The sequence below is a fragment of the Pseudarthrobacter siccitolerans genome, from assembly GCF_030823375.1.
Classification (GTDB): Bacteria; Actinomycetota; Actinomycetes; order Actinomycetales; family Micrococcaceae; genus Arthrobacter; species Arthrobacter siccitolerans_A.
Genome location: NZ_JAUSXB010000001.1, coordinates 115,343 through 565,021 on the forward strand (window position 1 = coordinate 115,343; position 449,679 = coordinate 565,021).

Here is a 449,679-nt window from a genome sequence, read left to right on the forward strand (position 1 = left end):
CCAGGATCCCGGCGCCCGTTTCCGGAAGGCCGGGCAGGCGGACGATCTGGTCGGCCGCGCCGGTGACGCCCAGGGACTTGAGGGAGCCGGCCAGGGCCTCCGCGCTCTTCGCCGTCAGCGGGTTGTCCAGGAGGACAGGACCGTCCGTGCCCTTCCCCACACCGATGACCACTGCGTCACTGGGGCTCTTCTTCAGGTCCCTGGCGAGGGTACTAAGGTTGATTTCAGTATTCTTGACCACAGGGATCAGTCCTCAATTCTCGAGAGATGTTCGTAGCAGGGATGCATGTTCGGCGCTCTGCCATGGAGCCCGGATTGCTGTCGTTCGGGACGCAGCCCGGGTGTCTGCAAGCCCGTCTGGCAGGCCAGTTCCGATCGTAGCCCGTCCGTGCCTGAGCCGGTGAATTTCCTGAGACGTGCGCCACACCAGCGGCAGGAATGCCCGGCTGTGCTGCGGCGTTGTAGAGGATGTCCACCCGCACCTATGAAAGGAACATGCCGTGCTTGAACGGTTCTCCGGCTCCCTGCTGGACCCCGACGCGCTTTATGCAAGCAACATCGAGCTGTTCCACAGCCCGGAGCTTAAGGGGCTGAACCTGGTGATGGGTTTCACCGGATTCGCCGACGCCGGGCAGGTGGTGAAGCAGATCAATGCCGAGCTGCTGGACTCGCTCGATGCCCAGCCCGTAGCAGTCTTCGACGCCGATCAGCTGATCGATTACCGCTCCCGCAGGCCGCACCTGACGTTCGTCGAGGACCACCTGCAGGACTACCAGGAACCCCGCCTCGCCCTCTACCGGCTGGTGGACGGCCTGGGCAGTCCTTTCCTGCTGCTGGCAGGCTTCGAGCCGGATCTGCAGTGGGAACGGTTTGCCCGCGCAGTGGTGGGCATCGTGGAGAAACTCGACGTCAACCTGGTCACCTGGATCCACTCGATCCCCATGCCCGTTCCGCACACGCGTCCGGTGGGTGTCACGGTCCATGGCAACCGGCCGGACCTGATCGAGGGCATCTCGGTGTGGAAGCCCACCGTGGAAGTACCCGCGGCAGTCGGTCATATCCTTGAGCTGCGCCTCGTTGAGGCGGGCCGCAACGTGGCCGGCTACGTTATCCACGTGCCGCACTACCTGGCCGAGGCCGAATACCCCACGGCCGCCGTCGCAGGCCTGGAATACCTGGGCGCCGCCACCTCGCTGATGCTTCCCTCGGACAGGCTCCGGGAGGCCGGCCGTGAGGTCAGCCGCCAGATCGCCGAGCAGATCGACGCCTCCGAGGAAGTCCAGCAGGTGGTGTCGCGGCTTGAATCCCGTTATGACGAAAAGGCCGAAGGAACTGTCCGGCGCTCCCTGCTTGCGGACGAAAATGACGAGCTGCCCAATGCGGATGTCCTCGGTGCCGCTGTGGAGGCCTACCTCGCCCGCGAAAACCCCGGCCAATAGGCAAAAATCAGGGCCATCGGGACAGGGGCCGGGAGAAGCCCCGGTGGCAGAACTGTTACAGCCCGGCCGGCAGTTGAACGGGCTTCTGAAGGGGCTGGCGCGGGTGTCCGGGCATAATAATGGAGTGACTGCACCCCGAGCCTGGCTGATCTGGACCATTGGAATCTTCGGGTACCTGGTGGCCGTTTGCCAGCGCACCTCCTTCGGGGTGGTGGGGCTGGAGGCTACGGACCGTTTCCACGCCAGCGCCTCGGCAATCTCGTTCTTCACCGTCCTCCAGCTGCTCGTTTACGCCGGACTCCAGATCCCGGTGGGGCTGCTGGTGGACCGTTTCGGGTCCCGCGCCATGATCGCCGGCGGCGCCGTGCTGATGGGCCTTGGCCAGCTCCAGCTGGCGTTCGCGGACAGCATCCCCGGCGGCGTGGCCGGCCGGGTCCTCGTGGGCGCCGGGGACGCCATGACCTTCATCTCGGTGATCAGGCTGATCCCGCTCTGGTTTGCGCCCGCCCGGGTGCCGCTGGTGACACAGCTGACAGGCATGTCCGGGCAGCTGGGGCAGCTGTTCAGTGTCCTTCCGTTCGCGTTTATGCTCCACTCTGCGGGCTGGACCCCGGCGTTCCTGATGCTGGCCGGGATGTCCGGGCTCGCCGTCGTCCTGGTGGTGCTGCTCCTGCAGGACGTTCCGCCGGGCACCGCCCGGCCGCAGGCGCATCAGGGCCTGAAGGCCACCGGTACCTCGCTGGCCCGCGCCTGGCGCCAGCCCGGCACGAGGCTGGGCATGTGGAGCCACTTCACCATCCAGTTCAGCGGCACCGTCTTTGCGATGACGTGGGGCTACCCGTTCCTGATTTCCGGCCAGGGCCTGGACGCCGGAACCGTTGCCGGCCTGATGGCGCTGTACGTCGCGGCCGCCATGGCCGTGGGCCCCTTCATCGGCCGCTTTGTCTCCCGCCATCCGCTGCGGCGCTCCACCATGGTCCTCCTGATCGCGGCCGCCACCGCCGGAGCCTGGGCCGCTGTCCTGCTGACGCCGGGACGTTCACCGCTGTGGCTCCTGGCCTGCCTCGTGATGGTGCTCGCCATCGGCGGCCCCGGTTCCATGATCGGGTTCGACTTTGCGCGGACCTTCAACCCCGCACACCGGATCGGCACGGCCACGGGAATCGTTAATGTGGGCGGGTTCATCGCTGCGCTTGTTGCCATCTTCCTCATCGGCCTGGTGCTGGACGTGCTGTACGCCGGCGGGTTCTCCAACGGAGTGCTGTACGGGCTGGATCCGTTCCGGATTGCCCTGAGCGTCCAGTTCGTGCTGCTTGGTTTCGGCGCCGTCGCCATGCTGGTCTGCCGGCGGAAGGTGCGGCGGCAGATGGCTGCCCAAGGAGTTGTGGTGCCCCCCCTGCGCAGCGCACTGGCCCGCCAGCGCCGGGAGAAACTGGCCCGGCGCAGCAAGGCAGCGGCTTCGGAGGACCAGTAACGGCGCGGGGACGACTAGTCCTGCACAGGCCTGGTTTCCCGGCAATTTCCACATAGCCATGGCCCCTGCTGCGGAGGAGTCTGCGGCAGGCGAATGCTGGAGCCATGACATCTCCAGAACGCCTTACAGTCCGCGGCCCGGAAGACATCCTCGGCTTTATTCCCCACTCGTTGGGATACTGGCCGGCGAACAGCCTGGTGGCCATGACGATGCAGGGCAAAAGGTTGGGGGCAACCCTCCGGCTGGATCTTCCCGGGCCGGCCGTGCTGGCTGATCCGTCCGCCTTCGCTGAAACGGTCTCCGGGTACCTGGCGGCAGACGAGCATGCCGACGGCACCCTGCTGGCCCTCTTCACCAACAACGGCTGGTTGTCCGGTCCGGGCTGTTATGACGGACTGCTGTTCGGCCTTGAATCGGCGCTGGCAGAGGCAGGTATGCCCGTGAAGGAGGCCTGGTACGTCGGGGACCGCTATTGGCGGGACGCATGGTGCACGGACTCCGCCTGCTGCCCGCTGCCCGGACGCCCCCTGGAACAGATCCGGGACAGCCTGCTCAACACGGAAATGGTGTTCCGGGGGAGCAGCGTGGGGCCGCCTCCGGAGGAGCGGCAACCCCGGCCCCTCCCGAGTCTCTATCGCGCGGCGGTGCTGGAGGCCGAAACTGCATGGTCTGCCCGGCTGGACTGCCGGCGGCAGAGCAGGGCGCAGTTTGATGCAGTGCTGAGCCTGTGGACCGGGTTGCTGGCGGGCCCGCCTGGGGAACTGGGCCAGCCACTGGTTGACCGTGACGCCTTCCTGCGGGCCACTCTGCTGGTGCCGGCATGGCGCGACGCTGTCCTGGTGATGGCAGCGGCAGGAAAAGCGGCTGCTGCAGCCGGCGCCGAGGAGTTCGGGATCTTTGATGAGGGGCCGGAGTTGGAGCCTGTTGTCCTGCCGGAGGCCGGGGCGCCGGACGGCGGAGGTTCGCTGCGCGACGTTCTGCCGCCCGGCGCTGATGAACCCTGGGCTGAAGCGCTGGGCGCTCCGTCATCGCCATTCGCTCACGTGTCCGCTGACGTTCCGCCGGCGCCAGGAGAACAACCTGGGACGCCGGGTTACGGGGACGTCCTCATGGGGCACCAGCCGGCGGTCCCGCAGTGGCAAACCATGGACTCGCTCGAGCTGGTGCTGGCGCAACTGGCCCTCCTGGGTGGTGCGCCGGCCGCGGCTGCTTTAACAGGAAGAGGCTGGATTGCCTGGTGCCGCGGGCGCGGCTCGTACTCTGCAGCGTATTTCGAGGAGGCCCTGGAGATCGATCCGGGCTACCGGCTCGCGGAACTGCTGCTTGAGCTGGTCCGTCGGGGTACTTTGTGCGGGTGGGCGGCGCGGAAGGAGGCCGCCTGGCAGAAATTCGGGCCGGACGCTGCCTGAAGGTTATGGATCCCGGACCTGAAGGGCCAGGGTGGCGGGACCATGGGGAGGTCCTATTCGGGGAAACGTGAGACAATAGTTGCCGAGACCCGGTTGGGTCCGTGTACTGAGTGCTTGTAACTGGTCCTTTCGGGGAACATATCAGCCGCTCCGGCAGTTGTATTTATTGACTCTGCCGGCCGTGGTGGCGCTTGGTTTCCACCACGGACTTGACAGGGTCATAGTGGTGTTGCCCGTATGGTGATTCCACAGACCACCGCTAGAAAGGTTTTCTGTGACCCCGTCTTCCACGAAGAAGGACCCCGCCGCCCAGGACGAACTGTCCGCTGAGCAGAAGCAGGCTGCAACAAGCGCCAAGCGGGCCGCCACTCGGGCAGCCAACAAGGCTTCTGCCGGTGAAGCTGGTGCGGACGGCAAGCGTGAGCCCAAAAAGCGCGGCCCCAAGCCCGGTGCGAAGGCCGCCGCCGAGGCTGCCGGAAAGTCGGCTGCAGGCGATACTGACGCTGATGACGTAGAAGATGTCGAGGAAGACCTCGACGTCCTCGAAGGCCCTGACGTCGTTGAAGAGGACGCCGAGGCTGATACTCCGAAGGGTGCTGCCGGATCGGGCAAGGGCTTCGTCTACTCCGACGCCGATGACGACGACGCCCCTGTCCAGCAGGTGATGTCCGCCGGCGCCACCGCCGACCCCGTCAAGGACTACCTGAAGCAGATCGGTAAGGTCGCACTGCTCAACGCCGAGCAGGAAGTGGACCTTGCGCTCCGGATCGAAGCCGGACTGTTTGCCGAAGAGAAGATCAACGCCGACGACGGCTCCATGGACCCGAAGTACAAGCGCGAGCTTGAGTTCATCATCCACGACGGCAAGCGCGCCAAGAACCACCTGCTCGAAGCCAACCTGCGCCTGGTTGTTTCGCTGGCCAAGCGCTACACCGGACGCGGCATGCTCTTCCTGGACCTGATCCAGGAAGGCAACCTGGGCCTCATCCGCGCTGTGGAGAAGTTCGACTACACCAAGGGCTTCAAGTTCTCCACGTACGCCACCTGGTGGATCCGCCAGGCGATCACCCGCGCCATGGCGGACCAGGCACGCACCATCCGTATCCCGGTGCACATGGTTGAAGTCATCAACAAGCTGGCCCGCGTCCAGCGGCAGATGCTGCAGGACCTTGGCCGCGAACCCACGCCGGAAGAGCTGGCCCTCGAACTGGACATGACGCCCGAAAAGGTTGTCGAGGTCCAGAAGTACGGCCGCGAGCCCATTTCGCTGCACACGCCCCTGGGCGAGGACGGCGACTCGGAGTTCGGCGACCTGATCGAGGATTCCGAGGCTGTAGTCCCGGCCGATGCTGTGAGCTTCACGCTCCTGCAGGAACAGCTGCACTCCGTGCTGGACACCCTTTCCGAGCGCGAGGCAGGCGTTGTTGCCATGCGCTTCGGACTGACCGACGGACAGCCGAAGACTTTAGACGAAATCGGCAAGGTCTACGGAGTCACGCGTGAGCGTATCCGCCAGATCGAATCCAAGACCATGTCCAAGCTGCGCCACCCCTCGCGGTCGCAGGTCCTCCGGGACTACCTGGACTAAACCCCGCTGGACTGGAACCCACTTTACTGGAACCAGTAAGCAATCAAAGGCGGCCCGCTGGCCGCTGCTCCCTGACGGGGTGCAGCAACCGGCGGGCCGTTTTGTTTATCCTCCGCTGACGCCCCATCACTTCCTGCCGCGTTTTCGGTGACGCCCCATCACTTCCTGCAGCTTCTTCGGGAAAACCGCGTCACCTTAAGCCCGGCGAAAGTCCGCCTTAAACGAAGTGGGACCCCACCTTCCGGTGAGGTCCCACTTGCTTCGGATGCTGCTAGTCGATTTCTACGGCAGCCTTCTCGTGAAGCTTCCCCGTCTCATCGTGCCAGTCCGAGCTCAAGGGCTTGAGCGTCGATTCAACTGCACGGGCGTGGTGGCCGCAGAAAAGCAGCTCACCGCCGGAGGACTCCAGTACAACCCGGACATATGCCTGGGCTCCGCAACGATCGCACCGGTCCAGTGCGTTGAGTGTGCGGTCTGCCACTGCTGTTGTCATGTCGGCCTCCTTAGTAGATCTGTACGTCTATATAACCAGTATTCGTAACAAAACCATCGCAAGGATGGGGCAAGTTCGCTGTCCGCGTATCCGCAAGAGTGCGTCAAGATCAGCGAAGGCCCCGGCAGGAAGTGCCAAGTGGCGTGGGGCACAGGCTCTGCCAAGTGTGGCAGTCGGCGGTCCGGGGCCCGGCCGACTACCCTAGAAAGAGCGATTCCCAGCCCGCTGCACCATCTTGAAGGAGTTCACCCCCGGTGGCACCAAGTTCTGATTACACTGCCCGGCACCTGTCTGTACTGGAGGGCCTCGAGGCCGTCCGCAAGCGGCCCGGCATGTACATCGGTTCCACCGACTCCCGCGGGTTGATGCACTGCCTCTGGGAAATCATCGACAACTCCGTTGACGAGGCGTTGGCCGGGTTCGGCCACGACATCAAGATCATCCTCCACGCGGACAACTCCGTGGAGATCCACGACGACGGCCGCGGCATCCCCATCGACAAGGAACCAAAAACCGGGCTGAGCGGCGTCGAAGTGGTCTTTACCAAGCTCCATGCCGGCGGTAAGTTCGGCGGCGGCTCCTACACTGCCTCAGGCGGCCTGCACGGTGTGGGCGCATCCGTTGTCAATGCCCTGTCCTCCCGCCTCGACGTGGAAGTGGACCGCGGCGGCAAGACCTACAAAATGTCCTTCCGCCGGGGCGAACCCGGGCGCTTCCAGGACACCGGCTCCAGGATCGACCCGGCCGCACCCTTCACCCCCTTTGTGGACGACTCCGTCCTGGACGTGGTGGGCAAAGCCAAGCGCGGCGTCACGGGCACCAGGATCCGGTACTGGGCAGACCGGCAGATCTTCACCCCGGACGCAAAGTTCTCCTACGACGAACTAGCGGCCCGGGCCCGGCAGACGTCCTTCCTGGTGCCCGGCCTCAAGCTCACGGTGCGCGACGAGAGGAAGGCCCCGGGAACGCCGGGGGAATCCGGCCCGCACGAGGAGGTCTTCCACCACGACGGCGGCATCTCCGAATTTGTCGAGTTCCTTGCCGCCGATCCCGGTGTCACCGACGTCTGGCGCCTGCACGGTTCGGGAAAGTTCAAAGAGACCGTTCCCGTGCTGGACGAACGCGGACACAGCCAGCTCGCCGAGGTGGAGCGCGACTGTGAGGTCGACGTGGCCCTGCGCTGGGGGATCGGCTACGACAGCACCGTCCGGAGCTTCGTAAACATCATCTCAACGCCCAAGGGCGGTACCCACCAGTCCGGCTTCGAGCAGGCACTGGTCAAGACCTTCCGGAAAGCCGTGGAAAACAACGCCCGGAAACTGAAGGCCGGCAACGACAAGATCGACAAGGATGACATCTTCGCCGGGCTCACGGCCGTCCTGACGGTTCGCCTGGCGGAGCCGCAGTTCGAAGGCCAGACCAAGGAAATCCTGGGTACCTCAGCTGTGCGGGCCATCGTGTCCAGGGTGGTGGAGCGCGAAGTCACCGCGAAGCTCGCGTCCGCCAACAAAAACGACAAGGCGCAGTCCGCTCTGCTCCTGGAAAAAATCGTCAACGAGATGAAATCCCGCATCTCGGCCCGCGTGCACAAGGAAACCCAGCGGCGCAAGAATGCGCTGGAAACTTCCTCGATGCCCACCAAGCTGGCTGACTGCCGCACGGACGACGTCGGACGTTCCGAACTGTTCATCGTGGAAGGCGACTCGGCGCTGGGAACGGCCAAGCTGGCCCGGTCCTCCGACTTCCAGGCCCTGCTGCCCATCCGCGGCAAAATCCTCAACGTCCAGAAGGCATCAGTGGGGGACATGCTCTCCAACGCCGAATGCGCAGCGCTCATCCAGGTGGTGGGCGCAGGATCCGGCCGCAGTTTCGACATCAGTGCCGCCCGCTACGGCAAGGTCATCCTGATGACTGACGCGGACGTGGACGGCGCGCACATCCGCACGCTGCTCCTGACGCTCTTCTTCCGCTACATGCGCCCCATGATCGACGAGGGCCGCGTCTTCGCCGCTGTCCCGCCGCTGCACCGCGTGGAGGTCATCAACGCCGGCCAGAAGGCCAACGAAATGATCTACACCTACTCGGAGGCGGAGCTTCATGTGCTCCTTGCCCGGCTGGCGCAGGAAGGCAAGCGGTACAAGGAGCCCATCCAGCGCTACAAGGGCCTGGGCGAGATGGACGCCGAGCAGCTGGCCGAGACCACCATGGACCCGCGGCATCGGACACTCCGCAAGGTGGGAATCGAGAACGCCAAGCAGGCGGAGGAGATTTTTGACCTCCTGATGGGCTCGGACGTGTCGCCGCGCAAGGACTTCATTATCGCCGGCGCCTCCAGCCTGGACAGGGAACGCATCGACGCCTGACCGCATGCGCGCGCAGCGCCGGGCTGCCTGACGGCGCCAGGCGGCACAAGGCGGACGACGGCGGGACTCAGCCGAACAGGCCCGGCGCCATCAGCAAGGCTGTGGGCAACGCCAGCAGGAGCACGCAGCCGGCGAGCACGAGGCTGCGGACCGGCGCAGGCAGCTGCGGCCGGGGCGAGAGCAGTCGGCTGACCCGGGAGGCTGTGGTGCGGGCCGAGTCCGAGCCTGCAGCAGCCGCCGCCGAGTCAAGCCCGGCTAATGACAGTCCGGACGATGACAGCCCGGACGGGGTGCGTTGAAGTTCGGCCTCGCCCGGCGTCCTGGCGGCTCCGCTGGCCACGATGGCAATGGCCTTGATGAGCGTAGCCTTGCTCTCGGTCCTAAGCGCCACGTCGTCCGCCAGCATCTCGATCAGGGAGTTGACGGACTCCTGGGCAAGGCGCGTGGTGGGAAGCCAGGGGAGCGCCTGCCGCCAGGCGGCGAAGGCCCAGAGCAGCAGGTGGTGCCGCTGGCTCAGGTGCGCATTTTCGTGGATCAGCACCGCGCGGAGTTCGGCCGGCTCAAGGGCGGCCATCAGGCCGTCGGACAGCACCGTCACGGAGCGCGCGCCGCCGGGAAGGCAGTAGGCCACCGGCGAATCGTGGCTGATGACCAGCGTTCCGGCTCCTTCAGCGGACGGGGAGGCCAGGAGCGCGAGAAGCTCCCGGTGCCGCCGGCGCTGGCGCTCGATCTTGTAATAGGTCAGCAGCAGGGTGAACACCAGGTGGGCGGTCAGCAGCGCCGCGGCGGACAACGCAAAGATGTGCCAGAAACCGAGGTCCGTGGTGGGAGCGTTGAAGAGCACCATGCCCGCAAGCGCCCGCAGGCCGGCGAGCAGGTTATCGCCGATGGGCTCCAGGCCGTACACCAGCATGGCGCCGATCATCGACAAGCCACCGGCAAGTGCGATGGCCTGCCAGAGCAGCATGGCGGTAAAGGGGGATCGCGCGGGCCACTGCGCACGCGAGAGAAGGATAGGCACCGGCCACGCCAGGACTATCGCAAGGACCGCCAGCAGGTACGAGGCCCAGAACATGGTCCGCTAGATGTGACCAAGCAGTTTGCGCAGGGTCTCGGCTTCACCTTCGGAAACGGAGCCAATGAAGCGTGCCAGCACGGCTTCACGGTCCGGGGCTGAACCCAGTACTTCGTGCATCAGCTCAGCGGTGTGGTCCTCGCGGCTGGACACCGCCTGGTAGCGGTGCGGACGCATGCCGCGTTCGCGTTCCACCAGGCCCTTCTTCTCAAGCCGGGACAGGACTGTGAGCACAGTGGTGACGGCCAGTTCCTTGCCTTCGTGGCCTGCGCTGCCATCCTGGCCGGCGGAGGTCTGCGCCAGCCGGTCCCGCAAAGTGTTCGCGGTGGCTGCTTCATGGCCCGCCCAGAGCAGGTCCATCACTGCCCGTTCCAGTTCACCAAGACTAGCCATTGCACTTTTCCTTTTGTTTCCCCGCACCGCTGCCCTGGACAGACGGTGACATGTTGCGTTTCGCTACTTCTACAGAAACCAATTTACCCCGATTCCGCTTCACTTTCTACATTGGGTAGAACACGGGCGGGTCACGATCCGCGGCAAGCCGCGGGGGCCGCGGAGCGTTTTTACACCACCGCCGCGATTGTTCTACACTTTGTAGAAGTTAGAGTTTCTACAGAACGTAGAAAACCTTCGCCCGGACAGTAGGGACCCGCCATGGACGCTATGGACGCTCTGGAAATCGCACGCTGGCAATTCGGCATCACCACCGTCTATCACTTCATGATGGTCCCGCTCACCATCGGCCTGGGCCTGGTGGTGGCCGTGATCCAGACCATCTGGCACCGCACCGGAAAGGCCGAATACCTCCGGATGACCAAATTCTGGGGAAAGCTTTTCCTGATCAACTTCATCATGGGCGTGGCCACCGGCATCGTCCAGGAGTTCCAGTTCGGAATGGCCTGGAGCGAGTACAGCCGCTTCGTCGGCGATGTCTTCGGGGCACCGCTGGCACTCGAGGCGCTGCTGGCCTTCTTTGTGGAATCCACCTTCCTGGGGCTGTGGATCTTCGGGTGGAAGCAGCTCAAGCCGGCCATCCACCTCGCCTGCCTCTGGACAGCCGTCATAGGCTCCGTGTTCTCCGCGTACTTCATCATCGTGGCCAACAGCTGGATGCAGCACCCCGTCGGTGTCGAGATGATCGACGGCCGGCCCGTTATGACCGACGCCTGGGCTGTCTTTACCAACAACACCGCCCTCGTCGCAGTGCCCCACACACTCTTCGGCGCCCTCGCCGTCGCAGGCGGTTTCCTGCTCGGCATCGCCTGGTACCACCTCTGGCGGCGGCGTCGCGACGGCGTCGATACCGTGGGCGCCGACGGCAAGGTGATCGCCGGTGAAGCTGCAAACATTCCCGGCCGTGACCGGAACGATCACAAAGTCTGGCTTCATTCCCTGCGCATCGGCGCCGTCGTGGCCATGATCTCCTTCGCCGGAACCGCGCTCACCGGCGACCTCCAGGGCAAGCTGATGTTCGAGCAGCAGCCCATGAAGATGGCCGCGGCTGAAGCTGCCTGCCATGACGGCACCGGCTTCTCCGTGCTGAGCATCGGCAACATCGGCTCACAGAACTGCGACGACATCGTGGCCCTGATCGAGGTTCCGGGCATCCTCTCCTACCTGGCCAAGGGAGATTTCACCACCGAAGTCCAGGGCGTCAACAGCCTGCTGCCCGAATACAAGGAGAAGTACGGCACCCACCTGCCGGACAACCCGATCTACGGGGAGCGCGCCGGCCAGGAAATCGACTACCTTCCCGTTATGGAGGTCACCTACTGGGGCTTCCGCATGATGATCGGTTTCGGCGGCCTCGCGGCCCTGGCAGCCCTGGTGGCCCTGTGGCTCACCCGCAAGGGCACGGTGCCCGAGTCCCGGTGGCTGATGCGGCTGGCCGTCTTCGGCATCCTCGCCCCGTTCGGTGCCAACGCCGCCGGCTGGATCTTCACCGAGATGGGACGCCAGCCCTTTGTGGTGGCACCCAACCCCGACCCCAGCGGGGTTGACCAGGTGTTTATGTTCACCGCCGCCGCGGTGTCACCCGGCGTCTCCGCCGGCGAACTGCTGGCGTCGCTGATCACCCTGACCACCATTTACGCCGTCCTGCTGGTAGTTGAAGTCAAGCTGCTGGTGAAGTACATCCGGGGCGGTGTGGTGTCCGCAATGCCCGAACTCGTCCACGCCCCGGCAGACGAAAACGAAGACGCCACCCCCGGCCCGGGCGGGCAGGGCGGCGGCAAACCGGCCGACGACGTCCTGGCCTTCGCCTACTAGTCCGCGCCAAGAGCAGAGGAAACGAAGAATGGAACTGCTGCCAACCATCTGGTTCATAGCCATCGCAGTGCTCTGGACCGGGTACCTCTTCCTTGAGGGCTTTGACCTGGGCGTGGGCATGCTGATGAAGCTGTTTGCCCGGAACAACACCGAGCGCCGCGTCCTGCTCAACACCGTGGGCCCCGTCTGGGACGGCAATGAGGTTTGGCTCCTGACCGCCGGCGGCGCGACTTTTGCCGCCTTCCCGCTCTGGTACGCCTCGCTGTTCTCTGCCCTCTACCTGCCACTGCTCCTGGTCCTGGTTGCACTGATTTTCCGTGCCGTGGCCTTCGAGTACCGGGGCAAGGTGGACACGGATCAGTGGCGGGCCAGGTGGGACTGGGCCATTGCCCTGGGATCCTTCTTCGCGGCCTTCGGCGTGGGCGCAGCGCTTGCCCTGACCACCACCGGCCTGCCCCTGAACGCCAACGGTGACCGGGTGGGCGGCCCCTTCGCCTGGTTCAACGGCTATGCGGTCCTCGGCGGGCTCGCCGTCGTTGGATTCGCGCTGGTGCACGCCCTGGCTTTCCTTGCCCTGAAGACCGACGGCGAGGTGCGCCACCGGGCCCGCCGCTGGTTTGTCCGGTTGCTGCCCGTCCTGCTCCTTCCCATTGCGGCGTGGGCGCTCACGGTCCAGTTCCTCGAAGGGAAGCTTTGGACCTGGGCGCTGGTCCTGCTGGCGGTGGCCGCGGCAGCCGCAGCCTGGGCGATGGCCCGGAAGGGTGCGGAAGGAAAGGCGTTCGTGGCATTGGGAGCCTTCCTGGCCCTGGGCTCGGCGTCAATCTTCGGCGCCGCGTTCCCGGTGGTGCTGCCCTCCACCCTCAGCGAGGCCTTTGACCTCACCATTTCCAACGCCTCGTCCTCGGACTACACTCTGGGGCTGATGACTGTTGTGGCCGCCTTCGGACTGCCCCTGGTCATCGCCTACCAGGCCTGGACGTACTGGGTCTTCCGGAAGCGGGTCAGCGCAGCGCACATCCCGGAAGCCCACAGCTTCCTTCCGGCCGTCGCCGCCAAGGCTTTCACCAACAAAGGCTGACATGCGTCCCTCTTTCCCGCCCGGTCCGGCCACCCGCTCCGCCATCTACTGGCTGGGGCTCCTCGCCGCCCTCAAGGCGCTGTCCCTGGTCCTGATCGGGCAGGCGGTGGCGTCGGTGCTCGCCGGACTCGTCTCGGGGAACGCCGGGTGGGCGGAGCAGATCGCTGCCGGTATGGCCGGGGTGGTCCTGCGGTCGCTGACGGTGTGGGGGCAGGCTGTTGCAGCGCGGCGGGCAGCCCTGGGCATCAAGGAGGAGTTGCGCGCCGGGCTGCTGGAAAGGGCGCTGCGCAACGGCGTCCGCAGTACAGGACCGGCCGACGGCGGACTCGCCGTGCTGGCCACCCGCGGACTGGACGCACTGGACAGCTACTACACGCAGTTCCTGCCCGCCCTGGTCAACTGCGCGGCCATCCCGCTGCTGGTGGGGGCGCGTATCCTCTTCGCGGACTGGGTCTCCGCCGTGGTCATCGTCATGACCGTTCCGCTCGTTCCGCTGTTTATGGTGCTGATCGGACGGTACACCGAGGACAACGTCCGCGAGGCCCAGGCGTCCCTGGCCCGGCTCTCCACCCACATGCTGGAGCTTGCCAAGGGGCTTCCCGTGCTGGTGGGCCTGGGCCGCGCCACCGCCCAGCGGAAAGCGCTGGAGGAGATTTCCGAGGAATACCGGTCCCGCACCATGGGCACTTTGCGCACCGCGTTCCTCTCGGCCCTGGCGCTGGAGCTGATCGCCACCATCTCCGTGGCGGTGGTGGCCGTGTTCATCGGCGTGCGCCTGGTGCACGGGGACATGCCTCTGGAAGCCGGCCTGCTGGCCCTGATCCTGGCGCCGGACTGCTACCTTCCCCTGCGCGAACTCGGGACCGCGCACCACGCCAGCGACGACGGAAGGGTGGCGCTCGCCGAAACCACTGCCGTCACCGACGCGCCCGAGCCGCACCCGCTTCCCGCTGCCCGCGCAGGCAGGCCAGGTGCCCCCATCAGCGTCACCGGACTCATGGTGAGCTATGACGGAAGGCCGCAGCCCGCCGTCGGCCCGCTTACCTTCACCGCGCCGCAGAGCCGGATCACTGCCCTGGACGGGCCCAGCGGAGCCGGTAAAAGCACCGTCCTGGGCGTCCTCGCAGGGACCATTGGAGATGGGGCGGGCACCACGGTCACCGGCACCATCTCCGGCCTGGACCGGAAGGACATCGCCTGGGTTCCGCAGCACCCGGTCATGGTGGCAGAAACAGTCCTCGACGAGATTGTGCTCTACCTTTCCGGCGGGGCGGCCACCGGCGCCAACCGGAGCGGGCGGCACGCCGCTGAGGAAACTGCCCGGACCTGCCTGGCGCGGGCAGCAGCCGCCCACCTTGCCGGCAAGCACCCCGCCGAGCTGAGCCCCGGGGAACTGCGGCGCGTGGCACTGGCCCGCGGGCTCGCCCGGATCGAGGCCGGCGCCACCGTCCTCCTGCTGGATGAGCCAACTGCGCACCTGGACGACGCTTCCGCCGCGCTCGTGGAGGAAACCATCCGAAAGCTCCGGGGGAGGGTGACGGTCATCCTGGTCGCGCATGAGGAACGCACTCGCGCCCTTGCCGAACACCTGGTGCCCGTGGGCGGAAACGGCCTGATGGCCCCGGCTCCTGGCACCGTTGAACCTTCCCACCCCGAAGCCGGGGTGGGCGGCGCCGCGGCGGCCTTTTCCGCAACCACGGAAGGTCAAGCGGGCGCCAAGGAAGCTCCGGGGCAAGGGAGCACACCGGGCAGGGTCCAGCCCGGCGCAGCGGGGCTGCTGGCGGCTCTCCTGGCACCTGTCAGGGGCAAGTTCGCTGCTGCCGCTGTGGTGGGCACCCTGGCGGCGGTCTTCGCCGTCGCGCTGTCCGGCCTCTCCGGCTGGCTCATCATCCGCGCCGCCGGGCAGCCGCCCATCCTGTACCTGCTGACCGCGATTGTTGGCGTCCGGTTCTTCGGGATCGGCCGGGCCGTGCTGCGGTACGGCGAACGGCTCCTCCTGCACGACGCCGTATTCTCGGGGCTGACCCGGCTGCGCGGGCGGCTGTGGGAGTCCCTGAGCCGGCGGGCGCTGCCGCTGCGCCGCCTGTTGCAGGGCGGAAACGTCCTGGGAACGGTGATTGACGACGTCGATACCGTCCGCGACCTCCTGCCGCGGGTGGTCCTGCCGCCGGTCACTGCCCTGGCGGTTTCTGTCATGGCTCTGGTGACCACGGCGGCGCTGGTTCCGGTAGCGCTTCCGGCCGTTCTGGCCGCCAGCGCCATGAGCCTCCTGCTTGCCCCGGCAATTGCCCTCTGGGGCGACCGCAGGTCGGCTACCGCCGAGCAGCTCCTTCGCTCCGGAGTCCTGCGCCGCGTTGCGGCGGCCCTTGACGCGCGGGCTGAACTGCACGCGAACAGCGTGGCTTCCTGCGTCCTCGATGAGCTGCATGCACAGGACCGTAACGCCACGGCGGCTTCGCAGCGCTCTGCCTGGGCCGACGGCCTGGGCCAGGCAATCACCACTGCTGCTTGCGCTTCGGCTGCCCTGGGCGCTGCCTGGCTCGCGGCTCCGGCGGTGCTCGCCGGCCGGCTTGCCCCGGAAACCGCAGCGGTGGTGGTCCTCCTGCTCCTTGCGCTGGTGGAGCCCTTCGCAGCGATGACGACGGCGGTGCGCCAGTTCCCGGCGCTGCGCACAGTCCTGCAACGCGTCGCCGAATCCGGGGCACTCGAGGAGGGCCGGCAGGAGGACGGGCTGCAGGCCGTGCCCGCCCGCCGGGGCGGCCTTGCCGGCGTCGAACTGGATGGGCTGTCAGCCGCCTGGCCGGGCGGTGCGCCCGTGTTTTCCGGCGTGGACGCCGTGGCGGAACCGGGGCGGTGGCTGGCGGTGACCGGCCCGTCGGGGTCCGGGAAGTCCACGTTGCTGTCAGTCCTGCTGGGTTTCCTGCCCGTTGCTGCCGGACACGTTGGAGTGACCGGCCGGGCCGCCTGGTGCCCGCAGGAAGCCCACCTGTTCGATTCGACGATCCGCGGAAACCTCCTGCTCGGTAAGACCGGCTCCGCTGACGAGGCACAACAGGCCGATCCTGAGCTTCTTGACGTGCTCGCGTCGGTGGGCCTCACCGGCCTTCTGGAGCGGTTGCCGGCAGGCCTGGACACCCGCATCGGACCTGGCGGGGCATTCCTGAGCGGCGGAGAGCGCCAGCGCCTGGCGGTGGCGCGCACCCTGATGACCGGTGCCGAGGTGATCCTGCTGGATGAGCCCACCGCGCACCTGGATGCCGCGTCGGCCCGGGCCATGCTGGCGGACCTGCGGCACGGACTGCGTCACCGCACGGTGGTGCTGGTGACGCACAACCCGGCCGACATCCGGCCCGGGGATGCACGCCTGGTGCTGGCTCCCGGCTCGGAGCACGCGGGTTCAGAGCCTGCCGTCGCAAACCTGGTGGCATCCTCTGCGGGGGATCAGCCGTCCACGTCGTGAAGGTGGTGGACCACGTCGTGCAGGAAATACTGGGACAGCGTCAGGACCGTGAATTCCGAGCCGTTGCTGCGCAGCCCCGTGCGGCTCCACTCGGACTCCCGGACGGCGGCAAAGGACTCCGCGGCCTGCTTGCCTTCGGCCGTGAGCTCGGCGCTGACAACTGCCGGGTCGGCATTGGCGTAGTCCTTGTCGACGGCCGTCTGGTCCTGGTCCCAGTTGTCGAACCGGGCGTCGTCTGAAGCCAGCATGAGGTTCAGCCGCTGGTCGAAAAGGCTGAAAACGTCCCGGACATGGCAGGCGTACTCCAGCGCGGACCACGTATGGTCGTCCGGCCGATCGGCCACGTCAGGCCTGCGGAGAACGGCGCGCCAGCGGGGCAGCACGCTCACGATGCTGCCCGGAACTGTGGAGGGCGTCACGGTGGAGGCGTCGAACGAGCATTCCGGGCAGGGACGGGCCAGGACCCAGGTCCAGTCCTTTTCATCAGGAACGATAGGCATAGGAGCAGTCTAAGCGGGATCAGGCCAGGCCATGGCCGGCCCCACCACGTCCACGGGCTGGGACAGCGGCACGCCCGAACCGTCTCGCCGGCCGTGCTCCTGGGGAAGGGACCGTGCCACCCCGGCTGCGGAAGACGCCTTGGCCGGGCCGTGGCCGGCCCAGGCCAGCAGGAGGGTGTCCTCGCCCTTCAGGAACCGGTGCGCCCGGACTCCCGCCGTCGCGCGTCCCTTCGCCGGGTATTCGGAGAACGCCGTCACCTTGGCCGTGCCCGGTGCAGTGCCTGGCAGCGCGCCGGTGGTGCCGGCAATGGTAACGACCACGGCCGTTTCGTCCTTGGGCTGGATGGCGCCGAAGAACAGCACCCGGTCACCTGCGGCGAGCTTGACCCCGGCCATGCCCCCGGCTGTGCGCCCCTGCGGACGCACGCCGCCGGCCCCGAACTTCAGCAGCTGGGCCTGGCTGGTCAGGAACACCAGTTCGGCGTCGTCCTCGCCTGCAGGCGCCACGCCCACCACGAAGTCCTTGTCCTTCAGGGAAATCACTTCCCAGTCCTCACGGTTCAGCGGGTAGTCCGGCTGGACCCGCTTCACCACACCCTGGGCGGTGCCGATGGCCAGGACTTCGTCGAGCCGGACGAAGGCCACCAGCGATTCCCCCTTCTGCAGGGTGATGAAGTCCTGGGCCGGGACACCGCCGGCAAGGTTGGGCAGGCCCGAGACCGGCGGAAGGACCGGCATGTCCATCACCTGCAGGCGGAGCATGCGCCCCAACGACGTGACGGCAGCGATCTCACCGCGGGCCGAGGTCTTCACCACCGAAGTGAAGACGTCATGCTTGTTCCTGGGACCGGCTTCGGCCAGGGGCTCCTGGTTGCTGGTGCGCGCGATCTGGCCGGAGGCGGTGAGGATGGCCCAGCAGGGGTCATCGGCGATTTCCAGGGCCAGCGGCACGGCTTTGCCCTTCTTGCCCGGAGCGGCCAGTTCGGCGGCCACCGTGGGGGAGACGGCTTCGGATTCGAGCAGCAGGGTGCGGCGCGGGGTGCCATGCTCTTCGGCGATGGCGGCGAGTTCGTCGGAGACCAGCGTGCGTAGCCGTTCATCCGAGGCCAGGATGGCTTCCAGCTCCGCAATCTCGCGGCGCAGCTCATCCTGTTCCTTTTCCAGTTCGATGCGGGAGTACTTGGTCAACTGGCGGAGCCGCAGCTCCAGGATGTAGTTCGCCTGGATTTCGGTGAGGTCGTAGATGGACATCAGCCGGGCGCGCGCGGCGGCGGCCTCGTCCGAGGACCGGATGATCTGGATGACCTCGTCGATGTCCACGATGGCGATGAGGAGGCCCTCCACCAGGTGCAGGCGGTCCTTCTTCTTCCCCAGCCGGAACACGGTGCGGCGGCGCACCACGTCGATCCGATGGTTTACGTAAACGGTCAGCAGCTGCACCAGGCCCAGGGTCTGCGGCTGGCCTTCCACCAACGTCACGTTGTTGATGCCGAAAGAGTCCTCCATCGGCGAGTAGCGGTAGAGCTGCTGGAGCACCGCGTTGGGGTTGAAGCCGTTTTTGAGTTCGATGACCAGCCGCAGCCCGTGCTTGCGGTCCGTCAGGTCAACGATGTCGCTGATGCCGGTCAGCTTCTTGGCGTTGACGGCGTCCTTGATCTTCTCAATGACCTTTTCGGGCCCCACCATGTAGGGCAGTTCGGTGACCACCAGACCGGTCCGGCGTGCCGACAGCTGCTCGATCTCCACCTTGGCCCGCGTCTTGAAGGACCCGCGTCCGGTGGCGTAGGCGTCGCGGATGCCGTCCAGCCCCACGATCCGGCCGCCGCTGGGCAGGTCGGGGCCGGGGACGAACCGCATGAGGTCATCCAGGGTGGCCTCCGGGTTGGCAATCAGGTGCCGGGCGGCGGAGATGACTTCCACGAGGTTGTGCGGGGCCATGTTGGTGGCCATGCCGACGGCGATGCCCGTGGCGCCGTTGACCAGCAGGTTGGGGAACGCGGCCGGCAGGACTTCCGGCTGGGTCAGCTGGTTGTCGTAGTTGGGGACAAAGTCCACCACATCCTCATCGAGGTGCTCGGTGAGGGTGAGGGCGGACGCAGCCATCCGGGCCTCGGTGTACCGCGGAGCCGCCGGGCCGTCGTCGAGCGAGCCGAAGTTGCCGTGCCCGTCAATCAGCGGCAGCCGCAGTGAAAAGTCCTGGGCCATGCGCACCATGGCGTCGTAGATGGCAGTGTCGCCGTGGGGGTGCAGCTTGCCCATGACCTCGCCCACCACGCGGGCGCTCTTGACGTGGCCGCGGTCCGGGCGCAGGCCCATGTCGCTCATCATGTAGAGGATGCGGCGCTGTACGGGCTTCAGGCCGTCGCGTGCGTCCGGAAGCGCGCGGGAGTAGATCACCGAATACGCGTACTCCAGGAAGGAGCCTTCCATTTCGGAGGTGACATCGATGTCCACGATGTTCTCCGTGTAGGCGGTGCTGTCATCCACAGCGGGGGCAGAACTTTGGCGGCGGGCCATGGGGGTTGGTAAATCCTTCTGGGTACTGAGCAGCGGACGGGGGTGTGCTGCGATAGTTTTTGGCTAGGCTAAGCCTATGGTGGATCAGCCCGGGGACGGCGAATATCCGGAATATTGGGAAGCCGATGTCGTACTGCGTGACGGCGGAACAGCCCACTTGAGGCCAATCCACCCTTCCGACGCTGACGCTGTCCAGGCCTTCCATATCGGGCAGTCCCAGGATTCAATCTACATGCGCTTCTTCGCGTTCAAGGCCAGGTTGTCCAGTAAAGAGCTTAAGCGCTTCACGGAGGTTGACTACAAAGACCGGGTGGCGTTCGTCATCACCATCCGCGGCGAAATCGTTGGCATCGGACGGTACGACCGGCTCGACGATCCCACCGACGCCGAGGTGGCATTCAACATCGCCGACTCCCATCAGGGGCGGGGGATTGGGTCCATCCTGCTGGAGCACCTTGCGGCCGCGGCCCACGAAAACGGGATCCGGCGGTTCAGCGCGGAGGTGCTGCCGGAGAACCGGAAGATGCTGATGGTGTTTTCCGATGCCGGCTACGACGTCCGGCGGCATTTTGACGACGGCGTCGTCAGCCTGGAGTTCAACATCGACCCCACGGAGAAATCGCGGGCCGTGATGGAATCCCGCGAGCACCGCGCTGAGGCGAGGAGCGTGCGGGACCTGCTGACGCCGTCCTCCATTGCTGTGATCGGTGCCAGCCGCAAATGGGGCACCGTGGGTTACCAGCTCCTGGAACACATTATTGAAGGCGGGTTCAGGGGCCCGGTCTACGCGATCAACCCCGAAGCGCTGGAACTTGCCGGCATGCTCTCCTTCGGCAAATTGTCCGAGGTCCCGGAAACGGTCCAACTGGCCGTCGTGGCCGTCCCCTACGAGGAAGTCCCCTCGGTGGTGGCGGAGTGCGCTGCCGCCGGTGTCAGAGGGCTGGTGGTTGCCTCCGCAGGCTTCGCGGACGACGGCGAGCGCGGCCTGCTGCGCCAGCGGGACCTTGTGCGGCGGGCGAGGGCCAGCGGCATGCGCGTTATCGGGCCGGCCTCGCTGGGCATCGTCAACACCAACCCGGAAGTGTCCCTGAACGCCTCCATGGCGCCTTCCCTGCCGCGGCGCGGGGGACTGGGCCTGTTCAGCCAGTCAGCGGCGATCGGTGTTTCCCTTTATGCAGCGTCCAGCCGCCGCCGGCTGGGGCTGTCGACGTTCCTGTCCGCGGGGAACCGGGCGGACGTCTCGGGCAACGACATGATGCAGTACTGGGAAGACGATCCGGACACGGCCGCCGTCGGCCTTTACCTTGAGTCAATCGGCAACCCGCGAAAGTTCTCCCGGCTGGCCCGGAGGCTGGCGCGGACGCGGCCGGTCATCGTCGCGAAGTCCGACGCGATGGGGCTGCGGCTGCCGCCGGGGCATGCCGTCCGGACGACCCAGGCACCTTCCGGGGCGCTGGACGCCATGCTGCGCCAGTCCGGCGTGATCCGGGTGGAAACCACCGAGCAGCTGATGGACGTGGCGCAGGTGGTGTCCGGCCAGCCGCTTCCGGCGGGGCCGGGGCTGGCCATTTTCAGCAATTCCCAGGCGCTGGGCAAGGTGGTGGCGGACAGTGCGTCGTCCCAGGGGCTCTCTGTCGAAGAGTTGGTGACGGGCGTGGACCTGGACGCCGGGCAATCACTTGCCCTGCCGGCGTTAAAAGCCAACCTGCTCAAGGTGCTGGAGCAGGACATCGTCCACTCCGCGGTTGCTGCCCTGCTTCCCGCACGGGGGCTGACGGTGGAGAGCATCGCTGAAGTGCTGGCCGAATGTTCGGCAACGGCAGGCAAGCCCGTGGTGGCGGCGTTCACCGGCATCCTGGACGCCTCCATCTATGTGGAGGGAATGGTGGGTTCCCCCGAACGGGCCATCCCTTGCTTCTCCAATCCCGGTGCTGCCGTGGCCGCGCTCGCGGCCGTTGCCCGGTACTCCGAGTGGGTGTCCCGGGACCAAGGGCATTTTGTGGAACCCGGGGGATGCAACCCGGAACTCGCGCGGGCCGAACTCGAAAACCTGCTCCGGGACGTCAAAGGCGAGCAACTCAAACGGCTGGACCCCGGTGCGACGGCGTCCCTGCTGGGCCACTACGGCATCAGGGTGCTGCCCTCCGTGGGCTTCGATACTCCCGATGAAGCGGTTGAGGCGGCCGAAACCCTCGGCTGGCCCGTGGTGCTGAAGACCACCGACCCTGCCCTGCGGCACCGGCTGGACCTCGGCGGGGTGCGCCTGGACATCCAGGATGCGGAGTCGCTGCGGCAGAACGTGCTGCAGATGCGGCGGGTCCTGTCCAACTATGGCGACCCCGCGCTGGAAGTGCAGGCCATGGCGCCGGTTGGCCAGGCCTGCACGTTCCGGGCCATCGAGGACCCGCTGCTGGGCCCTGTCATCTCGTTCGGACTTGCGGGGGACGCCGTGAACCTGCTGGATGACTGGTCGCACCGGGTGCCGCCGTTGTCGGCTGCCGACGTGGACGACTTCATCCGCGGCCCGCGGGCTTCCCGCAAGCTGTTCGGCTACCAGGGCCTGCCGGCGGTGGATGTGGATGCCCTTGAGGACCTCGCGGGCCGGCTTGCCTGGTTGAAGGACAACCACCCGGAGATCGCACTGGTGGAATTCAACCCGGTTCTGTGCGGCACCTCGGGTTTGACGATACTTGCCGCAGACGTGCGGATCGGCAACGCCGCCCAGCGGACGGACAGTGCACGCCGGGCCATGCTGGGCTGACGCGGTTAGCAAGAGTCCGGCCGATCTGTGAAAATGGGACAATGAGCTCACAGCCTCCCGCTTCGGCGCCCGAAACACCCGGCAATGAAACCCAGGCAGTCCGCCTCCACAGCTCACACAGCCACACGGCGCAAGGCCAGAGCCTGGAAGGCGCACTCGAGAAGGCCGGCTTCTACCCCCGCCTGGTGGCCGATGTGGTGGACGACGCCCTGGACGGCCGCGACTGTGTTGCGCACCTGGTGCACCTTGAAACCCACTTTGACCGCGCCGAGGTGCGCCGGCACATCACGGTGCTGGTGCTGACCTCGGACATGCTGGTCATCACCCACGTGGATGACCAGCAGCTGGACGAAGCCGGCGAACAGATCGTGGCCCAGATCTCCACCGAATCCGTCCCCGTGGCCCAGATCCGGTCCGTGGTGCTCAGTTACATGTACGCCCAGCCGCAAGACTACAAGCCCTCTGATCCGGTCCGTGAAGTGACGCTGTCCATCGCCTGGTCCGGCGGCCAGCGGCTGGACATGGGGCCGGCGAGCTGCGGCGACCCCCAGTGCGAAGCGGACCACGGCTACAGCGGAACCATCGCCCAGGAAGATATCGTGCTGCGCATCAGCGCCGAAGCCGACGGCCTGCAGGCGGTCCAGGACGCCAAGCTCTTTGCCCGGGCCCTCCGGGCCGTGAACACCGGTTCACCCGCGCCGCAGCCACACGTCCAGTCCATGCCGCCGCGGCCCCGCGCCGGAGTGTTCGGCAACCGCCTCAGCCGCGGGCACCAGCAGCGCTGATGCCCGAAGACCGCCAGCCAGCAGAGATCATTCCGCCCGCCCGGCCAGGCCTCGAGTACCTCCTTCCGCCGGCTCCCGCCTACGGGCAGCGCTCCATTGCCGAGGTCCTCACCAGCGCCGCCGCAAGCCTGGGCGTCGAGGGCTTTTCCAACACCCTTGGCCTCCCCCCCGCTTCACGGGTCTGCGTGGTCCTCGCGGACGGGCTGGGCCGGAACCTCCTGAAGCAGAAATCGGCCCACACGCCGTTCCTGCGTTCCGTGATCCAGGCCGGGCAGGGCGAGGTCCCCGTCTGGGTTGATTCGGCATTCCCCTCCACCACAGCAGCTGCCTTATCAAGCTTCGGCACCGGCGTGGCCCCGGGCCAGCACGGCATGGTGGGCTACGACGTCCTCGATCCGCAGCAGGACAAGGTGGTTAACCTGTTGGGGAACTGGGATCCCGGCGTTGATCCCGCCATCTGGCAGCCCTTTCCCACGGTGCTGGAGCGCGCTGCCGAACATGTGGATGTCACCACCGTCAGCCTGCCCCAGTTCGCCGGTTCGCCCATGACCCGGGCGGCACTGCGGGGAGGCAGGCACATCTCCGGAACTACTGCCCACGCCCGGACTGCGTCCGCAGCCGAAGCCATGGCCTCCGCCGGTTCGTCGCTGATGTACTTTTACGTCAACGAACTGGACAAGGCCGGGCACCGCTACGGCTGTCAGTCGGAGCAATGGGAACACCAGCTCGAAGAGCTTGACGCTACCGTGAAGCGGTTGAGCAACACGCTCCCCGCCGGCACCACCATCCTGCTCACGGCGGACCACGGCATGCTGGACGTGCCCGAACAGCAACGGATCGACTACTCCGCGGAGCCTGCGCTGGTGGAAGGGGTGCGGCACACGGCCGGAGAGCCCCGGATGGTCCACCTCTACCTGGAAAACGGAACCGGGCCGGACGTCCGGGACCGGTTGCTGGCGGCCTGGCGGGCACGATTCGGTGACCGGATCTGGGCTTTCACGAGGGAGGACGCACTTGCGGCGGGCCTCTTCGGTAAGGTTCGTCCCGCCGTCGAAGGCAGGATCGGTGATGTGATGATCGCCGCCCGCGACGCACTGGCGCTATACGACGTACGCCGTGTCCGTCCCGCCGCGATGGAAGTGGTGGGGCAGCACGGGTCCTTGACCAAGGCCGAGCGGGAGGTCCCCCTGCTCTGCTTCACGGCTGGCGGCAGGAGCTCCCGGCGTGGCTGAACTCGTCTTTTTCTCCGGCACGATGGACTGCGGAAAGTCCACCCTTGCCCTGCAGATGGATTACAACCACCGTGCCAGGGGACGCGGCGGCGTACGTTTCAGCCGGAACGACCGCGCCGGGGAATCCCGTATCTCCAGCCGCCTTGGCCTGCAGACCGATGCCGTGGAGGTGGTGGACAGTACGGACTTCTGGGAGGAAGTCATGATGCGCCGCACCAAGGGCCAGCGCATCGACTACCTGATCTGCGATGAAGCCCAGTTCTACACGCCCGAGCAGGTGGAACAGCTGGCCAAAGTGGTGGACGAGATTGATGTCGACGTGTTCGCTTTTGGCATCACCGCCGATTTCCGCACTCGTCTCTTTCCAGGTTCCCAGCGGCTCGTGGAGCTCGCGGACCGGGTGCAGGTTCTCCAGGTGGAGGCCCTGTGCTGGTGCGGCCGGCGCGCCACCCACAATGCCAGGACGGTCGACGGCGTGATGGTCACCGAGGGTGCCCAGGTGGTGGTTGGCGACGTGGACATGGCCATGGACGGTGCCGCCGGAACGCCGGCAGTGGACCACGTCCCAGTGGTCGGGTACGAGACGCTTTGCCGCCGGCATTACATGCGGCGGGTCACCGCCCACGGCGCCACCTTGATGGGTCACCAGGACCCACTGCTGCCGTTCGAGGTTGACGCCTGCCTGTGGCGTGGATCAGGCGGAACCCGGGCGTAACCGGCGCTTAGTCCGGCACGAGCCTCAGTTTCTCAACGACTGAGGCAGATCCGGCAGCACTCCATGCTCCGGTGGGAGTTGCTGCGCTCCGCCGCCGGGGCCATTTGCCGCTTGCTGCTCCTTCGTCGCTCTGACGCAAGCACGCACCTCGTGGTCCGGTGGGAGTTGCTGCGCTCCGCCGCCGGGCCATTTGCCGCTTGCTGCTCCTTCGTCGCTCTGACGCAAGCACGCAAATGACCCCGGTGCCTTCGCTAGGTCCCCGGCAGGTAGGCGGAAAGTTTTTCGAGTTCTTATTTCATCAGGCGCTCAAAACGCCCTGTTTTGTCAGACCCCTCACGATGATGGAGGTATGGAAAAGAACCCGGCGGTGGTGCAGGCGGAGGAGGCGGTTGAAGCTGCTGTCGCTGCGTTCATGGCTGCGCTGGCTGGCGGAAGTACTGCCGGTGCTGCTGGTGGACCGGATGCTGCAGTTGGCCCAGGCGCCGCTGCGGGAAATGATGATGATCCGGTGCAGCGGGTTGCTGATAGGGCGTTGGATGTTCTTGCCATGGTGGCCCGGTCGGAAGCGAAAATGGCGGCGGTGAAGGCGGAGGCGGTGGCGGTGTTTGCTGCGGCCACTGCGGTTTTGAATGGTCCGGCTTCGTCACCGCAGGAGGCTACTGCGCAGGACCGGTCCCTGGTGGCCGAGGTGGGGTGTGTGCTGGCGATTGGTGACCGGGCGGCGGGGGCGTTGCTGGCGGAATCGCATGCTTTGACCACTTCCTTGCCGCGGTGCCTGGCGGCGCTGCAGTCCGCGACGATTTCCTGGGCGCATGCCCGGACCATGGTGGAGCAGACCGCGAGCCTTGACCCGGCCGCGGCGGGCGCGCTGGAGGCGCATTTCCTGGACCCGGACGCGCCCGACGCGGCCCGTGGGTGCCCGATCGGGGAGATGCCGGCATACCGGTTCAAGGCCAAGGCCCGGGGATGGCGGGAACGCCACCACCCGGAGAGCCTGGAGAAACGGCATGCCAAGGGTGTGGCGGACCGGCGGGTCGAGTTCTGGCCGGACAGTGACGGGATGGCCTGGGTCGCCGGGTACCTGCCCGCGGCCCAGGCCTCCGCGATCCGCAACCGGCTCAGCGCGATCGCCCGAGGGATGCAGGGCCCGAACGAGCCCCGCACCATGCCGGAGTTGTGCGCTGACATCTTCTCCGACGGACTCCTGAACAGCGGGGCCGGGATCAACCCTGGAAACAGTTCCGAAAGCGGCGAGGCATACAGTCCCGACGGCGGGGAGGGACCAACGTCCGGTCCGTCTTCGTCGGGGATTCGGGCGCAGGTTCTGGTGACCGTGCCCGTTTTTTCACTGATGGGCCTGACGGAGGAGCCGGCGGTGCTGGACGGGTTCGGGCCGATCCCGGCGTCGATGGCACGCAAACTCCTCGCTGAAGGTGCTGATTCGTTTTACCGCGTGCTGGTTGACCCCAGGGACGGGGCGCCGCTGGAAATCGGACGCACCAGCTACCGGGTTGGCAAGGCGATGCGGAACTGGCTCAGGTTGAGGGACGGCAAATGCCCGTTCCCGGGCTGCAACAACAGCTCCCTGGACAACGACGCAGACCACATCCTCGCTTGGCATCAGGGCGGCACCACCGGGGTATCGAACCTGGGACAGCCCTGCCCGAAACACCACAAACTCCGCCACAGCAGCGGCTGGAAACCCACCCCCGCCACCAAAACCGAACCACCAGGCTGGACTTCACCCAGCGGCAGGCACTACAAAAGCGAACACCAGGACTGGGAACCACCACACTGGCCCGAACAGCTGAAACCGGAATGGTTGGTAGACGGATCCACGGTCGGCGGTTCGGTGGCAGGCGGTGCGGTGGCAGGCGGTTCGATAGAGGGCGCGCAGACGGGTGTTTTTCTGAAACAGGCAATGCCAAGCTCAGCTGTGCCGGTCAGGGACCAATCAGATCTGGACGCTGCAGTCCTTTACCCGGAGGGGCAAGGTATTCCTCAGGCGGCCCTATCCCAACACATCATTAGCTTGCTCGATGAAGCTGACGACGCCGTGCGTTTCTTGGATCCGCCCGAGGTTGACCTCCCCGAAGACCCCGGCGTTCCGGAAAACGAACTGCCACAAGACCCATTCGGAGAGTTCTATTTAATGCTGGAACTGGAGCACCTCCGACGGCAAACGCCCTTCTAATCCGAAGGGATGCTTCGCTGGCCTTCCCGCCGTGACGGGAATTTCGTGGCGGAGGTACGAATCAACGGGCTTTGGACGTAGTCCAAATTCCCTGCGGCGGTAGCCCAAGCTTTTCTTACTGGGGAGATTCGCCTACTTACTGGGGAGACCTGCCTACTCGCTGCGGGTGCCGAACACAATCTCGTCCCAGGACGGAACGCTGGAACGCTTCGGCCGGCCTGGCTGCCGCTCGGGCGCGCCTGTTTCCGGAAGCTGGCCGGTAGCGGGAGAGCTGTCGTCGGGTCGGGGTGCCGGACGCCGCGGGTTGTTGCCCAGCAACTCGTTCAGTCCCGCGCCACTGGAAAGATTGACGCTGCCCCCGGCGCTGCCGCCAGAGTCACTGCCGCCTGCCTCACGGCTGCCGGCGTCCCCATGACCGTTTCCTGGGGTGCCTCCTTGAGCACCGCCGGAGGGCCGCAGGGGCGACGCCACGATAGTGATCTCGCGGGTTTCGGTGCTTACGCCGTCGTGCAGCTTCAAGGCATCCTCCATCGCCTCCCGGTGTGGAGGTATGAGGCTGAGCCGCGACAACATGGAAGGCCTGGCGTCCCGTCGCCGGGTGAAGGAGCTGGCCTGGGCGGCTGGAGTCTCCGGGATGTCTTCCTGCGACTCGTCTGCGTCCTCCTCCGCCTCGGCCGCGACCTCGGACGGCCTAGGGTGGGCGGCGGGGACGCCATGGGTCAGCAGCAGTGCCAGGGCGTCGTCAGAGTCCTCGTCCACACCCAGGCGCTGGCCCCGGCGGGAGCGCAGCATGTCAAGGAGTCCGTCCGGGTCCTTGGCATCGGGCTGGCCCTCGGCGCCGGGTGACGGGCGGACGGAGTCAGCGTCGGTTTCAAAATCGAAGGGACGGTCGGAGACAGCAGAAAGCCTTCGTGCCGGAACCGGTCCATCCAGCGGCTCAAGTTCGCTGAGCTGCTGCGCCCAACGGTTGGCATTCTGCAGCGACTTCCGGGTTGGGCTGAAGGTCCAGAGTGCCGGTGGTTCTTCACCAATACCTGCTTTTCCGCCGGTGTTTGCCTCGAAGCTGGCCGATACCGTCCAGGTGCCGTCCTGGCGCCGCCAGGAATCCCATTCAACGGAGGAAGGATCAATGCCGTGGGCGGAAAGCCTGTGGGCCACCATGTCAGCCAAGGTGGCGGGACTATCGCCGAACGCTGACCGGTAGATGTCGTGGCCCGGTGAAGGCGAAGCCACTTCCACTTTGCGGGCCTGCTGGGCCACGTACTCGCGTTCCGCCAGGACGGGTCCCTCGTAGCGTTCCACCTTGGCCAGCGGCAGGCCGGACAGCTCTGCCACATCCGCCGCCGTGGCACCGGCACGGATCCGCGCCTGGATGTCCCGCGGGGACAAGGGAATGGCGGGCCGTTCGGAAGCAGGCCTGGGCGCAGGCCTGCTCGCGGTCCTCAGCGCTTCGTCGATCGGCAGCTGGAACATCTCGCCGCCGGCCCCGCTCAACAGGAGATGCATCCCGTCGTCGTGTACGCCTACAAGCCGTAGATCCTGCATACAAATCCTCCACCCTGGCATTACTATCAATCGAAACTCTGCCACCCGGTGAACCCGTTTTGTGTCAAGGGGCAGGGCGCGCCGCGATATTCCGGCTGCCGGCCTGGGCATGGGCGCTCACGGCGAGCGGAAAGCGGGGTAAAGCTGCGGGCACAAACACCGTATCTGCAGCGTTATGAAGGGTGGCATTGGCAGGCTGGCAAAAAGGAAGAAGGATACGGCGAACATGGCCACCGATTACGATGCGCCGCGCAAGTCTGAAGAAGACCTCGGCGAGGACTCCCTTGAGGAGCTGAAGACCCGCCGCACGGACAAGCCGGTCGCAGTGGTGGACGAAGACGAAAGCGATCTGGCCGCCGGCTACGAACTGCCCGGCGCGGATCTCTCCGGTGAAGAGCTGACCGTGCAGGTGGTGCCTGCCCAGGCGGACGAATTCACCTGTTCATCGTGCTTCCTGGTCCGGCACCGTTCCCAAATTGCCCGCGAGAAGGACGGCCGCCTATATTGCAAGGAATGTGAGGGGTAGCAAGGGCAGGCATGCCGACGGCGGTTCGCAGCCCGGCAGGGCGGTTCACCCGTGTGCCGGCACCGGCGTGGCGGCTCATTGGGATGAGAGGGCCTGCAGGGCACCTCAGCCGCGAGCCGACAGACGGCAGAGCCTCCTACCTGTGGGCCAGAGCCGCGGTCAGTTCGTCGGGGTGCCGGGTGGAGGTCAGCCAATACGGCGTCTGGTCCGAGGGGTCCGTGATCTCGATCTTGACCACGGGATCTATCCAGCCACGGATGCAGAGGAACGCCAGGCCATTGAGCCGGGTCCCGCGTTCCGCCGTCGCGTCCTCGCCCCGGAACCCGTCCACTGAGCCGACAAACCGACGCTCAATAGTGGCGCGGCCCACGGTCAGTGAATCGCCGGTCACCACAATGGCCGGCGTGGACAGGATCAGGAGAACAGCAATGATCGCGAAGAGCACCGCCGCGGCCGTATAACCCGCTGTCATGCTGATGGGCGCGAACACCAATATGCCGGCCCCGGCTATACCGGCTGAGATAATCCAGATCCAAACATTGGGCCACAGCTTCTCCCGATAAATCACCGGCGCCCCGGTGGACGGAATCTCGGGCACGGGCGCAGGGGAGCTTGATTCGGGCATGAGCCAAGCTTTCCATTTTTACCCGCCTATTTCACCTTGGCTAAAACCGTTCCAGCAGCCGCACCTCGCGGAGGATGCACGGGCTGCCCCGGTGCCGCGGCCCTAGGACTGATTTGGGGGCGCGGGTTAGAGTGAGTGACTGTGACTGAACATCCCGCCACAGTAGATACGTTCCCTGACGAAGCCGCGGCCCTGGTGCCGCCCGCCGCCCTGGGTGCTCCCACCCTGCAGGTCCAGCTGAAGATGCTGGACCCGGAGATGGAGGCGCCGTCCTACGCCCACCCCGGCGACGCGGGCGCGGACCTTCGGGCACGCGAGGATGTTGTCCTGAAGCCGGGGGAGCGAAAGCTGGTCCCCACCGGTGTGGCCATCGCACTCCCCGACGGGTTCGTTGCCCTGATTCATCCCCGCTCGGGCCTGGCCACCAAACACGGCCTCACCATCGTGAACGCCCCCGGAACCGTCGATGCTGGATACCGCGGCGAAATCGCCGTTACCCTGCTGAATACTGATGCGACGCAAAGCATCGAGCTGCGCCGCGGCGATAGAATTGCGCAGATGGTCATTCAGCGTGTTGAGTACGCGCAGTTCATCCCCGTCAACGAATTGAGCGGATCCGTCCGTGGCACAGGTGGATTCGGTTCTACCGGCGGCTTCAACGTGCCCCGGGCCTGAACGGATCCTTCCCTCACCCGCGCCTCAGTTCCGGCACCCGCCGGCAGGACGGTAATAAAGCACGACGGCGGGACCCCCACGGGCCTGCCCGGCAACCAACTAAGGAGACACCCAAATGGTCTTTGGGCTCGGCAGGAAAGCCAAGAAGGAACAAGCAGCCGAACCGGACGAACTGTTGCCTGCCGCGGAGACCGCGGAGGGGGCGAAGGACAGTTCCGGGCACCGCTCCAACGGCCCTTTCGATGAATCCGAAATCAGCAGCCGTGATGGCTACGTTGACCTGGGTGCACTCCTGATTACCCCCAGCGAGGGGCTCCAGCTCCGGCTGGAAGTGGAAGAAGCCACGCAGCGCGTCGTCGCGGTGACCATGGACCTTAACGGCTCCAGCCTCCAGCTGCAGGCCTTTGCGGCCCCCAAGAGCGAGGGACTCTGGGACGAGATCCGGGAGCAGATCGGCCAGTCCGTCGGTGTCCAGGGCGGCCAGGTGGAGGAGATCGAAGGGCCTTTCGGAACCGAGCTCGTGGCGAAACTGCCGGCGGGCCTGCCGGATGGCAGCCAGGGCTACCGGGTGGCCCGGTTTATTGGAGTGGACGGTCCCCGCTGGTTCCTGCGCGGCGTCCTCGGCGGCGCGGCAGCGCTCGAACGTCCTGCTGCCGAACCCCTCGAAGCGCTGTTCCGGCAGGTGGTGGTGATCCGGGGAGACAACCCCATGCCGCCGCGTGACCTGCTGCAGCTGCGCCTGCCCAAGGACGCCACCGCCACGCCGCCGCCGGGCGCACCATCACTCCAGGAACCTGAACGTGGTCCTGAAATCACCCAGATTGGCTGATCCCGCGTCAGGGGGAGCTCCCTTTGGTGATAACGGCGACGTCCCCCTTAGCCAGTTGCCGGTCAAAGGGCGGGTTGCCTGCCACGGGTGGATCGAATCCGTGACGTATGTTCCCACGGATCAGACGGCCGAGTTCAGCGCCATAGTTTCCGACGCCGATGCGCGCCACCGCGTGACGGGGCCCGCTGCCGGACGCCCCGCCAGGCTTCGTGTGGTGTGGCTGGGACGGCGGCGGGTACCGGGAATCGACGCCGGCACCGAAGTGCGGCTCGAAGGAATGCTTTCTACGGTCCAGGGCCTGCCCACCATGTTCAACCCCCGCTACGAAATACTGTCCCGCCAGGAGAACGAATGACCGTGCCCAATCCCAGCCCTTCCAGCGGCCCTGGCCAGGACGGGCAGCCGGCCGTCCCGGAGAACAAGGCGCCAGAGGGGCAGGAAGCGGTTGACGGACAGGCACCGTCGCCGATGGCAGGCCTTGCTGCCGATTACGCGGCCAAGGCAGGGCTGCACCGGACCCATGACGGGCGCGTGGACGTGCTGCGCAGCGCCGGTGGAGTCCAGGGCATTGCCGAAAGCATCCTGCCGGGCCTGGTGTTCCTCGTGGCGTACACCGTCAGCCGGGACCTCACTGTTTCCCTCGTGGCCGCGTTGGCGGCCGCCGCGGTGTTCACCGTGGTCCGGCTGGTACAGCGGCGTCCCCTGACGCAGGCATTGGCTGGTGTCGTGGGCGTGGGCATTTCCGCCTGGCTCGCCAACACCACGGGCAAGGCTGAGGACTTCTACCTGCCGGGCTTTTTCACCAATGCGGCCTACATCGTGGCGATGGTGATCTCGATCCTGGTCAAATGGCCGGTGGCCGGCCTGCTCTTCGGCTTCATCCGCAACGAGGGCCTGGACTGGCGCAAGGACCCCGCCCGGCTGAAGGCGTACCGGCTTGGCACATGGATCATCGTTGCCGTCCTGGTGCTCCGGCTTGTGGTGCAGGTCCCGCTCTATCTCCTGGGGCCGGAAGGGCTCGCCGCCCTCGCCACCACCAGGCTCATCATGGGCACTCCGCTGTACATCCTGGGCATCTGGGCCGCCTGGCTCATCACGAGACCGGCCCCGCCGGGCATCGACGGGGAGGACGGCGCAGCCCCAACGGATGCAACAAGCCGCGACTAGCCGTCTAAGAGACTAACCGTCGAACCCGTCGTCCTCCGGGGCCTGCTGGTCCGCGTGGCCCGTGCCGGCGTCAACCCGTGGCCTCGGCGGTTCCGAGGATTCGGGGGAGAGCAGCGCGCGCAGCTCGTCTTCCGCGGCAATGGTCGTGACGAAGAACAGTTCGTCGCCGCCGTCGATGACGTCGTCACGGCTTGGCGTAATCGGTGCATGGTCCCGCAGGATGGCCACCAGGGTGGAGTCCTCCGGCCACTGGATGTCTCCCACGGTGCTGCCGATGACGTGCGAATCGTGCGGGACGGTGAACTCCACCAGCGAGGACACACCGGTCTGGAGCGTGAGCAGCCGGACCAGGTCGCCAATCTCCACGGCTTCCTCCACCAGCGCGGTCATGAGCTGGGGAGTGTTGACGGCAACGTCCACGCCCCATGAATCGTTGAACATCCAGTCGTTTTTAGGATTGTTCACCCGGCCCACGGTGCGGCCGACCCCGAATTCTGTCTTCGCCAGCAGGGATACCACCAGGTTGACTTTGTCGTCGCCGGTGGCTGACACCACCACGTCCGCGTCCTCCACCTTGGCGCCCTGGAGCGTGCTCAGCTCGCAGGCATCACCGACCAGCCAGTGCGCACCGCGAAGTCCGCTGCGCCCAATCACCTCAGGCTTGAGGTCGATCAGCAGGATTTCGTGCTTGTGCGCCAGGAGTTCCCGGGCGATGGACGATCCGACGCTGCCGGCACCCACAATCACAACTTTCACTGGTACTCCTTGGCGGGTGCTTTGGCGAGGATCTGGGAGACCTGGGCGCTCCGGTCAACCTGCAGCATGGCATGTACGGTGTCGCCGTCCTGGTAGGCGGTACCGGCGTCGGGAAGCAATCCTTCGCCGAACCGGGTGAGGTAGGCGACGCGGACGCCGGCCGCTTTTTCGATGCTGCTGACCCGGTGGCCGATCCAGCCGGCGTCGAGATCCAGTTCGGCCAGCACCAGGCGCCCGGAAGGCTCCCGGAAGTCACCGGCCAAGTGCTGTTCCGGGAGGATCCGCCGCAGCACCTGGTCCGCGCTCCAGCGGACCGCCGCCACGGTGGGGATTCCCAGGCGCTGGTAGATTTCGGCCCGGCCGGGATCATAGATCCTGGCCACAACATGGGGCACGTGGAAGGTTTCCCGGGCCACGCGGGTGGCGAGGATGTTGGAATTGTCACCGCTGGATACTGCAGCGAAGGCGTATGCATCGGCAACGCCGGCCTGCTTGAGGGTGTCCCGGTCGAAGCCCACCCCGGTGACCTTGCGGCCCGTGAAGCCTTGGCGGAGCCTGCGGAAAGCCCGGTCGTCCTGGTCGATGATGGCCACGGAATGCCCGGCGTCCTCAAGGGTGTGCGCCAGCGTGGCCCCTACCCGGCCACATCCCATGATCACGAAATGCGCCACCAGTATCTCCTTATGTTTCTTTCCCGTTCGTCCTGCCGCTAGAACTCTACCGTCAGCGTCCCGGATGCCGCTGTTGACCGGCCGTCATGACACAGACCGGGAATCAGACTAGCTTTGTGGAGTGCTGACAATATTCAATGCGGTCAAGCGCGTGCTGGTGGGCAGGCCATTCCGGAATGACCGGATGGCCCATACCCTGCTCCCGAAAAAGATCGCACTTCCGATTTTCGCGTCGGACGCGCTGTCCTCGGTAGCGTACGCGCCGGATGAAATCCTGCTGACCCTGGCCCTGGCCGGGGTCAGTGCCGTGGCCTTCTCGCCGTGGGTGGGCCTGGCCGTGATGGTAGTGCTGCTGACCGTGGTGGCCTCCTACCGGCAGAATGTCCACGCGTACCCTTCCGGCGGCGGTGACTATGAGATCGCCAATGAGAACCTGGGCAAGTTCGCGGGCCTCACCGTGGCGTCGGCCCTGCTGGTGGACTACGTCCTGACGGTTGCCGTGTCCATGTCCTCGGCAGCGGCCTACCTGACGACGGCGGTCCCGTCACTGCACGGCCAGCAGGCCATGATAGCCACCATCGGCGTTGTCGTCCTCGCCCTGGTCAACCTGCGCGGCATCAAGGAAGCCGGCAGCGTGTTCGCGGTGCCCACCTATATCTTCATGGCGTCCATTATTGGTATGACGGCCGTGGGCATCTTCCAGGCCGCCACCGGGCAGCTGGGGCAGGCGCCGTCCGCTGCCTTCACGATCGTCCCGGCGGCGGGCTTCGATGAAGGCCTGGTGGGCCTGGCGGGAGCCTTCCTCCTGCTGCGGGCCTTCTCCTCCGGAGCCGCGGCACTCACGGGCGTGGAGGCCATCAGCAACGGCGTCCCGAATTTCAAGGTCCCCAAGAGCAAAAACGCTGCCACCACGCTGCTGCTCCTGGGCGTGATCGGCGCGGCGATGCTGGCGGGCATCATCTACCTGGCCAACGCCACCAAGGTCCACATTGTGCTGGACCCGGCCAAAGAGTTCCTGCTCAACGGCAATCCGCTGCCCGAGGACTACATCCAGAATCCGGCCATCAGCCAGATCGCCCAGACCATCTTCGGGCCCGGCTCCATCCCGTTCTACATCGTGGTGGCCGCCACCGGCGTCATCCTGGTCTTTGCCTCCAATACTGCCTTCAACGGCTTCCCGGTCCTGGGCTCCATCCTTGCCCAGGACGGCTACCTTCCCCGCCAGCTCCGCACCAGGGGCGATCGGCTCGCCTTCAGCAATGGCGTCCTTGCCCTCGCCGCCGGTGCACTGGTGCTGATCATCGCGTTCGACGCCGATGTCACTAAACTGATCCAGCTCTACATCGTGGGCGTCTTCATCTCCTTCACTGCCAGCCAGCTGGGCATGATCCGCCACTGGGGCAGGGAACTGAAACTGGCCAAGGACAAGGCCGTGCGGCGCCGCATGGCGAAGTCCCGCGCCATCAACACCGTGGGCTTCGGCATGACCGCACTGGTGCTGGTCATCGTCCTGATCACCAAATTCGAGCAGGGCGCCTGGATTGCGCTGCTGGCCATGTTCGTTCTCTTCCTGATCATGTGGAGCATCCGGGCGCACTACGACAATGTGGCCAGGGAACTTGCAGTGGACGCGGATTCCTCACCGCGTGCCCTGCCCACGCGCGTCCATGCCGTCCTGCTGGTGTCCCACGTCCGCAAGCCCGTCCTCCGTGCCCTGGCCTACGCCCGGGCTTCCCGCCCCTCGCGCCTGGACGCGATCACGGTTGACATCGATCCCGAAGAAACGGCACACACGGTGGGCGACTGGGAAAAGCTGGACATTCCCGTGCCGCTGACAGTGCTGGCCAGCCCCTACCGTGAGACGGTCACGCCCATCATGGAGTACGTCAAACAGATGCGGCGGGATTCGCCGCGCGACCTGGTGGTGGTGTACATCCCCGAGTACGTGGTGGGCAAGTGGTGGGAGCAGCTGGTCCACAACCAGACCGCACTGCGCATCAAGACCCGGCTGCACTTCGAACCCGGCGTCATGGTGGCCAGCGTTCCCTGGCAGCTCAAATCATCCGAAGAAGCGAAAAACCTGCAGGACGTCCAATGATTTCAAAGACACAACTCCAGCCGGCACCTGCCGGAGAAGCCGGCACTGAAGTAGTGCTCGACGTCGGACCCGTGGCCCACGGCGGGCACTGCGTGGCCAGGCATGAAGGCCGCGTCATTTTTGTCCGCCACGCCATCCCCGGCGAGAAGGTGCGGGCCCGGCTCACGGACGCTGACGAGAAGGCCAAGTTCTGGCGTGCTGACGTAGTGGAAGTCCTCGAAGCCTCGCCGGACCGCGTGGACCATTTCTGGCACGCGGCGGATTCACGCAGAGCCTGGAGCCACGGCCACCCGCCGGTGGGCGGAGCGGAGTTCGGCCATATCGCCTTGGCCCGCCAGCGCAGTCTCAAGGCAGACGTACTCGCCGAACAGCTCAAGCGGCTCGCCGGCGTCGAGCAACTGCCGGAAAGTCCGGCAGGAACGTCCGTGGAAGCCGTGGGCGGAACGTCCGACGGCGGCAGCGGCCTCGGGTGGCGGACGCGCGCAAGTTTCTCCGTCACCTCCGCCGGCAGGCTGGGGATGCACGCCCACCGTTCCGGACACATCATCCCGGTCAGGGAGATGCCCCTGGCCACCGACGCTGTCAACAACCTGCGCCTGTGGGACATCGACCTGCAGGGGGTGGACCGCGTGGAGGTGGCTGCGCCAGCGAACGGCTCGCGTCCGCTGGTGCTCCTGGCCCCGGCGGAGGGCACCAAACCCAAGCGGCTCGCGGCCATCGCAGCCCAACTGCCCGCCGACGTATCCGTCGCGGCCTTTGATCCGTTAACGGAAGCCGTCGAGCAGTTGCGCGGACGGCTGTGGGTGCAGGAATCAGCAGCCGGACATGAGTACCGCGTGACCGGCGCCGGGTTCTGGCAGATCCACCGCGACGCGCCCGGGACACTTGTGGGGGCTGTCACAGAATTCCTGCAGGGCGGCGGCTTCCTCCATCCCGGCGCTGTAGTGGCGGACCTGTACGCCGGAGCGGGCCTTTTCACGGCGGTCCTTGCCGACGCGGTCGGCGACACGGGCTCGGTCCTTTCGGTGGAAGGCGCCCCGGGAACGAGCCGCGACGCACGAAAGAACCTGCACGCGGCGCCGCACGTGGAGATCGTCCAGGGCCGTGTTGAGCGCGTCCTCCGCCAGAAACCACGGGATTTCGACGCCCTGATCCTGGACCCGCCCCGGGCGGGGGCCGGGAAAGCGGTGGTGGGGCAGCTTGTTGCCTCGAACCCGCGCGCCATTGCATACGTGTCCTGCGACCCGGCGTCGTTCGCCCGTGACGTGGGGTACTTCCGCCAGGCCGGCTGGGAGCTCTCCGCCCTCCGGGCCTTCGACCTGTACCCGCACACCCACCACCTGGAGACGGTGGCCCTGCTGACTCCGCGTCCCTGATGCCCTAACGTATTTCGACTACTATGGCGGTAGTAGTCCCACGTCGCGCTCCGTAATCACGGCCGGCCGTGTGCAATTTTCGGGCCCGGACATATTAGGGCCTCCTAACTAGCAGGCGGTCAACCGCGCGACAAAGATGAAACTGTTGCGAGAGGAGTCTGCGATGAGCACTGTGGACAGCTTCGGTTCAAAAGGCAAACTTAATGTAGCCGGAACCGAATACGAAATTTTCCGGTTGAACTCCGTTGAAGGTGCAGAAAACCTTCCGTTCAGCCTCAAGGTATTGCTTGAAAACCTGTTGAGGACCGAGGACGGCGCGAACATCACTGCCGATCACGTCCGCGCCTTGGCAGGCTGGGATCCCAACGCCCAGCCCGATACAGAAATCCAGTTCACGCCGGCACGCGTGATCATGCAGGACTTCACCGGCGTTCCCTGCGTGGTTGACCTGGCGACGATGCGTGAAGCGGTCAAGGAACTGGGTGGGGACCCCAAGCGGGTGAACCCGCTGGCACCTGCCGAAATGGTCATTGACCACTCGGTCCAGATCGATGCCTTCGGCAACTCCGGCGCGCTGGAGCGCAACATGGAGATCGAATACCAGCGCAACGGGGAGCGTTACCAGTTCCTGCGCTGGGGCCAGACGGCCTTTGACGACTTCAAGGTAGTTCCCCCGGGAACGGGCATCGTGCACCAGGTCAACATCGAATACCTGGCCCGCACCGTCATGACCCGCGAAGTTGACGGCGTTGTGCGCGCCTACCCCGACACCTGCGTGGGCACTGACTCGCACACCACCATGGTCAACGGCCTGGGTGTGCTCGGCTGGGGCGTCGGCGGCATCGAAGCCGAGGCCGCCATGCTGGGCCAGCCCGTTTCCATGTTGATCCCGCGCGTTGTGGGCTTCAAGCTGACCGGGTCCATCCCGGCCGGCGCCACCGCCACCGACGTGGTGCTCACCATCACCGAACAGCTGCGCAAGCACGGTGTTGTGGGCAAGTTCGTGGAGTTCTACGGCGAAGGCGTGGCCGCTGTGCCGCTCGCCAACCGCGCCACCATCGGCAACATGAGCCCGGAATTCGGTTCCACCGCCGCCATGTTCCCGATCGACGACGTCACCCTGGACTACCTGCGCCTCACCGGCCGCTCGGAGCAGAACGTGGCCCTCGTGGAGTCCTACGCCAAGGAGCAGGGCCTCTGGCACGATCCTTCCCGCGAGATCAAGTTCTCCGAGTACCTGGAACTGGACCTGTCCACGGTTGTTCCGTCTATCGCCGGCCCCAAGCGCCCGCAGGACCGCATCGAACTGACCGAGGCCAAGGACGAGTTCCGCCACGACCTCAAGAACTACGTCTCCCACGATGCCAACGCCGGAACCCTGGACGAATCGCTGGAAGAAACCTTCCCGGCGTCGGACTCGCCCTCCTTCACGGCCGGTGCCACGCACATCTCCGACACCGACCGTGAACCGCCGAAGTACTCGGCAGCGCACGGGGGAGCGGGACGCATCTCCAGCCCCGTCCCCGTGAAGATGGCTGACGGCCGCGAGTTCGAACTGGACCACGGTGCAGTCACCATCGCCTCCATCACCTCCTGCACCAACACGTCCAACCCCTCCGTCATGCTGGCCGCTGCGGTCCTGGCGCGCAACGCCGTCGAAAAGGGCCTCACCGCCAAGCCCTGGGTGAAGACCTCCGTTGCCCCCGGCTCCAAGGTGGTCACGGACTACTACGAGAAGTCCGGCCTGACCCCCTACCTGGAGAAGCTCGGCTTCTACATCGTGGGCTACGGCTGCGCCACCTGCATCGGCAACTCCGGCCCGCTGGAAGCCGAAATCTCCGAGGCCGTCCAGGCCAACGACCTCGCCGTCGCGGCCGTCCTCTCGGGCAACCGCAACTTCGAAGGCCGCATCAACCCGGACGTGAAGATGAACTACCTGGCCTCCCCGCCGCTGGTCATCGCCTACGCCCTGGCCGGCTCCATGGACTTCGACTTCGAAACCGACGCCCTGGGCAAGGACGAGGCCGGCAACGACGTCTTCCTGAAGGACATTTGGCCGAACCCGGTGGAGGTCCAGCAGGTCATCGATTCCTCCATCGACAAGGAAATGTTCGCCAAGGGCTACGAAGGCGTCTTTGAGGGCGACGCGCGCTGGAAGGCCCTGGACACCCCCGCCGGTGACACCTTCGCCTGGGATCCGAACTCCACCTACGTCCGGAAGCCCCCGTACTTCGAGGGCATGCAGGCACAGCCGGAGCCGGTCACGGACATCGCGGGCGCCCGCGTGCTCCTGAAGCTCGGCGATTCGGTCACCACCGACCACATCTCCCCGGCCGGTTCCTTCAAGTCCGACACCCCTGCCGGGCAGTACCTGCTGGCAAACGGCGTGGAGCGCAAGGACTTCAACTCCTACGGTTCCCGCCGCGGCAACCACGAGGTGATGATCCGCGGAACGTTCGCGAACATCCGCATCAAGAACCAGATCCTGGACGGCGTCGAAGGTGGCTACACCCGCGACTTCAGCCAGGAAGGCGGCCCGCAGGCGTTCGTTTACGACGCCGCGCAGAACTACCAGGCAGCCGGCACTCCGCTGGTGGTCCTGGCCGGCAAGGAATACGGTTCCGGCTCATCCCGTGACTGGGCTGCCAAGGGCACCGCCCTGCTGGGCGTGAAGGCTGTCATCGCCGAGAGCTACGAGCGCATCCACCGCTCCAACCTCATCGGCATGGGCGTCCTGCCGCTGCAGTTCCCCGCCGGCGAATCGGCCGCGACCCTGGGCCTTACCGGCACGGAAACGTTCTCCGTTGAGGGTGTCACCGCCCTGAACGAGGGCACCACGCCCAAGACGCTCAAGGTCACCGCCACGGCTGAAGACGGATCCGCAAAGTCCTTCGACGCAGTCCTGCGCATCGATACCCCGGGTGAAGCGGACTACTACCGCAACGGCGGCATCCTGCAGTACGTGCTGCGCCAGATCTCCGCAAACTAGCGGTTTCTGCCCAGCAGTCAGCACCTCCCGAAGCCCCGGCCGGTCACCGACCAGCCGGGGCTTCGGCTTTGCATTCGAGTTTTTCTGCTGAGTCTGGTCCTGCGGACCAAGGCGTTAGAGTTAAACGGCACGTCTACCACCCGAAGGAGGGGTCATTTGGGAATCTTGGACACCATCCGGAATCCGCAGGACCTGAACGAGTTGTCTGAAGAACAGCTGAACCAGCTGGCTTCAGAGATCAGGGATTTCCTGATCACTAACGTCTCCCAGACGGGCGGCCACCTCGGGCCAAACCTCGGCGTGGTGGAGCTCACGCTCGCCGTGCACCGCATTTTCGACTCGCCCCGCGACAGTATCGTCTTTGACACCGGGCACCAGTCCTACGTCCACAAGCTCCTCACCGGGCGCCAGGACTTTAGTACCCTCCGCCAGCAGGGCGGCATGTCGGGCTACCCGTCCCGGGCAGAATCCGATCACGACATCGTCGAAAGCTCCCATGCTTCCTCGTCGCTGTCCTGGGCTGACGGGATCTCCCGGGCCCGCCAGCTCACCGGTGAAGGCGACCGGCACGTCGTCGCGGTGGTGGGCGACGGCGCACTGACCGGCGGCATGGCCTGGGAAGCGATCAACAACATCGCCGCGGACAAGCGGCGCCGCGTGGTCATCGTGGTTAACGACAACGGCAGGTCCTACGCCCCCACTGTGGGCGGCTTTGCCGATTACCTCGCCTCCCTGCGTCCCACCATCGATTCCTTCCGCGCCACCCCCGCCTATGAACGGGCCCTGGACTGGTGGAAGAAGAAGCTGCAAAACGGCGGACCCATGGGCCAGTTCACCTACAAGAGCCTGCATGCCATGAAGAAGGGCATCAAGGACTGGTGGGCCCCGCAGGGCATGTTCGAAGACCTCGGCATGAAATACATCGGTCCGGTGGACGGCCACAACCTCCAGGCCATGGAACACGCACTGTCCACTGCCAGGCACTATGCCGGGCCCGTCATAGTCCATGCCATGACCGAAAAGGGACACGGCTACGCCCCGGCCCGCGCCCACGAGGCTGACCAGTTCCACGCGGTGGGCATCATCGACCCCGAAACCGGCGAACCCACCGGCAGCGCCGGGGCCCAGTCCTGGACTTCCGTATTCGCTGACGAGATCGCCGCCATTGCTGATGAACGCAAGGACGTTGTGGGCATCACCGGCGCCATGCTCATCCCCGTGGGCCTGCACAAGTTCGCCGCCCGGCACCCGGACCGCGTGATCGACGTCGGCATCGCCGAGCAGCACGCCCTGACCTCGGCAGCAGGCATGGCCTTCGGCGGCCTCCACCCCGTGGTGGCTGTTTACGCAACGTTCCTGAACCGCGCCTTCGACCAGCTTCTGATGGACGTTGCCCTGCACAAGGCCGGCGTGACCATCGTCCTGGACCGCGCCGGCGTCACCGGCCCGGACGGCGCCAGCCACCACGGCATGTGGGACATGTCCATGGTGCAGATCGTCCCCGGCCTGCACCTGGCCGCGCCCCGCGATGCCAGCAGGCTGCGGGAGGAACTCCGCGAAGCCGTGGCCATCAGCGATGCTCCCACGGTCGTCCGCTACTCCAAGGGTTCAGTCGGAGCCGAAGTGGAGGCGCTGGAACGCCTCAGCGACGGCGTGGACGTCCTCTCCCGCCGGCCGTCGGGTTCCACTGAGAACGATGTGCTGATCATCTCCGTTGGCGCCATGTCCGAGCTCGCGCTGGATGTTTCCAACCGGCTCGGCGCCCAAGGCATCAGCACCACGGTGGTGGATCCGCGCTGGGTGCTTCCGGTCCCACGGTCCATCGTTGCGCTGGCATCGCACCACCGCCTGGTGGTCTGCATCGAGGACGGTGTCCGTGCCGGCGGCGTGGGCTCCCGTATCCGTCAGGAGATGCGCGCGGCCGGAGTGGACACCGCCCTGAACGAGGTGGGCCTGCCGGTCGAATTCCTGGACCACGGCACCCGCAACCAGGTCCTGGAGCGCGTGGGCATGACGGCCCAGCAGATTACGCACGACGTCGTAGCCCAGGTTCTGGGGACAAAGGTCCCCTTTGCGCGTCCCCTGCCCGGCCAGCAGCATCCCACCACCGGCAGCCTTCCGATCCTGTGAGGGGAGAGGACCTACTGAAGTATCCGGGCGTTGTGGGGGACCCTGCAGGAGGAAAGCATCCGGGGCCCAGCCGCGAACCGCAGGGCCTTGTTCCCGGCCACCTCGTGGTGGCGCGCAATCGCAAATGGAACGGCAAAGCGCATTGGGTGGTCCCCGGACGCTACCTGGGTGAGGACCGGCACGGCTGGTGGATCTTCCAGGGAACCAACGAATTCTGCTCCCGGCCAGGCGCCGCGTTCTATACAAAGTCTGACGCCGTCCTGCTCATTCCCCGTGAGGGCGACTGGGTGGCCACGTTCTACGACGACGCCCACCCCGGCGGCGTCCGGATCTACATCGACCTGGCCGTGGCGCACGAATGGAACCCGATCCGCCGGGCAGTCACCGAGTTCCACGTCATCGACATGGACCTGGACGTGGTGCGGACAGCGGACCGCGGCGTGTTCATCGACGACGAGGACGAGTTCGCCGAACACCGCGTGGCCATGGACTACCCGCCACACCTGGTGGAAGCACTCGAGGCCTCCACCGGACAGCTTTACCAGGCCGTGAAGGCGGAGCAGGCACCCTTCGACGGCACCGATATTGAATGGTTTACCAAGGGACGGTTATGAGCGGCATTGTCAGGGTCTACAAGCGCGACGACGAGGGCACGCTCCACTTCCGGGAAGCCTGGTTCGACGAGGACTACAGCCAGTTCGTGATGAACTACGGCGCGGTGGGCCACCAGAGCAAGACCGAGGAAACCGACATTCCGGACGCGGCGGCGGCCGAGGGGCTCCTGGACGCTTTTGCGGTACAGTGCGCCGAGGACGGCTACGCCGAGATCCCCGATGAGGAGCAGTTCTGGGTGGTGGCCCAGTTCGCACTCAAGACCAGGGAGGGGACGGAGAGGGACCACTACCTTGAGGAAAAAGCCAAGGACGCCTTGATCAGCCACCTCGCCTGGCGTGGGCTCGGCACTGTGGAACGCTCCGAATTCACGGACTTCAAGCTCAACATCTTCTGCCTCTGCCCGGAAGTCAACAAGGCCGTCAACGCCATCAAGGTCTGTGCCCGGAACGAGGACCTGGACTTCACCAAGCTGAGCATCGGCGCAGCCCCGCACAGTGATCCCCGGAACTTCAAGCTCAAGCACTCCGCCAAGCCCGCCACCACCTTCAGCCTTTAGGAGTCTCCGTGACCACCTACCGCCGTGTCGGAAAGTCCGGCCTCACTGTTTCCACCGTTGGCCTGGGCTGCAACAACCTTGGCCGCGCCAACACCCTCACCGAGTCGCAGGAAGCAACCGACGCTGTGGTCCATGCTGCGGTGGATGCCGGAATCACCCTGTTCGACGTGGCGGACACCTACGGCAGGGAACCCGGACTCAGCGAAACAATGCTCGGCAAGGCCCTCGGCAGCAGGCGGGCCGGCGTCGTCGTTGCCACCAAGTTCGGCATGGACATGAAGGGCGCCAGCGGCCCCGACTTCGGCGCCAGGGGCTCCCGCCGCTACATCATCCAGGCCGTGGAAGCCTCGCTCCGCCGCCTGGGCACCGACTGGATCGACCTCTACCAGTTCCACACGCCGGACCCGCTCACCCCGATAGATGAAACCCTGTCCGCCCTGGACACGCTCGTCACCAGCGGCAAGGTGCGCTACATCGGGCACTCCAACAGGGCCGGATGGCAGATCGCACAAGCGGAGTACGTCGCCCGGGAACTCGGGGGTGCACGCTTTATCTCAACCCAGAACCACTACAACCTCCTGGACCGGCGGGCCGAGCTTGAAGTCACCCCGGCAGCGGAGGAATTCGGCCTGGGCGTCCTTCCCTACTTCCCTTTGGCCAACGGACTGCTGACCGGCAAGTACGCGCCGGGCTATGCCCCGGACGGCTCGCGGCTCAGCCACACCCGCCAACACATGGTCCACGACGCCGACTGGGACCAGCTGGGCCGGTTCAGCAGCTTTGCCAGGGAACGCGGGCTGAGCGAGATCCAGGTCGCCTTCTCCTGGCTGTCAGCCCAGCCGTCCGTCGCCAGCGTCATCGCCGGCGCCACCCGGCCGGAACAGGTGCGGCAGAACGCCGAAGCAGCGGAGTGGATTCCCTCCGAAAAGGACCTCGCGGAGCTGGACAGCATTTTCCCCGCAGTGCCCAAGGTGGCGCTCTTCTAGGACCGCCATGACTGCCTTCCTCCTGGACGTGGACACGGGCATCGACGACGCCCTGGCCCTCGCCTACCTCGCCGCCCTGCCGGACACGGAGTTCGTGTGCGTCACCGCCACGCCCGGAAACGTGGACGCGGACCAGGTGGCGCGCAACACCCTGGCGCTGCTGGAGCTGTGTGGCCGCCCGGCAGTGGAAGTGGCCATCGGCGCCCGCGCACCGCTGTCCATACCGCTGCTGACCACGCCCGAAACCCACGGCCCGCAAGGCATCGGATACGCCGTCCTGCCGGAGCCCGCCGGCGCGGTTTCGGAGCGGAACGCCGTGGACCTGTGGGTTGAGCACGCCCGGGCCCGGCCCGGGGAGCTCACCGCCCTGATCACCGCACCCCTGACCAACTTTGCGCTGGCACTCCGGCAGGAACCACGGCTGCCCGAGCTGCTCGCGAAGGTGGTCATCATGGGCGGCAGCTTCTACCATCAGGGCAACACAACACCCACTGCAGAGTGGAACACGCACGTGGACCCGCACGCGGCCAAGGAAGTCTACGCCGCCTTTCAGGGCCGGCCGCTGGAAAAGCTCCCGATTGTCTGCTCGCTGGACACCACCGAGCGGATGGAACTGCACCCCGACCATGTCCGGCAGCTGGCGGAGGCCGCCGGCGCCAGGGTTCCCGAACTGGTGCTCCCCGACCAGCCGGAGGGCCTGCGCAGCACCTCCGGCAACACACTGGTACGGCACTTGTCCGACGCCCTGCGGTTCTACTTCGAATTCCACCGCCATTATGACCAGGGCTACCTGGCCCACGTCCACGACTACTTTGCCGCCGGCGTCGCCGCGGGCACCCTGGACTTCGAAGCCCGGCCCGCCACCGTGGACGTGGAAACCGGTTCACAGATGCTGATGGGTACCACCGTTGCCGACTTCCGTGGCCTCTGGGGAATCCCGCCGAATGCCCGAGTGGTGTCCGCAAACCATCCCGAAGCTGCCTTCCGGGAGCTGGTGTCCGCCGTCGGCAGCCTGGCCCGCCGGCTGGGTTGAGCTTGTCGTTCCGGTGGTTGAGCCTGTCGTCCGGGTGGTTCAGCTTGTCGTCCCGATGGTTGAGCCTGTCGAAACCGGCCCGGGGTTTCGACCAGCTCAACCACCGAAACTCTTCGCGACGATGCAGGGGCGCCGCGGTAGAATTATCCACGGACCGGACAGGCGCAGATTGCCTGCCGGCTGCTGCTGAGGTGACATAGGCGGCGCTCCATGCGGCACGGGCTTCCCGGGCCGTCCGTGCGCACCCTGAAGGAACTCCATGTCATCGCACTCCCTGACGTTGCCGTCCACGTCACCTGCAGCAGTCCGCAAACGCCGGCTGCTGGAAATCCTTGGCGCCGTGGCCATTGCCGGCACCTACCTTTATCTGGTCCTCAACCAGCCTGCTGACATTACCGGCGGACCGGGAAGTGCCTCGGCCCTGATCGCTTTGTCCGGCTTCCTGGCCGGTGCCGTCCTGCTCATTGTTGCCGTCCTGCCTGCCTTGCCGACGTCCACCCTGGTGTTGATTCCGGTGGCCCTGGTGCTCAACATCGTCCTCGGCCAGTTCGTTGGCAGCACCCTGGTGCCGTTCTACCTCGACGCGATCGGTACCGTGCTGGTCGCGGTCCTCGCTGGCCCGGCCGCCGGTGCGGCAACCGGTGCCCTGAGCAGCATCGTCTGGTCCTTCTTCAACCCCACCGTGCTGCCGTTCGCCGCCGGGGCCGCGTTGATCGGGTGCCTCGCCGGCCTCGCCGCCCGCTACGGCCTTTTCCGCCGCTTCTACCTGGCACCCGTGGCCGGATTTGTCACCGGCATCGTCGGCGGAGTGGTATCTGCCCCCGTGGCCGCTTTCGTCTTCGGCGGCACGTCCGGCCTTGCCACGGGCGCGATTGTCAGCGCCTTCCGCTCCATGGGGGACAGCCTCCTGGCAGCCATCACCAAGCAGGCCCTCATCTCCGACCCCATGGACAAGGCCATCGTGTTCACCGTTGTGGCCGTGCTCATCTACGCCCTGCCCCGGCGTGCGAGCCTGCAGTTCCCGTTTGTCCGGCGGCACCGCGTGCTGGCCGGCAAGGCTTCGGAACAGGGCGCCTGACAGACTCCCGATGCGACTGCATCCGCTGACCTCCCTGGCGGCCGCCGGCAGTACCGCAATCATCACGACGGCGGCAGCGTACCTGCCGTTGTCGCTCACCGTGATAGCGGCGGCACTGGGCCTCGCCGGCTGGAGCGGCACGTTGCGCCGGCTGGTGCCGGCGGCAGCTGCCATCCTGGTACCGCTGTGTGTATCGCTGCTGGTGCTGCATGGCCTGTTTTTCCCGGAAGGCCATACCGTGTTGGCTCAGTGGGGCCCGGCGCGCGCCACGTCCGAGGGGCTCTCCTTCGCACTGCAGCGGGCGGCCCAGCTTTCCGCCGCGGTCCTGGCCCTCCTGGTGTTCTCCTTCAGCGTGAGTGTGCCAGACCTGGTGGCGGCCTTGTCGGCCAAAGGCGTTCACGGACGGCTTGCCTTCGTGCTGGCGTCCACCCTGACCTTGCTGCCTGCCATCACGGCCCGGCTGGAGCGCATCCGCCAGGCCCAGGAAGCACGCGGGCTGGTGATCCGGCATGGCCTCCCGGCCCGGGCCGCGGCCTTCCGCCTGCAGGTGGTTCCGCTGGTGACCGCCCTCGTTGAGGACGCGGCAACCCGCGCCGCGGCCCTGGAAGCCCGCGGCTTCACAAGCACCGGCCCCCGGACCAGCTACCGTGACGTACCGGACCGGCCGGGGGAGCGATGGCTTCGGATTGTCCTGCTGCTGGCCGCAGCTGCTTCGGTTGCCGCCCGGTTGTTCCAGGCGGGAGCCTAGGTGAAATCCACCACCGGATTGTCCTGCTGCTGGCCGCCACCGCTGCCGTTGCCGCCCCGTTATTCCAGACGGGAGCCCAGGTGAAATCCACCATCGCCCTTGCCGCTGGCATCGGGAGCTTCGCTTTCCATGACAACGACGCGCCGGTCCTGCGTGACGTGCACATCTCCTTCCAGCCCGGAACTTTTACGGCAATCCTCGGGCCGTCCGGCAGCGGCAAATCAACGCTGGGCCGGCTCCTGGCAGGCTGGCTTCCCCCAGGACCTGGCGGACGGCTGCAAGGGCGGCTGACCCTTGCGGAAACGACGCTTGAGTTCCAGGGAGCAGCGGACGATCCGCGAATCAACCCCGCCCAGTGGGCCCGGCGGGTGGGTTTCGTTCCGCAGGACGCATCAGCCATCCTGTCCACAGTCCGGGCCACCGTCGCCGAAGAACTGGCGTTCGGCCTGGAAAATGGCGGCACGGAACGGTCTGCCATGGAGGCCGCCGTGGCAAGGACTGCGGGACTGCTTGGCCTCAGCCAGCTGCTGGACCGCCACCCGGACACGCTCTCCGGCGGACAGCTGCGGCGCCTCGCCATCGGGTGCGCCGTCATCGCGGAGCCCGAAGTGTTGATCATGGACGAGCCCTTTGCCTCCCTGGACGCAGCCGGAGCGGACGAACTCGCCATCCTGCTGAACTCGCTCGTAACGCGGGGGACCGCCGTCGTGATCCTCAGCCAGGCCATTGACGAGGCAATCCTCCGGGCAGAACGCTGGATTGTCCTCGACGCCGGCACTGTGACGGCAACCGGAACTCCGGCTGAGGTTACTGCCGCGGCGGGACGGCTGCCGGCCGGCATTCGCTGGGCCGGCACCAGGCCGGGTTCAGTGTTCGATCCCCGGCCGGTTCCTCAGCAGGATCCCGGGGCAAGGCCCCGGAACGCTACTGTCCCGGATGATCAACGGGATCATCATCCTGCCGGCGCTCTTCCCGTCCTGGAGCTCCGGGGTGTGGGCTTCGGGTACGCGGACAAGTCACGGCGAAGCAGGAAGGCCAGGGCAGCCGCAGACGGGGCTCCGGCGGAAGGGCCTCAACAAGTGCTCCGGGACATCGACCTTGAGCTCCTTGCAGGGGAGATCGTTGCCGTGACCGGACCCAACGGGGCGGGGAAATCCACCTTCCTGCGGCACCTCAACGGGTTGCTGCGGCCCACCTCGGGCTCCGTCCTGGTGCACGGTGAGGACATTGCAGCCAGGCCGGTGGGTGAGGTGGCGGCGTCCGTGGGCCTGCTGTTCCAGAACCCGCGCCACCAGTTGTTCGAACAGACTGCCGCCCGGGAGGTGCGGTTCGGCCTGGACCGGCGCTTCGGCGCCAGTGAAGCGGCAGCCAGAACCGGGGCCGCGTTGGCTGCTGTCGGATTGTCCGCAGCTGCAGGTGAGCACCCCGCTGAGCTGCCGGCTTCGCGGCAACGGCTGCTGGCCCTGGCGACCGTCCTAGCCCGCAAGCCGGCGGTGCTGGCTTTGGACGAGCCCACCGTGGCCCTGGACGGGGACGGGCTTCGGCTGCTGGACGCTGCGGTGAGGAGCGCAGCAGCGGCGGGCGCCGCCGTCGTCCTGGTCACCCATGACGTGCCCTACGCGCGTTCGGTGGCGGACCGATGGTTGACGCTCGACGGCGGGCGGCTTGCAGCGCGCTGAGCCCGGGACGACGCGAAGGGAGAGGCACTGCACACGGCACGTACATCAAGGGCTCCGTCCGGAAGAACCGGACGGAGCCCTTGCTGTGTGCGGCTGATCCTGCCGGGCGCTGGAGTTAGGCGCTGGTTCCCAGGAGTTGATTCCTAGCCTTGGCAGGTTGGCTTGCGCCCGGACGGGAAGCCGCGCCGGGCGGCAGGAACCGCTTGCCGTTGACCCGTTCTGAGGCTCCCACCCGGTCCAGGTAGGGGGTGATGCCGCCCAGGAAGAGTGGCCAGCCGGCGCCGAGGATCATGCAGAGGTCGATGTCTTCCGGCCCCGCAACCACACCTTCGGCCAGCATCAGGCCGATCTCCTCGGCGAGGGCGTCCTGGGTGCGGCGCAACACCTCGTCCGCGGTCGAGGGGCTGGTTCCGAAGGACATCAGGGACAGCGTGGATTCGGGGATCACCTGTGAGCCGTCCGGACCTGGAGCCCACAGGCTCTTGACGCCGTTGTCGATCAGCTTCTGCAGGTTGGCGGACACCGTGAAGCGCTCACCAAACGCGGCATGCAGTGATTCCTGCACGTGCTGTGCCACCGGAAGACCGACCATCTCGCCGAGGCTGAAAGGTGTCATGGGCAGGCCCATGGGGCGGAGCGCGTTGTCGGCCACTTCGGCGGGAGTGCCTTCATCGAAGGCAGCCGTCACCTCGCCCATCAGCCGCAGCAGGATGCGGTTGACCACAAAGGCTGCGGCGTCCTTGACCAGCACCCCCGTTTTCTTCAAGGCCTTTGCGAGTTCAAATGCGGTCGCGAGCACGGCGTCATCGGTGCGCGGGGCACGGACGATCTCCAGCAGCGGCATCACGGCCACCGGGTTGAAGAAGTGGAAGCCCACCAGCCGTTCCGGGTGCTGCAGGTCCTCAGCCATGGCCGTGACGGACAGCGACGAGGTGTTGGTGGCGAGGATGCATTCCGGGGTAACAATCTGCTCCAGTTCGGCGAACACCTGCTTCTTGACGTTCAGTTCTTCAAAGACTGCTTCGATCACAAAGTCCGCGTCCGCGAAAACATCCTTCGAAACGGACCCGGTCACCAGGGCCTTGGTGCGGTTGGCGGCGTCCTGGCTGATGCGCTTCTTGGCCAGGAGCTTGTCCACTTCGGCGTGGACGTAGCCCACGCCTTTGTCCACCCGGGCCTGGTCGATGTCCGTCAGCACCACGGGCACCTTCAATTGGCGGGCGAAGACCATCGCGAGCTGGCTTGCCATCAGGCCTGCGCCAACCACGCCCACTTTTGTGACCGGGCGGGCCAGTGCGCGGTCCGGGGCGCCGGCCGGACGCTTGGACCGCTTCTGGACCAGGTCCAGGAAGGCGTACACGGTGGCACGGAATTCGTCGGTCTGCATCAGTTCGGCGAGCGTTTCGCACTCCAGCGCCGCGGACTCGGCCCGGGTCATGGTGCGGTTGGCTTCCAGGATGTCCAGGACCTTGCCGGGAGCGGGGGCTGCGTTGGACATTTTCGCTTCCACCAGTGCCCGTCCGGCTGCCACCGCTGCCGACCAGCGCGCGGCCGTTTCCGGATCAGCGGGGTCGACGGCGTTGGGACGCTCAGGCGCCACCTCGCCGGAGATGACTTTCGCGGCCCAGGCAAGGGATTGTTCGAGGAAGTCCGCCGGTTCGAACATGGCGTCGGCAATGCCGAGCGCGAAGGCCTGCTGGCCGGTGAGCGTGCGGTTGTTGCTGAGGGCGTTCTCGATCATGACCTTCACCGCGTTCTCCGGGCCGATGAGCCGGGGCAGGAGGTACACCCCGCCCCAGCCGGGAACCAGGCCGAGGAAGGCTTCCGGCAGGGCCAACGCCCCCGCGCCGGTGGACACAGTGCGATAGGTGGACTGCAATGCGATCTCCAGGCCCCCGCCCAGCGCCAGGCCATTGATGAACGCGAAGCTTGGCACGCCGAGGTTGGCGAGGGTGGCGTACACATCGTGGCCCAGCTGGGCCATCCACAGTCCATGCTCGCGCTCTTCCAGGTTCTTGACGGCGGAGAGGTCAGCACCGGCCACCAGGAAGTACGGCTTGCCGGTCACGCCCACGCCCGCGATCTCGCCTCGCCCGGTCCGCTCCCGGAGTTCCTCAAGCACCGTTCCCAGCTCCACCAGCGTGTTCGGCCCAAGGGTGGTGGGCTTGGTGTGGTCCAGGCCGTTGTCCAAAGTGATGAGGGCGAAGGTGCCGGGGCTGGGCTTGCCGGCCGGTGCGGGGAGTTCGATGTCCTGGACGTAGGAATGCGTCACGGTCTCATGGGGGAACAGGTCGGCAAGCCTGGTGAAATCTGCGGCGCTCATGCGGCTCCTTCAGTAGCGGTTTCGGCGGCGGTAACTGAATCAGCGGCGGTATCTGATTCGGCGGCGGATCCCGGCAGGGCGCCGCTGTAGCCGACGTGGTGGGGGTTCTCCCAGATCACTGTGGCACCCATACCCAACCCGACGCACATGGTGGTGATGCCGTACCGCACGGAGTGATCCTCCTCGAACTGCCGGGCCAGCTGGTTCATTAGACGCACGCCCGAGGATGCGAGCGGATGGCCCACCGCGATGGCGCCGCCGTAGCGGTTGACGCGGGGATCGTCGTCGGCAATGCCGAAGTGCTCCAGGAAAGTCAGTACCTGGACGGCAAAGGCTTCGTTGATTTCGAACAGGCCGATGTCGTCGATGGAGAGGCCGGCGTTTTTCAGCGCCTTCTCCGTGGCGGGAACAGGGCCGATGCCCATCACCTCGGGTTCAACCCCGGCATAGGCGTAACTGACCAGCCGCATCCGGACCGGCAGCCCCAGTTCGGCGGCGGCATCGGCGGATGCCATGATGGCGGCGGTGGCACCGTCATTGAGTCCCGCGGCATTTCCTGCGGTAACGCGCCCGTGCGGACGGAACGGAGTGCGGAGCGCCGCCAGGTCTGCGGCCGTGGTGCCCGGCCGTGGTGGCTCGTCAACCGTGTTGAGGGTCCAGCCCTGGCCTGGCTTCAGGGTTGCCACGGGAACGAGGTCCGGCTGGATCCGGCCGTTGCGGCGGGCGGCGTCAAACTTGGCCTGGGACGCGACCGCATACGCATCGGTCCGGTCCCTGGTGATGGACGGAAACCGGTCGTGCAGGTTCTCCGCCGTGTTGCCCATGTTCAGCGCTGCCGGGTCCACCAGGCGTTCGGACATAAAACGGGGATCGGGGTCGGCGCCCGAGCCCATGGGGTGGTTGCCCATGTGTTCCACACCGCCGGCGATCACCACGTCGTAAGCGCCAAAACCGATACCGCCGGCGTTGGTTGTTACGGCGGTCATGGCGCCGGCGCACATCCGGTCGATCGCAAAGCCGGGAACGGTCCGGGGAAGACCAGCCAGGAGGGCCGCGGTCCGGCCCAGGGTGAGGCCCTGGTCGCCGGTCTGGGTAGTGGCGGCGATGGCAACCTCGTCAACGCGTTCGGGCGGCAGCGACGGGTTCCGGCGCAGGAGTTCGCGGAGGCATTTCACTATCAGGTCGTCGGCCCGGGTTCCGGCATAGATGCCTTTTTCTCCCGCCCGGCCAAAGGGGGTACGGAGGCCGTCGACAAAAACGACGTCCCGGACACTGCGCGTGGATGCGCTGCTGTTTTCTCCACTGGAGCGGGCTTGGCTCACGTGTAACTCCTCATCGAGACGTAGGCGCCGGCGCATGCCGCAATACGGCAAGCAGCCAAACGGCAATACCTGCGATGTTACTCGTGAGTAACTTACGCGGCAAGGCCCCCATGGAAGGACGCTCTCTCACTTAAGGCGCCTTTTTGGCCAACGCTCGCTCGCTTTCTTCAAGAAAGTGGGAGAGCGTTTCCCAAATCCACGCATTAAGTGAGAGAGCGTTTCAAAGTTCACGCATCAAGTGGGAGGGCGTGAGGATTCGGTTTGGGAGCCCGGGGCCCCATCAGCGCCTGTTACCCCGCTGCTGCTACGTCCGGCTTGGGTTCCTTGGCCGGCAAGGGCTGCGGATGGAGGAATGCGTCCGCGATGAGGGGTGCTGCTAGGCCCACCTGCCATTCGCGGGCGCCCAGAGCGCGGAGTTCGGCAGCGAGGGATGCCTCAGTGATCTCTGCCGGAGGCCGCCAGGCGACGCGGCGCAGGTAATCGGGGGTCAGGAGGTTCTCCAGCGGCAGGTTCAGCTGGTCGGCTTTCTCCTGCAGCATGGGACGGGCGGTGGCCAGCCGTGCGGCGGCTTCCGGGTCCCGGTCGGCCCAAACACGCGGCGGTGGGGGAGCGTTGGTGGCCAGGTGCAGCGGCGGAAGTTCAGCCAAGTCGCGGGCCGTGGCGATGCACCGCAGCCAGCGGGGAGCTTCGCGTTGGGCTGCGCGCCCGTGGAAGCCTTTGGTGCCCAGCAGTTGGGGCACGGTGGACGGCATGGCCTTGGCAGCGGCAACCAGGGCCGAGTCGGGGATCAGCCGGCCCGGGGCCACGTCCCGCTTCCGGGCCAGGGAGTCGCGTTCCAGCCACAGCTCCCGGACGGCTGCCAGCTGGCGGCGGTCACGGATCTGGTGCAGGCCGGATGTTTTCCGCCACGGGTCAACACGGGCCGGGGGCAGCCCTGCGGCCAGGATGGCGGCAAACTCCTGCTCCGCATATTCCAGCTTGCCGTCTGCCTCGAGGAGTTCGATCAGTTCCTCCCGCAACTCGGTGAGGACCTCGACGTCCAGGGCGGCGTACCGCAGCCACGGCTCGGGCAGGGGCCGGGTGGACCAGTCCGCCGCGGAGTGCTCCTTGGCGAGCCCGAAACCCAGCAGCTGTTCAATGACGGCGGCAAGGCCCACCCGCGGCAGGCCGGCCAGGCGGGCCGCCAGTTCGGTATCAAAGAGCTTGTCCGGCCACATCCCCAGCTCGGACAGGCAGGGGAGGTCCTGGCTGGCCGCGTGCAGGATCCATTCAACGCCGTGCAGGGCGTCGTTGATGATGTCCAGGTTGTCAAAGGGTTCGGGGTCGATCAGCCAGGTCCCGGCGCCTTCGCGGCGGATCTGGACCAGGAAGGCGCGCTGTCCGTAACGGAAACCGGAGGCGCGTTCCGCGTCCACTCCGGCCGGTCCGGTACCGGTGGCGATGGCGGCTGCGCACCGCTCCAGTCCGGCTTGCGTTTCGATGACCAGCGGAACGCCGTCGCGGGGCGAATCGAGCTCAATGATTTCGGGGATGGGGGCGTCAAAGCCCTCCACCGTGATGTGGGGTGCGGTATCAGCAGCCGGGACGCCGGCCGTGGTGTTTTCCGGAATGTTAGGGGTCATGATGCCCTTAGTTTACCGGCCGGCCGGATCCGGACTGCCGCCGAAAGCCCGCAGGGGCTTTGCCTGCCCTTCGCCACGCGCCGCGCCGTTAGTTCCGGCGCCGCTGCGGGAGCGGGGTGACGCCGTCCGGAAGGGGCGGCAGGCCGGCGAACGTGCACACCATGTCGGACCAGGCTTCGAGGTGGGCGGTGACATCGGAGGTGGCGGGGGTCCAGGAAGCGCGGAGTTCGATGTCAATGGACCCGGGCCTGTCCGCCAGGGTTCCGAAGCTTTCGGAAAGAACCCGGGTTGCCGTGCCGCCGGCGGCGCGGTACGGCGCTTTGTGGTTCTCAAGCGCCTCTACAAGCCAGGTCCACGCCACTGTTCCCAGCATCTCGTCGTTGCCCATCTCCGGTTCGAGCTGTGCCCGGATATAGGTGACGATGCGGAACTCGCCGTCCCACACGGCCGAGCCCTCGGGGTCATGGAGCAGGATGAAACGTCCCGTTGCCAACTCTGTCCCGTCGTCGTCCACGGTTCCTGAGGCAGCTGCCAAGGCCATCGCGGCAGGGCCGTGCACGGGAGTGGAGGCGGTTCCCGGCCCCGGTGCCAGGACCTCCGCGCCCAGCGCTACGGCGAAAGGCGCCAGGCGTGCGGGCGCCGGGATCTCCGCAAGGTGGAGTTCCCCGCGGCACCGGGCTTTCCTGAGGGTTCCCAAGGCGTGGAGAAATTCCGGGGGAACCTGGTCAAGTGCGTTCACCTTCGCAGGTTACGCAACCGGGCCGGTGACGGCGGGAAGGCTCGCCGTCGTCCTGCCGTCACTGGCCGGCCTGCCCGCTCCCGTCAGCGCCAAGTTCGTGCCGGATTGCTGCAGCAAAGGCATCAATATCCTCCTCGGTGGTATCAAACGAACACATCCAGCGCACTTCCCTGGCTGCCTCGTTCCAGTCGTAGAAACGGAAGGACGTCCGCAGCCGGTCCGCTACACCTTCAGGAAGGATGGCAAAGACGCCGTTGGACTCGGTTTTCTGCGTCGGCTCCACACCGTCGATGGTGTCGACGGCGGCGCGCAGCCTGGCTGCCATCGCGTTGGCGTGCGAGGCGGACCGCAGCCAGAGGTCACCTTCCAGGAGGGCGATGAACTGCGCTGACATAAAGCGCATCTTGGAGGCCAGTTGCATGTTCATCTTGCGCAGGTACACCAGCCCGTGCGCCGCCTCGGGGTTCAGTGCCACCACCACCTCACCGAACAGGAGCCCGTTTTTGGTGCCGCCGAAGGAAAGGATGTCCACGCCGGCGTCCCGGGTGAATGCGCGCAGCGGGACCTGAAGGTGCGCTGCCGCGTTCGCCAGCCGGGCACCGTCCATGTGGAGCTTCATCCCCTTGGAATGGGCGTGGTCGGCGATGGCCCGGACCTCTTCCGGGGTGTAGCAGGTGCCCAGTTCGGTGGTCTGGGTGATGGAGACGGCGAGCGGCTGGGCCCGGTGTTCGTCGCCCCAGCCCCAGGCCTCGCGGTCGATCAGGTCCGGCGTCAGCTTGCCATCCGGTGCGGGGACGTGCAGGAGCTTGATTCCCCCGACACGTTCCGGCGCGCCGTTTTCGTCCATATTGATATGGGCGGTGGACGCGCACACCACGGCGCCCCAGCGGGGGAGCAGCGACTGCAGGGACAGGACATTGGCGCCCGTGCCGTTGAAGACCGGGAAGCTCTCGATGCCGGGGCCGAAATGGTCCTCCAGCACGTCCTGCAGCCTGGCGGTGTACTCGTCCTCGCCGTAGGACACCTGGTGGCCCTCGTTGGCGGCGGCCAGTGCCGCCAGGACTTCGGGATGGACGCCGGAGTAGTTGTCCGAGGCGAACCCGCGAATGGTGGGATCGTGCAGCCGGATTCCGGCGGCAGTTTCAGCTGTTGTTGTCATCGCTTTGGTCACGCTTTCAGTCTAAGTACAGTCATGAGGCCACCTGGTTCGCCAGCACGAGCCGGCTGCCGTTCAGGTTGCCCGCCGGGGTTTCAAAGAGACCGACGACGGCGCGGGCAAGGTCCGCCACGTCGGTGGCGCCGGGGAAACTGCGTTCCGGATGGTTGCGGCGCATCGCGTCGTCCACCAGGGCCTTGACCACCAGGACGACGGCGGCCGGGCCGCCTGGGTTGTTGCCTGAGCCAGGGTCTTTGTTGTCGGTGGCGCCGTTGGCGGCTGCCCGGCGGAAGCCGTCCGCCATGGCCATCGTCCAGGCTTCGGCCGCGGCTTTGGCAGCGACGTAGCTGGCGGTTGCTGCCGCCGGCTTGTCCACGGCTGTGGAGGACACCATCGCAAAGCGGCCATGCTGCGAGGCGGCAATATCCCCATAGAACACGCGGGAGACGTTCCGGAGCGTGGTGATGGCGCCCCGTTCCAGGAAGTCCCAGTCCTCGTCCGTCTGGTCGGCGATGCCTTTGGCTCCGCGCCAGCCGCCCACCAGGTGGATCAGGCCGTCTACGTGCCCACCGGCCGCGAGCACCGACGTCCGCAGCTGCCGCACATCCGCCAAAGCGGCGAGGTCGCACACGAGGCCCGTGACGCCGTCGCCCGCCTGCTGCGCTGCGGCGTCGATCCTTGCCTGGTCCGAACCGACGGTGAACACCCGGTGGCCGGCGTTGTGGAGCGCCCGAGCGACGGCGATGCCGGACGGTCCACTGCCGCCGGTTACCAGGATGTTCAGCCGCGGGACCCCGGCCTGCGGTGCCGCTGACCCTGATTCTGTTGGTGCCGGTTCCTCCGTCACAGTGCGGAGGCTCCGGTGATTCCGGCGGTGGATTCGATGACGTGGCGCATCTTCTTCTCCAATGCTTCATAGAACATGGACAGCGGAAACTCGTCGTCCAGCACCTGGTCCGTCAGGCCGCGCGGCGGACCAGCCAGTGCCAGCGCTTCGGGACCCTTGGCCCAGAGGGATGCCGGGTTAGGAGTAACGGTAGCGGAGATGAGCTGGTACGCGGCGAGCCAGTGCGCGGTCTTCGGCCGGTCGATGGAACGCCAGTACAGTTCATCGATGGTGGCTCCCAGTGCGATGACCGCATCCGCCACTTCGTCCCAGTCGATGGTGAGCCGGGTGTCAGTCCAGTGCAGGACGTGCTGCTGGTGCAGCCAGGCGAACAGCAGCTGGCCGCCGAGTCCGTCGTAGTTGCGGACGCGGCTGCCGGTGATCGCAAAGCGGAAAATCCGGTCGAAGATGATGGCGTACTGCACCAGCTTGGCGTGGCGGCGCGCCTCCGGATCGGCGTCGTCATCCTTTTCGATCCGGACCGATTCGCGGAAGGCGGTCAGGTCGCAGCGCAGCTCTTCCAGTGAGTACAGGAAGTACGGCATCCGCTGCTTGATCATGAACGGATCGAACGGAAGGTCGCCGCGCATGTGGGTCCGGTCGTGGATGAGGTCCCACATCACGAAGGTGGCCTCCGTCAGGTCCTGGTCAGCGAGGAGTTCCGCCGCTCCTGCGGGGAGTTCCAGGCGGGTGGTCTCGGCGGCGGCCTTGAGCACCCGGCGGAACCGGGCGGCTTCCCGGTCAGCGAAAATGGCGCCCCAGGTGAACGTCGGGGTTTCGCTGACCGCAACGGTCTCCGGGAACAGTACTGCGGAGTTGGTGTCGTAGCCGGCAGTGAAGTCCAGGAAACGGATGGGGACGAACAGCTTGTTCGAGTACTCAGCGGCCTCCAGTCCGGCAATGAACTCTGGCCAGATCACTTCAATCAGGACGGCCTCAACCAGCCTGTTGCTGCTGCCGTTCTGCGTGTACATGGGGAAGACCACCAGGTGCTGGAGACCGTCCTGGCGCTGTTCCTGGGGCTGGAAGGCGAGCAGCGAAGACAGGAAGTCGGGGACGGCGAAACCTGTGGCCTCCCAGGCGGAAAAGTCTTCGACGACGGTGTCCAGGTAGGCGGCATCGTGGGGGAACGCGGGGGCAAGGCCGCGCACCGCATCAACGATATCTCTGACGTACCGGGATGCCTCACCATGGTTTGCCGGGTCGGGAATGGAGCCGTCCTTCACCTGGAGCGCCTGGATGGCGGTGGCTGCCGCCTTGAGCCTGGTCCAGTCCTGGTTTTCTGCGGAAATCCGGGTGGAAGCGGTGATCAGTGTTTCGGTCATCGTCGGCGCCTTTCTGGTTGCTTGCTATCTACGGCGAGCGTAACAAGCAACCAGCAGAACTAATCTGAAAAGCGGCTTAGCCTAAGAAAAGCTTTTCCTTCCGGCGCTGTGGCAGGGAGAAGGTCCAGCCTTTCGGTGATCTCAGGCCTGCGCTTCCTGCCCGCTGACCTCGGGTTCTTCGCGCGGAACGAGTTTCAGCGAGACGGAATTGATGCAGTAGCGCTGGTCCGTGGGTGTGGGGTACCCCTCGCCGTCGAACACGTGCCCCAGGTGCGAGTCGCACGTGGCGCAGCGCACCTCCACCCGTTCCATGCCAAGGGTCCGGTCGTGGATGTAGCGGACGGTACCTTCTGCCAGTGGGGCGAAGAAGGAGGGCCAGCCGCAATGGGAATCGAACTTCTCGTTGCTGGTGAACAGTTCTGCGCCGCAGGCCCGGCACTGGTAGACGCCGGCAGTATGCGTATCCCAGTATTCGCCGGTGAAGGGACGCTCGGTTCCGGATTGGCGGAGTACGTGGTATTCCTCCGGGGTGAGCTCCTGCCGCCACTCGGCGTCGGTTTTCTGAACGCCGGGACCGGCGGCCGGGGACTCGGGAGCTGCGTCCTTGTTTCCGAGGATGTTCTTGCCCAGGATGTTGTTTCCGAAAATGCTCATAGCCTTCTCAACGCTCAGGAGTCGCCGATAAATCCCGAACCTGCGTACAGGTGCAGGACGGGCAGGCCCAGTTGGTCCTGGGCTTTGTTGGCCCAGTCGGTGTGGAACGTATCCGCCACTGCGTGCGGGCGGGTGACCACCACGGCCTGCGCAGCACCGGATTCCTTGACCTTGGCTACCAGGGCCTGCACCGCACCGCCGTCGACTATTTCTCCCGTGACGCCTGCACCCAGGCCCGCCAGCGCCGCCAGCGACACCGCAAGGGTCTCCGCCGCCTGGACGCGCTCGGTGGCAGGATCCGGCGCGTGGGATGTCAGTTCACGGAACGCCTTGGCTATGTCCAGCATGGAAAGGTTCTCGAGGAAGTCCACCAGCAGATGCCGTTCGGTGTTCGCCGGAACCAGGACCAGGAGTGGGGTATCTGCTCCGTCCACGAGGCGCTCGATGTTCAGGCGGTCGTCCGCCCCCAGGGGTTCTTCGGTCAGGATGACGATGGGATCACTCATGGCCTTAGCCTAGCCCGTGCATGATGCGGCGGCACCGGTTCAGGGATGCGCCGGTTTTGGCGCCCTCCCGTGGAAATGCGGACTGCCGGCGCCGGGGCGGTAAGAATAGTTCCATGGCACTTTTCCAGCGCAGCAGTCCGGCACCCGTCCTGAGTATCAAGGATTCCGGCGGAGGCCTGTCGCTGCGGACGAAATGGGCCATTGGCGGGGCAATCGGCGGAGGCGCACTGGCGGGACTGCTGGCCACGGGATCGTCAGCCCTGGCTGTGTACTTTGCCCGCCGCGTCATCACCCCCGCGCGCCAGCGGGCGGCAAACCAGGAAGTGCTGGCAGTGGTCAGGGCCGGGCAGCAGCAGCACGTGATCATGGCTGCCAACGAGGACACCACCGTGGACGGGGTGTATGGGTTCTTTTTCGACGGCGGCAAGGGGCACGCCCGCATTGGCCGCATCGTCTCGTACTCTCCGGCTGAGCGGACGGTGTCCCGCGAGGTGGAGGCGGTTTACGCCGGGGATCTCAGCACGGCCCGCTGGGGATGGTGGAGCGGTGCTGTCTACCCGGACCCGGCCGCCGTCGGAATCCCTGCCGAAGATGTGATGATCGAGGTAGACCGCGGGGAGGCCCCCGCCTGGCTGGTCCGTGCGGGCGGGACGGCGCGGACCTGGGCGGTGATGGTGCACGGGCGCGGTGCAAGCCGGCAGGAAGCCCTGCGCGCCGTCGGGCCCGCCCTCGAGCTGGGACTGACAAGCCTGGTGGTGTCCTACCGCAATGACGGTCTGGCGCCATCTGCCGACGACGGGCGCTACGGCCTGGGTTCCACCGAGTGGCGCGATATAGAAGCCGCCATCGAGTACGCCCTCGCAAACGGGGCCGAGGAGATTGTGCTGTTCGGCTGGTCCATGGGCGGCGCCATCTGCCTGCAGACTGCCGATTTGTCCCGCTACAGGCACCTGATCCGGGCCATGGTGCTGGACGCCCCGGTCATTGACTGGGTGACAGTATTGGCCCATCACGCGCAGCTGAACAGGATTCCCTCCCTGGTGGGCCGTTACGGCCAACTGATGCTGGGGCATCCGCTGGGGCGGCGGCTCACGGGACTGTCCGCACCGGTGGACCTCAAGGCGATGGACTGGGTGTCGCGGGCAGTCGAACTCCGGACTCCCACCCTGGTCATCCACAGCGTGGACGACGAGTATGTTCCGTACGGCCCGTCCGTGCAATTGGCTGAACGCAACCGGGAAATGGTCACCTTCGAAGCCTTTCACCATGCACGCCACACGAAAGAGTGGAACGTTGATCCCGAGCGGTGGGAGCGTGTGGTCAAGGCATGGCTGCGGAAACAGCTGGCGCCACGCCTGAACCCAGGTGGAGCCCGGCAGGGCCAGGGTCCTGCCCTTGGCGGGGACCGCGCTCAGTAGTCGCTGGTCGGTATGTCCGGCCGGGCATCATGCGGGGGGAACGGGCCGATTGATAGTCGATGAGTGTCAGCCGATCGGGTGACCCTGGCTGCAGGTGTTTTCTCCCGGCAGGATCTCGTGCCCTTGAAGGCACGTCGCTGACGGGGGAGGCGGGTTGTCGTGGGCGATGAAGAAGAGGCTGCTCCTGCCGTGGCTGATGCCGGCATCCTCGCGTTGGAGCCAGGAAGAATGGTGAACACTGTTTTTCGTGCCTTCGCCGGCTTCATGCGGGTGTTTGAATGGATTTTTGACCACGGTGACCGTGACCTTTCCTACCGTCGCTGCTCCTGCAGCAATTGAGCGGTGCAGTGATTATAGGCCTGCGGCACGAAGATCGGCCTCCCCTTTTTCTAGTTCTTCGTGGCCTGCACCGAGCTGATGGGTGCTGTCACGGCGTCCGTGAGGCGGATCAGGTCGGCAGGAGCCAGTTCGATATCCAGGCCGCGTTTGCCGCCCGACACCAGCAGCGTCTCCAAGGCCAGGGCGCTGTGGTCCAAAACCGTGGGGGAGGGGAGCCGCTGGCCCAGCGGGGAGATGCCGCCGAGCACATAGCCGGTGCGCCGCTGGGCTGCGGCGGGGTCCGCCATCGCCGCCTTCTTGGCTCCCAGGGCGGCTGCGAACGCTTTGAGGTCCAGTGTGCCGCTGACCGGCACGATGCCCACCGCCAGCTTGCCTTCGACCTCCACCATCAGCGTTTTGAACACCTTCGACGGTGCGAATCCCAGGACCTGGGCAGCTTCCGCGCCGTAACTTGCGGTGGCGGGATCGTGATCGTACGGGTGCAGTACAAAGGGAACCCCGGCTGCCGCCAGTACGGCGGTGGCCGGAGTTCCCTGTGATGTGTTCTTGCGTCCCATCGATGCCGGGCTGCCGGTTAGGAGCGCACGGCGCTGGATGCTGAAACCTTGCGCTTGATCCTTCCGAGCATGGCCGTCATTCCCCGCATCCGCAGGGGCGTGATGGCGCGGGTGAGGCCCAGCAGTTCCGGCATGTCATCGGGTACCGAAAGGATTTCTTCGGCGGACAGTCCGTCCAGGCCTTCGTGCAGGACTCCGGCGAAACCGCGGGTGGTGGGAGCCTCGGCCGGGGCCTTGAAGTAGAGCCGCACGGCGCCGGCCGCGCCGCCGCCTTTTTCCGTCTCGATGGTCAGGAACAGCGGGGACTGGCACTCCACCACCTGTTCGAGCAGTTCGGGATGGTCCTTGAGCCGGTCCGGCAGCTCGGGGAGTCCCTGCGAGAACTCGAGCAGCAGTTGCAGCCGTTCGGGCTCGGTCAGGGCCTGGAAGTCGTCCACAATGGCCGCAAGGGCGGAGGGCAGTGCTTGAGTAGTCATCATTCCAAGTTTACGCGCCGAACTTCGGGTGAGGCCGCGTCAGGCTCCGACGGCGACGGGAAAGGACCCGCGCTCGGCGCCTTTGACGATCGGCACGCGGACGGCGTTGCCCCACTCGGTCCAGGAACCGTCGTAGTTGCGGACGGACTCGAAGCCCAGGAGGTACTTAAGCGCGAACCAGGTGTGGCTGGAGCGCTCACCGATGCGGCAGTAGGCCACAACGTCGTCACCCTCAGTCAGGCCGGCCTCGCCCAGGTACAGCGCGTCGAGTTCCTCGCGGCTGCGGAAAGTTCCGTCGGGCGCGGCAGCCCGGGCCCACGGAATGGAGGCGGCGGTGGGAATATGGCCGCCGCGGAGCGCACCTTCCTCGGGGTAGGCCGGCATGTGGGTGCGCTGGCCGGTGTACTCCTCGGGGGAGCGGACATCGATAAGGGGCTTGCCCAGGTGGGCCAGGACGTCGTCCTTGAATGCCCGGATGGGAGCATCCTCGCGCTCAACCACCGGGTACTCGCCCCTGGCCGGTGCCGGCTTTTCCGTGGTCAGTTCCCTGCCCTCGGCAATCCACTTGTCACGGCCGCCGTCGAGCAGCCGCACGTCCTGGTGCCCGAAGAGGGTGAAGACCCACAGCGCGTAAGCAGCCCACCAGTTGGACTTGTCACCGTAGATCACTACGGTGCTGTCGCGGGAAATACCCTTCGACGCCGCCAGTTCCGCGAACGCGGCCCCGTCCACGTAGTCGCGGGTCACTTCGTCGTTCAGGTCGGTGTGCCAGTCGATCTTGACGGCGCCGGGGATGTGCCCCGTTTCGTAGAGGAGCACGTCTTCGTCGGACTCCACCACTACCAGCTGGCCGCTGGCGACGGCACCGTTTTCCACGGCGGCTGCAAGCCATTCAGTGGAGACGAGGCGCTCCGGGTGGGCGTAAGCTGCAAACTTTTCGTTCTGTTCAACGGGGTAGGACATAGCTTTGCCTTTCATCGAGAACACGGGTGATCCGCGGGACCGGATGGGGACCTGCTCCCACACTAGCCACCGCCACCGGTGATGTGCGGTTTCCGTTAACAGGAGGAAATGTTGCCTTCATCACGCCTGCGGCCAGTGTGGCCGGGGTCATCGGGAGCGGCAGTGCATTGCCGGTATCCTTTCTGGGGACCAACAACCAGCAGAACGGACCACCTTGGTACAGATTGAACAGCTTGCCGCCCGCACTCCGGCAGTATCGGTGGACGAACTCCTCAAAGGCTTCTTTCCCTCGTCCCGGTTCGGCCAGGTCTCCTTTGCAAGCTACCGCCCCGATCCCAAGCAGCCCAGCCAGGCGCACGCTGTCCGTGCCCTGCAGGGATTTGCCGAGGGCGTGGGGTCCGGTGACGGCGGGGGCCTGTTCAAGAAGCTGTTCGGAAAAAAGGAGACTTCCCGGGCCGGCATCTATCTGGACGGCGGCTTCGGCGTGGGCAAGACCCACCTCCTCGCCTCGCTCTGGCACGCAGCGCCAGGGCCGAAGGCCTTTGGCACCTTCGTGGAGTACACCAACCTGGTGGGAGCCCTCTCCTTCCGCAAAACGGTGGATGCGCTGAGCGGGTACAAACTTGTCTGCATTGACGAATTTGAGCTCGACGATCCGGGCGACACCGTGCTGATGTCGCGGCTGATGCGCGAACTCGCGGACGCAGGAGTGAAGCTGGCCGCCACGTCCAACACGCTGCCGGGCTCACTTGGTGACGGCAGGTTCGCTGCGGTGGACTTCCAGCGTGAAATCCAGGTCCTCGCGGACCAGTTCGACGTGGTCCGGATCGACGGTGAGGACTTCCGGCACCGCGGACTCCCGGCGGCCCCCGCGCCCCTCAAGAACAGCGAACTGTCCGCGCACATGAAAGCGGAGTTTGACGGCAAGACTGTTGCCCAGGACGAGTTCAGCACCCTGATCTCCCACCTGGCCGGCGTGCACCCCAGCCGCTACCGGCAGCTGATCGACGGCATCGACGGGGTGGTGTGGCGTAATGTTGGCACCATCACCGAGCAGGCCGTGGCACTGCGGTTCGTGGTGCTTGCTGACCGGCTCTACGACAAGGATGTGCCGATCCTCGCCAGCGGTGTTCCGTTCGATCAGCTGTTCACCGAAGAAATGATGACCGGCGGCTACATGAAGAAGTACTTCCGTGCAGTCTCGCGCCTTACTGCCCTGGCCCGCGAAGGCCAGAACCACGAACCTTCGTAGCCCGCACAGCCAGTAGGCCGCCCCAGCCGGCCACCCGCCGTCGGACGTTCAACAACAGCGGCAGGGCGATTCCCGTAGCGGCGCCCTTAAACGCCAAAGGTGCGGGTGCCGCCTCCCGGCGGGACCCGCACCCCCTTGACGTACTAGGGCAAAGCCCTGGCCAAATCCTTTTTACGGAGCCTTGTCAAACCGGCGGAACCGGGTTGACCGGCGGAACCTGCTCAGCGGCAGGTGCCGCGCCCGGGGTTCCGTTCTTGTCAATGAGCTTGGAAGCGCCATCCTGGATCTTGTTGACGTGGCCGGAGTACTTGCCTCCGGTCTTGGTGTCGACGAGATCGCCGGCCTTGGTGATGCCGTTCTTGATGGCCTGCTCGTTGCCATGGATGAGACCTTGAGCTTTGCCCTTTAGATCGTCAATCAGTCCCACGAGCACCTCCCTTCAATCGCGGAGCCAGGTCGCTCCTCCGCATTCGATCCTAGCCCTGCAGGGGGAGGCCTAACAAGGAAATCGGGGGCTTGAGGCGTTCGCCCGCAGCGGATGGAGCGTCTGTCTCCACTGGTTGCCCTATCAGGTTTAGTCGTCAAAACACCGTGTTGGGGACCATAACTGACAGGGCGACGGTGGCAGGGCAAGAAAAAAGCAGCTCCGCAGGAGCTGCTTGATGTGGGCGATACTGGGATCGAACCAGTGACCTCTTCCGTGTCAGGGAAGCGCGCTACCGCTGCGCCAATCGCCCGGAACCGGAAGACCGGCTTATGGGATTGTAAGAAACAAAGAGAGCGGACGACGAGATTCGAACTCGCGACATCCACCTTGGCAAGGTGGTGCTCTACCAGCTGAGCTACGTCCGCATATGAAGTACGTTCCGGCCGGGCCGGTCGAACTGCATGAAGCAAGTTTCCTTGCTTGGTGGGCGATACTGGGATCGAACCAGTGACCTCTTCCGTGTCAGGGAAGCGCGCTACCGCTGCGCCAATCGCCCATGTCCATCCGGATATTCTCCGGAAACCATGGTTTTCACCGAGGTGGGTACGGGATTCGAACCCGTGTATACGGCTTTGCAGGCCGCTGCCTCGCCTCTCGGCCAACCCACCGTGTAAGCCTCGATTCCAAAGAACCTTAGCCGTGACAGTGTCCTGCGAGCGGACGACGAGATTCGAACTCGCGACATCCACCTTGGCAAGGTGGTGCTCTACCAGCTGAGCTACGTCCGCATTTTGGAGGTCCGATTCGCTGCCGTTCCCGGCATTTCCTCGCGTTCCAACGAGTAAAAACAATATAGGAGGTTCGGGGATTCTCCAAATCGGCCCCGGGCGCGGCAGACATAATGGGGCTGCTTCCCAGTAATAGCGCGGATTTTCCGAAGTTACAGGCATGTAATTTGCGACGGCGGCAGGAGGCTTTGTGGGTGCCCCGGCTATCAGGGAGGAGCAGCGCAAGCGGACCATCCCTGCGGTTCGCCGCTCCAACATGGACCGCCGCGTGCCCCTGGTTGGCTGGCGTTTGTGCCGCGACTCCGGGCCGATTTCCGAAATGGCCCGAAGGTCCGCTAACATTCAAATGCATCAGGGCGATTGGCGCAGTGGTAGCGCGCTTCGTTCACACCGAAGAGGTCACTGGTTCGAACCCAGTATCGCCCACCGCATATTGGTCCGTTTCCGCTCACCTGCAGCGGAAACGGACCTTTTTTGTGCGCGCGGACATTCTGTCAGCCCCTTGTGAAAGAGTTTTTCTTATGACAGCTCCACTTCTTGCCCACGCCACGGACTATGGGCGGATGTACGCCCGGTCCACCTCCGAGCATTTCTCCGTGCCGTCCATCACCACTGTGATCGGCCAGCAGCCGCACGGGCTTGATGGCTGGTTTGGATACATGGGCGCCAGCAGCCTGGCCAAAGATCCGTTGCTGGCCGACTGCCTGGGAAGCCCGGCCAAAATCAAGCAGGCCGTCAACCGTGCGGCCAAGGCGGCTGAAACTTACCGTGATGATGCCGCCAAGCGCGGGGACCGCGTCCATTTCTACTGCGAGCAGGTTGCGCTGCGGGCCCTGGGCCGTCCCCACGGCATGAAGGAAGCGCGCGAAGCCCTGGCAGTCAACGGGGAAGAAGCCTTCGCGGTCCGGTTTGACGAATGGTGGGAGCTGTTCAAGGTTGAGCCCATCGCCCCCGAGATCACCGTCTGGAACAACTCGGTGGGCTACGCCGGAACCCTGGACCTGGTGGCGCGGATCAACGGCCGGATCTGCCTGATCGACTACAAAACCAAGGGCACCACCAGGGACGGCCAGGTCAAGCCGCTCGACGACAAGGTGGTTATGCAGCTCGTGGCCGGCATGAAGGCGGAGGAGAGCCTGGTTGACCCGGAAGAAGGGACCTGGGAGCCCTGGAAGTACGGCGAAAACCCCGTCCTGCTGGCGGTGGCCATTGGCGAGACCGAGGTCCGTCCCGTCCGCGCCAACCCCGACGTCCTCAAGCACCACTGGTGGAAGTTCTGCGCCCTGCGGCGAGTTTGGGAACTGTCTGCGGACACCACCTCAGCGGGTACGGCGCTCCTGCCCATTGCCCCTCCGCCGCTCGCACAGGTACAGCCCGCCTAGGAATGCCGGGCGCGGACAGCCCGGGAGTTGTCTGCGCCTAAACTGGATGGGTCCCCTTTGCCGCCTACCGTAAGGAAAAACAGCGTATGGGCTATTCTGAATATCCGCATCATCGGTGACCCTGTGCTCCGCACAGTTGCCGATCCTGTGACGGATTTCGGGCCTGAGCTGGCCAGGCTGGTGGCGGACATGACCGAAACCATGGAGGACGTGGACGGGGCCGGCCTTGCCGCACCCCAGATCGGCGTCAGCAAGCGCGTTTTCACCTACCGCATCGACGGGGTGGAAGGGCACATCATCAACCCGGTGCTGGAAAACAGCGAGGACTTCCAGCCGGACCACGTGGAAGGCTGCCTGTCCATCCCGGGCCTGGGCTTCCCGGTGAAGCGATACCGTGCCACGCGGGTCACCGGCGTGGACATGCACGGCAACCCCGTCACCCTCGAAGGCGAGGGGATGCTGGCACGCTGCTTCCAGCACGAGAACGACCACCTGGACGGGATTCTCTACACGGACCGGCTTGAGGGGGAGGACCGCAAGGCGGCCCTGCGTTCCATCCGCAAGGCCAACTACGACTCCATCACGGAACAGACGACGGCGAAGCGCGCCAGGACCGTCGGCTCCAGTTTCGGGGGTTCCAGCTTCGGCGGTGCAGCTTCCGGGTCAAGTTTCGGTGGCGGAGCCGCCGGTACCAACGGGTGAGGGTCCTCTTCGCGGGAACCCCCGCCGTCGCCGTCCCGTCCCTCAACGCGCTCGTTGAAGCAGGATTCGACGTTGTCGCGGTCCTTACCAGGCCGGACGCGCCAATCGGACGGAAGCGCGTGCTCACTCCGTCGCCGGTGGCCGCCCGGGCCGCCGAGCTCGGGATCGAGATTATTCACGCTGCCCGGATCAACGAAGACACCATGGCCAGGATTTCCGCTGCCGGCCCGGATGTCGCGGCGATCGTGGCTTACGGCGGGCTGGTTCCTCCGGCTGCACTCAGCATCCCGCGGCACGGGTGGATCAACCTGCACTTCTCCCTCCTTCCGGCCTGGCGCGGCGCCGCACCTGTCCAGCGTGCCGTGATGGCCGGCGACGACGTCACCGGCGCTGTGACCTTCCAGCTGGAGGAAGGCCTGGACACCGGGCCCGTGTTCGGAACCTTGACAGAAACGGTGGGCCCCGAAGACACCGCCGGGGAACTGCTGGAACGGCTGTCCCGCAGCGGCGCCGTGCTGCTATCCCAGACCCTGTCCGCCATCGAGGCCGGCAAGGCCGCCGCTGTGCCGCAGACCGGTGAAGTCTCGCTGGCACCCAAGCTGACCCTCGAGGACGGCCGCCTGGACTGGAAACACCCGGCCCTGGCCATCGGACGGCAGGCGCGGGGAGTCACTCCGGAACCGGGAGCCTGGACAGTGCTGGAGGGCCAGCGCATCAAGCTGGAACCCGTCCGGCTGCGGCCGGATGTTCCACAGTTGGTGCCCGGTGCCGTGTCCGTCCAAGGCAAGAGCGTTCTGGTGGGAACCGGTTCGCACGCCGTGGAGCTGACCCGGGTCCAGCCCGCCGGCAAAAAAATGATGGCCGCTGCCGATTGGGCACGTGGCATGGCTTCCCTTGAAAGCGTGGTGTTCGAATGAGCGGTTCCGGCGACAACCAAGGCGGTCGGGGAAGAGCCGGCGGCGGAGGCTCGGGCGGCGGCCAGCGCGGAGGAAGCGGCGGCCGCGGCAACGGCGGACCGCGCGATTCCAGCAACCGAAATGCCAAGGGGCGGGAACGGAACCGTGCGTCCCAGCGCAGCTTTACTGACAGCGCACCTTCCCAGCGGACGCGCCGGGCCGACCCCGCCCGGCTGGTGGCGTTCGAAGTCCTGCGGGCCGTGGCGGCCGAGGACGCGTACGCCAACCTGGTACTGCCGGCGCGGATCCGGCACCACGGACTGGATAAACGCGACGCCGGGTTCGCAACAGAACTCAGCTACGGGGCGCTGCGCAGCCAAGGAACATACGACGCTATCCTGGCCCGGTGCGTGGACCGTCCCCTGGACCAGCTGGATCCGGCCATCCTGGACGCCCTCCGGCTCGGAGTCCATCAGCTGCTGGCCATGCGCGTTCCAGCGCACGCAGCACTGGACCAGACCGTCGGACTGGCCCGCGCGGTCATCGGCGCGGGACCCTCAGCCCTCATCAATGCCGTCCTGCGCAAGGTCGCTGCGCATCCCATTGAAGAGTGGCTCGAGCTGCTGACCGGCGGAGAGACAGACGAGACCAAGACGGCGTCCCTCCGCTACGCGCATCCTGAGTGGATCGTCCGCGCCATGCGCCAGTCGCTGGTGGCCCATGGGCGTCCAGCCACGGAAATCAACGACCTCCTGGAGGCCGACAACGCTGCCCCGGTGGTCAACCTGGTGGCCCTGCCCGGCATCGGAAGCCTCGATGAGGCCCTTGAGAACGGAGCCACTCCCGGTGAACTGGTGGAAGGTTCCGCTCTCTCCAGTGGCGGGGATCTGGGCCGGCTTGCCTCCGTGAGGGAGGGCAGCACCAGGGTGCAGGACGTCGGCTCGCAGCTGGTGGCACGCGCCATGGCCGCCGTTGACATCGGCGGCCATGGCGGGGACAACGCGGCCGGCACTGTCGGAGCTGAAGGGGCTGACACTGCTGAGGCGGCTGGCAGGACAAACGACGGCGAGGCCTGGCTGGACCTGTGCGCTGGACCGGGCGGCAAGGCCGCCTTGCTCGGTGCCCTGGCGAGCCAAAGGGGTGCCACGCTGCTGGCCAATGAACCTGCCCCACACCGGGCCAAGCTGGTCAGCCAGGCGCTCTCGGCCGTACCCCGCGAAACATGGCAGGTCCGGACCGGCGACGGCCGCGACGTGGGCACCGAGAAGCCCGAAACTTTCGACCGGGTACTCGTCGACGTTCCCTGCAGCGGGCTGGGAGCGCTTCGGCGCCGGCCCGAGTCGCGCTGGCGCCGCACGCCAAAGGACCTGGCCGATCTGGGCCCGCTTCAGCGCGAGCTGCTCGCGTCGGCACTCGCTGCTGTCCGCCCGGGTGGAGTGGTCGCCTACGTGACCTGTTCGCCCCACCCTGCCGAAACCACCGCCGTGGTCACCGATGCACTCCGCAAACGCGATGACCTCGAACTGCTGGAGGCCGGGCAGGTCCTGGACAGCGTGAGTTTGACCGGGAACCTTGGCGCCGGGCACGAGTCCACGGCCCAGCTGTGGCCCCACGTCCACGGTACCGACGCCATGTTCCTTGCCCTGATCCGCAAGAAGCCCTGATCCGCCAACGTCACTGATTCTCTTAGAGCCCTGATCCGTAAAAGTTCCTGTGCCGTCAAAAGCACTGACTCCAGCAGTCCTGCCCCGTGAAAGGTGTCCCTGTGACGCAATGCTGCATCAACCCGAGCATCCTCTCTGCCGACTTCGTCAACCTTGAGGCGGAGCTCAAGCGCATCAGCAATGCCGATGCCGTGCATGTGGACGTGATGGATAACCACTTTGTGCCCAACCTCACCATCGGGCTGCCGGTAGTGCAGCGGATCCAGGCAGTCAGCCCAGTGCCCCTCGATGCGCATCTGATGATTGCCGACGCCGACCGCTGGGCGCCCGGCTTCGCCGATGCCGGCCTGGCCTCCGTCACGTTCCACGCTGAAGCCGCCATCGCCCCCATCAAGCTGGCACGCGAACTGCGGGCAAGGGGTTCGAAGGCAGGCATGGCACTCCGCCCGGGAACACCGGTGGAGCCGTATCTGGACATGCTGTCAGAGCTGGACATGCTGCTGATCATGACGGTGGAACCGGGCTTCGGCGGCCAGTCGTTCCTGGACGTGACCCTGCCCAAGATCCGGCGCGCCAGGAAAGCCATCGACGGTTCGGGCATCAGTGTGGCCATCCAGGTGGACGGCGGCATTACCGAGGACACCATTACCCGCGCGGCAGAGGCGGGTGCAAACGTCTTCGTCGCCGGCTCCGCCGTGTATGGTGCCGAGGACCCCGCTGCCGCCATTGACCGGTTACGCCAGGCGGGAAGCGAAACGTTACGTTCCGCGGCGGAATAGCGGGGAGCCCTCGCTCGTTATGGCACAATAGCAACACACATACGTGCTCCGGGGTCGGTGTAAGTCCGAACCGGCGGTGACAGTCCGCGACCCGCGAGCCGGTGCTTTCCTTCGGGAGGACACCGGCAGACGGTTGAACCGGTGAAATTCCGGTACCGACAGTTAAAGTCTGGATGAGAGAAGCACGTACAGCTGTATCTGCGGCGTCCTGCGACGCCGCGGCCTTCTGCTGTCGTATACCCCCGGAGCCATCGCGGTTCGAGAGGGAAGGAACGACACAAGCATTATGAACCGTTTGCGATGGCTCTTTGAGGCCACTATTCCTGCTGCCGGCGTGCCTGCCGGCCCACCCATCGAGGCTGCCGCGTGACGGCCGGAGTGGTCACAGCGTTTACCGCTGCCGAGACCACCGCCATGGCGACCGCCCTGAAGGCGGCCCTCAACGGCCCCCGCGGTGCGAACCCTTTGGTGGGTGCCGTCGTCGTCAATCCTGAGGGCCGCGAACTCGTCACGGGCTTCCATCGCGGCGCCGGTACCGCCCACGCCGAGGTGGATGCCATTGCGCAGGCAGTTGCTGCCGGGATCGATCTTTCCGGCTGCACCATGCTGGTCACCCTTGAACCCTGCAACCACATCGGCCGCACCGGACCCTGCGCCCAGGCGATCATTGACGCCGGCATCACGGACGTGATCTATGCGGTGGACGATCCGCATGATCCCGCGGCGGGAGGCGCAACCACCCTTCGCCAAGCCGGCGTGAGTGTCCGCAGCGGACTCGGTGCCGGCGAAGCGCTGGACCTGAACCGCCAGTGGTTTGAGGCGGTGGCCGCAAAGCGCCCGTTCGTCACCCTCCACATCGCCCAGACGCTGGACAGTCGCATCGCTGGGGAGGACGGCACCAGCCAGTGGATTTCGAGCCCGGAATCCCTCGCGGACAACCATGCCATCCGGGGGCGCATTGACGCCATCCTCGTCGGCACCCAGACCGTGCTGGTGGACAACCCGCGCCTCACCGCGAGGGATGCTGAAGGCACCCAGGTTGCCAAGCAACCCGTGCGGGCCGTTATGGGGCTGCGCAGCATTCCAGCCGACGCCGCCATCCACGGAAGCGACGGCCTGGTGGTGCATCTGCCCACCCGCGACCCCCGGGAGGCCCTGTCCAGCTTGTACGGGAGCGGAATCCGCCACCTGATGGTGGAGGGTGGATCACGTATCCTCAGCGCATTCCTCGCCGCCGGGCTGGTTGACGAACTTATTGTTTATCTGGCGCCCACACTGCTCGGCTCCGGAACTCCCGCCCTCACGGGCCTGGGGATCACCACCCTTGCTGATGCACAGCACTGGGAGTGGGACCCGTCCGACGGCGGCGCCGTCCGGACCCTTGGCCGTGACCTCAGACTCCACCTCCGACCGCAACGCACTGTTGCCCTAGACCCACAACCGTCCCGCGCCACCGCGGAAGAAGCCCAGGGAGGCTACTGATGTTTACCGGAATTATTGCCGAGCAGGGGCAGGTCCTGTCCGTGGAAAAGGACGGCGACGCCAGCGCCACGCTGCGGCTGCAAGCACCGGCCACCACCGAGGGGCTCGCCCTGGGCGGCTCCATCGCCGTCAACGGCGTTTGCCTGACTGCCACCGAAATCGACGGCAAGGAATTCAGCATGGACGTGATGGGGGAGACCCTGGTGCGCAGCACCATCGGCGAGCTCGCAGCGGGCGACTCGGTCAACCTCGAACGCTGCGTTCCCGCAGGTGGACGGCTGGACGGGCACGTAGTGCAGGGCCACGTGGACGGTGTTGGCGCGCTGCTGGAGCGCGAGCCCCTGGGCAACTGGGAACGGCTCCGTTTCGGCGTACCCGCGAACCTGGCCCGCTACATTGCCGAAAAGGGTTCCATTGCCATCGACGGCGTATCACTCACCGTGACGGCCGTCAGCCCCGCCGCAGAGCAGGAGCCGTGGTTTGAGGTGGGGCTGATCCCCACGACCTTGGCCGAAACCGGCCTCGGTACCAAAGTCACCGGCAGCCGCGTGAACCTTGAAGTTGACGTCCTGGCCAAATACACCGAACGCCTGCTGGCGTTCAACACGGCAGCGCCCGCCGCTGAAGGAGAAACACGATGAACGCCGCCGTCCGAGTCGAACCCAAGGTGGCCGCCCCTGCCGGCCCCCATCCCCAGGAAGGCGCTCCCGTGCGGCTGAACACCATCGAGGAAGCGGTGCAGGCCATGGCCGCCGGCAAGCCCGTGCTGGCGGTAGACAACGAGGACCGGGAAAACGAGGGCGACATCATTTTCGCCGCCCAGTTCGCCACCCCGGCGTTGATGGGATGGACCATCCGCTACAGTTCCGGCGTCATTTGCGTTCCGCTCTCCGGCGAACGGGCCGATGCCCTGGCGCTGCCCCCGATGGTGGAAGTCAACCAGGACGCGAAGGGCACCGCGTACACCGTTTCCTGCGACGCTGCCACGGGCGTCAGTACCGGAATTTCCGCCACGGACCGGGCCCTGACGGCCAGCGTACTAGCGGATCCGAAGTCCGTCCCGTCGTCCATAACGCGCCCCGGGCATATTTTCCCGCTGCGCGCGGTTGACGGTGGTGTGCGGGAACGTCCCGGCCACACTGAAGCCGCCGTAGACTTGTGCCGCCTGGCCGGCCTGGAAGCTGTGGCTGTCATCGCCGAAGTTGTTTACGACGACGGCGAAATGATGCGGCTGGACGGGCTCCGTGCCTTCGCTGCTGAACACGGATGCCCACTGATCTCCATTCAGGACCTGGTGGCCTACCTCGAAGCAGCGGGCACATCGGCTGACGGTAATACCCGGGCAGGACGCGCGGGCGAAGAAGAGGAGATACGATGACGGCTTCCGGAGCTTCGGGGAACGGCCACCACCTGTCCGATTCAGGCAATGGCCACCACCTGTCCGAATCGGGCAATGGCCACCACCTGTCCGAATCGGGCAACGGCCACCACCGGCCCGAATCGGGGAACGGCCGCGTACCCCATCCCGTCAGCGGCGGACCCATCGTGCAGCTGCCCACGGCTTTCGGTGACTTCGTCGCCCAGGCGTGGATTGACCTGGTCACCGGCCATGAGCACCTCGCGGTCAGCTCCCCGAACCCGCCCAAGGACGGAAAGGCACCCCTGGTCCGGCTCCACTCCGAGTGCCTCACCGGGGATGTCTTCGGTTCATACCGCTGCGACTGTGGCGAGCAGCTGGCCTATGCGCTGGAAATGATCCACGAGCACGGCGGCACCTTGCTGTACCTGCGCGGGCAGGAGGGCAGGGGCATCGGCCTCGCGAACAAGATCAAGGCCTACGCGCTGCAGGAAGCGGGCTTCGACACGGTCGAGGCCAACGAACAGCTCGGCCTCCCTGTCGACGCCCGGTGCTACAAGGCAGCCGCCCAGGTGCTGGCTGAAATGGGTCTGCACGAGGTGCGGCTCCTGAGCAACAACCCGGACAAGCAGAACAGGCTGGCGAAGGCCGGCGTCAAGGTGGTGGAAATGGTCCCCACCGAGGTGCCCTCACGCGACCAGAACATCCGGTACCTGCAGACCAAAAAAGACCGCATGGAGCACCGCCTGGTGCTTGACTCCCACTTGGGCGGTGCAGTCCCTGTCACCACGCCGGGCCCTGCCTTTGACCACGAACAAGACTGACGAACCAACAAGACCGACGAACGAACAAAGCTGAACGGAACAGTACTGACCTATGAGCGGACACGGCGCCCCCGAGATTGACCTCACCACCCTCAACCCGGCCGAAACGTCCCAGCTGAAGCTGGCGATCATCGCAGCCAGCTGGCACACCCAGATCATGGACGGCCTCCTGGACGGTGCCCTGCGCGCCGCCAAGGACGCCGGCATCGCCGAGCCCACCGTCCTGCGGGTGCCGGGCAGCTTTGAGCTGCCGGTGGCAGCCGCGCGCCTCGCACCGCACTTCGACGCCGTGGTGGCCCTCGGCGTCGTAATCCGAGGCGGCACGCCGCACTTTGAGTACGTCTGCCAGGCCGCGACGTCGGGACTCACCGACGTCAGCGTCCGCACCGGCGTTCCGGTGGGCTTTGGCGTCCTGACCTGCGACACCGAGCAGCAGGGCCTGGACCGTGCCGGACTCCCCGGCTCGAAGGAAGACAAGGGCCACGAGGCCGTGACCGCAGCGCTGGCCACCGCCGTGCTGCTGAAGCAGTACACCAGCTAGCAGGTTGAAGGTGGCGGGCGCGTGTGTGTTCAGTCACATCGCGCCCGTCATGCAACCGCCCGACAGGCGCCCTGTGGGCCGCAGCAAGTAGGCTGGAGGGCGTGAAGAATTTCGAGACGCTGTTCGCTGAGCTTAGCGAGAAGGCAGCCACCCGCCCGGAAGGCTCCCGCACCGTCGCTGAATTGGAGTCCGGTGTCCACGGCATCGGCAAAAAAGTCGTTGAAGAAGCAGCCGAAGTGTGGATGGCTGCCGAATATGAATCCGATGATGCGGCGGCCGAGGAAATCTCCCAGCTGCTGTACCACCTGCAGGTTCTGATGCTCGCCAAAGGCCTGACCCTGGAAGACGTCTACAAGCATCTGTAGCCACCGGTCCGGCGCGCCTCGTGCCGCCGGTGCCTGCCGTGGCCTGCATTGCTTGAACAACTAGACATTTCCACATCCAGAAAGATTTCCCCATGCTGCGAGTAGCCGTCCCCAACAAGGGTTCCCTGTCCGAAGCCGCCTCCGCGATGCTGTCCGAAGCCGGATACCGCCAGCGCCGCGATACGCGCGAGCTGGTGATGGTGGACCCCGACAACGACATCGAGTTCTTCTTCCTCCGCCCCCGCGACATCGCCGTCTACGTGGGCCAGGGAACGCTCGACGTCGGCATCACCGGACGCGACCTGCTGCTGGATGCCGAGGTGGAGGCGGAGGAGTTGCTTCCCTTGGGATTCGCGGCCTCCACGTTCCGTTTCGCCGGTCCGGTAGGGGATTTCGCCAAGGTTGAGGAGCTGGAGGGGAAGCGCCTGGCCACCAGCTATGACGGCCTGCTCCGCGGCTACCTTGCCGAGCGCGGCATCAACGCCAAGGTGGTCCGCCTGGACGGCGCCGTGGAGTCCTCGGTCCGGCTGGGCGTTGCCGATGCCATCGCCGACGTCGTGGAAACCGGAAACACCCTCAAGGCCGCCGGGATGGAAATCTTCGGCGATCCGATCCTCAAGTCCGAGGCCGTCCTGATCCGGCGCAGCGGCAATGGCGGTGCTGCGAACGGCACGGCCAAGGAGATCGAGGTGCTGATCCGCCGCCTGCAGGGTGTGCTGGTGGCGCGCCAGTACGTCCTGATGGATTACGACATCCGCAAGGAACTCGTGGAACAGGCTGCCTCGCTGACGCCGGGCCTGGAATCACCCACGGTCTCGCCGCTGCGTGACTCGGACTGGGTGGCCGTCCGCTCCATGGTGCCCAAGCGGGAAACCAACCGGATCATGGATGAGCTCTACGACCTCGGGGCCCGCGCCATCCTGGTCAGCAGCATCCACGCCTGCCGCATCTGATTCCGCCCAGCGGATCCAGCGCGGCCGAAATCCACCACAGAATTCCCAGGAGTTTCCCATGGCAGTAGCCGTACGCGTCATTCCCTGCCTTGACGTGGACGCCGGGCGCGTCGTCAAAGGTGTCAACTTCGAGGGCCTCCGCGACGCCGGGGACCCCGTGGAGCTTGCCCACCGATACGACAACGCCGGGGCCGACGAACTGACGTTCCTCGACGTCACCGCATCTTCGGGCAATCGCGAAACCACCTTCGACGTGGTCCGCCGGACTGCCGAGGAAGTGTTCATCCCGCTTACGGTCGGCGGCGGCGTGCGCGGCGTGGCCGAGGTGGATAAGCTCCTCCGGTTCGGCGCGGACAAGGCCTCCATTAACACCGCGGCAGTGGCCCGGCCCGACGTCATCGACGAGATCACGCGGCACTTCGGTTCCCAGGTCCTCGTCCTGTCCGTGGACGCCCGCCGCACCCGCCCGGGGTCCCAGCCCACGCCGTCGGGATTCGAAGTGACCACTCACGGCGGGCGCACTGGCACGGGGATCGACGCGGTCGCCTGGGCCAAGGAAGCCGCGGACCGCGGAGTGGGGGAGATCCTGCTCAATTCCATCGACGCCGACGGTACCAAGGACGGCTTCGACCTCGAACTCATCAAGCTGGTCAGGGCCGCCGTCAAGGTGCCCATCATCGCGTCCGGCGGTGCCGGGGAGCCCGCGCACTTCCCGCCCGCCGTCGCGGCCGGTGCAGACGCCGTGCTGGCGGCATCCATCTTCCACTGGGGCCCCGACGACATGATGTCCCAGGTCAAAAAGGCAATCCGCGAAGCAGGCTTCGAAGTCCGCTGATTACAGCTGGGTTTCGACAGGCTCAACCACCGCCGGCTGTTGAGCCTGTGGAAGCGCTAAAGCCCGACTTCAGCTGACTGCAGGAGTGCGACGGCGTCCGGCTGGCCTTCGAACGTGACCAGGGCGTGGCGGGTCCGGCCGTGGGCGTGCATGAGCAGCTCGCCGGGCTCGCCGACGATGGCCACCGAAACAGGGGCGCGCTTGGCCACGTGCCGCGGGCCGGAGGGCCGCACCAGCACGATCCCGAGGTCCACGCCCCGGTACAGGATGGCGGCGCGCTTCACCAGCTCATCCCACAATGCTTCCGAATAGGCCTCATCCAGCGCCCTGGGCGCCCAGCGGTCCACTGCGCGGCGGACGTCCTCGGTGTGCACAAAGTATTCGATCAGGTTGGAGCTTTCGTCCAGGGCCTTGATCTTCATGGGGGAGAGCGCCGGCGGCCCGGCACGGAACGTGTTCACGAGTCCTGTGTACGACTCGGGCGTGGTCAGCGTTGCTGCCATCCTGGCCGTGGCCTGGTCCGATGCCTTGGCCAGGCGTTTGATGATCAGCCCGAGTCCAACGGCGGCTTTACGCTCACGAAGGTAAAGGTGTGCGGCAAGGTCCCTGGTGCGCCAGCCCTTGCAGAGTGTGGGCGCGTCAGGACCGGCCGCAAGGAGGGTTTCGGCCAGGACTTCTCGGGACGGATCGACGAAATGCATCACTTGTGAAACTAGCACGACACCTGCGCAGTTGGGCAGCGCAGCTACCGGGGCTGGCGTGCCGTTGTTCACACACGAATCCGGGCATGGCAAAGGCACTAGACTTGACCTGATGTCTGAGCAGCCTGCCCCCGTCCCCACCCCTGCTTCCGCCCTGCCCGCAACACCCTTGCCCGGCCCGGCGGGAACTCCCGCGGCTGCATCCGCGGGCAGTCCGTTGCCGTCCGACCTGGCCGCCGCGCTGAAGCGTGACAGTGCCGGGCTGGTGGCCGCCGTCGTGCAGCAGTTCGACACCAACGAGGTGCTGATGCTGGGCTGGATGGATGATGAAGCGCTGCACCGCACCATGACCACCGGGCGGGTCACTTTCTATTCCCGCTCCCGCCAGGAGTACTGGCGTAAGGGAGACACCTCCGGGCACGTGCAGTGGGTCAAATCCGTGGCCATGGACTGCGACGGCGACGCACTGCTGGTGCGCGTGGACCAGGTGGGCGCCGCATGCCACACCGGCACCCGCACCTGCTTCGACGGCCGGGACCTCGCTGTCACCACAGGCCACGCACTCTGAATTTCCCTTACCGCAGGCATTCTGCGGTAAGCAGGGGGAGGGGTGGCCGCCCCTTCAGGCACACACCAAGGAGCCGGAGCAGGCTTTACCAGCACCGGCACCACCAGAACCAGAACCGGCACCGACGAGAACAGGCGGAACAGCATAGCCATGCAGGACCTTGGAACCATCAGCCCAAGCCTCGAGGAGTTCCGGGAACTGGCCGGCCACAGCCGAGTCATCCCCGTCCGGCTCAAAGTACTCGCCGACGCTGAAACGCCCATCGGTCTCTACCGGAAGCTCGCGCAGGGGCAGCCCGGGACGTTCCTCATGGAGTCGGCTGCCGTGGGCGGGGCATGGTCCCGCTACTCCTTCATCGGCGCCCGCTCCCGGGCAACCTTGACCACCAAGGACGGAAACGCGCACTGGCTGGGGGAGCCACCGGTTGGGGTCCCCGTGGGCGGAAGCCCGGTGGACGCCATCCGGGACACCATCGAAGCCCTGCGTACCGACAGGTTCGAGGGCCTGCCGCCATTCACCTCCGGCCTGGTGGGATTCCTCGGCTGGGAAACGGTGCGGCACTGGGAACGCCTGGTGAGCCCGCCCGAGGACGACCTCCAGCTGCCGGAGATGGCGCTGAACCTCGTCACGGACATGGCTGTCCACGACAACGTGGACGGCACGGTGCTGCTGATCGCCAACGCCATCAATTTCGACGACAGTTCCGAACGGGTGGACGAGGCCTGGCACGACGCCGTCGCCCGGGTCAAGGCGCTCCTCGCCACCGTCAGCACCCCCGTAGCCCAGCCCGTTTCGGTGCTCGCGCCCGCCGCGCTGGATTTCGCGTCCAGCGTCCAGGAACGGTGGGACGAAGCCGAGTACCTGGCAGCCCTGGACCGCGGCAAGGAAGCCATCGTTGACGGCGAAGTGTTCCAGGTGGTCATTTCCCGCCGCTTCGAGATGGAATGCAAGGCCTCCGCCCTGGACGTCTACCGGGTCCTGCGCAACACCAACCCCAGCCCGTACATGTACATTTTTAGCCTCGAGGACGCCGAGGGCCGGGAGTATTCCATCGTGGGATCCTCGCCGGAGGCTCTGGTCACCGTGACCAGTGAAGAGGTCATCACCCACCCCATCGCCGGATCCCGCCCGCGCGGCAAAACGGTGGAGGCGGACAAGGCCCTGGCCGAGGAGCTGCTCGCGGATCAGAAGGAACGCGCCGAACACCTGATGCTGGTGGACCTGTCCCGCAACGACCTCTCCAAGGTATGCGTCGCCGGGACGGTGGATGTCACCCAGTTCATGGAAGTGGAGCGCTTCAGTCATATCATGCACCTGGTATCCACCGTGGTGGGTCAGCTCTCCCCGCAGGCCAAAGCCTACGACGTGCTGAAGGCCACCTTCCCGGCAGGCACCCTGTCCGGCGCCCCCAAGCCGCGCGCCCTGCGACTGCTCGACGAGCTCGAACCGCACCGCCGCGGCATCTACGGCGGTGTGGTGGGGTACCTCGACTTCGCGGGCGACATGGACATGGCCATCGCCATCCGCTCCGCGCTGCTGCGCGAAGGCCGGGCATATGTCCAGGCCGGCGGCGGCATCGTGGCTGATTCAGTTAACCCCACCGAAGCCCTCGAAACCGTCAACAAGGCCGCCGCCCCCCTCCGCGCCGTGCACACCGCAGGCTCGCTGCAGAACATCTCTGCGGAATCACTGCCCGGCGGGACCGACTCCTGATGTCCGGTCCCGTTGTCCCCGGGAGTGCGGGAGCGGAAGCAGGGCAGGCCGGGACGTCAAAAAAGCGTCCTGCCACGCCGGCCTGGGCCCGCAAATCCACCCTGGTGCTGCTGGTCGCCGTCCTGGCGCTGGCTGTATTCGGCACCACCACCCAGACATGGATGACTGTCACCCTGGACCCGAACCAGGTGGGCCAGGCCGGTGCCGCCCAATCGGCGCTGGAGGTCCAGGGCAGCAAAGCCGCCACCGCGGTAACGGCGCTGGCGCTCGTGGCCCTCGCCGGCGGGCTGGCAGCCGCCATCGCCGGCAGGATCGCCCGGTGGATTATCACCGGCATCATCGTCCTGGCCTCGGCCGGCATTGTTGCCGCAGCGGCAACGGTCCTGGCCGATCCACTGGCGGCAGCCCAGGGGGCCATTGCTGCCGCGACCGGCGTCACCGGCAGCCAGGCGCAGGTGGCGGTCACGGCTTTTCCTGTCCTCGCGGTCGTCGCCGGTTGCCTGCTCGCCCTCGCCGCCTTGCTCATCATCCCGGCGGGCCGGTACTGGAAGACCCGGACCAAATATGACGCGCCGGCCGCCGGCAGCAACGCCGCCACGTCAGGTCCGGTTGACGAGATCGACAGCTGGGACAGGCTCTCCCGCGGCGACGATCCCACCTAAACAGTCCATGGCGCTGCGCCCGCCGGCCGGCCAGGCCGTTCGATACGCGGCGGGCAGCCAAAAAATGGCAGAATGTAAGCAGTATCCACCCTGAGGAGATTTTCCATGAGCAAAGCACCTGCGTCCGTTTCCAAGTCAGGCACCCGCACGGTTGCCCCCGGCGCCATTGACCACAGCCAGGAACTCGGCCACGGCAACAGCCCCGCCGCCTGGACCTGCGTCATCGTGATGCTGGTGGGCGCCCTCATCGCGTCAATCGCCTTCGTTATCGCCAGCACCCCCATCTTCATCGCCGGAGCCGCCGTGATGGTCGTCGGCCTCATCCTCGGCTACGTTATGCGCAAGGCAGGCTACGGCGTCGAAGGCAGCAAGCTGAAGAACTCCGGCCACTGATGGCAACTGTTCTCGATGACATCAACGCCGGTGTCAGGGAGGATATGGCCGCCCGGAAACGCCTCGTTTCGCTGGCCGAACTGAAGGACCTGGCCCAGGGCGCGGCACCCGCCCGCGACGCCTGGGCCGCCCTTGGCGGTACCTCCCCGTCGCGTGGGCAGCTGAAAGTCATCGCGGAAATCAAGCGCCGCAGCCCTTCCAAAGGTGACCTCGCCGCAATTGGCGATCCCGCGTCCCTGGCGCAGCAGTATGCCGACGGCGGAGCCGCCGTCATCAGCGTCCTCACCGAACAGCGCCGCTTCAACGGGTCCCTCGCGGACCTGGACGCCGTGCGTGCCGCGGTGGACGTGCCGTTGCTGCGCAAGGACTTCACGCTCGACGAGTACCAGATCTGGGAAGCCCGGGCACATGGCGCGGACCTGATCCTGCTGATCGTGGCGGCGCTCTCCGATGCACAGTTGAACGAGTTCTCGGCGCTGAGCCGGGAACTGGGCATGAACGTGCTCGTTGAAACGCACACGGAAGAGGAAATCGAGCGGGCGGTCGCCGCCCAGGCGCGCATCATCGGCGTCAACGTGCGCAACCTGAAGACGCTCGACGTCGACCGTTCCGTTTTCGCGTCCCTGGCGGGCCTGATTCCGGTTGAGGCCCTCGTGGTGGCCGAGTCCGGTGTCCGTGGCGTGGAGGACGTGACGCACTACGCCGCCAGCGGCGCCAACGCAATCTTGGTAGGGGAGGCCCTGGTGAGCCACTCCACGCCGCGGGAGCGGATTGCTGAGTTCACGGCGGCAGGCGCCGCCGCCATCGCCGCCCGGGGATGATGCAACGCCCGTGGACACGGGACCGTGGCCAGGGGCTGCAGCCGCATGACGGTTTTTTGTTCCGGCCCCGCCGGAACGCAACACTTACTGAACGATCTACTGGAACAGGACGGGACTGATGGCTGACGCACCCTCGGTTAACGCTGACAACAACGCCGCGGAAGCATTCCTGCAGGGCGGCTCCCTGAAGCACGCCCCGGGGCCGTACTTCGGCAGCTACGGGGGGCGCTGGATGCCCGAGTCCCTCATTGCAGCCCTGGACGAGCTTGAAGAGACGTTCGACAAGGCCAAGGATGACCCTGACTTCCGCGCCCAGGTCGCGGACCTGAACAAGAACTACTCCGGCCGGCCCTCGCTGCTGACCGAAGCCAAGCGCTTCTCCGAGCATGCCGGGGGAGTCCGGATCTTCCTCAAGCGCGAGGACCTGAACCACACCGGTTCCCACAAGATCAACAACGTCCTGGGCCAGGCGCTGCTCGCCAAGCGCATGGGCAAGACCCGCGTCATCGCCGAGACCGGCGCCGGCCAGCACGGCGTGGCCAGCGCCACCGCCGCCGCCCTGATGGGCTTGGAGTGCGTGGTGTACATGGGGGCCGAGGACTGCCGCCGCCAGGCGTTGAACGTTGCCCGGATGGAGCTCCTGGGCGCCACGGTCATCCCCGTCACCAGCGGCTCGCAGACGCTCAAGGACGCCATCAATGACGCCCTGCGGGACTGGGTGGCCAACGTTGACAACACCCACTACCTCCTCGGTACCGCCGCCGGCGCCCACCCGTTCCCGGCGATGGTCCGCTACTTCCATGAGGTGATCGGCGAGGAAGCCCGCGCCCAGATCCTGGACCAGGAAGGCCGGCTGCCGGACGCCGTCTGCGCCTGCATCGGCGGCGGCTCGAACGCCATCGGCATCTTCCACGGCTTCCTGGACGACCCGTCCGTGAAGATCTACGGCTTCGAAGCAGGCGGCGACGGCGTGGAAACGGGCCGGCACGCTGCCACCATCACACTTGGCAAGCCCGGCGTCCTCCACGGCGCCCGCTCCTACCTCATGCAGGACGACGACGGCCAGACGATCGAGTCCCACTCGATCTCTGCCGGCCTCGACTACCCCGGCGTGGGACCTGAGCACTCGTACCTCTCCGACATCGGGCGGGTCAGCTACGAGCCCATCACGGACAGCGAGGCCATGGAAGCCTTCCGGCTCCTGTGCCGCACCGAAGGCATCATCCCGGCGATCGAATCCGCGCACGCGCTGGCCGGGGCCATCAAGGTGGGGCAGCGGCTCGCTGCCGAAGCCGCAGCAACCGGCGGTAGCGCTGACGACAAGATCGTCATCGTGAACCTGTCGGGCCGCGGGGACAAGGACGTGGCCACCGCAGCCGAATGGTTCGATCTGCTGGACAAGAATTCCGCCGAGTCTGAAATCGGCAAAGAGGGGGAGCAGCTGTGAGTACGGCACAGACCACCAGCAAGTCGGCCGCGGCCATTGACAAGGCCCGCGCCGAAGGCCGCGCCGCCCTCATCGGCTACCTTCCCGCCGGGTACCCCAGCGTGGAGGAAACCATCGCCGCGGGCATCGCCCTTGCCGAGAATGGCGCCGACCTCATCGAAATCGGTATCCCGTACTCGGACCCGGTGATGGACGGCCAGGTCATCCAGGCCGCCACCACCGAGGCGCTGGCCAAGGGCTTCCACGTGCGCCAGGTCTTTGATGTGGTGGCAGGCATCACCAGCAAAACCGACGCCGCAGTCCTGGTAATGACCTACTGGAATCCGGTTATCCGCATGGGTGTGGATGAGTTCTCACGGCGCCTGTCCGAAGCAGGGGGAGCCGGGCTCATTACCCCTGACCTCATCCCGGACGAGGCCGCCGAGTGGATGGAAGCCTCAGACAAGTATGGCCTGGACCGGGTGTTCCTCGTGGCGCCGTCCTCCACCACTGAGCGCATGCAGCGCACAGTGGATGCCAGCCGCGGCTTTGTCTACGCCGTGTCCATCATGGGTGTCACCGGCGCCCGCACCTCCGTCAGCACTGCTGCCAAGGACGTCGTAGCCGCGGCTCATGCTGCCGGTGCGGAGCGTGTGTGCGTAGGACTCGGCGTCTCCACTGCCGAACAGGTCCGCGAGATCGCCGCCTACGCGGAAGGCGTGATCGTGGGGACCGCGCTGGTGGCCGCAATCCGCGACGGCGGCGTGGACGCCGTCGCCGCCCTCACCAAGGACCTCAGCACTGGCCTGACGCGGGAAACCGGCCTGACCAGGGAAGAAGCCTAATCCAATGCAGACGCTCCTTCAGGCCGCGGCCCTGGTGCCGGCCAGCATTCCCAGCCCGGACTGGTCCGGGTTCGACATTCCCCTGCCCTGGGGAACGCTGCGCATCCACGCCTACGCCCTGTGCATCCTCGCCGGCATCGTGGTGGGCCTGTGGCTGACCTCCGTGCGCTGGGCCAAGCGCGGCGCCCCTGAAGGCAGCGTCTGGGACATCGTGGTCTGGGCTATTCCCTTCGGCATCATCGGCGGCCGCCTGTACCACGTGGTCTCGTCCCCGGATGCCTACTTTGGCCCCGGGTTTGACGGCACCGGCGACCTCTCCCTGATCCCGCAGATCCAGCGCGGAGGCCTGGGCATCTGGGGCGCAGTGGTGCTTGGCGTTGTGGGTGCGTGGATCGGCTGCCGCCGCAGCGGGGTCAAGCTGAGCGCCTTCCTGGACGCCGCCGCACCCGGGCTGCTGCTGGCCCAGGCCGTGGGCCGCTGGGGCAACTACTTCAACCAGGAACTCTTCGGCGGCCCCACCACGCTGCCCTGGGGGCTGCAGATCGACGCGGACAACCCCAACTTCCCCGCCGGAGCGGCCGCGGACACCCTGTTCCACCCCACGTTCCTGTACGAATCGCTGTGGAACCTGGCCGGCGTCGTCATCCTGCTCGCGCTGGACCGGAAGTTCAACTTCCGCCGCAGCAGGCTGTTCTGGCTCTACGCCATGTACTACACGCTGGGCCGGGTCTGGATCGAAGCCATGCGCATCGACGACGCTGAGCAGATCTCCCTGTTTGGCATCACTACCCGGCTGAATGTCTGGACCAGCATCTTCGTATTCCTGGCCGCGCTGACGGCGTTCATCCTGCTGGGTCGAAAGAAGCCGGCGGACGCTGACAGCCCCTATCTTCCGGGCCGTGAATCCGCGGAAAAGCAGGGCGCAGGGGACGTAGCAGGTGCCGGCGATTCGGTCCGTGATACGGACCCTGTTGTCTCAGATAGTGAATCGCGTGATAATCTCCCTGATAACCAAAGCGGTTCCCGGCGTGCTTCCGTCCCCACGGAAGAGGCCGAGGCTGCGCCGGCCGGCCCCAAGCCGGAACCGGACGCAACCGCTGCCGGACGTTCCGGCAGCACAGCCACAGGAACCGCGCCGGAAGCCGGCGCTACGCAGTAACGCGCGGCCAGGCAGGGCAGCAGAGCCACCGCTCGAAGCTCCCAAACACCACAGTGTCGTGGCATCGGGGCCACCCCGGCCAGCACAGAGTTGCTGGCTGGTGTTGCCCGGGGGCAGGGGCCTGCGTAACTGTTAGTTCAGCAGGCCACGCTGACCTACAATTTCCAGTAAGTAACACTTTGTTGTGCCCATGTGAGCGGCGCCCGACGAGTGGGGCCAACGGTGTCCCTTCCATACGCACGATCAGGAGGAAGGACGTCTCCCATGACCCAAACTCTTCACACTCCCAGCTGGTCTGAACCGGATCAGCCTGAGACTGCCATGTCTCCGTTCAAGCGCTTCGCGCGCTTGCCGGAGGCACGCGGGTTGTACAACCCCGAGCAGGAGAAGGACGCCTGCGGTCTTGCGATCATCGCCACCCTGCGCGGCGAACCCGGCTACGACATCGTGGACGCCGCCCTCACGGCCCTGCGCAACCTCGAGCACCGCGGTGCCGTGGGTGCGGACGAGGGAACCGGTGACGGCGCAGGCCTCCTCATGCAGATTCCGGATGAGTTCTTCCGCGCCGTCACGGAGTTCGAACTTCCCGCCCCCGGCCAGTACGTTGCCGGTACTGCGTTCCTTCCCGCCGAGCAGCGCGAAGCCGACGCCGCCAAGGCAGGCATCGAGGGTCTTGCAGCTGACGAGGGCCTGAAGGTCCTCGGCTGGCGTGAAGTGCCCATCGTCGCCGACCTCGTCGGTGCCATGGCGCGCGCCTGCATGCCCTACTTCTCCCAGCCGTTCCTGGCATCCGCCAGCGGCGAGGAACTGGACCGCAACGAACTGGACTCCCGCGCCTGGCGTATCCGCAAGCGTGCCCAGAACAAGTTCGGCGTGTACTTCCCGTCGCTGTCCTCGCGGACCATCGTCTACAAGGGCATGCTCACCACCGCCCAGCTGGAGCCGTTCTACCCGGACCTCTCGGACAAGCGGTTCAAGACCAAACTGGCGATCGTCCACTCGCGCTTCTCCACCAACACGTTCCCGTCCTGGCCGCTGGCCCAGCCGTTCCGCACCATCGCCCACAACGGTGAAATCAACACCGTCAAGGGCAACCGGAACTGGATGCGGGCACGCCAGTCGCAGCTGGCCAACCCGCTGCTGGGTGACTCGCCGGAAGAGCTGTACCCCATCTGCACCCCGGGTGCTTCGGACTCCGCGTCCTTCGACGAGGTCGCCGAGCTGCTCTGGCTCTCCGGCCGCCCCATCACGCACTCGATCATGATGATGATCCCTGAGGCCTGGGAAAACCACGCCACCATGGATCCGGCACGGCGTGCGTTCTACGAGTACCACTCGCTGCTGATGGAGCCGTGGGACGGTCCCGCAGCTGTTTCGTTCACGGACGGCAACCTCGTGGGCGCCACGCTGGACCGCAACGGCCTGCGCCCGGGCCGCTTCTGGATCACCGAGGACGGCCTGATCGTCTTCGCCTCCGAGGTGGGCGTCATCGACGTCGAAGCCTCCAAGGTGGTCAAGAAGGGCCGCGTGTCCCCGGGCAAGATGTTCCTGGTGGACACGGAGTCCGGCCGCATCATTGACGACGAAGAGGTCAAGGCCGAGGTGGCCGCCGCCAACCCGTGGGCGGAGTGGGTCAAGGACAACCTGATCGACCTCAACGACCTTCCCGAGCGCGAGCACGTGGTCCACACGGCCGCGTCCGTCAACATCCGCCAGCGGACCTTCGGCTACACCACGGAGGAACTGAAGATCCTGCTCGGCCCGATGGCCCGCACCGGTGCCGAACCGCTTGGCGCCATGGGCTCGGACACTCCCGTGGCCGTGCTGTCCAAGCGCCCCCGGCTGCTGTTTGACTACTTCGTGCAGTCCTTCGCCCAGGTGACCAACCCGCCGCTGGACGCCATCCGCGAAGAGCTCGTTACGTCGCTGACCTGTGCCATCGGCCCCAACGGCAACCTCCTGGACACCAAGCAGGTCCGCCAGCCCCAGGTCCAGCTGCCGTTCCCGGTGATCAACAACGACCAGCTCGCCAAGATCGCCAACATCGAGGACGCCGAGGGCAACCGCGTTGCCATGAAGGTCCGCGGCCTGTACCGCCCCGAAGGCGGCGAAAACGCGCTCCGCGCCCGCCTGACCGAAATCTGCGAGCAGGTTTCCGGCGCCATCAACCGCGGAGTGCAGTACGTTGTGCTGTCCGACCGCGACTCGAACGCACAATGGGCGCCCATCCCGTCCCTGCTGCTGGTCAGCGCCGTGCACCACCACCTGCTGCGCAGCGCCAACCGCACCAAGACCGCCCTGGTGGTCGAAGCCGGTGACGTCCGCGAGACGCACCACGTCGCGGTGCTGATCGGCTACGGCGCCTCTGCCGTGAACCCTTACCTGGCCATGGAATCCGTGGAGCAGCTGATTGCTGCCGGCGACGTCACCGGCGTCACCCCGCAGGACGGCGTCTACAACCTCATCAAGGGCCTCGGCAAGGGCGTCCTGAAGATCATGTCCAAGATGGGCATCTCCACCGTGGCGTCCTACACCGGCGCGCAGACGTTCGAGGCACTGGGCCTGGGACAGGAACTGGTGGACGAATTCTTCGCCGGAACCCACTCCCAGCTCGGCGGCGTGGGCCTGGACGTCATCGCGGCCGAAGTGTCCGCGCGCCACCAGATGGCCTACCCCGAGGGTGGCATCGAGCAGCCCCACCGCCCGCTTCTGGGCGGCGGCGAATACCAGTGGCGCCGCGACGGTGAGCCGCACCTGTTCAACCCGGAGACCGTCTTCCGGCTGCAGCACGCCACGCGTGAACGCCGTTACGACATCTTCAAGGCCTACACCAAGGGCGTGGACGACCAGTCCCAGAACCTGATGACCCTGCGCGGGCTGCTCAAGTTCAAGAACGAGCGTCCCGCTGTTCCGCTGGAAGAAGTGGAGCCCGTCTCCAGCATCGTCAAGCGGTTCTCCACGGGTGCCATGAGCTACGGCTCCATCTCACAGGAAGCCCACGAGACGCTGGCCATCGCCATGAACCAGCTCGGCGGCAAGTCCAACACCGGTGAAGGCGGCGAGGACGTGGAGCGACTGCTCGACCCCAAGCGCCGCTCCGCTGTGAAGCAGATTGCTTCCGGGCGTTTCGGTGTCACCAGCCTCTACCTGACCAATGCCGACGACATCCAGATCAAGATGGCGCAGGGCGCGAAGCCCGGCGAAGGCGGCCAGCTGATGGCGCAGAAGGTCTACCCCTGGGTGGCCCGTACGCGGCACTCGACCCCCGGCGTCGGACTCATCTCCCCGCCCCCGCACCACGACATCTACTCCATCGAGGACCTGGCGCAGCTGATCTACGATGCCAAGCGCGCCAACCCCTCGGCCCGCGTACACGTCAAGCTCGTCTCCGAAGTGGGGATCGGCACCGTGGCGTCGGGTGTGACCAAGGCGAAGGCCGACGTCGTGTTGGTTTCCGGCCACGACGGCGGAACCGGCGCCTCGCCGCTGAACTCGCTCAAACACGCCGGTGTTCCCTGGGAACTCGGCCTGGCCGAGACCCAGCAGACGCTGATGCTCAACGGCCTGCGCGACCGTGTGGTGGTGCAGGTGGACGGCCAGCTCAAGACCGGCCGCGACGTGGTGATCGCCGCGCTGCTCGGCGGCGAGGAGTTCGGCTTCGCCACTGCACCGCTGGTGGTGGAAGGCTGCATCATGATGCGCGTCTGCCACCTGGACACCTGCCCGGTGGGCGTTGCGACCCAGAACCCGGAACTCCGGGCACGCTTCAGTGGTAAGCCCGAGTTCGTGGTCAACTTCTTCGAGTTCCTCGCTGAGGAAGTCCGCGAGATCCTGGCCGAGCTGGGTTTCCGCAGCCTGGAAGAGGCCATCGGCCATGCTGAGGTCCTTGACGCCCGGGAGGCTGTCAACCACTGGAAGGCCGACGGGCTGGACCTGGATCCGATCCTGCACGGGCTGGAGTTCGACGACGACGCCCCGCTGCGGAACATGACGGGCCAGAACCACGAGCTGGACAAGCACTTCGACCAGCGGCTCATCACCATGGCAACCGAGGCCCTGACGGACCGCAGCCCGGTGAAGATCTCCGTCGACGTGATCAACACGGACCGTTCCGTGGGCACCATGCTGGGCCATGTGGTCACCAAGACGTTCAGCACGGACGTCCTGGCCACGGACACGATCGATATCACCCTGAACGGCACCGCCGGCCAGTCCCTGGGCGCCTTCCTGCCCGCAGGCATCACCCTGCGGCTGTTCGGCGACTCGAACGACTACGTGGGCAAGGGCCTCTCGGGCGGACGCATCATCGTCCGGCCGGACCGCACCAACGTGTTCAAGGCAGAGACGAACGTCATCGCCGGCAACGTCATCGGCTACGGCGCCACGAGCGGTGAAATGTTCCTGCGCGGCCAGGTGGGCGAACGCTTCCTGGTCCGCAACTCGGGTGCCACCGCCGTCGCCGAAGGTATCGGTGACCATGGCTGCGAGTACATGACCGGTGGCCAGACGCTGATCATCGGCCGTACCGGGCGCAACTTCGGCGCCGGCATGTCCGGCGGCACCGCCTATGTCCTGGACCTGGACACTGCGAAGGTCAACAAGGACGCACTGCAGTCCGGTGAACTCCAGCTCCGCGAGCTGGACGCCGAAGACCGCGACATCGTGCATGGCCTCCTGGTCAAGCATGTTGAAGAAACTGACTCCCAGCTGGCCGCGCGCCTCCTCGAGAACTTCGATGACACCGCTGCCCGCATTACCAAGGTGCTGCCGCGCGATTACGCGGCCGTGCTGCAAACCCGTCTCGACGCCATCGAAGAGGGCCTGGACCCCGACGGCGAAGAAGTGTGGTCTCGAATCCTGGAGGTAACCGGTGGCTGATCCACGCGGATTTTTGAAAGTACGTCAGCGTGAAACCCAGCCGCGCCGTCCCGTTCCCGTCCGCATCATGGACTGGAAGGAAGTGTACGAGGCGCAGGAAAAGGGCACGCTGAAGGCCCAGGCGGGCCGCTGCATGGACTGCGGCGTGCCGTTCTGCCACCAGGGCTGCCCGCTGGGCAACCTCATTCCCGAGTGGAACGACCTCATGTGGCGGGACAAGGGCGAGGAAGCCATCGAGCGCCTTCACGCCACGAACAACTTCCCGGAGTTCACCGGCCGCCTGTGCCCCGCCCCGTGCGAGGCCTCCTGCGTGCTGGGAATCAACCAGCCTGCCGTGACCATCAAGCAGGTGGAAGTCTCCATCATTGACGAAGCCTGGGACAACGGCTGGGTCAGCCCGCTGCCGCCCGCACGCCTGACCGGTAAGACCGTTGCCGTCGTCGGCTCCGGCCCGGCCGGCCTGGCCGTCGCGCAGCAGCTGACCCGCGTGGGCCACACCGTGGCCGTGTACGAGCGTGACGACAAGATCGGCGGCCTGCTGCGGTACGGCATCCCCGACTTCAAGATGGAAAAAGAGCAGGTCGACCGCCGCGTCGAGCAGATGAAGTCGGAAGGCACCCGCTTCCGCACCGGTGTAGCGGTTGGCACGGACGTGACCTGGGAGCAGCTGCGCAGGCGCTACGACGCCGTCGTGGTCTGCACGGGTGCCACCGTTCCGCGTGACCTGCCCATCCCGGGGCGCGACCTCCACGGCGTCCACTTCGCCATGGACTACCTCGTTCCGGCCAACCGCGTAGTTGCGGGGGAGACGGTGGAGAACCAGATCAACGCCCAGGGCAAGCACGTGGTGATCCTTGGCGGCGGCGATACCGGAGCCGATTGCCTGGGCACCGCCCACCGCCACGGTGCTGCCTCGGTGACCACCCTGGCCATCGGCAAGCAGCCGCCGGCAGAGCGTGCCAGCCATCAACCCTGGCCGACGTTCCCCACACTGTTCGAAATGGCCAGCGCACACGAGGAAGGCGGCGAGCGGACCTACCTTGCCTCCACCGTTGAATTCGTTGGCGAAAACGGACAGCTCACCGGCGTAAAGGTTGCCGAGACGGAATTCGTTGACGGCAAGCGCCTGCCCAAGGCCGGCACCGAGCGGATCATCCCCGCTGACCTGGTGTTCCTGTCCCTGGGCTTCACCGGCGCGGAACCTGCAGGCATTACCGAGCAGGTCCACGCCGAGTTCGACGGCCGCGGCAACGTGTCCCGTGACGGCTACTACATGACCAACACCGAGGGCGTTTTTGTGGCCGGCGACGCCGGCCGCGGACAGTCCCTCATTGTGTGGGCCATCGCCGAAGGACGCGCCGCTGCGGCAGCGGTGGACAAGTACCTGATGGGCAGCACCATCCTGCCCGCACCCGTGGCGCCTACCGACCGGGCCATCGCCGTCCTCTAGAGCTGCACCGAGGGTTCACCTCTTCGACAACTTAACCAATGCAAGAGACCAATAGGGTAGGTATATGAGACGCGCAAAAATTGTGGCTACGTTCGGCCCGGCAATTGCCAGCTATGAAAACACCCTCGCGGTGCTGGAAGCCGGTGTTGACGTCGCCCGCATGAACATGAGCCACGGCGACTACACCGTGCATGACAACACCTATGAGAACGTCCGCAAGGCAGCCGCTGATCTTGGCAAGGCCGTGGCGATCATGGCCGACCTGCAGGGACCCAAGATCCGCCTGGGCCGGTTCGTTGACGGCCCGCACGCCCTCGCCGTCGGCGACATCTTCACCATCACCACCGAGGATGTTCCCGGCACCAAGGACATCTGCTCCACCACGCTGAAGAGCCTCACTGAGGACGTCAACGTGGGAGATGCACTGCTGATCGACGACGGCAAAGTGGCCCTGCGTGCCGTCGAGGTCGACGACGTGAAGGTTGTTGCCGAGGTGACCGTGGGCGGCATGGTGTCCAACAACAAGGGCATCAACCTTCCCGGTGTTGCGGTCAACGTCCCTGCGCTGAGCGAAAAGGATGAGGACGACCTCCGCTGGGCCATGCGCCGCGGTGTTGACCTGGTGGCACTGTCCTTCGTTCGCGACGCCTCGGACATCAGGCGCGTCCACGAGATCATGGACGAAGAAGGCCGCCGCGTGCCGGTGATCGCCAAGATCGAAAAGCCGCAGGCCGTGGAGCAGCTGCCCGAGATCATCGATGCGTTCGATGCCATCATGGTGGCCCGTGGCGACCTTGGTGTGGAGCTTCCGCTGGAGGAAGTGCCGATCGTGCAGAAGCGCGCCATCGAACTGGCCCGCCGCTGGGCCAAGCCGGTCATCGTGGCAACCCAGGTCCTGGAATCCATGATCGACAACCCGCGCCCCACCCGCGCCGAGGCGTCGGACTGCGCCAACGCAGTGCTTGATGGTGCCGACGCAGTGATGCTCTCCGGTGAGACCAGCGTGGGCAAGTACCCGATCGAGACGGTCAAGGTCATGGCCCGGATCATCGAGTCCACCGAGGTCCACGGCCTGGAGCGCGTTCCTCCGCTGGGCACCAAGCCCAAGACCCGTGGCGGCGCCATCACGCGTGCCGCCGTCGAAATCGCTGACCAGCTCGACGCCAAGTACATTTGTGCTTTCACCCAGTCCGGCGACTCCGCACGCCGCCTGTCCCGCCTGCGCCCCATCAAGCCGGTCTTCGCCTTCACCCCGGTGGAGCAGGTCTGGAACCAGCTGGCGCTGACCTGGGGTATCCAGCCGGTGCTGGTCCAGATGGTGGATCACACGGATGCGATGACCGCGCAGGTGGACCGCAGCCTCATGGAGATGGGACTCGTCCAGGACGGTGACCTGGTGGTTATCGCGGCCGGGTCCCCTCCCGGAAAGGCTGGCTCCACGAACTCCCTGAAGGTGCACAAGGTGGGCGACCTCGCCGACTCCACTTATGCGGGTGAAGTGACCAGCAACAAGGAAAAGCTCGGCCCGTGGCCGGAACGGAAGAAGAAGGCCTAGGCTTTCCGAGCAACAAAAAGGGAGGATCCCCGCCGTGTGGCGGGGATCCTCCCTTTTGTTTACAGCGCTCTTAGTTGACCTGGTTGATGATGGTCTCGGCGACTTCGCGCATGCTCAGCCGGCGGTCCATCGAGGTCTTCTGGATCCAGCGGAAGGCCTCGGGCTCGGTGAGGCCCATCTTGGTGGTGAGCAGGCTCTTGGCGCGCTCCACGAGCTTGCGGGTGGCGAACTGCTCCTGGAGGTCGGAGACTTCGCTTTCGAGTGCCTTGATCTCCTCGTGGCGGGAGAGGGCGATTTCCAGCGCCGGGATGAGGTCCGCGGGGGTGAAGGGCTTCACCACGTAGGCCATGGCGCCGGCGTCGCGGGCCCGCTCCACGAGTTCTTTCTGGCTGAATGCGGTCAGCAGGACCACCGGGGCGATGCGGGCCTTGACGATCTTTTCGGCGGCAGAAATGCCGTCCATGACGGGCATCTTGACGTCCATGAGGACGAGGTCCGGCTTCAGTTCTTCGGCCAGTTGGACGGCCTTTTCACCGTTGTCCGCTTCGCCGATGACGTCATAGCCTTCGCCGCGCAGGATTTCGATGATGTCGAGGCGGATGAGGGTTTCATCCTCGGCCACAACGACGCGGCGCGCCGGCTGGGACGATGGTTTTGACTCCGTCTGTTCAGTCACGGGATCTCCTTGGAAAGGTACGGCGGGGACATCACTATCTTAGGTGCGCCCGGTCCTGTACTTGATCTGCATGGTCGGTTGCGGCGTCAGCGGCGCGATTCTGGAATTCAGCCTATCTGCATGTAGAGTAATTCCGCGTACGTGAAGCGATCGCGTTGCTCACAATCAGCTGTGGGCGTAGCCTTTTGCTTCGTGTAATCCGCGCCCGAGTGGCGGAATTGGCAGACGCGCCGCACTCAAAATGCGGTATCGAAAGGTGTGTGGGTTCGAGTCCCACCTCGGGCACAGTGTTTCCGCAGGCCAGAGCTTTTTGGTCCTCTTATTGTTGACAAAGCTTGAGGCGAATCTCAATTGCAGGTGAATGAGTGGGTCTTAATGTGTTCAGAGGGGGCAGTGACTTCCAATCCTGACCATGCTGCGGTCCTTGAGCCTGCTCCGCACACCGCCTGTTGAGCGTCTGTGGACCGCTGGACGTGGACTGGCAAACCGATGCACTCCGCGTCGCGCTGGATTTTGTAGCGTCCAGGACTACAACCAGACAATTTATTAGCCGGACAGGGTGCGCAGCGCTGCCCAGGCTTGGAAACCGCCGATAAGGTCGGTCGCGCGCGTCAGTCCCAGCCGTTGCAGGGTGTGTGCAGCGAGGCTGGAACTGTAACCCTCATTGCAGACGACCACGATCCGCCGAGCGGGGTCGTCAGCGATCGAGAGCCGGTGGGGGCTGGAAGGGTCGAGCCGCCATTCGAGAACGTTTCGGTCGATGACGACCGCTCCGGGAAGATCACCGTCGCGGTCTCGCTGATCGACCGGCCGAGTGTCAACAACAAGGGCGCCCGCTGCCATCTCCCGCTCAAGATCGGAGGGGTGAACACGCTCGAGCCCGATGCGGCTCTCAAGTAGTAACCGGTTGATTGCAACACCGTCATCGGGAGTTTCGCACTGCTTCACCGTTTCCCTCGCTTTGCCTGCTGATCGGTCGGTCGTCCCACCATGGAACGTTGAGCCATTTTAGTCGCCAATGACAAGGCAACGGGGGGAATGTCTCCTGCGCGCGGGTGACCCCGAGCAGCCGTGACGGCCTCAGCCGATTGCCCGTATTCCGTCCACGGCTCCAGCGGCGGAGCCTCTTCGGAAACCCCCGGGCGGGACATCCGGCAGGTTGAGTCAGCTCAGGTGGCTGGTCAACGGGGCCGAATCGCGGCAATGACGCGCCCAACTTTTTTCTGTCACACCCGCCGTGCTTTGGGATATGCTCCTGAAATGGCACCGCGAAGTTTTCTTCAATGGCCGGTCATCCGGCAGCTAAGCACGGGTGACCTGCTGGGCCGCGGGCCCTCGGTCACCTCGCCGCGGACAAAGGCGATCGCACCGCGGACGTCCACGGCGGACCGCGTTGTCCAAAGTGTGTGCCCTTACTGTGCCGTTGGATGTGGACAGCGTGTCTACGTCAAGGACGAGAAGGTTATCCAGATCGAGGGCGATCCGGATTCACCCATTTCCCGCGGCCGGCTTTGCCCCAAGGGCTCTGCCAGCGAACAGTTGGTCAACTCGCCGGGCCGGCAGACCAAGGTGCTCTACCGGGCCCCGCGTTCCACCGAGTGGGAACACCTGGATCTGGCTACAGCGGTCGAGATGGTGGCGGACCGGTTCATCGAAACGCGCCGCAGGACGTGGCAGCAGGAGGATGACCAGGGCCGGCTGCTCCGGCGCACCATGGGCATTGCCTCGCTGGGCGGCGCAACCCTGGACAACGAAGAAAATTACCTGATCAAGAAGCTCTTCACCGCTGCAGGGGCGGTGCAGACCGAGAACCAGGCGCGCATATGACACTCCGCCACGGTTCCCAGTTTGGGAGCCTCGTTTGGACGCGGTGGTGCAACGCAGTCACTGCAGGACATGGCCAACGCCGACTGCATTATCATCCAGGGTTCCAACATGGCCGAGTGCCATCCCGTTGGATACCAGTGGGTGGCGGAGGCTAAAGCGCGCGGAGCGAAGGTCATCCACGTGGACCCTAGGTTCACGCGGACCTCGGCGGTCTCGGATAAGCACATTCCCATTCGTGCCGGCTCTGACGTTGTGCTCCTCGGCGCGCTCATCAACTATGTCCTCACTAATGACCTGTGGTTCAAGGAGTACGTCACTGCGTACACCAACGCTGCCACGCTGGTGCACGAGGATTACCGCGACGCCGAGGACCTGGGCGGACTGTTCTCCGGCTTCGATCCGGAGAAGCGCGCTTACGACACGTCATCGTGGGCCTATGCGGAAAAAGCTGACGGTGCGATTGATGAGCCTGGGCCCGGTTCGGAGCACGGGGCCGATGCAACGGCGCGCGCCGCCGGCCACGCTTATGGAAGTGGCGGCCCGCCCTTGGAGCATGCGGAAGTCCAGCGGGACGATACTCTCCAGGACCCGCAGACTGTCTTCCAGATCGTGAAGCGGCACTACGCCCGTTACACCGCGGAGATGGTCCAGGACATGTGCGGTATCGATGCCGCGGACTTCGAGTATCTGGCCCGCGCCATCACGGAGAACTCCGGTCGCGACCGGACCACTTGTTTCGCCTACGCCGTCGGTTGGACCCAGCACTCCCTTGGAGCGCAGTTCATCCGGGCAGCCGCTATCCTGCAGCTTCTGCTCGGAAACATGGGACGCCCCGGCGGCGGAGTCATGGCTTTGCGGGGCCATGCAAGCATCCAAGGTTCCACAGACATACCGACCCTGTTCAACCTGCTGCCCGGCTATCTGCCAATGCCCAGCGCCGGCCGCCATGACACCCTCCATGAATATCTGGCGACCATTGGGTCTAAGAAGCAGAAGGGCTATTGGGCCGACGCCGACGCCTACACCATCAGCCTGCTCAAGGCCTGGTGGGGTGACGCGGCGCGACCGGAAAACGACTGGGCCTACGACTACCTTCCGAGGTTGACCGGCGCGCACGGTACTTACGAGACAGTGATGGGGATGCTCGAGGACGAAGTTGAGGGCTACTTCCTTCTCGGACAGAATCCTGCAGTGGGTTCCGCTCACGGACGGATGCAACGTCTGGCAATGTCGCATCTGAAGTGGCTGGTAGTGCGTGATTTGAACCTCATCGAATCGGCCACCTGGTGGAAGGACGGTCCGGAGATCGAATCCGGTGAGCTGCGCACCGAGGACATCGAGACCGAGGTGTTTTTCCTGCCGGCAGCAACCCACGTGGAAAAAGCGGGCTCCTTCACGCAGACGCAACGCCTGCTGCAGTGGCGCCACCAGGCGGTCGCACCGCCAGGGGACTGCCAGAGTGAATTGCAGTTCTTCTTTGAGCTGGGCCAGCGGATCCGGGAGAAGCTGGCCGATTCCGACGATCAGCGCGACCGTCCGCTGCTTGACCTGACCTGGGACTATCCCACGGACGAACACGGCGAGCCCGACGGAGAGGCAGTGCTTGCCGAGATCAACGGTCGCCACCTGGATGGCCCGGACGCAGGCAAACCGCTCTCGGCGTACACCGAGCTGCGCGCTGACGGCTCCACGGCGGCAGGCTGTTGGATCTATACCGGTGTGTATGCCGACGGCATCAACCATGCCGCGAACCGAAAGCCCGGCCACGAGCAGGGACCGGCGGCTCCGGAATGGGGCTGGGCGTGGCCGGCGAACCGCCGGATCCTGTACAACCGTGCGTCGGCCGATCCGGCCGGTAAACCATGGAGCGAGCGGAAGAAATACATATGGTGGGACCAGGAGCAGGGTAAATGGGTCGGCGACGACGTGCCGGACTTCCCGGTCGACCTGGCGCCGGGCAGCAAACCGGACCCCTCTGTTGGCGGCTCAGGGGCACTCAGCGGAGATGATCCCTTCATCATGCAGGCCGACGGCAAGGGCTGGTTGTTCGCGCCGAAGGGCCTGATGGACGGACCACTGCCCACCCACTACGAGGCCCAGGAATCGCCGGTGGCCAACGCGCTTTACCCGCAGCAGCAGAGCCCGGCGCGGCTGGTGTTCCCTCGCGCTGACAACCTCAGCGCGCCAAGCGCCGGTACCAGTGGCGCGGACGTCTATCCGTATGTCTTCACCACATACCGGCTCACCGAGCACCATACGGCGGGCGGAATGAGCCGCTGGTTGCCGTACCTGTCAGAGCTGCAACCGGAAATGTTCTGCGAAGTCTCGCCCGAACTGGCCGCTGAGTGCGGACTTGAACCCTACGGGTGGGCCACCATTATTTCGCCCCGCTCCGCGATCGAGGCGAAAGTGCTCGTCACTGACCGGATGCGGCCCCTGGCCATCGGCGGCCACACCGTGCATCAGATCGGGCTGCCCTACCACTGGGGCGTCGGCAGCAATGCCGTCGTCAGCGGTGACGCGGCTAACGATCTGCTGGGTGTGACGCTGGATCCCAACGTCCAGATCCAGGAATCCAAGGTGGCCTCCTGCGACATCCGTCCGGGCCGCCGGCCGCGAGGGCAGGAACTGCTTGACTTGGTTGCCGAGTACCAGGCGCGGGCCGGACTAACCATCGAAACCGGTAACCGCGCGGTCACAGACCCGGCAGCGGAAGGCGTCGATCCCGACGCCGGTAAGCGCGGCCGCGGCGACGGTAGGCCACGCTGATGAACCTGGCCGCTACCGCCACCACCGAAGCACATATTGCCCCGCCCGGACAGCCACTGCCTACCGGCAGTCTTCCGGGCACCGACCTGACGTTGGAGGACTAGATGGGCCAGTTGTCCGGACCGACCGACCCCACCGCCGATGCACACTGGGAGCACAACCATCCGCGCAAGGGGTTCTTCACCGACACCTCGATCTGCATTGGTTGCAAGGCCTGCGAAGTTGCCTGCAAGGAGTGGAACCACAACCCCCAGGATGGAAACCTGGAGTTGCTGGGGTCCTCCTACGACAACACCGGAGCGCTGGGCGCCAGCACGTGGCGGCACGTGGCATTCATTGAGCAGGGCCAGGAACGCATAGTCGAGGCGCGGGAATCAGGCCGTGCTCTGGTCAACCTGGGCATGCCGCGCATTGGTCCTCCGGCCCCGGCAGCGCCGACTGTGACGGACCTCGCGGATGCCGATACCACTCCGCCGGACACGGCAGACTTCCGGTGGCTGATGTCTTCCGACGTCTGCAAGCATTGCACGCACGCCGGATGCCTGGACGTCTGCCCCACCGGAGCCCTCTTCCGCACCGAATTCGGCACCGTCGTCGTCCAGGACGATGTCTGCAACGGCTGCGGAACGTGCGTGGCCGGGTGTCCCTTCGGGGTGATCGAGCGCCGCAGCAATGGCACGGTCAAAGTCGCCACCAGCAGGGAAGAACAGCACGCCAAGCATCCCGAGGTCCCCAATGTCGGCATCGCCCAGAAGTGCACTCTGTGTTACGACCGGCTGGTCGCCGACGAGACGCCCGCGTGCGCGAAGGCATGCCCGACGACGTCCATCAAGTTCGGAGACCACGATGACATGGTGGACACGGCCCGGGAGCGCGTCGCCACCCTGCATGCGCAGGGCATGACCGAAGCGAGGCTTTACGGCGCGAACGAGAACGACGGCGTCGGCGGAACCGGATCGGTCTTCCTGCTGCTTGATGAGCCCGAGGTGTACGGGCTCCCGCCGGACCCGCGCGTACCCACAGCCGATCTGCCCCGGATGTACCGGCGCGCAGGCATGGCGGTAGCGGGCATGGCCGCGGCCGCTGCTCTGGCTTTCCTGGGAGGACGGGCGTGACCCTTTCAGAGTTCGACAGCTTCCGGCCAGCCGAACCTGCCCGCCGTCGCAGGCAGGACGGCAAACGTGCCCCAGGCCGCCGCCGGAACAACGGCGACGGCTCCCGCGAAATGCCCATGGTGCCGGAGCCGGAATTCACCTCTTACTACGGCCGTCCTGTAGTGAAGCCCGCGCCGTGGGGTGATGATGTTGCCATCTACCTGTTCCTGGGCGGCGTGGCCGCCGGTTCGGCCCTGCTTGGCCTCGGCGGGCAGCTGACCGGACGGCCGACGCTGCGCCGGAATGCCCGTCTGGGCGCTTTGGCAGCGGTGAGCGCCGGTGCTGTTGCTTTGGTCAAGGACCTGGGCCGGCCGGAGCGTTTCCTGCATATGCTGCGGACCTTCAAGGTGACCTCGCCGATGAGTGTGGGCTCGTGGATTCTCAGCGCCTTCAGCGCCGGCGCGGGCGTCTCGGCGGTGGCGGAAATCGATCGGATGAGCGGGGCGCGGCTGCCGCTGGGACCCCTGCGCAAGGTGCTGCAGGCTGTCGAAGGACCGGCAGGCGTTGAGGCTGCGTTATTTGCCGGACCACTGGCGGCGTACACGGCGGTGCTGCTTGGCGACACCGCAACACCCACGTGGAACGCTGCGCACGAGGAACTGCCTTTCGTTTTCGTGAGTTCGGCGTGCCTTGCCTCTGCCGGGCTCGCCATGGTCACCACACCGGTCGGCGAGACGGGTCCTGCCCGGAACCTGGCCGTGCTCGGCGTGTTGGGGGACGTGGTTGCCATGAAGGTCATGGAGCGCCGAATGGACCCGGTGGCAGCCGAGCCGCTGCATCAGGGTAAGGCAGGCACGATGCTGAAATGGAGCGAGCGATTAGCGGTCGCCGGCGGTTTGGGCACACTCCTGGGTGGTCGCAACCGTCTCGCCGCTGCGGCTTCGGGACTGGCTTTGCTGGCCGCTTCGGCCCTGACCCGCTTCGGCGTGTTCGAGGCCGGCCTGGCCTCTGCCAGGGATCCGCGGTACACCATCGAACCCCAGAAGAGCCGGCTCGCGGCGCGCCGTGCAGCCGGCGTTACCGGCGACGCGATCACTACAGGCAGCTGACCGAACCGCCAGGTTTCAGCGGATTTCGATGCCCCGCCCCGCAGTGGTGTGGCCAATGACGGGGTGCCCGGGCAACTCGCCGACCACCAGCAGGCCGCCTGAGGTCTGGGCATCGGCAAGCAGCAGCAGATCGTCTTCGGTCACGCGTGGTGCGGCCCCTATGTGCGGCCGCACCCAGTCGAGATTGCGCCGGGTGCCGCCGGACACGAAGCCATCCCGCAGCGCCTCCCGCGCCCCATCGATTACCGGTACGGCCTTCAGATCGATCACTGCGCCCACTTCCGAGGCACGGACCATCTTGTAAAGATGTCCAAGCAGGCCGAAGCCCGTCACGTCGGTCGCTGCCCGGACGCCTGCGGACACCGCGGCTTCGGCAGCGTCGCGATTAAGGCTTGCCATTGTCTCTACCGCCTCGGCGAACACCTCACCGGTTTTTTTGTGCCGGTTATTGAGGAGTCCGACGCCGATCGGCTTGGTGAGCGTGATGGGCAAGCCGGGCTGTGCAGCGTCGTTGCGGAGCAACCGGTCGGGATGGGCGACGCCGGTGACCGCCATGCCGTATTTCGGCTCCGGATCGTCAATGGAGTGCCCGCCGAGTACGGGGCAGGCCGCCTCAGACGCCACACTCAGCCCGCCGCGGAGGACTTCGGTCATCAGCTCCAGTGGCAGGACATCCCGGGGCCATCCGACGAGGTTGATGGCGGTGACCGGACGGCCGCCCATCGCGTAGATGTCCGAGAGGGCGTTGGCTGCCGCAATCCGGCCCCAGTCGAAGGCATTGTCGACGACGGGAGTGAAGAAGTCGGCGGTGGTCAGTACCGCCAGGTCATCGCGCACCAGGACAGCTGCCGCGTCGTCACCATTGTCAAGACCGACCAGCACGTCCGCGCCGGGTTGGCCGATGAGGCCGCGGACTGCCTCTTCGAGCTCGCCGGGCGGAATTTTGCAGGCGCAGCCCCCGCCATGGGCATACTCGGTGAGCCGGTAGGCAGCCACGGCAACGGACGAGGTTTGCAGGATTGACGTTCCAGCATCATTCACCCGCTTAGCGTACCCCTGCAGGCAAGCCTGCTATATTGGGGCGCGGTGGCGTCCGGGTCCTGGTGGGCCCCCCGGTCTTCAAAACCGGTGCGGCTGAGTATCTCGGCCTGGCGGGTTCGATTCCCGTCCGCCACCGCCAACCACCGGCATGCCAATGCAGCGAAATGAGGAGGGCTGTGGACAAGGTTGATCCTCGCCGCCTGATTCCTCGCACGAATGACCTGCTGGCACTGCCCGCCGTCCGCGAGGCCCGGATGCGGCTGAGCGAGCACGTCATCCGCGAACTCGTCCGGCACGTCCAGGAACAGGCCCGGCGTGGTGAGCTCCCGCCCGGCCAGGTGGAACCAACGGTGCTCGCCGCCGTCGCTGGCCGTCAGGCAACAACCCTGCGCCCGGTATTGAACGCCACCGGCGTCATCGTCCATACAAACCTTGGGCGGGCACCTCTTTCCGCTGGCGCCGTCGAAGCTCTTGTCGCAGCCAGCGGCTACGTTGACGTGGAGCTGGACCTGGCAGATGGAAGCCGCTCCCGTCGCGGTGCCGGGGCCCAGGCCGCCCTGCTCGCCGCCTGTCCCGCCGCCGAAGACGCCCTGGTGGTCAACAACGGAGCTGCGGCGCTGGTACTGGCCACCACAGCCCTTGCTGCCGGCCGGGAGGTGGTGGTGAGCCGTGGCGAACTCGTTGAGATCGGTGCCGGCTTTCGGTTGACCGACCTGATGGAGTCCACAGGGGCAAGGCTTCGGGAGGTGGGCACCACCAATCGGACACATCTGCATGACTATGCCGGAGCCCTGGGGCCGGATACGGGCTGCGTACTGAAGGTCCATCCGAGCAACTTCCGGGTGGACGGATTCACTTCCGCTGTGCCGCTGCACGAGCTGAGCGCGCTCACCCAGGCAAACGGAGTACCACTTGTCGCTGACCTGGGCAGCGGACTGCTGGCACCCGACCCGCACCTCCCTGATGAACCTGACGTTGCCTCAGCCTTGGCGGGCGGGGCCGACGTCGTCATCGCCAGCGGCGACAAGCTGATGGGCGGACCCCAGGCAGGTTTGCTTCTTGGCCGCAAGGAGATCATCACCCGGTTGGCCCGCCACCCGCTCGCCCGTGCCGTCCGTGCCGACAAACTCGCCCTCGCCGCCCTGGAGGCGACCGTCGCGGGCGGACCGCCGCCCGTCGTGCAGGCGCTGCACGCCGACGTCGGACAATTACTGCGCCGCACCGACCGGCTCGCCGAAGCCCTCGGCGTACCCGTGGTGCCGCATGACGGCAGGGTAGGCGGCGGGGGTGCCCCCGGAGTGCCCCTCCCGGGGTGGGCGCTCCGGCTCCCAGAGGGACTGGCGCGTCCTTTGCGTGCCGGCGACCCCGCCGTGCTGCCGCGAGTTCACGACGGCTCGTGCCTGATCGATCTGCGCTGCGTGCCCGAAGGGGACGACGACCGGGTCCTCGAGGCGGTGCGGCAGGCACTGGCAAACCTCGAGGTTGCGGACGCAGGCAGGGCGGGCTGAGCGGTGCACGTCGTTGCCACGGCCGGACACGTCGATTCGGGCAAGAGTACCCTGGTCCGGGCCCTTACCGGTATGGAGCCGGACCGCTGGGAGGAAGAACGGCGCCGCGGGCTGACCATTGACTTGGGTTATGCGTGGACCACGTTGCCGTCCGGACGGGACGTTGCGTTCGTTGATGTTCCTGGCCACGAGCGTTTCCTGGGCAACATGCTTGCTGGAATCGGCCCGGCGCCGGTGGTCTGCTTCGTCGTCGGCGCTGACGAGGGCTGGCAGGCGCAGTCGAGCGATCACCGGGACGCTGTCGCTGCGCTGGGCATTGAACACGGCGTCGTAGTCCTCAGCCGTATGGACCGGGCATCCGGGCAGCGGGTTGCAGACGTGTTGGCCCGGGCGCGCACAGAGCTGGCCGGGACTGGCCTGAGGGACGCCCCCGCAGTTGCGGTTTCCGCCATAGACGGTACCGGCCTGGCCGAGCTGCGTGCCGCGCTCGACGGCGTCCTGGCCCACGTGCCTTCTCCCACCACCGATGGGCGGGTCCGGTTGTGGGTGGACCGCTCGTTCACGATCACCGGTGCCGGAACTGTGGTGACCGGAACGCTGGCAGCGGGGACGATCATCCAGGGGGACGGGCTGAGCCTGCTCGGTCACTTTGGTTCCCGGCCCGTCGTCGTCCGTGGCCTGCAAAGCCGAGACACCTCGTACACCTCCGTAGGTCCCGTCAGCCGTGTGGCACTAAACCTTCGTGATGTTTCCGCCGCTGACGTCCGCCGCGGGGACGCACTGTTGACCCCCGATGCCTGGCCCATCACGGGGGTCGTTGGCATCCAGCGGACGACGGGCGTGGCCTATACGGAGGTGCCGGAGCAACTGATGGTGCATGTTGGCACTGCGTCTGTACCGGCCCGGCTGCGTCCTTTCGGTGCGGACCACGCCCGGCTGGTCCTTGACCGGCGCCTGCCGCTCGTTCTCGGGGACCGGCTGGTGCTGCGTGACCCGGGGAGCCGCTCGGTGCTGGGCGGCGCACGCATCCTCGACGCCGACCCTCCGGCCTTGCGGCGGCGCGGCGACGGCGCCCAGTGGGCGGAACGGCTTGCCGGCATGGATCCCTCAGGCGACGTCCTCAGTGAAGTAGCAGCCCGCGGGGCGGTGCAGGTAGAACATCTCCGCCGGCTCGGGCTGCTGTCCGGGCACGACGCGCAGGCGCCCGCCGGCGTGCAGGTGCTCGATGATTGGTGGGTGCACACTCCTGTCCTTGAAGGATGGCAGCATCAGCTGCGCAATGCAGTTCAGGCACTGCAGAAGCGAGACCCTTTGGCCCCAGGCCTTTCCATGGGGGCCGCCCGGGATCTCCTTAAACTGCCTGACGAGAAGTTGCTGTCCCACGTTGTCCGCGGGGCAGCTGTGGAACAGGATGGTGGCCACTTCCGGCTGCCTGGCAGCCGGGGCAACCTTGGTGCCATCGAGCCGGCAATTGCAGAATTGGAGCGCAGGCTGCGCGCCGATGCATTCCAGGCTCCGGAAGCCGACGAGCTGGCGATGTTGGGCTTGGGCGCGCGGGAGCTGGCCGCCGCCGAACGCACGGGGCGCTTGCTTCGGTTGCGTGACGGGGTGGTGCTGCTGCCTTCGGCGCCGGCCCTTGCGATGCGCACCCTCGCCAGCTTGGAGCAGCCCTTCACCACAAGCCAGGCACGTCAGGCACTGGGCACAACACGCCGGATTGCGGTTCCGCTGCTGGAGCACCTGGATTCGCGCGGCTGGACTCAGCGCCTGGATGCAGGTCACCGTACGGTGGTGCGTTGACCCTGCGGTGCAGGTGGAAGGGTGCTCCAGGCTCGACCTGATGAATGCGAGCGGCATGACTTAGCAAGCTATGTGGGTGGTGCTTCAGTGCGGCGGCTTTGTCAGCCACGTCAGGCTCATGTTCGTCAACAGTGGGCTCGAGCCGGTACCGAGGGCTCGGCTCGGGGAGACTTGCCGTGGAATATTCCGTGTCCGTGTTCCTGCACCAATGCCGCCGGCGAAACCCACAAGAAGCACAACATCGCGTGCTCCTGTCCGGGCCTTCACATTGCAGCACTCAGTGGACCGTTTCAGTGCATTTCGAGTCTGTCGTGACCACGCGCACGGATCTACACTGAAGCATTCCGCGATGCCTGCGGGCTGGCGCTGCTGAGCGGGTTACCGAAGGTCAAGGACGTATCGGGAAGGGCCGGCGATGGGCAGAGCGTGTTCCTGCTTGGCGCAGTCGCGGCTGGGCTGGTCTGCTACGGCGCGTACTCAACGGCCCGTTCACGGTATGGAAAGTTCTAAGGGCCGTGCCGAAACCGAGTCAGCGGCCGTCCGGCAAGGTAGGAGGAATTCGTAGGAATCAAAGAGACCAGGAACTTCACACCCCCACACCCGCTCAACACTAGGAGAAAGCCATGGCCACAGCACGCGACATCATGACAGGCGGAGTCGAATGCGTCGGTGAGAACGAAACGCTGGAAGCAGCGGCACGAAAGATGAAGGAACTGGACGTCGGCGCACTGCCCATATGCGGCGAGGACAACCGGCTCAAGGGCATGATCACGGACCGGGACATCGTCATAAAATGCTTCGCCGAAGGCGGCGATCCACGTACTGCAAAGGCCGGGGATTTTGGCCAGGGTAAGCCGGTGACCGTTGGTGCGGACGATTCCATCGAAGAAGTGATCAGGACCATGGGGGAGCATCAGGTGCGCCGGCTGCCGGTCATTGACGGGCATGACCTGGTGGGCATCATCAGCCAGGCAGATGTGGCGCGCAACTACCCGGAGGACAGGGTCGGGGAACTCGTCGAACTCATCTCCTTCTACTGAGCGCGCCCGATTCCGGCGCGGAAGGCAGTGCCGGCGCGAGTGGCTCTGCCTTCCGTGACCACGGACCCAGTCGGCAAGGAACCTTTTTGGATAAGGGGAGGCGGGCTGGCCTTCGTTATGCTCTTCATTCCGGTTGCGGCGCTAGAGAGGATCGATGATGAAAGTCCTGGCCTCAGTCTCGCTGGTGCAGCTCATTGTCCAACTTGCGGGAGCGCGCAAAGCTCTCCGCGACCAGATCCCGTACGACCTTCCCCTTATGCAAGGGAAGACGGAGAACGTCACGCGCGATCTGTGGACCATCGGCAGCAGACTGTCCGCCCCGGCGCCTTTGCTCGCCGCCCAGGCGGCGGGAATCGTTCTGCTGTTCGTCCGGCCGCGGCCCTGGCTGTGTCAGGCGATTGGGTGTCTCGGCGCCGTCTACATCCCTGGCATCCTGTCAGAGCGCGTCACTCGGGAGTCGTTCCGGCACCCAAACAGGGAGATCACCCCGCTCACGGCCTCGGCACTTGGCCTCTCTCTTGCCATGGCGTTGCTCGGTCTGGCCGGACGAAAGCGACGCACTTCCCCAGGATAAGGGCGTTATGGTCTTGCCCTCCCTTGCCCGTCAAGGGCCCAACTCCATACCATGCGAAGCTTCATGCGATTAGTCGAAGCCCTTGTCCAACTGGATCTGAGGCAGGCGCTGCGGCTGCCCAAATTCCACCACCTCTGCTTATAAGGCGGCAAGGGTGACCGGCGGCGAGGCGTTGAGCTCTGGCGGTCGGGACTTCAGCTAACTAGGCTCTCAAGCATCACCCGCCTAGTAAGGGGATTCATGATGAAACTGAGCCACATCCCTCTCCGCCTCGCCACTGGAGCGTTCATTCTGAATGCCGGCTATAGCAAGCGGAATCTGGACAAGGACACTGCCGCACAAATGCAAGGCATGGGGGCCAAGGTTTACCCACAGCTCACCCGGATGGAACCAGAGGCGTTCGGGAAGTTGCTCAGCTACGCCGAGATCACTTTGGGCGCGATCCTTCTCGCACCGTTCGTGCCGAGCCGTCTTGCCGGGCTGGGCCTTGGCATCTTCTCGGCCTCCCTTCTTACCATGTACCGAAGAATCCCGGAAATGACTCTGGAAGACGGGATCCGGCCCAGCCAGCAAGGCACCGCACTGGCAAAGGACGTCTGGATGCTCGGGATTGCCGCCGCGCTGATCCTTGACCGGACGCCCGCAAAGGGGTCATCCCGGAAGGTGCTGAAGGTATAGGAGCCATCCGTGCCACCAGTGGGACATACCCGCGGTGCCCCAGGCGTTCGCACTTGCCAAAGGGGCGAGCCCTGGCCGGTGGACCTCGTCGAGGTTCTTGCTGGAGGAGTTAGTGGGGCACCAGCAGGCTGACTTGGGACCTGATGTCCTGCACAATGGCGTCGGTACTCGAGGCGGCGTTCACGGTCGCTGCCATGCTGACGAACATGATCGCCGAGACGATGCGTGCCGTCGTTGCGGCGTCACCGGCACCTCCCAGCCCGTCCCTGCCAAGGACGGCAGCGATGGCCTCCTCGGTCTGCGCGACGATGGAGAGGGCCTCGCTGTGGTGCGGCTCTGTCGGGTCCCCGAAGACCATCTCCCGGAGGTATGTGCGTCCGTTGTCGACTTGGGTCCGGTTGCACTCCACGATTGGCCGCACTAGGGCCATCACTGCATCCAGTGCATCCGGAGTGGTCTCGGCATCCGCCCGGCCCCGCTCGAGGGCTTCGGCGTAGTGCGCGTTCTGGACGAGCAGGAGGAGTTCACCTTTGGTCTTTGCGTAGAGGAACAGGGTTCCGGTGCCGATGTCGGCCTTGTCGGCGATTTGCTGGGTTGTAACGTCCTCGACCCCGTGTTCGGCGAACAGCTCACTCGCTGCGGCGGTGATGCGGTCGAGTTTCTGTTGTTTGTTCCGCTCGCGCCGTCCGAGCGGCTGGGACGTGACAGGCATGGGGTTCCCTCCGGACTTAAACTGACTCGACTCAGTAATGAGTATAACGATTAATGCGTTCCCGAGTTCCTCCCGCGGTTTCTTCTTTTGTTCTTGGTGGGGGAGGGCCCAGGCCTGGCCTGTGAGCGGGCTTTACCTCGTAGATGTGGATTGCGGAAGCCAACGGCATCGTTGACGGTGTGGTGCCCGTGGGTGCTTTCCTGCCGGAAGCTGGACTGGTCACTGAGCGAGGAATTCGACGGCGGCTGGGGCGAACTTGGCGTGATACTGGAAGATGCCGCCGTGACCGGAGTCGGGGTAGATGATCAGGTCGGATCCCTTGATTCGTCGATGGAGGTCCTCGGAGAGCACGGAGGGAATCATGCGGTCGTTGTCACCGTTGGCGATAAGGGTTGGGTGCGTGAGCGTGGACAGGTCCGCCGGGGCGGAGCGACCGAACTTCTGGATCGCCTTCAGCTGCGTCTGGAATGCACGGGTGCTGATCGGCTTGTCACGGTCGACCGTGCGCCCCTTGAGGCGGTTGATGAACGCTTTCGCTGCGGGTTTGCCCGTGGTGTTGCGGTTAAAGAACAGGAATTCCTTGGGGTCCGACCCCGTAAGGGTTGCGCGGAAAATGTCCCAGTAGGTGGTGCCCACGACCCTGTCGATGTCCTTGCCTCCCCGCGGGCCGGTTCCGGTCAGCACGAGCTTGCGGAGGAGGTTCGGATGCTTGAGGGCGAGGTCCTGGGCGATCATGCCGCCCAGGGTGAACGCGAAGATATCGATTTTGCCGAACCCGAGGGCGTTGATGAAGGTGTACGCGTCGTCGGCCATTGCCTCGATGCTGTGGGGAACATTCCCGCTGGAAGCGCCGACGCCGGGCTGGTCGAAGGTGATGACGTGGCGGTTCTTGGCAATGGGGTCGATGATCCGGGGATCCCAGTTATCCATGGTGGCGGCGAGGTGAACGAAAAACACGACCGGAATGCCTCCCTTGGGCCCCAGCTCACGGTAGGCAAAGGTAACGCCTCCGGCGGTGATGGCGCTGGCAGGTGCATTCGCGTATGAGGTGACGACGAATTCGTTCGGTGTGTTGGTGTTGTCCATGACGGTTCTTCTTCTGTCTGGTTTATGGGATGGAAAAGGTGCGGGCGGGTTCAGTGGGTCAGAGCGACCACTGCCTTTCCGCGGATGCCGCCAAAGGCCAGGGACTGCAGCGCCTCCGGGGTCTGGTCGAAGGTGAAGACCCTTCCTACGGTTGCGCGCAGGACGCCGTCGTCGACGAGGGCACTGATCTGCCGCAGTTGGTCGCCGCTGGCGCGCATGAAGAGGAACTCGTAGCTGACGCCGAGCTTCCTCGCCTGCCGCCGGATCTTGCTGCTGAGCGCGGTGACCGCCAGGCGCAGCACAGGATTCAGTCCGGCTTCGCGGGCGAATGCCGGATCGGGCGGGCCGGAGATACCAATCGCCTTCCCGCCGGGCTTGAGGACGCGCAGTGACTTCTGCAGGTTCTCCCCGCCGAGGCTGTCGAGCACCAGGTCGTAACCGCTGAGGAGCTGCTCGAAGTCCTGGGTGCGGTAGTCGATCACGATGTCCGCGCCGAGGTCCCGCACGAAGCAGGCGTTGGAGTTGCTCGCGGTGGTTGCAACGGTGGCGCCGAGGTGCTTGGCGAGCTGGATGGCGATCGAGCCGACTCCGCCGGCGCCGGCGTGAATAAGGACCTTCTGCCCCGGGCGCAGGTTGCCCCGCTCGACGAGGGCCTGCCAGGCGGTCAGCGCCACGAGTGGCATTGAGCCGGCCTCCTCCATGCTGGCCGACGCGGGCTTCAGCGCAAGGTCCTCATCAGCGACGGCGATGCGCTCGGCGAACGTGCCGATGCGGTCTTTGTCAGGACGGCCGTAAACCTCATCACCCGGCTTGAACCCTCGCACCTTGGCCCCAACCTGCAGGACGGTGCCGGCGACGTCGTTGCCGAGGATCAGCTGGAGCTTGTAGGGAAGGATTTGCTTGAACTCACCCAACCGGATCTTCTCGTCCAACTGGTTCAAGCCCGCCGCTTGAACCTGCACGAGCACGTCCCGTTCACCGACGGCCGGCTCGGCGACCTCCGCTTCGCGCAAGGGCTGCTTGTACTGGGTGACGACGAACGCTCGCATGTGTGATGCTCCTTCAGTGAGGGGGTGGTTACCGGTCGCTGCCGTGGTGCAGGCTTCTCCCGGCGGGGCCATCTGAGTCGGTGCGGGAGGGTATCCATGCAATCGTTGCTTGGACCAACAGATTTTTGATCTAACTCAATTATGACTGCACTCAGATATTTGTCAATGGGAGTTCCTGGCTTTGTGCGCGAAGCGCGTAAACCGTGGCGCCATCTGCTCCGGCTCGCCCATTTCGGTTGGTTGATTCCGGGCTCGTAGTGCCGTGGTCATCATGGCCGCGGCACTATCGTTTTTCTTAGGCTTTGTTGTGCGTCAGTTGCGGGTAGACGGCCTCGATGGGGCTGCTGAGTCCGGCCTTGAGCTGCACGGATGTCTCGTCAGCGAGAACTTGGTACTCGCCGGATTCGACGGCGTCCATCACGGTGCGTACGAGTTCAGCCGGGTCCATCTTGGGATCGGTTGCATGCGCGGCCATGGCCGTGTCGACGTACCCGACGTGGACGCCTACGACGTGCACCCCGTCCGGGGCGAGTTCCAGGCGTAGAGAGTTGGTGGCTGACCAGAGGGCGGCCTTGGTGGCGCTGTAGATGCCACCAACGGCGTACCAGCTCATCGCGGAGTGGATGTCGATGATTACTGATTCATCTTTCGCAGACAGGATTGGTGCGAAGGCGCGGGCGAGGAACAGCGGGCCGAGGAAGTTCGTTTCGACGTTGGTCCGGATTTCCGCGTCGGTGTGGGTGAGGATGCCCGGGCTTGCCACGGAGGCTCCGGCATTGTTGATCAGCACTGTGACGTCCCCGGCGGCGTCGACGGCTGCCTGGATGGAGGTGGAGTCGGTGACGTCGAGGGTGAGCGGGACGATGCGGGCGTCTTCCCAGGTGCGCGGGGTGCGGGCGGTGGCATAGACCTTGCTCGCACCCCGGGCGAGGGCGTCGTGGACGAAGTGGGTTCCGATGCCGCCGTTTGCGCCGGTGACGAGGACGACTGCTCCATTAATTGAGGGCATTTTGTTGGTCTTTCTTGTTACAGGACTACATCCCCGCCGGTCGGCGCGGATGGTGGTGATGCGTCTTAGCGGCTGCCCGTCCCTGGCTCGCAGTGGAGCGGGCACGGCGGGCGGCCTGAGGGGTTTCGTCGAACGTGGGCAAGGGACGGGTAGGCCGGTCTCTTTGCATCTGAAGTGTCAGAGCATGACTTCCGCGCAGGGCCGGGGGTAATAGTGATAACACTCATAACTGAGTGCAATCAGAGAATATTCCGGGGAAAGCGAAGATTTTGCCCACGGCCTCGAAGTGCAATGACCTGCGATGTGGCCGGGACGCAATCCAGCGCGATCTCTGCCGGCCTAAAGGGGGCGCCTGCATGTTCCTGGCAAATGGCGACCTTCCCATCGGAAGCACCAAGGCAGGCTGCAGTGACGATGTACAGCCCGGCCGCCGGCACGTTCGCTGCTTTGCCAAACCCCCTGAAGGCCCCGTCCAGTGGCCCTCATCAATAAGCAGAATTGGTTCCGGCGATTCTTTGAGGATCCTGTCCAGCTCGGCGCAGTTCTTCGCCTCCTGTTCCAGGACCTGCAAATTAGAGTACGGCCGCGGCGATGATGCTGCGGGCTTCGGGTCCACTGCTGGGTACCGGACGAGTCGCCTGGTGTGCCATCATGGCGCGGGCCCGACGCCCAACCTGTGGGAGAAGGGTAGGTTCTTCTTCTGCCGGGTACTGAATCTTGCCGTAGGCTGGGAGGGAAACGTCCGGAAGTGGGCGTCTTCACGCGGCGCTGTCTTTCTGCCGTTGAAGACTCTCTAAGGACGCGCGATGGACGCTATACCCCCCCGGCCGAACTGCAGGATGGAATCGCCTCGCGGCTCCAGGACATGGTCCTGGAAACTTCGGACGCTGAGGAGTTCTTTCAGGAACTGGCCGTCTTCTCCGCGTCCCTCCTCTCGCCACCCAATTCGAAGGTGCACTGCAATGTCACCGTGGTGCGCAGGAAAAAACCTGTCACGGTAGCATGCAGCAGCGCCACGGCACGGGTGATGGACGAACTCCAGTACGCCTTCGGCGACGGGCCTTGCCTGACCGCCATGCGCACCGGTACCACCGTCTACGTCCCCGACGTTTCGCGCGAACACCGCTGGCCGGAATACATCCGCGCCGTCGCCAAACAGGGAGTCCAATCGATCCTCGGTGTGCCCCTGCGGCTGGAGGGAGAATCCACCGCTGCTTTGAACATCTACTCTTCGCGGCCATACGGAATAACGGGGGAGGACATTGCCCGCGCGGAGCTGTTCGGTGAACAATCCGCCAAGACCCTCCGGCTGGAGCTGCGCCTGACACGGCTGCAGGAAGCGAAGGACAACCTGGAAGCGGCGATGAAGAACCGGACAGCCATCGATATTGCAGTAGGCGTGATCATGGGCCAGAACCGATGCAGTCAGGACGCCGCCTTCACCATGCTGAGGAAAGCGTCCAATTCCCGCAACGCCAAACTCCATGACATAGCAGCGGGAGTCATCGCATCCATCTCACCTGAGGCGAGTTTGCACACATACTTCGATGAATGACGTGATTTGGCACCCTAAACGTATCGACCGTCCACCGCTTCGCAAAATCGGCGGTTCCGCAGGCGGTCAATGAGCCCGGATGGTTTGATTAGTCGGTGCTCCGTCTAAAACGCCTAATGGTTTTCACCCTATTCGCGATGTGCGCCATCACCGCATTCTCGTTCTGGGCAACTCGGCAGCCCGGTGCAGACGCGGGCGGGGCGCTTTCTCCACCGCCGCGGGCGGGGGCGGAACTTGACACATTATCCGCCGGGATCACCACCGCCGTGAACGTAACCCAGAGTCCCGATGCCCAGTGGCTTACCCAGGCTGCCGCCCGGACGGGGATCCCTGCCCGTGCGCTGCAGGCTTACGTTGCTGCGGCCGTCAGGGCCAATGATTCCGCTCCGGCGTGCGGAATCGGCTGGAATACGGTGGCAGCAGTGGGCGCCGTCGAATCAGGGCACGGAACGTACGGCGGCAGCAGCCTTAACACCGCAGGGCAGGCCACGGGCCCCATTGTGGGCCCAAGTCTCAACGGCGTCGGATTCGCGGCCATCCCGGACACGGACGCCGGTGCCTTGGATGGCGACGCGCGCTGGGACCACGCCGTCGGACCCATGCAGTTCATTCCCTCCACCTGGGAGCTTGCAGGACGGGACGGGAACGGGGATGGAACAGCGGACCCGTTCAATATCGACGACGCCGCCCTGAGTGCGGCGACTTACCTGTGCGCCCACGGCCGAGACCTCTCAACTGCGCAAGGGTGGACGGACGCCGTCTACACCTACAACCAGTCCGATCCCTACATTCGCCAGGTGCGGACCCAAGCCACGGCATATGCCGTGAAGGCCGGCACCGCCGAATGAGTCCACAGGGTTGACGGGAGGCATGGTTTTCACGAGCACGACGGCGTTTCCCGCCCGATGTGCGCCGAATCAAGGATTCGCGCGGATCTGGCGGGGAGCTCCGGCGCCGTGTACCTTCCTGGACTGCTTGCAGGTCACCCGCACCTGCGCTACGGTCGGCGCAGCGCTTGTGTGCTGCAAGTGTTGAGGCTGACAGATCCGAGTGCCGCCTCCAGCGCCCGGCCACGATCAAGGAGTCCGATGTCACTCGTTCGCGTTCACAATTTCTCCGTTTCGCTCGACGGATTCGGTACTGGCGAAGGGCAGGAGCTGGACGCACCTTTCGGGCACGCCGGGAGGCGCCTGATGGAGTGGGCTCTTCCGACGCGCACTTTTGCACAGATGGGCCTGCACGGCGAGGAAGAGGGCTCCACCGGAATCGACGAAACCTTCGCGAGCCGGTGGGCCTCCGGCATCGGTGTGGAGATTATGGGCCGCAACAAGTTCGGGCCTCAGCGCGGCACCTGGGACAATGAGGAGTGGCAGGGCTGGTGGGGCGACAACCCACCGTTCCACACCCCGGTGGTGGTCCTCACCCACCACCCGCGTCCGCAATTGACGATGAAGGGTGGCACGACCTTCCACTTTGTGGATGCCGAACCTGCCGAAGCCCTTGAGCACGCCCGCGCTCTCGCCGGTGACCTCGACGTGCGAATCGGGGGCGGCGCCACTACGATCCGCCAGTTCCTCGAGGCCGACCTGATCGACCAGATGCATATTGTCCTCGTACCGATCCTTCTTGGCCGCGGCGAACGACTGTGGGACCGCCTCGAAGGACTGGAACAGCGCTTCCAGATCGAGGCAGCGCCGTCACCGAGCGGTGTCATCCACATGACCTTCGCCCGACGCGACCGACCCCTCTAGCTGCCCCTCGAGACCCCGGGGCTCGATCCAGGGCGGAGACGGGTCACTCACTTGCGAAGTGTTACCCGTGCCTCAAGACGTCAGGAAGCTCGTCCACGTAGACCGTCTGCGGCGGCTCGAAGTAGATCACCAGTACCTCATCACCCACTGCGAAGTCGCTCGTCTTGTCGAACGGGTGGGCGTGGAAGGCCATGGTGCCGCCGAGGTAGGGCAGCATCACCTCGCCGATAGTGCCCGGCCCGATGTGCCCTGTCACCCGCCCGATCTTTCCTGTCAGGCTCCGGTCAACCTCCTTGTGCATCCGGTGTTCCTATTCGCCGGGAGCCGTGGGCGGACGCCTGGCTTCTTGGCCTTTCTTGAGCGCGGACGCGAGGGCGGGCAGGTAGTCACCCGCCTGTGCCAGGATTCCGCCGAGCATCTTGTTGACGCCGTCGCCGCCGTTCAGGACGGTCATCTGGCCCACGTGTGAGAACGGTTCGGCTGCAGCGGCGATGATGGCGGGCATGTTCTCGGCGAGCTGCTGGGAAATCACCGCGTCCTGGTTGGTCCCCAAAGCCTCTGCCCGCGCCTTGATGCCGTCTGCCTCAGCCAGAGCCTTGGCCTTGATTGCGGAAGCCGCGGCATCGCCCTTGGCTTTGGTGGCCGCGGCTTCGGCTTCGCCGGTGACTTTTGTGGCTCCGGCAGTCGCGGCCGCTGCGGTGGCATTCGCGTGGGCCAGCAGTTCCGTCCGGCGCGCGTTGGCCTGGGCATCAAGCTCGGTGCGGCGCGCCAGTGCCTCGGCGGCACTGATGTCCGCCGCCTTTTTCCCTTCCGCATCGGTCCGCGTGGCGTAGGCCTTCGCATCCGCCGGTTTCCGGACCGTGGTCTGGAGTTTCTGCTCTTCCCGGTCCGCCTCGAGCTTGGCCACTTCGGTTTCCTGGACAACCACCTGCTGCCGCGCTGTGGCATCGGCCAGCGGGCCCGCCTGGGCAGCGTTGGCCTTGGCGCGCTCGGCATTAGCCTGGGCCACGGACTGCCTGATGGCCGAAACGCTTTGCGCGTCTGCGATCAGTGCCGCCGCCTCCGCTTCCTTCTCCGCCGCTTCCCGGTTGCGGGTGGCCTCGGCGATCCGTGCCTCCATCTTCACCTGCGCAATATGAGGCTTTGCGATGTTCTCGATGTATCCGGTCGGGTCCTGCAGATCCTTGATCTGCAGGGAATCCACCACGAGCCCCAGTTTTTCCATCTCCACGCCGCTGGCACTGCGGACCTGCGAACCGAGTTTGTCCCGCTCGCGGATAATCTCCTCCATGGTCATGCTGCCGATGATGGAGCGCAGGTGGCCCTCAAAGACGTTGTATACCTGACTTTCCATTTTGGGCTGCTGGCCCAGGAACCGGCGCGCCGCATTGGCGATAAACGGCGGAGCGTCGCCAATCTTGTAAATGACCACACCTTCCACAATCACCTGGATGCCCTGTGAGGTTACGCAGGAAACTTTGAGCTCAGTTTCATTCAAGGTGAGCGACAAGGTACGTACCGTCTGGAGGCCGGGAAGGACGAGTGCTCCTTTACCCGTGACGATTTTGAAATCCATGCCTGCCCGGGTTTCAAGGGTGCCACGGGTCAGTCCGGAGATAATGAGGGCTTCATTGGGTTCCGCCACCTTCCACATCAGTTTTGTTGCCGCCCAAATAAAGCCCACGGCAAAAACCACCCCCAGGATGATGGCAATAAGAGGGAAGAATGCTGTGAAATCCGGCATAACCAGGTCCTTTCAAGGGTGCGGAACAGGCATTGCGGTAAAACCCCAATAAATGCAGCTGTCCATTCCCGACTGGTCAAATTACTGGCCATTCCGGCCTGCCGGGCCAGCTGTTGTAGACAGTCTGGTTGCGCCCCGTTCAAGAGTCCAGAGTCCGGCAGCTATTTGCCTGTGGCAACGAGATGGATGCACGACGACGGGACCTGGCTTGGGTCGGAGGGCGGGCGGTGCGGCAATCGGTTCTACTTCGTAGCCTCGCCCGGGATGCCGGCCCGGTCCGGGCGCCGAAGGGGCCGCCGCTTGCCTTGCGGAGCCCTTAACGGATCGCGCTGATGTTGCCGGAGTGCGAGCAGCGGAAACAGGAGTACCGAGAGCATTCCTGCTCCCACAAGGGCGGACGCGATTCCGCTCGTGATTAGCCCTTCGTCCCGGCCGATGCCCGTTACCGCCACGATAATCGGCAGGCCTGTTGCCGCAAACAGGACGATGGCCCGCTTGTCACCCGCCGTGGATCTCGGGGGAGCTGCGAGCAAGGACGGCAGTCCGCGGATGATGAGCAGGAGCAGCAGGAAAAGAGGGACCAGCGCCAGGGATGCCGGGCTGCTGGTAAGCGCGCCCAGTTCGAAGTCTATGCCGGTATCGATGAAGAAGACCGGCACCAGGAACCCGAACGCGATGGCGTCGATTTTCATCTCGATGACGTGCCGGTCGTGTTCGGGAGCCCGCGCTATGGCCACCTTCCAGAGGACGCCCGCGGCGAATGCACCCAGCAGCATATCCAGCCCCAGCACCATGCTCAGGACAACGAGCACGCTCAGAATAAACATGATGGACCGGACGGCGAACTGCCCGCTGGTGTGCAGGGTCCTGGTGACCTGTGAGTGGAGCAGGGAGTGCCGTGCACGGGAAGCGAGAAAAATCGCCAGGCCGGTCAACAGAACAAATCCCAGAAGCACCGCCGTCGCCGGCCCCAGCTCCCTGCCGCTGAAGAACAGCGAGATCGCAACCAGGGGACCGAACTCGCCGGCCGCACCCAGCGCTGCCACCGCGATCCCGATCGGGGATTTGGACTCGCCCGCATCGCGAAGGATCGGCAGCAGCGTCCCCAGGGCGGTGGAACACAAGGCGACGCCGACGATCACGGCAGCCTCCGGTCCGGGCGCTAGGACAAACCCGGCACCAATGCCCGCGGCCAGTGAGATGACCCACCCCGCAACCGCACGGTTGACGGGCCGGCCCCGGATTGCGGCGAAGTCGATCTCGTTGCCGGCGACGAAGAAGAGCATGGCCAGCCCGAAATCCGCCAGGGTGTCAGTGAACTGGGTGGATTGTATCCATCCGAGCAGGCCGGGGCCGAGCACGATTCCGAGGACTATTTCGAACACCACGATCGGAACTTTAAGCACCCGGTCCAGGAAACGGGCGGCAAGGGGTGCGGCAACAGCCAGCAACGCGATCAGAACCAACGACGTGGACAAGCCCTGCATCAGCGGTACCTCCGGCACCTCGGCTGGTTCGAAGGAAAGTATTCCAAAGCTACAGCCATCGCCGGCGGCGGCGCCAGAGCAGCCCGTTCCGGGAGGAATGGTCAAGTTGGGTGAAGAAAGGCCATCCTCTAAGGTTGGTGCTCGATGAAAGCCCCTAACGAGACGTCCGATCAGCCGCGCGCCGCGTCGCCACGTGGTCCTGTGTTTGTTGATACGTCAGGCCGGCGGTTGCGGCGGGTCAATCTTTTGGGTGTGGGGGCACTCGGGATCGTGGCAGGGTACGTGGTTCTCCTCCTGGTTGCACTCATGGGCGGGTCCAATGTGGCTGCGCCCTACCTGCCCTTCCCCGCCGCCGCCGGGCCCGGCAACCTGCCGTCTTCCCCACCCCCGCCGGCTTCCAATGCCGCTGGCCCCCAAGGCGCCGAAGGTCCCGCCGCTGTCCCGGCAGCGCCCGCCGCCTTCCAGGTCCCGGCAACGGCGCCCCAGGCCCTCCCTGTAGCACCGCCGGTTACGGCTGCCGCGCCCCCGCCGGCAGCCCCCGCCGGATCCACAGTTGCGCCCGCGGCCACTGGGAAGCCAACGGCGCCTGGGATGAGCAGCTCCGTGCCGGGCCCGAATGAATCTGCGCCGGGCCAGGCAACCCGGCCCTCGTCCCCGCCGCACCCGTGACTTCTCCTCGCCCGATCGGGGGCGGTTTCCGCACCAAAGTCGCTGTACCCACCAAGCGTCCTGTCCGCACGAAAGGCCCTCGTCCAGCCAATGTGAGGGCCCACTGGCTGGTCCTCATGGCCACCCTGTTGGCCTTGGGCCTTGCCCTCGTGGTTCAGGGATACATGCACCACCAGGGCCGGCTCGGTGATGAATCTGTATCGACAGACCAATCTGCCAGTGGGGTCCCGCAGGCTGTGTCCCACGGCGGTCCGGTGGTGGATTCCCGTGGCGGGGCGGTGCGTGCGGTCAGCCCTCCGGACCGCACGGTGGCCCTGACCTTCGACGACGGCCCGGATCCCGTTTGGACGCCCCGGATCCTGGACATCCTTCGGAAGCACCAGGTCCATGCCACCTTCTTCGTCATTGGTTCGGCAGCGGCGGACAACCCCGACCTCGTGCACCGCATCGTGGCCGAAGGCCACGAAATCGGCGTCCATACGCTCACCCACGCTGATCTCGGCACTGCGGGCGCGTGGCGCAGGCAACTCGAGGTGCAGGGTGCCCAGGATGTGATTGTGGGTATCACAGGCCAATCCGCGTCCCTGCTGCGTCCGCCGTTCAGTTCCGGCAACGCCGCGCTCACCAATGGCACGTGGTCGGTGATGCGGGGACTGGCGGACGAGGGTTACCTCACCGTTCTCAGCAGCATGGACAGCGAGGACTGGCGGCTGCCGGGTGCCGAGGCGATCGAGGGCAACCTGGATCCCCCGGGCACGCAGGGGCAGGTGGTCCTGATGCACGACGGCGGAGGCGACCGGGAGCAGACCGTCACCGCCCTCGACTCCGCACTGACAAAGTTCGAGGACAAGGGTTTCCGGGTCACCACCGTGGGTGACTCAATGGGCATTGACAGCACCCGGCAGGCGTCCGGCATGGAAAAGGTCAGCGGGACAGCCTTCCTGTGGGGCATCCGCCTCAGTGACTTCGTGGTCACGGCTATCTCGTGGGCACTTGTTGCTGCCGGCGTCGTGACGTTTATTCGCGCCGTACTCGTGGTCTTCTTTGCCGCACGCCACAGCCGCGCCGCCCGCCGCATCACGGCGGCCGGCCGTGGGCGGCGCAGGGTGGACGTGCTGGTCCGGCCGGAGATTACTGAGCCCGTCACCGTGATCGTGCCGGCATACAACGAGTCCGCCGGCATCGAGGCCGCTGTCCGGTCCATCGTGGCCTCGACCCATCCGGTTGAGATCGTCGTGGTGGACGACGGTTCAACCGACGGGACGGCGGATATCGTGGACGCGCTGGGACTGCCCGGCGTTACAGTGATCCGTAAGGAGAACGGAGGCAAACCGTCTGCGCTGAACGCCGGGCTGTACGCTGCGACCCACAATCTTGTGGTGATGGTGGACGGCGACACCGTGTTCGAACCGGACACTGTCCACGCCCTCATCCAGCCCTTCGCCGACCCGCGCGTGGGCGCTATTTCCGGGAATACGAAGGTCGCCAACCGCGGCGGCATCCTCGGCGCCTGGCAGCACATCGAGTACGTCGTCGGCTTCAACCTGGACCGCAGGCTGTTCGACGTCGCTGAATGCATGCCCACCGTCCCTGGTGCCATTGGTGCTTTCCGGCGTGAGGCCCTCCTCCGGGTCGGCGGAGTCAGTGACGACACACTCGCTGAGGACACCGACCTGACCATGTCACTGTGCCGCGATGGCTGGCGCGTTGTGTACAAGGAGGATGCGCGGGCCTGGACCGAGGCGCCGGCCAGCCTCGGAGCGCTCTGGAAACAGCGGTACCGCTGGTGCTACGGCACGTTGCAGGCCATGTGGAAGCACCGGGGTGCGGTGGTGCAGGGCGGGGCGGCCGGCAAGCTCGGCCGGCGCGGACTTGGCTACCTGCTGGTCCTGCAGGTGCTGCTGCCCCTGTTCGCGCCCGTCGTTGATGTCTTTGCTGTCTACGGCCTGATCTTCCTCGATCCACTCCGGATTGCCGGTCTCTGGCTCATTTTCCTGGCCGTTCAGTTCCTGATGGCTGCCTACGCATTCAGGCTCGACAATGAACGGCTACGGCCGCTCTGGACCCTGCCGCTTCAGCAGTTCGTCTACCGGCAGCTGATGTATCTCGTGGTCATTCAGGCAGTGGTTACAGCGCTGGCCGGCGTACACCTTCGGTGGCACCGCATGGAGAGGTACGGCAGTCTGGGCGATGCCCCGATCGGCCACGGGCAGGCGTAGGACGTTCGGAAGCCGGCCATGGAGTCTTGGGGCCAGGAAACCCGGCTTCCAACACCTATCCACCGGGTGAGCGCTTTGCCCGTCCAGGATCAGCGCCGTGTATCACTGTCCGGCGGCTTGGGCGTCCCACAGGCGGATGTAGCGTAGGACATGCGCGGGAACTGGATGCAAAGGGGATCGGATGGTTGCTGGACTGACAATCGGCGGGTTGGACTGCCTCTTCACGGGCTCGGCATGGGCTGAGGGCCCCTTGTGGGTGCCGTCGTCCCAGGCAGTCCGCTGGAGCGATATCCCGAATGACCGCATCCTCGAGTTCGATCCCGCCGCCGGGAGGACCCGCGAATACGCAGTTGGGGTCGAATTCACAAACGGCCGCACCCTCGACGCTGACGGCAGTGTGCTGCAGTGCAGCCACGGGCGCCGCAGGATTGAGCGTGACCGCGGGGGAGTGGTGACAGGACTGGTTGATTCCTACCGGGGCCGTCGGCTGAACTCGCCCAACGACGTCGTGATTTCACGTGACTCCAGCATCTGGTTCACGGACCCGCCGTACGGAATTCTTCCAGGCACTAAAGAAGGGCACGAGGGGGAGCAGGAGTACGGCGGCTGCTATGTTTTCCGGTTCGAGCCCGCTTCAGGAACACTGACAGCAATGATCACTGACCTCGTCCACCCCAACGGGCTGGCCTTCTCACCGGATGAGTCGGTCCTCTACGTTGCGGATACAGCCGGTCCTCATTATGGGGTTCCGTTGAGGATTGCCTCCTACAACGTGGCGGACGGCACCTGCCGCCCCGGCGGAACGGTTCTCGAGCTGGAAGAAGGCAATGCTGCTGACGGTTTGCGGGTCGATGTGCAGGGCAGGATCTGGACCTCTGCCGGCCCCGCCGTCCGGGTCTATTCACCGTCCTTCGAACTCCTGGCTACCGTGGCAGTGCCCGAGCGGGTATCGAACTTGTGCTTTGGCGGCCCGGACGGCCAGGACCTTTACATCACAGCCACCACCAGCCTGTACCGCATCCGCACCACCACGCGGGACGCGGCGGCCATGGATTTTGACACCCGCCACCGAACACGAGGATAACAATGGAATACAGAACCCTGGGCCGCAGCGGCGCGGTCGTTTCCAGCTACTCGCTGGGAACCATGACTTTCGGTGCGGAGGCCACCGAGGAGACCTCACACGCCATCCTGGACAGCTACTTTGCGGTGGGCGGGAATTTCATCGACACCGCCGATGTCTACAGCGCCGGTGTTTCGGAAGAGATCATCGGCCGCTGGCTGGCCAAGCGGCCGGAGGCCAGGGATAAAGCGGTGATTGCCACGAAGGGCCGCTTTCCGATGGGGACGGCACCGAACGACGTCGGAACATCCCGCCGGCATTTGTCCCGCGCCCTGGATGATTCCCTCCGACGTCTTGGCGTGGAACAGATCGACCTGTACCAGATGCACGCGTGGGACCCCATTACTCCATTGGAGGAGACCCTGCGCTTCCTGGATGACTCAGTCAGCCGGGGCAAGATTGCCTATTACGGCTTTTCCAACTTCCTGGGATGGCAACTGACCAAAGCCGTCCATGTTGCCCGGGCGAACGGCTGGAATCCGCCGGTGACCCTGCAGCCCCAGTACAGCCTGCTGGTCAGGGAAATCGAATCCGAGATTGTTCCGGCGGCGCTCGACGCCGGCATCGGCCTGCTGCCCTGGTCGCCGCTCGGCGGTGGGTGGCTCTCGGGCAAGTACAAGCGGGACCAGCCTCCTGCAGGTGCCACCAGGCTCGGTGAGAACCCCGAACGCGGAATGGAGGCCTGGAAGGCGCGCAACGACAACCCACGTACCTGGGCCGTCATCGATGCCGTGGAAGACATTGCCGCTGCCCGGGGAGTCAGCCCTACCCAGGTGGCGCTGGCCTGGCTTGTCGACCGGCCGGCGGTCACGTCCGTGATCCTGGGTGTCCGGACCGAGGAGCAGCTTGCCGGCAACCTCGCGGCGGCCGAACTGCAGCTTAGTCCTGACGAGACCAATCGGCTGACCCAGGTCAGCCAGCCCGGGACGGGCGTCTATCCCTACGGACCGATGGCGCAGGAGCAGCGCAGCCGCAAGATTGAGGGTGGACGGTAGCTGCCCGGACCCTCCCGAAGGGGGCCCGCGCTCGAAGCCAGTCGCACAATGTCCGTTTCAGGAAGTCGGAGTGGCTTAACCTCCTTCGTGCAGCCGGTAGCGGATGTGCGTCACCAGGCTGGTGCCGCTGACTTCCGTCGGTTCCAGCTTGAGATTGCCGACGCCGTCCAGGAGACGTTCGCCCGCCCCAAGGAGAAGCGGCGAGATATGGAGCCGCAACTCGTCGATCAGCCCGGCCGAAAGATACTGCCGGGCAGTTTCCGCACCACCGGCTATGGCGACGTCCTTACCGCCCGCGGCCTGCCGCGCCTTGGCCAGTGCGGACTCGATTCCGTCATTCACGAAATGAAACGTTGTGCCGCCCTGCATCTGCAGCGGCGGGCGGGGATGATGCGTGAGGACAAAGACGGGGGCGTGGTACGGCGGTTCCTCGCCCCACCAGCCGCGCCAGTCATCGTCCCAGGACCCGGGTCCCGGACCGGCGAACATGTTGCGGCCCATGATGTACGCTCCAGCGGCGAGGATGCCCTCAATCGCTGCAGCATTGGCCTCGGGTTCTTCGAACTGCCACCGGTGCAGGTCCTCACCGCCCTCGCCCAGGGGATTGTCGCGGCTCTGGATGGGTCCGGCGAGGAAGCCGTCGAGCGATACGGTGAGATCACAGGTGACACTGTTCATTGGCTTGCCTTTGCGTGGCAGGGGTGTTCAGGGCGCGGACAGGATACGGGCCATGCTAATAGGGTCCGACGGCGGCCGGAAGGGATTCCTTGAGGCACGCCTTAACGAGGCGGCAGGTAGGATCGGCGGGAGGATGCCGAGCGTTTCATCGCCGATGATCCGTTCGTTGTTGAGGGTCTCGCCTTTCCACGGATCCTTGACTGGGACCCCGTGCGCTTCGAGTAGCCGCGCCGGCTCCTGGCTTTGGTCACGGCACCCGGCATTGCCAGGATGTGGCTTATGCGAGCACGGCAGCGACAGCGCTGATCTCCACGAGCGCGCCGGGTACGCCCAGCCCGGCCACAAGGGCAGCAGTCACCAAAGCCGGCTCGTCGGACGCGAGTTCCCCTGCAATGGCGCGGTATCCGGCTGCGATGTCGGCGCCGTCCACGAAGAGCACGGTCCACTGCACCACATCGCCGAGGCTTGCGCCGGCGGCAGCGAGCGCGGTCTTCACGTTCTCGAGGGCGCGGGCTGACTGCACCGCGGCGTCGCCTGGGCCCACTAGGGATCCGTCGGCGTCGACGGCATTTTGGCCGCCAACATAGATGGTGGTGGCGCCCGGCGGCACAACAGCAACATGACTGAAGGCCGGGCTCACAACGAGCCCTTCGGGGCGGAGGCGCTGTATGGGTGACATGCCCGTATGCTCTCATGCAGGCTACGGGACGGATAGACCCGCCGGCCTTCCAGGGTTAGCATGGCCGGCACCGGAACGTTTCTTCCCTGTGGTGCGGTCCGGATCCGCCGATTCAACGAGGAGACGGCCATGGTTGACCAAACCGGAGAAGCACCAGCAGCAACGCTGATGGTGGATCTGATCATTTCACTGGACGGTTATGCCTCCGCCGAGGGCTGGCCCGGCTGGTGGGGACTGGAAGGCCCGGAATACCTGGCCTGGCTTGAGCAGGAGGGGAAGAAGAACTACACCTTCCTGCTCGGGGCCAACACCTATCGGCTGATGTCCAGCATGTCGCAGGAGGCCGCGGGCGGACGTTCTGAATTCTCCGACAACGAAGGGGCCAGCCTCACTGGCCTGGCTGCCGTCCCCAAGGTTGTCTTCTCCTCCGCCCTGAAGGCTCCTTTGACCTGGCCGAACTCCCGGCTTGTGGCTGGAGACGCGGTGGAGGCGGTCGCTGGGATGAAGCGGAACGGGACCGGCCCGCTGACCACCCTTGGAAGCCTTAGCCTCTGCCGGTCCCTGCTGACGGCCGGCCTGGTGGACAGGTTCCGGCTGGTGGTCTTCCCGGTGATCACGGGCCGGACCGGACGCGAACGGATCTACGACGGATACCCGGACGTCTCACTGGAAATGGTAAATAGCCGGACGTTCGACGGGCGGCTCCAACTGCTCGAATACGTCCCCACCGTGCTGGACGGGCCGCCGGGCGGTGGTTCTGCCTGACGGACTTGCCCAAACCGAAAAGCACCGAGGATTGAGCCCTTTGGGCCTCGGCAGGCTCAACCACCGACTACCCGGAGTTGTTGCCCCGCAGCCAGTCCAGCGCGTACAAGGGAGCCGTATCGCCTTCTTCGAGGAAGAACGCCACATGGGAACCCTGCATCCAGTACAACTCTGAGCCGTGGATCTGATGGTGTGCGTGCCGGGCGTTCTCCGGCGGCACGCTTGCATCCGCGGTGCCGTGCATGATGAGCGTGGGGCAGGCGATCGACTGAAGGTCCAGCGGGGTTAACGCTCTCAACGAGGCGGAGTCATTGTCGTATCCGTCCCGGCGGTGGGCCCAACCGGAAGAGGCCAGAAGGATGGCTTCGAGGTGCGCTAAACGGACAGGGTCAGCGGTGATGCCGGCGGCGCGGCGGGCAGCCTCGTCCCGGGAAGCTCCATTGCCGAAGCGCCCGAGCATCAACTTGACCATGGGTGTTGCGGCGTGCCGGAGCAGCCAGAGCTGAAACTGGAGGGCCGGATCCCTTGCGAACAACCTGGCCAACGGGAACGGTGGAATCGGAAGGCAGACTGAGTCTACCTGCACCAGCTTAATTACCCGATCCGGATGCCGTGCCGCCAGCGCATAGGCCGCCGGGCCGCCGCCGGACCCAGCGAACACCCTGACCCTTTCGATACCGAGGGCGTCCAGCAGTGCTGCGAGCGCATCGCCCTGCTCTGCCGGAGTGCGTCCTGTGGCCAGGGGCGTACCCAGATAGCCCGGACGGCTTGGCGCGATGATGCGGAACCCATTGGTCCGGAAAAACTCGGTGGCCACCAGTCCCTGGTCCCAGCCCCCAAGGGTTCCATGAACAGCAAGGAGCGGCACACCCGTGCCCCGGTCGGCGTATGCCACCGCTCCCGCAGCGGTGGCGATGGTCGCATGGGGATGGGTGAGGCACGCCCGCAAGTCTTCGGGCCGCAGGGGATTCACCATGTTGCGATACTGGCACAGCCCGCGATTGGGCAACAGGGGAGCTGCGCGCGTGTACACGATCGTCCATATACCCGCGCCAATAGGCAGCGGACACCCAGCGCGAGGAATTGGGGAGAATGGGTGCCATGGCTGATTCTGAAGCGGTGACCACGCAGGATTCTACGGTTGAAGACTGGACCCAGGCGCTGGCGGAGTCCAAGGGCTCGCCGGGCGGAGGGGCCGGGACGGGGGTGATGCTTGCCATCGCAGCATCGCTCACGTCCATGGTGGCCGGCTACACCGAACCCGGCGAACAGCAGCGGAAGGAACTGGCGGATGTCCACGAGCGTGCGCACACGCTGCGCAGGACAGCCCTCACACTTGCCGACGACGATGCTGCCGCTTCCGAAGCGTTTGGCGCCGCCTTCCGGCTGGAACCAGGGCCGGAACGCGACGACGCCATCCACCGGGCGTCGGTGAACGCCGCCAAAGCATCGGCCGTGCTGGGTGAACGCGCGATTGAAGCCATTGAGGACCTTGGCTGGCTCGCCGCCAACGGGAACCCGGCACTGATTGCCGATGTGGTGGTGGCTTTCGGTGCCCTGCGGGCGGCGGTGGCAGGGGCGCGCACGAACATCAGTTTCGACCTCGCAACCGTTCGATCCGCCGGCGCCACGCTCGAACAGATCCGCGACGAGCAGCCGGTCCTGTGGGCAACGGTGCAGCGGCTCAACTCGGCGCTCGAAAGGATTGACGAACTGGCGGCCGGAGTGGATCACCGGGCCGCGCCGACAGACACCGATGCTGCGTTGGAGGCCGGCGGCACGCAGGGTTAGTGCTCATTAACCGGTTTCCCGGCTGGCCCGCACTAAGCTCCTTCGGGTAACGACGAGGCACTCGATGGAGAGGTAATACCGGTGGGAAACACAGTCCTGACGCAGAGCGCAACCGAAGAACGCGGGCTGGCCCGGGTCGCCCAGAAAATGGCGGCCTGGACCGAAAAATGGTTCCCGGATGCATACATCTTCGCCCTGGCCGGCGTGGTGATCATCGCTGTCGCGGCCCTGGCCATCGGCGCTTCACCACAGTCCATCGCCGATTCCTTCGGCAACGGCTTCTGGGACCTGACCGCTTTCACGCTGCAGATGGCCATGGTGGTTCTCACCGGTTACGTGGTGGCAACCTCCCCGCCGGTGGCCAGGCTCATCAAGCGGCTGGCCCTCATCCCGTCCACTGCCCGCACGGCGGTGAGCTTCGTGGCACTGATGTCCATGTCCGTGTCCTTCCTGAACTGGGGGCTCAGCCTCATCTTTGGCGGGCTGCTGGCCAGGGCGATCGCCCGGCGCAAAGACCTCACCGTGGACTACCGGGCCCTTGGCGCGGCCGCCTTTATGGGCCTCGGCGCCGTCTGGGCCCTGGGACTGTCCTCCTCGGCGGCGCAGTTGCAGGCCACGGCTGCCTCGCTGCCTCCGGCCCTGCTGAAGATCACCGGAATCCTCGACTTCGGGACAACGATCTTCACCTGGCAGTCCCTGCTCACCCTCGTCATCCTGATGGCCCTCACCACCGTGATCGCACATTTCTCGGCGCCCCGCGGCGGCGCCATCCGCACGGCCGAGGATCTCGGCGTCGACCTCGACGACGAACCCAGCGAACCGGCGCCCCGTTCCCGCCCGGGCGAGTGGCTCGAATACAGCCGGATCCTGCCCATCCTTGCCGGCATCCTGACCCTCGGCTGGCTGGTCTCCCAGTACCTGACCAAGCCGTTCCTGACCGTGGTCAGCAGCCTGAACGGTTACCTGCTCGTGTTCCTGATCCTGGGCCTGGTGCTGCACGGGACACCCCGGAACTTCCTGCAGGCCGTCACCAAGGCCGTTCCGGCAACCGCCGGGATCCTGGTCCAGTTCCCCTTGTACGCGGCCATGGCCGCGATCCTGACCAAGGCCACCGGCAATGGCGGCATGACCATCTCCTCCCACCTGGCCCAGTTCTTCTCCGACATCGGCGGCAATGGCGCATTCGCCGTCGTCATTGCGCTCTACACCGCCGTGCTGGGACTGCTGGTACCGTCCGGCGGCGGAAAATGGCTTGTGGAGGCGCCCTACGTGATGCAGTCCGCCACCGATGTGCAGATGAACCTCGGCTGGACCGTGCAGATCTACAACATCGCTGAGGCGCTGCCGAACCTGGTCAACCCGTTCTTTATGCTGCCGCTGCTGGCGGTGCTTCGGCTGCGGGCCCGCGACCTGGTGGGCTTCACGTTCCTGCAGTTTGTGTTCCACCTGCCGGTGGTGCTGCTGCTGGTCTGGCTCCTGGGGATGACGTTTAACTTCGTCCCGCCGGTGATGCCTCCCGGACAGTAGGCCACTCCGGCCCGTTCTATCAGTCCTGGTTGCGCAGGGCCGCCAAGGCGTCTGCCAGGGTCATCTGCAGTGCCGGGCCGTGGCCGGGAAGGATCACGGACGCGGAGACGGCGTCGAACCGGCGCGTTGCCTCCAGGGCCGCGGCCGGATCCGAATGGAACATGGGGTGCAGCATCTGGGGTCCGCTCTTCCGGCTGAGCGGATGGCCGGTGACAAAGGAATCCCCGACGGCGATGGCGCCGGCTTCCGGGAGCAGGATCACGGCATTCCCCGGCGTGTGTCCCGGTGCCGGGATGGCTTCGGGACGGCCCGGCAGGCTGCGGAGCGTCTCCGCATCCCACGACCGGGCCTGGGTTGCGGGCTGTGCCGTCAGTGCGCCGGCTTTGATGACGTGGAGCAACCAGCGGAAGACGCGGGGCTGCCAGGCGCGCACGATGACCTGGCCGAAGGTGACCTGGTGCTTTTCCCTGCCCTGGGCGTGGGCCAGCTCTTCGGGCGCGCACAGGATGGCGGTGCCGAACGTGTTGGCGAAGTAGGCCGCGGACCCGGTGTGGTCAACATGGCCGTGCGTGATGAGCACAGCCCGGGCGTCAGCGGGCTCCAGCCCCACGTGGCGGATAGACGCCAGGACCAGGGGGCGGTCGGACGGGTAGCCGGAGTCGATGAGCATGAAGCCCGTCAGGTCGCGGACCACGATCCAGTTCGAGGCCGGGCCCTGGACGTGAAAGACGCCTGGTGCCGGTTCGGAAACATGGGATGCGGGTTGCCAGTGGGCGGCTTCGGATTGCATTGAGGTGACCTACACCAGCGGCCAGGGGTAACGCATGCCCGTGGGATCAACCGGCAGCACGCCGCTGGTCAGTACGCGCTGCACCCGGCGCCGCAGCGCCCGGACTTCCGCCGCATCCAGCAGCTCCGCCACTTGGGCAGGAACCTCTTCTCCAAGCGGGGCAATATCTTCCAGCAGGGCGTCCGGGACCGGTTCGCCGGCGAAGTCCCAGATGACCGTGCGCAGTTTGAAGTCTGCCGAAAAGCACAGCCCGTGGTCGATGCCCCACACGCGTCCGTCATGGCCCCGCAGCACGTGCCCGCTCTTGCGGTCGGTGTTGTTGGTAACGAAGTCGAACAGGGCAATCCGGGACAGGGCGCTGTGCGTTTCCGGCGCGTCCTCGTACAGGACGAAATAGTGCTCCCGGTAATCACAGGCTACAAACCATTGCAGCGAGCCGACACCCAGGGGAGAGTCATCGCGGATCACCGTGGGCGGCACGAGGCCCCATTGCAGGTATTCGCTGAGCAGGTAGGCCGCGCGTTCGCGCCGGTACAGCCCGGGTTCAAAGTCGGACAACGGCCGTTCCCCGGACTCCGGTTTGTACACGGCCTGGGCCGAGTCGTCACCATCGGAGACGCGGACCAGGAAGGTGGCGTTGCTGCTGCGGGGAATGCGGGCCACCAGGTCCACACGACCTTCGCCCAGCAGTGTCAGCTCCCGCCCGGACACCGGCAGTCCCTTGGTTTGGCACCCACGGTTATCACGGCACCCTCAGCCCGCTCAAAGGTTCCGCCGTCGAATTCACCATCAGCACCGCCGGCGGACGGCCCTCCACATACTCGACGGCCGACACTGAACCAGGGCTGATCATGATCCGCTGGAACAGGTCCAGATGCGTTCCCATGGCGTGCGCCACGGCGGCCTTGATGGGGTCGGCATGGGAGAAACAGACGACGACGGCGGCCGGGTGTGCGGCGCGCAGCACCTCGAGTGCGCCAACCATCCGCGCCTGCATCTGCGTGAAGCTCTCCCCATTGGGAAAGCGGAACGTTGAGGGGCTGTGCTGCACGCCCTGCCATTGCGGCAGTGCCGCCAGTTCGGCGAGCGCCGCGCCCGTCCAGTCGCCGACGTCGCATTCGATCAGCCCGTCGTCGTGATGCAGCGGCAGGCCGGTGCGGGATGCGGAGGGGGCGGCAGTCTCGCTGGTGCGCTCCAGCGGCGACGAGTAGATGGCGTGGACGGGTAAACCCGTGAGGCGTTCGGCGACCCGGTCAGCCTGGGCCCGGCCCCGCTCGGACAGGTGCAGTCCCGGCGCGCGGCCAGGCAGCACCTTCCCGGTGGTGGGCGTCTCCCCATGGCGGACCAGCAGAAGGAGTGTGCTCTGAGCAGTCATCAACACCAAGAGTAAGTGGACCGGCGGGTCCGGGTGGGACGATTCTTGGAATTTCCTCGATTCCCGGCAGGGGTAGGGCTACCGTGGAGTGGTGACTGATCGACCCGAAATCTTCACTGTTGGTGAATTGCGTGCAGCCGGCCATGTCCAGAAAGACCTGCGTCACGAAATCCGGGACAACCTGCTCGCCGCGCTCGCCGAAGGCCGTGATCCGTGGCCCGGACTGTTCGGCTTCAGCCGCACCGTCCTTCCCCAGCTTGAGCGCGCCCTGATCGCGGGCCATGACGTGGTGCTGCTGGGTGAGCGGGGGCAGGGCAAGACGCGGCTCCTGCGCACGCTGGCCGGGCTGCTGGACGAGTGGTCGCCCGTGATCGAGGACTCGGAACTGAACGAGCACCCGTACGAGCCCATTACCGAGCAGTCGCGGGCCCGTGCGCTCACCGAAGGGGACAGGCTGCGGGTGGCGTGGCGGCACCGCTCCGAACGGTACGTCGAGAAGCTTGCGACGCCGGATACCTCAGTCGCGGACTTGATCGGCGACGTTGACCCGATGCGCGTGGCCGAGGGCCGCCGCCTGGGCGATCCGGAGACCATCCACTACGGCCTGGTCCCGCGTTCCAACCGCGGAATCATCGCCATCAATGAACTGCCGGACCTGGCCGAACGGATCCAGGTGTCGATGCTCAACGTGATGGAGGAGCGCGATATCCAGATCCGCGGCTACGTGCTCCGGCTGCCGCTGGACGTGCTCGTGGTCGCATCCGCCAACCCGGAGGACTACACCAACCGCGGCCGGATCATCACACCCTTGAAGGACCGCTTCGGCGCTGAGATCCGCACGCACTACCCCATCGAACTCGAGGACGAAGTGGCCGTCGTCCGGCAGGAGGGACAGCTGGTGGCCGACGTTCCGCCGGTCCTCCTCGAAATCCTGGCCCGCTACACCCGCGCACTCCGGCAGTCCCCGGCGATCAACCAGACCTCCGGCGTCTCGGCCCGCTTCGCCATCGCCGGAGCCGAAACAGTTGCGGCAGCTGCACTGCGCCGCGCCAGCGTCCGCGGGGAAGGCGAGGCAGTGGCGCGGATCGTGGACCTGGGCACCGCAGTGGACGTCCTCTCGGGAAAGATCGAATTCGAGTCCGGCGAGGAAGGCCGCGAACAGGCGGTCCTCGACCACCTCCTGCGGACGGCCACCGCAGAAGCGGTCCGCGCCCACTATCACGGCATCGACCTGGGCCCGCTGGTCGCCGCGCTGGACGGCCACCGGACAGTCACCACCGGGGAGCACGTCACCGCGCAGGAATTCCTCGAGAACCTGCCCTCCCTCAACGGGTCAGGACTTTACGACGAGATCAGTGGTCGCCTGGGCGCCACGAACCAGGGGCAGCGTGCCGCCGCCATCGAACTTGCCCTGGAAGGCTTGTACCTCGCCCGCCGGATCTCCAAGGAGTCCGACGACGAGGAAACCATCTACGGCTAGCCGCAGGGCTGAAAGCAGTACAGCCAGGAACAGGCGGCCGGAACAGGAGGCGTCATGGCCAGCCACAACCACTCCGCCAGGTACGGCCGGTACACGGGCGGTCCGGACCCGCTCGCGCCGCCGGTTGACCTCGCCGAGGCGCTGGACGCCGTCGCCGAGGACGTGATGGCCGGCTACTCGCCGCGGCATGCGCTGCAGGAGTTCCTGCGCCGCGGCGGCCGGGACCGGGAGGGCCTGGATGATCTTGCGCGGCGGGTCCAGCAGCGCCGCAGCGAACTGCTGGGCCGGCACCGGCTGGACGGCACCCTCGACGAGGTGCAGAAGCTCTTGGAGACGGCGGTGCTGGAGGAGCGCAAGCAGCTGGCCCGCGACGCCATGATGGACAACAACGATCGCGCCTTCCGGGAGATGCAGCTGCAGAACCTGCCGCAGTCCACAGCGGCTGCGGTCAACGAACTGGCTTCCTATGACTGGCAGTCGGGCACCGCCCGGGAGGCCTACGAGCGGATCAAGGACCTGCTGGGCCGGGAGGTCCTGGACCAGAGGTTCGCCGGCATGAAGCAGACACTCGAAAACGCCACGGACGAGGACAAGGCAGCCGTGGCCGGGATGCTGCGGGACCTCAATGAACTGTTGGACAAACACCGGCGCGGCGAGGACACGGAGGCGGATTTCCAGGAGTTCATGGCCCAGCACGGGGGCTTCTTTCCGGAGAACCCCGAGTCCGTCGAGGAGCTGATTGACGCCCTCGCCAAGCGTGCGGCCGCTGCCCAACGGCTCCTGCAATCGATGTCTCCCGAGCAGCGTGATGAGCTGATGCGGCTTTCCGCCCAGGCTTTCGGCTCGCCGGAACTGATGGCGCAGCTTGACCAGCTCGACTCAAGCCTGCGGGCCCTCCGGCCGGGCGAGGACTGGACCGGTTCGGAGCGATTCGAGGGCCAGGAAGGCCTGGGGTTGGGCGACGGGACCGGCGTGCTCCAGGACATCGCTGAACTGGACGGACTGGCAGACCAGCTGTCCCAGTCCTACAACGGTTCGAACCTGGATGACCTGGACCTCGATGCCCTCGCCCGCCAGCTCGGGCAGAACGCCGCCGTCACTGCCCGCACCCTGGCCGAAATTGAACGGGCCATGCAGGACGGCGGCTACCTGCGGCGGGGAAGCGACGGGGATCTGCGGCTGTCCCCGCAGGCCATGCGGCAACTGGGCAGGTCCCTGTTGCGGGATACGGCAAAGCAGCTGTCCGGCCGGCAGGGGCGGCGGGACACTCGCGTGGCCGGCGCGGCCGGCGAGCAGACCGGTTCCAGCCGGCAGTGGGAGTTCGGGGACGCCGAGCCCTGGGATGTCACGCGCACCTTGACCAACGCGATCAGCCGCACTGTGGCCGGCGGCGGGAACCCGGCCCTGGGGCTCCACCTCACCGCAGCCGACATCGAAGTCAGCGAAACTGAGGCCCGGACCCAGGCCGCCGTCGTCCTGCTCGTTGACGTGTCCTTCTCCATGGCTGCCGAGGGTCGCTGGGTGCCGATGAAGCGCACCGCGCTGGCCTTGCACCATCTCATCTCCACGCGCTTCCGCGGAGACCGGCTGGAGCTGGTCACGTTCGGGCGTTATGCGCGGTCCATGGACATCGGCGAGCTGACGGCCCTGCCGTCCCGGCGGGAACAGGGAACCAACCTCCATCACGGCCTGCTGCTGGCCGGCCGCTTCTTCCGCCGCCATCCGTCGATGCAGCCTGTCCTCCTGCTGGTGACCGACGGCGAACCCACGGTCCATCTGCTTCCGGACGGCGAGGCCTGGTTCTGCTGGCCCTCCGACCCCGAAACCATCCGGGTCACGGTGGCCGAGCTCGACCGGCTGGGGCGTGCCGGCACGCAGGCCACGTTCTTCCGGCTCGGAAACGACCCCAGCCTGGAACGGTTCGTGCAGCGGATGGCCCGGCGGGTGGGAGCCAGGGTTGTGGCGCCCGACGTCGGAGGCCTGGGCGCTGCGGTGGTGGGGGAGTACCTGCGCGCACATTTCCGCGGCCGGGCATTCGACGACGCCGACTGGGCCACCTGGGACCGCTGACTGTCTGGCGGGGTGTTACTTCTGAGTTGGCAGGGTCATGATTTCCGCACCGTCATCGGTGATGGCGATCGTGTGCTCGCTGTGGGCTGTCAGGCAGCCGGTGGCGCTGCGGAGCGTCCACCCGTCGGCATCGGTGACGAGTTCCGCGGTGTCCGCCATCACCCATGGTTCCAGCGCCAGCAGGAGCCCGGGACGCAGGGTGTACCCGCGGCCGGGCCGTCCGGTGTTGGGAACGTGCGGGTCCTGGTGCATGCTTGATCCGATGCCGTGGCCGCCGAACTGGGTGTTGACCGGGTAGCCGGCTTCGCTGAGGACGGAACCGATGGCATGGGAGATGTCGCCGATGCGGGCTCCGGGTCCGGCGGCTGCGATCCCGGCATACAGGGCTCGTTCGGTCGCGTCGATCATGGTGATGCTCTCCAGGGGCTTGGCGTCGCCCACGATAAAGCTGATGGCGGAGTCCGCAGCCACTCCGCCTTTGGAGACGGCGAGGTCGAGTGTCAGCAGGTCGCCGTCGGCCAGGGCGTAGTCGTAGGGCATCCCGTGCAGCACGGCGTCGTTGACGGCCGTGCAGATGTAGTGGCCGAACGGCCCGCGTCCGAAGGACGGCTCGTAGTCGATGTAGCAGGACGACGCTCCGGCGCCGAGGATCATCTCCCCGGCCCAGCGGTTGATGTCCAGGAGGTTGGTACCCACTGCCGCCCGGCGCTTCAGGTCCTGCAGGATATCAGCGACCAAGGCTCCGGTTTCCCTTGCCCGGGAGATTTCGGTGGGGCTCAGGATCTCGATCATGCGGCGCCTTCCTCGGGGAGACCAACAACTATACCCACCGTGTCAGGCGCGGGAATCTTCGGCGGGTCCCTTGTCCTGGGCCTTAGTGGACGCATTGGCCTCATCGGCCGGGGAGCCCTGCCGCCGGCTGGCCAGCAGGAACGGCACCGCCAGAAGCTGGATAACCCCCGCAATAGCCAAGGATGCGGCATAGCCGTACAAGTCGGCGCTCCGGCCGAGCAGCGGCTGAACCACCGCGCCCCCGCTCGATCCCATCAGCGAGTCGAAGCTGAGGACCGTGGCCCGCTCCTTCGAAGGAATCATGTCGTTGATGTACGCCGGCCGCACCGGCCTTGCCGAGGAGTCGACGATGGCCCAGACCGCCAGCAGGACCAGGGCCACCCAGAACACCCGGGTAAACCCCAGCACCAGAAAAATCAACGTACTGATACAGCCGCTGACGATCAGTACCGACGTCCGTTTGCGGAACAGGCTTCGGGCGTAGGGCGCAAGCCAACCGCCAATGACCTGCGCGCCCGCCACAATTGCCGCAGCGAGCCCGGCCACCGAGTAGGCATTGGGGGTCGCCGAAGAGCTCCAGCAGGTACGGCTGCAGGGCGTAGAAGACATAAATGCCGACGCCGGCGCTGAAGGGCGCGGCCAGCATCACGTAGCGGACGGGCCGGATTTTCAGTCCGTTATCAATCGAAGCGGACAGGACGGCGCGGGTCGCCCCGAGCGGGTGGGTGGAGCGCGCGGGGGTGAAACCGACGTCGTGCATGAGCCACATGGCTACGGCGAACATTGCCAGCAACACCCCTGCCCGCACCAGGAACGGCACGCCCAGATTCGTGGCCTGGGCGATCGCCCCGCCGGATGCAGAGCCGGCCAGCATCGCCGCCCCCGCCACCATCTGTCCGCGGCCGAATACTGCCTCCAGCCCGCCTTCATAGCCGGAGTAGCGGAGTGCATCAACAAGCCAGGCCTCAACGGCTCCGGAGAAGAAGGTGAAGCCCAGGCCGAGCAGGACCGACACCACGGCCCATAACGGGAACGGGGCGGAGAACTGCCACAGGAGGTAATAGAGGAAGGTGGAGCCGGCGAGGGTCACGGTTCCCAGCAGGAACGACACCCGGCGGCCCCAGCCATCGGCGACCACCCCGGTAGGAATTTCGAAAATCACCATGCCCACGGTGAAGAACGCGTTCGCGGCGAAGGCTTCGAAGTTGCTGAGTCCGGCGTCCAGCAGGAACAGTGTGTTCACGCCCCAGATAAAGGAGGCCGCAAGGGTATTGCCCAGCGTCAACGTCAGGTAGATGCGCTGGATCCTTCGGGCGGCGGCGTTCATGGGTTCGCTGCCCGCCCTGCGGAGAGCGGGGATCACGAGGCCATTCTCGCCCCGTTCAGCCCGCTATGCCAGAGGGCCCCCGCCACGGCCGATGTTCCCCACCCGGCAGTTCAGGCGTTAAGGCTCGTGCGTGGCGGGAATGTCGTGCGATGCGGCCCATTCGCCCACATCCCGCCGCTCAATGGCCGCCGCCATGAGGTCCGGGAACAGGTCCGGGGTGCAGGCGAAAGCGGGGACGCCGATGCCGGCGAGGGCCGCGGCGTGGCTGGAGTCGAACGACGGGTGGCCGCTGTCGCTCAGGGCCAGCAGCGCGATCATGGTGGCACCGGATCCGACGATGCTCGCGGCGCGCCGCAGCATCTCCTCGGCGATGCCGCCTTCGTAGAGATCGCTGATGAGCACCAGGATGGTCTCGGTGGGCTGGGTGATCCGGTCCTGGCAGTAGGCGAGGGCACGATTGATGTCCGTGCCGCCGCCCAGCTGCACGCCGAACAGCACATCGACCGGATCCTCCAGCTCGTCCGTCAGGTCAACCACTTCGGTGTCGAAGACCACCAGCCGGGTGCGGACCGACCGCAGGGAGCCGAGCACCGCGCCGAACACACTGGAGTACACCACGGATTCGGCCATGGAGCCGGACTGGTCGATGCACAGGATGATTTCGCGCTGGATCTCGGTGCTGCGCCGGGCGTGGCCCACCAGCCGTTCGGGAACAACGGTGTGGTACCCGGGCTGGTAGTGCTTGAGGTTCGCGGCGATGGTCCTGTTCCAGTCGATGTCCCGGTGCCTGGGCCGCCTGGTCCGGACGGCCCGGTTCAACGCGCCGGTGACCGCCTGGATGGTCCTGGCACGCAGCCGTTCCTCCAGCTCGTCCGTCACCTGCCGCACCACAGCCCTGGCCGTCTCGCGGGAGTGCTCGGGGATCACCCGGCCGAGGCCGATCAGCGTACTGACAAGGCCGACGTCGGGCTGTACCGTCCGCAGCATCTCCGGCTCCAGGAGCAGCTGCTTCAGGCCCAGCCGGTCCATGGCGTCCGCCTGCATCACCTGCACCACACTGGACGGGAAGTGCCTGCGGATGTCGCCCAGCCAGCGGGACACCCGGGGGCTGGACGCGCCGAGGCCGCCGCGGCGGCGCTGCTCGTCCTCGTACAGGTCCTCCAGGGCCTGGTCCCGCCGAGCATCGGCGGCCGAAAGTTCCACCCTGTTGCCGTTGCCGTCAGTAACCCCGTCCGCCCCGTGCCCGCCGAGCACCAGCCGCCACCGGCCCAGGCGGCTGCGGCTGTCGTTATCCGGTTCTGTCACGCCACCACGTCCCAACCGAGATACCGGGCCATCGTCCGGACCGCCGGTCCGGCCGCGGCGAAGTCCAGTGTTTCGTCGCTTCCGGCGTGGACGGTGCCGCCCAGCCTGCTGACCTGTTCGCCGATCTCCCGCCGTTCCGGCTGGCTGAACGCCGAAAATGTCCTGCGCAGGAGTGGCAGGACATCGGCAAAGATGTCCTCGTCAACGCCTGCCACCCAGCCGTCCACGAGCTGCAGGAGGCGCGGGTCGTAAATCAGCAGCGTCGCGTCGCCGGAGACCAGGCCGTCCAGCCAGGCGGCGGCTTTCCTGGCTGGAGCGGCGATGGACAGCCGGCGGCTGAGCCTGGCGGCAACCTCACCGGTTTCCACCAGTCCTGCGTCCAGCAGGAGCCGGGTTGCCCTTCCCGCCACCGAACCATGGATCACATCTGAGCCCGCGACGGCAGCCAGCGCCCGGTGCCAGTCATCCAAGGGCAGGTCCGGCACCAGGGACAGGCCCTGCTGGGCAGAGTCAACGGCGCGGCGCATCTGCGCGGCAGCTTCATCATCCAGGCCTGCGCAGGCCGTGGGCAGGCCCACGCAGGCCCGCACTACGGTGGTGTCCAGGATCTTCCGCACGCCGGTGACGTCAACTCCACGGACGTTGCCGTACCGGCAGGTGCGGGCCAGGGGTGCGATGGTTTGCAGCAGCGGGGCGACGTCCTGCTGCAGGGCGGTCCGCTCGGCGAGGACCGCCACCACCGCATCAAGTCCCTCGGGCAGGTCGGCGAGGAGGCAGTACTCGAGCAATTCACCCAGGCTGGCCAGGCTGCCGTCTTCCCGGGCGGTTTCGGAGACGCAGGCTGCGGCAGCCGCGGCAACGGTGGTACCGTACCGGCTGGCCTCCACCACGGCGATGGCCAGTTCCGGCTTCCATTGCAGCGTCCATGCCTCCTTGAACGTTCCCAGGGTCCGGCCCGTTTCCGTGGGGATTCCCCAGTCCACTCCGAGCAGTGCCAGCCGGTGCAGCAGCACCGAGCGGGCCAGCTGGGCGGGCTTGCGCAGGTCGAGGGTCAGGACCTCCTCCAGGGCGCTTGGCTTCCACCGCAGCCTGCGCTGGGTGGCGGCAAGATCGGCGGCGAGGGGGACGGTGGGCGCTGAGTCCGGGACGCTTCCCAGCTCGAGCCCCACGGTCAGTTCCCGGTGCACCAGGGCCAGCGGCAGCGCCGACCCGTCACACAGCACCGCCTGCGCGGCATCATCAAGTTCCGCCAGCCCCGGGCTGGGCCGGCCGCGGACGGCGGCGAGCGCGTTTGCCATTCGGCTGGCCTCCACCACGGAAGCCGTTGACGCGTCCAGGTTCTCTAGCCGCAGGGCGCGCGCTACCCGGACCAGCCAGGTGGTGGATACCTGCGTGCCGGGGTCCTGGCCCATCCAGTGGGTAAAGAGATGCTGGTACCAGCCGGGCGCCGTGACGCCGGCACCGTAGCCGCTGGCCAGGCTGAGCCGTCCGGAGGTCCAAGGAACCCAGGTGACGGCCACCTTGGTTTTGGGCAGGCCGGCCAGCACCTTGTTGTCGGCCGCGGCAGGAGGGAAGTCCGCTGGCACCAGCGCAGGGGCATGGAACGCACCGCACACCACGGCAACCCGTGCGTGCCCCTCGCGGAGGGCGGCCCGCAGCAGCCGCCGCATCGAAGCCTCCCGCCGGTTGTTTTCCACCACATCCGGATGGTGAGGGGGCCTGTCATCGGCGGCGCGGATCTCGGCAATCGCGTCGGTGAGTGCGGCGAACCGTTCAACGGGGTCGCTGTGGCGGTGCTCGATGGCGTCCTCCCACCAGCGTTCGGCGTCGCTGTACCCGGCGGCGCGCGCAAGGATACCGATGGCGTCCGGCCGGTAGGGGCGTGACGGCGCGGCGGAGGTGCCGTCGTCGTCCTCCGCTGACGGCGCCGAGCCTGGCAGTTCCCCCTCTGGCAGCGCCCCGCCTGGCATCTGCACGGTTGGCACCTGTACGGCAGGCTCAGCTGCCAGTTGCAGCGCAAAAGTGTGCGCCGCGGGAAGGTCGATGGCCCGCACCGGGGTGCCGGTGGACAGTGCCCAGCGGATGGCCACCCATTCCGGGGAGAACGCGGCCATCGGGTAGAAGGAGGCCAGCCGGGGTTCGTCGGGGACATAGATCAGCCCGGCCACCGGCGGGATCATCTCGGGGTCGTTGAGGAGGGGGATCACCTGGTCCAGTTCCGGCGGCCCCTCAACGAGCACCAGATCGGGCCGGAGGGCGGCGAGTGCCTCGGCCACGGAGTGCGCCGAGCCGGGTCCGTGGTGCCGGATCCCGAGGACGTGGACCTCTGTCATGGTTGAAGGAATCCCGGCCTAGTTCGACGATTCGAGGTTCCGGCAGGCCCGGTAAAGGTCCTTCCACTCCGGCCGGTTCCGCACCACGGTTTCCAGGTATTCCTGCCAGATCACCCGGTCCTGCACGGGATCCTTGACCACTGCCCCCACCAGGCTGGCGGCCACGTCCTGTGCGCGGACGGTTCCGTCCCGAAGTGGGCAGCCAGGGAGAGGCCGTTGGTCATCACCGAGATGGCTTCCGCGGTGGACAGCGTGGCGGAGGGCGATTTGATGGTGGTCCGCTGGTCCTGTGTCACGCCGGCCCGGAGCTCCCGCATTACTGTCACCACCCGGCGGACCTCGGAGAGTGCGGCCAGGTCCGCCGGCAGTTCAAGGGCCTCGCCAAGGCTGCGGACGCGGGTGGTGACGATCTCCACCTCCTGTTCCATGCTGTCCGGGAGCGGGAGCACCACGGTGTTGAACCGGCGGCGGAGTGCTGAGGAGAGGTCGTTGACGCCTTTGTCCCGGTTGTTGGCCGTGGCGATGATGTTGAACCCCTTGCGTGCCTGGACCTCTTCGTTGAGTTCCGGAATGGGCAGGCTCTTTTCGCTCAGGATCGTGATGAGGGAGTCCTGCACATCGGAGGGGATCCTGGTGAGTTCCTCCACCCGCACCAGGCTCCCGGACTCCATGGCCCGCATGACCGGCCCGGGAACGAGGGCGGCGCGGGACGGTCCGTCGGCGAGCAAGCGGGCATAGTTCCAGCCATAGCGCAGTGCCTCTTCCGGAGTGCCGGCGGTGCCCTGCACCACCAGGGTGGAGGTTCCCGAGATGGCCGCCGCAAGGTGTTCGCCGAGCCAGGTCTTGGCCGTCCCGGGTACGCCGAGCAGCAGCAGCGCCCGGTCCGTGGCCAGTGATGCCACGGCGATTTCCACGAGCCGTTCCGACCCCAGGTACTTGGGCGTGATGCGGACGTCGTTGGGCAGGGTGCCGCCGAGGATGTAGGTGGTGACGGCCCAGGGGGACAGCCGCCAGCTGGGCGGCCGGGGCCGGTCGTCCGCGGCGGCGAGGGCTGTGAGCTCCCCGGCGTAGGCGTTTTCGGCGTGGGCGCGCAGAACACCCTGGGTGGGCTGGGCATCGGTCATTGGAAGGCCTCCGTCAGGGATTGTCGGAACGATTGGTATTGCACGGCGTCGCGGAGCACGCGGCGCCGGCCGGCGTCGCCGTCGGAGCGCTCCAGCAGCTGCCGGCATTGCCGGGCCGCTTCGGGCGGAAGCGCCGGGGGAAGGATGCCGGCCAGCATGACCGCCAGCTGGCCGCCGTTTTTGGCGGCGACCTGCTCCAGCACTGCCGCAGCCAGCGGCGGTCGCCACGGGCGGGGAAGGCTGCGGAGCGGTTCAACCAGCGCGAAGGGCTGCGCCGCGCCGCTTCGGAGATACCGCAGCAGCCTTTCCTCGCGTTCAGCCGGGGGCAGGCAAGCAAGCAGGCGCAGGTCCAGGCGGTCATCCAGCAGCGCCCGTACCCACTCAAGGTCGGCCCGGAGGGCAGCGGTGGACGCAATGGCCTCCAGCACGCGGCTTTCGCCTTTGAGCAGGGCAAGGGTGGACGCCGGGCTGCGGCCGGCAACAGCTGTCCAGGTCTCGAGCGGGGCGCCGCGGATGATGGCGTCAAGCCGGGCCAGCCGGTCGGGTTCGCCGCTGCGGGGATCCGCGGGGATCCCATCCCGGAGCGCTGCCGCGTCGGGTTCCGGCGGGAGCCCGACGTCGAGGTTTTTGCGCAGCACGCCGCCAAGCCGGAGCAGAGGGCGGAGCCGGGCGGCCATCCGGGCAGCGCGGGCGCTGTCCGGCAGCCGGTCGAGCAGGCCGGCGGCAGTGTCCCGGACGCTTTTGGCTTTGCTGCCCAGGGCACGCTCCAGCAGCTCCTCGTCTGCGGAACCCAGGTTTGCGGCAAACGCAGCAAGGTGGGCTGCAAGCTCCCGGGCGGCCAGGCCCTCCCAGTGCTGGCCGAGCTGCCTGCGGGCTGCTGCCGGATCGGTGCGCCGGAGCCGTTCCAGTTCCGTGGTGGCGTCACTGCCGGCCAGTTCTGTCCAGTCATCCGCTGCCGGAGCTTGCACGCGTCCGCCCGGTAGATCGTTGCCCCCTGGGTTTTCCGCGAGCAGGCGTTGCAGCCAGCGGCCCCGCGCTCCGATGGCCGGGTGCAGGTGGTCCGCCACCGACGGTTTGGAATCCGCCAGTGTAAGGAGTGGCAGGAGGAGCCGGTGCGGAACCCGCAACCCTGAAGCGGTGGCGCTCTGCAGCCAGTCCGCCACCAGTTGGGTCCGCAGCTCCGCGCCGACCGGCGGCTGGGTGAGCAGGAGGTCCAGCAGCCGGACGGCCTCGCCGGTTGCTTGGGGGCAATCGTCCGGTGGCGCGGGCGCGGCCAGCGTGGTGGGATCCAGGCGCTGGGGAATCCGGGCGGCGCGGGTGACGGCGTCGGCGAGCGCGGCCTGGTCCAGGAGTAATTCCTCGGCCGGCAGCCCTTCAGGCGGGCGGACGCCCAGCTCGGCGGGCGGGGAAGGCGCCGGGTGCCGGGCGGTCCCCACCAGGGCGGCGGCCCGAAGCTCCTCGGGCCAGGTCATGGCGTCACCACTGCACCATTCACGACGACGGACAGCGGGCGCACGCGGCCCTCCTCCAGCTCGCCGAAAAGGTCGACGGGATGGCCGCCGGTGAGGGCGAGCAGGGCGTCCAGGGGCGCATCGACCAAGGGGAGGGCATCGCCGGTTTCGTCCTGAAGCCACCCGGAGCCACCGGTGCAGACGCGCACCCCGGCGAGCAGCACCGGGTGCCGCTCCCGCCACGGGGACAGCGCGACGGCGGCCGACTCGTCACTGAGTGCCGAGGCAATACTGCTTCCCTGGCCCAGGGTTTCAGCCGTTCCACGCGGGCCCACTGTGCCGGCAAACATCGCCCGCTGAGGTGCCGATCCAGGGTACCGGGCCACTGTGGCGTCCAGCACCGACCCGGCGAGTTGGGGCGTAGCCAGGGACTCGCTTCGGGCAGCGAAATCCAGGATGAGCACCACGGTTCCGTCCGGCCCGCGCAGCCAGGTCCGCTGCTGCTGGAGCCGCCCGTCGTCGGTGCGGTGGGCGCCGAGCACCAGCCATGGACCCGGCAACGCCTCTGTTCCCCGGACTTCCGCTGCAGGAACCGTCCAGCCAACGGCGACGCGGAGGTCGGCCAGCTCCTCAGGGGTCAGGTGCTCCCGCAGGGACCAGGCTTTGGTGAGCGCCCACCAGCGGCCAGCCCGGTGGAGGAGGTGATCGGTCCAGTCGCTGCGGGCGTGGATGTCCGAGCCCATGGCCCGTACTTGTTCTGCCAGTCCAGGGAGTTGGGCGTCCACCAGGCGGGCAGCCGCCCCGTCCCACCAGGAATATGGCTGCGTCCGGGCGGACGCCATGCCGGTCCGCACCAGGTCCGCCAGCCACCGGGAGAAGTCGCTGATGCCGGCGTCCATCAGCGCCAGCCGGTCGGCCAGCCTTTTGGCCTGCGCCGCCGGATCGGCCGGCTGCTCAGGCTCGCGCCGCCCACGCTCTGTTGCCCGGTCCGCCCGCTGGGCCGCCCATTCCTGGGCGTATCCGGCAGCTTCCATGCCGCCGTCGGCCGCTTCTCCCCGTGACCACAGCAGCAGGAGGGCAAGCGCGTGCTTGCAGGGGAACTTCCGGCTCGGGCAGGAACAGCGGTAAGCGGGGGCGGCGATGTCAACGCTCACCTGGTAGGGCGTCTTTCCGCTGCCCTGGCATTTGCCCCAGACCAGCACGTCATTGCTGCCGGTGCCGGACCAGGGCCCCGGGCGGGCGAGCTTGCGGGCGGCGGCCAGGGAGGCGGCATCGGGCGCGGCGCCGGCCACCCTGTCCTCGCTCCAACGCCCCATAAAGCACATTGTGCCCGATGTTCCCCCACCCGCAAGGGGGACCGGCGGCGTGGCGGCCGCCCCGTCCTGCCCCGGGACGCCCTCTTCCGTGTCAGGATCAGGTATGCCTGACCGCCTGATGCTGCTGGACACCGCCTCGCTCTACTTCCGTGCCTTCTACGGCCTGCCCGATTCGATCCGCCGCCCGGACGGGACACCCGTCAACGCGGTCCGGGGCCTCCTGGACATGATCGCCCGGCTTACCACCGACTACGGGGCCACGCACCTGATTGCCTGCTGGGATGACGACTGGCGGCCGCAATGGCGGGTGGACCTTCTTCCCACCTATAAGGCCCATCGGGTGGCCGAGGCGAACACCGGCACTCCTGACGTGGAGGTTGTGCCGGATGCACTCGAGGCGCAACTGCCCATGATCCGCAAGGTCCTGGGGCTGGCCGGCATCGCCATCGTCGGTGCGGCGGAGCACGAGGCCGACGACGTTGTGGGCACCTACGCCAGCCATGCCGGCATCCCTGTGGACGTGGTGACAGGGGACCGGGATCTTTTCCAGGTGTGCGATGACGGGCGCCGGGTACGCGTCATCTACACCGCCCGCGGCATGAGGAACCTGGAGGTGATGACCGAGGAAGTGGTGGTGGGAAAGTACCGCGTGTTGCCCCAGCAGTACGCCGATTACGCCACGCTCCGCGGTGACGCCTCGGACGGGCTGCCCGGTGTGGCGGGAATAGGTGAAAAGACAGCGTCCACTTTGCTCTTGAAGTACGGAACCCTCGAAAACCTGCTGGAAGCAGCAGCAGATGCCCGCAGCGGACTCTCGTCACCTGTCCGGGCCAGGCTGGAGGCCGCCGCGGACTACCTCACGGCCGCGCCCGCCGTCGTACGCCTTGTCCGCGACCTCGACCTGCCCAGCCTGGAGGAGGCCGGCGCCCAGCTGCACCCCGTCACCGGAGAACCCCGCACCGAACTGGAGCGCCTCGCCACTGAATGGAACCTGGGCGGCTCTGTGCGGCGGCTCCTCGATGCACTGGACCGGACCGGGCTGGCCTGAGGGCCACCGGCGGAGGGGACTGCCTGGCCGGAGTTTGCGGAAACTGCCCATTTCTTGAGGAAAAGTGACATCCAAGGGGGCATCCCCTGCGGCTAGGGTGGGCTTCATTGGTTCAAGCAGCCGGACCTCTTCACCGGGGGATTGGAATGGGTCATGGCTGATAGCCCGCACACGGCCGGCGCCGGTAAAGACGAAGGCCGGAAGAAACGCCGGCCGTCCAAGCCGGGGGATGCCGAGGACGTGGAGCAGGAAGAATCCGCGGCATCGGGGCCGGAGGAAGAGGCTGCCGGGCCGGAGGAAACTCCCCGCCCTCCACGGCTTTATGGCTACGACCCGGACCAATGGCCGGAACCGCATTGATGCACGGGTTCCGGAAAGGTTCCCGCTGGCCCCTGCAGGCAGACAAGCAAAGCACGCCGTGGCTAAGCTGGGTGTGTTCCAGATCTTGCTGACGAAAGTACGGTGAGTGCCATGCCAAAAACGGGAAAGAACGATCACGCCCGCAAGGACGAGCTTCCCTCAACCCTGCAGCGCTCGGACCAGAAGGCACAGGACACCTTCGCCAAAACCTACGATTCGGCGATGGAGTCCTATAACAAGGACGAAAGCCGTGCCGCCCGCGCCGCCTATGCCTCCTTGAAGCACAGCTACGAAAAGGTGGGGGACCACTGGGAGCCCAAGGAGAAGCGCGGGCCTTCGGACGAGCGGGCGGAAAAGGGTCTTGGCGCGGCTGAGCCCACGGCCGGCGGCGTGGACGCCAATGCCTCCAAGAAGCACCTGATGGAGCGGGCCCGGGAACTGGATATCAGCGGCCGCTCCTCGATGGACAAGGAAGAACTCGTCAAAGCGCTGCAGAAGGCGAACGACGCCGCAACCCGCAAGGCACGTGGCCGCTAAAAACAGCGGCCAGTAACACAACCAGGCAAAGACGCCAGGAGGTTCGGATGTCGGTCAAAGGCACCAAGGACGCAGCAGGCCGGGGCGGGCCGGAGGGACGCCAGGGCAGCGGCTCCGCCGGCATCACGCCCACCGATCCTGCCCTGGTCCGGAATGTGGCGCTCGTTGGCCGTTCCGGTGCCGGCAAGACAACCCTCATCGAGGCGCTGCTTGAGGCCAACGGGATGATCACGCGGAAGGGCTCGGTGGTTGACGGAACCACCGTGAGCGATTCCGATCCCGCCGCCATCCACCAGCAGCGCTCCGTGGCGTTGTCCGTGGTGCCGCTGCCCGTGGCGGGCATGAAGATCAACCTCCTGGATACGCCCGGCTATCCGGACTTCATCGGCGAACTCCGCGCGGGCCTGCGCGCCGCGGACGCCGTCCTGTTCGCCGTCTCCGCCGTGGACGGGGTGGACGCCGGCACCACCGCCATCTGGCAGGAATGCCAGTACCTGGGAATTCCCCGTGCCCTGGTCATCACCCGGCTGGACCATCCCCGGGCTGATTACGACGGCGTCCTGGCCGCCTGCCGCGAAGCGTTCGGCGACACGGTGCTGCCGTTGTATGTCCCGGTCCGGGGCGGCGGGAACGTCACCGGCCTGCTCGGCCTGCTGTCCGGGAGGGTCTTTGAGTATCCGGCGGAGAATTCCGGGCCGCCGGCACGGCCGGCGGAAGCGGGGGAGCTGGCGGCAGCGGAGTCCGCCCGGGCGGAGCTGATCGAGGGAATTATCGCCGAAAGCGAGGACGAGACGCTGATGGACCGTTACCTCGGCGGCGAGGACATCGCAGCCGACGTCCTCATCCCGGACCTGGAAACCGCCGTCGCCCGCGGGTCATTTTTCCCTGCGGTGCCTGCCTCGGCCGTGACCGGGCTGGGAACCGCCGAACTGCTGGAGCTCCTGACCAAGGCGTTTCCCTCTCCCCCGGAGCGCAGCCTGCCGGGGGCCACCGACCTGTCCGGGGCCCCGGTCCGGGCCCTTGCCTGCGACCCGGCCGGGCCGCTCGCGGCAGAGGTGGTCCGCACCACGGTGGACGCCTTCCTGGGCCGTGTCTGCCTGGTCCGGGTCTTCTCCGGAACCCTGAGCGGGGACACGCCGGTCCATGTGAGCGGGCACGGGCTGGCGGACCGCGGGCACCAGGACCATGACACCGACGAACGGCTCACCCACCTCTACTCGCCGCTGGGAGCCACCCTTCGCCCCGTCCCTTTTTGCATCGCCGGTGACATTGCAGCCGTCGCCAAGCTGGGCACGGCCGAGACCGGGGACACGATCTCCGCGAAAGACCAGCCGCTGCTGCTGGCCACCTGGGAGATGCCGGAGCCGCTGATGCCTGTCGCCATCGAAGCCGATTCCCACAGCGACGAGGATGCCCTTGCCCGCAGCCTGGGCAAGGTGGCCGCCGGAGATCCGACGCTTCGGGTGGAGCGGAACGCTGAAACCCACCAGCTGATCCTCTGGTGCATGGGGGAGGCGCACGCGGAAGTGGTGCTGGACAGGCTGCGGGACCAGGGCGTGAAGCTGCACACCGTGGGCGTGGTGACACCGCTGCGGGAAACCTTCGCAACTGCCGCCGTCGGGCACGGGCGCCACGTCAAACAGTCCGGCGGCCACGGCCAGTACGCGGTGTGCGACATCGAGGTGGAACCGCTGGCCCGGGGCGCCGGCTTCGAATTCATCGACAAAACAGTGGGCGGCGTGATTCCGGGAACGTTTATTTCGTCCGTGGAAAAGGGCGTCCGGGCGCAGATGCAGAAGGGTGTTGCTTCCGGCTTTCCCGTGGTGGACCTCCGCGTGACCCTGGTGGGAGGAAAAGCACACAGTGTTGATTCCTCCGACGCAGCCTTCCAGGCAGCCGGGGCGCTGGCGCTGCGGGAGGCTGCCGCCGGGGGCAGTATCCAGCTGCTCGAGCCTGTCTCGTCAGTGGTGCTCAGCGTTCCGGACGAGCATGTGGGGACAGTGATGAGCGATCTTTCCGGGCGCCGCGGCCGGCTCACGGGGACCTCGTCATCCGGCGGGGACCGGACCGAAATCACCGCGGAGGTCCCGGACCAGGAACTCCTGAAATACGCGGTGGAACTGCGCGCCCTGACGGCCGGCACCGGTACTTTCAGCCGCAGCTACCTCCGGCATGACCCGGTGCCGGGCAACCTTGCCGCTGCCGGGCGTTGACACGGATTGCCCGCGGATTGCTCGCGGAACCGGCTACTGCTTCTTGAGTGCCCTCGCCAGCCTTTTTACTGCTTCTTCCAGCCGCGCCGCGTCCACGTCGCCGTAGGCAAGGCGCAGGTGCCGCGCGGAATCCGTACCGGGACCTGAGGGGAAGAAGGAACCGCGCTGGTACTCCACTCCTTCGGCGCTCGCATCCGCTGCCAGCTGGTCCGGATCGATGCTGTCATTCCGCAGTTTGGGCCAGAGGAACAGGCCGCCGCCCGGAAGGGTGGTGTCAAACGCTCCCGGGGCTTCCCGTTCCAGTGCCGCGACCAGGGTCTCCGCCCGGGTCCGGTACAGCTCCCGCGCACGTCCGAGCGTGGCATCGAAGAGGCCGGGTTCCGAGGTCAGCATCTCACCCACCACCGCCTGCACCAGCGTGGAGCTGTGCGAGTCCTGCCTGCTGCGGAGCGCTGCAATGTCGCCTGCAAGGTGCTCCGGCACCACCAGCCAGCCCAGCCGGAGTCCCGGGCCGAGCGTCTTGGTGAACGTGTTGATGTGGATGACGTGGTCCGAGAAGTTGAAGGCGTCCACGCTTTCCGGCCCGCCGGTATACCACAGCTCACGGTAGGGGTTGTCGGCGAGGATCACGAACCCGTACTGCTCGCTGAGCCGCACCAGCTCCGCACGTTGCTCCGCGGGGAGCGTGCCCTGGGAAGGGTTATGGAAGTCCGGGACGGTGTAGAGCGCGGAGGGCCTCGCCCCGCTCCGGAGGCGGTCCGCCAATTCGTCAACATCCAGGCCCCTGGGCCCCACCCTTACCGGCAGGATGTCCGCGGCGGACAGCTGAAGCCCGCGCAGGAACAAGGGGAAGATGGGGTTGTCCACAGCCACCAGGTCGCCGCGCTCCACCACCGTCTGGATGGCCAGCGACAATCCGTGGAAGCCGCCATTCGTGATGATGACCCGCTCCACCGGTACACCCTCCCGGGCCGCGATCCACTCCCGCAGCGGCGAAATCCCTTCAGTGCGGGAGTACTGCAGGGCGGGGACTCCGGGCCGGGCCAGGACCCGGGCGGTGGCAGCAGCCAGTTCGGTTGCCGGAAGGACGCCCGGGTCCGGGATGCCGCCAAGGAGTTCAATCGCGTCCCCCCGCCTGTCCCGGAGGGTGGTGTCACCAAATCCCTTGGGCGCCGTGAAGCCGGCGATCAGGGCAGGTTTGCGGGCCGGCGCGCGGACCACGGTGGGAGTTGAGGTTACGGTCATGATGCCGCCTTTGCTGGCTCGTAGGTCGTGAGGGGTGCGGATCCGGCCGCCCCCGCGGGGGCGGTGCCGGCTCCGGGAATCGCGTCCAGGAGTGCCTTGGTGTAGGGGTGCTGCGGCCTGGTGAAGATCTGGTCCACGCTGCCTTGCTCCACCACCTGGCCCTGCCGCAGGACGGATACGGTGTCCGCGACCTGCCGCACCAGGGCAAGGTCGTGCGAGACGAACAGGTAGGTCAGGCCGAGGTCGCGCTGGAGCCGGGCAAAGAGTTCAAGGATGCCTGCCTGCACGCTGACGTCCAGCGCTGAGGTTGGTTCATCCAGGACCACGACGTCGGGGCGCACCACGAGGGCGCGGGCAATGGCCACCCGCTGCCGCTGCCCGCCGGACAACTGCGCCGGCCGGCGGGCCGCAACGTCCGCCGGCAAACCCACTGACTCCAGCGCTTCACGGACCCGGGCGCCGCGGGTCGCCTTGTCTCCCACACCAAACCGGTCCAGCGGTTCCCGGACGATCCTGCCCACCCGCCAGGTGGGGTCCAGCGACGTGAACGGGTTCTGGTAGACCAGCTGCAGGTGGCGGCGCACGTCGCGGAGGCCTGTTCGGTTGAGGCGGGCAGTGGACTGGCCGCCCACTTCGATGGCACCGCTATCGGCCCGGTCGAGGCCGAGGAGGAGCCGGACCGCCGTAGTTTTTCCGGATCCGGACTCACCCACCAGGGCGTGCGTCCGGCCGCGCTCAACCGAGAAGGATACGTTGTCGACGGCGAGGACCTCCTTATGCCCGGCGTGGAACCGTTTGGTGACACCCTTCACGGCGATCTGGATTTGCCGGCCAGCGGTGCCGTCCGGCTCGGCCGCGCGCTGGCTGCGGTACCGGTCCGGATTCAAGGCGGGAACGTCCGCCTGGAGGCTCCGCGCATATTCCGTGCGCGGAGCGGCGAACACCTCGCGGGAAGGTCCCTGCTCCTGCACCGTGCCGTTTTTGAGAACCACGAGCGAATCGGCGCGCTCGGCGGCGATCGCCAGGTCATGGGTGATCAGCAGGAGGCTGATGTCCAGTTCCTGCCGCAGGTCACCCAGCATGTCCAGGATGAGCTTCTGCACCGTGACGTCGAGGGCCGACGTCGGTTCATCGGCCACGATCAGGGACGGGCGCGGCAGCACTGTCAGCGCGATCAGGACGCGCTGCAGCATGCCGCCGGAGAGCTGGTGCGGGTACGAGTCGTAAACGCGACCCGGGTCCGGCAGGCCCACCTGTTCGAACACCTGCAGGATGCTGCGGCGCCTGCTCCCGGGGTCCGTGCCGCCGAGCAGCGCTGCAGCTTCCTGTGCCTGGGCGCCGATGGTGCGTACCGGGTTCAGGGCAGAGCCGGGATCCTGCGGGATGAATCCGAGGGAGCGGCCGCGCAGCGGGCGGAAGTGCCGTTCCGGCGTGTTGAGGACCTCGGCCCCGTCCAGCCGGACACTCCCGGCCACCCGCGCCCCGCCCTGCGGCAGCAGCCGCAGCACGGCTTTGGCGATAGTGGATTTTCCCGACCCGGACTCGCCGATCAACGCAAGGCTTTCACCCCTGTTGAGCGAAAAGCCGACATTGTGGACCACCTCATCCGCCCCGTAGGCAACGGTCAGGCCTTCCACTTTCAGCAGCGTGTTGTTTTTGATGGCGGGCAATGGACTGTCCTTTGCGCTCAGCTTCACGGGACTCATTTGGTATTCCTCAGCCAGCGGCTGATCCGGTTGACGGACAGCACCGTGACCACAATGACCAGGGCCGGCGCGTAGACCAGCCAGGGCGCCGTGGGGTAGGTCTTGCCGGACGCCACCAGGAGGCCCCAGTCCGACGCCGGCGGGGGATCCCCGTAGCCGAGGAATGCCAGGGAGGCGATCACCAGGATGGACGTGCCGAACTGCAGGACCGCCAGCACCAGCACTGAGCGGTAGGCGTTGGGCAGGACGTGAGCCAGCAGCGCCTGGAGCCGGTTGCCGCCGGAGAGGTAGGACGCCTCAACAAATGCCGCCCGGCGGACCCGGATCACTTCCGCGCGCATCAGGCGGGCAAAAACCGCGACGGCGGAGACGCCGGTGGCGATGGCGGCATTGATGGTCTGGAAGCCCAACGAGCTGACGATGACCACTGCGAGGAGGAACCCTGGGATGGCGAGCAGGACGTCGACGAAGCGGCCCAGCGTGGTGTCCACCCAGCCGCTGCGGAAGCCGCTGGCCAATCCGATGGCACTTCCCACCACCAGGCCGATCAGGACGGCCACCAGTGCACTGGTGACGGAGGACGCCGTCCCGTACACCACCCGGGCGTACTGGTCGCGGCCCAGGTAGTCCGTGCCGAACCAGTGCGCCGGCGACGGCGCCGCGAGCTTGCTGGCCGTGGCGCCCGTGACCGGGCTGTAGGAGGTGAAGACGCCGGGGAGCAGCGACCATGCCACCACCAGGAAAAGGACCAGCAATGACAGCACTACGGTTGGCGGAATTGCTGAACGGGTACGGAGTTTTGCTGCGCCGGCACTGCGGAGGCGGGCGAAGGTCAGGCTGGCGCTCATGCGTCCACCGCCTCTCTGATGCGGACCCGGGGATCCAGCAACGGTGTCAATAGGTCGGCGGCCAGGTTGACCGCCACGAAAACCACTGCGGACAGGGAGACGACGGCCTGCAGGACCGGCTGGTCCTCACCCGTGACCGCCTTCTGGACCACCGTCCCGATTCCGTCCCGCCCGAAAATCGTCTCGGTGATGACCGAGCCGCCCAGGAGTTCTCCCACGATCAGGGCGATCATTGCCACGGACGGCAGTGCGGAGGGTTTGACCAGGTGCCGGGCGAAAAGCGCCGCTTCCGTCAGGCCCCGGGAACGGGCCACCAGCGCGTACTCCTGCCGCGATTCGTGGTCAAGGCTGGCGATCAGCACTTCGGCCAGCGGCGCCGACACGGGAACCGCCAGGGTGATGGCGGCAAAAAGCGTGGCGGCGGCGCTGTTGGGATCGGTGGTGGTGAACGAGTGCAGGCGGAAGGCGAACAGTTCGATCAGCACCAGGCCGATGACGAAGTTGGGCACGGACAGGAACAGCGACGGGATGGAGCGGAGGAGGCCGGCTGCCTTCACCGGCGCATAGTGGGCTCCGTAGGCGGTGGCTACTGCAAGAACCAGGGCGATGACCAGGGCGCTGGACGCCAGGGTGAGCGTTGACGGCAGGGCGTCGCCCACCAGCTGCGCCACGGGAAGGTTGGACTGCAGCGAGAAGCCCAGCTGCCCGGTCAGGAACCGGCCCAGGGACAGGGCGAGCTGCACCAGCACCGGTTGGTCCAGGCCGTAGTAGGCAACAATCCGCTGGATGTCGGCCTCGCTGAGTCCGGACTGCGGGTCCCGGAGGGTGTTGGTGACGGAGTCACCCGGCAGGACGCTGATCACCAGGAACGCCAGGACGTAGGCGAGCAGGACGACGGCGGCTGCCTGGCCTGCGCGGGTGAGGGCGAAGCGGCGGTATCCGCTGGTCACGGCTGCCATTGCTGCCCCGCTCCGGCGAAAGTGCCCCGCCTGGTTACCGCGGGCGTCACTTCGCGATCCAGGCCGTGTAGAAGTTGGCGTAGGCCAGGCCGTTGTACTGGACGTCCTTGACCTTGGGTGAAATGAGGTACAGGCGCTGGACGAGCTGGTTCAGCGGGATAAAGTAGCCCTGCTCGAGGACGTGCTGCTGCAGCTCGCCCGCCACCTTCCCCCGTGCGGAGCGGTCAGAGGCGCTGGCAATGGCGGTGGAGAGGCCGTTCAGCTTCTGGTCGCTGGTGCCCAGGTTGAACCAGTTTTCGCCGTTGTTCTGGCTGGTGAGGACCCCGGCAACGGTGCCCACGTCAACAAAACTCCGGGAGGTCTGGAACAGCGGCGGGCGGCTGGCCTGGATGGCCGCGTAGCCGGCCACGTCCACCACCTTGAGGTTCACCTTGATGCCGATGCGCTGCAGCTGCTGGGCGATCAGCTCGTCCTCGGCCTTGGTGGAGGGAACGTACGGGTTGGGAGTCAGGGGGAACTCCAGGGTTTTCCCGTCCTTCACCCGGTAACCGTCCGGTCCGGGCTTCCAGCCGGCATCGTCAAGAAGCTTCCCGGCGAGCTCGGGATCGTACTTGAAGGAGCTGCTGTAGTCACCGGCTTCCGGGACATTGCCCTGGATAAAGGTGGTGGCGGCATCCCAGTCGGGGGTATAGACAGTGTTGCGGATTTCCTCGCGGTCGATGCCGTGCTGGATGGCCTGGCGGACGTTGATTTCATTGGTGGGGAAGGCCTGGGTGTTGACCTGGAATCCGTCCACGAATCCCAGGTACTTCGGCGTTCCGACCGTGAAGCCCTGCGCCTTCAGGGATTCGATTTCCTGCGGCTCAACGTTGAACGCCACCTCGGCCTGGCCGGAGGCCACTGTGGAGGTGCGCACGGAAGTGTCCTTGATGACCTTGTAGGTGATGGTATCCAGGCGGGCCGGGCCGGTGTGGCCGAGCGCCGATGGCCCCCAGTTGTAGTCCCTGCGCTTCTCCAGCACGTAGCTGTCACCCTGTTTCCAGGACTTGAGCACAAACGGGCCGCTGCCAATTTCCTGGGCCAGGTCTGCCTGGGCGTCCACGGGGAGAGCGAGGGTTTTGGGGGAGAGCAGGATGCATCCGTGGTAGGCCAGCGTGGCGATGAAGCCCAGGGCGGGGGAGGAGAACGACACCCGGACGGTGCTCGCGTCGCTTGCTTCGGCGCTGACGAAGTTGCTGGACGGGAACAGGCCCACCTTGCTGACGCCGCGCTCCGGGTCACCCTTGGCCCAGGCGTTCAGGTTGGCCACGACGGCGGCTGCGTCCAGGGGAGTCCCGTCGGAGAAGGTCACACCGGCCTTCAGGTGGAGGACGAAGTCCTTGGCCCCGTTGAGTTCCTCCCAGCTTTCGGCCACCCACGGGCTCAGCTGGCCCTTTTCGTCCACGTAGACAAGCTTGTCCGTGAGCTGGCCCCACAGATTCCCCTCGTAGCTGGAAATGGAGGTTTTGCTCGAGACCCAGCCGGTGTCATAGCCCTGGATCAGGAAGGTGATGTTTCCGCCGTCAACGGGCGTGCCGGCGTCGGACGAACCGGTGGTCTGGACGCCGGCCCCGCAGGCTGTGAGTGCGGAGACGGTGAAGGCGCTGACGCCGGCGAGGAATACCCGGCGTCCGAAGGGTGATGAGTACATCGAAATGCTCCTGGAGAAAGATGAAGGGTGGTGTGGACTTAGATGGCTTTGCCGGGATTGAGCAGGCCGTGGGGATCGAGGGAAGCTTTGATGGCGTGCTGTGCCTGCCTGATCCGGCCGGACAGTTCCAGGGCGGCCCATTCCTGCTTGATGGTCCCCACCCCGTGTTCGCCGGTGACGGTGCCGCCGAGGGCGAGTGCCACGCGCACCAGCTCCGTGGCGGCGTCTGCCAGGGCGGCAGGGGGCTGTGCCGGATCGTCACCGGGCCCGATGTCCTTGGTGATCAACGGGTGGAGATTGCCGTCGCCGGCGTGGGAGACCGCTGAGATGTTGACGCCGAAGCGAGCCTCCAGTGCGGGGAATGCCTCGTAGACCTTGGGCAGCTGTGATTTGGGGACGGCGATGTCCTCACCGATGTACCACTGGCCTTCCGGCAGGCCCCGGCCGTTGCGCCGCAGCTCCCAAAGGCGGATCCCGTCGTCGTCCGTTTCCGCCGTGACGCGCCCGCCGCGTGCCGTAAGGGCCGCCGCGAGGTCCGCTGCCTGCTCTTCGATGCCGTAACCGTCCAGCTCAATGAGGATCAGCGCCGCACCGCGGCCGCGGAGTTCCGAGCCGGAATGCCGGTCGATGTTGGCCAGGCTGGGGGTGTCGAAGAACTCGATCGCGGCCGGCCGGACGGGGGAGAGCGTGATGGCCGCAAGGCCTGCCGCGCCTTCGGCGGTGCTGTCGAAGAAGACGGTGACCGTTTTGCGGGCCACGGGGATGGGCCGCAGCCGGACAGTGGCCCGGACTACGATGCCCAGGATTCCTTCGGAGCCGACAAAGAGGGAGGTCAGGTCCAGCCCTGTCACGCCCTTGATGGAGCGGTGGCCCACGGTGACCAGGCTGCCGTCCGCCAGCACGACGTCGAGGGCCAGGATTGATTCGCGGGTCACCCCGTACTTGGCGCACCGCAGCCCGCCGGCGTTGGTGGCGATGTTGCCGCCGATGGAGGAGATGTCGTAACTGGCGGGGTCGGGCGCGTAGAAGAGGCCGTACGGCTTGAGCCGGGCGTTCAGTTCAGCGTTGATGAGGCCGGGCTCCACCACTGCTACTTCGTCCAGCGGGGAGATCTCGACGACGGCGGCCATCTTTTCCGTGGACACCACCACCTGGTCTTCGCCTGCGCTGGCGCCGCCCGAGAGGCCCGTCCCCGCGCCGCGGGGCACCACTGAAAAACCAAGTCCGGCAGCGAGACGGACAGCTGCCTGCACCTGTTCTGCGTTCACAGGGAGGACGACGGCGGGGCCGGGGTGTCCGGCTTCGGCTGCCGCCCCCTTGGCGGTGGCGGCGTCATAGCGGTAGCGGGTGGTCCCGGATCCCGGAGCGAGCACTTCGAGGTCCGGATGGCGTTCGCGAAGTTCCCGCACGAAGGTGCCGACGGTTCCTGGGGGTGCTTCGGTTTCTACTGATGTCATGCCGGTATCTCTCTTCGCGGGTTGCACTTGCGGCGCGCAGGCCATTCCCAAATTGTCGAAAATGGGTGTTCCGGCCGTAATGTCACCGGAACTCACTGAAGAGAAATTAGCCTTGCCGGGGAATGTCCCGCCAATCAGAAGGACACGTGGATCAATAATTCGAAATTCCGGGTAACTGCAATTCCCGCTTCGTAAAACAGCGACATTATGCGACGCGTAATTACTTTTCCGGTTACGCCGAAAGAAGCAGGATGACACTTCGTTGCGGCCCGCGTCTGACCGTTTCGCGGACGGTTGAATCAAGGGATGAGGTGATGGTTTGGTGAGGTAACGATCCAACGAGAGGCCAATCCATGACAGCCACATCAGATCTTGCTCCGCGCCGGCTTCGCGATATTTTTGGAAACTTTGCCAGCGGGCTGACGGTGATCACCAGTTCCACCCCGGAGGGGCCCGCCGGCTTCACCTGCCAGTCCTTCGCAGCGCTTTCCCTGGAACCTGCGCTGGTGACGTTCAGCCCGGCGCGGACCTCCACCACCTGGCCGGTACTGCGGGAGGCGGGTTCCTTTGCGGTCAACATCCTTCCCGCTGAGCACCAGCACCTCGCCGGCCAGTTCGCCCGCTCGGGTGCGGACAAGTTCGCCGGGGTGGGCCACACGGCCTCACCACTGGGAAACCCGATCCTGGATAACGCGCTCGCCTGGATCGATTGTGAGTTGCAGGCGGAGCACGACGGCGGAGACCACACCATCGTGGTGGCCGCGGTACGCCACCTCAGCGCACGGCAGGACGCGGAACCGTTGGTGTTTTTCAAGGGCCGGTACGCCTAACTGGCGCCGGCCGGACGCCTGCTGGAGGCCGCGGGCTGACACTGGATCCCGGCGCTGTACGGATCCCCAGCCGGGCCGTTCACATTCCCCGTTAAGGTCAAAAGCAGGTTGCCCGCCCGCCGTTACGGCGAAGGGCGACCTGCTTTACGTATATCTATTCCGATTGTGGCTTTCCGGCATACTTTATTGGGCAATGCTGGCATCAATATGAAATGAATGCAACGAGTTCGCCCACACGGTCCTCCGGATAGTTCCGGGCAATGTCGGCCTGGCTGACGACGCCCACCAGATTGTGCCCGTCAATGACCGGCAACCTGCGGACCTGGTGGTCCTGCATCGTCCTGATGGCCTCTTCGATTGAATCGTCGGCCCCGATGGTCACGGGCTTGCCTTCCGCAAATTGGCCGGCCGTGGCCGTCCGCGGATCTCCGCCCTCCGCCAGGCACTTAACCACGATGTCCCGGTCCGTCAGCATGCCCTTGAGGCGGTTGTCCTCGCCGCAGATGGGCAGTGAGCCGACGTCAAGGTCCTTCATCTTCCGAGCGGCCGCTTCCAGGGTTTCGTTTTCACCCACACACTCCGCGCCCCCGGTCATGATGTCCCGTGCCGTTGCCATGATCGCTCCTTCGTCCATGATGTGGTGCCGTCTCTGCGGCCTGGTCGGATGGCCTTCGGGACGCAGTTCGCGATGACGGCCCGGAGTACCAGCCGATGAAAAAATGCTAAGCCTGCTGATTATCTGTGTCCAGAGCTGCGGGCCGGCACCGCGTGGCGGGCTTCATTCCTCCGGAGATCCGTTCTTGCTTCGCCGGGATCAGGTAGTAAGCTTGCTGATCAATACTAGTAAGCCTGCTGATTAATCCACGACAGGAGTAGGGCCATGGGAACCGTTTTTGCTGCCGTCTCGGCACTGGTGGTCGCCGCTGCCGGTGCGGCCGCGGCTCTCAGCGCTCCCTTTGGTGCTGCCGGCCACGGGGGCCAGTACCTTGCAGGCCACGTGCTCCTGGGGCTGGGCCTCGGGCAGTCGATCGCCATCCTGCTGCGGATCGGGCTCAAGCGTCTGGTGGCACGGCGGGCGGCAGCCAGCGCCCCTGATGCTCCGGGGCAGGCGGAACGAGTACTGCCGGCCCGTCCGGCCGCAATGGCGCCGGCGGCCGTGTCCCAGGCAGCACTGGCGCAGGCAGCCATGGCTCCCGTCACCGTACTGCCGGCACCGCCTGCGGCAATGGTTCCGCTGCGGGGCAGGCATGCCGCCTGAGGCTTTGGCACCCGCCGGGGGCACTGGCGGGCCGGGCCGCAAGGGGTTCCGGCTCCGGCGCGCTTTAGCGGCCCTGGCAGGTTCCGCCTGCGTCGGCCTGGCACTGTATGCCGCCTCCCCGCTGCTGCATCCCGCGGATGCCCAGGATGGGACGCTTCGGGGCCTGCAGATCAGGGTCCTGAACATCAGCCAGGCGGCAGCAGAAAACAGGATGGACGGCGCCCTCGCGGCACTGGACGCGCTGGAGAAGGACCTGGACGACGCTGCCAGCCAAGGCTTGATTTCCCTGTCCCGCTACCGTGGAATCGAAGCCGCAGTCGCGGACGTGCGGGCAGACATCACCCAGCTTGCTGCAGTATCGGCAGCCGGCGTCCCGGCGGCAACCGCATCAGATGCATCCACACCCGATGCGCCGGCGCAACCGCAAGAGCCATCCCCGGCCGAACCTGAACAGTCCACCGTTGTCCCGGCCCCGTCTGTGGTCCAGCCGGAACCGGTCTTGCCAGGCCCGGTCCCGCCGGACCCGGCCAACGAAGCCAAGGGCAAGGCGAAGGGAAAAGCGAAACCCTAGCTGCAGTCCGGGCACAATGGACGGATGACTTCTCCGGGCAGGCAGCAACAGCCGGTCGCCGGCAAACCCTTTGACCTGGCCGTCATTGGTGCCGGCCTGACCTTCGCGGCCTCGCTGGCTGCCCTCACCCAGGCGCTGGGTGGCGGGGCCGGCCGGGCGGCAGTAGTGCAGGCACCGCCAGGCACGGGTAAAACCACGCTCGTCCCGCCGCTGCTCGCAAACCTCCCGGTGCACAGCCACGGGCGGGTCGTCGTCACGCAACCCCGCCGCGTAGCTGCCAGGGCGGCCGCCAGGCGTCTCGCCGTGCTGGACGGCAGCCAGCTAGGCAGCCGCGTCGGATATTCCGTCCGCGGCGAGCGGCAGGCGGGGCCGGGAACCGTCGTCGAATTTGTCACACCCGGCATCCTGCTGCGCCGCCTGCTGGCTGACCCCGGACTCGAGGGCGTGGCTGCGGTGGCTCTGGATGAGGTCCACGAACGCGGCCTGGAAACAGATCTTCTGGTGGGCATGCTCGCCGAGGTCAGGGAATTGCGGGGTGACCTCACCGTCGTCGCCATGTCCGCCACACTGGACGCACCGCGGTTTGCGGCACTGCTTTCCACTGACGTCGGCGGGCCGGACGACGGCGGGTCCCCGGCTCCCGTGGTGGACTGCCCCTCGGCCCTGTACTCCCTGCAGACCGACTGGCGGCCGGCCGCAGGACCGCGGCTTGACGGCAGGGGAGTGACGCCCGCCTTCCTGGACCACGTGGCGCGGACTGCTGCGGAGGAGCTCACCCGCGCCCTCAGCGACGACAGCTCGACCGACGCCCTCATTTTCCTCCCCGGCGCGAGGGAAGTTTCCCGTGTGGCGGCCGATCTGGGGAGGCGTCTGGGAAGCAGCGTTGACGTCATGGAACTCCATGGGCAGGCGGCAGCGGTTGAACAGGACCGGGCCGTTTCCGGGCGGCTGCCCGGCGGAAAACCCAGGGCCATCGTCTCCACCGATCTCGCCGAGTCCTCCCTCACAGTTCCGGGTGTCCGGCTGGTCATCGATTCCGGCCTGACGCGGGAACCGCGCCGCGACGCCGGAAGGGGCATGAGCGGCCTGGTTACGGTCTCCTGTTCCCGCGCCTCGGCTGATCAACGCGCCGGCCGCGCGGCCCGTCAGGGTCCCGGGCGTGTGGTGCGGTGTTATGACCAGCAGGCCTACGCTGCGGCACCCGCCCACGTGACGCCGGAAATCAAGGTGGCAGACCTGACCGGAGCCGCACTCCAACTCGCGGCCTGGGGTTCTCCGCGGGGTGTTGGCCTCGCCCTTCCGGACCAACCTCCACTGCAGGCCATGGACGACGCAGTGGAGGTTCTGCGCGAACTTGGCGCTGTGGCCGAGGACGGCCACGCCACCGGCATGGGACGGCTCCTGGCAACCATTCCGGCGGATCCCCGCCTGGGCCGGGCACTGCTGGACGGAGCGGCCACCGCCGGTCAGCTGGCGGCAGCGGAAGCAGTGGCCCTGGTTTCGGGCGACCACCGCGCCCCCGGTGCTGACCTCACCCGCCTCCTGTCACAGTTGCGGAATGAGCCAGGAGCCGCTGCCCGGCGGTGGGCGGAGGACACCCGCCGCCTTGCGGCCCTGGCGCAACGAGGCCCGCTCTCAGATTCTCCCGCCTTGCCGTCGCCGGTGACCGGCGCCGCGGTGGTGGGTGCCGTCGTCGCACTCGCCTTCCCGGACCAGGTGGCGCGCCTCGTGGCCGGCGGGGCACCGAACCGCTATCTGCTGTCCTCCGGAACCCGTGCAGGGTTGCCGGCGGGCAGTTCCTTGTCCGGCCAGGAATGGCTGGCCGTGGCGGAAGTAACCCGGGCCGAGGGCAGGGATTCCGCCGGTACCGGTGCCGTGATCCGCTCGGCCGCGCCGTTGACATCAGACCTCGCGGAAGCCGCAGCTTCGCACCTTGTGGCCGAGGCGGTCGAGGCACGGTTTGCCGGCGGGCGGGTTTCCGCGCGGAGGGTGCGGCGCCTCGGGGCGATCGTCCTGGCCTCCACCCCCGTCCGGCCGTCGCCGGCGGAGGGGCGCGCCGCCGTCGCCGGGGCTTTGGAGAAGGAAGGCCTCGGAGTCCTGGAATGGTCGACGGCGGCCGATGCGCTGCGGCGTCGGCTCGCCTTCATCCACCGCGGAGTAGGCGCGCCGTGGCCGGATGTCTCGGACCAGTCCCTGCTGCTGCAGCTCCAGGAGTGGCTGGGCCCGGAGCTGGAACAGCTCGCCGGCGGGGCGGCCGCAGGTTCCATCGATCTGACCAACCCGCTCCGGCGGCTGCTGCCCTGGCCCGAAGCCGCCAAGCTCGTTGACCTGGCGCCGGAATGGCTCGAAGTACCCAGTGGGTCGCGGATCAGGATCGAGTACCCGGAGGTTGCAGATGAAACAGCCCGCCCGGTGGTGGCCGTCAAACTCCAGGAATGCTTCGGGTGGGCAGAGACGCCCCGGCTCCTCGGCGGCCGCGTACCGGTCCTGTTCCACCTGCTGTCACCGGCCCGGCGGCCCCTTGCCGTCACCGACGATCTCACATCGTTCTGGTCCGGCCCCTACACCCAGGTCCGGGCCGAAATGCGCGGTCGCTATCCCAAGCACCCCTGGCCTGAAGATCCCTGGTCGGCAACCGCAACCGCACGCGTCAAACGGCGTCAGTAGCTGGTTCCGGCGCACGCCTAGCCGGCTGCTTCAGGCTACGTGAGAACTAAGATACACACCCGAAACGTCCCGTCGATGGGCTGAAACATGCCCCGGTTAGGCTCGTTCCTACCTGGACAGAGTGGTCCATATCAGACCTGGAAGGACGTAAAGATGTTTCTCTTGAACAGCCTTAACCTTTTGCTCGACGGCCGGCGCAATGAAGACGGCCGGTCCCACAATGGTGCCGGCGGAACCAGCGAGTTTCCCGAAGGCCGCCTGACCTCCGCCGCCTGGGAGGGCTGGTGGCACGAGGAAGCAGCAGCGTAGCCCGGCTTTCCCCTGGCCAGGCCGGTGTCAGCGCATAGCCCCACCGGGAGCGCCCTGTGTCAGGACTGGTCCTGCATAAAGGCGGCCACCGGCCGGGCCAGTGAAGCGCCAACCTCTGCTGGCGGGCGTTTCATGCCGGCGACGGCGAATGAGTGGTCGGCTCCCTCCACCCACTGGAGGACGGCATGGGGACCGATGCGGGACACCACGTCCTCGAGGATCTCCGGGGTGGCGAACGTGTCACGGCCGCCCTGGAGGAACAGCATGGGGGTGGCCAGCCCGTACAGGTGCTCGTCCCGCAGCTTTTCCGGTTTTCCCGGTGGATGCAGGGGATAGCCCAGGTACACCAGCCCGGCGGCTTCCATACCGTCGGCTACAGCCATGGAGGCCATCCGGCCGCCGAAGGATTTGCCTGCCGCCCAGAGCGGACCCGTGTCCTGATGCTTCGCCGCCTCCTGCGCCGCCGCGGCCATGGCACCACGCCAGGCGGTGATGGCTGCGGGCGGACGGTCCGGAAACTTCCTGCCCGCTTCCCGGTAGGGGAAGTTGAACCGCAGCGTCGCAACGCCGAGCCCGTTCAGTGCTGCTGTGAACCCCGTCAGGAACGGGTGCTCCATCCCGGCGCCGGCACCGTGGGCCACCACCACTGTGGCGGACGGATTGTCGGGGCGGGCGTAGGCGGCGGTGACGGTGACGTCGCCCACCGTAACGGTCAGGGGCACTTCCGGGACTGGCATCCCTCCATCATGCCGGACCGGGAGGCCGAAATCTGTCCGGTTTCCACAGCCGGGGTGTACGTTGTCCCCATGGCGAGCGAACAGACCACCATTACTGTGCCGGGCCCCGACGGCGGGCGCGAGATGCGCATTTCCAGTCCCAGCCGAGTCCTTTGGCCGGACCTGGGTCTCACCAAACTGGACCTGGCGCGTTACATCTGCGACGTGGGAGAAGCGTTCATCACGGCCAACGGTGACCGGCCGGTGGCATTGCAGAGGTACTCGGACAACGTCGAGGGCGAGATGTTTTTCTCCAAGAATCCGCCCAAGGGAACGCCGGACTTCATACGGACCCAAAAAGTGGTTTTTCCGAGCGCCCGCTCACATCTCATGCTGATCCTGGACGAGCCCGCCGCAGCCGTGTGGGCGGTCCAGATGAACACGGTGGTCTTCCACCCGTGGCCCTCCCGCGCGGCGAACACCGACAATCCGGACCAGCTGCGCATTGACCTTGATCCGCAGCCGGGGACGGATTTTGGCGATGCCGTTCCGGCCGCGCTGGTCTTGAAGGAAGTCCTGGCCGAAGCCGGGCTTACCTGCTTTATTAAGACCTCAGGCAACCGGGGGCTGCACGTGTACGCGCCGATCGAGCCCACCCGCGAGTTCCTGGACGTGCGGCATGCGGTCATCGCTGCCGCGAGGGAAGTGGAGCGCAGGATGCCGAAGAAGGTCACCACCGCGTGGTGGAAAGAAGAACGTGGAACACGCGTCTTCCTGGACTTCAACCAGGCCAACCGCGACCGCACCATCGCCGGCGCCTACAGCCCCCGGGCGCTGCCGCACGCCTCGGTATCGTGCCCCATCACTTGGGACGAGCTGGAGACCGCGGACCCCAAGGACTTCACCATCCTCACCGTCCCCGACCGGCTCAAAACCGTGGGCGACCCCTGGGCGGACATGCACAAGAAGCCTGGCTCCATCGATACCCTGCTCGAGTGGTGGGACCGCGACCTGAAGGCGGGCCTGGAAGAAATGCCCTTCCCGCCGGATTACCCGAAGATGCCCGGCGAACCGCCCAGGGTCCAGCCCAGTCGCGCCCGGAAGCAGGACTAACGGGCTATTCGAAGCGGGACGGGTCCCCGGTTCCTCGGCGGGCAACCTCGGCCACGCCACTGGAGAAATCCACCACCGTGGTGGGCTCCGCTCCGCAGTCGCCGGCGTCGATCACCGCGTCCACCTGGTGGTCCAGCCGCTCCTTGATCTCCCAGCCCTGGGTCAGCGGGTCCTCCTCGTCCGGCAACAGCAGCGTGCTTGAAAGCAGCGGCTCACCGAGCTCTGCCAGCAGGGCCTGGACCACCCTGTTGTCCGGGATCCTGACGCCCACGGTCTTTTTCTTGGGGTGCAGCAGGCGCCGCGGGACCTCCTTGGTGGCCGGGAGGATAAAGGTGTAGCTTCCGGGCGTCACGGACTTGATGCTGCGGAAAACATCATTGCCAATGTTCACGAACTGCCCCAGCTGTGCGAAGTCCTTGCAGACCAGTGTGAAATGGTGTTTATCGTCAAGTCTGCGGATGTTCCTGATCCGGTCCAGGGCGTCCTTGTTGCCCAACTGGGCCCCCAGCGCGTAGCAGGAGTCAGTCGGGTAGGCGATCAGTCCGCCGTCGAGCACTATGCGCACTGCCTGGGCAATGGCCCGGGGCTGCGGATCCTGGGGATGAACATCAAAGTATCTGGCCATGCACCCGAGCCTACGTTCCCTGCCGGGCCCGCCGCACCACTTCCTTGCCGGAGCAGCCGCCCGGCAGCGTCACCGCCGCCAGCACCAGGGTGGGAGAATGTGGCTCATGGGTATGGAACGGATCGTCGTTGGCCTCCAGGGCGACGACGACGGGGAACTCCTGGTGCGCCGTGCCGCGAGGCTTCTCCACCGGGGCGACGGCGGCGAGCTGCTCGCCGTCCACGTACGAACCCCGGCAGGCACCCGGGCAGAGTCCCCGCAGGCACTCCAAGCCCAGCGCGGGCTGGTTGAGGACCTGGGCGGCAGCTATCACACCGTGTCGGCGTCTGATGTCGCCCGCGCCCTGGTGGAGTTCGCCCGCTCGGCACGGGCCTCCCACGTCATCGTGGGACAGTCGCGCCGCCACCGGATCACGGCCCCCTTCCGCCTGGGCGTGGACGCCAGGGTGGTGCGGGAAGCAGCGGACATTGATGTCCAGGTGGTGCCCCTTGTCAGGCATTCCGGCGGCCGGGGGAGGCGCACCGAACTGGGCAGGGTGCGGACCGGGTTCGGGTTTGCCCTCGCCGCGGTCCTTCCGCCCTTGTTGCAGCTCCTCCTGGCCATGTTCGAGCACAGTGTGGCTACCGCGGTGCTGATCCAGCTCACGGGCGCAGTCGCAGTATCCCTGGCAGGCGGACTGTGGCCGGCCGTTGCCGGTGCGCTGTGGAGCAGCCTGCTGGTGAACTATTTTTCCACTCCGCCCCTTGGCGACCTCGCCATCCACGACCCCCAGGACCTCCTGTCGCTGGCCGTTTTTGTCGGCGTCTCGGTGGCGGTGGCCGGGGTGGTGGACGGGTCTGCACGGCGTTCCAAGGAGGCCTCCCGGGCACAGGCCGAAGCCGCCACCCTGGGTGATCTTGCCCTGGGTGCCTCCCGGTCGGAGGACACCCTGCACGGGCTGCTCGCGGAAGCCCTGGATGCCTTCGGCGCCTCCGGGGCCGCCGTCGTCAGCAACCTTCCAGCGGCGGGCGAGCAGGATTCGGGGCACCCGGATTCAGGGCACCAGCCGCTCCTGCTGGCAGGCGCCGGTGATATATCCGGCTGGCAGGATGGAACGCAGGACCTCGGCGGCGTTCCGGGGACCACCGCCGTCCAGGTGGATCCCGTGACCTGGCTGGTCCTGTTCGGCCGGGAGGTCCCGCCGTCAGGTCGGAGGCTGCTGGGCGCCTTCGCGGTGCACGTCAAGGCACAGCTGGAACGCCGGCAGCTGGAGGCCAGCCGGCACGAAATCCTGCGGCTCGCCGAAGGGAACACCATGCGCACCGCCATCCTGCAGGCCGTGTCCCACGACCTGCGTACGCCACTGGCCGGGATCAAACTGGCGGCCGGCGGGCTCCTGCAAAATGGCGTTGCCTACACTCCGGCTGAACAGCGGGAGTTGCTCGAAACCATCGATGCCTGCACTGACCGGCTCGATTTGCTGGTGGGGAACCTGCTGGACATGTCGCGGATTACTGCCCGGTCTGTGGAACCGCTGCTGGGGCCGGTCCGGTTGGGTGAGGTCATTGATGGGGCACTGCGCGGACTTCCGGAGGGTGCCATAACGGTAGCGCTGCCGGCCAACCTGCCGCCCGTAGAGGCTGACCGCGGGCTGTTGGAACGGGTCATCGCGAACATCCTTGAGAACGCGCTCAAACATGCGCCGGGTTCAGGAGTGGCAATAACCACGCCGGCGGACGGGCTCGCCGGCGTGACGGCCGGAGGACACCCGTGCGGTGAGCTCCGCATCGCCGACCATGGCCCCGGCGTCCCCGAGCGGAAGGTGCTGGACATGTTCAGGCCATTCCAGCGGGCGGACGACCTGCCCCATGCCAGCGGGCTGGGCCTCGGACTCGCCGTCGCCCAGGGTTTCGTCCAGGCGATGCGGGGAACCCTCACGGCCGAGGCGACTCCAGGGGGAGGACTGACAATGATCATCCGCCTGCCGCTCTCCACCGGCAGCCCCGGTATTGCCGGGAGCATTGCCCCCGGCGCGGAGACCATCCAGGGCACCGGGTCGGTGTTGACGTGACCGGACGGCACGACCCCAAGGCTGACGAAACCGAGCCGCACAGTGGTGCCAAAATCCTCGTGGTGGATGACGACCCCCACCTGCTGAAGGCACTGCGCATCACACTGGCGGCGCATGGCTACGGCGTGGAAACCGCGGCGGACGGGGCATCCGCCCTGCTCGCCGCCGGCCGCAACGTGCCGGACGTGGTGGTCCTGGACCTCGGACTGCCGGACATGGACGGCGCAGACGTCCTCGGTGATCTTCGCCGGTGGAGCTCGGTCCCGGTGCTGGTCCTGTCCGCGCGCCACGGATCATCGGACAAGGTGGGGGCACTCGATGCCGGCGCCGACGACTACATCACCAAGCCTTTCGGACTGGACGAACTCCTGGCCCGGCTCCGGGCGCTGCTCCGGCGCGTCCCCGGACCCGAATCTGCCCCTGTGGTGGCATCGTCCGGCTTCACAGTAGACCTTGTGCACCGGCAGGTGCTCCGCGACGGAAACGCGGTCCGGCTTACGCCCACGGAGTGGAACATCCTCGAAATCCTCGTGCGGAATCCGAAAAGCCTCATCACCCAGCAACAGTTGCTGGCGCATGCCTGGGGGCCCGCCTACCAGAAGGAAGCCAACTACCTGCGCGTTTACATGGCGCAGCTCCGCAGGAAACTGGAAGCCGACCCCGGCAACCCCCGCCACCTGCTGACTGAACCCGGAATCGGGTACCGCTTCGTTCCCTGAATCGGGGGAAACCGGAGGCCATGCCCCCTACCCAGAGGGCTGCCCTTGGGGCAGGATGTTGTCTGGTTCCATTCCTTCCAGTACAAACTCAAGGAGATCCAGCCATGCCCACCACCCTCAACCCCTACCTGAGCTTCCGTGACGATGCCCGGGAAGCCATGAACTTCTACCAGTCGGTGTTCGGCGGTGAGCTCACGCTCAGCACTTTTGGCGAGTTCCAGGCCAGCGAGGACCCGGCGGAAGCCGAAAAGATCATGCATGGCATGCTGACCACCACGCAGGGCCTGGTGCTGATGGGTGCGGACACTCCGAACAGCATGGAGTTCAGCGCAGGCTCGTCCATCTCCGTCTCCCTCAGTGGCGATGACGAGGCGGAACTGCGCGGCTACTACGACAAACTCAGTGGCGGAGGCGGCACCGTGACAGTGCCGATGGAACAGGCTCCCTGGGGCGACATCTTCGGGATGTGCACTGACCGTTACGGGGTGGCCTGGCTCATTAACGTCAACAATCAGCAGGCGGCCCCAACTCCGTAATCCGGCAGCCGGGCGGGGCCCGCCCGTGTTTCCTTGAGGAGGGACGCCACCCAGTGCGACGATGTACGCGTGGAGTCCCTCTTTGATTTCCTCGCCGACAAATGGTGGCTTGTTTTCCCGATGAGCGCGCTGGCAGGCCACTGGGCAAATTCATGGCGCAAGGCCGGCGACCGGAGGCACCAGCGGAAGGTGGAGCTGTACAAGCTCCGAAACCAGGCGAATGTGGCGGAGAACGCCTCAACGGCCGACGTCGAGACTCTGCTGGCCGCCCACGACGCCACCAACAAACGCTGGCTGGAGTACGAGCTCGACGTCGGCAAACTGATCGACTTCCCGCTCATGACAGATGTCCGCGAACCCCTCACCGTGGCCTTCCTGCGTGCCAAGCGGGAAGCCGACGGGCTGCGGCCGGCATCAGCGGCGGACATGACAGCAGCACTCGAGGGCAAAATCGCCCCCATGCTCGACCCCGGCGTGCAGCCCTTGGATTCCCGGCACGGCTGATATCCGGGGAGGAACCGTGGCCCGCCGTACGCTCTATCTCGACGTTGACGGCGTCGTCTGTCCCTTTGGTCCGGAAGGGCGCAACGGCTGGGGAACCGCGTGGCGGCGCGCTGCTGCCGGCCTGTTGCGCGTGGCGTACGCGCCCGAACTTGTTAGGGGACTCAACAGCCTGGCGGCGGCCTCGGAACTGCGGTGCGTCTGGCTCACCAGCTGGGAGGAACTGGCGCCGCAGTACCTCTGCCCGGCGATCGGGCTGGAGGGCGGCCGCTGGCCGCACCTGACGGCGGAAGGGGCCGGAAGCGGCGCCGGTTGGTGGAAGCTCCACGCCATCCAGGACGATGTGGAGCGAACCGCGCCCGACGCCGTCGCCTGGGTGGATGACCAGCTCGCGTACGAGGCCGAAGCCCAGGCCTGGGCCCGGGTCATGGGCCACCGGCTGCTGGCGGTTTCACCGGACCCCAGGCGGGGGATCTCGCCGTCGGAGCTTGAAGCAGTCAGCTCCTTTCTCGGGCAGCCGGTGTTTTGACCTCCTGCCGCGGACGCGTACGATCGATAAGGTTTCACGCCGGCTGTTTAGCGCGCCGCAGGTCATTCCAAGCGAACAGCTGGTGAATTATGCTGTGCAAGGCAGCCGGGGAAAGAAACTGCTGAACGTCGACTCTGCAGATTGGGCAACAGGTGGATATCACCTTCATGGTGGCGCTGGTTATAGCACTGGCACTATTTTTCGACTTCACTAACGGTTTCCACGACACCGCGAACGCGATGGCCACGCCCATCGCCACGGGTGCGATCAAACCGAAGACAGCTGTGGCCCTGGCAGCCATCCTGAACCTGGTGGGCGCCTTCCTGTCCACGGAAGTGGCGAAAACGGTCTCCGGCGGCATCATCCGTGAAGGCTCTGGCGGCGTGCAGATCACACCGGACATTATTTTCGCGGGCCTCATGGGGGCCGTCCTGTGGAACATGATCACCTGGTTGAAAGGCCTTCCGTCGAGTTCCTCGCATGCACTGTTCGGCGGCCTGATCGGCGCGGCCATAGCGGGCATCGGGTTCAACTCGATCAATCTTGAGACCCTGCTCCAGAAGGTCATCCTGCCGGCGATCTTTGCGCCGGTCATCGCCGGGGCCGCTGCCTACCTCTGCACCCGCCTCGCCTATGCACTGACTTCGCGCCACGACCCGGAAACCGGCAGCAAACTGACGCAGAAGCGCGGCGGCTTCCGGACCGGCCAGATCTTCACCTCAAGCCTGGTGGCGCTGGCGCACGGCACCAATGACGCCCAGAAGACGATGGGCATCATCACGCTGGTGCTGATTGCAGCCGGTACGCAGGCGCCCGGCTCCGGCCCCCAGTTCTGGGTAATCGGAGCCTGCGCCCTCGCGATCGCCATCGGCACCTACGCCGGCGGTTGGCGCATCATTCGGACCATGGGTTCGGGCCTTACCGAAGTGAAGCCCGCGCAGGGCTTCGCTGCTGAAACCAGCACCGCCTCCGCCATCCTGGCATCGTCGCACCTTGGCTTCGCGCTCTCCACCACGCAGGTTGCGTCCGGCTCCGTGATCGGTTCAGGTATGGGCCGCAAGGGAACCACGGTGCGCTGGGGCATGGTGGGCAAGATCGCCCTCGGGTGGCTCTTCACCCTTCCCGCTGCAGGGGTCGTGGGTGCGCTCACCGCGCTGCTGGTCAAGACCGGGATAGTGGGCGTCCTGATCGCCGCCATCGCTGGTACCGGTGCCGTCCTATTCATGTTCTTCTACTCACGCAAGTCCGCCGTGGGCCACCACAACGCCGTCGAGGTCGAGGAAGTGGGCCAGGCCGTCCGCTTCGCCAAGAAGAAGGCGATGGCACGGGCCCGTGCAGAAGCCAAGGCGAAGGCCAAGGCCGAAGCCAAAGCGAAAGCCAAGGCAGAAGCGCCCGCTGACGCGAAAGCGAAAGCCGAAACGAAAGCCCCGGCTGAAGCGCAAGCCGATAAGAAGGCCCCGGTAGAAGCCGAACCCGTCGAGACGAAGGATGCCCAGCGATGAAGTGGTTGGAACTGCTGACCGTGGCCGGAGCCACCCTGGCGGCCGCAGTGACCGTGGTGGTCCTCTACTCGCTTGGCGTCAGGCTGACTGCCATCGCCGGTGATGCGCAGCAGACCTCGCCGGGCCTGAAACGTTCACTGGCCTATGCCTGCTTTGGCCTGTGCGGGCTGGCCGTCCTCTTCGGGCTCTACCTGATCATTCCGTACTTCTCCCGCTAGACTCCGCCAGCACCCAAAGCGACAGCTTGGGGGGCGTTGGCCAGGCCGCGGCACATGGCTAGGCTTGAGCCATGTCACGGATCCAGTACTTTGTCGCCGCATCCCTCGACGGTTTTATCGCCACCCCCACGGACGACCTTGACTGGCTCCTGCAGTTCGACGGTTTCGAGGGCGGCATGGAAAGCTACGAGGCTTTTATGGCTGGCGTGGGCTGCATTGTGATGGGCGGCGGCACCTACACCTGGCTTATGGAGCACCAGCCCGGAAACTGGCCCTACCCTGGCACGCCCAGCTACGTCTTCACCCGGCACGAGTACGTGGCGCCTGACGGGGCGGACATTACGTTTGTCCGTGGGAACATCAGCGAGTTCATCGCGGACTTCAAAGCCGACGCGCGCGGCAAGAACGTCTGGGTGGTGGGCGGCGGAGACCTTGCTGCCCAGTTCGCCGACGCCGGCCTGCTGGACGAACTCATCCTCTCCGTCATCCCCGTGGTCCTGGGAAGCGGCAAGCAGCTCTTGCCGTTGGCAGGCCCGACGCCGCCACTTGAGCTGACTGCTTCGCGTGCCATGGGCAGGGGCATTGTTGAGCTGCGGTACCTGCTGAAGGGCAGCGGCAGCTGAGCCCGTCGAACCCCGCGGTTGAGACGCCCCATCACATCCCGTGCGTTTTGGGAAGACGCCCCATCACCTCCCGTGCGTTTTGGGAAGACGCCCCATCACCTCCCGCGTTGGAGCTGCGGGAGGTGATGGCGCGTTCGAAAATTTCATGCGGAAGGTGATGGGGCGTCGGACGGTGTCCGTTCCGCGCTTTCAGCCCTTCGAAGGCGCCGCGTTGTCCCGGATCATGTTGGTGATGCGGGCGGTGGACAGCCGGCGGCCCTGCTCATCCGTCATCACGATTTCGTGCGTTGCCAGAGTCCGGCCAAGGTGGATGGCCGTACAGGTTCCGGTCACGGTGCCGCCTGAGATGGAACGGTGGTGGGTGGCGCTGACCTCGATGCCTACTGCATGGCGGCCGGGCCCTGCGTGCATGCCGGCCGAAAATGAGCCAAGCGTTTCCGCCAGCACCACGTGGGCGCCGCCGTGAAGGATGCCGGCCACCTGGGTGTTCCCCTCCACGGGCATGGTGGCCACCGTCCGCTCAGGGCTCATCTCCAGGAAACGGATGCCCATTTTCACCACCAGGGCGCCAATCCCGAATTGGCCAAGCCAGCCGTGCAGGTGCTCCGGGACTCCTGCGGCAGTGAGCTCCCCGGCGAAGGGGCCGGGCGTGAAATTGTCCATCATGGCAACTAGGCTGGCATCTGTGAGTGAAACAACCAAACCGGCCCCTTTCCCGTCCGACGTCCTGCAGGAGGACGCTTCCCCGGGGGGCTCCTCTGCCCTTCAAGACCCTGCAGTTCAGGACGAGGCACAAACCCCGGCCGGCGGATCGGTTTCAGCAACGGCCGCACCCGTGGTTCCCATCACCGGCCAGCCGCGGCTGCTGGTCCTGGATGGACATTCGATGGCCTTCCGCGCCTTTTTTGCACTGCCCGCGGACAAGTTCTCCACGGCGAACGGGCAGCACACCAACGCCATCCACGGCTTCACCTCCATGCTGATCAACCTCATCAAGGAACAGCAGCCCACGCACATCGCCGTCGCCTTTGACGTCTCGGATGAGACCACCCACCGCAAGGCCGAATACAGTGAATACAAGGGCGGCCGCAACGAGACCCCCCGCGAGATGAACAACCAGATCGATCTCATCGCGCAGGTGATGCAGGCCTGGGGCATCAAGACCATCGCAATGCCCGGCTACGAGGCTGACGACATTCTTGCCACCCTTGCCGCCATGGGCGAAAAGGCCGGCTTCGAAGTTCTGCTGGTTTCCGGTGACCGGGACGCGTTCCAGCTGATCACGGACCACGTTTTTGTGCTCTACCCCAAGAAGGGCGTCAGCGACATCCCCAGGATGGACGCCGCGGCCATTGAGGCGAAGTACTTCGTCAGCCCGGACCGGTATTCGGACCTCGCCGCACTGGTGGGGGAGACGGCCGACAACCTGCCGGGCGTGCCCGGCGTGGGTCCCAAGACTGCCGCCAAATGGATCAACCTTTACGGCGGGCTTGAAGGCGTCCTGGAAAACCTGGATTCCATCGGCGGAAAGGTGGGAGACGCGCTGCGCGAGAATGTCGAGTCCGTGAAGCGCAACCGCCGGTTGAACAGGCTCCTCCCGGACCTTGAACTTCCGGTAACCCTGGATGACCTGTACCAGCCCCGCCCTGACCAGGCCGCCCTTGAGGATCTCTTCGACCAGCTCGAATTCAAGGCCATCAGGGGCCGGCTCTTTGCCCTCTATGGCGACGACGACACCCCCGCGCCCGAGCGGGCGAGCATCGAGACCCCCGACTTCACCACACCCGCGGGGGCCGCGGAGCTCGCCGCATTCCTGGCGGCAGGTGCCGGCCAGCGGTCCGCCCTCGCCGTGGACCTGGTTCCCGGGCGGATCGGCGAGGACGCCGCCGGCCTGGCCATCGTCCGGGACGGCGCCGCCGCCTACATCGATCTCAGCAGCCAGGACGCCGAGGCGGAAAACGTCCTGGCCGGCTGGCTCCGCGACCCCGAATCGCCCAAGGTGATGCACGGGTTTAAGGCCGCGCTGAAGGCCCTGTCCTCCCGGGGACTGGAGCTCGAAGGCGTGGTGGATGACACCTCCATCTCCGGCTACCTTATCGAGCCGGACCGGCGCACGTACGAGCTCGCCGAACTCGCCCAGCACCACCTCAACGTGGGCATCCCCGCCGCCACTGCCAAGGCCGGCCAGCTGGAACTGTCCTTCGACGGCGACGACGAAGCCGCCGCGGGGGCGCTGGTGCAGGCCGCCGCCGTCGTGCTTGAACTGAGCCGCTTCTTTGCAGCGGAACTGAAGGAGCGCAGCGCCGAGGAACTGCTCTCCACGCTCGAACTTCCGGTCAGCCGTGTGCTGGCTGACATGGAGCTTGCCGGCATCGGCATCGACATGGCCAGGATGGACGAGCAGCTCGCTGACCTTTCCAGGGTCATTGACAATGCCCAGGAGCAGGCGTTTGCGGCGATTGGCCACGAGGTCAACCTCGGTTCACCCAAACAGCTGCAGACCGTGCTGTTCGAGGAACTCCAGCTGCCCAAGACCAAAAAGATCAAGTCCGGCTACACCACCGATGCCGCCTCCTTGAAAAACCTCCTGGACAAAACGGGTCACGAGTTCCTGGTCCAGCTCATGGCCCACCGTGAAGCATCCAAGCTGCGCCAAATGCTGGAGTCGCTGAAGAAGTCGGTGGCGGAGGACGGCCGGATCCACACCACGTACGCCCAGAACGTTGCGGCGACGGGGCGGATCTCGTCCAACAACCCCAACCTCCAGAACATCCCCATCCGCAGCGAGGAGGGCCGCCGGGTCCGCGGGATCTTCGTGGTCAGCGACGGGTACGAATGCCTGCTCTCCGCGGATTATTCGCAGATCGAAATGCGCATCATGGCCCACCTCTCCGGTGATGCCGGCCTGATCCAGGCGTACAAGGACGGGGAGGACCTGCACCGGTTCGTGGGCTCGAACATCTTCCACGTCCCCACCGGGGAAGTCACCAGCGCCATGCGCTCCAAGGTGAAGGCCATGTCCTACGGCCTCGCCTACGGGCTGACCTCCTTCGGCCTGTCCAAGCAGCTGGAGATCTCGGTGGACGAGGCACGCAGCCTCATGAAGGACTACTTCGACCGGTTCGGCGCGGTCCGCGACTACCTGCGCGGCGTGGTGGACCAGGCCCGCGTGGATGGCTACACGGCAACCATCGAGGGACGCCGGCGGTACCTGCCCGACCTGACCAGCACGGACCGGCAGCTCCGGGAAAACGCCGAACGGATCGCGCTTAACAGCCCCATCCAGGGCTCGGCTGCGGACATCATCAAACGGGCCATGCTCGGCGTCCACGCCGAGCTCCAGTCCCAGGGCCTCAAGTCCCGGATGCTGCTGCAGGTCCATGACGAACTGGTGCTGGAAGTCGCCGCAGGGGAGCGCGCAGCGGTGGAGAAGCTGGTCACCGACCAGATGGGCGCCGCCGCGGACCTCAGCGTTCCGCTGGAGGTCCAGATCGGCGTCGGCCCCAGCTGGTACGACGCCGGGCACTAGGCTTTCGCGGGCACTGGAAGGCGCCGGGTACTGGACGGGGGACTTATTGGCTAGGCTCGGACGGGTGGCTGAACTGAGCGGTAACTATGAGATCCGGCGATTCCCTGCGGTGTCCGAAGGCAAGGACGGCTATGCGGAAGCGGCCGCCTGGGCCCGGGCCGTGGCCTTCGGGTTCCACGAGTCCACCCGGACACCGGAACACGTGGCAAGGTCCATGGCCACCTACGAAATTGACGGCCGGATGTTGACCGGCGCCTACCAGACGGGACAGGTGGCACCGTCCTCGTTGCCGGCCGACGTTCCGGTGGCGACCTTTGCCACCTTCCGGAAGAGCCTCAATATCGGTTTCGGCCGGACCCTTGAAAGCCAGCTGGTCACGGCCGTGACAGTCCGCACTTCGCACCGCCGGCGCGGCCTCCTGCGCCGGCTGATGAGCGAGGACCTGCGCCTGGCCCGGGAGGACGGCGTCGCGATGGCGGCCCTCACCGCCTCCGAAGGAACCATTTACGGCCGTTTCGGGTACGGTGTGGCCAGCTTCGAGCGCAAGGTCGCCGTGGACACCACGGCGCGGTTCAGCCTCCGGCACCAGCCTGCGGGCAGTGTCGAGATCGCAGACCCGAAGGTCCTGCTGCAGGTGGCCCCTGAGGTTTTTGACCGCGTGCACCGGCTCACGCCGGGTTCGATCAGCCGGCAGGAGTGGTACCGGCAGCTGGCATCGGGGTCGCTTGGCCGGGACGGCAAGGAGGACGCGGCCATTAAGGTGGCCCTCCACTATTCAAAAGATGGAACAGTGGACGGTTACGTCTCCTACAAGTTCCTGGGATGGGACACGGAGCCCTACACGGTGGAAGTGGTTGACCTGGTGGCGGCAGGAAACAGCGCGTACCTGGAGCTGTGGCAGTTCCTCGCTGCCATCGATCTCGTGGAGCGCGTCTCCTGGGCTGAGGCGCCGCTTGACGATCCACTGGCATGGGCCCTCACTGACCCCCGCTGCATCGCTTCCTCGGACAGCCGGGATATGCTGTGGCTCCGCATTCTCGACGTCCCCAAGGCGCTGGAGGCCAGGCACTACCCGGCGGACGGCCGGCTGGTCCTCGAAGTCCACGACCCCCTCGGCCTCACTGCAGGAACTTTCGCCCTTGATGTCGACGGCGGCCAGGCCGTCGTCGAACGCCTCCCGGAAGGTGCCAGGGCAGATTTGTCCCTGGACGTTTCGGCCCTGTCCTCGATCTACCTGGGCGCCGTTTGTCCGGTCACCCTGACGGCTGCGGGACGGGTCGGGGAGAACACTCTAGGCTCATCGCTGAAGGCCCGGCACCTGTTCGCCGTCGAAAGATCGACGCACTGCCTCACCCACTTCTGACCGCCGCCGCTGCTGCTTTCCTTGGGTTTCCATGAGCCCCTGACACTTCCCGGGCAGCCGGGTACGCTGAATATGTCGTGAAGCCGACCGCGCACTTCATCCAGGCCGTTGTTTACCCGATGGCTTGATCATTTCGTTTGAGGAGGCAGCGATGCCCGATGAAGCGGATGAAGGTGTTATCGGCACACTGCGCGAACTCGAAGACATTGTCCGGGGAGAGGAACGCGTTTATGTCCGCTACTCCCGGGGGTATGAGGCAGACGCGGGCTCCGGAAGTACCGACACCGAAAGCGGACTGACACTGCCAGGTCTCTCGGTCAACCCGTTAACACCCGAAGAGTGGTGGACGAGGCCGTTGAGGGACTGGCTGGCCCGGCAGATCTGCCAGTACCTGCATCTGGGCAGGAGACAGGACCGGCACGCCTGGATCCTCACCGGGAAGTGCGTGGGCCGGGGACCGGACTGCGAGCCGCTGCTGGCCGACATTCACCCGCTTGGCCGGCTCACGAACGGGCTGCTGGAGGAAGCGGAACGGGTTTACGAGGAACGGTTTAACGCACGGCAGGGCCCGTGACGCGGCCGGCGGACCATGGGCCCTGCCGCCGAACGGCCGCTTTGACCCATGTTGGGCGCAGCGACTAGAATAAACGGGCGTGTGTTACGTGTGCGCAGCTTTGGTTCGCATTTGAACGCCACGCAATCAGGATGACCCGGCAATCCGCCGCGCTCCGCCTCCAGGTCAGTGCCCGGAAGTGGTGGTCACCTGACCGACTAACTATCCACAACGGAGCCCCTACTACATGACCATCACCTCCACCGAGAAGCCCGGTACCCCCGTAGTCGCGATTAACGACATCGGTACCGCTGAGGACTTCCTCGCAGCAGTCGACGCGACCATCAAGTACTTCAACGACGGAGACCTCGTCGAGGGTACCGTCGTCAAGGTCGACCGCGATGAAGTTCTGCTCGACATCGGTTACAAGACCGAAGGTGTCATCCCCTCCCGCGAGCTTTCCATCAAGCACGACGTTGATCCCGGAGACGTTGTCTCCGTTGGCGATCAGGTCGAAGCCCTGGTGCTCACCAAGGAAGACAAAGAAGGCCGCCTGATCCTCTCCAAGAAGCGCGCTCAGTACGAGCGTGCCTGGGGCGACATCGAGAAGGTCAAGGAAGAAGACGGTGTTGTCACCGGTACCGTCATCGAGGTCGTCAAGGGTGGTCTTATCCTCGACATCGGCCTGCGCGGCTTCCTGCCCGCATCCCTCGTCGAGATGCGCCGTGTGCGCGACCTGGCTCCGTACATCGGCCAGCAGATCGAAGCCAAGATCATCGAGCTGGACAAGAACCGCAACAACGTGGTCCTGTCCCGCCGCGCATGGCTCGAGCAGACCCAGTCCGAGGTCCGCTCCACGTTCCTCAACAAGCTGGAAAAGGGCCAGGTCCGTCCCGGCGTCGTTTCCTCCATCGTCAACTTCGGTGCCTTCGTGGACCTGGGCGGCGTAGACGGCCTGGTTCACGTTTCCGAGCTGTCCTGGAAGCACATCGACCACCCGTCCGAGGTTGTTGAAGTTGGCCAGGAAGTCACCGTCGAGGTTCTCGAGGTGGACCTGGACCGCGAGCGCGTCTCCCTGTCGCTCAAGGCTACGCAGGAAGATCCGTGGCAGACCTTCGCCCGCACCCACGCCCTCGGCCAGGTTGTTCCGGGTAAGGTCACCAAGCTCGTTCCGTTCGGTGCGTTTGTCCGCGTCGAAGACGGCATCGAAGGCCTGGTCCACATCTCCGAGCTGGCAGTCCGCCACGTGGAGCTGGCCGAGCAGGTTGTCTCCGTTGGCGACGAGCTGTTCGTCAAGGTCATCGACATCGACCTCGAACGCCGCCGCATCTCGCTGTCCCTCAAGCAGGCCAACGAGGGCGTCGACGCCGACAGCACCGAATTCGATCCGGCTCTGTACGGCATGGCCGCAGAGTACGACGAAGAGGGCAACTACAAGTACCCCGAGGGCTTCGATCCCGAGTCCAACGAGTGGCTTGAAGGCTACGAGAACCAGCGCGCCGCCTGGGAGCAGCAGTACGCTGACGCCCAGACCCGTTGGGAAGCCCACAAGAAGCAGGTTGCCCAGCACGCTGCCGACGACGCTGCAGCTGCAACGTCCGGTGACAGCGATTCCGGCACCACCAGCTACTCCTCGGAGCCGGCTGCTGAGTCCAACGCCGGTGCAGGCACGCTTGCATCCGACGAGGCTCTTGCTGCTCTGCGCGAGAAGCTGACCGGCAACTAATTGCCGCCGGCCCTTTCCGGGCCACCGCAACGGACCCTCTGCCCCCCGGCAGGGGGTCCGTTGTGTTTAACACCCAGGTGAACGGCAGTTCAAGCCTCAAAAAAGGCGCGTTTCGGTGCTTTAGCTGCTAGTTCGTTGCGAGGTCGACGACGGCGTGTACCGTTCCGTCGTCGTCGGGCGTGAGCACGGCGCCGGCGGAGGCAAGAAGCCGCTGTGCACCGACGTTTCCGGCAAGGGTGCGGGCGGTCACCCGGAACATACCGGCTTCGCGCGCCTCGGCCAGGACCAGGCGCAGCGCGGCGCTTCCGATGCCACGGGACCGGAAGCTCCTGCCCAGCCAGAGGCCCGTCTCCGCCACTTCCCGGCCGTTGCCGGCATCGACGCGCTTGAGCCGGATGGACCCCGCGAGAATGCCATCGGCGCGGATTGCCCAGGTTTTCTCACCGGCTTCCCCGTCCAGGCCATCAGAGGCAGCACGGTGATAGCCGAAGAACCAGGCGGTCCGCTCCAGGTTCCAGCCTGGACCGCCCAGCGGGGGAGCCACCTCGTCCGGGGAAGCGTCACGCTTTGCCAGTTCGAGGAGTTGATCCAGCACGGTTTCATCCACGTCCGCCAGGGACACCTCAGGAGGGTGCGACATCCACCCATTCCGTTCCTTCGGGCGCCAGGTGCGCGTTGCCTGCGGTCAGCACCTGCAGGCGTTCCGCGGCGCCGGCGATAGCCGCAGCCTGGTCCGGTACGGCCACGCGGAGGACCGTATGCCGGGCGGCGTAGCTTGTTTCGGCCATGACGAAGCCCGCGGCCCGGAGGTCGTTTTCCAGCCTGCCGGCAGCAGCGTGCGGCACTTCGGCGGCGCAGATGCGCAGCCGGCTCCGGCGCACCATCGGCGCCAGGGCCAGCGCTGAGGATACGGACTCGGAGTACGCGCGGACCAGTCCGCCCGCTCCCAGCAGGACCCCGCCGAAGTAGCGTACGACGACGGCACTGACGTCGCTGAGGTCGGCCACCCCGGGCGCTGTTTCCCTTTTGGCGAGGGCTTCAAGCATGGGGATTCCCGCTGTTCCTGACGGTTCGCCGTCGTCACTGGAGCGCTGGATGTCCCGGTCCGGGCCGATGATGAAGGCTGAACAGTGGTGCCGGGCGTCATGGAATTCGCGGCGGAGGCCGGCTACCAGGTCCCGGGCCTCGTCTTCGGTGCCCGCCCGGCGCAGGACTGTGATGAACCTGGACCGCTTGATCTCGATCTCGTGGCGGAAATCCGGTCCGGGCGCCAGCGTCGTGTAGCTGGCAGTCCGGCTCTCTTGCTGTTGCACGCGCCCAAGTCTAGTTGTGATGGGTTGGCCACGCCGCGAGGGTTCCCTGGGTGGAGCGCAGCGAGGTCAGGGCAGCAGTGGATGGGCCCACGCCGCGAGGGTTCCCTGGGTGGAGCGCAGCGAGCTCAGGGCAGCGGTGGATGGGCCCACGCCGCGAGGGTTCCCTGGGTGGAGCGCAGCGAGGTCAGGGCAGCGGTGGATGGGCCTACGCCGCGAGGGTTCCCTGGGTGGAGCGCAGCGAGGTCAGGGTAGCGGTGGGGATTAGGGTGGTGGAGTGCTGAAAATTGGTCTAACGGGCGGCATCGCCTCTGGAAAGTCAGTGGTTGCCGCGCGGTTGAAGGAGCGCGGAGCAGTGCTGGTGGACGCTGATGCGCTGGCACGGGAAGTAGTGGAACCGGGAACTGAGGGGCTGAAGCGGATCGCCGCGGAGTTCGGGGACGGGGTGCTTGCCCGCGACGGCCGCCTGGACCGGCCGAAGCTGGGCGCTTTGGTGTTCGGAAACCCTGAACGCCTCGCGGTCCTGAACGGGATCGTCCACCCGCTGGTACGTGCCCGCGCCGCCGCCCTGGTGGCGGCAGCACACGATGACGCTGTAGTAGTGCAGGACATTCCACTCCTCGTGGAAACCGGGCAGGGCAGCGACTTCCACCTCGTCGTGGTGGTGGACGCGCCGGAGGACATCAGGCTCCAGCGGATGTTGGAGCACCGGGGCATGACCGAGGACGCCGCACGTTCCCGGATGGCTGCCCAGGCCATGCGGGAGGACCGGCTGGCCGCGGCCGACGTAGTCCTGGACAACTCCGGCACTGTGCAGGACTTGCTGGACCAGGTGGACCGGCTCTGGGATCACCGGCTGCTGCCCTTCACGCGGAACCTTGCGGCAGGAACGCGCGCCGAAAGGAACCGCGGACCCGTGCTGGTACCCGCGGACCCGCTGTGGCCGCAGCAGGCAGAACGGCTGATGAACAGGATTGCCAAGGCACTGCCTGCCGAGCATCGGGACGCACTGCGGCTGGACCACATCGGGTCCACCGCAGTCCCCGGGCTCGACGCCAAGGACATCATCGACCTGCAGCTCACGGTCCCTGACCTTGATGTTGCAGACGCCCTCGCCCCCGCGCTGGCCGCCGCCGGGTTCCCCGTGGTTCCCGGAATCCATTCCGATACCCCCCATCCCGGACATCACGGCCGGGAAGACTGGCAGAAACGCTTCCACGCCAACGCCGACCCGGCGCGGGACGTCAACCTGCACGTCAGGGCCGCGGGTTCCGCCGGCTGGCGCTTTGCCTTGTGCTTCCGCGACTGGCTCCGCGCCGACCCCGCAGCCGCGGCGGAATACCTGGCCTTGAAACGCCGGCTGGCCGCCGTCCACTCCACCGATGGATCCATGGCCGGTTATGCCGATGCCAAGGAGGACTGGTTCACGGCCGCCGCAGCACCCCTGGAACGGTGGGCCGAACGCTCCGGCTGGCAGGCGCCGTCGTCCGTATCCTGACAGGTTGCCGCCCACTCTCCCTGCATGCCGCCCGCCGGACGCTTCCCTGAAGCAGTCCTGCTTGTTCGCCCGTAACGGACTGGCCCTGCTGGTGTCGGTGCCCGGTTGTAGATTAGACCCATGAGTCTTGCGCAGGAGATCAATCGGGTTGTGGCACCGTTCGAGGTGATCAGCGAGTTCAAGCCGGCAGGTGACCAGCCCGCCGCCATCGCGGAACTGACGGAGCGCATCAAAAACGGTGAAAAGGACGTGGTGCTGCTCGGCGCCACCGGTACCGGCAAAAGTGCCACCACAGCCTGGCTGATCGAGCAGGTCCAGCGGCCCACCCTGGTGATGGTGCAGAACAAAACCCTCGCCGCGCAGCTGGCCAACGAATTCCGGGAGCTGCTGCCGAACAACGCGGTGGAGTACTTCGTCTCCTACTACGACTACTACCAGCCGGAAGCCTATGTGCCGCAGACGGACACCTTCATCGAGAAGGACTCGTCGATCAACGAGGAAGTGGAGCGGCTGCGCCACTCCGCCACCAACGCCCTCCTGACGCGCCGCGATGTCATCGTGGTGGCCACCGTGTCCTGCATCTACGGCCTGGGCACACCCGAAGAGTACATCGCCGGCATGGTCACTCTCCGCAAGGGGCAGGAAATGAACCGGGACGCGCTGCTGCGCAAGTTCGTTTCCATGCAGTACACCCGCAACGACATGGACTTCCACCGCGGTACCTTCCGGGTCCGGGGCGATACGGTCGAGATCATCCCCATGTACGAGGAACTGGCCCTGCGGATCGAATTCTTCGGGGACGAAGTGGAGAACATCTACACCCTTCATCCGCTCACCGGCGAGGTCATCCGGGAAGAAACCGAGATGTACGTCTTCCCCGCCTCGCACTACGTGGCCGGACCGGAGCGGATGACCCGCGCCATCAAATCCATCGAGGATGAACTCGCCACCCGGCTCGCCGCACTGGAGGGCCAGAACAAGCTTGTGGAGGCGCAGCGCCTGCGGATGCGCACCACCTACGACCTCGAGATGATGCAGCAGATGGGCTTCTGCAACGGCATCGAGAACTATTCGCGGCACATCGATGGCCGCGGCACCGGCACGGCCCCGCACTGCCTCATCGACTACTTCCCGGACGACTTCCTGCTGGTGGTGGACGAATCCCACGTGACCATTCCGCAGATCGGGGCGATGTACGAAGGGGATATGTCCCGCAAGCGCACCCTGGTGGACCACGGTTTTCGACTTCCGTCCGCCATGGACAACCGGCCGCTGAAGTGGGATGAGTTCCTGGAACGGATCGGGCAGACGGTTTACCTCTCCGCGACCCCCGGCAAGTACGAGCTGGGCAAGGCCGACGGTTTCGTCCAGCAGATCATCCGCCCCACCGGCCTGATCGACCCTGAGGTCGTCGTCAAACCCACCAAGGGCCAGATCGACGACCTCCTGGGCGAAATCAGGACCCGGGTGGAAAAGGACGAGCGCGTTCTGGTCACCACCCTGACCAAGCGCATGGCGGAGGACCTCACGGACTACCTGCTGGGCCACGGCGTCAAGGTGGAGTACCTGCACTCCGACGTGGACACCCTGCGGCGGGTTGAACTGCTCCGTGAACTGCGGATGGGCAGCTTCGACGTTCTGGTGGGCATCAACCTCCTCCGTGAAGGCCTTGACCTGCCGGAAGTCTCCCTCGTCAGCATCCTGGACGCGGACAAGGAAGGCTTCCTGCGCTCCTCCACCTCCCTGATCCAGACCATCGGGCGTGCCGCCCGCAACGTGTCCGGCCAGGTCCACATGTACGCCGACCGAATTACCGATTCCATGGCCCACGCCATCGACGAGACCAACCGGCGCCGCGCCATCCAGGTGGCCTACAACACGGAGAAGGGCATCGACCCGCAGCCCCTGCGGAAGAAGATCGCGGACATCACCGACCAACTGGCCAAGGAAGACGCCGACACCCAGGAACTGCTCAGCAACAACCGCCTGGCCAAGGGCGGCAAGCGGAAGGCGGCAGCCAAGGGCGCCGCTCAAGTGCGTTCGGACGGTCTCGCCGCAGCTCCGGCCGAGGACCTGGTGGGACTCATCGAGCAGCTGACCGAGCAGATGCACGGGGCGGCAGCGGAGCTCCAGTTCGAGGTGGCCGCGCGGATCAGGGACGAAGTCAGCGAGCTGAAGAAGGAACTGCGCCAGATGCAGGCGGCCGGGCACGCCTGACGCACACACACTCGCTGAAGCGGTCCGGCATCCTCCTGGGGTACAGTTAACGTCACGTAGGGGAGTATCCCAAGCGCTACGATCGTCAACACGCAGGGCATGGTTGCCCCGCCGGGCGTAGCGGGCCGCCACATCAGCACCAAGTGCACAGGCAGGCCGGAGAGACTTACACCGCATCTCTGTACCCTGCGAAAGGCTACCCTGTGCTCGAATTGCCGCTGTGGTTCGAGGTCGGCACTTTTGTCGTCCTTGGCCTGATTATCCTCGCCGACCTGCTTATGGTGGTCCGGCGCCCCCACGAACCCTCCATGAAGGAAGCCGGACTGTGGGTGGCGTTCTACGTCACCCTGGCCCTGGTGTTCGCCGGCGCGATGTTTGCTTTCACCGGACCGGAACACGGCGGACAGTTCGTCGCCGGCTGGGTCACCGAATACAGCCTCAGCATCGACAACCTGTTTGTCTTCATCATCATCATGGCCAGGTTCTCCGTGCCACGGAAATACCAGCAGGAAGTGCTGATGGTGGGCATCATCATCGCCCTGATCCTGCGCGGCATCTTCATCCTGCTCGGCGCCATCGTGATCGAACAGTTCAGCTGGGTGTTCTACATCTTCGGCGCCTTCCTGCTGTGGACCGCCTGGAAGCAGGCACAGGATGAAGGCGAAGACGAAGAGGACCGGGAAAACCCGCTCATCGCGAAGATCCGCAAAGTCATTCCGATGTCGGAGAAATACGACGGCGGCAAGCTCCGCACCGTGGTGAACGGCAAGAAGGTCTTCACTCCGATGGTCATCGTGTTCATCACCATCGGCATGACCGACCTGCTGTTCGCCGTCGACTCCATCCCCGCCATCTTCGGACTCACCCAGAGCCCGTTCATTGTGTTCACCGCAAACCTCTTCGCCCTGATGGGTCTGCGCCAGCTGTACTTCCTGCTGGGCGGCCTCATGAACCGCCTGATCTACCTGAAGCACGCACTGTCCGTCATCCTGGCGTTCATCGGCATCAAGCTGGTCCTGCACGCGATGCACGTGAACGAACTGCCGTTCATCAACGGTGGCCGGCACATCGAATGGGCTCCCGAGATTCCCACCTTCGTCTCCCTGGCAGTCATCGTTGGCACCATCCTGGTTGCAGTGGTGGCCAGCCTGGTCAGCTCCAAGGCCAAGGAAGCCCGCATGGATCCCCGGCTCGAGGAAGACGCCCGGAAGACCCACAGCGACGTCGACTAGTACATTTCCGCTTCTGCTGAACACGTAATCCCGGCCGCCCTTCGCGGCCGGGATTACCTGCTTAAAACCCGCCCTGCAGGACGGCTGCGCCGAGGACTATGCTCGGAGCATGGCCGGCACTTTGATGACGGAAACCGGAGTGCGCCAGGTGCAGCGGCGCACCGTGGTGCTGTTGAGTGCAGCCCAGGTGTTTGGCGGCATCGGGACCGGGGCGACGGTTTCCATCGGTTCCATCCTGGCCGTGGAGCTCTCCGGTTCCAGCGCCTGGGCGGGCACGGTGGCCACGGTGATGACCCTCGGCGCCGCACTGGCCGCCCTGCCCCTTGCTTCGCTGGCTGACCGGCGGGGACGCCGCGTTGGCCAGGTGGCGGGACTCTCGGCTGCCGTGGCGGGTGCCCTGCTGATGGTTCTGGCGGTGGTCACCGGCCTGTTTGTCCTGCTCGTCCTGGGCGCGGCCGGCATCGGGCTCGGCACCGCTGCGAGCCTGCAGGCGCGCTTCGCCGCGGTGGACCTTGCCGACGCCGAACACCGCGGCAGGGCACTGTCCGCCGTTGTGTGGGCTGTAACAGTCGGGGCGGTGACCGGCCCCAACCTGATCCAGCCCGGGGCGGTAGTGGGCCAGGCACTTGGCCTCCCGCCGGTCGCGGGTCCCTTTGTGATCTCCGGGGCGGGACTCCTGCTCGCCGTCGTCCTGCTGTTTGTTGGCCTCCGGCCAGACCCGCTGCTGCTGGCGCGGGAACTTGCAGCCGGGCGGGCGGCGGATCAGTCCAGCAGCCAGCCCGTTCATGAACCCGCTGCCCTGCAAGCCCGGGTCCCCGGGTCACTCCTCCGCGGGATGCGGGCCATCCGCGGGTCCCGCGGAGCCCTGTTGGCGCTGGCCGCGGTGGTAGGAGCCCACGGGGTGATGGTGGGCGTCATGTCCATGACGCCGCTGCACCTGCAGGAACTGGTGGCCGGGCCGGTCCACGCCGGCCATGCTGCCAGCGGCGACGTCCTGGTGATCATCGGCTTCACCATTTCCCTGCACATCGCCGGGATGTTCGCGTTGTCACCGGTGATGGGCTGGCTGACAGACAAGGTGGGCAGGACGGAAACCGTCATCATCGGCTTCGCCATTATGATCGCGGCCGTCGCCGTTGCCGGATTCGGCCAGGCGTCCACCGTCGCCGTGGCGGTGGGGCTGGTCCTGCTGGGCATTGGTTGGTCCGCGTCCACCATTTCCGGCTCCACCCTCCTTGCCGAGAGCGTTGCCCAGGAATCCCGTGTGGTGGCCCAGGGTGTTTCGGACATGCTGATGGGCGCTGCCGGCGCACTGGGCGGTGCGACGTCCGGGCTGGTCCTTAGCCAGTCCGGCTACCTGGGGCTGAACATGGCGGGCGCCGTGGTGGGAGTGGCGGTGCTGGCCGCCGCCATAGTGATGCGGGTGGCACAGTCCGGGAAGTCAGCGGCTCCCTAAATTGCCGGAGCGGCCGCAGCTTAGCTCCGGACCCCGCGCGTCATTCCCAGCAGGCGGTTGAAGATCCCTTCGCCGTCGTCGGCGATCCCGTCATGGTGGAAGTCCGGGGTTTCCCAGACCTGCAGCCCGCGGACCGCCGCGGCCGTCTCCAGGGACAGATCGCGGTCCACATAGATGTCGTCCGAGTAGACGGCGGCCGCGACCGGCACGGTGTTGGCGGCAAGGCGCCCCGCATCGTAGAGCGGCTTCCAGTCCGGCTTGGCCGCCAGCAGTCCGGCAACTTCGCGGAGCGGCCGCAGGGCAGGGTCCTGGTCGAAGTACCACGGATACACCATTTCGCCGGTGAGCAGCAGCGGGTCCGCGTCCGGCCGGAACTCCGGGAACTCGCGGAGCACCCGCCATGCGGACCAGTCTGTGGCTTCGCCCTGCCCGTAGATGGACTCATGCATCAGGGCATACAGCGGGTTGGAGCGGCGGGACACGATGCCCTGCACCTGCTCAAGGAACGAGTCCGTTAGCCGGGTGCCCTCGGAAGCGCCCGCGAACGCATCCTCCAGCAGGTAATGGAGGCTGTCCACCCTCGTGTTGCCGCCGAGGAAGGCGCCTGCCATCTGGAAGCGCTCCACGGTGAGGGGGCTGCCGTCGGGCAGGAACTCCGGTGCGGTCCGTAAATGGCGTGCGATCGTGTCAACCGAGCTCCGGTCCTCCGGGTACCAGGTGAAGTATTCGGCATTACGTGCCGCCACCCGCTTGAACGTTGCCCGGTAAACATCGTCCCCCGGGGCGTCGAGCGGTGCGAGGCCGCCGGTGATCAACGCTTCGCGCAGGCCCTCCGGAGCGAAGGAGAGGTAAGTGAGCGCGCAAAAGCCGCCGTAGCTCTGCCCGTAAATGGTCCAGGGCGGCGAACCAAGCGCAGCACGGATCAGTTCGGCGTCGGCCACGATCGAGTCCGCGCGGAAATGCTCCAGATAGGCTGCCTGCTCTGCCGCCGCCCCCCGCAGCGGGAGCGTGTTCCGGTCCAGGGGGGTGGACAGGCCGGTGCCGCGCTGGTCCAACATCAGGATGCGAAAGTCCTTGCCCGCCGCCTTGCTCCAGCCGCCCAGGGAGCCAAACCTGTTGCCGCGGCCGCCCGGGCCGCCCTGCAGGAACAGCAACCAGGGCAGCCTCGCCGCTTCTTCAGGGCTGTGGGCAGCCGAAACGTACTCGCGGGCAAAGAGGGTAATGGTTTCGGAACTGCCGGAGGCGCCGAAATGGTCCAAGGGCACCGTGAAGTAGTGCTCCACGGTCCGCAGGCCGCGGAATTTGTGCCGGGCCCTGATCTCGTGCTGGACAGTCCCGGTTCCGGAGGTCAGGCGGCCGGCGGCCACCCGTGCTTCAGGCATGTGCGTCAGCCATTGGCGGCGGCCGGAACGGCGCTGCCGAACTGCTCCAGCGCCTGGCCGGTGAGCCGGAATGTGGACCAGCCGTCCATGGGCCGGGCGCCGAGGCGCCGGTAGAAGTTGATGGACGACTCGTTCCAGTCCAGGACGCTCCACTCCACCCTTGCGTAGCCGTTTTCGACGGCGATTCCGGCCAGGTGCTGCAGCAAGGCTTTGCCGTGCCCCTCGCCGCGGGCCTCCGGGCTGACGTAGAGGTCTTCCAGGTAGATCCCGTGCACACCTTCCCAGGTGGAGTAGTTGAGGAACCACAATGCGAAGCCGCGCACTTCCCCGTTATCGTTCTCCGCCATCGCGGCGAAGACCCGCGGGTTATCGCCGAAGAGCACCTGCGCCAGCATGTCCGGGGTGTTGCGGACGGCGTCCGGTTCCTTTTCGTAGTGCGCCAGTTCGTGGATCATACGAAGGATCGCGGGGACGTCGTGCGGGGTTGCAGGGCGGATTACACTCATTGTTCGAGCTTACCGCCGCCGGCGGGCCTGCGCAGGCAGCAGCGCGCAGGCCAACGCTACAGGCGAACGCTGCAGGCCAGAGCCGGCGGTCAGAGCCGATTAACGTCCGTGACCCGGAGTACGGCCGTCCCGGATTCGTTGGACGCGTCCAGGTCCACCTCCGCGGAAATACCCCAGTCGTGGTTCCCGGCGGGGTCGTCAAAGATCTGCCGGACCTTCCACACCCCGGGTTCCTCCGCGATCATGAGCAGCCCCGGCCCGCGGGCATCCGGGCCGGTGCCGATGTCGTTGTGCTCGTCAAAGTAGTCGTCGAGGGCGTCCTCCCAGCGGCCGGCGTCCCAGCCGGCGGCGCTGTCCAGTTCACCCAGGGCCTCCGCGTCCTCGTCCGCGAACAGCTCCACGCGGCGGAACATCTCGTTGCGCACCATCACGCGGAAGGCGCGGATATTGGACGTGAGTGACGGCGGGGGAGGCGGCGGCGCGTCGTGTGGGGTTGGTGCCGCGCCGGAGGTTAGTTCCTCCCACTCGTCCAGCAGGCTGGAGTCAACCTGGCGGACCAGCTCGCCGAGCCAGGCATTGAGGTCTTCCAGGTCATCGCGCAGCATGTCCTGCGGGACCGTCTGCCGCAGGGCCTTGAAGGCGTCCGCGAGGTACCGCAGCACAATGCCCTCCGAGCGGGCCAGCCCGTAGAACTGCACGAACTCGCCGAAATTCATGGCCCGTTCGTACATGTCCCGCACCACGGATTTAGGCGCCAGTTCGAAGTCACCCACCCAGGGGGCCGCCTTGCGGTACACCTCAAACGCTTCGCCCAGGATGTCAGCCAGCGGCTGCGGGTACGTCACCTCTTCCAGCATGGCCATCCGCTGGTCGTACTCGATGCCGTCGGCCTTCATGGCCGCGATGGCCTCGCCGCGGGCCTTCTTTTGCTGTGCGGAGAGGATCTGGCGCGGCTTTTCGAGCGTTGCCTCGATCACGGAGACCACGTCCAGGGCGTACGACGGCGACTCCGGATCAAGGAGCTCCAGTGCGGCGAGTGCGAAGGGGGAGAGCGGCTGGTTCAGGGCGAAGTTGGGCTGAAGGTGGACAGTGAGGCGGACGGTCCGGCCGTCCGGTCCCTGCTGCTCGGGAGGGATCCGCTCCACCACTTCGGCGGCCAGCAGTTCACGGTAGATTCCCAGCGCCTTCTTCATGAGCTGGAGCTGGGAAGAACGGGTTTCGTGGTTCTCCGTCAGCAGCCGGCGGGCGGCGGCAAAGGGGTCGCCCGGACGTTCCATCAGGTTCATCAGCATGGCGTGCGTCACCGTAAAGCTTGAACTCAGCGGGTCCGGCACCGATTCCACCAGCCGTTTGAATGTTGGCTCGCCCCAGGAGACAAAACCCTCGGGCGGCTTCTTTTTGACCACCTGGCGCAGCTTCTTCTGGTCGTCACCGAACTTGGCAACGGCCTTGGCCATCGCCTTGACGTTTTCCGTCACGTGCTCGGGGGCCTGCACCACCACGGTGCCGGCGGTATCGTAGCCGGCCCGCCCGGCACGACCGGCAATCTGGTGGAACTCACGTGAGTTCAGCTGCCTGGTGCGTACGCCGTCGTACTTGCTCAAGGCGGTCAGGAGCACCGTGCGGATCGGCACATTGATGCCCACCCCCAACGTGTCCGTGCCGCAGATGACTTTGAGCAGTCCGGCCTGGGCCAGCTGTTCCACGAGGCGGCGGTACTTCGGCAGCATCCCGGCGTGGTGCACCCCAATGCCGTGCCGCACCAGCCGGTTGAGGGTCTTGCCGAAGCCGGCGGCGAACCGGAAGTTGGCGATCAGGTCCGCGATCTTGTCCTTCTCCTCGCGGGTGCACACGTTGATGCTCATCAGCGTCTGCGCGCGGTCGATCGCCTCGATCTGGCTGAAGTGCACCACGTAAACGGGCACCTGCCTGGTGGACAGCAGCTCCTCCAGCGTCTCGTGGACGGGAGTCTCGTGGTAGTAGTAATGCAGCGGGATGGGCCGTTCGGCTGAGCTCACCGTGGTGGTGGGCCGCCCGGTCAGGTCCGTCAGGCCCTTTTCGAACCTGCTCACGTCACCCAGCGTGGCCGACATCAGGAGGAACTGTGCCTGGGGGAGCTCCAGCAGGGGTACCTGCCAGGCCCAACCGCGCTGCGGGTCCGAATAGAAGTGGAACTCGTCCATGATCACGGAACCGAGGTCCGCGGCTGCCCCTTCCCGGAGGGCTGTGTTGGCCAGGATTTCGGCCGTGCAGCAGATGATGGGGGCGTCCTGGTTCACGCCGGAATCGCCGGTGATCATCCCCACGTTTTCGGCCCCGAAAATCTCGCAGAGCGCAAAGAACTTTTCCGAGACCAGCGCCTTAATAGGGGCGGTGTAGTAACTGCGCCGGCCCTGGGCCATCGCCTGGAAGTGCGCGGCGATGGCCACCAGCGACTTTCCGGAGCCTGTGGGGGTGGCGAGGATTACGTTGGCGCCGGTTGCCAGCTCCATGATCGCCTCGTCCTGCGCGGGGTACAGGTCCAGGCCGCGGCTCTCCGTCCATTCGAGGAATCGCGAGTAAAGGGCGTCGGGATCGACGGCGGACGCGGGCAGGTCCCGGGCGGAGATATCGGGCAGCTGGTCAACGAGTTTCATTGTTTTCCAGCTTAGTGCCCGGACGCGCCCGGTATCTCGCGGGCCGCGGGTTAGGCTTCGACGGTACCTGCGGCACCAGACAGTGGAGACAAGCATGAAATGGGATCCGGCAAAGTACGTGCAGTTCGGCGATTACCGGGACCGCCCGTTCTTCGACCTCACGGGCAGGGTCCACGCTGACCGGCCGGTGCAGGTGGTGGACCTGGGGTGCGGTCCGGGAAACCTCACCGCCACCCTGGTCGAGCGCTGGCCGGGGGCCGACGTCGTCGGCGTTGATTCCTCGGCCGAGATGCTCGGCAAGGCGGCGGCTGTGGCGGAGGGAACACCATCCCTGCGTTTCGAATTGATGGATATCGCCGACTGGATGCCGTCCGCCGAGGCGGATGTGGTGGTGAGCAACGCGGCACTGCAGTGGGTGCCCGGCCACCAGGACATGATGCGGAAGTGGCTGGCGGTGCTTCGGCCGGGCGCCTGGTTTGCCATGCAGGTTCCCGGAAACTTCGATGCCCCCTCCCACGCGCTGATGCGGGGGCTGGCCCAATCATCCCGCTGGGAGCCGAAGCTGCGCGGAGTGCTGCGGGGCGGGGAGTCGGTGGGCGAGCCCGCGGAGTACCTGCGGATCCTGCTCGACGCCGGATTCACGGCCGATGCGTGGGAGACCACTTACCAGCAGGTGCTGCCCGGCCCGGACCCGGTGCTGGAGTGGGTGCGGGGCACGGCGCTTCGCCCCGTCCTGGCAGTCCTGTCACCGGAAGACGGCAGAAAATTTGAAGTTGAATATGCCGCAGCGCTGCGCGAGGCCTACCCACCGACCGCCCACGGCACGGTATTCCCTTTCCGCAGAATCTTCACTGTGGGACGCAAGGGATAGCAGGGCACAACTCCATTCGTTGGACGTTCTCTACAAGTAAGTCATGTCGCATGACAGCAGATGAAAGTGATGTGCCTTACAATGGCGGAATTGGCCGGTGGGGGTCCGGCCGCCAGCTGCCCCAGCCGGCGTCCCCAACCGCAGTGGAGGTATGGTGCTGATCGCTTTGATGAGGCGGCTGCTGGAGGGCCAGAAAGCCCGGATTGCCGCCGTCGTTCTGCTGCAACTGGTCCAGGCCGCTGCCAACCTCCTGCTGCCCACCGTTAATGCCGCAATTGTCGACGACGGCATCGTGGCAGGCAACACTGCCGTCATCTCGCGCCTGGGCGTGGTGATGGCGCTGATCGCCGTCCTGCAGGCCGCGGCCGCCATAGCAGCGGGCTACCTTGCTGCCGTGGTCGCCATGAAGATCGGCCAACAGCTCCGCGGTGAAATTTTTGCCAGGATCCAGTCGCTGTCTTCGCAGGATGTTGCCGTCTTCGGAACCCAGAGCCTGACCACGCGGGCCACCAACGATACCCAGCAGATCCAGGCCTTCGCTGTGCTGGTGTTCACCATGCTGGTGGCGGGTCCGGCCATGGGGGTAGGCGGGGTGGTCCTGGCCCTGCAGCAGGACCTGGCATTGTCGTCGGTGGTGATCGTTATTGTGCCCCTGCTCCTGCTGATCATGTACCTCATTGTCCGGCGGTTGATTCCGCTTTACCGCGAAGGCCAGGAACTGCTGGACCGGGCGGGTGGCATCCTCAGGGAGCAAATCATCGGCGCCACTGTGATCCGTTCCTTTGTGCGCCAAAACCATGAAGTCCGCCGCTTCGCCCGGGTCAACAGCAGCCTCACCGCCAACAACCTCCAGTCCGCGCTCCTGGTGGCCGGCATGCTCCCGCTGGTCATGCTCGTGGTGAACATCTCCTCGGTGGCGGTGGTGTGGTTCGGCGGGCACCGGATCCAGAGCGGCCTGATGAACATCGGTGCACTGACGGCCTTCATTGCCTACATCCTGCAGATCCTGCTGGCGATCATGATGTCCATGTACGTCCTCATGACGGCGCCCCGTGCAACGGTCAGCGCGGAGCGGATCGGGGCCGTCCTGGATACTGAGCCATCCGTGCGCCAGCCGCGGAACCCCCAGTCCCTGTTCCTGGAGCCTCTTCCCCCGGCTGCGGATGCGCTGCAGCCCGTCCCGCTGCAGGATGCCGCCGCCGGGGACGCCCGGCGGCCGCAGCGGGCCCTGCCGGCGGTGCTCGAGTTTAGCGGGGTCTCCTTCTCCTATGCCGGAGCGGAGGCGCCGGTCTTCGCCGGCGTCAGCTTTACCGCACGTCCGGGCACCATGACAGCCATCGTCGGCTCGACCGGCAGCGGAAAATCGACCCTCCTCAACCTGATTCCGCGCTTCCTGGATTCCACGGCCGGGCATATCAGCCTCGGCGGGGTGGACATTAAGGACGTGTCCCTGGATAGCCTCCGGGCATCCATGGCGATTGTTCCGCAGCGGTCGCACCTCTTCACCGGGACCATCGGGGACAACCTCCGGATGGCAAAACCTGACGCAACCGACGGAGAAATTTGGGAGGCCCTTGAAACCGCCCAGACCATGCGCTTCATGCGGGACCTGCCGCTGGGGCTCGCTACGCCGCTGGGCCAGGGCGGCACCAACCTTTCCGGCGGCCAGAGGCAGCGGCTGTGTATTGCCCGGGCGCTGCTGCGCAAGGCTCCGCTGTACCTCTTTGACGACAGTTTTTCGGCGCTGGACTACGACACCGATACCAGGCTGAGGCAGGCTCTCCAGTCAACACTGGCGGCGGCCACGGTCATTGTGGTGGCGGAACGGATCTCCGCAGTTGTTGGCGCCGCGCTGATCCTGGTGCTTGACGGCGGGCGGCTGGTAGCCCAGGGAACCCACCAGGAGTTGCTGGAGACATCCCCCACCTACCGGGAAATAGCGGAATCGCAGCTGGCCCTGGACGGCCGCGGGTGACCGCGGCGCCAGCCGCCGGGACGGCGGAAAGGTTCTGGCCCACCGCCCGCCGGCTACTTGGTTTGCTCCGGCCTTTCCGGCGGCACATGCTTGGGGCAGTTGCGGCCACCTGCGCGTTCGCCGTGCTTAACGTCGCCGCACCAAAGTATCTGGGTGACGCCACGGACGTTGTGGTGGAGGGCGTCGTCCGCCAGGACCTGGACCAGGAGCGGCTCGGGGTCATCCTGGCGGCGGTAGCACTGGCTTACGTGGGGGCTTCCCTTTTCAACTGGATCCAGGGGGCACTCGCTGCCCACTCCGTACAGGGCTTAATGTACGGACTCCGGGGGTCCGTGGAGGAAAAACTGCACCGGCTGCCCGTCACATACTTCCGGGAGCGGTCCAGGGGCGACGTCCTGAGCCGTGCCACGAACGACATCGACAACATCACCCAGGCCTTGAACCAGCTCCTGACGCAACTCATCATGTCCGTGCTGATGCTGTGCGGCTCGCTGGCCATGATGTTGTGGATCTCGCCCGTGCTGGCTGCCATCGCGATTGCCACGGTCCCGTTGTCCACCTTGATCACCGTGCAGGTGGCCCGGAAATCCCAGGCGCACTTCGACAGGCAGTGGACCGAAACAGGTGAATTGAACGCGCACGTGGAGGAGTTCGTCACCGGCCATGAGGTCATCAAGGCCTTCGGGCGGCAGGCGCCCGCGGCGGACGTCTTTGCCCGGAGCAACGAGCGCCTGGCGCGCGCGGCCACCAAAGCGCAGTACTCGGCAGGCGTCGTGCAGCCGCTGATGGTCCTGATGTCCAACCTCAGCTACATCGCCGTGGCGGTGGTGGGTGCCCTCCAGGTCATCGCCGGCGCCATGACCATCGGCGGCATCCAGGCTTTTATCCAGTTCAGCAGGCTTTTTACCCAGCCCGTGGGCCAGATCGGCGGAATGCTCAACCTCATGCAGTCCTGCGCGGCGTCGGCGGCCCGCGTCTTCGCCCTGCTCGATACTGAGGAGGAGCCACCCGATGAACCGCCAGCGGACGCTGTTGTCCAGGGGCGGGGCCGCATTGAATTCCATGATGTGACGTTCGGTTATAAGGATGCCGCCCCGGCGGTGCGCAACCTCTCCTTTACGGTGGAACCGGGCGAGACGGTGGCGATCGTGGGGCACACGGGGGCCGGCAAGAGCACTGTCATCAACCTTCTCCTGCGCTTTTGCGAGCCGCATTCCGGGCGGATCACTATCGACGGAGCCGATGTTGCGGCCTTTCGCCGGGACCTCCTGCGGGCGCAGTTCGGTGTAGTGCTGCAGGACGCCTGGCTCTTCGGAGGTACTATCCGCGAAAACATCGCCTATGGAAGCCCGGGAGCGTCCGAGGCGGACATCCTGGCGGCGGCCCAGGCGAGCTACGTGGACCGCTTTGTAAGGTCGCTGCCGCATGGTTATGACACAGTGCTGGAAAACGGTGGTGACGGGCTGAGCCAGGGCCAGCGGCAGCTGATCACCATTGCCCGGGCGCAGTTGGCGGCCCGCGCCGTCCAGATCCTCGATGAGGCAACAAGTTCAGTGGATTCAAGAACGGAGCTGCTGATCCGTCACGCCATGCAGCGGTTGCGCCGCGGCCGGACCAGCTTTGTTATTGCGCACCGTTTGTCCACGGTGCGCGACGCTGATCTAATTCTGGTCATGGACCACGGACGCATTGTCGAGCAGGGCACCCACCAGGACCTCCTCGATGCCAACAGCTATTACACGCGCCTCTACAACGCCCAGTTCTCCCTGCAGGCGGGGCGCAGCGGCGTGCTCGAGGCCGGCATTTGAAAACGGCGGCCGACTTCCCGGGGGCCTGGAAGCCCAATACAGCCAGTTCGGTGCCGCTGTTCGAGCAGCTGCGGCTCCAGGTGATCCATCTGGCCGACGGCGGAAAGCTTCCGCCGGGAACCCGGCTGCCGGCCGTGCGCTCCCTTGCGGAACGGCTGGACGTCGCACCCCATACCGTAGCCAGGGCCTACAAGGAACTGGAGGCTGCCGGCGTCGTGGCCACCCGGGGACGGAACGGCACCGTCGTCTGCGCCCGCGACGAACGCCTGGGCGGGCTGTCCACCGCGGCCGCAGAGTATGCGGCGGCAGCCAAGGCACAGGGCGCATCGTTCGCCGAGGCTGTGCAGCTGCTGGCCGCAGCTTACGACGGCTCCTGAGAGCCCCCGCGTGGGTGTTCGAAGAAATTTTCGATTAGCATTAGTGGGTGCCTAAAGCCGTAGCTGAAGAATCTGCCCTCCAATCCGTTGTCGTTTCGCCCGCCCGATCCGCCACACCAAAGCGCCCGGACCTGTCCCGCCTTGTGGTCAAGGGCGCACGGGAGCACAACCTGCGCAACGTGGACCTGGACCTGCCTCGGGACGCAATGATCGTCTTCACAGGGTTGTCCGGCTCCGGCAAATCATCCCTCGCCTTCGACACCATTTTCGCCGAGGGCCAGCGCCGCTACGTCGAGTCGCTCTCCGCGTACGCCCGCCAGTTCCTGGGCCAGGTGGACAAGCCCGACGTCGACTTCATCGAGGGGCTCTCCCCGGCCGTCTCCATCGACCAGAAGTCCACCAGCAAGAACCCCCGCTCCACTGTGGGAACCATCACCGAGATCTACGACTACATGCGCCTGCTCTGGGCGCGCGTGGGCCGGCCGCACTGCCCTGTCTGCGGGGAGCCGGTAGCCAAGCAAACGCCGCAGCAGATCGTGGACCAGTTGCTGGAGCTGGACGAGGGAACCCGTTTCCAGGTCCTCGCCCCCGTGGTGCGCGGCCGGAAGGGGGAGTTTGTCGATCTCTTCAAGGAACTCACGGCCAAGGGCTACTCCCGCGCCCGGGTGGACGGAGACCTCGTCCAGCTCAACGACCCGCCCAAGCTGGGCAAGCAGTTCAAGCACACCATCGAGGTGGTGGTGGACCGCCTGGTGGTCAAGGAAGGCATCAGCCAGCGCCTCACCGACTCCATCGAAACCGCCCTTGGCCTTGCCGAGGGCAGGGTCCTCGCCGAATTCGTGGACCTGGAGGCCGATGACCCGCACCGGCTCCGCGCCTTCTCCGAGAACCTGGCCTGCCCCAACGAACACCCGCTGGCCATCGACGAAATCGAGCCCCGGTCCTTCTCCTTCAACAACCCCTTTGGCGCGTGCGCGGCCTGCAGCGGCATCGGCACCAAGCTGGAGGTGGACGAGGAACTCATCGTCCCCAATCCCGAGCTTTCGCTGTCCGAGGGCGCCATCGCCCCCTGGTCCCTGGGTACTGCCACCACGGAGTACTGGAACAGGCTCCTGGAGGGCCTCGCGAAAGAACTCGGGTTCTCCATGGATACGCCATGGGAGAAGCTGGGCAGCGATGTCCGCCAGACGGTCCTGCACGGCAAGGACCACAAGGTGGTGGTGCAGTACCGGAACCGGTTCGGCCGGGAACGGAAATACAGCACCGGCTTTGAAGGTGCCATCCAGTACGTCCACCGGAAGCACGGCGAGACGGACTCCGAATGGGCCCGCGACCGCTACGAAGAGTACATGCGGCAGATTCCGTGCCCCGCCTGCAACGGCGCCCGCCTCAATCCTGCCTCCCTGTCCGTGCTCATCAACGGAAAGTCGATTGCCGACGTCGCCGCCCTTCCCATGCGTGACTGCGCTGATTTCCTGAACAACCTCGTGCTGACCGGCCGCGAAGCCCAGATCGCACATCAGGTCCTGAAGGAGATCCAGGCACGGCTGACCTTCCTGCTGGACGTCGGGCTGGAATACCTGAACCTCGAACGGCCGTCAGCCACCCTGTCCGGCGGCGAGGCCCAGCGCATCCGCCTGGCCACGCAGATCGGTTCCGGCCTGGTGGGCGTCCTGTACGTGCTGGACGAACCGTCCATCGGGCTGCACCAGCGGGACAACCGCCGCCTCATCGACACCCTGACCAGGCTCCGCGACATGGGCAACACCCTCATTGTGGTGGAGCACGACGAAGACACCATCCACGTGGCCGACTGGGTGGTGGACATTGGACCGGGCGCCGGCGAACACGGCGGCCAGGTGGTCCACTCCGGCTCGTACAAGGACCTGCTGGAGAACACCGCCTCGCTGACGGGGGACTACCTGTCCGGGCGCAGGAAGATCGAGATCCCCAAGAAGCGCCGGAAGTACGACAAAAAGCGTGAACTGAAGGTGGTGGGCGCCCGGGAGAACAACCTCCTGAACGTCGACGCCGCGTTCCCGCTGGGCCTCTTCACCGCCGTGACCGGCGTCAGCGGTTCCGGCAAATCCACGCTGGTCAACGAAATCCTGTACAAGGTGCTGGCCAACAAGCTCAACGGCGCCAAGCAGGTGGCCGGCCGGCATAAAACGGTCCAGGGCCTGGAACACCTGGACAAGGTGGTGCACGTTGACCAGAGCCCCATCGGCCGGACGCCACGCTCCAACCCGGCCACCTACACCGGCGTCTTTGACAACATCCGCAAGCTCTTCGCGGAGACCACCGAAGCTAAGGTCCGCGGCTACATGCCCGGACGCTTCTCCTTCAACGTCAAGGGCGGGCGGTGCGAGGCATGCTCCGGTGACGGAACGCTGAAGATCGAGATGAACTTCCTGCCGGACGTTTACGTGCCCTGTGAGGTTTGCCATGGCGCGCGCTACAACCGCGAAACGCTGGAAGTCCATTACAAGGGCAAAACAATTGCGGATGTGCTGAACATGCCCATCGAGGAAGGCGCAGAGTTCTTCGCGGCGTTCTCCCCAATCGCGCGTCACCTGAACACGCTGGTTGACGTGGGCCTGGGGTATGTCCGGCTCGGCCAGCCTGCCACTACGCTGTCCGGCGGCGAGGCCCAGCGCGTCAAGCTGGCAGCCGAACTGCAGAAGCGGTCAAACGGCCGTAGCGTCTATGTCCTGGATGAGCCCACCACGGGCCTGCACTTCGAGGACATCCGCAAGCTGCTGATGGTGCTGCAGGGCCTGGTGGACAAGGGCAACACGGTGATCACGATCGAACACAACCTGGACGTCATCAAGAGTGCTGACTGGATTGTGGATCTTGGTCCGGACGGCGGTTCGGGGGGCGGCCAGGTTGTCGCTGCCGGCACGCCCGAGCAGATCGCCAAGTCCACTGACAGCCACACGGCAGCTTTCCTCGCCGAGATACTGCCGTAGACCGCTCCGCCCTCCGGGAAATATTCCGTGGCGGGAATGCGAGTTTCAGGCATCAGTGCTGTCATGAGAAACTAACCCGGTGACTCAAACAACAGTGCCCGTGATCTTTGACCTGGACGGCACTCTTGTCGACCCGGCCGGTGGGATAACAGATGGAATTGCTGCCGCCCTGCAGGGGCTGGGGCTTCCGGTTCCCGGCCAGGACCTGCTCGAAGCAATGATCGGCCCGAAGCTGAGCGATTCCCTGCTGAACGTGGCCCGGGTTCCGGCCGAACTCCTGGACGACGTTATCCGCCGCTACCGGGAGTACTACGTGGCCACGGGGATCGGCCAGAGCCGCCTTTATCCGGGCGTCCTCGAAGTCCTGGAGCAATTCGCCGCGGCAGGACGGCCGATTTCCGTGGCCACTCAGAAACCCCAGGGGTTGGCCCGCACGGTCCTGGGCTACCACGGGATCGACGGGATGTTCGAGGGGATCCACGGTTCGGCAGATGACGAGTCCGCCGTGGAAGGTGTTCCGCTCGGAAAGACGGAGATCATCGCTGCCGCCCTCAAGGACCTGGGCACGCAACACGCCTTGATGGTAGGAGACCGCGCGCAGGACGTCGCCGGTGCCCTTGCCAACGGCCTGGACTGCATTGGAGTCGCCTGGGGATTTGCCCCCAACGGGGAACTGGAGTCCGCCGGCGCCGTTGCCGTAGTGGAGACCGCCAGCGAGCTGGTGACCACCATCGATCGCCTTGAAGCCGTTCACGCGGCCGCGATGAGCGGGGTGACCAACGATGGCACTGTTTGACGCTGTCCGCTGGACCACGCGGACCCTGATCTCCGGCACCTGCCGGCCCACCGTCGTCGGCTTGGAAAATGTTCCCGCCGACGGCCCCTTCATTGTGGCCCCCAACCACCTCTCGTTTTTTGACAGTGTCATTGTCCAGGCACTGATGCCCCGCCCGGTCGCGTTCTTTGCGAAGGCCGAGTACTTCACCACCGGCGGCGCCAAGGGCAAGGTCATGAAAGCGTTCTTCGAATCCGTGGGCTCCATACCCGTGGAACGCGGGGAGCAGGCCGCCAGCGTGCAGGCGCTCAAAACGCTCATGGACATCCTGGAGTCCGGCAAGGGGATCGGCATCTATCCCGAAGGCACCCGGTCCAGGGACGGCATCCTCTACCGCGGACGCACCGGCGTGGGCTGGCTGGCGCTGACCACTGGCGCCCCTGTGATCCCGGTGGGCCTCATCGGGACCGAAAACCTGCAGCGCGCCGGTGAAAGCGGTGTCCGGCCGCAGCACTTCATCATGAAGGTGGGGGAGCCCCTGTACTTCGACAAGACGGGCCCGGACCATTCGCTGCCGGCCCGCCGGGAAGTGACGGACCGCGTGATGGACGCGATCGCCGAACTCAGCGGCCAGGAACGCTCCTCCAGCTACAACCAGAGCAAAACCATCGAGTAGCGGGACCGGAGGAACTGCTGCCTCCTCTTGCCCCGTACGGCCCCGCCTGCGCAGGCCGGCAGATCATCCCACGCTGCTGGCCACTGCACCCCGCGTGCCTCAGTAGAATGGATAGGTGGCAAATCCAGCAAGTTACCGGCCCCAAACGGGCGAGATTCCCACCAATCCGGGGGTGTACCGGTTCCGCGACCCCAACGGCAGGGTTATCTATGTGGGCAAGGCGAAGAGCCTCCGCTCCCGGCTGAACTCGTACTTCGCCAACCCGGCCGGGCTCCTGCCCAAGACGTATGCCATGGTCCATGCCGCCAGCAGCGTGGAATGGACAGTGGTGGGCAGCGAGCTGGAGTCGCTGCAGCTGGAATACACGTGGATCAAGGAATTCAAACCGCGGTTCAACGTCGTCTTCCGTGACGACAAGACGTACCCCTACCTCGCCGTGACCATGGGCGAAAAGTATCCGCGGGTGCAGGTGATGCGCGGAGACAAGCGTAAGGGCACCCGCTATTTCGGCCCGTACACCGCCGGAGCCATCCGGGAAACCATGGATACCCTCCTGCGCGTCTTCCCGGTCCGCAGCTGCAGTGCCGGCGTGTTCAAGCGCGCCGAGGCCAGCGGCAGGCCCTGCCTGCTCGGCTACATCGATAAGTGCTCCGCCCCCTGCGTGGGCCGGATCTCCGCGGACGACCACCGGGACCTGGCGGAGGATTTCTGCGCCTTTATGGGCGGCGAAGCCAAACGCTTCATCAGCAAGCTGGAAAAGCAGATGGCGGAAGCGGTGTCCGAGCTGAACTACGAGCGGGCCGCCCGCCTGCGCGATGACATCACCGCGCTCCGGAAGGTCTTTGAACGGAACGCGGTGGTGCTCGCGGAAGACACCGACGCTGACGTCTTTTCCCTCCACGAGGACGAACTGGAAGCCGCCGTCCAGGTATTCCATGTCCGTGGCGGCCGGATCCGCGGCCAGCGCGGCTGGGTGGTGGAGAAGGTGGAGGATTCCACCACGCCGGACCTGGTGGAGCACCTCCTGCAGCAGGTGTACGGGGACGAAGGGCAAAGCCATGGCAGGCTGCCCCGCGAAGTCCTGGTTCCCGTTGCGCCCAGCAACCAGGCGGAGCTCACGGAATGGCTCGGCGGCATGCGCGGCGCGAAGGTGGACATCCGCGTGCCTCAGCGCGGGGACAAAGCCGCGCTGATGTCCACGGTCCGCGAAAACGCCGAACATGCCCTCAAGCTCCACAAGACGCGGCGCGCCGGCGACATCACCGTCAGGTCCCAGGCGCTGCAGGAACTCCAGGAGGCGCTGGACCTGCCCGTACCACTGCTGCGGATCGAATGCTTTGACGTCTCGCACGTTCAGGGCACCAACGTGGTGGCGTCCATGGTGGTGGTGGAGGACGGGCTGCCGAAGAAATCCGACTACCGGAAATTCTCCATCACCGGGGCCGCGGCCTCCGATGACACCGCTGCCATGCACGATGTCCTGACCCGGCGGTTCCGGCACTACCTGAAGGACAAGTCGGCGCAGGTGGACGAATCCGTCCTGAACACGAGTGAGCTTGACGCCGCAGGCGCTGGCCAGGCCGAACCCGGCTACCCAGACCCCATCCCGGCAGAAACCACCTCCGCAGACCACAGCAAGGCAGAAACCAGATTCGACAGCGCCCTGCTGGACACCACCACGCCCGCTCCCCGGGCCAAGTTCGCCTACCCGCCCAACCTGGTGGTGGTGGACGGCGGCAAGCCCCAGGTTAACGCAGCGGCCCGCGCCCTCGCCGACCTCGGCATCGACGACGTATACGTGGTGGGCCTCGCCAAGCGGCTGGAGGAAGTCTGGCTGCCGGACAGCGACTTCCCGGTGATCCTGCCGCGGACATCCCAGGGCCTGTACCTGCTGCAGCGCATCCGGGATGAGGCCCACCGGTTCGCGATCTCGTTCCACCGGCAAAAGCGGGGCAAGGCCATGACCGTCTCCGCCCTTGACGGGGTACCGGGTCTCGGCGCCTCCAAGCGGAAGGCCCTCCTGGCGCACTTCGGATCCGTGAAGGGAGTCAAGTCGGCCTCCGCGGAAGAACTTTCCGAAGCGAAGGGGATCGGACCTGCCCTCGCGGGCGCCATCGTGAACCATTTCTCGGCCGCCGGACCGGAGGCAGCCACCGTACCTGCCATCAACATGACCACCGGTGAAGTCATCGAATCCTAGTGACACCGCTGAAACTTAGCGGAGTTCGAAGATTCTTAGCTAGGGTTGGGGAGGGGTGCGGGCCAACGCGGGCCACCCCACCAGGCAACTGACGAAACGGGGCGGACTTAATGGCAGACACAACGGCGGAATCCGGAGCAGGGGAGGACGGGATGCAACCCGTCAAGCCGCTCGAAGCGGAACTGCTGGTGGTCACCGGGATGTCCGGAGCGGGGCGGAGCACGGCGGCGGACGCGCTGGAGGACCACGGCTGGTACGTCGTGGAAAACCTGCCGCCGCAGATGCTGGGCACCCTCGCCGAACTCGTCTCGCACGCACCGCAGTCCATCCCGCGGCTGGCCGTGGTCATCGACGTCCGCAGCAAGGGCCTCTTTGCGGACATCCGCGCGGCCCTTGGAGCGCTGGCCGCCAGCGGCGTCACCTTCCGGGTCCTTTTCCTCGACGCCAGCGACAACGTGCTGGTCCGGAGGTTCGAACAGGGACGCCGGCCGCATCCCCTGCAGGCCGGCGGCCGCATCCTCGACGGCATTGCCGCCGAACGGGAGCTGCTGCAGGAACTGCGCGACAGCTCCGACGTCGTCCTGGACACCTCGGGCTACAACGTCCACGGCCTCGCCACCGCGATCACCGAGCTCTTCAGTGAAACAGGGCCGGTGGCCCTGCGGCTGAACGTCATGAGTTTCGGCTTCAAGTACGGCCTGCCCGTGGACGCAAACTACGTGGCAGACGTCCGGTTCATCCCCAACCCGCACTGGGTGCCCCAGCTGCGCCCGCACACCGGGCTGGACAAGGACGTCAGCGACTACGTCCTCGAAGCCGAAGGGGTCAAGAACTTCGTGGACCGCTACGTGATGGCGCTGGAACCGGTCCTGGACGGCTACCGCCGCGAGAACAAGCACTATGCCACCATCGCCGTGGGCTGCACCGGCGGCAAACACCGCTCGGTGGCGGTCGCCGTCGAACTTTCCAAGAAGCTGGCCCAGTTCCCCCGGGTCACCGTGACCACCACGCACCGGGACCTGGGCCGCGAGTAATGTCGCTGTTCACAGGGGCCCTGCCGCTGGTTCCACCGGCCGGAACAGCCGGGAACCAGCAGGACAAGGGGCCAAATGTTGTTGCACTCGGCGGCGGGCACGGCCTGTCCGCGTCCCTCTCGGCGCTGCGCCTGCTCACCACGGAACTGACGGCCATCGTCACGGTAGCGGACGACGGCGGATCTTCCGGGCGCCTGCGGGACGAGTACGGTGTCCTCCCGCCGGGGGACCTCCGGATGGCCCTCTCCGCCCTCTGCGACGACACGGACTGGGGCCGCACGTGGCGGGACGTGATGCAGCACCGTTTCCGCCCCGGAAAGGGACCGGGCGGCTCGCTGGACGACCACGCCACCGGCAACCTGCTGATCGTTACCCTGTGGGAACTGCTCGGTGACGCCGTCGCTGGCCTCCGGTGGGCGGGGGCGCTGCTCGGTGCCCGCGGCCAGGTCCTGCCCATGTCCACGGAGCCGCTGACCATCGAAGGCGACGTCCGGGTCAACGCCCCCAACGGCACTTCCCAGCTGCAAACCATCTACGGCCAGGCACGCTGCGCCGTAGCCGGTTCGCTGGAAGCGGTGCGCCTCCTGCCGGAAGCCGCGCCCGCCTGCGCTGAGGCGCTCTCGGCCATCGAACTGGCGGACTGGGTGATCCTGGGACCGGGCTCCTGGTACACCTCCGTGTTGCCGCACCTGCTGCTCCCGGAGATGCGGGAGGCGCTGTGCGATACGCCGGCCAAGCGCCTCCTCACCATGAACCTGGCCACGGACACCAAGGAAACGTCGGGCATGACGGCTGCCGACCATCTTCACGTCCTGCGCCGGTACGCCCCCGACTTCAGCGTTGATGTCGTGCTGGCCGACCCCGCGTCGGTTCCCGACCTGCCGGAGTTCGAGAAGGCCGCCGCGATGATCGGAGCCGAGGTGGTCTTGGGTAAAGTAGGGGCGTCGGGCCGCCGGCCTGTCCATGACCCCCTGCGTCTGGCCACGGCGTACCACGACATTTTCGGGAACAGTTAGGAAGGTGCCATGGCACTGACAGCATCAGTCAAGGAAGAACTTTCCCGTCTGGATATCAAGAAGTCATCAGTCCGGAAAGCGGAAGTTTCAGCCATGCTGCGCTTCGCCGGCGGGCTCCACATAATTTCCGGCCGGATTGTCATCGAGGCCGAGGTGGACCTGGCCTCCACGGCCCGCCGCCTCCGTGCGGCCATCGCCGAAGTCTACGGGCACCAGAGCGAAATCATTGTGGTGTCGGCCGGGGGACTGCGCCGCGCCAGCCGCTATGTGGTCCGTGTGGTGCGCGACGGCGAGGCGCTGGCCCGCCAGACGGGCCTCCTCGACGGCCGCGGACGCCCAGTGCGGGGGCTGCCGTCCGCCGTCGTCAACGGCTCTGCCGCCGACGCCGAAGCGGTGTGGCGGGGCGCTTTCCTGGTCCACGGCTCACTCACCGAACCCGGGCGCTCCTCGTCGCTGGAAGTCACCTGCCCCGGCCCGGAATCGGCGCTGGCACTGGTTGGTGCGGCACGGCGCCTCGAGATCCAGGCGAAGGCACGCGAGGTCCGGGGAGTGGACCGTGTGGTCATCCGCGACGGCGACACCATCGCGGCGCTCCTCACCCGCATGGGCGCCCACGATGCCCTGATGGTGTGGGAAGAGCGCCGGATGCGCAAGGAAGTACGCGCCACTGCCAACCGGCTCGCCAATTTCGACGACGCCAACCTGCGCCGCTCGGCCCAGGCCGCGGTGGCCGCAGGTGCCCGCGTTGACCGGGCGCTGGAGATCCTGGGCGACGATGTCCCCGAGCACCTGAAGTACGCCGGCGAACTGAGGGTGGCGCACAAGCAGGCCAGCCTGGACGAACTGGGCCGCCTGGCCGATCCCGTCATGACCAAGGACGCCATCGCCGGAAGGATCCGCCGGCTGCTGGCCATGGCGGACAAGCGTGCCCTTGACCTGGGAATTCCCGGAACCGATGCCAATGTGACGCCTGAAATGCTGGACGAGTAACAGGCCCATAGAATCAAAAAGATTCCGGGTGCCAGACGCCCGGATGCACAATCCGAGAGAAACCAACCGGACCGAGGGTCCACGATATTGGAGGATTTTGTGACCGAGTACGTACTGCCTGAACTCAGCTACGACTACGCTGCCCTGGAGCCGCACATTTCTGCGCGCATCATGGAGCTGCACCACAGCAAGCACCACGCCACCTACGTGGCCGGCGCCAACAACGCCCTGGCCCAGCTGGCCGAAGCCCGCGAGTCCGGTAACTTCGCCAACATCAACCGGCTGTCGAAGGACCTCGCGTTCCACACCGGCGGGCACGTCAACCACTCCGTGTTCTGGAACAACCTGTCCCCGGACGGCGGCGACAAGCCCGAAGGCGAGCTGGCAGCAGCGATTGACGACGCCTTTGGTTCCTTCGACGCGTTCCGTGCCCAATTCTCCGCAGCCGCGCTCGGCCTGCAGGGTTCCGGCTGGGGCTTCCTGGCCTACGAGCCCATCGGTGGAAACCTGGTTATCGAGCAGCTCTACGACCAGCAGGGCAACACGGCACTGGGCACCACCCCGCTGCTCATGCTGGACATGTGGGAGCACGCTTTCTACCTGGACTACGTCAACGTCAAGGCCGACTACGTCAAGGCCTTCTGGAACATCGTCAACTGGGCCGACGTCGCCAAGCGCTTCGAGGCTGCACGCAGCAACGCCACGGGCCTCATCACCCTCCCGTAGTGACGAGCGCTACACGCGCCTGTAACAAACTTCACATTCGGACTTAAACCAACCGCAATGTGGACCGTCCGCCCCCGCACTTGCGGGGGCGGACCCAGTTAAACGTAAGATAGGTCACGGAAGGCGGTTAGCCTTCAGCAATGAGGCTGGTCGCCCTCCGTCTGTAAATCATCTCTGCCCAATGGCGTGCGGGATCTGTTAGTTGGCTTGAACGCCCGCTCAACTAGTTGTGCTTCTGAAAGCACCAAGGAGACTGAAAAAGTGACGACCCGTATTGGTATCAACGGCTTTGGCCGTATTGGCCGCAACTACTTCCGCGCAGCACTCGCACAGGGCGCGGACCTGGAGATCGTTGCAGTCAACGACCTCACCAGCCCGGAGGCCCTGGCCCACCTGTTCAAGTACGACTCCGTCGGCGGCCGCCTGAAGGAAACCATCGAGGTCAAGGACGGCAACATCGTCGTCAACGGCAACGTCGTCAAGGTACTGGCAGAGCGCGATCCCGCCAACCTCCCGTGGGGCGAGCTCGGCGTGGACATCGTTATCGAATCCACCGGCTTCTTCACCAAGGCCGCGGATGCCCAAAAGCACATCGATGCAGGCGCCAAGAAGGTCCTGATCTCCGCCCCCGCCTCGGATGAGGACATCACCATCGTGATGGGTGTCAACCACAACCTCTACGACAACGCAACGCACCACATCATCTCGAACGCCTCGTGCACCACCAACTGCCTGGGCCCGCTGGCCAAGGTGGTCAACGACGAGTTCGGCATCGAGCGTGGCCTGATGACCACCGTTCACGCCTACACTGCAGACCAAAACCTGCAGGACGGCCCGCACAAGGACCTCCGCCGTGCGCGTGCCGCCGCCGTCAACATGGTTCCCACCTCCACCGGTGCTGCCAAGGCCATCGGCCTGGTCCTGCCCGAGCTCAAGGGCAAGCTGGACGGCTACGCCATCCGCGTTCCCGTCCCCACCGGCTCCGCCACCGACCTCACCGTCACCGTCTCCCGTGAGACCACCGTGGAGGAAGTCAACGCCGCCCTCAAGCGTGCCGCTGAGTCCGAGGAACTCCAGGGTTTCCTGACCTACACCGATGAGCCCATCGTCTCCTCCGACATCGTCGGCGACCCCGCCTCGTCGATCTTCGACTCCGGCCTCACCAAGGTGATCGGCAACCAGGTCAAGGTTGTTTCCTGGTACGACAACGAATGGGGCTACTCCAACCGGCTCGTTGACCTTACGGAGCTTGTCGCGTCCAAGCTGGGCTAGGGTTAGACACATGACATCTCACACCCTCAACGAACTGATCGCTGAAGGTGTCCGCGGGCGGTACATTCTGGTTCGAAGTGACCTGAATGTGCCGCTCGACGGCTCTACAGTGACTGACGACGGCCGGATCAAGGCCTCACTGCCAGTGCTGCGAAAGCTCACGGACGCCGGTGCCCGCGTGCTGGTAACAGCCCACCTCGGACGCCCCAAGGGCGCCCCGGAGGAAAAGTACTCCCTGCGCCCGGCGGTCACCCGCCTGGCCGAACTGGCCGACGTCAAGGTGACCCTGGCCGCGGACACTGTGGGCAGCTCCGCCAAGGAAGCTGCAGCCTCCCTCCAGGACGGTGAAGTGCTGGTCCTCGAGAACGTGCGCTTCGATGCCCGCGAAACCAGCAAGGACGACGCCCAGCGCGGCGCCTTCGCTGACGAGCTGGTGGCCCTCACCGGCGATAACGGAGCCTACGTGGATGACGCCTTCGGCGCCGTCCACCGCAAGCACGCCAGCGTGTACGACGTCGCCACCCGGCTGCCGTCCTACCAGGGCGACCTGGTGCACACCGAGGTGGAGGTGCTGCGCAAGCTGACCACTGACACCCAGCGCCCCTACGTGGTGGTGCTCGGCGGTTCAAAGGTCTCAGACAAGCTCGCTGTCATCGAGAACCTGCTCGGCAAGGCAGACACCATCCTGGTGGGCGGCGGCATGCTGTTCACCTTCCTCGCCGCGGCTGGCCACAAGGTTGCTTCCAGCCTGCTGGAAGAAGACCAGATTCCCGTGGTCCAGGACTACCTGAAGCGCGCAGCCGACGCCGGCACGGAATTTGTGGTGCCCACGGACGTGGTGGTGGCGGAGAAGTTTGCTGCTGACGCCGCCCACGAGACCGTGGCAGCAGAAGCCATCGAAAGCAGCAGGTTCGGCGCCCAGGGGATTGGCCTGGACATCGGACCCGACTCGGCAGCTGCTTTCGCCGAGCGGATCAAGGGTGCGAAGACTGTCTTCTGGAACGGGCCCATGGGTGTCTTCGAATTCGAGGCCTTCTCCGCCGGCACCCGGGCCATCGCCCACGCGCTCACGGAAACCGGGGCGTTCACGGTAGTCGGTGGCGGCGATTCCGCCGCCGCTGTCCGCACCCTCGGGTTCGCCGATGACCAGTTCGGGCACATTTCCACCGGCGGCGGCGCCAGCCTGGAATACCTCGAAGGCAAGGAACTTCCGGGGCTCAGCGTCCTCAACCGATAGAAACAGCGTCCGGCAGCAGTACGGCAGGAGTACGCCGGCAGCGGCGCCTGCCGCTGCCGGCGCCGGGATCTTTCGTCCTCCGGCCGGCAGGTTGCCACGCGGCAGCCTGCCGGCCGAACACATATCAAGAACTTTTTTGGAGAATACGTGACTTCGTCAACGAACGGCGCTTTTGACCGCAAGCCCTTCATCGCGGGCAACTGGAAAATGAACATGGACCACGTCCAGGGGATCACCCTCCTGCAGAAACTTGCCTGGACGCTCTCGGATGCCAAGCACGACTACAGCCGGGTTGAGGTTGCGGTTTTCCCGCCGTTCACCGATCTGCGGGGTGTGCAGACCCTGGTCCAGGGCGACGACCTGGACGTTGCCTACGGCGGCCAGGACCTTTCCCAGTTCGACTCCGGCGCCTACACCGGCGACATCTCCGGCCAGTTCCTGAACAAGCTGGGCTGCCGGTACGTCCTGGTGGGCCACAGCGAACGCCGGACCATCCACAATGAGTCCGACGACGTCCTCAACGCCAAGGTTAAAGCTGCCTTCAAGCACAACCTGGTTCCCGTGCTCTGCGTCGGCGAAGGCCTGGAGATCCGCCAGGCCGGCACGCACGTCGAGCACACGCTGGCCCAGCTCCGCGCCGGCGTGGCCGGGCTTAGCCCGGAACAGGCCGCCGAGCTTGTGGTGGCGTACGAACCCGTCTGGGCCATTGGCACGGGCGAGGTTGCCGGCCCGGGAGATGCGCAGGAACTGTGCGCCGCCATCCGCGCCGAGCTTGAGTCCCTCTTCGGAGCCGACACCGCCGCCAAGACCCGCCTGCTGTACGGCGGTTCGGTCAAAGCCAACAACGCCGCCGCCATCCTGAAGGAACGCGACGTGGACGGCCTTCTGGTAGGCGGTGCGAGCTTGGATCCGGCCGAGTTTGCTAATATTGTCAGGTTCGAGAGTCACCTGGTGACGGACTAGTCCGTCCCGGCACGCACCTCCCGCAATTCCAACTTTCTGAAAGGCCGTCGTGGACGTTCTTCATGTCATTCTGCAGATCCTCCTTGGCATCACCAGCCTCCTGCTGACGTTGCTGATCCTCCTCCACAAGGGACGGGGCGGCGGACTGTCGGACATGTTCGGTGGCGGCATGAGCTCAGGTCTGAGCTCCTCAGGGGTGGCAGAGCGGAACCTGAACAGGTTCACCATCATCCTCGGCGTCACCTGGGGCATCGTGATCATAGCTCTGGGACTGATTATGCGTTTCACCGGCAGCGGCGACTCCTGATCCCCGAATAAAACGATCTGCGCGGACACTGCCGCCGCGCCGGTCCGCGAACTAAACTGTGGCTGTCGGTTCCCCGGCAGCCACAGTTCTGTTTTAAGAGGCAGGTGTCCCGATGATCCATCCAACATCAGGTTTCCGGGGCACCCGCGCGGGCGCAACGGCAGGAACAGGAAGCAGCCTCCAGAGCGGGGACCAGGGGAACAGCCTTCCACGGATCCGGATCTCGTACTGGTGTGCCAAAGGGCACGAAACGCAGTTGGTCTTCTTCAAACTCCCGGAGGACCAGATCCCGGCCGTGTGGGATTGCAGGCGCTGCGGGGTGGCGGCGGTGCGGGACGGCGTGGCGCCCGCCGATGCGGACAGCCTTGACGACGGCTACAAGAGCCACCTGGAGTATCTTAAAGAGCGTCGCTCCAGCCAGGACGCCGAAGACCTCCTGGCTGGAGCGGTGGAAAAGCTACGCGCCCGCAGCGTCCTTCCGGACGAGCTGCTGGGGGACGCGTGACGCAGCGTTTTCATCGATCAGCCACAGCGTCCGCGATGTACCGCGCGGACCGGCGGCAGGGACCTGTACAGGGTTGGCACCTGCCAGGGCCAACCCCACAGCGCCGGCCTTGTCCTCGCCAGCCACCACCATCCACACTTCGGCCGCCGTATTGATGGCCGGCAGCGTGAGGGACACACGCAGGGGAGGCGGCTTGGGCGAATTGCGGACGCCCACCACGGTGTTGGCTTTCTCCCGGATGGCGGCCTGCTCGGGGAACAGTGACGCAATGTGCGCGTCCGGTCCTACGCCCAGCAGGACCACGTCCAGGCGGGGGAGTGCGGAGGGCTCCTCCGGCCGGTCATCGGACATGTCGGCTGCGTGCTCTGCGGCTGCCGCTTCCCGCAACCGCCGGGCGTAGTCCTCGGCGGCTTCCTCAGGGCTGCCGAAGTGGTCCGAGGACCCGGGCTCGTGGATCCGCCCAGGGTCCACCGGGATATGCGCGAGCAGTGCGTCATACGCCTGCGTGGTGTTCCGGTCAGCATCGCCGGAAGCGACGAACCGTTCGTCGCCCCACCAGAAATTCACTTTGGACCAGTCCACAGCGGGAGCGGCCGGAGAGTCTGCAACAGCCTTCAGCGTGCCGATGCCCATCGTGCCGCCGGTCAGCACCACGGTGGCTTCACCGTACTTGTCCTGCACATCAACAAGCTTCGTAATCAGGCGGGCCGCGATGGCCGCCATCAGCACCGACGAATCAGGATGAATGCTTACTCTTGGCTCAACGCTCACTGGGTCGGACGCTCCTTAGATTGGTTCGTGGCAGTCCCATAGTAATCACTTCGCCAAATACTTCATCCGGGTCCAGGCGGCGCAGTTCCTCGGCCAGGCAGTCGCGCAGGCTGCGGCGGGGCAGCGAAATCCGTTGGGCGGGCTGGCCCGGCTGGGTCAGTTCGGCGACGGACAATCCCGGGCGGAAGAGCTGGACATCGCCGCCGGGGCGGGAGAGCCGGACGCGGCGGATGCCGGTTCCGGCCGGGTCCGCCACGATGGTCACCGGTGCTTCCAGCGCAAGGGTAAGCCAGGCCGCGAGGAGGATGGTGCTCGGGGAGTCCGAGGCACCCTCGACGGCGACGGCGGTTACCGGGGAGGAGTCCACTTCGTCCAGGGCGGCGGCGAGCTGGATCCGCCAGTTGGTCAGGCGGGTCCAGGCCAGGTCCGTGTCCCCGGCGCGGTAGGTTTTGTGGATTCTCTCCAGTGCTGCCTGCGGGTCCGGTTCATTGGCGGAGTCTGTGATCCGGCGGTGTGCGATCTTCCCAATGGAAGTTTCGCAGGCGTTCTCCGGGGCGCCGTGCGGCCACCAGGCCACAATCGGTGCGTCCGGGAGCAGCAGCGCGGCCACCAGGGATTCGTTTTCGTGGGCGAGCTTTCCGTAGCCGCGCAGTACGATCACCTCGGAGGCGCCGGCGTCCCCGCCCACCCGGATCTGGGCGTCCAGCTTGTCCTCGGCGGCGGAGCCTGCATCAGCCAGGACGATGATGCGGCAGGGGTGTTCCCGGCTGGCATCGTTTGCTGCCTCGATCGCTTCTTCCTCGAGCCCGGACTTGGTGACCACCACAAGGGTCAGCACCCGGCCCAGCGCGATCACGCCGCCCTGGTCACGCAGTGCCATCAGCTTCTTGGAAACCTTTGAGGTGGTGGTGTCCGGCAGGTCTACAATCATGGCCTTCTCCAGGTTCGTCCGTCACGGGCCAGCAGCTCATCGGCAGAGGCGGGGCCCCAGCTGCCCGGGGCGTAGGGTTCCGGCTGTTCGTTCAGCTGCTCCCAGTATTCCTCGAACGGGTCAAGGATCTTCCAGGACAGCTCTACTTCCTCATGCCGCGGGAACAGCGGCGGCTCGCCCAGGAGCACGTCCAGGATCAGCCGCTCGTATGCCTCGGGGCTGGACTCGGTGAACGAGTGGCCGTAGCCAAAGTCCATGGTCACATCACGGACTTCCATCTGCGTGCCGGGCACCTTCGAACCGAACCGGATGGTCACGCCCTCGTCGGGCTGGACCCGGATCACCACGGCGTTCTGGCCGAAGTCATCCTCCCCGTGATCGCGGAACAACAGGTTGGGGGCGCGCTTGAACACCACGGCGATCTCGGTGACACGCCGGCCCAGGCGCTTGCCGGCCCGCAGGTAGAACGGCACGCCGGACCAGCGGCGGGTGTGGATGTCCACCCGGATCGCGGCGAACGTCTCTGTGGTGGAATCGGCAGGGATGCCCTCTTCCTCCAGGTAGCCCTGGACCTGTTCCCCGCCCTGCCAGCCGCCGGCGAACTGGCCGCGAGCAGAATGCGTGGACAGGTCTTCGGGCAGCTTGACGGCGGCGAGGACCTTTTCCTTCTCCGCACGGAGGTCATCGGCGTTGAAGGAGATGGGCTCCTCCATCGCGGTCAGGGCCAACAGCTGGAGCAGGTGGTTCTGGATGACGTCGCGGGCCGCGCCCACGCCGTCGTAATACCCTGCACGGCCGCCGGTGCCGATGTCCTCGGCCATGGTGATCTGGACATGGTCCACATAATTGGCGTTCCACAACGGCTCGAACAGCTGGTTCGCGAACCGCAGCGCCAGGATGTTCTGGACCGTCTCTTTACCCAGGTAGTGGTCGATCCGGAACACAGCATCGGCCGGGAACACCGACTCCACAATGTCGTTCAGCTTCCGCGCCGACTCAAGGTCATGCCCGAACGGCTTCTCGATCACCACGCGGCGCCACTTGTCACCTTCGGCCTGCGCCAGGCCGTGCTTGGACAGCTGCCGGCAGACCTGCTCGAACGCCTTCGGCGGGATCGAGAGGTAGAACGCGTGGTTCCCCCGGGTGCCGCGGACGTCGTCGAGTTCCTTGATGGTCTCGCCAAGACGCTCAAAGGCGCCGTCGTCGTCGAACTCACCCTGCACAAAACGGATGCCCTCGGACAGCTGGTTCCACACCGCCTCGTCAAATGGCGTACGTGCGTAGGCCTGCACGGAAGCCTTCACCTCAGCGGCGAAATCCTCCTTGTCCCACTCACGCCGGGCAAAGCCCACCAGCGCGAAGCTCGGCGGCAGCAGCCCGCGGTTGGCGAGGTCATACACGGCCGGCATGAGCTTCTTGCGGGCAAGGTCACCGGTCACCCCGAAGAGCACCAGCGAGGACGGACCGGCAATCCGGTTCAGGCGGCGGTCACGCGGATCCCGCAGCGGATTACGCAGCGGTTTGCCGGGACGGGTCCCGGATGACCTGCCGTATTCAGTTTCTGGCATGGTTGCTTTAGTGCCTTAGCTCTCGGTAACGGAGGCTGACCTGGCGGACAGCGCAGCAATGATGTCCCGCAACTGTGCCACACCGGCTGCCCGGTCGGTCAGGTGCAGGCGAAGCACAGGACGCCCGTGCTCACTGAGGACCTGGGCATCGCCAGCGGCCTGCGCGGCAATCAGCTTCCCGAAGGTGAAGGGACGCTCCGGAATGGCAAGGTCTTCAGCCGAAGCCGCGGTGACCTGGAGGAACACACCAATCGCGGGGCCGCCCTTGTGGAACTGCCCGGTGGAGTGCAGGAAGCGAGGTCCCCAGCCGAACGTTACGGGACGGCCGGTGACGGCGGCGAGCTCATCGCGGACGCCTTCCAGCTGTGCGAACGCCAGGCGGTCGAAGTAGGCCTGGACGCTGAGGTAGCTGTCCGCCTCGAGGGTGTCCAGCAGCGCACGCACTGCCTCTTCGGCCGTTGCTGCGCTGCCAAGCCACTCTCCGCCACGGACCTCGATGGCACCGTCAACGAAAGCCGCCGCCGTGGGTTCGGGTTGCGCGTCCAGCAGGCCGCGGGCGGCCACCTTGGCAGCCTCAACGTCAGGCTGGTCGAACGGATTGATGCCCAGCAGGCGGCCGGCCACAGCCGTGGCAAACTCCCAGACCATCATCTGGGCGGCCAGCCCGCCGGCGATCGCAACCTGGTTGTCACCGAGTTCGACGTCGGCGTCCGCGGCTACCAGGCGGACCACCAGCACGTCCTCGGCGCCGGAGGACACCTCCGGTGAGGTGGGACCTGCCACCACCGGCAGGACGCCGGTGCCGAGCTTGCCGGTGGATTCGGCGATGAGCTGCTCGGCCCAGTCGGCGAAGCCCACAATCCCGGAACCGTCCTCGGCGATGATGATCTTATTGCGCAGCGGGCTGGTACCGCCCAGGGCGGTACCCAGTGCCAGGCCGATGTTCTCGGGCGCATCCTCGTTGAGGACCTCGGCTGCTTCCTCGGCCTCGTCCAGGAAAGCCTGGATGTCCACGCCGGCCAGGCCGGACGGCACCAGGCCGAAGGCGGTCAGGGCGGAGAAGCGGCCGCCGACGTTCGGGTCGGCGTTGAAGACGGCCCGGTAGCCGGCCTCGCGGGAGGCCTTGTCCAGCGGCGAGCCGGGGTCAGTGACGATGATGATCCGGCTGGCGGCATCGAGGCCGGCGTCGTTGAACGCCTTCTCGAAGACCCTCCGCTGGGAATCAGTCTCAACGGTGGAACCGGACTTTGAGGAAACCACGATGGCGGTCTCTGCAAGCCGGTCCGCCAGGGCAGCACGGACCTGGTCCGGGTCCGTGCTGTCCAGCACAGTCAGCTCGACGCCGGCGGTTCCGGCGATAACCTCAGGAGCCAGCGAGGATCCGCCCATGCCGCAAAGCACGATGCGGGTTACACCCTCGGCCCGGAGGGCGTCGCGGAGCTCCAGGATCTCCTGCACCAGTGCCTGCGAGACGGTGGCCGCCTCAACCCAGCCGAGGCGGATGGCCGACTCTGCTTCGGCGTCGGGACCCCACAGCGTGTGGTCCTTCGCAAAGATCCGGGTGGCGATCCGGTCCTCCACCAAGGCGGGAAGGTGCTGGTCAAGTGCCTGCTGCGCGGCACCGGTGGCTTCGTAGCTGAGTGTGCTCATAGTCGGTTAGGAAGCCTTCCGTGCGGAGGCGAGGGCACCCTCGACATCGCCGAGCAGTTCCTTCCAGCTGGCCACGAACTTGTCCAGGCCTTCGGATTCGAGGAGTGCGACGACGTCGTTGTACGAGATGCCAAGCTTCTCGAGCGCGTCCAGGGTTGCGTTGGCTTCGGCGTAGGTGCCCGTGATGGTGTCACCGGTGACCACGCCGTGGTCGAAGGTGGCGTCCAGCGTCTTCTCGGGCATGGTGTTCACGATGCCGGGGGCGACGAGCTCCGTGACGTAAAGGGTGTCCGGGTAGGCCGGGTCCTTCACGCCGGTGGAGGCCCACAGGGGACGCTGGGGGAGTGCGCCGGCTTCTGCCAGCAGGGCCCACCGCTCGGTGGCGAAGAGCTCTTCGTAGACCTGGTAGGCCAGGCGGGCGTTGGCCACGCCGGCCTTGCCCTTGAGGGCCTTGGCCTCGTCGGTGCCGATGGCGTTCAGCCGCTTGTCGATCTCGGTGTCCACGCGGGAGACGAAGAAGGAAGCCACGGAGTGGATTTTGGACAGGTCGTGGCCGTTTTCCCTGGCCTGCTCCAGGCCGGCCTGGAAGGCGTTAATGACGGCCCGGTAGCGCTCCAGGGAGAAGATCAGGGTGACGTTGACGCTGATGCCCTCGGCCAGGGTTGCGGTGATGGCCTCGAGGCCCTCGAGCGTGGCCGGGATCTTGATGTGGACGTTGTCCTTGTTAACCCGCTTGTACAGGTGCTTGGCCTCGGCGATGGTGCCTGCGGTGTCCCACGCCAGGCGCGGGTCAACTTCGATGGACACGCGGCCGTCCACGCCCTTGGTGGCTGCCGCCACGGGAGCGAACAGGTCGCAGGCGTCAGCGACGTCAGTGGTGGTGATCTCGAAGATGGTGTCCTCGACGCTGGCGCCGGCAGCTGCCTGCTTTGCGATCGTGGCGTCGTAGTCGGTGCCGGAGGTGATGGCAGCGTGGAAGATGGACGGGTTGGTGGTCACGCCAACCACGTTCTTCTCCTCGATGAGCTTGCGGAGGGTGCCGGTTTCCAGGCGTCCGCGGGAAAGGTCGTCGAGCCAGATGGAGACTCCGGCGTCGGAGAGCTGCTGGGTGGGAGTAGTCATGGTGTTTATCTCCTGAAAATCGGTTGTTAGGCCTGGAGGCCTGCGAGGGAGTCCTTGGCAGCCGCGGCAACTGCTTCCGCGGTGATGCCGAACTCCTGGAAGAGGCGCTTGTAGTCAGCGGAAGCGCCGTAGTGCTCAAGGCTGACGGAACGGCCGGCGTCACCGACGAATTCCTTCCAGCCCAGGGCAAGTCCTGCTTCGACGGAGACGCGGGCCTTGACGGCGGCGGGCAGCACGAGCTCGCGGTAGGCGGCGTCCTGTTTGTTGAACCACTCAACGCAGGGCATGGAGACAACGCGGGCGGCGATGCCTTCGGCCTGCAGGGCTTCGCGGGCCTGGACTGCCAGCTGGACTTCGGAACCGGTGCCGATGAGGATGACGTCGGCCGGGACGGTGGCGCCGTCCTTCGAGGCTTCGGCCAGGACGTAGCCGCCCTTGGCGACGCCGGCAACGGAACCGAACGTGTCGCCGTCGGCTGCGCCCTCGCCGCGCTCCCAGGTCGGGATGTTCTGCCGGGTCAGCACGATGCCGGCGGGGTTGTTGTGGTTCTCCAGCATGGTCTTCCACGCCACGGCCACTTCGTTGGCGTCACCGGGGCGGACAACGTCCAGGCCCACGATGGCGCGCAGCGAGGCGAGCTGTTCCACCGGCTGGTGGGTGGGGCCGTCTTCGCCGAGGCCGATGGAGTCGTGCGTCCAGACGTAGAGGGACGGGACACCCATCAAAGCGCCGAGGCGGATGGCCGGGCGCTGGTAGTCGCTGAAGATCAGGAACGTGCCCGAGAATGCACGGGTGCGGCCGTGCAGGCTGATGCCGTTCACGATCGATGCGGCGGCGTGCTCGCGGATACCGAAGTGCAGGACGCGGCCGTAGGGGTTGCCTTTCCATGCGTCCGTCTGCTTGGAAGCGGGAACGAACGACGGCGAGCCTTCGATGGTGGTGTTGTTCGACTCTGCAAGGTCAGCAGAGCCGCCCCACAGTTCGGGCAGGACCGGGCCGAGCGCGTTGAGGACCTTGCCGGAGGCGGCGCGGGTGGAGACGTCCTTGCCGGCCGGGAACACGGGAAGGGCAGCGTCGAGGTCCTCCGGCAGTTCCTTGGCCTCGATGCGCTGCAGCAGGGCCGCCCCTTCGGGGTTGGCTGCCTGCCAGGCGTTGAAGGACTCTTCCCATTCCTTGCGGGCGGCGGCACCGCGGTCAACGACGGCGCGGGCGTGGGCCAGGACTTCCTGGTCCACGTCGAAGGACTTGGCGGGGTCGAAGCCCAGGATTTCCTTGAGCGCTGCGACTTCCTCGGCGCCAAGGGCAGAGCCGTGGATCTTGCCGGTGTTCTGCTTCTTCGGCGCCGGGTAGCCGATGATGGTGCGCAGGGAGACGATGGAGGGCTTGGAGGTTTCAGCCTTGGCGGCGACGAGCGCGGAGTAGAGCTCCTGCACGTCTTCCTTGTATTCGCCCGTCTTGGTCCAGTCCACGCGCTGGACGTGCCAGCCGTAGGCCTCGTAGCGCTTCAGGACGTCCTCGGTGAAGGCGATGTCGGTGTCGTCCTCGATGGAGATGTGGTTCTCATCGTAGACAACAACGAGGTTGCCGAGTTCCTGGTGGCCGGCCAGCGAGGAAGCCTCGGACGTGACGCCTTCCTGGAGGTCGCCGTCGGAAGCGATCACCCAGATGGTGTGGTCGAAGGGGCTGGTGCCCGGCGCTGCGTCGGCGTCGAACAGGCCGCGCTGGCGGCGCTGGGAGTAAGCGAACCCTACGGAGGAGGCCAGGCCCTGGCCCAGCGGACCGGTGGTGATTTCCACGCCGGCGGTGTGCTTGTACTCGGGGTGGCCCGGAGTCAGTGAACCCCAGGTGCGCAGCGCCTCAAGGTCCTTCAGTTCCAGGCCGTAGCCGGAGAGGAACAACTGGATGTAGAGGGTGAGCGAGGTGTGGCCCGGGGAGAGTACGAAGCGGTCACGGCCCAGCCACTCAGGGTTGCGGGGGTCGTGGCGCATCAGCTTCTGGAAGAGAAGGTACGCGGCCGGCGCCAGGCTCATGGCCGTTCCGGGGTGGCCGTTGCCCACCTTCTCCACCGCGTCCGCGGCCAGTACGCGGATGGTATCCACCGCGCGCTGGTCCAGGTTGGTCCAAGACAGTTCTTGCTCTTCCAAATGTGGCACGAAAACCGGGCCCCTCTCTGTGCTGATGGCAGACGGCACACGGGGTCCGTTTGAAGGCACGCTGTGGGGCGCCCGTTGCGGTGTGTACCAGCCGTTCACCATCGAAACGTTGATCTTTCACTCAGCCACTTGACAGTTTGGGAATGCGTTTTCCACTAGTTCCCTGCTGCGTGCTGATCTGTTGACAGCTTAGCTCTATTCCATTCTTCGGGCCGCCCGAATCTCACGTTTTGGACGCAATTTCCGCTTATATGAATCCTTCTGAAGTGAGGTTGAGTTAATCTGCTCGAATCGGTGCGCGAGCGATCATCAGCACCAAACGCAGGGCGATTGCGGCGGGTGCGCGGCAGGCCGTTGGGAGGGGAGCAGCACGGTATGATATTTGGAGGCCAGTGCCGGGCTGCGGACCTTGTGGCCGCCCGGGACTCCCGGCCGGTGCGCGGATCACGTCAATGATGGTTCCGCCGGTGCCCGGACGGGCAGGGCCGCATGACAAAGCTGGTTAGCCAGACAGAACAGCCAACAGAACGGGTGACTGCCACCGTGAGCACAACAGATACGCCGCTGAACGCATCCCGGTCAAGCGCCGGGATTGCCCGTAAGGCAAAGGCGTATCTCGCCCTCACCAAGCCCCGCGTGATTGAACTGCTCCTGGTCAGCACGCTGCCCACCATGATCTACGCCGAGCGCGGCTTTCCCTCCATCGGCTTGATCCTGGCAACCCTGGTGGGCGGTGCGTTCGCGGCCGGCAGCGCCGGAGCCTTCAACTGCTACATTGACCGGGACATCGACAAGCTGATGCACCGCACCGAGAACCGGCCGCTGGTCACAGGCGAAGTCACCCCGCGTGAAGCCCTGGTCTTCTCGTGGCTCCTGGGCGCCGCCGCCATCGCCATCCTGTGGTTCGGGGCCAACCCGCTGTCCGCCTGGCTCGGCCTGGGCGCCATCTTCTTCTACGTGGTGATCTACACGATCATCCTCAAGCGGCGCACGGCGCAGAACATTGTGTGGGGCGGCGCTGCCGGCTGCTTCCCTGTCCTGATCGCCTGGGCCGCCGTCACCAACTCGGTGGAGTGGCCCGCAGTCATCCTCTTTATGGTGATCTTCCTCTGGACTCCGCCGCACTACTGGCCGCTGTCCATGCGGTACGGCGAGGACTACCGCAACGCCAAGGTGCCCATGCTTGGCGCGATCGCCGGGGCCAAGGTAGTTTCGGTGCAGGTAGTCCTCTACGCCTGGGCCATGGTGGCCTGCTCGCTGCTCATGGTTCCCGCTGGCGGGGCAGGCTGGGTCTACACCGTCACGGCGGTCCTGGCCGGGGCCTGGTTCCTCTACGAATCGCACTCCCTGTACAACCGGGCCCAGCGCGAGGACATCTCGGACAAGCGCGCCATGAAGGTTTTCCACGGCTCGATCAGCTACCTCACCCTGCTCTTTATCGCCCTCGCGGTGGATCCGTTCGTCGGTCCCGCGGTCATGGCCGGCTAACCGGCACAGCGCCTTTTCCTGCCGGGCGCCGGTGGCTGAACGGTGGTTGAGCCTGTCGAAACGAGATTTCGGCACCCTCAATCACCGGCTGTTTTTAAATGCTCAACCACCGATAGCCCTCCCGAACGCCCCATCACCTCTCGCAGGTTTTCCCGGAACGCCCCATCACCTCTCGCAGGTTTTCCGGGAACCCTTCCGCACTCTTGCCGGCTGGTTTCGGCATGCATGGACGTGTGACATTTTTGTCATATCAGTCACTTTTCCTGTCAGCCTTCGTGACTATCTGGTTACTGTGAATGGATCCTGCCCCGCGAGCAAAGGAAAATCCATGGCACAGGCGCCTGATCCCTCTACCGTTCCAACTGCAATTCACAGTCCGCCCGCTCCAGAAAAGGGCTGGAAGGGATTCCGGCGTCCAGCCTTCCTCGGGCATCTCGGCGCCGACATCCCGGCGTCACTCGTTGTGTTCCTCGTTGCCCTCCCGCTGTCCCTCGGCATAGCCGCAGCGTCCGGCGCGCCCATCATGGCCGGGCTTATCGCCGCCGCCATCGGCGGCATAGTGGCCGGCAGCCTGGGCGGGTCGCCGCTCCAGGTCAGCGGACCCGCCGCGGGGCTCACTGTCGTTGTGGCCGGGCTGGTGCAGGAGTTCGGCTGGCAGGTGACATGCGCGATCACCGCTGCGGCCGGCGTCGTCCAGTTACTGCTCGGCATCAGCCGCGTGGGGCGCGCCGCGCTGGCCGTCTCGCCCGTGGTGGTGAAGGCGATGCTGGCCGGCATCGGCATCACCATCATCCTGCAGCAGCTCCAGGTGCTGCTGGGGGCCGAACCGGCCGGCTCGGCGCTGGAGAACCTCGGCGCACTGCCCGGCGCCATTACCAACGTCGAATTGCACGCAGCCCTGCTGGGGCTCACCGTCGTCGGCATCCTGCTGGGCTGGAAGTACCTTCCAGCCGCGGTGCGCCGCGTTCCCGGGCCGCTGGCCGCCGTCGTTACCGGTACTGCGCTTTCGGTCGCGTTCGCTCCGGGAGTCCAGCGCATCTCCTTCGAGGGGTCCATTTTCGACGCCGTTGCGTTGCCGCAGCTGCCCGAGGGCAACTGGCGTGCCGTCGCCTTCGCCGTGATTTCCATGGCGCTGATCGCCAGCATCGAATCGCTGCTGTCCGCGGTTGCGGTGGACAAGATGCACCGCGGGACACGCACCAACCTCAACCGGGAGCTCGTAGGCCAGGGGGCGGCCAACATCGTTTCCGGGTCCCTGGGCGGACTCCCGGTGACGGGTGTCATTGTCCGCAGTGCCACGAATGTGGAGGCCGGCGCAGCCACCCGCGCCTCCGCCGTCCTGCACGGTGTCTGGGTCCTGGCCTTCTCCGCGATCTTCGCCGGACTGATCCAGCTGATTCCGCTGTCCGTCCTGGCCGGACTGCTGGTGGTGATCGGCGCCCGCCTGATCAAGGTTGCCGATATCCGCACCAGCCTGCGCACGGGTGATCTCCTGGTCTACGTGGTGACCCTGCTCTGCGTGGTGTTCCTGAACCTTCTCGACGGGGTCATGATCGGCCTGGCGCTGGCGGCGGCCAGCGTACTCTGGCGCGTGCTGCGGGCCGCAGTCCACGCACATCAGCCCGTCTCGCCGTCGGACCCCTGGCGCGTCACCATCGCCGGCTCCTGCAGCTTCTTCGCCTTGCCCCGGCTGAACCGGGTACTGCATTCGGTTCCTGCAGGGATGGACGTTGTGGTGGAGCTGAACGCGGACTACGTCGACCACGCCTTCCGCGAAGCCCTGATCGCCTGGCAGGACCAGCACCAGGCGGCGGGCGGGACCGTCCACCTTGAGGAACACGGAAATACCCTCTTCCAGGACGCGGCGCACCGGGCACCCCAGCGGCAGGAAGCCCGGGAACTTCCGCTCCCGCCCAGGACATCCTGGCAGGCTGCCGCCTCTGCCGGGGACGGGACCGGGGCTGCCGGGGACGGGGAGCGGACCGCGGATCCGGCCGGACGGCACTCCAGCCCGCTGGGTTCGCTTCTGGAGGGGATCAACAAGTATCACCGGCGGTTCGCCGACCAGGTCCAGCCACTGGTCCAGGATTTGGTCGAGGGCCAGAACCCGGACACGCTGTTCGTTGCCTGCGTGGACTCCCGCGTGAACCCCAACCTGATCACCAGCAGCGGCCCGGGAGACCTCCTGACCCTGCGGAACATCGGCAACGTGGTGTGCCACGAAGGCCAGGACGCCTCGATCGACTCGGCCCTGTCCTTCGCAGTGAAGGGCCTCAACGTGGAATCGATAGTGATCGGCGGGCACTCCAACTGCGGTGCCATGAAAGCACTGATCGAGGACGCCAACGGCAACGGCAACCCCGACTTGGGGGCTGGCTTCGACGCCTGGTTGAACCATGCACGGCCCAGCTACCGGGAACTTGCCGGCCACCCCGTTGCCCGGGAAGCTGCGGCCGCCGGCTACGGCCTAGTGGACCAGTTGGCCATGGTCAACGTCGCTGTTCAGCTGGGCAAGCTGGAGTGCCATCTGCTGGTTGGCCCTGAACTCGCAGCGGGCAGGTTGACGGCAACCGGACTGTTCTACGACATCGCCACGGCCCGCGTGCTGCTGGTGGAGCCGGGCGGCATCCGGTTCCTCGATCCGGCCCTTGCCGCTGCTAAAACAGGTGCAGCGGCCCTTGCCCGGTGACACGAAAGTAGGGCACTGCCTTTAGTGCACAGGCGGTGAAACACCAGCGCCCCCGGTTCGCATCGAACCGGCGGCGCTGGTGTTTTACGGGTCGGGAGGCGTGCTGTGGGGGAGCGACCCAGCCGGGCCCGCTAAGCCACCGGGCTGGATTTGGCGATGTCCCAGGCGTTGGTTGAGGCGACCATCAGCAGCGCGGCCCCGAGCATGTGGGCCGCCACCAGGAGGGCCGGAATGCCGTTGTAGTACTGGGTGAAGCCGATGATGGCCTGGAGGACGGTCACGCCGAGGAGCCCCAGCACAGCGGTGCGGAAGGGCCCGGGGATTCGGCGCAGAAACACCAGGGCCAGTGCCACCACTGTTCCGGCCGTCACCAGGTAGGCCGGCACGGCGTGGATGTGCGAGAAGAGGTCCCAGTCCAGCCCGTTGCGGGGAGCGTCGGCGTCGCCGGCATGCGGACCGGCTCCGGTCACCACAACGCCGAGCATCACGGCAATGGCGGAAAAGAGCGCGACGGCGGCCGTCACCGGGCGCATGATCCCCGGGAGGGCGGGGTGGCGGGCAGTGCGGAACCTCCCGGTCCGGCCGAAAGCACGGTTCACCAGCAGCGTGGCAAACACCACCAGCGCCATGGACACCAGGAAGTGCAGGCCCACCACCCACGGGTTGAGGTTCGTAAGGACCGTGATGCCGCCGATGATGGCCTGCGCCGGAATGCTGGCCAGGAGGCCGAGGGCCAGCAGGAAGAGGTCCCGGCGCTCCTTGCGGAGGTTCCACAGGTACACCAGCATCAGGGCGGCGACCGCTGCCAGGGCGAAGGTCAGGAGCCGGTTGCCGAACTCGATGAATCCGTGGATGCCCATCTCGGCGGTGTTCACCAGCGAGGTATCAGTGCAGCGCGGCCAGGTGGGGCAGCCCAGCCCGGATGCCGTCAGCCGGACTGCTCCGCCGGTCACCACCAGGAGGGTCTGCCCGATTAGCGAGGCAACGGCAAGGCGGCGCACCCGGACATCGACAGAGCGGGGCAGCCGGGACGACAGGCGGTTGACGAACTGGGGGAGGCGTGACGCCGTGCTCACGGATATCTCAATTCCACTTGAACCAACGGATGGCAGCTGCCCCGGCGATGACCGTCCAAAGCAGCAGGATGAGGGCGGCGCCGCCGTTGAGCGTGCCGCCAAGGAAAGCTTCGCGCAGGGATTCGCCCAGGGCACCGGAGGGCAGGAAGTGCACTATTGCCTGCGGGCCGGCGGGCAGCCGTTCCGCCGGGATGACGATTCCGCCCAGGGCGCCCAGCAGGATCCACAGCAGGTTGGTGATGGCAAGCGTTGCTTCCGGCCGTACCGTTCCGGCCACCAAAAGGCCCAGCGCGGTGAAGGCGGCGGCCCCCAATGCCAGGAACAGCAGGCCGGGCGCCCAGCCGGCTGCCTCGGGCCGCCAGCCCAGCGAAAAGGCAACAGCGCCGACGACGGCGACCTGCAGGCAGAGCACGGCAAGGACCGAAAGTGCCTTGCCGGCGATCAGGCCGCCGCGGCCCAGCGGCGTGGTGGAAAGGAAACGGAGCACGCCATAGCGGCGGTCGAAGCCCGTGGCGATACCCTGGCCGGTGAAGGCCGTGGACATTGCGCACAGTGCCAGGATTCCGGGCACGGCGACGTCCACGCGGCTGCCGCCCATGCTGTCCAGGAACGGCGTCACGGTCAGGCCTACGAGGGCCAGGAGCGGCAACACTACTGCCAGGATCAGCTGCTCGCCGTTCCGGAGCATGGCCAGGGCCTCGTATTTGCCCTGCAGCAGCACGCGGCGCAGCAGGGAAGCTGGCTGTTGGATGCCGGACACTCCGCCCAAAGCGGCGAGGGGCGCCTTGCCGGCAGCACCGGACGCTGTCCCGTTCATCGGATGTCCTTTCCCGAGATGTCCAGAAAGACGTCTTCAAGGCTACGCGCCTGCAGGCTCATCGACGCCGGCATGATGCCATGCGCTTCCCACCACGTGGCCAGGGCCGCGAGGTGGGCGGGAGTGAGGCTGCCCGTGACGGTGTAGCTTCCGGGGCGGGTCTCGGAGACGGCGATGCCGTCCGGCAGGACGCCGTCGAAATTCAGCCCGGCAGCAGCCTCGAACTCGAGGGTGCGGATGTGCTCGGCGCCGGCTTCCACGCCGGGATTGCGCTGGAGCAGTTCCTGGACAGTTCCCTCGGCAACGTTCCGGCCGCCGTCGATGATGTAGACGTAGTCGGCCAGCCGTTGGGCGTCATCCATCAAGTGGGTGGTGAGGATGATCCCCATCCCGGCGTCACGAAGTTCGGTGATCAGATCGAACACGAGTTGGCGCGACTGCGGGTCCAGGCCGGCGCTGGGCTCGTCGAGGAACAGGACCTCGGGCCTGCCGATCAAAGCGGCGGCAAGGGCCAGCCGCTGTTTCTGCCCGCCGGAGAGGCGGCGGACGGTGGTCCGGCTGAAGGTGTCGATGCCGAGCCGCTGGATCAGGTCGTCCACGGGCCACGGGCGTTCGTAGAGCCCGGCGATGTGCCGCAGCAGCGGAACAGGCCTGGACGACGGCGGCAGCCCGCCGTCCTGGAGCATCACACCGACGCGGGAGCGGAGGTCCGCCCCTGCCGCGGCCGGGTCCTGGCCCAGCAGTGAGATGGTGCCGCCGCTGCGCTTCTGGAGGCCCTGGGCACACTCGAGGGTGGTGGTTTTTCCGGCGCCGTTGGCACCAAGCAGTGCTGTCACCTGGCCGCGCTCGGCGATGAGGGAGACTCCGCCCACCACCCGGAGCATTTTTCCGTCCAGGCTGGCAAGGGGGCCAACATCCTTAACTAGCCCGCTGATGGACAGAACCGGGGATTGGGGGGATCGCACCCCAGTATTCTACGGGATGTAGTATTTTGCGCGGTCCCGTCCGGCGGTCCGCTCAGGTCAGCCTGTCCTTACTGGAATGCGGGACTAAATTACGACACTATTGTGTTGTGTATTCCATGACCAATGCTACTGCTGTGCCCTTCGCCGGGCACGGGGCCCTCGAGGCTCCCGCAGACCGCGGCCGCCCGGCCGCCGGTCCGGTGGCTGACGCCGACGAGCGCACCCGGGACCGGGTCCTGTCCGCCGTCCTGGAGCACGGACCCGTCAGCGCCGCCGAACTGGGTGACCTGCTGGGCTTCACCCCGGCCGCCGTGCGGCGCCACCTGGACCATCTGTCCCGCGCAGGCGTGATCGAAGTCAAGCGTGTGGCTAGGTCCGGTGCGGGTGCAGGCCGTCCCGCCCGCCGCTACGTCCTCAGCTCGCAGGGCCAGTCCAGCCTGGGCAACGACTACCTCGATATCGCCGCCCTGGCCCTCCAGCAGCTCCAGAAAATGGCGGGCCCGGACGCCGTGCGGGCCTTCGCCGTCGAACGCTTCGCTGACATGGAGCGCCGCTACGCCCCGGAAATCGAAAAGGCCGGACCGGACGTTACCGACCGTGCCAAGGCGCTGGCCGAGGCCCTGAGCCGGGATAATTTCGTCGCGTCGGCAGCATCCATCGAAGCCAAGGCTCCGCTCCCTGCGGCCCTTTCCAGCGTGCAGCTGTGCCAGGGCCACTGCCCCATCCAGCAGCTCGCCGCCCGGTTCCCGGTGTTCTGCGACGTGGAAACCGAAGTCTTCTCACGCCTGGTGGGCGTGGACGTACGCCGGCTCTCCACCCTGGCGCGCGGCGGGCACGTCTGCACCACCCACATTCCCACAGGCAGGCTGTCTGCCCAGGCGCCCACAAGGCTCCCGGCAGCCCCCGCCAGCCTGAATGAAGTAAACAACCATCAGCAAGAAAGGCCGTGATGACGGACCAACTATCAGAGAAAGCAGTCGCCGAAAACACTGTGATCTCGGAGATTCTGGAAAAGAATCCCGAGCTCCACGGCATCGGCAACTACGAGTACGGCTGGGCTGACAAGAACGACGTCGGCGCCAACGCACGCCGCGGGCTCAATGAAGAAGTTGTCCGGGACATTTCGGCGAAGAAGAGCGAGCCGGAGTGGATGCTGGACCTGCGCCTCAAAGGCCTGAAGTACTTCGACCGCAAGCCCATGCCCACCTGGGGCGCGGACCTCTCCGGCATCGACTTCGACAACATCAAGTACTTCGTCCGCTCCACGGAGAAGCAGGCAGCCACCTGGGAAGACCTGCCCGAGGACATCAAGAACACCTATGACAAGCTGGGCATCCCCGAGGCCGAGAAGCAGCGCCTGGTTTCGGGTGTCGCCGCCCAGTACGAGTCCGAGGTTGTCTACCACCAGCTGCGTGAGGACCTGGAGCGCCAGGGCGTCATCTTCCTGGACACCGACACCGCGCTGAAGGAACACCCGGAGATCTTCCAGGAATACTTCGGCACCGTCATCCCGGTGGGCGACAACAAGTTCGCCTCACTGAACACCTCCGTCTGGTCAGGCGGCTCCTTTGTGTATGTCCCCAAGGGCGTCCACGTGGATATCCCGCTGCAGGCATACTTCCGCATCAACACGGAAAACATGGGCCAGTTCGAGCGGACCCTGATCATCGCGGACGAGGACTCCTACGTCCACTACATCGAGGGCTGCACGGCCCCGATCTACACGTCGGACTCCCTGCACTCGGCAGTTGTTGAGATCATCGTGAAGAAGGGCGCCCGCGTCCGCTACACCACCATCCAGAACTGGTCCAACAACGTGTACAACCTGGTGACCAAGCGTGCCATCTGCGAAGAGGGCGCCACCATGGAATGGGTCGATGGCAACATCGGTTCCAAGGTCACCATGAAGTACCCGGCGGTGTACCTCGTAGGTGAGCACGCCAAGGGTGAAACCCTGTCCATCGCGTTCGCCGGCGAAGGCCAGCACCAGGACACCGGCTCCAAGATGGTCCACATCGCGCCGAACACCAATGAGCTCCATCATCTCCAAGTCGGTGGCCCGCGGCGGCGGCCGTGCAGCTTACCGAGGCCTGGTACAGGTCCGCGAAGGCGCCAAGCATTCCGCCAACACCGTGCGTTGTGACGCGCTGCTGGTGGACACCATCAGCCGCTCGGACACCTACCCGTACATCGACATCCGCGAGGACGACGTTGTGATGGGCCACGAGGCAACTGTTTCCCGGGTCAGCGAAGAGCAGCTCTTCTACCTGATGTCCCGCGGCATGCGCGAAGACGAAGCCATGGCGATGATCGTCCGCGGCTTCATTGAGCCGATTGCCCGCGAGCTCCCCATGGAGTACGCACTTGAGCTGAACCGCCTGATCGAACTGCAGATGGAAGGGTCCGTCGGATAACGATGACTGAAATCACTACTGAAAAGGCACGCATCGGCGCGCCCTCAGCCCAGCCGTTCATCAACGGCTTCACCGAAGAAGGCGAGAGCCTCTCACCCATCAACGCGGGCACCAAAGCACCGCTGGCCGGGGATTCGGCGAAGAGCCACTCCCACGGCGGCGGCGTTGGCATCCCGGACAGCTCACGTGCCGGACGCCTGACGTCCTACAAGCTTGCCGACTTCAAGCCGCTCACCGGCATGGAGGAAGACTGGCGGTTCACCCCGCTCAAGCGCCTCCGCGGGCTGCACTCCGAGGTCCTGTCAGGCGCCGCACCCACCGTGGTGGTCACCGGACCCGAGCAGGTCACCGTTGAGAGCGTCGGCCGCGAGGACCAGCGCATCGGTACCGCCGGCATCCCCGAGGACCGAGTGTCCGCCAACGCGTGGGAGAACTTCGCCGGGGCCACCGTGGTGACCATCCCGACCGAGTTCGAGGCGACGACGGAAATCACCGTCGACATCGAAGGCACCTCGCTCGAGGCCGCCGCCCAGCACCTGGTGATCGTTGCCGAGAAGTTCTCCAAGGCAGTGGTGGTCCTGAGCCACAAGGGCTCCGCGGTTGTTTCGGAAAACGTCGAGATCATCGTCGAGGACGGCGCCAGCCTGACGGTCATCACGCTCCAGGAATGGAACGACGACGCCGTCCACGCCTCCTCCCAGCAGGCCAAGATCGGCCGCGACGCCAAGCTCAAGCACGTCATGGTGAGCCTCGGCGGCGACCTGGTCCGCGTCACGCCGTCGGCCCGCTTCACCGCCCCCGGCGGCGAGGCTGAACTGTTCGGCCTGTACTTCGCCGATGCCGGCCAGCACCTGGAGCAGCGCCTCTTCGTGGACCACGCCGTGGCGAACTGCAAGTCCAACGTGCTCTACAAGGGCGCACTGCAGGGACGCAACGCCCACGCAGTCTGGGTTGGCGACGTCCTGATCCGCAAGGAAGCCGAAGGCACCGACACCTACGAGGCCAACCGCAACCTGCTGCTGACCGACGGCGCCCGCGCCGACTCCGTGCCCAACCTCGAAATCGAGACCGGGCTGATCGAGGGTGCAGGCCACGCCAGCGCCACCGGCCGGATGGACGACGAGCACCTGTTCTACCTGATGGCACGCGGCATCCCGGAGGATGTTGCCCGCCGCCTGGTGGTCCGCGGCTTCCTCAACGAGATCATCCAGCAGATCAAGGTCCCCTCCATCGAGGAGCGGCTGACCGAGGCTGTTGAAAACGAACTCGCACTGACGGACAACTAGAAGGCACGGAGCACGGGTTTACAGATGACTGACCAGCCAAAGGGCGAGCTTGTCTGCAAGGTGGATGAAATCCAGCTGAAGCAGGCGCTGCGGATCCTGATCGACGACTACCCTGTGGCGATCGTCAAGGACTCCATGGGGGAGATCCACGCAATCGGCGATACCTGCTCGCACGCGGACATCTCACTGTCCGAGGGCGAAGTGGAGGGCTGCGCCATCGAGTGCTGGGGCCACGGCTCCCAGTTCGATCTGCGCACCGGCGAACCGCTGCAGCTGCCGGCCTATGACCCCGTGCCCGTGTTCGCCGTCGAGATCAGGGGCGACGAGGTCTACGTGGACTTCACCCACAGCCTTAACGGCGCCGAAGCCCCCAACTTCAGCTAGCACCACAGAATTACGAACCAACTTCCAGACAGAGACCGCACCGCAGCCGCCAGGCACGGTGCAGAGGAGAACAAGACATATGTCTACTCTTGAGATCAAGGACCTGCACGTCAGCATTGAGACGGAGCAGGGCACCAAGGAAATCCTGAAGGGCGTCAGCCTGACTATCCGGACCGGCGAAACCCACGCCATCATGGGCCCCAACGGCTCGGGCAAGTCCACGCTGGCCTCCACCATCGCAGGCCACCCGCGCTACAACGTCACCAGCGGCTCCATCATCCTGGACGGCGAAAACGTCCTGGAAATGAGCGTTGACGAGCGTGCCCGCGCCGGCGTCTTCCTGGCCATGCAGTACCCGGTGGAGGTCCCCGGCGTGAGCATGACCAACTTCCTGCGCACCGCCAAGACCGCCATCGACGGCGAAGCCCCCAAGCTGCGTACCTGGACCAAGGACGTCAAGGCTGCCATGGAGCAGCTGCGCATCGATGCCGACTTCGCCCAGCGCAACGTCAACGAAGGCTTCTCCGGCGGCGAGAAGAAGCGCGTGGAGATCCTCCAGCTGGAACTCTTCAAGCCCAAGTTCGCCGTCCTGGACGAGACCGACTCCGGCCTGGACGTTGACGCGCTGAAGGTCGTTTCCGAGGGCGTCAACCGCGCACACGCGGACGGCAACATGGGCACCCTGCTCATTACCCACTACACCCGCATCCTGCGCTACATCAAGCCTGACTTCGTACACGTGTTCGTCGACGGCCAGGTTGTCGAAGAGGGCGGCCCCGAGCTTGCCGACCGCCTGGAAGAAGAAGGCTACGACCGCTACGCCAAGGGTGCCGGCGCTGCCGCTGCCCCCGCCGCGGCACAGGCCTAGTAAGGACTTTTCGCCATGACCGAAATCAACGTGTCCCGCACGAGCCTTGAGGACGTCGAAGAGGCCCTGAAGGACGTGATCGATCCCGAGCTCGGCGTCAACATTGTGGATCTCGGGCTGCTGTACGGCCTGAAGTACTCCGATGACGACGGCGCGCTGCTGATCGATATGACCCTGACCACCGCTGCGTGCCCCCTCACCGATGTCCTCGAGGAGCAGGTGGGCAAGGCCCTGGACGGTGTTGTCGACGACTGGCGCCTGAACTGGGTTTGGATGCCGCCATGGGGTCCGGAGCGGATCACCGACGACGGCAAGGACCAGATGCGGGCCCTCGGCTTCAACATCTAGGTCCCCACCGCCTCCCTGAGCTCGCTTCGCTCGGCCAGGGAACCCTCGGCGGCGGAGGCCCCTTTGGGAATACGACGGCGGGTCACCTTCCACATGGAAGGTGACCCGCCGTCGTCGTTCCCGCGTCAGAGGTTGGGCGCTGAGAAGGTGTCGCACTGGTTGATGTCGCCTGTCTGGTAGCCCTGGTAGAACCACCGCTGGCGTTGTTCGCTGGAGCCGTGCGTCCAGCCCTCGGGGGAGACCCTCCCCGTAGCCGCTTGCTGGATCCGGTCGTCGCCTACTGCTGAGGCGGCCGAGAGGGCGTCGTTGATGTCCTGCTGCGTCAGCTGTTCCAGGTAGGGCTGCCCGGTCTTCGGGTTGGGGGTGGTGGAAGCGTATTTTGCCCAGAGCCCCGCATAGCAGTCTGCCTGCAACTCGGTGCGGACAGAGCCGGATTCCGGTCCTTGGGGATCCTGCTGGGCCCGGTCCAGGTTGCCGAGGACGTTTTGGATATGGTGGCCGAATTCGTGGGCCACCACGTACTCCTGCGCCAGCGGGCCGCCGGAGGAACCGAACCGGTCCACCAATTCCTGGAAGAAACCGGGATCGAAGTACGCGGTGGTATCAGTGGGGCAGTAGAAAGGGCCCACCTCAGTGGTGGCCGCACCGCAGCCGGTGTTGGTGCCGCCGGCGAAGATCACGGCCTCCGGCCGCGGGTACTGCACGTTGTACTGCTGCAGATATCCGGGCCAGAAGGCGTTCAGGCTGTTCACGGTTCCGGTGATGCGGCAGTCCGCCCGGGCATCCGCGTCGGCGCCCGTTTCGCAGGCCGGCGCTGTGCCCTGGCTTTGTGGCGCCTGCCCGGCGCCTGCCAGCCCCTCGAGCAGTTGCGGATTTACGCCCAGGAGCGTGGCGATGAGCAGGATGAGCCCGCCGCCGATGCCGCCACCTACCTTCACTCCGCGGCCCATGCCGCGCCGGTCCTGGACCTGTGACGGATCCAGCTGCACATTGTCGTTGAAGCTCATGAAGTCACAATACCCGCGGGCTCAGGCTTCAACCCGTGCCCGCCAGTAAAGTTGATTCGATGCCTTTCCTCAACCAAATCCAGCGCTGGGCCGAAGAACGGCCGCACGACACCGCCGTCGTAGTCGCCGGTCAACGCCTCTCGTGGGCGGAGCTCCGCGATGCCGCCGCCGGCATGGTCTCCGACACGAAGGCTGTCACGTCCCTGTGCGAAGCCAACTCGGTGGACTTCGCCGTGAAGTTCGCCGCCGCGGTTGCCGGCGGGCGCCAGTGCGCCGTCCTTGATCCGGCCTGGCCTCAGCCTCTGCAACAGGACATTGTCCGCCGGGTCGAGTCGTCCGCCCAGCCCGCGGCTGTGTCCCCGGACGATGAGCTGGCCGACGGCGGGCCGGAGGCCACCTTCCTGATTGGCCTCACATCAGGCACCACCTCTGTCCCGAAGGCCTTCACGAGGTCGCGGCAGTCCTGGCAGGAGTCGTTCAAGGCTTCGATTGATTTTTTCGGGCTGGGCGCGGACGATGTGACGCTGGCGCCGGGCCCGCTGGCGGCGAGCCTGAACCTGTACGCCCTGTCGGAGTGCCTCTATGCGGGTTCGGAATTCCAGACCCTCGAATCGTTCGACGTCGGTGACGTCCACGCGGCCATCACGCACGACCGGGTCACCCGGCTGGTACTGGTGCCCACCATGCTCAGGATGCTCAGTGAACGTGGAATGACAGGATGCGTGGATGCATCCGGTGTCCGCACCATCATCTGTGCGGGGTCCAAGCTGGACGCGAGGACCCTGGAAGCTGCCCGCCGCTGGGCGCCCAATGCCACGATTTTTGAATACTACGGTGCATCCGAGCTCAGCTTCGTGTCCGGTGCAGGCCTTCCCGCCGGCGAGGCTGCGGAGCTGGGCGGGACCGGCATCGGCTGGCCTTTCCCCGGGGTGGACGTCAGGATCCTCGACGACTCCGGCGAACCCCTTCCGGACGGGGGTGCCGGCAACATCTGCGTGCGCAGCGGGATGGTCAGCAACGGCTACCTCTGGGGAGACGACGGCCAGGCCCTGAGGTCCTTCGACGGCTGGTTCACTGTGGGGGACCAGGGCTACCTGGAAGCCGGGGAGCTGCATATCCTGGGCCGCCGCGCGGACATGATCCTTACCGCCGGCAAGAACGTCTACCCGCATGAGGTGGAGCTGGCACTGGCCGCCGTGCCCGGGGTGGCCGCCGCGATCGCCGCCGGGATGCCGGACGACCTGCGCGGCCAGCGCGTGGTGGCGGGCATTGTTCCGTCCGCCGGTGCTGTCACTGCCACCCAGCTGAAGGCGGGGCTGGAGAGCATCCTGGCCCGCGACAAGTGGCCGCTTCAGTATTATGCGGTCACAGAGCTGCCCACCACGGACCGGGGCAAGGTCAGCCGGAACCTCTTGCTGGACTGGATCAGCGCGGGAGATTCCAGGATCCGCAGCCTTGGCACCTGAACTCCTTCCGCCGGACCGCCAGCCCGTGATCATCGCAGCCCGGCGCACTCCCGTCTGCCGGACCAATGGGGCGTTGCGGAAACTCCGCGCCCATGAGCTTCTGGCCCCCGTCCTGCGGGAACTCGTGGCGGATCCCGGGATGGAGCCGGCTGCCGTCACCGACGTGATCATCGGCAACGCCGTGGGCGGCGGTGGAAACGTGGCACGGCTCGCATTGCTGGAAGCCGGCCTGCCGGTCAGCGTGCCCGGCCTCACGGTGGACCGCCAGTGCGGTTCGGGACTGGACGCCATAGTCCTCGCGTCGGGCCTGGTGGCCGCGGGCGGCAACCCGCTGTTCCTGGCCGGGGGAGTGGAGAGCACCAGCACCGCACCCTTGCGGGCGCACCGGAACGACGACGGCGTGCCGGAGTTTTACCGGCGGGCCCAGTTTGTGCCGGCGGGCTTCGGCGACCCGGACATGGGTGTGGCCGCAGAAACGGTGGCGCAGAAGTTCGGCGTCGGCAGGGACCGGCAGGACGCGTTTGCCCTGTGCAGCCACGAGCGGGCAATTGCCGCAGCCGAGGCAGGACATTTCGACGACGAAGTGGTTCCCCTCGCAGTCAACAACGGCACTGTTGCCGCCGACGACGGCCCGCGCCGCGGGCTGACCGCTGCCGTGATGGCGCGGTTCCCGGCCGCCTTCGTGGACGGGGGAACTGTCACCGCCGGCAACTCCTGCTTCGACGCGGACGCTGCCTCCGCCGTCGTGATCACTTCGCTGAAACGCGCCCGGGAACTGGGTGCGCCGGACGGATTGCTGGTGCTGGGCACCGGTACCGCCGGGGTGGAGCCCGAGGTCCTCGGCATCGGTGCGGCCACCGCCGCACGGAACGTACTGGCCGCTTCCGGCGTGACTGCGGATGACCTTGACCTGGTGGAATTCAATGAGGCGTTCGCGTCGCAGACGCTGGCCTGCCTTGATGAGCTGGGCATTGATCCCGGGCGGGTAAACCTCGACGGCGGCGCGCTGGCTCTGGGCCACGCGTATGGTGCGTCGGGGGCTGTCCTCGTGACCCGGCTGCTCGCCCAGGCCCGCAGGAAGGGAATCCCCGGAGGCCTGGCGTTGGCCATGATCAGCATCGCCGGCGGCATGGGAACCGCCGCGCTGCTGCAGTACGAACGCTTTTAGCCGCTTCTCGCCGGCTTCAGTCTTCCGCCTCGCCCAGGCCGCGGGCAGCGAGCGCCTCGCCGGTCTGCCGGGCGAAGGCCACGGAGGTGATGAACACGGGCAGGATCAGGGCCCGCGGATTGCGCTCCAGTCCCCGTGCCCGCGCGGAATCGCGGACGTCCGCGAAGGTGCCGGCAATATAGGGGATGCTACGCAGCATAATGCCAATGGTCAGGGCGAACCGCTCGGGATCGGCCCCCAATCTCTTGAAGGGCGCGGCCGCCTTGACCACGCCGTCCAGGAGCTGTTGAACCCGGGTGGTCGCGGTGAGCAGCGATGCCGCCACCACACAGACGAGGATGTTCAGAACGATCCTTGCCGCTGTTGGTGCGCCGAGCTGCCACCACTGGAAAAGTCCGATCACCAGCAGGACGGCGGCAAGTGGCCGGATGGCGCCCCACAACCGTTTAGGACCGGCGCCGGTGAGCAGGAAAAGGCAGCAAAGCCCTGCGAGTACCGCGCCGGAGATGAGCCAGTCCTGGATGATGAACGAGGCCAGGCCGCAGCCGAAGACCAGCAGGAACTTCAGGGCCAGCGGTGAGCGGTGGACCAGGGAGTTTCCCGGCACGTAGTTGGCCAGGAGGAAACCGTGGCCCCTCATCGTGTGCCCGGTTCCGTGGGGTGAAGGCCGTCCATGCAGAGGGTGCGGTAGGCCGCCACAGCCTCGGCCGGGGTGCCGTCGAACACCACCCTGGCGTTCTCGATGACCAGCACGCGGTCCATTTCCAGGGCGAGGTCAAGGTCGTGGGTGGACATAATGATCTGCTGGTCCAGCCCGGCCAGGGTCCTGCGGAGGAGCTCGCGGTTGCGGAGGTCCAGGAGGGTGGAGGGCTCATCCAGCACCAGGACTTTGGGGTTCACTGCGAGCACGGCGGCGAGGGCCATCAGCTGCCGTTCGCCGCCGGAGAGCTCATAGATGCTTTGGTCCGCCAGGTGCAGGAGCCCCAGGCGCTGCAGCGCTGCCTCGGCCTGGCTCCGCCGCTCGGTGCCGCTCTTCACCGAGCGGCGGAGGGAGAGTTCCACATCCTCCCTGCCGGTAGGCATCACCAGCTGGGACAAGGGATCGGTGAAGACGAAGCCCACGTTCCGGCGTACCCTGCGCACGGCATTGACTGTATCGTCGCCGTCGACCGTTACCCTGCCCATGGTGGGCTGGATGAGGCCGTTGACCAGGCGCAGCAGTGTGGACTTCCCGGAGCCGTTGGCGCCGATAACACCGACGCGCCTTTCCGTGAGTTGCACGTTGACGGCGTCAAGGAGGACTTTGGGCTCCGGCGCGTTATCGGTTTCGACGGCGACTGTTACCTGGTCAAAGGTCACTGCGGGCATAGCGGGCGGTCCTAGGCCTTGATGGTCTTGGCGGCGGCGGTTTTGGCGGCGGTGCGCCGGACGCGGCGAACCAGGATGTCCGGGAAGGCGCGGTGGAGGGCGACGGCGATGACCGCGGCGAGAATGTTCTTGACGATGTCGCCGGGGTAGAAGACGAGGTCGCTCAGGAAGGCCTGCTCAAGGGTAGCCTTGGTGTTCAGCGCGATGCCGGCGACGCCCAGCGAGTGGACCACCATCACGCTGGTGACCGTGGCGGACAGGAACAGCCACAGGGCGCGGGCCCTGGTGGTCCGGCGGATCACCACGATGGCGAGCCAGCCGACGAGGCCGGCGGCGATGGGGAAGGCGATGATGTAACCGGCTGAAGGGCCTGCGAGGATGCCCAGCCCGCTGCGGCCCTGGCTGAAGATGGGTAGGCCCGCGAGGCCCAGCAGGGTGTACAGGCCGACGGCGGCGAAGCCCCTTCCGGGGCCAAGGACCAGGCCGGTGAGCATCACCGCGAGGGTCTGGAAGGTGATGGGGACGCCGAAGCCGTTGACCGCGAGCCCGGGCACGAGGGCTGCGCCGGCAACGAGGGCGGCGAAGACGGCGATCAGTCCGAGGTCCGTGGCGTTCCAGCGGCGGCGCCCGCTGTTCAGGGTGTTGGTGACGGCGGTGTCGGTGTTGCTCATGGTGGTCCTGTCGGGGTTGTACAAGCGGAATCTAATGTACTGCCGACGTTACCGGCGTGCGACGGCCCCTATTTTGTAGGGGGCCTACTAAAGCCCGGAGCTGGGGCTGACGGCTGGGCACAACTCCGTCGCTTCTCCTCCCGCCATTGGTTCCAACCGTTGCTGGCGGGCCTGCCGGCGTGGCACGATCCAGCTATGACCAAATACCTGATCTCCTTCCCGAGTGAGGCCTTGGTGCTCACCGACGAGGAGTTCCCCATCGTCTCCGCCGATGCCGCCGCTGTGATCAAGGAGGCGAAGGCTGCCGGCGTCCACGTATTCGCCGGCGGGATCAACGAGGACGCCGATCCCGTTCTGGTCTCGGCCGACGGGTCGGTGAGCACCGGGACCTATCCGGGCTCCAGGCTCAAGGGCGGGTTCACGGTGCTGGAGCTGCCGACGCGCGAGGATGCGGTCGAGTGGGCGAGAAAGATTGCGGTGGCCTGCCGTTGCCCGCAGGAGCTCCGCGAGTTCGCGTACGACCCGGAGAGCTAGCTGGAAGGTCAGCGAGTTGGTCGATTTCGCGTCAATGGCCATGACGTTTTGGAACGCCGTGGTGACTCACTCTCATGAGGCCTCCCCATGTGTCTCGTAACTAACGTGGGGTTACCCGCAAATCGTGGACAGTGGATCAGGCGGCTTGTGCCGGCTGAAGTTTATTGCTGGTGAGGAACTGTTCGTGTTCCACCGGCGTGGTGTAGCCCAGGGCTGAGTGGAGTCGAGAGCGGTTGTAGAACTCCTCGATCCAGCGTCCGGTTTCCCGGATCGCGTCCTGCCTTGTTGTCCACCGGCGCCGGTCGTAGAACTCGGTTTTCAGGGTCGACCAGAAGGACTCCTGCATCGCGTTGTCCCAGCACACGCCTGTCCGCCCGACCGACTGCCTAATACCCAACCCGGAGCAGACGTCGTTGAGCTGGGCGGAGGTGTACTGGGTGCCGCGGTCTGCATGGAACACCACCCCGGCCGGGCCGCCGCCGCGCAGGACGTAGGCCATGCGCAGCGCCCGCTCCACCAGGCTGGTGATTTGGGTGGAGTCCATCGCCCACCCAATCACACGCCGGGAGCAGGCATCCCTGACAGCACACAAATACACCCACCCTTCACCGGTGCGCAGGTACGTGATGTCCGAGATCCAGACCGCATCCAGCTCGCCAGTGTCCCACTTTCTGGCCACCAGATCAGGGATCGAATGCACCCGCGCCTCACCGATCGGCGCTACCGGGCGGAACCGCCGTGGCGAGATTCCTTCCAGGCCTTGCCGACGCATCGACGCGGCCACAGTCTTCCGGTCAACACCGGTCCCGTTCCTGGCCAACGCGGCCTGCACCCTGGGCGCCCCGTAGATCCCGGTCGAATCCCGGTGCACCCGCCGGACCTTCGCATCAAGTTCCGCCCGCAGCACGGCCCGCTCCGACTCCTCGGAGCTTCGTCGGCGCCAGGCGTAGAACCCGGACCGGGACACTCGCAAAAGCCGGGCCATCCGCTGGACCGGGTAGTTAGCCTTCTCGGCCTCCATCAGCTCGAAGCATTCCGATTCTGCTGCTTGGAAGCGAAGAAGGCTGCGGCTTTTCCCAGGAACTCGTTATCCATCCGCAACTGCGCGTTCTCCCTGCGCAAACGCTCCAGCTCAGACTTCTCCGTCTCAGCCGCAGCGAACTCCTCGGGAGCCTCCAGCCGGGCCCGTTCCTGAGCCACCCACCGGCCAAGCAACTGCTCACCCAGACCCAGCTCCCGGGCCACCGGCGCGACCGGCCGGCCCGTATCGATGACAAGGCGCGCAGCCTCCCGCCGATACTCCGGAGTGAATTTACGTCGTGTCGTGCTCACAAGAACACCTTCCCGCAGAATCCCAGGATCCCGCTACTTCAGGTGTCCACCAACAGAGGTTAACCCCAAACGGTGCAGACAGAGATTCAGCTAGAGGGTTGCGAGACATAGTTACGAGAATGGGCCGGTCGCGGACGAACTCTACGTATTCCACGAAATTTCGGCACGGCCGCGACGGCTGTCGGCGGGTCCGGTGGGACGCCTCGTATGCCAAGGGTTTCGAGACGAAACTCTTGGGAACCAACAGCTCCTCCATTACTTGACGCGTCTGGGAGTGGCCCATCCGTGATTGCGTATGGACTCGACTCTGGCGGCGGGTGTACTTTCAGCTGTGGAAGGTTTCACCCACCCTTCTGACGCCGGCCGCGAGCTACGCGTGAGGGCGTACGGTTCGGATCACGACATCGATGGTGATCCTCGGGCTCTCGCGAGGTTGCGCGAACTTGAGGCTGCGCACCTCGCCGACGTCGAACGCCGGGCGGACGCCCCCGCGAGCGAAAGCTCGGCCGGTACGGAAACCGTGAAAGCGGCGGTTCCCGCCGTCGCCTTAGCTGAAGCTCAGGGGTCGCCGGAGCCCGGACGGGCGATCGCGCCGCTGTCGCAGCCAGTAAAGGAAAGCTCGTTGCAGTCGCTCCTGCGACGCGCGATGAGGACGTGGTGGGGTCGCCTCGCGCGGGTGGCTGGCATGCTGGTAGTCGCTGCCGCCATCGTCGTGGCGGCCTTCCTGATATCCGCGCCACGACCCGACGCTACCTTGCGTCTGACGGCGGTCGAGGCTGACGAGCAGGTCCGCACCCTGGTGACCTCCGCGGAGCGAGCTGGCAGGTACGAAATCGACCCCTCAACGCTCCGCGCATACGGGTCGTACCATGGCTTCAATGTCTGGTCCGGCGTGAATGCTTTCGGCTCTCCGTGTCTCGTGGCCGTGCACCGGGCATTCGACTACCTCTCAAGAGCGCGCTGCGCTCCGTTTCCGGCAGACCTCATTGTGGACGTCTCTTCGTCCGGCGACGGACTCGACATACCCACCGGCGACGGCATCATTAGGTTCATACGTCGTGGCGACACGGTGGACGCCTACGTCTACCTCTTGCCAGAGGCCGACTGATGGACACATCCTCACAGCCCTCAGACGATAAGCGTGAACTGGATGCGCTCCGCAGGAGGGCGTATGGTCCGAATCCCGATATCCAGACTGACCCCGCTGCGCTGGCAAGGCTGGAGGAACTGGAAGCAGCACGCAAAGCGGTCCCGCCCGACGCCGCGGACACCGGCCTCGGCGAACCTGCTGCAGCCGCGGATGGCGCGCCCAGCCCCGATCCCGCCTGGACTGCGCCGCGCGAGGGCACGCCGCAGTCGCTTTGGCGTCGTCTTACTGCTACACGTGCCCGCCGCAGCTCGTTAGTGGCCGGCGCGCTGGTGGTCTTTTTGGCCCTCGCGCACACCATGGCGTCCCTCGTCGGACAGCCGCGTCCCGATGCCATACTGCAACCAATCGCAGACGAGGCAGAGAACGCGGTGTTCAAGACGCTGAGCTTCTATTCATCGAACGCCGATGAGTCCACTATTCGCGGCTACCAGCCGTATCGGGGAGGCCAGCCGGTGTTCCACATGGACAGGCGGGGCTACCAGTGCTTAAGGATTTTCGGACCAGGTTACGGGGAGCCTAACCCAAATTGCGTACCGCCTGGGGTGGATCTTTTTGCTGACGTTGGTACGTGGCCGTTGCAGAACCACGACTTTATTGAAGGTGTCCCAGGTCTCCCAGACGGGAGCATCGCCCGGTTCCACTACCGCGGACACTCGGTGGACGTCTTCCTCTACCCGGCGTCAAAAGCCGACTAAGGCTCGGACCCCGGAGCCTTGGTCGCGAGCACAACGCGTGCCAGACCCAGGCGGGCCGCTCACCAACTACAGTGCTGCTTTGGCCGCATGGGCGGCGGCAAACCATCCCGATATCGACTCGATGGAAATGAACAGACATATCTTGGACAAACTGATCATCGATCACCGATAAGCCGCACCGATGATTGACGAAGAACTCAGCGCAGCGCTGGCGGCTTACCGCGATGCGTGGGAACAGTACCGAAAACAACCGCCACACAAGCCTAGTGAGATGCCGACACCAGAAGATCTATTCTTAGCGAATTTCGGCACCGAGCGAGGTCAGACGTTTTTGCCCACCATTCACGCACTACACGCCGAAGCGCAGCGTGTATCCGATCCAGGCGGACCTCTCGGCAACTACTCCAACGCCCTCGCTGCCTGGGCGGATACCCATCCGGAAGTTGACCGCCAGGTGTTGCATCGACTCATACGTGAACTGCTCTGGGGGCCAAATAAGTCCCCGCGAGACAAATGTCGTGCCAATGCCGTAAGAAGATCCCTCACGTACAACCGAGCTAGTCCCTCCGCGGAGGGTCTCATAACCTGTGCGCCTCAAAACCCAAGGCATATGAGACAAGGCGTATGTCGATCTGCCAGCCTCAGCCCCGGGTCCCGGACCGGACCGTGTTCGATAAACTGGTGCAGGTGCTCGGGGCCGCCTACGAGAAGATCGCCGACACGAAGTGCCCGGCCATCACTTTCCGACGCTGGCGGGACAAGTGGATCAATGCTGGGGTCTTCGAGCAACTCGAGCAGTTGTGCCTGGAGGCCTACGACCACATCGTCGGCATCGAATTCGCGGACCTGGCCGTGGTGTTAACGCCGACCGAGAAGTTCACGATTGTCAGCACGGCTCGGCCGTTGGGTTTCCTCCGGTGCCGACACGCCGGTCTAGTGCTCAGTCCTTGTCGTTCTCCAAGAAGTTGCTCACGTAGGTATCCGCGTCCATGCCGAAGATCTTGGCCTGCTCGCGATGTTGCCAATTCAGTTCGCTGTGGTCTCCGTACCACTCGTGCTGCATCTGCCGACGAGACTTGAACTGGAAGTCGTCGTGGTCGGAGTCGCGAGTCCGCTCCCGTCTGCTCGCGTATCCAATGCTCTCGAGGTACTCGTCGACCGCATGTAGCGCGTCCTTTTTCACCCGGTCTGCTGCAAACGCCGACTGAAACGTAAATGCGATGCTCAGAAGGCACCCGAGCATGAACGCGGTACACATCGTGGCGCCAATGCTGAAGGTTATTCCGTACATCGCGCCACCCACCGTCGCAGCGACGACGATGCCGATGTTCCAGACGATGACGTAGACCAGGCGGGCGCTCCGGAGACCGCGGACGGCGCCGGGTGCCATTGTTGCGTACGAGGTCGCAATATTCGTCAGGCGCTTATACTCGACCAGTTCTGACCGATGCAACAGGCTCGTGTCGATTTCCGCTCGCTTCGGCAAATGTGTCCCTATTCGATTGGCCGACGACCGGCCGGTCTCTCCGGCTGATCACCGGTGGCACTATTCTTTGCTATGTGCGGCGTCATGGACAAGCTGGACCGCACAGGTTCTCGATGGGCGCGGACATTTCCGTACGGCCTCCTGGGCGGTGGCGGCACGTAGAGCCTGTTCCTAAACCTGTAGGCGGTGCCGTGGGGCGGCCGGCATCCGGCCGTGGGTTGTCATTACTCAGGACATGTCAACGCAAGGTCTTGATGGGATCGCGTTAGTGACGAAGCGGAGAACTAGTGGCTAGGAGGAATGAGATGGACCGAATTCGTAAGACAAACACGTCTGAGTTGCTGGTCAGAATTAGGCGCCACCCTATAATCTTGGTTCTCAGCGCCTTAGTAGTGGTTGCTACAGGAATTACTTCTTTTCTAGCGATTCCAGCCGCTGTTAGATCTGCAATGCCAGATCCGCCGACCCCGGTGATTTTTGAGGAGCAAGATTTAGGCGTTCAGACTAATTCTCGATACGGATTCAGTTTCACCGTCCCACTTACCTGGGCCCGTCAAGACCCAGGCAATTCGGATGGCTACTCTAATATCGACCCGCACAACGCGCTTGTGGGCCTTCGTGCGTATGGAAGCATGAGCCTGACTGACTCGATCGATCAAGAGATGGAGCAGCGCCGCTCGCTTTGGGAGAAGGATGGATCCGAAGTCAAGCTCTTTCAGTACGCAGGACTGATTGTCCATACGATTAGCGGCGATCAGGCAAGCAAAGAGGATGCACCGGGCTGGATTTACAGCTATACCGGTAAAGTAGGACTTGAAAACGTCACTGTAGTAGGCCGTGCGGTTGCCGATTCCGGCCGATATGTGTTCGTCGAAGCTCAGGCTCCCTCCGGAGAGTTCTCTCGGTATGAAACATCATTCGAAAAACTCCTTGCGCGTCTCGTCGTTTACTCAGACTGTGCTTCATGCGTTAAGTAGCCAAGATCAGTTGCATACGATCGCCGGTCTGGGCCAGTGCTTTCTCGCAACGACACGGTAAGCATCTGCACGCCCGTCCCTTACGGAGAACTTGGGTCATCATTGATCGGTCTTCTGACCGACGTGTGTTCTTCAGGGAATACGACGAGGAACATCGCCGGGAGCCAACCTCGCTGGGTCTGCAGCCCTTGTTTCGTATGTCGACAGGCCACTTAGGGCATATCGACATGGGAAGCAGAATCCCGCTTTGTCGAACTCCAACGGCAATGTTTCACGAAATCCTGTCCCAGGGAGCGCGGTCCGTCCTACTGGAGCTTGTAGCTTGTCTTACCGATTTCGGTTACACCCAAGTCGGTTGATGCAACGAGATCCACGGGAGTTATTTCGTCGTCGAGTTCATAGGCGATCGCGTTTTCGACGGTTCCGCCGTTCTTGACTTTTTCCATCTGCGTCTCCAAGAACCTGTCATCGGGAAGCCCACCAACCTCAAGCTTGTTCTCAGCATTAGGATTGTTGTCTTGGTATGCCGTGAGGTTGAACATGAAATTCATTGGACTGACGTCCTTTGCGCTCAGGTTCGTAATCGTGTACCAAAACGCTATGACGGGCTTTTTGCCGTACTCATTGCCCTTCGCGCCGACCGCAAGGACCTTGTGGTCGGTGATCGCAATTTTCAGGTCCGGAGTGATGAGTACACCGTCCTTGAAGGACGAGGCGCTTGCCGGCGCCGCAGTCGGCGTGACACTCGCCTCGTTCGACGAACTCTGTGCATTGGATTCCTTGCTTTCGGCCGCCGTTCCACCGCACCCGCTGAGAACGATAGCAATCGATGCGGCCGCAATCAGTACCAAAGACTTCTTCATTAGATCCTTATTCCCCAAGGCTTGCCAATGCAAGCAAATAATTGACAAACAGTAAGCCTACGGGCTCGATCCTAAAATCCGGACTTGTTTCAGTGGTGCGGTACCGGAACGCGATCACCTGGGTGGAGACATGCCGAGTGATTTCGGTCCTTAGCAGACGATTTGGAAGCGGCACCGCCCCGCTAAGGCGGAGATGGTCCATTGACAACGTTCTGGCCGAGTTGCTGCGCCAAGGTCCGCCCTTCTCATCCGGGAAAGAGACCGAATTCCTCTGTGATTCACAGTCGTCCCGGTCCTCGGTCGATGAGACGCCTTGTATCCCTAGAGTTTCGAGACTGCAGCACGTCCCAGATAAGGCGCCTCGCGGATAAGCTCACCGGGCTGGGCATACGGGAACGGTGAGAAGGACCTAGCCACGCCATGACCAGTCGAGCCAGCTGGGCCTTGGTTGACCGGTTATCGGGATGGCTTCGAAAACCGGCCCTGCCGACTGCAGCGACCCCAGAAACGACGCGATGGCCCGGACCCTTCTTGCATCCCCTGCCGTAATAATTGAGCCATGGACGACCAAGAACTGAATGCGGTGCTGAAACGCTACAGCGAGGCCTGGAGTCGGTACATGTCCCCTCCGGCTGTAATGCAGGGCGAAAAACCGGCGCTCTCGGCGCAGGCGCAAGTAGCCATCAACAAGCTGCGGGCCGAAGCGAACCGCGTGCCAGACCCAGGCGGGCCGCTCACCAACTACAGTGCTGCTTTGGCCGCATGGGCGGCGGCAAACCATCCCGATATCGACTCGATGGAAATGAACAGACATATCTTGGACAAACTGATCATCGATCACCGATAAGCCGCACCGATGATTGACGAAGAACTCAGCGCAGCGCTGGCGGCTTACCGCGATGCGTGGGAACAGTACCGAAAACAACCGCCACACAAGCCTAGTGAGATGCCGACACCAGAAGATCTATTCTTAGCGAATTTCGGCACCGAGCGAGGTCAGACGTTTTTGCCCACCATTCACGCACTACACGCCGAAGCGCAGCGTGTATCCGATCCAGGCGGACCTCTCGGCAACTACTCCAACGCCCTCGCTGCCTGGGCGGATACCCATCCGGAAGTTGACCGCCAGGTGTTGCATCGACTCATACGTGAACTGCTCTGGGGGCCAAATAAGTCCCCGCGAGACAAATGTCGTGCCAATGCCGTAAGAAGATCCCTCACGTACAACCGAGCTAGTCCCGCCGCGGAGGGTCTCATAACCTGTGCGCCTCAAAACCCAAGGCATATGAGACAGGCAGTTGCCAGTTGACCCCCGTTCAGCCTGCATGCTCACCGTACGGGGTAAACGTACATTGTCCGAGGGAATCCGGCTGCAGCGGATCGGAGGTGTAGAGCGGTGATGGACCCGCTTACGGGACTCTGCGAACTTGTCCCAAGGCAATTGCCCCGCTTGGGTGCGAACAGGTCCTCCTCCAATTGCATTGACGGATTTTCCGCGTCTTCCCGCTCAAAGCAACGTATGGTGTGGGCATGGAAGACATGGACACCACCGGTGACCGGACTCCGGAACAGGTTTTGGAACTGATCACCTTGGTCGAGTCGTCCGGCTGGCCCACCACGGAAGCCGAGCAAGCCGACTACTTTCACATGCTTGGACTGCGGCAGCTCCCCGGAGCCCCACAGAAGGGAGTATCACCGGCAGTCGTCGGAGGGGTAATCACCGATTCTGCATCGACCACTCCAGTCGGCTCCTGGATGACACACAAGGGGGAACTGGTTGGGATTAGCCTCTTCTTCCAGCAAGAGCAGCGCAGTCCAGCCACGCGGACTTTAGATTTATTCAGCTCCATACACTCCCTGGTTCACGCTAAATTCGGAGAACCACTGGACGACTCGGTCCAACCAGGCGGCAACGCGTCTGCCCTATGGAAGGTCAACGGAACAGGTATTGAGCTCTACAGGCACGTCAACCCACCCATAGCCGTCCAAGTCGGACTCAACAACCTTGAGCGCACGTCAGCTGTGGAACGACTGGCGGCTACCGGTAACCAATACCTGCGTCCTTAGAGGAAGTCATGGCTAAAGAGGCGACAGCTTGTCACCGGGGTTTAGCCTGTCCGTAAGCCGATCCTCAACCGAACACCGCAGCGTCGCTCGGTTTACTTCGATTGGAAGTAAATGGTCTTTGTGGTCGCGTCTTCGACTGCAGGCTTCCCGTAGATCAGTGCATACCGGGAGTACGGCTCTAGCTGATCGTCTTTGGACGTATAGTGATCCTCCCAGCGGAGGAAAATCTCAAAGGGATTTCCTCCTGCTTTGCTTCTTGCCCATGCGATAACGTCCGTGACTTCTCTGGCATCGGTGATGTCCCATTCATCAACGAGCCAGGCGAAACTCATGGCCGGCGGTGGAAACCAAAGACGCACTCTGTAGCTTGGCGGTAGATCGTCACCTCCGACGGAGTCATCTGGAGCAGCTCGCACAATTCGCATAGGCCCGAGCCTACGCCGCGAAGTCGGAAGCAGGTGGCCGATGCACCATCCTCATACGGGACAGTGAGTTACGGGTGTCTCATAACCCCAATGCCTCGAATCCCTAGTGATTCGATGCAGGACCGGCTAATGGGACTCTAACCGGCCAGCTGCAGTAGTGGGGTAGAGAACGTCCTTGCGTACCGCCCAACGGCCGATGGCTGCCGCTGCGCCTACGGTTGACCAAGGAATCAACATCAAGGGCTGCCAGCCAAAACCTAAGACGCTGCCCAACAGCCAGAACGAGAGGGTCGGCACGGCAAAGAAGGCTCCAATGTGGATCCATTGATTCCTGACCGGACGCAAAAGGTAGGCCAATACCCAGGCCAGTGGAGCCGCGAAAACCAGGGCCACTCCGAAGCCATAAAAGATCGCCGTTCCCAAAAAGCCCCATACGTGGCCAAGGTTAGTCCCGTTCCTTAGCGCGGGAACGCCAAAGAATGCCGCAACCACGATCAGTAGAACGCCTATCCAGAGTGAGGTTGCAATCAGCCAGCCTTTGATAAAGCCGTAGGCATCCAAGACAATCCTGTGCGGTTGAACCGCCTGCGGATGCACCTCGTCCCCAACGCCATGGACCCAGCCTAGCTGCAAGCAAAAAGTCCGAGGGGATTGGGAACAAGGACCGATTGAGGTTTCGCCAAAAGATTTTCTGAAAAGCTCTCTTGATTCTGTGTAACCTTTTCTACTGTCCCGGACAATACAGGGCATGGGGAACCTTGAGAGTGACGAGGAGAGCCTTTGGTCCCGCAGCCTGAGCGGCGACGGCGAGGCGTTTGGTGTGCTGTACGACAGGCATCGGGACCGAGTGTTCCGTCATGCTTACCGGCTCGCGGGGAACCATCACGACGCCGAAGACGTCATGGCGGCCGCCTTTCTTGAGCTGTGGCGGCGGCGCGCCAAAGTCCGTGTAGTGGATGGGTCTATCCTTCCCTGGCTGCTGGTTACGACGACGAACATGGCCCGCAATAACGGCCGTTCCGCCCTCCGCTATCGGAAGCTGCTGGACTCGCTGCCGCGCACCGAAGAGTCTTCACTGCCCCTGGAGACTGACTTCTTTGCCGGCCGCCAAGAGATCCTGGACAAGGACTTCTCCCACGCGCTGGGCACGCTCAACGCCACGGACCTGCACCTGGTAAGTCTGGTCGTTTTCGAGGACTACCCCCTCACTGCCGCAGCAGCCGTTTTGAACATGACTCCCGGCGCGGCCAAGACGCGCATGCACAGGGCGAAGCAACGGATGAAAGCTGCGCTCTGTGGCAATAGCGGCGCGGGCGCTCCTGCCCGCAGCCAAGCAACTTCAGTTTTGGAAGGAGAACGGTCATGAACCAGTTCCATGTCGATGACCGGTTCAGCAACGCACTAAGGGCAGAACTGGTTTCACAGGTCGCTAAGGAAGCACCGGCTGCGAAACGGAAGCACAGCAGGGTGTGGCTTGGTTCCGGGGCGCTGGCCGGAGCAGGACTGCTTGGTGTTGGAGCGGCAACGGCAGGGCTTTTCTTGATGCCTGGAGGGGAAAAGGTGACACCGTTGGCATCGCCCGTGACCACCACCTACACCGGCACAGCAACGGTTGAGCTGGGTAATCCCCCTGAGGGAACCACGGGGATTCAAATAGAATTCTGGTGCCTGACCCCTGGTTGGTTCGAGTTTCCGGACGGCGCAGCCAGTAACTGCTCGGAGGAGGATGCGGCAAGCGACAGACTGGGTTGGAGCGGCTACACCATCAGCCTTGCCCCTGGCCAGGACAGTGTCACGATCAAAACTGACCCCGAGGCCCGCTGGCGGCTCACCGCCAAGTATGTGAAGCAGGAGCGGACACCGCTGGGTGTCAATGCCAAGGGTGAAACCTACGGAGTCGATAGCCCAGAAAACGGAGCCCCCGACCTGATCGCTGTAATGGCCACCAATGGGCAATCAGGGTACGCCTACGCCCGCGACCTTAACGGAGGCCCGATGCCCACGAGCCCGGAAGATGCCGTCAAGAACTTCAACACCCCACGCCCTCCACGCGAGATCCCCGTGTTCCTAAGTGACGGCGAAACCAAGGTCGGAGTCTTCATGGCGTCAGGCTCTGGAGGCGGAATACCCGCCTACCCATCCCCCTCTCCAAGGCCATGACAGGACGCCCAGGCAAACGAAACGAGCCAACGCTTACTCACGGTCGTGACTGTCCCTTAGATGGTTCCTCTTACGAGACCGCGGACTCGCAACGTAGAGCAGATGTCTCATAACCCAGGCGCCTCAAATCCCTAGTGTTGTGAGACGCCGGGGGGTTGCAGTTGGGATCATCACCGTTTGAGCGATGGTCCAAAGCGCTGCTGCTGCGGCTGGGCTAAAAGGGAAGGCGGACGTCGAAATCGTCAGGGGACCGGCCTGTCAGTTGAGCCGCTTGTTGCTTGACCTCGTCGGTTATCTCACCCAGGTTCTGCGACGTAGCAGTCAGTGCTGGAGCTCAACGACTCCAACCACCAGCTGCCCGTCGGCGGCACTGACTATGTAAGCCGTCAGCCGCACTGAGCACCCCCTTCTTAGTCTTTGTTTCTCAGGCTACAGCGCCGACTTCATCATCAGTGTTGGCGCGCCTGCTTGAAGAGCTGAGTGAGCAGTCAGTTAGTGGACGGTCGAGACTGGGCCGGATGTCTTGACAGCTCAGCGGGCCCTGCGGCGGCTTTCTTCGACGCCTGTTTCGTACCAGAAGATGGCACACGGTTCCGGGACAGGAGTATCAAGGTTCCGGTAAAGGGCGTCCAGCAGTCCTGCGAGTTCTTCGTTGGACAAGCCGGAGATGATCGCTTCCGGCCCTCTGGGGTCGTTGATAACCCTGAAAAGTCGCGAGTCCGTCATCACCGGCTCTTCTGATTTCGCTGCGCCATCGCCCTCTGGCTGCGTGCCCAGCAGGGTCCCCCTACATCCGCCCCGCGGTAAGGTCTGGGTCAGCATCAGGACCCGCGCTGCCGGTCTCCTGCACGCTTGCGGACGACAAAGGCCCCTCGCCGGGCGACTGCATGGAGCGCCACACGCCTACCCCGGCTGCGATCGTGGCAAGCAGGCCGCCGATCCACCACCACTTCCGCACCGACCGCCCAGCCTCTACCGGAACGGGATCCACCACATCAGCTGCGGCTTTCGGTCCGACACGCCTTAAACGTTCCTGAACCCGCGGAGTCAGTGTCTGCACGCCGCCCGCAACCTCGTCAGCCAGTCTGCGCAATACTTCTTGGAGGCGCGGGGACGCAGTCTCAACGCCGGTATCCAGCCCGGCCACAGCTCTTTGCAGCGCAGCATGCACCCCAGGGGTGGCCCATTCCCTGCCCTTTGCCAAATGAGCCATGAGGTTCTCAGAAAGACGGTGGACCTGCTCTGTTTCAGTCATGCGTTCTGCCGTGCGCATGGGTGCCTCCTGTGTGCGATGGATGCCCATAGCCTACGGCCGGCAGCACCACAGAAACAGGCCACTATCGCTAGCGTTCCACAACCTAGGAACCGGGACCGTCTGCGCCAGACACCTCAAACACGGCCATCGCCAGCTGAACCTACTCGAGGACCCCTCCGGCAACGCCCTCAGGAAATCCGGGGACGATGTGTGGCTGCAATTGAGGCGAGGTCACGAATTAGCCGCTGGACCTCATGTTCCCGACGCGCGGAAGGCGTAGTTTGCTGCACGCCAGAGGGTCTTGCCAGACGTGTCCTGGGAGGCGCGGGAACAGGCGCCAGGCTCCTGGGCGGGGGCACCGGCAACACTTCCCCAGCCGCAGCCTGAACACGTCTGCCCATGGATCCCCCTTGACCTGATCGTTCCGGGGAAGGTCCCCCGGCGTTATCGATAGGGACACTCTAGGAAGCGCCGGGATGAGGCGGAAGGGACTCCGCCCATCATCGGGACGTATTGTTTGAATCTTGAGGTTCCCGACGGCGCGGAGTAGCTATCCCTGGCCCCTGAGGCTGGGTTGTGAGGAGCTGGCGACGGCTGGGGGGAGGTATTCGCGGTCTCAGACGAACACCCTCGCCGCCAGCTCCGGTCACGAGCGTAGCGGTGCTTTCCTGCTGTGCGCCCCAGTAACCGGTACGCATTTCGCAAAGCCGGGAAATACTTGCCGCCAGCTGCAACAGCACTCCCCGCCGTGTTTCCTGCCTATCCAGCGTGGTGTCTCGAAACCTTGCTGCCTCGGGATACGGGACACGCCGCTTCCTGTGCTTAGAAAAATGATGGCGGCCTTCCTTGCTGGAGGGCCGCCATCGGTGAGCAGAGAGCGTAAATCAGAATTCGACGGTTTCGAATTCGAGGAGGTCGGCCCCCGTTGCCACGGGTGAGCGATCGCCTCCGTGGTGTTCGCCGGCCTTGCCGGTCCGCCAGTTTTGATAGTCCTCTTTGGTTGACCAGGTGCTGACGACGAAGTAGCGATCCTCGCCCTTAACCGGGCGGAGCAACTGGAAGCTTTCGAATCCCGGCTGCCCGTCGACAGCGTGTGCGCGGCCGGCGAAGCGCTGCTCGAGCTCGGGGCCCTTGCCTTCGGGGACGTGGATGGCGTTGATATTCACAACAGACATGGTGTTCCTTTCATGATGGGGTTGGGTCAGCGCCGGGGGGCGCTTCTTCTGCAGAACGAGCGGACTTTTACTAAAGATTCGACAGGCCGGTTCCGGCGTCATCAAGGCATGGGGAGCGCTTGCCGGTGGGGACCCCGGTGGAGCGAAGGCAGGTACATTGAGGCCCTTTCACGGCCGGGAGTGAGGTCCAGACGAAGCGCTGCATTTTGTTGTAGAGCCCGAAGTCAAGGATGGCTCCGTTGAGCTTAGGCGCGAGGTCTTGGCTGACGCTGACCTCCACTCCGGAGCCGATGGGTCCGGGATCACTTTGATCCGCCCCTCCTGGCTGCAGTTCGCACCGGAGGGGTTTGCGGGGCAGGGTCCGGGAGAAGTACAGGCCTTGCTTCCGGCACCCGCCGGGGCCCAGGTAGCAGTGCAGCGTTCCGCCGAATACCACGATCATTTCCACGGCTGCATCGGTGAGGAAAAACCGGCCATGGCCCGGGACCTCAGCGACAGTGAGGGCGGGTGGCGGGCTCTCGTCGCCTGCCGGGTGCCCGGGAACGTAGGCAGGCGCAGCCGCCCAACCGGCTTTTTGGCGTTTAGCAGCCATCGTCGAGGCCCCGGAGGTTCGTCTCGGTGATCATCGCAAAAGCCTTTCAGCATGGTTGTGGGAACGCGGCGGTTCATGTGTAATCTTATTATGTGCATAGTCGTGCACATATGCACTTGAGCGGGTGTCGGGATGTTGTCGGTTTTGCGGAATGTGACGTACAGGCGCTTGTTCGCGGCGCAGGTGGTCGCGTTGCTGGGCACGGGCTTGTTGACGGTGGCGTTGGGGTTGTTGGCCTTTGACTTGGCGGGCAAGGACGCCGGGGCGGTGATGGGCACAGCGTTGACGATCAAGATGTTCGCGTATGTCGGGTTCGCGCCGGTGATCAATGCTTTGGTGGCGCGTTTGCCGAAGAAGCCGGTGCTGATCGGCGCTGACCTGATCAGGGCGGCGATGGCGTTGTGTCTGCCGTTCATCACCGAGGCGTGGCAGATCTATGTGGTGATTTTCCTGCTGCAGTCCGCCTCGGCCACGTTTACACCGGCGTTCCAGTCCCTGATCCCTGCCGTGCTGAAGCAGGAGAAGGACTACACCCGGGCGTTGTCGCTCTCCCGTCTGGCTTATGACCTGGAAGCCCTGGTGTCGCCGGCCATCGCCGCCCTGCTGCTGGGGGTACTTAGCTACAACAAGCTGTTCCTTGGCACGGTCGGAGGCTTCCTGTTTTCCGCGCTCATGGTCATCATGACTGCCCTGCCGGTGACCGGGACACCGGCTGGTGCGCCGTCGTCGTTGTGGCACCGCACCACGCTGGGCGCCCGGATTTTCTGGCGGAACCGGCGGTTGCGGTCCCTGCTGGCCCTGAATCTGGTCGTGTCGGCGCCGACCGCGCTGGTGCTGGTGAACAGCGTCGTGGTGGTCCGGGAAGTCCTGCGCCGGCCGAATACCGACCTGGCCCTGGCACTGGCATGCTTCGGCATCGGTTCCATGCTGGTGGCCCTGGGCGCTCCGCGGCTGCTGGAACGCCTCGGTGACCGGGCCGTGATGCTGACCGGCGCCGCCCTCATCCCGGCTGCCCTGGCCGGGGCAACGGTGCTGCTGTTCCTGCCCGCCGGTCCTTCGACCTGGTGGTGGCTGCTCGGGCTGTGGTTCCTGCTCGGCACCGGGAACTCAACCATCCTTACCCCGTCATCACGGCTGCTGCGTGATGCGTCCACCGAGGAGACCCGGCCCTATGTGTTCACCGCCCAGTTCTCCCTCTCCCACGCCTGCTACATCGTCAGCTACCCGCTGGCCGGCCTCGCCGGGGCGGCGGCCGGGCTCGGCCCGGCTGCGCTGGCCTTGACACTTCTTGCGATGATAGGGGCTGCAGGAGCATTCCTGTCCTGGCCCCGGCACACCCCGGAAACCATTGAGAACGCCGGGACCATCGAGAGTTTGGAGCAGGGTGATGAGCAGTCAGCCGGACCACGCGGCAACGCCAGCCGCTGAGCCTTCCCTCGTCCACAACGTCGCGCCGGGCCCGCAGTTGCTCGAAGCAGCCGCCGGGACCCTGCGGATGCTCGCCGAACCCACCCGTCTGCACCTTTTGTGGCAGCTCGCTGACGGGCCCAAGACCGTCACCGAACTCACCGCCGCGTCCCCGGTCCCACGGACCGTCGTCAGCCAGCACCTGGCCAAACTCCGGCTCAGCGGCCTGGTCGATACCCGCAAAGACGGCCGGCACGTCATCTACTCCCTGCACGACGGCCACCTGATCCGGCTGATCCGTGAAACCATCAACCACGCCGACCACCGGCTCACCGGCGAACCCAGCCACGACTAATCGCGTGCCCAGAGTCCAGCCCCCGCCCGGGGAGCCGAGCCATAAAGGCAGCGCCAGCTCCCTGCCGGCGCCCCTGACGCTCCCGCGCGCGCTCACCGTCACCGGGCTCATCCTCGGCCTCGCAGCCGCAGCGCACACGGCCGGCGGCGGGCGCCTTCCGCCCGCCCGCCCCGGTGCTCTGTCTTCTGGCGGTCCTGGTCATGCTACCGGTCACGGTGCTGGCCCGGCGGCGGATCCGCCTCCCCTCGATCGCCGCCGCCCTGGGCACCGGGCAGGTGGCCCTGCATACCGCGTTCACCTCCCTGCCCGGACCCGTTGACCACTGCAGCGCCTCAGTGATCGCCGCGCACGGCCACCACCAGGCCCAGACCATTCCGGACTGCGCAGCGGCAGGGACCGGAATCCTGGCCCTGCACATCCCTGCAGTCCCCAGCCCCCTCATGATCACCGCGCACATCCTCGCCGTTGCCGCCACAGCCCTCCTGCTCGCACACGGCGAAACAGTGCTGTGGCGCATGCTGGCATGGCTTGCCCCGCCGGCCATCGAACTGCGCCCCAGGCCGCTCCCGGAATGGACAGCGCCCGCGCCGCTCCGGTCATCCTGCCTCCCGCAGCTGCACCCCAGCCTGCGGACCCGGCTGCTCCGCGGCCCGCCGGCCTCTTCTCCCGGCCCCCTCAGCATCTGACGCTGCCCGGCGCCGGCCCACGCACCCCTTCCACGCTTCTTCTTGCCTGCCCGGAACCCGGTGCCAGGCTGTCCCGAAAGGACACCTCCCTTGAAGTTCTCACTTCGCCGCGCCCGCATGACCGGCGCACTGACCGCCATCCTCGCCCTGACCGCCCTCGCCGGAACCGCCCCGGCCCAGGCGCACGATGCGCTGGCTTCCACCAGCCCTGCCGACGGGCAGACCATCACCACCAACCCCGGCAAGGTCTCCATCACTCTGAACAATGCACCGGAAACGGGCGTGCCCGGCTCCAACACCATCAAGGTCATCGCACCCGACGGGCACACCGCCAGCAGCGGTGACATCAGCGTCGACGGCGCCACCCTAAGCATCGCCGCAGACATCGACCATCCCGGCAAGCACACCGTCCAGTGGCGCGCCGTGTCCGCCGATGGGCACCCCATCGAGGGAAGCTTCGCCTTCACCTACGCCGCTGAAGGCGAAACCCACAGCGAGGCGGCCGCGCCCGCGACGTCGGCAGCAGCCGTACCGGCAACTACGGCAGCGGAAACCCCGGCGCCTGAAACGCAGGCGTCGGCACCTGCCTCCTCCCAGACTCCGGACAACACCGGATGGTTCATCGGGATCGGCGCGGTCCTGCTGATCCTCGTCGCCGTCGGCGCCTACCTCATCGGCCGCCGCGCCAAGACCGGAACCGACAGCACCAATTAGCCAACACACAATCCCCGATGGCCCGCCCGGACAAAAAACCGGGCGGGCCATCACCTTTGCCGGTCCAACGGCCACCGCACCATGCGGCGGGACTGCGCTTCGGTGGCGCAGTCAGTACAGGAAGACATCTACCATGAGTGCCGCGATGGAACCGAGCCCGGCGAGGAGGACCAAACGCCGGGAAGGTGCCGATCGCAGCGGGCCCACACCCAGAACCAGCGCCAGTGCCGCAAACGCGAAAACGCCCGAACCCGTGTCCTGCCAGCTGACGGGGAATACCGGAAGGGGCGCGTCAACGAAGAACTGCGGAGCGTTCACTGCCCGCAGGATCGCGTTCCAGGCAAAGGGACCGGCGAAGGCCCCAACGGCCACCGTGACCAACGTTTCCGGGTGCCTTTCATGGGCAACAAGAAACGCAAGGACCAGCGCAGCAAGCGCTGACAGTGCTGCACCATATGAGATCGTCGTCCATGCCAGCATCGTTGCCTCCTCAGGAAGATCGCCCCGGGATGCAGTGTCTCATAACCGATGTGTTCCGAATCCCTAGGGTTTCGAGACAGCCTGGAGCGTAGCTTTTAGGGCACCTTCAACGTGCATGTCATCGTGCAGGGTTAACGTGCACATAAGGTCAGCAACGGCGCCGAGGGAAGAATTCAGGCCTGGCCGCGCCCGACGACCCCGTAGATGTTTCGGCTTGTCGGTCCAGCTCAAGGCCCGTGAACTCGTAGAGACGATGGGCTGCCGGCTGGTGCGCGCCAGTCCAGGGTGATTCGTTCCAACCCTCGCGGACTGCGGTTTCGATCGCCGTACCGAGCAGGCGCCGGCCTCAGCCAGGCCACGGACTCAGGGCGCGGTACATCCGAGTAGCCGACAAGCTAGGGTGCAGTTGGCAACACGATTGAGAGCATTGTGCCAAAGATCTTGGGGAGCTGAATATGGATGCTGAAGCGTCAATGGGTAGTCGGGCGTCTGAGCTTGCGCTTTGCGAGTTGGCACGGATGGCGTACGTGACAATGCAAAACGCGTCACATACCTATTGGGACCTGAACGACCCAGAGGATGAGCCACTGCTCAAGGTCAGTTCAGGAGTAACTTCGGTACTTCTGAACTCGCCGCAGCATCAGACTGCTGTCGACGCGTTGAACGCCGATAGCGACTTTGAACCGATGTGGTCGGCAGGTACTGATTTGGGAACCTTTTTCCGGTATCCAGGGGGTGGCTCTATTGTTCAACGCGAGACGTTGCCGTCTTCCCTCATTATTCCGGCACTTCGCCGAGCGAACATTGAGGCGCCCTCCACTGAAGACCAGTTTTGCGCATTGGTCTTAGAAAACCTTGCCGAGATGAAACGTGCAATTCGCGGCGAACCAGTGACGATTCAGCTAGTTCACGGCCTGGCCGGACTATCTGTTCCAGACGGGTTGCAGATTGCCACGCCGTGGGGTGTCATTCGTGGGGTTCCGGTGGGAGCCGTCCAAGCAGCCAGACGAGGTCGAATCAACCCAACCACCGCAGTATTGGTGGGAGAACTCAAAACGACTCCATTGATGGGTCATGGCGATCAAAGCGAGCTAATGCTGCAGGAGGAGTTTTACGCCCATGAACATCAGGTTCGGCACCTGCTGCCGTTGGCATTTGCATTGGCTTCCGAGGACGGCCGTGTGCGTGCTCCGAGCCTGACATTCTCCAGCCGCATGGTGCCGTTCCTTGGGGGATGGGGTTCGAGCGGCAGCCCGTTCGGGATTCCCAAGGAAACTATTGAGATCCGAGAGCCTGACATTGAACGGATTGTGCACTGGGCGAAGGTCCTTGACGCGAACCATAATCCAAGCCTTGATATCGCGGCTCGCCGGCTGGTCTCGGCCGTCAATGAGAGATATGACCCGGACGATCGCTTGGTCGACGCTGTGATCTGCTGGGAAAGCTTGGTCGGAACGAAGCTCGAGACTGTGAATCGAGTAACTTCTTCGCTCGCGATCCTCCTCGAAGAGAACGTTGAAATTAGATCGAAGATGATGACATCCCTTGGGAATACGTACTCGGTGCGGAGTCAACTCGTCCATGGTCAGAAGGTGAGGGACAGAGATCGTGAGAAAGCCACCGAACAGGCAGTAGACGTCGCGGTGAAAGCACTAAGGGCGATTTACTCCGCAGGCGAACCCTGGGTTTCGGAAGCGAGTGATGTTCGTTCAAAGCGGATCGTGCTCGGGGAGTGGGATAACAGAACGTCGGTCCTTTGACTTGGCGCGGGATTGGCGGGCCTGTCTCTGTTATCGATCTGGGCCTGCACCACCCAGCGCCTCACGGTTTCCTTGCCAACACCGAGCTGCTGCGCCGCGGCCACTGAGGCGGCCATGACGATGCTCGGTGGCGTGTTCCGTGATCAGATGCACGCCCGCTCATGAACCGGCAGAGTGTTCCACTGAAGGATCACCTTACGGACCGGAAGACATCGCATAAGCCCACTTGATATGTCTACTAAGAAAACAAAGGTGACCTTCCTCTGGAAAATGGGGTGAGGTTGGGCTCGAATCCGAGCGAGACCATTCTGCGTTGGAGCCGTTTCTTGGCGCGTTCGGATTCGTCTTGTCGAAATGATCGACGCCGAGTTCGTAATGGTCACCAGGGCGGGTTTGGGTGGACTTGATCCGTCCAGCCGACTCGTTCCGGCCCGGACGCACTCCCGCCCACGATGCCAGATGGCCTGCCGCGTCAAAGACGTCCATGTCCAAGCCGGCTTCGGCGATGATGACGTTAGCAACGTTCTTCGATATTCCGGGGACGGTCATCAGCAGCTCCCGGGCTAAGGAAAAGGGTTCCATCACCGTGTCGATGCGGGCGTCGAGGGCCGCGAGGGTCGCCTCGATTTGGTCGACGCGGTACAGGTGCAGCTGCACCATGAACGCGTGGTGGTCGCTGAAACGGCCTGTAGGGGCTTCGACCAGCGCCGCAGATTCGAAGGTTTGGCGCGATCTCTCCGGTCGTGAGGCCTTTGGCGCTCAGCGATAGCACGATCCCGTCAGCACCGGTCAGCCGGCGCTGGCGCTTCTTGACGATCTGCGGATCGAAGGTGGAGCTGGTGTCCCGCGGCACATCAATCTCGACCGGCCCGATCTCGGTCAGCACGGTCTTCGTGCGGGTACCGTTGCGGGAGTTCCCGCTCCCGCGCCCGGACACGTCGTGCTTTTCATAGCCGAGGTGCTCGTCCATTTCCGCTTCCAAAGCGGTCTCCAGGACGTTCTTCGTGAGCCGGTTCAACAAACCGTCAGGCCCGACGAGGTCGATGCCCTGGCCTGAGCCAGGAGTTGCTGCGCTAACTCTTGCTGATCCACATCAGTCGCCGTGGGATCCATGGTGTCGCTCATGATCGGTCCTTCCCGCCAGGCAGCGCCCGGCGTGTCAGGCCAACCACGGAGACACCGTTATTCAGACAGTCCCCGGCATTGACGACCTGCTCATGCCGTCTTTTAGAAGGATCCTTTGCCGAGGTGCCTGGGTTTGGAAAGCACGCACAGGTGGTTGGTTTGATGGCATCTTGGATCTACAGATGTGTGACGGACTTCGCCAAGTGCTTCCTCTGGAGTTTGAGCTGTTCCTCAAGTGAACAGACGTTTCTGAACCGAGCCTTCAACCACTCTATGAGGACTATGCCCAGGAAACCGGATGTAGCGGCGCAGGTGAGGAAGTATGCGGAGTTAACGGGAATGACTGCAGCTGCGTAAACAGTGCTTCCAGCGGAGATAAGGATCGCGGCTGGAAGGGCGCTGAGTAATTTTTCGAGGCCGCGCCGCCAGTCCGTGAGTTCGGTTGTCCAATCGCTGAAGAGACTTGCGAGAGGAAGGATCCCTGTCCTGACGGCATATTTGAAGGGGGGCATGTGGTCTTCCGATAATGTGCACGCGGGCTTCAACACGGGGGAGGGGATTAGAACAAAGAGGAGCAATTCGCACAAGACGGGAAGGTTCCCCCAAAGTTCATCCGCGTGGCTACTTTCCGGCCCTAAATCTGTGAGCCACGCCAGCGACACAGGGATAAGGACGACGTGGCCGAAGGCAAGAGCTGACAACAGCCTGGTTCGGTACTTCAGCCGCATGCTTTGAAGGGCTGAAGTTGCAGAGAGTCTCAAGGTACTCTTCATCGCTGACCCCTTCTGAAACAGAATTCAGCTGGGAGGGTCATTTACAGGCGACTGGAACGGAGGAAGTTCAGCCGTGAGGATGTCTTGCCCTGCGGGGAGACTGCATTAGCGGCGGCAGGCTTGCCTTGGCCGGTCCCATGGTCCGATACTGCGGCAACACCAATCAGCGCTGTCCCGAGGTTGACCACGCTTTCCAGGTAGGCCGGGTGCCCCCACCTGGATATCGAATCAAGCACGATGGTCAGCGGAAAAATGATGACCGGTGAGGCCAGTAACCACCCTGAAAGCTGCATTCGATGGTGCCTAAGCAGCAGCAGCCCCAAGGGGATGGGGGCAACAAACGAACCCAAGAAGGCCACAAATATCAGCATCGAAATCCATCCCACCGCATCGAAATCAGTGTGGGGTGCAAACAGTCCGGCCCAGCAGAAGGGAAGTCCGAGAATCAAATAACAGGCTGCCAGGATATTTCGGAGCCAGGGCAGCGCCCTGCTGTCGCCGTCGATCTGCCGCCGATATGCGGTCAGGACCGTTGCAAGCAGCAGGTACACGACTGCGTGCAGCAGGATGATGCCGCGGAGAATTAATTCAGGTCCATCGGCGGGATCCCACGGTGCGGTTCCGGATGGTGCGAGGGCGTTCCGCACTGCGTCCGATAATGCCAGGACGGACAACCCTGCCGCAGCGGACACCGCAGCGATTGGAAGCAGTTTCATGATCAACTCCTCATGGATCGGCGGTCGATCCGCCGTCTGTCTTCCAGCCTGCTCCCGCGGCCTGCTTCAGGCATCGCCCGCGGCGCACCGGGAGCGTCCACCATCGAAGTGTTTATCTCTCCTACCAACGATGGACCCGGCTCCCCCTCCGGGTGGACGCACCCGCTGTGGTTAAGGCCTAAGCTCGGACCATGAGGCTAGTCCGGCCCAGCCCGAGCGAATGGATCGCTGCCCTTGTCTGCGGTGTCTGGATGGCGGCGTGGCTGGTTCAAGTCGCTCCCTGGGGGTTGGTGCTGGCTGCGGCCACGGCTGCCGCTTTGCTGTTTATCTGCCGGTTCACCATACTGGCGGCGCTGGTGATCGCGGCCCTGCAGTTAGCGGGCACCATGGTGTATTCATCCGAGGAAAATCCCGCGGGCCTGGCGCCATTCCTGGCTACGTCCTACTTTCTGGCCCGTTACGTCACAGCGGGCTCGCGTGGCCTGCTGGTAGGCGCGGTCTTTCTTTACTCCTCGATGGCTGGTTCAGTTCACGATCTGCAGACGGTAATCTACGTCTGCCTGTTGTTCGGCGGGCCGTTCGTCTTCGGACGCGTCGTGCGCCGGCGGGCGCTTGCGGCCGAACGCGCCCAGACCGCAGCCGCGTCGTTTGCGAGAGCGGATTCCGCCGCCATGGCCCAAGAAGCCATTGCGGATGAACGCGGACGTCTGGGAGGGCAAGTCCTATCCGTCATTCGGTCTTCGGTCGAGCAGATGAACAACGATGCTGCTGCCGCGGCCCGAAACCTGGATCCTGACCTGATCGGAAGGATAGCGGACCGGGGCCGTGCAGCCGTGACGGAGCTGAGGTGGCTTCTGGGCCTGCTCAGGACAAGCCCGGCTGTGCCGCCGGCCGGGCAGCAAAACCGGCGGCCACCGCCGTGGCGGGCGGATGCATTGACAGCAGCCGGGGCCGGTCTTCTGTCCTTTCTGGAAGCTGTCCTGACAGGGCCGCCCCCCGGAAACGCCCTGGCGTGGATCCTTCCGGCGGTACTTCCCCTTCCGCTGGCATTTCGACGGCGCAACCCCGCGGTTGCCTGCCTGGCCGTGGCAGCGCTTATAACGATGAGCACCACCCTCGGACTGCCTTTCATATACGGCTTTACGCTGGGCCCAATGATTACCTTTACCGTGCTGGCGTGGTCCGTGGCTGCCGCACGTCAGTGGTCAGGCTGGGCAGGGCTGTGCGTCCTTTTGGCTGCCGTTCTCTGGCGGATGTACATGGACCAGCCGGGCTCCGTTCCCCTGGTGCTCGGCATGTTCGTCATGCCGGCACTGGCCGGACAGGAATGGAGCACCAGGGACCGGGACCGACGCAGCGCCCAAGCCCAAGGGAATGCCTTGGCCGCTGATCTGCACGGCAATATCGACCGGGCCGTCCGCTTGGAGCGGTTGCGCATTGCGCGGGAACTTCATGACGTCACAAGCCATGCGGTGGGAGTAATGGTCCTGCAGGCTTCCGCCGCACAGGCCCTGCATACCAGGGATCCGCAAGCGGCCAGGAGCGCCTTGGCGAATGTGGAATCCGCTGGCGAACACGCGTTGGCTGAACTTGCCGAGCTGTTCAGGGTCCTCGACGCCGGCGCCATTGGTTCCCCGGGTTTGGCGGCTGCCTCCACGGAGACTCTGGAAGAACTGACAGTACGGATGCGCACAGCTGGACTGAATGTTGACCTCGCGGGCGACGCCTTCACGGTACCCGATGAATTGGCGCGCACCATCCACCGCACCGTACAGGAGGCCCTCACCAACGTTGCCCGGCATGCCCCCGGGACTAGGGCAACGGTGAATGTCAGCAACCCTGATAAAAGTATCGTCATCACCGTAACTAACGACCTGCCCCGCCTGGCTGCAGCAGGCGGCAGTACAGGCTTCGGTCTGGCGGGCATTCGGGAACGCGTGGAAAGCTTGGGTGGCTCACTTACGGTGAACAACACCGGCGGGTCCTTCACCGTCACGGCCTACTTCCCTGTCCCGGACGTAACCCTGCCATGATCCGAGTGGTGATTGCCGATGACCAGGCCCTGATCCGGGGCGGGCTGCGCGCCATCTTGATCGCGGAGCCGGACATCGAGGTGGTGGGAGAGGCAGGAGACGGTGCAGCCGCTGCGAGGGTGGCAGGAACCGAAGCTGCCGATGTCGTTCTCATGGATATCCAGATGCCCGGTACCGACGGCATTGAAGGGGTACGCAGGGTTGCTGCGGCCCGCCCTCAGGCCAAGGTTCTCATCCTGACGATGTTCGACCTTGATGAGTATGTTTTTGCCGCGCTGCAGGCCGGGGCCAGTGGGTTCCTGCTCAAAACCACCCCGCCGGAGATGCTCGCAGCAGCGATCCGGGCATGCCACGGCGGAGAACATATGTTCGCACCCACCGTCACCAGACGCCTGATTGACTCCTACGTTCACCGCCCGCCGGTTCCGGCTGGCATACCACCGGTGCTCCGCGTCCTAACCCAGAGGGAAATGGACGTCTTCCAGGCTATGGCACTTGGCCTAACAAATTCCGAAATTGCCTCAAAACTGTATATGGGAGAAGCTACGGTGAAAACCCACGTCACACGGGTCCTGGCCAAACTCGGTCTTCGTGACCGCGTTCATGCCATTTTGCTTGCTTATGAAAGCGGATTGATGGGCCGGTAACCACCCGCGACGTGGATCTGTTCAAAGTGCAGGTCCCGGCAGAGCCGAAGGAGCGTCGCAAGAACTACCTGATGTTCGAGCAGACCCCGGACAAAAGGTTCACGTTCGGCAGTGACGCCATCACGAACTCCTACACCAAGTGGGGGAAGCCGAGGGCCTTGGTCGAGGCTAAGGCCGAGTTGAGCGAAGAGCAGAAGGCCGGCTATTTCAACCCGCCGTAAACGATCGGCAGTGCAATGACTTGGCCCGTCAAAAAAATACACCGGCCCATCTTAAATACCGCCAGGGGAACGAGATTACGGATCGCGGACCGGATGGACCTGACCCTGGAATGGATCCGGCGCCATTACGCCGAGGAGCCAGGCAGTCCCCTCGCCGATGTCACCACCAACTACCCGGACTTCTTCGAACTCTTCTGCACATTCCGCAGTTCGTGGAGTTCTTCCACCTCCAGGACCTCGTCACGCCGGAGGGAAAGATCGACTTCTTCCTGGAGGAGGACGAGAACTTTAAGCGCCCCGGCGTCCCGACCATGAAGAACGAGTACGTCAAGGTTCGAGAGGCCTCGCTGAAGTTCATCACGCTGCGGGGCAACCGGATGGCCGACTGGGTCGAGAAGAACGGGTGTACCGACTGCAACGCTTCCGGCTTCAGCCTGATGTACGGATAAGGCACCAATGCGTACATTCTCGGCGTGCGGGATAAATGCACTGCACCGCGTAGCGCCGTCCTCACTGCTACTCCAGCTTGAGCTCGAGCGGTGAAGGACCGGCTTACAATGCCGAGAGCCGTCGTAGGAACCGAGTGGTGCTTAAGGACTGTCGCCCTTTCCCATGGGACCTCAAAATGTTGGCTCTAGAGGTCGTGTGGACAAATTTGAGTGCTGGCCAGTTCAGGCCTTCCCTCTCCGTATGAGGGGTCGTCGTCGCTTCCTGCCCAGATGACACCGCCCCCTGGGCAGGGCATCACATCGAACGCCCTGCCATTGAGGTGCGCCCGCAGATGGTGCCCGTCATCCTCGAGCACTTCCCAGCCGGCCGCCGGCAGCGTTGCGCGATAGTGCTGCAAAACGTCGACGTCTCCTGAGAGCTTGAACCAGCGTGTACAGCCACCCACACCACTCATGCCGCCGCCGTTGAACTGGCCGATGTGGCTGATGGAATCGAACACCTGCTGGGCCTCACGATCCGCGGGGGCCATGGGCTCATCCGTGCCCTCGGTCACGCATTGTGGAGACGAAACGTACTGCTTCTCAAGCCGCTGTCCCAGCGCCAGGGGGGTGACAGCGAACATCCCGATCAGCATGAGGACAGGAATGGCCGCGGCCGTCAGCCGCATCCATCGTCTTGTCGAGAGCATGAAACCGATGACCGCGAAGACCGCGACCAGAAGAAGCGCCAATCTGGACGGTCCCGCCGTCAACCCCCATATGAGTCCGTCGAAGGCGGTGCCGGTGACATCGCCGTACACCCCCATGAATCCGTAGTGAACCAGCACACCCAGCAGCGCCAGTCCTGCCCCAATGATGAGCAGCACCGCGGCAGTGATGGATCGGCCGGTCACGGGCATGGCCCATGGTAGGTTCCGCCCGACCAAATGTCCACAGGTTTTTCGCAGTCTAAGCACCGACTGAAAACAGAAGAAGCCTTGGGGTGGCTGGAGTCACCCGGAACGTTTCGCCGGAGCAGACGCCCACATAATCGCAGCAGGTGGAGGACTGTCCTAGGAGCGCCCGCACTACACCGGTCCGGCAGGACCCACCGATTATCGGCATCTAAGTCCGAACAGTAGGGATCTTGGCCATCACCAGTGCCCGCTCATCGGCAGCTGCTGTCGGATCAACGCCAGCCTCCGAACTCCGCCCCGGCGCCAAGGTATACCGCGCCGGGGAGCACGCGGGCAGCCCTGGCCTGGTCACGCACGAGAGCCCGGACCGTGTGGCCCTGGCGAAGCGCTTCGGCGACGGCGTAGCGGCCGATGCTTCCCGTGGCGCGGATGATCAGCACCGCGGAACGCGGGGTCATTTCTTCTCCTTGACTGCGGCCTCTGTTCCGGCGTCGAGTGCGCCGTGAATAATCGGGGGGCTGTCGGCGCGGTCGAGTTTTCGGCTTCGCGGATGATCCAGCGCCGGGATCTCCCGCGGTCGTTCGGGTCCCCGCTCACTCAGATACCGAGAACGCGGCGTTTGGCGGCCACAAACTCTTCCGGGGTGAGAGCGCCCTGCGCATGTAGTTCTGCCAGGAGGGCAAGCTCCGAAGCTACAGATTCCTTGACGTTTTCCTGATGCAGGTTCTGGATGCGATGCCGCCGGGTCCGGGCTGGAGCAGAGCCAGGTTTTGACTGGCTCCTGGTAGCCGCGTGCAAAACAAGCAGGATAGCGCCGAGGACTGCTACGGCAATTCCCAGGGGCATGGAGAGAAAGGAATGTGAAGCGGTTCCTATGGCCGCCACTGCCACTCCGGCAACAGCCAGCCCGGCCCCGGTTACCCATCGTGCTGTTCCGCGAAGGGGCCGCTTCCCTCTGAACTCAAATAAATACCCGCCACCCGAAACCGCATGATCGTTCATGTGTTGAAGAATAGACCCGCGCCTAAGCCTTGAACATGGTGCCTTCCTCGAAAGACAATGCGAACTTATCCGTTCATGGGGTAATTAAATGCTTGCGTCCGCTGGTCACGCCTGGGCTTGCGGCAACACCAGCAGGTAGCCCGTCGGCAGGTCACTGCTCCAGCGCCGAGGCTCGCGGATCACGAACTGGGTGGCCAACTGCTCCGGAGTGAGCAGGGTGTTGGGCTCGGGCGAAGGCCCCCATTGCCCGCTTCCGTAGGGGTAGAGGGGATCCTGCACGCGAATGCCCGTGACGGAAAACTCCTGGAACTGGGTAGGATCACCCACCGACTCGAACCCGCTCATCACCCATGCGTGGCGGCCGCTCCACATGACCAGCCCAACGGGCCGGCCCGTCTCGGTCATCGCCCGTGCCGCCGTCTCCAGCGCGTCCCCGTAATCCGCAATGCTGACTACGGTGTACGGGCCCATCCCAACCTCGGTGAGGACCTGCGCCCAACCAAACGGGTTGGCACCGTTGAACGAGTTGGAGGACCGCGCCCGGGCCATCTCCCAGAGCTCACCCTGCTGGCCGGAATCGCTCCAGCTGCCGCCTCCGGTGTTGTCTACGAGGTTATGCGCGATCTGGATGCTCGCGGCAACACACCAGTCGAACGTGTACTGCGGGACGAAGTCCCCCTCCTGGTAAAGGTCGACGGCGAACGGCTGGGGGACGGGGGGTGGCGGAGCGACCGGAGGTGGGGTGGAAACCGGCGTCGAAGTGGGTGACGGCGCTTGCTGGGGAGCCACTGCGGCGCCGTCCGCGGCTGCAGGGGCCGAAGACGTCACGCTCGGTTGCTGGGTGACGGCGCCGTCAAGTCCAACCGTGGGAGTGCAGCCCGCGACGAAGCCCGCCAGGACAATGAGCCAGGCCAGAAGACGGGTACGGGCACCGATCATGATCAACCCAGTTTAGCGCGGCGGGGATATGCCGTCAGAAGGCGTAGCGGATGCGGCAGTAGGGGGCGATCTGCTCAATAAGGGAGGTGAGCTGCCGCACGTAGCGGGCCTTGCTGCCCGAACGGTAGCGGACATTGTTGAAACCGTTGGAGGAGACCTTCGATTCCTGGAGGTCCGGACGCCACAGGACCTGCTCCGCCTGCGGGTGCCACCCCAGGTTGACCTCGTGCAGCCGGTCGTTGTGGGTCAGGAAGATGACCTCAGCCGCGAGCTGGGCCTTGGCGGCGGGGGTCAGGGTGTCGTCGAGTTGGCGCAGCAGCTCTTCCCAATCCCTGATCCACGTGTCAGTGATGATGACGGGGGAGAAGTTCACATGGACCTCGTACCCCGCATCAACGAAGTCGTTGATGGCAGCTATTCGTTGGGCCACCGCCGAGGTTCGGACATCAATCGATTTCGCCAGGTCCGCAGGCATGAGGGAAAAACGGATCCTGGTGTGGCCGCCGTGGTCCCAGTCGAGCATTGCGGGGTTCACATACTTGGTGGCAAAGGACAGCTTGGCGGTGGGCATATCGCGGAAGAGCGTGACGAGATCTTCCACGTTGTCGCTGATGAGGGCATCGACGGAGCAATCACTGTTTTCACCGATGTCGTAGACCCAAAGCTCCGGGTCGCACTGGTTGGGCTCAAGCTTCATGCCCTGGCGGGTGGCGTGCCGTTCAAGGGTGCCGGCAATCTGGTCGATGTTCGCGAAGACCGTTACCGGGTTGCTGTACCCCTTGTGCCGGGGCACGTAGCAGTAGGCGCATGCCATGGCGCAGCCGTTCGCGGTGGAGGGCGCAATGAAGTCCGCGGACCTGCCGTTCGGCTTGACCGTCAGTGCCTTCTTGACCCCGAGGACCAGCGCCTCAGTTTTGATCCGGGACCAGCGCGGGACATTCGCTTCGTCACCGTGCACCTCCGGGATGTTCCAGTGGTTCTCAACGAGCACCACTTCGGCGTCCGGCCAGCGTTCGATGATCTCTTGGCCCCGGGGAAGTTCCAGCGCGGCAGGCTGCGCATAGATGCGCCGGATCTGCAGCAGCCGGTTGAATTCCATGGGTCCATTCTCCCAAGCCGCCGAAGTGGTCCCCGGCGGTTAAGCCCACGGCCTATTCGCGGCTTTCTTCCCGTACTGGCTTCAGGTGCCCCGGGACTGCTCCAGCGGAGAAAGCAGGAAACGTGCAGGTGAACTAGCCACGGTATCCGAAAAGAAATCCGAGGAGCGGGTTCCGCACCTGCATCTGGATCGTGTACACCCCGCGGGCGTCGTCGAAGTTTTCATACAAGTCCTGGAACACGGGCCGTCCCCGGTCCATCACCACGCGCTGGACATGGATCCGGTGTTCGAAAATCAGACCAAGCACATGGTCTGACTCATGGCGCTGCCCCCAAGGGCACGCTACTCGGCGGCAGGCCGCTTCCGTTGCTGTTTCGTGGTTGACCGCTCTTTCTTGGCGGTGAGGCGGCGACGATTCGATCCCCGGGTAGGTTTGGTCGCTTTGCGGCGGGGCGGATCCGGGGCAAGGCCTGCTGCGACAAGGTCGGCGAGCTTGGCGAGGGCGGCTTCGCGATTGCGCAGCTGCGAGCGTCGCCCGGAGGCGGCCACAGTGATCACCCCGGCGATGAGGCGCGGTTCGAGACGCGCGAGCAGGGTCAGCCGTTGGCTGTCTGAAAGCGCCAACGAGTCGCTCACGTTCCACGAGAGTTCCACGCGGCTGTCCGAGGTGTTGACGTGTTGACCGCCCGGCCCGGACGAGCGCGAGAACCGCCAGCGAAGTTCCGCTCCGGGAATCGTTAGCTCGAGCGACACTTCCAGATCCATGCAACCAGCGTTGCATGGATCTGGATGCTTCAAGAAGCGTCAACAGTCACGGTCCGTGTCGCCTGGACCTCGCCCGTGACCCAGTGCAGGAAATCGATCGCGATTTTGTACGTTCCCTTCGCCGGTGGGCGCAACAGGAAGTCAAACTTCTCGGCTGCGCCGGACCTGAGGACGCTGGTCAGCAGCGGCTGGCCGGCCAGCGAGGGGTGGACCGCCGGCCCGTCAGGGGCCGGGGTGTTCCAGAAGGGGCGGCCATCGTGGGCGATAAGTTCGGCGATTTCCGCCGGTTCGCCCTTCGAGTCGAGGAACCGGGTACGGGTGGGAAAGTAGTCCACGTTCACCATGCGGACGAGTGTGGGCGCGACGCCCTCCCTCACGACATTCGCGCGCATCGAGCTGACCGCCCATATCCTGTCCCCGGTGGGTCGGTTGGCTACCGTCCCGCCTAAAAGAAGGAAGTGTTTGGGCTCGAAGCGGTTGAGCCCGGCATCGTCCCCGGACAAGCCGACTGCGTGATTCAGTTCGTGCCACCGGGGGTCGATGGAATAGGGAGCGATCAGTGTCTCGGTCGCAATGTCGTACAGCGGACCCCCTACGGAGTGACGGCGCATTCCACGTGTGGGTGGGGGGTCGCTGACCGGAGGATCGATGATAATTGGCCCGAACATTCCCATTTGCACGTGCAGGGGTGTGTTGACATGGCAGTGATAGAAATAGGTTCCCGCGGAGCCCCGGTTGGGGTTCCCGATTACGCCTACGTCTGTTCTCCATTGGTAGGTGTAGTGCCCGGAGACTTCATAGGAGGTGTGGCCTACGCCGTCGTTCCGGGGGTCGGGCTCGATACCGTGCCAGTGGATCGTGTGGACCCTCTTGCTGGGTTTGATGGTCCCGTGAAACAGCTTGCCCTCCGTCAGCCGCAATAATGGCGCGGGAAGCCCCCGCCCTGACTTGCCGCTCTCGAAACTCCAGAATTCGATTTCAGGCCCGTTCGGAATCTTCAGCGTCTTGTTAAAGAAGTCGAACTCCATGCTCAGGTCCGGGCGCTGGAGGAACTCCGTCTCCGGGCTACCCTCGTGAGGTTGATCCGAGGCGAACTCCACCTGGCTCCGGTATTTGTGGTGCCCGTCTTCCACCGTCTCCGGCAGGCCCGACTCAGGGATCGGGTCCTCGGCGAGAACCCAGTCGGCGACCAGACCGCCGGGGTATAGACCGCCGGCAGCCGTCTGGGAGGGCTCCGCGTGGCAGTGCATCGGATACCTCCAGTCCGCAGCCCGGGCGTCCCACACGTCATCCACCACATCCGGTGGACGCCGGACCGGAAGCAGTGATTCCTTGCGGTCCAATGGGGTCAGCTGAACAGTGTCCTCCCAGTGCTGGAGAACGACATCGCCGTCCGGGTTTACGGATCCGCCTTCGCGGGGAAAATCATCGCCATTAACCCGCACGGTCCAGACGTGGTTGCCGTGGTAATGAAGCTGGTGGTCCACGACGCCAGCGTTGACCATCCTCATCAGCTGGCCGGTGCGGATCGCACCCTCGCGCGGCGAAGCGCTGAAGTTCCGGACGTCGGTTTCGCGCGGGAGGCCAGACGGTAACGTATCCTGCTCCCGTCGCTCATTGAATTCTTCATTAGTGGTAACTGCAAGGGACTGGAAGCCCGAGTACCCGTTGATGGTGAAGTACCGGGGCACCGCGGGCGTAGAGGCGGGGTTGACCGTCTGGCCCCGTGCGGCGATTCGGGCCCAGACCGGATCCACGTCGTGGCACAGCCACAGCCACTGGCGCTCGAACTCAGTCCCGCCGGGGAAGAGCCGCCAGGCGTTGGCCGGGTCTATGACCACAAGCGCTCCGTAGAGCCCAAGGGTTCGTTCCACTGGTTCGTTCCCCGGGTCCGAGAACAGGTAGGTCCCAGGCGGCGGTGCCCCGAACTCAAGGAGATACGAAGCTCCCGGAGCGATGGGGCGGGTGCTTTCATCCCCGCGGGATGGGCCAGCGGTATGGAACCGGAGTTCGTGGGGCTGCGCAAGATGGTTGTGCACCCTGATCCGGATGACGCTTCCTGTCTCGGCGATGAGCGTCCGGTCCGGGAAATAGCTGGCCCAATATCCCCTCCTGGCCAAATACTCGCCCGGATTGTCCGGGTCTTTGTCGAGCGGTGCCGGCCTGCCGAGTGGCGGCGGCGGGGCGTTAAGCGGATAGGTCCGGCTGGCCACCACTTCTCCGGGCGCAGTGAAGACGTGAGGGCTCATGGACAGCGGCGCGTCGACGTCGGACACCGTGCCGGGGCGCTCGCCGAAGCCCCGGTGGTAGACCAAGGAGCCGTCCACCATCGCTTTGTAACCTTCATTGATATGGATGTCCAAAATGTTCATGACCGGGCCTCGTTCATCGTGAAGGGCGGCAAGGCCAACCGGTAGCCCGTGTCCTGCTGCTCGTCTGAGTAGTCCAGCTCGAGGTCCTGCAAGTCGCGCGGGACCAGGTAGCTGATCAGGATGTGCTCTAAAGCCTGCGGTGCGATGGGGCCGGGGTTCCGGTCGGAGTCCCGCGGCGTGATGGTGATCGAAGACGGGTTGAGCCTTAGCCGAAGCTGCCCCGGGCTGAAAAGCACTGGCTGTGGCCCAGTGTTCTCAAGTCGCATTTCCAGCAGCACCACGTGGGGCCAGGTGCGGTTCACTGGTTCGGGCGACGCCGGGTCCTCCAATGTCCCGCCGTCATGGCCATGCCCGTTCGGGTCAAGCTCTTCCCCAGCACTGACCCGCCGAACCTGTGTGCCACGGCCCAGGGCCCCGCCGGTGCCCATGTAGGAAGCAGCGGCTGCCAGGGTCTTGAAAGCCGGTTGGCCGTGGCCATCGAGGCGGGCAAGGCGTCCTGCCCGAACAACGGTGAGGGACCCAAAAGCCGTGGCCACGCTCGTGGTGGCGTGCTGCAAACTTCGCCCGAAGACGCCGTAGGTGCCTCCGGCCAGCAGCAGGAAAGCACCGCCGCTCAGTACCAATCCAAATTGGCGCCGGCTTAGGCCTCGTTCGGTGAACTGGTTTGTGTGGGTATTCATGTAGCCTCCTATACGATTCAGGATTTGGCTCATCCTGCTAACAGCCACCTGCGGAAACCTTGGAAGCAATCAACGCCGGCACCTGCAGCAAGCGCGAGCAGTCCGGCCTTTGATGCAGGCCGTACATCTGGGAGCAGCTCATTTGCCATGTCCAGGTGCCGGCTGCCAGCAGAGCTATCCATCCCACCACTTGTGCTCTCAGTGACAGTCCGCCCCTTCCGCTGTCCTGCCGGCCCTGGTTTGTCCATGCGCCACTTGGGCCCTTGACTGCGTGCGAGCCTGGCGACCGGGCTTGGGAAATTCTTGGCATGGCCATCAGCGGCCCCGAGGTTCTTCCTACCCTGAGCCGGGCAGGCAGCCGGGCGCGTGCGGTTCAGTGCCGTTGCTGCGGACGGTAGACTTGGATGGGCCGTTCTCCGGCCATTGCCGCCCACGCCCGCCACAGACGCTCCGGGCTGCGGCTTATCCCTGCTGTGAAAGGCTCTACCTGCTGTGATTACTGTCCAGGATCTTGAACTGCGTGCCGGCGCCCGGCTCCTGATGGACCAGGTGAGCTTCCGCATCGACAAGGGAGACAAGATCGGCCTGGTGGGCCGCAACGGAGCCGGCAAGACCACGCTCACCCGTGTTCTTGCAGGGGAGGGCCTGCCCGCTGCCGGCAAGGTGACCCGCAGCGGTGAGATCGGTTACCTGCCGCAGGACCCGCGCACCCCGGATATGGAGCAGTTGGCCCGTGACCGCATCCTGTCCGTCCGCGGCCTGGACATCGCCGTCGGCAAACTCCGCCTGGCCCATGAAGAGATGGCGAGCGAGGACGCCGCGGTACAGCGCAAGGCGATGAACCGCTATGACCGGCTCGAGTCCGAGTTCCTGGCGGCCGGCGGCTACGCTGCCGAAGCCGAGGCCGCCGCAATCTGCTCCAACCTGGCTCTGCCGGACCGCCTCTTGAACCAGCCCCTCAAAACCCTGTCCGGTGGCCAGCGCCGACGTGTTGAGCTGGCAAGAATCCTTTACTCCGACGCCGAGACCATGCTCCTTGACGAGCCCACCAACCACCTCGACGCCGATTCCATCGCCTGGCTGCGCGACTTCCTGAAAAACCACCAGGGCGGCCTCATCGTGATCAGCCACGATACCGAGCTGCTCGAAGCCACGGTCAACAAGGTCTTCCTCCTTGACGCGAACCGGGCGCAGATCGACTTCTACAACATGGACTGGAAGCGCTACCTCACCCAGCGCGAAACTGACGAGCGGGCCCGCAAACGCGAACGTGCCAACGCCGAAAAGAAAGCCCAGGTCCTGTTTGACCAGGCCAACAAGATGCGCGCGAAGGCCACCAAAGCCGTGGCCGCACAGAACATGGCCAAGCGCGCCGAGCGCCTCCTCAGCGGGCTCGAAGCAGTCCGCGAGCAGGACCGCGTGGCCGCGCTGCGCTTCCCGGATCCGTCGCCCTGCGGCAGGACACCGCTCACGGCCGAAGGCCTCAGCAAGTCGTACGGCTCCCTGGAGATCTTCACCGATGTGGACCTCGCCATCGACCGCGGCTCCAAGGTAGTCATCCTCGGCCTCAACGGCGCCGGCAAGACCACCCTCCTGCGGATGCTGGCGGGCGTGGACAAGCCGGACACCGGTGACGTTATCGCCGGTCACGGCCTCAAGGTGGGCTACTACGCCCAGGAGCACGAGACGCTCGACGTCGACCGCACCGTCCTGGAAAACATGCGCTCCGCTGCTCCCGACATGAAGGACGCAGAGGTGCGCGGCATTCTCGGCTCGTTCCTGTTCTCCGGTGACGACGTGGAAAAGCCTGCCGGCGTGCTCTCCGGCGGCGAGAAGACCCGCCTGGCACTGGCCACGATCGTGGCCTCCAGCGCCAACGTGCTGCTCCTGGACGAGCCCACCAACAACCTGGACCCCGCCAGCCGCGCCGAGATCCTGGGCGCACTGAAGAACTACAGCGGCGCCGTCGTCCTGGTCAGCCACGACGAGGGGGCAGTCGAGGCCCTCAACCCCGAGCGCGTCGTCCTGCTGCCCGACGGCGTCGAAGACCACTGGAACGAAGACTACCTGGACCTCATTACGCTGGCTTAGGGGTCAGTCTTCCTTCAGTTTCTGGGCGAGCATCACGAGGATTCCGCTGGGACCGCGGAGGTACGTGAGTTTGTAAACGTCGCCGTAGGTCGCCACGCCGCGCAGCGGACGGCATCCGTGCCTGGCAGCTATCTCAAGGGCCTCATCGATGTCGTCCACCGAGAAGGCCACCCGGTGCATGCCGATGTCGTTCGGCCGGGTCGGGTTCGACTCGTTGGCTTTGGGGTGGATGTATTCGAAGAGCTCAAGCTGGCCATGGCCGTCCGGGGTCTGCAGCATCGCAATCTTGGCGTGGTTGCCATCCAGCCCCACGGCAGTGTCTGTCCACTCGCCGCTGACCGTGTCACGGCCGACGACCGTGAGCCCGAGGTCGGTGAAAAAGTCGATGGTTGCTTCGAGGTCGCGAACGGCGATTCCGACGTTCTCAAGTTTGATGGCCATGCGTTGAAGCTACCAAGGCGGACCGGTTAGCTCCAGTGCCGGTCCTCGACTGAACGGTACAAGCTGCGCAAATCAGTACCCCTGGGCGTCCAGGAGGGCGTCTTCCTCTTCCTCGGCCGTCGCCTTCTTCCGCTTTTTGGGGACGGGCGGACGACGGCGGGCTGCCGCGGCAGCCGAATGGCGCACGCCGTCTGGCAATCCGTCGTCGTCCTCCGCATCAATCGCCGCGTTGCGCGCCTGTTGGCGGGCGGCATAGCCGAAGCCCACGAACATCAGCACGCCGAACGCGAACCACTGCAGTGAGTAGGAAAGGTGGGTGCCTTCCTCGGTGGAAGGCTTCGGAAACGGCAGCGGCATCTCCGCTGCCGCCGGCGTCTCGGACGCAAGCTGGCCGTATGCCCCGGTCAGCAGGGGGTACCCGAGCTGGGCAGAGTAGGCGGTGAGATCGATGGACGCCAGCTGCCCTTCCGGCGCACCGCGCTGGAGTGCAGGCTCAGGATGCTTTAAGCGCACGACGGCGGTCACCTCACCCGAGGGAGGTGCCGGCACCGAATCGGGGCTGCCGGGATTGTTGTTGCCGATGGGCAGCCACCCCCGGTCAACAATCACGGTTTCGCCAGTGGCCAGCCGGAACGGCACAACCACTTCGTAGCCCGGCTGGCCGTTCAACGGCCGATTCCGGACGATGCGCTGCCCGTCTGGGAGGTACGAGCCTTTCAGCTCCACCTGCGTCCACTCCTTGCCCGGGTCGAGCTGGTCGAAGTCTTCCCTGACATCGGCAAAGGGGACAGGCGTTGCCGAGTAGTTGGTCACCACCCGGTTGATCTCGGCCAGGGTTTCGGCGCGACGGTCCATCTGCCAGCGGCCCAGGAAAACGCAGGCGGTGGCGAAGATCGCGGCCAGCAGGAGATAACCCAGCCATTTGCTGGAAAAGAGGAAACGGTACATTCAGCTGTCCTGCTCCAGGGCACCGGATACCCGGCTGTCCTCAAGCGGTACGGTTTCCTTCCACAGGCCACGTGTTTGAAGGTAATCCTCAAGCCACTCGCGGTGGTCTCCGCAGGCAAGCCACGTCTTGCGGCGCTCGGGGGTATGGATCTTCGGGTTGTTCCACAGAAGCTGCCACGAAGCCTGGGACCGGCACGCCTTGCGGGAGCAGACAGCAGCGGATTCGCCCATCGTGGGGCCGGTTACCGCGGCGAAGTCGAAAATACTCATGATGCCTTCCGCTCCTGCCCGGTTGGTGTTTCGTCGTCCTCGTTGATGAGCTCGCCCTGCAGGACCTCGTTGCCGTGCTGATCGGCGGAAGGAGCAGGCGGGCTCTCGAGCTCCGCCAGCGGCGCGGAGTCCAGCAGCAGGTCGCTGTGCCCCTCCGCCTTGTCGCTGCCGTTCGCGATGACCACCGCTATCCACGGCAGGAAGACCGCCCCGGCAACCATCAAGATCTTAAGCCAGCCATCCACCACGAAGATCATGATCAGGCACACCATGCGGATGCCCATGGCGAGCGCGTACTTGATCATCCGTTGGCGCATGTCCTCGGAATGCGCTTCAGCAGCATCCGTGATGCTGTGGACTTCCGAGTCGCCGGAGAACCGGCCTGGTTCTCCAGGCGCGGATTGTCCCGCATGGTTTTCAAGGGTCACGGTGAATGATCACGCTCCAAAGGCTTGCATCAATTCTCTCACCATCGGCAGTGGCGCCCAAACCCTTGCCGGGGCGGGACGCTAAGATCAAAGTCAGCCAAAACACCCTCTTCTACCGCGGTGCACCGTGCCGCAGAATACCGGAGCCTCTACATGACTGAAGCAGCCACCGCCCCCCGCAGCGTCCTGATCACCGGTGGAAACCGCGGCATTGGACTCGCGATTGCGGAAGCGTTCCTGGCCAATGGCGACAAGGTGGCCGTGACGTACCGCAGCGAATCGAAGCTGCCGGAGGGAATCCTGGGCGTCAAGGCCGATGTCACTGATGAGGCCTCCGTGGACGCCGCATTCAAGGAAGTGGAAGCTGCCCATGGCCCTGTGGAGGTCCTCATCGCGAACGCCGGCATCACCAAGGACACCCTGCTCCTGCGCATGAGTGAAGACGACTTCACCTCTGTCATCGACACCAACCTCACAGGCGCGTTCCGGGTGATCAAGCGCGCGTCCAAGGGCATGATCCGCCTTCGTAAGGGCCGTGTTGTCCTGATTTCCTCCGTGTCGGGCCTGTACGGCGCGCCCGGGCAGATCAACTACTCAGCTTCCAAGGCGGGCCTGGTGGGAATCGCCCGTTCGCTGACCCGCGAGCTGGGTTCGCGCGGCATCACCGCCAATGTGGTCGCGCCGGGCTTCATCAATACGGACATGACAGCAGAGCTTCCGGAAGCAACCCAGAAGGACTACCTGGCCAGCATCCCCGCCCGCCGTTTTGCCGAAGCCTCCGAAGTTGCCAACGTGGTCCGCTGGATCTCCAGCGACGAGGCAGCCTACATCTCGGGCGCTGTCATCCCCGTGGACGGCGGCCTGGGCATGGGCCACTGACCTTTTCAACACACCGGGTGCGGTGCTTCTTTGTGGGAGTCACACAAGCGAATCACCAACACCCGCTGGCATGATGGACTCCAGACCATCAGCGATTTAGACGTTTCGAACAAAGGGAGCTCATATGGGACTGCTCGACAACAAGACCGCCATCGTTACCGGATCATCACGCGGCATCGGCGCAGACGTGGCCAGGATCCTCGCCGGCCAGGGCGCCGCCGTCGTGGTGAACTACCGCCAGAAGGCACCGCGCGCCAACAAAGTGGTGCAGGGGATTGAAGCTGCGGGCGGCCGCGCCGTGGCCGTGGGCGCGGACCTCACCACCCAGGAAGGCGTGCAGGCCCTCGCCTCCGCCGCCATGGAGAACTTCGGATCGCTGGACATCCTGGTGCTGAACGCCTCCGGCGGCATGGAATCCGGCATGGGCGAGGACTACGCGCTCAAGCTGAACCGCGACGCCCAGGTCAACATGCTCAACGCCGCCGTGCCGCTGATGCAGGAAGGTTCGCGCGTGGTGTTCGTCACCAGCCACCAGGCCCACTTCATCAACACGGTGCCCACCATGGAGGCCTACGAGCCGGTGGCCCGCAGCAAGCGCGCCGGGGAAGACGCCCTGCGCGAACTCATCCCCAACCTTGCCGAGAAGGGCATCACCCTGGTAGTCGTTTCCGGCGACATGATCGAGGGCACCGTCACCGCTACGCTCCTGGACCGCTCCACCCCGGGCGCCATCGAGGCGCGGCGGGCGGAAGCCGGCAAGCTGTACTCCGTGGAAGAGTTCGCCGAGGTCGTGGCCAGCATGGTCACAGCCGACGTCGAATCCGGCCACACCGAGTACGCCGGCGGTGCCGACTACTTCGGCAAGGGCGCCGGGCAGCCGGCCAGCTAGGCTCCTTGCACAACGCGAGATGGCACGTCGCGGCAATGTTCCCTTCGGACGCTGCCGCGACGTCCCCGCCCGGCCCCTAACCTCGCAAGCCCGGTCAGGGAACCCTGCGGGCGTGGGCCCATCTCGCGGTTAAGCCGGGTGCCAGGTGTCAGACCCCGGCGACGTGGCGGACGGCGTCGAGGTACGGCATGTTGATGGCGGCATCAGCCACGGCGCGTACGGCAGGCTTTGCATTGAACGCGACGCCGATCCCGGCAGCACCGAGCATGTCCAGGTCGTTGGCACCGTCGCCCACAGCAACGGTGTGCTCGAGGGCGATGCCTTCGGCTGCTGCCCACTCGCGCAGGTACTTCTCTTTCGCCGCGCGGTCCACGACGGCACCGAGCACCTTGCCCGTCAGGGCGCCATCCACGATCTCCAGCTCGTTCGCCTGCCAGTAGTCCAGGCCCAGTTCAGCGGCAATCGGCTCCAGGATCTGGTTGAACCCGCCGGACACCACTGCCACCACGTGCCCTGCGGCCTTGAAGGCAGCCACGAGCTCGGCCGCGCCTTCGCTGAGTTTCACTTCCCGGCGGACGGAATGGACGACGTCGGCCGGCAGCCCCGCGAGCACCTGCACCCGGGCGTGCAGGCTTTGGGCGAAGTCCAGTTCGCCGCGCATGGCAGCTTCAGTAACAGCGGCCACCTCCTCGCGCTTGCCGGCATAGGCGGCGAGGAGTTCGATGACCTCCTGTTGGATCAGGGTGGAATCGACGTCCATGATCAGCAGCTTCCGTTCGGCTGAGCGGAGACCGTTCGGGACCAGCGCGGTGTCGAATCCGCTGAGCGAGGCTTCGGCGACCGCATGGCGCAGTCCGGCCAGGCCTGCCGAGGTGGCGTCGGGAAGCTCGAGCGCGGCCACCTGGACCTGGTAGCGCCCGTCCCCGGCGCTGTTTTCCGAGAGCACCTTGGCGCCACGGGAGCTGAGGACGGAACGCAGCTGCTCCAGCCCGGTAGGGGTCATATTCAGGCCATAGCTGACCGCAGTCACGTTCGAAGTCATGCCTGCAATCTTAGCTTTCGGGGGAGCGGTCCTTTGAATTCAAGGCGTCCCGCCGCGATAGAACGCTGCCAAGATTTTGGGTCGGGACAATCGAGGACCACGACGGGAAAGCGTGCGATAGCCATGGCCAGCGCTCCAGGTGCGGCTCCCGGGACCGTATCCAGTCTTTTCCGCCTGAATTTGCGTAGTTGGGCTGGTCACACCGGTTATCAGTCAGCCTCTTTTTTGTCCTAGTGTCTACTCCTATGAGTGATGTTCTGGAACTGGACTCCGTCAGCGTTGTCCGAGGTAAAAAGACCCTGCTGGACAAAGTGGACTGGCAGGTCAACGACGGCGAACGCTGGGTGATCCTCGGCCCCAACGGTGCCGGCAAGACCACACTCCTCCAGATCGCAGCCGCCCGGATGCACCCGAGCAGCGGCACAGCAGGAATCCTCGATGAGATCCTGGGCCGGGTTGACGTCTTTGAGCTCCGCCCCCGCATCGGGCTTTCCTCTGCCGCCCTCGCCACCCAGATTCCCGAACACGAGAACGTCCTCAACGTGGTGGTCACCGCCGCGTACGGCGTGACGGGCCGCTGGCGCGAGGGATACGAGCGCGACGACGAGCGCAGGGCTTTCCGCCTCCTCAACGACTGGGGCATGGGCCCCCTCCTGAACCGCACCTTCGCCACCCTCTCCGAAGGGGAGCGCAAACGCGTCCAGATCGCCCGCGCGCTGATGACCGATCCCGAACTGCTGCTGCTGGATGAACCGGCCGCCGGCCTGGATCTCGGCGGCCGTGAGGAACTCGTCCACAAGCTCGGAGAACTGGCCCGTGACGAGGCCGCGCCCGCTATGGTCCTGGTGACCCACCACCTCGAGGAAGTTCCGCCGGGCTTCACCCACGCCATGCTGCTGCGCGACGGCGGCGTGGTTGCGGCGGGCCCCATCACCGAGGTGCTGACGGCCGGGAACCTCAGCGAGACTTTTGGGCTGGAGCTCGACATGACCGAGAACGCCGGCCGGTACACCGCCGTCGCCCGCCGCTAAAGGCGGCACCGCAGCACCTTGGATCTTCTCAGCAGTATTTTTGTGTCCATCGCCGGCCTCTGGGCCGGCACCATCAACGCCGTGGTGGGCTCCGGCACGCTGGTGACATTCCCCGTCCTCATCGCCCTGGGCGTCACACCCGTGGTTGCTTCAATGAGCAACGCCATGGGCCTCGTTTTCGGGACGGCTGCCGGGGCGTTCGGTTACCGCCGGGAACTGAAGGGCCGCGGCCGCCAGCTGCTGAGGCTGCTGCCGGCGTCCCTCCTCGGCGGCATTTCAGGTGCTTGGCTGCTCCTGCACCTGCCGGAGAAGGTCTTCCACTACGTGGCCCCGGTCCTGCTGGTGCTGGCCCTGCTGATGGTGGTGTTCCAGCCCCGCATGCAGGCCTGGGTCCGCAACCGCGAGGCGAACCCGGAGCACGCCGTTCGGGACAAGCGGCATGGTCTCCTCCTGGTGGTGCTGGTCTACCTTGCCGGTGTTTACGGCGGCTACTTCGTGGCTGCCCAGGGGATTCTGCTGGTGGGTATCCTGGGAATCTTTCTTACGGGCACCATCCAGAACGCGAACGCCATGAAGAACATCCTGGTGCTCGGCGTGAACCTGGTGGCCGCCATCTCCTACCTGCTGTTCGCGTTCGACCGGATCAACTGGCTCGTGGTGCTGCTGATTGCCGTCAGCTCCAGCATTGGCGGACTCCTGGGGGCCAAGGTGGGGCGCAGGCTGTCACCCACGGTACTGCGCGGGGTGATCTTCGTCCTGGGGCTGGTGGCCCTCGGCTTCATGATCACCAATCTGCTGAAATAATCTCCCGGTGACAATCCACTATCTCGAGTCCGCCGCGGATCCCCGCGTTTCCGACTACACGCAGCTCACGGACGTGCACCTGCGGAAGCTCCGGGAACCTGCCGAGGGCATGTACATCGCTGAATCATCCCGCGTGCTGCGGCGCGCGCTTGCCGCAGGGCACCAGCCGCGGTCCTTCTTCCTGGCCGAGAAGTGGCTGGAGGACCTGCAGGACATCCTCGGTGCCTACCCCGACGTACCCGCCTTCATCGGCAAGGCAGCACTGCTGGAGGAGATTACCGGCTTCCATCTTCACCGCGGTGCCATGGCGGCCATGCAGCGTCCTGAACCTGTGCCGCTGCCGGAACTGCTGGCCGGCGCGCGCCGGGTGGCCGTTCTTGAGGACATCGTGGACCACACCAACGTGGGCGCCATCTTCCGGTCAGCCGCCGCCCTGGACATTGACGCCGTCCTGGTGTCGCCCCGGTGCGGAGACCCGCTCTACCGCCGCAGTGTCCGCGTGAGCATGGGCACGGTCTTCCAGGTACCGTGGGCCCGGCTCAGCAACTGGCCGCAGGACCTGTACCTGCTCAAGGACCAGGGCTTCACCGTGGCCGCCCTGGAGCTGACCGACGATGCGCAGGACGTGGACAAGGTGGCCGCGCGGAACCCGGAGAAACTTGCCCTGGTGCTTGGCACCGAAGGCGCCGGCATGAGCGACGAGACGCTCGCCGCCGTCGACCTCGCCGTTAAGATCCCCATGCGCAACGGTGTGGACTCCCTCAACGTGGCCGCCGCGTCAGCCGTCGCGTTCTGGGAGTTGCGTCCCCGCGATCAGGACAAGAACCAAGCACGCAATGAGCGCTGACGCGCGGTTCGCTGGCACCCTGGTTATCCGCTATTATTGATAGCTGGCCGTCCTGCGTCGATTGGCGCGGATTCCGGCCAATCCCATTCATACCTGGCAGCTGGCAAAATCCAGTTGTGCGAACAAAGGTCCCATTATGAAGTCTGATACCCACCCGAAGTACGAAGCTGTTGTTTTCAACGACCTGGCCTCCGGCACGAAGTTCCTGACCCGCTCCACCGTGTCTTCCTCGAAGACCATCGAGTGGGAAGACGGCAACACCTACCCGGTCATCGACGTCGAAATCTCCTCCGAGTCCCACCCGTTCTACACGGGTAAGCAGCGCATCATGGACTCCGCAGGCCGCGTCGAGCGCTTCAACGCTCGCTTCAAGGGCTTCGGCGGCAAGAAGTAATTTACTTCCCCCCCAAGCTTCACAGGGAAAGCCCGCACCGGTGACGGTGCGGGCTTTCCGCGTTAACAGCAGCCGCCCGGGCTGCGGCGGCTTGGCGCCGGGGCACGTTCCTGGGGCAGGATGGGAACCATGACCGCCACGCCATCTCCCGCAGCTGATCCCGCTTCCCGCCGGCACGGTGAGTACAAAGTCCCCGGCGGCAAGCTGGTGGTGGTGGACCTGGACGTCGTTGACGCCCGGCTGGCCAACGTCTCAGTCAGCGGGGACTTCTTCCTGGAGCCGGACGAGGCACTCCTGGACATCAACGGCGGCCTCACGGGACTGCCGGAGAGCGCGACGGCGGCCGAGCTTGCCGCCGTCGTCACGGCTTCACTGCCTCCCGACGCTGCCCTGTTCGGCTTCTCTGCCGACGCCGTGGCCATCGCAGTCCGCCGCGCCCTGGCCAAGGCCACGTCCTGGGCGGACCACCACTGGACCCTGATCGCACCCACGGTCCTGCCCACCGAAATCAATGTTGCCCTGGACGAGGTCCTCACCGAAGAGGTGGGCGCCGGCCGCCGCAATCCCACGCTCCGGTTCTGGGACTGGCAGGAACCGTCAACGGTGATCGGCAGTTTCCAGTCCTACCGCAACGAGGTGGACCCGGACGGTGTGGCGAAGCACGGCATCAAGGTGGTCCGCCGGATCAGCGGCGGGGGAGCGATGTTTATGGAGGCGGGCAACTGCATCACCTACTCGCTGTACCTGCCGCAGACCCTGGTGGACGGACTCAGCTTCGCTGACTCCTACCCGTTCCTGGACGCCTGGGTTATGGCGGCCCTGGAGAAACTGGGCATCACCGCGTTTTACGTGCCGCTGAACGATATCGCCACGGACCAGGGCAAGATCGGCGGGGCTGCCCAGAAGCGACTGGCCAACGGCGGCATGCTGCACCACGTCACCATGAGCTACGACATCGACGCCGACAAGATGGTGGAGGTGCTCCGCATCGGCAAGGAAAAGCTCTCGGACAAGGGCACCCGCAGCGCGAAAAAGCGGGTGGATCCGCTCCGCCGCCAGACCGGCCTGGCCCGCGCGGACATTATCGCGGCCATGATGGAAGTCTTCGCCGAGCGGTATGGTGCCACACCGTCGGAGCTGACAGAGGCTGAACTGGAAACTGCCCGCGAGCGCGTTGCCACGAAGTTCGGCACCGACGAATGGCTCCGCAGGGTTCCCTGAGTCCGACGCTGTACCTAGGAGCGCAGTGAAGCGTCGGTTCGGTGCGCAGGGACTGCCCCTGCGCACCGAGGCGCGGCTTCATTGCGCAGGACGGTACAAATCCGCAAACTTACCCGGCAGGTGAACCGGCGGCCTGCGCGGTGAGTGCCCGCAGCAGGTGGCTGCGCTGCTCGATGATGATCCTGCGCAGCGCCCGGGGAGCGTCCGCGTTCAAGGCCAGCCACTCGTCCGTCCGCCTCATCACCGGATGCTCCGCCGGATCCGCGCCGTCCGCCAGGTCCTGTGCCAGCGGGTAGTGGCCCCGGACGATCCGGCTGGCGATCTCGATGCTCCGCCCGTCCCACACGGCCCGCAGGCACTCAAAGTACGGCGCCACATACGGTTCCAGCAGTTCCGCCGGGGCCGTCATAAACCCGCTGATGGTGGCGGTCAGCAACTGGTTGGAGAGTTCGTTGCCGTGCACTGCCGCGTTCCATGCCGCGGCTTTGACGTCCGGATCTGGGCGGGCGGCGAGCGCTGTAGCGTGGCCGGCGCGTCCCGATGCCGTGGTGTCCCGGGCCAGCTCGGCGTCCAGCTCAGCGGCCGTTGCCTGGCCGTTTGCCGCCAGGGCATGCCAGATGTGCCAGCGCAGCTCGGCGTCCACTGCCAGGCCTTCCACCGGAGCTGTCCCGTCCAGCAGGCCCTTGAGCCTGGGCAATACTGAGTCGTTGTGCCTGCTGAGGGTTACGAGCGTCCGCGCCCAGGCCAACTGCTGGTCCGAGCCCGGCCTTGCCCGCTCCAGTTCGGCGGCCGCGGTGGACAGGAAGGAGGCCCGCACGGCAGCCCGCTCCACGGCAGGCGTGTAGCGTTCGACGGCGGTGCTCGCGTTGTCGAGGATGTTCAGCAGCACACCGATTCCGGTTTCAGCCGGACCGAAGGCGGCCACGGCATCGACGTAGCGCACCGCCGGGCTCTCACCGTCCCGGGCCGAGTTCCACAGTGCAGTCCAGCAGAGGGCCCTGGCCATGGGATCTGCGATCCGGTCCAGGGACGTACGGACTGTTGCCTCAGATGCCGCGTCCAGCCTGACCTTCGCGTAGGTGAGGTCGTCGTCGTTGACCAGCAGGAGCGCGGGCCGCGGCTTGCCGGCGAGCTGGGGGAGCTCCGTTCGTGCACCCGTCACGTCTGTTTCGAAACTTCCGGTCCGCGCCAAGGCGCCGTCGCCGTCGAAGTCGTAGGAACCCACGCGCAGCCGGTGCGGCCGCAGCTCTTCCCGTTCCGTCACCGGATCGGTGGCCTCCTGGACGATGACCACCTGGCCCGGCACGCCGTCGTCGTCCCTTGCTGTGGCAAGGGGAGCGAACTCCAGGGAGAGGGTGGAAATACCCGAGGTCTGCAACCACTGCTGCGCCCAGCCGGCCAGGTCCCGCCCGGAGGCGGTGCCCAGTGCTGACAGGAGGTCCGCCAGGGACGTGTTCCCGTACGCGTGCTTGCGGAAGTACGCGCGGGACCCGGCGATGAAGGCCTCGAAGCCCACGTAAGCCACCAACTGCTTCAGCACCGAGGCGCCCTTGGCGTAGGTGATGCCGTCGAAGTTCTGCTTGGCGGCCTCAAGGTCCGGGATGTCCGCGACGATGGGATGGGTGGTGGGCAGCTGGTCCTGGACGTTGGCCCAGGCCTTGCGCTTGTTGGCGAAGTTGACCCAGGCGGTGTCCCAGCCGGTGGCCCGGTCCACACCCAGCGTGCCCATGTAGTCGGCGAATGATTCCTTGAGCCAGAGGTCATCCCACCACTGCATGGTCACCAGATCGCCGAACCACATGTGCGCCATCTCGTGCATGAGGGTGTTGGCCCGCGCCTGGTACTGGGCATCGGTGGCACGGGAGGTGAAGACGTAGCTTTCGGTGAAGGTCACCAGGCCGGGGTTCTCCATTGCGCCGAGGTTGTATTCGGGCACAAAAGCCTGGTCGTACTTGCCCCAGGGGTACGGGTAGTCGAAAAGCCGGTTGAAGAAGTCCAGCCCGTTCCTCGTCAGCCGGAACAGCTCGTCGGTGTCGAAGGAATCCGCCATGGATGCCCGGCAGTAGAGGGCGAGCGGGACGTCCAGGGAGGTGCCGTCGTCGAGCGTTGCCTGCCAGCGGTCCTCCGCCTTGAAGTAGGGGCCGGCGAGCATCGTGGTGATGTACGTGGACATGGGCCCGGTGGTGGCGAAGTCCCAGCGAGCCGTGGCGGGGTCGCTGGTGAGGAGGGTGCGGTTGACCTCCGCCCCGTTGGAGGCGACGTGCCAGTGCGCGGGCGCCATCACGTGGAAGGTGTAGGTGGCCTTGAGGTCGGGCTGCTCAAAGTTGGCGAAGACCCGGCGGGCGTCTGCCGGCTCGTACTGCGTGTAGAGGTAGCACTGGCCGTCCGCGGGATCCACGAACCGGTGCATCCCCTCGCCGGAGCGGCTGTAAACGGCTGTTCCGGTGACGGTCACCTGGTTCTCGTCCTGCAGGTTGTCCAGCCTGATCCTGCCGCCGTCCACCACGTCCGCCACGCGAAGTCCCTTGCCGTTCAGGAACACGCTGTGCACGTCACTGCCGATGAAGTCCAGGAAGGTGGAGCCGCCCGGCTGTGCGGTGAAGTTGATCACGCTGCGGGTTGGATAGCCGGCAACCTCCGGATCCGGCGCCTGCCGCACGTCCAGCGAGACGTCGTAACTGGTGGTGCTGATCAGGGCTGACCGGGCGGCAGCTTCGGCGCGCTGCAGATTCTCATGTAACACGCAGCTATCTAATCACGGGGGCTGGTGTCCAAAATCACGCCGTGATCAACAGGGCGGCCGCCAGCCCCAGGAGGGCGATCAGGAGCCAGGATGCAAGGGCTGCCAGGAGCGCCCGTCCGCCGGTGAGCAGCAGCGTACGGATCCGAACCGCCGATCCCAGGCCGAACAGCGCGGCGCCGAGCAGGATGTCCTGCAGCGCCGCACCTGCCTCCAGCCACCCCGCGGTGAGCCAACCCGTGGAGCGCAGGCCCACCATGGCGATGAAGCCCAGGACAAACAACGGCACCACCGGCGGAAGCTTGGCGTCTGCATCGCCCGCCTCCGCGTCTGCCGCCGCGCCTTCCCCGGCGCCTGCCCGGTCCCGCACGGCGAACCGCTGGTGCGCACCGGCTATGGCGGCCACGGGCGCCAGCAGCAGCACGCGGGTGAGTTTAACCACGACGGCGACGCCCAGTGCCGCGGTCCCTGCAGTTTGCGCCGTGGCCACCACCTGGCCGACGTCGTGCACCGAAGCGCCCGTCCAGGCGCCGAAAGCGGCCGGGGAGAGTTGCAACGGATGGACGAACAGGGGCAGGACGCCGATGGCAAGCGTCCCGCACAGTGTCACCAGCGCCACCGGCAGGACGGTGTCCACGTGCCGGACCCGCCGGACGGCGGCCATGGCACCGATGGCGGAAGCGCCGCAGATCGAAAACCCCGTAGCCACCAGGAGCGAGGTCACGGGCGGCAGCCGGAACAGCCGGGAGATCAGGTAGGTCCCGCCGAAACTGGCCGCGACCACCCCCGCGATCAGGACCAGGGCAAGCCAGCCCAGTCCCAACACGTCCATGATGCTCACCTTCAGCCCCAGCAGGATGATCCCGCCGCGCATCAGGTGCTTGCCCGCGAAGTCCAGCCCCGGCCGGGCCCTGCCGGCCGTCCACACCCCGGCGCCGGGCAGGTTGGCTGCCAGGACGCCCAAAACGACGGCCAGGGTCATGGCAGGAAGCACGGGAACCAGCCGGTGGACGAGGAAAGCCGCGGCCAGCGCGACGGCCGCGGTAGCCAGGCCCGGGATGAGCCGGTCAGCGCGTTCGGGAAGTCCCTGACCGGGGGCTGGGAGGCTTCTGCTGACTGGCACTCACCTACTGTGCCGGAAAAGTTGCGGAATCCACGAACCAGGCGGCGTCCGCCAACACGCCAGAATGGATGGCAGTAATGAATTCGAAACAAAAAGATGGTTGGCTTGAGGACATGTCAGACCTATTCCAGGATTACTCCGTGGCCGCCGGCCGCACCGGAGCCTACGACGAGATGTTCGCCCCCGGACAACAGGCCCGGAGCTCTTATGAGCAGGTGGCGGACGCGCTTCGCAAGCTTTCCCTCGCCGATGTCAGCGCTCGCGCCGACTCGATGGCCCGCACCTTCCTGGACCGTGGTGTCACCTTTGATTTCGCCGGTGAGGAGCGCCCGTTCCCGCTGGACATCGTCCCCCGGGTCATCCCCGCGGCGGAATGGGATGTGCTGGAGCGCGGCGTGGCACAGCGCGTGCGCGCGCTCGAAGCCTTCCTCAACGACGTGTACGACAAAATGACCGTAGTGTCCGACGGCGTGATCCCGCGGCAGCTGGTGACCACCAGTGCGCACTTCCACCGCCAGGTCCACGGCTTTGAGCCGGCCGGCGGCGTCCGGGTGCACATCTCCGGTATCGACGTGGTCCGCGATGCCGCGGGCACGTTCCGGGTGCTGGAGGACAACGTGCGCGTCCCGTCCGGCGTGAGCTACGTCCTGGAGAACCGGCGGGCCATGGCAAAGGGCCTGCCCGAGGCCTTCGGCCAGCAGCTCATCCGGCCGGTGGAGGAGTACCCCCGGCGGCTCCTCTCGGCCCTGCGCAAAACCGCCCCCGCCGGTGTGGACGATCCCACCGTCGTCGTCCTCACGCCCGGCGTGTTCAACAGCGCCTACTTCGAGCACACCCTGCTGGCCGGCCTCATGGGTGTTGAACTGGTGGAGGGCCGCGACCTCATCTGCCGCGGCAACCGTGTGTACATGCGCACCACGGCCGGTGAGCAGCGCGTGGACGTCATCTACAAGCGGATCGACGACGACTTCCTGGACCCGCTGCAGTTCCGCGCCGATTCGATGCTGGGCTGCCCCGGACTCGTCAACGCGGCCAGGGCGGGCGGGGTGACCATCGCCAACGCCGTGGGCAATGGCGTTGCCGACGACAAACTCGTCTACAGTTACGTCCCTGACCTGATCCGCTACTACCTCAGCGAGGAGCCCATCATCGCCAATGTGGACACCTACCGCCTTGAAGAGAAGGAAGCGCGGGAGTACACCTTGGACAACGTCTCCGAACTTGTGGTCAAGCCGGTGGACGGCTCCGGCGGCAAGGGCCTGGTGATCGGACCGGACGCCTCCAATGGCGAGCTGGACGCCCTGCGCCAGCGGATCATCGCCGACCCCCGGGGCTGGATCGCACAGCCCGTCCTACAGCTTTCGACGGTGCCCACGCTGAGCGGCGACAAGTTCGGGCCCCGCCACGTGGACCTTCGCCCCTTCGCAGTGAACGACGGCGACAACGTCTGGGTGCTGCCAGGCGGCCTGACCCGCGTGGCCCTGAAAGAAGGCTCGCTGATTGTGAACTCCAGCCAGGGCGGCGGCTCCAAGGACACCTGGGTCCTGGCGGACTCGCCGCAGGTGCCCGTGGAAACCGTGCCTCGGCCCTCCATCTCGGTCCGCGAACGCGTGTCCGTGTGGCCGGTGGAAAGCAACTGGCGTGACCGCCAGACGGAGCAGCAGCAGTGAGCACGGCCGCTAACGAGCCAATGTCTTTTACAGTTTCGGGCCCGCAGGAGGTAGCCGCGAATGCTTAGCCGTATTGCCGAATCCCTTTTCTGGATCGGCCGGTATGTGGAACGGGCCGACGGCACCGCCCGCATCCTTGATGTCCACCTGGAGCGCCTGAACCACCTCCCCATGGAGGAACGCAGGAGCGTGGCCCAGGAGCTCCTCGCAGTGATGGGTGCGCGCCCGCAAAGCGAAGACTTCGGCCTGCCCGAGCTGCTCCACGCCCTGGCCTACGACAAAACCAGTGCCACCTCCATCGCGGGGTCCCTCGGCGCTGCCCGGGAGAACGCCCGCCGGGCCAGGGAGACCGTTTCGTCCGGCCTCTGGGAGAGCCTGAACACCACGTACTACGGGCTGAGCCAGCACCGCAAGGACGTGGTGGGCACCTACCGGTTCTGCAACTGGACGCTGGAACGCACGGCCATGGTGAGCGGTCTTGCGGACACCACCGTAAGCCACGACGAAAGCTGGCTGTTCCTCGTGCTCGGACGCTCCCTGGAACGGGCCGACATGACCGCCCGGATGCTTTCCACCCGTGACGTCCTGTCCGCAGGAATGTCCTGGGTCAACATGCTCCGGTGCGCCGGTGCCTACGAGTCCTTCCTGCGCACCCGGCGGGCAGCCTTCGGTGACCAGCATGCCGCCGAATTCCTGCTCCTGGACCGGCTGTTCCCGCGGTCCATCGTGTATGCCCTGCGCGATGCGGACGAGTGCCTGGCCAAACTGGATCCCTCCGCGCAGCGGGTGGGCTTCATCAATGACGCCCGCCGCATTGTGGGCCAGGCCCGCACCTTCCTTGAGTTCCACCGCACGGACGACCTGATGTCCGAACTGCCCGAACACATGGAGCGTGTGCAGAAGGCAGTGTCCCAGGCCTCGGACGCCATTTCCCGTAAGTACTTCAATCAGGCGGACGAACTGGCCTGGGTGGGAGAAGTTTCATGACCCGGCTGAGTATCGTTCACAAGACGGCCTACAAGTACAACAAGCGCGTCACCCTGTCCTACAACGAGGCCAGGATGACGCCGCTCACCGACTCCCAGCAGGTGGTGCTGGAATCGGTGGTCAAGGTCTCCCCGTCCCAGGCGGCCGTCAGCACCTACCGCGACTACTGGGGGACCAGGGTTACGGCGTTCGACATGCAGATGCCGCATGAGCACCTCGAGGTGGTCTCCAACATCACGGTGGAAGTCCACCGGGCCGAGAAGATCCCCTCCGAGTCGGACATTGCCGGCTGGGACGTCCTGGCTTCACCCGAGACGCTCAACACCTACAGCGACTGGCTTCCCCAGTCCCGGCTGAGCGGTCCCGGCGACGAAGTCCTGGGCATCATCCCGGGCGTGGTCGAAGGCAAGAACCCGCACGACGCTGCTATGGCGGTGTTTGAGTGGATGCGCGGGGAGATGACGTACATGTCGGGTTCCACCGCCGTCACCACCAACGCGGAGGAGGCCTGGGGCCAGCGCAAGGGGGTGTGCCAGGACCTCGCCCACCTCGCCATCGGTTCGCTGCGCAGCTGCGGCATTCCGGCCCGGTATGTGTCCGGCTACCTGCACCCGCGCTCCAGCGCGGGAATCGGCGAGACCGTTGCCGGGCAGTCGCACGCCTGGCTGGAGTGGTGGGACGGCGACTGGCGGAGCTGGGACCCCACCAACCACAAGCCCGCCGGGGACTTCCACGTCACCGTGGCCAGGGGCAGGGACTACCGTGACGTGCCCCCGCTGAAGGGCATCCTGTCCGGCGGGGGCGGCTCGGCGCTGAATGTCAGCGTGGAAATCACGCAGCTCGCCTGACCTTTAAGGGCTGCCTGCCCGGCCGGGCCAGGCAGGCCCCGTTCCTACTCCGGTGACGCCTTGGTGGCGCCGCTGAGCTGGGTCCACCAGGTGAGCGGCTCGGTCACCTTGAACCGGCGGCCGGTAATGCTGTCCGGTGTGATCCTGACGAACGCGTCCTTCTTCCCCGCCTGCCAGGGGAAGAGGTACAGCCGGGCGGTGTCCATCACCTGTTCGGTGCCAGTGACGACGTCGGCTGTGCCTTTGGCCACCACGCTCCAGGCGAGTGCGCTGTCCGGATCCACACCGTCGGCTTCCAGTGCGACCGCGGCGCCTTTCGAGGCGCCGGCCAGCTTGGTGCCCTCGCCGGTGCGGAAGACGAGGGTCCCGCCGTCGACTGTGTAGTTGATGGGGAAGATGTCCGGGCGTCCGTCGGCCATAACCGCGAGCCTGCCCACGGAGACCGTCCGCAGCATGGCCCAGCACTCGTGGTGTTCCAGATTCTGTACCTCGGGGGATGTCTCGCCGCTCATGCCGCTGAGCTTACGCCTACCAGGGGCTGGGCTTGTAGTCCTTGAGGAACACCCCGTACTGGTCCTCGCCGTTCTCACCCATCACGATGGGATCGTAGACGCGTGCAGCTCCGTCCACGAGGTCCAGGGGCGCGTGGAAGCCCTCCTCCATCAGCCGGACCTTGGTGAAGTGGGGGCGCTCGTCCGTGATCCAGCCCGTATCCACCGCGGTCATCAGGATGCCGTCAGTCTCCAGCATCTCCTGCGCGCTGGTCCGGGTCATCATGTTCAGCGCAGCCTTGGCCATGTTGGTATGCGGGTGGCCGGGGCCCTTGTAGGCGCGGGAGAACTGGCCCTCCATGGCCGAGACGTTCACAATGTACTTCCGCCGCGCCGTGGAGAGCTTCATTGCGGGCCGCAGCCTGCTGACCAGCAGGAACGGAGCGGTGACGTTGCAGAGCTGGACCTCGAGCATCTCCAGCGGATCCACCTCGTCCACCACCTGCGTCCAGCTGTTGATGGTGGCCAGGTCCGGAACCAGCCCGCCGGCGTCGATCGCCGTCTCGGAGGCGATCCGCTCCAACGAAGCCGAACCGGTGGAAAGGGCCAGCGAGGTGATGGCATCCCCAGCGAGGACCGGATGCTCGGTCACGCTGCTCGCCAGGGCCAGCGGGTGTTTGTCGTGCGCATGGCCGAAGGTCACCAGCTCGGGGCCGCCGTTGGCCGCTTCCAGGGCGGCCGGCAGCGGCTCATCCTCGGCGTCCACCAGGGGCTTGTAGGCGTTGCCGGACCGGCGCACGGTCTGGGCGGCGTTGTTGATGATGATGTCCAGCGGCCCGGCCTCGTTGAGGGAGTCGGTCAGGGCCATGACCTGGGCTGGGTCGCGCAGGTCGATGCCAACAATCCGGAGCCGGTGCAGCCACTCGCCGCTGTCCTCCATAGCTGCAAACCGGCGCGCGGCGTCCTTGGGGAACCGGGTGGTGATGGTGGTGTGCGCACCGTCGCGGAGCAGCCGGAGCGCGATGTACATCCCGATCTTGGCACGCCCGCCGGTGAGCAGGGCACGGCGGCCGGTCAGGTCGGTGCGGGCGTCGCGTTTGGCGTGGTTGCACACGGCGCACTCCGGGCAGAGCTGGTGGTAGAAGGCGTCCACCTGGGTGTAGTGCTGCTTGCAGATGTAGCAGGGGCGGGACCGGATGAGGTGCCCGGCCACCTTGCCGGTGGCCGAGGGGGCCAGCTTGTTCCCGCGGGTTTCATCGTCGATCCGGTCCGGTGCGGCGGTGGCCGTCAGGGCGATGACTGCCCGGTCAGCCTCGGAAATCAGGTCGCGTTTGCTGACCCGGCGGTGCCTCTTGACGGCTTTGAACATCTTGCCGGTGGCGCGGCGCACCGAGATGTAGTCCGGGTGCTCCTCGTCATAGGCGTGGATCGTGTTGAGGACCTTGAGGCATGCCTGGATTTCCTCAGGCGTCAGATCGGGGAAGCTCATTGTACTGATTTTACAGCCTGGGACACCCCGCGGACCCCACCGGGGCCGCGGGGGAGTCCCGGGAGGAACGCTCAGGAAATGCGTGCGGCGGGTGCAGCGTCCGCTGCGGCCTCAGCGTGCCGTTCGGCCACTTTGTCCACCGACTCGCGCACACTCGGGTACTTCTCGACGGCGGCCTTGACGGCGTTCGGCACGAGGTGCAGGTTATTCGCAGCGAGCTGGCGCTCCGCCTCATCCGGCTCGGGGACTTCCTGGCCCTTGGAGAGCACGGTGATTCCCGATTCGGTGACCTTGAAACCGCGGGCGCGGTCCAGGTCCGGGTCCAGGCCGATGGCAGCACCGGCCGGTACCTTGACGTTTTTGTCGATGATGGCGCGGTTGATCACTGCCCCTTCGCCGATCTGGACCTTGTCCATCAGGACGGAATCGATGACCCGGCTGCTGGTTCCCACGAAGACGTCGTTGGAAAGGACCGAGCCTTCCACCACTCCGCCGGAAATCACCACACCGCTGGAAACGATTGAGTCGAGTGCGGTGCCCACGGTGTCGTTCTTGCCGCGGACGAATTTGGCCGGCGGCGAGATGCTCTGGCGGGTGTAGATGGGCCACTCGGAGTTGTAGAGGTTGAAGACCGGCAGCGGGGAGATGAGGTCAATGTGGGCGTCGTAGAAGGAGTCGATGGTGCCGACGTCGCGCCAGTAGGTGCGGTCACGCTCGGTGGAGCCGGGGATGTCGTTCAGCGTGAAGTCGTAGACGCCGGCCTCGCCCTGGTTGACGAAGTACGGGATGATGTCCCCGCCCATGTCGTGCTTGGTGTCCAGGCGCTCGGCGTCCACGTGCAGCGCCTCCACCAGGGCGTCGGCGTCGAAGACGTAATTGCCCATGGAGGCCAGGAACTGTGACGGGTCCGCCGCCAGTCCGGGGGTGCTGGCTGGCTTTTCGACGAAGGCGGCGATCTTCTGGGGATCGTTCTGGTCCACTTCGATCACGCCGAATTGGTCGGCCATGTGGAGGGGCTGCCGCACTGCGGCGACCGTTGCCTTGGCCCCGCTGTTCACGTGCTGGGCCACCATCTGTGCGAAGTCCATACGGTAGACGTGGTCGGCGCCGACCACTACAACGATGTCCGGGTTGGCGTCGTGGATGAGGTTCAGCGACTGGTAGATGGCGTTGGCGCTGCCCAGGAACCAGCTCTTGCCCACGCGCTGCTGGGCAGGAACAGAAGCCACGTAGTTGCCGAGCTGGGTGGACATGCGCCACGTCTCGGAGATGTGCCGGTCAAGGCTGTGCGACTTGTACTGGGTCAGCACAACGATCTGCAGATAACGGGAATTCACCAGGTTGGACAGGGCGAAGTCGATCAGCCGGTAACTTCCCGCGAAGGGCACGGCGGGTTTGGCCCGGTCTGCCGTCAGTGGCATCAGCCTGTTTCCCTCGCCGCCGGCGAGGACAATGGCCAGGACTCTTTTGTTCAACGGCATAATGGTCGCTCCTGTACGCCTTCGTAACTCCCCAAGACAGTCCGGCATGCCCGGACTCCTTCACACTAGAACAGTTATGCGTGAAGGACTACCTTGGGTCATGTGCGAATAGACATTGTGACTAAAGAGTTTCCGCCCGAAATCTATGGTGGCGCCGGGGTCCACGTAGCCGAATTGAGCAGGGTGCTTAGTAAGCATGTTGACCTGCAGGTTCGTGCTTTTGGTGCTCCCCGCGACGCCGACTATCATGGCGCGGCGGTGACCTCCTACGCGGTGCCCGAGGACCTTGGGACAGCCAACGCGGCCGTGCAGACGCTCGGGGTGGACCTGCGGATCGTCCCCGATGTTGAAGGCGCGGACCTTGTACATTCGCACACCTGGTACGCCAACATGGCAGGGCACCTGGCGTCCCTGCTGCACGGCATTCCGCACGTCCTCAGCGCCCACAGCCTGGAGCCGCTGCGCCCCTGGAAGGCGGAGCAGCTCGGCGGCGGGTACGCCCTGTCCTCCTGGGTGGAAAAGACGGCCTACGAGGCCGCCGCCGCCATCATCGCCGTGTCGGAGGGTATGCGGCAGGACATCCTGCGGAGCTACCCGAACGTTGATCCGGCGAAGGTCCGCGTGGTCCACAACGGCATCGACGTCGAGCTGTGGCAGCGCGACGAAAATGATGACGCCATCCGCGCTCTGGGCATCGACCCGGACAAGCCGAGTGTGGTGTTCGTGGGCCGCAACACCCGCCAGAAGGGGGTCCCTTACCTCCTGCGTGCGGCAGCAAAGCTCCCCGCCGACGTCCAGCTGGTCCTGTGCCTCGGGGCCGCCGACACCCCGGAGCTGGCCGCCGAGACGGCCCGGCTGATTGAGGACCTGCAGCGCGAGCGCACCGGCGTGGTGCTCATCGAGCGCATGTTGCCCCGCCACGAGCTGGTCCAGGTGCTCAGCCACGCCACCGCCTTTGCCTGCCCGTCCATCTACGAACCGCTGGGCATCGTGAACCTGGAAGCCATGGCATGCGGCGCCGCCGTGGTCGCCAGTGCCACCGGCGGCATTCCCGAGGTGGTGGAGCACGGCCAGACCGGCCTGCTGGTGGAACTGGAGCAGGTCACCGACGGCACCGGTACACCCCTGGACCCGGAAAAGTTCGTTACGGAATTCGCTGCCGCCCTCACCGAGGTCGTCTCGGATCCGGCCCGCGCCCGCGCTATGGGGCAGGCCGGCCGGGCGCGCGCCGAAAGGCACTTCTCCTGGGAGTCCATCACGGAAACCACGCTGGAGGTGTACCGCTCCGTACTTCCGGCGCAGAGCTAGCGTTTCCAGCCAAACCACGACGGCGCCGCCCACCTCCCGAGGTGGGCGGCGCCGTCGTCGTTATTGCCGGTGGGAGACGGTCAAACGCAGTTCCCGGCGGTCCGCGCCAGCAGGAGCTTCTCGTCCACGGGCGCCTTGCCGCTCGCCCGCAGGCTGCGGAAGTAGGCGCGCGCCTCGTCCTGCCGTTCCTTCTCCGCGCCGGTGGCGATGGCTGCGCGCACGTGGTCTTCGCCATACCCGAAAGCGTCCACAAGGTCCAGGGCATGCGGGCGGATTTTCACCAGCAGCCTGTTGATGTACTCGCCCACGGTCCGGCCGCGCTGCATGGAGAGGCGGCCGTTCATGAGGTACCAGGACAGGTTCTTCTCGATCAGGGACAGGCCGAACAGGTCCCGCAGCCAGGTCAGGACCGTCCTGGTGCCGGGGTCCGCAATATCGCCCAGCGCCTCCGTGAAGGCCTCCCACTGGAGCAGTTCGGCATGGGCCTGCGCAGCGTCGATCAGTTCGTTCTGGTGCCGGTTGAACAGGGCGGCGCCCTTCTCCTGCGACAACCGCCCCGTGCCCTTGAGCGCTGTTGCGGCCTCAGCCACCATGGTCTGCACCCGGTCGGTGAGCAGCGCGCGCTGGCCTTCCTCTTCGCGGAGGGCGATGGCAGCCTTCTGCACTGATCCGGAGTCAGCGACGAACTGGGCTACCTGCCGCAGGCCGGTGCGGTGGATGGCCGCCCCGGTAGCCTGTCCCACCACATACCGGGCCAGCACACCGAAGTCCACGCTGCGGAATTCCTTGGCGTAGTCCGCCAGGAGCCGCTTGGCCACGAGCTGCAGCAGCACGGTGTTGTCGCCTTCGAAGGTGGCGTACACGTCCAGGTCCGCCCTCAATGAGGCGAAGCGGTTTTCGATCAGGAAGCCGGCGCCGCCGCAGGTCTCCCGGCATTCCTGCAGGGTGTCCAGCGCGTGCCAGGTGCTGAGCGGCTTCAGTGCGGCCGCGAGGGTTTCCAGGTCCTGGCGGTCCTCGTCGGTGTCGTGGGCACCCGAAAAGACGTCGTCGAACTTCTGCAGCAGCTGCTCGTGGGCAAAGCCGGCCGCGTAGGTGGTGGCCAGCCTGGTGAACAGGCGTTTCTGGTGGCGCTGGTAGTCCAGCAGCACTTCCTCTTCGGTGTGCGAGGAGGCGTTGAACTGGCGGCGTTCGGTGGCGTACTGAATGGCAGCTGTCAAGGCGACCTTGGAGGCTGCCACGGCCGCACCGTCAAGGGACACGCGGCCTTGCACCAGGGTTCCCAGCATGGTGAAGAAGCGGCGGCCGGGGCTGGCGATCGGGGAGCTGTAGGCCCCGTCGGAATCAACGTTGCCGTAGCGGTTCAGGAGGTTGGTCCGCGGAATGCGCACGCCGGTGAAGTGCAGCCGGCCGTTGTCGATCCCGTTGAGCCCGCCCTTGATGCCGTCGTCCTCCCCGCCGATGCCGGGCAGGAACTCCCCGGTTTCCGGGTCGCGGAGGTCCACGTAGAACGCATGGACTCCATGGTTGACGTCCCGGGTAACCAGCTGGGCGAACACCACGGCGCCCAGGCCGTCAATCGCGGCATTGCCGATGTAGTCCTTCCACGCTGCGCGGAACGGAGTGTGCACCACGAACTCGTCAGTGGCGGGATCGAACGTAGCGGTGGTGGCAATGCTGGCAACGTCGGAGCCGTGTCCAGTCTCGGTCATGGCAAAGCAGCCGGGGATCTCAAGGCTCATAATGCCGGGGAGCCACTTGGCGTGGTGCTCAGCCGTGCCGAGGTGCATCACTGCGGATCCGAAGAGCCCCCACTGCACACCTGCCTTGATCTGCAGCGAAGGATCCGCCACCACGAGTTCCTCAAAGCCCGCGATGTTTCCGCCATGGTCATCGGCGCCACCCAGCGACTCCGGGAACGCGCGGTGGACCGCCTCGTTCTCCACCAGGTACTTCAGCTGGCCGGACACCCTGGTGCGGTGCTCGGTGTGCGGAAGTCCCTCGATCTTGTGCAGCTCTGGACGTTCCGCAAGCGTCCGGGCCTGGCGCCGGATTGCGGCCCACTTCCCCAGGAGTTGTTCACCCAGCGCGTCGACGTCGACGGCGGGCTGTGTTTCAGCTGCTCGGGAGGCAGCAGCTGCCGCTGCGGGGCGCTGCCCTCTTCGTGCGGGACGGTCCACTAGTTCAGTCATGTCGTAGTCCTTTGTTGGGTGCTGACAGATGGGTGGGAGTTCTGCGGCTCATGAAAGCCACCGGGGCAATAACCGGGGGGGTGGCAGTGGATTCGTTATGTCCGCGTGGACGGGGACAGTTCAGGGGCAATGCCGACGCAGAGCCAGTCTGTAATCTGCCGCGCCATCACTTCCTGCCCGGGCTTGGCGGGGGAGGCCGGAGTGCTGAGCCACTGCTCGCCCGCGTTCCGCACCATGCCAATGGCGGCTTTGGGCCAGTAGCCAATAACCGCTTCCTTGCCGTCGCCCAGGTGGGAGCGCATGGGTGTGGCGATCATTTCGGCGATGGCTTCAAAGAAGTGTCCCAGCGCGGCGGACCCTGCATCGGTGTCTTGGGCGGCGTCCGTGTCGGCGGCGTGGCGGGTCACAAAGGTGTAGACATTGGGACTTGTGCTGGCCATCTGGAGGTAGGCGGTAACCATGGCCAGCAGTCCTTCCCGGGGTGTGTCGGCGCTCTGCGCGGCCTCCCGGATCCGGTGCTGCATCTGGCTGAGGACAACCTCGCCCACCGCCTGCTGGAGTCCTGCCTTGTCACCGAAGTAGCGGTAGAACACGGACTTGGACGTACCTGCGGCGGTCGCAATGTCCTCCATCGATGCGTCGCTGCCCAGTGCGTGCACGGCCCGGCGGGCTGCCTTGATCAGTTCCCGGCGCCGCTCCTCCCGGTGGCTCTGCCAGCGTGACGAGCGGCCGTCGGCGCCGGCGGCATCGGACACAGGGGAGGAACCGGTTTGCTGGATGTTCACGATACCCAGCGTATCAGGTACGCTGGGTATCGGTAACCGTACGCGACCCGAGGAGATACCCATGTCCATTGACGGACAGACCACCACCGGACCCGAGTCCGGCACTCCCGCCGCAGCTTCCGCCCCTGGGCTCCGCAGGGCAGTCATCGTTGGCGGTAACAGGATCCCGTTCGCCCGGGCCGGCGGTGCGTACGCCAAGTCTTCGAACCAGGACATGCTGACGGCGGCTCTGGACGGGCTGATCGCCCGCTTTGGCCTGCAGGACGAGCTGATCGGGGAAGTGGCCGCGGGCGCCGTGCTGAAGCACTCCCGGGACTTCAACCTCACCCGCGAAGCAGTCCTGGGCTCAGCCTTGTCACCCGAAACACCCGCGTATGACCTCCAGCAGGCCTGCGCAACGGGGCTTGAGACCGTCGTGGGCCTGTCCAACAAGATCAAGCTGGGCCAGATCGACTCGGGAATCGCGGGCGGTGTCGACTCCGCCTCCGACGCACCCGTGGTGGTCAGCGAAGGGCTCCGCGAAGTCATCCTGGACCTCAACCGGGCCCGGAGCCTTCCCCAGCGGCTGCAGATCCTCAGCCGCCTGCGGCCCAAAGACCTGGCCCCGCTGGCTCCCGGAACCTCCGAGCCCCGCACAGGTCTTTCCATGGGGGAGCACCAGGCGCTCACCACCTCCCAGTGGAAGGTCTCCCGCGAGGCGCAGGATGAACTGGCGCTCAACAGCCACCGGAACCTCGCAGCGGCCTACGACGCCGGGTTCTTCGATGACCTCACCACTCCGTACCGGGGCCTGACCCGGGATGGGAACCTGCGTGCGGACACGTCACTGGACAAGCTCGCAGGGCTGAAACCTGTCTTCGGGAAGAACCTTGGCGCCAATGCCACCATGACGGCCGGCAACTCCACTCCGCTGACCGACGGCGCCTCCACCGTCCTGCTCGCCTCGGAAGAGTGGGCCGACGCCCGGGACCTGCCCAAACTGGCAGCCGTGGTGGATGCCGAAGCTGCCGCCGTGGACTTTGTGCACGGCAAGGACGGCCTGCTGATGGCACCGGTCTTCGCCGTCCCCAGGCTGCTCGCCCGGCAGGGGCTCACCCTGGCGGACATTGACTTCTTCGAGATCCATGAAGCCTTCGCGTCCACCGTCCTGTGCATGCTCGCCGCATGGGAGGACGAAGACTTCGGGCGGACACGGCTGGGCCTGGAAGGCGCTTTCGGAACCATTGACCGGTCCAGGTTGAACGTCAACGGGTCTTCCCTCGCTGCCGGCCATCCCTTCGCCGCGACCGGCGGCCGGATCGTCGCTTCGCTTGCCAAGGCCCTGCACGCCAAGGCCAGCTCGGAAGGCCGTCCCGCACGGGGGCTGGTCTCGGTCTGTGCGGCCGGCGGACTCGGCGTCGCGGCGATTCTGGAATCACTGTAGGGGCTCCGATGACTGACAAGTACGCACAACTCGTCAACCACGGCCTGGGCAGGAACGTAGCCAAGAAGCTGGGGCTGCCCCAGCCTGCCGTTCTCCGCCGGTACCAGCCCGGCCAGCCGCTGGTCACCGGCCCCATTGTGGTCCAGGGAGACACGCCCGGCGCTGACAGCCTGGCCGCCGAACTGCTCTCCTGGGACCTCGACGTCAGGAGGCACGCCGTTCCAAGGGAGAAGCTCGGCGCCATCATCCTGGTGCTGGACGACGTGGCACGCCCTGAAGACCTGGCGAAGCCCATTCTGACGGCCGCGGCTTCCCTTCGGGACCTCGGCCCGGGAGGCCGGATCATCACCGTCTCCCGGCCGGCCTCTGGCGCTTCCTCACCGGCCCAGGCAGCGGCCCGGCAGGGGGTGGACGGGTTCCTGCGCTCCCTGGCCAAGGAACTGCGTGCCGGTGCCACCGGCAACGGCGTGCTCCTGGGACCGGAAGTGGGGCCAACCAGCCCCAGTACGTTAGGGGCAGTCCGGTTCTTCCTTTCCGGCCGGTCCGCCTTTGTGGACGGACAGTTCGTGACGGTATCGACGACGGCGGGGGAACTTCCGGAGGACGCCGCGGAACCGCTGGCTGGACGGGTCGCCGTTGTCACCGGAGCAGCGAGGGGTATTGGTGCTGCCATCGCCCGGACCCTGCACCGCGACGGCGCCACACTGGTGCTGGTGGATATCCCGGCGGCCGGCGACCACCTCGCCGAGGTGGCCAACCAGGTCAAAGGCACTGCCCTCCAGCTGGACATCAGCAGAGAGGACGCCGGGCAGCGGATCCTCGAGCACGCGGCGCAGCGGCACGGGCGCCTCGACATCATGGTCCACAATGCCGGAATTACCAGGGACAAACTCCTGGCCAACATGGACCAGTCCCGCTGGAGTTCCGTCATCGATATCAACATTGCCGCGCAGCTCCGGATCAACGAGGCCCTGCTCGGGTCCGAACACTTCCGCGCGTCTCCACGGATAGTCTCCGTGGCGTCCACCAGTGGCATTGCCGGAAACCGCGGCCAGACAAACTACGCGGCCTCCAAGGGAGGCGTGATGGGAATGGTCCGGGCCACGGCCCCGCTCATTGCTGCCCACGGAGGAACGGTCAACGCCGTGGCCCCGGGCTTCATCGAAACCGAAATGACGGCGCGGATACCTTTTGCCCTGCGGGAGGTGGGCCGCCGCCTGAACTCGCTGCAGCAGGGCGGGCAGCCAACCGACGTCGCGGAAACAATCGCTTTCCTCGCCAGTAACGCCGCCGGCGGTATCAACGGCGAGGTGCTGCGGGTCTGCGGACAGAACTTGGTGGGGGCATGACGCCCGCGCAGCCGGTCATCCTCGGCGAGATGCCGTCGCTTTCGAAGCTGTACGTCAATGCGGCAGCCCAGGCGGCGCGGCGGCGGCTGCTGGGGACCCATGACGGTACCGCCTTGCCGGCTGAGAGCCATGAGGTCCGCGGGGTCACTGTGGACGTGGGGAACCTGACTGCCTACCAGCACCTCATTGGTGAAACCGCCAGTGACGTCCTGCCGGCGGGCTTCATCCACGCGCTCGCGTTCCCCCTCGCCATGAGCGTGATGAACAGGGACGACTTTCCACTTCCGCTGCTCGGTATGATCCATCTCCGGAACAGTGTGGAACAACGGTCTCCGGTGCTTTTCACGGACGCCCTGGACGTCACGGCCCATGTGGAAAACCTGCGCGGCCACCGTGCCGGTACCCAGGTGGACGTGGTCAGCGAAGTACGCCGGGCCGGGCTGGCGGACACCTGCTGGCGAGGTGTCTCCACCTATCTCGCCAAGGGTGTTTTCCTGCCGGGAATCGACAAGCCCTCGCCCGCGCCCGTGCGTGCCGACTTCAAGGCTCCCGATCCCACAGCACAGTGGCAGCTTGGGGTTGATACTGGCAGGGCGTACGCGGCTGTGTCCGGTGACTTCAACCCCATCCACCTCAGCGTGCTTTCAGCGAAAGCGTTGGGGATGCGGCGCTCAATCGCCCACGGAATGTACCTGGCTTCCCGGGCGCTCGCAGATGTCGGTGCAGTCCGCGGTGATTCCTTCACCTGGGATGTCGACTTTGAGGCGCCGGTGTTCCTGCCCTGCCGGGTTGCCTTGGATATCAGCAGCGCCGAGGGAACGTCCGGGGCGTGGGAGCGTTCGGACTTCGCAGCGTGGAACCCCCGTTCGGGCCGCCGGCATTTCAGCGGCTCGGTTGCCGTGCTCTAGGTTTTCGCTTCACGACGCCGAGGCCTCAGTTCCGGGGCGGACGGAACGCAGGATCCGGTGCAGGCTGAGGAGGATCGATTCGGAGGCAGGGACGGCGCCCTGGTCCAGCTCCCGCCCGGCGGTGGCGGCCATGCAGGCTTCCACCGCCGCGTGGGCCGCCTTGAAGCGTTCCGCCTGCTGTTGCGGGTCGTCAGTGCTGAAGGAGCCCAGCAGTTCACCGGTTGCCGTGATGGCGTCGGCGAGGGGAACGTTGTCCTGCAGCGGGACGGTGTACGGCACGTCGCTTTCCCAGATCACGTCAGTGAGCACGTCCGTCATGTCCTGGACGTGGAACGTGACCCGTTCAAGCTGGCGAAGGTTGCGGTAGTCGAGGTCAATGTCACGGGGGTGGAGCCGGCGCCGGGGGTTGGCCCTCCGGCTGGCGTCGGCTTCCTTGACGAGGTGCCGGACCGACCGGGTGGCCGTGGCCAGCTCGTCGGAGCGGTGGGACCATTCTTCGTGCTCGGGCGGCCACTCTTCCTTCAGTGCGGTACCCATGTCCGTCATCTGCCGGCCCAAAGCGAGGCGGAGGTCATCCAGGCTCGCCGCTGCTGCCTGCAGGTGGAGCGGGGGGAAGACCAGGAAGTTGACGCCGATGCCCACAGCGACGCCCGCACCCATCTGCACCAGGTAGCCGAAGGAAAAGTCATCAGCGTTGCTTCCGCCCACCAGCAGGACCAGCAGGGCCGCCGTCGGAATCCAATCACTGCCTGAACCGAGGCCCGGCAAGCCGCCGAGCAGCACTCCTATCCCCATAAAAATCGCCACCGTCAAGGGTGACGGGTCCGCGATGTTCACCAGGACCACGGCGAGCCCGATGCCCACGGCCAGTCCGGTGAGGGCCTGCAGGCCCTGCCGAACGGAGCCAGCAACGTTGTGGTACATCGCCACCAAGGCCCCCAGGGGCGCGTAGTAGGCGTAGTGCGACGCGCTGCCGGGCATCAGCGGGGCGATGAAAAATGCCACGCCCGCTGCCAGTGCCGCTTTCGACGCCAACTGCAGTCGCTGTGCAGCGAACGCCGCGGACAGTCCTTCTACTGCCTGCTTGAGGAATTGGGTTCCCCTGGCCCATCGGATGGTGGGACGTGCTCGAGAATTGCCCATCCGCCCCACACTAGGGCGCCTTGTCCCGCAACCACAAAGGCGCAGGTCAAGGCCGCGAGCAAACCTGCCGGAGCCGGTCCATTCAGGCCAAGGCGGCTGCCGAACGGCGCACGGCAGCAGCCAGCCGGTGCGCCCTTCCGGGCGTCCGCCCGTCCTCTGCACGCCGGGGAATGTAACCAAAGCCGAGGCCGTAGGCGGGATCGGCAAACCCGAGGGCGGCGTTGGCGCCTTCGTGGCCGAAGGCACGGTGGCTGCCGAAGTTCCGGGACGGGTGCGGCTTCATAAACACCACCGCGAAGGCGTTGTCCAGCCCGGATGAACGGTCCAGGCCCCATACCTGTTCCTGGGACATAAGCTCCAGCGTCTGCGGATTGAGGAAGGCCGGCGCACTGTCGGTCCCCGTAGTGGCGGCTGCATAGAGGCGCGCCAGTCCCTCCGCGGACCCAACGCCGCCGGCCGCCGACATCCCTGCACGGCGGACGCTGCGGATATTGGGCAGTCCCATGATGGTGCTGACGGGCGCGTTGCTGTTCAGACCCTCCAGGCTGAGGGGATCCACCCAGGGTCCTTGCGGATCGTCGGTGTAGAGGACGTCCCGGTAGCGGGGCTCCAGCTCTGCGGGCAGACCGAGGAAAAAGTCGATGCCCAGCGCCGTCCGGATCCGCCGGTCGTAGATGCTTTGCAGCGATTCTCCGGCCGTCCGGCGGCACAATTCCTCCATGATGATCCCGATGGTTAGGGCGTGATAGCCAAATTGCCGCCCGGGCTGCCAGGAGGGCCGCGCCGCTGCCAGCCGGGCAGCAGCGTCCGCAGTGGTGAACTCCTTCAGCGCGAAACCGCCCTCCACTCCCATGAGTCCCGCCTGGTGGGACAAAGCCTCCCGGACCAGAAGCCGGTCCTTGCCGTGGACTGCAAACTCCGGCCAGTACTTGGCCACGGGGGCGTCGAGGTCAAGCAGGCCGCCCTGGACCAGCAGTGCGATCACCATGGCCGCCACGCCTTTGGAGCAGGAGTAGGCGCCCGTGATGGTGTCCGCATCCATATCCGGTCCGCCGGCGAGCCGCACAACCTGCGCCCCGTTCCGGAAAGCGGCCAGCTGTGCACTGTACTGCGGGTCCTCGGCCAGGAACGATTCGAACAAGTCCAGTACATTTTCGAAACCGGGCGCTACGAAGCCTTGAGAAGTCTGCATCCCGCCAGTCTAGGCGAGCAAGCGCTTTCCGTCAGGAAATCGCTCCGTGGCCTGGGCAACTTCTTCACCAGGCTTGACCGGCCCCGGCGCTGTTCCATCGCCGAACGGCTGTCCGCCCAGGGACTCGCGGTCATGGGGCTCAAGCCACCCGCGCAGGTCGGGACCGGCGGGAACGATCCCGGTGGGATTGATGTCCTCGTGCACGATGTAGTAGTGCTGCTTGATCTGCACAAAGTCGGTGGTGTCCCCGAATCCCGGGGTCTGGAAGAGGTCGCGGGCGTACCCCCAGAGCGCCGGCATTTCGCTGAGTTTCTGGCGGTTGCATTTGAAGTGGCCATGGTAGACGGCGTCGAACCGGGCCAGGGTGGTGAACAGCCGGACGTCCGCTTCGGTGATGGTGCCGCCCACCAGGAAGCGCTGCCGGGACAGGCGGTCTTCCAGCCAGTCCAGGGCTGTCCAGAGCCGTTCGTAGGCTGAATCGTAGGCTTCCTGCGAGCCGGCGAAGCCGCAGCGGTAGACGCCGTTGTTGACCTCGGTAAACACCCGCTTGTTGACCTGGTCGATCTCTTCCCGAAGATGCTCAGGGTAGAGCTGAGGGGCACCGGGCCGGTGGAACTGGCTCCACTCGGTGGAGAAGTCGAGCGTGATCTGCGGAAAGTTGTTGGTCACCACTTCACCAGTGGCCACGTCGACAATCGCCGGGACAGTGATGCCCCGCGGGTAGCCCGGGAACCGCTTGAAGTAGGCCTGCTGGAGGCGTTCGATGCCCAGGACGGGATCCACTCCACCGGGATCCAGGTCAAAAGTCCAGGACCGGGCGTCGTGGGTAGGGCCGGGTTGACCCAGGGAAATAGCGTCCTCCAGCCCCAGGAGGCGGCGGACAATCACCGTTCTGTTGGCCCAGGGGCAGGCTCTTGCAGCGATGAGGCGGTAACGCCCCGCCTCGGCCGGCCAACCGGGTTCCCCGTTCGGGCCAGGCCTGCCGTCCGCCGTGATCCGGTCCTCGATGTAGTTGGTGTCCCGGTTGAACTCCGCTCCGCCCGTAACGTAGGCGCCCCGGGTAGTGTGTTCGAAGGATTTGCCGCTATCCGTCTGCTGCGTGCTTTCAGTTTCCTGGCTCATTAATCCAGCCTATGCGCCTTACCGCAGGATTGTTGAGATTGGCTGCCAGGCCACCAGCCAGGACCCCGCCACAAGGACGGTAAACAGGAGGATCCAGATCCCGGAAGGGACCGCCGTTGCCCGGAACAGCAAGTAGGCATCGGACGTGGCCAGCCTGTCCCTCCTGCGCAGATGGACGTGGGTGAGCTTGATCAGGTCCCGCACCGCGCCCACCAGCAGTACCAGGCCCAGCATGACCGCGGTGTGGCCCGCGAAGCCGGCAGGAACCAGGAAAATCAACGCGACGCAGCCCAGCATCGCTCCGATGGTGATGAGGAAACCTGCCGCGTTCCGGAGGAACACCAGCGTGGCGGCCAGGGCAACGGCACTGGCAGCAATTGCGGCGGGCCCCCATCCGTTGAAGCCGCACCAGACAAAAGCTGTACCCACCATGGCAGGTACGGGGTAGCCCCAGAAGCAGGACCAGACGGTGGCAAGCTTGCTCCGGCTGAAGGTGGTGGTGGTGCCGGAATGGTCAAACCTCAGCCGGATTCCGGAGAGCCGCTGTCCGCTCGTCACAGCGGCGAAGGCGTGTCCCAGTTCGTGGGTGGCCGTGGCCAGCAGGCCCACGTACCTCCAGGACCGGCGGGGGATGGACAGTGCAGTGGCTATGGAAACCACCAGCAGCAGCTCCGTGGCGGTGATAGCCGGGATATCTGTACGGCCGAACGCGTTGATGAAGGTAGTCCAGTGGTCGGCGGGAAGGCTCACGGGGTCCGGTCCGGGGACGGGTGGTCTTTTTCGGGCATAAGCCCCTACGGTACTAGGGATACCTGGGCGTGGCCGCAATGCCCAGGCGCCGCCCGCGAACAAGGGCCAACAGGAACAGAGGAAAACGTGTCAACACTTAAAGAACGGCTGCAGGCCGATGTGGTCACGCACATGAAGGAGCGCAACAAGACGGCGCTCACCACGGTGCGGAACGTCCTGGGCGAAATTGAGACCCGTGAGAAATCGGGTAAAACCCCGGTGCAGCTTGATGACCTGCAGGTGACGTCCCTGCTCCAGAAGGAAGCTGCGAAGCGCCGCGAAACGGCGGGAATCTATACGGAAGCGGGCCAGCCGGACCGTGCGGCCGCCGAAATCGCGGAGGCCGAAGTCATAGAGTCCTACCTGCCCAAACCGCTGTCGCAGGCGGAAGTCGAGGCAATCGTGGATGAGGTCATTGCCGGTCTGCGCGCCGCGGGCCGTGAACTCACACCCCGGCAGATGGGCGAAGTCATGAAGCCCGTGACGGCGGAGGTGGCGGGGCGCTTCGACGGAAAGGAAGTCAGCCAGATCGTGCGGCAGAAGCTCGCTTAAAAGCCGAGAGGCACGTCTCCCAATGGGACGTGCCTCTTGCTCAGTTGAGGGAAATGGCGGTTTCCGCCCTCCACATGACTGCCTGATCAGCCCTCGCACTCGGTGCAGTAGCTGTGGCCGTCCTTCTGGCGCGCAATCTGCGAGCGGTGGCGGACCAGGAAGCAGGAGTAGCAGGTGAATTCGTCATCGGCCTGCGGAATGACCTGCACCACGAGCTCCTCGGCGACGAATTCGCCGCCAGGTACGCCCGCTCCGTCCAGGCCGTCAGCTTCATCCAGCTCGAGCACAACGCTGCGTGCGTCAGGAGCATTTGCTGACTGAAGCTGCTCGAGTGAGTTGTCCTGCGATTCCTTGACGTCGGAACGCAGTTCATCGTAATCGGTTGCCAATTTAGGTGCTTCTCTTTTCTTTGGTTCGTCTGTCGCGTATGAAACGTACAGCATCATGGGGGTATTCCCCAATAGCCGGAGTATATTGACCGCCGTCTGGGTACAGGTTCAGAGGAAGGCCGCCACAGCGTTCGTGATGCTGTTGCGGCTGCACGGGCAGGGGGGCCGCAGCAAAAGGGGCGGCCCCGGCTTTAGTCGAAGGGGTATGTGTGGAGCAGCTGACTGCAGAATTCGGTGGTGCCGGACGGGCCGGCATGGGCGTTGGTCCCGTCCTGGAAAAGTTCGAGGCAGTGGACAGGATCGCGGTCCTGCGCGGCGGCGGGCTGGGTGATCTGATTTTTGCCGTCCCTGCCATGGCTGCGCTGAAAGCGGCCTATCCGGGGGCTTCCATAACGCTTCTTGGCACTCCGGCCCATAAGGCACTGATCGCTGCTACGAAGAGCCCGGTGGACGAAGTATGTGTCCTGCCCTTTTCCGAAGGCGTCCGGCCCGGGGAGGAAGACGAGGACGAGCTGGACCGGTTCTTCCAGGAGATGCGTGACCGGCGCTTTGATCTGGCGGTCCAGCTTCACGGCGGGGGACGGTACTCGAATCCTTTCCTGCTCCGGCTGGGCGCCCGGCATACGGTGGGAACCCGCACGCCGGATGCAGCGAGCCTGGAACGGACGGTTCCCTACCTCTATTACCAGCACGAACCCCTGAGGGCTTTGGAAGTGGCCGGTTTCGCCGGGGCGTTCCCGGTTGATCTTGAGGCCCGGCTCGCTCCGGCCCAGGGCTTGCCCACTCTTTCCGGCACGGCCGACGACGGCGCGCAGCCTTTGGTGGTGATGCATCCGGGGGCAACGGATCCCCGCCGTCGCTGGCCCGTTGAGCGGTTCGCCGAGCTGGCCGCTGCCTGCGCGGCGGATGGGTTCCGGGTGGTTGTTGCTGGCGATAAGAGTGAGCAGGAACTTGCCGCGCGCGTTGTGGAACTGGCCGCTTCGGGACCGGTCCGCTCTGTGGCGGGAGAACTGGACATGGCGGGTCTGGTGTCGCTGTTGGGCAGCGCGGCGGTGGTGGTTGGAAACGACAGCGGCCCGCGGCACCTGGCCCAGGCCCTTGGGGTCCCGACCGTGGGGATTTTCTGGGCGGGCAATATCATCAATGCCGGCGCGCTCGGCAGGAGTCTTCACCGCATCCATGCCTCCTGGGTCACCGCCTGCCCCACGTGCGGGATTGATGTCACCCAGGTGGGCTGGACGGCACCGCGCTGCCCCCATAACGATTCCGTGGTGGCGGGAGTTGCCGTACGGGATGTGCATGACGACGTCCGCAGCCTGGCGGCGACTGACGCGGGCGGGCAGCGCCTGTGAGCATTCCGGGAACTGCCGCTGCCCTGAAGGCTGAAGATGTCCATGATGGGAAACCCGAGCTCCTGGTCCTTCGGGCGCTCAAGCTCGGTGACCTGCTCGTCGCGGTTCCAGCACTGAAGGCCCTCCGCCGGACATTCCCCGGGCACAGGCTGCGGTACGCGGCCCAGGGATGGTTGTCTGACGCGCTGGGCCTCGTGGGCGGGTATGAGCTTTTCCCCACCCACGGGCTCGATGAGCCTTTGGCCATCGAGCCCGGCGTGGTGGACGTGGCCGTGAACCTGCACGGCAGCGGGCCGGAGAGCCAGGGCCGGATCGAGGCGTTGCAGGCCAGGCAGACAATAGGGCACCGGAGCCAGTACCGGGACGGGCCGCCCTGGCGCGCGGAACTGCATGAACGGGAACGCTGGGTCCGGCTCCTGGAATGGCATGGCATCGAGGCCGACCCCCTGGATATCCGGCTGAATACACCCCACGTGCCAAGCCCTGTTCCCGGTGCCACGGTTTTGCATGTGGGAGCCGCCTACGGCAGCCGCCTCTGGCCGGCCGAGCGCTTCGCGGCAGTTGCCTCCACGCTTGCCTCCGCCGGGCACGACGTGGTCTTCACCGGTGGCAGCGGGGAACGGGAACGTGCCCTGGATGTCTGCCGCCGCTCGGGATTTTCCGAGGATATGGTGCTGGCAGGGCGGCTGGGACTGGCCGAATTCGCAGCCGCCATCGCAGCAGCGCGGCTGGTGATCTCGGCGGATACGGGAGCGGCCCACCTGGCCTCTGCGTATGGAACGCCCTCAGTGGTGCTGTTTGGTCCGGCTCCGCCCGAAATTTGGGGTCCGCCCCCGGGTCCGCACGTGGTCCTGACCCGGGCTGAGTTGAGGCGCGGTGACACCTTCGCTGAGCAGCCCGACCCCGCTTTGCTGGCAGTCTCGGTGCAGGACGTCCTGGCGGCGGTGCGGGAGCTGGGAGTGTTGTAGAGCGGGCAAGGTTGGTCAGTCCAGGGCTCTCGCTTACGGCTCCAAAGTCCTAAAATAGAGCCATGGGCATTGAGTTGGAGATTGCCTTGGTGTTGACGATGGCGTTCCTCTGGGTTGCGGGCACCTTCGCGATTCTGTCCGGAATTGACCGGGCGGAGCGGAAGGCCCGGCGCCAGGAGCAGCGGGCCATGCGGGCTGATCATCGGCGGGTCCAGTACCGCCCCGTGGCCGCTGGCTCCCGGCTGGCAGGATCCCGCAGGCATCCGCGGACGTGAAGCTGCGCCCGCACTGAAGGCAGCAACGGCCTGTTAGCCCGCCAGATCCGGCGGGGTAGCAGGTTCATTCCTTGCCGCGCCGGCAACAACAATGGAATGAGGGCCGGGCGCGGCTGTTCCCAGCAGCGTGGCAATGGCCTGCGCAATCTTCCGTCCGCCTTGAATGGACGGCTCGATAGGGTTGGCGTAGTCCCCATCCTCGCTGCACACGAGCCGCAGATCGACCAGCGCTACTCCGCGGGAAAATGCGGCCCTCGTGATGACGTCGTTGAACAGGGACAGTGCTGCCTTGATGACCGGCTGGTTCGGCCCTGACGGGGGAGTGTCGTAGACAGTGCAGACCCCCACCGGCAGTCCCCCTGCCAGGACAGCGGAAAGCATGGCCCGGTAGTCGGCGTCGAATCTGTCCCTCGCCCCGCCAAGCATAAGCAGCGCCCCGCCCACTGTTGAAGGTTGCTCCTGCAGCAGTGGCGAATGGCCAAGCGCGTCGTTTCCGCCCGCGCTCACCACCAGGTGGGTCGCATCCGCGGGGAGGCGGTCAAGTTGGCGGACGACACCGGTAATGATGTCGCCGTCGATCGCCAAGAGGGTGCATTTCCAGCCCGGCAGTTCCTGCCGCAGTTGGCTGATGACGTCCGGTCCGCCGCCAACATACGCGCCGTTGTCGAAGATGGAATCACCCAACAGAACCACGTGGCCAAGGCTGGCTGCCGGAAATGCTTCCATCCTGAAATACTGCACCATTACGGCGACTGGGGACAGAGCCCGGGGAGCCAGGGTGCGTTCCTGGAGTAGATGGCTTCAAGTGCGCTGTCCAACAACATCGGTGACTAAGAATTCCCCAAGGTCTCTGTATAACGCTGATCCAGCAGATGGTGCGTCCATTCGGTCATCAGTTTGATCTCCCGGGAAGGAACAGCAGTGACAGCTACGCTTGATGCGGCGGGTTCGGGATGTCCGGGTCCTGTTGAGCCTCCCGTTCTGTTGGTACTCGTTTCGAGGTACAGGTATCTCGACGCCGATTCCATCGCCCGGCTGCAATCGGCAGCCCCACTCATCATGCAGGACTTACCGGGCCGCAGCAGGGCTGTATCAGGCTGCGTGGTTCTATCCACATGTAACCGGTTCGAGATTTACTGTGAAATTGCGCCCGCACCTGAAGCCGGTAAGGCATGCGCAGATGCGCTGGAAGCCGTGAGCTCCTGCTCCCGCCTACCGCTGGCAACCCTGCGGGCACTGTTCGAATGCCGTATCGGGCCGGCAGTGGCAGAACATCTTTTTGGCGTTGCATGCGGGCTGGATTCGCTGGTCATAGGCGAACGTGAAATCGCCGGCCAAATCCGCCGTGCGTTGGCTGCAGCCCAAGCTGCAGGAACGGCCACCGGACTCCTGATCCGACTACTTCAAGGGGCTTTGCGCACTGCGAAGGACGTCGGAACACGGGCGCGCCTTGGGGGTGCCGGCACGTCAGTGGCTTCCGTGGCGATTAATCTGGCCGTCTCCCGGTTGAGCCCGTTGATGCTCTCGGATCTGTCCGTGGTCGTCATTGGCAGCGGGTCTTACGCTGCGTGCATTATGAGCCTGCTAGCGAGGGGAAAGTGTTCAAATGTCACCGTCTTCTCCCGCTCAGGCAGGACGGCCGCATTCGCCGCTGCCCATGCGGTGGCAGCGGTAACGGAAGCGGAGCTGCAGGCAGCCATCGGCCGGGCGAACGTTGTTATTGGCTGTAGCGGCAACGGATCCCGCATCGGCACCTCGGTGATGGCACGGCAGCAGAAGGACCCCAAGCCTCTCGTGGCCTTGGATCTTGCTCCCAACCGCGACTTCGATCCCGACGTTGGTGAGTTAGCCGGCGTTGACTTGATCACTCTTGAAGCGGTGCGCCGGGCCGCCCCGCAGACGGACTCAGCACAAATCCAGCTGGCCCGAATGTTGATCCGGGATTCAGCCTGCCGCTTTTACGAACAAGAATCCCTCCGCACTATCGATGCTGCGATTATTGCCCTGCGCCACCACCTTCATCAGGCGCTTGAGCGGGAAATGGAAAACGTCAGAAAGCGAAACGGAGCGAGCACGTCGGCGGAGGAAACTGCCAGGGTCCTGCGGCGTTTTGTCCGTCAGGTGCTGCACACGCCCTCGGTACGTGCAAGAGAACTGGCTGCTGCGGGCCGGCGTGACGAGTATATGGCCGCGCTGGAGGCACTCTTTGGCATCAGCGTCCACCTCGCCCAGCCCGCCGGTGTCCCAAATGCCCTTGAGCAGTAGGGACATTCTTGATCAGCAGGGACACTAAAGAGGTTTGATGCGGTCATCTTCGTCGGGTTCGCTGACGGGACATCTGAAGAGGAAGCCGGTTCAGCCGCCGTGCCGCCTCGCCAGGAACGCGGCCAGCGCCGGGTTATCGATTTCATGGGCCAGCCACGGAACTGCCTGAGCTGCCGCCTCGTCGCCAAGCACAGCCCTGTGGGACTGCCCCCGCACCACGAATTCCCGCATCCCGCTCCGGCTCGCCAGTTCAGCCAGACGCTCCACGAATGCCGACGCACGTGGCGACCTGCTGGCAATGGAAACTTCCGCCGCCGTATCCAGCAGGCGGGCCGAATACCAGAGGTACCACGGCCTGGGTTCCAGGCCCCGGTCTATCCAGTGCTCGGCAGCGGCGAGGTCGCCGTGCGCCACGAACAACCGCGCTTCCGCACCGGCTGCCAAGGCCATGTAGCAGTGGTCGCCGGCCAGTTCTGCCATCACCCATGACCTGTCGATCAGGGCGGCTGCTTCCTCCAGCTGCCCGGCGGCCAGGTACGTTTCTCCCCGCACCCCGGCGACAAACGGCTCGAACGCGGTCCAGTGTTCCTCCGCAATCCAGACCTGTGCCCGGTCCAGGGATTCGGCCGCCTGCTCCAGTTCCCCGCGGAGCAGCCGGACCCTGCCGAGCAGCGCCTCGCTGAACGCCTGCTGGCGGCGGTTCCCGGCGACCCTGGCCAGTCTTCCGGACTCCGTCAGAGCCCTCACGGCGCCCTCGTACCGGGCAGTGTCCGAGGCCAGCATGCCTTGGATAGCCAGGATTCTGGCCTGTTCGTCGGGGAATCTATCCGCCGCCGTCATCGCCCGGTCCAGCCAGCCGGCAGCCCGGTCCGGTACGCCCCGCTGCACGGACAGGTAGCCCAGCTCGCGGTAGGCTGCAGCGGCAGTCCGGGAGGCGCCGTCGGGCCCTTCCGCCTGCAGGGCACGGTGCAGGAGGTCCGCCACCTCAGCGCCGCGGCCGCCTGCCTGGTGGATCAGCGCTCCGGAGAGCGTCACCAGGGACTCGGCGAGCAAATGTTCATTTCCGGTGCGCTGGGCGAGCACCACCGCGAGCCGCAGCTGGTCCAGCCCCCGGTCTACCGCCCCTGCCCACAGAGATGACCCGCCGGCGTCGAGATACGACCGTACTGTCCCCACAGTGGCCGGCATTCCGGGATCCGCTTCCGGAGCCGCAGCGGACAGTGCCCGCCGGACTTCCGCAGGCAGCGGCAGGCCCAGCTCCTGCCGGTAGAGGTCCCCGCATTTCGTGACGTGCTGGCGGGCGCGGCGATGTTCGCCCAGGGCCACAAAAGCTTTGACCAGGACTGCGTTGCAGTCTGCGTGGAAGGGATCCCGGTCAAGGGCCAGGGCTGCCAGTTCCGCCGCCACATCGGGAGTACCCGCAGCCAGGGCCGCCAGCGCGGCCTCGTAGAGCAGGGACTGGACCATGTTGTCGAAGCGGTACCGCTGGTCCGCCAGCCAGGAATCGAAGACGGGGCAGTCCACGAAGGACAGCCCCTGCAGCAACTGGCCGGTGAAGCTTCGGGGGTCCAGGCCAGGGTTGGCGGCCGAGTCCATCACTTCCAGTGCATCGCAGCGCCAGGGGGATTGCAGTACAAGCCGCAGGGGATCACCCGCCAATGTCACGCCGTCGAGGGTCCGCCGCAGTTCGGACAGGTTCCAGCGCAGGGCACCAAGCGGGTCCGCGGCGTCCGGGAAGAGCAGCGACGCTGTGCGGGACCGGCCGGTGCCGCCGGCCTGCAGCGCAAGATAGGCAAGCACCGCCCAGGCCTTGCGGCCTCTGGGCTGCAGGGGAGCTGCGCCGGGGGACTCGATCACGGGCGGACCGAGGAGCCGAATCCAATTCTCGGCCATAGGCCCCATGCTACTGCCACCCGTCCCGGGCGTCTTCGCCTTCACACGCTTGCTCACACGCCCGCCGCACACACTGGCATCACCACATCCGCCCACACTCATACGAGGTGCAAACATGGAACTGTTCGGCTTACTGCTATTTGGACTCTGGGTTCTTATTGCCACTGTCTGCGCCGTGCTGGCCGACGGCCGGGGCCACACGCCCGACGTCCGCTCCACAGCGCCGTGGTCGGCCGGGAACCTTCCCAGCGAGCCTTACGCGTCGCTCCGTATGTAGGTCCTCTGGTCCAGCCAACAAGAAGTACGACGGCGGGAGGCCGGCTGATCTGCCGGCCCACCGCCGCAGTCTCCGCAAGCACGGAGACGGTGCCGGTGCTGGCGGGGAGGGGAAAAGGCGGGACACTGGAAGTCACTACTACGAAAGCGACACCTTTTGATTAAGCTGCAGCAGGACGCCGATGGTTTCATCCGGATGAACCGGCACTTCCCGGAAAGCGTCATTGTCACTGTCACCTTTGCGGACGGCGCAACCGAGGAGCTCTCAGGCCGCCGGCTCAACCGTGCGTATGATGACGCCCTGGCGGCCTACCGCGCCCGGAACCACCTTGACGCCAAGGGCTTTTCGCGATCCCCAAAGAAGAAGACGGGCTCAGGTAACAAGATCGATTTTGTGCCCGTCCACCCGGGCATGGGTGACTGACTGCAGGGAAGGGTGGGTCACCAGACAGCTGACGCCGGCTGGCGCGGGTTCCCCGGGGCATCGCCAATATCAAGGGGGCCGATGCCGGCAGATGGGGTAGCAAACACCCTTATGGTGGCGCGGACCCGGGGGTAGTTTGGGCAACAGCGGGAGCCAGCCTTGAGGCGGCTTGGCCGCATCGCAGGGTCAGTTGGGAACCCGGTTCACTACCCGCCCGCAACCATCGGCGGTCCTGCTTTCCCGTGTCCTATTCAGGAGACAAAAAATGTTTAAGCGCGTTGCAGCGATCCTTGCTGCTGTTTTCGCGGCGCTTTTCCTCTTTGGAGGACCCAGTGGACAAGCAACACCAGGTGCCCCTGATGAGAACGTCCCGACCACCTATGTCGACTGCCCGCTCGAACGGATCGGCAGCCAGCTCGTGCGCTGTGACAACCTCACGGGGGCCGGAGTGGAAGCACCGTTCTGGATTCCTGAGCAGAAATAGGCCGTAAGTATCCCCGCCCCTGGCTGGAAGGCCATCCTTGAGGTCCTGGGGCGCTGCGGTTCAGATCGGAGTTGGCATGATCCAGGCTCTGCTGTGCAAATTGAATATCCGCCACGAATGGCACGTTGAACATGCCGACGACGGAAGCCTCTACAAGCGATGTCGGCGCTGCGGCAAGGATGGCGACAGCGGTGATGGCGCCACCAACGCTTGGGCGCTGCAGAAGTGGTGGTAAACCCTCCGCCTTGGCAGCGCCCAAGTAGACAGTCTGTGAAAACGGGGTTAGCGGGTTAGCGGCCTGCCAACGTTGATTACATCGTCTGGCAGTGTTTGCGCGCGATACTCGATGGCCCTGCTCGGTGAGACATGCAGGCATCTCAGTCTTAGGTTGTGTGTGTGTGTGGTAACCACCAACCTGAGAGGTCTTCACGCATTCACGATGCAAGCCACGTCCTGACTCAGGACACCTCCTCCGCCAAAGGTAGAGCCTCATTAGCAAGAAGTAACCAGAGCTGTCAGCCCAACCTGTCGGATGACTAGGGAATTTTGCGGCGGCAGGTATGTTGCAGTCGCCGACAATCCTGCAAGAGAAATGAGATGCACTTCCGTGGCAACCGGTTACTACGAACTGCGCACTGCCGTCAGTGAATCCCGTGACAGCTCCCTGGAAGCCCCGAAGTCCGCCAAAGCTCCGGACACCAGGTCCATTGTTCTGGAACTCGACGAGGCAACGTCTTTGACGGACTGCCCCCGGCGGCGAGTTCATCGCCGAAGAGCTCGTCGTCCAGGTCATCCCAGGCCGACGACGAATTCACCTGCTATTCCTGCTTCCTGGGTACGGCACCGCCCCCAGAAGGCGCATGACAAAAACGGCCATGCCTACTGCGTCGGCTGTGAAGGCTGAGCGGTTCCGGCCGGCGGTCCCGGAGCATGTCTGGGACCGCATCCGGGAAGAGTTCATCCTGCCGACGGCAGCAGACCTGGAGACCCACTTCCAGTCCCTCGGCGACCCCGAGGCCATGCGTCGCGCTGTCCGGGTGTTCATCGACGAGGAAGTGTTCTGCCCGGGCTTTCAGCTCAAGAACGGGCTCCTTCGTGAGCCGGTACTGAGGATCTTTGAGCACGCCATGACATTAAGGATCCCGCGCAACGGCGTCGCCGCCTGGATGGTCAGACCGCTGCCAGTTGCCGCCGACGCACGTCGGGTCGACATGCTGGACGACATATGGCCGCTCTAGGCCGCCCTCACCGGCTTTGCCGAGCGGTACCGCCCGCTCGAAAATTGCCGCTAACCCTTGGATGCTCGGTCCCGCGACAGCAAGCAGTTGCACAGGATAAACCGGTGTCCGACGAACCCGCACAGTACCGCTTTCTGACTCCACGCAGGCGGCCAAAGAGCTGAAACTTAAACCAAACCAGATCTACGTGCACAATAAGACAGGGAGATTCGGGCTCTTCAGATCTGCCGCCGCGGCATGTGGCGTATCGGCCGGCAGGACCTTGAGGACTACCTCGCCGAGGCATATCGGCATAGCGCCGAGCGCATCGCCGCTGGCGAGTTTAATGATGACGCTGAGTCTGTGTAGCCAACAGTGGGGACTAACAAGACCGATATATCTTCTGCCTTAACCACGTGACCGGATCAGGTTTACGCCCGGGCAACAATTGAGCACGAAGAGAACTACCAGTTGTCGAATTTGAGAATTTCATCATTGACAATGACTTCTGAACCAATTTAACGTTGTGACTCCGCGGCGAATGGTCTCCTCCGGGTTGGTAAAACTGGCGCGCCATTAATCTGGAAGTGCGCTTCCCGAGCTCAGGAGATACTGCAATGAAGCGATTCTCACCCCCCGCTATGGCTGCCGTGGCCACTCTGTCACTGGCCCTCATTTCCCTGCCAGCAGCAAATGCAGCCCCACCTAAGGGTCCAGATGATTTGCATTTCGACTTGGAGGCAGGCGTTGGCTGCGATTTCCACCTGTTGGTAGACGGCACCGGCTCGAAGGTCAAACGCCATAAATTTACGGACAGGAATGGCAACCCGGTCCGGGTAATTGAAGCCGGAAAGGGATACACGCTGGTTTACACAAATGCCGATACAGGTGAGTCCATTACTTTCACCTCAAACGGCTCGGTTTCCAACACGGTTATCGATCCGAAGACAGGAATACAAACCGTCTCGATAACGGGCCATACGGGGCTGATCCTCTTCCCATCTGACATCCCGGAGGGCCCCTCAACGACTCAGTACATCGGAAAGGTGGTCTACACGGTAGATACCGCAGGGGTTTTCGAAGTTCAAAGCGAAGCGGGGCAATCGTTCGACGTCTGCGCGGCTTTGAGCTAAGAGCGCCCGACAGTGCGCCGGTCGCTCTTCAAGGCGCGGCCGGCGCAAACCAGTACTCATGAGATCGGTCCAACTCTTGTTCCCCTCGCACTACTTTCTGTTTAGGTGATGACATCGCTGAGGCAGAGCGCACTGCAGAAGGCATCGCGGCGAGCGAGCTCCATAACGATGACGAGTCGGCGGAGTAGGCGGCGTCCCGCGGTCGACGGCTGCTCCCGCCAGCCCGGGATGGCATCGAGGTCACTGCGTAAGCGGGGGAGAGAACGTCCTCAGCTGCCTCCTTGCCTCGGCGGGCCAGCCATCCCGCCAGGGTCGACTCACGGGCGGAACGCCCGCTGACAGGCAGCCGGACCTCTGCCTCACGGAACGCCAGAATGTCGCCCAGGTTTCGCTGGCCCGGCGCCCTCAGCCGCGGCGCAGCCGGTGACAGTCCCCTCTGATGCTCGGCTTTCAGGTCTGGGTCCTGCCTGGCGGCGATGGGCAGGTGGTACCGGACCACAGACTCCGCAACGCCCGCACCTGCCGCGATCTTCGGCGCAGGGGTTTGGTTCCGGTACATCACAATTCGAAGCAGGTGGCATGGCATGTGGGGTTTGCAGTGACACAGACAGCGTCGGGGAAGTTGGGCCAGCTGAGGACGAGCAGACTTTGCACGTCGCCATTACCTAGGTTCGGCCCGGAATCCTCCGGATAGTTCTCCTGCCTCACTCACGAATCACCCCCGCCCATGGGGCTTTAGCGAGCGCCCGGTTGCTGGCCTGCGGGGACGGCAAGCCAGTGGGCGTTCTCCTGGAAATTACGGGCGTTAAATCTGTCAGCAAGGAAGCGGTCGCGGTCTGCAGTGAGGCGTCCACCGTCGCTGCCTTTGCCCTTCTCGGCCGTTTGCCGGTGGACAAGGTCATCGCTCATGGGCTCCGTGGACTCGCTTGGCCTGATTGCCCGGTCAGGTATTTTGTGGACGAGCAGGAAGCCCTTACCTGGCTAGCTACTTCAGCCGGCAATAGAACCTGAAGGCGCCGGAAAGGCGCGCCCCGTTCGCTGAGCGCGCCCTTCGATTCTCACGTTCGCAACCGTTCGCATTCGGCCGCATCCATCATAAGCATGCTTATGATGGGGATTTCAAGTCAGTCGTGCGCACAGCTGCTGCCGTAGTCCAAGCAACGCTCAGTATTCCTGGGGCAGGCTGACCGACGGAGTCCTGGAGGGCTCGACATTGAACCTGGTCAGGGCCCTGCCCATGATGTTGTTGAATACCGGGGCGGTCGAGATCCCGTAGATGTTCCCTTGCGGCCTCTGGACATTGACCATGACGACGTACTCGGGGTCATCCATCGGGGCCATACCGACAAACGATGCCGTGTACCCGTCCAAGCCGATCCCGTCGTCGGCGACCGCTTCGGCCGTGCCCGTTTTCCCGCCGACCCTGTAGCCGGGGACCTTGATGTCTTTCGCGCCGCCAGCGGTGACGACGCTTTCGAGGATGTCGCGGGTCTGGCGTGCCGTGGATTCACTGACGGCCCGCGTACCGGGCTCGGTCTGGACCGGGTGCTCCGCACCGTCAGGGTCGATGTAGGACTCGATCAGCTGTGGCTTGAGCAGCACCCCGTCGTTAGCGATCGCTTGGAAGGCCATGGTGGTCTGCAGCGGTGTCTGGGAGACTCCCTGGCCGAAGAGCACCGCGAATTCCTGCCGGCCGTCCCATTTGTCAGGGGGTGCGAGCAGCCCGGAGGATTCACCCGGAAGCGGGATACCGGTCTCCCGCCGACGCCGAATTTCTTCAGATAGTCGTAGCGCTGCTGTCTGGTCAGCTCCTGGCCAACGATCACAGTGCCGGTGTTCATCGATGAGCCGATGACCCCGGCGAAGGTGCGGTGTTCGGTGCCGTGCTCGAACGAGTCCTTGAAGAACTGCCCGTTCACGTGTAGCCCGCCGGGATGACGAGGTGCGACTCCGGCGAAATGATGCCTTCTTCGATGGCGGCGGCAGCGGTGACCGCCTTGTCCGTAGATCCGGGTTCCAGGGCGGCCTGAACGGAGCGGGCTCCCCGGTCAGCAACGGCTGTGGCTCCGGGTCGTTGGGGTCGACCGAGCCTGTCTCGGCCATCGCACGAACCTTGCCCGTTTCTGCTTCGACGACGATGATGTTCGCCCAGTCGGCGTTGAGTTTCGCGACCTGCGTCTCGATGGCCTGCTGGGCCGCGTACTGCAGGTCGGTGTCGATTGTCAGCTTCACGGATTGGCCGTTGGTCGCCGGCGAGACCTTCAAAGGCGCTGTCGGGATGATAATGCCGTCCGCACCGATCTGGTACATTCTCTCGCCATCCTTGCCTTCGAGCCTGCCGTTGAGGGTCAATTCGAGGCCCGCGGCTCCGCCAGTGTCATTGGTGTACCCGACGATGCTGCCGGCCACCGCCCCCTGGGGGTAGCCCCGCTTCTTGACCGGGCGGGACTCCACGCCCGGGACCCGCAACTTCATGATCTCGTGCTCCAAGCCGGGATCGACGGCCTTGGCCAGGTAGGTGAAAAGCCCCTCGCCGGTCAGCAGCTCGCGGACGGCCGGCTCCGGTTGGTCCAGGAGGTCGTCCAACTCCTGGAGTCCCTGGTCCCGGGACACCTCAATGACGGAGCCGTCGTTGGTGAGGCGCCGGAACGTCTCCTTGGATGTGTTGACGTTCGGGGCCCCGACGATGTCATATCGGACGATGCTTTGGGCCAGGACCGTTCCGTTCATATCCAGGATCGCTCCGCGCTCGGAGGGAAGGACCGAAGCCTGCGTCCGCAGGTCGGCCGCCTTGGAGGCAAAGCTTTCCGGGTCAAAGCCCTGGACCACAACGACACGGGCGGCTACCACCACGAGCAACGCCACCATGAAGCAGAATCCGAGCCGGACACGCCTGGTCGCACGATGGGATTCGACCGGCGACCCGGCCGCGTAATTGGAAACGCCTGACTTCTGCACCCGACTACGCTAGTGGCCCGCTTCTGCTGGTCCACGCCGTCACCCGGACCCAAGGCACCAATGTGAGACATCACACTCTCTTTGCGCGGGGAATGGACAACGGGTGTGAATCGCAGCGGTAAGTGGCGTTGTTTTCGTAGCGCTATAAGGCACGCTTGGTGCCGTTCAGCTGCTGCAGCATGACCTCCCCGCACTGTCAGAAGGTCGGGCGGTCTGCTCCGTCCGTCCAATGTCTTTTAATGCCAGGGATTCGAGACGCAACCGCGAAAAACCCTGCGCTTCTCCACCGGGCGAGATTGCGTAGTAGACAGCGGCATCATCGATTGACCCGTAAACCACACTTTTTTCGGCGGCTAGAGACAGGATAGCTGCTTGGGCGAGCACCTCCCCGGTGCTTGGACGCACGACGACGATGTCCCCGGTGTATTCGCCCCTTTGGACCCAAGAGACCAGGACATGGCTGGGGTTACGGACCATGTCCCGGATGTCCCGAAACTCACCCCATTGGCGGCGTGCGCGGGTTTCTTTGGGTTCCGGCCAGCCGAGCCGCCTGATGCTGTTTTCCCAGTCTGCCTAAACAAGCCTCGATGTCGCGGCATCCACATAGACCACACCAGTGGAAGTCGTTGTGAATGACGCCACGCGAGCCGGTGCCCATCTGTTGTCCCCGACATATACGTTTCCCGCATCGGTGTAGAACAGGGCATCAGGGCCCCAGCCTTCGCGTGGGGCAACAGATAATTCAGATTTCGTAGTCGAAGGCACCGGAAAGGCCGAACCGGGAAGCGGTCGCTCCCCATCCGGCTCCTCATAGGTGCAGCCGCCGACCCAAAACGCCAATCCCAGGCTGACAATGAGCGCAGCTACACGCTGGCGCCCTGATTTACGACACCCGCACTGCTCACCTCCCACACCTTCGAGGGGTGTCATGGACCTCATCAATCCACCAAGCCGCTACAGGGTACTGTGAGGCCCCGCGGGAGGCCCCGAGATGGAATGCCGTCGCCTCAAGTCTCCTCCGACATAGAACCTGTGCCAATGAAGAGTTGTACGACGCCAAATTTTGGGGCAGCTTTTCACCGCCCGCGTCTAACTCGCCCGAGAGATCTTGGCGGGTGATTTTGGTCGAGGAAGCAGTCAATGTCAGGTAAACGCAAGTGGTGCTCGAGTTCCTGAAGGATCCAATCAGAAGTTTCGGGAACATAATTGGAAGTGGGCTGGGCGACATTCTCGGAGAGGAGAGGTCATGATCCGGGCCCTGCTGTGCAGGCTCAATATCGGGCACCACTGGCTGGTAGAAAGGACGCCCGACGCCGGGTTCCGACGACGTTGCACCAGGTGCGGCAAGTACGACCGCCGCAGTCAAAGCTGGTCCGGGCACCTGGAAGCTGGAGACCGCCCCGGCAATCCATGGGGTCCGGCTGATTGATGAACAAGCACGCTGCGGTACTGGCCGTGACTCTTGTGCTTTCCGGCTGTACATTCGGCACCCCTGACGAAACAGCCACCACCCCGGCTGTGAACCTTGCCGCCCCGCTGGAGGCTTTTGCCGCCGACGCGTCCACACAAGGTGCGTCCGCTGTTGTCTTCCATGTGCGTAATGGGGACCGGCAGGAGCTAAGGGCCACCGGGGTAAAAGACCTGGAATCCAACGCGAAGGCGGTCCCTACGGACAAGACCTGGATCCTCGGGGCAGGGACACCCATGGTGGCCGTGTCCATGATGAAGCTGGTGGAGGCTGGCACGGTGCACCTGGACGATCCCGTCTCGGTGCATCTGCCCGAGTTCACAGCCATCTTCCCGGCGTGGGACCGCGTCAGGGTGCGGGACCTGTTGGGCAGTACCTCCGGACTGCCCGACTACTTTCCGCCCCTGATTGAATCCAGGACTCTGGACGAGCTCCAGACGCTCCCCTTGACCTTCGAGGAACGACTTCGAATTGCCGCCGGGGTGGATCTGCCACCAGGGCCCGTGTCCTATTTTGTGTGGTCTGCGACGGACTGGGAAGTGATGGGCTGGCTGCTGGAACGCAAACACAACCGCAGACTCGAAGAGGTTCTCGCCAAGGATGTCTTTGAGCCGGCAGGAATGGGCAACACCCGCGTGGCGGCGGCAGGGCAGCCGCCCGAACCCATGCTGCATGGGTACGTGCTGGAGGACGGGAACAGGCGCGGCTTCACGCGTATTGACGCGCTTACCGGATCAGCTGATTCCGGCGTCATTTCAACAGTTCAAGACCTCAGCAAATTCTTGGCGGCCCTCACCACGGGGCGGCTCATCCGCGAGGACACTTGGAACAGCATGGTAGAGGCCGAGCCGTTTTCTTTGGGTGGCATCAGCCCACGCGACGATATCTGCCCGGGCACACACCACGTCATCGCGTCCGGGGGCGGAGGGCCGTACAGTGTCCAGTCTGTTTCCTCTTCAGACGGGCAACGGCAGGTGACTGTGGCTACGGTGCTTCCGCCCCGGGAACTGAACGTCACAGACGCGCCTCCGCTGGTCCCCGAGATGGAGGACGCTATCCTGCAGACAGCCAGAAGCATGTGCTAGCTGGAGCACCAATCCGCCGGAGCATTCATATAGGTGCGGAAGGATGGCCTCAGCCTCCTGCCGTCGGCCCTATCCAGGCACTGAAGTTGCCTCCTGTTCCACCTCCGCCACTATCGTCATCCTTGCCGCATCGGCGGCAGCGTTTATAAATCCCGCCGTCTTCGGCATGTTCGAGATGCCATTCGTGCCGAATGTTCAGCTTGCACAGCAGGGCCTGGATCATGACAGCCTCCGATTTACATCGCAGGGCTCTGTACCTCTAATGATGGCCTCCGCTCCCTCGCTGGGGAAGTGGCAGTTTGGGCGAGGCATTGTCGCCGACGGTCCAAAACTGGGACCCCCGTTCCAAACGATTGGGTGGGTGATCACAGCGGAGGATTGGGCGCGTATTAGGCGGTTGCATCTGGCCCAGGGTGAATCGATGAGGTCGATAGCTGCGCGGCTGAGGATCACCAGGAACACCATGGCGAAGGCAGTCTTGCTGGGGGTCCGCCAACATATGTCCAGGCGCCACAGGACTCCGGGATCAAAGGTGTGGAGCGGGCAATTCGTGGGCTGCTGCGCCCTCTTTAGAGCGCCCAGATTAGGGGAAACAGGTCTCGCGTGGCTGGAGACACAAAAAAGCCCCGGAAAATCACTGATTTTCCGGGGCTTCCCTTTGTGCGCGGAGGGGGACTTGAACCCCCACCCCCTTTCGAGGACTAGCACCTCAAGCTAGCGCGTCTGCCATTCCGCCACCCGCGCAGGTGGTAATCCGGGAACCGATTCCGCCTTTCAGCGTTTCGCGTTTCTCCGAAGCAGCGAGAAAAACTCTAACACGAACTTTCCTGAAACATCGAATCGGCCCAAGTGGGTAGGCTGAGGGCAGCGAATCGGCGCTGCGCCACCCCGTCATTCCCCTGTAAGGAGCTTCCACATGCCTGATGTCCTGCCCGAGGATGAAGTTGTCCGGATCTGCCAGGAGCTCATCCGGATAGACACCTCAAACTATGGTGACGGGACAGGGCCAGGGGAGCGGGCTGCGGCTGAGTATGCTGCCGGGCTCATCGAGGAAGTCGGCATGGAAGCCGAGATCTTCGAGTCAGCGCCGGGCAGGGCCAACGTGGTCACCCGGATGGCCGGCGAGGATCCTTCGGCCAGTGCCCTGGTGGTCCACGGCCACCTCGACGTGGTTCCGGCCCTCAAGGACCAGTGGTCTGTGGACCCGTTCGGCGCCGAACTGAAAGACGGGCTCATCTGGGGCCGCGGCGCCGTCGACATGAAGGACATGGACGCCATGATCCTTGCCGTTCTCCGGAACTTCGCCCGCACGGGCAAAAAGCCCAAGCGCGACATCATCTTTGCCTTCTTCGCTGACGAGGAGGCGGGCGGAGCATTGGGTGCCCGCTATGCGGTAGACAAGCGTCCGGAACTTTTCGAGGGTGCCACCGAGGCCATCTCCGAAGTGGGCGGGTTCTCGGCAACCATTGGCGGTCAGCGCACCTACCTGCTGCAGACGGCGGAAAAGGGCATCTCCTGGCTGCGCCTGGTAGCCCACGGCAGGGCCGGCCACGGCTCCCAGATCAACACTGACAACGCTGTTACCCGCCTCGCGGCAGCCGTAACCCGCATCGGCGAATACAAGTGGCCCATCGAACTGACCCCCACTACCAGGCAGTTCCTGGACGGCGTGACCGAACTCACCGGGGTGGAGTTCGACGCCGACAACCCGGACCTCCTGCTGAACCAGCTGGGAACGGTGGCGCGCTTCGTTGGTGCCACCCTGCAGAACACCACCAACCCCACACTTCTCAAGGGCGGCTACAAACACAACGTCATCCCGGAATCCGCGGAGGCGCTCATCGACTGCCGCACCTTGCCCGGGCAGGAGGAACACGTCCTGGAAATCGTGCGGGACCTGGCAGGAACCGGGGTGGACGTCAGCTACGTCCATAACGACGTATCCCTTGAGGTCCCCTTCGCCGGCAACCTGGTGGACTCCATGATCGATGCCCTGCACTCGGAGGACCCCGGCGCCAAGGTGCTGCCGTACACGCTCTCCGGCGGCACGGACAACAAGTCCCTCAGCCGGCTCGGCATCACCGGCTACGGCTTTGCACCGCTGATGCTGCCGGACGAGCTGGACTTCACCGGCATGTTCCACGGCGTGGACGAGCGCGTACCCGCGGATTCGCTCAAATTCGGCGCCCGGGTGCTCAACACCCTGCTCACCAACTACTGAGCAGCGTGGCCATGACCCCGGATGAGATCCTGCCCGAGGAATTGCTGGAACGGATCCGCGGCAGGGCCGCCGGATACGACAGGGACAACGAGTTCTTCCAGGAGGACCTGGAAGAACTTGTTGAGGCCGGGTACCTGAAACTTTTTGTCCCCGCGGACGACGGCGGGAAGGGACTTGGCCTCGCGGCGGCGGCGCAGTGCCAGCGCAGGCTGGCAACGGCTGCCCCCGCCACCGCCCTGGCGGTGAACATGCACCTGGTGTGGACCGGCGTCGCGCAGGTCCTTGGCGCGCGAGGGGACGCTTCGCTGGACTTTGTCCTCAAGGAAGCTGCCGAAGGAGAAGTCTTCGCCTTCGGCAACTCCGAAGGCGGCAATGATTCGGTCCTCTTCGACTCCCGCACCGTCGCGCAGCCCCAGCCCGGGGGCGGCTACACCTTCACCGGAACCAAGATCTTCACCAGCCTGTCGCCGGCCTGGACGAGGCTGGGAATCTTCGGAAAGGACGCTTCCGGCAGGGACGGCGACGGCGAACTCGTCCACGGTTTCATCACCCGGGAAACGCCGGGTTACGGCATCCTTGATGACTGGGACACGCTCGGCATGCGTGCCAGCCAATCCAGCACCACTGTCCTGGACGGTGTTGCAGTCCCGGGAGACCGGATCTTCCGCAAGCTCCCCGTAGGTCCCAGCCCGGACCCGCTGATCTTCGCCATCTTCGCGTGCTTCGAGACACTGCTGGCCGCCGTCTACACCGGCCTGGGGGAGCGGGCGCTGGCCGTGGGGGTTGAGACGGTGAAGCGCCGGACTTCCTTCAAGAATGCCGGACGCAGCTACGCGCAGGACCCGGATATCCGCTGGAAGGTCGCGGAAGCGGCGATGGCCATGGACAACCTGTACCCGCAGCTGGCATCCGTAGCGGGCGACGTCGACAACCTCGCAGACCACGGCCCGCAGTGGTTCCCGAAGCTCGTAGGCCTGAAGGTCAACGCCACGGAAACGGCACGGCGCGTAGTGGACCTGGCCATCCGGGTCAGCGGGGGATCAAGCTACTTCCGGGGATCCGAACTCGAACGGCTCTACCGGGACGTCCTGGCGGGTATGTTCCATCCGTCCGACGACGAGTCGGCCCACAACACCGTGGCCAACGCCTGGCTGGGTCCGCTCGAAGAATAGAGGCAGCCGGGCGGGTTCACCTCTTTTAATTACACCGCCGCTAGGCTCCCTAACTAGACGGTCCGCTGGACTTGCATGACGCGGCGGCGCAGCCAGAACCGCCTGCCTCCGCCCAGGTACAGCTTGCTGCGCTCCAGCTCCCACTTGCCGTATTCGGAGTGTTCCACCAGCCGGCGCCTTGCCTCATGCAGTGAATCCACAGGGCTGACCGTCAGTACGAGGTACTCGTACTGCTTCGCATAGTCCCGTTCCCGCTGGACCGAGCTGGTGAGAAATTGTTCCTTCATTTGCTCTCCATTTTCGTCCTTTTCCGGCTAACGTGAAGTCATGAGCATCGATCCGCGTGTCGCGCTTCAGTCCTTGACCACCGCTTTGGAAGAACACCTTATAGCAGCATCGAACCGACGCGGAGATGGTGATCCATCCGTGGAGGCGGCGTTTTTCGCAGTTGCCGATGCCTTTGAAGTCTATGAGGACGCCCTCTACGAGGCCTACAACGAGGTCACGCCGCTCCAGGTCTTTGATGACGAGGACGACGAGGATGAAGAAAGCGATGTTGACGACGAGGACCTTGAAATTGTTGAGGACCGGAACGTCTGACAACAAGGCACCCCGAGCGGACCCGTGAGCAGCGAAAGCCCCTAGCAGGCGGCTGAAGCGTCCTCCAGGGCGCACGCAATCTCAGGCGGCAGCGGTGTCAGCTGGGCGTCCACAATCTCCTTCAGCTGTGCAGGTGTCCGGGGCCCCACAATCGCTGTGGCCACGCCGTGCTGCGACAACAGCCAACTCAAGGACACATCCTGCGGCGTCCGGCCCAGCCCTTTCGCTGCCATGCAAACCGCCTCAACAGTCCTGGATGCCTGGCCGTCAAGATACGGCTCAACGTAACCCGCTCCCGCCGCCGAAGCACCGCGGGAACCTGAGGGGATGCTGCCGCGGTATTTCCCTGTCAGCACGCCACGCCCCAGCGGCGCCCAAGCCATCAGTCCCAACCCTGCGTCCTCGATCGCCGGGATAAGCTCTGCCTCCGGCTTTCGCTGCAAAAACGAATATTCAGCCTGGGCGGCAACCAGCGGGAACCCTGCAGTGGCCGCAGCCTTCGCCGTCTGCCAACCGTTGAAGTTTGAAACTCCGGCGTAGCGGGCCCGGCCCGTCCGCACCGCAAACTCCAAAGCGGACAGCGTCTCGTCCAACGGAACGTTGCTGTCCCAGGCCTGCGCGAACCAGATGTCCACATAGTCGGTTCCGAGCCTGGCAAGGCTCGCCTCAAGGCCGCTCAGCATCGCATTACGGGAGGTGTCCACGCCGCGGCGGCCATCCGGCGTCGTCATTCCCGCTTTGGTGGAGATGGAAATCTCCGTCCGAGCCACAACGTCGCCCAGCAGGGAACCGATCATGGCCTCGGACCGCCCGTCCATGTACGACGCCGCCGTGTCAACGTGCCGGCCGCCTGCGTCAAGGAAGTTGCGCAGCAGTTCCGAAGCGTCCTGTTCGTCTGTTTCGCCGGCCCAGGTCATGGTGCCAAGGGAAAGGGCGGAAACTCGCAATCCACTGTTGCCGACGTAACGCTGCTGCATAGCAGCAAGCTTACGGGCAGAACCACTACTGCCATGCCGTAGGGTCTTAGCGTGAACTGGTTTGAGGCGGCCCTGCTGGGCCTTGTGCAGGGACTGACCGAATTTCTACCTATTTCATCAAGCGCGCACCTGAGGATTGTGGGGCAGTTCCTGCCCAATGCCGAGGATCCCGGCGCAGCTTTCACGGCCATCACCCAACTGGGAACCGAGACCGCGGTGCTCATCTATTTCTGGCGGGACATTGTGCGGATCGTCAAGGCCTGGGCCGGCTCACTCAGCGGAAAGGTGTCCAGGCAGGACCCTGACGCCCGGATGGGCTGGCTTGTCATCCTGGGCAGCCTCCCGATCATCGTCCTGGGCCTGCTCTTCCAGGACCAGATCGAGTCCGTGCTCCGCAGCATGTGGATCGTCGCCACCATGCTGATCGTCTTCGGCCTGATCCTGGCCGTTGCGGACGCCGTGGGCAAGCAGGAACGTGACCTGACCTGCCTCACCTACAAGCACGGCATCCTTTATGGTTTCGCCCAGGCCATGGCACTGATCCCCGGCGTGTCCCGGTCCGGCGGCACCATCACCGCCGGCCTCCTGATGGGCTACACCCGTGAAGCGGCCGCACGGTACTCCTTCCTGCTGGCGATTCCCGCCGTTTTTGGCAGCGGACTTTTCCAGCTGTACAAGACGGTCTCCAAGGAAGGCATCACGGGGCCTTACGGCTTGCCGGAGACCGCCCTCGCCACCGTCATCGCCCTGGTGGTGGGCTACGTCATCATCGGCTGGTTCCTGAAATTCGTCTCCACCCGCAGCTACCGCCTCTTCGTCTGGTACCGGATCTTCCTGGGCCTCGCCCTGTACCTGCTTCTCGGTTTCAATGTCATCAGCGCCTAGCACTAGGCTTGGCGTGTGAAATCCTGGATCTCCCGCCCTGTTCCTGACGTGCCCGGCAGCATGCCCGCCATCCGGTTGTTCGATACCGCCCTGGGGCGCGAGGCAGCCCTGGAAGTGGACGGCCGGCCGTCGATGTACGTCTGCGGCATCACCCCGTACGACGCCACGCACATGGGCCATGCCGCCAGCTATGTCGCCTTCGATCTCCTGAACCGGGCCTGGCGGGACGCCGGTCATAACGTGTCCTACGTCCAGAACGTGACGGATGTGGATGATCCGCTGCTGGAACGCGCCACGGCAACAGGGGTGGACTGGCAGGACCTGGCGGCGAGCCAGATTGAGCTCTTCCAGACGGACATGGAGGCCCTGAACGTCCTCGCACCGGACCACTACGTCGGCGCCGTCGAATCCATACCGCTGATCGTTCCAGAGGTGGAACGCCTCGTCAGCCTCGGGCTGGCTTACAGTGTGCAGGGCACCAATGGTGAGCCTGACGGTGATGTTTATTACGACGTCGAGGCGGCCGGCAAGCAGTCCGTGTCACCGGACGCCTGGACCCTGGGTTCCATTTCCGGACTGGCCGAAAGCGAAATGCTGGAGCTTTTCGCCGAACGCGGCGGGGATCCCGGCAGGTCCGGCAAGCGGCAGGCACTGGACCCGCTGCTGTGGCGGGTGGCACGGGAGGGCGAGCCGAGCTGGCCGGGCGGCAGCCTCGGAGCAGGCCGGCCCGGCTGGCACATCGAGTGCACGGTGATTGCACAGAAGTACCTGCCCGCGCCCTTCACGGTGCAGGGCGGCGGGTCTGACCTGATCTTCCCGCACCATGAGATGGGAGCGGGCCATGCCTATTCACTGGCCGGCGTCCCGCTGGCAAAGCACTACGCCCATGCCGGGATGGTGGGGCTGGACGGCGAGAAGATGAGCAAGTCCAAGGGCAACCTGGTGCTTGTGTCGAAGCTGCGGGCCGCAGGGGAAGACCCGGCCGCCATCCGCCTGGCCATCCTCGCCCACCACTACCGTTCGGACTGGTCCTGGACCGAAGAAGGATTCGAGGCCGCAAAGGCAGACCTGGCCGCCTGGCGCCAGGCACTGGCCCAGGCTCCCGCCGGCTCGGCTTCCGCCCTCATCGCCGAAATGCGCGCGGCCCTGGCTGACGACCTCAACGCCCCCACGGCGGTAGCGGCCGTCACCCGCTGGGCAGCACAGGCGAACCTGGCCGGAACCCCCGCCAGCGGCGAGGATCAGGTATTGGTGCGGGACGCCGTCGACGCCCTCCTCGGTATCCGCCTCTGACCGACCCTTCCCCAACCCGGTCCGGCCTGCCTCCGGGCAGGTCCGGGGGGAGCCTATAGCCGCCAGCGAAAGCGGCGGTCAGGGGCGGTCCTGGCCCCGCCGTTTGAGGTACCGCTCGAACTCGCGGGCAATGGACTCCCCGGTTGCTTCCGGAAGATCGGCAGTGTCCTTGGCCTCCTCGAGCTGCCGGACGTACGCTGCGATTTCCGGATCCTCAGTGGCCAGTTCGTCCACGCCGCGCTCCCAGGCGTCGGCTTCTTCGGCCAGTTCATGCGTGTCCAGGGGCACCTGGAGCAGCTCCTCGATGCGGTGAAGGAGTGCCAGCTGCGCCTTCGGCGAAGGGGCCTGGGCAACGTAGTGCGGTACGGCTGCCCACAGCGAGACCGTGGGGATGCCCGCCAGCAGCGAAACCTCGGAGAGGACACCCACGATTCCCACCGGCCCTTCATACTGTGACGCTTCGAGGTTCATGCGCTCCCGCAACGGCCCGTCGTCGGAGGAGGTGCTCACGGGAATCGGCCGGCTGTGGGGAACATCCGCCAGCAGAGCGCCCACCAGGATGACGTAGTCAACGTTCAGCGCTTCGGCGTGGACCAGGAGTTCGGCGGTGTACGCCCGCCATTTATAGGACGGCTCGGTGCCTTGGACGAAAATGACGTCCACATTCGAATTGGGTGCGCTGGCCTTGTAGATGCGCGTGGAGGGCCACTTGATTTTGCGTTCGCCGGCAGCGTTCCTGCGGACCGTGGGACGTGTGAACTGGAAATCGTAGTACTCGTCGGCGTCAATGGACGCCACCTTCTTGCCGCCCCACAGCTTGTTGAGGTACCGCAGCGAGTCACTTGCGGCCTCACCGGCGTCGTTCCAGCCTTCAAAGGCGGCAAGCATCACTGTCACGCGCTGCCCGTCAGGCACAGGCTGCAGGAACCGTTCGCGGACGGGTTCTGCCCCCGGTTCGGTGGTGTCTCCCTCGAAGCTATTCATTTCTTCACCCTACGTCCAAGCAGCAGGGTGATGCATTGAATGAAGCGCCGGAAAAGGCAGTAAAAAGCCCCGTATTCGCCGAAGGCGTAGCCACAGGCCCCGTCCAGGCTGTCCCCGTAGACTGGGTGGATGCGACAGCCAGCCACACCTTCCCCGCTCAAAGCAGTCCTATGGGACATGGACGGCACCATCGTGGACACCGAGCCCTACTGGATCGCGGCCGAGCACGCACTGGTTGAAGCCCATGGCGGAACCTGGTCCCACGAACAGGCCATGCAGCTGGTGGGGCAGTCGCTGACGTTCTCCGCCGGGATCCTCCAGCAGGCCGGCGTCGATCTAGGCATACGGCAAATTATCGACACCCTCACAGCGGAAGTGGTGGCCAGCGTCCGGCAGCAGGTGCCTTGGCGGCCGGGCGCCCGGGAACTGCTGGAAGACCTGCACCAGGCAGGCGTGAGGTGTGCGCTTGTCACCATGTCCGAGGGGCCCCTCGCCCGGGAAGTTGTCGCCAGCCTTCCCCGGCCGTACTTCGAAGTTGTAGTGACCGGGGATACGGTGGCACAGGGGAAGCCGCACCCGGAGGCCTACCTGAAGGCAGTGGAACTGCTCCAGGAAACCGATCCGGCCCTTTCCCTCAAGCACTGTGTTGCACTCGAAGACTCAACGCCGGGAGTGGCGGCTGCTGTCGCGTCCGGCGTTGCCACCGTTGCTATTCCACATATTGTTCCGTTGCCCGAGGACGAACGGTACGTCCTGTGGGAGTCCCTGGCAGGCCGATCGCTGGCTGACCTTGAAGATGCGGTCCTCGCCCGCTCCCTTTCGGACGGGTCCGGCCAGCACGGATCCACCCAGTACGAATCCTCCGGGTACGGGTCCGTCACCTTGGAAGGGGCCGGGGTCCGGGGGACTGCCCATGACTGAGACGGCCGCCCCGGTCCGCCGCGAGGGCATACCGCTGGGACGGATTGCCGGGGTTCCAGTTGTCCTGGCGTATTCCTGGTTCGTTATCGCTGCGTTCACGGTGATTGTTTACGGGCCGGTACTTGACCGGGGCAACCCGGCGCTCGGCCCCAGCGCGTACGTCGTCGCTTTTGCCTACGCCGTCCTGCTCCTGATCTCGGTCCTGGTCCACGAACTGGCCCATGCCCTGACGGCCAAAATCTACGGCTGGCCCACCCGGAAAATTGTGCTCAACCTGTGGGGCGGGCACACGCAGTTCGACAGCTTTACGGCCACCCCCGGACGGTCGGTGCTGGTGGCCCTTGCCGGCCCCGCCGCGAACTTTGTCCTGGCCGCCGGCGCCTGGCTGATGCTTAATGGTGCCGCCCTGGGCAGTGTCGCCGAAATCCTTACCAACATCTTTATGTGGGCCAATTTCCTCATTGCCGTCTTTAACGTCCTGCCCGGGTTGCCCCTGGACGGCGGCAGGCTCGTGGAATCATTAGTCTGGAAGGCAACCGGCAGCCAGGCCAAGGGCACGGTGGCGGCAGGGTGGGGCGGCCGCGTGATCGTCATCGCCCTCGGCTACTGGTTCCTCCTCCGGCCGCTGCTTGCCGGCAATTCGCCCGAATTCAGCCTCCTGATGATGACCGTCCTGGTGGGCGGTTTCCTGTGGATGGGCGCCTCCGCCGCCATCCAGCAGGGAACCCTCCGGGGACGGCTGCACCTGGTCAGCGCGGCAGGATTGTCGACGCCGGCCGTTGGGCTGCCAGCCACGGCGTCAGTCCAGGACGTTCTCCGGATGGGAGCGCCGTCGTCCACCTCCATAGTTGTGTGCGGCGCAGACGGGCGCCCGCAAGGCGTAGTGGATCCAGCTGCCCTGCAATCCGTTCCGGCCGCCGCAGCCGGAACAACCCCTCTTGCGGCGGTGTCCTACGCCCTTGCCGCCGGGGCCTACGTGCCCGAATGGTCGAAAGGGCAGGAGCTCCTGCACTTCCTGTCCCAGCTCGAAGGCCGGGACTACGCCGTCGTGGACCACAACGGCAAGGTGACCGGGCTGCTGTCGCAGGACGCCGTGCTGTCCGCCATTAACGGGAGGCGCCCGCGGCAGGATGGGCGCCCGCAGGGCAGGAACCGGTAGAGTTACCTGCCGGCAGTGCATTGCCGCCGCAGAAGCCACAGTGTCCTCAGGGGCGCTTCAGCGGGGCACAACAGTTTTACAGGAGCGAGGAAAATCATGAGCAGCGAAACTGCCGTCAACGAAGCCGCCGCAGCAGCCCAATCCGGTGTTGCCGCCGGAGGCTCGCAGCCGGTGGGAGCTGCCCGTCGCCGGGGTCCTTTCCGGGAAGGCGAACGCGTCCAGCTGACTGACGAGCGGGGCCGCATGAACACGATCACCCTTGAAAGCGGCGGCGCGTTCCACACCCACCGCGGCTTCCTGAACCACGATGAGATCATCGGCAAGGTGGACGGTTCTGTAGTGGTCAACAACGTTGGCCAGCAGTACCAGACACTGCGCCCGCTGCTCTCTGATTTCGTCCTCTCCATGCCCCGCGGCGCTGCCGTTGTCTATCCCAAGGACGCAGGCCAGATTGTCACCATGGCGGACATCTTCCCGGGTGCGCGCGTGGTTGAAGCCGGAGTAGGCTCAGGCGCCCTGTCCATCTCACTGCTCAGGGCGGTTGGAGACAACGGCTACCTGCATTCTTTCGAGCGGCGTGAAGAATTCGCGGACATCGCCCGCGGCAACGTGGAGACCATCTTCGGCGGCCCCCACCCTGCATGGCAGATCACCCTGGGCGACTTCCAGGAGGAAGTTGTCCGGACCGAGCAGCCCGGCTCGGTGGACCGAGTGGTCCTGGACATGCTCGCCCCCTGGGAATGCCTGGACGCCGTGGCCACGGTCCTGGCACCGGGAGGCGTGTGGATCAACTACGTCGCCACCGTCACCCAGCTCTCCCGGACGGCCGAGGCCATCCGCGCCGACGGCCGGTTCACCGAACCCGACGCCTGGGAATCCATGGTGCGCGGCTGGCACCTCGAGGGCCTGGCCGTCCGCCCGGATCACCGGATGGTGGCCCACACCGGATTCCTGCTGGTCACGCGCCGGCTGGCAGACGGTGTCACGGGCATTTCGGTGAAGCGCCGCCCCTCCAAGACGGACTTCAACGAAGAGGATGTCAACGCCTGGACACCCGGCGCCGTGGGGGAGCGGCTGGTGTCGGACAAGAAGCTCCGGCGCGCCGCCAGGGACGCGATTGCGGGCACAAACGTCGTGGACACACCTTAGATCAAGATCTAGTCCATATTTCGGGAGTCTCCATCCCTACCTGCCATCTTGGGGCTAAGGTCTTAATAGAAGCGCAGGAAGGGGCTGATACATCATGGAGACGCCAAACCAGGACTCCGGACGTACACCGGCAGAGCAGTCTGCCGCCAACGACCTCTCGGTTGCCGACCGCCAGGTCAACATCCTCCGGGACAAGCTCAGGCACATCGACCGCCAGTTGGCTGCGGCAACGCAGAACAACACCAAGCTGGTCACCATGCTTGAAGCCGCGAAGGCCGAGATTCTCCGGCTGAAGAACGCGTTGGACCAGGAAGGACAGCCTCCCTACAGCTTCGGCACCATTCTTCAGCTGAACCCCCGGCGGCAGGCCTCTCCGGGCAACAGCGGGCAGGCCGCCACGGAAGAATCGGTAGACATTTTTAATGCCGGGCGGAAGATGCGGGTGGGCATCAGCCCGCTGGTGAACATCAACCAGCTGGCGGTGGGCCAGGAAGTCCTCCTCAACGAGGCCCTCCTCGTCGTGGCCGGACTTGGCTACGAGCGTGCCGGCGAACTCGCCACCCTGAAGGAGATGCTCGGAGCCGACCGCGTCCTCGTGGTGGGACGGGCCGACGAAGAACGGGTGGTCCGGCTTTCCGGAGCCCTGCTGGCCGAAAAGCTCCGGGTGGGCGATGCCCTCTCGATCGATTCCAGGACCGGGTACGCGCTGGAGAAGGTGCCCCGGTCCGAGGTGGAAAACCTGGTCCTGGAAGAAGTCCCGGACATTACGTACGAGGACATCGGCGGGCTCGGGCCGCAGATCGAACAGATCCGCGACGCCGTGGAACTCCCGTTCCTGCACCCAGACCTTTACCGGGAACACGGGCTGAAGGCGCCCAAAGGCATCCTGCTGTACGGCCCGCCCGGCTGCGGCAAGACCCTCATCGCCAAGGCCGTGGCCAATTCGCTTGCCGCCCGCGCCGCAGAGCGCTCCGGAAACGTGGACCTGAAAAGCTACTTCCTGAACATCAAGGGCCCGGAGCTCCTGGATAAGTACGTGGGCGAAACCGAGCGGCACATCCGCCTCATCTTTTCCCGGGCACGGGAAAAGGCCTCGGACGGCAGCCCCGTAGTGGTGTTTTTCGACGAGATGGACTCGCTGTTCCGCACCCGTGGCACAGGCATCTCCTCCGACGTCGAAACAACCATCGTGCCCCAGCTGCTGAGCGAGATCGACGGCGTGGAACGCCTGGACAACGTCATTGTCATTGGCGCATCCAACCGGGAGGACATGATCGACCCCGCCATCCTGCGGCCCGGCCGGCTGGACGTCAAGGTCAAGATCCACCGCCCGGATGCCGAGGCCGCTGCTGACATCTTCAACAAATACATCACCACGGACCTGCCCTTCCACGAGTCCGACCTCGCCGAGCACAACGGCGACGTCCAGGCCACCGTGGACGCCATGGTCCAGCGGACTGTGGAAGCCATGTATTCCACCGACAAGTCGAATGAGTTCCTGGAAGTCACCTACGCCAACGGCGACACCGAAATGCTGTACTTCAAGGACTTCAACTCCGGTGCCGTAGTCCAGAACGTGGTGGACCGGGCCAAGAAGTACGCCATCAAGGATCTCCTCACCCTCCACCAGAAGGGGCTCCGGATCGAGCACCTACTCAGGGCTGTGGTGGACGAATTCCGCGAACACGAAGACATGCCCAACACCACCAATCCGGACGACTGGGCACGCATTTCCGGCAAGAAGGGCGAACGCATCACCTACATCCGCACCATCGTCCAGGGCAAAGCCGGCCAAGAGCCAGGAAAGTCCATCGAAACCATGCCGACCACAGGGCAGTATCTATGACGGCAGCGCAGGAACCCGCCGTCGGGGGCGCCCTCCCCGCGGGCGGGGCCATGCGTGTGATGGGAGCAGAAACCGAATACGGCATCCACGCCCCGACCGCCCCGTCCGCGAACGCCACCATGATGAGCGCCCGTGTGGTGCAGGCCTACGCCCAGGTAACACGCCAGCGTGCCGCCGGCGGGGCCGAAACCCGCTGGGACTATACGGACGAGGAGCCGCTGCACGATGCCCGCGGCTGGACGGTGGACAGGGCCTCGGCGCACCCCAGCCAGTTGACTGACCAGCCGCCGGTCCTGGACGCGGAAGCGGTCGCCCTGGCCTACGGCCGGGAGGAACTGGAGCTCGACGGGCAGGACGAGTCCGGCACTCTGTTAATGAACATGGTCCTGGGCAACGGGGCCAGGCTGTACGTGGACCACGCGCACCCCGAGTATTCAAGCCCCGAGGTCACCAACCCCCGGGACGCCGTCACCTGGGACGCCGCAGGAGACCTCGTCGCGCTTGCCACGGTACGCCGGCTGGCGGCGGACCCCGATCTTCCGCCGGTGAACCTCTATAAGAACAATACGGACAACAAATCGGTGTCCTACGGCTCGCACGAGAACTACCTCATGCCGCGGTCGGTACCGTTCGGAGACATCGTGCGGGGCCTGACACCCTTCTTTGTCAGCCGCCAGATCCTTTGCGGGTCCGGACGGGTGGGAATCGGGCAGGATGCATCCACCCCTGGTTACCAAATCAGCCAGCGGGCGGACTTCTTCGAAGCCGAAGTGGGCCTGGAAACCACCATCAGGCGTCCCATCATCAACACCAGGGACGAGCCGCACGCGACGGCGGACAAATACCGGCGGCTGCACGTCATCATTGGCGACGCCAACCTCAGCCAGGTCTCCAACTACCTGAAATTCGGGACCACGTCCATGGTCCTCAGCCTGATCGAGGCAGGGCTCGCACCGAAGATCGAGGTCCACGAACCTGTTCCCGCTCTGCAGGCAATAAGCCACGATACGTCGCTTACCGCCACCGTGAGGCTGCTGGACGGCAGGCGCGTCACGGCCCTGGACCTGCAATGGATGTACCACGAGGCGGCCGCCAAGCTGGCGCAGGACACCGGCGTCGGTGACGCACTGGACGGCGACGGGCACACCCATGACGTCCTGGACCGCTGGGCGACAGTCCTCACCCAGCTGGACAACGACCGTGCAGCTGCCGCCAGCTCTGTGGAATGGGTCGCCAAGCTCTCGCTCCTCGAAGGTTACCGCCAGCGCGACGGACTTGAGTGGAATGATGCCAGGCTCGGGCTGATCGACCTCCAATGGGCGGACATCAGGCCCGAGAAGGGCCTGTACTACCGTCTCCTGGCCAGGAACCGCATGGACAGGATCGTCGACGACGGCGTCATAGCGGCGGCGGTGGGACAGCCGCCGTCGGACACCCGCGCGTTCTTCCGCGGCAAGTGCATCAGCAGCTTCGGCAAGGACGTGGTGGGCGCCAGCTGGGACTCGGTCATCTTCGACGTCCCCGGCTACGGCAGGCTTCAGCGCGTCCCCACCCGGGAACCTTTGCGGGGAACCAAAGCGTTGACCGGAGCGTTGTTCGAACGCTACCGGCAGGCAGGCCCGTTCCTCGGGGAGTTGCTGGGCCACAGCACCACTCCGCCTGCGGCGTAAACCGCGCCGGAAGGACCGCTTCGTGGCAGGATGGGCATATCGGAGGATCCGCCGGATCCGATGGCAGGAAAGGGAGAGGTAACAATGGCAGGCCAGGAGCAGCAGCAGCCACAATCGCGCGACAGCCAGGTCGACGAGGACATTCCCGAGGCACCCCCGGCGCCGCCCGAAGCACAGGCATCAGCCGCCACCGAAGGCGTTGATGACCTCCTCGACGAAATCGACGGAGTCCTGGAATCCAACGCCGAGGAGTTCGTGCGCGCCTTCGTCCAAAAAGGCGGCCAGTAACCCGGACCGGAGGGTGGCGGAAGCCGCGGCCGGCCGGAATCTGTACCGGCGTTGAAGAACTACGTTCAAGGAGTGCATGAGTGCAGGAATCAACCGCCAACCAGGTAGCCGCCAACGCCACCTCATCCTTCACGGAACATCTGCAGCGGGACCGGCCGGAACTCCTGCCCTATAACAAGGGGCTTCAGGCCGGCGTGCCCGGCGCCGCTCCGCTGCAGGTACCGCATGCCACCACCATCGTTGCGTTGAGCTACGCCGGCGGTGTGCTGATGGCCGGGGACCGCCGGGCCACCATGGGCAACGTGATTGCCAGCAGGCACATTGAAAAAGTCTTCCCCGCGGACCGTTACTCGGTCCTGGGCATCGCCGGCACTGCCGGCATCGCCATCGACCTCACCCGCCTCTTCCAGGTAGAACTCGAACACTACGAGAAGATCGAAGGCACCCTCCTCAGCCTTGAAGGCAAAGCCAACCGGCTGGGGGCAATGATCCGCGGCAACCTGCCCCTGGCCCTGCAGGGGCTCGCCGTGGTACCCCTCTTCGCAGGCTTCGACACCAGCGCCGGCGTCGGCAGGCTTTTCTCCTATGACGTCACGGGCGGCAGGTACGAGGAACACGAGCATCACACGGTGGGCTCCGGTTCAGTCTTTGCCCGGGGCGCCTTGAAGAAACTCTGGCGCCCCAACCTGAGCGCGGCAGAAGCCGTCGCCGTCGCCGTCGAGGCCCTCTACGATGCGGCCGACGACGACTCCGCCACCGGCGGTCCGGACACCGTCCGAAAGCTGTGGCCCGTGATTTACACCGTGGACAGGACAGGTGCCCGGCGGGTGGCTGAGGACGAACTCGCCGCCGTGGCCGGAAACGTCATCGAGGCCCGCACCAACGCCGGACGGGAGGCCTGAGATGACGCAGCAGTTTTATGTATCACCTGAGCAACTGATGAAGGACCGTGCGGATTTCGCACGGAAGGGCATCGCCCGGGGCAGGTCAGTCGCCGTGATCAGCTGCGCGGACGGCATCGCGCTGGTGGCCGAGAACCCCTCGCCGTCCCTGCACAAGATCGGCGAAATCTACGACAAGATCGCGTTCGCGGCCGTCGGGAAATACAACGAATTCGAAAGCCTCCGCCAGGCCGGCGTGCGGTATGCGGACGTCCGCGGCTACTCCTATGACCGTGAGGACGTCACCGCCCGCGGCCTTGCCAGTGTTTACGCCCAGAGCCTGGGCGCCGTCTTCACCGCGGAACAAAAGCCCTTCGAAGTGGAACTGGCAGTAGCGGAGGTAGGCCCCACCCAGGCTGAGGACCACCTCTACCGGCTGACCTTCGACGGTTCCATCGCGGATGAACACCAGTTCGTCGTGATGGGCGGACAGGCGGACAAGGTCTCGTCAGCCATTGATGAAGGCTGGCGCAGTTCACTCAGCTTCGCCGATGCCCTGCGGCTCGCCATGGCCGCCCTCGTCCCGGCCACGGAATCTGATGCCCGGCCGAAGGCGCTGCCTGCCACGGCGGTGGAAGTTGCCGTCCTGGACAGGCAGTCGGAGAGCTCACGGGGCTCACGGCGCGCCTTCCGCCGGTTGCACGACGCGGACATAACTGCACTGCTGGCCTAGGAGGAAACATGGACAAGAGAATCTTCGGTATCGAAACGGAATTCGGGATTTCGTATTCCAGCCCCGATTCGAGGCCTCTTGCCCCGGAGGAGGTGGCCCGGTACCTCTTCCGCAAGGTGGTCAGCTGGGGCCGGTCATCCAACGTTTTCCTGACCAACGGCTCGCGGCTGTACCTGGACGTAGGGTCCCACCCCGAATATGCCACGGCCGAGTGTGACGACCTCGCCCAGTTGATCGCCCACGACCGTGCCGGTGAACTGATCCTGGATGACCTGGTGGACGAGGCCCAGGCCCGGCTCGCGGCGGAGGGCTTTAACGGCACTGTCTACCTGTTCAAGAACAACACGGACTCGGCCGGCAACTCCTACGGCAGCCACGAAAACTACTTGATTCCCCGGCGCGGGGAATTCTCCAGGCTCGCCGAGATCCTGATTCCTTTCTTGGTCACCCGGCAGCTTATCGCCGGCGCCGGAAAGATCCTCAAGACCCCGCACGGGGCCACTTTCGCGTTCTCCCAGCGGGCGGACCACATCTGGGAAGGCGTTTCCTCCGCCACCACCCGGTCCCGGCCCATCATCAACACCAGGGATGAGCCGCACGCTGACGCTGAGTTCTACCGGCGGCTGCACGTTATCGTCGGAGACTCAAACATGTCCGAAGCCACGGCCCTGATGAAGGTGGGCACGGTGGACCTGGTACTGCGCATGATCGAGGCAGGAGTGATCATGCGGGACATGCGGATGGAGAATCCCATCCGCAGTATCCGGGAGATCTCCCACGACCTCAGCGGCCGTGCACTGGTCCGCCTGGCCAACGGGCGCCAGCTGACGGCACTGGAGATCCAGCAGGAGTACCTCACCAAGGTCACGGCGTTCGTCAAAGAGCACGGCGCCCACAACCCGCATGTTCCCCTGATCCTCGACCTGTGGGAGCGGACGCTGAAGGCCATCGAAAGCGGTGACACGCGCGGCATCGATACCGAGATCGACTGGGCCATCAAAAAGAAGCTGATGGACAACTACCGCGAACGCCACGGACTGGGCTTGGACGCCCCGCGGATAGCCCAGCTGGACCTGACCTACCACGACATTTCCCGCAGCCGCGGACTGTATTACCTGCTGCAGTCCCGTGGGGCAGTCCGGCGGATCGTGGACGATACCGTGATCAAGGACGCCGTCGACGCACCGCCGCAAACGACGCGCGCGAAACTGCGTGGTGATTTCGTCCGGCGGGCCCAGGAGTTGGGCCGGGACTACACCGTGGACTGGGTGCACCTGAAACTGAATGACCGGGCGCACCAGACCATTCTGTGCAAGGATCCTTTCCGCAGCGTTGATGACCGGGTGGATGCCCTGCTGGACTCTATGGGCTGACTCTCAGGTTCAGGGGCTATTCTGGATGAGGCCTTTAATTCGGCCCTCCAGCGGTGATGCCCGCCCAGGTGCGGAGCGCCGCCTCCATCTTGCCCCGACGAAAGTTTTCTTACGTGCGCCGACTACTAGCAATCCTCCTTCCCGCTCTGCTGCTGTTGACCGCCTGCGGCGGCTCGTCGGCAGAGCCGGAACCCACCAGCAAGTCTGCCGGTGAGACTGCGAAGTTCGACTCCCTCAAACTGACTGATAACGGGGACAAGAAGGCCCCTGGTGTGGAATTCGACAAACCGCTGGAAGTCGCTGACCCCACCATCAAGGTAGTCGCCGAGGGGAGCGGCGAACCAGTGAAGGCGAACCAGATCGCCAACATCTCCATCCTTGCCGTGAACGGCAGCGACGGATCGACGCTGGAGGATACGTTCGCCAGCGAGCCCGAACCCCTCGAACTGAACGAGGAACTGAAGACCGGCAGCGAGGTCATCTACAACGCATTCGTTGGCGCCAAGGTAGGTTCAAGCCTTGCCTTGGCTGTGCCGGGCCAGCAGGGTGCCGCCGCCCCCAGCCCCTCCGGCGGGGCCAGCCCCAGCCCAGCCGCCCCAGCCCAGCCCACACAGCTGCTGATCATCAAAATCCTTTCTGCCTCCGACGTGACACCTGCACTGGAGAAGCCCGAAGGTGAAACCGTGACCCCGCCAGCAGGCCTGCCAACCGTCACTGAAAAAGACGGCATCCCCGAGATCTCGGTTGAAGGTGCAGCGGCCCCCACTGCCCTCGTGTCCCAGGACCTGATCAAGGGCAAGGGCGCCACGGTGAAGGAAACCGACACCCTGACCGTGAACTACGTGGGCGTCACATTGGTGGGCGGAACCAAGTTCGACTCGAGCTTCGACCGCGGTGAACCCGCATCCTTCCCGCTCACCGGCGTCATCAAGGGCTGGACGCAGGGCCTGGCCGGCAAGACCGTAGGCTCCCGCGTCCTGCTGGTCATCCCCAAGGACCTGGCCTACGGCGACGCCGGGCAGGGGGAGGCCAAGGGCGACCTTGTCTTCGTAGTGGACATCCTTGGAGCCAAGTAGCAACAATGGCAACAGGCCCGGCCTTCGCCGCGGCATCCAACAGCAGCACACCATGTGCCAGACACCTAGGAGCAACCATGTCTTTTGGACAGCGGGAATTTGACCGCCAGAAGCCCGAGATCGATTTTCCCGAGGGCGACGTCCCCACGGAACTGGTCATCACCGACCTCATTGAGGGAGACGGCCGCGAAGCCCAGGCCGGGGACACCGTCTCCACGCACTACGTGGGCGTCGCCTGGTCCACCGGCGAGGAATTCGACGCCTCATGGGGCCGCGGCGCGCCGCTGGACTTCCGGGTAGGCGTTGGCCAGGTCATCCAGGGCTGGGACCAGGGCCTCCTGGGCATGAAGGTAGGCGGCCGCCGCCGCCTGGAAATCCCCTCCGAGCTTGCCTACGGCTCCCGTGGCGCCGGCGGAGCCATCGCCCCCAACGAAGCCCTGATCTTCGTGGTTGACCTCGTAGCAGTGCGCTGACCCCAGCCGCGTCACGGCCAGGAGCGCGGCAGCAACAGGACCCAGCGTCCTGGTGCTGCCGCGCTTCCTGCGTTCCGGCCCGGAGTTTAGTAACGTAACCTGAGTGTCCGCATCCCGTACTGAACGCCTCCTCAACCTGCTGATCGCACTGCTCAACACCCGGTACGGCCTGCGCCGCAGCGAACTGCGCGAAACGGTCTACCGCGGCATTGCCGGCAATGAGGTCTCCTTCGGCAGAATGTTCGAGCGGGACAAGGCGGATCTTCGCAAGTTCGGCTTTGAGGTAGAGACTTTAACGGACCTGGGCTGGAGCGAGGACGATCCGGCAACCACCAGGTACCGGATCGGCAAGGAGTCCAACCGCCTGCCGGACGTGGACCTCGGTCCGGAGGAGTGGACAGTCCTGCTCCTGGCCTCCCAGCTTTGGGAGCGTGCGGCGCTGGGCACCGCCGCCCAAAGCGCGCTGCGGAAACTGCAGTCGTCCGGCGCGGCCGCCAACGTCCAACTGCCGCCCGGGGTCCAGCCGCGGATCAAGCCCGCGGGCCAGGCCTTCGACGACCTCGTTGCGGCGATGCATGCCAAGAACCCGGTCACCTTCACCTACCTGGCTGGCAGTACGGGCAGCGAGGAACAGCGGACGGTGGAGCCCTGGGGCCTCGGCAGCCGCTTCGGACACTGGTACCTTATGGGCTACGACCGTGCCAGGAAGGCGGCCCGCCATTTCCGGCTCTCCCGTTTCACCAGCGCCGTGGCAACCCTGGACCGGGAGCAATTCACCCCTCCCCGCGACTTCAATATCAGGCAGGAACTGGGACGGCTCCCTGAACTGCCGCTGCGCACCGCCGTCGTGGACGTCCGTGCGGGGCGTCTGCTGGCGCTGCGGCACCGCGGCGTGGGATCGGACCCGTCGCCGGAAGACGAATCGTGGCCCCAGCCTGAACCCGGCTACGAGCGGTTCAGCGTGCAGTACAGGGACCCGGAGGTCCTTGCCGAAGAGCTCGCCTCCTACGGCCCCGACGCCCTGGCGGTGGCTCCAGCCGAACTCGCCGGCGCTGTGCGGCGCCGGCTCCAGGCGGCAGCCGACTTCAGCGACGGGCCCGTTCCCACCTTCCGTTTCGCTGCCGCGCCTGCCAGGCCCGTCCGCGTGCGGACCTCGGAGGACCAGCTCAAACGCATGCTTCAGCTGGTGCCTTTCCTGGTACACAACCAGGGTTTGCATATCCAGGACGTCGCACAGCGTTTCGGCATCAGCAGGAAGGAGTTGGAGGACGACCTGCAAATCCTTATCTGCTCCGGGCTTCCGGAGGGATACCCCGATGACCTGCTGGACATCCAGTGGGAAAACGACCACGTCTACATCACCCAGGACCTGGACCTCAAGAAGCCCGTCCGTTTCACCGTCGAGGAAGCCTGCGCCCTCCTGACCGGGCTGGAATCGCTGAACGGGCTGCCCGGCGTGGCCGAGGGCGGGGCCCTGGAATCGGTGACCCTCAAACTGCTGGCAGCCGCCGGCGAGGAGGGGCTCCGGGCGGCCTCGCTGGCGGGACCGGAAGTGGCACCCGCCGACGCCGCCACGCACGCCATGGTGCTGCAGGCCATCGAATCCCGCTCCCAGCTGCGCCTGACCTACCTGTCCCCGCAGCGTGACACTGTGTCCGAGCGTGACGTTGATCCGTTGCGCCTCTACTCGGTGGACAACACCTGGTACTTCGAGGCCTACTGCCATGCAGTGGAAGGCCTGAGGAATTTCCGCCTGGACCGGGTACAGGATGTTCACCCCAACGGCCTGCCGGTGCCGGCCGGGACCACGCCTTCAAAGGGCGTTCCGGCCAAGCTCTTCACGCCTAGCGATGACGATACGGTAGTCACCGTCCAGCTCACCCGGCAGGGGAGGGGGCTCGCGGACGACTACTATGCGGAGCGCACGGCCGAGCTCGACGACGGCGGGCTGGTGGCTGAAATCCGGTTCGGCAACATCGAGTGGCTGCCGATGTTCGTGGCCCAGCATGGCGGTTCCGCCCGCATTTTGGCTCCGGCGGACCTGGCTGACGCGGCCCGCAGCTGGCTCGCGGCGTCCCTGGCAAGGTACGGCGGCTAGACTTCTCAGCATGCCTTGGTGGTCCTGGATCCTGATATGGGTGGCGCTCGTTGCGCTGTCGCTGCTTTTTTATGTCCTGCTGGGCTTCCGGCTGTTCCGCCAGTTCATGGCGACCGTCAAGGATCTGAGCGCGGCAGGCGAAAAGCTGGGGCACCTCGCCCCCGTTCAACTGCCGGAGGCCGGTGCTGACCCGGCGGGTCCGCGGCCCGGCTCAGCGGTTTTTGCCTCGCCCGCACTCATGCGACATGATTACGAGGCATCCAAGTCGTCCCGGCGGGAACAACGCCGCCACCGGCGGGTTCAACGCAAGACGGACCGCGGCCAGCCGCAGGCGCTCGGCGATCTCGACTTCACATAGAAGTAGGATGTATTTAGAGGAAAGGAACTCCCGTGGGAAGACTCTTTGAGGGCCCCTGGCCCATCGTTATCATCATCATCGTCGCTTTGCTTCTTTTTGCCGCACCCAAGCTTCCGGCCATGGCGCGCAGCCTTGGCCAGTCCATGCGGATCATCAAATCCGAGGTCAAGGAAATGAAGAACGACGGCAAGACCGACACCCCCGACGCCTCCGGCCCGGTGGAAGGCACCGTCGTCAACCACCCCCAGGCGAAGCCCGGTGAGCCGACAGACGGCACTGACGTTCCGCCGTCGAACCGCGCCTGACCCCAGTGGCACTGTCGCGGTCCCGTAAAGACAACCCCGAAGGGCGGATGGCTCTTTGGGACCACCTCAAAGAGCTGAAGAACCGGCTGATCAAGTCGGCTATCGGCGTCGTCATTGGCGGCATCGGAGGATGGATACTTTACGATCCGCTGCTGAAGGCCCTGGCCGAACCGGTCAACCGCATCTCAGAGCAAACCGGCGGGCTTGCTGCCATCAACTTCGGGAGCATTGCCTCCCCGTTCGATTTCAAGCTCCAGATGTCGCTCCTCATCGGCGTGGTCATTTCCAGCCCGGTCTGGATTTACCAGCTGTGGGCTTTCATTACCCCGGGCCTGACCTCCAAGGAGCGCCGCTACACGCTGGGTTATATGGCGGCGGCGGTCCCGCTGTTCCTCGCCGGCATCTGGGCCGGCTGGCTGGTGGTGCCCCAAGTGGTCCACGCGCTGACCCAGTTCACGCCGGAGGGCTCCTCGAGCGTCATCGATGCCCGGACGTACATTGAATTCGTGACCCGGATGGTGCTGGTGCTTGGCCTCGCCTTCCTGGTGCCCGTGGTGCTGGTGGGCGTCAACATGGCCGGCATCATCTCCGGCCGCCTCATTCTTAAGGCCTGGCGCATCACCGTGTTCCTGGTGTTTGTCCTCGCCGCGATCGCAGCTCCCGGGGCAGATGCCATCTCGATGTTTATGTTGGCCGGCCCCCTGCTGGTGCTCTTTTTCGCCGCCATCGGCATCTGCCTCATGAATGACAAGCGCCGTGAGCGCCGCCAGGCGAAGCGAATGGCCGAGACCGAGGCAACAGCGGACATCGCCACCCCGGGCAGTGAGCTGAAGAACCTCTAGGCGCCCGTTAGGCTTGGTGTATGTCCTCCAATACCGGGCCGTTCTCCACTGGTCCTTTCTCCGCCGGACCCAGCGATCCCGAGGAGCTTTCTCCCGCCGAGAGATACCGCGCCAGTGCCGAGAGAAGGGCAGAAGCAGCCACCTACCTGGGCTCCTTCATCCGGACCCTGGACTTTGAACTGGATGATTTCCAGCGGCAGGCGTGCAAATCCCTGCAGGAGGGCAGGGGAGTCCTGGTGGCGGCACCCACTGGGGCCGGCAAAACCATTGTGGGCGAGTTCGCCATCTACCTCGCGCTTCAGCGTGGCCTCAAGGCCTTTTACACCACCCCCATCAAGGCACTCAGCAACCAGAAATTCACAGAACTCACCGAGAAGTACGGTGCCGCGAAGGTAGGCCTGCTGACCGGGGACACCAGCATTAACGGCGACGCCCCGGTAGTGGTGATGACCACCGAAGTCCTGCGCAACATGCTCTACGCCGATTCCGCCACCCTGGATGACCTCGGCTATGTGGTGATGGACGAGGTGCACTACCTGGCAGACCGCTTCCGCGGCGCCGTCTGGGAGGAAGTGATCATCCACCTCCCCAGCGAAGTGCAGGTGGCTTCACTCAGTGCCACCGTGTCGAACGCCGAGGAATTCGGCGCCTGGCTGGATACGGTCCGTGGCGACACGGACATCATTGTTTCCGAGCACCGGCCGGTGCCGCTGTGGCAGCACGTTATGGTGGGCCGGCAGATCATGGACCTTTTTGCAGGGGAAACCACTTTCGACGAGATCGCTCCGCCCGTCGACGCCGGGCCGGGCGAAGCGCCGGCCAGGGACAGCAGGGACGGCAACGCCGCGGGGCGCGGTTTCGATGTGAACCCTGACCTCCTGACTGTGGCGAGAAGCGAAAGCATGCAGAGTTTCCGGCTGAGGTCCGCTCCCGGCGGGCCCGGTGGCCGGGGACAGCGGGGCCGGCGCGGGAACGATCGCCCCGGCCGCGGCGGTGACGAACGGGGCGTGCGTCCGGCCGGCCGGCCACAGGTGATCGCCAGCCTCGACAAGATGGACCTCCTGCCCGCCATCACCTTCATCTTTTCCCGGGCCGGGTGTGACGCCGCCGTTGCCCAATGCGTCGGCTCGGGCCTGTGGCTCACCACTGAGAAAGAGCAGCGGATCATCGCCCAGCGCGTTGACGAGGCGGGCCACGACATCCCGCCGGACGACCTGGACGTGCTGGGTTTCTGGACCTGGCGTGACGGGCTGCTCCGCGGTTTCGCCGCCCACCACGCCGGCATGCTGCCCACTTTCAAGGAAGTGGTGGAAAAACTCTTTGCGGACGGATTCGTCAAGGCTGTCTTCGCCACCGAAACCCTGGCCCTTGGCGTTAACATGCCGGCACGTTCCGTGGTGCTGGAGAAGCTGGACAAGTTCAACGGTGAAGCGCACGTGGACATCACCGCGGGGGAGTACACCCAGCTGACCGGCCGGGCCGGTCGGCGCGGCATCGACGTCGAAGGCCACGCCGTGGTGCTCTGGCAGCCGGGTACGGACCCGACGGCGGTCGCTGGCCTCGCGTCCCGGCGCACGTACCCGCTGAACTCCAGCTTCCGGCCCACGTACAACATGAGCATCAACCTCCTGGCCCAGTTCGGCCGGGCCAGGGCCCGCGAAATCCTGGAATCCTCCTTTGCCCAGTTCCAGGCGGACCGTTCCGTGGTGGGCCTGGCAAAGCAGGTCCGCAGCAGGGAGGAATCGCTGGCCGGCTACGCCAAGTCGATGACCTGCCACCTCGGGGACTTCACGGAATACGCGCGGTTGCGCCGTGAATTGTCCGACGCCGAAAATGTGACCTCGCGGACCAAGTCACGGGCCCGCAAGTCGCTCAACGATGATTCGCTGGCCCGTTTGCTTCCCGGCGACGTAGTCAATGTGCCGGGCGGAAGAGCGCCTGGACCGGCGGTTGTGCTTAGTTCGGACCACAGCAGCCGGGAGCCCCGGCCTGCTGTGCTGACGCTTGACAACCAGCTGCGCCGGATCGGGAACGATGACCTGGAAGGTCCCATCACCCCGATTACGCGCATCCGCATTCCCAAGTCCTTCAACGCGAAAGTCCCCAAGTCACGGCGGGACCTGGCCTCCTCCGTGCGGAACGCGCTGCGGGAGAACCGTCCTCCTGCCCCCGGCAACAACCGCAACAATGATTTCGGCCTCGCAACTGCCCTGCCTAACCAGGAAAAGCGCATCGCGGACCTCCGCCGTGCCCTCCGTGCGCACCCCTGCCACGGGTGCAGCGAACGGGAAGACCACGCCCGCTGGTCCGAACGCTGGTGGAAGCTCCGGCGCGAAACCGATGGGCTGGTCCGGCAGATCCAGGGCCGCACCAACACCATCGCCAAGACATTTGACCGCGTCTGTGATGTCTTGTCCTCCTACGGTTACCTTGAACCCGCCGGTGACGGCCGGCTGCTCATCAGCCCCGACGGCCAGCGGCTGCGCCGGATCTACGGCGAAAAGGACCTGCTGATCTCCCAGTCCCTGCGGCTGGGCGCCTTTGATGACCTGGATGCAGCGGAAGTCGCTGCCCTTGCCAGCGTCCTGGTCTACCAGGCCAAGCGCGAAGACCGGGGACTCCGCCTGCGGATGCCCAGCATCTCCCTGGAAACCTCCGTGGACATCGTGGTCAAGGAGTGGTCGGCACTGGAGGACGTGGAAGAGGAAAACAAGCTGCCGCTGACCGGCGAACCCGAGCTGGGCCTCGTGTGGCCACTCTACAAATGGGCCCGTGGCCGGCACCTGCAGGACGTCCTGAGCGGCACGGACCTTGCCGCAGGGGATTTTGTCCGGTGGGTGAAGCAGGTGGTTGACCTGCTGGACCAGCTTGCCAAAATTCCCGGCCTTGATCCCCGCCTTGCGCGCCTGTGCTCGGATGCCATCTCACTGATCCGCCGCGGCGTCGTGGCCTATTCCTCCGTCCTCTGACACCCCTGCCGGCTGCCCGCCGGCCGCCCAATCCCAGGAGTTTGCCTACCCATGCCCAGCGCGAAATCATCGCCCGAGTCCCGCCCCAGCCCCGTGCTCTACCGCAACGGATCCGTCTACACGGCAGCAGACCCCTTTGCCACCGCAATGCTGGTGGACGGGGACACTGTGGCTTGGGTGGGGTCCGAACAGGCCGCTTCATCCATCGCCGACAGTTCCATGGAGATCATCGACCTCCGCGGCGCCCTGGTTGCGCCCGGCTTCGTCGACTCCCACGCCCACCTGACAGAAACCGGCATGGCCCTGGATTCCCTGGCGATGGAGCGCGTTTCGTCGGCCAGGGAGCTCCTGGACGCTGTGGCCGCAGCCCCCGGCGACGGCCCGATCCTCGGTCATGGCTGGGACGAAACCACCTGGGCTGACGCGGCCCTTCCCAGTGCGGAGGAACTGGAACGGGCTTCCGGCGGCCGGCCTGTCTATCTGTCCCGGATTGATGTGCACTCCGCGCTGGTTTCACCGTCGCTGGCCGGCGCTGCCGCTCTTCGCGGCCTTGAGGGTTACGACGGCGGCGCTCGGGTCAATCGGGCCGCTCACGCAGCTGCCCGGCAGGCAACGCGCAGGCTCCCCGATGAGGTGCTCCGCCGCCACCAGCAGCGTGCGCTGGCCGAGGCAGCGTCCCACGGCTATGTGGCACTGGTGGAGATGGGCGCTCCGCACATCGGTGGGGCCGAGGACCTCCGCGTGGTGCGAACCTGGAATGACGGCGCCGGGGAGGGCATCCCCACGCCCGAAGTACTGCCGTACTGGGGCGAGCTGGCATCATCCGAAGAACACGTCCGCAGCATCCTTGGCCAGGTGGGCCCCGGTGTCCGCGGCCTCGCGGGAGACCTCAACATCGATGGCTCCATCGGGTCGCGGACGGCAGCCCTGAGGTCCGGCTACAGCGACGCCCCGAATGAAACCGGCAGCCTGTACCTGAGCCTGGAGGAGGCCGCAGCCCATCTGGCCGCGTGCTCGCTGGCCGGCATCCAGGGCGGCTTCCACATTATTGGCGATGCCGGGCTGGACGCGGCCCTCCAGGCTTTGGAGCTTGCGGCTGCCGACGTGGGGGAGCAGCGGGTCAGGGCTGCCGGCCACCGCTTTGAACATGTGGAAATGGTGGATGCCGCGGCGGTGGAAACCCTTGCCCGCTACTCCGTCACCGTCAGTGCCCAGCCTGCTTTTGATGCTGCCTGGGGTGGTGCCGGCGGACTCTACGAAAAGCGGTTGGGGGAGCGGAGCAAAGCCATGAACCCCTTCGCGAGCCTGTACTCGGCAGGAGTTCCTGTCTGCTTTGGCAGTGACAGCCCTGTGACGCCCTTGCGGCCCTGGTCCAGCGTCCGGGCGTGCCTGGAGCACCACAACGAGGCGGAACGGATCTCGGCACGGGCGGCGTTCCTGGGACACACCCGGGCAGGATGGCGGGCAGCCCGGTACCCCAACCCCATGGCGGGGCAGCTGGTGCCCGGGGCCCCTGCCAGCTTCGCTGTCTGGGAGGTTGAGGAACTGATGGTGCAGGTGGCGGACGGACGGGTCCAGTCCTGGAGCACCGATCCGAGGGCCCGCACGCCCCTGCTGCCCGCGCTGGACACCGGCGCGGACCCGGTATGCCTGCAGACCGTGCGGGACGGCCTGGAGCTGTTTGCGGCGCCTGCCCTGCGTTCCTGACCCCCTTACCCGGCGCCCTATAATGGGTAGCTGCGCCCGCTGGCCGTTTTGGCCTGCGTGTGCACCGACTGCTCCCACCAGGAAGGCTCTCTGTGCGCGTCCTTACGATCATCCCTACCTACAACGAGCTGGAATCGCTGCCGATCACGCTGCAGCGGCTCCGCGCAGCAGTGCCAGCCTCGGACGTGCTGGTAGTGGATGACAACAGCCCCGACGGCACGGGCAAGCTCGCTGACGGAATCGCCGCCGAGGACTCCCAGGTCCACGTCCTGCACCGCAAAGGCAAGGAAGGCTTGGGCGCCGCCTACATCGCCGGCTTCAAGTGGGGCCTGGACGCCGGATACGACGTGCTGGTGGAGATGGACGCCGACGGTTCGCACCAGCCTGAACAGCTTCCCCAGCTCCTCGAGGCCATTGACCAAGGCGCCGACCTTGCCATGGGTTCACGCTGGGTCCCCGGCGGCAGCGTGGTGAACTGGCCGCTGTACCGGCAGGCCATTTCACGGGTGGGCAGCACCTATGCCCGGCTGATGCTGGGCCTGAAGATCAAGGACGTCACCGGCGGCTACCGTGCCTTCCGCAGGACCACCCTGGAGAAGCTGAACCTGGACCAGGTGGACTCCGTGGGCTACGGCTTCCAGGTGGACCTCGCCTGGCGGGTGTCCCGGATGGGGCTGCGGATCGAGGAACGCCCCATCACCTTCGTGGAGCGCGAACTCGGCGCCTCAAAAATGAGCGGCAACATTGTGGTGGAGGCTATGGTCAACGTCACGAAATGGGGCCTGCAGGCGCGCTGGAACACCCTCACCCGCAAAAAGGCGCCAGCCCGGCAGTAGTTTCTTCAGTACTTAAACAGATGGGCCGTCCCGCACGCTGTGCGGGACGGCCCATTGTTTTATTCAGGCTGTATTACGCGGAGCGGCGTTCTCCGCGGCGTTCACGCAGGATGGTGAGGCGGTCCTCGAGGATCTGCTCCAGTTCCGGCAGGGAGCGGCGTTCCAGCAGCATGTCCCAGTGGGTGCGGACTGCTTTATCGTTGCTGGTGTCCGGGCGTTCGCCGTCAACCAGGAGCGCTTCTTTGCCGGTCTTGGAAACCCATACCGGAGGAATCTCCGCTTCGGAGGAGAAGGTGACAAAGACCTGCTCGCCGTCTTCGCACCGGTACTCGACGCGCTGGCGCGGAGCCGGCTCGACTCCGGACTCGGTCTCCATGCTCTGCGCGCCAAGGCGCATGCCCCGCAGGCTGCGATCGCTCATGATTTCTCCCTCTGGTCGGTTCGCGGTGTAGAACCCGCGTTAGCCGGCGGCGCAAGCGTCTCCGGACTACTCTGTGCACTGTGCTGCATCTTTAGATTCAACGCATTGCGAAGCTTGGTTGTTCCAGCGGATCTACTCCTGCCAGACAGATACCCAATTATACGCGCGGCATGCCATGTCGGCCAAAATGGAAGGGATCCGCAGCAGCTGCGGATCCCTTCGGTAGCTTTGGCCGGGTCCCGGGGTCAGGGCTCGGAAGGCTTGGCGCCCACCTCGTCGAACAGCCCTGCAACGCCGGTCCCGGTGGTGGTTCCGCCCAAGGCACTGCCGATGCCCTTGAGGGCTTCGCCGACTTCGCTGGGGATAATCCACAGCTTGTTGGAGGAGCCTTCCGCGAGCTTGGGAAGCGTCTGCAGGTATTGGTACGCCAGCAGTTTCTGGTCCGGGTTGCCCTTGTGGATGGCGTCAAAGACCTTCTGGATGGCCTGCGCCTCACCGTCTGCACGGAGGATGGCGGCCTTGGCATCGCCTTCCGCCGCCAGGATGGACGCCTGCCGCTGGCCCTCAGCGGTCAGGATGGCGGACTGCTTGGTGCCTTCGGCGGTCAGGATGGCGGCACGCCGGTCCCGCTCTGCCCGCATCTGCTTCTCCATGGAGTCCTGGATGGAGTGCGGCGGGTCGATGGCCTTGAGCTCCACGCGTGAAACGCGGATACCCCAGCGGCCGGTTGCCTCATCCAGCACACCGCGCAGCTGGCCGTTGATCTGGTCGCGGGAGGTGAGTGCCTCCTCCAGGTTCAGGCCGCCCACCACGTTGCGCAGGGTGGTGGTGGTCAGCTGCTCCACTGCTTGGATGTAGTTGGCGATCTCGTAGGTGGCAGCCCGTGGATCCGTGACCTGGAAGTAGACCACGGTGTCGATGGAGACCACCAGGTTGTCTTCGGTGATAACCGGCTGCGGAGGGAAGGACACCACCTGTTCGCGGAGGTCCAGCAGCGGCAGGAGCCGGTCCACAAACGGAATCAGGATGGTAAGTCCCGGGTTGAGCGTCCGCTGGTACTTGCCCAGCCGTTCCACGACGCCGGCGCGCGCTTGCGGAATGATCCGCACCGAACGGACCAAAACAATAATCACGAACACGATCAGGACTACCAGTACTATCGCCAATGCAGTTCCTCCGGCGTTATCCATACATCTCCTTGTTCCCCAATTGATCAGGCTGTATCAGGACTGGTCGCCGCTTGGGGCAGGGCGGACACCACTGCCGTTGCCCCTTCGATCGCGGAAACCACAACTCTTTGTCCGGCAGGAAGGACGCCGCCGGCAGAACGGGCAGTCCAGATGTCACCGCCGATTTTGACCAGGCCGCCGTCGGAGGACACGGGCTCCATCACCAGGGCCTGTTCACCGATCAGCCGGTCCACGTTGGTGCGCTGGTCCGACGGGCCCTTCTTCAGGTGGGCGAGGGCCACGGGCCGGACGAAGGCGATCATCAGCAGTGACACCACGCAGAAGACCACGATCTGAAGCCAGAGGTCTGCGCCCGCGAAGTCGGCCACCAGTGCGGCCAGGGTTCCCCCGCCGAGCATGATAAAAAAGAGGTCAAGCGTGATCATCTCGATCACTGCAAATGCCAGGAAAGCCGTGAGCCACAGCGCCCACCAGTTTTCCCCAAGCCATTCGAACAAGTTCTCCCCCTTTGCTACGGGGGGCCGCGGAAGCGCACCCGCCAGTAACTGTGCTTCAATCTTAGTGCGGCCCGTTCAACTGTGGGCTGGCTCATACGGGCAGCGGCCGGATAGTGGCCAACTCGTTACGCGGCGGCGCGTTTCCCGGGCCGGAAGACCATGATCTGGAACTTCGCTTCCGTCAAAAGCGGCTCGGGCAGCACCTCAAGCCGGGTAGAAACGGCGTCGCGGTCCAGGTGGTGTCCAGCCGGTCCCATAAAGGCCAGGGCGGCTGCCTCCGGGCGGGTCAGCCTCAAGGGGATGTCGACGGCGGAGGTCGTTTCGGCGTCGAAATACCCGCCCATTGCTTCCGCGAGCCGCGCTTCCTTGCCTTCCTCGATGCCCAGCATGCCGGTGACTGCGGCAAGGGAGGCCAAATGTCCACTCCGGGGCGTGACCACCACCAGCCGCCCGGACGGCCGGAGCACACGGGCGAATTCCGGGACGTTGCGCGGGGCGAAGATGACGGTGACGGCATCCACCGAGTCGTCCGCAAGGGGTAAGGGCTGCCAGATGTCACAGACCAGGTTCAGGGCCTCGGGATTAAGCCGAGCGGCACGGCGGAGCGCGAACTTTGAGATGTCCAGGCCAAGGGCAGAGACCTTCCGGTCCCGGCCTGCCGCAGCGTCGAGCAGCACCCGCAGATAGTGGCCGGTACCCGTGCCCGAGTCCAGCACGGCCGCGCGGTCTTCCGGGAGGAAGGGTACGACGGCGTCTGCCACCGCGTCTGCAAGGGGCCGGTAGTGGCCGTCCCCGAGAAAGTCGGAACGGGCCTGGACCATGGCGGACGAGTCGGCCTCGAAGGCCGTCCCCTTACCCACGAGCAGGTTGAAATACCCCTGCCGGGCTGCATCAAAGCTATGGCCCGAGGGGCAGGCGAGGCGGCTCTGGCCCGAACCCGTTTCCAGAAGGTCCAGCGGATTCGAGCACACCGGGCACAGCAGCGGAAGGTCAGTGGAGGGCATGGGAACCATCCTAGGGGTGTGCTGCCCGGTGTTCCCTAGCGGCGCCATGCAACGCAAGGTCAGGTGCGGCTGATGCCCGCCGGGCCGGCGTCGAACCCCAGCCCCTGCTGGGCCTTCCCGATGCCTGCTTCCGCCCAATGCGCCGCATATTCGGCGTTGCTGCTCAGTGACCGCAGCTGGGCCTTGTCCACGTAAAGCACACCGTTAAGGTGGTCCGTCTCATGCTGGACAATGCGGGCCTGCCAGCCGGAGAACTCCCGTTGCGCGGCCACTCCGTCCGGCGTTTGGAAGTCGAGGCGGACTTCTTCGTGGCGGGCCACCACTGCCTGCAGGCCATTGAGGGAGAGACAGCCCTCATAGAACGAATCAAGCCTGGAGCCCAGCGGCGTATAGCGGGGGTTCACAATCGCGAGGAATTCCAGGGGGATGCGGTTCCGCAGGGCGGCAGCCTCGGGGTCGACGTCGAACTGATCCTCAAGGACCGCCAGCTGCAGCGGTATCCCGAGTTGGGGTGCTGCGAGGCCCACGCCGGGTGCCTCGTGCATCACGTCACGCATGAGGTTGATCAGCCGGGTCAGCAGCTCGCCGGACAGCTGGCCGTCAAACGCTGCCGCGCGCTGGCGGAGGGCCGGGTGGCCTGCCTGCACGATGGGCGGAAGGGTTCCGGCGGCGAGGATCCGCTCCACGGTTTCGCGGATTTCTTCGGCAGTGAGGTCGGTCGCGGGCGTGCTCTGGCTCATGAGCAAAGCCTAGCGGCAGGGCGCCATCTGCTGGCTCGGCTAGTGTCGATGTCATGCCTGCCCCTTCCACGCCGCCCGACCCGGCACTAGACACCTCAGCCACTGACGCCCCAACACAGGGGACTTCCGCACATGATGCCTCGCCCTTGGATTGTGTCCTGGGGTTCATCCGCGTCCTCGAAGCGGGCGGGGGTGCGGCCGAAATCCGGCCTTTCCTTGCTGAAGCGTTTGTCCTGGTGGAAGCCCCGCACCTCCTGGCGCCGGAAGGCTCCACCCGGACGTTGCCCGAAGTCCTGGCGGGAGCGGAGCACAGTTCAGAAGTGGTGTCGGAGCAGAAGTTTGTCATCCGGCGGACCACCTGTGAGGGCGGCCGGGTGGCTGTCGAAGCCGACTGGTCCGCGACGGTGCTGATGGACCTCCGGTACTGGGATCAGGGCGAAGTAATCCGGGCCCGGACGTCGTCGGTGTTTGAAGTGCGTGAAGGGTTAATCGTCAGCCAGGACAGTTACGACTGCTACTACCGCTAGGTGCTAAGACGGGCACTAGTTCGTTGCATCCTGAGGAGCCTATTGCATGGTGAAGCGGCGGGCCACCCAGCGGTTGACGGCCGGCGTGCCTGCCGCCGCACTGATGCCAAGGTTCCGCAGTGCCAGCAGGGGCCCCGGCAGCGGGCGGCCCAGCATCATGTTGATTTCGGACTGCCGCCTGGCCAAAATCGCTGCCTGCCGCCGGCTGGCGTCGAACTCCGTAAAGTGCCGGTCCGTCCAGTCCTTACCGCTGCCCGCCAGCGCGGACCGGATGACGGGGGAGAGGGCCTGGGCGTCCAGCCAGCCGAGGTTCATGCCCTGGCCACCGATTGGGCTGATCTCGTGGGCTGCATCCCCGATCAGGACAACCCGGCCGGCTGCCATCCGGGTAGTGAGGGCTGATTGAACGCTGAAAGCGCTCACCATGGTGCTGGTGCGCGCGTCGGGAAGGATTCCTGTCCGGTCCCGGACCAGTTCTGCCAGCTGGGCCGGTCCGGCGTTGCGGGCGGGCCGGCCCAGCCGCACCACCCACCGACGTATACCGCCCGGCAGGGGGAATGACTCAACAATTCCGCCTGGCTCAAGGAACAGGACGGCCTTTTCGCCATAAGGCCCCGGGTCCTGGAAGTCGCCCATAAGGTAATGGTCTGGGTAGTTCCTGGTGCGCACCTGTACGCCCAGAAGGTCGCGCACCCGGGACCGCGCGCCGTCGGCCGCGACCACGAGGGACGCGGCGAACTCCGCCTCCTGCCGCTCGTCCACGCCGCCGGTCTGCGCAACGACGGTGACCCGTCCGCCGTCGTCTGTAACTTGAGTGGCCCGCACGCCGCGGACCACGGCATCGCGGTCGAGTTGGCAGACGCGCTCCTCCAGGAGCTGCTCGGTGCGGAACTGGGGCAGCGCAAGCACGAATGGGAAAGCCTCGGAGACACGGCCAAAGGACATAGTGCCTACGGTCTTCCCGCCGCTGAGCGCCATCCCGTCCCGGATCCGGACCCCGTCCTTGACCGCGGTATCGGCAATCCGAACCTTCCGCAAGGCCTCAAGGGCGGGTGGATGGATGCCGATGGCGCGGGTGTGCAGGTTTCTCGTTTGCCGCTGTTCCAGCAGCCGGACGCTCATGCCGTCCTGGAGCAGTAAAGCTGCGAGGTACAAGCCCACCGGCCCCCCGCCAATGATCAGGACGTCCGTTGCCACGTCAGTTCCTGCGCAGGGCGAGTAGCTGGTGGAAGGCCGCGGCGGGCTTCACTGTCCAGGCCGGCGGCGCGAGAGCCGTCAGTTCTGCGGGCGTGTAGCTCCTGCGGATGGACGTCAGGCCGTCCACGCGGATGTAGGAATGACGGAACGGCAGGGCGGCAGCAAAGAAGAGGGCGTAGGCGGCGGGGCTGCGCCGAAGGTCGTTGTGGAGGACCTTGCGGCCGGCCAGGGCGGCGGAATCAGAAAGGAGCTGCTGGAGTTCGCCGGCCGAAAGATGGTGGAGCACGTGGTTTGAGATGACGAAGTCGAAGCTGCGTCCTTCCCGGACCAGGTCCGCGCTGTGGGCCTGGCGGAATTCAACGCCGGGCACGGGCGGACGTCCACGGGCGTAGGCGGCGGCGCGGGCGTCGGGGTCTATGCCGGTGACCTGCAGTGGCAGCCCATCACGGCGGGCCCAGGCGGCGAGCTGGTACGCCAGGTCTCCGCCGCCGGAGCCGATGTCCAGCAGCGTGGCAGGAGCGGTGTTTTTCGCCAGGGTTGGACGAAGCTCGCGGACGTACAGCTTCCGCCAGCCGGACAGCAGGCGGTTGACCAGGCCAAACTGGCGGTAGGTATTGTCCAGGAGCCGGGCATCGCAGTCTGGCCGGTCCATCAGTTCCACAGCGTCGACCGCCCGCTGCCGCATGAGGAGGTCCACGACGTTCAGGACACCGGCACTTCCGCTGCCACATGCCCGGACACGTGGCTTCGCCGGGCCCCTGCCGGTGCCTGCCGCAGCTTGGTGAAAAGTCCTGTCTCGACAGTGAGTCCGGGCCCGAAAGCCATGGAGCAGATCCGTTCGTCGCCGTCCTCAGGAGACTGTTCCAGGATGTGCTTGAGCACAAAAAGCACCGTCGAGCTGCTCATGTTGCCGTAATTGCGCAGCGTCTCGCGCGCCGGGACCAGCTGCTCATCCGTCAGGCCCAGCCGGGACTGGACTTTGTCCAGGATGCTGCGGCCGCCCGGGTGGATGGCCCAGTGGCGGATGGAGGCGTAGGGGAGTGCCGCCAGTTCCGGGTCCTTCGCCAGGAGGGGCTGCAGGGCGCCCACGATGTGGTCATCGATGATGTGCGGGACATAATTTCCGAGCACCATTTCGAACCCGTGGTCGCCAATATTCCAGGCCATGGAGTCCTCGCCAACCGGCGTGAGGACCGTCTCGAAGTGGTCCAGCCGGAGCAGGGACTGCGTCTCTGCACCGCTCCGGGCTGTGACGACCGCGGCCGCGGCACCATCGGCAAACAGGGCCGAACCCATAATCGTGTCCGGGTCGTTGGAGGTGCGGACGTGCAGGGAGCACAGCTCGGCGCACACCACCAGCACAACGGCGTTCGGGTCCGCGTCGCAGAACAATTTCGCTGCCCGCAGCGCAGGAAACGCCGCATAGCAGCCCATGAATCCGAGGTGGTAGCGCTGGACGGCCGGATCCAGGCCGAGCTCCCGGACGATCTTGTAGTCCGGGCCGGGGTTGAAGAATCCCGTGCACGAGACCGTGACGAGATGAGTTATGTCAAGTAAATCGAGTTCTGGGGCGGCCGCGACAGCAGCACGGGCGGCTTCGACAAAGAGCTTGGTGGCCTCCCGGCCGAAAATGTCGTTGCGGACCTTGGTGCTGGGATTCAGCAGCAGGCCCGTCTCGGGGTCGTAGAACTGCGGATTGTTGGAGCGGAAATCGTTGGTGAGTTCCTCAACGGCGGTGAAACGGGTGTCGATGGCGGCGGAGTCAAAGCAGGTGCTGACCAGCCGTGAACCAAGCCTGGTCAAACCTGGTTGGGCTGCAAACACGTCACGGGCTTCTGTCTGGATCAGCATCGTTTTCGGGACAGCAGTTTCAAGTGATCGCACATAGACCGTCATTGACTCATTCTTAACGAGCAGCCCGGATAAGACAATGCTGACCCTGCGGATTTGTCGGTGGCAGCCTGCGGATTTGTCGGTGGCAGCCTGCCTTTGCGCCGGCCCCGGAATCACCCGGGCCGGACCGCCGGCGGAGCCCCTTCCCGGCTCCTGGCTAAAGAGCCGATAATCTACATTATGTAAAGTTGCTGTTCTCAGACCCCACCACCGCCCTTCACAACCCCTACCGCAACGGGCCGGGCGTCTACCGCCGGTTGCTCCTTAAATCGACGAAGCTCCAGCCAACCAGAGGTTGACCGGAGCTTCGCTCGCGTGATGCCCACTCAAACCTTGCGGTCCGCTCGGAGATCCAGTTTGAGGACAAGCGCGGGTCGCAGCGAATGTCCGCTTTAGCCTCCGCACTCAATGCAGTACGAGTGGCCATTGCTCTCGCGCGCCAGCTGGGACCGGTGCCTGACCAGGAAACAGGAATAGCAGGTGAACTCGTCCGCTGCCTGCGGAATGACCTGGACGATGAGCTCTTCGGAGACAATCTCTCCCCCGGGGGTCAATCCGTCGTCGAGGGCATCGGCTTCATCCAGTTCGGTGACGACGCTGCGCGCATCTGGGGCATTCGCAGACTGCAATGCCTCGAGGGAACGGTCCTGAGATTCCTTGACGTCGGAACGAACTTCGTCGTAATCGGTTGCCACTTGGCTGCTTCTCATTTCTGACGTTTTTGCCTGATGTTCTTTTTCTGACGAGATTGAAACGTACGTCGATGCACCATTGTTCCCGGCTGAGGTCAACTGAACCGGAATGCCCGGACTTCACACTCCCTACGCTGGGACAACGCCGTGCCGCACCGGCCTGACCCGGCTCGTCCCCGCCGGAGGCGGCTTCCCCGCCAGCCTAGCGCCGCTTCCCGAAGCCGGCGCCCACCACTGCGCCGACACCCAGCCCCAAGGCGAAACCGATGAAAGGGCTGTCAAAGACAGCCAGCCCCACGGTGAAGCCGAGGGCGGCACCCACCAGGCAGCAGATCCACAGTGGTTTGTTCATCGGGACTGATGCTACCTGCCATCCGTCCGCCGCAGCGCCAGGAAACGTCAGCCGTCGTAGGCCTTCTGCAGCTCCGCAATGTCCAGCTTCCGCATTCCCAGCATCGCCTGCATGGCCCGCTGGGAACCCAGAGGATCGGGCCCGGCAATAAGTGAGTTGAGCACCGACGGAACGATCTGCCAGGACACACCGAAACGGTCCTTAAGCCAGCCGCACTGGCTTTCGCCACCGCCGTCGGTCAAAGCCGTCCAGTAGCGGTCCACCGCATCCTGGTCCTCGCAGCCGACCACAAAGGAAACTGCTTCGGTGAAACCGGCACCCCGGGCACCGTTCAGCGCGGTGAAGGCCCGGCCTTCCAGCTCGAATTCGACGGCGATGGCCTGCCCTTCGGGACCGGGCACCCCTTCGAAGCGTGAGACGTTCAGGATCCTGGAGTCGTCGAAAACCGACGTGTAGAACTCGGCGGCCTGTTCCGCCTCGTTCTCGAACCAGAGGCACGTTCCGATGGTGCGTGGCATAGGTTGCTCCCTTCCGGCTTGAGCCTAGTGGCGGTACCCAAAGGGCACAATGGTCTTACGCGCGGTCCCGGTTCTGCGGTGCCGGCAGTATGGGCAGCTGGCTGACAAGCCCTACTGTGTTGCCCTCGCTGTCCCGGATAAAGGCCATCCATTCGTCCGTCCCTGCGGGCCCCAACAGCCCATCGGTGTGGCTGAAGATGACATGGGGTTCTGCCACCACCTCGACTCCCCTGCCTTTGAGCTCTTCCACCGACTCCCTCACATCGGGAACTTCGAGATAGAGAAGCGCCGTCGGTGCTCCCCGCTCCAGCAGCAGCCGCAGGCCATCAAGATCGAAGAACAACAGACCAGGAGGGTCAAACACGGCCGTGGGCTGGACGGCAAGCAGTTGGGAATAGAACGCCGCGGCCCGCTCGAGGTCGCTGGCGCGCTGAGCTACCTGAATCAACCGCATGGACCCTGCCTTCCGGACACTCCCGAGCTATCCATCCTGCGCGTCCGCGGTGGCGCCCACAAGGGGGCAGGGCTGCCGCCGGCAGGGAGCGCTCCGGCGGGGCAACGGGCGCGGCCGCGAATTGCTAGGCTCGAAATCATGACCCCTCCGATTCAGCAGCCCCTGCAGATCCATTCCAGACGGCGGATTGCAGCCGCCGCCATCACGGACGCCGTGCTGATCCTGGTGTTCGCTGCAGTGGGGCGGGACGCGCATCAACGGGGCGATGTGGTGGCCGGCGTGTTCCTGACCGCATGGCCGTTCCTGGCTGGGGCGGCCCTTGGCTGGGTGGCCTCCAGGGCCTGGCGGCACCCGCTGTCAGTGCGGCGGACCGGCCTGGCGGTCTGGCTCGGGGCCCTGGCCGGCGGTATGGTTCTCCGGCTGCTCACGAACCAAACGGTGGTGCTGCCATTCATTATTGTTGCCCTGCTCAGCCTGGGGCTGCTGCTGCTGGGCTGGCGGCTGGCGTGGGCAGGAGTCCGTCGGCTCCGGAAGACCTGACGGGGCGCGAACGTCCCGCCGGCTCCAGGCCCGGATGTAATAGGCTGGCAGCACCGAGAAGCTTGCCGGGCCCTGCTACGGCGCAACAGATCCGAAAGGATTAAACGTGATCACCGCATTCGTTCTGATCAAAACCGACGCTGCCCGCATTCCCGAAACCGCCGAGGAGATTTCAGCGATCGAGGGTATCAGCGAGGTCTACTCAGTGACGGGCGAATGGGATCTGATCGCGGTGGCACGCGTACGGCGGCACGAAGACCTTGCCGACGTCATCGCAGACCGGCTCTCCAAGGTGCCGGCAGTGGTCCACACCACAACGCATATCGCGTTCCGCGCCTACTCCCAGCATGATCTGGACGCAGCGTTCGCCCTCGGTTTCGAGCAGTAGGCACAGAAAGCCGTCAGGGACGGGTCAGCGACACCCATTTCTCCAGGACCGCAGCAGCGGCGCCGGACCCGATGGATTCAGCTGCCCGGGCATAGGCAACCCGCATCCGCTCCACCAGCGGACCTTCCGCGACCGCGTCGAAGGCCACCAGGCCGGCAGCCGCGTTAAGGAGGACGGCGTCCCGCGCGGGGCCTTCCTTGCCGGCGAGGACCTCGCGGACCACAGCAGCGTTCGCCTGGGCGTCCCCGCCGCGCAGCTGCTCCACGGTAGCCAGCTTGATGCCGAGGTCCGCCGGGGAGAACGACTGCTCCACTACGCTGCCGTTACGGATCTCCCACACAGTTGACGGACCCGTGGTGGTGAGCTCGTCCAACCCGTCATTCCCGCGGAACACCAGGCCGCGGCTCCCCCGCCGGGCAAGGACACCCGCCACCAGCGGCGCCATCCGCGCGTTGGCGACGCCGACTGCCGAAGCCTGCACCCTCGCAGGATTGGTCAGCGGGCCCAGGAAGTTGAAGGCAGTCGGTATGGCCAGTTCCTTCCGAGGGACTGCCGTATGCCGGAAGGACGGATGGAACACCTGCGCGAAGCAGAACGTGATGCCCGCTTCTTCGGCGTTGCGTGCCACCTGCTCGATGGTCAGGTCCAGCCGGACGCCCAGCGCCTCCAGCACATCCGCTGAGCCGGACGACGACGACGCCGCGCGGTTGCCGTGCTTCACCACCTTCGCGCCGGCCCCGGCAGCGACCAGGGCTGCCATGGTGGAGATGTTCACGGTGTTAAGTTGGTCACCACCTGTCCCAACGATGTCCAGCTTCTCGCCGGAGATAGACACGGGATTGGCGTGCGCAAGCATGGCATCCACCAGGCCGGACAGCTCATCGACAGTTTCGCCCTTGGCGCTGAGGGCGACCAGGAAACCTGCGATCTGGGCCGGCGTCGCTTCCCCGGACATGATGGTGTCCATGGCCCACGCGGTGCTGTCCGCCGTCAGGTCCTTGCCGTTGATCAGTGCCGAAATCAGCCGCGGCCAGGTGTTGCCTGCCGGTGCTGCAGATGCCTGTGAAGTCACCTGCTGATGCTACCGAGGGAAGGCCGGGACTGACCAATATGAACGGGCCGGGGAACTTTTCCGGCTGATTTCGCGTCTTTGTAGAAAAAGTCCCCCGAAAAGCCGGTTTGCGTTGGGCAGCACGGAGTTTTACCGACATAATGTCTATGTGACATCTGCGACCCATGCCCCCAGTACCCCGGCGCACCCCACGCTGAACCGCCCCAATATGGTTTCCGTTGGAACCGTAGTGTGGCTCTCCAGCGAGTTGATGTTCTTCGCCGGTCTCTTTGCCATGTACTTCACGCTGCGCTCCACCAGCGGCGAGATGTGGGCGGAAGAGACGGCCAAGCTCAACTTCCCCTTTGCGCTCGTTAACACGATCGTCCTCGTGGCCAGTTCCTTTACTTGCCAGATGGGCGTCTTCGCCGCCGAGCGGCTCCAGCCGCGCAAAACTGGCGGGGCTTTCCAGTTCGCCCGCTGGGGAATGAACGAATGGTTCACCCTCACGTTCCTGATGGGTGCGTTCTTCGTCGCCGGCCAGGCCACTGAATACGCGATGCTGGTTTCCGAGCACGTCTCGCTCTCCTCCAACGCCTACGGTTCGGCCTTCTACATGACCACCGGGTTCCACGGCATGCACGTGATCGGCGGGCTGGTTGCCTTCCTCCTGATCATGGGCCGCTCATTTGCCGCGAAGAAGTTCGGGCACTTCGAAGCAACATCCGCGATCGTCACCTCGTACTACTGGCACTTTGTGGATGTCGTCTGGATCGGCCTCTTCCTGGTCATCTACGTCCTCAAGTAGCCAGCTTTGATTCTTTTTCTACAAGAGGCAGAATTTCAGGTAGCGGCTCCCGGAGCCCGCCCAGGATCGAATAAAGGAACCACCACGTGAAGGCACTCTCGCAAAAGCGGCGACACCCACTGGCAGCAATTGCCCTGCTACTGATGGGTCTCCTCATCACTGGCGGGCTGTACGCCGTGGCCACCACCGTCAACGAGGCCAAGGCTTCCACCACCACGTTCAGCACAAGTGACGCCGAGGAAGGCGGAAAGCTCTTCGCCGCCAACTGCGCCACCTGCCACGGCATGGGCGCCAGCGGTTCCAAGGATGGTCCGTCCCTGGTGGGCGTCGGCGCTGCTGCTGTTGACTTCCAGGTTGGAACCGGCCGCATGCCGATGCAGATGAATGGCCCCCAGGCGCTGGAAAAGCCTGTTCAGTTCAACGATGAACAGACCCACCAGCTTGCAGCCTATGTTGCTTCCCTGGGCGCCGGCCCGGCAATCCCTGAAGAAGGCCTGCTCGACGAAAAGGGAGACGCTGCTGCCGGCGGCGAGCTTTTCCGCACCAACTGCGCCATGTGCCACAACGCTGCCGCTGCCGGCGGCGCCCTGACCCGCGGCAAGTTTGCACCGGCGCTGAAGGATACGTCCGGCAAGCACATCTACGAAGCCATGGTTACCGGCCCGCAGAACATGCCCGTGTTCAACGACTCCAACATCACGCCCGAAGGCAAGCGCGACATCATCACCTTCCTGAAGCAGATCGAAACCTCCGGCTCCCCCGGCGGCGCCGAACTGGGTTCGCTCGGCCCCGTGGCGGAAGGACTCTTCGTCTGGATTGCCGGCCTCGGCGTCATCATCGCCTTCACCATCTGGCTGACTTCGCGGACGTCCTAAGCCTGCGCTAATTACGGCAATGCACTTCTGCTGATCCGTCAGCAGCTTGATATTAGAAACTAACCCGGCACCCGCCGGGACGAGAGAAGGATGAGGCGAATTATGGGCAACCATAGTGACGGCAGTCCGAACCACTCGGGCACCGTAGCTACGGCTGGTCAGAATGAGGTGGAGAAGTTCCAGGATCCTGGAATTCCTCCGCACCGTTTGCGCCTGGCTGACACGGACCCGAAGGCCGCAAAGCGGGCAGAACGGCAGGTCGCCTTACTATTTGGCATCTCTGTTGTTGGAACCCTGATCTTCCTGGTGGCGTACTTCGCCATTGACCTGGGAGGCGAAGACTCAACCATTGGTTCCATCCGGCTCCAGAATATGCTGCTGGGCATAGGCACGGCCTTCGCGATGCTCGGCATCGGTACAGGCATCGTGCACTGGGCCAAGGCCCTTATGCCGGACCATGAAGTCTCCGAAGAGCGCCACGCGATCCGCTACGAAGAGGACCGCCAGGCGGCTGTCCGGATCGTTGACGACATCGTCGAAGAGACGGGCATCAAGCGCCGCCCGCTGATCCGGAACACCCTGCTGGGTGCTGTTGCGTTGGCGCCGCTGCCTGCGGTTGCCATCTTCGGCGACCTCGGCCCGCGTCCGGACGACAAACTCTCCCACACCATGTGGGCACCCCAGGACGGCAAGCTCAAGCGCCTCGCCCGGGACCCTGACGGAACCCCCATCAAGGCTTCCGACGTCACCATCGGTTCTGCCTTCCACGTCATTCCGGAAGGCCTGAACGAACTCCACGAGGGCAAGCTCAACGAAAAGGCCAAGGCCGTTGTGCTGCTCATGCGCCTGGATCCCGCCTCCCTGAACCCTTCCGAGGGCCGCGAGGAGTGGGGTTACAACGGCATCGTTGCATACTCCAAGATCTGCACCCACGTCGGTTGCCCCGTTGCTCTTTACGAGCAGCAGACACACCACCTGCTGTGCCCGTGCCACCAGTCCACCTTTGACCTCACGCAGGAGTGCAAGGTGATCTTCGGCCCCGCCAGCCGTCCCCTCCCCCAGCTGCCCATCGCAGTTGATGATGAGGGCTACCTCGTCGCTACCAGCGACTTCCATGAACCCGTAGGACCAAGTTACTGGGAGCGTGATGTGCATGAGCGCAGCATCAACAGCTGAGCCCACCTTCGTCGCCAAAACCAAGACAGGCCGGTTCACCGACTTTGTCGATTCACGTGTTGGCGGTTCCGGAATCCTCCGCGAATTCGGCCGCAAGGTCTTCCCCGACCACTGGTCATTCATGTTCGGCGAAGTGGCACTGTACTCCTTTGTCATCCTGCTGCTTTCCGGCACCTTCCTGACGTTCTTCTTCGATCCGTCCATGGCGGAGACGCATTACGACGGTTCTTACGTGCCCCTCAAGGGCGTCGAGATGTCAGTTGCCTACAGCTCATCCCTGGACATCTCGTTCGATATCCGCGGCGGCCTGTTCATGCGCCAGGTACACCACTGGGCGGCCCTGCTGTTCGTGGCGTCCATCGCAGTCCACATGCTGCGCGTTTTCTTCACCGGCGCATTCCGCAGGCCGCGTGAAATGAACTGGGTTGTTGGCAGCGTACTGCTGATCCTCGCCATGGCAGCCGGATTCACCGGCTACTCCCTGCCTGATGACCTGCTGTCCGGCAACGGCCTGCGCATCATTGACGGCGTGATCAAGTCGATCCCGGTGCTCGGCACGTACATCTCGTTCTTCCTCTTTGGTGGGGAGTTCCCGGGCACGGCCATCATCAGCCGCCTGTACATGCTGCACATCCTGCTGGTACCGGCACTGATCCTGCTCATGATCGTCCTGCACCTCTTTATGGTGGTTGTGCACAAGCACACCCAGTACCCCGGCCCGGGACGCAATGACAACAACGTTGTCGGCTACCCGCTGGGCCCGGTCTACGCCGCCAAGGCCGGTGGATTCTTCTTCATCGTCTTCGGCGTGCTGGCCCTCATGGCCGGTTTCTTCACGATCAACCCGATCTGGAACTACGGGCCGTACGACCCCTCCCCCGTCTCAGCCGGTACCCAGCCTGACTGGTACATCGGATTTGTCGACGGCGCGCTCCGCCTGATGCCGGGCACCCTCGGCAACTGGCACGTGGAGCAGGTGTGGTTCGGCCACGTGTTCACGTTCAACGTCCTGCTCCCCGCCCTGGTGCCTGCCGGAATCCTTTTCACGGTGATGTTCGCCTACCCGTGGATCGAGCGCTGGATCACCAAGGACGACCGTGAACACCACGTTCTGGACCGTCCCCGCAACGCCCCCACACGGACAGCCATTGGTATGGCCGGCTTCGTCTGGTACTGCGTGATGTGGGCAGCTGCCGGATCGGACCTCATCGCCACCCACTTCGGAGTGTCGCTCAACGACGTCACCTACTGGCTGCGGGCCCTGTTCTTCATCGGACCGGTCATCGCATTCATTGTGACCAAGCGCGTTGCCCTTGCACTCCAGCGCAAGGACCGCGAGATCGCCCTGCACGGCCGCGAGACCGGACGCATCGTCCGCCTCCCGCACGGCGAATTCATCGAAGTGCACGCACCGCTGGACGAGTACAAGCGCTACAAGCTGGTGGGCTTTGAATCGCCTCAGGTCCTCCCCGCCGTACCCAACGAACACGGTGTGGTGACCAGCAAGGAGAAGCGTCGTGCGTTCCTGTCCCGCTGGTTCTTCGAGGACCGCGTTGCGCCGGCAACCCCGGCTGAGCTGGAAGCCGCGCACGGCCACGGCCATGCGGCAGTTGAAGCACCCGAGGAAGCCAGGAGCCTGAGCCACTAGGCACAGTTGGTTTCCCCACAGGGAAGGCCCGGTCCATAAGGACCGGGCCTTCTCTGTGTTCGGCTGCCAACTGTGCATTTGCGGCTGTGCCCGAGGCACGGCGCCTGCGCGGGAAGTGAAAGTCGGGGAGCTGCGTTCAGTGGGTGCGGGAGCGGCGTGCGCCGGGCCGCTGCAACGGCACCCACAGCTTGTACCGGTCGGCACGGTAGTAGGACACGGAATAGTCCACCATGGTCCGCGACACGAAGGCGTGGCGCTGGATCTTCAGCAACGGTGCGCCTACTTCGACGTTCAGCAGCCGCGCTGTTGAGGGTGAGGCAGCAGTAGCTTCGATCATGTCCTCCCCCCACTCCATCACCAGGCCATATTGTTCACTGAGAACGTTGTACAGCGAGGTGGGTGGCTCGCCATCCAGCAGGCCCGGAACCCGATGGGCCGGGATGAAGTTCTCGTCCACACTCATGGGCTCACCATCCGCCAGCAGCAGGCGCCGGAACCGGACCAGCGGTGTCCCCTCGTCCAGCTGGAGCTCGCGGGCAAGGAAGGCACTGGCACCAATCTGTTCGAAACTCAGGACCTTCGCGGCGGGGACCATCCCGCGGCGCTGCATCTCCTCGCTGTACGAGGTCAGCTTGACCTGCAGGTCCAGTTTCGGCCTGCGTACAAAGGTCCCAAGCCCTACTACCCGCTCAATCACCTCTTCGCCCACCAAGGCATCGATCGCCTGCCGCACCGTCATCCTGGCGAGGCCAAACCGTTCCGCCAGGTCGCGTTCCGAGGGCAGCGCCGATCCTGGCCGGCAGGACTCGACGATGTAGGTCCGAAGGATTTCCCGCAGCTGGACATAGATGGCCGTCCCGCTGGACCGGTCGATTTCCCCAGCGATGGCTGCAGCGCTACCGGCCACGGAACACCGGACTTTGGATTGAGTTCACCTAGACATTTTAGGGCAGGTCTAGACCACTGCGCGCCACAGTACCGGAGCATTTCGTTGACCAGCGGGGAGTGCCGATATATTGGACAGGAAAAATTCGATATCCGACGGATGGGGCCGTCATACAGAAGGAGTCCCGTTGCCAACTCAGAAGGCCGTGGTCACAGCCTCGATCGGACTGCATGCGCGTCCAGCTGCCGTATTTGTCCGGGCAGTTACTGAGACCGGGCTTCCCGTGACCATCACGAAGGCGGGCATCAGGGGCGTCGATGCCCGCTCGCTGCTGCAGGTGATGACTGCTGACTTCCATCATGGTTGCGAAGTGGAACTGAGGGTCGCGGATTCGGCCCTGGAAGGGCCGCTGGGCCGCGAAAAAGCGCAGGAAAGCCTCCGAACGCTCGGCAGGTTGCTGGAGTCGCAGGGCGCCGGGTAGCGGCGCTGGCGCCGAACTGAACGGCAGCGGCGGAGGCCATCCCTGCCGGACTTGCCAAAGGATGCAACAACGACGGCGGGCCTCACCTTTTCAGGTGAGGCCCGCCGTCGTTGTTTATTGCTTTATGCCTAGTGGGCGTGGTCTCCGCGGCTGTATTCGTAGACCCAGCCTACGAGTGCCACAACGGCCAGGCCTGCTGCGATAAAGACAATCCAGAAGCCTACCGCCAGACCAAGGAATCCTGTTGCACAGGAGATGCCCAAAACCAGCGGCCACCAGCTCCAGGGGCTGAAGTGGCCCTGTTCGCCGGCACCCTCATGGATCTCAGCGTCGCTGCGGTCCTCCGGACGCATGCCAACACGCTTGCCGGTGAAGCCAAGGTATCCGCCGATCATGCCGGCGAGGCCACCGACCAGGAGGATGCCCAGGATACCGACCCACTCACCCCAGCCGGTGAGGAACCCGTACACCAACGAGACCGGTACAAAGAAGAAGACTCCGGAACCAAAGATCCAAGATTCGATTTTCACTGTGCAGTGTCCTTCTGGTCGGCGTTACCGAGCACCTGGGCCGCGGGAGCCGGTGATTCGACAGTTTGGAACTGTCGAAGCTCGGGGTGGTGGAGGTCAAGGGCGGGACGCTCCGAACGGATCCGGGGCAGCGAGGTGAAGTTGTGCCGTGGCGGCGGGCAGGACGTGGCCCACTCCAGGGAGGCGCCGAAGCCCCAGGGATCATCCACCTGGACCCTCTCGGCACTGCGCCAGGTGATGTAGACGTTCCAGAAGAACGGGATCAGCGATGCGCCGAGGACAAACGAGGCCACGGTGGAGAACTGGTTCATCCAGGTGAAGTTGTCCTCCACCAGGTAGTCCGCGTAGCGGCGGGGCATACCTTCAACACCCAGCCAGTGCTGGATCAGGAAGGTGCCGTGGAAGCCCAGGAACAGCATCCAGAAGTGGATCTTGCCGAGGCGCTCGTTCAGCATCTTGCCGGTCCACTTGGGCCACCAGAAGTAGAAGCCGGCGAACATGGCGAACACCACGGTGCCGAACACCACGTAGTGGAAGTGTGCCACCACGAAGTAGGAGTCGGAGACGTGAAAGTCCAGCGGCGGAGAGGCCAGGATGATGCCGGTGAGGCCACCGAAGAGGAACGTGATCAGGAAGCCGATGCTCCAGAGCATCGGGGTTTCGAAGGTCAGTGAACCGCGCCACATGGTGCCGATCCAGTTGAAGAACTTCACGCCGGTGGGAACCGCGATGAGCATGGTCATGAACGAGAAGAACGGCAGCAGCACGGCCCCGGTGACGTACATGTGGTGTGCCCACACCGTCACGGAGAGGGCAGCGATGGCAATCGTGGCGTACACGAGGCCCTTGTAGCCGAAGATCGGCTTGCGGCTGAAGACCGGGAAAATCTCCGAAACGATGCCGAAGAACGGCAGCGCGATGATGTACACCTCGGGGTGGCCGAAGAACCAGAACAGGTGCTGCCACAGGACGGCACCGCCGTTTTCGGGGTCGAAGATGTGCGCACCGAAGCGACGGTCAGCACCCAGTGCGAACAGGGCGGCGGCCAGCGGCGGGAACGCCATGAGCACCAGGATGGCGGTGACCAGGGTGTTCCAGGTGAAGATGGGCATCCGCCACATGGTCATGCCCGGGGCACGCATGCAGATGATGGTGGTGATGAAGTTGACGGCGCCGAGGATGGTTCCGAAACCGGACAGGGCCAGGCCGAACACCCACAGGTCACCACCAATGCCGGGGCTGAAGGTGGTGTTGGACAGCGGCGCGTAGGCGAACCAGCCGAAGGAGGCGGCACCCTGCGGGGTGATGAAGCCGGATACCGCAATGGTGGAGCCGAAGAGGAAGAACCAGAAAGCCAGCGCGTTCAAACGCGGGAAGGCGACGTCGGGTGCACCGATCTGTAGCGGCATGATGACGTTTGCGAAACCTGCGAAGAGCGGGGTGGCAAACATCAGCAGCATCACGGTGCCGTGCATGGTGAACAACTGGTTGTACTGCTCTTTGGTCTGCAGGATCTGCATGCCGGGTTCGAACAGCTCGGCGCGGATGAGCAGCGCCATGACGCCGCCGAAGCAGAAGAACACAAATGAGGCGATCAGGTACATGTACCCGATGGTCTTGTGGTCGGTGGAGGTGATCCAGTTGACGACGATGCGCCCCTTGGATTTAGGAACCACGGGAGCGGTGAGGGCTCCGGCGGGTGCGGATTGAGTGTACGTAGCCACGTCGCTCCCCTTACTTAATTTCGTTCAGGTTCGGGTTGCGGTCGTACTCCACACCGAGGAGGCCCGTGTTGCCGGATGCCTTGAGCTCTGCCAGGTGTGCCTGGAATTCAGCTTCCGACACCACCTTGACGCGGAACAGCATCTCGGAGTGGTACTCGCCGCAAAGTTCGGCGCACTTGCCGTCGTAGGTGCCCTCTGCGGTGGGGGTAAACCGGATGTAGTTGGTCTTGCCCGGGATCATGTCGCGCTTCTGCAGGAAGGCGGGAACCCAGAAGGAGTGGAGCACGTCGCGTGCGTTGAGCTCGAGGTCAACGGACTTGTTGACGGGCAGGTACAGCGTAGGCAGCTGTTCCTTGTCGATCGTGTTGCCGGTGAGGTGCGCCTGGACGCCAGCCTCGTGGACGTCTTCTTCGATGACATCGCCGGACTTGTAGTTGAAGTCCCAGGACCACTGCTTGCCGCGTACGTCAACAACGACGTCGGCGGGCTGCGACCGGTCATCAATGGCCTGCTGGTCGCGGTCAGTGAAGTAGAAGAACACCAGGACCATGAACAACGGGATGGTCAGGTAGAAGACTTCCAAGGGAAGGTTGAAGCTGGTCTGCCGCGGGAACCCCACAGTGCCCTTGCGGCGCCGGTACGCGACGAGGCACCAGACAATCAAGCCCCAGGTAATGATGCCCACAGCAAGGGCGGCAATCCATGAGTTGACCCAGAGGTCCATGATGCGGTCGCTGTTGCTGGTGGTGCCACGCTCTGTCGGCAGCCACCCCTTCTCTACCTCTGGCGAACATCCGGTCAAAACCAACGCGCCGGCAATCGCCAAGCTTGAGATCGTGGTGATCGTTTTGCGTCGGCTGCCGGTTCGGTTCTGCGAACTCACAGACGGCCCTTCCTACTTGTTGCTGTTGTCCGGGCAGCCATCGGCGCCGCGGGCACACTAAAAGTTTTACTACTCGGTGTAGAGCTTACCGCTCCCCCGGGCGTTTCGCCCACATGTCGGCGCCGTGGCTCCCGCAGTTAATAGCTGCGGGAGGCCACGGCGCCGGCACCAGGCGAAACAACCGGTTTCTAGTGGAAGGAATCTCCACAGGCGCAGGAGCCGCCGGCGTTCGGGTTGTCGATGGTGAAGCCCTGCTTCGCAATCGTGTCCTCAAAGTCGATGCTGGCGCCACTGAGGTACGGAACGCTCATCTTGTCCACCACTACTTCAACGCCGTCATAGTCGCGGACGGCATCTCCGTCAAGGAGACGCTCGTCGAAGTAGAGCTGGTAAATCAGCCCGGAGCAGCCGCCGGGCTGCACGGCGACGCGGAGGCGGAGGTCCGTGCGGCCTTCCTGCTCAAGGAGGCTGCGGACCTTGCCTGCGGCGACGTCGGTCAGGTTGACCTCGTGGACGGGCAGCTCATCAGTGGCAGCGCTGGTGGTCTCGGTGCTGTTCTCATTAGTTGCGGTGCTCATTGGCCTACCTTCTTAGGACGGTCTGGCGGCCCCGCGGCTAACGGTGGCCTGCCCCTACGGATTCGGTATGGGCTATAGCTACATGCTACGCGTGGCGCACCTGTAGCTCTAACTCCTGACGTAACCATGAGAGTGCGGTTCTTGTTCCCGCGGAACCTCTCCGGAACCGGTGGTTCCTAGAGCCCTGCGCTGTTCAACCTTGCAAGCATCAGCGCTTCGGCGAGGATGGCGTTCCGGAAATCGCCAAGATGCAGGGACTCGTTGGCGCTGTGCGCCCGCGAGTCCGGGTCCTCCACACCCGTCACGAGAATCTGGACATCGGGGTACAGCTCCGTAAGATCGGCAATGAACGGAATGGAACCGCCGATTCCTGTCTCCACGGCCGGCACGCCCCACGCCTCTCCCAGCGCCCACATGGCGATGGCTGCAGCCGCTGAGGAAGTGTCCGTCTGGAACGGGTTGCCGCTCTCCCCCGGAGTGAAGGTGACTTTCGCACCGAACGGAGCGTTGGCTTGAACGTGCTTCCGGACAGCCTGCATCGCTTCTTCGGGCGCCTGCCCGGGAGCCAGCCGCAGGCTGAACTTGGCCCGCGCCTTGGGCAGCAGCGTATTGGACGCCACGTCCACGGCCGGCGCGTCGAACCCGATGATTGACAGCGCGGGCTTGGTCCAGAGCCGGGAGGCGATACTGCCTGTGCCGGCCAGCCGGACGCTGTCAAGTACCGAGGCATCGGCCCGGTAATCGGCTTCGGGGAAATCCACTGGGGTGGTATCGGAGGCGACGAGCCCCGCAATGGCGACGTTGCCGTCGTCGTCATGGAGGGTGGCGATCAGGCGTGCCAGGAGGGTGGGGGCATCCAGTACCGGGCCGCCGAACATCCCTGAGTGGACCGCGTGCTCCAGGACCTGCACTTCGATGGTCCCGTCCACAAGCCCCCGGAGGCTGGTTGTCAGGGCTGGAATGCCCACCTTCCAGTTGCTGGAATCGGCGACGACAATGACGTCGGCACGGAGCAATTCCCGGTTTGCCTCCAGGAAAGGCCGGAAAGTGGGCGAGCCGGCTTCCTCTTCACCCTCGATGAAGAACGTAACGCCCAGGCCAAGCTCCTCGCCGAGCACGTCGGACACGGCAGCGTAGGCGGCGATGTGGGCCATGATGCCGGCTTTGTCATCCGCGGCGCCGCGGCCGTAGAGCCGCCCGTCCTTTTCGACTGCAGTGAACGGCTCCGTTTCCCACAAAGACTCGTCGCCCGCGGGCTGGACATCGTGGTGCGCGTACAACAGGATGGTCGGCTTGCCTTCAGCGGCAGGACGGCGGGCGACGACGGCGGGACCGCCGGGAGTGCCGTCCGGCTTGTCACAGGCCAGGATCCGGACGTCGTCGAGCCCGCAGTCCCGCAGCAGCACCGAGACGGCTTCTGCGCTGCGCCCAAGGGGCGACCTGTCAAAGCTGGGCCAGGCGATACCGGGAATCGCGACGAGTTCCTTGAGGCGGGCAAGGGTCTGGTCAAAGGTCCGGTCTATGGCGGCGCGGAGGTCTTCCGTGCCCGGGCCTGCGACGGAGGCGGCGGGTTGGTCCGCACTAATACGGTCCGGGGTTGCCGGTGAGGGTGAAGTCATGGAAAAAACATTACCCTCGTCACATTGGCCGTCACCGCAGGCATGTCTGTTCGCAGGAAACCGGCGCCGATCCGCAAGGTATTCTGTTGAGGTGTTCGGACGTAAAAAGGAAGCGCCCTCGGCGCAGGAATCATTAGACCAGCTGGCTGCGGATGCTGCGGCGCGGCAGGGCGGCATAGCTGGCAAGGGAGCCCCCACCCCAACGCGCAAGGCGCAGGAAGCGGCCCGCAGGCGCCCGCTGGTGCCGGAGGACCGTAAAGCCTCAAAGGCTGCCGAGCGCCAGGCTGTCCAGGACCAGCGGGTCAAGATGCGCCAGGCGCTGGACACGGGCGACGAGAAGTTCCTTCCGCTGCGGGACAAGGGCCCTCAGAAGCGGTTCGCGCGTGACTACGTGGATGCCCGGTTCAGCCTCGGTGAATACCTGATGTTCGGTGCCCTGGTGTTTGTCCTTGTGTCATTGGTGGTCCCGGCGTCCAGCGACATGATGATCTATGTCCTGGGCGGTTTCTGGGTGATGTTCCTGGCCGTCTTTATCGACGTGTTTATCCTCTCCCGCAAGCTTCGCAGCCAGCTGGCCCGGAAGTTCGGCGAGGTGGAGCGCGGGACAGTCTGGTACGGCTCCATGCGCTCCCTGCAGTTCCGTAAGCTGCGATTGCCCAAGCCGCAGGTCAAGCGGGGACAGTACCCGGCCTGACGCCGGCCCGGCACCAGCTTCCACGACAAAACGAAACCCCGGCGGGATGACCCGCCGGGGTTTCGTGCTTAAGGAAGATTGGGCCAGGCCTGCCAGGGAAGCTCAGGCGCGGCGGTTCCTCGCCAGCTGGCGGTTGATCCGGGCGGCCCAGAACGGTCCTTCATATAGGAAGGCCGTGTAGCCCTGCACCAACGTTGCTCCGGCGTCGAGCCTGTCCTGGACATCCTGGGCAGTCTCCACGCCGCCTACTGCCACCAGGGTCAGCGAATCGCCGGTGACTTTTTTGAGCCGCCGCAGCACTTCGAGGGAGCGTTGCTTCAGCGGTGCACCGGACAGGCCGCCTGCCCCGCATTTTTCCACCTGTTCCGCGGGGGAAGCCAGGCCTGTGCGGGCAATGGTGGTGTTGGTGGCGATGATGCCGTCCAGCTTCAGGTCCAGCGCAAGGCGGGCGACGTCGTCGATATCCTCGTCGCTCAGGTCCGGGGCGATCTTTACCAGCAAGGGAACGTGGCGGCCGGCGGCGCGGTCTGCTTCTTCGCCCACGGCGGTGAGCAGCGGGCGGAGGCTTTCCACATCCTGCAGGAGCCGGAGCCCAGGGGTGTTGGGCGAACTGACATTGACCACCAGATAATCCGCGGCGGGCGCGAGGGCGCGCGCACTGGCCAGGTAGTCCTCCACGGCGTCCGCCAGTTCCACCACCTTGGTTTTGCCGATGTTGACGCCGATGACGGGGCGCACTGAAGGATGCCTGCGCTGAAGTGCGGCACGCGCGGCCGTCAGCCGCGGGGCTACGACGGTAGCGCCGTCGTTATTGAATCCCATCCGGTTGATGACGGCGCGGTCCTCAATCAGGCGGAACAGTCGCGGCTTTTCGTTGCCGGGCTGGGCCTGGCCGGTGATGGTGCCCACCTCAACGTGGCCGAAGCCGAGTTCAGTGAGGGCTTCAATGCCGTGGCCTTCCTTGTCAAAGCCCGCGGCAAGCCCGAAAGGTGACGGAAAGGTGATGCCAAACGCCGTCGTCTGAAGTGACGGTGCGGGCGCTGTCAGTTTCGCCAGGACCTTCCCGGCGCCGGAGCGGTGCGCAAACCTGATGCCCTTGAATCCGATTGTGTGGGCGCGCTCGGCGTCCATCCATGAAAAGGCCAGCTTGAAGAAGGTGGGATATACGCGCATGCCTTCTAGTTTTCCGTCTTGGCGGCGCCACACCAAAACGGGCCCGGCCAAAACCAGACGGAGACGAAAAAACGATTCCGGTCCACAGCGGACAGGGCCGAACCGGCAGGGCGACGAACAGCCGGATTAGCATAAAGCCATGGCATGGCAGCGGGACATCCTGGGTGAGGAGTTCGAGTCCTATGCCTTTTTGGCTGCCGGACAGGACGGTGTGGAAAGGACCGCCACCTTGGTGAGGTTCCGGCCCGGCCAGCGGGAGGCGGGGCCGCCGGAATCCGGCCCACATGAATCAGGTCGGCCGGCGTCCGGCCAGCATGAACCAGGCGGGCAGGAGTCCGGCCAGGAATCCGGTCCCTCCCCGACGGCACGCAGGGCTGTGCTTTTCCTGCACGGCTGGAGTGACTATTTCTTCAACGTTGACCTGGCGCGTTTCTGGTCCTCCGCCGGCTACGACTTTTACGCCCTGGATATGCACAACCACGGCCGGAGCCTGCGCGCCGGGTCGCCGGGCGGCTATGTGTCGGACTTGGCCGATTATGACGCTGAAATTGAGACGGCGTCCCGGCTCATCAGCCAGGAAGGCGCTGCCCTGCCGCTGACCTTGATGGGGCATTCGACGGGCGGGCTGGTTGCGGCTCTGTGGGCAAGCCGGCATCCCGGGACCGTCTCGCAGCTCATCCTGAACAGTCCGTGGCTGGAGATGCATGGGAGCGCCCTGGTGCGGCGGGCGGCATCCGGCATGGTGGGGCCGGTGGCGCGATTCCGGCCGGAGGCGGTGCTGCGGCTGCCGCCCCGCGGCTTCTACTGGCGGACTATCAGCAGCGCGGCGGACGGCGAATGGGCCGTGGATGACCAGTACCGGCCGCCCTTCGCGTTTCCCGTCCGGGCGGGTTGGCTCAGCGCGGTGCTCGCCGGTCATGCGAAGGTGGCACGCGGCCTCAACATCGAGGTTCCCGTCCTGGTGCTGCTGTCCCGCGGAAGCGCCAACGGACTCTTCTGGTCAGAAGAAATGCGGCGGACGGATGCGGTACTCGACGTCAACGTCATCGCGGCGCGGGCCCTAACCCTGGGCCGCACCGTCACGGTTGAAAGGATCGACGGCGCGCTGCACGATGTGTTCCTCTCCCCCGCCGACGTCCGGGCCGACGCCTATGCGAGGCTGGCGCGCTGGCTGCGGGCGTATGGCGGGCCCGCATAGCCGAGCCGGGCGTGCAGGGAGAATGCGGACCTGCCCGGCAGGTCTACCGGCATGCAGGCCTACCCGGCGGAATCCGCGTCTGCCGGCTTGGCTGCATCAACCGCGCCGCCGTACCGCCGGTCCCGCCGGGCGTACTCTTCCACGGCTGCCCACAGGGTCCGCCGGTCGACGTCGGGCCACAGGGTGTCCATAAACACGAACTCGGCGTAGGCGGACTGCCAGAGCAGGAAGTTGGACAGGCGCTGCTCCCCCGAGCTGCGCAGGAAGAGGTCGACGTCGGGGAGGTCCGGTTCGTCAAGGTATTTCTGGATGGTCCGCTCGGTGATGGCGCCGGGCTTGAGCCGGCCGGCTGCTACGTCCGCGGCGATGGCGGAGACGGCATCGGTGATCTCGGCGCGGCCGCCGTAATTAACACACATGGTCAACGTGCAGGTGCTGTTGCCGGCAGTGAACTGCTCGGCCTCTTCGAGTTCGCGAATCACTGAGCCCCAAAGCCGGGGCCGGCGGCCGGACCAGCGGACCCGTACGCCCCATTCGTCCAGCTGGTTCCGCTGCCTCCGCAGCACGTCCTTGTTAAATCCCATGAGGAACCGCACCTCCTCCGGGGACCGCCGCCAGTTTTCCGTGGAAAAGGCGTAGACGCTGACGTATTCGATGCCCAGTTCAATGGCCCCGGCCATCACGTCCAGGAGTGCGGGCTCCCCGGCTTTATGCCCTTCGATCCTGGGCAGCCCCCGTTGGTTGGCCCAGCGGCCATTGCCGTCCATCACGATGGCCACGTGGCGTGGAATGAACTCCGATGGAATGGACGGCGCCGTTGCCCCGGAGGGGTGCGGGTAGGGGGCGACCACGGGGTGCGTCCGGTTTCGGGGGGCGTTGTTCTTTTTTCCCAGGGCCACTGTCAGCTGCGCTCCACATGTTTGAGGGATTTCAGTACTCGTTCAAGATGCCATTGCAGGTACGCGGCCACCAGGCCGGCGGCTTCCTTGCGGTGCACCGGCAGTGAGGCGTCCGCCGTGGCCCACTCCCCGGTCAGCAGCGCGGCCAGCAACACCACTGTTTCTGCCGCCGGTGCGGGCGAGCCCGGCGGCCTGCACCCGGCGCACACCATCCCGCCGAGGGGGGCGGAAAAAGCGTTGTGCGGGCCGGGCAGTCCGCAGCGGGCACAGTCCGTGAAGCTCGGCGCCCAGCCTCCGGTAGCGAGTGCCCGGAGCAGGTAGGAGTCCAGGATCAGCCCGGCGGCGTGTTCGGCCCGGCTCAGCGAGGCAAGCGCACCCACCAGGAGGTTGTACTGCGCGGTGCCGGACTCGCCGTCAACGTCCGTCAGTTTCTCGGCCGTTTCCGTCATGGCGGCGGCAACGGTGTACCGGCCATAGTCAGCGGCTATGGTTCCGCCATACGCCCCCTTGGCCACCGCCTGGGTGACAATGTCCAAAGTCTTCCCGGACACAAGCTGCAGGTCCGCCACCATAAAGGGCTCAAGGCGTGCACCGAACCGGCTGCTGGTCCGTCGCACTCCCTTTGCGACAGCCCTGACTTGGCCGTGGTGTTTGGTCAGAAGCGTAATGATGCGGTCCGCCTCACCCAGTTTGTGGGTACGGAGGACGACGGCGTCGTCCCGGTACGCGCGGGAGGCGAAAGAGTGTTGGGCCACGCCTTATCTTCCCATCGTTTGCGGGCACCGTTCCCCCGGGTGCCACGGAGCAGAAGCACCCGCGCCAGTGCCGCCGGGGACCTCCCGGGCGGCACTGGCTGCCGGCATCAGGCCTGGGCGTCCCGGATGGCGCGGTTTACCGCTGAGATCACGGCTTTGAGGGACGACATGCTGGTGTTGGCGTCGATGCCCACACCCCAGAGCACCCGCTCCCCCACGGCGCATTCCACGTAGGCGGCAGCCATCGCGTTGCCGCCCTCAGAGAGAGCGTGCTCGCTGTAGTCCAGTACCCGGACGTCCACGCCATCCTCCCGCAGGATGCTCAGCAGCGCCGCAATGGGACCGTTGCCGCTGCCTGTCCGCTGGACCTGCACCCCGTCCACGGTGAGGGAGGCGTGCAGCGTCATGCCGCCGTCGTCATCGGTTTCCGTTTTGACCCCGCCCAGGGAGTAACGTCCCCACTGCCCGTCGGTCTTCCCGGACGGCAAGTACTCGTCCTGGAAGACCTGCCACAGCTGGGCCCCGCTGACTTCGCCGCCCACGGTGTCCGTGCGCTTCTGGATCACACCGGAAAATTCAATCTGGGCGCGGCGCGGCAGGTCGAGGCTGTGCTCGTTCTTCAGCAGGTAGGCAACGCCGCCCTTGCCGGACTGGGAGTTGACCCTGATGACTGCTTCGTAGCTTCGGCCGAGGTCCTTGGGGTCCACGGGCAGGTACGGGACCTGCCACGTGACGTCGGAAACGTCCTTGCCGGCGGCGGCTGCATCCCGCTCGAGGGCCTCGAAGCCCTTCTTGATCGCGTCCTGGTGGGATCCCGAGAATGCAGTGAAGACGAGGTCGCCGCCGTAGGGGGAACGCTCCGGAACAGGCAGCTGGTTGCAGTACTCCACCGTCCGGCGGACGTCATCGATGTTGGAGAAGTCGATCATCGGATCGATGCCCTGGACGAAAAGATTCAGGCCCAGCGTGACCAGGTCCACGTTGCCGGTCCGCTCGCCGTTGCCGAACAGGCAGCCTTCGATCCTGTCGGCGCCGGCCATGTAGCCCAGTTCCGCCGCGGCAACGCCGGTTCCGCGGTCGTTGTGCGGGTGCAGGGAGAGGATGATGCCGTCCCGCGGGTGCAGGTGCCGGCTCATCCACTCGATGGAATCCGCGTAGACGTTGGGCGTGGCCATTTCCACGGTGGCGGGCAGGTTGATGATGACCTGGCGGTCCGCGGAGGCCTCAAATACATCGGCGACGGCGTTGCACACCCGCACGGCGTATTCCAGCTCGGTGCCGGTGAAGGACTCCGGCGAGTATTCGTAGGTCACGTGGGTGTCCACGAGGGTTTCTTCGTACTTCTTGCACAGCCGTGCACCCTGGAGGGCGATATCCAGGATTCCATCCTCGTCCTGGTTGAACACCACGCGGCGCTGCAGCACGGAGGTGGAGTTGTAGAGGTGGACGATGGCCTGTTTGGCCCCCACCAGGGACTCGTAGGTCCGTTCGATCAGGTGCTCGCGGGCCTGGGTCAGGACCTGGATGGTGACATCGTCCGGGATGTGATTGCCCTCGATCAACTGGCGGACAAAGTCGAAGTCCGTCTGGGAAGCGGAGGGGAAGCCAACCTCGATCTCCTTGTAGCCCATGCGGACCAGCAGGTCGAACATCTTCATCTTGCGCGCCGGGCTCATCGGATCGATCAGGGCCTGGTTGCCGTCGCGCAGGTCCACTGCACACCAGCGCGGGGCCTTGGTGATGATCTTGTCCGGCCAGGTGCGGTCCGGCAGCTCAACTTTGATCTGGTCCTGGAACGGCGTGTAGCGGTGGGCGGGCATTCCGGAGGGCTTCTGTGCGTTTCGCATTACTATCGGGGCCTTTTCTGTGGTTCTTCTTTGAAAGGGTGGCCGGGCAACACAAACTCCGCAGCGAGGGTGGGCCTTGCGCTAGATCGCGTCTGAGGCCTCGCCGCGGCAGCTAAGAAGAAGAAGCTCTGCACGCACAATTTGAGGGTAGCACGGGTGCGTAAGATGAAAGGGCACTACCGTCCGTTACGTCCACTATGCAGACGCCGCCCGGTATTCCGCTGGCCGCGGCTCTTCATCAAAAGGAGCTTCCGTGCCCATTTCGGGGATCGACCTGTCCACCTTTGATAACACCGTCCGGCCGCAGGATGACCTCTACCAGCACGTGAACGGGGCGTGGCTGAAGGTTACCGAGATTCCCGATGACCGGCCCCTCGAAGGCACTTTCACGGCACTCCGCGACGGCTCCGAAATCGCCGTCCGCGACATTATCGAGGAGGCGGCAGCGAAAGGGGAGGCCGCCAGCGGTATCGAGCGGAAAGTGGGCGGGCTCTACAGCAGCTTCATGGACGAAGCAGCGGCCGAAGCCAAGGGTATGGAACCGATCCGCCAGCGACTGGCGGACGTTTTTTCCACCACTTCCGTGGCTGACCTGGTTTCCCTGGCGGGCCGGCTGTTCCGGGCCGATGTTGGGGGGCTTTTCTACATCTACCCGGCACCGGACGCGGGGAACCCGGACCGGGTACTTCTTTATACGGGACAGGGCGGGCTCGGGCTCCCGGACGAGTCCTACTACCGGGAAGAAAAGTTCGCACCGATGGTCTCCGCGTACGAGGCGCATGTGAGGACCATGCTCGATCTGGCCGGTGTTGCCGAAGCGGGTGCCGCCGCCGGGCGGGTGGTGGCGCTGGAAACCAAACTGGCGGGCCACCACTGGGACAACGTCACGCTCCGGGATCCGCAAAAGACGTACAACCTGAAGACGGCGGACGAGGCATCTGCCATCTTCCCGCTGCTCTCCACGTGGTTCGAAGCCGCCGGCATCGACGAGGCCAAGCGTCAGGAGATCGTGGTGAGCACCCCGCCGTTCTTCGAGGGGGCGGCAGCGCTCCTTGAGTCCGAACCCTTGGCCCATTGGCAGGAATGGCTCGCCATGCGGGTGGTCAGCGCGGCCTCGCCCTACCTGTCCTCGGCTTTCGTGGACGCCAACTTCGCGTTCTACGGCACCACCATCAGCGGCACGCCGCGGAACAAGGACCGCTGGAAGCGCGGTGTGGGTGTGGTGGAGGGTGCGCTCGGCGAGGCCGTGGGGCAGATCTACGTGTCCCGGCATTTCCCGGAAACCCACAAGGCCCGGATGCAGACGCTCGTTGCCAACCTGATTGAGGCCTACCGGCAGAGCATCACCGCCGTGGGCTGGATGGGCGAGGCCACGAAGGCGGAGGCGCTGCGGAAACTGGAGGGGTTCCGGGCGAAGATCGGCTACCCGGAACAGTGGATTGACTACTCCGCTGTGGAGATCGACCCGGCTGACCTGCTGGGCAACGTGGAGCGCGCCCACAATGCCGACGTCGACCGGCACCTTGACGAGGTGGGCAAACCCGTGGACCGCAACAAGTGGCTGATGACCCCGCAGACCGTCAACGCCTACTACCACCCGATGATGAACGAGATTGTGTTCCCGGCGGCCATCCTGCAGCCGCCCTTCTTCACGGCCGACGCCGACGATGCCGTGAACTATGGCGGGATCGGGGCCGTCATCGGCCACGAGATCGGCCACGGTTTTGATGATCAGGGCTCCCAGTTCGACGGCGGCGGGGCCTTGCGGAACTGGTGGACTGACGAGGACCGCCAGGCCTTTGAGCAGCTCACGGCGAAGCTGGTGGCGCAGTACGATGCGCTTTCCCCCTATGCCGCGCCCGGGCACAACGTCAACGGCCGGCTGACCCTCGGCGAAAACATCGGTGACCTCGCCGGCCTCACCATCGCCTACAAGGCCTACCTGATCAGCCTTGACGGCAAGGAACCCGAAGTCCTGGACGGCCTCACCGGACACCAGCGCTTTTTTGCCTCCTGGGCCGCGGGCTGGCGCCAGGTGATCCGGGGCGAGGAAGCGATCCGCCGGCTGGCAACGGACCCGCACTCCCCCAATGAGTTCCGGACCAACGCCATCGCCAAGAACCTCGAAGCCTTCCATGAAGCCTTCGAGGTCACGGAGCAGGACGGCATGTGGATGGCTCCCGGAGAGCGCGTCAGCATCTGGTAGCAGCCAAAAAAATAATCGGGGCCCGCGATTGCGGGCCCCGACTATTTAGTGCTGGCTTTTCCAGGCCCCCGGCCCAGTCCGGGCTAGTTATCGACGATAAGCACTGGGTTGGCCTGCTGGCAGAGGCTGTCCCCGGCTGTCTGGTTGACGATATCGTCGGGCAGAGCAACGTCCGCGCCGTAGGTGGTGCCCGACGTGAAGTCGGTGCCGAGGTACACCTGGACGCCGGATACGGCGGGTGCGGGCAGGATTTGGGCTGCGGGGATCCCCAGCTGCGCAGCGACGTCGGCAGCGACATCCGCGAAGCCGTTCCCGTAGTAGACCACGGACTGCGTCACGGGGGCGGCCTCAAACCGTCCGGTCTGGGTGAACCCGCCGCCGATCAGGGCCTGGACGATCTCCTGGGAGCGGCCGGCAACGCCCGTGCCGTTGGCTACCGTGACAGGCTGGAGCGCTTTGTCATAGGGCGGGACCGGGGTTGCCGTCCCGGTCGGAGCCGGCGTGGGCGATTCGGTGGGCGCAGGGGTGGTGGGCGCCGTCGGGTCGGTCAGGTCGATGTCCTGCTTCAGGGCGGAGAACAGCTGGGCACCGGCCGGTTCGGCAATCTGCAGCCTGTTGGGATCCACAAGCGCCGGCGTGGTGGGAACCGCCACGAAGGCAACCTTGCTGACGTCAATGTCTTTAAACCGGTTGCCGATGGTCAGCAGCGTGGGGACTGAAGCCAGCCCCTCGTCCACGGTCAGGTTCTGGGTCACGACGTCGGCGATCTTCAGCATCCTGCCGGGATCGGACAGCGTGCCTTCGTCCTTGATCTTGCGGGTGAGTGAGGAGAGGAATCCCTGCTGGGCCTTGATGCGGCCCAGGTCACCGCCGTCGGCAAAGGCATGGCGGGTGCGGAGGAAGGCCAGGGCCATCTCACCCTGCACCGCGGACGTTCCCTTCGGCAACCGAAGCCTGGAGTCGGGGTCGTACACGGCGTCGCTGATGCAGACGTCCACGCCGCCGACGGCGTTGGAAAGTTCCTTCACCGCGTTGAAGTCCGCCATCATGAAGTGGTCCACCTTCAAGCCGGTCAACTTGTTGACGGTGTCCACGGCGCAGCCGATACCCGCCTCGCCCATGGCCTCATTGATCATCACACCGCTGCGGGCCGGATATGTCTGCTTGGTCTTCTCGTCCTTGCACTCCGGGATGTCCACCAGCAGGTCGCGCGGAAAGCTGATGACGCTGACGCGCTTGTTGTCCTCGGAGATGTCCATCAGCATCATGACGTCGGACTTGCCGTAGCCGTTCGAATCATCCGAGGTGCCATAGTCGCCGTTCAGGCCGTCGCGGGTATCCGAGCCCAGGATCAGGATCTGCATCCGCCCTGTCGAGTCACTCACCGCAGCGTCCGTACTTCCGCCGCCCGCGTTCAAGGGAGCCTTGGAGATGTTGCTTTGCAGCCGGATGAACCAGAATCCGGCGAACGCCAGGGCGCCGATCATCGCCAGCGACAGGATGCCGGTGACGATCTTCAGCCACAACGGCATCCCCCGCTCTGGTCCCAGGTGGCGCGCGGCTCCAACGGTGCCATTTTCCGCGTGCCTGGACCTCGGTCCTCCGGCTGACACGTCAGCTCCGTTTTCGCGCTTTTCGCGGCCTCGCCCCACGTAAGGAACCTTCCTCTAGATTCTGAATCCGGTCCATTTTAGTGGTCCAGTCTGGGAAATTGCCGGGCGGCCCAGGCCACCGCCGGTCGCAGGGCTCAGAAGCCCAGCTTGACCAGTTGTTTCGGGTCCCGCTGCCAGTCCTTGGCTACCTTGACATGCAGGTCGAGGTAGATGCGCGTTCCCAGGAGCGCCTCGATTCCCTTGCGTGCGTTGGTGCCCACTTCGCGCAGCCGGCTGCCGCCCTTGCCAATGATGATGGCCTTTTGCGACGGACGCTCCACGTAGAGGTTCACCCGGACGTCCAGGAGCGGGTTGTCGTCCGGGCGGTCCTCCCGGGGGACGATCTCTTCCACAACGACAGCCAGGGAATGCGGCAGTTCGTCCCGGACGCCTTCCAGCGCCGCTTCCCGGATGAGCTCGGCCACCATCACGGCCTCCGGTTCGTCGGTCAGCTCCCCGTCCGGGTAGAGCGGGGGCGACGGCGGCATGTGGCTGATCAGTACGTCGGCTACCGTTTCCACCTGGAAGCCGTCGCTGGCGGACACCGGAACAATATCCTTCCAGCCTTCCTCCCCCAGCACATCCCGTCCGAGGGCGGCGACAGCGAGGAGCTGTTCCGTCAGGGCCTGCCTGTCGACCAGGTCTGCTTTGGTGACGATAGCGATAATGGGCTTGCGGCCAACGGCGGCAAGCTGGGCAGCGATGTATTTGTCGCCCGGGCCGATCTTCTCGTTGGCGGGCAGGCAGAAGCCGATGGCGTCCACTTCCGCCAAGGTGTCGGCCACAAGGTCGTTCAGGCGCTTGCCCAGCAGGGTGCGGGGACGGTGCAGGCCCGGCGTGTCCACCAGGATCAGCTGCGCGTCCTCCCGGTGGACGATTCCACGGATGGTGTGCCGGGTCGTTTGCGGCTTGGCGGAAGTGATGGCCACTTTCTTGCCCACCAGCGCATTGGTCAATGTGGACTTGCCGGCGTTGGGACGGCCCACCAGGACTGAAAACCCTGCGCGGAAGCCACCGAAATCTTCTTCGCCGGCGGCCTTATTTTTCTTGCTCACGTGGAACTCCCTGCTGGGTTGCTTCCGCCTCTTGGAAGAGGTCTTCAAGGTCAGTGTCTACTTTTGGAACGGGCGCCGCAATGATGTGGCTGACGCGGTTGCGGCGTCCTTCGAGCCTGTCGGCCCGCAGCGACACCCCGTCCACTTCCACATGGCTGCCGACGATCGGTACGCGGCCCAGGACTTTGGCGAGCAGGCCGCCCACGGTGTCCACTTCGTCGTCGTCGAGCTGGATGTCAAAAAGCTCGCCAAGGTCGTCAATGCTCATGCGGGCGCTGACGCGGTAGGAGCCGTCCCCGAGCTCCACAGCCTCGGCACTTTCGGTGTCGTACTCGTCCACGATTTCGCCCACGATTTCCTCGATCAGGTCCTCGAGGGTGACAAGCCCGGCAGTGCCGCCGTATTCATCGATCACGATGGCCACGTGGGTGGACTCTTTTTGCAGTTCCCGCAGCAGGTCGCTGACCGGCTTCGATTCGGGGACGTACCGGACTTCGCGGACCAGGGAATCCACGAGGGGCGGTTCCTCGCCGGGGGCCAGCTCGTGGAGGACTGCCGCTACGTCCTTGAGGTACACGATGCCCAGGATGTGGTCCGTATCTTCGCCGATCACGGGCATCCTGGAGTATCCCGAGCGGAGGAAGAGCGACATGGCCCGGCGGAGGCTGGAGCCCGCTTCGACGCTGAGGATGTCCGTCCGCGGCACCATGACGGCCCGGACCAGGGTGTCGCCGAAGTCGAAGACGGACTGAATCATCTCAGCTTCGGTGTCCTCGATCATGTCGGATTCGCTGGCCCGGTCCACCAGTTCGCGGAACTCCTGCTCGCTGAAGAACGCCTCGTCGCCGCTGGGCGCTCCGGGGGCGGCCGCACTTCCCACCGCCACGAGCCAGCCCGGGACGGGCCCCAGCACCCAGGTGAGGAAACGGATCATGGGCGCGGTGAAGCGCACCACGGCAGCCGAGTGGAGCCTGCCGAGCTGGCGCGGCGAGACACCGACAATAACGAACCCCAACAGGGCCATGATGCCGGTGGCGGCCAGCCCTGCGAACCAGATGTTGTCCAGCAGGCTGTAAAGCAGGACGGCGACCGCAACCGCCGAGGCCATCTCGAACCAGATGCGCCAGAACCGCAGGGCCCGGATGTGGGCAACGGGCTGGGCCAGGATCCGCCGCATGGCCGTGCCGCGGCTCTTCAGGAGTGCTTCCTCCGCGTCGTGGCGCGGGAGGAAATTGAAGGCGGCCTCCGCTGCCGTCAGTACTGCCGCGATGCCGAGGAAAGCCAGGGCCATCGCGACGAGGAGCAAAGGGGTCACTGGGTAGTCTCGGCGGGCGCTTCTTTGCCGGTGAAGCCGGAAAGGAGTTCACGCTGGAGCCCGAACATCTCGGCCTTCTCCTCAGGCTCGGCATGGTCGTAACCCAGCAGGTGCAAAATGCCGTGAGTGGTCAGCAGCAGCATTTCGTCCTGCAGCGGGTGGCCTGCGTTCTTCGCCTGGACCTGGGCCACCTGCGGGCATACGGCGATGTCCCCGAGCATGCCCTGGGGTGTCGGCCGGTCAGGAGTTCCCGGGGTCAGCTCGTCCATGGGCACTGACAGAACGTCAGTGGCGCCGGGCTCGTCCATCAGCTCAATGTGGAGCTTTTCCATGGCCGGCTCGTCCACGAGGAGGATGGACAGTTCGGCCTGCGGATGAATGTACAGCTGCTCAAAGATGTACCTGGACAAGGCAACAAGTTCCGATTCGTCCACCTGGACGCCGGACTCGTTGTTCACCTCGATGCTCACGCGTGTTCCCCCCGTTTTTCCCGGCCTGCCGAGTGCTTGACCCTGTTCCGCTGGACGTCGTCCCAGATGCTGTAGGCGTTAACGATGTCGCCCACCAGCCGGTGCCGGACCACATCCGCTGCGTCCAGGACGGAAAAGTTCACGCCCTCTATGCCCTGCAGGATTTCCTCGACGATCCGCAGCCCGGAGCGTGTGCCGAAGGGCAGGTCCACCTGGGTGACATCGCCCGTCACCACCATCCTGGACCCGAATCCAAGCCTGGTGAGGAACATCTTCATCTGCTCGGGCGTGGTGTTCTGTGCCTCGTCGAGGATGATGAAGGCGTCGTTAAGGGTGCGGCCGCGCATGTAGGCGAGCGGCGCCACTTCGATGGTTCCTGCCGCCATGAGCCGCGGAATGGATTCCGGGTCCATCATGTCGTGCAGGGCGTCGTACAGCGGGCGCAGGTAGGGATCGATTTTGTCGCTCAGGGTGCCGGGCAGGAAGCCGAGCCGCTCCCCTGCTTCGACTGCCGGGCGGGTCAGGATGATGCGGCTGACCTCTTTTTGCTGCAGGGCCTGGACGGCCTTGGCCATGGCAAGGTAGGTCTTTCCCGTACCGGCGGGGCCGATCCCGAAGATCACGGTGTTGGCATCGATGGCGTCAACGTAGTTCTTCTGGTTCAGCGTTTTCGGGCGGATCGTTTTGCCCCGGCTGGACAGGATGTCGTGCGTCAGCACGTCCACCGGGTTCTGCATCGACTGGGTGCGGAGCAGGGCCACGAGCTGCTGCAGTACCGCCGGGCTGATGACCGTGCCGCGTGCCACGAGTCCCCGGACCTCGTGGAGGAGCCGCATGATCCGCGGCACGTCCGTGGCCGGCCCGCTGATGGAAAGCTCGTTTCCGCGGACGTGAAAGTTAACGTCAGGGAACTGTTCCTCAATGAACCGCAGCGCTTCATCATGGCTGCCGAGGGATTGAACCATCTGGTCGGAGTTGTCGAAGAGGACTACTTCGGTGCGGACGCCAGGGAGTGTATGGGGAAACTCCCCCGCTCCGCCCTCGCCGGTGACAAGCCTGCGCTTTCCATTAGCTGATTCAGTCATGGTGTTGGCCCGCGGGCCCGTGATCCCCTCGATCTCGAAAGAGTAGCTGTTGGCTGATCTGCGGCGGCTGTCCCGTAGCGTCTCAGCGGTACCTTCCATCTTACGCCAGCGGACGGCACCGGCCCGATACCAGGGGCTGACACCGGGTCCCGGTATGCGCAGCTGAAAGCGAACAACGAATCCGTCAGTTCAGGCCCATGCGCCGTCATTAGATATCAACTTCATATCGGCCTCATATCGTTCCCGTTGCAGTTGCGCCGTTCGGCGCATCCGGCCGCTTTTGCCCGCCCGGGCTGTGCGATGCTGGAAATCCAGGGTGCCAATGAAGCACCGGGGCTGACCGGGGATCGGCCTATCCAACCAGGGAAGGACAGGCAATCACTTTGCCGGAAAACGCAGAGCCCCGCCGGGCCGGAAGAGTCTTGAACGGCGCCCGTTCAATGGTTCTTGCCGGGCTCCTGGTCGCGGTCCCTGTCTTTACCGGGTGCATTGCCGAACCGGACCCGGTTCCCACCGGTGCCCTTGCTTCCAGTCCCGCCGCCACGGGCAGCGTGTCCGGTGCACCATCCACCAGCGCCCCCCTGGAGACTACCCAGTCCTCCAACAAGGCGCCGGTCTACTGGATTGGCCGCAGCAACAGCAACGTCTTCCTCTACCGGGAGTTCAGGGATGTTCCGGAGCAGGAAAATCCCGTGACGCGGGCCCTGCGCGCGATGATGTCCGAGAAGCCCCTGGACCCGGACTTTTTCACGCCGTGGCAGAACCCCAGGCGGCTTGCAACGTCGATTTCCGGCAAGGACGTCATCACTGTTGATGTGTCGGAGGACGCCTTCAACAGCAACCTGGACGGCGACATGGCAGCCCGGGCCATCCAGCAGCTGGTCTACACGGCCACGGCGGCTGCGGCCAGCTCCGGGCTGATCGACTCCGGACAGCAGATCCGCGTACGCATACTGGTGGACGGGCACACCGACTACATGGCGTTCAACCACGTTCAGCTGGGGTCCCTCATGGCGCGCACGGCGGGGCTCGTGGCTCCGGTGTGGATCATCGATCCACAGGAAGACGTTGAGGTGGCTGACGGCAGCGTCAAGATCACCGGCCGGAGCACGGCTGCCGGCGGCAAGCTCCGCTGGCAGATCCTGCGCTCCGGGGAGAATGGAAACAAGACGCCGTTCCTGACGGGCGAAACCACCGCTGCGGCGGACCCTGCACAGGCGGGAGTCTTTACGCTTGCGCTGACCCTGCCTGCCGGGGATTACGAACTCCGCGTGGGGCAAACCTCGAACCCCGATGGCCAGCAAAACGGCAGCGAGGACACCCGGGGCTTCAAAGTACGCTAGCCGCGGCTGTTCAGGCTGCGGGCTGCGCCCAGCGCCCGAGGATGTCGCTGGCGAGGACGACGGCGGCCGGGCCGGCGGTCGATGAGCGCAGGACATGGTGTCCCAGGAGGGCGGTCACAGCGCCCTGGCCGCAGAGTCTTGTCACCTCGCGCTGGCTGATGCCTCCCTCGGGGCCGACGATCAGGAGTACTTCCCTCGGCCCTTCCGCAGCATCACTTGAGAACCACGATTCCAGGACCACCCGCAGGGGACGCACGGCGTCCTCGTGCAGGATAACGGCAAGGCCGGCCGCCTGCACAACAGCAGCGAGGCCAGCGGTGTCGACGGCGGCCCGCACCTCCGGGATCCAGGCGCGCCTTGCCTGTTTGGCGGCCGCGGTAACAACCGACTGCCACTTTGCGTGGGCCTTGGCCGCCCGGTCGCCCTTCCAGCGCACAATGGACCGTTCGGACTGCCAGGGGATGACGGCGTCGATCCCCAGTTCGGTGGCGGTTTCGATGGCCAGTTCATCCCGGTCGCCCTTGGCCAGGGCCTGGACCAGCACCAGCCTGACGCCGGGCCGGTCCTCGACCGCGAGGGATGTGCATTCGACCTCGAGTCCGGCGGCGGAGGCGGCCAGCACTTTGCCGCTCATCCGGGTGCCGGCGCCGTCGACGATGTCCACGGGCTCTCCCGGAGCCAGCCGCTTAACGGTCACCGCGTGCCGGGCCTCCGGTCCCTCGAGGACGAAACGGCCTTTGGGCGCCATCTGGTCCAGGGACCCGGGGGCCGTGAAAAAGACGGGGTTGCTCACCGCTACAGGTTACCGAACCGGTCCCGGAGCTTGGCGAACATACCGCCGCTGGCGGCGAGCTTGCCCTCCGTGATCTGTTCGCCACGAAGCTTGGCGAGCTGGCGGAGGAGGTCCTCCTGCGCCGCGTCCAGCTTCGCCGGAGTCTCCACCTGCAGGTGGACCTTCAGGTCGCCACGGCCGTAACCGCGCAGGTGGGTCACACCCAGCCCGCGCAAGGTGATGATCTCGCCTGACTGGGTTCCTGCCTTCACGTCGATCTCCTGGGAACCGTCGAAGGTTTCCAGCGTGACGTCGGTTCCCAGGGCAGCTGCCGTCATGGGGATGTTCAGGGTGGCGTGCAGGTCGTCGCCTTCCCGCACATAGGTGGCGTCGTTGTTGACGCGGATTTCAACGTACAGGTCGCCTGCGGGGCCGCCGGCAGGACCGGCTTCGCCCTGGCCGGTGAGCTGGATGCGTGTACCGGTCGCGACGCCGGCGGGAACCTTGATGGTCAGCGAACGCCGGCTGCGGATGCGGCCCTGCCCGTTGCACTCGTTGCAGGGGTCCTTGATGACGGTTCCGAAGCCTTCGCAGGTGCCGCACGGGGCGGCCGTCATGACCTGGCCCAGGATGGACCGGACCGCGCGCTGGACCTGCCCGCTGCCGCCGCAGATATCGCAGCGCTCCGGGTGTGTGCCAGGCCGGCAGCATGAGCCGTCGCAGGTGGGGCAAACCACCGCGGTATCCACTTCAAGCTTCTTGTTGACGCCGAACACGGCGTCGCGGAGCTCGATCCGGACGCTGATGAGTGCGTCCTGGCCGCGCCGGACACGCGATGCGGGGCCGGAGGAACCACCGGCCCCGAAGAACGTGTCGAAAATGTCCTGGAACGCGAAGCCCTGGCCGGCGTAAGCCCCGCCGCCGAAGCCGTTGTCCGTGCCGTTCTCGTTGCCGGTGGTGTCATACACCCGGCGCTTCTGGGGATCAGAGAGCACTTCGTAGGCGTGGGTCACGGCCTTGAACCGGTCCGCAACGTCCTCCCCGGGATTAACGTCCGGGTGGAGGGTGCGGGCCAGCTTGCGGTAGGCCTTCTTAATCTCTTCTCCGGTAGCGTCCGGTGAGACTCCAAGGACTTCGTAGTGGCTGCTCAAAGTTCGTATCTCTTCCTTGTTGTTCTGCCTGCAGTTGTGCTGCGGGCACTACTGTTCGTGCCTGGGCGCTGAACGGTGCGGGTCAGGGTCCCAAAATCCGTGACAGATATCGGGCCACGGCCCTGACCGCTGCCATGGTGGTGGGATAGTCCATCCGGGTGGGGCCCAGCACGCCGATTTTCGCGACACTGTCGGGCCCATACCCCGTGGCGACTACCGAGGCCTCCGCCAGACCGTCGTAGGGGTTCTCGCGGCCGATGCTGACGGCCACCCCCCGGTGGTCCTGCGCCATCTCGCTCAGGAGCCGCAGCATTACCACCTGTTCCTCCAGGGCCTCCAGGACAGGGCCGATGCTGAGCGGAAAATCTACGTTGGAACGGGCAAGGTTTGCCGTCCCGGCCATGACCATCCGGTCCTCCCGGCTGCTGTGGGCCAGGGCTTCCAATCCATGGGCCAGCGCCTGGGCCGCCTGCCGCTGCGCGGGAGCAACGCCGGACACCACCGCGGGCAGCGACTGCGCCAGCTGGCTCAGTGCCGTCCCGGCGAGGGAGCCCAGGAAACGGGCTCGCAGCGTGGCGATGGCGTCGTCGCCCAGGTCCTGCCCGACGTCGATGACCCGCTGCTCCACCTTGCCGCTGTTGGCGATGAGCACCACCAGCACCTTCCGTGGTGCAAGGAGGACAAATTCGATGTGCCGGACCACTGCCCGGTTGAGGTGCGGATATTGGACGACTGCCACCTGGTTCGTCAGCTGGGACAGCAGCCGGACCGTGCGGTCCAGGACGTCGTCGAGATCGTCAGCGCCTTCCAGCAGGGACTGGATGGCCCGCCGTTCGGCCTGGGACAGCGGCTTCACCGCGGAAATCTGGTCCACGAAGAGCCTGTAGCCCTTGTCCGTGGGAATGCGGCCCGCGCTGGTGTGGGGAGCAGTGATCAGCCCTTCGTCCTCCAGGGCGGCCATGTCGTTGCGAATGGTGGCGCTGGAGACACCAAGATGGTGCCGTTCCACCAGGGCTTTGGACCCGACAGGCTCGCGGGAGTGGACGTAGTCCTCCACGATGGCCCGCAGTACTTCCAGCTTGCGCGGCTCGCTCACTCTCCACCTCCATCCAGGGTTCAGGGCAGCCGTTCCGCCCGCACCGTAGCTCGCAGGGGTTAGCACTCGACATGCCTAAGTGCTAACAGTCTATTATGACTCGCCCCGTTGTTAGCATTGGTACCGCTCCGGGCGAAATTCCGGGCCAGCATCCAGCACGAAGCGGAGTTAATCCATGCAATACCAGAACTGGGGAGCCCAGGACCTGAGCGCGCCCGCACGGACGCAACTGCCTGAAGTGCCGGTAGAGCGAGGAATGGTGCTGGAGGAGGTCCAGTCCGGCTGGGTTGGCGCAGTGACCCGGGTGGAAAAATCGGGCGGCATGCATGTGGTGGCGTTGGAGGACCGCAGGGGCAACTCCCGGTCCTTCCGGCTGGGCTTCGGTTTCCTCCTGGAAGGCCAGGCGATCCGGCTGATGCCGCCCGTTCCGAAGCAGGCCCAGGGCAGTGGTCCGGCCGCCGGCAGGACAGCCTCGGGTTCGGTCCGGGTGGCGGGGCAACGGGCACAGGTGGCCAAGGCGAGCCGCATCTGGGTGGAGGGAAAGCACGACGCCGAACTGGTGGAGAAGGTATGGGGTGACGACCTCCGGGTGGAGGGCATCGTCGTCGAACCCCTGCACGGCATTGATGACCTGGCGGCGGCCGTGGCCGATTTCAGGCCCGGTCCCGGGCGGCGCCTCGGGGTCCTCGTGGACCATCTGGTGCCCGACTCCAAGGAGTCGCGCATTGCCGACGCCGTGATGGCCTCCCCCGGTGCGGCGGGAAATGTCCTGATAGTGGGCCACCCCTACGTTGACGTCTGGCAGGCGATCCGGCCGGCCGTCCTGGGCATCGCGAGGTGGCCCGAGGTGCCCCGCGGGCAGGACTGGAAGACCGGCATCCTCAAGGCGTTCGGCTGGCCGCACGCCACCAAGGAAGACATCGGGCTGGGCTGGCAGAAACTGCTGGGCGCCGTGCGCACCTACGCGGACCTGGAGGCGTCGCTCCTGGGCAGGGTGGAGGAAGTGATCGACTTCCTCACCGTTCCCTGAGCTGACAAGGGTCCCAACCCGCGCCCGTCTGGCGGTTTCATCGGGCCTCGTTGCCGGGGACAGCGGAAAGGGCGGGCGCGGACGCCTGCACCAAGTATTCTTGGTACTGCGGTATCTGCCGATGGCAGGGCCGCAGCAGATACCGGCATTCTTAGTCAGCACCATTGCACTTTCGAAGGAACAGACTGTGGCAGAAAACGCACGTGATCACAGGGACAGCCAGGGCGGCCAGGGCCGTTCGGAGTACCATGGCGTCCCGGCGAATGCGCTGCCGCTGACGGCCAGCGAGGACAGGCAGTGGGCCACGCTCTCGCACTTCGGCGGGATCCTGGGCTGTGTTCCTGCGCTCCTGATCTTCCTGATCTTCCGCGACCGCGGCCCCTTCACCGCCCAGGAGTCCAAGGAAGCGCTGAACTTCAGCCTGCCGCCCACCATCGCTGCCGTCGTGGCCAACATCCTGGTGTTTGTGCCTGTGGTGGGCAACATCTTTGCCGTGCTCGCCACGCTGATCTGGATTGCCCTGACCTGCTTCTCCGTGGCGGCCGGCATCCATGTGAACCGCGGGCAGCCGCACCGGTACCAGTACAACCTCCGCTGGATCAAGTAGTCCCCACCGGCACCCTAGCCTCGCTTCGCTTCGGCCAGGGAACTCTGCCGGCGTGGGCCCACCCCGCGGCGGGGCTAGCCGACGCCGGGCTGCCGAGCCTCGCCGCGCACACCGCTCCGAGCAACCGGCCGCACGTCACGCTTGCCGCCGGCAACGAACTGTTCCTTGATACCGGGACGCCGGATCTGAAGCGACCCCGTCAGGGCCTGCTTCAAGGCCGGGGTTGGACGATCAGTCCGGAAGGACCCTGCGGACCACCGCATCGGCCAGCAACCTGCCTTTGAGGGTGAGGACAAGCCGCCCCCGGAATGCTGCCGCCGGCTCCACCAGGCCGTCTGCGATCAGGCCGGCCACCTCATGCCTGCCGTCTGCACCGAGCGTGGACACTGCCAGCCCGGAGTGCAGCCGTGCCTCAAGCATCACCCGCTCCACGTTCCGGGTTTCCGGGTCCAGCGTTTCCCGGCCTGCAGCAGGCGAGAGACCCTGGGCCAGGCGGCCGGCGTAGGCCGTGGGGTGCTTGACGTTCCACCAGCGGACGCCGCCTACGTGGGAGTGCGCACCGGGCCCGATCCCCCACCAGTCATCGCCGCGCCAGTAGGCGAGGTTATGGCGGCAGGCCTGCTCCGGCGTGCGGGCCCAGTTGCTGACCTCGTACCAGCCCAGGCCGGCTTCCGTGATCAACTGGTCGGCAAGCTCATACTTGTCGGCGTGGTCATCGTCATCAATGCCAGGGACTTCACCACGGCGGATCTGGGCCGCGAGTTTGGTGCCGTCCTCCACAATCAGGGCGTAGGCACTGATGTGGTCGGGCTCGTAGGACAGGGCGGTTTCCAGGGAGTGGCGCCAGTCCGCGAGAGACTCGCCCGGCGTTCCGTAAATCAGGTCCAGGCTCACGGCCAGCCCGGCTTCCCGTGCCCAGCGGACTACTTGGGGAACGCGACTTGGGGTGTGCGTACGGTCCAGGACTTTGAGGACATGCGGGACGGCGGACTGCATGCCGAAGGAGACGCGGGTAAATCCTGCGTCCTTCAGAACCGCGAGGGATTCCGGGGTGACCGAGTCCGGATTCGCTTCCGTGGTGACCTCGGCGCCGTCGTCAATGCCCCACTGCTCGATGGCCGTCCGCAGGATCACGGCAAGGTCTTCCGCGGGAAGCAGCGTGGGCGTGCCCCCGCCGAAGAACACCGTGCTCAACTTGCGGGGAGGAAGGCCCGACGCCGAGAGGACCTTCGCTGCCATCGTCACCTCGGATGCAGCGGTGCCAGCGTAGGCGTCCTGGGACGCCCCGCCGCCCAGTTCTGTAGCCGTATAGGTGTTGAAATCGCAGTAGCCGCAGCGCACGGCGCAGAACGGAATGTGAACATACAGGCCGAACGCCCGGTCCGCCGAACCGTCCACTGCCTGGGCGGGCAGCAGACCGTCCGACGGCGCCGGGTCGCCGAGGGGAAGAGTGCTAGGCATTGCTGGGGCCTCCGGTGTTGCCGGACGCTGTGATCACTACTTCTTGGCCTTGTCCTTGGATTCGTCGGTAGTGAGGGCGGCGATGAAGGCTTCCTGGGGGACCTCGACCCGGCCCACCATCTTCATGCGCTTCTTGCCTTCCTTCTGCTTCTCCAGCAGTTTGCGCTTACGGGAGATGTCACCGCCGTAGCACTTGGCCAGGACGTCCTTGCGGATGGCGCGGATGCTTTCGCGGGCGATGATCCTGGACCCGATGGCGGCCTGGATGGGCACCTCGAACTGCTGCCGTGGAATAAGCTCGCGCAGCTTGGTGGTCATCATGACGCCGTAGGAGTAAGCCTTGTCGCGGTGGGTGATGGCGGAGAAGGCATCCACCTGCTCACCCTGGAGCATGATGTCCACCTTCACGAGGTCGGCAACCTGCTCGCCGTCGGCCTTCCAGTCCAGGGAACCGTAGCCACGGGTCTTGGACTTGAGGATGTCGAAGAAGTCGAACACGATCTCGGCCAGGGGTAGGCGGTAGCGGATTTCCACCCGGTCCTCGGACAGGTAGTCCATGCCGCCCATCACACCGCGGCGGCTCTGGCACAGTTCCATGATGGCGCCGACGAATTCGTTCGGGGCCAGGATGGTGGCGGACACCATGGGTTCGCGGACCTCGGAGATCTTGCCCGAGGGGTATTCGCTGGGGTTGGTCACATGGACCACCTTCTTGTCCTCCAGCGTGACCTCGTACTCCACGTTGGGGGCGGTGGAGATCAGGTCCAGGTTGTATTCACGTTCGAGCCGCTCGCGGGTGATTTCCAGGTGGAGCAGTCCGAGGAAGCCTACGCGGAAGCCGAAGCCCAGTGCAGCGGAAGTCTCTGGCTCATAGACCAGCGCGGCATCGTTGAGCATCAGCTTCTCGAGTGCATCGCGCAGCACCGGGTAGTCGGTGCCGTCCAGCGGATACAGGCCGGAGAAGACCATTGGCTTGGCGTCGGCGTAGCCGGGGAGCGAATCAGAAGCCGGCTTGGCGAGGTTGGTGACGGTATCGCCGACCTTGGACAGGCGGACGTCCTTCACGCCGGTAATGAGGTAGCCTACTTCGCCAACACCCAGGCCCTTGGACGGCGTGGGCTCCGGGGAGCTCACCCCGATCTCGAGGAGTTCATGGGTTGCCCGGGTGGACATCATCTGGATGCGTTCGCGGGGGTGCAGCATGCCATCCACCACGCGGACGTAGGTGACCACGCCGCGGTAGGTGTCATAGACAGAGTCGAAGATCATGGCACGGGCGGGGGCATTTGCATCGCCCTCCGGGGCCGGCAGATCGCGGACGATCTTGTCCAGCAGGGCCTCAACGCCCATGCCGGTCTTGCCCGAGACCCGCAGTACGTCCTCCGGGTCCCCGCCGATCAGGCTCGCCAGTTCCGCGGCGTACTTCTCGGGCTGGGCCGCCGGGAGGTCGATCTTGTTCAAGACCGGGATGATGGTGAGGTTATTTTCCATCGCCAGGTACAGGTTGGCGAGGGTCTGGGCCTCGATACCCTGCGCTGCGTCGACCAGGAGGATTGCTCCTTCGCAGGCCGCGAGCGAGCGGGAGACCTCGTAGGTGAAATCCACGTGGCCGGGAGTGTCGATCATGTTCAGTGCGTAACTGGTGCCCTCGAGTTCCCAGGGCATGCGGACAGCCTGGGATTTGATGGTGATGCCGCGCTCACGTTCGATGTCCATGCGATCCAGGTACTGGGCCTTCATGTCGCGGGACTGAACGACGCCGGTGAACTGCAGCATGCGGTCGGCCAGGGTGGACTTGCCGTGGTCAATATGCGCGATGATGCAGAAGTTCCGAATGATGGCCGGATCTGTCGCGGCGGGCACCGGGGCGGTGCGGGCCATGGGAGACACGCAGGGTCCTTACTGTTGGCATTCACGCGGCTTCGCGAGGGCACAACGTAGGCCCTTGCGGTCGGCCGCACATCTTGGAACCTCCAGTGTCCCACGTCCTGGCCCCTGTCACCGCATTCGGCGGCGGCTTGGAGCCCGCCGCCGGAAAGCACGCCGGGGATAGGGTTGCGGAATGGCAATCAACCTTCGCTCCCTGGGAAACGCTGTCAAAGCCGGCCTGCGCCTACTGCGCGGGGCGGGCACCGGCATTGGCACTGCGGCGCAAACCGGGCGCCCTAGGCGGGGCCGTTCCATCCCCGGCGGCAGGGACCGGGACGGAGGGGACCCGGCTGGCCAGTACCAGGGCCATCGGTACCCGGGAGATTACAGCGGAGGCTTTAGTCCCCGTTACGCGCCGCAGCCGGACGGCGAACCGGACCCGGGTGAGGTGGTGTGGGCATGGGTCCCCTACGAGGAGGACTTCACCCGCGGCAAGGACCGCCCGGTGCTCGTCGTGGGCCGCAACGGCGGCTACCTTCTGGGACTGATGCTCACCAGCAAAGACCGGGTGCCGGCGTCGGCGGTATCCCGGGACTATTTGGACCTCGGCGCCGGGGCCTGGGACCGGCAGGGCCGGCCGAGTGAAGCCCGGCTGGACCGCATCCTGCAGTTGCGCCCGGACAGCATCCGCAGGGAAGGCGCCGTGCTGGACCGTGAGCGCTTTGAAAAGGTGGCGGCGGGACTGCACCGGCGACACGGCTGGAGCTAGGTCCCCCAAATGGCCAGCCATGCGCCTGACCTGCTATTCTTTATAGCTGTGTGTCCGTGCAGGTCGACGGCCACTGATGGTTGGCCGCCATAGGTATCCCCACGCCGCTCAGTCAATGGCCAATCTGAAAGCCCTCTAGACCATTTCCGCATTAAAAAGAGAGTTCACACGTGGCGAATATCAAGTCCCAGAAGAAGCGCATCCTCACCAACGAGAAGGCACGCCTGCGCAACAACGCAGTCAAGTCCGAGCTGAAGACGGCCATCCGCGCCGTCAACACCGCCGTTGAGTCCACGGACAAGGATGCAGCTGCTGCTGCCCTGGTTGCTGCCAGCCGCAAGCTGGACAAGGCTGTTAGCAAGGGTGTCCTGCACAAGAACAACGCAGCGAACCGCAAGTCGGCGATCTCCAAGAAGGTCAACGCACTGTAAGGTTTCCAGTTCGCTTGAACTGATGGTTGTGGCCGGTGCCGTTTGGTGCCGGCCACACATCTTTAATACCGTCCTCGCCCCAAGTGGCTGAGTCAGCCCGGGGTGAGGACGCAGAAATCATTGCCTTCCGGGTCGGCAAGACACACCCACGGCACATTGCCCTGGCCGAGGTCGACGTCGGTGGCACCCAGGGCCCGCAGCCGGTCCACCTCTGCTGAGTGATCATCACCGGGGTACGGCATCAGGTCCAGATGGACACGACCCCACTCGGTCTCCAATGGCGGGGTGCTGTGGAACTCAAGATACGGCCCCACCCCCTTGGCGGACCGGAGCCTCGCAGAGTCGTCGTTCACCTCATGCAGGGTCCAGTCCGTCGCCCCGCCCCAGAACCGGGCCATCGCCCGTGGATCCGTGCAGCTGACCACCACCGCCGCGATCGGTCCGGTGTCCCGATAGAGTGACCGGGGGCCCAGAACGCGGAACAGGTTGCCCTCCGGATCGGCCAGAACTGTCGACGGCACATGGCCAACACTGTCCCTGCGTGTATCACCCTTGCCTAGGTCGGCGGGCGTCGCGCCGAGCTGCAGGAGGTGCGCCACCAGTTCGGCATGATGGGCCCGGGAGGTGGTGTTCAGATCGAGATGCGCGCGGTACCGCACGGTCTCGGGGTCCGGGACGGTGACCACATCGACGCAGACAGCCGCGGGGTCCGGCCAGGCAAAGTCCAGGGGTTCCACATTGGTCACGCCGGGCCCTTCGCTGGATACGCCCCAGCCCAGCGCATACGCCCAAAACCGGCCAAGCGCCGAGTCATCGCCAGTTTTGAAATTCACTTGCACAAGTCGCAGCGCCATACCGCCGACCCTATACCGAAGTGCTGTCCCGCTTGCCGAAAGGGTTGCCGAGCTACCTTCCTTGCACGGACATCGCGATGATTCTCACCGCTTGTTCCACCGCATAAACGGGGTCCCGGGCCAGTCCTTTGACCTGGGCGTCAGCCTCGGCGGTTGCCTGGATGGAGCGCACGAGGCCTTCCGGCGTCCACCGCCGGACATCGCGCTGCGCCTGTTCAACCAGCCACGGCTGCATCCCGAGCTCTGCCGCGATCTGTGCCGACGAGCCGGAAGCGCCAGCAACGCGCGCCACGGTTCGGAGCTTGGCGGCCAGCGCCGCCACCAGCGGAACGGGATCTGCTCCCGTCGCCAGTGCGTGGCGAAGGGTGGAGAGCGCCAGCGGGCCGTTTCCTGCCATGGCGGCATCGGCCACCTTGAAGGCTGTGGCTTCGATCCGGCCGCCGTAGTAGCGGTCGACGATGTCGGTGGTAACCGTCGTTCCGGCGTCGGCGATGAGCTGGCTGCAGGCCGCGGCCAGTTCGGAAAGATTCGCCCCGACGGCATTGACCAGCGCCTGCACGGCGTCCGGTTCGATCCGCCGCCCGCCGGCCTTGAATTCGGACGCCACAAAAGCCACTTTGTCCGCGTCCTTTTTCAGGGGCTGGCAGTCCACGACGGGCCAGCCACCCTTTTTAACTGCGTCGAGCAGTTTCTTGCCCCGGGCTCCCCCGCCGTGGCGCAGTACCAGGACAGCATCCGGCTCCGGGTGGCCAAGGTAGGCTAACGCGTCAGCCAGGAAAGCGTCGTTCATCGCTTCCACGGCCTCGACCTCGATGAGCTTGCTTTCGCCAAAGAGGGAGGGGCTGACCTGCATCAGCAAAGTCCCGGCTTCGTAGGAAGAGGCATTGATGCGGCTGACTTCGACGTCAGGGGACGCCGCCCGCACCTGGGCGCGGACACGGTCCATGGCCCTGATGCCCAGGTACTCTTCAGGCCCGCCCACCAGGACGACGCCGGCGGGGGTTACGTCCCGCCAGGTGGGGCCATTCGACGCCGGCGAACGGGTTGCACGCTTCTGCGCAGCGGCCATCGGGGCTTCCTTCCGGAAATTTTGGTGGAGTATCCCAGCCTGCCATGTCCCGCGGCCCGGTCCAAGCCGGCACTGCGCCTTTGCGGCAATCCCCGTCCGCGCCCGGGCCTTGGCTCCCCATGAAGTTGCCGCGGCGCCTGGGCCGCGTATCTTTCCAGTAGTCCGATCAAGGCAATGGTCTGCAGGTGGGCAGCCATGACCAAGCGGAGAAGCCGGTATGGGCGGGCTGCTGCCCAGACAGCTCCGAACGTCAGCACGGACAGGAACAGCATGCTCAGCAGTCCCGGGACGCCTTCCGGCCACGGCAGGGCCGCGCCAGGAAGCTGAGCCGCAAATCGAGCCGTCGCTGCAACTGCTGCGCTGAAGGTACCCGCCACCGCGATCAGGACGGTTCCTGCCCACGGGATGAGCACCACCAGGGGAACGGCAGCGGTTCCCAGCAGCGTCACTGGCGCCACAAGGGGCGATGCCATCACGTTGGCCAGCAGCGAGTAAGTGGAAAACTGCGGTTGAAGCACCACCGTCACGGGTCCGCAGAGCAGTTGCGCGGACAAGGGAACTGCAATGGCCGCCGCTGCCCAGCGCGGTATCGCTGACGGCGTCCAGTCAATGATTCGCCGGCCAAGGACGATAATCCCCAGCGTGGCCAGAACGGACAGGAGGAAACCGAAACCCGACCCCAGCCCCGGGTCAATGAGCAGCAGGCCGATCACGGCAAGGCAGAGGAAGCTCAGTCCCCGTCCGGTCCGCCCACCGGCCAGCGACGCCACCGCTACGGCTCCCATCAGGGCTGCCCGGAGCACGCTCGCGTCCGGACCCACCAGCAGGACAAACAGTCCAAGGCCGGCCAGGGCGAGTGCTGCCGCAGGCACCCGGGGCAGGTGGAACCGCCGGCAGGCGAGCAGGAGTGCGCCGAGCACTAGGCTGCAGTTGGCCCCGCTGACGGCGGTCAAGTGGGTCATGCCGACGCTTTTCATTGCGGTCTCGAGGCCCTCGTCTAACGCGCTGGTGTCCCCGGTGACCATCCCGGGAAGAAGTCCCCGCGGATCGGGGGCGAGGAACGCCGCAGCGGCCACAAACCGTTCCCGCAGTTCCTTGGCTGACTCCTGAAGGACCGGAGAATCTGTGGGCCTTCCTGGTCCCGACGATGCAGTCAGCATCCCGGCTTCCTCCCTTCCGGGATCTGCGGGCCGGAGTTTCCCGGTGGCACGTACCAGCTGTCCCGGCACGACGGCTCCCCAGGCGCCGCCGCCCGTCACCATCAGTTGGGCCCTGGTGCGTAGCAGGACTCCTCCTGTGCTGACGTCCCGGGTCCAGACAGCCACCGACCAGCGTGGAGGTGTACCCGCCTGGTTCGGCGGATTCAAGGCTCGGGGCGCTCCTGCCACCTCCACCACGGCCACCACCGACTTGCCTGACGAGATCGCTGCCGCCAGCGGGCCTTCGTTGCGCTGGGTGGACGCGACCGCCGAGTGCGCTGCCGCGGTGGCTGCCAGCAGGAGCGCAACCGCAGTGGTGGTCAGGAAGCTCCGCCGGGCAGGTTTCCGCCGCGTACCCGCTACTGGCAGCCTGCCGGCTTTCCACGTCCGGTGCAGCAGCACGGCCGCCAGCATCAGCAAAACGCAGCAGAGGCCCGCCAGCGCCAGGGGATGCAGCCAGAGCCCGGCGAGGGCAGCAGCCCAGACGCAGGCCGCGGGCAGGGCAAGCCGGACGTCAGTGCGCCGGCGGGGAGCTTCATCTGCGTCCGTATCCGCTTCCTGGGCCGCCTTTGTTTTGCCGGGGCTGAAGCGGACGGACTGCGTGGCCCAGTATCTCCGCAGGGCCTCACTGGGGCTGCGGCCGTCAGGGGGCTTGAGGGTCCGCCGCCTCGCCGCAGTGCACTCCTGCGTCCCCGACGAGTCCGCGGCTCCCGGGTGCGCCCCTGCTCCTGGGCCCGTCGCCTCCACGGGAGCAGCATGGCCCCGAACGGCAGATTCTATATACCGGCTCCACGGGCTCGTCCCTGTCCCGGCTGTCCGGTTACCCATGCCAGCACCGGGCTGCGGCGGTCCTCATCGCATTTTCCTTCGCCTCATATGGTTACCAGCGGGAGCAGGGCTTCAAGCATTTTTGGGCCGACGCCGTCAATGGCGTCCAGTTCCTCGACCGCCTTGAACGGGCCATGTTCCTTGCGCCAGACCATTATCCTTCCGGCTGCCCTAGCCGTACCCTTGAATCATGAAGGTCGGCGTGTACCTCAGAATCAGCTTGGACGACGAGCGCACCGGGCTGGGCATGGAACGCCAGCGCCATGATTCGGAAAAGCTCTGCTCCCGACTGGGCTGGGAAGTGGCGAAAGTCTACGCCGATGAGAACCTGAGTGCCTACAAGCGTTCCGTGGACCGGCCGGCCTGGGAAGAGCTGCTGGCCGACCTCGAAGCCGGAGCCATTCAGGGCGTCGCCTGTTACGACGTGGACCGTATCGCCCGCCAGCCCAGACAGCTGGAACGGCTTATCGATCTGTACGAAAGCAAGCGCCGACTGGTATTTGCCACCGTGGCCGGCGAGATAGACCTGTCCACCGCCGACGGACGCTTCCTGGCTCGACTCCTGGTGAATGTAGCTAACAAATCCTCCGCCGATACTGCCCGCCGCGTCGCCAGGGCTCAACTCCAACGCGCCCAACAAGGCAAGGTAGCGGGTGGTGGTCACCGGCCATATGGGTACGAGCGGGACAACGTCACCGTAGTGCCGGCGGAAGCGGCTGTAATCCAGGAAGCGGCCGAGCGCATTCTCGCCGGCGACACCCTGATATCCGTTTGTAAGTCCTTCGACGGCCAGTACCCCACGCCAGGAAAGAGCGTGAGGTGGAACCGCACCGTTCTGCGATCCATCCTGCTCAATCCACGCATCGCCGGGCTGCGCTCCTATAAGGGGTCAGTACTGCTGGCTGAAGATGGTTCGCCGGTGAAAGCTATCTGGGAGCCGATAGTGACAGTGGAGACCTGGGAGCAGCTGACAAGCCTGCTCACGCATAAGAGCCGTCAGGCCAACGGCGGGCGGGTAGACCGCAAGTATCTGCTCAGCGGGTTCCTGCGCTGTACCTGTAATGCCAAGATGACCGGAGCGTTCGCCAAGGGGGCCGCGGAGTACCGCTGTCCCAACGACCGGGGCTGCGGACGAACTCGACGCAAGGCCGAGGCGCTAGACGCCCATATCGAGGAAACGGTGCTGCGACGACTTGAGCGAGTGGAGCTGGAGCCCGTAGGTAACGTTTCCAGCGAATCCGTACTGGACAGGGAAATTATTGAGGCCGAGCAATCTCTCTCCGCCCTCATCGACGAGTGGACGGGTGGCCGTATCTCCGATGCCGTCTTCTTCACCGCTCAGTCCCGCAAGGAAGCCGTGGTGAACAACCTTCGGAGTCAGCGCGCCACAGAAAAGCGCCGCCGGACTATGCAAGCTCCGGTCGGCGCTGGGGTAAGGGATGAATGGAAGACGATGAACCTCAGCCGGCGGCGGGCAGTTCTTCAGGAGGTTCTGTGGCAGATAGACGTGTTACCGAAGCCGGTGACGGCTCCGAAACGCTTTGAAGGTAAGTACTACGAGATTCAGTGGCGGACAGACTAAGTAGAGCGGCAATCCGATGACGGCGTCCATGTGACAGCGGCGGGGCCTTAGCCAGCTGCTCTTCGATCCACTCCTCATCTAGATTCACGGCCAGAACTCCGACGGCAGCAGAATTGCTTTTTGCTCCGAGAAAAATTTCCCATCGTTGCCATACAGAAACGTGCATGTCTGCCCCCTCGTCTCGGTTGTCATCGCAGGTTGAGCTGCCGGAGAAAACATTTGGGAATGCTTTACCCAGGCGGCCTCCTCGCCATTGGGGCCAAAGCTTGACCCGATAGAGCCGTGGCCGAAGGCGTCATGCACCGCTCGGAACACGTCGTTGGCGTCATGCGAGAAGTAAGGATGAGAATTATTGCCAGCGGCCGTAGCCCAAACACGTAGCAGGCCCTTGTCCAAGTCGGCATGGAGCTCGCTGGCCCGGCTGTATGGGTCTTCGTCGACGACACGAACCTCTATGCCGATTACCGAAGTCAGGTATTCGAACTGATCCCACATCTCGGCACACAGAGCCTCATAGGAATATGCAGCTTCAGGAGTGAGAATGTTGGGCGCTGATAAATAGGCGCAAGCAATACGCCAGCCAAGTTCAGGATCACTCCTGATATTGGACCAGTTTGTATCTACGACAGATAGTCCGCGACTGTACGAGTAAGCAATTGTTCCCGAAAGTAGAAGGCTGTTCATGACTTCAGGATGCTGTTGCTGCACCCTCGCCGTCAGTTCAACTTTCGGTTAGAAAAGAAGCCCAATTAAGAAGGAAATTAGATTAGGAAAGGCAGCAGTGTTTGGTCATCTTCTGGGGGAACATCTGGTCGCTTCTTGGTCACCGATCTAGAACCACCAGGACCGTACGGATCATCGTGCCGCTCGTCTTGAAGGTGCCTTCAGGGATGTCCTCGTACCATCCATGCTTGTCCACCAACTCCCGAAACGCAGTTGACTTGCGGTTGTCTCGGAACTGCCAACCTGGTGACGTGATGGCGACTAGCCGGCCGGCCGGCTTGAGCAGCTGAAATGCTTTGCTCACATGGTCTACATCTTGCTGGCGGGTAAAGGGTGGATTCATGATGATTCGGTCATAGGTACGGTCAGGCATCCAGTTCACGAAGTCTTGATTGATGCAAGAGATGCCAGATTCACTGAGGTAGGTGCTGTGCTTGGAATCTATTTCTACACAAGTCAGATCGACGGCACTTTGATCAAGGGGCTCAAGCAAGGCACCGCGACCGGCAGAAGGTTCCAGAACGCTCATGCCGGGCTCGATAGCAGCCTCTTCGACCACCCGCTGGGCTAGTCCCTGTGGCGTTTCATAGAACTGATAAAGCTTCTTTTCGTCGACGACACCACCAGCGAGCCTACCGCTATCTAAGGCTTGTTCTAATGCCGCTTCAGGGTCTGAAGAAAATATGTGACTACCGGATTTGCGATCCCATTTACCGCCAATCGTCTCCAGTATCTTGTTGATTTCGACGTACAACTGGCGAGTCAGTTGACCTTGCGGCAGGTAGTAGGAGTATCCATCCAATTTTCCGGCTTCAAGTACTTCTAATGCCTCCTCGCTTAGGTTGAGGATGTGTCCCATTGTTTATTACTCGGTTAATTGCTCGCATATTCGCATTAAGCAAAAACTTAATCAAGTTAATCTGCAATGCCAGAGAACCGGTTGATAAAGTCTTGGTAGTCGAGCTTCTCGTTGAACTTGTAGCGGTTGAACTCCGCTAGCGCCAGGCGTTCCGGGTAGTGCTTCTCCAGCATCCGCGTCCACTCGATGGGATGGAGCCCGTACCAACGGTGATGCCCGGCGCACATGATGAGGTTGTTGTAAGGTTCGTATCTCATATGCAGGATGGCGCGGCCGAAGATGTGGCACCACTGGAGCCCTCCCCCGCAGCTGATGGAATCCAGACCGGCTGCTTCACAGTAAGGCGTGAGGTTCCGGTAGTAGGCGCTAGCGAGTTTGTCGCACTTCGCTTTTAGAGTGGTGCGGGTTGGTTTTTTAGGCTTGGGAATTGCCATTGAAATACTCGTTATGATTTCAGTTTAACCCAAGTTAAAACCCCCATATCGCTGGGGGCGGGCGTTTTTAGGTGGAGAACCTTTGCAGAATCTCCTCATAAATAGCGAGGGATTCCCGGTTCTCATCAGTCGGTTCTTTGGTCCGCAACTTCTCGATGATGTTACCGAGATCGCGCTTGATGACCCAGTGCGGGTCGTAGACGGGCTGGGGCCGAGGAACGTAGTCGTTCATCACTTCTCACCCCCTTCAGCGGGAGTGTCTTCACGCTCCAGAAGGAAGCGCAGGAAGGCGGCCTGATTGTCGATTTCCCGTTGCTTACGCGGGGACACCCAGTCCAGCAGTTCTGAGTTATCAGCCATTACTACTCACCCCTTTCAGGCAAGATACGCCCGGCCAATCAAGCCAGACGAAGGATTCAGGCAAGGTAGGCGAAGGTCTTGTCGGCGGCTTGTTTGGCCCGGCCGAACAGGACGTTCATGGTGCGCTTTTCTTCCGTGGACACGTCACCTTCGTTGTAGCGGGTGTTCCAGTCCTGGTACTCCGCTACAGCGTTGAGAGCGCCGTACTTCGTGTAGCGCAGGCCGTCATCGATGGTCGGTGAGGATTCCAGCAGACCGATCATGGCGTACTGCTCCCGCGAGAACGGGGCGGTTTCCTTGGGGGTCTTCGGGAACAGCTTTCGAACCATGTCCTCAAACTGGCGCTTGGTGAAGTCCTGGTCGAGCAGATCGTTCATCTGGCTCTCGAACTCGTCGGCGTACTTCCAAGTGAGGTTCAGCGTGCGCCGGGCCTCATCAATGGAGTTGAGCGCGGAAGCGGTGTGCTTGACGCTCCAGGACTGAACCGCGGCTTTGAGGCCGAGGTTGAGCGTGTTCATGCAGACTTCCCGGATGGGGGTCGCATGGACACCGAAGCGCAGGCTACCGTCGTGAGAATTCACAAACCCCAGGTACAGGTGAATCGGGTCCGCGCCGCCGATTTGAATATCCTTGGGCACTTTCGCCATCAGGGTATTCACTCGGCCGCCGGCCAGACTCATTGCTGTCTCGAACAGGATGGGAGGTTCTCCCTCTGCCTGCTCGAACTCCTTTTGGGTCACGTCGAGAAGACTGAAAGCGAAGTCGACCAGCTGGTGTGGCTGAATCGGGGTGTAGGTGCCGCCCATGATGGACAGCAGCGTGTTATCCGACAGCCGGACGATGCCCTTCTTGTCGAGGGCCATCAAGCGTTCGCCGTTGGGCAGCGGTACTTCTACAGGCAACTCCCCCACTTCCCAGTTCAAGCCGGCCGCTTCGAGCAGCTCCTGCTTGGACTTCGGGTAAGCGGGAAGGACGTTGCCAAGTCCGTGCCACGGGATTTCGCGGACGGACATCATGTTCTCTACTTCGTGGGCCATGCCAGTTCCAATCTGTTTTTGGGCGCACGGAAGCGCCGCTTTGGTTGGGACATTGATGTCCCTACCTGGAGATGGGGGGTTCAATTCCCCCGTTTGTTTGGGAGAGGAATTACCAGCCGCCGCGGGCGCTGGCAGACCATTGGGCGGGCAGGAAGCCGCCGCGGGTGATCCACGTATCGAGTGCTTCGAAAAGCTCGACAATCCGTTCGGTGTTATCGGGCTCGGTGGCAATACATTGGCGGAGCACTCTGAGAGTTTCAGTAGGGTCCATTTATCAGCTCCTAGCTTTCAATGTGCGGGTGGGGACGCCATTACTATGAGCCGAAATTGCTTCTGTTAAAAGGGCACAAAAAAGCCGCCCAGATAAGGCGGCTGATTTGGATACCTAGCGTGCTAGGTGATTTACCTGCACTCACACTGAACTCCGCTTTTGACTTTAGCGCGGAAACCACTTGTTGAGAAGAGCAATTACCGGACGGCTGAGGATATCAAACACCAGCTTGAAGGCCTTATACAGGCCGTTGGCTTTGATTTCTTCGTTTACGCGGTTAATGTCTTCCTGCGATAGGGCCATGGTAACCTCCTTATTTGTTGGGAACGTTAGGGTTGAGCGCGTCTTTGACGGTATTGAGCAAAGTCACGGCGGCCAGGACCGCGGCGGCCAAAACAGCGTTGTCAGTCTGGAAGTTCTGCAGCGCCATGACGACGGGAGTGACCACTGTGGCGGCGACGCCGAGAACTGCCCGGCCTTCGGTGGTGCCGAAGAAGTCGCGCACCTGCTTGGCCACATTTGCCCACTTGGACTCACTGGGAGCCGCAGGAACTGCGGGAGCAGCCGGGGTGGTAGAAGTAGGCGGCTGAAGCACTGGGACGGTTTCTGCGGGCTTTGGTGCGTTCTGGAGAGTTTCTATCTGTTTGGTCAGGCCGTCGATGGCCTTCTGCTGCGCCTGGGCTTGGTCGGTCAGGTCAGCCACTACCGTCTGAAGGCGTAGGCCGGTTTCCTTCCACTGCACCAGGTCATCAATTACTGCCTGCTGGATGATCACTGCGCCTGGGGCGGTTGCCCTGGCCTTCCACTCCCGTAGGTCTGCTAATTCTGATTCGTTCACTTCTTCACCTCCTTGATTATTTTTTGATCGCATCCAGCCTTGGACGTTCGAGTAGTTCGGGTGCTCCACAAGACGGGGCTTGCTGCCCGTAGGATTGTTCTGTTCGAACAGGGTGAAGCCGTTGGTATCCGCGCTAACTATCACGCCGGTATGGCCGAAACCTCCGCCCCAACGGCCGTTGAAGCACAGCACGTCGCCCGGTAGCGGATAGTTCGTTGGGTTGTTGAGGAACACATCGAAGGCGTTCAGGTCTGCATTGTTGAGCAAATCCTTGGCGTGGCCCCAGGTATGCGGCAGGCCGCGTAGTTCGTCCCAGACTTGGACTAGCCCGACGCACTCGCCCTTGTTTTCAGGAGTGTTACCAACCCCAGCGACCCCGGTGTACCTGTATATGAAACCTTGCAGGGTCACGACTTTGGCCGGTTATAGAAAGAGATGCGCTGGTTTATGTCGTCGAGCTTGGCGCCAAGGGCCGCGACCTGATTCATGATGGCCGAGTGAGCCTCACCTTGAAGCCGCTGCACACGAAGCAGCTCGTTCATCTGGGCTTCTTGATCTTTTTTGCGACGCCGGCCAAGCATGGCGCTAATCCTCTTATGTAATTTCAGTATGTAGCTTGGGCTAGGAATTACAAGAGGGCTATTCTTTGTGGTCTTGAACAGCCTTTCGCAAACTGCCATTGAGGTTTTTCATAAATTGGAGGGTCTCTTTGCTGGCACTGGCGGTGACTTCGCTGGACCTTACTAGTTTGTCGGTGGCAATGGTGTTGCGGTCTATAGACTGAATCTGCTTAGTGGAGTTGTCCGAGAGCTTGTCGATGGCTGCGGTCAGTTTGTTGTGCGCCTCATCGCGGCGCTGGTTCTCGGCCTGCTCATGCTTGAGGAACAACATGACGATGACGACGAAGGCTCCGAGCTGACCAAACTGGGTGATGTCGACGTTGCTGGGCATTGGACTTTCCTATGCGGCCTCGAAGGTGCCGCTAAACTCTATTTCGTCTCCCGTTGCCCAAGCAAAGGGAATTGCGGCGGACGCGGTCGTCGTATATAGGTAAGTCACGTCAGCCGCCAATACTTTGATAGCGCAGGTAGTTGTCGAGGCCCATTCGACCTCGCCTTGATAAGCCCTGATTCCCGCATCCAGAAGAGTTGCATGGCCTAGGGGCTGAGCTACCGAAGTTCCTGCGTAGGCTGCCGAAGTTACGGGCAGGCTAAAAATTAGGTCGCCAGAGATTGCACTGGTCGAGCCCAGTATCAAGGAAACTCGGAAGTTGACGGTCTTGCCTATCTGCTGGTATTTGCCGGTCAGAGTTCCATTTCCTAATGTGATATTTGTTAGTGTCGGCGTGTAGCTGGTCCAGGCTGCGTTGGCCGCGAGCTTGGCATTCGTGACCCCCAGGTTGGCCAGCATGGCCGTGCTGACGCTCCCCGTATCCGTAGTTGTAACCACCGTCCCGTCGGCCTGGTTTGGTACGAGATGTCCCACCGTATTCAGCGCTCCACCCCACAAGTACGGCATTGCATTAGCCGCCGGCGTCCGCAGGTCAGTGATGACAGCGTTGGTGATGCTGCCCAGGGCGGCGGTCAGGGAAACGCGGGCGAGCTGGATGTAAGGATTGCCCGCCCCGACGCTGGCCTGGATAGTGGCGCCTGATGGGTCGCTGGGACTGGCGGCAGCAGTGCCGGGAACCACCTTGATCTTGAAGGCTCCCAAGTTGTTCGTCGTTCCGGTCGTGATTAGCGAAAGGTCGATGTAGGCCACCACGATGTCTTTGCGCGGGTTGGTCGGGTCAGCCGTGGTGACGGTCGAATTGATGATGGCGTTGGTATAGCCGAAGTAAGGGACCGCCGCGGTAGTCACGAACAGCGCCCCGCCGTAGGAGGAGGAATCGATGTTCACGTCGACGCTCATGTTGGCGCCGGCAGCTCGTTGGGTGACGTTGAGGGCGCGGGTATAGCCAGGCCGATACAGGTGAAGCATCCACTTCAGGAAACCTTCAGCGTCTACCGCTCCGCCGCCGATTGCATTTGATGCCACTAATTAGGTTTCCTGCTTATACTTTGTTCTTTCTTGACTGTAGCAAAATCGAGCTTCCCTGTCTTTAGCTTCTTATGCATATCTGCCCAGCCTTCTTCGGTAGTCTCGATTTCAGCCTCGGATATCATGCCAATGACTTCCAGTTTCATACCGGGCTCTTGCTCGACTAAGACCGGGCCGTCAGCGGTTTGGACTATAGTTCGCTTCTTCATATGCCTCCTAAAGTGATAAATCTTGAGCGGGATAAACGACCTGGAAATGCATGTAGATGGTATGGCTTACGCCGGTCTTGTTCTCGATGCGGTAGACGTAGCTCTTGTTGCCCGCGCCGGTCTCATCACTGCGGGCCAGGTCGTATAGCTGGCTGACATCCAACATGCCTGGTGTGATGCTCGCCCCGTACGGCCAGGCATAGTTCGGGTTGAGGTCGTTGTCGATGTAGAACGTACACTTCACCTCGCTGAGGTATCGCCGCTTCACTCCGGCGTACATGTTGAAGATGACTCCCCCGACCATCCCCGCCGTGTAAACCGTCGTCAGGCTGCCGCCCAAGGATTCCACTATGTTCATGTTGTCCGCGCCGAGGAGTTGGGCCGACTTCAGCGCTTCTATTTCCTTGCGCATTTCTGCCAGCTCTTTGATGAAGCGCTTTTCTGGTGTATTTTCTGCGTGGTTGATCATATCGCTTAGCGGCTGAGATACAGCCGAACATCCTCATCGTCATTCTCATCAATTGTCAGGTCAATGCGCTCTACCCGGTACATAGCGTTGATGTTTTCCTCGCGGATAAGCACCTTCACGTAGTCGCCGATTTTGTAATCGGTGACATATGGAGCGACATTCCCGTTTACCTGGATGGTCAAGATTTCGACGGCTGCGCTGACCGCCGCCAGTTCGGCGTTTCCGTTATCCGTCAGTGTGTCGGTATCGGACACGGAGCTTTGCAGCAGCTTGGCTTCCAACACCTTGAACCTGATCTGCGATTCGAGGTCGTCGACCGTGACCCGGGCGGAGCCCTCCGTGCCAGAACCAGAGCCTAGGACGCGGAGGTGATTGGCAGTGTACGAACCGTCCTCGTCCAACTCATAGCCACGGATGTTGCCGGGAAACTCAAACACCAGCTCAGGCCGCTGGGAGCCTATGGCGGCGTAGGTGTTGAAGACCTTGTTGTAGGTGAACTCGAAGTCGAACGGGGCAACCTGCAACCCTGGTCAGTCGCTGCAAGGAATCCTTAATTTCGTCATCAAGATACGTGCGGTCATGCGTGCCGACGGTGGCCAGCGTCCCGATAGTGACGCCGAAGTCCCAGTTCGCGCCTTGGGCCTGAGATTCCGTGATGAGGGTTGCCGCGATGGTCGTGGCCTGGGCGCCGGTGAAGATGCGCTCGGCATCAGTGAAGCGGCGCTTGAAAAGGTTGAGGAAGCCTGTCGCCTTGGCCTCGATTTCTTGGCTATCCGGCGTGACTCGCTTGCGCCGTTTCAGGAGCTTTCCACCGCACAGGTAGGTCTGGCCCCGCCGGATTCGCACCTCCGTGCTGTTGGAGACCAGTAGTGCATTAGGGTCCAACCCGGCCAGGCGGCAGTAGTTGTGGAACTGATTGCGGTCGAGCGTCCAGCGGATATCTTCAGCCTCGTTACGCGATAGGGCGACGTGGCGGCCACGCGCCCGGCCGCCCAGGTCGGCCAGCATAGTGCCGCCAGGGCTCCAGAGTTCGAAACTGTACTTCGATGGCTTCATTAGATGCCCACATAGGCGACGTTGCCCGTCACCTCCATCGTCATGCCGTCACTGCTGGCCGAAGTGTTGAACTGGACGCTCGTGACCACGCCGGCCTCAACTGAGAACCAGTCGGAATCTACGTCCTTGTAGCTAAGCAAGTTGGTAGTGCCGTTCAGCACGATGGTCTTGTTCTTCATATCAATGACGATCACGTCCGAAGACAAAGTGGTCGTGTAGTTGAGCTTCATGTTTTTCCCCCGGCTGGCCGAGTAGATGTAGGGGCTCGTTCCCACTCCCCGCAGCGTGATGATGGGCCAGACATCAGCGTTGCCGTAGTTGTAAATCGAGGCGCTGCCGCCGGTGCCTGTACCGAATTCAAAGGTGGTATCGAATGTCAGCGGAAAGCTGACCGTGCCGCCGCTCGGCCGGGTCACAGCCCCGCTCGTGAAGGCAGCTCCATAGATAGCTGGATCAGGGCAGACGATGCTGATGAAAAACTTCCCGTAGGTCGGTCGTTTAGTTTCGACCTTGAAGCCCTTTATCTGGCCGCTGAACGTATAGGCCACGCCGTCCAAAGTGGTAAAGCTGAAAGGCGTCATCGTTGGGTAGCCGTAGCTGTCTTTGCGGATGCGGCACATGTACGCCAGATTGCGCCGGGCTTGGTGGTAGTCCGCCGCGTTAGTGGCCGAGACGATGCCGGACAGCGTCACGAGGCGTGAACCGTAGAAGGCAGCCCCCACACTTCCCCCATCCTCGCCGGCGTTCTCAGATGCGGTGACGCGGTACGGCGGAGCGTCCAGACCGTCCACGTCTGTTAGGACGTAGTTTGTGGCATTCAAAATGGCGAGGGTGTCGACGGAGAAACTAAGCATTAGCGAGTCCCCAGGCCAAGCGGGCGTTAGCTTCATCCATATCGATTGGGCTGTAGATGTGGTTCGTGTTGTTGATGGTTATGCCACCACCGCCCATGAGCGGCAGCCCCGTACTTTGATCAACTTGGCTCCGGGGCACCACGTATTCGCCCTTGTGAACGATGCCCGCCACCTCATCAGCGCCGCCCTGGCCAGTAAATCCGCCGGTTGCGAAGCCAGGGATTTTGAGGGCTTTGCCAGCACTGCTTATCCCGGACTGAACACCTTTGATGCCTCCAAAAGCGTTCATGACCTGATTTATCAGGCCGAGGATGGTGTTTAGCGGCCCTAGGAACGGCCCCAGCAACAGCCCCCCAACTTGAGCCCAGTTATCCCTTATGAAGTTTGGAACGGAAGCAATCGCACCCTTTACGCGGTCCATATTGAGAGCGACGGCAACAGCCAAGCCGACCACCGCAGCGATGCCGATTCCGACTGCTGCTGCTGTGGCCGCTGCTGCTGCACCAAAGGCGATGATGACCACGCCGACGATGGCCGCAATGGAACCTAGAACAGCGATCATCGCCAGGAATACGCCACCCGCTATCAGGATGGTCCCCGTCAGTCGCTGGTGCTCCTGCACCCATCCAGCCAGGGAAACGATTATCGGTGTGACGGCTTGCAGTAAAGGCAGGAGGGCAGTTTGCAGCGCCGTGCCGATTTGCTGCTTTAGGACTTCCGTTTGAGCCGCAGCTTGCGCTTGAGAACCGGCGAACTGTCTGGTGAGCCGGTCGGCATCACCTAGCTGAGCAGTTGTTTCCTTGACGATGCCGCCGAAGATGGCTTGCCTCACTCCCGCGTCGGAGCTGGCCTTCATCAGGTCCTGGGCGGAGTATCCCGCCTCCTCCAGCATCATGGACAAGTTCTTCGTGACGCCGGCGTTGTCGACGAGTATTGAGTTGCCGTTCTTGATACCTTCAGTGGCGCTCGCAACTGCCTGACCGAAGCCCAGCGAGGCTTGCCGGCCAAAGGCAGCCGAATCCTTGAAACGCTCCATCAGCTTGATGGATTCAGGCAGACTGAATCCGGCCGCCAGCAGGTTCTTCAGGCCGGTGGCCGATTCGGCGACGGTCATCAGACCGTCCTTGGCCAGGTTCTGCGCTGCTCGTTTAGCGGCATCCGCGTCGTGCCCGAAGGCCCGGGCAACCGAGCTAAGGCCGGTCAGACCGCTCTGCAGGCGATTAGCAGAATCAATTGATTGACCCATAAAGCCAGCCAGCTGATGCACCGCAGCACCCGCGCCGGCAGCAACGGCCGCTAGGGGCAATACATTGTTCTTGAACCCGTCGATGGCGGTCGAAGACTTACTGCTTTGAGCGCTTACGCCATCAAATTCAGAGCCGGTTCGATTGAGTTCGCCTCGGACTTTGTTCAACGTCGCCGAAGCTTCGTCGATCGCCCTTACAACAATTTGTAGCTCACTAGCGGCCACTCATGGTATTCCTGCTTATTTCTTGCTGCTGCCGCTGTTCAAGTTGTTGTTGGACTTTGGCTTCTGCCCTAATCTTAACCGCAATAACTTCTAAAAACCATTGTGGCTGTTCATAGTATTCCCAGAGCGTCCAGCCGTAATCCTTGCAGACCATGGCAGCGAAAAGGGCCGGATGTAGTTCTCCTGAATGACCCTTCAATAGCGATTTGTAATCGCTCTCTAGTTTGTGGAGGTCTTTATCACTAAAGGGTTTTGGATCTTGTCGACCTCCGCCTTTATGAAGTCGTAGTCGCCTTCCGGCAGGTCGAGTACCGCGTCGAGCACGCCCTCAGACTTGCCGTCGACGGATAGGACAATCAATTCCAGCGCCTTGTTGGTTGCAGCCAGGGCAGCAGTGCCGTCGAACTTGGTAGCTTGCTCAACCGACACTTCGGTCACGGACGACAGCATGACGGCTTGAACCTCTTGCTTGATGCGCCCCGTGATGTAGCCGCGCAGCACAACCTTCTTGTGCAGTATCGGCGTTTCGATTTCAATCGTTTCCTGGAGTTCCATTAGTAGCTGGCCACCGCATTAGTGAGGACGGCATTCCAGGAGTAGCCGTCCGTCAGGCTGTAGAGGGCTTGGAAACCGATGGATTGCTCGACGATGCTGCCGAGGCCCTGGTCGGTTCCCCAGTCGCTGAAGTTGACCTTCGGGAAGATGAAGACGAGCTTGGGATTGGCAGCGGCGCCGATGGTTACGTCGGTATTCACGAGGGTGATGCTCATTGCCTGGTTGGTGTTGGCGAAGAAGGCATCGTGATGAGTGGCAGAGTCGAAGAGCGCGGTGAAGTCACCTTTGATTTCGACCTCTTTGGTATGAATCTTGCTTGGGTCATTGGAACCCAGAGCGTACCAGGGCTCAGCGTTCTTGCTGACGTTGAACTTCACGTCCTTCAGGGAGATGGCCGTGGCTCCAGACAGACCGGCGACAGTGGAGGCTAGCTTCACACTGATGTGCTTGGCCTTGAACTCGTTCTCAGCGACATAGGCGACGGTATTGCCGGCTGAAGTCGTGGGCTTCTTAGAAATGAAGTCGGCAGCCCAAGTGGCCCACTGCCCAACAGCTGCTTCAAAGTCGAAGCTGCTCATCACGCCATAGGCGTAGCGCTCGTCGCGGAGGGCATCCTTCAGGGCCAGTGTCAGGGTCAGCTGCTCGGAAACCTGGGACTGGCTGTAGGTATGGTCCTTGATGGTGGCATCCGAGTCAGCGTTGTCCGAACTGACGGGAGCGGCACCGAAGGCAGAGGCGAGAATGAGGCCGATGGACTTGTCGCAAATCTTTCCCTTGATTTTGCCCTGACCGTAGTCGCGCATGATTTCGGCCGAGTTGTACTTGTCCAGTACACCCAGGGCCGATTCGTTCATCTCTTTGTCTGACTTCTGCATGAAGTCCGCTTCTAGCTGCTTGGGCCAGTAGGTAGGGGCTACAGCTGTGCCGGCCGTGCTTTCCTTTCCAATGCCGTAGGCAACCTTGCGACCAATTTCACTGTTACTCATTCACCTGCTCTCCCTTGTTTATGATTCCTAATTCAGCGGCCCGCTTCTTTTTCGCTTGCTCGATGGCCTCTTCGATAGTTTTAGCCTCGGTCGGATACGGCCGATTTTCCAGCATTACCGTAAAGGGCTGGAGTAATCCGTTGCGCTGTAATTTCCGTTGGGCCATTTATTAGTAATCCTTTTGCTTAGTATCGTAATTAATTTATTACCTAACGTCTACGTCTTTCACTGCCGCTAATCGGATTTCCGTCGCCAGTACTAATCCCTGACCAGCTTCTTGCAGTGTCCATTCCATCGGCACGGCTTTGAGGAAGTCACAGCTGGCATTCAAATCCTCGGACTGATCCAAGGCGTCGAGCACGGCGTCGACCAGGTCCCGCATAATATCGAAGGCGGAAGCCCAGTTGTTCTGGTCGACGTTGTAGTACAGCTCCACCATGAAGCCGTAGGCCCTTTGGTTCTGGGTAGAGGTGAAGACAGTGCTCTCAACCGCTGTCGGCACCACAGAGGCCGCAGGATAGCCCTCGAACTCATTAGTCGGGTACTCGACCACTTCCGTGAATGCTGCACTTCCTGACTGCTGTACGCCTTCCACGATGGTTTTTATCTCATTGCTGATGGTGCTTAGATTGCTCACTTACTTCCCTCCGATGATGTTTTTGATTGCTTGGTCGAAAGCAGCGTTGATGCCAGGGCGGGAACGATCGGCGGCGCGATCCATAAACTGATTCGGACGCTGGCCGCGGCTGCTGCGAGCGAACACTGCCCCGCTTCTCCCCCGCCAGGCCATCACCCGGACCGGTCGGATCATGGCGCGCTTGGGGCCATAAAGCCCAGTGCCTTCATGCACATAAAGCGCGTATTTCACACCTGGGCGGATTACCACTGCATTGGCGAGACGGGTTATGCCGATGGAGCTGCGGAGCTGCCCCTTGTCTATCGGCGCTTCCTGCCTGGCGTTGCGCTGAATCAGGATGGCGGAGTATTCCAGGGCCTTGGCTGTCTCAGCACGGGTGCGCTGTGGCGCTTTAGCGAACAGCGATTCAAGCTCGGGGAGCCCCTTGACCTCAATCTCAATGGTGCGGGCCATGCTTAGACCCTCTTGTCGTCAGCCAGCGTGAGCTTGAGATGAGGGAAGTTGCCGACGTTGTTTCGGCGGATGCCCCGGACGAAGTAAATCGTGCCGTTCTCATCGGTGAGGCGGTCACCCTCCAAAATGTCTGCCGAGATGTCGGTGTAGCAGCGGAAGGCCTTGCTATACGCTCCCCCGCCGCCCTGGCCAGCTACAGAATCATCGAAGGGGCGGATAAAGCACGGCACAGCGCTGCCGACATCTTGGTACGTCTTCTTGATGCCAGTCGTAGCGGTTGGCCGGGAGACGGTGACGCTTTGAGTAAGCAGCGGCGTGAACACTAGATGTTCCTCACCCGGTAAGCGGCCAAGACTCCCAGCTCATCTGGCGAGACTCTTTGAACGTGATACTCAATGGAATAGTCGTCCAGGGATTCCTTGGACACGGTGTTGTCCCGGTACAACTGGCTAGCCAGGCGAATGGCAACCATTTCGATATCCCTGGGAGCTGCGCCGGTGTCATAGGCGTAAGCCACTTTCACAAAGGCATAATTCAGCGGCAGTAGCAGCCGGCCGTTGCTCGTCCACTCGTAGTCATCGACACCAAGGGTTTCCCAGGCGTCCGAGCGCACGTCCCGCACTTCCACCGTGGTGATGGTGGTGATCCCTGTATTCCGTAACCAAAGACGCTGGCCCTGGCCCTCGTGTAACTCGGCGGCCACTGTCTGAGCCGTGTCGGACCAGGAGCGCCCAGTGTAGGTGTTTATCCAGGCACTCACCCGTGTCAGCAAATCAGTCAGGTAAGTATCCTGAGCCGAGTCAGTGATTGTGAGGGCGCTCTTTAGCTGGGGAAGGGTTGCATATGACATTGATTTCTTGGTTCCTCACCGCTGCCCTCGCTGTGGACGGCAGGGCGCGAAGAACTAAGCGTTCTTTTCGGCGGGCTTCAGTCCTTCGCCTTTGACGGCTTCGACTTCAGCATCTTCGGTCTTGCCGCGCTGGGCTACGAGAGCTGCAGCGTGGTCTTTGTTGGTCTTGTCGAACTTCTCGACCTTGACCTCAATGCTGTTTCCGTCCGCGTCTTTGCGGTTCGGATCGAGCAGGGCCTTGGCTACATAGGCCGGAACGGTGAACACGTCGCCCTTGAAATAGGGAGTGACGGTGCCGGTAGCGAGGAGCGTTACTGGCGTCAGGTCTTTTTCTTTCTTATCTGCCATTGGTAGATATCTCCGTTAGTTACTATTTGACGGCGGTCAGCTTGGCGAACGCTTCGGTGATGGTCAGCTGGCCATCCAAGCGCTCAGTGACCTTGACGGCGGCGCGGTGCTTCTCGAAGCTAGTGCCTTCCTGAGTCGATACTTCAGCCGATACTTCCTGGCGGTCGCCGATGTAGTAGTAGCTGATATCGCCGAACCAGATTTCGGACTCGTTTGTTCCAGCGCCCAGGTTGGTCGGAATGTCGTTCTGAGTGATGACGGGGCGGTTGAAGAGCGTTCCGACGCGGTTGTCGCCGGCGTTGAAGGCTTCCTCGAACAGGTGCTTGCCGTCGGTCGAGCGCAGGTTGCGTACCAACTTCAGGATGCTGTCGTTCAAGACAAAGGTGGCCTCGGTGCGGTACTGCTCAGGCAGTGCGTGGATCAGGTTCACGATGTCGGTCGAAGCGAGACTTGCGCCGGCCTGAGCGACGCTCTGGCTGATGGTGTAAGCGCGGAGACCCTTGGGCTGGCCGGTGCCGGAGCCCGTCATGTAAGCGGTGTCCTCGGTGCGGCCGAGCTTGTTGGCGAACTTGCGGATGACCAGTTCGGCGATGCCCTCGTTGATGGCAGCGTCAGCCAAGAGCTGGCGGCTCATGCGGGACAGACCGGCGAGCAGGTTCACGTTCAGGATTACCTGGCCGAAGGTCGGGTCGCTCTGAGTGATCGTGGCCAGTTCAGTCGTCCAGTTCACGGAGACATCGTTGCCTTCGGTCTGGATTTCCATCTTGTCGCTGCCCATCGGAATGATGGTGGCGTAGTGCTTCAGGTAACCGACCTTGAACTTCTTCTCGACCAGGGTGTTGTAGAACTCGGTCGGAACCAAGTAGCCACCGTTGGCGTCAGTCGAGATGGACAGGTCTTTGGTGAAAGCCGGGTCCATCAGGCTGCCGAGGAACTTCACGGAGGCGACAACATCAGCGTTGGGGGTCCGGCCGGCGGCGATCTTCTCAGCTACTTCTTTGCGCTCAGCAACGGGCAGCTCTTTCATCAGCTTGGCAACTTCTTCAGCGACAGTCTCGCTTACTATTGATTTGAGTTCTTCAGGTTTCATAACCTCTTTCTCTAGTGATTAATTAGTCGATCTTGCCGAGTTTGTAATCAATCTCGGATTTAACGCCCGCTCGCACAGCTTCGCGGACTTCATCGGCGGTCAAGCTCTTGATTTCCGGTTCAGCTTCGCCCTCGGCCTTGTCTTCAGTTTCGCCTTCAACTTCGGTGCCATCAGATGCCTCTAGCTCTGACTTATCCTCAGTTACTTCAGTTGCTTCCGCAGCGTCAGCTTCGGTTTGGTCGTTAACAATTTCAGCAGGCTCTTCCGCTTTAGCGGTTAGCAGTTCAGTCAGTGTCTTTACTTGGGTTGTGAGCTCGGTTACGGCTTCTTTTAATTCCATGTCTTCATTATCAGAATTTTCGTCTGATTCCGTCAATGCTTTTATTAGTTTGTGCGCTTGGCTCATCATGGCTTTGCGCTCATTTTCGGAGAATGTGCCGTCTTTGAATCCCAGGACTAAAGCCTCGGGATTAGCGGGGACGGTTACGCAGGACACTTCCAGCAGTTCGCACTTGGTGAAGGTGTAGCCGGTCATCCAGTCGCCGTCGTACTCCAACGGGATGAAGCCCACGCTGAAGGCGCGGAGATAGCCGCCCTTGTAGAGCTTGAAGATCGTGTCGGCCCACTCGTACTCGTCCTTGGTAGCGAACTGTGCCTTGAAGGTTAGGTTGCCGTCCTTGATGCCGACTTCGAGGGCTTTAGCCACTGGCGGCATGGAGTAGTTATGGCCCCACGGCACGACCGGGTTGCCCAGGAAGCGCTTCAGCTCCCAACCGGCCTGTTCAATTACGTCGCCGTAGGAATCTTTGGCCTTGGTGGAACCGATGAATTCGATCGTGCGGTCGTCTTCGTTCAGGCTCTTAATCTGGAACGGAATAACCGTCCGGATGGTCTCCGGCTTTTTACCCTCAAGCTCTTCTAGCTTCTGCTCAATTCGTACCGATTTGCCGAATACGGAGGCTGTGGCTTGCTCCCTATCCTGCTCTATGCCGGCGACTGTCTTCATTTATGCTTTATCCTTGTTACCTTTAGCGCAATCATAATTCATTCACGTCTTTTAGCACAGGCAATAAGGTGCAGCGGCAGTTGGAATGCAAAGGCGGCCCTTCGATATGCTCATAATTCAGCTTTAGTGGCGTATCAGCTTCGTCTGGTTGAAACTCATCGCCCTTATTGAAGTAGCGGCCAGTCAATTCCACGACCTTGCCGTCCATCGGGCCGCAGTACGGGCAGACCCGCTCATCCTTGGCGGTGAACCATTCCTTGGCTTCAACTAGGTCTGATTGCTTCCAGGCGGCCTGGGAGGCGAAGTTGTTGGCGCGGATGGTCTCAGTCCTGGCGATACGGTCAGCCCGGAAACCAGCGGCGGCACCGTAGACCCGCTCGACACGGGCCGTCAGTTCAGCGATGCTCTCGCCTTCAGCTAGGCCGGCAGCCAGTTCCGTCCGCAACTGCTTGTCTGTCTCGTCCTCGATCCCCCGGCTGACCTTGCCGTTGCGATTGGTGATGAAGTCAGTGACGTAAGGGTCTTCGTAATCAAAGCCCGCTAGTCCGATGAGCAGCATGGCCTCCTGGCCGGCCTCCCGGACGTGGTCGGTATAGATGGGGGCGAAGAATGCGACCAAGCGCTTGAGGTTGGCTTCCTTATCGAACAGGGAACCGGGTGCCCGTTTGAGTGTTTTGTCCTCAGCGAGAGTGGGTAAGTTCTCCAGTACCTCCACCTTCTGCATATCAAAATGCAGCCGGGCTTTCATCAGGAACCGGGACTGGTAGCCGTTGGAGAGTTTGGTCTGGATGCCGTGAAAGGCGTCGCCGATTAGCTCGCGTTCGTCTTCGTCTTGGTAGAGGCTTCGAGCCACTGTTTTCCCAGGCTCTTCTTACCCTCAGTGTCATCGGCCGGAAGGTCCACTGGTACGGGCTCCGGCGGCAAGATGGCCTGCTCTATCGGCCGCAGCGTGTTCGGTACGAACAAGGTGTCTCCCCCGTTGATGCCCTCATCCCCCAGCTCGGCTCGAATCTCATTCACTGTCTTGTACAGGTTGATGGATTCCTTGCGCTCTTTCAGCAGGAACTCTTTGTCCTCCGGCACTGGGTCGGTAAAGCCGATGATGAGCTTGGCGTCGTACTCCGGGGCTAGGCGGTGGTTGATGATGGAAGCCTTGCGGGCCATGAGCGGGCGGACAACGCGCTTGGCGTGGTTGTACTCAGCGGCCTCCATATTGGAGCGGCCGTCACCTTCGATGAGTCCCAGCATCACGCGGGAAACGCCGAACATGGCCAGTATCTGATCGCGGTTGTACTTACGGCTCTCCAGGAAGTCCATTTCCTTCTGAGTCATGGTCAACTTGTTCAGCTTCAGGCCGGCTTCGAGAATGGCGACCTTGTGAGAGTTGGAAGTGCCCTGATACTCGTCGTTCCACTGCTCTTTCATGCGCTCAAAGACTTGAGGAGTCAGCGTGGAATCTGTTTCCAATGCCAGGTCGGGCCGGGCGGAGTTGAAGAAGAAGTTCCGGTTCCAGTCAGCAGCGTGAGCGTCGGTCTCGATGGCCCTGGCAGCGGCGCGGACGACGCTCATGCCGCGGTAGATGTTGTTGGGGTCGGTCAGCGGGAAGTGGACTACGTCAGCGGCTTCCCAGGGGATGTCTTTACCGTTTACGCGGTAGACCCAGCCAGTGACAGCGCCATCGTCGCCGACGACGTGCTTCATCAGGTGCGGCATCATGGGCCACAGCTGCTCCGCCTTGCCCAAGCCATTGCGGAGGACGCCCCAGAACGCCTCACCAGCCAGGACCATATGCAGGTCAGTCAGTTCCTGGAACCGTTGGCCGTCCATGACGACGTTGGGGTGGTCGAGCAGGTCGAGCAAAATGTGATTATCCAGCTCCTCCAGCGTGGGCTGAGAGCGCAGGAACGCCTTGTAGCTGCCCTGGTGCTTCAGCAGACGGCCGGCCATCTTTCCGGTCTTGGTGCTGCCGCGGTTGGCGTAGGCGCGGTAGTCGATTTGAGACGTGTCTTTGGCGATGGTGGAAGCGGCGGCATAGACCCAATCCAGGTACTGCTGCATATAGGCGCGGGTGTTAGTGAGTTTCGTACCGCCCCGGTTGAACAGGCTTGAACCGCTCGTCCATAATTCATCCAGCGTCATTGTGGCGCTCTTCTTCTTGCCCAGCTGGCCGAGGGTGCTGACAATCAGGTTTGAGGTTAGTTCCTTTAAGCCCATATTTCCTAGTGTTTAGTTATTTCTATACTAATGTTAATTCTAATGTTTTGATACGGCTATAAGAACGTGAGGCGAGGCTCTTTACTCGCCTTGATATCGCTAATGGCATATCGAATGGCATCCATGGCGTGGTTATAGCTATCCTCGGGTGTATTCAGCGGCTTTCCGTCTCGGTCTGTCTTCCACATATAGTTCCGCTGCTCTTTGATGACGTTGGTCGAGCGCTTAGTCACATAAATGGTTTGGTCCTGAACGACCTGGATACCGAAGTTCACGCTGCCCGGCCCCTTCACCGCGCCGGTAATGTTCACGCCGTGCGCCGCTATCTCATCGATACTCTTGGGCTCCGAGCTATCCGCAACGGTCAGGACTTGCTCAGGCAGATCTAGGAGAATCTTGGCGATGGCGGGGTTCATAAGACCAGTGCGGTACTCGACCTCGTCCAAGACAAAGGCATTGTTCCAGCGGTAGATGCTGACGATGGCGGTGGGATCGTTGGTATATCCGAAGTCCAAACCTTCGCGGACCAGCTGGGCTTCTTCCGGCACCTCATCCAGGTGTTGCCAGCCTCGGTAAACAAGCCCTTCGAGTTCACCCAGCTGACCCAGGCCGTAGACCTTCCACCACTGAGCATTGCCGCGCCTGGCTTCGATGGAAGCGACGATGGCCGGCTCCAGGGCTTCGTTGTCCTTGTAGGTGACGATAAGGAAGTCGTGGTCCTGCTGCGGCGCGACTTCCGTGTACCACCAGAACTCGTTCGTGGGGTTCCAGTCGAGCCAGATGGTTTCTCTGGTACGGACTTCAAGCTGGTCATACGCCATGTAGGGGACATTGTTGGCCTCGTTGACGTAGAGGCGATCGCGGCGTGGTCCGCGAACCTTGTCCGGACTGTCGGCGCCGAAGAACTCAATCTGACTGCCGGTTTCGAAGGTGTAGATGGAATCAGTGCGGTTCCAGCGGTCTTCCTGATAATAGTTATGCGCCTTCATGATGTTGAGGAAGTCGCGCATGGCACCCTTTTTCAGGTGCGGCATGGATTCACTGACGATGCTGGTCAGCTTAGGCGTTTCATCGCTCTGAGCGAGGTCTATTAGGACAAGCAGAATTGAGATGGTCTTCGACGCCGAAGTACCGCCCTGGACTGCTCGGATGCGCTTACGGCATCTAGCTATCTTGTGGGTTGCTGTCGTCGCTCGGTAGAGCATTGACGCTGAGACCGCCGAGGATTGGTGTCGGCAGTTCCTTTCCCTTGGACGTTAGGTCGATACTCTGCTGGGCTTTGCCAAAGGCGCGGTCAAGCATGGAGTCGATAGCCCGGTTGTCAGGGGTCTTGGTACTGATGAAGTAGTACTCTTCGCCCTCAGTTTCGCCGTCAATGTAGGCCTTGATTTCCGCGGCGTCGGTCACTTGGACAGCTGGCAGGTCATTGCCCTTGGAATCCTTGTCGACCCTAAAGAGAATCTGTAGGCCTTCAGCTAATGCCAGCTGGGAATTGAACAGGCGGTCGGCGTTCCTAGCGACTCGCGCCCGATAGGCAGCTAAGACAGCAGCCCGCTCGATCGTGGCAGCCTCTTGCACCCCAGGCTTTCTGCCAGCACCTGGCCTAGCTCCACCTCTGCCGGTTGGTTTGTTATTCGGAGAATCAGTGTCGTCGGCCATTCGTGGCTTTCCAGTTATTGCCCTGATTATGAACTAAACCGCTGGTGCTGTGAATAGCGAACCTAGAGAAGCCAGGCGATATAGACGACCATATACATATACGAGAGGAAGGCTACTATCAAAAGGCTGAGTGCAGCGGGGACGGGCATAGCTTCAGCCAGCGGCTGGAGGAATTCAAAGGCCAAGATGCCGAGGCAGTTAGTAATGGCGATGCACACCAGCTTCGCCAGGAAGACATCACCCTCCCCGTGATATAGAGCAGTAATAGCCGCCAGCTCGCCGCAAACTAAGCTGAGTATAAGAACGACCCCGAAGAACACGGTCACGATTTTCATGGGCTTCGACGAGGATTCAAAGGCCTCCGCTTGAGCTGCGCCCTGCTTCAGCCCTACGGCTATCGCAATCAGCAAGGTGGGAATGGCGGTAGCTCCAGCTTGGAAAAGCATGATGGGAACATTGTTCATACCCGTCATCGTGCCAGACGCGCGCGCGTCTTCTTGTCAGGCGAAGCCCCTACGCCCGTAGGCTTAGGCCAGTTCAAGTTTCAACCTGGGGAGTATGCAGTGAGTGAGTCCAGCGGCGGCCAAGCCCTAGCAGAGACACCTGTCTCCAATAATCAAATCGAGGTACGGCTCCTCTTCAACTCCCGTGACTACACGCTCTCGCAGCTGGCGGGCCGCATCCGTGATGTCGAATCGTTGATGACCCTATTGCTCCAAGGTAGGAATATCCTGCGTCCTCGCAGGCCGATCACCCCGCGCCAATCAGGCATCCGAAGGGTTGTTGCGAAACGAGCCAGCCGAGCCAATTTGGAGCACCTCAAAGGCTTCAAGATCATCACCCGCAACTTCCGGGGCATTGTCGTTAACACAAGAGCATATGGAACGATGCCCGATGTTGAAGTCCGAGTTGAAACTGTATCGCTGAGTAGCCCGCTGGAAATCGTTCTCCTGGTAAGTGGCCCTATCGCTGTGCTCACTGCCATAGCCAAGCTGCTGCCAAAATTCATCGAGGTCAAGAACGCCTGGAACAATAGCCGCATCCTTCGGGCCGAGTCGAACCTCGCCGTGGAGCGCCTGAAACTAGAGTCCGAAATAGTAAAACTCTACGCCTCTGAAGTTGAAGGCATCGACCTTGAAAACTATGCCAAGCTAAAGAACGACCATCCCTCAAAACAGATCGTCAAAGGTGCCGTTAAAGCCTTGAGCAATCTGGATAAGGCCGAAGTGAGAGACTAAGCCGACATAGGTAGTAGTCTTACTACATGGCAAAAAAGACAGTAGTAATTCTTTCCGACGACCTCGACGGCTCGGAAGCCAATGAAACTATCAAGTTCGGCCTCGATGGCACCGAATACGAAATCGATTTGAATAATGACCACGCCAATGAGCTGCGTCAAGCATTGGAGCGCTTTACCAACGCCGGCCGTAAGACCTCCGGAGGCCGTGGTCGGCCGGCTGGTCGTAAATCTAGCGGTTCCGGCGTAGATACCAGGGCAGTTCGCCTGTGGGCACTCGACAACGGTTTCAAGGTCAACACTCGCGGTCGTATTCAGGCCGACATCTTGGAGAAGTACGAAGCCGCCCACTAGGCCGACACCAACCAGGAAGATAGTGCGCACGTCTGACTGGTGCCGGCTGTTTTCCACGGTAAATCTGTGGATTGCCTGGGGACAAAATAAAGAATCAGGGTTGGAACTTATTTAGGTTCTGGCCCTGATTCATTTAATTGCCCTCGTATATCCACCGGTGCCAACCTCGAAGTATCACCCCTAATTCGAGGAGACATGGTGAAGAAAACAATCGTGGCCATATTGGTCGCCCTGGGCTTAGTCCTAGGCACCAGTACAGCCGCTAATGCGATGCCCACCATAGGCAACGACTGGTATTCGAACTTCTATGGCGCGTACGTAGATTTGGACCGGGCTGACCAGGGCGCAATCACATCCGGAGCGGCGGCCGGCGTATCGGCGGCGGTCTGCATCCAGACTTCTGGCTGGGCCTGCCCGACTATCGCGGTGGTACTGACGGCGGCGGCGTTCTACATCGCCATCAACGGCTACTGTCCGAATAAGCTGAGAGTGTATCCACGGTTCGGCGGCTATCCGATGAGGTGCGTGTGATGAATCTGAAAGCCCAGGATAAGCGGGGTCTGTTCATCGGGCTCATTGTGGGCCTGCTTACTTCCGCTGGTGTGGCCGCGGCTTCTGGTATGCCGGTCTACGCCTTTATGTGGTCGGCGGTGACGGTGGTTCTGGTACTTGTGCTGATGGGCGTGGTGCTGGGGCTGGTTCGGCGGTAGTCACTACTACTTATTGCAGAACCACCTGCGGCAGCCGATTATCTCGCCCTCTCGCAGCCCCTCGATGCGGAGCCAGTCGTGTAGCCCTAGCCAGCAGAGAACTCGGCGCTCATCCCATTCCCATTTCATCGCTTCACCGCCCTGAAGCCTGGCCACTCTGACAGTGAATCCAGCTTCCGCTTACGGGGAGCAGCCCTCTTCGGCTGCTCCCCTTTTTGCGCCTGGAGTAAGCCGTCGGGGTCGTTGTAGACCACTTGGCCGGGTAGGAGTCGGATGGGCTCGTAGCTCCCCGGATAGTCCGGCTCGAATCCCATTACTTCGCCTCCTGCAATCTCAGCCAGAGCGAGGCGAGGGATTCGGCCATGGTCGCGCCTTTGCCCTGCGGATAAAGGTGATTCATGGCGGGATAAGACGCAAGCCAGAAGCCTTTATCCCTACTTGGGCTGATAGACAGTTTCATGGCTTCAAACTCATGCGGTACTTGGTCGGCTATCTCTTGGGCGGTGGGGGCGGCGGCTCGTCCATAGCCCGCATAACGCTCATCAGACCGAGGGCGTAGGTAATGACTGCCAGCAGCGTACTCCCAAACGAAGTGGCTATCCTGCGGGAATCCGGCCGCCTTGCGCTTCTTTGCTGTTCCAAGCGTGACTACGAGTGATTCCATTACCGGCACCCCTCAGGCTGATAGATGACGATGCTGATGCCTGGTGCGTTCGAAATCACCGGCGTTATGCATGGCACCGGAGTGGGAGCAGTTGTAGGAGCGGGAGTTGCCGGGGCTGGTTCTATGAAGGCCGGAGCAGGCGTTGGGTCTGCTGGCGGCGGAACTACCTTCACCGTCACTGGGTCTGGCACGACCATGTGCTCGGCCGGAGCGGTGCTGGTCGATTCCTGGAGCTTCACGATGTCTTGCTCACTGTTGGTGGTGCGGGCGTCGATGTTGTCGATGCGCTGGTTCAGGCCTGGTAGGTCTAGTTCACTGGAGCTGACACCGGAGAGGCCGAAGACGGTGACGCCAGTGGCCAGGAGGCCGGAGATTAGGAGGGAACGTTGCTTTATCATTTGGCGATTCTCCGTTTATGCCAAACGCAGCCGTTCAACTTGCAGGTTCGAGCTGCATGATATGGCCGGGTTGGTTTATACTTTCGGACTTCCTTCAACATGCGCTTGGTAATGTAGAGCGCAGTGAGTGGGTCGGTTTCGGTCAGCACTTGTGGCTGCATTTGGTAGACGCCTTGTTTATGTGCTGTGAATTATGCGCCAAGCACTTTGGAATTGCAAGGGCTTTATGCACAAGCGAGAGATACGTCGTAAGGCGTTTATTTTGCGACACACAATCACTGTTGTGCGACGCCACGCTCAAAATCACCAATTGTCCGAAATTTATGGCATAACAGATTTTTGCAACGTGGTTCTTACGCTCAAAAAGATGTTCGGTTTTTGGCACTGTTTGACATAGCCGAAGACGATGATGAAGCTATGTTCTGTTCTCGTCCAGGTCCGGGTCGTAGCGTGCTGTGATGAGGGGCGGCAGCGTAGTGTCCAAGAATTCTGCAACAAAGCCGACCGTCCAGTCGGGATCATTCTTGGGGTAATCCAATATCTTTTGCCCCATGGATCGACCCAGAGAGCGCACTGCTAAAACTGGCCGGTGCTTCACGAAGTCGCTGATGGCCCTGGTGCCTTGCTGCTCGTCATACTCACCAGCCTGGATAGCCCGGACGATTCTGCCGGCTTCATCATCAATCAACTGCTGGTCTTGGATGTCCTCGAAGTCGTCTGGTTCAACGCTGTCCATGATTACTCCTGCTGCTGGGGTGGCGGGACTATCAGTAGTGAGCATTCTGGCAGACTGTCCCCATGGATGGGGAGACTATACGGCTGATCGTTGTGGCTTGCGGAGCAATCACGGCGGGTTTGGGTGGAGCTCTGATAGCCGGTGCATTCAATAGCCAGAATACAGCGGCAACTATTGCGGCAGCGCGCGAAGAAGCTGAGGCTCAACGGGAGCACGAACGGAGGCTGGAACACGCCCAGTGGCTGAGGGATCGCAAAGTCGATGTGTACTCGAAGTTTCTCGAAGAGGCGCATGACCTGCACCTAGCAATGGTCAACTTATACCTAGGCTCTCGTAAGGACCTGGATGAAACCCTTGCGAGAGCTAGCGTCGTGTCCGTGATGCAATTCCGAGTCCTGTCGCCGGGACCCGTCTGGCTGGCGGCGTTACGAGTAGCACTCTCGATCAGCACACTAAAGGATGCACTGGTTTCGATAAAGCAAAGGACTGCGCCCGATACGGCATTCTATGACAAAGCCTCCAAGGAATTGCTCGAACATATAATGCACCTAGAAAAACTATGTTCAACCGACCTCGAAATTGAATGGGCAGATGATGGACTTCAACCCTGACACCTGGGGCACCGTCGGCCAATGGGCATCAGCCGTCATCACTGGCTCGGCGTTCTTCGCCACCTTCTATGTTATCCGGCGCGACGCAAGGGTTCGCCTACTCGCGCAGGCTCGGAAAGTCGCCTACTACCGTAGTCAGCGCGGTAGGTTCTGGAATCATACGGTACACAACCTAAGTGATGAGCCCATCTTTGATGTTCAGCTACATGTGGTGGTCAAAGGACGTTCCCGAGAACTCATCGCGGAAAAGGAAATCCTCATTCCGCAGGAAAAGCTCTCGCCAACTGAGTGGTTTGCAGATAGCATCGACGCGGAATTTCGCGACAACTCCGGCCATTGGTGGCGACGAACGGTAAACGGTAAGCTGCATGAGGTTTCACGCCTTCAAAGGGCGCTGGAACGCGGTGGCCATCGCGTTGACCGTTACGGTTTTGGGAGAACCCTGCTAAGGTCATTCGGGCGAAAAAGAAGGGCTCTCGCAAAGAGACGAATGAGGGCACGCTGGCGGCGTGAGGACAAAAGGACGATCGCTAACGACTCTTGAGTTTTCGCGGTGACTTACCGCCGATGCTCCCCCAATACACTGCCCGGTCGTGGTCGAAGGCAAACCCGCCACCACGGCTCTTATGTCCCCCGGCTTTTCCGATCTGTTTATAGAAGTCTGCTCCGTACAGTTGCTTGTTTTTGGCAGCGGCCTTTTTGCCGCCAGATTGAGTTCCGGCCACCTATTTGTTCTCCTGCATTAGTTCTAGTTGCTTAGCCGCCGGCGCTTCCCCGATTACCTGCCGGACTCCAAAGTGTTGGCTGAACGGCAGCTTCGCCTGGTCGAGTACTCGCTTGCCTGGCTTCGAGAGCTTGGCCGATATCTCGATCTGCCGGTTGCGCCCTTGGAAATCCTTGATGACATCGCGGGCGGTGTCCTGGGCGTAGGCGGCGAGGTGATGGCTCAACATCTCCCGCAGGTCGTGGAGGTGATAGGCCACCTCTCCCCTATCGACGTGCAAGACGCTGAGCTCCCGGTCGTCCTGGATAGCCAGCTTGAGCTTCACGCTGGCGGCTTTGACGGCCGCCTGGGCCACCTCCAGTTCCTTGTACTCCGGCAGGTCTGTGACTAGCTCCGTCCGTCGTTCCTTGATTGCTTTTAGTTCCAGCTCGGCCACATGTATCTCACCCTCTAAGGAGTGGATGCGGTTCACCTGAGCCATATCGATGGCCATTTACTTTTCCCTCTTGATTACTATTCGTTTGTCGCAGCGCAGACAGACGCGGTGCTCTGACCACTGCTGGAAATTGACCACCATGACCCACAGATGTTTGCATTTCATTTGCGTGCCCCTCGCCGCCGCTGCTCTTCGAGCTGTGCGTCTAGTGCCGCTTTGGCGCTGGGATGGCTGATGCCCTCTACGTCATAAGCACGGATTTCTGGCTTTTCGTGCTGAACGCATACGTGCAGGTAGAACGTCTGACTGCCAACCTGCCGAGTGGTGCGCTGCCAATTGTGCCGGTGGCCGTTGTAGCCGCCCTTCGCAACCAGTCCTGATAACCCTCCAAGCTTGGTCATGGCCGGCCTGGCAAATCTTGCTTGAGCCTGGCGATGATGGAGTTCATCTGGTTGGCGTAGTAGACATCAAATGGCTCGGACTGATTGGTGAGCTCCCGCCAGCGGACGTAGAGCGTGTTGTACATCCGCTCGCTTGGTGACTTGCCGTCGAACTGGGCGTCGGCCTTTTCCTTAGGAATTGCCGCTTCGTCTATAGGGTTCGGGCTGAATATGAACCAGCCCTCCCCCTGCTTCGCCAGCTTGAACAGGGTGGTCATCTCGTCGTCAGGCAGCTCTTTCGAAATGTAGATGGTGCCTTTGATCGTGCCGTCGACCATCGTCGACATGGTGCCGAGCTTGGCCGGGGCGCGGACAATGAGTGTCTGCTGCCCCTCCATTAGAAGGGAATGTCGTCAAGGTTGATGTCGTCGGTCGCGGGCAGGTCCTTGATGACCACGTCATCCGACTTCGGGGCCATGGGAGCGGCCGTTTTGGCTACAGCCAGGACCGCGCCCTCGAAAGCTTCGAACTCTGGAGCAGCCTGAACCTTGAGTTTGAGGAAGTCGGATAGCCGATTGAATGTATTCGCATCAGGCTCTTCGATATCGAAGAGGATGTTTTCGTTGACTGGATCGGGCTTTGCGCCCTTGTACGGCATGAGTGCTGACACGTTGGCATAGGTCTTGCCGGTCTTCTCGTTTTCACTGTGCAGTACTTGAAGCATCGCGTACGCGCCGAGGACAGCGACCATGTCGAACTCGACCAGCTCATCTGCTGTGAAGCGTTTACCACGCCAGGCGTTTAGATCGCTGTATAGGTTGCCGCGCTCATCGAGGGTGCGGGTGTAGGTCTTCGAAATAGTGAAGGGCTTGCCGTCCTTGGTCTTGCCCTCATCGTCGAGCAGCTCCCATTGGATAACGACCTTCTCTTGCTGCTTTGATTCACCCTTGAACTGAACTTCCTGAGTGCCGAGGAAGACCAGGCCGTAGCAGCGGGCTACAAATGTTCCTTCTGGTACTTGCTCAAAATCACTGACTGGTTTGCTTACTGTTGTGCTCATTTCTCTAGATCCTTGTTTAGTTATGGTTCGTGCGGTTAGGCCGCTTTGATGGTCAGATATTCAGTGCTGCTGACCGCGACGCCCGGAATGAGTTCGCCGGTTTCCTTGAGAGCGCTCTCAGCGGCGGCTTTGACGCGGGCGCTATCGAGCTTGAAGTACTCGCTCAGGTCGAACTCGTTCTCTTGCAGCCATTCGGTCACGGCCGGCTCATCCGCGATGGAGACGGTCCTGCGCTCGGCCCGGATGACGTAATAGCCATCCACCGCCTCGGTGCGCTTGCTCTTCGATTGCTGCATGGCCTGCATAAGGGCCAGCTTGGTGATTTCCAACTCCTCGACCAGTGGCTTCATCTGAATTTCCAAGGGGGCGAGCTGTGCCTTTAGTTCGGCAATCCTTCCTACTAAGGGAGTGATGTTGTCTTGCATGATGTGGTTCCTATTTAGTTATCAGTCGTTGTTTCCTAGCGAGGCCGCGCCCTATCCCGATGGAGCCTTCGATGGCTGTGGCTAGGCGCTTCTGAGCTTCCTGGCTTTGCCGGCAGCCATGCCAGCCGGTCGGCAACTTTCGGGGCTGGCCGCAGAAGTCGCATTGATGGCTATACGTGCTCACGACAGCCTCCACAGAATCCGTCCACGACAATCTCCCCGCAGCAGTCGCTAGGCCGCATCATTTCCCGGAACTCCTGGTACTGGGGCTCATCAGACTCTAGGAGAGTGAAGCGGAATACCGGGCCTTTGACTTGTGTGGTGCGGATGCGGCAGCCTTCCTGGCGTAGTTCATGAAGCCGTCCGCCGTATCGGAAGCAGATTTCATTCAGCTCGATGTTCAGAACGCCCCTGGGCCCGCGCTCTTCCAGAAGGTCGTGGATACGCTCTTTCTGTGTCTTAGCCATTGCGCACCGCCTGGCTGTAAAAGACGTTCAGGAGCGAGAAGTAGGTATCCTGCGTGATGAGGCCAGCCTCGTACTGAAGCTTGGTTACCCATACTTTGTCTACGAGGTTCATCGCGCACCTCCCGTCAGGGCCAAGCCCAGGAAGATGAGGCCGAAGAAGAATGCAGCTATAAAGGCTGCTCCGGCTAGCCATCCGATTAGCTCATTCCGGGCAGAACGCCAGGAGGGGGAATTGATATAACGGGGATGTTTGAACATTGGTTAGACGCCTTATTTATATTCGTATTATGCGCCAAGCACTTTGGAATTGCAATACCAATTCTCGACAGATAAGCGTCGAAAGTTATGCACAGATAACTAGTCAAGAATAGGGCGGCGGTTTATAATTAGACGCATAACCCCCGGCAAAGTTGGTTTAGACGCCTTACTCCGCCGGGGGTTTGTTTGTGTCTTACTTCGTCTTTTGAAGCCGGTCGTATAACCTTCAAGCAAGGTGCGCTGCTGGGGGAAGCTAGCTGGGCTCCTGCCCCTGTTACTGCACCCGAAAGAAGTCAGCCATGTCTACTGAGGCAAGTCCTGAAGTAAAACCGCCGGCCAACCGCACCAAGCTGATTCTGATCGTCATCGGAGCCTTGGTCGTCGTGCTCCTGGCCATCATCGCCATTGCCGTGTCTTCCCAGGCCATCCGAGCCGGTGAAGAAGCCGCCGCCAAAGAGAGCGCCATTGCCCAGGAATCCAAGATGGCAGCGATTGCTGCAGCCGGTGAAAAGGCACTGGCAGACCAGCGCGCCGAGGATGCGAAGGACGCCAGCTACGTATGTGAACAGCGACTCCTGAAGGTACACCCGACCGCCACCGTCCAGGCCGGCAAGACCAAGTCCACCTACAAGGCTTCAGACGGCAGCTACGACACTGTCGGCGCTTACACCGACGCCCCGAAGGGAAACACCATCCCGATGCAGTTCAAGTGCTCGTCAACCAAGGGTAGCGGCACGAGCTGGACGGTCTTCCTGAGCAATGACGGACACGGCTCGAAGATTCCGGGAACGTGATAAGTAGGAACGATGCGCGCCAAATGGGCTGATTCAACCAGCACGACTATCAAGATTCCGAGTATTCGGGCCATCTTGCTGGTCGTGCTCTTGGTGGGCGCAATGACGGCGATAGTTTGGGTTTCAGTTGTCGTGCAGGGAGAAAGCCCTCGACCGCCGGCCGCGCCCGTGCCCATCGAGGGCCCGGCTTCTTGGCTGAGCGCATGGTCAACATTCTGGGGAGCCGTGGCGGGTGGCATCGGTGCAATAGGCACGGCCGGCGCTCTGTGGCTAGGGGCCATCACGTTCAGGCGGCAGGTCGAGGACCAACACCCGCGCTCAAGCCAGCGCTATCACGGTTGGCAGCCGTCCCTGGAAAGAATGGACTGACATAGGCGAACTCAAACGCGGCTTCGAATACTTCATAAGCAACAACAGCCATTTGGCTATCTATGACGTGCTGCTCTACGCCGGTCCTGTAGAAGCACGGCGTAAGGACATCCGTCAGGTGCTGGCTCCTGGCGAGGAAGCACTATTCAAAATGGCCTCTTCCGACTTCATGGCCTTCGCGAAGTTCGTTGACAGTTCCGGCGTAGCCTGGAAGAGAGATGGGGCTGGTCGAATCACGGAGATTAAGAGTGGCGAAAGCTTCCCCTGGACTATGGATTAGGAAAAATTCGAGTAGTGGCAATCTATGAAAATGCGGCCGCGCGCTTTTGGCGTTGGCTGATGAAGCCGACGGTTTTGGCCGTTGGTGCGATGATCGCGGGGAGTGTTGCCATAGTCCTATGCACTCTGGCGCTGAACGCGGGCTCTGAGGACAAGACATCGGACTGGATAAGTGCCTTTGGTACGGCCTTCGGCGCTGCCCTGACGGGTGGCGCTGTCCTGTTTGCTGCTTTCACGTACCAGCACCAAGTGGATGAGAAGAACCGGGTCCAGGCAGATGAAAGGCAGCGGGCTCTTGATGAACGGTCCGAGCATGCCCGCGCCATCAAGCTGAACAATACGCCGAGTAACGAGTATCACGACACGTGGGACTATGTCGTTCGCAATGACAGCGACATTCCGGTGGACGGTGTCGATATTCTGTCCTTCGACCGCATGGCGGGGGAAGCCACTCTGCACCAAATTGGAACGGTGAATCCTACGGAGCAATCGCGGCCGAAGGCCGTCTACCTCCCCGACATGACAGCCTCTTATCTCCGGTTCCAGGACAAAAATGGGCGGAATTGGCGAAAGTACTTCGATGGTCGGCTGGAAGAGCAGGTAACGACTCAGGTTGCGAGCGACACACCTACGGGTGAATGACAAACGCCTCGTAGTAAATCTTGGACCCCGTCTGGCTGCGCTGGTCCGGTACCACGGTGGTGACAACCTGCACCTGGACGTGGCCTGACTCGTAGTTTTTGATTATCCGGTTCACCTGGTCGGTAAGAAACTTGGCCGAGTCCGCCGGCGGGATATGTTCCATCTTGGCTGCCATTGCTGTTCTCCTTTGAATACGCCCCGAGGAATTAGGGGGTTTGAGTAGTTACATCTTGCCGTAGGCGAGGCGTACCCTCTAGCTACTAAAAGAGGCAGGACGGGACGGCGATGTCCGATGTAACGGATTGGATCGGTGCTATTTCCGGGGCCGTCGGTGCTGTCGGTGCATCGGGCGCGCTCCTCATCGGGGCTATTACCTTGCGAAAGCAAATTTTTGACACTCACCGAGCGCAAGCAATGGCGGTTACTCTGACCGTTACAACGGACCCTCCAGTGGACGGTGAACCGGGCCCCAAAACACTTGAGATTAGGAATGACAGCTCACTGCCGATATACCAAGTTTTTCTTGGCTACTACTTCCCTAGTGCCAGAGAGGAAGTTTTTTATCAACTTGTGTTGCCAGCGCACGAAAGGATGGTGTGCAAGGTGCCAGACACCGGGGGGAGGTTGGTAGCACGGTTCAGAGATGCTGCAGGATCAGGGTGGACACGGTACACCTACGGGGAGCTCTCGCCACGTTACGCTGAACCGGAGATCAAAGGGCGATATGAGTTCAGGAGCGACTAACCTCGCCGGACGCTGAGCGAGCAGCTGAGGTGTCCGGATAGGCTACCCTCCCGTATAAGCGCTTCGCTTTTAGCTAGTCGCTTCGGTTTATGGCATTCATCATTTGTTCGTCGAGTACTGCATGAACGGCCGCCGCGTATGCCCGCTCTTGCGGGGCATAGTCAACGCGGTGTGGCCGCTCAACTTTCGCCTTCACTAATTGCTTTGCCTGGTTGTCCTTGGCCCGTAGCAGTACGTGCTGCGCCTTGTAGGCGTTGCACGGCTGGCAAGCCAGGATGAAATTGCTGACATGGTTCGGCCCACCGTAGAAGACAGCGACGCGGTGATCTACCTGCATTCCTGCTTGGGATTTCTTCTTCCGGCAGTAATAACACTTGCCGCGTTGGTTGTGATAGGCCCATCGACGCCAGCGCTTCCAGGTCCAGCCGTTGATGAGGATGTCGCCCCGTCGCCAGGCGTTGTACTCGGCCCGGATTGCCTGGCGTTCTTCTTTAGTCGTCTCCCTTCGCTGAATTTCGGACAGCTTCATGCCCCGGTGCTCAGAGCATGGCGGATTAGGAAGCTGAAGTACTTCGCGGGCGCTTTGCCGCCACGGGCTTGTTTTGCCAGGGCGTGAGTCAGGTCGACGCCCAGCTTGTAGAAAGCCTTGCAGTACCACTCCCGAAACGTCGGGTTGATTAGGTCGCTGCAATCAGCAAGCAGCTTGTCGACACTCGTACAAGACAGCTGTTCAGCTGTTACAGCTGTAGAGGTTTTTAAACCTCTCCTCAGCTGTTCAACTGATTGCCTACCGGCAGTAATGGGTTGATAGTTTGGGGATATTTTTTCTAAGGCCATAGCGAATACACCTCCTTGCATGGCGCATAAGGGGCTTTGATGTTGTTCTGAACCCCATGCTGCAGCTAGGAGTGCTTTGATGTATTCACAGGCTGGTACCGGGACAAGAGCCAGGATGGTGGGGATTGCCGCTATGTCTTACTCCCACCACGGCGCTATTCAAACTAGCGTACGCCGTAGCCTTCCCCTTGTACCCGTAGCAGCCTGTGAATGTTCCTGGGGACAAAAAATGGCCCCCGTTTCCGAGGGCCGCTGAATGCGTTCGTAAGTAATATACAAAATTACGAAGCTTTTAACAAGTCCCCAGATTTGGTGACTTGAAGGTTGAACGCATTCAAGTCCTCCACATCGTAATCCCCTTATGCCAAACAATCAATAGTATTTATGTTTGCAATTCGTCATTATGGCTATATCGACAATCGCATCGACGTACCTACCCTCAAAAGAGACAAGCACTAGTGCCGTACACCCGGCACAGACAACTCAGCTCCTGAAACGCGATGTCGGAGCTACACCGGTCACCTCCAAGGCGGCCGGTTTTTATTCGTCCTTGTCGTTCTCGATTATCCAGTAGATATAAACCTCAGTAACGGTGCAGGGGTCGAGACCCATTGCTTCGGCGGTTTCCCGCGCGTCGCTAGTAGCCCGCTCCATACACTCCGCCCAGGGCCGCCCAGACTCCATACTGAAGGCACCATCGAAGTCGGCGTAGCGCTGGTATTCGTGGTCATAAGCTTCGGCTTGGTAGCAGTAGCTGTCCACCGGTTTAGGCTTCTTCCGATTCGGATATCTGAAGCACCACGCAGCTGTACGGCTGGTTCAAATTGAATCCAAAGCGCTCCGAGGCTTGCTTCAGAGCTCGCTTGGCGGCCGCTTCTTCGTCGGTGGTGTGCCAGTAGACGGTTCCCCGGTGGTATCGCTTGTTGTGTCCCCCCGGAGGCGTCACTGCTATAACGAACTCAAACATGGGCATCGGTCGTTAGCCCTCTATGTACCGCTGGAGAATTTCACGAGTGCTGCGTTCGAGGCTCACTCGCAGAGCTGCCACTGTTTCTGCTAGCTCTGGGTGATCCTTCAAAACGCGATTGAATCTCTCCTCGGCCTTGGCCGCAGCTTCCGCCACCTGCTCCGCAAATTCACGCCGTATGCGCGTCCTGTCGTCTTCCATTTCCAACCAGCCTTTCAGCGGCTTCACTGAACAGCACCGTGCTGAACAGGTCCCTCTCCCCCAGCTTGTGAATGATGTCTTCGAGGTATTTCTTCCTGGCTTCATCGGGCACGAGCCACAGCACCAGCGGGAACGCCCGGTCGTCCGGCCAGGCTCCAGAATCAATTGCTTGGATGTAGCGGCGCATCTTCGCCGTCAGCTGGCTCTCCCACTCGACGGAGCCGTCTTGCTCCAAAAAATAGGAAGCTCCGTTCAGTTCCAAGTAGGCGTCAGGCTTGAGTAAGACGTGACCGACGCGCGTATGGCACCAGGGCTCAGTCCGGAAGGTCATGTCTGTCCGTTGAACGTGAACCGACCCATATGGTGAGGATTCGTCATTTCTTCGACATACCTCCAGAAGCCGCACGAACGTTTCCGCTATGTCCAAGGTGTGAGGTTCGGGAGTCCGGGCTTTAGTGGAGGCCAGTTGGTAGACGTACTCCGCAGAGCCGTTGTAAGCCCCCCACATACGCTTCAGGTACCCGAGTTGGGTAAGACGCTTCAAATGCCTACAGGAGCGCACACGTTGGCCGTCAGGGGTACCAGAACGATAGTGGACACGCCGGAGTTGGGAAGTGGTGAGCTGCCGGAATTGGGTGACGGTTTGGAGGACGGACAGTTGAGTAGAAGATAGAGCAGAAAAACTATTCATTTAGAAAGTACCGCCCGCCGTGTAATTAGGCCGCTGACCTGCACAAATAAGGTGTTCAGGTGTGAGTGGAATCAACGCCCCTCGAAACTGACGAATCAACAGGGTGTTCAGTCTCATTGCAACCGCCCAATCTGCGGTCTCTGCTTGGTCTCCGGGGTCTTGTGTCTGGTCAATAGGTCGGCTTCCACTTCTGCCACCGGCCGGCCATATTTCTCTCTGGAGTACTGCACCGCTTCCTGGGCTGCACCAGTGGCTTTCGGCGGGGGTGGGGTCTTTAACGTCACTACTGGGGCATTGCCGCTGCTGCTCATCAGCTTTGCCGCCACTGTGTAGCGCGGGAGGTTCGCCAGGTCGTCGTGGGTCAATGGAGCGAAGGTGGACTGGAGGTTCTTGGCATCCTCATCGGCCAGGCGAAAAACGATTTGGGTCTGGGTGTTCTTGCTCAAGGTCTGCCGGACCTCTTTAGGGAGCTGGTCGGCGTACTGGTTAGCTATCACCATTCCGAGGCCATAGGACCGCGCCAGAGCGAAGGGGTCGGCCTTAGTCGTGTTGAACGCTTCACAGTAGAGCTGGAATTCATCCCCCATGAAGATCGTGGGCCTTGCCTGCTTCTCTTCCCTGGTGCCTTTTCTGCGGAGGGTTGCATCCCAAGCCGCGTCGAAGATGAGCTGGGCAATCGCCGCTGCATTAGTCGCTCCCATATCAGCCTCGCTGAGCGGAACTATCAGAATCTTTTGCTTGGCGATGATTTCGTCAAAGTCCAGGCCATCCTTCTGACTGACAATGTTCTTTATCATCCGAGAGCCCAGGAACGTATCGAGGCGGTTCACAGCTGAGTCCACCGTTAGGTCGGCCTTGTCGTCTAACCAACGCCAATCCTGCAGGAGGTCAGGATGAACCTTCCGGTCGATTCGTCTTACTTGCGCCGACCGATATTCCTTGTTCACCAATAGCTGCCGGACATCGTAGAGGGTCAGACCATTGAGGGCGGCCGTGAATATGGCCAGCCGAAGAACCCGCTGAAGTTGAGGCATTGGAGCGTCCCCATGTACGTTCTTCAGAACGGTCATCACATGAGAGGTAACCCGCTCCGGGTCGCCCCGCAGCACGTTCAATCCGATGGGGTACTCCATATCCAGGCCGTCGAAGTAAATTACGTCCCGTTCTCGGTGAAGCGGAACGGCGCTCAATACGTCCCGAGCCAGGTCACCCTTGGGGTCCACCAAAATGAGCCCCATGTTCCGGTCCATGATCTGCGCCGCCATGTTGTGGAGCAATGTACTTTTGCCAGTACCTGACGGCCCGAGCAACCATGAGTGAACTGTCAGCGCTTTCTCCGGTATGGCGACGCGCCGGTTCTGCATCTTCGGGGTGTTGCTCGTACCGATGATGATTCCTTCACTGTCATGCATCACCGTGGGCGCGATGCGCTTGGCTCGCTTTGAGCCGGAACCATTCAAAGGCCAACCCATGAGGGCGGAGAACTCTTTGGCATTAATGAGGATGGGGAAGCCGGCAGTACTAGCCCGCAGGTTGATGCGCTCCCCCACGTTCGGCATGAGGCGGCGCTGGAAGCGGGCCTGGGGAGCCTCCACGGACTTGAAGACCGACGACAGGTCTTTCACCATGCCCTGGGCGTACTCTCCGGTGGCTCCAAGCCTCGCAATGGCTGAAAAGGTATGGTCGGCCAGTTTGTCCTTATCAGCGGCCTCAGAGGTTCTAGGACGCTGTGGGAAGAGGCACCACTGAAGCACTGTCGCTTCGCCGGGATTCAGGCTTTTGAATTGGGCGTTCATGCTGTGGGAAGTTCCCTGCACGTCAAGGATGCGGAGGGACTTCAGCAGGCTCATGCCGGGCATGGCCAACTCCGTGGCTGCTTGCCACTGCGTTGTGGCAATGGGATCGTCCTCCAGCTCCACTTTCTCCATGGAGCCGTCGATGTGTTCGTAGAACAATTCATCAAGCCGGGCGGCGATCCGCCCCGGGGTGTGGATGAAATAGCGCTCGCCGTTTTGGTCGGCGTATCGTTCGAAGCTCACGGCGTAGATGGGCTGCATGAACTTGGGCTTGGGCAGTCCCGAAAGGCTTCGTATAAAGGCTAGGACTTGCTCATGATTCATCGTGGAAGGGAAAAAACACTCATAACTTCTTCGCTGGCGGTCTGCCAGTCTTTGAGCGGTGTTCATGAGAAGGGCGATACCTCCTACCAGACCAAGTCCGGCGATGGCGAATTGCGAGAATACGACGACTAATTCAGTAAACGTAAATTGGAATTGTATAAGTTGCTCCATGCTTTTATGATGCACTCAAGCAAAGGAAATTGTTATGCCTACAAGCTTCACTCAAGGTGCGTAATGATAAAAGCTAGAGATTCAGACGGCATCTAAGTTTGATTGGCTGATAGCTGAGTAAGGAGCCCCCTGGCATGGTGTCCGTGGTGGACAATCCTTCCAATGGCCAAGGTAAACGTGTCCATGCCTGCTCAGCTACCAGCTCATCAATATATGAAGTCCAACTACGTTTTTTATATGTTTTATATATGTTCACAACCGGGTGGCTCGACTGTAAAAAAGCCAGGCGACCGTCGCGACTACCAAGCCAATCAACAGGAACGGCAGCCAGGGCTGGATGATGGCCGTGAGGATGTTCATCAGGAGCACCACCAGCACCGCGGTCAGTAGCATCGTGCGGACTTCCTTGAGGTACTTCATCCGTACCAATCCCGTTCGCTGTCCTGGAATAGAATCCAGCGCAACTCGAATTCGGCGTCAGACTTGGCCTGTCGTAGTTCCCGCTTGGCCTGACGGAACCTCGCCGGCTCACTCTGGGGCTCCGGGTGTGCCGGCGGATTCAGTAGCCGAGCGGCGAAGATAACGGCTCCTATGAACAGAGCGACCACTACAGCTGCCTGGGGGTTTTGCTCTGCCCCCTCAGCCAGCTTGACGAGGACAAAAATCAGAATCAGCGGGATGGCCCACATCAGGAGTAGCCCTTCATGTACCGGTCCAGGATTTGCGCCGAGTTCGTCATGAGCGTGGCCTCAATGAGGAGGGCTGCCTGTTCTACGCGTGGCCTGGCCATGATGGCTTCTTCCACCTTGCGGTCAAACTCAACGATGGCATCTAAGCCTTCGCTGGCGATGTTGACCGCCTGATGCTGCCGGAACTGGGCAGTCCAAGCCCGGTTCAGCTCGTAGGTTGCAGCTGTGGTGGTGGGGATGATGTCGGCCGGGTAGCTCCGCTGACGGGCCAGCCCGTTGGTCTGCCGCTGTACGCCGAGGTCATATTGTTCGTTGCTCATTGCTCTCTCCTTGGTGTTCACCGGGGTATTTTTTCCGGCTGGTACATCTAAGTCTGAGAGGCACAGGCACTTGCTGTCAGTTTCTGATTTGTCTAAGCGAAGTGGGGAATATGGATGAAGTTTGTTCTCAATCTGGATTAGATTGCCGAGTTTCCGCAAATTGGAAACTCCCCGCCAGCGGCTCGCTGGCGGGGAGTGTCGGGGATATATCTTGTTTTTTTGGGGGCTCAGTTGCTTACTTTCAGGCTGCCTTGCCTTGAGCCTCTTCTGCGTCATTTTCAGACTGCTCTATCAGCCGCCGCGCTATGTAGCGGCAAAGCTTTCGCTCATCACCGTTGGGCTTACGCCACCCATCCACCAACCATCCTCCGCCGAAGTCGTCAATCACTTCCTGGCGTCGCCTCAAGGCGTTCCCCGCATCTATATCCGGGGCGATATTGAAGAGCTTCAGCAGAATGCCGGTGAAGCTCATATTCTTGGGGATGGAAAAACCCGGCCAGATGGGACCGGGTGTCGGTATCTTCTTGAGCTCTTCAAGGAGCCTTCGCTGCATGTATTCGCCTTGACCGATTCGGCTTAGTCCAGATTCGGGGGCCGGTGCGTACAAGCTCCGCAGAGTGGGGTACTTGTACGGTCGCGGGCCGTCTGGAATGATCGGTTGGCCGTGCTCATCCTTCTTGAGGGGTTTCTGGGCTACTAGTTGCTTTGGTCTGGCTCCATCTCCGATTAGTAGTTTCAGTTCATCAGTTAGCTTGGACTCTGTGTTTAGTTTGGTCCATCTTCCGCTGGGTGTGTCCATGGGGGTCGGTTGTCCTCACTTGAGTGGTCTGGGCTCAGGTCGGGGGCGGGGGCTGGATGGTGATCACCAGTGGCCTCCTCCTTTTCTCTAGTCGTGGCGTGGTCTTAGATATAACCGCCACCTCGGGTGAATAATTCGGGAGTATTCCCGTATCGGAGTGTGACGTTAGTCACACTCCTGCGTATTGGTAGCTGGGGGTGGGACTAGCTGGCCCTCCTCTCGGTGGTTGTTTTTCATCGTCACATCGAATCGCCAGTTGTGGGGAAGTACCTCCCGATATCGAGCAGACTTTTTTTCGATCTTTCTCCAGGTGTCCCCCAAGCCTTGGGGCTGTTGTGCGTGTCGAGGCCTCTGGGGCTGCTGTGTCACCTACGTCTGTAGATAATCGTCCAGTCCACGATGCGCTGTGCCAGTACTGGGCCTACCTTCGGCAAGCCAACGAGTTCCTCTACGCCCGCCGTATTCAGGTTGACCTTCGATCCAGGGGATCCCGCACTCCCGTCGGGAGAAGCACCGGCCTCCGGCCCTCCCGGTTCAACGGCATCGTCCGGCACCGGCTCGCCCTGCCGCGGGACAAAGATCTTTTGCCCGTCCTCCACCAAGGCGGCCAGGTTGAGGCGGTCAGGGTCGGCGCCGGGACTTCCTCCTCCCGCGGCTGCAATTGCATCGTGCACCCGGTTCCCTGCCGGTAGCTGCACCACCCCCGGCCGCAGCACTGCACCGGCAACGTGGACCACGACCGTGCCGGCCGAGGTGCCTTCCTGCGTTGCCGACGGTGTTCCGGACTCCGGACCGGCACGGCTCCCGCCTCCGTTCTCCTCACCCGACCCGCCGTCCTCGCTAGCCACGGCAGTGGTTTCGGGGTTGACGCCGTTAAGGGGAAGGATCTGAGGCCGCCCGGACGCCGCCTGCCACCAGAACCAGGCACCGGCAGCGACCGTGAGGATGCCCACGATCACGGCGAGCCGAAAACCCAGGCGCCAGCGGATGGCCGGGCCGACGTCGCGGGATTTGGCGGCATCCTCCCCACTGCGGCCGGTGACATCGCCGCCGTCGGGGCCGTGTGCACCGCGGTATTCGAAGGCAGACTCCCCGTCCTCCCCAAGGAGGAGCCCCCGGGGACTGCTCCCGAGGGTGGCCTGCAGCCGGTTCATGGCGTGGCGCGCCTGCTGACCTGCTGCTCCAGCATCCCGGCGTGACATACAGCCCACGCTAGCGACGGGCGGCACCCCGGCAACAGGGCAGGAACGGGCTATGTGGAAAGGGCGCCGCTACTCGCACCCACACGCCCTCGATCACTACTTCCTGGGGAATATCGAACTCTTGTTCTCCGCGGAATTATGCAGCAGGCGCGGGGCAAGAATCACGACGCCGAAAATCACCGCGGCCCCGCCGCGTGGCTGAAACCGCTGCGGGATATCAGCTGGCCATTGCCGCCGGGCAGGGAGCCGGCATCGGTGCTGAACACCAAGTAGAACTCCCTGTATCGCCGCAGCCGGCTCCCGGGAACTGGAAAGACATGATCGCTTCCTATAAAGCCGAGAACCGGTCGCCAACCTCCAGCCGTTCGCCCCAGGAAAAGGCGCTGGCGGTGTGGTTGCACCGGCGCCGTCAGGCACCAGCAGAGGGATCCCTCTCCCCCGCCTATGCTGATGCCGTCACCGAAACCGCTGCATCCCCCCAGGTCACGGTCACCAGCGCAGGCAGCGGTGATCCGTGCAGCATGCAGTGCGTGACCATGATCGGCTACGTCCAGCTCAGCTCCATCGGCGACCGGGAGGTCATCGGTAACGCCAGCTGATAGAGCTGGGACGAGGCCGGATGAGAAGAAAGCGACCGGGCGTGGAGAAGGTAGACCCGTTCAAACGACCAACGTGGTGGTTCCGCAGGTAAGCCGCAGCTCCCCAGCGGCAGTATTCAGTTGGCAGTTCTGGTCTTTTACTCGAGGCCAACCCGAAAACTCGGGTGCGCTGCGGACCCGTTTGTAGTGGAGCCCGTCGTGCTCGGTGTAAATGTCGACGCTGTCGCCGTCGAAACCATCCTGAGTGATGAGCAGGGAGCGGCCGTCCGCTGCTGTGACCTTCACGGTGTCCCCTATGCCGAATGCGCCCAGAAACGCGAAAAGGAACATTAGGCCGAAGTACGGCACCGCGGCTGCGGCCGCCACCGCAGTTGTCCAGCCGATGATGCGCCGTGGCACTTTCCGCGGAACGCGGCCTATCAGCGCCGGCAGCAGGAGAAACAGGCCGGTGGCACCAGCCAGGAGCGCGGCAATCAAGAACCAGGAGGCGAGGGAGTTAGCGGGTATGCCGATGTAGAGCAGCAGGTCCTCCCGTGCAGCCGCCCGATACGCCGCACTGATGGCGTGGTCTGTACAGGAGGCCAGGGCAGCAACAGTCAGAAGGACGGCGCCCCAGATTTCCCGGCGTTTCACGCTGCCCTCTTCGCTCTGACGTCCCTCGCAACCATCGAGCCCATCGTAAGAATGACTTCCAGGAGCACCATTCCAAGCCAGGTCAGGGCGGTAATTAGGGCGAGTATGAAACCCGCCATGCTGCCGGACAAAAGCATCACCGCGGCCACGACAGGAAGCCCACCGAAGAGGACCCAACGGGTGTAGCGGGTAGCAGGGCTGCCGGCGATGGCCAAGCCCGCGTGAATAAGCCACAGAACCAGGGCGATCGCGGGTGTAAACAGGAAAACGCTCATTACTTACCCCGCGTGCTGTCGCTCATCCAGTGCAGTGGCTGCCCTGCGTCCCCCGACGTCATCGATTCAGCCTACCGTCGCAAGGAGCAAAGCTGCCCGCCGCGTCTCGCGGCTGGTCCTATCCCTGACCTGCTGCTCCAGCATCCCGGCGTGACATACACCCACGCTAGGGACAGGCGGCACCCGGGTAACAGGGCAGGAACGGGCTATGTGGAAAGGGAATCGCTATCCCGCGTCGCCGGCGTCGCTACTCCCACCCACAGCACTGCCGTCGCCCACAATAACGGCAAGGACGCCCAGCCCAGCATGCGCCGCCAGTACGGCGGGAAGGGAACTGATCTGGGCAGGAGGACAGTGCGGCAACGCGGCTGCCAGCCGTCCGGCGAGGCTCTCCGCCTCCACCGGGTTTCCGAAATGGTGGACGGCGAGCCGCACTCCGTCCGGACGGGCCGAAGCGTCAGCGGCCACGATTTCCTCCAGCCGGGCTACGGCCCGGGCAGCAGACCGGACCTTTTCCAGCGGTACGATTTTGCCGCCGTCGACCGCGAGGATGGGTTTGATGGCGAGCATGGTGCCCCACAGCGAGGCTGCGGCCCCGATCCGTCCGCCACGGCGGAGCTGCTCGAGGCTGGGGACGTAGAAATAGACTTTGGTACTGGCTGCCTGGCCCGCCGCGGCAGCGGCCACTGCCCCTGCCCCGGCGCCTTCGGACGCGGCACGCACACTTTCCTGCACCGCCATCCCGAGGGCCATGCCCACAGTTGCGGAGTCGACCACTTCCACGTGAATGCCCACGCGGGCTGCCGCCAGGCGCGCCGCGTCCGCCGTCCCGGACAGGCCGCCCGAAATGTGCACGGAGACAACGGCCTCATAGCCCCGGCGCTGTGCGGCGAGATAGGCCTGCTCAAACTGCCCGGGCGAGGGCCGGGAGGTCTTCACGGAAGTCCCGCTGGCCAAGGCCAGCGCGATCGTCTCCGAGATGTCGTCCTCGCCCTCGCCGTAGATCTCATCGCCCACCATCACCGGCATGGGGATCACGGTCAGGCGCCCGTCACCGCTGAGTCCCGCCGTCCAGTCAGCCGGCAAGGCAGCTGCGGAATCGGTGACCACGGCAGTACGTACGACGACGTCGGGCCGGGCTGCGGCACTGTCCCGCCTGGCAGCGTCCTGCTTGGCGCGCACAGCGGCCAGGCGGCTGCGGATCCAGGGCCAGGCGGCGGGGTCGCGGTTTGGCAAGGGGCCTCCTGGGGTCAAGCAGGCCGCCGGAGGTATCCGGCGGCCTGGTCCGGCTAGGCCGGGACGATGTTGACCAGTTTAGGGGCGCGGACGATGACCGTGCGGATGCCTCGGCCGTCGAGGGCGCGTTGGACGTTGTCCGAGGCCAGCGCCAGTTCCCGCAGCTGGTCCTCGGAGACGTCCGGGGAGACCTCAAGCCTGTCCCGCACCTTGCCCTGGACCTGCACAACGGCAGTGACGGTGTCCTGCACCAGGAGGGAAGCGTCGTGGGCCGGCCACCCTGCGTTGGCCACCGACGCCGGGTGTCCCAGGACGTTCCACATGTCCTCAGCGGTGTAGGGGGCGAAGAGGCTCAGGATCACGGCAACAGCCTCCGCTGCCTCCCGTACTGCCGGGTCGGCACCCCCTGCACCGGAATCGATGGCCTTGCGGGTGGCATTGACCAGCTCCATCAGCTTGGCCACCACCACGTTGAACTTGTTGGCATCCAGCAGTTCGGCCGCGTCGGCGATGGTCCGGTGCGTGACCGACCGCAACGCGCGGTCACCGGTAGCGACGTCCACGCCGGGTCCGCTGGCTACATCCTGGGCGAGGCGCCAGGCACGGGCCAGGAACTTCGCCGAGCCGGACGGCGAAACGTCGGCCCAGTCAACGTCGTCCTCGGGCGGGGACGCGAAGATCATGGTGAGCCGGACAGCGTCCACCCCGTACTTGTCCAGCTGCTCGCCGAGGTCCACGCCGTTGCCCAGCGACTTGCTCATGGCCTTGCCGCCATTGAGCACCTGCCCCTGGTTGAGGAGGGCGCTGAAGGGCTCGTCGGCATCGATCATGCCGAGGTCGTGGATGACCTTGGTGAAGAACCTGGCGTACAGCAGGTGCAGGATGGCGTGCTCGACGCCGCCGACGTACTGGCCCACAGGCATCCAGTCGTTAATCTTGGCCGGGTCAAAGGGGCCCTCCGTGTAGTCCGGGGAAACGAACCGCAGGAAGTACCAGGACGAGTCAACGAACGTGTCCATGGTGTCGGTGTCCCGCTTGGCCGGGCCGTGGCAGTTGGGGCACTCGACGTTGACCCACGCCTCGGCGGCAGCCAGGGGCGAGGTGCCCTTGGGCGACAGGTCCTCGCCGCGCAGGTCTGAAGGCAGCGTGACGGGCAGCTGCTCGTCCGGTACGGGAACCTCACCGCAGGACGGGCAGTGGATGATCGGGATGGGGGTGCCCCAGAAGCGCTGGCGGCTGAGCAGCCAGTCACGCAGGCGGAAGTTCACGAACTTCTCGCCGGTGCCCTGGCGTTCCAGGATGGCAATCGCCGCCGGGATGGCCTCGGCCTTGGGCAGCCCGTCAAGGTCACCGGAGTTGATCAGGGTTCCCTCCCCTGCTGTCGCGGTGCCGGACACCGCAGGGTCCTCTTCGCCGGTATCCAGGACGGCGCGCACGGGCAGGTCGAACTTGCGGGCGAAGTCCAGGTCGCGCTGGTCGTGGGCGGGTACGGCCATGATGGCGCCGGTTCCGTAGTCAGCCAGGACGTAATCGGCTGCCCAGACCGGCAGTTTCTCCCCGTTCAGCGGGTTGATAGCGTACCGGCCGGTGAAGACGCCCGTCTTTTCCCGTTCGGTGGACTGCCGTTCGATCTCCGTGAGCGCCTTGACCTGTTCGCGGTATTCCTCCAGGGCAGCGGCGTGCTCCTCTGTGACGAGCTCGACGGCGAGTGGCGCGTCCGCGGCCACCACAAAGAACGTTGCGCCGTACAGGGTGTCCGGGCGGGTGGTGAAGACCGTCACCTCTTTGGCGGGTTTGCCGCCGTCGGCCTCGATCACGAAGTTGACGTGCGCTCCCTCAGAGCGTCCGATCCAGTTCTTCTGCATCGCCAGGACGCGCTCGGGCCAGTGGCCCCGCAGTTCGTCCATGTCATCGAGCAGGCGGTCCGCGTAGTCGGTGATCTTGAAGTACCACTGGTTGAGGGACTTCTTGGTGACGGTGGTACCGCAGCGCTCGCAGGCACCGTTGACTACCTGCTCGTTGGCCAGCACTGTCTGGTCCTTGGGGCACCAGTTGACCGGTGAGTTCTTCCGGTATGCCAGGCCGCGCTCGTAGAAGCGCTTGAACAGCCACTGGGTCCAGCGGTAGTACCCGGGGTCCGAGGTGTGCAGCCGGCGGGACCAGTCAGCCGAGATGGCGTAGCGCTTGAAGGACGCCGCCTGGGTGTCGATGTTGGCGTAGGTCCACTCGCTGGGGTGGGCGTTGCGCTTGATGGCGGCGTTCTCGGCAGGCAGGCCGAAGGAGTCCCAGCCGATCGGGTGCAGGACATCGAAGCCCTGCTGGCGGAGGTAGCGGGCCACCACGTCGCCCATGGCGAACGCTTCCGCGTGGCCCATGTGCAGGTCGCCGGACGGGTACGGGAACATGTCCAGCACGTAGCGCCGCTCCCGGGACCCGTCGTCGGCAGGTGTGAAAACCTTGAGGTCCTCCCACACCTGCGGCCACTTGGCCTCCATGGCGGCAAAGCTGTACGTGCCCTCCTCGGGCACGTCCGCCTGCACTGTTGCTGCTGTTCCGGTCTCTGTCTCCGGCTGAACGCCCACTGCTGCCCTCTTCTGTTCTGTTACGGCATCTGTGCTGCCATAACGGCCTGATCCTCCTGCTGCCGGCCCGGGAAATACGCCCGGACACACAAAAGCCCCTCGCCAGGGAGGGGCTGCCGCACGGTGATCCGTTGTTCCGGACGCCGGGCGGCTAACTAAGCAGAAGGATCGCACGCATAAAACCACTTTAGCGCACACTGCGGCCCGGCTGACCTTCGGGCCTGTACCCGCCCACGCGGACTTAACTAGACTTGGGCCAGGCCGCCCGGCCCCGGATCCGGCAGGTGACTCCATGAGTGACGATACGGGTACTGACGCAGGTCATGACCTGCCTTTCCCTCCGCTCGGCGGGCCCCCCGCACTGGACCGGGAAGTAACAGGCGGCAAGGCGTCGGCACTGTCAGCGCTGCTCGCGGCAGGCTTCCCCGTGCCGCCAGGATTCGTCATCACCCGCGCAGCGATGCTGGACGGTCGCGGGCGGGACGACTGGGCGATGCGCCTGCAGGCTGCCGCCCGTGCCGCCGGCCCCGGCCCGTACGCGGTGCGCTCCTCGGCGGCCGCCGAAGATCTTCCGGGTGCTTCCTATGCCGGGATGTATGACAGCTACCTGGGCGTCGACGCCGATGGACTTGCTTCGGCAGTGACCCGCTGCTTCGAATCCGCGGAATCCGACCGGGTCCTGGCCTACCAGGAGTCCCACGAAAATAATGACGCCGGGAAGATGCCGGGCACCGGCGGAATGGCAGTCCTGGTTCAGCAGATGGTGGATGCTGCAGCCGCCGGCGTGGCGTTCACAGCCAACCCCCTGACCGGGGCCCGCGACGAGACCGTGGTCTCCGCCGTCGTCGGGCTTGGGGAGAACCTCGTGGGAGGGTCGGAAAGCGGCGAGGAGTGGCTTGCGCGCGGCGGACTGGTCAGCCGGCGGCGCGGTGCCAAAGCGGTCCTGACGAAGGAAAGCGCGACGACGGTGGCCGCCGCCGCACGGGACGTCGCCACGCATTTTGGTACGCCGCAGGATGTTGAATGGGCACTGGACGCCTCCGGCCATGTCCATATCCTCCAGGCCCGCCCCATGACGGCAGTTCCGGAACCGGTCATGTGGGAGCCGCCGGGGAAAGGCGTCTGGCTCCGGAACTTCCGGTTGGGCGAATGGTTGCCCGAACCTGTGACACCGCTGTTCATGGACTGGATTGTGCCGCTTATCGATACCGGGTACCACCAGGCGGTCACTCGTTCCGCCGGCATCAGCATCCC

The 449,679-nt window shown here is 64.6% G+C and carries 432 protein-coding genes, 9 tRNA genes, 10 pseudogenes and 1 riboswitch (2 of these 452 only partly in view); of the genes and pseudogenes, 229 read left to right on the top strand and 222 right to left on the bottom strand.

Features of this window, described 5'->3' with window-relative positions:
* Nucleotides 1-241 carry the 5' end (the start) of a leucyl aminopeptidase gene (locus QFZ36_RS00505; protein WP_306633027.1) on the bottom strand. 1,286 nt of this gene lie to the left of the window's left edge, so 241 of the gene's 1,527 nt are visible here — the first part of the coding sequence; its start codon is at nucleotides 239-241; the stop codon falls past the left edge of the window.
* Nucleotides 242-500: 259 nt separating this feature from the next.
* On the opposite strand from QFZ36_RS00505, the gene QFZ36_RS00510 reads away from it, so the two are divergent.
* The 4 genes from QFZ36_RS00510 to QFZ36_RS00525 all read left to right on the top strand — a co-directional run bounded on the left by QFZ36_RS00510 (nucleotide 501) and on the right by QFZ36_RS00525 (nucleotide 5,910).
* Nucleotides 501-1,439 (top strand): proteasome assembly chaperone family protein, encoded by a 939-nt coding sequence (locus QFZ36_RS00510; protein WP_306633029.1) that lies wholly within the window; start codon nucleotides 501-503, stop codon nucleotides 1,437-1,439.
* A gap of 124 nt (nucleotides 1,440-1,563) precedes the next feature.
* A complete protein-coding gene (locus QFZ36_RS00515) occupies nucleotides 1,564-2,913 on the top strand; it encodes an MFS transporter (RefSeq protein ID WP_306633031.1) in 1,350 nt (449 codons plus the stop codon).
* Between the two features lie 104 nt (nucleotides 2,914-3,017).
* A complete protein-coding gene (locus QFZ36_RS00520) occupies nucleotides 3,018-4,322 on the top strand; it encodes a DUF4192 family protein (RefSeq protein ID WP_306633033.1) in 1,305 nt (434 codons plus the stop codon).
* A 274-nt stretch (nucleotides 4,323-4,596) separates the two neighbouring features.
* The gene (locus QFZ36_RS00525) at nucleotides 4,597-5,910 is read left to right on the top strand and encodes an RNA polymerase sigma factor (protein ID WP_306633035.1); all 1,314 of its coding nucleotides are present in this window, start codon (nucleotides 4,597-4,599) and stop codon (nucleotides 5,908-5,910) included.
* A gap of 271 nt (nucleotides 5,911-6,181) precedes the next feature.
* Here the strand turns inward: QFZ36_RS00525 and QFZ36_RS00530 are convergent, their stop codons facing one another.
* Nucleotides 6,182-6,403 (bottom strand): DUF7455 domain-containing protein, encoded by a 222-nt coding sequence (locus QFZ36_RS00530; RefSeq protein WP_306633037.1) that lies wholly within the window; start codon nucleotides 6,401-6,403, stop codon nucleotides 6,182-6,184.
* Nucleotides 6,404-6,657: 254 nt separating this feature from the next.
* Here QFZ36_RS00530 and QFZ36_RS00535 point away from each other — a divergent pair, with 254 nt between their 5' ends.
* Nucleotides 6,658-8,766 carry a DNA gyrase/topoisomerase IV subunit B gene (locus tag QFZ36_RS00535; RefSeq protein ID WP_306633039.1) on the top strand — a complete coding sequence of 703 codons (2,109 nt, stop codon included), beginning with the start codon at nucleotides 6,658-6,660 and terminating at the stop codon, nucleotides 8,764-8,766.
* A gap of 67 nt (nucleotides 8,767-8,833) precedes the next feature.
* On the opposite strand, the gene QFZ36_RS00540 is transcribed toward QFZ36_RS00535, so the two are convergent.
* Nucleotides 8,834-9,841: a M56 family metallopeptidase gene (locus QFZ36_RS00540; RefSeq protein WP_306633041.1), complete on the bottom strand. Its 1,008-nt coding sequence runs from the start codon at nucleotides 9,839-9,841 to the stop codon at nucleotides 8,834-8,836.
* A gap of 6 nt (nucleotides 9,842-9,847) precedes the next feature.
* The gene (locus QFZ36_RS00545) at nucleotides 9,848-10,234 is read right to left on the bottom strand and encodes a BlaI/MecI/CopY family transcriptional regulator (RefSeq protein ID WP_306633043.1); all 387 of its coding nucleotides are present in this window, start codon (nucleotides 10,232-10,234) and stop codon (nucleotides 9,848-9,850) included.
* Nucleotides 10,235-10,504: 270 nt separating this feature from the next.
* On the opposite strand from QFZ36_RS00545, the gene QFZ36_RS00550 reads away from it, so the two are divergent.
* From QFZ36_RS00550 to cydD, 3 genes are read left to right on the top strand one after another with little or no spacing between them, the layout of a single operon-like run.
* Nucleotides 10,505-12,109 carry a cytochrome ubiquinol oxidase subunit I gene (locus QFZ36_RS00550; RefSeq protein WP_306639035.1) on the top strand — a complete coding sequence of 535 codons (1,605 nt, stop codon included), beginning with the start codon at nucleotides 10,505-10,507 and terminating at the stop codon, nucleotides 12,107-12,109.
* Between the two features lie 28 nt (nucleotides 12,110-12,137).
* On the top strand, nucleotides 12,138-13,187 hold the full coding sequence (gene cydB, locus QFZ36_RS00555) for a cytochrome d ubiquinol oxidase subunit II (RefSeq protein ID WP_306633045.1): 1,050 nt from the start codon (nucleotides 12,138-12,140) through the stop codon (nucleotides 13,185-13,187).
* Between the two features lies 1 nt (nucleotide 13,188).
* Complete coding sequence (gene cydD, locus QFZ36_RS00560; RefSeq protein WP_306633046.1) at nucleotides 13,189-16,647, top strand: thiol reductant ABC exporter subunit CydD; 3,459 nt, start codon at nucleotides 13,189-13,191, stop codon at nucleotides 16,645-16,647.
* On the opposite strand, the gene QFZ36_RS00565 is transcribed toward cydD, so the two are convergent.
* Together QFZ36_RS00565 and QFZ36_RS00570 are read right to left on the bottom strand one after the other, a co-directional pair.
* Nucleotides 16,629-17,147, bottom strand: coding sequence for a DinB family protein (locus QFZ36_RS00565; RefSeq protein WP_306633048.1), 519 nt, complete (start codon nucleotides 17,145-17,147; stop codon nucleotides 16,629-16,631). The genes cydD and QFZ36_RS00565 overlap by 19 nt on opposite strands.
* A 9-nt stretch (nucleotides 17,148-17,156) precedes the next feature.
* On the bottom strand, nucleotides 17,157-19,664 hold the full coding sequence (locus QFZ36_RS00570; RefSeq protein WP_306633050.1) for a DNA gyrase/topoisomerase IV subunit A: 2,508 nt from the start codon (nucleotides 19,662-19,664) through the stop codon (nucleotides 17,157-17,159).
* 76 nt (nucleotides 19,665-19,740) lie between these two features.
* Between QFZ36_RS00570 and QFZ36_RS00575 the strand changes: the two genes are divergently transcribed.
* The 5 genes from QFZ36_RS00575 (at nucleotide 19,741) to QFZ36_RS00595 (ending at nucleotide 27,351) form a co-directional block, all read left to right on the top strand.
* Entirely contained in the window at nucleotides 19,741-22,425 is a 2,685-nt protein-coding gene (locus tag QFZ36_RS00575; RefSeq protein ID WP_306633052.1) for a bifunctional acetate--CoA ligase family protein/GNAT family N-acetyltransferase, read from the top strand.
* Between the two features lie 41 nt (nucleotides 22,426-22,466).
* Complete coding sequence (locus tag QFZ36_RS00580; RefSeq protein WP_306633053.1) at nucleotides 22,467-23,210, top strand: DUF5998 family protein; 744 nt, start codon at nucleotides 22,467-22,469, stop codon at nucleotides 23,208-23,210.
* Nucleotides 23,210-24,442, top strand: a complete 1,233-nt coding sequence (locus QFZ36_RS00585) for an alkaline phosphatase family protein (RefSeq protein ID WP_306633054.1) — start codon at nucleotides 23,210-23,212, stop codon at nucleotides 24,440-24,442. The genes QFZ36_RS00580 and QFZ36_RS00585 overlap by 1 nt, the downstream gene beginning before the upstream one ends.
* Nucleotides 24,435-25,157 carry a thymidine kinase gene (locus tag QFZ36_RS00590; RefSeq protein WP_306633056.1) on the top strand — a complete coding sequence of 241 codons (723 nt, stop codon included), beginning with the start codon at nucleotides 24,435-24,437 and terminating at the stop codon, nucleotides 25,155-25,157. The genes QFZ36_RS00585 and QFZ36_RS00590 overlap by 8 nt, the downstream gene beginning before the upstream one ends.
* A gap of 349 nt (nucleotides 25,158-25,506) precedes the next feature.
* Entirely contained in the window at nucleotides 25,507-27,351 is a 1,845-nt protein-coding gene (locus QFZ36_RS00595) for an HNH endonuclease signature motif containing protein (protein ID WP_306633058.1), read from the top strand.
* A gap of 153 nt (nucleotides 27,352-27,504) precedes the next feature.
* Here QFZ36_RS00595 and sepH read toward each other — a convergent pair whose 3' ends face one another.
* Nucleotides 27,505-28,896 (bottom strand): septation protein SepH, encoded by a 1,392-nt coding sequence (gene sepH, locus QFZ36_RS00600; RefSeq protein ID WP_306633060.1) that lies wholly within the window; start codon nucleotides 28,894-28,896, stop codon nucleotides 27,505-27,507.
* Nucleotides 28,897-29,122: 226 nt separating this feature from the next.
* Between sepH and QFZ36_RS00605 the strand changes: the two genes are divergently transcribed.
* Nucleotides 29,123-29,422 (top strand): DUF4193 domain-containing protein, encoded by a 300-nt coding sequence (locus QFZ36_RS00605; protein WP_306633062.1) that lies wholly within the window; start codon nucleotides 29,123-29,125, stop codon nucleotides 29,420-29,422.
* 136 nt (nucleotides 29,423-29,558) lie between these two features.
* On the opposite strand, the gene QFZ36_RS00610 is transcribed toward QFZ36_RS00605, so the two are convergent.
* Complete coding sequence (locus QFZ36_RS00610) at nucleotides 29,559-30,047, bottom strand: DUF3093 domain-containing protein (protein ID WP_306633064.1); 489 nt, start codon at nucleotides 30,045-30,047, stop codon at nucleotides 29,559-29,561.
* Nucleotides 30,048-30,188: 141 nt separating this feature from the next.
* On the opposite strand from QFZ36_RS00610, the gene dut reads away from it, so the two are divergent.
* The 4 genes from dut (at nucleotide 30,189) to QFZ36_RS00630 (ending at nucleotide 32,718) form a co-directional block, all read left to right on the top strand.
* Nucleotides 30,189-30,722 (top strand): dUTP diphosphatase, encoded by a 534-nt coding sequence (dut, locus tag QFZ36_RS00615; RefSeq protein WP_306633066.1) that lies wholly within the window; start codon nucleotides 30,189-30,191, stop codon nucleotides 30,720-30,722.
* 115 nt (nucleotides 30,723-30,837) lie between these two features.
* Nucleotides 30,838-31,551: a DUF3710 domain-containing protein gene (locus QFZ36_RS00620; protein WP_306633068.1), complete on the top strand. Its 714-nt coding sequence runs from the start codon at nucleotides 30,838-30,840 to the stop codon at nucleotides 31,549-31,551.
* Between the two features lie 100 nt (nucleotides 31,552-31,651).
* Nucleotides 31,652-31,906: a hypothetical protein gene (locus QFZ36_RS00625; RefSeq protein ID WP_306633070.1), complete on the top strand. Its 255-nt coding sequence runs from the start codon at nucleotides 31,652-31,654 to the stop codon at nucleotides 31,904-31,906.
* Nucleotides 31,903-32,718 (top strand): DUF3159 domain-containing protein, encoded by an 816-nt coding sequence (locus QFZ36_RS00630; RefSeq protein WP_306633072.1) that lies wholly within the window; start codon nucleotides 31,903-31,905, stop codon nucleotides 32,716-32,718. Before QFZ36_RS00625 ends, QFZ36_RS00630 begins: the two co-directional genes overlap by 4 nt.
* Nucleotides 32,719-32,730: 12 nt before the next feature.
* Here the strand turns inward: QFZ36_RS00630 and QFZ36_RS00635 are convergent, their stop codons facing one another.
* Nucleotides 32,731-33,474 (bottom strand): potassium channel family protein, encoded by a 744-nt coding sequence (locus tag QFZ36_RS00635; protein ID WP_306633074.1) that lies wholly within the window; start codon nucleotides 33,472-33,474, stop codon nucleotides 32,731-32,733.
* Nucleotides 33,471-34,145 (bottom strand): potassium channel family protein, encoded by a 675-nt coding sequence (locus QFZ36_RS00640; RefSeq protein WP_306633075.1) that lies wholly within the window; start codon nucleotides 34,143-34,145, stop codon nucleotides 33,471-33,473. Before QFZ36_RS00640 ends, QFZ36_RS00635 begins: the two co-directional genes overlap by 4 nt.
* Nucleotides 34,146-34,266: 121 nt before the next feature.
* On the opposite strand from QFZ36_RS00640, the gene QFZ36_RS00645 reads away from it, so the two are divergent.
* From QFZ36_RS00645 to QFZ36_RS00695, 11 genes are all read left to right on the top strand, one after another.
* Nucleotides 34,267-36,243, top strand: a complete 1,977-nt coding sequence (locus tag QFZ36_RS00645; RefSeq protein ID WP_306633076.1) for an APC family permease — start codon at nucleotides 34,267-34,269, stop codon at nucleotides 36,241-36,243.
* On the top strand, nucleotides 36,240-37,619 hold the full coding sequence (locus tag QFZ36_RS00650; RefSeq protein ID WP_306633078.1) for a class I SAM-dependent RNA methyltransferase: 1,380 nt from the start codon (nucleotides 36,240-36,242) through the stop codon (nucleotides 37,617-37,619). Before QFZ36_RS00645 ends, QFZ36_RS00650 begins: the two co-directional genes overlap by 4 nt.
* Nucleotides 37,620-37,782: 163 nt before the next feature.
* The gene (locus tag QFZ36_RS00655; RefSeq protein ID WP_306633080.1) at nucleotides 37,783-40,608 is read left to right on the top strand and encodes an aconitate hydratase; all 2,826 of its coding nucleotides are present in this window, start codon (nucleotides 37,783-37,785) and stop codon (nucleotides 40,606-40,608) included.
* A gap of 156 nt (nucleotides 40,609-40,764) precedes the next feature.
* Nucleotides 40,765-42,738 (top strand): 1-deoxy-D-xylulose-5-phosphate synthase, encoded by a 1,974-nt coding sequence (gene dxs, locus QFZ36_RS00660; protein WP_306633081.1) that lies wholly within the window; start codon nucleotides 40,765-40,767, stop codon nucleotides 42,736-42,738.
* Between the two features lie 32 nt (nucleotides 42,739-42,770).
* A complete protein-coding gene (locus tag QFZ36_RS00665) occupies nucleotides 42,771-43,352 on the top strand; it encodes a DUF402 domain-containing protein (RefSeq protein WP_306633083.1) in 582 nt (193 codons plus the stop codon).
* Nucleotides 43,349-43,909 (top strand): hypothetical protein, encoded by a 561-nt coding sequence (locus QFZ36_RS00670; protein WP_306633084.1) that lies wholly within the window; start codon nucleotides 43,349-43,351, stop codon nucleotides 43,907-43,909. Before QFZ36_RS00665 ends, QFZ36_RS00670 begins: the two co-directional genes overlap by 4 nt.
* A gap of 8 nt (nucleotides 43,910-43,917) precedes the next feature.
* Nucleotides 43,918-44,895: an aldo/keto reductase gene (locus QFZ36_RS00675; RefSeq protein ID WP_306633086.1), complete on the top strand. Its 978-nt coding sequence runs from the start codon at nucleotides 43,918-43,920 to the stop codon at nucleotides 44,893-44,895.
* A 7-nt stretch (nucleotides 44,896-44,902) separates the two neighbouring features.
* Nucleotides 44,903-45,928 carry a nucleoside hydrolase gene (locus QFZ36_RS00680; RefSeq protein WP_306633088.1) on the top strand — a complete coding sequence of 342 codons (1,026 nt, stop codon included), beginning with the start codon at nucleotides 44,903-44,905 and terminating at the stop codon, nucleotides 45,926-45,928.
* 259 nt (nucleotides 45,929-46,187) lie between these two features.
* Nucleotides 46,188-47,006: an ECF transporter S component gene (locus QFZ36_RS00685; protein WP_306633090.1), complete on the top strand. Its 819-nt coding sequence runs from the start codon at nucleotides 46,188-46,190 to the stop codon at nucleotides 47,004-47,006.
* A 10-nt stretch (nucleotides 47,007-47,016) separates the two neighbouring features.
* Nucleotides 47,017-47,754 (top strand): energy-coupling factor transporter transmembrane component T, encoded by a 738-nt coding sequence (locus QFZ36_RS00690; RefSeq protein WP_306633092.1) that lies wholly within the window; start codon nucleotides 47,017-47,019, stop codon nucleotides 47,752-47,754.
* A gap of 80 nt (nucleotides 47,755-47,834) precedes the next feature.
* Nucleotides 47,835-49,433, top strand: coding sequence for an ABC transporter ATP-binding protein (locus tag QFZ36_RS00695; RefSeq protein WP_306633094.1), 1,599 nt, complete (start codon nucleotides 47,835-47,837; stop codon nucleotides 49,431-49,433).
* Nucleotides 49,434-49,548: 115 nt separating this feature from the next.
* On the opposite strand, the gene QFZ36_RS00700 is transcribed toward QFZ36_RS00695, so the two are convergent.
* From QFZ36_RS00700 to QFZ36_RS00740, 9 genes are all read right to left on the bottom strand, one after another.
* Nucleotides 49,549-51,756: a 3-hydroxyacyl-CoA dehydrogenase NAD-binding domain-containing protein gene (locus QFZ36_RS00700; RefSeq protein WP_306633095.1), complete on the bottom strand. Its 2,208-nt coding sequence runs from the start codon at nucleotides 51,754-51,756 to the stop codon at nucleotides 49,549-49,551.
* Entirely contained in the window at nucleotides 51,753-53,078 is a 1,326-nt protein-coding gene (locus QFZ36_RS00705; protein ID WP_306633096.1) for a thiolase family protein, read from the bottom strand. The genes QFZ36_RS00700 and QFZ36_RS00705 overlap by 4 nt, the downstream gene beginning before the upstream one ends.
* A 290-nt stretch (nucleotides 53,079-53,368) precedes the next feature.
* Nucleotides 53,369-54,700, bottom strand: a complete 1,332-nt coding sequence (locus QFZ36_RS00710) for an HRDC domain-containing protein (protein ID WP_306633098.1) — start codon at nucleotides 54,698-54,700, stop codon at nucleotides 53,369-53,371.
* 88 nt (nucleotides 54,701-54,788) lie between these two features.
* On the bottom strand, nucleotides 54,789-55,439 hold the full coding sequence (locus tag QFZ36_RS00715) for a DUF3000 domain-containing protein (protein WP_306633100.1): 651 nt from the start codon (nucleotides 55,437-55,439) through the stop codon (nucleotides 54,789-54,791).
* Nucleotides 55,440-55,497: 58 nt separating this feature from the next.
* The gene (locus tag QFZ36_RS00720) at nucleotides 55,498-56,598 is read right to left on the bottom strand and encodes a threonine aldolase family protein (RefSeq protein WP_306639037.1); all 1,101 of its coding nucleotides are present in this window, start codon (nucleotides 56,596-56,598) and stop codon (nucleotides 55,498-55,500) included.
* Nucleotides 56,599-56,629: 31 nt separating this feature from the next.
* Nucleotides 56,630-57,379: an SDR family oxidoreductase gene (locus QFZ36_RS00725; RefSeq protein ID WP_306639039.1), complete on the bottom strand. Its 750-nt coding sequence runs from the start codon at nucleotides 57,377-57,379 to the stop codon at nucleotides 56,630-56,632.
* Between the two features lie 59 nt (nucleotides 57,380-57,438).
* Nucleotides 57,439-58,806, bottom strand: coding sequence for a DUF6421 family protein (locus tag QFZ36_RS00730; protein ID WP_306633102.1), 1,368 nt, complete (start codon nucleotides 58,804-58,806; stop codon nucleotides 57,439-57,441).
* A gap of 141 nt (nucleotides 58,807-58,947) precedes the next feature.
* Entirely contained in the window at nucleotides 58,948-59,460 is a 513-nt protein-coding gene (msrB, locus tag QFZ36_RS00735) for a peptide-methionine (R)-S-oxide reductase MsrB (protein ID WP_306633104.1), read from the bottom strand.
* Nucleotides 59,461-59,474: 14 nt separating this feature from the next.
* Complete coding sequence (locus tag QFZ36_RS00740; RefSeq protein ID WP_306633106.1) at nucleotides 59,475-59,966, bottom strand: hypothetical protein; 492 nt, start codon at nucleotides 59,964-59,966, stop codon at nucleotides 59,475-59,477.
* 113 nt (nucleotides 59,967-60,079) lie between these two features.
* Between QFZ36_RS00740 and QFZ36_RS00745 the strand changes: the two genes are divergently transcribed.
* Together QFZ36_RS00745 and QFZ36_RS00750 are read left to right on the top strand one after the other, a co-directional pair.
* Nucleotides 60,080-61,384 (top strand): alpha/beta hydrolase family protein, encoded by a 1,305-nt coding sequence (locus QFZ36_RS00745; protein ID WP_306633108.1) that lies wholly within the window; start codon nucleotides 60,080-60,082, stop codon nucleotides 61,382-61,384.
* Between the two features lie 159 nt (nucleotides 61,385-61,543).
* Nucleotides 61,544-61,723 carry a hypothetical protein gene (locus QFZ36_RS00750; RefSeq protein WP_306633109.1) on the top strand — a complete coding sequence of 60 codons (180 nt, stop codon included), beginning with the start codon at nucleotides 61,544-61,546 and terminating at the stop codon, nucleotides 61,721-61,723.
* Nucleotides 61,724-61,773: 50 nt separating this feature from the next.
* Here QFZ36_RS00750 and ybaK read toward each other — a convergent pair whose 3' ends face one another.
* The 3 genes from ybaK to QFZ36_RS00765 are packed head-to-tail and all read right to left on the bottom strand — an operon-like array spanning nucleotide 61,774 to nucleotide 63,719.
* Complete coding sequence (gene ybaK / locus QFZ36_RS00755; RefSeq protein ID WP_306633111.1) at nucleotides 61,774-62,280, bottom strand: Cys-tRNA(Pro) deacylase; 507 nt, start codon at nucleotides 62,278-62,280, stop codon at nucleotides 61,774-61,776.
* 17 nt (nucleotides 62,281-62,297) lie between these two features.
* Nucleotides 62,298-62,756, bottom strand: coding sequence for a SufE family protein (locus QFZ36_RS00760; RefSeq protein WP_306633113.1), 459 nt, complete (start codon nucleotides 62,754-62,756; stop codon nucleotides 62,298-62,300).
* Nucleotides 62,757-62,795: 39 nt separating this feature from the next.
* Nucleotides 62,796-63,719 (bottom strand): sulfurtransferase, encoded by a 924-nt coding sequence (locus tag QFZ36_RS00765; RefSeq protein WP_306633115.1) that lies wholly within the window; start codon nucleotides 63,717-63,719, stop codon nucleotides 62,796-62,798.
* Between the two features lie 214 nt (nucleotides 63,720-63,933).
* On the opposite strand from QFZ36_RS00765, the gene zapE reads away from it, so the two are divergent.
* Nucleotides 63,934-64,971 (top strand): cell division protein ZapE, encoded by a 1,038-nt coding sequence (zapE, locus tag QFZ36_RS00770; protein ID WP_306633116.1) that lies wholly within the window; start codon nucleotides 63,934-63,936, stop codon nucleotides 64,969-64,971.
* Between the two features lie 184 nt (nucleotides 64,972-65,155).
* Here zapE and QFZ36_RS00775 read toward each other — a convergent pair whose 3' ends face one another.
* From QFZ36_RS00775 to QFZ36_RS00800, 6 genes are all read right to left on the bottom strand, one after another.
* On the bottom strand, nucleotides 65,156-65,398 hold the full coding sequence (locus QFZ36_RS00775; protein WP_306633118.1) for an antitoxin: 243 nt from the start codon (nucleotides 65,396-65,398) through the stop codon (nucleotides 65,156-65,158).
* A gap of 238 nt (nucleotides 65,399-65,636) precedes the next feature.
* Nucleotides 65,637-65,708: transfer RNA gene (locus tag QFZ36_RS00780), tRNA-Val, on the bottom strand.
* 42 nt (nucleotides 65,709-65,750) lie between these two features.
* Nucleotides 65,751-65,823 (bottom strand) — tRNA-Gly (locus QFZ36_RS00785).
* A gap of 56 nt (nucleotides 65,824-65,879) precedes the next feature.
* Nucleotides 65,880-65,954 (bottom strand) — tRNA-Val (locus QFZ36_RS00790).
* Nucleotides 65,955-65,995: 41 nt separating this feature from the next.
* Nucleotides 65,996-66,066 (bottom strand) — tRNA-Cys (locus QFZ36_RS00795).
* A gap of 47 nt (nucleotides 66,067-66,113) precedes the next feature.
* A tRNA-Gly gene (locus QFZ36_RS00800) sits at nucleotides 66,114-66,186 on the bottom strand.
* Between the two features lie 354 nt (nucleotides 66,187-66,540).
* On the opposite strand from QFZ36_RS00800, the gene QFZ36_RS00805 reads away from it, so the two are divergent.
* From QFZ36_RS00805 to hisF, 14 genes are all read left to right on the top strand, one after another.
* Nucleotides 66,541-66,612: transfer RNA gene (locus tag QFZ36_RS00805), tRNA-Val, on the top strand.
* Nucleotides 66,613-66,707: 95 nt separating this feature from the next.
* Complete coding sequence (locus QFZ36_RS00810) at nucleotides 66,708-67,568, top strand: cytochrome (RefSeq protein WP_306633120.1); 861 nt, start codon at nucleotides 66,708-66,710, stop codon at nucleotides 67,566-67,568.
* Between the two features lie 57 nt (nucleotides 67,569-67,625).
* Nucleotides 67,626-68,270, top strand: a complete 645-nt coding sequence (def, locus tag QFZ36_RS00815; RefSeq protein WP_306633121.1) for a peptide deformylase — start codon at nucleotides 67,626-67,628, stop codon at nucleotides 68,268-68,270.
* Complete coding sequence (fmt, locus tag QFZ36_RS00820; protein ID WP_306633122.1) at nucleotides 68,267-69,187, top strand: methionyl-tRNA formyltransferase; 921 nt, start codon at nucleotides 68,267-68,269, stop codon at nucleotides 69,185-69,187. The genes def and fmt overlap by 4 nt, the downstream gene beginning before the upstream one ends.
* The gene (locus QFZ36_RS00825; protein WP_306633124.1) at nucleotides 69,184-70,830 is read left to right on the top strand and encodes an RsmB/NOP family class I SAM-dependent RNA methyltransferase; all 1,647 of its coding nucleotides are present in this window, start codon (nucleotides 69,184-69,186) and stop codon (nucleotides 70,828-70,830) included. The genes fmt and QFZ36_RS00825 overlap by 4 nt, the downstream gene beginning before the upstream one ends.
* A 101-nt stretch (nucleotides 70,831-70,931) precedes the next feature.
* Nucleotides 70,932-71,609 carry a ribulose-phosphate 3-epimerase gene (gene rpe / locus QFZ36_RS00830; protein ID WP_306633126.1) on the top strand — a complete coding sequence of 226 codons (678 nt, stop codon included), beginning with the start codon at nucleotides 70,932-70,934 and terminating at the stop codon, nucleotides 71,607-71,609.
* 39 nt (nucleotides 71,610-71,648) lie between these two features.
* A riboswitch (FMN riboswitch) is annotated at nucleotides 71,649-71,799 on the top strand.
* Between the two features lie 224 nt (nucleotides 71,800-72,023).
* Nucleotides 72,024-73,091, top strand: a complete 1,068-nt coding sequence (gene ribD / locus QFZ36_RS00835) for a bifunctional diaminohydroxyphosphoribosylaminopyrimidine deaminase/5-amino-6-(5-phosphoribosylamino)uracil reductase RibD (protein ID WP_306639041.1) — start codon at nucleotides 72,024-72,026, stop codon at nucleotides 73,089-73,091.
* Nucleotides 73,091-73,732, top strand: a complete 642-nt coding sequence (locus tag QFZ36_RS00840; protein ID WP_306633129.1) for a riboflavin synthase — start codon at nucleotides 73,091-73,093, stop codon at nucleotides 73,730-73,732. The genes ribD and QFZ36_RS00840 overlap by 1 nt, the downstream gene beginning before the upstream one ends.
* Nucleotides 73,729-74,469, top strand: coding sequence for a 3,4-dihydroxy-2-butanone-4-phosphate synthase (gene ribB / locus QFZ36_RS00845; RefSeq protein WP_306633131.1), 741 nt, complete (start codon nucleotides 73,729-73,731; stop codon nucleotides 74,467-74,469). Before QFZ36_RS00840 ends, ribB begins: the two co-directional genes overlap by 4 nt.
* Nucleotides 74,466-75,272, top strand: coding sequence for a GTP cyclohydrolase II (gene ribA, locus QFZ36_RS00850; RefSeq protein ID WP_306633133.1), 807 nt, complete (start codon nucleotides 74,466-74,468; stop codon nucleotides 75,270-75,272). Before ribB ends, ribA begins: the two co-directional genes overlap by 4 nt.
* A gap of 52 nt (nucleotides 75,273-75,324) precedes the next feature.
* Nucleotides 75,325-75,813 (top strand): 6,7-dimethyl-8-ribityllumazine synthase, encoded by a 489-nt coding sequence (gene ribH / locus QFZ36_RS00855; RefSeq protein WP_306633135.1) that lies wholly within the window; start codon nucleotides 75,325-75,327, stop codon nucleotides 75,811-75,813.
* A 101-nt stretch (nucleotides 75,814-75,914) separates the two neighbouring features.
* On the top strand, nucleotides 75,915-76,178 hold the full coding sequence (locus tag QFZ36_RS00860) for a phosphoribosyl-ATP diphosphatase (protein WP_306633137.1): 264 nt from the start codon (nucleotides 75,915-75,917) through the stop codon (nucleotides 76,176-76,178).
* Between the two features lie 92 nt (nucleotides 76,179-76,270).
* A complete protein-coding gene (hisG, locus tag QFZ36_RS00865) occupies nucleotides 76,271-77,131 on the top strand; it encodes an ATP phosphoribosyltransferase (RefSeq protein WP_306633138.1) in 861 nt (286 codons plus the stop codon).
* A gap of 58 nt (nucleotides 77,132-77,189) precedes the next feature.
* Nucleotides 77,190-77,966: an imidazole glycerol phosphate synthase subunit HisF gene (hisF, locus tag QFZ36_RS00870; RefSeq protein WP_306633139.1), complete on the top strand. Its 777-nt coding sequence runs from the start codon at nucleotides 77,190-77,192 to the stop codon at nucleotides 77,964-77,966.
* 56 nt (nucleotides 77,967-78,022) lie between these two features.
* Here hisF and QFZ36_RS00875 read toward each other — a convergent pair whose 3' ends face one another.
* Nucleotides 78,023-78,667 (bottom strand): TIGR03085 family metal-binding protein, encoded by a 645-nt coding sequence (locus QFZ36_RS00875; RefSeq protein ID WP_306639043.1) that lies wholly within the window; start codon nucleotides 78,665-78,667, stop codon nucleotides 78,023-78,025.
* Between the two features lie 112 nt (nucleotides 78,668-78,779).
* Here QFZ36_RS00875 and hisI point away from each other — a divergent pair, with 112 nt between their 5' ends.
* The 11 genes from hisI to pyk all read left to right on the top strand — a co-directional run bounded on the left by hisI (nucleotide 78,780) and on the right by pyk (nucleotide 94,137).
* Nucleotides 78,780-79,235: a phosphoribosyl-AMP cyclohydrolase gene (hisI, locus tag QFZ36_RS00880; RefSeq protein ID WP_306633140.1), complete on the top strand. Its 456-nt coding sequence runs from the start codon at nucleotides 78,780-78,782 to the stop codon at nucleotides 79,233-79,235.
* A 150-nt stretch (nucleotides 79,236-79,385) separates the two neighbouring features.
* Nucleotides 79,386-80,948 (top strand): anthranilate synthase component I, encoded by a 1,563-nt coding sequence (locus QFZ36_RS00885; protein WP_306633141.1) that lies wholly within the window; start codon nucleotides 79,386-79,388, stop codon nucleotides 80,946-80,948.
* Complete coding sequence (locus QFZ36_RS00890) at nucleotides 80,948-81,610, top strand: Trp biosynthesis-associated membrane protein (RefSeq protein WP_306633142.1); 663 nt, start codon at nucleotides 80,948-80,950, stop codon at nucleotides 81,608-81,610. The genes QFZ36_RS00885 and QFZ36_RS00890 overlap by 1 nt, the downstream gene beginning before the upstream one ends.
* Nucleotides 81,611-81,715: 105 nt before the next feature.
* Complete coding sequence (locus QFZ36_RS00895; protein ID WP_306633143.1) at nucleotides 81,716-82,003, top strand: HGxxPAAW family protein; 288 nt, start codon at nucleotides 81,716-81,718, stop codon at nucleotides 82,001-82,003.
* Nucleotides 82,003-82,824: an indole-3-glycerol phosphate synthase TrpC gene (trpC, locus tag QFZ36_RS00900; RefSeq protein WP_306633145.1), complete on the top strand. Its 822-nt coding sequence runs from the start codon at nucleotides 82,003-82,005 to the stop codon at nucleotides 82,822-82,824. Before QFZ36_RS00895 ends, trpC begins: the two co-directional genes overlap by 1 nt.
* A gap of 118 nt (nucleotides 82,825-82,942) precedes the next feature.
* Nucleotides 82,943-84,271: a tryptophan synthase subunit beta gene (trpB, locus tag QFZ36_RS00905; protein WP_306633146.1), complete on the top strand. Its 1,329-nt coding sequence runs from the start codon at nucleotides 82,943-82,945 to the stop codon at nucleotides 84,269-84,271.
* The gene (gene trpA, locus QFZ36_RS00910; protein ID WP_306633147.1) at nucleotides 84,268-85,095 is read left to right on the top strand and encodes a tryptophan synthase subunit alpha; all 828 of its coding nucleotides are present in this window, start codon (nucleotides 84,268-84,270) and stop codon (nucleotides 85,093-85,095) included. The genes trpB and trpA overlap by 4 nt, the downstream gene beginning before the upstream one ends.
* Before the next feature lie 4 nt (nucleotides 85,096-85,099).
* Nucleotides 85,100-86,254: a prolipoprotein diacylglyceryl transferase gene (lgt, locus tag QFZ36_RS00915; RefSeq protein ID WP_306633149.1), complete on the top strand. Its 1,155-nt coding sequence runs from the start codon at nucleotides 85,100-85,102 to the stop codon at nucleotides 86,252-86,254.
* A gap of 264 nt (nucleotides 86,255-86,518) precedes the next feature.
* Entirely contained in the window at nucleotides 86,519-91,132 is a 4,614-nt protein-coding gene (gltB, locus tag QFZ36_RS00920) for a glutamate synthase large subunit (protein WP_306633151.1), read from the top strand.
* Complete coding sequence (locus QFZ36_RS00925) at nucleotides 91,125-92,582, top strand: glutamate synthase subunit beta (protein WP_306633153.1); 1,458 nt, start codon at nucleotides 91,125-91,127, stop codon at nucleotides 92,580-92,582. Before gltB ends, QFZ36_RS00925 begins: the two co-directional genes overlap by 8 nt.
* Before the next feature lie 64 nt (nucleotides 92,583-92,646).
* Complete coding sequence (gene pyk / locus QFZ36_RS00930) at nucleotides 92,647-94,137, top strand: pyruvate kinase (RefSeq protein WP_306633155.1); 1,491 nt, start codon at nucleotides 92,647-92,649, stop codon at nucleotides 94,135-94,137.
* A 70-nt stretch (nucleotides 94,138-94,207) separates the two neighbouring features.
* Here the strand turns inward: pyk and QFZ36_RS00935 are convergent, their stop codons facing one another.
* The gene (locus QFZ36_RS00935; protein ID WP_120691251.1) at nucleotides 94,208-94,813 is read right to left on the bottom strand and encodes an ANTAR domain-containing response regulator; all 606 of its coding nucleotides are present in this window, start codon (nucleotides 94,811-94,813) and stop codon (nucleotides 94,208-94,210) included.
* A 203-nt stretch (nucleotides 94,814-95,016) separates the two neighbouring features.
* Between QFZ36_RS00935 and QFZ36_RS00940 the strand changes: the two genes are divergently transcribed.
* Nucleotides 95,017-95,098: transfer RNA gene (locus tag QFZ36_RS00940), tRNA-Leu, on the top strand.
* Nucleotides 95,099-95,359: 261 nt separating this feature from the next.
* Here QFZ36_RS00940 and QFZ36_RS00945 read toward each other — a convergent pair.
* On the bottom strand, nucleotides 95,360-95,761 hold the full coding sequence (locus tag QFZ36_RS00945; protein WP_306633157.1) for a rhodanese-like domain-containing protein: 402 nt from the start codon (nucleotides 95,759-95,761) through the stop codon (nucleotides 95,360-95,362).
* 312 nt (nucleotides 95,762-96,073) lie between these two features.
* Between QFZ36_RS00945 and fdh the strand changes: the two genes are divergently transcribed.
* The 3 genes from fdh to nrfD all read left to right on the top strand — a co-directional run bounded on the left by fdh (nucleotide 96,074) and on the right by nrfD (nucleotide 101,612).
* Nucleotides 96,074-99,409 (top strand): formate dehydrogenase, encoded by a 3,336-nt coding sequence (fdh, locus tag QFZ36_RS00950; RefSeq protein WP_306633159.1) that lies wholly within the window; start codon nucleotides 96,074-96,076, stop codon nucleotides 99,407-99,409.
* Between the two features lie 104 nt (nucleotides 99,410-99,513).
* Nucleotides 99,514-100,524, top strand: a complete 1,011-nt coding sequence (locus QFZ36_RS00955; RefSeq protein ID WP_306633161.1) for a 4Fe-4S dicluster domain-containing protein — start codon at nucleotides 99,514-99,516, stop codon at nucleotides 100,522-100,524.
* Nucleotides 100,521-101,612 carry an NrfD/PsrC family molybdoenzyme membrane anchor subunit gene (nrfD, locus tag QFZ36_RS00960; protein WP_306633163.1) on the top strand — a complete coding sequence of 364 codons (1,092 nt, stop codon included), beginning with the start codon at nucleotides 100,521-100,523 and terminating at the stop codon, nucleotides 101,610-101,612. The genes QFZ36_RS00955 and nrfD overlap by 4 nt, the downstream gene beginning before the upstream one ends.
* Nucleotides 101,613-101,627: 15 nt before the next feature.
* On the opposite strand, the gene selD is transcribed toward nrfD, so the two are convergent.
* On the bottom strand, nucleotides 101,628-102,608 hold the full coding sequence (gene selD, locus QFZ36_RS00965) for a selenide, water dikinase SelD (RefSeq protein WP_373427062.1): 981 nt from the start codon (nucleotides 102,606-102,608) through the stop codon (nucleotides 101,628-101,630).
* Nucleotides 102,609-102,697: 89 nt separating this feature from the next.
* Here selD and QFZ36_RS00970 point away from each other — a divergent pair.
* From QFZ36_RS00970 to QFZ36_RS00995, 6 genes are all read left to right on the top strand, one after another.
* Nucleotides 102,698-102,792: transfer RNA gene (locus QFZ36_RS00970), tRNA-Sec, on the top strand.
* 37 nt (nucleotides 102,793-102,829) lie between these two features.
* Nucleotides 102,830-104,161, top strand: coding sequence for an L-seryl-tRNA(Sec) selenium transferase (selA, locus tag QFZ36_RS00975; RefSeq protein WP_306633166.1), 1,332 nt, complete (start codon nucleotides 102,830-102,832; stop codon nucleotides 104,159-104,161).
* A 3-nt stretch (nucleotides 104,162-104,164) separates the two neighbouring features.
* Nucleotides 104,165-105,961: a selenocysteine-specific translation elongation factor gene (selB, locus tag QFZ36_RS00980; RefSeq protein WP_306633167.1), complete on the top strand. Its 1,797-nt coding sequence runs from the start codon at nucleotides 104,165-104,167 to the stop codon at nucleotides 105,959-105,961.
* Nucleotides 105,962-106,584: 623 nt separating this feature from the next.
* The gene (locus tag QFZ36_RS00985; RefSeq protein ID WP_306633168.1) at nucleotides 106,585-107,001 is read left to right on the top strand and encodes a CBS domain-containing protein; all 417 of its coding nucleotides are present in this window, start codon (nucleotides 106,585-106,587) and stop codon (nucleotides 106,999-107,001) included.
* A 154-nt stretch (nucleotides 107,002-107,155) separates the two neighbouring features.
* Entirely contained in the window at nucleotides 107,156-107,575 is a 420-nt protein-coding gene (locus tag QFZ36_RS00990) for a hypothetical protein (RefSeq protein ID WP_306633169.1), read from the top strand.
* Between the two features lie 240 nt (nucleotides 107,576-107,815).
* Nucleotides 107,816-108,253, top strand: coding sequence for a hypothetical protein (locus QFZ36_RS00995; RefSeq protein ID WP_306633171.1), 438 nt, complete (start codon nucleotides 107,816-107,818; stop codon nucleotides 108,251-108,253).
* 109 nt (nucleotides 108,254-108,362) lie between these two features.
* Here the strand turns inward: QFZ36_RS00995 and QFZ36_RS01000 are convergent, their stop codons facing one another.
* From QFZ36_RS01000 to QFZ36_RS01015, 4 genes are all read right to left on the bottom strand, one after another.
* On the bottom strand, nucleotides 108,363-108,965 hold the full coding sequence (locus QFZ36_RS01000) for a TetR/AcrR family transcriptional regulator (RefSeq protein ID WP_306633172.1): 603 nt from the start codon (nucleotides 108,963-108,965) through the stop codon (nucleotides 108,363-108,365).
* A gap of 219 nt (nucleotides 108,966-109,184) precedes the next feature.
* Nucleotides 109,185-110,051 carry an alpha/beta fold hydrolase gene (locus tag QFZ36_RS01005; protein WP_306633174.1) on the bottom strand — a complete coding sequence of 289 codons (867 nt, stop codon included), beginning with the start codon at nucleotides 110,049-110,051 and terminating at the stop codon, nucleotides 109,185-109,187.
* Nucleotides 110,052-110,101: 50 nt separating this feature from the next.
* Nucleotides 110,102-111,100, bottom strand: coding sequence for an NADP-dependent oxidoreductase (locus tag QFZ36_RS01010; protein ID WP_306633176.1), 999 nt, complete (start codon nucleotides 111,098-111,100; stop codon nucleotides 110,102-110,104).
* A 295-nt stretch (nucleotides 111,101-111,395) separates the two neighbouring features.
* Complete coding sequence (locus QFZ36_RS01015) at nucleotides 111,396-112,109, bottom strand: SDR family oxidoreductase (protein WP_306633178.1); 714 nt, start codon at nucleotides 112,107-112,109, stop codon at nucleotides 111,396-111,398.
* An 865-nt stretch (nucleotides 112,110-112,974) separates the two neighbouring features.
* Here QFZ36_RS01015 and QFZ36_RS01020 point away from each other — a divergent pair.
* The 3 genes from QFZ36_RS01020 to QFZ36_RS01030 all read left to right on the top strand — a co-directional run bounded on the left by QFZ36_RS01020 (nucleotide 112,975) and on the right by QFZ36_RS01030 (nucleotide 115,415).
* The gene (locus QFZ36_RS01020; protein ID WP_306633180.1) at nucleotides 112,975-113,664 is read left to right on the top strand and encodes a GAF and ANTAR domain-containing protein; all 690 of its coding nucleotides are present in this window, start codon (nucleotides 112,975-112,977) and stop codon (nucleotides 113,662-113,664) included.
* Between the two features lie 116 nt (nucleotides 113,665-113,780).
* Nucleotides 113,781-114,512, top strand: coding sequence for a lytic transglycosylase domain-containing protein (locus QFZ36_RS01025; protein ID WP_306633182.1), 732 nt, complete (start codon nucleotides 113,781-113,783; stop codon nucleotides 114,510-114,512).
* Nucleotides 114,513-114,752: 240 nt separating this feature from the next.
* Nucleotides 114,753-115,415 carry a dihydrofolate reductase family protein gene (locus QFZ36_RS01030; protein WP_306633184.1) on the top strand — a complete coding sequence of 221 codons (663 nt, stop codon included), beginning with the start codon at nucleotides 114,753-114,755 and terminating at the stop codon, nucleotides 115,413-115,415.
* 61 nt (nucleotides 115,416-115,476) lie between these two features.
* Here QFZ36_RS01030 and QFZ36_RS01035 read toward each other — a convergent pair whose 3' ends face one another.
* The 3 genes from QFZ36_RS01035 to QFZ36_RS01045 all read right to left on the bottom strand — a co-directional run bounded on the left by QFZ36_RS01035 (nucleotide 115,477) and on the right by QFZ36_RS01045 (nucleotide 118,664).
* Nucleotides 115,477-115,716: a hypothetical protein gene (locus tag QFZ36_RS01035; RefSeq protein WP_306633186.1), complete on the bottom strand. Its 240-nt coding sequence runs from the start codon at nucleotides 115,714-115,716 to the stop codon at nucleotides 115,477-115,479.
* Nucleotides 115,717-115,725: 9 nt separating this feature from the next.
* Entirely contained in the window at nucleotides 115,726-117,159 is a 1,434-nt protein-coding gene (locus QFZ36_RS01040) for a flotillin family protein (RefSeq protein ID WP_306633188.1), read from the bottom strand.
* Between the two features lie 242 nt (nucleotides 117,160-117,401).
* Nucleotides 117,402-118,664, bottom strand: a complete 1,263-nt coding sequence (locus QFZ36_RS01045) for a cation:proton antiporter (protein WP_306633190.1) — start codon at nucleotides 118,662-118,664, stop codon at nucleotides 117,402-117,404.
* Between the two features lie 767 nt (nucleotides 118,665-119,431).
* Here QFZ36_RS01045 and QFZ36_RS01050 point away from each other — a divergent pair.
* The 3 genes from QFZ36_RS01050 to QFZ36_RS01060 all read left to right on the top strand — a co-directional run bounded on the left by QFZ36_RS01050 (nucleotide 119,432) and on the right by QFZ36_RS01060 (nucleotide 123,652).
* The gene (locus QFZ36_RS01050) at nucleotides 119,432-121,534 is read left to right on the top strand and encodes a bifunctional polysaccharide deacetylase/glycosyltransferase family 2 protein (protein ID WP_306633192.1); all 2,103 of its coding nucleotides are present in this window, start codon (nucleotides 119,432-119,434) and stop codon (nucleotides 121,532-121,534) included.
* Between the two features lie 181 nt (nucleotides 121,535-121,715).
* On the top strand, nucleotides 121,716-122,618 hold the full coding sequence (locus tag QFZ36_RS01055) for an SMP-30/gluconolactonase/LRE family protein (RefSeq protein WP_306633194.1): 903 nt from the start codon (nucleotides 121,716-121,718) through the stop codon (nucleotides 122,616-122,618).
* A 2-nt stretch (nucleotides 122,619-122,620) separates the two neighbouring features.
* Nucleotides 122,621-123,652 (top strand): aldo/keto reductase, encoded by a 1,032-nt coding sequence (locus QFZ36_RS01060; RefSeq protein WP_306633196.1) that lies wholly within the window; start codon nucleotides 122,621-122,623, stop codon nucleotides 123,650-123,652.
* 75 nt (nucleotides 123,653-123,727) lie between these two features.
* On the opposite strand, the gene QFZ36_RS01065 is transcribed toward QFZ36_RS01060, so the two are convergent.
* Nucleotides 123,728-124,330, bottom strand: a complete 603-nt coding sequence (locus QFZ36_RS01065) for a dihydrofolate reductase family protein (protein WP_306633198.1) — start codon at nucleotides 124,328-124,330, stop codon at nucleotides 123,728-123,730.
* Between the two features lie 277 nt (nucleotides 124,331-124,607).
* Nucleotides 124,608-125,009, bottom strand: a complete 402-nt coding sequence (locus QFZ36_RS01070) for a RidA family protein (protein ID WP_306633200.1) — start codon at nucleotides 125,007-125,009, stop codon at nucleotides 124,608-124,610.
* A 129-nt stretch (nucleotides 125,010-125,138) separates the two neighbouring features.
* Here QFZ36_RS01070 and QFZ36_RS01075 point away from each other — a divergent pair, with 129 nt between their 5' ends.
* The gene (locus QFZ36_RS01075; protein ID WP_306633202.1) at nucleotides 125,139-125,774 is read left to right on the top strand and encodes a dihydrofolate reductase family protein; all 636 of its coding nucleotides are present in this window, start codon (nucleotides 125,139-125,141) and stop codon (nucleotides 125,772-125,774) included.
* A 67-nt stretch (nucleotides 125,775-125,841) separates the two neighbouring features.
* Here the strand turns inward: QFZ36_RS01075 and QFZ36_RS01080 are convergent, their stop codons facing one another.
* Nucleotides 125,842-126,750 (bottom strand): alpha/beta fold hydrolase, encoded by a 909-nt coding sequence (locus tag QFZ36_RS01080; protein WP_306633204.1) that lies wholly within the window; start codon nucleotides 126,748-126,750, stop codon nucleotides 125,842-125,844.
* Nucleotides 126,751-126,875: 125 nt separating this feature from the next.
* On the opposite strand from QFZ36_RS01080, the gene QFZ36_RS01085 reads away from it, so the two are divergent.
* Entirely contained in the window at nucleotides 126,876-127,565 is a 690-nt protein-coding gene (locus QFZ36_RS01085) for a cyclodeaminase/cyclohydrolase family protein (RefSeq protein WP_306633206.1), read from the top strand.
* 81 nt (nucleotides 127,566-127,646) lie between these two features.
* Complete coding sequence (locus QFZ36_RS01090; RefSeq protein WP_306633208.1) at nucleotides 127,647-129,092, top strand: short-chain fatty acid transporter; 1,446 nt, start codon at nucleotides 127,647-127,649, stop codon at nucleotides 129,090-129,092.
* A 19-nt stretch (nucleotides 129,093-129,111) separates the two neighbouring features.
* On the opposite strand, the gene QFZ36_RS01095 is transcribed toward QFZ36_RS01090, so the two are convergent.
* The 3 genes from QFZ36_RS01095 to QFZ36_RS01105 are packed head-to-tail and all read right to left on the bottom strand — an operon-like array spanning nucleotide 129,112 to nucleotide 131,257.
* Nucleotides 129,112-129,882: an MBL fold metallo-hydrolase gene (locus QFZ36_RS01095; RefSeq protein WP_306633210.1), complete on the bottom strand. Its 771-nt coding sequence runs from the start codon at nucleotides 129,880-129,882 to the stop codon at nucleotides 129,112-129,114.
* Between the two features lie 9 nt (nucleotides 129,883-129,891).
* Nucleotides 129,892-130,593 (bottom strand): SCO1664 family protein, encoded by a 702-nt coding sequence (locus tag QFZ36_RS01100; RefSeq protein ID WP_306633212.1) that lies wholly within the window; start codon nucleotides 130,591-130,593, stop codon nucleotides 129,892-129,894.
* Nucleotides 130,594-130,624: 31 nt separating this feature from the next.
* Nucleotides 130,625-131,257, bottom strand: a complete 633-nt coding sequence (locus tag QFZ36_RS01105; RefSeq protein ID WP_306633214.1) for an MSMEG_4193 family putative phosphomutase — start codon at nucleotides 131,255-131,257, stop codon at nucleotides 130,625-130,627.
* Nucleotides 131,258-131,348: 91 nt separating this feature from the next.
* On the opposite strand from QFZ36_RS01105, the gene QFZ36_RS01110 reads away from it, so the two are divergent.
* Both QFZ36_RS01110 and QFZ36_RS01115 read left to right on the top strand, forming a co-directional pair.
* The gene (locus tag QFZ36_RS01110; RefSeq protein WP_306633216.1) at nucleotides 131,349-132,737 is read left to right on the top strand and encodes a sigma 54-interacting transcriptional regulator; all 1,389 of its coding nucleotides are present in this window, start codon (nucleotides 131,349-131,351) and stop codon (nucleotides 132,735-132,737) included.
* Between the two features lie 54 nt (nucleotides 132,738-132,791).
* A complete protein-coding gene (locus QFZ36_RS01115) occupies nucleotides 132,792-134,807 on the top strand; it encodes a vWA domain-containing protein (protein ID WP_306633218.1) in 2,016 nt (671 codons plus the stop codon).
* Nucleotides 134,808-134,822: 15 nt separating this feature from the next.
* Here QFZ36_RS01115 and map read toward each other — a convergent pair whose 3' ends face one another.
* From map to QFZ36_RS01150, 7 genes and pseudogenes are all read right to left on the bottom strand, one after another.
* Entirely contained in the window at nucleotides 134,823-135,599 is a 777-nt protein-coding gene (map, locus tag QFZ36_RS01120) for a type I methionyl aminopeptidase (protein ID WP_306633220.1), read from the bottom strand.
* Between the two features lie 42 nt (nucleotides 135,600-135,641).
* Nucleotides 135,642-136,926, bottom strand: a pseudogene (locus QFZ36_RS01125) (MFS transporter).
* 117 nt (nucleotides 136,927-137,043) lie between these two features.
* Complete coding sequence (locus QFZ36_RS01130; RefSeq protein ID WP_306633222.1) at nucleotides 137,044-138,231, bottom strand: VWA domain-containing protein; 1,188 nt, start codon at nucleotides 138,229-138,231, stop codon at nucleotides 137,044-137,046.
* The gene (locus tag QFZ36_RS01135; protein WP_306633224.1) at nucleotides 138,228-140,564 is read right to left on the bottom strand and encodes a DUF5682 family protein; all 2,337 of its coding nucleotides are present in this window, start codon (nucleotides 140,562-140,564) and stop codon (nucleotides 138,228-138,230) included. Before QFZ36_RS01135 ends, QFZ36_RS01130 begins: the two co-directional genes overlap by 4 nt.
* A gap of 110 nt (nucleotides 140,565-140,674) precedes the next feature.
* Nucleotides 140,675-141,688 (bottom strand): ATP-binding protein, encoded by a 1,014-nt coding sequence (locus QFZ36_RS01140; protein ID WP_306633226.1) that lies wholly within the window; start codon nucleotides 141,686-141,688, stop codon nucleotides 140,675-140,677.
* A complete protein-coding gene (locus tag QFZ36_RS01145) occupies nucleotides 141,685-143,160 on the bottom strand; it encodes a DUF5691 domain-containing protein (protein WP_306633228.1) in 1,476 nt (491 codons plus the stop codon). Before QFZ36_RS01145 ends, QFZ36_RS01140 begins: the two co-directional genes overlap by 4 nt.
* The gene (locus tag QFZ36_RS01150) at nucleotides 143,157-144,455 is read right to left on the bottom strand and encodes an SWIM zinc finger family protein (RefSeq protein WP_306633230.1); all 1,299 of its coding nucleotides are present in this window, start codon (nucleotides 144,453-144,455) and stop codon (nucleotides 143,157-143,159) included. The genes QFZ36_RS01145 and QFZ36_RS01150 overlap by 4 nt, the downstream gene beginning before the upstream one ends.
* Nucleotides 144,456-144,558: 103 nt before the next feature.
* Between QFZ36_RS01150 and QFZ36_RS01155 the strand changes: the two genes are divergently transcribed.
* From QFZ36_RS01155 to QFZ36_RS01170, 4 genes are all read left to right on the top strand, one after another.
* Entirely contained in the window at nucleotides 144,559-145,503 is a 945-nt protein-coding gene (locus QFZ36_RS01155) for a 5'-3' exonuclease (RefSeq protein WP_306633231.1), read from the top strand.
* 153 nt (nucleotides 145,504-145,656) lie between these two features.
* On the top strand, nucleotides 145,657-145,863 hold the full coding sequence (locus tag QFZ36_RS01160; RefSeq protein ID WP_306633233.1) for a hypothetical protein: 207 nt from the start codon (nucleotides 145,657-145,659) through the stop codon (nucleotides 145,861-145,863).
* Nucleotides 145,864-145,974: 111 nt separating this feature from the next.
* On the top strand, nucleotides 145,975-146,400 hold the full coding sequence (locus QFZ36_RS01165; protein ID WP_306633235.1) for a ChaB family protein: 426 nt from the start codon (nucleotides 145,975-145,977) through the stop codon (nucleotides 146,398-146,400).
* A 47-nt stretch (nucleotides 146,401-146,447) separates the two neighbouring features.
* On the top strand, nucleotides 146,448-148,613 hold the full coding sequence (locus QFZ36_RS01170; protein ID WP_306633237.1) for an elongation factor G-like protein EF-G2: 2,166 nt from the start codon (nucleotides 146,448-146,450) through the stop codon (nucleotides 148,611-148,613).
* A 33-nt stretch (nucleotides 148,614-148,646) separates the two neighbouring features.
* On the opposite strand, the gene QFZ36_RS01175 is transcribed toward QFZ36_RS01170, so the two are convergent.
* The 6 genes from QFZ36_RS01175 to QFZ36_RS01200 are packed head-to-tail and all read right to left on the bottom strand — an operon-like array spanning nucleotide 148,647 to nucleotide 156,518.
* On the bottom strand, nucleotides 148,647-149,858 hold the full coding sequence (locus QFZ36_RS01175; protein ID WP_306633239.1) for an aminotransferase-like domain-containing protein: 1,212 nt from the start codon (nucleotides 149,856-149,858) through the stop codon (nucleotides 148,647-148,649).
* Nucleotides 149,855-151,564, bottom strand: a complete 1,710-nt coding sequence (locus QFZ36_RS01180; protein WP_306633240.1) for a dipeptide ABC transporter ATP-binding protein — start codon at nucleotides 151,562-151,564, stop codon at nucleotides 149,855-149,857. Before QFZ36_RS01180 ends, QFZ36_RS01175 begins: the two co-directional genes overlap by 4 nt.
* Nucleotides 151,561-152,412 carry an ABC transporter permease gene (locus QFZ36_RS01185; RefSeq protein ID WP_306633242.1) on the bottom strand — a complete coding sequence of 284 codons (852 nt, stop codon included), beginning with the start codon at nucleotides 152,410-152,412 and terminating at the stop codon, nucleotides 151,561-151,563. Before QFZ36_RS01185 ends, QFZ36_RS01180 begins: the two co-directional genes overlap by 4 nt.
* Nucleotides 152,409-153,371, bottom strand: a complete 963-nt coding sequence (locus QFZ36_RS01190) for an ABC transporter permease (RefSeq protein ID WP_306633244.1) — start codon at nucleotides 153,369-153,371, stop codon at nucleotides 152,409-152,411. The genes QFZ36_RS01185 and QFZ36_RS01190 overlap by 4 nt, the downstream gene beginning before the upstream one ends.
* A gap of 46 nt (nucleotides 153,372-153,417) precedes the next feature.
* Nucleotides 153,418-155,061 carry an ABC transporter substrate-binding protein gene (locus tag QFZ36_RS01195; protein ID WP_306633246.1) on the bottom strand — a complete coding sequence of 548 codons (1,644 nt, stop codon included), beginning with the start codon at nucleotides 155,059-155,061 and terminating at the stop codon, nucleotides 153,418-153,420.
* Nucleotides 155,062-155,099: 38 nt separating this feature from the next.
* Nucleotides 155,100-156,518 (bottom strand): FAD-binding oxidoreductase, encoded by a 1,419-nt coding sequence (locus QFZ36_RS01200; protein ID WP_306633248.1) that lies wholly within the window; start codon nucleotides 156,516-156,518, stop codon nucleotides 155,100-155,102.
* A gap of 353 nt (nucleotides 156,519-156,871) precedes the next feature.
* On the opposite strand from QFZ36_RS01200, the gene QFZ36_RS01205 reads away from it, so the two are divergent.
* Nucleotides 156,872-157,348 carry a flavin reductase family protein gene (locus QFZ36_RS01205; protein ID WP_306633250.1) on the top strand — a complete coding sequence of 159 codons (477 nt, stop codon included), beginning with the start codon at nucleotides 156,872-156,874 and terminating at the stop codon, nucleotides 157,346-157,348.
* Nucleotides 157,349-157,550: 202 nt separating this feature from the next.
* Here QFZ36_RS01205 and QFZ36_RS01210 read toward each other — a convergent pair whose 3' ends face one another.
* Nucleotides 157,551-157,964 (bottom strand): CBS domain-containing protein, encoded by a 414-nt coding sequence (locus tag QFZ36_RS01210; RefSeq protein WP_306633252.1) that lies wholly within the window; start codon nucleotides 157,962-157,964, stop codon nucleotides 157,551-157,553.
* A 264-nt stretch (nucleotides 157,965-158,228) separates the two neighbouring features.
* Here QFZ36_RS01210 and QFZ36_RS01215 point away from each other — a divergent pair, with 264 nt between their 5' ends.
* The 4 genes from QFZ36_RS01215 (at nucleotide 158,229) to QFZ36_RS01230 (ending at nucleotide 162,153) form a co-directional block, all read left to right on the top strand.
* Nucleotides 158,229-158,606: a hypothetical protein gene (locus QFZ36_RS01215; RefSeq protein WP_306633254.1), complete on the top strand. Its 378-nt coding sequence runs from the start codon at nucleotides 158,229-158,231 to the stop codon at nucleotides 158,604-158,606.
* On the top strand, nucleotides 158,596-159,177 hold the full coding sequence (locus QFZ36_RS01220) for a hypothetical protein (protein ID WP_306633256.1): 582 nt from the start codon (nucleotides 158,596-158,598) through the stop codon (nucleotides 159,175-159,177). Before QFZ36_RS01215 ends, QFZ36_RS01220 begins: the two co-directional genes overlap by 11 nt.
* 24 nt (nucleotides 159,178-159,201) lie before the next feature.
* The gene (gene hrpB, locus QFZ36_RS01225) at nucleotides 159,202-161,844 is read left to right on the top strand and encodes an ATP-dependent helicase HrpB (protein WP_306633258.1); all 2,643 of its coding nucleotides are present in this window, start codon (nucleotides 159,202-159,204) and stop codon (nucleotides 161,842-161,844) included.
* A 153-nt stretch (nucleotides 161,845-161,997) separates the two neighbouring features.
* A complete protein-coding gene (locus QFZ36_RS01230) occupies nucleotides 161,998-162,153 on the top strand; it encodes a hypothetical protein (protein ID WP_306633259.1) in 156 nt (51 codons plus the stop codon).
* 59 nt (nucleotides 162,154-162,212) lie between these two features.
* Here the strand turns inward: QFZ36_RS01230 and QFZ36_RS01235 are convergent, their stop codons facing one another.
* A complete protein-coding gene (locus QFZ36_RS01235; RefSeq protein ID WP_306633262.1) occupies nucleotides 162,213-162,890 on the bottom strand; it encodes an alpha/beta hydrolase family protein in 678 nt (225 codons plus the stop codon).
* Between the two features lie 69 nt (nucleotides 162,891-162,959).
* Here QFZ36_RS01235 and ligD point away from each other — a divergent pair, with 69 nt between their 5' ends.
* Nucleotides 162,960-163,982 carry a non-homologous end-joining DNA ligase gene (gene ligD, locus QFZ36_RS01240; RefSeq protein ID WP_306633264.1) on the top strand — a complete coding sequence of 341 codons (1,023 nt, stop codon included), beginning with the start codon at nucleotides 162,960-162,962 and terminating at the stop codon, nucleotides 163,980-163,982.
* Nucleotides 163,983-163,986: 4 nt separating this feature from the next.
* Here ligD and QFZ36_RS01245 read toward each other — a convergent pair whose 3' ends face one another.
* On the bottom strand, nucleotides 163,987-164,607 hold the full coding sequence (locus QFZ36_RS01245; protein ID WP_306633266.1) for an L-threonylcarbamoyladenylate synthase: 621 nt from the start codon (nucleotides 164,605-164,607) through the stop codon (nucleotides 163,987-163,989).
* A gap of 106 nt (nucleotides 164,608-164,713) precedes the next feature.
* Here QFZ36_RS01245 and QFZ36_RS01250 point away from each other — a divergent pair, with 106 nt between their 5' ends.
* The 8 genes from QFZ36_RS01250 (at nucleotide 164,714) to QFZ36_RS01285 (ending at nucleotide 171,285) form a co-directional block, all read left to right on the top strand.
* The gene (locus QFZ36_RS01250) at nucleotides 164,714-166,657 is read left to right on the top strand and encodes a DUF4118 domain-containing protein (RefSeq protein WP_306633268.1); all 1,944 of its coding nucleotides are present in this window, start codon (nucleotides 164,714-164,716) and stop codon (nucleotides 166,655-166,657) included.
* Nucleotides 166,654-167,376, top strand: coding sequence for a response regulator (locus QFZ36_RS01255; protein ID WP_306633270.1), 723 nt, complete (start codon nucleotides 166,654-166,656; stop codon nucleotides 167,374-167,376). Before QFZ36_RS01250 ends, QFZ36_RS01255 begins: the two co-directional genes overlap by 4 nt.
* A gap of 104 nt (nucleotides 167,377-167,480) precedes the next feature.
* Nucleotides 167,481-167,912: a VOC family protein gene (locus QFZ36_RS01260; protein WP_306633273.1), complete on the top strand. Its 432-nt coding sequence runs from the start codon at nucleotides 167,481-167,483 to the stop codon at nucleotides 167,910-167,912.
* A 69-nt stretch (nucleotides 167,913-167,981) separates the two neighbouring features.
* Complete coding sequence (locus tag QFZ36_RS01265) at nucleotides 167,982-168,416, top strand: hypothetical protein (RefSeq protein ID WP_306633275.1); 435 nt, start codon at nucleotides 167,982-167,984, stop codon at nucleotides 168,414-168,416.
* A 16-nt stretch (nucleotides 168,417-168,432) separates the two neighbouring features.
* Entirely contained in the window at nucleotides 168,433-168,942 is a 510-nt protein-coding gene (locus QFZ36_RS01270) for an HAD domain-containing protein (RefSeq protein WP_306633277.1), read from the top strand.
* 152 nt (nucleotides 168,943-169,094) lie between these two features.
* Nucleotides 169,095-170,444 carry an inorganic phosphate transporter gene (locus QFZ36_RS01275; protein WP_306633278.1) on the top strand — a complete coding sequence of 450 codons (1,350 nt, stop codon included), beginning with the start codon at nucleotides 169,095-169,097 and terminating at the stop codon, nucleotides 170,442-170,444.
* Nucleotides 170,441-170,662 carry a hypothetical protein gene (locus QFZ36_RS01280; RefSeq protein WP_306633280.1) on the top strand — a complete coding sequence of 74 codons (222 nt, stop codon included), beginning with the start codon at nucleotides 170,441-170,443 and terminating at the stop codon, nucleotides 170,660-170,662. The genes QFZ36_RS01275 and QFZ36_RS01280 overlap by 4 nt, the downstream gene beginning before the upstream one ends.
* 71 nt (nucleotides 170,663-170,733) lie before the next feature.
* Nucleotides 170,734-171,285 carry a dihydrofolate reductase family protein gene (locus tag QFZ36_RS01285; protein WP_306633283.1) on the top strand — a complete coding sequence of 184 codons (552 nt, stop codon included), beginning with the start codon at nucleotides 170,734-170,736 and terminating at the stop codon, nucleotides 171,283-171,285.
* 189 nt (nucleotides 171,286-171,474) lie between these two features.
* On the opposite strand, the gene QFZ36_RS01290 is transcribed toward QFZ36_RS01285, so the two are convergent.
* Nucleotides 171,475-171,951, bottom strand: a complete 477-nt coding sequence (locus QFZ36_RS01290; RefSeq protein WP_306633284.1) for a hotdog fold thioesterase — start codon at nucleotides 171,949-171,951, stop codon at nucleotides 171,475-171,477.
* 19 nt (nucleotides 171,952-171,970) lie between these two features.
* On the opposite strand from QFZ36_RS01290, the gene polA reads away from it, so the two are divergent.
* The 4 genes from polA (at nucleotide 171,971) to rpsA (ending at nucleotide 178,456) form a co-directional block, all read left to right on the top strand.
* Nucleotides 171,971-174,814 (top strand): DNA polymerase I, encoded by a 2,844-nt coding sequence (gene polA / locus QFZ36_RS01295; RefSeq protein ID WP_306633285.1) that lies wholly within the window; start codon nucleotides 171,971-171,973, stop codon nucleotides 174,812-174,814.
* 73 nt (nucleotides 174,815-174,887) lie between these two features.
* Nucleotides 174,888-176,177: a GNAT family N-acetyltransferase gene (locus QFZ36_RS01300; RefSeq protein ID WP_373427063.1), complete on the top strand. Its 1,290-nt coding sequence runs from the start codon at nucleotides 174,888-174,890 to the stop codon at nucleotides 176,175-176,177.
* 151 nt (nucleotides 176,178-176,328) lie between these two features.
* Complete coding sequence (locus tag QFZ36_RS01305; RefSeq protein WP_306633289.1) at nucleotides 176,329-176,751, top strand: DUF6098 family protein; 423 nt, start codon at nucleotides 176,329-176,331, stop codon at nucleotides 176,749-176,751.
* 226 nt (nucleotides 176,752-176,977) lie between these two features.
* Complete coding sequence (rpsA, locus tag QFZ36_RS01310) at nucleotides 176,978-178,456, top strand: 30S ribosomal protein S1 (RefSeq protein WP_013600871.1); 1,479 nt, start codon at nucleotides 176,978-176,980, stop codon at nucleotides 178,454-178,456.
* Nucleotides 178,457-178,583: 127 nt separating this feature from the next.
* Here the strand turns inward: rpsA and QFZ36_RS01315 are convergent, their stop codons facing one another.
* Complete coding sequence (locus tag QFZ36_RS01315) at nucleotides 178,584-179,096, bottom strand: GNAT family N-acetyltransferase (protein ID WP_306633292.1); 513 nt, start codon at nucleotides 179,094-179,096, stop codon at nucleotides 178,584-178,586.
* Entirely contained in the window at nucleotides 179,080-179,769 is a 690-nt protein-coding gene (locus QFZ36_RS01320; protein ID WP_306633295.1) for an IMPACT family protein, read from the bottom strand. Before QFZ36_RS01320 ends, QFZ36_RS01315 begins: the two co-directional genes overlap by 17 nt.
* A 274-nt stretch (nucleotides 179,770-180,043) precedes the next feature.
* Here QFZ36_RS01320 and coaE point away from each other — a divergent pair, with 274 nt between their 5' ends.
* The 4 genes from coaE to QFZ36_RS01340 all read left to right on the top strand — a co-directional run bounded on the left by coaE (nucleotide 180,044) and on the right by QFZ36_RS01340 (nucleotide 186,169).
* A complete protein-coding gene (gene coaE / locus QFZ36_RS01325) occupies nucleotides 180,044-181,264 on the top strand; it encodes a dephospho-CoA kinase (RefSeq protein WP_306633297.1) in 1,221 nt (406 codons plus the stop codon).
* Between the two features lie 120 nt (nucleotides 181,265-181,384).
* A complete protein-coding gene (uvrB, locus tag QFZ36_RS01330; protein ID WP_306633299.1) occupies nucleotides 181,385-183,481 on the top strand; it encodes an excinuclease ABC subunit UvrB in 2,097 nt (698 codons plus the stop codon).
* 203 nt (nucleotides 183,482-183,684) lie between these two features.
* Nucleotides 183,685-184,713, top strand: coding sequence for a TerC family protein (locus QFZ36_RS01335; protein ID WP_306633301.1), 1,029 nt, complete (start codon nucleotides 183,685-183,687; stop codon nucleotides 184,711-184,713).
* Between the two features lie 109 nt (nucleotides 184,714-184,822).
* Nucleotides 184,823-186,169: an MFS transporter gene (locus QFZ36_RS01340; protein WP_306633303.1), complete on the top strand. Its 1,347-nt coding sequence runs from the start codon at nucleotides 184,823-184,825 to the stop codon at nucleotides 186,167-186,169.
* Nucleotides 186,170-186,189: 20 nt separating this feature from the next.
* Here QFZ36_RS01340 and QFZ36_RS01345 read toward each other — a convergent pair whose 3' ends face one another.
* The 3 genes from QFZ36_RS01345 to QFZ36_RS01355 form a co-directional block, all read right to left on the bottom strand.
* On the bottom strand, nucleotides 186,190-187,551 hold the full coding sequence (locus QFZ36_RS01345) for an alpha/beta fold hydrolase (protein ID WP_306633305.1): 1,362 nt from the start codon (nucleotides 187,549-187,551) through the stop codon (nucleotides 186,190-186,192).
* A gap of 5 nt (nucleotides 187,552-187,556) precedes the next feature.
* Complete coding sequence (locus QFZ36_RS01350; protein WP_306633307.1) at nucleotides 187,557-188,057, bottom strand: GNAT family N-acetyltransferase; 501 nt, start codon at nucleotides 188,055-188,057, stop codon at nucleotides 187,557-187,559.
* A gap of 89 nt (nucleotides 188,058-188,146) precedes the next feature.
* On the bottom strand, nucleotides 188,147-190,693 hold the full coding sequence (locus QFZ36_RS01355; RefSeq protein ID WP_306633309.1) for a DEAD/DEAH box helicase: 2,547 nt from the start codon (nucleotides 190,691-190,693) through the stop codon (nucleotides 188,147-188,149).
* Between the two features lie 94 nt (nucleotides 190,694-190,787).
* Here QFZ36_RS01355 and QFZ36_RS01360 point away from each other — a divergent pair, with 94 nt between their 5' ends.
* The 17 genes from QFZ36_RS01360 to QFZ36_RS01440 all read left to right on the top strand — a co-directional run bounded on the left by QFZ36_RS01360 (nucleotide 190,788) and on the right by QFZ36_RS01440 (nucleotide 210,397).
* Nucleotides 190,788-191,564, top strand: coding sequence for a trans-aconitate 2-methyltransferase (locus tag QFZ36_RS01360; protein ID WP_306633310.1), 777 nt, complete (start codon nucleotides 190,788-190,790; stop codon nucleotides 191,562-191,564).
* Nucleotides 191,565-191,715: 151 nt separating this feature from the next.
* Nucleotides 191,716-193,539, top strand: coding sequence for an ABC transporter ATP-binding protein (locus QFZ36_RS01365; RefSeq protein WP_307276262.1), 1,824 nt, complete (start codon nucleotides 191,716-191,718; stop codon nucleotides 193,537-193,539).
* Nucleotides 193,540-193,625: 86 nt separating this feature from the next.
* Complete coding sequence (locus QFZ36_RS01370; RefSeq protein ID WP_306633314.1) at nucleotides 193,626-195,347, top strand: ABC transporter ATP-binding protein; 1,722 nt, start codon at nucleotides 193,626-193,628, stop codon at nucleotides 195,345-195,347.
* Nucleotides 195,344-195,724 (top strand): GntR family transcriptional regulator, encoded by a 381-nt coding sequence (locus tag QFZ36_RS01375; RefSeq protein ID WP_306633316.1) that lies wholly within the window; start codon nucleotides 195,344-195,346, stop codon nucleotides 195,722-195,724. The genes QFZ36_RS01370 and QFZ36_RS01375 overlap by 4 nt, the downstream gene beginning before the upstream one ends.
* 47 nt (nucleotides 195,725-195,771) lie before the next feature.
* The gene (gene uvrA / locus QFZ36_RS01380) at nucleotides 195,772-198,696 is read left to right on the top strand and encodes an excinuclease ABC subunit UvrA (protein WP_306633318.1); all 2,925 of its coding nucleotides are present in this window, start codon (nucleotides 195,772-195,774) and stop codon (nucleotides 198,694-198,696) included.
* 79 nt (nucleotides 198,697-198,775) lie between these two features.
* Nucleotides 198,776-199,492, top strand: coding sequence for an HAD hydrolase-like protein (locus QFZ36_RS01385; RefSeq protein WP_306633320.1), 717 nt, complete (start codon nucleotides 198,776-198,778; stop codon nucleotides 199,490-199,492).
* On the top strand, nucleotides 199,479-200,147 hold the full coding sequence (locus QFZ36_RS01390; protein WP_306633322.1) for a lysophospholipid acyltransferase family protein: 669 nt from the start codon (nucleotides 199,479-199,481) through the stop codon (nucleotides 200,145-200,147). Before QFZ36_RS01385 ends, QFZ36_RS01390 begins: the two co-directional genes overlap by 14 nt.
* A gap of 115 nt (nucleotides 200,148-200,262) precedes the next feature.
* Entirely contained in the window at nucleotides 200,263-202,347 is a 2,085-nt protein-coding gene (uvrC, locus tag QFZ36_RS01395) for an excinuclease ABC subunit UvrC (protein ID WP_306633323.1), read from the top strand.
* A 110-nt stretch (nucleotides 202,348-202,457) separates the two neighbouring features.
* A complete protein-coding gene (rapZ, locus tag QFZ36_RS01400) occupies nucleotides 202,458-203,381 on the top strand; it encodes an RNase adapter RapZ (RefSeq protein WP_306633324.1) in 924 nt (307 codons plus the stop codon).
* Nucleotides 203,381-204,397 (top strand): gluconeogenesis factor YvcK family protein, encoded by a 1,017-nt coding sequence (locus tag QFZ36_RS01405; protein WP_306633325.1) that lies wholly within the window; start codon nucleotides 203,381-203,383, stop codon nucleotides 204,395-204,397. Before rapZ ends, QFZ36_RS01405 begins: the two co-directional genes overlap by 1 nt.
* Nucleotides 204,398-204,406: 9 nt before the next feature.
* A complete protein-coding gene (gene whiA / locus QFZ36_RS01410) occupies nucleotides 204,407-205,387 on the top strand; it encodes a DNA-binding protein WhiA (protein WP_306633326.1) in 981 nt (326 codons plus the stop codon).
* Nucleotides 205,388-205,486: 99 nt separating this feature from the next.
* Nucleotides 205,487-206,113 (top strand): superoxide dismutase, encoded by a 627-nt coding sequence (locus QFZ36_RS01415; protein WP_306633327.1) that lies wholly within the window; start codon nucleotides 205,487-205,489, stop codon nucleotides 206,111-206,113.
* A 261-nt stretch (nucleotides 206,114-206,374) separates the two neighbouring features.
* Entirely contained in the window at nucleotides 206,375-207,385 is a 1,011-nt protein-coding gene (gene gap / locus QFZ36_RS01420) for a type I glyceraldehyde-3-phosphate dehydrogenase (protein ID WP_050055344.1), read from the top strand.
* 10 nt (nucleotides 207,386-207,395) lie between these two features.
* Nucleotides 207,396-208,622 carry a phosphoglycerate kinase gene (locus tag QFZ36_RS01425; protein ID WP_306633328.1) on the top strand — a complete coding sequence of 409 codons (1,227 nt, stop codon included), beginning with the start codon at nucleotides 207,396-207,398 and terminating at the stop codon, nucleotides 208,620-208,622.
* A gap of 147 nt (nucleotides 208,623-208,769) precedes the next feature.
* The gene (gene tpiA / locus QFZ36_RS01430) at nucleotides 208,770-209,585 is read left to right on the top strand and encodes a triose-phosphate isomerase (protein ID WP_306633330.1); all 816 of its coding nucleotides are present in this window, start codon (nucleotides 208,770-208,772) and stop codon (nucleotides 209,583-209,585) included.
* 49 nt (nucleotides 209,586-209,634) lie between these two features.
* Complete coding sequence (gene secG / locus QFZ36_RS01435) at nucleotides 209,635-209,892, top strand: preprotein translocase subunit SecG (protein ID WP_050055341.1); 258 nt, start codon at nucleotides 209,635-209,637, stop codon at nucleotides 209,890-209,892.
* Nucleotides 209,893-210,004: 112 nt separating this feature from the next.
* A complete protein-coding gene (locus tag QFZ36_RS01440) occupies nucleotides 210,005-210,397 on the top strand; it encodes an RNA polymerase-binding protein RbpA (protein WP_306633332.1) in 393 nt (130 codons plus the stop codon).
* On the opposite strand, the gene pgl is transcribed toward QFZ36_RS01440, so the two are convergent.
* Genes pgl through tkt form a run of 6 tightly spaced genes read right to left on the bottom strand, consistent with a single transcriptional unit; the run spans nucleotide 210,350 to nucleotide 218,583 of the window.
* Complete coding sequence (pgl, locus tag QFZ36_RS01445) at nucleotides 210,350-211,168, bottom strand: 6-phosphogluconolactonase (RefSeq protein WP_306633334.1); 819 nt, start codon at nucleotides 211,166-211,168, stop codon at nucleotides 210,350-210,352. The genes QFZ36_RS01440 and pgl overlap by 48 nt on opposite strands.
* Nucleotides 211,158-212,099: a glucose-6-phosphate dehydrogenase assembly protein OpcA gene (locus QFZ36_RS01450; protein WP_306633336.1), complete on the bottom strand. Its 942-nt coding sequence runs from the start codon at nucleotides 212,097-212,099 to the stop codon at nucleotides 211,158-211,160. Before QFZ36_RS01450 ends, pgl begins: the two co-directional genes overlap by 11 nt.
* A complete protein-coding gene (gene zwf / locus QFZ36_RS01455; protein ID WP_306633338.1) occupies nucleotides 212,096-213,667 on the bottom strand; it encodes a glucose-6-phosphate dehydrogenase in 1,572 nt (523 codons plus the stop codon). Before zwf ends, QFZ36_RS01450 begins: the two co-directional genes overlap by 4 nt.
* Nucleotides 213,668-213,682: 15 nt before the next feature.
* A complete protein-coding gene (locus tag QFZ36_RS01460; protein ID WP_306633340.1) occupies nucleotides 213,683-215,317 on the bottom strand; it encodes a glucose-6-phosphate isomerase in 1,635 nt (544 codons plus the stop codon).
* A gap of 6 nt (nucleotides 215,318-215,323) precedes the next feature.
* Nucleotides 215,324-216,439, bottom strand: a complete 1,116-nt coding sequence (tal, locus tag QFZ36_RS01465) for a transaldolase (protein WP_306633342.1) — start codon at nucleotides 216,437-216,439, stop codon at nucleotides 215,324-215,326.
* A 26-nt stretch (nucleotides 216,440-216,465) separates the two neighbouring features.
* A complete protein-coding gene (gene tkt, locus QFZ36_RS01470) occupies nucleotides 216,466-218,583 on the bottom strand; it encodes a transketolase (RefSeq protein ID WP_306639045.1) in 2,118 nt (705 codons plus the stop codon).
* Between the two features lie 540 nt (nucleotides 218,584-219,123).
* Here tkt and QFZ36_RS01475 point away from each other — a divergent pair.
* Both QFZ36_RS01475 and QFZ36_RS01480 read left to right on the top strand, forming a co-directional pair.
* Nucleotides 219,124-220,080: a heme o synthase gene (locus QFZ36_RS01475; RefSeq protein ID WP_306639047.1), complete on the top strand. Its 957-nt coding sequence runs from the start codon at nucleotides 219,124-219,126 to the stop codon at nucleotides 220,078-220,080.
* A gap of 328 nt (nucleotides 220,081-220,408) precedes the next feature.
* Entirely contained in the window at nucleotides 220,409-222,769 is a 2,361-nt protein-coding gene (locus QFZ36_RS01480) for a bifunctional SulP family inorganic anion transporter/carbonic anhydrase (RefSeq protein ID WP_306633344.1), read from the top strand.
* 131 nt (nucleotides 222,770-222,900) lie between these two features.
* Here the strand turns inward: QFZ36_RS01480 and QFZ36_RS01485 are convergent, their stop codons facing one another.
* From QFZ36_RS01485 to QFZ36_RS01495, 3 genes are read right to left on the bottom strand one after another with little or no spacing between them, the layout of a single operon-like run.
* Nucleotides 222,901-223,845, bottom strand: a complete 945-nt coding sequence (locus tag QFZ36_RS01485) for a COX15/CtaA family protein (protein WP_306633346.1) — start codon at nucleotides 223,843-223,845, stop codon at nucleotides 222,901-222,903.
* A gap of 7 nt (nucleotides 223,846-223,852) precedes the next feature.
* On the bottom strand, nucleotides 223,853-224,662 hold the full coding sequence (locus QFZ36_RS01490) for an ABC transporter permease (protein WP_306633348.1): 810 nt from the start codon (nucleotides 224,660-224,662) through the stop codon (nucleotides 223,853-223,855).
* Complete coding sequence (locus QFZ36_RS01495) at nucleotides 224,659-225,627, bottom strand: ABC transporter ATP-binding protein (RefSeq protein ID WP_306633349.1); 969 nt, start codon at nucleotides 225,625-225,627, stop codon at nucleotides 224,659-224,661. Before QFZ36_RS01495 ends, QFZ36_RS01490 begins: the two co-directional genes overlap by 4 nt.
* Before the next feature lie 107 nt (nucleotides 225,628-225,734).
* On the opposite strand from QFZ36_RS01495, the gene QFZ36_RS01500 reads away from it, so the two are divergent.
* The 6 genes and pseudogenes from QFZ36_RS01500 (at nucleotide 225,735) to QFZ36_RS01525 (ending at nucleotide 230,927) form a co-directional block, all read left to right on the top strand.
* Nucleotides 225,735-226,577: a helix-turn-helix transcriptional regulator gene (locus QFZ36_RS01500; RefSeq protein ID WP_373427005.1), complete on the top strand. Its 843-nt coding sequence runs from the start codon at nucleotides 225,735-225,737 to the stop codon at nucleotides 226,575-226,577.
* Nucleotides 226,577-228,041: pseudogene (gene sufB / locus QFZ36_RS01505) on the top strand (Fe-S cluster assembly protein SufB). The gene QFZ36_RS01500 and the pseudogene sufB overlap by 1 nt, the downstream one beginning before the upstream one ends.
* A 2-nt stretch (nucleotides 228,042-228,043) precedes the next feature.
* Nucleotides 228,044-229,327 carry a Fe-S cluster assembly protein SufD gene (gene sufD, locus QFZ36_RS01510; RefSeq protein WP_306633353.1) on the top strand — a complete coding sequence of 428 codons (1,284 nt, stop codon included), beginning with the start codon at nucleotides 228,044-228,046 and terminating at the stop codon, nucleotides 229,325-229,327.
* Nucleotides 229,328-229,351: 24 nt separating this feature from the next.
* Nucleotides 229,352-229,711 (top strand): non-heme iron oxygenase ferredoxin subunit, encoded by a 360-nt coding sequence (locus tag QFZ36_RS01515; RefSeq protein WP_306633355.1) that lies wholly within the window; start codon nucleotides 229,352-229,354, stop codon nucleotides 229,709-229,711.
* 79 nt (nucleotides 229,712-229,790) lie between these two features.
* Nucleotides 229,791-230,579: a Fe-S cluster assembly ATPase SufC gene (gene sufC, locus QFZ36_RS01520; RefSeq protein WP_306633357.1), complete on the top strand. Its 789-nt coding sequence runs from the start codon at nucleotides 229,791-229,793 to the stop codon at nucleotides 230,577-230,579.
* Between the two features lie 15 nt (nucleotides 230,580-230,594).
* Nucleotides 230,595-230,927, top strand: coding sequence for a metal-sulfur cluster assembly factor (locus QFZ36_RS01525; protein WP_306633358.1), 333 nt, complete (start codon nucleotides 230,595-230,597; stop codon nucleotides 230,925-230,927).
* A 125-nt stretch (nucleotides 230,928-231,052) separates the two neighbouring features.
* On the opposite strand, the gene ypfJ is transcribed toward QFZ36_RS01525, so the two are convergent.
* A complete protein-coding gene (ypfJ, locus tag QFZ36_RS01530) occupies nucleotides 231,053-231,934 on the bottom strand; it encodes a KPN_02809 family neutral zinc metallopeptidase (RefSeq protein WP_306633360.1) in 882 nt (293 codons plus the stop codon).
* Between the two features lie 59 nt (nucleotides 231,935-231,993).
* On the opposite strand from ypfJ, the gene QFZ36_RS01535 reads away from it, so the two are divergent.
* Nucleotides 231,994-233,400: a class I adenylate-forming enzyme family protein gene (locus QFZ36_RS01535; RefSeq protein ID WP_306633362.1), complete on the top strand. Its 1,407-nt coding sequence runs from the start codon at nucleotides 231,994-231,996 to the stop codon at nucleotides 233,398-233,400.
* Nucleotides 233,390-234,568 carry a thiolase family protein gene (locus tag QFZ36_RS01540; RefSeq protein WP_306633364.1) on the top strand — a complete coding sequence of 393 codons (1,179 nt, stop codon included), beginning with the start codon at nucleotides 233,390-233,392 and terminating at the stop codon, nucleotides 234,566-234,568. The genes QFZ36_RS01535 and QFZ36_RS01540 overlap by 11 nt, the downstream gene beginning before the upstream one ends.
* Nucleotides 234,569-234,584: 16 nt before the next feature.
* Here QFZ36_RS01540 and QFZ36_RS01545 read toward each other — a convergent pair whose 3' ends face one another.
* From QFZ36_RS01545 to QFZ36_RS01555, 3 genes are read right to left on the bottom strand one after another with little or no spacing between them, the layout of a single operon-like run.
* Complete coding sequence (locus QFZ36_RS01545; protein ID WP_306633365.1) at nucleotides 234,585-235,208, bottom strand: energy-coupling factor transporter transmembrane component T family protein; 624 nt, start codon at nucleotides 235,206-235,208, stop codon at nucleotides 234,585-234,587.
* On the bottom strand, nucleotides 235,205-235,936 hold the full coding sequence (locus tag QFZ36_RS01550; RefSeq protein ID WP_306633367.1) for an energy-coupling factor ABC transporter ATP-binding protein: 732 nt from the start codon (nucleotides 235,934-235,936) through the stop codon (nucleotides 235,205-235,207). Before QFZ36_RS01550 ends, QFZ36_RS01545 begins: the two co-directional genes overlap by 4 nt.
* 11 nt (nucleotides 235,937-235,947) lie before the next feature.
* Nucleotides 235,948-236,607 (bottom strand): biotin transporter BioY, encoded by a 660-nt coding sequence (locus tag QFZ36_RS01555; RefSeq protein WP_306633368.1) that lies wholly within the window; start codon nucleotides 236,605-236,607, stop codon nucleotides 235,948-235,950.
* A gap of 195 nt (nucleotides 236,608-236,802) precedes the next feature.
* On the opposite strand from QFZ36_RS01555, the gene QFZ36_RS01560 reads away from it, so the two are divergent.
* Nucleotides 236,803-237,141, top strand: a complete 339-nt coding sequence (locus QFZ36_RS01560; RefSeq protein ID WP_306633370.1) for a YciI family protein — start codon at nucleotides 236,803-236,805, stop codon at nucleotides 237,139-237,141.
* A 136-nt stretch (nucleotides 237,142-237,277) separates the two neighbouring features.
* Here the strand turns inward: QFZ36_RS01560 and QFZ36_RS01565 are convergent.
* A protein-coding gene (locus tag QFZ36_RS01565; protein ID WP_306633371.1) for an IS3 family transposase occupies nucleotides 237,278-238,473 on the bottom strand; the annotation gives its coding sequence in 2 pieces (ribosomal slippage) (nucleotides 237,278-238,206 and nucleotides 238,206-238,473; 1,197 coding nt in all).
* A 331-nt stretch (nucleotides 238,474-238,804) separates the two neighbouring features.
* Between QFZ36_RS01565 and QFZ36_RS01570 the strand changes: the two genes are divergently transcribed.
* From QFZ36_RS01570 to QFZ36_RS20880, 3 genes and pseudogenes are all read left to right on the top strand, one after another.
* Nucleotides 238,805-239,581: a hypothetical protein gene (locus QFZ36_RS01570; protein ID WP_306633373.1), complete on the top strand. Its 777-nt coding sequence runs from the start codon at nucleotides 238,805-238,807 to the stop codon at nucleotides 239,579-239,581.
* Complete coding sequence (locus QFZ36_RS01575; RefSeq protein ID WP_306633374.1) at nucleotides 239,581-240,318, top strand: hypothetical protein; 738 nt, start codon at nucleotides 239,581-239,583, stop codon at nucleotides 240,316-240,318. Before QFZ36_RS01570 ends, QFZ36_RS01575 begins: the two co-directional genes overlap by 1 nt.
* A gap of 642 nt (nucleotides 240,319-240,960) precedes the next feature.
* Nucleotides 240,961-241,173: pseudogene (locus QFZ36_RS20880) on the top strand (IS5/IS1182 family transposase); the annotation flags it as partial.
* An 85-nt stretch (nucleotides 241,174-241,258) separates the two neighbouring features.
* On the opposite strand, the gene QFZ36_RS01580 reads toward QFZ36_RS20880, so the two are convergent.
* A complete protein-coding gene (locus QFZ36_RS01580) occupies nucleotides 241,259-241,804 on the bottom strand; it encodes a hypothetical protein (protein ID WP_306633375.1) in 546 nt (181 codons plus the stop codon).
* A gap of 632 nt (nucleotides 241,805-242,436) precedes the next feature.
* On the opposite strand from QFZ36_RS01580, the gene QFZ36_RS01585 reads away from it, so the two are divergent.
* On the top strand, nucleotides 242,437-242,781 hold the full coding sequence (locus QFZ36_RS01585; RefSeq protein ID WP_306633376.1) for a hypothetical protein: 345 nt from the start codon (nucleotides 242,437-242,439) through the stop codon (nucleotides 242,779-242,781).
* A gap of 305 nt (nucleotides 242,782-243,086) precedes the next feature.
* On the opposite strand, the gene QFZ36_RS01590 is transcribed toward QFZ36_RS01585, so the two are convergent.
* Complete coding sequence (locus QFZ36_RS01590; RefSeq protein WP_306633378.1) at nucleotides 243,087-243,644, bottom strand: DUF5067 domain-containing protein; 558 nt, start codon at nucleotides 243,642-243,644, stop codon at nucleotides 243,087-243,089.
* A gap of 559 nt (nucleotides 243,645-244,203) precedes the next feature.
* On the opposite strand from QFZ36_RS01590, the gene QFZ36_RS01595 reads away from it, so the two are divergent.
* Nucleotides 244,204-244,491, top strand: coding sequence for a hypothetical protein (locus QFZ36_RS01595; protein WP_306633379.1), 288 nt, complete (start codon nucleotides 244,204-244,206; stop codon nucleotides 244,489-244,491).
* A gap of 683 nt (nucleotides 244,492-245,174) precedes the next feature.
* Nucleotides 245,175-245,711 (top strand): hypothetical protein, encoded by a 537-nt coding sequence (locus QFZ36_RS01600; protein WP_306633381.1) that lies wholly within the window; start codon nucleotides 245,175-245,177, stop codon nucleotides 245,709-245,711.
* A gap of 92 nt (nucleotides 245,712-245,803) precedes the next feature.
* Here QFZ36_RS01600 and QFZ36_RS01605 read toward each other — a convergent pair whose 3' ends face one another.
* Together QFZ36_RS01605 and QFZ36_RS01610 are read right to left on the bottom strand one after the other, a co-directional pair.
* Nucleotides 245,804-246,043 (bottom strand): hypothetical protein, encoded by a 240-nt coding sequence (locus QFZ36_RS01605; protein ID WP_306633383.1) that lies wholly within the window; start codon nucleotides 246,041-246,043, stop codon nucleotides 245,804-245,806.
* A 219-nt stretch (nucleotides 246,044-246,262) separates the two neighbouring features.
* A complete protein-coding gene (locus QFZ36_RS01610; RefSeq protein ID WP_306633384.1) occupies nucleotides 246,263-246,697 on the bottom strand; it encodes a hypothetical protein in 435 nt (144 codons plus the stop codon).
* A gap of 187 nt (nucleotides 246,698-246,884) precedes the next feature.
* Between QFZ36_RS01610 and QFZ36_RS01615 the strand changes: the two genes are divergently transcribed.
* Nucleotides 246,885-247,502: an RNA polymerase sigma factor gene (locus tag QFZ36_RS01615; protein ID WP_306633386.1), complete on the top strand. Its 618-nt coding sequence runs from the start codon at nucleotides 246,885-246,887 to the stop codon at nucleotides 247,500-247,502.
* Between the two features lie 215 nt (nucleotides 247,503-247,717).
* Nucleotides 247,718-248,296, top strand: a complete 579-nt coding sequence (locus QFZ36_RS01620; RefSeq protein WP_306633388.1) for a hypothetical protein — start codon at nucleotides 247,718-247,720, stop codon at nucleotides 248,294-248,296.
* A 531-nt stretch (nucleotides 248,297-248,827) separates the two neighbouring features.
* Here the strand turns inward: QFZ36_RS01620 and QFZ36_RS01625 are convergent.
* The 4 genes from QFZ36_RS01625 to QFZ36_RS01640 all read right to left on the bottom strand — a co-directional run bounded on the left by QFZ36_RS01625 (nucleotide 248,828) and on the right by QFZ36_RS01640 (nucleotide 251,318).
* Nucleotides 248,828-249,022 (bottom strand): hypothetical protein, encoded by a 195-nt coding sequence (locus QFZ36_RS01625; protein WP_306633389.1) that lies wholly within the window; start codon nucleotides 249,020-249,022, stop codon nucleotides 248,828-248,830.
* A 61-nt stretch (nucleotides 249,023-249,083) separates the two neighbouring features.
* Nucleotides 249,084-249,551, bottom strand: a complete 468-nt coding sequence (locus QFZ36_RS01630) for a hypothetical protein (protein ID WP_306633394.1) — start codon at nucleotides 249,549-249,551, stop codon at nucleotides 249,084-249,086.
* Nucleotides 249,552-250,435: 884 nt separating this feature from the next.
* On the bottom strand, nucleotides 250,436-250,726 hold the full coding sequence (locus tag QFZ36_RS01635; RefSeq protein ID WP_306633396.1) for an antibiotic biosynthesis monooxygenase family protein: 291 nt from the start codon (nucleotides 250,724-250,726) through the stop codon (nucleotides 250,436-250,438).
* 70 nt (nucleotides 250,727-250,796) lie between these two features.
* Nucleotides 250,797-251,318: a peptidase gene (locus QFZ36_RS01640; protein WP_306633397.1), complete on the bottom strand. Its 522-nt coding sequence runs from the start codon at nucleotides 251,316-251,318 to the stop codon at nucleotides 250,797-250,799.
* A gap of 132 nt (nucleotides 251,319-251,450) precedes the next feature.
* Here QFZ36_RS01640 and QFZ36_RS01645 point away from each other — a divergent pair, with 132 nt between their 5' ends.
* The 4 genes from QFZ36_RS01645 to QFZ36_RS01660 all read left to right on the top strand — a co-directional run bounded on the left by QFZ36_RS01645 (nucleotide 251,451) and on the right by QFZ36_RS01660 (nucleotide 254,480).
* Nucleotides 251,451-252,746 (top strand): MFS transporter, encoded by a 1,296-nt coding sequence (locus tag QFZ36_RS01645; RefSeq protein WP_306633398.1) that lies wholly within the window; start codon nucleotides 251,451-251,453, stop codon nucleotides 252,744-252,746.
* The gene (locus QFZ36_RS01650; RefSeq protein ID WP_306633400.1) at nucleotides 252,706-253,080 is read left to right on the top strand and encodes an ArsR/SmtB family transcription factor; all 375 of its coding nucleotides are present in this window, start codon (nucleotides 252,706-252,708) and stop codon (nucleotides 253,078-253,080) included. The genes QFZ36_RS01645 and QFZ36_RS01650 overlap by 41 nt, the downstream gene beginning before the upstream one ends.
* A gap of 200 nt (nucleotides 253,081-253,280) precedes the next feature.
* On the top strand, nucleotides 253,281-253,766 hold the full coding sequence (locus QFZ36_RS01655; protein WP_306633402.1) for a hypothetical protein: 486 nt from the start codon (nucleotides 253,281-253,283) through the stop codon (nucleotides 253,764-253,766).
* 90 nt (nucleotides 253,767-253,856) lie between these two features.
* Nucleotides 253,857-254,480, top strand: coding sequence for a copper resistance CopC family protein (locus tag QFZ36_RS01660; RefSeq protein ID WP_306633404.1), 624 nt, complete (start codon nucleotides 253,857-253,859; stop codon nucleotides 254,478-254,480).
* 111 nt (nucleotides 254,481-254,591) lie between these two features.
* Here the strand turns inward: QFZ36_RS01660 and QFZ36_RS01665 are convergent, their stop codons facing one another.
* Nucleotides 254,592-254,960: a hypothetical protein gene (locus QFZ36_RS01665; RefSeq protein ID WP_306633405.1), complete on the bottom strand. Its 369-nt coding sequence runs from the start codon at nucleotides 254,958-254,960 to the stop codon at nucleotides 254,592-254,594.
* Nucleotides 254,961-255,487: 527 nt separating this feature from the next.
* On the opposite strand from QFZ36_RS01665, the gene QFZ36_RS01670 reads away from it, so the two are divergent.
* Complete coding sequence (locus tag QFZ36_RS01670; RefSeq protein ID WP_373427006.1) at nucleotides 255,488-256,720, top strand: hypothetical protein; 1,233 nt, start codon at nucleotides 255,488-255,490, stop codon at nucleotides 256,718-256,720.
* A 195-nt stretch (nucleotides 256,721-256,915) separates the two neighbouring features.
* Here QFZ36_RS01670 and QFZ36_RS01675 read toward each other — a convergent pair whose 3' ends face one another.
* The 4 genes and pseudogenes from QFZ36_RS01675 to QFZ36_RS01690 form a co-directional block, all read right to left on the bottom strand.
* Nucleotides 256,916-257,380 (bottom strand): transposase, encoded by a 465-nt coding sequence (locus tag QFZ36_RS01675; RefSeq protein WP_306633407.1) that lies wholly within the window; start codon nucleotides 257,378-257,380, stop codon nucleotides 256,916-256,918.
* Nucleotides 257,349-257,833, bottom strand: a pseudogene (locus tag QFZ36_RS01680) (transposase); the annotation flags it as partial. The gene QFZ36_RS01675 and the pseudogene QFZ36_RS01680, both read right to left, overlap by 32 nt.
* Nucleotides 257,834-258,021: 188 nt before the next feature.
* Nucleotides 258,022-258,618, bottom strand: a complete 597-nt coding sequence (locus QFZ36_RS01685) for a hypothetical protein (protein WP_306633409.1) — start codon at nucleotides 258,616-258,618, stop codon at nucleotides 258,022-258,024.
* 41 nt (nucleotides 258,619-258,659) lie between these two features.
* Nucleotides 258,660-259,334: a hypothetical protein gene (locus QFZ36_RS01690; protein ID WP_306633411.1), complete on the bottom strand. Its 675-nt coding sequence runs from the start codon at nucleotides 259,332-259,334 to the stop codon at nucleotides 258,660-258,662.
* A gap of 191 nt (nucleotides 259,335-259,525) precedes the next feature.
* Here QFZ36_RS01690 and QFZ36_RS01695 point away from each other — a divergent pair, with 191 nt between their 5' ends.
* The 4 genes and pseudogenes from QFZ36_RS01695 to QFZ36_RS20885 all read left to right on the top strand — a co-directional run bounded on the left by QFZ36_RS01695 (nucleotide 259,526) and on the right by QFZ36_RS20885 (nucleotide 262,684).
* Entirely contained in the window at nucleotides 259,526-261,367 is a 1,842-nt protein-coding gene (locus tag QFZ36_RS01695; RefSeq protein ID WP_306633413.1) for a sensor histidine kinase, read from the top strand.
* Entirely contained in the window at nucleotides 261,364-262,014 is a 651-nt protein-coding gene (locus QFZ36_RS01700) for a response regulator transcription factor (protein ID WP_306633415.1), read from the top strand. The genes QFZ36_RS01695 and QFZ36_RS01700 overlap by 4 nt, the downstream gene beginning before the upstream one ends.
* A gap of 11 nt (nucleotides 262,015-262,025) precedes the next feature.
* Nucleotides 262,026-262,235, top strand: a complete 210-nt coding sequence (locus QFZ36_RS01705) for a hypothetical protein (protein ID WP_306633416.1) — start codon at nucleotides 262,026-262,028, stop codon at nucleotides 262,233-262,235.
* A gap of 15 nt (nucleotides 262,236-262,250) precedes the next feature.
* Nucleotides 262,251-262,684 (top strand): annotated as a pseudogene (locus tag QFZ36_RS20885) (DUF6994 family protein).
* 185 nt (nucleotides 262,685-262,869) lie between these two features.
* On the opposite strand, the gene QFZ36_RS01715 reads toward QFZ36_RS20885, so the two are convergent.
* The 9 genes from QFZ36_RS01715 to QFZ36_RS01750 all read right to left on the bottom strand — a co-directional run bounded on the left by QFZ36_RS01715 (nucleotide 262,870) and on the right by QFZ36_RS01750 (nucleotide 270,437).
* A complete protein-coding gene (locus QFZ36_RS01715; protein ID WP_306633419.1) occupies nucleotides 262,870-263,577 on the bottom strand; it encodes a hypothetical protein in 708 nt (235 codons plus the stop codon).
* Nucleotides 263,578-263,852: 275 nt separating this feature from the next.
* Nucleotides 263,853-264,038 carry an NmrA family NAD(P)-binding protein gene (locus QFZ36_RS01720; protein WP_306633421.1) on the bottom strand — a complete coding sequence of 62 codons (186 nt, stop codon included), beginning with the start codon at nucleotides 264,036-264,038 and terminating at the stop codon, nucleotides 263,853-263,855.
* A 139-nt stretch (nucleotides 264,039-264,177) separates the two neighbouring features.
* Nucleotides 264,178-264,582: an SHOCT domain-containing protein gene (locus tag QFZ36_RS20890; protein ID WP_373427007.1), complete on the bottom strand. Its 405-nt coding sequence runs from the start codon at nucleotides 264,580-264,582 to the stop codon at nucleotides 264,178-264,180.
* Between the two features lie 105 nt (nucleotides 264,583-264,687).
* The gene (locus QFZ36_RS01725; protein ID WP_306633423.1) at nucleotides 264,688-265,521 is read right to left on the bottom strand and encodes a hypothetical protein; all 834 of its coding nucleotides are present in this window, start codon (nucleotides 265,519-265,521) and stop codon (nucleotides 264,688-264,690) included.
* A gap of 34 nt (nucleotides 265,522-265,555) precedes the next feature.
* Nucleotides 265,556-266,620, bottom strand: coding sequence for a spore photoproduct lyase family protein (locus QFZ36_RS01730; RefSeq protein ID WP_306633425.1), 1,065 nt, complete (start codon nucleotides 266,618-266,620; stop codon nucleotides 265,556-265,558).
* A 133-nt stretch (nucleotides 266,621-266,753) separates the two neighbouring features.
* Complete coding sequence (locus QFZ36_RS01735) at nucleotides 266,754-266,927, bottom strand: hypothetical protein (RefSeq protein ID WP_306633427.1); 174 nt, start codon at nucleotides 266,925-266,927, stop codon at nucleotides 266,754-266,756.
* A gap of 35 nt (nucleotides 266,928-266,962) precedes the next feature.
* Nucleotides 266,963-267,385, bottom strand: coding sequence for an alternative ribosome rescue aminoacyl-tRNA hydrolase ArfB (gene arfB, locus QFZ36_RS01740; protein WP_306633429.1), 423 nt, complete (start codon nucleotides 267,383-267,385; stop codon nucleotides 266,963-266,965).
* A 29-nt stretch (nucleotides 267,386-267,414) separates the two neighbouring features.
* The gene (locus QFZ36_RS01745; protein WP_306633431.1) at nucleotides 267,415-269,757 is read right to left on the bottom strand and encodes a multicopper oxidase domain-containing protein; all 2,343 of its coding nucleotides are present in this window, start codon (nucleotides 269,755-269,757) and stop codon (nucleotides 267,415-267,417) included.
* A complete protein-coding gene (locus QFZ36_RS01750) occupies nucleotides 269,754-270,437 on the bottom strand; it encodes a hypothetical protein (RefSeq protein ID WP_306633433.1) in 684 nt (227 codons plus the stop codon). Before QFZ36_RS01750 ends, QFZ36_RS01745 begins: the two co-directional genes overlap by 4 nt.
* 492 nt (nucleotides 270,438-270,929) lie before the next feature.
* Between QFZ36_RS01750 and QFZ36_RS01755 the strand changes: the two genes are divergently transcribed.
* Complete coding sequence (locus QFZ36_RS01755; protein ID WP_306633435.1) at nucleotides 270,930-272,528, top strand: ABC-F family ATP-binding cassette domain-containing protein; 1,599 nt, start codon at nucleotides 270,930-270,932, stop codon at nucleotides 272,526-272,528.
* Between the two features lie 3 nt (nucleotides 272,529-272,531).
* On the opposite strand, the gene QFZ36_RS01760 is transcribed toward QFZ36_RS01755, so the two are convergent.
* The 4 genes from QFZ36_RS01760 to QFZ36_RS01775 all read right to left on the bottom strand — a co-directional run bounded on the left by QFZ36_RS01760 (nucleotide 272,532) and on the right by QFZ36_RS01775 (nucleotide 274,615).
* A complete protein-coding gene (locus QFZ36_RS01760) occupies nucleotides 272,532-272,969 on the bottom strand; it encodes a VOC family protein (RefSeq protein ID WP_306633437.1) in 438 nt (145 codons plus the stop codon).
* Nucleotides 272,970-273,041: 72 nt separating this feature from the next.
* Nucleotides 273,042-273,917: an SURF1 family cytochrome oxidase biogenesis protein gene (locus QFZ36_RS01765; RefSeq protein ID WP_306633439.1), complete on the bottom strand. Its 876-nt coding sequence runs from the start codon at nucleotides 273,915-273,917 to the stop codon at nucleotides 273,042-273,044.
* Nucleotides 273,918-274,187, bottom strand: a complete 270-nt coding sequence (locus tag QFZ36_RS01770) for a hypothetical protein (protein WP_306633441.1) — start codon at nucleotides 274,185-274,187, stop codon at nucleotides 273,918-273,920. It abuts the gene before it with no gap.
* Nucleotides 274,184-274,615, bottom strand: a complete 432-nt coding sequence (locus QFZ36_RS01775; protein WP_306633443.1) for a DUF3099 domain-containing protein — start codon at nucleotides 274,613-274,615, stop codon at nucleotides 274,184-274,186. Before QFZ36_RS01775 ends, QFZ36_RS01770 begins: the two co-directional genes overlap by 4 nt.
* A gap of 153 nt (nucleotides 274,616-274,768) precedes the next feature.
* On the opposite strand from QFZ36_RS01775, the gene QFZ36_RS01780 reads away from it, so the two are divergent.
* Both QFZ36_RS01780 and QFZ36_RS01785 read left to right on the top strand, forming a co-directional pair.
* Nucleotides 274,769-275,494, top strand: a complete 726-nt coding sequence (locus tag QFZ36_RS01780; protein ID WP_306633445.1) for a beta-ketoacyl-ACP reductase — start codon at nucleotides 274,769-274,771, stop codon at nucleotides 275,492-275,494.
* Nucleotides 275,495-275,618: 124 nt separating this feature from the next.
* The gene (locus QFZ36_RS01785; RefSeq protein ID WP_306633446.1) at nucleotides 275,619-276,383 is read left to right on the top strand and encodes an SDR family oxidoreductase; all 765 of its coding nucleotides are present in this window, start codon (nucleotides 275,619-275,621) and stop codon (nucleotides 276,381-276,383) included.
* 148 nt (nucleotides 276,384-276,531) lie between these two features.
* Here QFZ36_RS01785 and serB read toward each other — a convergent pair whose 3' ends face one another.
* Nucleotides 276,532-277,425 (bottom strand): phosphoserine phosphatase SerB, encoded by an 894-nt coding sequence (serB, locus tag QFZ36_RS01790; protein ID WP_306633448.1) that lies wholly within the window; start codon nucleotides 277,423-277,425, stop codon nucleotides 276,532-276,534.
* A 245-nt stretch (nucleotides 277,426-277,670) separates the two neighbouring features.
* On the opposite strand from serB, the gene QFZ36_RS01795 reads away from it, so the two are divergent.
* The 5 genes from QFZ36_RS01795 to QFZ36_RS01815 all read left to right on the top strand — a co-directional run bounded on the left by QFZ36_RS01795 (nucleotide 277,671) and on the right by QFZ36_RS01815 (nucleotide 281,722).
* Nucleotides 277,671-278,456: an ABC transporter ATP-binding protein gene (locus QFZ36_RS01795; RefSeq protein ID WP_306633449.1), complete on the top strand. Its 786-nt coding sequence runs from the start codon at nucleotides 277,671-277,673 to the stop codon at nucleotides 278,454-278,456.
* Nucleotides 278,457-278,474: 18 nt separating this feature from the next.
* Entirely contained in the window at nucleotides 278,475-279,260 is a 786-nt protein-coding gene (locus tag QFZ36_RS01800) for a sulfite exporter TauE/SafE family protein (protein ID WP_306633451.1), read from the top strand.
* Nucleotides 279,261-279,267: 7 nt separating this feature from the next.
* Complete coding sequence (locus QFZ36_RS01805; protein WP_306633453.1) at nucleotides 279,268-280,107, top strand: TrmH family RNA methyltransferase; 840 nt, start codon at nucleotides 279,268-279,270, stop codon at nucleotides 280,105-280,107.
* 136 nt (nucleotides 280,108-280,243) lie between these two features.
* The gene (locus tag QFZ36_RS01810) at nucleotides 280,244-280,501 is read left to right on the top strand and encodes a type B 50S ribosomal protein L31 (protein WP_018761303.1); all 258 of its coding nucleotides are present in this window, start codon (nucleotides 280,244-280,246) and stop codon (nucleotides 280,499-280,501) included.
* A 129-nt stretch (nucleotides 280,502-280,630) separates the two neighbouring features.
* Complete coding sequence (locus QFZ36_RS01815; RefSeq protein WP_306633455.1) at nucleotides 280,631-281,722, top strand: lipoate--protein ligase family protein; 1,092 nt, start codon at nucleotides 280,631-280,633, stop codon at nucleotides 281,720-281,722.
* Between the two features lie 109 nt (nucleotides 281,723-281,831).
* Here QFZ36_RS01815 and pepN read toward each other — a convergent pair whose 3' ends face one another.
* Together pepN and QFZ36_RS01825 are read right to left on the bottom strand one after the other, a co-directional pair.
* Nucleotides 281,832-284,465, bottom strand: coding sequence for an aminopeptidase N (gene pepN, locus QFZ36_RS01820; protein ID WP_306633457.1), 2,634 nt, complete (start codon nucleotides 284,463-284,465; stop codon nucleotides 281,832-281,834).
* A gap of 34 nt (nucleotides 284,466-284,499) precedes the next feature.
* A complete protein-coding gene (locus QFZ36_RS01825) occupies nucleotides 284,500-285,585 on the bottom strand; it encodes a YeiH family protein (protein WP_306633459.1) in 1,086 nt (361 codons plus the stop codon).
* Nucleotides 285,586-285,698: 113 nt separating this feature from the next.
* On the opposite strand from QFZ36_RS01825, the gene QFZ36_RS01830 reads away from it, so the two are divergent.
* From QFZ36_RS01830 to QFZ36_RS01840, 3 genes are read left to right on the top strand one after another with little or no spacing between them, the layout of a single operon-like run.
* Nucleotides 285,699-287,255, top strand: a complete 1,557-nt coding sequence (locus QFZ36_RS01830; RefSeq protein ID WP_306639049.1) for a circularly permuted type 2 ATP-grasp protein — start codon at nucleotides 285,699-285,701, stop codon at nucleotides 287,253-287,255.
* 60 nt (nucleotides 287,256-287,315) lie between these two features.
* Nucleotides 287,316-288,242 (top strand): alpha-E domain-containing protein, encoded by a 927-nt coding sequence (locus QFZ36_RS01835; RefSeq protein ID WP_018761308.1) that lies wholly within the window; start codon nucleotides 287,316-287,318, stop codon nucleotides 288,240-288,242.
* A complete protein-coding gene (locus QFZ36_RS01840) occupies nucleotides 288,239-289,090 on the top strand; it encodes a transglutaminase family protein (RefSeq protein WP_306633461.1) in 852 nt (283 codons plus the stop codon). The genes QFZ36_RS01835 and QFZ36_RS01840 overlap by 4 nt, the downstream gene beginning before the upstream one ends.
* 44 nt (nucleotides 289,091-289,134) lie before the next feature.
* On the opposite strand, the gene QFZ36_RS01845 is transcribed toward QFZ36_RS01840, so the two are convergent.
* The 3 genes from QFZ36_RS01845 to glgC form a co-directional block, all read right to left on the bottom strand.
* Nucleotides 289,135-289,602 (bottom strand): pyridoxamine 5'-phosphate oxidase family protein, encoded by a 468-nt coding sequence (locus tag QFZ36_RS01845; RefSeq protein ID WP_306633463.1) that lies wholly within the window; start codon nucleotides 289,600-289,602, stop codon nucleotides 289,135-289,137.
* Between the two features lie 16 nt (nucleotides 289,603-289,618).
* The gene (locus QFZ36_RS01850) at nucleotides 289,619-291,070 is read right to left on the bottom strand and encodes an SDR family NAD(P)-dependent oxidoreductase (protein WP_306633464.1); all 1,452 of its coding nucleotides are present in this window, start codon (nucleotides 291,068-291,070) and stop codon (nucleotides 289,619-289,621) included.
* 71 nt (nucleotides 291,071-291,141) lie between these two features.
* Nucleotides 291,142-292,551, bottom strand: a complete 1,410-nt coding sequence (glgC, locus tag QFZ36_RS01855) for a glucose-1-phosphate adenylyltransferase (protein WP_306633466.1) — start codon at nucleotides 292,549-292,551, stop codon at nucleotides 291,142-291,144.
* A 102-nt stretch (nucleotides 292,552-292,653) separates the two neighbouring features.
* Here glgC and glgA point away from each other — a divergent pair, with 102 nt between their 5' ends.
* A complete protein-coding gene (gene glgA, locus QFZ36_RS01860; RefSeq protein WP_306633468.1) occupies nucleotides 292,654-293,859 on the top strand; it encodes a glycogen synthase in 1,206 nt (401 codons plus the stop codon).
* A gap of 80 nt (nucleotides 293,860-293,939) precedes the next feature.
* Here glgA and QFZ36_RS01865 read toward each other — a convergent pair whose 3' ends face one another.
* Both QFZ36_RS01865 and QFZ36_RS01870 read right to left on the bottom strand, forming a co-directional pair.
* On the bottom strand, nucleotides 293,940-296,048 hold the full coding sequence (locus QFZ36_RS01865) for an acyl-CoA dehydrogenase family protein (RefSeq protein ID WP_306633470.1): 2,109 nt from the start codon (nucleotides 296,046-296,048) through the stop codon (nucleotides 293,940-293,942).
* Between the two features lie 95 nt (nucleotides 296,049-296,143).
* A complete protein-coding gene (locus QFZ36_RS01870; protein ID WP_373427008.1) occupies nucleotides 296,144-296,833 on the bottom strand; it encodes a TetR/AcrR family transcriptional regulator in 690 nt (229 codons plus the stop codon).
* A gap of 61 nt (nucleotides 296,834-296,894) precedes the next feature.
* On the opposite strand from QFZ36_RS01870, the gene QFZ36_RS01875 reads away from it, so the two are divergent.
* From QFZ36_RS01875 to QFZ36_RS01885, 3 genes are read left to right on the top strand one after another with little or no spacing between them, the layout of a single operon-like run.
* Nucleotides 296,895-298,256, top strand: a complete 1,362-nt coding sequence (locus QFZ36_RS01875) for an acetyl-CoA C-acetyltransferase (RefSeq protein WP_306633472.1) — start codon at nucleotides 296,895-296,897, stop codon at nucleotides 298,254-298,256.
* An 8-nt stretch (nucleotides 298,257-298,264) separates the two neighbouring features.
* Nucleotides 298,265-299,605: a 3-oxoacyl-ACP reductase gene (locus QFZ36_RS01880; protein ID WP_306633474.1), complete on the top strand. Its 1,341-nt coding sequence runs from the start codon at nucleotides 298,265-298,267 to the stop codon at nucleotides 299,603-299,605.
* Nucleotides 299,602-300,513, top strand: coding sequence for a MaoC family dehydratase (locus QFZ36_RS01885; protein ID WP_306633476.1), 912 nt, complete (start codon nucleotides 299,602-299,604; stop codon nucleotides 300,511-300,513). The genes QFZ36_RS01880 and QFZ36_RS01885 overlap by 4 nt, the downstream gene beginning before the upstream one ends.
* Before the next feature lie 9 nt (nucleotides 300,514-300,522).
* Here QFZ36_RS01885 and QFZ36_RS01890 read toward each other — a convergent pair whose 3' ends face one another.
* The 4 genes and pseudogenes from QFZ36_RS01890 to QFZ36_RS01905 form a co-directional block, all read right to left on the bottom strand.
* Entirely contained in the window at nucleotides 300,523-301,656 is a 1,134-nt protein-coding gene (locus QFZ36_RS01890; RefSeq protein WP_306633478.1) for an FUSC family protein, read from the bottom strand.
* Between the two features lie 82 nt (nucleotides 301,657-301,738).
* Nucleotides 301,739-302,848 carry a serine hydrolase domain-containing protein gene (locus tag QFZ36_RS01895; RefSeq protein ID WP_306633479.1) on the bottom strand — a complete coding sequence of 370 codons (1,110 nt, stop codon included), beginning with the start codon at nucleotides 302,846-302,848 and terminating at the stop codon, nucleotides 301,739-301,741.
* Nucleotides 302,849-302,879: 31 nt separating this feature from the next.
* Nucleotides 302,880-303,970 (bottom strand): annotated as a pseudogene (locus QFZ36_RS01900) (glutathione S-transferase family protein).
* Between the two features lie 18 nt (nucleotides 303,971-303,988).
* On the bottom strand, nucleotides 303,989-304,720 hold the full coding sequence (locus tag QFZ36_RS01905; RefSeq protein ID WP_306633483.1) for a M50 family metallopeptidase: 732 nt from the start codon (nucleotides 304,718-304,720) through the stop codon (nucleotides 303,989-303,991).
* Nucleotides 304,721-304,846: 126 nt separating this feature from the next.
* On the opposite strand from QFZ36_RS01905, the gene QFZ36_RS01910 reads away from it, so the two are divergent.
* Nucleotides 304,847-305,311: a GatB/YqeY domain-containing protein gene (locus QFZ36_RS01910; RefSeq protein WP_306633484.1), complete on the top strand. Its 465-nt coding sequence runs from the start codon at nucleotides 304,847-304,849 to the stop codon at nucleotides 305,309-305,311.
* Between the two features lie 86 nt (nucleotides 305,312-305,397).
* Here the strand turns inward: QFZ36_RS01910 and QFZ36_RS01915 are convergent, their stop codons facing one another.
* Entirely contained in the window at nucleotides 305,398-305,700 is a 303-nt protein-coding gene (locus QFZ36_RS01915) for a DUF4193 domain-containing protein (protein ID WP_009358564.1), read from the bottom strand.
* A 209-nt stretch (nucleotides 305,701-305,909) separates the two neighbouring features.
* On the opposite strand from QFZ36_RS01915, the gene QFZ36_RS01920 reads away from it, so the two are divergent.
* From QFZ36_RS01920 to QFZ36_RS01930, 3 genes are all read left to right on the top strand, one after another.
* Complete coding sequence (locus QFZ36_RS01920) at nucleotides 305,910-307,052, top strand: glycosyltransferase family 9 protein (RefSeq protein WP_306633486.1); 1,143 nt, start codon at nucleotides 305,910-305,912, stop codon at nucleotides 307,050-307,052.
* Nucleotides 307,049-308,020, top strand: a complete 972-nt coding sequence (locus QFZ36_RS01925; RefSeq protein WP_306633487.1) for a glycosyltransferase family 9 protein — start codon at nucleotides 307,049-307,051, stop codon at nucleotides 308,018-308,020. Before QFZ36_RS01920 ends, QFZ36_RS01925 begins: the two co-directional genes overlap by 4 nt.
* A gap of 62 nt (nucleotides 308,021-308,082) precedes the next feature.
* A complete protein-coding gene (locus tag QFZ36_RS01930; protein ID WP_306633489.1) occupies nucleotides 308,083-308,295 on the top strand; it encodes a hypothetical protein in 213 nt (70 codons plus the stop codon).
* Nucleotides 308,296-308,328: 33 nt separating this feature from the next.
* On the opposite strand, the gene QFZ36_RS01935 is transcribed toward QFZ36_RS01930, so the two are convergent.
* Complete coding sequence (locus QFZ36_RS01935; RefSeq protein ID WP_306633490.1) at nucleotides 308,329-309,021, bottom strand: SGNH/GDSL hydrolase family protein; 693 nt, start codon at nucleotides 309,019-309,021, stop codon at nucleotides 308,329-308,331.
* 195 nt (nucleotides 309,022-309,216) lie between these two features.
* Here QFZ36_RS01935 and QFZ36_RS01940 point away from each other — a divergent pair, with 195 nt between their 5' ends.
* Nucleotides 309,217-310,560: a glutamyl-tRNA reductase gene (locus QFZ36_RS01940; RefSeq protein WP_306633493.1), complete on the top strand. Its 1,344-nt coding sequence runs from the start codon at nucleotides 309,217-309,219 to the stop codon at nucleotides 310,558-310,560.
* A 90-nt stretch (nucleotides 310,561-310,650) separates the two neighbouring features.
* Here QFZ36_RS01940 and QFZ36_RS01945 read toward each other — a convergent pair whose 3' ends face one another.
* A complete protein-coding gene (locus QFZ36_RS01945) occupies nucleotides 310,651-312,453 on the bottom strand; it encodes an SARP family transcriptional regulator (protein WP_306633494.1) in 1,803 nt (600 codons plus the stop codon).
* 115 nt (nucleotides 312,454-312,568) lie between these two features.
* Here QFZ36_RS01945 and QFZ36_RS01950 point away from each other — a divergent pair, with 115 nt between their 5' ends.
* The 8 genes and pseudogenes from QFZ36_RS01950 to QFZ36_RS20970 all read left to right on the top strand — a co-directional run bounded on the left by QFZ36_RS01950 (nucleotide 312,569) and on the right by QFZ36_RS20970 (nucleotide 316,998).
* On the top strand, nucleotides 312,569-312,730 hold the full coding sequence (locus tag QFZ36_RS01950; protein WP_306633495.1) for a hypothetical protein: 162 nt from the start codon (nucleotides 312,569-312,571) through the stop codon (nucleotides 312,728-312,730).
* A gap of 156 nt (nucleotides 312,731-312,886) precedes the next feature.
* The gene (locus QFZ36_RS01955) at nucleotides 312,887-313,153 is read left to right on the top strand and encodes a hypothetical protein (protein ID WP_306633496.1); all 267 of its coding nucleotides are present in this window, start codon (nucleotides 312,887-312,889) and stop codon (nucleotides 313,151-313,153) included.
* Nucleotides 313,154-313,418: 265 nt separating this feature from the next.
* Complete coding sequence (locus QFZ36_RS01960; protein WP_306633498.1) at nucleotides 313,419-313,637, top strand: hypothetical protein; 219 nt, start codon at nucleotides 313,419-313,421, stop codon at nucleotides 313,635-313,637.
* A gap of 76 nt (nucleotides 313,638-313,713) precedes the next feature.
* Nucleotides 313,714-313,872: a hypothetical protein gene (locus tag QFZ36_RS01965; RefSeq protein WP_306633500.1), complete on the top strand. Its 159-nt coding sequence runs from the start codon at nucleotides 313,714-313,716 to the stop codon at nucleotides 313,870-313,872.
* A 372-nt stretch (nucleotides 313,873-314,244) separates the two neighbouring features.
* Nucleotides 314,245-314,541: pseudogene (locus tag QFZ36_RS01970) on the top strand (DUF4193 family protein).
* Entirely contained in the window at nucleotides 314,498-314,875 is a 378-nt protein-coding gene (locus QFZ36_RS01975; RefSeq protein ID WP_306639296.1) for a hypothetical protein, read from the top strand. The pseudogene QFZ36_RS01970 and the gene QFZ36_RS01975 overlap by 44 nt, the downstream one beginning before the upstream one ends.
* A 596-nt stretch (nucleotides 314,876-315,471) precedes the next feature.
* Nucleotides 315,472-315,987, top strand: a complete 516-nt coding sequence (locus QFZ36_RS01980) for a hypothetical protein (RefSeq protein ID WP_306633501.1) — start codon at nucleotides 315,472-315,474, stop codon at nucleotides 315,985-315,987.
* 714 nt (nucleotides 315,988-316,701) lie between these two features.
* On the top strand, nucleotides 316,702-316,998 hold the full coding sequence (locus QFZ36_RS20970) for a DUF7793 family protein (protein ID WP_444964484.1): 297 nt from the start codon (nucleotides 316,702-316,704) through the stop codon (nucleotides 316,996-316,998).
* Between the two features lie 153 nt (nucleotides 316,999-317,151).
* Here the strand turns inward: QFZ36_RS20970 and QFZ36_RS20895 are convergent, their stop codons facing one another.
* The 3 genes and pseudogenes from QFZ36_RS20895 to QFZ36_RS20905 form a co-directional block, all read right to left on the bottom strand.
* The gene (locus QFZ36_RS20895) at nucleotides 317,152-317,973 is read right to left on the bottom strand and encodes a penicillin-binding transpeptidase domain-containing protein (protein ID WP_373427065.1); all 822 of its coding nucleotides are present in this window, start codon (nucleotides 317,971-317,973) and stop codon (nucleotides 317,152-317,154) included.
* Complete coding sequence (locus QFZ36_RS20900) at nucleotides 317,903-318,340, bottom strand: penicillin-binding transpeptidase domain-containing protein (RefSeq protein WP_373427066.1); 438 nt, start codon at nucleotides 318,338-318,340, stop codon at nucleotides 317,903-317,905. The genes QFZ36_RS20895 and QFZ36_RS20900 overlap by 71 nt, the downstream gene beginning before the upstream one ends.
* Nucleotides 318,322-318,855 (bottom strand): annotated as a pseudogene (locus QFZ36_RS20905) (peptidoglycan D,D-transpeptidase FtsI family protein); the annotation flags it as partial. The pseudogene QFZ36_RS20905 and the gene QFZ36_RS20900, both read right to left, overlap by 19 nt.
* Before the next feature lie 1,518 nt (nucleotides 318,856-320,373).
* Here QFZ36_RS20905 and QFZ36_RS01995 point away from each other — a divergent pair.
* On the top strand, nucleotides 320,374-321,498 hold the full coding sequence (locus tag QFZ36_RS01995; RefSeq protein WP_306633506.1) for a serine hydrolase domain-containing protein: 1,125 nt from the start codon (nucleotides 320,374-320,376) through the stop codon (nucleotides 321,496-321,498).
* Nucleotides 321,499-322,159: 661 nt separating this feature from the next.
* Here QFZ36_RS01995 and QFZ36_RS02000 read toward each other — a convergent pair.
* Nucleotides 322,160-322,242 (bottom strand) — tRNA-Leu (locus QFZ36_RS02000).
* 172 nt (nucleotides 322,243-322,414) lie between these two features.
* Here QFZ36_RS02000 and QFZ36_RS02005 point away from each other — a divergent pair.
* Entirely contained in the window at nucleotides 322,415-323,719 is a 1,305-nt protein-coding gene (locus tag QFZ36_RS02005) for a M20/M25/M40 family metallo-hydrolase (protein ID WP_306633507.1), read from the top strand.
* Nucleotides 323,720-323,730: 11 nt separating this feature from the next.
* Entirely contained in the window at nucleotides 323,731-324,891 is a 1,161-nt protein-coding gene (locus tag QFZ36_RS02010) for an acyl-CoA dehydrogenase family protein (protein WP_306633509.1), read from the top strand.
* Between the two features lie 53 nt (nucleotides 324,892-324,944).
* Here QFZ36_RS02010 and QFZ36_RS02015 read toward each other — a convergent pair whose 3' ends face one another.
* Complete coding sequence (locus QFZ36_RS02015) at nucleotides 324,945-325,178, bottom strand: DUF5703 family protein (RefSeq protein ID WP_050055262.1); 234 nt, start codon at nucleotides 325,176-325,178, stop codon at nucleotides 324,945-324,947.
* Between the two features lie 40 nt (nucleotides 325,179-325,218).
* Between QFZ36_RS02015 and QFZ36_RS02020 the strand changes: the two genes are divergently transcribed.
* A complete protein-coding gene (locus QFZ36_RS02020) occupies nucleotides 325,219-325,491 on the top strand; it encodes a hypothetical protein (protein WP_306633510.1) in 273 nt (90 codons plus the stop codon).
* A 41-nt stretch (nucleotides 325,492-325,532) separates the two neighbouring features.
* On the opposite strand, the gene QFZ36_RS02025 is transcribed toward QFZ36_RS02020, so the two are convergent.
* Complete coding sequence (locus QFZ36_RS02025) at nucleotides 325,533-326,468, bottom strand: aldo/keto reductase (RefSeq protein WP_306633511.1); 936 nt, start codon at nucleotides 326,466-326,468, stop codon at nucleotides 325,533-325,535.
* A 51-nt stretch (nucleotides 326,469-326,519) separates the two neighbouring features.
* Between QFZ36_RS02025 and QFZ36_RS02030 the strand changes: the two genes are divergently transcribed.
* Nucleotides 326,520-327,353: an undecaprenyl-diphosphate phosphatase gene (locus QFZ36_RS02030; RefSeq protein WP_306633512.1), complete on the top strand. Its 834-nt coding sequence runs from the start codon at nucleotides 326,520-326,522 to the stop codon at nucleotides 327,351-327,353.
* A gap of 15 nt (nucleotides 327,354-327,368) precedes the next feature.
* Nucleotides 327,369-328,646 (top strand): cysteine--1-D-myo-inosityl 2-amino-2-deoxy-alpha-D-glucopyranoside ligase, encoded by a 1,278-nt coding sequence (gene mshC / locus QFZ36_RS02035; protein WP_306633514.1) that lies wholly within the window; start codon nucleotides 327,369-327,371, stop codon nucleotides 328,644-328,646.
* A 78-nt stretch (nucleotides 328,647-328,724) separates the two neighbouring features.
* Here the strand turns inward: mshC and QFZ36_RS02040 are convergent, their stop codons facing one another.
* Nucleotides 328,725-329,630, bottom strand: a complete 906-nt coding sequence (locus tag QFZ36_RS02040) for a PAC2 family protein (protein WP_306633516.1) — start codon at nucleotides 329,628-329,630, stop codon at nucleotides 328,725-328,727.
* A 129-nt stretch (nucleotides 329,631-329,759) separates the two neighbouring features.
* Here QFZ36_RS02040 and QFZ36_RS02045 point away from each other — a divergent pair, with 129 nt between their 5' ends.
* From QFZ36_RS02045 to QFZ36_RS02130, 18 genes are all read left to right on the top strand, one after another.
* Nucleotides 329,760-330,551: an HAD family hydrolase gene (locus QFZ36_RS02045; RefSeq protein ID WP_306633517.1), complete on the top strand. Its 792-nt coding sequence runs from the start codon at nucleotides 329,760-329,762 to the stop codon at nucleotides 330,549-330,551.
* Nucleotides 330,544-331,710 (top strand): site-2 protease family protein, encoded by a 1,167-nt coding sequence (locus tag QFZ36_RS02050; protein ID WP_306633518.1) that lies wholly within the window; start codon nucleotides 330,544-330,546, stop codon nucleotides 331,708-331,710. The genes QFZ36_RS02045 and QFZ36_RS02050 overlap by 8 nt, the downstream gene beginning before the upstream one ends.
* Before the next feature lie 96 nt (nucleotides 331,711-331,806).
* Nucleotides 331,807-332,859 (top strand): tRNA (adenine-N1)-methyltransferase, encoded by a 1,053-nt coding sequence (locus tag QFZ36_RS02055; protein WP_306633519.1) that lies wholly within the window; start codon nucleotides 331,807-331,809, stop codon nucleotides 332,857-332,859.
* Nucleotides 332,860-332,953: 94 nt separating this feature from the next.
* Complete coding sequence (arc, locus tag QFZ36_RS02060) at nucleotides 332,954-334,705, top strand: proteasome ATPase (protein ID WP_159825704.1); 1,752 nt, start codon at nucleotides 332,954-332,956, stop codon at nucleotides 334,703-334,705.
* On the top strand, nucleotides 334,702-336,375 hold the full coding sequence (gene dop, locus QFZ36_RS02065; protein WP_306633520.1) for a depupylase/deamidase Dop: 1,674 nt from the start codon (nucleotides 334,702-334,704) through the stop codon (nucleotides 336,373-336,375). Before arc ends, dop begins: the two co-directional genes overlap by 4 nt.
* Nucleotides 336,376-336,459: 84 nt before the next feature.
* On the top strand, nucleotides 336,460-336,663 hold the full coding sequence (locus tag QFZ36_RS02070; RefSeq protein WP_159825709.1) for a ubiquitin-like protein Pup: 204 nt from the start codon (nucleotides 336,460-336,462) through the stop codon (nucleotides 336,661-336,663).
* An 80-nt stretch (nucleotides 336,664-336,743) separates the two neighbouring features.
* Nucleotides 336,744-337,565 carry a proteasome subunit beta gene (prcB, locus tag QFZ36_RS02075; RefSeq protein ID WP_306633521.1) on the top strand — a complete coding sequence of 274 codons (822 nt, stop codon included), beginning with the start codon at nucleotides 336,744-336,746 and terminating at the stop codon, nucleotides 337,563-337,565.
* A 1-nt stretch (nucleotide 337,566) separates the two neighbouring features.
* Complete coding sequence (prcA, locus tag QFZ36_RS02080) at nucleotides 337,567-338,277, top strand: proteasome subunit alpha (protein ID WP_306633522.1); 711 nt, start codon at nucleotides 337,567-337,569, stop codon at nucleotides 338,275-338,277.
* 8 nt (nucleotides 338,278-338,285) lie between these two features.
* Nucleotides 338,286-339,650, top strand: a complete 1,365-nt coding sequence (gene pafA, locus QFZ36_RS02085) for a Pup--protein ligase (RefSeq protein ID WP_091418897.1) — start codon at nucleotides 338,286-338,288, stop codon at nucleotides 339,648-339,650.
* Between the two features lie 113 nt (nucleotides 339,651-339,763).
* Complete coding sequence (locus QFZ36_RS02090) at nucleotides 339,764-340,726, top strand: FKBP-type peptidyl-prolyl cis-trans isomerase (RefSeq protein ID WP_306633523.1); 963 nt, start codon at nucleotides 339,764-339,766, stop codon at nucleotides 340,724-340,726.
* A gap of 77 nt (nucleotides 340,727-340,803) precedes the next feature.
* Nucleotides 340,804-341,199 (top strand): FKBP-type peptidyl-prolyl cis-trans isomerase, encoded by a 396-nt coding sequence (locus QFZ36_RS02095; RefSeq protein ID WP_142121860.1) that lies wholly within the window; start codon nucleotides 340,804-340,806, stop codon nucleotides 341,197-341,199.
* A gap of 103 nt (nucleotides 341,200-341,302) precedes the next feature.
* Nucleotides 341,303-343,297, top strand: a complete 1,995-nt coding sequence (locus tag QFZ36_RS02100; protein WP_306633525.1) for a helix-turn-helix transcriptional regulator — start codon at nucleotides 341,303-341,305, stop codon at nucleotides 343,295-343,297.
* Nucleotides 343,298-343,307: 10 nt separating this feature from the next.
* A complete protein-coding gene (locus QFZ36_RS02105) occupies nucleotides 343,308-343,655 on the top strand; it encodes a hypothetical protein (protein ID WP_306633526.1) in 348 nt (115 codons plus the stop codon).
* 32 nt (nucleotides 343,656-343,687) lie between these two features.
* Nucleotides 343,688-343,960 carry a Sec-independent protein translocase subunit TatA gene (tatA, locus tag QFZ36_RS02110; RefSeq protein ID WP_306633528.1) on the top strand — a complete coding sequence of 91 codons (273 nt, stop codon included), beginning with the start codon at nucleotides 343,688-343,690 and terminating at the stop codon, nucleotides 343,958-343,960.
* 47 nt (nucleotides 343,961-344,007) lie between these two features.
* A complete protein-coding gene (gene tatC / locus QFZ36_RS02115; RefSeq protein ID WP_306633530.1) occupies nucleotides 344,008-344,802 on the top strand; it encodes a twin-arginine translocase subunit TatC in 795 nt (264 codons plus the stop codon).
* A gap of 20 nt (nucleotides 344,803-344,822) precedes the next feature.
* Entirely contained in the window at nucleotides 344,823-347,771 is a 2,949-nt protein-coding gene (locus QFZ36_RS02120; protein ID WP_306633531.1) for a DEAD/DEAH box helicase, read from the top strand.
* 51 nt (nucleotides 347,772-347,822) lie between these two features.
* On the top strand, nucleotides 347,823-349,478 hold the full coding sequence (locus QFZ36_RS02125) for an amidohydrolase (RefSeq protein ID WP_306633534.1): 1,656 nt from the start codon (nucleotides 347,823-347,825) through the stop codon (nucleotides 349,476-349,478).
* Between the two features lie 92 nt (nucleotides 349,479-349,570).
* Nucleotides 349,571-350,314, top strand: a complete 744-nt coding sequence (locus QFZ36_RS02130) for a polyprenol monophosphomannose synthase (protein WP_306633535.1) — start codon at nucleotides 349,571-349,573, stop codon at nucleotides 350,312-350,314.
* A gap of 73 nt (nucleotides 350,315-350,387) precedes the next feature.
* Here QFZ36_RS02130 and QFZ36_RS02135 read toward each other — a convergent pair whose 3' ends face one another.
* From QFZ36_RS02135 to QFZ36_RS02155, 5 genes are all read right to left on the bottom strand, one after another.
* Nucleotides 350,388-350,735 carry an RNA polymerase-binding protein RbpA gene (locus QFZ36_RS02135; RefSeq protein WP_013600997.1) on the bottom strand — a complete coding sequence of 116 codons (348 nt, stop codon included), beginning with the start codon at nucleotides 350,733-350,735 and terminating at the stop codon, nucleotides 350,388-350,390.
* 245 nt (nucleotides 350,736-350,980) lie between these two features.
* Nucleotides 350,981-351,925: an SPFH domain-containing protein gene (locus tag QFZ36_RS02140; RefSeq protein WP_306633537.1), complete on the bottom strand. Its 945-nt coding sequence runs from the start codon at nucleotides 351,923-351,925 to the stop codon at nucleotides 350,981-350,983.
* Nucleotides 351,926-351,948: 23 nt separating this feature from the next.
* The gene (locus QFZ36_RS02145) at nucleotides 351,949-352,422 is read right to left on the bottom strand and encodes an NfeD family protein (RefSeq protein WP_306633539.1); all 474 of its coding nucleotides are present in this window, start codon (nucleotides 352,420-352,422) and stop codon (nucleotides 351,949-351,951) included.
* Nucleotides 352,423-352,547: 125 nt separating this feature from the next.
* Complete coding sequence (locus QFZ36_RS02150; RefSeq protein ID WP_306633541.1) at nucleotides 352,548-353,426, bottom strand: putative RNA methyltransferase; 879 nt, start codon at nucleotides 353,424-353,426, stop codon at nucleotides 352,548-352,550.
* A gap of 59 nt (nucleotides 353,427-353,485) precedes the next feature.
* A complete protein-coding gene (locus QFZ36_RS02155; RefSeq protein WP_306633542.1) occupies nucleotides 353,486-354,166 on the bottom strand; it encodes a peptide deformylase in 681 nt (226 codons plus the stop codon).
* A 53-nt stretch (nucleotides 354,167-354,219) separates the two neighbouring features.
* On the opposite strand from QFZ36_RS02155, the gene QFZ36_RS02160 reads away from it, so the two are divergent.
* The gene (locus QFZ36_RS02160; RefSeq protein ID WP_306633544.1) at nucleotides 354,220-354,693 is read left to right on the top strand and encodes a nuclear transport factor 2 family protein; all 474 of its coding nucleotides are present in this window, start codon (nucleotides 354,220-354,222) and stop codon (nucleotides 354,691-354,693) included.
* 39 nt (nucleotides 354,694-354,732) lie between these two features.
* Here QFZ36_RS02160 and QFZ36_RS02165 read toward each other — a convergent pair whose 3' ends face one another.
* The 7 genes from QFZ36_RS02165 to QFZ36_RS02195 all read right to left on the bottom strand — a co-directional run bounded on the left by QFZ36_RS02165 (nucleotide 354,733) and on the right by QFZ36_RS02195 (nucleotide 359,799).
* Nucleotides 354,733-355,890: an FAD-dependent oxidoreductase gene (locus QFZ36_RS02165; RefSeq protein ID WP_306633546.1), complete on the bottom strand. Its 1,158-nt coding sequence runs from the start codon at nucleotides 355,888-355,890 to the stop codon at nucleotides 354,733-354,735.
* Between the two features lies 1 nt (nucleotide 355,891).
* Nucleotides 355,892-356,575: a methyltransferase domain-containing protein gene (locus QFZ36_RS02170; RefSeq protein WP_306639053.1), complete on the bottom strand. Its 684-nt coding sequence runs from the start codon at nucleotides 356,573-356,575 to the stop codon at nucleotides 355,892-355,894.
* 17 nt (nucleotides 356,576-356,592) lie between these two features.
* Entirely contained in the window at nucleotides 356,593-357,786 is a 1,194-nt protein-coding gene (locus QFZ36_RS02175; protein ID WP_306633548.1) for a type III polyketide synthase, read from the bottom strand.
* A 389-nt stretch (nucleotides 357,787-358,175) separates the two neighbouring features.
* Entirely contained in the window at nucleotides 358,176-358,478 is a 303-nt protein-coding gene (locus QFZ36_RS02180) for a DUF4193 domain-containing protein (protein ID WP_306639055.1), read from the bottom strand.
* A gap of 199 nt (nucleotides 358,479-358,677) precedes the next feature.
* Entirely contained in the window at nucleotides 358,678-358,827 is a 150-nt protein-coding gene (locus QFZ36_RS02185) for a hypothetical protein (RefSeq protein ID WP_306633550.1), read from the bottom strand.
* A gap of 47 nt (nucleotides 358,828-358,874) precedes the next feature.
* Nucleotides 358,875-359,345, bottom strand: coding sequence for a VOC family protein (locus tag QFZ36_RS02190; protein WP_306633552.1), 471 nt, complete (start codon nucleotides 359,343-359,345; stop codon nucleotides 358,875-358,877).
* A 55-nt stretch (nucleotides 359,346-359,400) separates the two neighbouring features.
* Nucleotides 359,401-359,799 (bottom strand): VOC family protein, encoded by a 399-nt coding sequence (locus tag QFZ36_RS02195; RefSeq protein ID WP_306633554.1) that lies wholly within the window; start codon nucleotides 359,797-359,799, stop codon nucleotides 359,401-359,403.
* Nucleotides 359,800-359,937: 138 nt separating this feature from the next.
* On the opposite strand from QFZ36_RS02195, the gene QFZ36_RS02200 reads away from it, so the two are divergent.
* The gene (locus QFZ36_RS02200) at nucleotides 359,938-360,339 is read left to right on the top strand and encodes a DUF3054 domain-containing protein (protein ID WP_306633555.1); all 402 of its coding nucleotides are present in this window, start codon (nucleotides 359,938-359,940) and stop codon (nucleotides 360,337-360,339) included.
* Nucleotides 360,340-360,445: 106 nt separating this feature from the next.
* Entirely contained in the window at nucleotides 360,446-360,727 is a 282-nt protein-coding gene (locus QFZ36_RS02205; protein WP_306633556.1) for an Lrp/AsnC family transcriptional regulator, read from the top strand.
* A 13-nt stretch (nucleotides 360,728-360,740) separates the two neighbouring features.
* Here QFZ36_RS02205 and trpD read toward each other — a convergent pair whose 3' ends face one another.
* Nucleotides 360,741-361,799 (bottom strand): anthranilate phosphoribosyltransferase, encoded by a 1,059-nt coding sequence (trpD, locus tag QFZ36_RS02210; protein ID WP_306633557.1) that lies wholly within the window; start codon nucleotides 361,797-361,799, stop codon nucleotides 360,741-360,743.
* A gap of 148 nt (nucleotides 361,800-361,947) precedes the next feature.
* On the opposite strand from trpD, the gene ctaE reads away from it, so the two are divergent.
* From ctaE to qcrB, 4 genes are all read left to right on the top strand, one after another.
* Nucleotides 361,948-362,586 (top strand): aa3-type cytochrome oxidase subunit III, encoded by a 639-nt coding sequence (ctaE, locus tag QFZ36_RS02215; RefSeq protein WP_444964478.1) that lies wholly within the window; start codon nucleotides 361,948-361,950, stop codon nucleotides 362,584-362,586.
* An 86-nt stretch (nucleotides 362,587-362,672) separates the two neighbouring features.
* Entirely contained in the window at nucleotides 362,673-363,461 is a 789-nt protein-coding gene (qcrC, locus tag QFZ36_RS02220; RefSeq protein WP_306633560.1) for a cytochrome bc1 complex diheme cytochrome c subunit, read from the top strand.
* Between the two features lie 102 nt (nucleotides 363,462-363,563).
* Nucleotides 363,564-364,637 (top strand): cytochrome bc1 complex Rieske iron-sulfur subunit, encoded by a 1,074-nt coding sequence (qcrA, locus tag QFZ36_RS02225; RefSeq protein ID WP_306633562.1) that lies wholly within the window; start codon nucleotides 363,564-363,566, stop codon nucleotides 364,635-364,637.
* Nucleotides 364,615-366,285 (top strand): cytochrome bc1 complex cytochrome b subunit, encoded by a 1,671-nt coding sequence (gene qcrB / locus QFZ36_RS02230; protein ID WP_306633564.1) that lies wholly within the window; start codon nucleotides 364,615-364,617, stop codon nucleotides 366,283-366,285. The genes qcrA and qcrB overlap by 23 nt, the downstream gene beginning before the upstream one ends.
* Before the next feature lie 136 nt (nucleotides 366,286-366,421).
* Here the strand turns inward: qcrB and QFZ36_RS02235 are convergent, their stop codons facing one another.
* Nucleotides 366,422-367,192, bottom strand: a complete 771-nt coding sequence (locus tag QFZ36_RS02235; protein ID WP_306633565.1) for a GntR family transcriptional regulator — start codon at nucleotides 367,190-367,192, stop codon at nucleotides 366,422-366,424.
* 166 nt (nucleotides 367,193-367,358) lie between these two features.
* Between QFZ36_RS02235 and QFZ36_RS02240 the strand changes: the two genes are divergently transcribed.
* Nucleotides 367,359-367,652, top strand: coding sequence for an HPr family phosphocarrier protein (locus QFZ36_RS02240; RefSeq protein WP_306633567.1), 294 nt, complete (start codon nucleotides 367,359-367,361; stop codon nucleotides 367,650-367,652).
* Between the two features lie 128 nt (nucleotides 367,653-367,780).
* Here QFZ36_RS02240 and QFZ36_RS02245 read toward each other — a convergent pair whose 3' ends face one another.
* From QFZ36_RS02245 to QFZ36_RS02265, 5 genes are all read right to left on the bottom strand, one after another.
* Complete coding sequence (locus QFZ36_RS02245; protein WP_306633569.1) at nucleotides 367,781-368,182, bottom strand: cytochrome c oxidase subunit 4; 402 nt, start codon at nucleotides 368,180-368,182, stop codon at nucleotides 367,781-367,783.
* Nucleotides 368,179-369,906: an aa3-type cytochrome oxidase subunit I gene (gene ctaD, locus QFZ36_RS02250; RefSeq protein WP_306633571.1), complete on the bottom strand. Its 1,728-nt coding sequence runs from the start codon at nucleotides 369,904-369,906 to the stop codon at nucleotides 368,179-368,181. Before ctaD ends, QFZ36_RS02245 begins: the two co-directional genes overlap by 4 nt.
* Before the next feature lie 10 nt (nucleotides 369,907-369,916).
* Nucleotides 369,917-370,789, bottom strand: coding sequence for an aa3-type cytochrome oxidase subunit II (gene ctaC, locus QFZ36_RS02255; protein ID WP_306633573.1), 873 nt, complete (start codon nucleotides 370,787-370,789; stop codon nucleotides 369,917-369,919).
* A 188-nt stretch (nucleotides 370,790-370,977) separates the two neighbouring features.
* Complete coding sequence (locus QFZ36_RS02260; RefSeq protein ID WP_141160398.1) at nucleotides 370,978-371,367, bottom strand: HesB/IscA family protein; 390 nt, start codon at nucleotides 371,365-371,367, stop codon at nucleotides 370,978-370,980.
* A 176-nt stretch (nucleotides 371,368-371,543) separates the two neighbouring features.
* Entirely contained in the window at nucleotides 371,544-372,986 is a 1,443-nt protein-coding gene (locus QFZ36_RS02265) for a dipeptidase (protein ID WP_306633574.1), read from the bottom strand.
* A gap of 91 nt (nucleotides 372,987-373,077) precedes the next feature.
* Here QFZ36_RS02265 and QFZ36_RS02270 point away from each other — a divergent pair, with 91 nt between their 5' ends.
* Nucleotides 373,078-373,680: a DUF3043 domain-containing protein gene (locus QFZ36_RS02270; RefSeq protein WP_306633575.1), complete on the top strand. Its 603-nt coding sequence runs from the start codon at nucleotides 373,078-373,080 to the stop codon at nucleotides 373,678-373,680.
* A gap of 102 nt (nucleotides 373,681-373,782) precedes the next feature.
* On the opposite strand, the gene QFZ36_RS02275 is transcribed toward QFZ36_RS02270, so the two are convergent.
* Nucleotides 373,783-374,853, bottom strand: coding sequence for a quinone-dependent dihydroorotate dehydrogenase (locus QFZ36_RS02275; protein WP_306633576.1), 1,071 nt, complete (start codon nucleotides 374,851-374,853; stop codon nucleotides 373,783-373,785).
* Nucleotides 374,854-374,992: 139 nt separating this feature from the next.
* Here QFZ36_RS02275 and QFZ36_RS02280 point away from each other — a divergent pair, with 139 nt between their 5' ends.
* Nucleotides 374,993-376,051 (top strand): alpha/beta hydrolase, encoded by a 1,059-nt coding sequence (locus tag QFZ36_RS02280; RefSeq protein WP_306633577.1) that lies wholly within the window; start codon nucleotides 374,993-374,995, stop codon nucleotides 376,049-376,051.
* 59 nt (nucleotides 376,052-376,110) lie between these two features.
* On the opposite strand, the gene QFZ36_RS02285 is transcribed toward QFZ36_RS02280, so the two are convergent.
* The 3 genes from QFZ36_RS02285 to leuA all read right to left on the bottom strand — a co-directional run bounded on the left by QFZ36_RS02285 (nucleotide 376,111) and on the right by leuA (nucleotide 379,552).
* Nucleotides 376,111-376,950 carry an isoprenyl transferase gene (locus tag QFZ36_RS02285; RefSeq protein WP_306633578.1) on the bottom strand — a complete coding sequence of 280 codons (840 nt, stop codon included), beginning with the start codon at nucleotides 376,948-376,950 and terminating at the stop codon, nucleotides 376,111-376,113.
* Between the two features lie 2 nt (nucleotides 376,951-376,952).
* Nucleotides 376,953-377,705 (bottom strand): DNA repair protein RecO, encoded by a 753-nt coding sequence (gene recO / locus QFZ36_RS02290; protein ID WP_306633579.1) that lies wholly within the window; start codon nucleotides 377,703-377,705, stop codon nucleotides 376,953-376,955.
* Nucleotides 377,706-377,812: 107 nt separating this feature from the next.
* Nucleotides 377,813-379,552 carry a 2-isopropylmalate synthase gene (leuA, locus tag QFZ36_RS02295; protein WP_306633580.1) on the bottom strand — a complete coding sequence of 580 codons (1,740 nt, stop codon included), beginning with the start codon at nucleotides 379,550-379,552 and terminating at the stop codon, nucleotides 377,813-377,815.
* Nucleotides 379,553-379,805: 253 nt separating this feature from the next.
* Here leuA and QFZ36_RS02300 point away from each other — a divergent pair, with 253 nt between their 5' ends.
* Nucleotides 379,806-381,758 carry a M13 family metallopeptidase gene (locus QFZ36_RS02300; protein ID WP_306633581.1) on the top strand — a complete coding sequence of 651 codons (1,953 nt, stop codon included), beginning with the start codon at nucleotides 379,806-379,808 and terminating at the stop codon, nucleotides 381,756-381,758.
* A gap of 83 nt (nucleotides 381,759-381,841) precedes the next feature.
* On the opposite strand, the gene QFZ36_RS02305 is transcribed toward QFZ36_RS02300, so the two are convergent.
* From QFZ36_RS02305 to QFZ36_RS02325, 5 genes are all read right to left on the bottom strand, one after another.
* Nucleotides 381,842-383,290, bottom strand: a complete 1,449-nt coding sequence (locus QFZ36_RS02305; protein WP_306639057.1) for an LCP family protein — start codon at nucleotides 383,288-383,290, stop codon at nucleotides 381,842-381,844.
* A 215-nt stretch (nucleotides 383,291-383,505) separates the two neighbouring features.
* Complete coding sequence (gene era / locus QFZ36_RS02310; RefSeq protein WP_306633582.1) at nucleotides 383,506-384,465, bottom strand: GTPase Era; 960 nt, start codon at nucleotides 384,463-384,465, stop codon at nucleotides 383,506-383,508.
* Nucleotides 384,449-385,780, bottom strand: a complete 1,332-nt coding sequence (locus QFZ36_RS02315; RefSeq protein ID WP_306633584.1) for a hemolysin family protein — start codon at nucleotides 385,778-385,780, stop codon at nucleotides 384,449-384,451. The genes era and QFZ36_RS02315 overlap by 17 nt, the downstream gene beginning before the upstream one ends.
* Nucleotides 385,777-386,250 (bottom strand): rRNA maturation RNase YbeY, encoded by a 474-nt coding sequence (ybeY, locus tag QFZ36_RS02320; RefSeq protein ID WP_306633586.1) that lies wholly within the window; start codon nucleotides 386,248-386,250, stop codon nucleotides 385,777-385,779. Before ybeY ends, QFZ36_RS02315 begins: the two co-directional genes overlap by 4 nt.
* A complete protein-coding gene (locus tag QFZ36_RS02325) occupies nucleotides 386,247-387,335 on the bottom strand; it encodes a PhoH family protein (protein WP_306633587.1) in 1,089 nt (362 codons plus the stop codon). The genes ybeY and QFZ36_RS02325 overlap by 4 nt, the downstream gene beginning before the upstream one ends.
* A gap of 383 nt (nucleotides 387,336-387,718) precedes the next feature.
* Here QFZ36_RS02325 and QFZ36_RS02330 point away from each other — a divergent pair, with 383 nt between their 5' ends.
* Nucleotides 387,719-388,678 (top strand): GerMN domain-containing protein, encoded by a 960-nt coding sequence (locus QFZ36_RS02330; RefSeq protein ID WP_306633589.1) that lies wholly within the window; start codon nucleotides 387,719-387,721, stop codon nucleotides 388,676-388,678.
* Nucleotides 388,679-388,688: 10 nt separating this feature from the next.
* On the opposite strand, the gene QFZ36_RS02335 is transcribed toward QFZ36_RS02330, so the two are convergent.
* The 3 genes from QFZ36_RS02335 to hrcA all read right to left on the bottom strand — a co-directional run bounded on the left by QFZ36_RS02335 (nucleotide 388,689) and on the right by hrcA (nucleotide 391,697).
* On the bottom strand, nucleotides 388,689-389,471 hold the full coding sequence (locus QFZ36_RS02335; protein WP_306633591.1) for a 16S rRNA (uracil(1498)-N(3))-methyltransferase: 783 nt from the start codon (nucleotides 389,469-389,471) through the stop codon (nucleotides 388,689-388,691).
* Nucleotides 389,472-389,473: 2 nt separating this feature from the next.
* Nucleotides 389,474-390,601, bottom strand: coding sequence for a molecular chaperone DnaJ (dnaJ, locus tag QFZ36_RS02340; RefSeq protein ID WP_306633593.1), 1,128 nt, complete (start codon nucleotides 390,599-390,601; stop codon nucleotides 389,474-389,476).
* Between the two features lie 82 nt (nucleotides 390,602-390,683).
* The gene (hrcA, locus tag QFZ36_RS02345; protein WP_306633595.1) at nucleotides 390,684-391,697 is read right to left on the bottom strand and encodes a heat-inducible transcriptional repressor HrcA; all 1,014 of its coding nucleotides are present in this window, start codon (nucleotides 391,695-391,697) and stop codon (nucleotides 390,684-390,686) included.
* 175 nt (nucleotides 391,698-391,872) lie between these two features.
* Between hrcA and QFZ36_RS02350 the strand changes: the two genes are divergently transcribed.
* Both QFZ36_RS02350 and QFZ36_RS02355 read left to right on the top strand, forming a co-directional pair.
* On the top strand, nucleotides 391,873-392,727 hold the full coding sequence (locus tag QFZ36_RS02350; RefSeq protein ID WP_306633597.1) for a DUF3097 domain-containing protein: 855 nt from the start codon (nucleotides 391,873-391,875) through the stop codon (nucleotides 392,725-392,727).
* Between the two features lie 187 nt (nucleotides 392,728-392,914).
* A complete protein-coding gene (locus QFZ36_RS02355; protein WP_306633598.1) occupies nucleotides 392,915-393,334 on the top strand; it encodes a DUF4870 domain-containing protein in 420 nt (139 codons plus the stop codon).
* A 231-nt stretch (nucleotides 393,335-393,565) separates the two neighbouring features.
* Here the strand turns inward: QFZ36_RS02355 and hemW are convergent, their stop codons facing one another.
* Complete coding sequence (gene hemW, locus QFZ36_RS02360) at nucleotides 393,566-394,795, bottom strand: radical SAM family heme chaperone HemW (RefSeq protein WP_306633600.1); 1,230 nt, start codon at nucleotides 394,793-394,795, stop codon at nucleotides 393,566-393,568.
* A gap of 36 nt (nucleotides 394,796-394,831) precedes the next feature.
* Nucleotides 394,832-396,685 (bottom strand): translation elongation factor 4, encoded by a 1,854-nt coding sequence (gene lepA, locus QFZ36_RS02365; RefSeq protein ID WP_306633601.1) that lies wholly within the window; start codon nucleotides 396,683-396,685, stop codon nucleotides 394,832-394,834.
* Nucleotides 396,686-396,857: 172 nt separating this feature from the next.
* Between lepA and QFZ36_RS02370 the strand changes: the two genes are divergently transcribed.
* Both QFZ36_RS02370 and rpsT read left to right on the top strand, forming a co-directional pair.
* The gene (locus tag QFZ36_RS02370; RefSeq protein ID WP_306633602.1) at nucleotides 396,858-397,433 is read left to right on the top strand and encodes a type II toxin-antitoxin system PemK/MazF family toxin; all 576 of its coding nucleotides are present in this window, start codon (nucleotides 396,858-396,860) and stop codon (nucleotides 397,431-397,433) included.
* Nucleotides 397,434-397,603: 170 nt separating this feature from the next.
* Complete coding sequence (gene rpsT / locus QFZ36_RS02375) at nucleotides 397,604-397,864, top strand: 30S ribosomal protein S20 (RefSeq protein WP_011692086.1); 261 nt, start codon at nucleotides 397,604-397,606, stop codon at nucleotides 397,862-397,864.
* Nucleotides 397,865-397,956: 92 nt separating this feature from the next.
* Here the strand turns inward: rpsT and QFZ36_RS02380 are convergent, their stop codons facing one another.
* The 4 genes and pseudogenes from QFZ36_RS02380 to QFZ36_RS02395 all read right to left on the bottom strand — a co-directional run.
* Nucleotides 397,957-398,718, bottom strand: coding sequence for a VOC family protein (locus tag QFZ36_RS02380; protein ID WP_306633604.1), 762 nt, complete (start codon nucleotides 398,716-398,718; stop codon nucleotides 397,957-397,959).
* 52 nt (nucleotides 398,719-398,770) lie between these two features.
* Entirely contained in the window at nucleotides 398,771-399,787 is a 1,017-nt protein-coding gene (gene holA, locus QFZ36_RS02385) for a DNA polymerase III subunit delta (protein WP_306633605.1), read from the bottom strand.
* Entirely contained in the window at nucleotides 399,721-401,733 is a 2,013-nt protein-coding gene (locus QFZ36_RS02390) for a ComEC/Rec2 family competence protein (RefSeq protein ID WP_306633606.1), read from the bottom strand. The genes holA and QFZ36_RS02390 overlap by 67 nt, the downstream gene beginning before the upstream one ends.
* Nucleotides 401,734-401,858: 125 nt before the next feature.
* A pseudogene (locus QFZ36_RS02395) lies at nucleotides 401,859-401,981 on the bottom strand (ComEA family DNA-binding protein); the annotation flags it as partial.
* A 23-nt stretch (nucleotides 401,982-402,004) separates the two neighbouring features.
* On the opposite strand from QFZ36_RS02395, the gene QFZ36_RS02400 reads away from it, so the two are divergent.
* Nucleotides 402,005-403,396: a recombinase family protein gene (locus QFZ36_RS02400; RefSeq protein ID WP_306633609.1), complete on the top strand. Its 1,392-nt coding sequence runs from the start codon at nucleotides 402,005-402,007 to the stop codon at nucleotides 403,394-403,396.
* Nucleotides 403,397-403,480: 84 nt separating this feature from the next.
* Here the strand turns inward: QFZ36_RS02400 and QFZ36_RS02405 are convergent, their stop codons facing one another.
* The 34 genes and pseudogenes from QFZ36_RS02405 to QFZ36_RS02565 form a co-directional block, all read right to left on the bottom strand.
* Entirely contained in the window at nucleotides 403,481-404,080 is a 600-nt protein-coding gene (locus tag QFZ36_RS02405) for a hypothetical protein (protein ID WP_306633612.1), read from the bottom strand.
* 139 nt (nucleotides 404,081-404,219) lie between these two features.
* Nucleotides 404,220-404,978, bottom strand: coding sequence for an rRNA adenine N-6-methyltransferase family protein (locus tag QFZ36_RS02410; RefSeq protein WP_306633614.1), 759 nt, complete (start codon nucleotides 404,976-404,978; stop codon nucleotides 404,220-404,222).
* A 56-nt stretch (nucleotides 404,979-405,034) separates the two neighbouring features.
* Nucleotides 405,035-405,412: a hypothetical protein gene (locus QFZ36_RS02415; RefSeq protein WP_306633616.1), complete on the bottom strand. Its 378-nt coding sequence runs from the start codon at nucleotides 405,410-405,412 to the stop codon at nucleotides 405,035-405,037.
* A 67-nt stretch (nucleotides 405,413-405,479) separates the two neighbouring features.
* Nucleotides 405,480-405,647: a hypothetical protein gene (locus tag QFZ36_RS02420; protein WP_306633618.1), complete on the bottom strand. Its 168-nt coding sequence runs from the start codon at nucleotides 405,645-405,647 to the stop codon at nucleotides 405,480-405,482.
* A complete protein-coding gene (locus tag QFZ36_RS02425; RefSeq protein WP_306633620.1) occupies nucleotides 405,644-405,772 on the bottom strand; it encodes a hypothetical protein in 129 nt (42 codons plus the stop codon). The genes QFZ36_RS02420 and QFZ36_RS02425 overlap by 4 nt, the downstream gene beginning before the upstream one ends.
* A gap of 56 nt (nucleotides 405,773-405,828) precedes the next feature.
* A complete protein-coding gene (locus QFZ36_RS02430) occupies nucleotides 405,829-406,809 on the bottom strand; it encodes a DUF932 domain-containing protein (RefSeq protein ID WP_306633622.1) in 981 nt (326 codons plus the stop codon).
* 109 nt (nucleotides 406,810-406,918) lie between these two features.
* Entirely contained in the window at nucleotides 406,919-407,080 is a 162-nt protein-coding gene (locus QFZ36_RS02435) for a hypothetical protein (RefSeq protein ID WP_306633624.1), read from the bottom strand.
* Nucleotides 407,081-407,245: 165 nt separating this feature from the next.
* Entirely contained in the window at nucleotides 407,246-407,383 is a 138-nt protein-coding gene (locus tag QFZ36_RS02440; protein ID WP_306633626.1) for a hypothetical protein, read from the bottom strand.
* 10 nt (nucleotides 407,384-407,393) lie between these two features.
* The gene (locus tag QFZ36_RS02445) at nucleotides 407,394-408,329 is read right to left on the bottom strand and encodes a CHAP domain-containing protein (protein ID WP_306633628.1); all 936 of its coding nucleotides are present in this window, start codon (nucleotides 408,327-408,329) and stop codon (nucleotides 407,394-407,396) included.
* The gene (locus tag QFZ36_RS02450) at nucleotides 408,326-408,460 is read right to left on the bottom strand and encodes a hypothetical protein (RefSeq protein ID WP_306633630.1); all 135 of its coding nucleotides are present in this window, start codon (nucleotides 408,458-408,460) and stop codon (nucleotides 408,326-408,328) included. The genes QFZ36_RS02445 and QFZ36_RS02450 overlap by 4 nt, the downstream gene beginning before the upstream one ends.
* Nucleotides 408,461-408,557: 97 nt before the next feature.
* Nucleotides 408,558-408,869: a hypothetical protein gene (locus QFZ36_RS02455; RefSeq protein WP_306633632.1), complete on the bottom strand. Its 312-nt coding sequence runs from the start codon at nucleotides 408,867-408,869 to the stop codon at nucleotides 408,558-408,560.
* A gap of 9 nt (nucleotides 408,870-408,878) precedes the next feature.
* A complete protein-coding gene (locus QFZ36_RS02460) occupies nucleotides 408,879-409,955 on the bottom strand; it encodes a hypothetical protein (RefSeq protein ID WP_306633635.1) in 1,077 nt (358 codons plus the stop codon).
* Entirely contained in the window at nucleotides 409,955-410,167 is a 213-nt protein-coding gene (locus tag QFZ36_RS02465; RefSeq protein ID WP_306633637.1) for a hypothetical protein, read from the bottom strand. The genes QFZ36_RS02460 and QFZ36_RS02465 overlap by 1 nt, the downstream gene beginning before the upstream one ends.
* Before the next feature lie 7 nt (nucleotides 410,168-410,174).
* The gene (locus tag QFZ36_RS02470) at nucleotides 410,175-410,636 is read right to left on the bottom strand and encodes a hypothetical protein (protein WP_306633639.1); all 462 of its coding nucleotides are present in this window, start codon (nucleotides 410,634-410,636) and stop codon (nucleotides 410,175-410,177) included.
* A 5-nt stretch (nucleotides 410,637-410,641) separates the two neighbouring features.
* Entirely contained in the window at nucleotides 410,642-411,160 is a 519-nt protein-coding gene (locus tag QFZ36_RS02475; RefSeq protein ID WP_306633640.1) for a Gp37-like protein, read from the bottom strand.
* Nucleotides 411,078-411,644, bottom strand: a complete 567-nt coding sequence (locus tag QFZ36_RS02480) for a hypothetical protein (RefSeq protein WP_306633641.1) — start codon at nucleotides 411,642-411,644, stop codon at nucleotides 411,078-411,080. Before QFZ36_RS02480 ends, QFZ36_RS02475 begins: the two co-directional genes overlap by 83 nt.
* 47 nt (nucleotides 411,645-411,691) lie before the next feature.
* Nucleotides 411,692-412,546, bottom strand: a complete 855-nt coding sequence (locus tag QFZ36_RS02485; protein ID WP_306633642.1) for a phage distal tail protein — start codon at nucleotides 412,544-412,546, stop codon at nucleotides 411,692-411,694.
* Nucleotides 412,539-414,017: a hypothetical protein gene (locus QFZ36_RS02490; RefSeq protein WP_306633644.1), complete on the bottom strand. Its 1,479-nt coding sequence runs from the start codon at nucleotides 414,015-414,017 to the stop codon at nucleotides 412,539-412,541. Before QFZ36_RS02490 ends, QFZ36_RS02485 begins: the two co-directional genes overlap by 8 nt.
* 219 nt (nucleotides 414,018-414,236) lie before the next feature.
* Complete coding sequence (locus QFZ36_RS02495) at nucleotides 414,237-414,572, bottom strand: hypothetical protein (protein WP_306633646.1); 336 nt, start codon at nucleotides 414,570-414,572, stop codon at nucleotides 414,237-414,239.
* Nucleotides 414,572-415,558, bottom strand: coding sequence for a phage tail tube protein (locus QFZ36_RS02500; RefSeq protein WP_306633648.1), 987 nt, complete (start codon nucleotides 415,556-415,558; stop codon nucleotides 414,572-414,574). The genes QFZ36_RS02495 and QFZ36_RS02500 overlap by 1 nt, the downstream gene beginning before the upstream one ends.
* On the bottom strand, nucleotides 415,551-415,724 hold the full coding sequence (locus QFZ36_RS02505) for a hypothetical protein (protein WP_306633649.1): 174 nt from the start codon (nucleotides 415,722-415,724) through the stop codon (nucleotides 415,551-415,553). The genes QFZ36_RS02500 and QFZ36_RS02505 overlap by 8 nt, the downstream gene beginning before the upstream one ends.
* A gap of 39 nt (nucleotides 415,725-415,763) precedes the next feature.
* Nucleotides 415,764-416,195: a hypothetical protein gene (locus QFZ36_RS02510; RefSeq protein WP_306633650.1), complete on the bottom strand. Its 432-nt coding sequence runs from the start codon at nucleotides 416,193-416,195 to the stop codon at nucleotides 415,764-415,766.
* Nucleotides 416,196-416,648: an HK97-gp10 family putative phage morphogenesis protein gene (locus QFZ36_RS02515; RefSeq protein WP_306633652.1), complete on the bottom strand. Its 453-nt coding sequence runs from the start codon at nucleotides 416,646-416,648 to the stop codon at nucleotides 416,196-416,198.
* A 2-nt stretch (nucleotides 416,649-416,650) separates the two neighbouring features.
* Complete coding sequence (locus tag QFZ36_RS02520; protein WP_306633654.1) at nucleotides 416,651-416,971, bottom strand: hypothetical protein; 321 nt, start codon at nucleotides 416,969-416,971, stop codon at nucleotides 416,651-416,653.
* The gene (locus tag QFZ36_RS02525; RefSeq protein ID WP_373427093.1) at nucleotides 416,971-417,351 is read right to left on the bottom strand and encodes a hypothetical protein; all 381 of its coding nucleotides are present in this window, start codon (nucleotides 417,349-417,351) and stop codon (nucleotides 416,971-416,973) included. Before QFZ36_RS02525 ends, QFZ36_RS02520 begins: the two co-directional genes overlap by 1 nt.
* 12 nt (nucleotides 417,352-417,363) lie before the next feature.
* Nucleotides 417,364-417,498 (bottom strand): annotated as a pseudogene (locus QFZ36_RS20910) (phage head-tail connector protein); the annotation flags it as partial.
* A gap of 54 nt (nucleotides 417,499-417,552) precedes the next feature.
* Nucleotides 417,553-417,846 (bottom strand): hypothetical protein, encoded by a 294-nt coding sequence (locus tag QFZ36_RS02530; protein WP_306633658.1) that lies wholly within the window; start codon nucleotides 417,844-417,846, stop codon nucleotides 417,553-417,555.
* A 22-nt stretch (nucleotides 417,847-417,868) separates the two neighbouring features.
* Nucleotides 417,869-418,936 carry a phage major capsid protein gene (locus QFZ36_RS02535; protein WP_306633660.1) on the bottom strand — a complete coding sequence of 356 codons (1,068 nt, stop codon included), beginning with the start codon at nucleotides 418,934-418,936 and terminating at the stop codon, nucleotides 417,869-417,871.
* A 22-nt stretch (nucleotides 418,937-418,958) separates the two neighbouring features.
* Nucleotides 418,959-419,942 (bottom strand): HK97 family phage prohead protease, encoded by a 984-nt coding sequence (locus QFZ36_RS02540; protein WP_306633661.1) that lies wholly within the window; start codon nucleotides 419,940-419,942, stop codon nucleotides 418,959-418,961.
* Nucleotides 419,943-419,973: 31 nt separating this feature from the next.
* Nucleotides 419,974-420,795: a phage head morphogenesis protein gene (locus QFZ36_RS02545; RefSeq protein WP_306633662.1), complete on the bottom strand. Its 822-nt coding sequence runs from the start codon at nucleotides 420,793-420,795 to the stop codon at nucleotides 419,974-419,976.
* On the bottom strand, nucleotides 420,753-422,156 hold the full coding sequence (locus tag QFZ36_RS02550) for a phage portal protein (protein WP_306633663.1): 1,404 nt from the start codon (nucleotides 422,154-422,156) through the stop codon (nucleotides 420,753-420,755). Before QFZ36_RS02550 ends, QFZ36_RS02545 begins: the two co-directional genes overlap by 43 nt.
* Before the next feature lie 56 nt (nucleotides 422,157-422,212).
* Nucleotides 422,213-423,361 (bottom strand): PBSX family phage terminase large subunit, encoded by a 1,149-nt coding sequence (locus QFZ36_RS02555; protein WP_306633665.1) that lies wholly within the window; start codon nucleotides 423,359-423,361, stop codon nucleotides 422,213-422,215.
* The gene (locus QFZ36_RS02560) at nucleotides 423,321-423,815 is read right to left on the bottom strand and encodes a hypothetical protein (protein WP_306633667.1); all 495 of its coding nucleotides are present in this window, start codon (nucleotides 423,813-423,815) and stop codon (nucleotides 423,321-423,323) included. Before QFZ36_RS02560 ends, QFZ36_RS02555 begins: the two co-directional genes overlap by 41 nt.
* 62 nt (nucleotides 423,816-423,877) lie before the next feature.
* Nucleotides 423,878-424,279, bottom strand: coding sequence for a hypothetical protein (locus QFZ36_RS02565; RefSeq protein ID WP_306633669.1), 402 nt, complete (start codon nucleotides 424,277-424,279; stop codon nucleotides 423,878-423,880).
* 99 nt (nucleotides 424,280-424,378) lie between these two features.
* Between QFZ36_RS02565 and QFZ36_RS02570 the strand changes: the two genes are divergently transcribed.
* The 4 genes from QFZ36_RS02570 (at nucleotide 424,379) to QFZ36_RS02585 (ending at nucleotide 426,116) form a co-directional block, all read left to right on the top strand.
* Nucleotides 424,379-425,053, top strand: coding sequence for a hypothetical protein (locus QFZ36_RS02570; protein ID WP_306633671.1), 675 nt, complete (start codon nucleotides 424,379-424,381; stop codon nucleotides 425,051-425,053).
* Nucleotides 425,054-425,079: 26 nt separating this feature from the next.
* On the top strand, nucleotides 425,080-425,406 hold the full coding sequence (locus QFZ36_RS02575; RefSeq protein WP_306633672.1) for a histone-like nucleoid-structuring protein Lsr2: 327 nt from the start codon (nucleotides 425,080-425,082) through the stop codon (nucleotides 425,404-425,406).
* Nucleotides 425,407-425,601: 195 nt separating this feature from the next.
* Nucleotides 425,602-425,937, top strand: coding sequence for a hypothetical protein (locus QFZ36_RS02580; protein ID WP_306633673.1), 336 nt, complete (start codon nucleotides 425,602-425,604; stop codon nucleotides 425,935-425,937).
* Entirely contained in the window at nucleotides 425,937-426,116 is a 180-nt protein-coding gene (locus QFZ36_RS02585) for a hypothetical protein (RefSeq protein WP_306633674.1), read from the top strand. Before QFZ36_RS02580 ends, QFZ36_RS02585 begins: the two co-directional genes overlap by 1 nt.
* Nucleotides 426,117-426,429: 313 nt before the next feature.
* On the opposite strand, the gene QFZ36_RS02590 is transcribed toward QFZ36_RS02585, so the two are convergent.
* The 3 genes from QFZ36_RS02590 to QFZ36_RS02600 form a co-directional block, all read right to left on the bottom strand.
* Nucleotides 426,430-426,780, bottom strand: coding sequence for a hypothetical protein (locus QFZ36_RS02590; protein WP_306633675.1), 351 nt, complete (start codon nucleotides 426,778-426,780; stop codon nucleotides 426,430-426,432).
* Nucleotides 426,780-427,178 carry a hypothetical protein gene (locus tag QFZ36_RS02595; protein WP_306633677.1) on the bottom strand — a complete coding sequence of 133 codons (399 nt, stop codon included), beginning with the start codon at nucleotides 427,176-427,178 and terminating at the stop codon, nucleotides 426,780-426,782. The genes QFZ36_RS02590 and QFZ36_RS02595 overlap by 1 nt, the downstream gene beginning before the upstream one ends.
* A gap of 415 nt (nucleotides 427,179-427,593) precedes the next feature.
* Nucleotides 427,594-427,914 (bottom strand): hypothetical protein, encoded by a 321-nt coding sequence (locus QFZ36_RS02600; protein WP_306633679.1) that lies wholly within the window; start codon nucleotides 427,912-427,914, stop codon nucleotides 427,594-427,596.
* 62 nt (nucleotides 427,915-427,976) lie between these two features.
* On the opposite strand from QFZ36_RS02600, the gene QFZ36_RS02605 reads away from it, so the two are divergent.
* Both QFZ36_RS02605 and QFZ36_RS02610 read left to right on the top strand, forming a co-directional pair.
* The gene (locus QFZ36_RS02605; protein ID WP_306633680.1) at nucleotides 427,977-428,525 is read left to right on the top strand and encodes a hypothetical protein; all 549 of its coding nucleotides are present in this window, start codon (nucleotides 427,977-427,979) and stop codon (nucleotides 428,523-428,525) included.
* Entirely contained in the window at nucleotides 428,506-429,069 is a 564-nt protein-coding gene (locus tag QFZ36_RS02610) for a hypothetical protein (protein WP_306633681.1), read from the top strand. The genes QFZ36_RS02605 and QFZ36_RS02610 overlap by 20 nt, the downstream gene beginning before the upstream one ends.
* A 181-nt stretch (nucleotides 429,070-429,250) precedes the next feature.
* Here the strand turns inward: QFZ36_RS02610 and QFZ36_RS02615 are convergent, their stop codons facing one another.
* The 5 genes from QFZ36_RS02615 to QFZ36_RS02635 form a co-directional block, all read right to left on the bottom strand.
* Nucleotides 429,251-429,742, bottom strand: a complete 492-nt coding sequence (locus QFZ36_RS02615; RefSeq protein WP_306633684.1) for a hypothetical protein — start codon at nucleotides 429,740-429,742, stop codon at nucleotides 429,251-429,253.
* 104 nt (nucleotides 429,743-429,846) lie between these two features.
* The gene (locus QFZ36_RS02620) at nucleotides 429,847-430,086 is read right to left on the bottom strand and encodes a hypothetical protein (protein ID WP_306633686.1); all 240 of its coding nucleotides are present in this window, start codon (nucleotides 430,084-430,086) and stop codon (nucleotides 429,847-429,849) included.
* Nucleotides 430,083-430,463 (bottom strand): hypothetical protein, encoded by a 381-nt coding sequence (locus tag QFZ36_RS02625; protein WP_306633688.1) that lies wholly within the window; start codon nucleotides 430,461-430,463, stop codon nucleotides 430,083-430,085. Before QFZ36_RS02625 ends, QFZ36_RS02620 begins: the two co-directional genes overlap by 4 nt.
* A complete protein-coding gene (locus QFZ36_RS02630; RefSeq protein WP_306633689.1) occupies nucleotides 430,463-431,125 on the bottom strand; it encodes a phage replication initiation protein, NGO0469 family in 663 nt (220 codons plus the stop codon). Before QFZ36_RS02630 ends, QFZ36_RS02625 begins: the two co-directional genes overlap by 1 nt.
* Nucleotides 431,126-431,160: 35 nt before the next feature.
* Nucleotides 431,161-431,550 carry a gp33 family protein gene (locus tag QFZ36_RS02635; protein WP_306633691.1) on the bottom strand — a complete coding sequence of 130 codons (390 nt, stop codon included), beginning with the start codon at nucleotides 431,548-431,550 and terminating at the stop codon, nucleotides 431,161-431,163.
* A gap of 1,024 nt (nucleotides 431,551-432,574) precedes the next feature.
* On the opposite strand from QFZ36_RS02635, the gene QFZ36_RS02640 reads away from it, so the two are divergent.
* The 3 genes from QFZ36_RS02640 (at nucleotide 432,575) to QFZ36_RS02650 (ending at nucleotide 434,359) form a co-directional block, all read left to right on the top strand.
* Nucleotides 432,575-433,069 (top strand): hypothetical protein, encoded by a 495-nt coding sequence (locus QFZ36_RS02640; RefSeq protein ID WP_306633692.1) that lies wholly within the window; start codon nucleotides 432,575-432,577, stop codon nucleotides 433,067-433,069.
* Between the two features lie 421 nt (nucleotides 433,070-433,490).
* Nucleotides 433,491-433,718, top strand: coding sequence for a hypothetical protein (locus tag QFZ36_RS02645; RefSeq protein ID WP_306633693.1), 228 nt, complete (start codon nucleotides 433,491-433,493; stop codon nucleotides 433,716-433,718).
* A gap of 14 nt (nucleotides 433,719-433,732) precedes the next feature.
* The gene (locus QFZ36_RS02650; RefSeq protein ID WP_306633695.1) at nucleotides 433,733-434,359 is read left to right on the top strand and encodes a hypothetical protein; all 627 of its coding nucleotides are present in this window, start codon (nucleotides 433,733-433,735) and stop codon (nucleotides 434,357-434,359) included.
* On the opposite strand, the gene QFZ36_RS02655 is transcribed toward QFZ36_RS02650, so the two are convergent.
* The 10 genes from QFZ36_RS02655 to QFZ36_RS02700 all read right to left on the bottom strand — a co-directional run bounded on the left by QFZ36_RS02655 (nucleotide 434,346) and on the right by QFZ36_RS02700 (nucleotide 443,100).
* On the bottom strand, nucleotides 434,346-434,534 hold the full coding sequence (locus QFZ36_RS02655; RefSeq protein WP_306633697.1) for a hypothetical protein: 189 nt from the start codon (nucleotides 434,532-434,534) through the stop codon (nucleotides 434,346-434,348). The two genes, QFZ36_RS02650 and QFZ36_RS02655, sit on opposite strands and share 14 nt — an antisense overlap.
* Nucleotides 434,535-435,176: 642 nt before the next feature.
* A complete protein-coding gene (locus QFZ36_RS02660) occupies nucleotides 435,177-435,632 on the bottom strand; it encodes an HNH endonuclease (protein WP_306633699.1) in 456 nt (151 codons plus the stop codon).
* Nucleotides 435,629-435,940, bottom strand: a complete 312-nt coding sequence (locus QFZ36_RS02665) for a hypothetical protein (RefSeq protein ID WP_306633700.1) — start codon at nucleotides 435,938-435,940, stop codon at nucleotides 435,629-435,631. The genes QFZ36_RS02660 and QFZ36_RS02665 overlap by 4 nt, the downstream gene beginning before the upstream one ends.
* Nucleotides 435,941-436,480: 540 nt before the next feature.
* Nucleotides 436,481-436,702, bottom strand: a complete 222-nt coding sequence (locus QFZ36_RS02670) for a hypothetical protein (protein WP_306633702.1) — start codon at nucleotides 436,700-436,702, stop codon at nucleotides 436,481-436,483.
* Between the two features lie 374 nt (nucleotides 436,703-437,076).
* Nucleotides 437,077-437,799, bottom strand: a complete 723-nt coding sequence (locus QFZ36_RS02675; RefSeq protein WP_306633703.1) for a replication-relaxation family protein — start codon at nucleotides 437,797-437,799, stop codon at nucleotides 437,077-437,079.
* Nucleotides 437,800-437,912: 113 nt separating this feature from the next.
* On the bottom strand, nucleotides 437,913-440,090 hold the full coding sequence (locus QFZ36_RS02680; protein ID WP_306633705.1) for a type IV secretory system conjugative DNA transfer family protein: 2,178 nt from the start codon (nucleotides 440,088-440,090) through the stop codon (nucleotides 437,913-437,915).
* Nucleotides 440,091-440,342: 252 nt separating this feature from the next.
* Nucleotides 440,343-440,510, bottom strand: a complete 168-nt coding sequence (locus QFZ36_RS02685; protein WP_306633707.1) for a hypothetical protein — start codon at nucleotides 440,508-440,510, stop codon at nucleotides 440,343-440,345.
* Nucleotides 440,511-440,778: 268 nt separating this feature from the next.
* Complete coding sequence (locus QFZ36_RS02690) at nucleotides 440,779-441,099, bottom strand: hypothetical protein (RefSeq protein WP_306633709.1); 321 nt, start codon at nucleotides 441,097-441,099, stop codon at nucleotides 440,779-440,781.
* 241 nt (nucleotides 441,100-441,340) lie between these two features.
* On the bottom strand, nucleotides 441,341-441,652 hold the full coding sequence (locus QFZ36_RS02695) for a hypothetical protein (protein ID WP_306633711.1): 312 nt from the start codon (nucleotides 441,650-441,652) through the stop codon (nucleotides 441,341-441,343).
* Between the two features lie 611 nt (nucleotides 441,653-442,263).
* Entirely contained in the window at nucleotides 442,264-443,100 is an 837-nt protein-coding gene (locus QFZ36_RS02700; RefSeq protein WP_306633713.1) for an SLBB domain-containing protein, read from the bottom strand.
* 194 nt (nucleotides 443,101-443,294) lie between these two features.
* On the opposite strand from QFZ36_RS02700, the gene QFZ36_RS02705 reads away from it, so the two are divergent.
* Nucleotides 443,295-443,699, top strand: coding sequence for a hypothetical protein (locus QFZ36_RS02705; RefSeq protein WP_306633714.1), 405 nt, complete (start codon nucleotides 443,295-443,297; stop codon nucleotides 443,697-443,699).
* Between the two features lie 60 nt (nucleotides 443,700-443,759).
* Here QFZ36_RS02705 and QFZ36_RS02710 read toward each other — a convergent pair whose 3' ends face one another.
* The 4 genes from QFZ36_RS02710 to leuS form a co-directional block, all read right to left on the bottom strand.
* The gene (locus QFZ36_RS02710) at nucleotides 443,760-444,332 is read right to left on the bottom strand and encodes a hypothetical protein (RefSeq protein ID WP_306633716.1); all 573 of its coding nucleotides are present in this window, start codon (nucleotides 444,330-444,332) and stop codon (nucleotides 443,760-443,762) included.
* Nucleotides 444,329-444,607 (bottom strand): hypothetical protein, encoded by a 279-nt coding sequence (locus QFZ36_RS02715; protein ID WP_306633718.1) that lies wholly within the window; start codon nucleotides 444,605-444,607, stop codon nucleotides 444,329-444,331. The genes QFZ36_RS02710 and QFZ36_RS02715 overlap by 4 nt, the downstream gene beginning before the upstream one ends.
* 225 nt (nucleotides 444,608-444,832) lie before the next feature.
* Nucleotides 444,833-445,843, bottom strand: a complete 1,011-nt coding sequence (locus tag QFZ36_RS02720; protein ID WP_306633720.1) for a DegV family protein — start codon at nucleotides 445,841-445,843, stop codon at nucleotides 444,833-444,835.
* A gap of 53 nt (nucleotides 445,844-445,896) precedes the next feature.
* Nucleotides 445,897-448,425, bottom strand: coding sequence for a leucine--tRNA ligase (leuS, locus tag QFZ36_RS02725; RefSeq protein WP_306633722.1), 2,529 nt, complete (start codon nucleotides 448,423-448,425; stop codon nucleotides 445,897-445,899).
* A gap of 292 nt (nucleotides 448,426-448,717) precedes the next feature.
* Between leuS and QFZ36_RS02730 the strand changes: the two genes are divergently transcribed.
* Nucleotides 448,718-449,679 carry the beginning of a PEP/pyruvate-binding domain-containing protein gene (locus QFZ36_RS02730; protein ID WP_306633724.1) on the top strand. 1,339 nt of this gene lie beyond the right edge of the window, so only the first 962 of its 2,301 coding nucleotides appear in the window; its start codon is at nucleotides 448,718-448,720; the stop codon falls past the right edge of the window.

What these genes read in the sequence shown, in the direction of transcription:
- gltB (WP_306633151.1), top strand. Translation starts at nt 86,519, where the DNA reads ATGACCCAAACTCTTCACACTCCCAGCTGGTCTGAACCGGATCAGCCT.
- QFZ36_RS01645 (WP_306633398.1), top strand. Translation starts at nt 251,451, where the DNA reads ATGTTGTCGGTTTTGCGGAATGTGACGTACAGGCGCTTGTTCGCGGCG.
- QFZ36_RS02425 (WP_306633620.1), bottom strand. Translation starts at nt 405,772, where the DNA reads ATGGCTGATAACTCAGAACTGCTGGACTGGGTGTCCCCGCGTAAGCAA.
- QFZ36_RS01555 (WP_306633368.1), bottom strand. Translation starts at nt 236,607, where the DNA reads ATGAGCAACACCGACACCGCCGTCACCAACACCCTGAACAGCGGGCGC.
- QFZ36_RS02435 (WP_306633624.1), bottom strand. Translation starts at nt 407,080, where the DNA reads ATGGACCCTACTGAAACTCTCAGAGTGCTCCGCCAATGTATTGCCACC.
- hrpB (WP_306633258.1), top strand. Translation starts at nt 159,202, where the DNA reads ATGACTTCTCCGGGCAGGCAGCAACAGCCGGTCGCCGGCAAACCCTTT.
- QFZ36_RS01785 (WP_306633446.1), top strand. Translation starts at nt 275,619, where the DNA reads ATGGGACTGCTCGACAACAAGACCGCCATCGTTACCGGATCATCACGC.
- QFZ36_RS01770 (WP_306633441.1), bottom strand. Translation starts at nt 274,187, where the DNA reads ATGAGTATTTTCGACTTCGCCGCGGTAACCGGCCCCACGATGGGCGAA.
- QFZ36_RS01060 (WP_306633196.1), top strand. Translation starts at nt 122,621, where the DNA reads ATGGAATACAGAACCCTGGGCCGCAGCGGCGCGGTCGTTTCCAGCTAC.
- QFZ36_RS01780 (WP_306633445.1), top strand. Translation starts at nt 274,769, where the DNA reads ATGACTGAAGCAGCCACCGCCCCCCGCAGCGTCCTGATCACCGGTGGA.
- QFZ36_RS01835 (WP_018761308.1), top strand. Translation starts at nt 287,316, where the DNA reads ATGCTTAGCCGTATTGCCGAATCCCTTTTCTGGATCGGCCGGTATGTG.
- QFZ36_RS01180 (WP_306633240.1), bottom strand. Translation starts at nt 151,564, where the DNA reads ATGAGTCCCGTGAAGCTGAGCGCAAAGGACAGTCCATTGCCCGCCATC.
- QFZ36_RS01095 (WP_306633210.1), bottom strand. Translation starts at nt 129,882, where the DNA reads ATGCAATCCGAAGCCGCCCACTGGCAACCCGCATCCCATGTTTCCGAA.
- QFZ36_RS00630 (WP_306633072.1), top strand. Translation starts at nt 31,903, where the DNA reads ATGACCGTGCCCAATCCCAGCCCTTCCAGCGGCCCTGGCCAGGACGGG.
- QFZ36_RS01895 (WP_306633479.1), bottom strand. Translation starts at nt 302,848, where the DNA reads ATGCAGACTTCTCAAGGCTTCGTAGCGCCCGGTTTCGAAAATGTACTG.
- QFZ36_RS01765 (WP_306633439.1), bottom strand. Translation starts at nt 273,917, where the DNA reads ATGTACCGTTTCCTCTTTTCCAGCAAATGGCTGGGTTATCTCCTGCTG.
- QFZ36_RS02400 (WP_306633609.1), top strand. Translation starts at nt 402,005, where the DNA reads ATGAAGGTCGGCGTGTACCTCAGAATCAGCTTGGACGACGAGCGCACC.
- QFZ36_RS02140 (WP_306633537.1), bottom strand. Translation starts at nt 351,925, where the DNA reads ATGGATAACGCCGGAGGAACTGCATTGGCGATAGTACTGGTAGTCCTG.
- QFZ36_RS02380 (WP_306633604.1), bottom strand. Translation starts at nt 398,718, where the DNA reads ATGGCGCTGCGACTTGTGCAAGTGAATTTCAAAACTGGCGATGACTCG.
- QFZ36_RS02070 (WP_159825709.1), top strand. Translation starts at nt 336,460, where the DNA reads ATGGCAGGCCAGGAGCAGCAGCAGCCACAATCGCGCGACAGCCAGGTC.
- QFZ36_RS02155 (WP_306633542.1), bottom strand. Translation starts at nt 354,166, where the DNA reads ATGAGCCAGAGCACGCCCGCGACCGACCTCACTGCCGAAGAAATCCGC.
- QFZ36_RS01890 (WP_306633478.1), bottom strand. Translation starts at nt 301,656, where the DNA reads ATGGGCAATTCTCGAGCACGTCCCACCATCCGATGGGCCAGGGGAACC.
- QFZ36_RS02430 (WP_306633622.1), bottom strand. Translation starts at nt 406,809, where the DNA reads ATGGCCCACGAAGTAGAGAACATGATGTCCGTCCGCGAAATCCCGTGG.
- hisF (WP_306633139.1), top strand. Translation starts at nt 77,190, where the DNA reads ATGGCAGTAGCCGTACGCGTCATTCCCTGCCTTGACGTGGACGCCGGG.
- QFZ36_RS01210 (WP_306633252.1), bottom strand. Translation starts at nt 157,964, where the DNA reads ATGGCAACGGCACGGGACATCATGACCGGGGGCGCGGAGTGTGTGGGT.
- QFZ36_RS01005 (WP_306633174.1), bottom strand. Translation starts at nt 110,051, where the DNA reads ATGGACAACACCAACACACCGAACGAATTCGTCGTCACCTCATACGCG.
- QFZ36_RS01515 (WP_306633355.1), top strand. Translation starts at nt 229,352, where the DNA reads ATGACTGACCAGCCAAAGGGCGAGCTTGTCTGCAAGGTGGATGAAATC.
- QFZ36_RS01315 (WP_306633292.1), bottom strand. Translation starts at nt 179,096, where the DNA reads ATGTCGCACCCTCCTGAGGTGTCCCTGGCGGACGTGGATGAAACCGTG.
- QFZ36_RS02480 (WP_306633641.1), bottom strand. Translation starts at nt 411,644, where the DNA reads ATGCTGGCCGACCTGGGCGGCCGGGCGCGTGGCCGCCACGTCGCCCTA.
- QFZ36_RS02630 (WP_306633689.1), bottom strand. Translation starts at nt 431,125, where the DNA reads ATGAGCACAACAGTAAGCAAACCAGTCAGTGATTTTGAGCAAGTACCA.
- QFZ36_RS00650 (WP_306633078.1), top strand. Translation starts at nt 36,240, where the DNA reads ATGATTTCAAAGACACAACTCCAGCCGGCACCTGCCGGAGAAGCCGGC.
- QFZ36_RS01995 (WP_306633506.1), top strand. Translation starts at nt 320,374, where the DNA reads ATGAACAAGCACGCTGCGGTACTGGCCGTGACTCTTGTGCTTTCCGGC.
- QFZ36_RS01630 (WP_306633394.1), bottom strand. Translation starts at nt 249,551, where the DNA reads ATGACTGAAACAGAGCAGGTCCACCGTCTTTCTGAGAACCTCATGGCT.
- QFZ36_RS01635 (WP_306633396.1), bottom strand. Translation starts at nt 250,726, where the DNA reads ATGTCTGTTGTGAATATCAACGCCATCCACGTCCCCGAAGGCAAGGGC.
- dop (WP_306633520.1), top strand. Translation starts at nt 334,702, where the DNA reads ATGACGGCAGCGCAGGAACCCGCCGTCGGGGGCGCCCTCCCCGCGGGC.
- QFZ36_RS01745 (WP_306633431.1), bottom strand. Translation starts at nt 269,757, where the DNA reads ATGAACATTTTGGACATCCATATCAATGAAGGTTACAAAGCGATGGTG.
- QFZ36_RS00810 (WP_306633120.1), top strand. Translation starts at nt 66,708, where the DNA reads ATGACAGCTCCACTTCTTGCCCACGCCACGGACTATGGGCGGATGTAC.
- QFZ36_RS02200 (WP_306633555.1), top strand. Translation starts at nt 359,938, where the DNA reads ATGACCCCTCCGATTCAGCAGCCCCTGCAGATCCATTCCAGACGGCGG.
- QFZ36_RS02170 (WP_306639053.1), bottom strand. Translation starts at nt 356,575, where the DNA reads ATGCGGCAGCGGGCGGTCGACGCTGTGGAACTGATGGACCGGCCAGAC.
- QFZ36_RS02690 (WP_306633709.1), bottom strand. Translation starts at nt 441,099, where the DNA reads ATGAGCAACGAACAATATGACCTCGGCGTACAGCGGCAGACCAACGGG.
- QFZ36_RS00885 (WP_306633141.1), top strand. Translation starts at nt 79,386, where the DNA reads ATGCAGGACCTTGGAACCATCAGCCCAAGCCTCGAGGAGTTCCGGGAA.
- QFZ36_RS00720 (WP_306639037.1), bottom strand. Translation starts at nt 56,598, where the DNA reads ATGACAACAACAGCTGAAACTGCCGCCGGAATCCGGCTGCACGATCCC.
- QFZ36_RS02600 (WP_306633679.1), bottom strand. Translation starts at nt 427,914, where the DNA reads ATGGACAGCGTTGAACCAGACGACTTCGAGGACATCCAAGACCAGCAG.
- QFZ36_RS00610 (WP_306633064.1), bottom strand. Translation starts at nt 30,047, where the DNA reads ATGCCCGAATCAAGCTCCCCTGCGCCCGTGCCCGAGATTCCGTCCACC.
- QFZ36_RS02515 (WP_306633652.1), bottom strand. Translation starts at nt 416,648, where the DNA reads ATGGCCCGCACCATTGAGATTGAGGTCAAGGGGCTCCCCGAGCTTGAA.
- QFZ36_RS02125 (WP_306633534.1), top strand. Translation starts at nt 347,823, where the DNA reads ATGCCCAGCGCGAAATCATCGCCCGAGTCCCGCCCCAGCCCCGTGCTC.
- QFZ36_RS00620 (WP_306633068.1), top strand. Translation starts at nt 30,838, where the DNA reads ATGGTCTTTGGGCTCGGCAGGAAAGCCAAGAAGGAACAAGCAGCCGAA.
- QFZ36_RS02135 (WP_013600997.1), bottom strand. Translation starts at nt 350,735, where the DNA reads ATGAGCGATCGCAGCCTGCGGGGCATGCGCCTTGGCGCGCAGAGCATG.
- QFZ36_RS00985 (WP_306633168.1), top strand. Translation starts at nt 106,585, where the DNA reads ATGGCCACAGCACGCGACATCATGACAGGCGGAGTCGAATGCGTCGGT.
- QFZ36_RS01000 (WP_306633172.1), bottom strand. Translation starts at nt 108,965, where the DNA reads ATGCCTGTCACGTCCCAGCCGCTCGGACGGCGCGAGCGGAACAAACAA.
- QFZ36_RS02565 (WP_306633669.1), bottom strand. Translation starts at nt 424,279, where the DNA reads ATGAACAATGTTCCCATCATGCTTTTCCAAGCTGGAGCTACCGCCATT.
- QFZ36_RS02535 (WP_306633660.1), bottom strand. Translation starts at nt 418,936, where the DNA reads ATGAAACCTGAAGAACTCAAATCAATAGTAAGCGAGACTGTCGCTGAA.
- QFZ36_RS01575 (WP_306633374.1), top strand. Translation starts at nt 239,581, where the DNA reads ATGGACACATCCTCACAGCCCTCAGACGATAAGCGTGAACTGGATGCG.
- QFZ36_RS00730 (WP_306633102.1), bottom strand. Translation starts at nt 58,806, where the DNA reads ATGACCGAAACACTGATCACCGCTTCCACCCGGATTTCCGCAGAAAAC.
- map (WP_306633220.1), bottom strand. Translation starts at nt 135,599, where the DNA reads ATGATCGAGATCCTGAGCCCCACCGAAATCTCCCGGGCAAGGGAAACC.
- QFZ36_RS02605 (WP_306633680.1), top strand. Translation starts at nt 427,977, where the DNA reads ATGGATGGGGAGACTATACGGCTGATCGTTGTGGCTTGCGGAGCAATC.
- QFZ36_RS02415 (WP_306633616.1), bottom strand. Translation starts at nt 405,412, where the DNA reads ATGGCAATTCCCAAGCCTAAAAAACCAACCCGCACCACTCTAAAAGCG.
- QFZ36_RS01160 (WP_306633233.1), top strand. Translation starts at nt 145,657, where the DNA reads ATGGCTGATAGCCCGCACACGGCCGGCGCCGGTAAAGACGAAGGCCGG.
- QFZ36_RS01215 (WP_306633254.1), top strand. Translation starts at nt 158,229, where the DNA reads ATGGGAACCGTTTTTGCTGCCGTCTCGGCACTGGTGGTCGCCGCTGCC.
- sepH (WP_306633060.1), bottom strand. Translation starts at nt 28,896, where the DNA reads ATGCAGGATCTACGGCTTGTAGGCGTACACGACGACGGGATGCATCTC.
- QFZ36_RS00545 (WP_306633043.1), bottom strand. Translation starts at nt 10,234, where the DNA reads ATGGCTAGTCTTGGTGAACTGGAACGGGCAGTGATGGACCTGCTCTGG.
- QFZ36_RS02175 (WP_306633548.1), bottom strand. Translation starts at nt 357,786, where the DNA reads ATGACGGTCTATGTGCGATCACTTGAAACTGCTGTCCCGAAAACGATG.
- sufD (WP_306633353.1), top strand. Translation starts at nt 228,044, where the DNA reads ATGACTGAAATCACTACTGAAAAGGCACGCATCGGCGCGCCCTCAGCC.
- QFZ36_RS01135 (WP_306633224.1), bottom strand. Translation starts at nt 140,564, where the DNA reads ATGACAGAGGTCCACGTCCTCGGGATCCGGCACCACGGACCCGGCTCG.
- QFZ36_RS01080 (WP_306633204.1), bottom strand. Translation starts at nt 126,750, where the DNA reads ATGGTGAATCCCCTGCGGCCCGAAGACTTGCGGGCGTGCCTCACCCAT.
- qcrB (WP_306633564.1), top strand. Translation starts at nt 364,615, where the DNA reads ATGAGCGCAGCATCAACAGCTGAGCCCACCTTCGTCGCCAAAACCAAG.
- QFZ36_RS00825 (WP_306633124.1), top strand. Translation starts at nt 69,184, where the DNA reads ATGAGCGGTTCCGGCGACAACCAAGGCGGTCGGGGAAGAGCCGGCGGC.
- QFZ36_RS01975 (WP_306639296.1), top strand. Translation starts at nt 314,498, where the DNA reads ATGACAAAAACGGCCATGCCTACTGCGTCGGCTGTGAAGGCTGAGCGG.
- QFZ36_RS01235 (WP_306633262.1), bottom strand. Translation starts at nt 162,890, where the DNA reads ATGCCAGTCCCGGAAGTGCCCCTGACCGTTACGGTGGGCGACGTCACC.
- QFZ36_RS02715 (WP_306633718.1), bottom strand. Translation starts at nt 444,607, where the DNA reads ATGAGCGTTTTCCTGTTTACACCCGCGATCGCCCTGGTTCTGTGGCTT.
- QFZ36_RS01150 (WP_306633230.1), bottom strand. Translation starts at nt 144,455, where the DNA reads ATGGGGCGTTGGAGCGAGGACAGGGTGGCCGGCGCCGCGCCCGATGCC.
- QFZ36_RS01640 (WP_306633397.1), bottom strand. Translation starts at nt 251,318, where the DNA reads ATGGCTGCTAAACGCCAAAAAGCCGGTTGGGCGGCTGCGCCTGCCTAC.
- trpC (WP_306633145.1), top strand. Translation starts at nt 82,003, where the DNA reads ATGGCAACTGTTCTCGATGACATCAACGCCGGTGTCAGGGAGGATATG.
- leuA (WP_306633580.1), bottom strand. Translation starts at nt 379,552, where the DNA reads ATGCGAAACGCACAGAAGCCCTCCGGAATGCCCGCCCACCGCTACACG.
- ribD (WP_306639041.1), top strand. Translation starts at nt 72,024, where the DNA reads ATGGCGACCGCCCTGAAGGCGGCCCTCAACGGCCCCCGCGGTGCGAAC.
- QFZ36_RS01625 (WP_306633389.1), bottom strand. Translation starts at nt 249,022, where the DNA reads ATGACGGACTCGCGACTTTTCAGGGTTATCAACGACCCCAGAGGGCCG.
- tatC (WP_306633530.1), top strand. Translation starts at nt 344,008, where the DNA reads ATGGCTCTTTGGGACCACCTCAAAGAGCTGAAGAACCGGCTGATCAAG.
- QFZ36_RS02560 (WP_306633667.1), bottom strand. Translation starts at nt 423,815, where the DNA reads ATGGCCGACGACACTGATTCTCCGAATAACAAACCAACCGGCAGAGGT.
- glgC (WP_306633466.1), bottom strand. Translation starts at nt 292,551, where the DNA reads ATGCCGTTGAACAAAAGAGTCCTGGCCATTGTCCTCGCCGGCGGCGAG.
- QFZ36_RS02615 (WP_306633684.1), bottom strand. Translation starts at nt 429,742, where the DNA reads ATGGCCATCGATATGGCTCAGGTGAACCGCATCCACTCCTTAGAGGGT.
- QFZ36_RS01220 (WP_306633256.1), top strand. Translation starts at nt 158,596, where the DNA reads ATGCCGCCTGAGGCTTTGGCACCCGCCGGGGGCACTGGCGGGCCGGGC.
- pafA (WP_091418897.1), top strand. Translation starts at nt 338,286, where the DNA reads ATGGACAAGAGAATCTTCGGTATCGAAACGGAATTCGGGATTTCGTAT.
- QFZ36_RS01290 (WP_306633284.1), bottom strand. Translation starts at nt 171,951, where the DNA reads ATGATGGACAATTTCACGCCCGGCCCCTTCGCCGGGGAGCTCACTGCC.
- QFZ36_RS02045 (WP_306633517.1), top strand. Translation starts at nt 329,760, where the DNA reads ATGCGACAGCCAGCCACACCTTCCCCGCTCAAAGCAGTCCTATGGGAC.
- QFZ36_RS01115 (WP_306633218.1), top strand. Translation starts at nt 132,792, where the DNA reads ATGGCCAGCCACAACCACTCCGCCAGGTACGGCCGGTACACGGGCGGT.
- QFZ36_RS00840 (WP_306633129.1), top strand. Translation starts at nt 73,091, where the DNA reads ATGTTTACCGGAATTATTGCCGAGCAGGGGCAGGTCCTGTCCGTGGAA.
- QFZ36_RS02500 (WP_306633648.1), bottom strand. Translation starts at nt 415,558, where the DNA reads ATGAGTAACAGTGAAATTGGTCGCAAGGTTGCCTACGGCATTGGAAAG.
- QFZ36_RS01675 (WP_306633407.1), bottom strand. Translation starts at nt 257,380, where the DNA reads ATGGTGCAGCTGCACCTGTACCGCGTCGACCAAATCGAGGCGACCCTC.
- QFZ36_RS02470 (WP_306633639.1), bottom strand. Translation starts at nt 410,636, where the DNA reads ATGATCAACCACGCAGAAAATACACCAGAAAAGCGCTTCATCAAAGAG.
- QFZ36_RS02325 (WP_306633587.1), bottom strand. Translation starts at nt 387,335, where the DNA reads ATGACTGAATCAGCTAATGGAAAGCGCAGGCTTGTCACCGGCGAGGGC.
- QFZ36_RS02695 (WP_306633711.1), bottom strand. Translation starts at nt 441,652, where the DNA reads ATGCAGCGAAGGCTCCTTGAAGAGCTCAAGAAGATACCGACACCCGGT.
- QFZ36_RS01055 (WP_306633194.1), top strand. Translation starts at nt 121,716, where the DNA reads ATGGTTGCTGGACTGACAATCGGCGGGTTGGACTGCCTCTTCACGGGC.
- QFZ36_RS00710 (WP_306633098.1), bottom strand. Translation starts at nt 54,700, where the DNA reads ATGACCCCTAACATTCCGGAAAACACCACGGCCGGCGTCCCGGCTGCT.
- QFZ36_RS01720 (WP_306633421.1), bottom strand. Translation starts at nt 264,038, where the DNA reads ATGACCCCGCGTTCCGCGGTGCTGATCATCCGCGCCACGGGAAGCATC.
- QFZ36_RS02370 (WP_306633602.1), top strand. Translation starts at nt 396,858, where the DNA reads ATGGCAATCAACCTTCGCTCCCTGGGAAACGCTGTCAAAGCCGGCCTG.
- QFZ36_RS01560 (WP_306633370.1), top strand. Translation starts at nt 236,803, where the DNA reads ATGACCAAATACCTGATCTCCTTCCCGAGTGAGGCCTTGGTGCTCACC.
- QFZ36_RS00700 (WP_306633095.1), bottom strand. Translation starts at nt 51,756, where the DNA reads ATGAGCGCCGCAGATTTCACCAGGCTTGCCGACCTGTTCCCCCATGAG.
- QFZ36_RS02260 (WP_141160398.1), bottom strand. Translation starts at nt 371,367, where the DNA reads ATGAGCACCGCAACTAATGAGAACAGCACCGAGACCACCAGCGCTGCC.
- cydD (WP_306633046.1), top strand. Translation starts at nt 13,189, where the DNA reads ATGCGTCCCTCTTTCCCGCCCGGTCCGGCCACCCGCTCCGCCATCTAC.
- QFZ36_RS01930 (WP_306633489.1), top strand. Translation starts at nt 308,083, where the DNA reads ATGGGCATTGAGTTGGAGATTGCCTTGGTGTTGACGATGGCGTTCCTC.
- QFZ36_RS01980 (WP_306633501.1), top strand. Translation starts at nt 315,472, where the DNA reads ATGAAGCGATTCTCACCCCCCGCTATGGCTGCCGTGGCCACTCTGTCA.
- QFZ36_RS02160 (WP_306633544.1), top strand. Translation starts at nt 354,220, where the DNA reads ATGCCTGCCCCTTCCACGCCGCCCGACCCGGCACTAGACACCTCAGCC.
- QFZ36_RS01195 (WP_306633246.1), bottom strand. Translation starts at nt 155,061, where the DNA reads ATGTACTCATCACCCTTCGGACGCCGGGTATTCCTCGCCGGCGTCAGC.
- QFZ36_RS02655 (WP_306633697.1), bottom strand. Translation starts at nt 434,534, where the DNA reads ATGGCAGCCAAGATGGAACATATCCCGCCGGCGGACTCGGCCAAGTTT.
- QFZ36_RS00765 (WP_306633115.1), bottom strand. Translation starts at nt 63,719, where the DNA reads ATGTCCTACCCCGTTGAACAGAACGAAAAGTTTGCAGCTTACGCCCAC.
- QFZ36_RS01760 (WP_306633437.1), bottom strand. Translation starts at nt 272,969, where the DNA reads ATGGCCATCAAACTTGAGAACGTCGGAATCGCCGTTCGCGACCTCGAA.
- QFZ36_RS01885 (WP_306633476.1), top strand. Translation starts at nt 299,602, where the DNA reads ATGACGCCCGCGCAGCCGGTCATCCTCGGCGAGATGCCGTCGCTTTCG.
- cydB (WP_306633045.1), top strand. Translation starts at nt 12,138, where the DNA reads ATGGAACTGCTGCCAACCATCTGGTTCATAGCCATCGCAGTGCTCTGG.
- QFZ36_RS02505 (WP_306633649.1), bottom strand. Translation starts at nt 415,724, where the DNA reads ATGGCCCAACGGAAATTACAGCGCAACGGATTACTCCAGCCCTTTACG.
- QFZ36_RS01655 (WP_306633402.1), top strand. Translation starts at nt 253,281, where the DNA reads ATGCTACCGGTCACGGTGCTGGCCCGGCGGCGGATCCGCCTCCCCTCG.
- QFZ36_RS02540 (WP_306633661.1), bottom strand. Translation starts at nt 419,942, where the DNA reads ATGAAGACAGTCGCCGGCATAGAGCAGGATAGGGAGCAAGCCACAGCC.
- QFZ36_RS01795 (WP_306633449.1), top strand. Translation starts at nt 277,671, where the DNA reads ATGAGTGATGTTCTGGAACTGGACTCCGTCAGCGTTGTCCGAGGTAAA.
- sufC (WP_306633357.1), top strand. Translation starts at nt 229,791, where the DNA reads ATGTCTACTCTTGAGATCAAGGACCTGCACGTCAGCATTGAGACGGAG.
- QFZ36_RS00990 (WP_306633169.1), top strand. Translation starts at nt 107,156, where the DNA reads ATGATGAAAGTCCTGGCCTCAGTCTCGCTGGTGCAGCTCATTGTCCAA.
- serB (WP_306633448.1), bottom strand. Translation starts at nt 277,425, where the DNA reads ATGACTTCGAACGTGACTGCGGTCAGCTATGGCCTGAATATGACCCCT.
- ybaK (WP_306633111.1), bottom strand. Translation starts at nt 62,280, where the DNA reads ATGGGACGCAAGAACACATCACAGGGAACTCCGGCCACCGCCGTACTG.
- QFZ36_RS02055 (WP_306633519.1), top strand. Translation starts at nt 331,807, where the DNA reads ATGAGCAGCGAAACTGCCGTCAACGAAGCCGCCGCAGCAGCCCAATCC.
- QFZ36_RS00530 (WP_306633037.1), bottom strand. Translation starts at nt 6,403, where the DNA reads ATGACAACAGCAGTGGCAGACCGCACACTCAACGCACTGGACCGGTGC.
- QFZ36_RS20890 (WP_373427007.1), bottom strand. Translation starts at nt 264,582, where the DNA reads ATGAACGATCATGCGGTTTCGGGTGGCGGGTATTTATTTGAGTTCAGA.
- QFZ36_RS01615 (WP_306633386.1), top strand. Translation starts at nt 246,885, where the DNA reads ATGGGGAACCTTGAGAGTGACGAGGAGAGCCTTTGGTCCCGCAGCCTG.
- QFZ36_RS01550 (WP_306633367.1), bottom strand. Translation starts at nt 235,936, where the DNA reads ATGCCCGCAGTGACCTTTGACCAGGTAACAGTCGCCGTCGAAACCGAT.
- QFZ36_RS01525 (WP_306633358.1), top strand. Translation starts at nt 230,595, where the DNA reads ATGACCGAAATCAACGTGTCCCGCACGAGCCTTGAGGACGTCGAAGAG.
- QFZ36_RS01020 (WP_306633180.1), top strand. Translation starts at nt 112,975, where the DNA reads ATGGTCCTGGAAACTTCGGACGCTGAGGAGTTCTTTCAGGAACTGGCC.
- QFZ36_RS00575 (WP_306633052.1), top strand. Translation starts at nt 19,741, where the DNA reads ATGGTGGATCAGCCCGGGGACGGCGAATATCCGGAATATTGGGAAGCC.
- holA (WP_306633605.1), bottom strand. Translation starts at nt 399,787, where the DNA reads ATGGCCGCTGCGCAGAAGCGTGCAACCCGTTCGCCGGCGTCGAATGGC.
- QFZ36_RS01250 (WP_306633268.1), top strand. Translation starts at nt 164,714, where the DNA reads ATGGGTATGGAACGGATCGTCGTTGGCCTCCAGGGCGACGACGACGGG.
- tal (WP_306633342.1), bottom strand. Translation starts at nt 216,439, where the DNA reads ATGACTACTCCCACCCAGCAGCTCTCCGACGCCGGAGTCTCCATCTGG.
- QFZ36_RS01345 (WP_306633305.1), bottom strand. Translation starts at nt 187,551, where the DNA reads ATGCCTGAAGCACGGGTGGCCGCCGGCCGCCTGACCTCCGGAACCGGG.
- QFZ36_RS00680 (WP_306633088.1), top strand. Translation starts at nt 44,903, where the DNA reads ATGACTGCCTTCCTCCTGGACGTGGACACGGGCATCGACGACGCCCTG.
- QFZ36_RS01545 (WP_306633365.1), bottom strand. Translation starts at nt 235,208, where the DNA reads ATGAGGGGCCACGGTTTCCTCCTGGCCAACTACGTGCCGGGAAACTCC.
- QFZ36_RS00895 (WP_306633143.1), top strand. Translation starts at nt 81,716, where the DNA reads ATGAGCAAAGCACCTGCGTCCGTTTCCAAGTCAGGCACCCGCACGGTT.
- QFZ36_RS01845 (WP_306633463.1), bottom strand. Translation starts at nt 289,602, where the DNA reads ATGAGCGGCGAGACATCCCCCGAGGTACAGAATCTGGAACACCACGAG.
- QFZ36_RS02550 (WP_306633663.1), bottom strand. Translation starts at nt 422,156, where the DNA reads ATGGGCTTAAAGGAACTAACCTCAAACCTGATTGTCAGCACCCTCGGC.
- QFZ36_RS00565 (WP_306633048.1), bottom strand. Translation starts at nt 17,147, where the DNA reads ATGCCTATCGTTCCTGATGAAAAGGACTGGACCTGGGTCCTGGCCCGT.
- QFZ36_RS01200 (WP_306633248.1), bottom strand. Translation starts at nt 156,518, where the DNA reads ATGACATCAGTAGAAACCGAAGCACCCCCAGGAACCGTCGGCACCTTC.
- QFZ36_RS01750 (WP_306633433.1), bottom strand. Translation starts at nt 270,437, where the DNA reads ATGAATACCCACACAAACCAGTTCACCGAACGAGGCCTAAGCCGGCGC.
- QFZ36_RS01535 (WP_306633362.1), top strand. Translation starts at nt 231,994, where the DNA reads ATGCCTTTCCTCAACCAAATCCAGCGCTGGGCCGAAGAACGGCCGCAC.
- QFZ36_RS01695 (WP_306633413.1), top strand. Translation starts at nt 259,526, where the DNA reads ATGAGGCTAGTCCGGCCCAGCCCGAGCGAATGGATCGCTGCCCTTGTC.
- QFZ36_RS00955 (WP_306633161.1), top strand. Translation starts at nt 99,514, where the DNA reads ATGGGCCAGTTGTCCGGACCGACCGACCCCACCGCCGATGCACACTGG.
- QFZ36_RS00550 (WP_306639035.1), top strand. Translation starts at nt 10,505, where the DNA reads ATGGACGCTCTGGAAATCGCACGCTGGCAATTCGGCATCACCACCGTC.
- QFZ36_RS01600 (WP_306633381.1), top strand. Translation starts at nt 245,175, where the DNA reads ATGGAAGACATGGACACCACCGGTGACCGGACTCCGGAACAGGTTTTG.
- QFZ36_RS01840 (WP_306633461.1), top strand. Translation starts at nt 288,239, where the DNA reads ATGACCCGGCTGAGTATCGTTCACAAGACGGCCTACAAGTACAACAAG.
- QFZ36_RS01245 (WP_306633266.1), bottom strand. Translation starts at nt 164,607, where the DNA reads ATGGCCAGATACTTTGATGTTCATCCCCAGGATCCGCAGCCCCGGGCC.
- lgt (WP_306633149.1), top strand. Translation starts at nt 85,100, where the DNA reads ATGCAGACGCTCCTTCAGGCCGCGGCCCTGGTGCCGGCCAGCATTCCC.
- QFZ36_RS02640 (WP_306633692.1), top strand. Translation starts at nt 432,575, where the DNA reads ATGTCTACTGAGGCAAGTCCTGAAGTAAAACCGCCGGCCAACCGCACC.
- QFZ36_RS01585 (WP_306633376.1), top strand. Translation starts at nt 242,437, where the DNA reads ATGAGCCTGACTGACTCGATCGATCAAGAGATGGAGCAGCGCCGCTCG.
- QFZ36_RS01830 (WP_306639049.1), top strand. Translation starts at nt 285,699, where the DNA reads ATGTCAGACCTATTCCAGGATTACTCCGTGGCCGCCGGCCGCACCGGA.
- QFZ36_RS01140 (WP_306633226.1), bottom strand. Translation starts at nt 141,688, where the DNA reads ATGACCGATGCCCAGCCCACCCAGGGTGTTCTGCGCGCCCACGCCGAA.
- ribA (WP_306633133.1), top strand. Translation starts at nt 74,466, where the DNA reads ATGACGGCTTCCGGAGCTTCGGGGAACGGCCACCACCTGTCCGATTCA.
- QFZ36_RS00540 (WP_306633041.1), bottom strand. Translation starts at nt 9,841, where the DNA reads ATGTTCTGGGCCTCGTACCTGCTGGCGGTCCTTGCGATAGTCCTGGCG.
- QFZ36_RS01950 (WP_306633495.1), top strand. Translation starts at nt 312,569, where the DNA reads ATGGAACTGTTCGGCTTACTGCTATTTGGACTCTGGGTTCTTATTGCC.
- QFZ36_RS01935 (WP_306633490.1), bottom strand. Translation starts at nt 309,021, where the DNA reads ATGGAAGCATTTCCGGCAGCCAGCCTTGGCCACGTGGTTCTGTTGGGT.
- QFZ36_RS02405 (WP_306633612.1), bottom strand. Translation starts at nt 404,080, where the DNA reads ATGAACAGCCTTCTACTTTCGGGAACAATTGCTTACTCGTACAGTCGC.
- QFZ36_RS01460 (WP_306633340.1), bottom strand. Translation starts at nt 215,317, where the DNA reads ATGAGCACACTCAGCTACGAAGCCACCGGTGCCGCGCAGCAGGCACTT.
- QFZ36_RS01105 (WP_306633214.1), bottom strand. Translation starts at nt 131,257, where the DNA reads ATGACTGCTCAGAGCACACTCCTTCTGCTGGTCCGCCATGGGGAGACG.
- QFZ36_RS02280 (WP_306633577.1), top strand. Translation starts at nt 374,993, where the DNA reads ATGGCATGGCAGCGGGACATCCTGGGTGAGGAGTTCGAGTCCTATGCC.
- arc (WP_159825704.1), top strand. Translation starts at nt 332,954, where the DNA reads ATGGAGACGCCAAACCAGGACTCCGGACGTACACCGGCAGAGCAGTCT.
- QFZ36_RS02585 (WP_306633674.1), top strand. Translation starts at nt 425,937, where the DNA reads ATGAATCTGAAAGCCCAGGATAAGCGGGGTCTGTTCATCGGGCTCATT.
- QFZ36_RS01075 (WP_306633202.1), top strand. Translation starts at nt 125,139, where the DNA reads ATGGTTGACCAAACCGGAGAAGCACCAGCAGCAACGCTGATGGTGGAT.
- QFZ36_RS02010 (WP_306633509.1), top strand. Translation starts at nt 323,731, where the DNA reads ATGACCCCGGATGAGATCCTGCCCGAGGAATTGCTGGAACGGATCCGC.
- QFZ36_RS01190 (WP_306633244.1), bottom strand. Translation starts at nt 153,371, where the DNA reads ATGGCAGCCGTGACCAGCGGATACCGCCGCTTCGCCCTCACCCGCGCA.
- QFZ36_RS01390 (WP_306633322.1), top strand. Translation starts at nt 199,479, where the DNA reads ATGGCACTGTTTGACGCTGTCCGCTGGACCACGCGGACCCTGATCTCC.
- QFZ36_RS02530 (WP_306633658.1), bottom strand. Translation starts at nt 417,846, where the DNA reads ATGGCAGATAAGAAAGAAAAAGACCTGACGCCAGTAACGCTCCTCGCT.
- QFZ36_RS02005 (WP_306633507.1), top strand. Translation starts at nt 322,415, where the DNA reads ATGCCTGATGTCCTGCCCGAGGATGAAGTTGTCCGGATCTGCCAGGAG.
- QFZ36_RS01425 (WP_306633328.1), top strand. Translation starts at nt 207,396, where the DNA reads ATGACATCTCACACCCTCAACGAACTGATCGCTGAAGGTGTCCGCGGG.
- whiA (WP_306633326.1), top strand. Translation starts at nt 204,407, where the DNA reads ATGGCACTGACAGCATCAGTCAAGGAAGAACTTTCCCGTCTGGATATC.
- QFZ36_RS00520 (WP_306633033.1), top strand. Translation starts at nt 3,018, where the DNA reads ATGACATCTCCAGAACGCCTTACAGTCCGCGGCCCGGAAGACATCCTC.
- QFZ36_RS00585 (WP_306633054.1), top strand. Translation starts at nt 23,210, where the DNA reads ATGCCCGAAGACCGCCAGCCAGCAGAGATCATTCCGCCCGCCCGGCCA.
- QFZ36_RS01015 (WP_306633178.1), bottom strand. Translation starts at nt 112,109, where the DNA reads ATGCCCTCAATTAATGGAGCAGTCGTCCTCGTCACCGGCGCAAACGGC.
- trpB (WP_306633146.1), top strand. Translation starts at nt 82,943, where the DNA reads ATGGCTGACGCACCCTCGGTTAACGCTGACAACAACGCCGCGGAAGCA.
- QFZ36_RS01605 (WP_306633383.1), bottom strand. Translation starts at nt 246,043, where the DNA reads ATGAGTTTCGCCTGGCTCGTTGATGAATGGGACATCACCGATGCCAGA.
- uvrB (WP_306633299.1), top strand. Translation starts at nt 181,385, where the DNA reads ATGAGTCTTGCGCAGGAGATCAATCGGGTTGTGGCACCGTTCGAGGTG.
- QFZ36_RS02305 (WP_306639057.1), bottom strand. Translation starts at nt 383,290, where the DNA reads ATGCCGTTGTGGCTGAAGATCGTCACCGGCATCCTGTCGCTGGCGATG.
- QFZ36_RS00670 (WP_306633084.1), top strand. Translation starts at nt 43,349, where the DNA reads ATGAGCGGCATTGTCAGGGTCTACAAGCGCGACGACGAGGGCACGCTC.
- QFZ36_RS02190 (WP_306633552.1), bottom strand. Translation starts at nt 359,345, where the DNA reads ATGCCACGCACCATCGGAACGTGCCTCTGGTTCGAGAACGAGGCGGAA.
- QFZ36_RS00690 (WP_306633092.1), top strand. Translation starts at nt 47,017, where the DNA reads ATGCGACTGCATCCGCTGACCTCCCTGGCGGCCGCCGGCAGTACCGCA.
- QFZ36_RS01945 (WP_306633494.1), bottom strand. Translation starts at nt 312,453, where the DNA reads ATGGCCGAGAATTGGATTCGGCTCCTCGGTCCGCCCGTGATCGAGTCC.
- QFZ36_RS01305 (WP_306633289.1), top strand. Translation starts at nt 176,329, where the DNA reads ATGCCCGATGAAGCGGATGAAGGTGTTATCGGCACACTGCGCGAACTC.
- QFZ36_RS01355 (WP_306633309.1), bottom strand. Translation starts at nt 190,693, where the DNA reads ATGAAACTCGTTGACCAGCTGCCCGATATCTCCGCCCGGGACCTGCCC.
- QFZ36_RS02485 (WP_306633642.1), bottom strand. Translation starts at nt 412,546, where the DNA reads ATGCTTAGTTTCTCCGTCGACACCCTCGCCATTTTGAATGCCACAAAC.
- msrB (WP_306633104.1), bottom strand. Translation starts at nt 59,460, where the DNA reads ATGAGCATTTTCGGAAACAACATCCTGGGCAAGAACATCCTCGGAAAC.
- QFZ36_RS01085 (WP_306633206.1), top strand. Translation starts at nt 126,876, where the DNA reads ATGGCTGATTCTGAAGCGGTGACCACGCAGGATTCTACGGTTGAAGAC.
- QFZ36_RS01405 (WP_306633325.1), top strand. Translation starts at nt 203,381, where the DNA reads ATGTCGCTGTTCACAGGGGCCCTGCCGCTGGTTCCACCGGCCGGAACA.
- QFZ36_RS01050 (WP_306633192.1), top strand. Translation starts at nt 119,432, where the DNA reads ATGGCCACCCTGTTGGCCTTGGGCCTTGCCCTCGTGGTTCAGGGATAC.
- QFZ36_RS01230 (WP_306633259.1), top strand. Translation starts at nt 161,998, where the DNA reads ATGTTTCTCTTGAACAGCCTTAACCTTTTGCTCGACGGCCGGCGCAAT.
- QFZ36_RS02105 (WP_306633526.1), top strand. Translation starts at nt 343,308, where the DNA reads ATGCCTTGGTGGTCCTGGATCCTGATATGGGTGGCGCTCGTTGCGCTG.
- QFZ36_RS01650 (WP_306633400.1), top strand. Translation starts at nt 252,706, where the DNA reads ATGAGCAGTCAGCCGGACCACGCGGCAACGCCAGCCGCTGAGCCTTCC.
- QFZ36_RS01165 (WP_306633235.1), top strand. Translation starts at nt 145,975, where the DNA reads ATGCCAAAAACGGGAAAGAACGATCACGCCCGCAAGGACGAGCTTCCC.
- QFZ36_RS01285 (WP_306633283.1), top strand. Translation starts at nt 170,734, where the DNA reads ATGTCACGGATCCAGTACTTTGTCGCCGCATCCCTCGACGGTTTTATC.
- QFZ36_RS01725 (WP_306633423.1), bottom strand. Translation starts at nt 265,521, where the DNA reads ATGATCGGTGCCCGTACCCGTCTTCTGGCCTGGCTCATTGTCCTGGCG.
- QFZ36_RS00890 (WP_306633142.1), top strand. Translation starts at nt 80,948, where the DNA reads ATGTCCGGTCCCGTTGTCCCCGGGAGTGCGGGAGCGGAAGCAGGGCAG.
- QFZ36_RS00570 (WP_306633050.1), bottom strand. Translation starts at nt 19,664, where the DNA reads ATGGCCCGCCGCCAAAGTTCTGCCCCCGCTGTGGATGACAGCACCGCC.
- QFZ36_RS02350 (WP_306633597.1), top strand. Translation starts at nt 391,873, where the DNA reads ATGCAATACCAGAACTGGGGAGCCCAGGACCTGAGCGCGCCCGCACGG.
- ribB (WP_306633131.1), top strand. Translation starts at nt 73,729, where the DNA reads ATGAACGCCGCCGTCCGAGTCGAACCCAAGGTGGCCGCCCCTGCCGGC.
- QFZ36_RS02410 (WP_306633614.1), bottom strand. Translation starts at nt 404,978, where the DNA reads ATGGGACACATCCTCAACCTAAGCGAGGAGGCATTAGAAGTACTTGAA.
- QFZ36_RS01685 (WP_306633409.1), bottom strand. Translation starts at nt 258,618, where the DNA reads ATGAAGAGTACCTTGAGACTCTCTGCAACTTCAGCCCTTCAAAGCATG.
- QFZ36_RS01280 (WP_306633280.1), top strand. Translation starts at nt 170,441, where the DNA reads ATGAAGTGGTTGGAACTGCTGACCGTGGCCGGAGCCACCCTGGCGGCC.
- QFZ36_RS02700 (WP_306633713.1), bottom strand. Translation starts at nt 443,100, where the DNA reads ATGTCACGCCGGGATGCTGGAGCAGCAGGTCAGCAGGCGCGCCACGCC.
- QFZ36_RS02555 (WP_306633665.1), bottom strand. Translation starts at nt 423,361, where the DNA reads ATGCTCTACCGAGCGACGACAGCAACCCACAAGATAGCTAGATGCCGT.
- hisI (WP_306633140.1), top strand. Translation starts at nt 78,780, where the DNA reads ATGTCTGAGCAGCCTGCCCCCGTCCCCACCCCTGCTTCCGCCCTGCCC.
- QFZ36_RS01880 (WP_306633474.1), top strand. Translation starts at nt 298,265, where the DNA reads ATGACTGACAAGTACGCACAACTCGTCAACCACGGCCTGGGCAGGAAC.
- QFZ36_RS01170 (WP_306633237.1), top strand. Translation starts at nt 146,448, where the DNA reads ATGTCGGTCAAAGGCACCAAGGACGCAGCAGGCCGGGGCGGGCCGGAG.
- QFZ36_RS01440 (WP_306633332.1), top strand. Translation starts at nt 210,005, where the DNA reads ATGATCCATCCAACATCAGGTTTCCGGGGCACCCGCGCGGGCGCAACG.
- QFZ36_RS02185 (WP_306633550.1), bottom strand. Translation starts at nt 358,827, where the DNA reads ATGAACAAACCACTGTGGATCTGCTGCCTGGTGGGTGCCGCCCTCGGC.
- QFZ36_RS01690 (WP_306633411.1), bottom strand. Translation starts at nt 259,334, where the DNA reads ATGAAACTGCTTCCAATCGCTGCGGTGTCCGCTGCGGCAGGGTTGTCC.
- QFZ36_RS01010 (WP_306633176.1), bottom strand. Translation starts at nt 111,100, where the DNA reads ATGCGAGCGTTCGTCGTCACCCAGTACAAGCAGCCCTTGCGCGAAGCG.
- QFZ36_RS01730 (WP_306633425.1), bottom strand. Translation starts at nt 266,620, where the DNA reads ATGGAATTCAACCGGCTGCTGCAGATCCGGCGCATCTATGCGCAGCCT.
- pyk (WP_306633155.1), top strand. Translation starts at nt 92,647, where the DNA reads ATGAGACGCGCAAAAATTGTGGCTACGTTCGGCCCGGCAATTGCCAGC.
- QFZ36_RS01700 (WP_306633415.1), top strand. Translation starts at nt 261,364, where the DNA reads ATGATCCGAGTGGTGATTGCCGATGACCAGGCCCTGATCCGGGGCGGG.
- QFZ36_RS02020 (WP_306633510.1), top strand. Translation starts at nt 325,219, where the DNA reads ATGAGCATCGATCCGCGTGTCGCGCTTCAGTCCTTGACCACCGCTTTG.
- QFZ36_RS02675 (WP_306633703.1), bottom strand. Translation starts at nt 437,799, where the DNA reads ATGAATAGTTTTTCTGCTCTATCTTCTACTCAACTGTCCGTCCTCCAA.
- QFZ36_RS02685 (WP_306633707.1), bottom strand. Translation starts at nt 440,510, where the DNA reads ATGAAGTACCTCAAGGAAGTCCGCACGATGCTACTGACCGCGGTGCTG.
- QFZ36_RS01070 (WP_306633200.1), bottom strand. Translation starts at nt 125,009, where the DNA reads ATGTCACCCATACAGCGCCTCCGCCCCGAAGGGCTCGTTGTGAGCCCG.
- QFZ36_RS01850 (WP_306633464.1), bottom strand. Translation starts at nt 291,070, where the DNA reads ATGAGCTTCCCCGATCTGACGCCTGAGGAAATCCAGGCATGCCTCAAG.
- rpsA (WP_013600871.1), top strand. Translation starts at nt 176,978, where the DNA reads ATGACCATCACCTCCACCGAGAAGCCCGGTACCCCCGTAGTCGCGATT.
- QFZ36_RS02455 (WP_306633632.1), bottom strand. Translation starts at nt 408,869, where the DNA reads ATGCCCAGCAACGTCGACATCACCCAGTTTGGTCAGCTCGGAGCCTTC.
- QFZ36_RS01205 (WP_306633250.1), top strand. Translation starts at nt 156,872, where the DNA reads ATGACAGCCACATCAGATCTTGCTCCGCGCCGGCTTCGCGATATTTTT.
- QFZ36_RS00580 (WP_306633053.1), top strand. Translation starts at nt 22,467, where the DNA reads ATGAGCTCACAGCCTCCCGCTTCGGCGCCCGAAACACCCGGCAATGAA.
- QFZ36_RS00685 (WP_306633090.1), top strand. Translation starts at nt 46,188, where the DNA reads ATGTCATCGCACTCCCTGACGTTGCCGTCCACGTCACCTGCAGCAGTC.
- QFZ36_RS00995 (WP_306633171.1), top strand. Translation starts at nt 107,816, where the DNA reads ATGATGAAACTGAGCCACATCCCTCTCCGCCTCGCCACTGGAGCGTTC.
- QFZ36_RS02660 (WP_306633699.1), bottom strand. Translation starts at nt 435,632, where the DNA reads ATGAAGCTGTCCGAAATTCAGCGAAGGGAGACGACTAAAGAAGAACGC.
- QFZ36_RS02665 (WP_306633700.1), bottom strand. Translation starts at nt 435,940, where the DNA reads ATGGCCTTAGAAAAAATATCCCCAAACTATCAACCCATTACTGCCGGT.
- hisG (WP_306633138.1), top strand. Translation starts at nt 76,271, where the DNA reads ATGCTGCGAGTAGCCGTCCCCAACAAGGGTTCCCTGTCCGAAGCCGCC.
- QFZ36_RS02680 (WP_306633705.1), bottom strand. Translation starts at nt 440,090, where the DNA reads ATGGAGCAACTTATACAATTCCAATTTACGTTTACTGAATTAGTCGTC.
- QFZ36_RS02265 (WP_306633574.1), bottom strand. Translation starts at nt 372,986, where the DNA reads ATGACTTCACCCTCACCGGCAACCCCGGACCGTATTAGTGCGGACCAA.
- QFZ36_RS00875 (WP_306639043.1), bottom strand. Translation starts at nt 78,667, where the DNA reads ATGCATTTCGTCGATCCGTCCCGAGAAGTCCTGGCCGAAACCCTCCTT.
- QFZ36_RS01370 (WP_306633314.1), top strand. Translation starts at nt 193,626, where the DNA reads ATGCTTGGGGCAGTTGCGGCCACCTGCGCGTTCGCCGTGCTTAACGTC.
- QFZ36_RS01875 (WP_306633472.1), top strand. Translation starts at nt 296,895, where the DNA reads ATGTCCATTGACGGACAGACCACCACCGGACCCGAGTCCGGCACTCCC.
- arfB (WP_306633429.1), bottom strand. Translation starts at nt 267,385, where the DNA reads ATGGATCTGGAAGTGTCGCTCGAGCTAACGATTCCCGGAGCGGAACTT.
- prcA (WP_306633522.1), top strand. Translation starts at nt 337,567, where the DNA reads ATGACGCAGCAGTTTTATGTATCACCTGAGCAACTGATGAAGGACCGT.
- QFZ36_RS01145 (WP_306633228.1), bottom strand. Translation starts at nt 143,160, where the DNA reads ATGACCTGGCCCGAGGAGCTTCGGGCCGCCGCCCTGGTGGGGACCGCC.
- QFZ36_RS01035 (WP_306633186.1), bottom strand. Translation starts at nt 115,716, where the DNA reads ATGCACAAGGAGGTTGACCGGAGCCTGACAGGAAAGATCGGGCGGGTG.
- QFZ36_RS02050 (WP_306633518.1), top strand. Translation starts at nt 330,544, where the DNA reads ATGACTGAGACGGCCGCCCCGGTCCGCCGCGAGGGCATACCGCTGGGA.
- QFZ36_RS01040 (WP_306633188.1), bottom strand. Translation starts at nt 117,159, where the DNA reads ATGCCGGATTTCACAGCATTCTTCCCTCTTATTGCCATCATCCTGGGG.
- QFZ36_RS01365 (WP_307276262.1), top strand. Translation starts at nt 191,716, where the DNA reads ATGGTGCTGATCGCTTTGATGAGGCGGCTGCTGGAGGGCCAGAAAGCC.
- QFZ36_RS02440 (WP_306633626.1), bottom strand. Translation starts at nt 407,383, where the DNA reads ATGGCCCTATCGCAGGAAGACATTAACCGCGTAAACGAAGAAATCAAA.
- QFZ36_RS01815 (WP_306633455.1), top strand. Translation starts at nt 280,631, where the DNA reads ATGACCGCCACGCCATCTCCCGCAGCTGATCCCGCTTCCCGCCGGCAC.
- ypfJ (WP_306633360.1), bottom strand. Translation starts at nt 231,934, where the DNA reads ATGAGCTTCAACGACAATGTGCAGCTGGATCCGTCACAGGTCCAGGAC.
- QFZ36_RS02495 (WP_306633646.1), bottom strand. Translation starts at nt 414,572, where the DNA reads ATGGAACTCCAGGAAACGATTGAAATCGAAACGCCGATACTGCACAAG.
- QFZ36_RS02575 (WP_306633672.1), top strand. Translation starts at nt 425,080, where the DNA reads ATGGCAAAAAAGACAGTAGTAATTCTTTCCGACGACCTCGACGGCTCG.
- QFZ36_RS01595 (WP_306633379.1), top strand. Translation starts at nt 244,204, where the DNA reads ATGGACGACCAAGAACTGAATGCGGTGCTGAAACGCTACAGCGAGGCC.
- QFZ36_RS00745 (WP_306633108.1), top strand. Translation starts at nt 60,080, where the DNA reads ATGGCACTTTTCCAGCGCAGCAGTCCGGCACCCGTCCTGAGTATCAAG.
- QFZ36_RS01590 (WP_306633378.1), bottom strand. Translation starts at nt 243,644, where the DNA reads ATGAAGAAGTCTTTGGTACTGATTGCGGCCGCATCGATTGCTATCGTT.
- QFZ36_RS00605 (WP_306633062.1), top strand. Translation starts at nt 29,123, where the DNA reads ATGGCCACCGATTACGATGCGCCGCGCAAGTCTGAAGAAGACCTCGGC.
- QFZ36_RS01030 (WP_306633184.1), top strand. Translation starts at nt 114,753, where the DNA reads ATGTCACTCGTTCGCGTTCACAATTTCTCCGTTTCGCTCGACGGATTC.
- QFZ36_RS02040 (WP_306633516.1), bottom strand. Translation starts at nt 329,630, where the DNA reads ATGAATAGCTTCGAGGGAGACACCACCGAACCGGGGGCAGAACCCGTC.
- QFZ36_RS02150 (WP_306633541.1), bottom strand. Translation starts at nt 353,426, where the DNA reads ATGCCCTCCACTGACCTTCCGCTGCTGTGCCCGGTGTGCTCGAATCCG.
- QFZ36_RS02025 (WP_306633511.1), bottom strand. Translation starts at nt 326,468, where the DNA reads ATGCAGCAGCGTTACGTCGGCAACAGTGGATTGCGAGTTTCCGCCCTT.
- QFZ36_RS01665 (WP_306633405.1), bottom strand. Translation starts at nt 254,960, where the DNA reads ATGCTGGCATGGACGACGATCTCATATGGTGCAGCACTGTCAGCGCTT.
- ribH (WP_306633135.1), top strand. Translation starts at nt 75,325, where the DNA reads ATGAGCGGACACGGCGCCCCCGAGATTGACCTCACCACCCTCAACCCG.
- rapZ (WP_306633324.1), top strand. Translation starts at nt 202,458, where the DNA reads ATGGCAGACACAACGGCGGAATCCGGAGCAGGGGAGGACGGGATGCAA.
- QFZ36_RS02590 (WP_306633675.1), bottom strand. Translation starts at nt 426,780, where the DNA reads ATGGAATCACTCGTAGTCACGCTTGGAACAGCAAAGAAGCGCAAGGCG.
- QFZ36_RS00595 (WP_306633058.1), top strand. Translation starts at nt 25,507, where the DNA reads ATGGAAAAGAACCCGGCGGTGGTGCAGGCGGAGGAGGCGGTTGAAGCT.
- QFZ36_RS01490 (WP_306633348.1), bottom strand. Translation starts at nt 224,662, where the DNA reads ATGAACGGGACAGCGTCCGGTGCTGCCGGCAAGGCGCCCCTCGCCGCT.
- QFZ36_RS01260 (WP_306633273.1), top strand. Translation starts at nt 167,481, where the DNA reads ATGCCCACCACCCTCAACCCCTACCTGAGCTTCCGTGACGATGCCCGG.
- QFZ36_RS02465 (WP_306633637.1), bottom strand. Translation starts at nt 410,167, where the DNA reads ATGAAGAAGCGAACTATAGTCCAAACCGCTGACGGCCCGGTCTTAGTC.
- QFZ36_RS02275 (WP_306633576.1), bottom strand. Translation starts at nt 374,853, where the DNA reads ATGCGCGTATATCCCACCTTCTTCAAGCTGGCCTTTTCATGGATGGAC.
- QFZ36_RS01155 (WP_306633231.1), top strand. Translation starts at nt 144,559, where the DNA reads ATGCCTGACCGCCTGATGCTGCTGGACACCGCCTCGCTCTACTTCCGT.
- QFZ36_RS01960 (WP_306633498.1), top strand. Translation starts at nt 313,419, where the DNA reads ATGTTTAAGCGCGTTGCAGCGATCCTTGCTGCTGTTTTCGCGGCGCTT.
- QFZ36_RS02610 (WP_306633681.1), top strand. Translation starts at nt 428,506, where the DNA reads ATGATGGACTTCAACCCTGACACCTGGGGCACCGTCGGCCAATGGGCA.
- QFZ36_RS01065 (WP_306633198.1), bottom strand. Translation starts at nt 124,330, where the DNA reads ATGAACAGTGTCACCTGTGATCTCACCGTATCGCTCGACGGCTTCCTC.
- QFZ36_RS02620 (WP_306633686.1), bottom strand. Translation starts at nt 430,086, where the DNA reads ATGACCAAGCTTGGAGGGTTATCAGGACTGGTTGCGAAGGGCGGCTAC.
- QFZ36_RS01965 (WP_306633500.1), top strand. Translation starts at nt 313,714, where the DNA reads ATGATCCAGGCTCTGCTGTGCAAATTGAATATCCGCCACGAATGGCAC.
- QFZ36_RS02625 (WP_306633688.1), bottom strand. Translation starts at nt 430,463, where the DNA reads ATGGAGGGGCAGCAGACACTCATTGTCCGCGCCCCGGCCAAGCTCGGC.
- QFZ36_RS02580 (WP_306633673.1), top strand. Translation starts at nt 425,602, where the DNA reads ATGGTGAAGAAAACAATCGTGGCCATATTGGTCGCCCTGGGCTTAGTC.
- QFZ36_RS01480 (WP_306633344.1), top strand. Translation starts at nt 220,409, where the DNA reads ATGGCACAGGCGCCTGATCCCTCTACCGTTCCAACTGCAATTCACAGT.
- QFZ36_RS01340 (WP_306633303.1), top strand. Translation starts at nt 184,823, where the DNA reads ATGGCCGGCACTTTGATGACGGAAACCGGAGTGCGCCAGGTGCAGCGG.
- QFZ36_RS02635 (WP_306633691.1), bottom strand. Translation starts at nt 431,550, where the DNA reads ATGCAAGACAACATCACTCCCTTAGTAGGAAGGATTGCCGAACTAAAG.
- QFZ36_RS00740 (WP_306633106.1), bottom strand. Translation starts at nt 59,966, where the DNA reads ATGAGTGATCCCATCGTCATCCTGACCGAAGAACCCCTGGGGGCGGAC.
- QFZ36_RS01360 (WP_306633310.1), top strand. Translation starts at nt 190,788, where the DNA reads ATGAAATGGGATCCGGCAAAGTACGTGCAGTTCGGCGATTACCGGGAC.
- QFZ36_RS02120 (WP_306633531.1), top strand. Translation starts at nt 344,823, where the DNA reads ATGTCCTCCAATACCGGGCCGTTCTCCACTGGTCCTTTCTCCGCCGGA.
- QFZ36_RS01865 (WP_306633470.1), bottom strand. Translation starts at nt 296,048, where the DNA reads ATGACTGAACTAGTGGACCGTCCCGCACGAAGAGGGCAGCGCCCCGCA.
- QFZ36_RS01175 (WP_306633239.1), bottom strand. Translation starts at nt 149,858, where the DNA reads ATGACCGTAACCTCAACTCCCACCGTGGTCCGCGCGCCGGCCCGCAAA.
- QFZ36_RS00760 (WP_306633113.1), bottom strand. Translation starts at nt 62,756, where the DNA reads ATGACTACTCAAGCACTGCCCTCCGCCCTTGCGGCCATTGTGGACGAC.
- QFZ36_RS01185 (WP_306633242.1), bottom strand. Translation starts at nt 152,412, where the DNA reads ATGAGCGCCAGCCTGACCTTCGCCCGCCTCCGCAGTGCCGGCGCAGCA.
- QFZ36_RS02195 (WP_306633554.1), bottom strand. Translation starts at nt 359,799, where the DNA reads ATGCGGTTGATTCAGGTAGCTCAGCGCGCCAGCGACCTCGAGCGGGCC.
- QFZ36_RS01450 (WP_306633336.1), bottom strand. Translation starts at nt 212,099, where the DNA reads ATGATTGTAGACCTGCCGGACACCACCACCTCAAAGGTTTCCAAGAAG.
- QFZ36_RS02595 (WP_306633677.1), bottom strand. Translation starts at nt 427,178, where the DNA reads ATGATAAAGCAACGTTCCCTCCTAATCTCCGGCCTCCTGGCCACTGGC.
- zwf (WP_306633338.1), bottom strand. Translation starts at nt 213,667, where the DNA reads ATGCCAGAAACTGAATACGGCAGGTCATCCGGGACCCGTCCCGGCAAA.
- QFZ36_RS02095 (WP_142121860.1), top strand. Translation starts at nt 340,804, where the DNA reads ATGTCTTTTGGACAGCGGGAATTTGACCGCCAGAAGCCCGAGATCGAT.
- qcrA (WP_306633562.1), top strand. Translation starts at nt 363,564, where the DNA reads ATGGGCAACCATAGTGACGGCAGTCCGAACCACTCGGGCACCGTAGCT.
- QFZ36_RS00655 (WP_306633080.1), top strand. Translation starts at nt 37,783, where the DNA reads ATGAGCACTGTGGACAGCTTCGGTTCAAAAGGCAAACTTAATGTAGCC.
- hemW (WP_306633600.1), bottom strand. Translation starts at nt 394,795, where the DNA reads ATGCCTAGCACTCTTCCCCTCGGCGACCCGGCGCCGTCGGACGGTCTG.
- QFZ36_RS01810 (WP_018761303.1), top strand. Translation starts at nt 280,244, where the DNA reads ATGAAGTCTGATACCCACCCGAAGTACGAAGCTGTTGTTTTCAACGAC.
- QFZ36_RS02450 (WP_306633630.1), bottom strand. Translation starts at nt 408,460, where the DNA reads ATGAACGAGCTGCTTCGTGTGCAGCGGCTTCAAGGTGAGGCTCACTCG.
- QFZ36_RS02015 (WP_050055262.1), bottom strand. Translation starts at nt 325,178, where the DNA reads ATGAAGGAACAATTTCTCACCAGCTCGGTCCAGCGGGAACGGGACTAT.
- QFZ36_RS01350 (WP_306633307.1), bottom strand. Translation starts at nt 188,057, where the DNA reads ATGAGTGTAATCCGCCCTGCAACCCCGCACGACGTCCCCGCGATCCTT.
- QFZ36_RS01025 (WP_306633182.1), top strand. Translation starts at nt 113,781, where the DNA reads ATGGTTTTCACCCTATTCGCGATGTGCGCCATCACCGCATTCTCGTTC.
- ligD (WP_306633264.1), top strand. Translation starts at nt 162,960, where the DNA reads ATGGCGAGCGAACAGACCACCATTACTGTGCCGGGCCCCGACGGCGGG.